This is a genomic window from Bacillus sp. FSL K6-2869 (genome assembly GCF_040869405.1).
GTDB classification, from domain to species: domain Bacteria; phylum Bacillota; class Bacilli; order Bacillales; family Bacillaceae; genus Bacillus; species Bacillus altitudinis.
Genome location: NZ_CP152035.1, coordinates 2,156,407 through 2,617,779 on the forward strand (window position 1 = coordinate 2,156,407; position 461,373 = coordinate 2,617,779).

497 protein-coding genes, 2 tRNA genes, 1 other RNA gene, 1 pseudogene, 4 riboswitches and 6 other annotated features (2 of these 511 cut by a window edge) are annotated in these 461,373 nt (G+C 41.2%); of the genes and pseudogenes, 89 read left to right on the forward strand and 412 right to left on the reverse strand.

From position 1 onward, the window contains the following. From trpC to MHI58_RS11135, 22 genes are all read right to left on the reverse strand, one after another. Positions 1-673, reverse strand: partial view of an indole-3-glycerol phosphate synthase TrpC gene (gene trpC / locus MHI58_RS11030; protein ID WP_045034319.1) — the 5' portion only. Its footprint begins 80 nt before the window's first position; only the first 673 of its 753 coding nucleotides appear in the window; its start codon is at positions 671-673; its stop codon lies beyond the left edge, outside the window. Beyond that, positions 666-1,688: an anthranilate phosphoribosyltransferase gene (trpD, locus tag MHI58_RS11035; protein WP_045034320.1), complete on the reverse strand. Its 1,023-nt coding sequence runs from the start codon at positions 1,686-1,688 to the stop codon at positions 666-668. The genes trpC and trpD overlap by 8 nt, the downstream gene beginning before the upstream one ends. Continuing rightward, complete coding sequence (trpE, locus tag MHI58_RS11040) at positions 1,660-3,207, reverse strand: anthranilate synthase component I (RefSeq protein ID WP_045034321.1); 1,548 nt, start codon at positions 3,205-3,207, stop codon at positions 1,660-1,662. The genes trpD and trpE overlap by 29 nt, the downstream gene beginning before the upstream one ends. Before the next feature lie 232 nt (positions 3,208-3,439). Next, a complete protein-coding gene (gene aroH / locus MHI58_RS11045; RefSeq protein ID WP_008344549.1) occupies positions 3,440-3,823 on the reverse strand; it encodes a chorismate mutase in 384 nt (127 codons plus the stop codon). Next, positions 3,820-4,911: a 3-dehydroquinate synthase gene (aroB, locus tag MHI58_RS11050; RefSeq protein ID WP_045034322.1), complete on the reverse strand. Its 1,092-nt coding sequence runs from the start codon at positions 4,909-4,911 to the stop codon at positions 3,820-3,822. The genes aroH and aroB overlap by 4 nt, the downstream gene beginning before the upstream one ends. Beyond that, positions 4,911-6,083: a chorismate synthase gene (aroC, locus tag MHI58_RS11055; protein WP_045034323.1), complete on the reverse strand. Its 1,173-nt coding sequence runs from the start codon at positions 6,081-6,083 to the stop codon at positions 4,911-4,913. Before aroC ends, aroB begins: the two co-directional genes overlap by 1 nt. Positions 6,084-6,159: 76 nt before the next feature. Next, positions 6,160-6,936 (reverse strand): protein-glutamate O-methyltransferase CheR, encoded by a 777-nt coding sequence (locus MHI58_RS11060; RefSeq protein WP_045034324.1) that lies wholly within the window; start codon positions 6,934-6,936, stop codon positions 6,160-6,162. Between the two features lie 144 nt (positions 6,937-7,080). Beyond that, entirely contained in the window at positions 7,081-7,527 is a 447-nt protein-coding gene (ndk, locus tag MHI58_RS11065) for a nucleoside-diphosphate kinase (protein WP_003216015.1), read from the reverse strand. A gap of 129 nt (positions 7,528-7,656) precedes the next feature. Then, positions 7,657-8,619 (reverse strand): heptaprenyl diphosphate synthase component II, encoded by a 963-nt coding sequence (gene hepT / locus MHI58_RS11070; protein WP_007500951.1) that lies wholly within the window; start codon positions 8,617-8,619, stop codon positions 7,657-7,659. Positions 8,620-8,643: 24 nt separating this feature from the next. Beyond that, positions 8,644-9,348 carry a demethylmenaquinone methyltransferase gene (locus MHI58_RS11075; protein ID WP_007500957.1) on the reverse strand — a complete coding sequence of 235 codons (705 nt, stop codon included), beginning with the start codon at positions 9,346-9,348 and terminating at the stop codon, positions 8,644-8,646. 3 nt (positions 9,349-9,351) lie between these two features. Continuing rightward, positions 9,352-10,119 (reverse strand): heptaprenyl diphosphate synthase component 1, encoded by a 768-nt coding sequence (locus MHI58_RS11080; protein ID WP_007500958.1) that lies wholly within the window; start codon positions 10,117-10,119, stop codon positions 9,352-9,354. Between the two features lie 115 nt (positions 10,120-10,234). Further along, on the reverse strand, positions 10,235-10,465 hold the full coding sequence (mtrB, locus tag MHI58_RS11085; RefSeq protein ID WP_008344541.1) for a trp RNA-binding attenuation protein MtrB: 231 nt from the start codon (positions 10,463-10,465) through the stop codon (positions 10,235-10,237). A 23-nt stretch (positions 10,466-10,488) separates the two neighbouring features. Further along, positions 10,489-11,058, reverse strand: a complete 570-nt coding sequence (gene folE / locus MHI58_RS11090; protein ID WP_003215789.1) for a GTP cyclohydrolase I FolE — start codon at positions 11,056-11,058, stop codon at positions 10,489-10,491. Between the two features lie 190 nt (positions 11,059-11,248). Then, positions 11,249-11,527: a non-specific DNA-binding protein Hbs gene (hbs, locus tag MHI58_RS11095; protein WP_003215863.1), complete on the reverse strand. Its 279-nt coding sequence runs from the start codon at positions 11,525-11,527 to the stop codon at positions 11,249-11,251. 374 nt (positions 11,528-11,901) lie between these two features. Beyond that, on the reverse strand, positions 11,902-13,380 hold the full coding sequence (gene spoIVA / locus MHI58_RS11100) for a stage IV sporulation protein A (RefSeq protein WP_008344534.1): 1,479 nt from the start codon (positions 13,378-13,380) through the stop codon (positions 11,902-11,904). A 205-nt stretch (positions 13,381-13,585) separates the two neighbouring features. Next, positions 13,586-14,311, reverse strand: a complete 726-nt coding sequence (locus MHI58_RS11105; RefSeq protein ID WP_007500961.1) for a hypothetical protein — start codon at positions 14,309-14,311, stop codon at positions 13,586-13,588. A gap of 18 nt (positions 14,312-14,329) precedes the next feature. After that, a complete protein-coding gene (locus MHI58_RS11110) occupies positions 14,330-14,533 on the reverse strand; it encodes a DUF2768 domain-containing protein (protein WP_024718503.1) in 204 nt (67 codons plus the stop codon). Between the two features lie 266 nt (positions 14,534-14,799). Then, entirely contained in the window at positions 14,800-15,837 is a 1,038-nt protein-coding gene (locus tag MHI58_RS11115) for an NAD(P)H-dependent glycerol-3-phosphate dehydrogenase (RefSeq protein WP_039165750.1), read from the reverse strand. 14 nt (positions 15,838-15,851) lie between these two features. Next, entirely contained in the window at positions 15,852-17,162 is a 1,311-nt protein-coding gene (der, locus tag MHI58_RS11120; RefSeq protein ID WP_008344528.1) for a ribosome biogenesis GTPase Der, read from the reverse strand. A gap of 159 nt (positions 17,163-17,321) precedes the next feature. Beyond that, positions 17,322-17,516, reverse strand: a complete 195-nt coding sequence (locus tag MHI58_RS11125) for a hypothetical protein (RefSeq protein ID WP_008344527.1) — start codon at positions 17,514-17,516, stop codon at positions 17,322-17,324. A gap of 6 nt (positions 17,517-17,522) precedes the next feature. Next, positions 17,523-18,407: a YIEGIA family protein gene (locus MHI58_RS11130; RefSeq protein WP_007500964.1), complete on the reverse strand. Its 885-nt coding sequence runs from the start codon at positions 18,405-18,407 to the stop codon at positions 17,523-17,525. Then, a complete protein-coding gene (locus MHI58_RS11135; RefSeq protein ID WP_017359763.1) occupies positions 18,404-18,946 on the reverse strand; it encodes a hypothetical protein in 543 nt (180 codons plus the stop codon). The genes MHI58_RS11130 and MHI58_RS11135 overlap by 4 nt, the downstream gene beginning before the upstream one ends. 178 nt (positions 18,947-19,124) lie before the next feature. On the opposite strand from MHI58_RS11135, the gene MHI58_RS11140 reads away from it, so the two are divergent. Then, the gene (locus tag MHI58_RS11140) at positions 19,125-19,256 is read left to right on the forward strand and encodes a YpzI family protein (RefSeq protein ID WP_008344525.1); all 132 of its coding nucleotides are present in this window, start codon (positions 19,125-19,127) and stop codon (positions 19,254-19,256) included. A gap of 176 nt (positions 19,257-19,432) precedes the next feature. Here the strand turns inward: MHI58_RS11140 and fni are convergent, their stop codons facing one another. The 17 genes from fni to MHI58_RS11225 all read right to left on the reverse strand — a co-directional run bounded on the left by fni (position 19,433) and on the right by MHI58_RS11225 (position 35,469). After that, a complete protein-coding gene (gene fni / locus MHI58_RS11145; protein ID WP_045034325.1) occupies positions 19,433-20,500 on the reverse strand; it encodes a type 2 isopentenyl-diphosphate Delta-isomerase in 1,068 nt (355 codons plus the stop codon). Positions 20,501-20,514: 14 nt separating this feature from the next. Further along, positions 20,515-21,666 carry a 30S ribosomal protein S1 gene (gene rpsA / locus MHI58_RS11150; RefSeq protein ID WP_008344519.1) on the reverse strand — a complete coding sequence of 384 codons (1,152 nt, stop codon included), beginning with the start codon at positions 21,664-21,666 and terminating at the stop codon, positions 20,515-20,517. 223 nt (positions 21,667-21,889) lie between these two features. Continuing rightward, a complete protein-coding gene (gene cmk, locus MHI58_RS11155; protein ID WP_017359766.1) occupies positions 21,890-22,567 on the reverse strand; it encodes a (d)CMP kinase in 678 nt (225 codons plus the stop codon). A 71-nt stretch (positions 22,568-22,638) separates the two neighbouring features. Continuing rightward, complete coding sequence (locus MHI58_RS11160; protein ID WP_008344514.1) at positions 22,639-22,821, reverse strand: YpfB family protein; 183 nt, start codon at positions 22,819-22,821, stop codon at positions 22,639-22,641. A 63-nt stretch (positions 22,822-22,884) separates the two neighbouring features. Next, the gene (locus tag MHI58_RS11165; protein ID WP_045034326.1) at positions 22,885-23,532 is read right to left on the reverse strand and encodes a flagellar brake protein; all 648 of its coding nucleotides are present in this window, start codon (positions 23,530-23,532) and stop codon (positions 22,885-22,887) included. Positions 23,533-23,634: 102 nt separating this feature from the next. Next, a complete protein-coding gene (gene ypeB / locus MHI58_RS11170) occupies positions 23,635-24,984 on the reverse strand; it encodes a germination protein YpeB (RefSeq protein ID WP_008344510.1) in 1,350 nt (449 codons plus the stop codon). A 16-nt stretch (positions 24,985-25,000) separates the two neighbouring features. Continuing rightward, positions 25,001-25,921, reverse strand: coding sequence for a spore cortex-lytic enzyme (gene sleB, locus MHI58_RS11175; protein WP_045034327.1), 921 nt, complete (start codon positions 25,919-25,921; stop codon positions 25,001-25,003). A 132-nt stretch (positions 25,922-26,053) separates the two neighbouring features. Next, positions 26,054-26,710 (reverse strand): glutamic-type intramembrane protease PrsW, encoded by a 657-nt coding sequence (gene prsW, locus MHI58_RS11180; RefSeq protein ID WP_008344507.1) that lies wholly within the window; start codon positions 26,708-26,710, stop codon positions 26,054-26,056. Positions 26,711-26,865: 155 nt separating this feature from the next. Then, positions 26,866-27,837 (reverse strand): YpdA family putative bacillithiol disulfide reductase, encoded by a 972-nt coding sequence (locus tag MHI58_RS11185; RefSeq protein ID WP_045034328.1) that lies wholly within the window; start codon positions 27,835-27,837, stop codon positions 26,866-26,868. Between the two features lie 124 nt (positions 27,838-27,961). Continuing rightward, positions 27,962-29,236: a Glu/Leu/Phe/Val dehydrogenase gene (locus MHI58_RS11190; RefSeq protein ID WP_007500982.1), complete on the reverse strand. Its 1,275-nt coding sequence runs from the start codon at positions 29,234-29,236 to the stop codon at positions 27,962-27,964. A gap of 196 nt (positions 29,237-29,432) precedes the next feature. Further along, complete coding sequence (locus tag MHI58_RS11195) at positions 29,433-30,011, reverse strand: genetic competence negative regulator (protein WP_007500984.1); 579 nt, start codon at positions 30,009-30,011, stop codon at positions 29,433-29,435. Positions 30,012-30,175: 164 nt separating this feature from the next. Next, positions 30,176-30,964 (reverse strand): metallophosphoesterase, encoded by a 789-nt coding sequence (locus tag MHI58_RS11200; protein WP_041507013.1) that lies wholly within the window; start codon positions 30,962-30,964, stop codon positions 30,176-30,178. Positions 30,965-31,051: 87 nt separating this feature from the next. Next, positions 31,052-31,504 (reverse strand): DUF2663 family protein, encoded by a 453-nt coding sequence (locus MHI58_RS11205; protein ID WP_007500988.1) that lies wholly within the window; start codon positions 31,502-31,504, stop codon positions 31,052-31,054. 64 nt (positions 31,505-31,568) lie between these two features. Continuing rightward, on the reverse strand, positions 31,569-32,333 hold the full coding sequence (locus tag MHI58_RS11210; protein ID WP_039963980.1) for a LysM peptidoglycan-binding domain-containing protein: 765 nt from the start codon (positions 32,331-32,333) through the stop codon (positions 31,569-31,571). Continuing rightward, positions 32,278-32,919, reverse strand: coding sequence for a CPBP family intramembrane glutamic endopeptidase (locus MHI58_RS11215; protein WP_008344498.1), 642 nt, complete (start codon positions 32,917-32,919; stop codon positions 32,278-32,280). Before MHI58_RS11215 ends, MHI58_RS11210 begins: the two co-directional genes overlap by 56 nt. Continuing rightward, positions 32,916-34,424, reverse strand: coding sequence for an ATP-dependent DNA helicase RecQ (locus tag MHI58_RS11220; RefSeq protein ID WP_041507012.1), 1,509 nt, complete (start codon positions 34,422-34,424; stop codon positions 32,916-32,918). The genes MHI58_RS11215 and MHI58_RS11220 overlap by 4 nt, the downstream gene beginning before the upstream one ends. Continuing rightward, a complete protein-coding gene (locus tag MHI58_RS11225) occupies positions 34,417-35,469 on the reverse strand; it encodes a helix-turn-helix domain-containing protein (RefSeq protein WP_041507011.1) in 1,053 nt (350 codons plus the stop codon). Before MHI58_RS11225 ends, MHI58_RS11220 begins: the two co-directional genes overlap by 8 nt. Positions 35,470-35,737: 268 nt before the next feature. Here MHI58_RS11225 and MHI58_RS11230 point away from each other — a divergent pair, with 268 nt between their 5' ends. Beyond that, positions 35,738-35,986: a ferredoxin gene (locus MHI58_RS11230; RefSeq protein ID WP_008344492.1), complete on the forward strand. Its 249-nt coding sequence runs from the start codon at positions 35,738-35,740 to the stop codon at positions 35,984-35,986. Between the two features lie 34 nt (positions 35,987-36,020). On the opposite strand, the gene MHI58_RS11235 is transcribed toward MHI58_RS11230, so the two are convergent. Beyond that, positions 36,021-36,602: an ECF transporter S component gene (locus MHI58_RS11235; protein WP_008344490.1), complete on the reverse strand. Its 582-nt coding sequence runs from the start codon at positions 36,600-36,602 to the stop codon at positions 36,021-36,023. A gap of 149 nt (positions 36,603-36,751) precedes the next feature. Next, a riboswitch (FMN riboswitch) is annotated at positions 36,752-36,884 on the reverse strand. A 287-nt stretch (positions 36,885-37,171) separates the two neighbouring features. On the opposite strand from MHI58_RS11235, the gene serA reads away from it, so the two are divergent. Further along, positions 37,172-38,746 carry a phosphoglycerate dehydrogenase gene (gene serA / locus MHI58_RS11240; RefSeq protein WP_017359773.1) on the forward strand — a complete coding sequence of 525 codons (1,575 nt, stop codon included), beginning with the start codon at positions 37,172-37,174 and terminating at the stop codon, positions 38,744-38,746. Positions 38,747-38,778: 32 nt separating this feature from the next. Here the strand turns inward: serA and MHI58_RS11245 are convergent, their stop codons facing one another. From MHI58_RS11245 to MHI58_RS11315, 15 genes are all read right to left on the reverse strand, one after another. Then, the gene (locus tag MHI58_RS11245; RefSeq protein ID WP_039165787.1) at positions 38,779-39,426 is read right to left on the reverse strand and encodes a M23 family metallopeptidase; all 648 of its coding nucleotides are present in this window, start codon (positions 39,424-39,426) and stop codon (positions 38,779-38,781) included. 100 nt (positions 39,427-39,526) lie between these two features. Further along, positions 39,527-40,633 carry a hypothetical protein gene (locus MHI58_RS11250; RefSeq protein WP_045034329.1) on the reverse strand — a complete coding sequence of 369 codons (1,107 nt, stop codon included), beginning with the start codon at positions 40,631-40,633 and terminating at the stop codon, positions 39,527-39,529. Continuing rightward, positions 40,593-41,153 carry an RNA polymerase sigma factor SigX gene (gene sigX / locus MHI58_RS11255; RefSeq protein WP_007501006.1) on the reverse strand — a complete coding sequence of 187 codons (561 nt, stop codon included), beginning with the start codon at positions 41,151-41,153 and terminating at the stop codon, positions 40,593-40,595. Before sigX ends, MHI58_RS11250 begins: the two co-directional genes overlap by 41 nt. A 202-nt stretch (positions 41,154-41,355) precedes the next feature. Continuing rightward, a complete protein-coding gene (locus MHI58_RS11260; RefSeq protein WP_024718919.1) occupies positions 41,356-43,137 on the reverse strand; it encodes an ATP-binding protein in 1,782 nt (593 codons plus the stop codon). After that, positions 43,134-43,856, reverse strand: a complete 723-nt coding sequence (locus MHI58_RS11265) for a response regulator transcription factor (protein WP_003215596.1) — start codon at positions 43,854-43,856, stop codon at positions 43,134-43,136. The genes MHI58_RS11260 and MHI58_RS11265 overlap by 4 nt, the downstream gene beginning before the upstream one ends. Before the next feature lie 86 nt (positions 43,857-43,942). Further along, positions 43,943-45,121, reverse strand: coding sequence for a c-type cytochrome biogenesis protein CcsB (gene ccsB, locus MHI58_RS11270; RefSeq protein WP_017359778.1), 1,179 nt, complete (start codon positions 45,119-45,121; stop codon positions 43,943-43,945). Continuing rightward, positions 45,105-46,784, reverse strand: a complete 1,680-nt coding sequence (locus tag MHI58_RS11275) for a cytochrome c biogenesis protein ResB (RefSeq protein ID WP_045034330.1) — start codon at positions 46,782-46,784, stop codon at positions 45,105-45,107. Before MHI58_RS11275 ends, ccsB begins: the two co-directional genes overlap by 17 nt. A 1-nt stretch (position 46,785) precedes the next feature. Further along, on the reverse strand, positions 46,786-47,316 hold the full coding sequence (gene resA / locus MHI58_RS11280) for a thiol-disulfide oxidoreductase ResA (protein WP_008344474.1): 531 nt from the start codon (positions 47,314-47,316) through the stop codon (positions 46,786-46,788). A gap of 90 nt (positions 47,317-47,406) precedes the next feature. After that, a complete protein-coding gene (rluB, locus tag MHI58_RS11285; protein WP_007501012.1) occupies positions 47,407-48,141 on the reverse strand; it encodes a 23S rRNA pseudouridine(2605) synthase RluB in 735 nt (244 codons plus the stop codon). Between the two features lie 134 nt (positions 48,142-48,275). Continuing rightward, positions 48,276-48,812 carry a spore maturation protein gene (locus MHI58_RS11290; RefSeq protein ID WP_017359781.1) on the reverse strand — a complete coding sequence of 179 codons (537 nt, stop codon included), beginning with the start codon at positions 48,810-48,812 and terminating at the stop codon, positions 48,276-48,278. A 4-nt stretch (positions 48,813-48,816) separates the two neighbouring features. After that, on the reverse strand, positions 48,817-49,404 hold the full coding sequence (locus tag MHI58_RS11295; RefSeq protein ID WP_008344468.1) for a nucleoside recognition domain-containing protein: 588 nt from the start codon (positions 49,402-49,404) through the stop codon (positions 48,817-48,819). After that, on the reverse strand, positions 49,392-50,543 hold the full coding sequence (locus MHI58_RS11300) for a D-alanyl-D-alanine carboxypeptidase family protein (RefSeq protein ID WP_017367523.1): 1,152 nt from the start codon (positions 50,541-50,543) through the stop codon (positions 49,392-49,394). Before MHI58_RS11300 ends, MHI58_RS11295 begins: the two co-directional genes overlap by 13 nt. 110 nt (positions 50,544-50,653) lie before the next feature. Then, positions 50,654-51,133, reverse strand: coding sequence for a YpuI family protein (locus tag MHI58_RS11305; protein WP_024718922.1), 480 nt, complete (start codon positions 51,131-51,133; stop codon positions 50,654-50,656). Between the two features lie 113 nt (positions 51,134-51,246). After that, positions 51,247-51,840, reverse strand: coding sequence for an SMC-Scp complex subunit ScpB (gene scpB, locus MHI58_RS11310; protein WP_008344462.1), 594 nt, complete (start codon positions 51,838-51,840; stop codon positions 51,247-51,249). Further along, positions 51,830-52,588, reverse strand: a complete 759-nt coding sequence (locus tag MHI58_RS11315; RefSeq protein ID WP_045034331.1) for a segregation/condensation protein A — start codon at positions 52,586-52,588, stop codon at positions 51,830-51,832. The genes scpB and MHI58_RS11315 overlap by 11 nt, the downstream gene beginning before the upstream one ends. A 210-nt stretch (positions 52,589-52,798) precedes the next feature. Here MHI58_RS11315 and MHI58_RS11320 point away from each other — a divergent pair, with 210 nt between their 5' ends. Together MHI58_RS11320 and MHI58_RS11325 are read left to right on the forward strand one after the other, a co-directional pair. Further along, complete coding sequence (locus MHI58_RS11320) at positions 52,799-52,891, forward strand: YjcZ family sporulation protein (RefSeq protein WP_008359694.1); 93 nt, start codon at positions 52,799-52,801, stop codon at positions 52,889-52,891. Positions 52,892-52,979: 88 nt separating this feature from the next. Next, positions 52,980-53,504, forward strand: coding sequence for a DUF309 domain-containing protein (locus MHI58_RS11325; RefSeq protein WP_039165804.1), 525 nt, complete (start codon positions 52,980-52,982; stop codon positions 53,502-53,504). A 24-nt stretch (positions 53,505-53,528) separates the two neighbouring features. Here the strand turns inward: MHI58_RS11325 and MHI58_RS11330 are convergent, their stop codons facing one another. The 7 genes from MHI58_RS11330 to MHI58_RS11360 form a co-directional block, all read right to left on the reverse strand. Next, complete coding sequence (locus MHI58_RS11330) at positions 53,529-53,882, reverse strand: GNAT family N-acetyltransferase (protein ID WP_039165807.1); 354 nt, start codon at positions 53,880-53,882, stop codon at positions 53,529-53,531. Between the two features lie 113 nt (positions 53,883-53,995). Next, positions 53,996-54,460: a 6,7-dimethyl-8-ribityllumazine synthase gene (gene ribE, locus MHI58_RS11335; RefSeq protein ID WP_007501031.1), complete on the reverse strand. Its 465-nt coding sequence runs from the start codon at positions 54,458-54,460 to the stop codon at positions 53,996-53,998. A gap of 26 nt (positions 54,461-54,486) precedes the next feature. Further along, complete coding sequence (ribB, locus tag MHI58_RS11340) at positions 54,487-55,110, reverse strand: 3,4-dihydroxy-2-butanone-4-phosphate synthase (RefSeq protein WP_082055568.1); 624 nt, start codon at positions 55,108-55,110, stop codon at positions 54,487-54,489. 11 nt (positions 55,111-55,121) lie between these two features. Then, positions 55,122-55,772, reverse strand: a complete 651-nt coding sequence (ribE, locus tag MHI58_RS11345) for a riboflavin synthase (protein WP_026050106.1) — start codon at positions 55,770-55,772, stop codon at positions 55,122-55,124. 252 nt (positions 55,773-56,024) lie between these two features. Further along, positions 56,025-56,166: riboswitch (FMN riboswitch) on the reverse strand. Positions 56,167-56,280: 114 nt separating this feature from the next. Further along, positions 56,281-56,625: a hypothetical protein gene (locus MHI58_RS11350; RefSeq protein WP_045034332.1), complete on the reverse strand. Its 345-nt coding sequence runs from the start codon at positions 56,623-56,625 to the stop codon at positions 56,281-56,283. A 234-nt stretch (positions 56,626-56,859) separates the two neighbouring features. Then, entirely contained in the window at positions 56,860-57,096 is a 237-nt protein-coding gene (locus MHI58_RS11355; RefSeq protein ID WP_017359788.1) for a DUF2164 domain-containing protein, read from the reverse strand. Between the two features lie 200 nt (positions 57,097-57,296). Next, positions 57,297-57,878, reverse strand: a complete 582-nt coding sequence (locus tag MHI58_RS11360; protein WP_045034333.1) for a TetR/AcrR family transcriptional regulator — start codon at positions 57,876-57,878, stop codon at positions 57,297-57,299. Positions 57,879-58,128: 250 nt separating this feature from the next. Between MHI58_RS11360 and MHI58_RS11365 the strand changes: the two genes are divergently transcribed. Further along, a complete protein-coding gene (locus tag MHI58_RS11365; protein ID WP_045034334.1) occupies positions 58,129-59,391 on the forward strand; it encodes an MFS transporter in 1,263 nt (420 codons plus the stop codon). Between the two features lie 30 nt (positions 59,392-59,421). Here MHI58_RS11365 and MHI58_RS11370 read toward each other — a convergent pair whose 3' ends face one another. Then, complete coding sequence (locus MHI58_RS11370; RefSeq protein WP_007501040.1) at positions 59,422-59,859, reverse strand: peptidylprolyl isomerase; 438 nt, start codon at positions 59,857-59,859, stop codon at positions 59,422-59,424. 321 nt (positions 59,860-60,180) lie between these two features. Between MHI58_RS11370 and MHI58_RS11375 the strand changes: the two genes are divergently transcribed. Beyond that, a complete protein-coding gene (locus tag MHI58_RS11375; protein ID WP_008344446.1) occupies positions 60,181-61,065 on the forward strand; it encodes a DUF1002 domain-containing protein in 885 nt (294 codons plus the stop codon). A gap of 40 nt (positions 61,066-61,105) precedes the next feature. Here the strand turns inward: MHI58_RS11375 and lysA are convergent, their stop codons facing one another. From lysA to MHI58_RS11490, 23 genes are all read right to left on the reverse strand, one after another. Further along, complete coding sequence (gene lysA / locus MHI58_RS11380; protein WP_025207565.1) at positions 61,106-62,431, reverse strand: diaminopimelate decarboxylase; 1,326 nt, start codon at positions 62,429-62,431, stop codon at positions 61,106-61,108. A 115-nt stretch (positions 62,432-62,546) separates the two neighbouring features. Beyond that, positions 62,547-64,028 (reverse strand): spore germination protein, encoded by a 1,482-nt coding sequence (locus MHI58_RS11385; protein WP_178896881.1) that lies wholly within the window; start codon positions 64,026-64,028, stop codon positions 62,547-62,549. Beyond that, positions 63,973-64,581: a stage V sporulation protein AE gene (locus tag MHI58_RS11390; RefSeq protein ID WP_007501044.1), complete on the reverse strand. Its 609-nt coding sequence runs from the start codon at positions 64,579-64,581 to the stop codon at positions 63,973-63,975. Before MHI58_RS11390 ends, MHI58_RS11385 begins: the two co-directional genes overlap by 56 nt. Positions 64,582-64,587: 6 nt before the next feature. Beyond that, on the reverse strand, positions 64,588-64,938 hold the full coding sequence (gene spoVAE, locus MHI58_RS11395; protein ID WP_007501045.1) for a stage V sporulation protein AE: 351 nt from the start codon (positions 64,936-64,938) through the stop codon (positions 64,588-64,590). Continuing rightward, positions 64,938-65,954, reverse strand: coding sequence for a stage V sporulation protein AD (spoVAD, locus tag MHI58_RS11400; RefSeq protein WP_024718928.1), 1,017 nt, complete (start codon positions 65,952-65,954; stop codon positions 64,938-64,940). Before spoVAD ends, spoVAE begins: the two co-directional genes overlap by 1 nt. 12 nt (positions 65,955-65,966) lie before the next feature. Beyond that, positions 65,967-66,419: a stage V sporulation protein AC gene (gene spoVAC / locus MHI58_RS11405; RefSeq protein WP_268431875.1), complete on the reverse strand. Its 453-nt coding sequence runs from the start codon at positions 66,417-66,419 to the stop codon at positions 65,967-65,969. Positions 66,420-66,439: 20 nt separating this feature from the next. Further along, positions 66,440-66,856 (reverse strand): stage V sporulation protein AB, encoded by a 417-nt coding sequence (locus MHI58_RS11410; RefSeq protein ID WP_045034337.1) that lies wholly within the window; start codon positions 66,854-66,856, stop codon positions 66,440-66,442. After that, positions 66,846-67,466, reverse strand: a complete 621-nt coding sequence (locus MHI58_RS11415; protein WP_024718931.1) for a stage V sporulation protein AA — start codon at positions 67,464-67,466, stop codon at positions 66,846-66,848. Before MHI58_RS11415 ends, MHI58_RS11410 begins: the two co-directional genes overlap by 11 nt. Positions 67,467-67,580: 114 nt before the next feature. Beyond that, the gene (gene sigF, locus MHI58_RS11420) at positions 67,581-68,348 is read right to left on the reverse strand and encodes an RNA polymerase sporulation sigma factor SigF (RefSeq protein ID WP_007501051.1); all 768 of its coding nucleotides are present in this window, start codon (positions 68,346-68,348) and stop codon (positions 67,581-67,583) included. 12 nt (positions 68,349-68,360) lie between these two features. Then, positions 68,361-68,801 (reverse strand): anti-sigma F factor, encoded by a 441-nt coding sequence (gene spoIIAB, locus MHI58_RS11425; protein WP_007501052.1) that lies wholly within the window; start codon positions 68,799-68,801, stop codon positions 68,361-68,363. After that, on the reverse strand, positions 68,798-69,151 hold the full coding sequence (gene spoIIAA / locus MHI58_RS11430) for an anti-sigma F factor antagonist (RefSeq protein ID WP_008344431.1): 354 nt from the start codon (positions 69,149-69,151) through the stop codon (positions 68,798-68,800). The genes spoIIAB and spoIIAA overlap by 4 nt, the downstream gene beginning before the upstream one ends. A 157-nt stretch (positions 69,152-69,308) precedes the next feature. Continuing rightward, positions 69,309-70,511 (reverse strand): D-alanyl-D-alanine carboxypeptidase family protein, encoded by a 1,203-nt coding sequence (locus MHI58_RS11435; RefSeq protein WP_007501054.1) that lies wholly within the window; start codon positions 70,509-70,511, stop codon positions 69,309-69,311. A gap of 110 nt (positions 70,512-70,621) precedes the next feature. After that, positions 70,622-71,434, reverse strand: coding sequence for a purine-nucleoside phosphorylase (locus tag MHI58_RS11440; RefSeq protein WP_019743098.1), 813 nt, complete (start codon positions 71,432-71,434; stop codon positions 70,622-70,624). An 11-nt stretch (positions 71,435-71,445) separates the two neighbouring features. Further along, positions 71,446-72,630 (reverse strand): phosphopentomutase, encoded by a 1,185-nt coding sequence (deoB, locus tag MHI58_RS11445; RefSeq protein ID WP_025207568.1) that lies wholly within the window; start codon positions 72,628-72,630, stop codon positions 71,446-71,448. A gap of 153 nt (positions 72,631-72,783) precedes the next feature. After that, positions 72,784-73,674, reverse strand: a complete 891-nt coding sequence (gene xerD, locus MHI58_RS11450; RefSeq protein WP_007501057.1) for a site-specific tyrosine recombinase XerD — start codon at positions 73,672-73,674, stop codon at positions 72,784-72,786. 6 nt (positions 73,675-73,680) lie between these two features. Then, entirely contained in the window at positions 73,681-73,908 is a 228-nt protein-coding gene (locus MHI58_RS11455) for a YqzK family protein (RefSeq protein ID WP_008344420.1), read from the reverse strand. A gap of 117 nt (positions 73,909-74,025) precedes the next feature. Beyond that, on the reverse strand, positions 74,026-74,478 hold the full coding sequence (gene fur / locus MHI58_RS11460; protein WP_003215577.1) for a ferric iron uptake transcriptional regulator: 453 nt from the start codon (positions 74,476-74,478) through the stop codon (positions 74,026-74,028). Between the two features lie 121 nt (positions 74,479-74,599). Next, positions 74,600-75,244 (reverse strand): stage II sporulation protein M, encoded by a 645-nt coding sequence (spoIIM, locus tag MHI58_RS11465; RefSeq protein WP_017367532.1) that lies wholly within the window; start codon positions 75,242-75,244, stop codon positions 74,600-74,602. A 116-nt stretch (positions 75,245-75,360) separates the two neighbouring features. Next, positions 75,361-76,491 (reverse strand): S8 family peptidase, encoded by a 1,131-nt coding sequence (locus tag MHI58_RS11470; RefSeq protein WP_024718936.1) that lies wholly within the window; start codon positions 76,489-76,491, stop codon positions 75,361-75,363. A gap of 111 nt (positions 76,492-76,602) precedes the next feature. Next, positions 76,603-76,824 (reverse strand): hypothetical protein, encoded by a 222-nt coding sequence (locus MHI58_RS11475; protein ID WP_024718937.1) that lies wholly within the window; start codon positions 76,822-76,824, stop codon positions 76,603-76,605. A 267-nt stretch (positions 76,825-77,091) separates the two neighbouring features. After that, positions 77,092-77,544 (reverse strand): GNAT family N-acetyltransferase, encoded by a 453-nt coding sequence (locus MHI58_RS11480; protein ID WP_008343848.1) that lies wholly within the window; start codon positions 77,542-77,544, stop codon positions 77,092-77,094. Beyond that, positions 77,531-78,712: a TIGR00375 family protein gene (locus MHI58_RS11485; RefSeq protein ID WP_045034339.1), complete on the reverse strand. Its 1,182-nt coding sequence runs from the start codon at positions 78,710-78,712 to the stop codon at positions 77,531-77,533. The genes MHI58_RS11480 and MHI58_RS11485 overlap by 14 nt, the downstream gene beginning before the upstream one ends. Further along, positions 78,709-79,266: an NUDIX hydrolase gene (locus tag MHI58_RS11490; protein ID WP_039165835.1), complete on the reverse strand. Its 558-nt coding sequence runs from the start codon at positions 79,264-79,266 to the stop codon at positions 78,709-78,711. Before MHI58_RS11490 ends, MHI58_RS11485 begins: the two co-directional genes overlap by 4 nt. 168 nt (positions 79,267-79,434) lie before the next feature. On the opposite strand from MHI58_RS11490, the gene MHI58_RS11495 reads away from it, so the two are divergent. Continuing rightward, complete coding sequence (locus MHI58_RS11495) at positions 79,435-80,361, forward strand: aldo/keto reductase (protein ID WP_008343842.1); 927 nt, start codon at positions 79,435-79,437, stop codon at positions 80,359-80,361. A gap of 175 nt (positions 80,362-80,536) precedes the next feature. Here MHI58_RS11495 and MHI58_RS11500 read toward each other — a convergent pair whose 3' ends face one another. Beyond that, positions 80,537-80,761: a YqkE family protein gene (locus tag MHI58_RS11500; RefSeq protein WP_045034340.1), complete on the reverse strand. Its 225-nt coding sequence runs from the start codon at positions 80,759-80,761 to the stop codon at positions 80,537-80,539. 119 nt (positions 80,762-80,880) lie between these two features. Here MHI58_RS11500 and MHI58_RS11505 point away from each other — a divergent pair, with 119 nt between their 5' ends. After that, entirely contained in the window at positions 80,881-81,810 is a 930-nt protein-coding gene (locus MHI58_RS11505) for an alpha/beta hydrolase (RefSeq protein WP_082055570.1), read from the forward strand. 24 nt (positions 81,811-81,834) lie between these two features. Here MHI58_RS11505 and MHI58_RS11510 read toward each other — a convergent pair whose 3' ends face one another. The 3 genes from MHI58_RS11510 to MHI58_RS11520 all read right to left on the reverse strand — a co-directional run bounded on the left by MHI58_RS11510 (position 81,835) and on the right by MHI58_RS11520 (position 83,976). After that, positions 81,835-83,097, reverse strand: coding sequence for a tetratricopeptide repeat protein (locus MHI58_RS11510; RefSeq protein ID WP_025207573.1), 1,263 nt, complete (start codon positions 83,095-83,097; stop codon positions 81,835-81,837). 300 nt (positions 83,098-83,397) lie between these two features. Continuing rightward, complete coding sequence (locus MHI58_RS11515) at positions 83,398-83,637, reverse strand: YqkC family protein (RefSeq protein WP_008343836.1); 240 nt, start codon at positions 83,635-83,637, stop codon at positions 83,398-83,400. A gap of 12 nt (positions 83,638-83,649) precedes the next feature. Further along, complete coding sequence (locus MHI58_RS11520; protein ID WP_024718944.1) at positions 83,650-83,976, reverse strand: iron-sulfur cluster biosynthesis family protein; 327 nt, start codon at positions 83,974-83,976, stop codon at positions 83,650-83,652. Between the two features lie 212 nt (positions 83,977-84,188). Between MHI58_RS11520 and MHI58_RS11525 the strand changes: the two genes are divergently transcribed. Further along, complete coding sequence (locus MHI58_RS11525; RefSeq protein ID WP_025207575.1) at positions 84,189-84,896, forward strand: expansin EXLX1 family cellulose-binding protein; 708 nt, start codon at positions 84,189-84,191, stop codon at positions 84,894-84,896. A gap of 17 nt (positions 84,897-84,913) precedes the next feature. Here MHI58_RS11525 and MHI58_RS11530 read toward each other — a convergent pair whose 3' ends face one another. Then, on the reverse strand, positions 84,914-85,888 hold the full coding sequence (locus MHI58_RS11530; protein WP_045034342.1) for a GNAT family N-acetyltransferase: 975 nt from the start codon (positions 85,886-85,888) through the stop codon (positions 84,914-84,916). Next, entirely contained in the window at positions 85,885-86,364 is a 480-nt protein-coding gene (locus MHI58_RS11535; RefSeq protein ID WP_007501073.1) for a GNAT family N-acetyltransferase, read from the reverse strand. The genes MHI58_RS11530 and MHI58_RS11535 overlap by 4 nt, the downstream gene beginning before the upstream one ends. Positions 86,365-86,646: 282 nt before the next feature. Between MHI58_RS11535 and MHI58_RS11540 the strand changes: the two genes are divergently transcribed. From MHI58_RS11540 to MHI58_RS11555, 4 genes are all read left to right on the forward strand, one after another. Further along, positions 86,647-87,096, forward strand: coding sequence for a YfmQ family protein (locus MHI58_RS11540; protein ID WP_024718948.1), 450 nt, complete (start codon positions 86,647-86,649; stop codon positions 87,094-87,096). 141 nt (positions 87,097-87,237) lie between these two features. Then, positions 87,238-88,470 (forward strand): DNA polymerase IV, encoded by a 1,233-nt coding sequence (locus MHI58_RS11545; protein ID WP_045034343.1) that lies wholly within the window; start codon positions 87,238-87,240, stop codon positions 88,468-88,470. Between the two features lie 15 nt (positions 88,471-88,485). After that, complete coding sequence (locus MHI58_RS11550; RefSeq protein WP_045034344.1) at positions 88,486-88,830, forward strand: YolD-like family protein; 345 nt, start codon at positions 88,486-88,488, stop codon at positions 88,828-88,830. A 231-nt stretch (positions 88,831-89,061) separates the two neighbouring features. Continuing rightward, the gene (locus MHI58_RS11555) at positions 89,062-90,297 is read left to right on the forward strand and encodes an MFS transporter (RefSeq protein WP_008343828.1); all 1,236 of its coding nucleotides are present in this window, start codon (positions 89,062-89,064) and stop codon (positions 90,295-90,297) included. A 227-nt stretch (positions 90,298-90,524) separates the two neighbouring features. On the opposite strand, the gene coaA is transcribed toward MHI58_RS11555, so the two are convergent. Then, positions 90,525-91,484 (reverse strand): type I pantothenate kinase, encoded by a 960-nt coding sequence (gene coaA, locus MHI58_RS11560; RefSeq protein WP_008342294.1) that lies wholly within the window; start codon positions 91,482-91,484, stop codon positions 90,525-90,527. A gap of 189 nt (positions 91,485-91,673) precedes the next feature. Here coaA and MHI58_RS11565 point away from each other — a divergent pair, with 189 nt between their 5' ends. The 3 genes from MHI58_RS11565 to MHI58_RS11575 are packed head-to-tail and all read left to right on the forward strand — an operon-like array spanning position 91,674 to position 93,432. Further along, positions 91,674-93,002 carry a CoA-disulfide reductase gene (locus MHI58_RS11565; protein WP_045034345.1) on the forward strand — a complete coding sequence of 443 codons (1,329 nt, stop codon included), beginning with the start codon at positions 91,674-91,676 and terminating at the stop codon, positions 93,000-93,002. A gap of 17 nt (positions 93,003-93,019) precedes the next feature. Continuing rightward, positions 93,020-93,214, forward strand: a complete 195-nt coding sequence (locus MHI58_RS11570) for a VOC family protein (RefSeq protein ID WP_234710297.1) — start codon at positions 93,020-93,022, stop codon at positions 93,212-93,214. A 26-nt stretch (positions 93,215-93,240) separates the two neighbouring features. Beyond that, positions 93,241-93,432, forward strand: coding sequence for a hypothetical protein (locus MHI58_RS11575; protein WP_234710298.1), 192 nt, complete (start codon positions 93,241-93,243; stop codon positions 93,430-93,432). Positions 93,433-93,448: 16 nt separating this feature from the next. Here MHI58_RS11575 and MHI58_RS11580 read toward each other — a convergent pair whose 3' ends face one another. Next, the gene (locus MHI58_RS11580) at positions 93,449-94,225 is read right to left on the reverse strand and encodes an SDR family oxidoreductase (protein ID WP_045034346.1); all 777 of its coding nucleotides are present in this window, start codon (positions 94,223-94,225) and stop codon (positions 93,449-93,451) included. Then, on the reverse strand, positions 94,226-95,188 hold the full coding sequence (locus MHI58_RS11585) for an MBL fold metallo-hydrolase (RefSeq protein ID WP_045034347.1): 963 nt from the start codon (positions 95,186-95,188) through the stop codon (positions 94,226-94,228). Positions 95,189-95,357: 169 nt separating this feature from the next. After that, positions 95,358-95,569: a binding site (T-box leader), on the forward strand. A 41-nt stretch (positions 95,570-95,610) separates the two neighbouring features. On the opposite strand from MHI58_RS11585, the gene proC reads away from it, so the two are divergent. After that, positions 95,611-96,438, forward strand: a complete 828-nt coding sequence (gene proC / locus MHI58_RS11590; protein WP_045034348.1) for a pyrroline-5-carboxylate reductase — start codon at positions 95,611-95,613, stop codon at positions 96,436-96,438. 51 nt (positions 96,439-96,489) lie between these two features. Here the strand turns inward: proC and MHI58_RS11595 are convergent, their stop codons facing one another. From MHI58_RS11595 to MHI58_RS11615, 5 genes are all read right to left on the reverse strand, one after another. Further along, positions 96,490-96,633 carry a hypothetical protein gene (locus tag MHI58_RS11595; RefSeq protein WP_017367548.1) on the reverse strand — a complete coding sequence of 48 codons (144 nt, stop codon included), beginning with the start codon at positions 96,631-96,633 and terminating at the stop codon, positions 96,490-96,492. 14 nt (positions 96,634-96,647) lie between these two features. Beyond that, positions 96,648-97,187: a DinB family protein gene (locus MHI58_RS11600; protein ID WP_017367549.1), complete on the reverse strand. Its 540-nt coding sequence runs from the start codon at positions 97,185-97,187 to the stop codon at positions 96,648-96,650. After that, positions 97,156-98,412, reverse strand: coding sequence for an MFS transporter (locus MHI58_RS11605; protein ID WP_017367550.1), 1,257 nt, complete (start codon positions 98,410-98,412; stop codon positions 97,156-97,158). Before MHI58_RS11605 ends, MHI58_RS11600 begins: the two co-directional genes overlap by 32 nt. Then, positions 98,412-99,761, reverse strand: a complete 1,350-nt coding sequence (locus MHI58_RS11610; protein WP_045034349.1) for a coproporphyrinogen-III oxidase family protein — start codon at positions 99,759-99,761, stop codon at positions 98,412-98,414. The genes MHI58_RS11605 and MHI58_RS11610 overlap by 1 nt, the downstream gene beginning before the upstream one ends. A 368-nt stretch (positions 99,762-100,129) precedes the next feature. After that, positions 100,130-101,743 carry a M20/M25/M40 family metallo-hydrolase gene (locus MHI58_RS11615; protein ID WP_045034350.1) on the reverse strand — a complete coding sequence of 538 codons (1,614 nt, stop codon included), beginning with the start codon at positions 101,741-101,743 and terminating at the stop codon, positions 100,130-100,132. 140 nt (positions 101,744-101,883) lie between these two features. On the opposite strand from MHI58_RS11615, the gene namA reads away from it, so the two are divergent. Both namA and MHI58_RS11625 read left to right on the forward strand, forming a co-directional pair. After that, entirely contained in the window at positions 101,884-102,900 is a 1,017-nt protein-coding gene (gene namA / locus MHI58_RS11620; RefSeq protein ID WP_045034351.1) for an NADPH dehydrogenase NamA, read from the forward strand. A gap of 119 nt (positions 102,901-103,019) precedes the next feature. Further along, positions 103,020-103,784 carry an alpha/beta fold hydrolase gene (locus tag MHI58_RS11625; protein ID WP_045034352.1) on the forward strand — a complete coding sequence of 255 codons (765 nt, stop codon included), beginning with the start codon at positions 103,020-103,022 and terminating at the stop codon, positions 103,782-103,784. 44 nt (positions 103,785-103,828) lie between these two features. On the opposite strand, the gene MHI58_RS11630 is transcribed toward MHI58_RS11625, so the two are convergent. After that, positions 103,829-105,136 carry an aminotransferase class I/II-fold pyridoxal phosphate-dependent enzyme gene (locus MHI58_RS11630; protein WP_039165881.1) on the reverse strand — a complete coding sequence of 436 codons (1,308 nt, stop codon included), beginning with the start codon at positions 105,134-105,136 and terminating at the stop codon, positions 103,829-103,831. A gap of 139 nt (positions 105,137-105,275) precedes the next feature. After that, a complete protein-coding gene (rnz, locus tag MHI58_RS11635; protein WP_047945440.1) occupies positions 105,276-106,205 on the reverse strand; it encodes a ribonuclease Z in 930 nt (309 codons plus the stop codon). 222 nt (positions 106,206-106,427) lie between these two features. On the opposite strand from rnz, the gene zwf reads away from it, so the two are divergent. Continuing rightward, complete coding sequence (gene zwf / locus MHI58_RS11640; protein ID WP_008342269.1) at positions 106,428-107,903, forward strand: glucose-6-phosphate dehydrogenase; 1,476 nt, start codon at positions 106,428-106,430, stop codon at positions 107,901-107,903. Between the two features lie 50 nt (positions 107,904-107,953). Here the strand turns inward: zwf and MHI58_RS11645 are convergent, their stop codons facing one another. From MHI58_RS11645 to MHI58_RS11665, 5 genes are all read right to left on the reverse strand, one after another. Beyond that, on the reverse strand, positions 107,954-108,676 hold the full coding sequence (locus MHI58_RS11645; RefSeq protein ID WP_008342268.1) for a GntR family transcriptional regulator: 723 nt from the start codon (positions 108,674-108,676) through the stop codon (positions 107,954-107,956). Positions 108,677-108,851: 175 nt separating this feature from the next. Continuing rightward, a complete protein-coding gene (locus MHI58_RS11650; RefSeq protein WP_056408645.1) occupies positions 108,852-110,258 on the reverse strand; it encodes a glycoside hydrolase family 1 protein in 1,407 nt (468 codons plus the stop codon). Then, positions 110,242-111,588, reverse strand: coding sequence for a PTS cellobiose transporter subunit IIC (gene celB, locus MHI58_RS11655; protein WP_007501108.1), 1,347 nt, complete (start codon positions 111,586-111,588; stop codon positions 110,242-110,244). The genes MHI58_RS11650 and celB overlap by 17 nt, the downstream gene beginning before the upstream one ends. Positions 111,589-111,613: 25 nt before the next feature. Further along, positions 111,614-111,946 (reverse strand): PTS lactose/cellobiose transporter subunit IIA, encoded by a 333-nt coding sequence (locus MHI58_RS11660; protein WP_017357943.1) that lies wholly within the window; start codon positions 111,944-111,946, stop codon positions 111,614-111,616. Positions 111,947-111,949: 3 nt separating this feature from the next. Then, on the reverse strand, positions 111,950-112,261 hold the full coding sequence (locus MHI58_RS11665) for a PTS sugar transporter subunit IIB (RefSeq protein ID WP_017367558.1): 312 nt from the start codon (positions 112,259-112,261) through the stop codon (positions 111,950-111,952). Positions 112,262-112,698: 437 nt separating this feature from the next. Between MHI58_RS11665 and MHI58_RS11670 the strand changes: the two genes are divergently transcribed. Next, positions 112,699-113,688, forward strand: coding sequence for a hypothetical protein (locus tag MHI58_RS11670; RefSeq protein ID WP_041506985.1), 990 nt, complete (start codon positions 112,699-112,701; stop codon positions 113,686-113,688). Between the two features lie 125 nt (positions 113,689-113,813). Here the strand turns inward: MHI58_RS11670 and MHI58_RS11675 are convergent, their stop codons facing one another. The 4 genes from MHI58_RS11675 to MHI58_RS11690 all read right to left on the reverse strand — a co-directional run bounded on the left by MHI58_RS11675 (position 113,814) and on the right by MHI58_RS11690 (position 118,538). Then, the gene (locus MHI58_RS11675; protein ID WP_008342255.1) at positions 113,814-114,599 is read right to left on the reverse strand and encodes an SDR family oxidoreductase; all 786 of its coding nucleotides are present in this window, start codon (positions 114,597-114,599) and stop codon (positions 113,814-113,816) included. A gap of 13 nt (positions 114,600-114,612) precedes the next feature. Beyond that, entirely contained in the window at positions 114,613-115,458 is an 846-nt protein-coding gene (locus MHI58_RS11680; RefSeq protein WP_024718904.1) for a GRP family sugar transporter, read from the reverse strand. A 315-nt stretch (positions 115,459-115,773) separates the two neighbouring features. Then, positions 115,774-117,183, reverse strand: coding sequence for an NADP-dependent phosphogluconate dehydrogenase (gene gndA, locus MHI58_RS11685; protein ID WP_025207592.1), 1,410 nt, complete (start codon positions 117,181-117,183; stop codon positions 115,774-115,776). Between the two features lie 98 nt (positions 117,184-117,281). After that, positions 117,282-118,538 (reverse strand): DNA polymerase IV, encoded by a 1,257-nt coding sequence (locus MHI58_RS11690; protein ID WP_007501120.1) that lies wholly within the window; start codon positions 118,536-118,538, stop codon positions 117,282-117,284. A 120-nt stretch (positions 118,539-118,658) separates the two neighbouring features. On the opposite strand from MHI58_RS11690, the gene MHI58_RS11695 reads away from it, so the two are divergent. Both MHI58_RS11695 and MHI58_RS11700 read left to right on the forward strand, forming a co-directional pair. After that, positions 118,659-118,940: a hypothetical protein gene (locus tag MHI58_RS11695; protein ID WP_008342247.1), complete on the forward strand. Its 282-nt coding sequence runs from the start codon at positions 118,659-118,661 to the stop codon at positions 118,938-118,940. Positions 118,941-119,004: 64 nt separating this feature from the next. Beyond that, the gene (locus MHI58_RS11700; RefSeq protein ID WP_045034397.1) at positions 119,005-119,784 is read left to right on the forward strand and encodes a membrane protein insertase YidC; all 780 of its coding nucleotides are present in this window, start codon (positions 119,005-119,007) and stop codon (positions 119,782-119,784) included. Positions 119,785-119,910: 126 nt separating this feature from the next. On the opposite strand, the gene MHI58_RS11705 is transcribed toward MHI58_RS11700, so the two are convergent. Genes MHI58_RS11705 through mce form a run of 4 tightly spaced genes read right to left on the reverse strand, consistent with a single transcriptional unit; the run spans position 119,911 to position 123,406 of the window. Further along, complete coding sequence (locus MHI58_RS11705; RefSeq protein WP_008342245.1) at positions 119,911-120,375, reverse strand: chemotaxis protein CheW; 465 nt, start codon at positions 120,373-120,375, stop codon at positions 119,911-119,913. Positions 120,376-120,389: 14 nt separating this feature from the next. Continuing rightward, entirely contained in the window at positions 120,390-121,511 is a 1,122-nt protein-coding gene (locus MHI58_RS11710) for a tripeptidase T (protein ID WP_035390776.1), read from the reverse strand. Positions 121,512-121,527: 16 nt separating this feature from the next. After that, positions 121,528-122,991, reverse strand: coding sequence for an acyl-CoA carboxylase subunit beta (locus MHI58_RS11715; protein ID WP_056408641.1), 1,464 nt, complete (start codon positions 122,989-122,991; stop codon positions 121,528-121,530). Then, positions 122,984-123,406 (reverse strand): methylmalonyl-CoA epimerase, encoded by a 423-nt coding sequence (gene mce / locus MHI58_RS11720; RefSeq protein WP_056408637.1) that lies wholly within the window; start codon positions 123,404-123,406, stop codon positions 122,984-122,986. The genes MHI58_RS11715 and mce overlap by 8 nt, the downstream gene beginning before the upstream one ends. 101 nt (positions 123,407-123,507) lie before the next feature. Between mce and prli42 the strand changes: the two genes are divergently transcribed. Then, complete coding sequence (gene prli42, locus MHI58_RS11725) at positions 123,508-123,600, forward strand: stressosome-associated protein Prli42 (RefSeq protein WP_017357951.1); 93 nt, start codon at positions 123,508-123,510, stop codon at positions 123,598-123,600. Positions 123,601-123,639: 39 nt separating this feature from the next. On the opposite strand, the gene MHI58_RS11730 is transcribed toward prli42, so the two are convergent. The 6 genes from MHI58_RS11730 to MHI58_RS11755 all read right to left on the reverse strand — a co-directional run bounded on the left by MHI58_RS11730 (position 123,640) and on the right by MHI58_RS11755 (position 128,160). After that, a complete protein-coding gene (locus tag MHI58_RS11730) occupies positions 123,640-124,149 on the reverse strand; it encodes a L,D-transpeptidase (protein WP_056408633.1) in 510 nt (169 codons plus the stop codon). Positions 124,150-124,201: 52 nt separating this feature from the next. Next, on the reverse strand, positions 124,202-125,155 hold the full coding sequence (locus MHI58_RS11735; RefSeq protein ID WP_045034359.1) for an aromatic acid exporter family protein: 954 nt from the start codon (positions 125,153-125,155) through the stop codon (positions 124,202-124,204). 111 nt (positions 125,156-125,266) lie between these two features. Next, positions 125,267-125,989, reverse strand: a complete 723-nt coding sequence (locus MHI58_RS11740; protein ID WP_008342240.1) for an amino acid ABC transporter ATP-binding protein — start codon at positions 125,987-125,989, stop codon at positions 125,267-125,269. Continuing rightward, positions 125,982-126,641, reverse strand: coding sequence for an amino acid ABC transporter permease (locus MHI58_RS11745; protein WP_041507129.1), 660 nt, complete (start codon positions 126,639-126,641; stop codon positions 125,982-125,984). The genes MHI58_RS11740 and MHI58_RS11745 overlap by 8 nt, the downstream gene beginning before the upstream one ends. A gap of 119 nt (positions 126,642-126,760) precedes the next feature. Next, entirely contained in the window at positions 126,761-127,525 is a 765-nt protein-coding gene (locus MHI58_RS11750) for a transporter substrate-binding domain-containing protein (RefSeq protein WP_008342238.1), read from the reverse strand. Between the two features lie 197 nt (positions 127,526-127,722). Further along, positions 127,723-128,160 carry a BrxA/BrxB family bacilliredoxin gene (locus MHI58_RS11755; protein ID WP_024718894.1) on the reverse strand — a complete coding sequence of 146 codons (438 nt, stop codon included), beginning with the start codon at positions 128,158-128,160 and terminating at the stop codon, positions 127,723-127,725. Positions 128,161-128,328: 168 nt separating this feature from the next. Between MHI58_RS11755 and MHI58_RS11760 the strand changes: the two genes are divergently transcribed. Continuing rightward, positions 128,329-129,222, forward strand: a complete 894-nt coding sequence (locus MHI58_RS11760; RefSeq protein WP_017367568.1) for a YegS/Rv2252/BmrU family lipid kinase — start codon at positions 128,329-128,331, stop codon at positions 129,220-129,222. Between the two features lie 14 nt (positions 129,223-129,236). Here MHI58_RS11760 and MHI58_RS11765 read toward each other — a convergent pair whose 3' ends face one another. The 9 genes from MHI58_RS11765 to MHI58_RS11805 form a co-directional block, all read right to left on the reverse strand. Continuing rightward, positions 129,237-129,530 (reverse strand): YesK family protein, encoded by a 294-nt coding sequence (locus MHI58_RS11765; protein WP_008342236.1) that lies wholly within the window; start codon positions 129,528-129,530, stop codon positions 129,237-129,239. A gap of 68 nt (positions 129,531-129,598) precedes the next feature. After that, on the reverse strand, positions 129,599-130,855 hold the full coding sequence (locus MHI58_RS11770; protein ID WP_045034360.1) for a dihydrolipoamide acetyltransferase family protein: 1,257 nt from the start codon (positions 130,853-130,855) through the stop codon (positions 129,599-129,601). A 19-nt stretch (positions 130,856-130,874) separates the two neighbouring features. After that, positions 130,875-131,858 carry an alpha-ketoacid dehydrogenase subunit beta gene (locus MHI58_RS11775; protein ID WP_007501148.1) on the reverse strand — a complete coding sequence of 328 codons (984 nt, stop codon included), beginning with the start codon at positions 131,856-131,858 and terminating at the stop codon, positions 130,875-130,877. 12 nt (positions 131,859-131,870) lie between these two features. Continuing rightward, positions 131,871-132,863: a thiamine pyrophosphate-dependent dehydrogenase E1 component subunit alpha gene (locus MHI58_RS11780; protein ID WP_039165916.1), complete on the reverse strand. Its 993-nt coding sequence runs from the start codon at positions 132,861-132,863 to the stop codon at positions 131,871-131,873. A 17-nt stretch (positions 132,864-132,880) separates the two neighbouring features. After that, positions 132,881-134,305, reverse strand: coding sequence for a dihydrolipoyl dehydrogenase (lpdA, locus tag MHI58_RS11785; RefSeq protein ID WP_045034361.1), 1,425 nt, complete (start codon positions 134,303-134,305; stop codon positions 132,881-132,883). Further along, positions 134,295-135,422, reverse strand: a complete 1,128-nt coding sequence (gene buk / locus MHI58_RS11790) for a butyrate kinase (RefSeq protein ID WP_156132658.1) — start codon at positions 135,420-135,422, stop codon at positions 134,295-134,297. The genes lpdA and buk overlap by 11 nt, the downstream gene beginning before the upstream one ends. A gap of 27 nt (positions 135,423-135,449) precedes the next feature. Continuing rightward, positions 135,450-136,544 (reverse strand): branched-chain amino acid dehydrogenase, encoded by a 1,095-nt coding sequence (gene bcd, locus MHI58_RS11795; protein ID WP_007501155.1) that lies wholly within the window; start codon positions 136,542-136,544, stop codon positions 135,450-135,452. Between the two features lie 25 nt (positions 136,545-136,569). Then, the gene (gene yqiS, locus MHI58_RS11800; RefSeq protein WP_008342231.1) at positions 136,570-137,463 is read right to left on the reverse strand and encodes a phosphate butyryltransferase; all 894 of its coding nucleotides are present in this window, start codon (positions 137,461-137,463) and stop codon (positions 136,570-136,572) included. A 125-nt stretch (positions 137,464-137,588) separates the two neighbouring features. Continuing rightward, positions 137,589-139,661: a sigma-54-dependent Fis family transcriptional regulator gene (locus MHI58_RS11805; protein WP_045034363.1), complete on the reverse strand. Its 2,073-nt coding sequence runs from the start codon at positions 139,659-139,661 to the stop codon at positions 137,589-137,591. 149 nt (positions 139,662-139,810) lie between these two features. Here MHI58_RS11805 and MHI58_RS11810 point away from each other — a divergent pair, with 149 nt between their 5' ends. Further along, on the forward strand, positions 139,811-140,047 hold the full coding sequence (locus tag MHI58_RS11810) for a DUF2627 domain-containing protein (protein ID WP_017357960.1): 237 nt from the start codon (positions 139,811-139,813) through the stop codon (positions 140,045-140,047). Between the two features lie 33 nt (positions 140,048-140,080). Here the strand turns inward: MHI58_RS11810 and MHI58_RS11815 are convergent, their stop codons facing one another. From MHI58_RS11815 to MHI58_RS11955, 29 genes are all read right to left on the reverse strand, one after another. Further along, positions 140,081-140,818 (reverse strand): glycerophosphodiester phosphodiesterase, encoded by a 738-nt coding sequence (locus MHI58_RS11815; RefSeq protein ID WP_045034364.1) that lies wholly within the window; start codon positions 140,816-140,818, stop codon positions 140,081-140,083. A 226-nt stretch (positions 140,819-141,044) separates the two neighbouring features. After that, a complete protein-coding gene (locus tag MHI58_RS11820; RefSeq protein ID WP_007501159.1) occupies positions 141,045-142,145 on the reverse strand; it encodes a Rap family tetratricopeptide repeat protein in 1,101 nt (366 codons plus the stop codon). A 449-nt stretch (positions 142,146-142,594) separates the two neighbouring features. Then, positions 142,595-143,398 (reverse strand): sporulation transcription factor Spo0A, encoded by an 804-nt coding sequence (spo0A, locus tag MHI58_RS11825; protein WP_008342226.1) that lies wholly within the window; start codon positions 143,396-143,398, stop codon positions 142,595-142,597. Positions 143,399-143,681: 283 nt separating this feature from the next. Then, the gene (gene spoIVB / locus MHI58_RS11830) at positions 143,682-144,959 is read right to left on the reverse strand and encodes a SpoIVB peptidase (RefSeq protein WP_008342225.1); all 1,278 of its coding nucleotides are present in this window, start codon (positions 144,957-144,959) and stop codon (positions 143,682-143,684) included. Between the two features lie 198 nt (positions 144,960-145,157). Next, a complete protein-coding gene (gene recN, locus MHI58_RS11835; protein ID WP_035390783.1) occupies positions 145,158-146,891 on the reverse strand; it encodes a DNA repair protein RecN in 1,734 nt (577 codons plus the stop codon). A 34-nt stretch (positions 146,892-146,925) separates the two neighbouring features. Continuing rightward, positions 146,926-147,375, reverse strand: a complete 450-nt coding sequence (argR, locus tag MHI58_RS11840) for a transcriptional regulator ArgR (RefSeq protein WP_007501163.1) — start codon at positions 147,373-147,375, stop codon at positions 146,926-146,928. A gap of 161 nt (positions 147,376-147,536) precedes the next feature. Further along, the gene (locus MHI58_RS11845; protein ID WP_041506970.1) at positions 147,537-148,391 is read right to left on the reverse strand and encodes a TlyA family RNA methyltransferase; all 855 of its coding nucleotides are present in this window, start codon (positions 148,389-148,391) and stop codon (positions 147,537-147,539) included. Further along, positions 148,388-150,289 (reverse strand): 1-deoxy-D-xylulose-5-phosphate synthase, encoded by a 1,902-nt coding sequence (dxs, locus tag MHI58_RS11850; protein ID WP_007501165.1) that lies wholly within the window; start codon positions 150,287-150,289, stop codon positions 148,388-148,390. Before dxs ends, MHI58_RS11845 begins: the two co-directional genes overlap by 4 nt. A gap of 151 nt (positions 150,290-150,440) precedes the next feature. Next, on the reverse strand, positions 150,441-151,331 hold the full coding sequence (locus tag MHI58_RS11855; RefSeq protein WP_035702802.1) for a polyprenyl synthetase family protein: 891 nt from the start codon (positions 151,329-151,331) through the stop codon (positions 150,441-150,443). Continuing rightward, positions 151,321-151,581: an exodeoxyribonuclease VII small subunit gene (locus MHI58_RS11860; protein ID WP_003215880.1), complete on the reverse strand. Its 261-nt coding sequence runs from the start codon at positions 151,579-151,581 to the stop codon at positions 151,321-151,323. The genes MHI58_RS11855 and MHI58_RS11860 overlap by 11 nt, the downstream gene beginning before the upstream one ends. Beyond that, positions 151,565-152,923: an exodeoxyribonuclease VII large subunit gene (gene xseA, locus MHI58_RS11865; protein ID WP_024718864.1), complete on the reverse strand. Its 1,359-nt coding sequence runs from the start codon at positions 152,921-152,923 to the stop codon at positions 151,565-151,567. The genes MHI58_RS11860 and xseA overlap by 17 nt, the downstream gene beginning before the upstream one ends. Before the next feature lie 70 nt (positions 152,924-152,993). Beyond that, a complete protein-coding gene (gene folD, locus MHI58_RS11870) occupies positions 152,994-153,845 on the reverse strand; it encodes a bifunctional methylenetetrahydrofolate dehydrogenase/methenyltetrahydrofolate cyclohydrolase FolD (RefSeq protein ID WP_007501171.1) in 852 nt (283 codons plus the stop codon). Between the two features lie 11 nt (positions 153,846-153,856). Further along, positions 153,857-154,252: a transcription antitermination factor NusB gene (gene nusB / locus MHI58_RS11875; RefSeq protein ID WP_012010530.1), complete on the reverse strand. Its 396-nt coding sequence runs from the start codon at positions 154,250-154,252 to the stop codon at positions 153,857-153,859. Positions 154,253-154,461: 209 nt separating this feature from the next. Further along, positions 154,462-154,869: an Asp23/Gls24 family envelope stress response protein gene (locus tag MHI58_RS11880; RefSeq protein ID WP_017357965.1), complete on the reverse strand. Its 408-nt coding sequence runs from the start codon at positions 154,867-154,869 to the stop codon at positions 154,462-154,464. A gap of 25 nt (positions 154,870-154,894) precedes the next feature. Next, positions 154,895-156,244 (reverse strand): acetyl-CoA carboxylase biotin carboxylase subunit, encoded by a 1,350-nt coding sequence (gene accC / locus MHI58_RS11885; RefSeq protein WP_008342217.1) that lies wholly within the window; start codon positions 156,242-156,244, stop codon positions 154,895-154,897. 11 nt (positions 156,245-156,255) lie between these two features. After that, entirely contained in the window at positions 156,256-156,738 is a 483-nt protein-coding gene (gene accB, locus MHI58_RS11890; protein WP_041506969.1) for an acetyl-CoA carboxylase biotin carboxyl carrier protein, read from the reverse strand. A gap of 194 nt (positions 156,739-156,932) precedes the next feature. Further along, positions 156,933-157,565, reverse strand: coding sequence for a SpoIIIAH-like family protein (locus tag MHI58_RS11895; protein ID WP_024718861.1), 633 nt, complete (start codon positions 157,563-157,565; stop codon positions 156,933-156,935). Beyond that, a complete protein-coding gene (gene spoIIIAG, locus MHI58_RS11900; RefSeq protein ID WP_008342214.1) occupies positions 157,565-158,236 on the reverse strand; it encodes a stage III sporulation protein AG in 672 nt (223 codons plus the stop codon). The genes MHI58_RS11895 and spoIIIAG overlap by 1 nt, the downstream gene beginning before the upstream one ends. After that, on the reverse strand, positions 158,229-158,861 hold the full coding sequence (gene spoIIIAF, locus MHI58_RS11905) for a stage III sporulation protein AF (protein WP_024718859.1): 633 nt from the start codon (positions 158,859-158,861) through the stop codon (positions 158,229-158,231). The genes spoIIIAG and spoIIIAF overlap by 8 nt, the downstream gene beginning before the upstream one ends. Positions 158,862-158,875: 14 nt before the next feature. After that, the gene (gene spoIIIAE, locus MHI58_RS11910; protein WP_017357967.1) at positions 158,876-160,069 is read right to left on the reverse strand and encodes a stage III sporulation protein AE; all 1,194 of its coding nucleotides are present in this window, start codon (positions 160,067-160,069) and stop codon (positions 158,876-158,878) included. A 19-nt stretch (positions 160,070-160,088) separates the two neighbouring features. Further along, positions 160,089-160,502, reverse strand: a complete 414-nt coding sequence (gene spoIIIAD / locus MHI58_RS11915) for a stage III sporulation protein AD (RefSeq protein ID WP_087978339.1) — start codon at positions 160,500-160,502, stop codon at positions 160,089-160,091. Beyond that, positions 160,499-160,705, reverse strand: a complete 207-nt coding sequence (gene spoIIIAC, locus MHI58_RS11920) for a stage III sporulation protein AC (RefSeq protein WP_003153142.1) — start codon at positions 160,703-160,705, stop codon at positions 160,499-160,501. Before spoIIIAC ends, spoIIIAD begins: the two co-directional genes overlap by 4 nt. Positions 160,706-160,724: 19 nt before the next feature. Next, complete coding sequence (gene spoIIIAB, locus MHI58_RS11925) at positions 160,725-161,240, reverse strand: stage III sporulation protein SpoIIIAB (RefSeq protein WP_007501189.1); 516 nt, start codon at positions 161,238-161,240, stop codon at positions 160,725-160,727. After that, positions 161,234-162,157: a stage III sporulation protein AA gene (gene spoIIIAA / locus MHI58_RS11930; RefSeq protein ID WP_024718857.1), complete on the reverse strand. Its 924-nt coding sequence runs from the start codon at positions 162,155-162,157 to the stop codon at positions 161,234-161,236. The genes spoIIIAB and spoIIIAA overlap by 7 nt, the downstream gene beginning before the upstream one ends. A 66-nt stretch (positions 162,158-162,223) precedes the next feature. Then, positions 162,224-162,505: a YqhV family protein gene (locus MHI58_RS11935; protein ID WP_017367580.1), complete on the reverse strand. Its 282-nt coding sequence runs from the start codon at positions 162,503-162,505 to the stop codon at positions 162,224-162,226. Positions 162,506-162,678: 173 nt separating this feature from the next. Then, a complete protein-coding gene (gene efp, locus MHI58_RS11940; protein ID WP_007501192.1) occupies positions 162,679-163,236 on the reverse strand; it encodes an elongation factor P in 558 nt (185 codons plus the stop codon). Between the two features lie 25 nt (positions 163,237-163,261). Then, positions 163,262-164,323 carry a Xaa-Pro peptidase family protein gene (locus MHI58_RS11945; RefSeq protein WP_007501193.1) on the reverse strand — a complete coding sequence of 354 codons (1,062 nt, stop codon included), beginning with the start codon at positions 164,321-164,323 and terminating at the stop codon, positions 163,262-163,264. Further along, complete coding sequence (gene aroQ, locus MHI58_RS11950) at positions 164,320-164,763, reverse strand: type II 3-dehydroquinate dehydratase (RefSeq protein WP_007501195.1); 444 nt, start codon at positions 164,761-164,763, stop codon at positions 164,320-164,322. Before aroQ ends, MHI58_RS11945 begins: the two co-directional genes overlap by 4 nt. Positions 164,764-164,872: 109 nt before the next feature. Next, the gene (locus MHI58_RS11955) at positions 164,873-165,400 is read right to left on the reverse strand and encodes a YqhR family membrane protein (protein WP_035390792.1); all 528 of its coding nucleotides are present in this window, start codon (positions 165,398-165,400) and stop codon (positions 164,873-164,875) included. 221 nt (positions 165,401-165,621) lie between these two features. On the opposite strand from MHI58_RS11955, the gene MHI58_RS11960 reads away from it, so the two are divergent. Continuing rightward, positions 165,622-166,578 carry a DUF1385 domain-containing protein gene (locus MHI58_RS11960; protein WP_039165998.1) on the forward strand — a complete coding sequence of 319 codons (957 nt, stop codon included), beginning with the start codon at positions 165,622-165,624 and terminating at the stop codon, positions 166,576-166,578. Positions 166,579-166,616: 38 nt separating this feature from the next. After that, positions 166,617-167,012 carry an SA1362 family protein gene (locus MHI58_RS11965; protein ID WP_024422959.1) on the forward strand — a complete coding sequence of 132 codons (396 nt, stop codon included), beginning with the start codon at positions 166,617-166,619 and terminating at the stop codon, positions 167,010-167,012. Here the strand turns inward: MHI58_RS11965 and MHI58_RS11970 are convergent. From MHI58_RS11970 to MHI58_RS11980, 3 genes are all read right to left on the reverse strand, one after another. Further along, positions 167,009-167,884, reverse strand: a complete 876-nt coding sequence (locus MHI58_RS11970; RefSeq protein WP_045034366.1) for a patatin-like phospholipase family protein — start codon at positions 167,882-167,884, stop codon at positions 167,009-167,011. The two genes, MHI58_RS11965 and MHI58_RS11970, sit on opposite strands and share 4 nt — an antisense overlap. 305 nt (positions 167,885-168,189) lie before the next feature. Continuing rightward, positions 168,190-168,624, reverse strand: a complete 435-nt coding sequence (gene mntR, locus MHI58_RS11975; RefSeq protein WP_003215946.1) for a transcriptional regulator MntR — start codon at positions 168,622-168,624, stop codon at positions 168,190-168,192. Positions 168,625-168,709: 85 nt separating this feature from the next. Further along, the gene (locus MHI58_RS11980) at positions 168,710-169,546 is read right to left on the reverse strand and encodes a biotin/lipoate A/B protein ligase family protein (RefSeq protein ID WP_017357972.1); all 837 of its coding nucleotides are present in this window, start codon (positions 169,544-169,546) and stop codon (positions 168,710-168,712) included. 219 nt (positions 169,547-169,765) lie between these two features. On the opposite strand from MHI58_RS11980, the gene MHI58_RS11985 reads away from it, so the two are divergent. Then, positions 169,766-170,146, forward strand: coding sequence for a rhodanese-like domain-containing protein (locus tag MHI58_RS11985; RefSeq protein WP_024718853.1), 381 nt, complete (start codon positions 169,766-169,768; stop codon positions 170,144-170,146). 39 nt (positions 170,147-170,185) lie between these two features. Here the strand turns inward: MHI58_RS11985 and gcvPB are convergent, their stop codons facing one another. Genes gcvPB through gcvT form a run of 3 tightly spaced genes read right to left on the reverse strand, consistent with a single transcriptional unit; the run spans position 170,186 to position 174,099 of the window. Next, the gene (gene gcvPB / locus MHI58_RS11990) at positions 170,186-171,646 is read right to left on the reverse strand and encodes an aminomethyl-transferring glycine dehydrogenase subunit GcvPB (protein ID WP_045034367.1); all 1,461 of its coding nucleotides are present in this window, start codon (positions 171,644-171,646) and stop codon (positions 170,186-170,188) included. After that, complete coding sequence (gcvPA, locus tag MHI58_RS11995) at positions 171,639-172,985, reverse strand: aminomethyl-transferring glycine dehydrogenase subunit GcvPA (protein WP_024718851.1); 1,347 nt, start codon at positions 172,983-172,985, stop codon at positions 171,639-171,641. Before gcvPA ends, gcvPB begins: the two co-directional genes overlap by 8 nt. Positions 172,986-173,001: 16 nt before the next feature. Continuing rightward, positions 173,002-174,099: a glycine cleavage system aminomethyltransferase GcvT gene (gene gcvT, locus MHI58_RS12000; protein ID WP_045034368.1), complete on the reverse strand. Its 1,098-nt coding sequence runs from the start codon at positions 174,097-174,099 to the stop codon at positions 173,002-173,004. A gap of 201 nt (positions 174,100-174,300) precedes the next feature. After that, a riboswitch (glycine riboswitch) is annotated at positions 174,301-174,408 on the reverse strand. A 250-nt stretch (positions 174,409-174,658) separates the two neighbouring features. Between gcvT and MHI58_RS12005 the strand changes: the two genes are divergently transcribed. From MHI58_RS12005 to sinR, 4 genes are all read left to right on the forward strand, one after another. Continuing rightward, the gene (locus tag MHI58_RS12005) at positions 174,659-176,329 is read left to right on the forward strand and encodes a DEAD/DEAH box helicase (RefSeq protein WP_008342199.1); all 1,671 of its coding nucleotides are present in this window, start codon (positions 174,659-174,661) and stop codon (positions 176,327-176,329) included. A gap of 14 nt (positions 176,330-176,343) precedes the next feature. Continuing rightward, positions 176,344-177,141 carry a YqhG family protein gene (locus MHI58_RS12010; RefSeq protein ID WP_017367588.1) on the forward strand — a complete coding sequence of 266 codons (798 nt, stop codon included), beginning with the start codon at positions 176,344-176,346 and terminating at the stop codon, positions 177,139-177,141. Between the two features lie 184 nt (positions 177,142-177,325). After that, a complete protein-coding gene (locus MHI58_RS12015) occupies positions 177,326-177,490 on the forward strand; it encodes an anti-repressor SinI family protein (protein WP_082055572.1) in 165 nt (54 codons plus the stop codon). 33 nt (positions 177,491-177,523) lie between these two features. Continuing rightward, entirely contained in the window at positions 177,524-177,859 is a 336-nt protein-coding gene (sinR, locus tag MHI58_RS12020; RefSeq protein WP_017357978.1) for a transcriptional regulator SinR, read from the forward strand. 67 nt (positions 177,860-177,926) lie between these two features. Here the strand turns inward: sinR and tasA are convergent, their stop codons facing one another. Genes tasA through tapA form a run of 3 tightly spaced genes read right to left on the reverse strand, consistent with a single transcriptional unit; the run spans position 177,927 to position 179,935 of the window. Continuing rightward, positions 177,927-178,727: a biofilm matrix protein TasA gene (tasA, locus tag MHI58_RS12025; protein ID WP_008342195.1), complete on the reverse strand. Its 801-nt coding sequence runs from the start codon at positions 178,725-178,727 to the stop codon at positions 177,927-177,929. A gap of 58 nt (positions 178,728-178,785) precedes the next feature. Continuing rightward, positions 178,786-179,358, reverse strand: coding sequence for a signal peptidase I SipW (sipW, locus tag MHI58_RS12030; RefSeq protein ID WP_017357979.1), 573 nt, complete (start codon positions 179,356-179,358; stop codon positions 178,786-178,788). A gap of 49 nt (positions 179,359-179,407) precedes the next feature. After that, positions 179,408-179,935 carry an amyloid fiber anchoring/assembly protein TapA gene (gene tapA / locus MHI58_RS12035; RefSeq protein WP_045034369.1) on the reverse strand — a complete coding sequence of 176 codons (528 nt, stop codon included), beginning with the start codon at positions 179,933-179,935 and terminating at the stop codon, positions 179,408-179,410. A 252-nt stretch (positions 179,936-180,187) separates the two neighbouring features. On the opposite strand from tapA, the gene MHI58_RS12040 reads away from it, so the two are divergent. Next, a complete protein-coding gene (locus tag MHI58_RS12040; protein WP_045034370.1) occupies positions 180,188-180,514 on the forward strand; it encodes a DUF3889 domain-containing protein in 327 nt (108 codons plus the stop codon). A 34-nt stretch (positions 180,515-180,548) separates the two neighbouring features. On the opposite strand, the gene MHI58_RS12045 is transcribed toward MHI58_RS12040, so the two are convergent. The 9 genes from MHI58_RS12045 to MHI58_RS12085 form a co-directional block, all read right to left on the reverse strand. Next, the gene (locus MHI58_RS12045) at positions 180,549-180,743 is read right to left on the reverse strand and encodes a YqzE family protein (RefSeq protein ID WP_008342191.1); all 195 of its coding nucleotides are present in this window, start codon (positions 180,741-180,743) and stop codon (positions 180,549-180,551) included. 60 nt (positions 180,744-180,803) lie between these two features. Continuing rightward, complete coding sequence (comGG, locus tag MHI58_RS12050; RefSeq protein WP_045034371.1) at positions 180,804-181,187, reverse strand: competence type IV pilus minor pilin ComGG; 384 nt, start codon at positions 181,185-181,187, stop codon at positions 180,804-180,806. Continuing rightward, complete coding sequence (comGF, locus tag MHI58_RS12055; RefSeq protein WP_045034372.1) at positions 181,184-181,681, reverse strand: competence type IV pilus minor pilin ComGF; 498 nt, start codon at positions 181,679-181,681, stop codon at positions 181,184-181,186. Before comGF ends, comGG begins: the two co-directional genes overlap by 4 nt. After that, positions 181,623-181,937 (reverse strand): competence type IV pilus minor pilin ComGE, encoded by a 315-nt coding sequence (gene comGE / locus MHI58_RS12060; RefSeq protein WP_041506956.1) that lies wholly within the window; start codon positions 181,935-181,937, stop codon positions 181,623-181,625. The genes comGF and comGE overlap by 59 nt, the downstream gene beginning before the upstream one ends. Further along, entirely contained in the window at positions 181,921-182,367 is a 447-nt protein-coding gene (gene comGD, locus MHI58_RS12065; RefSeq protein WP_045034373.1) for a competence type IV pilus minor pilin ComGD, read from the reverse strand. The genes comGE and comGD overlap by 17 nt, the downstream gene beginning before the upstream one ends. Then, a complete protein-coding gene (comGC, locus tag MHI58_RS12070) occupies positions 182,360-182,653 on the reverse strand; it encodes a competence type IV pilus major pilin ComGC (protein ID WP_008342186.1) in 294 nt (97 codons plus the stop codon). Before comGC ends, comGD begins: the two co-directional genes overlap by 8 nt. A gap of 16 nt (positions 182,654-182,669) precedes the next feature. Then, positions 182,670-183,710: a competence type IV pilus assembly protein ComGB gene (gene comGB, locus MHI58_RS12075; RefSeq protein ID WP_041506954.1), complete on the reverse strand. Its 1,041-nt coding sequence runs from the start codon at positions 183,708-183,710 to the stop codon at positions 182,670-182,672. Then, on the reverse strand, positions 183,691-184,761 hold the full coding sequence (gene comGA, locus MHI58_RS12080; protein ID WP_024718839.1) for a competence type IV pilus ATPase ComGA: 1,071 nt from the start codon (positions 184,759-184,761) through the stop codon (positions 183,691-183,693). The genes comGB and comGA overlap by 20 nt, the downstream gene beginning before the upstream one ends. A 456-nt stretch (positions 184,762-185,217) precedes the next feature. Beyond that, on the reverse strand, positions 185,218-186,090 hold the full coding sequence (locus MHI58_RS12085) for an STAS domain-containing protein (protein ID WP_041506953.1): 873 nt from the start codon (positions 186,088-186,090) through the stop codon (positions 185,218-185,220). Between the two features lie 98 nt (positions 186,091-186,188). Here MHI58_RS12085 and MHI58_RS12090 point away from each other — a divergent pair. Beyond that, positions 186,189-186,259: transfer RNA gene (locus MHI58_RS12090), tRNA-Gln, on the forward strand. 55 nt (positions 186,260-186,314) lie between these two features. Here the strand turns inward: MHI58_RS12090 and MHI58_RS12095 are convergent. After that, positions 186,315-186,695 (reverse strand): Spx/MgsR family RNA polymerase-binding regulatory protein, encoded by a 381-nt coding sequence (locus tag MHI58_RS12095; protein ID WP_007501232.1) that lies wholly within the window; start codon positions 186,693-186,695, stop codon positions 186,315-186,317. Between the two features lie 212 nt (positions 186,696-186,907). On the opposite strand from MHI58_RS12095, the gene MHI58_RS12100 reads away from it, so the two are divergent. Then, positions 186,908-187,150, forward strand: a complete 243-nt coding sequence (locus MHI58_RS12100) for a DUF2626 domain-containing protein (protein WP_003217440.1) — start codon at positions 186,908-186,910, stop codon at positions 187,148-187,150. 48 nt (positions 187,151-187,198) lie between these two features. Here the strand turns inward: MHI58_RS12100 and MHI58_RS12105 are convergent, their stop codons facing one another. Beyond that, a complete protein-coding gene (locus MHI58_RS12105) occupies positions 187,199-187,837 on the reverse strand; it encodes an MBL fold metallo-hydrolase (protein WP_017357989.1) in 639 nt (212 codons plus the stop codon). Between the two features lie 160 nt (positions 187,838-187,997). On the opposite strand from MHI58_RS12105, the gene MHI58_RS12110 reads away from it, so the two are divergent. After that, entirely contained in the window at positions 187,998-188,171 is a 174-nt protein-coding gene (locus MHI58_RS12110) for a DUF2759 domain-containing protein (RefSeq protein WP_003217333.1), read from the forward strand. Between the two features lie 24 nt (positions 188,172-188,195). Here MHI58_RS12110 and MHI58_RS12115 read toward each other — a convergent pair whose 3' ends face one another. From MHI58_RS12115 to rpmG, 10 genes are all read right to left on the reverse strand, one after another. Next, positions 188,196-188,510 (reverse strand): MTH1187 family thiamine-binding protein, encoded by a 315-nt coding sequence (locus MHI58_RS12115; protein WP_017367597.1) that lies wholly within the window; start codon positions 188,508-188,510, stop codon positions 188,196-188,198. Between the two features lie 77 nt (positions 188,511-188,587). Continuing rightward, positions 188,588-189,841: an MFS transporter gene (locus MHI58_RS12120; RefSeq protein ID WP_041506952.1), complete on the reverse strand. Its 1,254-nt coding sequence runs from the start codon at positions 189,839-189,841 to the stop codon at positions 188,588-188,590. 330 nt (positions 189,842-190,171) lie between these two features. Next, positions 190,172-191,293 (reverse strand): M14 family metallocarboxypeptidase, encoded by a 1,122-nt coding sequence (locus MHI58_RS12125; protein WP_041506951.1) that lies wholly within the window; start codon positions 191,291-191,293, stop codon positions 190,172-190,174. An 84-nt stretch (positions 191,294-191,377) separates the two neighbouring features. Next, positions 191,378-193,297, reverse strand: a complete 1,920-nt coding sequence (locus tag MHI58_RS12130; RefSeq protein ID WP_025207626.1) for an LTA synthase family protein — start codon at positions 193,295-193,297, stop codon at positions 191,378-191,380. A 212-nt stretch (positions 193,298-193,509) separates the two neighbouring features. Beyond that, positions 193,510-194,463 carry an ROK family glucokinase gene (locus MHI58_RS12135; RefSeq protein ID WP_045034374.1) on the reverse strand — a complete coding sequence of 318 codons (954 nt, stop codon included), beginning with the start codon at positions 194,461-194,463 and terminating at the stop codon, positions 193,510-193,512. A 13-nt stretch (positions 194,464-194,476) separates the two neighbouring features. Then, a complete protein-coding gene (locus MHI58_RS12140) occupies positions 194,477-194,680 on the reverse strand; it encodes a YqgQ family protein (protein WP_008342322.1) in 204 nt (67 codons plus the stop codon). A 70-nt stretch (positions 194,681-194,750) separates the two neighbouring features. Further along, on the reverse strand, positions 194,751-196,289 hold the full coding sequence (locus MHI58_RS12145) for a rhomboid family intramembrane serine protease (RefSeq protein ID WP_045034375.1): 1,539 nt from the start codon (positions 196,287-196,289) through the stop codon (positions 194,751-194,753). A gap of 86 nt (positions 196,290-196,375) precedes the next feature. After that, the gene (locus tag MHI58_RS12150; RefSeq protein WP_017367602.1) at positions 196,376-196,549 is read right to left on the reverse strand and encodes a hypothetical protein; all 174 of its coding nucleotides are present in this window, start codon (positions 196,547-196,549) and stop codon (positions 196,376-196,378) included. Positions 196,550-196,988: 439 nt separating this feature from the next. Further along, positions 196,989-197,549: a 5-formyltetrahydrofolate cyclo-ligase gene (locus MHI58_RS12155; RefSeq protein ID WP_045034376.1), complete on the reverse strand. Its 561-nt coding sequence runs from the start codon at positions 197,547-197,549 to the stop codon at positions 196,989-196,991. A 49-nt stretch (positions 197,550-197,598) separates the two neighbouring features. Then, the gene (gene rpmG, locus MHI58_RS12160) at positions 197,599-197,748 is read right to left on the reverse strand and encodes a 50S ribosomal protein L33 (protein WP_008360061.1); all 150 of its coding nucleotides are present in this window, start codon (positions 197,746-197,748) and stop codon (positions 197,599-197,601) included. Between the two features lie 450 nt (positions 197,749-198,198). Between rpmG and MHI58_RS12165 the strand changes: the two genes are divergently transcribed. Further along, entirely contained in the window at positions 198,199-198,546 is a 348-nt protein-coding gene (locus MHI58_RS12165) for a hypothetical protein (RefSeq protein WP_003217285.1), read from the forward strand. Further along, positions 198,543-199,043 carry an endolytic transglycosylase MltG gene (locus MHI58_RS12170; protein WP_045034377.1) on the forward strand — a complete coding sequence of 167 codons (501 nt, stop codon included), beginning with the start codon at positions 198,543-198,545 and terminating at the stop codon, positions 199,041-199,043. The genes MHI58_RS12165 and MHI58_RS12170 overlap by 4 nt, the downstream gene beginning before the upstream one ends. A 44-nt stretch (positions 199,044-199,087) precedes the next feature. Here MHI58_RS12170 and pstB (MHI58_RS12175) read toward each other — a convergent pair whose 3' ends face one another. From pstB (MHI58_RS12175) to MHI58_RS12215, 9 genes are all read right to left on the reverse strand, one after another. Beyond that, entirely contained in the window at positions 199,088-199,870 is a 783-nt protein-coding gene (gene pstB / locus MHI58_RS12175) for a phosphate ABC transporter ATP-binding protein PstB (RefSeq protein ID WP_017367606.1), read from the reverse strand. A gap of 15 nt (positions 199,871-199,885) precedes the next feature. Next, positions 199,886-200,689 (reverse strand): phosphate ABC transporter ATP-binding protein PstB, encoded by an 804-nt coding sequence (gene pstB / locus MHI58_RS12180; protein ID WP_197077750.1) that lies wholly within the window; start codon positions 200,687-200,689, stop codon positions 199,886-199,888. A gap of 32 nt (positions 200,690-200,721) precedes the next feature. Next, positions 200,722-201,606, reverse strand: coding sequence for a phosphate ABC transporter permease PstA (pstA, locus tag MHI58_RS12185; RefSeq protein ID WP_007501259.1), 885 nt, complete (start codon positions 201,604-201,606; stop codon positions 200,722-200,724). After that, entirely contained in the window at positions 201,606-202,532 is a 927-nt protein-coding gene (pstC, locus tag MHI58_RS12190) for a phosphate ABC transporter permease subunit PstC (RefSeq protein ID WP_017357999.1), read from the reverse strand. The genes pstA and pstC overlap by 1 nt, the downstream gene beginning before the upstream one ends. A gap of 79 nt (positions 202,533-202,611) precedes the next feature. After that, the gene (locus MHI58_RS12195; protein ID WP_007501261.1) at positions 202,612-203,529 is read right to left on the reverse strand and encodes a phosphate ABC transporter substrate-binding protein; all 918 of its coding nucleotides are present in this window, start codon (positions 203,527-203,529) and stop codon (positions 202,612-202,614) included. A gap of 214 nt (positions 203,530-203,743) precedes the next feature. Beyond that, the gene (locus MHI58_RS12200) at positions 203,744-205,879 is read right to left on the reverse strand and encodes a penicillin-binding protein 2 (RefSeq protein WP_035702956.1); all 2,136 of its coding nucleotides are present in this window, start codon (positions 205,877-205,879) and stop codon (positions 203,744-203,746) included. A gap of 122 nt (positions 205,880-206,001) precedes the next feature. Further along, positions 206,002-207,288 carry an MFS transporter gene (locus tag MHI58_RS12205; protein ID WP_008342348.1) on the reverse strand — a complete coding sequence of 429 codons (1,287 nt, stop codon included), beginning with the start codon at positions 207,286-207,288 and terminating at the stop codon, positions 206,002-206,004. A 123-nt stretch (positions 207,289-207,411) separates the two neighbouring features. After that, on the reverse strand, positions 207,412-208,020 hold the full coding sequence (gene sodA, locus MHI58_RS12210; RefSeq protein ID WP_007501264.1) for a superoxide dismutase SodA: 609 nt from the start codon (positions 208,018-208,020) through the stop codon (positions 207,412-207,414). Between the two features lie 183 nt (positions 208,021-208,203). Beyond that, on the reverse strand, positions 208,204-208,689 hold the full coding sequence (locus MHI58_RS12215; protein WP_007501265.1) for a DUF456 domain-containing protein: 486 nt from the start codon (positions 208,687-208,689) through the stop codon (positions 208,204-208,206). Positions 208,690-208,832: 143 nt separating this feature from the next. Between MHI58_RS12215 and MHI58_RS12220 the strand changes: the two genes are divergently transcribed. Next, a complete protein-coding gene (locus MHI58_RS12220; protein ID WP_008342352.1) occupies positions 208,833-209,585 on the forward strand; it encodes a DUF1189 domain-containing protein in 753 nt (250 codons plus the stop codon). Between the two features lie 240 nt (positions 209,586-209,825). Here MHI58_RS12220 and MHI58_RS12225 read toward each other — a convergent pair whose 3' ends face one another. Beyond that, on the reverse strand, positions 209,826-210,371 hold the full coding sequence (locus MHI58_RS12225) for a GNAT family N-acetyltransferase (RefSeq protein WP_045034379.1): 546 nt from the start codon (positions 210,369-210,371) through the stop codon (positions 209,826-209,828). Between the two features lie 191 nt (positions 210,372-210,562). Between MHI58_RS12225 and MHI58_RS12230 the strand changes: the two genes are divergently transcribed. Further along, positions 210,563-210,865, forward strand: coding sequence for a hypothetical protein (locus tag MHI58_RS12230; RefSeq protein ID WP_368004321.1), 303 nt, complete (start codon positions 210,563-210,565; stop codon positions 210,863-210,865). A 106-nt stretch (positions 210,866-210,971) separates the two neighbouring features. Beyond that, positions 210,972-212,087: a flavodoxin-dependent (E)-4-hydroxy-3-methylbut-2-enyl-diphosphate synthase gene (gene ispG / locus MHI58_RS12235; RefSeq protein ID WP_008342357.1), complete on the forward strand. Its 1,116-nt coding sequence runs from the start codon at positions 210,972-210,974 to the stop codon at positions 212,085-212,087. A 48-nt stretch (positions 212,088-212,135) separates the two neighbouring features. On the opposite strand, the gene MHI58_RS12240 is transcribed toward ispG, so the two are convergent. Further along, positions 212,136-212,498, reverse strand: a complete 363-nt coding sequence (locus tag MHI58_RS12240; protein WP_008342359.1) for a DUF308 domain-containing protein — start codon at positions 212,496-212,498, stop codon at positions 212,136-212,138. A gap of 139 nt (positions 212,499-212,637) precedes the next feature. Between MHI58_RS12240 and MHI58_RS12245 the strand changes: the two genes are divergently transcribed. Next, positions 212,638-213,216: a nucleotidase gene (locus MHI58_RS12245; RefSeq protein ID WP_008342361.1), complete on the forward strand. Its 579-nt coding sequence runs from the start codon at positions 212,638-212,640 to the stop codon at positions 213,214-213,216. 228 nt (positions 213,217-213,444) lie between these two features. Here the strand turns inward: MHI58_RS12245 and MHI58_RS12250 are convergent, their stop codons facing one another. The 5 genes from MHI58_RS12250 to MHI58_RS12270 form a co-directional block, all read right to left on the reverse strand. Then, entirely contained in the window at positions 213,445-214,362 is a 918-nt protein-coding gene (locus MHI58_RS12250; RefSeq protein ID WP_045034380.1) for an ROK family protein, read from the reverse strand. Positions 214,363-214,502: 140 nt separating this feature from the next. Further along, positions 214,503-214,931: a Fur family transcriptional regulator gene (locus MHI58_RS12255; RefSeq protein WP_003217433.1), complete on the reverse strand. Its 429-nt coding sequence runs from the start codon at positions 214,929-214,931 to the stop codon at positions 214,503-214,505. Next, positions 214,909-215,769 (reverse strand): metal ABC transporter permease, encoded by an 861-nt coding sequence (locus MHI58_RS12260; protein ID WP_007501274.1) that lies wholly within the window; start codon positions 215,767-215,769, stop codon positions 214,909-214,911. Before MHI58_RS12260 ends, MHI58_RS12255 begins: the two co-directional genes overlap by 23 nt. Continuing rightward, positions 215,769-216,545 carry a metal ABC transporter ATP-binding protein gene (locus tag MHI58_RS12265; protein ID WP_008342368.1) on the reverse strand — a complete coding sequence of 259 codons (777 nt, stop codon included), beginning with the start codon at positions 216,543-216,545 and terminating at the stop codon, positions 215,769-215,771. Before MHI58_RS12265 ends, MHI58_RS12260 begins: the two co-directional genes overlap by 1 nt. Positions 216,546-216,680: 135 nt before the next feature. Then, positions 216,681-217,562, reverse strand: a complete 882-nt coding sequence (locus MHI58_RS12270) for a YitT family protein (protein WP_007501276.1) — start codon at positions 217,560-217,562, stop codon at positions 216,681-216,683. A 140-nt stretch (positions 217,563-217,702) separates the two neighbouring features. Here MHI58_RS12270 and MHI58_RS12275 point away from each other — a divergent pair, with 140 nt between their 5' ends. Further along, positions 217,703-217,957, forward strand: coding sequence for a DUF2624 domain-containing protein (locus tag MHI58_RS12275; RefSeq protein ID WP_008342377.1), 255 nt, complete (start codon positions 217,703-217,705; stop codon positions 217,955-217,957). 49 nt (positions 217,958-218,006) lie between these two features. On the opposite strand, the gene MHI58_RS12280 is transcribed toward MHI58_RS12275, so the two are convergent. Together MHI58_RS12280 and MHI58_RS12285 are read right to left on the reverse strand one after the other, a co-directional pair. Next, positions 218,007-218,900 carry a deoxyribonuclease IV gene (locus MHI58_RS12280; protein WP_017358005.1) on the reverse strand — a complete coding sequence of 298 codons (894 nt, stop codon included), beginning with the start codon at positions 218,898-218,900 and terminating at the stop codon, positions 218,007-218,009. Positions 218,901-218,909: 9 nt separating this feature from the next. Further along, positions 218,910-220,229 carry a DEAD/DEAH box helicase gene (locus tag MHI58_RS12285; protein WP_024718822.1) on the reverse strand — a complete coding sequence of 440 codons (1,320 nt, stop codon included), beginning with the start codon at positions 220,227-220,229 and terminating at the stop codon, positions 218,910-218,912. Between the two features lie 155 nt (positions 220,230-220,384). Here MHI58_RS12285 and vrrA point away from each other — a divergent pair, with 155 nt between their 5' ends. Then, positions 220,385-221,098 (forward strand): VrrA/YqfQ family protein, encoded by a 714-nt coding sequence (gene vrrA / locus MHI58_RS12290; RefSeq protein WP_045034381.1) that lies wholly within the window; start codon positions 220,385-220,387, stop codon positions 221,096-221,098. A gap of 156 nt (positions 221,099-221,254) precedes the next feature. Continuing rightward, on the forward strand, positions 221,255-222,199 hold the full coding sequence (locus MHI58_RS12295) for a 4-hydroxy-3-methylbut-2-enyl diphosphate reductase (RefSeq protein WP_007501283.1): 945 nt from the start codon (positions 221,255-221,257) through the stop codon (positions 222,197-222,199). A gap of 36 nt (positions 222,200-222,235) precedes the next feature. Here the strand turns inward: MHI58_RS12295 and MHI58_RS12300 are convergent, their stop codons facing one another. The 25 genes from MHI58_RS12300 to rpsU form a co-directional block, all read right to left on the reverse strand. After that, entirely contained in the window at positions 222,236-223,357 is a 1,122-nt protein-coding gene (locus tag MHI58_RS12300; protein WP_045034382.1) for a Nif3-like dinuclear metal center hexameric protein, read from the reverse strand. Beyond that, on the reverse strand, positions 223,350-224,066 hold the full coding sequence (locus MHI58_RS12305; protein WP_045034383.1) for a tRNA (adenine(22)-N(1))-methyltransferase TrmK: 717 nt from the start codon (positions 224,064-224,066) through the stop codon (positions 223,350-223,352). Before MHI58_RS12305 ends, MHI58_RS12300 begins: the two co-directional genes overlap by 8 nt. Positions 224,067-224,186: 120 nt before the next feature. Beyond that, positions 224,187-224,546, reverse strand: coding sequence for a cytochrome c550 (gene cccA, locus MHI58_RS12310; protein ID WP_008342390.1), 360 nt, complete (start codon positions 224,544-224,546; stop codon positions 224,187-224,189). Positions 224,547-224,847: 301 nt separating this feature from the next. Continuing rightward, positions 224,848-225,969 carry an RNA polymerase sigma factor RpoD gene (rpoD, locus tag MHI58_RS12315; RefSeq protein WP_008342392.1) on the reverse strand — a complete coding sequence of 374 codons (1,122 nt, stop codon included), beginning with the start codon at positions 225,967-225,969 and terminating at the stop codon, positions 224,848-224,850. Positions 225,970-226,171: 202 nt separating this feature from the next. Then, a complete protein-coding gene (gene dnaG, locus MHI58_RS12320) occupies positions 226,172-228,001 on the reverse strand; it encodes a DNA primase (protein WP_045034384.1) in 1,830 nt (609 codons plus the stop codon). A 33-nt stretch (positions 228,002-228,034) separates the two neighbouring features. Beyond that, complete coding sequence (locus MHI58_RS12325) at positions 228,035-228,535, reverse strand: YaiI/YqxD family protein (protein ID WP_008342395.1); 501 nt, start codon at positions 228,533-228,535, stop codon at positions 228,035-228,037. Positions 228,536-228,796: 261 nt separating this feature from the next. Continuing rightward, complete coding sequence (locus MHI58_RS12330; protein WP_008342399.1) at positions 228,797-229,618, reverse strand: pyruvate, water dikinase regulatory protein; 822 nt, start codon at positions 229,616-229,618, stop codon at positions 228,797-228,799. Positions 229,619-229,643: 25 nt separating this feature from the next. Beyond that, a complete protein-coding gene (locus MHI58_RS12335; RefSeq protein WP_024423017.1) occupies positions 229,644-230,282 on the reverse strand; it encodes a helix-turn-helix transcriptional regulator in 639 nt (212 codons plus the stop codon). A 166-nt stretch (positions 230,283-230,448) separates the two neighbouring features. Further along, positions 230,449-232,494 (reverse strand): glycine--tRNA ligase subunit beta, encoded by a 2,046-nt coding sequence (gene glyS, locus MHI58_RS12340; protein ID WP_045034385.1) that lies wholly within the window; start codon positions 232,492-232,494, stop codon positions 230,449-230,451. Continuing rightward, the gene (gene glyQ / locus MHI58_RS12345; RefSeq protein WP_003217487.1) at positions 232,487-233,374 is read right to left on the reverse strand and encodes a glycine--tRNA ligase subunit alpha; all 888 of its coding nucleotides are present in this window, start codon (positions 233,372-233,374) and stop codon (positions 232,487-232,489) included. Before glyQ ends, glyS begins: the two co-directional genes overlap by 8 nt. A gap of 329 nt (positions 233,375-233,703) precedes the next feature. Next, positions 233,704-234,474, reverse strand: coding sequence for a DNA repair protein RecO (gene recO / locus MHI58_RS12350; protein WP_007501304.1), 771 nt, complete (start codon positions 234,472-234,474; stop codon positions 233,704-233,706). Positions 234,475-234,509: 35 nt separating this feature from the next. Beyond that, complete coding sequence (locus tag MHI58_RS12355; protein ID WP_008342408.1) at positions 234,510-234,653, reverse strand: YqzL family protein; 144 nt, start codon at positions 234,651-234,653, stop codon at positions 234,510-234,512. 147 nt (positions 234,654-234,800) lie between these two features. Beyond that, positions 234,801-235,706 carry a GTPase Era gene (gene era / locus MHI58_RS12360; RefSeq protein WP_007501305.1) on the reverse strand — a complete coding sequence of 302 codons (906 nt, stop codon included), beginning with the start codon at positions 235,704-235,706 and terminating at the stop codon, positions 234,801-234,803. Next, on the reverse strand, positions 235,699-236,097 hold the full coding sequence (locus MHI58_RS12365; RefSeq protein ID WP_008342410.1) for a cytidine deaminase: 399 nt from the start codon (positions 236,095-236,097) through the stop codon (positions 235,699-235,701). The genes era and MHI58_RS12365 overlap by 8 nt, the downstream gene beginning before the upstream one ends. Before the next feature lie 112 nt (positions 236,098-236,209). Beyond that, positions 236,210-236,596, reverse strand: coding sequence for a diacylglycerol kinase family protein (locus MHI58_RS12370; RefSeq protein WP_024718818.1), 387 nt, complete (start codon positions 236,594-236,596; stop codon positions 236,210-236,212). Beyond that, positions 236,574-237,053 carry an rRNA maturation RNase YbeY gene (gene ybeY, locus MHI58_RS12375; protein ID WP_007501310.1) on the reverse strand — a complete coding sequence of 160 codons (480 nt, stop codon included), beginning with the start codon at positions 237,051-237,053 and terminating at the stop codon, positions 236,574-236,576. Before ybeY ends, MHI58_RS12370 begins: the two co-directional genes overlap by 23 nt. Then, the gene (locus MHI58_RS12380; RefSeq protein ID WP_173408463.1) at positions 237,054-239,144 is read right to left on the reverse strand and encodes an HD family phosphohydrolase; all 2,091 of its coding nucleotides are present in this window, start codon (positions 239,142-239,144) and stop codon (positions 237,054-237,056) included. 138 nt (positions 239,145-239,282) lie between these two features. Then, positions 239,283-240,242: a PhoH family protein gene (locus MHI58_RS12385; RefSeq protein WP_368004322.1), complete on the reverse strand. Its 960-nt coding sequence runs from the start codon at positions 240,240-240,242 to the stop codon at positions 239,283-239,285. Positions 240,243-240,245: 3 nt separating this feature from the next. After that, positions 240,246-241,436 (reverse strand): sporulation protein YqfD, encoded by a 1,191-nt coding sequence (gene yqfD / locus MHI58_RS12390; protein WP_041090989.1) that lies wholly within the window; start codon positions 241,434-241,436, stop codon positions 240,246-240,248. 18 nt (positions 241,437-241,454) lie between these two features. Continuing rightward, on the reverse strand, positions 241,455-241,736 hold the full coding sequence (gene yqfC, locus MHI58_RS12395) for a sporulation protein YqfC (RefSeq protein ID WP_012010618.1): 282 nt from the start codon (positions 241,734-241,736) through the stop codon (positions 241,455-241,457). 206 nt (positions 241,737-241,942) lie between these two features. Next, the gene (locus MHI58_RS12400; protein ID WP_024718815.1) at positions 241,943-242,440 is read right to left on the reverse strand and encodes a hypothetical protein; all 498 of its coding nucleotides are present in this window, start codon (positions 242,438-242,440) and stop codon (positions 241,943-241,945) included. Between the two features lie 31 nt (positions 242,441-242,471). Next, positions 242,472-243,464: a flotillin-like protein FloA gene (gene floA / locus MHI58_RS12405; protein ID WP_008356247.1), complete on the reverse strand. Its 993-nt coding sequence runs from the start codon at positions 243,462-243,464 to the stop codon at positions 242,472-242,474. A 27-nt stretch (positions 243,465-243,491) separates the two neighbouring features. Next, positions 243,492-244,805, reverse strand: coding sequence for a nodulation protein NfeD (locus tag MHI58_RS12410; RefSeq protein ID WP_007501318.1), 1,314 nt, complete (start codon positions 244,803-244,805; stop codon positions 243,492-243,494). A gap of 141 nt (positions 244,806-244,946) precedes the next feature. Continuing rightward, positions 244,947-245,396 (reverse strand): GatB/YqeY domain-containing protein, encoded by a 450-nt coding sequence (locus MHI58_RS12415; RefSeq protein ID WP_007501319.1) that lies wholly within the window; start codon positions 245,394-245,396, stop codon positions 244,947-244,949. Positions 245,397-245,410: 14 nt separating this feature from the next. Continuing rightward, positions 245,411-245,584, reverse strand: a complete 174-nt coding sequence (gene rpsU, locus MHI58_RS12420; protein WP_003152957.1) for a 30S ribosomal protein S21 — start codon at positions 245,582-245,584, stop codon at positions 245,411-245,413. Positions 245,585-245,768: 184 nt separating this feature from the next. Here rpsU and MHI58_RS12425 point away from each other — a divergent pair, with 184 nt between their 5' ends. After that, a complete protein-coding gene (locus tag MHI58_RS12425; protein ID WP_041506931.1) occupies positions 245,769-246,698 on the forward strand; it encodes a Na/Pi symporter in 930 nt (309 codons plus the stop codon). Between the two features lie 40 nt (positions 246,699-246,738). Here MHI58_RS12425 and mtaB read toward each other — a convergent pair whose 3' ends face one another. From mtaB to gpr, 12 genes are all read right to left on the reverse strand, one after another. Then, positions 246,739-248,097, reverse strand: coding sequence for a tRNA (N(6)-L-threonylcarbamoyladenosine(37)-C(2))-methylthiotransferase MtaB (gene mtaB / locus MHI58_RS12430; protein ID WP_017358020.1), 1,359 nt, complete (start codon positions 248,095-248,097; stop codon positions 246,739-246,741). Next, on the reverse strand, positions 248,097-248,867 hold the full coding sequence (locus MHI58_RS12435) for a 16S rRNA (uracil(1498)-N(3))-methyltransferase (RefSeq protein WP_008342463.1): 771 nt from the start codon (positions 248,865-248,867) through the stop codon (positions 248,097-248,099). Before MHI58_RS12435 ends, mtaB begins: the two co-directional genes overlap by 1 nt. Before the next feature lie 23 nt (positions 248,868-248,890). Next, a complete protein-coding gene (prmA, locus tag MHI58_RS12440) occupies positions 248,891-249,826 on the reverse strand; it encodes a 50S ribosomal protein L11 methyltransferase (RefSeq protein ID WP_045034387.1) in 936 nt (311 codons plus the stop codon). 22 nt (positions 249,827-249,848) lie between these two features. Further along, positions 249,849-250,982 carry a molecular chaperone DnaJ gene (gene dnaJ / locus MHI58_RS12445; RefSeq protein ID WP_008342467.1) on the reverse strand — a complete coding sequence of 378 codons (1,134 nt, stop codon included), beginning with the start codon at positions 250,980-250,982 and terminating at the stop codon, positions 249,849-249,851. Between the two features lie 165 nt (positions 250,983-251,147). Further along, a complete protein-coding gene (gene dnaK / locus MHI58_RS12450) occupies positions 251,148-252,986 on the reverse strand; it encodes a molecular chaperone DnaK (protein WP_008342469.1) in 1,839 nt (612 codons plus the stop codon). 24 nt (positions 252,987-253,010) lie between these two features. After that, on the reverse strand, positions 253,011-253,568 hold the full coding sequence (grpE, locus tag MHI58_RS12455; RefSeq protein ID WP_008342471.1) for a nucleotide exchange factor GrpE: 558 nt from the start codon (positions 253,566-253,568) through the stop codon (positions 253,011-253,013). A gap of 63 nt (positions 253,569-253,631) precedes the next feature. Then, positions 253,632-254,663 carry a heat-inducible transcriptional repressor HrcA gene (gene hrcA / locus MHI58_RS12460; RefSeq protein ID WP_008342473.1) on the reverse strand — a complete coding sequence of 344 codons (1,032 nt, stop codon included), beginning with the start codon at positions 254,661-254,663 and terminating at the stop codon, positions 253,632-253,634. A gap of 81 nt (positions 254,664-254,744) precedes the next feature. Then, positions 254,745-255,884: a radical SAM family heme chaperone HemW gene (gene hemW, locus MHI58_RS12465; protein ID WP_035390855.1), complete on the reverse strand. Its 1,140-nt coding sequence runs from the start codon at positions 255,882-255,884 to the stop codon at positions 254,745-254,747. 114 nt (positions 255,885-255,998) lie between these two features. Continuing rightward, positions 255,999-257,837: a translation elongation factor 4 gene (gene lepA / locus MHI58_RS12470; RefSeq protein WP_008342476.1), complete on the reverse strand. Its 1,839-nt coding sequence runs from the start codon at positions 257,835-257,837 to the stop codon at positions 255,999-256,001. Positions 257,838-258,002: 165 nt separating this feature from the next. Then, the gene (locus MHI58_RS12475; RefSeq protein WP_045034388.1) at positions 258,003-258,335 is read right to left on the reverse strand and encodes a YqxA family protein; all 333 of its coding nucleotides are present in this window, start codon (positions 258,333-258,335) and stop codon (positions 258,003-258,005) included. A gap of 13 nt (positions 258,336-258,348) precedes the next feature. Further along, on the reverse strand, positions 258,349-259,557 hold the full coding sequence (locus MHI58_RS12480) for a stage II sporulation protein P (RefSeq protein WP_007501337.1): 1,209 nt from the start codon (positions 259,555-259,557) through the stop codon (positions 258,349-258,351). Positions 259,558-259,623: 66 nt separating this feature from the next. After that, a complete protein-coding gene (gene gpr / locus MHI58_RS12485) occupies positions 259,624-260,739 on the reverse strand; it encodes a GPR endopeptidase (RefSeq protein ID WP_008342483.1) in 1,116 nt (371 codons plus the stop codon). A 198-nt stretch (positions 260,740-260,937) separates the two neighbouring features. On the opposite strand from gpr, the gene rpsT reads away from it, so the two are divergent. Then, positions 260,938-261,204, forward strand: coding sequence for a 30S ribosomal protein S20 (rpsT, locus tag MHI58_RS12490; protein WP_008342485.1), 267 nt, complete (start codon positions 260,938-260,940; stop codon positions 261,202-261,204). 134 nt (positions 261,205-261,338) lie between these two features. On the opposite strand, the gene holA is transcribed toward rpsT, so the two are convergent. After that, positions 261,339-262,358 carry a DNA polymerase III subunit delta gene (gene holA, locus MHI58_RS12495; RefSeq protein ID WP_017358025.1) on the reverse strand — a complete coding sequence of 340 codons (1,020 nt, stop codon included), beginning with the start codon at positions 262,356-262,358 and terminating at the stop codon, positions 261,339-261,341. 238 nt (positions 262,359-262,596) lie between these two features. Here holA and MHI58_RS12500 point away from each other — a divergent pair, with 238 nt between their 5' ends. Then, positions 262,597-262,731, forward strand: a complete 135-nt coding sequence (locus MHI58_RS12500; RefSeq protein WP_008342491.1) for a YqzM family protein — start codon at positions 262,597-262,599, stop codon at positions 262,729-262,731. A gap of 39 nt (positions 262,732-262,770) precedes the next feature. On the opposite strand, the gene MHI58_RS12505 is transcribed toward MHI58_RS12500, so the two are convergent. The 3 genes from MHI58_RS12505 to MHI58_RS12515 form a co-directional block, all read right to left on the reverse strand. Then, entirely contained in the window at positions 262,771-265,098 is a 2,328-nt protein-coding gene (locus MHI58_RS12505) for a DNA internalization-related competence protein ComEC/Rec2 (protein WP_045034389.1), read from the reverse strand. Then, positions 265,091-265,660 carry a ComE operon protein 2 gene (locus tag MHI58_RS12510; protein WP_008356210.1) on the reverse strand — a complete coding sequence of 190 codons (570 nt, stop codon included), beginning with the start codon at positions 265,658-265,660 and terminating at the stop codon, positions 265,091-265,093. The genes MHI58_RS12505 and MHI58_RS12510 overlap by 8 nt, the downstream gene beginning before the upstream one ends. Positions 265,661-265,725: 65 nt before the next feature. Further along, on the reverse strand, positions 265,726-266,355 hold the full coding sequence (locus MHI58_RS12515; RefSeq protein WP_045034390.1) for a ComEA family DNA-binding protein: 630 nt from the start codon (positions 266,353-266,355) through the stop codon (positions 265,726-265,728). 90 nt (positions 266,356-266,445) lie between these two features. Here MHI58_RS12515 and comER point away from each other — a divergent pair, with 90 nt between their 5' ends. Continuing rightward, entirely contained in the window at positions 266,446-267,294 is an 849-nt protein-coding gene (gene comER, locus MHI58_RS12520; RefSeq protein ID WP_045034391.1) for a late competence protein ComER, read from the forward strand. Positions 267,295-267,341: 47 nt separating this feature from the next. On the opposite strand, the gene MHI58_RS12525 is transcribed toward comER, so the two are convergent. From MHI58_RS12525 to MHI58_RS12560, 8 genes are read right to left on the reverse strand one after another with little or no spacing between them, the layout of a single operon-like run. Further along, positions 267,342-268,085 carry a class I SAM-dependent methyltransferase gene (locus tag MHI58_RS12525; RefSeq protein ID WP_017367636.1) on the reverse strand — a complete coding sequence of 248 codons (744 nt, stop codon included), beginning with the start codon at positions 268,083-268,085 and terminating at the stop codon, positions 267,342-267,344. Next, positions 268,082-268,438: a ribosome silencing factor gene (gene rsfS, locus MHI58_RS12530; protein WP_008342502.1), complete on the reverse strand. Its 357-nt coding sequence runs from the start codon at positions 268,436-268,438 to the stop codon at positions 268,082-268,084. Before rsfS ends, MHI58_RS12525 begins: the two co-directional genes overlap by 4 nt. Positions 268,439-268,450: 12 nt before the next feature. Then, positions 268,451-269,014: a bis(5'-nucleosyl)-tetraphosphatase (symmetrical) YqeK gene (gene yqeK / locus MHI58_RS12535; RefSeq protein WP_017367637.1), complete on the reverse strand. Its 564-nt coding sequence runs from the start codon at positions 269,012-269,014 to the stop codon at positions 268,451-268,453. After that, entirely contained in the window at positions 269,004-269,573 is a 570-nt protein-coding gene (locus MHI58_RS12540; RefSeq protein WP_045034392.1) for a nicotinate-nucleotide adenylyltransferase, read from the reverse strand. The genes yqeK and MHI58_RS12540 overlap by 11 nt, the downstream gene beginning before the upstream one ends. Before the next feature lie 13 nt (positions 269,574-269,586). Then, entirely contained in the window at positions 269,587-269,877 is a 291-nt protein-coding gene (yhbY, locus tag MHI58_RS12545) for a ribosome assembly RNA-binding protein YhbY (RefSeq protein ID WP_008342507.1), read from the reverse strand. Beyond that, positions 269,871-270,713 (reverse strand): shikimate dehydrogenase, encoded by an 843-nt coding sequence (gene aroE, locus MHI58_RS12550; protein ID WP_035702719.1) that lies wholly within the window; start codon positions 270,711-270,713, stop codon positions 269,871-269,873. Before aroE ends, yhbY begins: the two co-directional genes overlap by 7 nt. A 21-nt stretch (positions 270,714-270,734) precedes the next feature. Further along, positions 270,735-271,835 (reverse strand): ribosome biogenesis GTPase YqeH, encoded by a 1,101-nt coding sequence (yqeH, locus tag MHI58_RS12555; protein WP_007501357.1) that lies wholly within the window; start codon positions 271,833-271,835, stop codon positions 270,735-270,737. Between the two features lie 2 nt (positions 271,836-271,837). Further along, positions 271,838-272,359, reverse strand: coding sequence for a YqeG family HAD IIIA-type phosphatase (locus MHI58_RS12560; RefSeq protein WP_008356191.1), 522 nt, complete (start codon positions 272,357-272,359; stop codon positions 271,838-271,840). Between the two features lie 362 nt (positions 272,360-272,721). Between MHI58_RS12560 and MHI58_RS12565 the strand changes: the two genes are divergently transcribed. Beyond that, positions 272,722-272,862 (forward strand): sporulation histidine kinase inhibitor Sda, encoded by a 141-nt coding sequence (locus MHI58_RS12565; RefSeq protein WP_003217327.1) that lies wholly within the window; start codon positions 272,722-272,724, stop codon positions 272,860-272,862. 136 nt (positions 272,863-272,998) lie between these two features. On the opposite strand, the gene MHI58_RS12570 is transcribed toward MHI58_RS12565, so the two are convergent. The 4 genes from MHI58_RS12570 to MHI58_RS12585 all read right to left on the reverse strand — a co-directional run bounded on the left by MHI58_RS12570 (position 272,999) and on the right by MHI58_RS12585 (position 276,056). After that, positions 272,999-273,148, reverse strand: coding sequence for a hypothetical protein (locus MHI58_RS12570; RefSeq protein ID WP_169744069.1), 150 nt, complete (start codon positions 273,146-273,148; stop codon positions 272,999-273,001). A gap of 78 nt (positions 273,149-273,226) precedes the next feature. Continuing rightward, positions 273,227-273,955, reverse strand: coding sequence for a GDSL-type esterase/lipase family protein (locus MHI58_RS12575; RefSeq protein WP_224558465.1), 729 nt, complete (start codon positions 273,953-273,955; stop codon positions 273,227-273,229). Between the two features lie 71 nt (positions 273,956-274,026). Further along, positions 274,027-274,767, reverse strand: a complete 741-nt coding sequence (locus tag MHI58_RS12580) for a polysaccharide deacetylase family protein (RefSeq protein WP_045034394.1) — start codon at positions 274,765-274,767, stop codon at positions 274,027-274,029. A gap of 167 nt (positions 274,768-274,934) precedes the next feature. Then, complete coding sequence (locus MHI58_RS12585; RefSeq protein ID WP_007501361.1) at positions 274,935-276,056, reverse strand: tetratricopeptide repeat protein; 1,122 nt, start codon at positions 276,054-276,056, stop codon at positions 274,935-274,937. A 231-nt stretch (positions 276,057-276,287) separates the two neighbouring features. Between MHI58_RS12585 and sigK the strand changes: the two genes are divergently transcribed. Continuing rightward, positions 276,288-277,016, forward strand: a complete 729-nt coding sequence (gene sigK, locus MHI58_RS12590; RefSeq protein WP_058014952.1) for an RNA polymerase sporulation sigma factor SigK — start codon at positions 276,288-276,290, stop codon at positions 277,014-277,016. Positions 277,017-277,141: 125 nt separating this feature from the next. Here sigK and MHI58_RS12595 read toward each other — a convergent pair whose 3' ends face one another. The 4 genes from MHI58_RS12595 to MHI58_RS12610 all read right to left on the reverse strand — a co-directional run bounded on the left by MHI58_RS12595 (position 277,142) and on the right by MHI58_RS12610 (position 280,718). Continuing rightward, a complete protein-coding gene (locus MHI58_RS12595) occupies positions 277,142-277,660 on the reverse strand; it encodes an Imm6 family immunity protein (protein ID WP_368004323.1) in 519 nt (172 codons plus the stop codon). Positions 277,661-277,675: 15 nt separating this feature from the next. Continuing rightward, positions 277,676-279,484, reverse strand: coding sequence for a ribonuclease YeeF family protein (locus MHI58_RS12600; protein WP_159160155.1), 1,809 nt, complete (start codon positions 279,482-279,484; stop codon positions 277,676-277,678). A 356-nt stretch (positions 279,485-279,840) separates the two neighbouring features. Next, positions 279,841-280,257, reverse strand: coding sequence for an Imm1 family immunity protein (locus MHI58_RS12605; protein WP_041090814.1), 417 nt, complete (start codon positions 280,255-280,257; stop codon positions 279,841-279,843). 35 nt (positions 280,258-280,292) lie between these two features. Beyond that, positions 280,293-280,718 (reverse strand): NUDIX hydrolase, encoded by a 426-nt coding sequence (locus MHI58_RS12610; protein ID WP_159159831.1) that lies wholly within the window; start codon positions 280,716-280,718, stop codon positions 280,293-280,295. A gap of 135 nt (positions 280,719-280,853) precedes the next feature. Between MHI58_RS12610 and MHI58_RS12615 the strand changes: the two genes are divergently transcribed. Beyond that, positions 280,854-280,985 carry a hypothetical protein gene (locus MHI58_RS12615; RefSeq protein ID WP_003217310.1) on the forward strand — a complete coding sequence of 44 codons (132 nt, stop codon included), beginning with the start codon at positions 280,854-280,856 and terminating at the stop codon, positions 280,983-280,985. 47 nt (positions 280,986-281,032) lie between these two features. On the opposite strand, the gene MHI58_RS12620 is transcribed toward MHI58_RS12615, so the two are convergent. From MHI58_RS12620 to MHI58_RS12635, 4 genes are all read right to left on the reverse strand, one after another. After that, positions 281,033-281,224, reverse strand: coding sequence for a hypothetical protein (locus MHI58_RS12620; RefSeq protein ID WP_041090818.1), 192 nt, complete (start codon positions 281,222-281,224; stop codon positions 281,033-281,035). 96 nt (positions 281,225-281,320) lie between these two features. Beyond that, on the reverse strand, positions 281,321-282,733 hold the full coding sequence (locus tag MHI58_RS12625; protein WP_368004324.1) for a polysaccharide deacetylase family protein: 1,413 nt from the start codon (positions 282,731-282,733) through the stop codon (positions 281,321-281,323). Between the two features lie 154 nt (positions 282,734-282,887). Continuing rightward, a complete protein-coding gene (locus MHI58_RS12630) occupies positions 282,888-283,442 on the reverse strand; it encodes a hypothetical protein (RefSeq protein ID WP_045034085.1) in 555 nt (184 codons plus the stop codon). Continuing rightward, entirely contained in the window at positions 283,396-283,998 is a 603-nt protein-coding gene (locus MHI58_RS12635) for a GNAT family N-acetyltransferase (RefSeq protein ID WP_205407411.1), read from the reverse strand. The genes MHI58_RS12630 and MHI58_RS12635 overlap by 47 nt, the downstream gene beginning before the upstream one ends. A 288-nt stretch (positions 283,999-284,286) precedes the next feature. Here MHI58_RS12635 and MHI58_RS12640 point away from each other — a divergent pair, with 288 nt between their 5' ends. From MHI58_RS12640 to MHI58_RS12660, 5 genes are all read left to right on the forward strand, one after another. Continuing rightward, positions 284,287-284,613 (forward strand): uberolysin/carnocyclin family circular bacteriocin, encoded by a 327-nt coding sequence (locus MHI58_RS12640; RefSeq protein WP_017358050.1) that lies wholly within the window; start codon positions 284,287-284,289, stop codon positions 284,611-284,613. A gap of 299 nt (positions 284,614-284,912) precedes the next feature. Continuing rightward, positions 284,913-286,451 carry a hypothetical protein gene (locus tag MHI58_RS12645; RefSeq protein ID WP_234710286.1) on the forward strand — a complete coding sequence of 513 codons (1,539 nt, stop codon included), beginning with the start codon at positions 284,913-284,915 and terminating at the stop codon, positions 286,449-286,451. Position 286,452: 1 nt separating this feature from the next. Next, positions 286,453-286,953 (forward strand): stage II sporulation protein M, encoded by a 501-nt coding sequence (locus tag MHI58_RS12650; RefSeq protein ID WP_039167181.1) that lies wholly within the window; start codon positions 286,453-286,455, stop codon positions 286,951-286,953. Positions 286,954-286,974: 21 nt separating this feature from the next. Then, on the forward strand, positions 286,975-287,520 hold the full coding sequence (locus MHI58_RS12655; RefSeq protein WP_045034088.1) for a hypothetical protein: 546 nt from the start codon (positions 286,975-286,977) through the stop codon (positions 287,518-287,520). Then, a complete protein-coding gene (locus MHI58_RS12660) occupies positions 287,513-288,181 on the forward strand; it encodes an ABC transporter ATP-binding protein (protein ID WP_024718783.1) in 669 nt (222 codons plus the stop codon). Before MHI58_RS12655 ends, MHI58_RS12660 begins: the two co-directional genes overlap by 8 nt. Positions 288,182-288,233: 52 nt before the next feature. Here the strand turns inward: MHI58_RS12660 and MHI58_RS12665 are convergent, their stop codons facing one another. Beyond that, the gene (locus tag MHI58_RS12665) at positions 288,234-288,527 is read right to left on the reverse strand and encodes a CotD family spore coat protein (RefSeq protein ID WP_017358055.1); all 294 of its coding nucleotides are present in this window, start codon (positions 288,525-288,527) and stop codon (positions 288,234-288,236) included. A 184-nt stretch (positions 288,528-288,711) separates the two neighbouring features. Between MHI58_RS12665 and MHI58_RS12670 the strand changes: the two genes are divergently transcribed. Together MHI58_RS12670 and MHI58_RS12675 are read left to right on the forward strand one after the other, a co-directional pair. Beyond that, the gene (locus tag MHI58_RS12670) at positions 288,712-289,029 is read left to right on the forward strand and encodes a hypothetical protein (protein ID WP_024718781.1); all 318 of its coding nucleotides are present in this window, start codon (positions 288,712-288,714) and stop codon (positions 289,027-289,029) included. Between the two features lie 27 nt (positions 289,030-289,056). Next, positions 289,057-289,278, forward strand: coding sequence for a hypothetical protein (locus MHI58_RS12675; protein WP_224558471.1), 222 nt, complete (start codon positions 289,057-289,059; stop codon positions 289,276-289,278). A gap of 36 nt (positions 289,279-289,314) precedes the next feature. Here the strand turns inward: MHI58_RS12675 and MHI58_RS12680 are convergent, their stop codons facing one another. The 4 genes from MHI58_RS12680 to MHI58_RS12695 all read right to left on the reverse strand — a co-directional run bounded on the left by MHI58_RS12680 (position 289,315) and on the right by MHI58_RS12695 (position 294,502). Then, positions 289,315-290,655, reverse strand: coding sequence for a sugar porter family MFS transporter (locus tag MHI58_RS12680; protein WP_007501378.1), 1,341 nt, complete (start codon positions 290,653-290,655; stop codon positions 289,315-289,317). A gap of 84 nt (positions 290,656-290,739) precedes the next feature. Continuing rightward, positions 290,740-292,161 (reverse strand): L-arabinose isomerase, encoded by a 1,422-nt coding sequence (gene araA, locus MHI58_RS12685; protein ID WP_045034089.1) that lies wholly within the window; start codon positions 292,159-292,161, stop codon positions 290,740-290,742. Between the two features lie 17 nt (positions 292,162-292,178). Next, positions 292,179-292,883: an L-ribulose-5-phosphate 4-epimerase gene (locus tag MHI58_RS12690; RefSeq protein ID WP_007501382.1), complete on the reverse strand. Its 705-nt coding sequence runs from the start codon at positions 292,881-292,883 to the stop codon at positions 292,179-292,181. After that, entirely contained in the window at positions 292,877-294,502 is a 1,626-nt protein-coding gene (locus MHI58_RS12695) for a xylulokinase (RefSeq protein WP_045034090.1), read from the reverse strand. The genes MHI58_RS12690 and MHI58_RS12695 overlap by 7 nt, the downstream gene beginning before the upstream one ends. A gap of 272 nt (positions 294,503-294,774) precedes the next feature. Between MHI58_RS12695 and MHI58_RS12700 the strand changes: the two genes are divergently transcribed. Next, a complete protein-coding gene (locus MHI58_RS12700) occupies positions 294,775-295,887 on the forward strand; it encodes a GntR family transcriptional regulator (protein ID WP_045034091.1) in 1,113 nt (370 codons plus the stop codon). A gap of 5 nt (positions 295,888-295,892) precedes the next feature. Here MHI58_RS12700 and MHI58_RS12705 read toward each other — a convergent pair whose 3' ends face one another. The 13 genes from MHI58_RS12705 to MHI58_RS12765 all read right to left on the reverse strand — a co-directional run bounded on the left by MHI58_RS12705 (position 295,893) and on the right by MHI58_RS12765 (position 306,065). After that, positions 295,893-296,909, reverse strand: coding sequence for a serine hydrolase (locus MHI58_RS12705; RefSeq protein WP_211256836.1), 1,017 nt, complete (start codon positions 296,907-296,909; stop codon positions 295,893-295,895). A gap of 10 nt (positions 296,910-296,919) precedes the next feature. Beyond that, positions 296,920-297,375, reverse strand: coding sequence for a MarR family winged helix-turn-helix transcriptional regulator (locus MHI58_RS12710; RefSeq protein WP_202394234.1), 456 nt, complete (start codon positions 297,373-297,375; stop codon positions 296,920-296,922). 94 nt (positions 297,376-297,469) lie between these two features. Further along, positions 297,470-298,195, reverse strand: a complete 726-nt coding sequence (locus tag MHI58_RS12715) for a DsbA family oxidoreductase (RefSeq protein ID WP_045034093.1) — start codon at positions 298,193-298,195, stop codon at positions 297,470-297,472. 148 nt (positions 298,196-298,343) lie between these two features. Further along, on the reverse strand, positions 298,344-298,901 hold the full coding sequence (hxlB, locus tag MHI58_RS12720; protein ID WP_045034094.1) for a 6-phospho-3-hexuloisomerase: 558 nt from the start codon (positions 298,899-298,901) through the stop codon (positions 298,344-298,346). Next, a complete protein-coding gene (gene hxlA / locus MHI58_RS12725; RefSeq protein ID WP_045034095.1) occupies positions 298,898-299,530 on the reverse strand; it encodes a 3-hexulose-6-phosphate synthase in 633 nt (210 codons plus the stop codon). Before hxlA ends, hxlB begins: the two co-directional genes overlap by 4 nt. 397 nt (positions 299,531-299,927) lie before the next feature. Further along, the gene (locus MHI58_RS12730; protein WP_008356147.1) at positions 299,928-300,278 is read right to left on the reverse strand and encodes a helix-turn-helix domain-containing protein; all 351 of its coding nucleotides are present in this window, start codon (positions 300,276-300,278) and stop codon (positions 299,928-299,930) included. Positions 300,279-300,355: 77 nt separating this feature from the next. After that, on the reverse strand, positions 300,356-301,222 hold the full coding sequence (locus MHI58_RS12735) for an alpha/beta hydrolase (RefSeq protein ID WP_045034196.1): 867 nt from the start codon (positions 301,220-301,222) through the stop codon (positions 300,356-300,358). Positions 301,223-301,534: 312 nt separating this feature from the next. Then, entirely contained in the window at positions 301,535-301,882 is a 348-nt protein-coding gene (locus MHI58_RS12740) for a YxiJ family protein (RefSeq protein WP_041507116.1), read from the reverse strand. Between the two features lie 100 nt (positions 301,883-301,982). Continuing rightward, positions 301,983-302,267 (reverse strand): hypothetical protein, encoded by a 285-nt coding sequence (locus tag MHI58_RS12745; protein WP_234823329.1) that lies wholly within the window; start codon positions 302,265-302,267, stop codon positions 301,983-301,985. Between the two features lie 280 nt (positions 302,268-302,547). Further along, positions 302,548-303,147, reverse strand: coding sequence for a hypothetical protein (locus MHI58_RS12750; RefSeq protein WP_039167157.1), 600 nt, complete (start codon positions 303,145-303,147; stop codon positions 302,548-302,550). Further along, on the reverse strand, positions 303,144-303,764 hold the full coding sequence (locus tag MHI58_RS12755) for a hypothetical protein (RefSeq protein ID WP_041506842.1): 621 nt from the start codon (positions 303,762-303,764) through the stop codon (positions 303,144-303,146). The genes MHI58_RS12750 and MHI58_RS12755 overlap by 4 nt, the downstream gene beginning before the upstream one ends. 226 nt (positions 303,765-303,990) lie before the next feature. Further along, positions 303,991-304,797 (reverse strand): BPU family class D beta-lactamase, encoded by an 807-nt coding sequence (gene blaBPU, locus MHI58_RS12760; RefSeq protein WP_082055558.1) that lies wholly within the window; start codon positions 304,795-304,797, stop codon positions 303,991-303,993. 98 nt (positions 304,798-304,895) lie between these two features. After that, positions 304,896-306,065 (reverse strand): acyl-CoA dehydrogenase family protein, encoded by a 1,170-nt coding sequence (locus MHI58_RS12765; RefSeq protein WP_045034097.1) that lies wholly within the window; start codon positions 306,063-306,065, stop codon positions 304,896-304,898. 120 nt (positions 306,066-306,185) lie between these two features. Here MHI58_RS12765 and MHI58_RS12770 point away from each other — a divergent pair, with 120 nt between their 5' ends. The 4 genes from MHI58_RS12770 to MHI58_RS12785 are packed head-to-tail and all read left to right on the forward strand — an operon-like array spanning position 306,186 to position 309,252. Beyond that, positions 306,186-306,974, forward strand: coding sequence for an amino acid ABC transporter ATP-binding protein (locus MHI58_RS12770; RefSeq protein ID WP_082055552.1), 789 nt, complete (start codon positions 306,186-306,188; stop codon positions 306,972-306,974). Next, positions 306,971-307,831, forward strand: a complete 861-nt coding sequence (locus MHI58_RS12775; protein WP_039167149.1) for an amino acid ABC transporter substrate-binding protein — start codon at positions 306,971-306,973, stop codon at positions 307,829-307,831. The genes MHI58_RS12770 and MHI58_RS12775 overlap by 4 nt, the downstream gene beginning before the upstream one ends. Then, positions 307,828-308,526 (forward strand): amino acid ABC transporter permease, encoded by a 699-nt coding sequence (locus tag MHI58_RS12780; RefSeq protein WP_368004325.1) that lies wholly within the window; start codon positions 307,828-307,830, stop codon positions 308,524-308,526. The genes MHI58_RS12775 and MHI58_RS12780 overlap by 4 nt, the downstream gene beginning before the upstream one ends. A gap of 12 nt (positions 308,527-308,538) precedes the next feature. Further along, a complete protein-coding gene (locus MHI58_RS12785; RefSeq protein WP_008342619.1) occupies positions 308,539-309,252 on the forward strand; it encodes an amino acid ABC transporter permease in 714 nt (237 codons plus the stop codon). Between the two features lie 35 nt (positions 309,253-309,287). On the opposite strand, the gene MHI58_RS12790 is transcribed toward MHI58_RS12785, so the two are convergent. From MHI58_RS12790 to MHI58_RS12815, 6 genes are all read right to left on the reverse strand, one after another. Continuing rightward, on the reverse strand, positions 309,288-310,118 hold the full coding sequence (locus MHI58_RS12790; protein WP_007501404.1) for a manganese catalase family protein: 831 nt from the start codon (positions 310,116-310,118) through the stop codon (positions 309,288-309,290). A 128-nt stretch (positions 310,119-310,246) separates the two neighbouring features. Further along, positions 310,247-311,287 carry a 2,3-butanediol dehydrogenase gene (locus MHI58_RS12795; RefSeq protein ID WP_017358082.1) on the reverse strand — a complete coding sequence of 347 codons (1,041 nt, stop codon included), beginning with the start codon at positions 311,285-311,287 and terminating at the stop codon, positions 310,247-310,249. Positions 311,288-311,357: 70 nt separating this feature from the next. Beyond that, positions 311,358-312,578 carry an MFS transporter gene (locus tag MHI58_RS12800; protein ID WP_045034099.1) on the reverse strand — a complete coding sequence of 407 codons (1,221 nt, stop codon included), beginning with the start codon at positions 312,576-312,578 and terminating at the stop codon, positions 311,358-311,360. 373 nt (positions 312,579-312,951) lie between these two features. After that, positions 312,952-313,701 carry a glucose 1-dehydrogenase gene (locus tag MHI58_RS12805; RefSeq protein ID WP_007501410.1) on the reverse strand — a complete coding sequence of 250 codons (750 nt, stop codon included), beginning with the start codon at positions 313,699-313,701 and terminating at the stop codon, positions 312,952-312,954. A 237-nt stretch (positions 313,702-313,938) separates the two neighbouring features. Beyond that, positions 313,939-315,096, reverse strand: coding sequence for an iron-containing alcohol dehydrogenase (locus MHI58_RS12810; protein ID WP_045034100.1), 1,158 nt, complete (start codon positions 315,094-315,096; stop codon positions 313,939-313,941). Then, the gene (locus MHI58_RS12815; protein ID WP_045034101.1) at positions 315,093-316,535 is read right to left on the reverse strand and encodes a sodium:alanine symporter family protein; all 1,443 of its coding nucleotides are present in this window, start codon (positions 316,533-316,535) and stop codon (positions 315,093-315,095) included. The genes MHI58_RS12810 and MHI58_RS12815 overlap by 4 nt, the downstream gene beginning before the upstream one ends. A gap of 130 nt (positions 316,536-316,665) precedes the next feature. Here MHI58_RS12815 and MHI58_RS12820 point away from each other — a divergent pair, with 130 nt between their 5' ends. After that, positions 316,666-317,559: a LysR family transcriptional regulator gene (locus MHI58_RS12820; protein WP_045034102.1), complete on the forward strand. Its 894-nt coding sequence runs from the start codon at positions 316,666-316,668 to the stop codon at positions 317,557-317,559. A 98-nt stretch (positions 317,560-317,657) separates the two neighbouring features. Here the strand turns inward: MHI58_RS12820 and fdhA are convergent, their stop codons facing one another. Beyond that, entirely contained in the window at positions 317,658-318,872 is a 1,215-nt protein-coding gene (fdhA, locus tag MHI58_RS12825; protein ID WP_017367682.1) for a formaldehyde dehydrogenase, glutathione-independent, read from the reverse strand. 426 nt (positions 318,873-319,298) lie between these two features. Beyond that, positions 319,299-319,901, reverse strand: a complete 603-nt coding sequence (locus MHI58_RS12830; protein WP_017367683.1) for a class I SAM-dependent methyltransferase — start codon at positions 319,899-319,901, stop codon at positions 319,299-319,301. A gap of 318 nt (positions 319,902-320,219) precedes the next feature. Between MHI58_RS12830 and MHI58_RS12835 the strand changes: the two are divergent. Continuing rightward, positions 320,220-320,294 (forward strand): annotated as a pseudogene (locus tag MHI58_RS12835) (YjcZ family sporulation protein); the annotation flags it as partial. 43 nt (positions 320,295-320,337) lie between these two features. Here MHI58_RS12835 and MHI58_RS12840 read toward each other — a convergent pair. The 7 genes from MHI58_RS12840 to MHI58_RS12870 form a co-directional block, all read right to left on the reverse strand. Further along, entirely contained in the window at positions 320,338-320,493 is a 156-nt protein-coding gene (locus tag MHI58_RS12840) for a hypothetical protein (protein ID WP_223255651.1), read from the reverse strand. A gap of 165 nt (positions 320,494-320,658) precedes the next feature. Further along, positions 320,659-320,793: a YrzI family small protein gene (locus MHI58_RS12845; RefSeq protein ID WP_008342648.1), complete on the reverse strand. Its 135-nt coding sequence runs from the start codon at positions 320,791-320,793 to the stop codon at positions 320,659-320,661. 647 nt (positions 320,794-321,440) lie between these two features. Then, positions 321,441-321,671 carry a YrhC family protein gene (locus tag MHI58_RS12850; protein ID WP_146272026.1) on the reverse strand — a complete coding sequence of 77 codons (231 nt, stop codon included), beginning with the start codon at positions 321,669-321,671 and terminating at the stop codon, positions 321,441-321,443. Between the two features lie 72 nt (positions 321,672-321,743). Beyond that, complete coding sequence (locus tag MHI58_RS12855) at positions 321,744-322,892, reverse strand: bifunctional cystathionine gamma-lyase/homocysteine desulfhydrase (RefSeq protein WP_008342652.1); 1,149 nt, start codon at positions 322,890-322,892, stop codon at positions 321,744-321,746. Between the two features lies 1 nt (position 322,893). After that, complete coding sequence (locus MHI58_RS12860) at positions 322,894-323,817, reverse strand: PLP-dependent cysteine synthase family protein (protein ID WP_368004326.1); 924 nt, start codon at positions 323,815-323,817, stop codon at positions 322,894-322,896. Between the two features lie 46 nt (positions 323,818-323,863). Beyond that, positions 323,864-324,559, reverse strand: a complete 696-nt coding sequence (gene mtnN, locus MHI58_RS12865) for a 5'-methylthioadenosine/S-adenosylhomocysteine nucleosidase (RefSeq protein WP_019743016.1) — start codon at positions 324,557-324,559, stop codon at positions 323,864-323,866. Between the two features lie 15 nt (positions 324,560-324,574). Further along, on the reverse strand, positions 324,575-325,216 hold the full coding sequence (locus tag MHI58_RS12870) for a class I SAM-dependent methyltransferase (RefSeq protein ID WP_041506826.1): 642 nt from the start codon (positions 325,214-325,216) through the stop codon (positions 324,575-324,577). A gap of 187 nt (positions 325,217-325,403) precedes the next feature. On the opposite strand from MHI58_RS12870, the gene MHI58_RS12875 reads away from it, so the two are divergent. Further along, positions 325,404-325,610 (forward strand): YrzA family protein, encoded by a 207-nt coding sequence (locus tag MHI58_RS12875; RefSeq protein WP_024718362.1) that lies wholly within the window; start codon positions 325,404-325,406, stop codon positions 325,608-325,610. Positions 325,611-325,752: 142 nt separating this feature from the next. Here the strand turns inward: MHI58_RS12875 and MHI58_RS12880 are convergent, their stop codons facing one another. From MHI58_RS12880 to MHI58_RS12955, 16 genes are all read right to left on the reverse strand, one after another. After that, positions 325,753-326,415 carry a YrrS family protein gene (locus tag MHI58_RS12880; RefSeq protein WP_007501430.1) on the reverse strand — a complete coding sequence of 221 codons (663 nt, stop codon included), beginning with the start codon at positions 326,413-326,415 and terminating at the stop codon, positions 325,753-325,755. 67 nt (positions 326,416-326,482) lie between these two features. Beyond that, positions 326,483-328,225, reverse strand: coding sequence for a penicillin-binding protein 2 (locus MHI58_RS12885; protein ID WP_045034104.1), 1,743 nt, complete (start codon positions 328,223-328,225; stop codon positions 326,483-326,485). A gap of 50 nt (positions 328,226-328,275) precedes the next feature. Next, a complete protein-coding gene (gene greA, locus MHI58_RS12890) occupies positions 328,276-328,749 on the reverse strand; it encodes a transcription elongation factor GreA (protein WP_007501433.1) in 474 nt (157 codons plus the stop codon). Positions 328,750-329,396: 647 nt separating this feature from the next. Further along, positions 329,397-330,029, reverse strand: a complete 633-nt coding sequence (udk, locus tag MHI58_RS12895; protein WP_007501435.1) for a uridine kinase — start codon at positions 330,027-330,029, stop codon at positions 329,397-329,399. 7 nt (positions 330,030-330,036) lie between these two features. Then, on the reverse strand, positions 330,037-331,305 hold the full coding sequence (locus MHI58_RS12900) for a U32 family peptidase (RefSeq protein ID WP_017358097.1): 1,269 nt from the start codon (positions 331,303-331,305) through the stop codon (positions 330,037-330,039). 20 nt (positions 331,306-331,325) lie between these two features. Next, positions 331,326-332,255, reverse strand: a complete 930-nt coding sequence (locus MHI58_RS12905; RefSeq protein WP_285526707.1) for a peptidase U32 family protein — start codon at positions 332,253-332,255, stop codon at positions 331,326-331,328. After that, positions 332,252-332,917 carry an O-methyltransferase gene (locus MHI58_RS12910; protein WP_217967958.1) on the reverse strand — a complete coding sequence of 222 codons (666 nt, stop codon included), beginning with the start codon at positions 332,915-332,917 and terminating at the stop codon, positions 332,252-332,254. The genes MHI58_RS12905 and MHI58_RS12910 overlap by 4 nt, the downstream gene beginning before the upstream one ends. Before the next feature lie 212 nt (positions 332,918-333,129). Continuing rightward, positions 333,130-334,212 (reverse strand): endolytic transglycosylase MltG, encoded by a 1,083-nt coding sequence (gene mltG, locus MHI58_RS12915; protein WP_217967957.1) that lies wholly within the window; start codon positions 334,210-334,212, stop codon positions 333,130-333,132. A gap of 73 nt (positions 334,213-334,285) precedes the next feature. Next, positions 334,286-335,374 carry an acetyl-CoA C-acyltransferase gene (locus MHI58_RS12920; protein ID WP_045034106.1) on the reverse strand — a complete coding sequence of 363 codons (1,089 nt, stop codon included), beginning with the start codon at positions 335,372-335,374 and terminating at the stop codon, positions 334,286-334,288. Beyond that, positions 335,362-336,819 (reverse strand): acyl-CoA synthetase, encoded by a 1,458-nt coding sequence (locus MHI58_RS12925; protein WP_056408537.1) that lies wholly within the window; start codon positions 336,817-336,819, stop codon positions 335,362-335,364. Before MHI58_RS12925 ends, MHI58_RS12920 begins: the two co-directional genes overlap by 13 nt. Beyond that, positions 336,819-337,385 carry a biotin transporter BioY gene (locus MHI58_RS12930; RefSeq protein ID WP_007501449.1) on the reverse strand — a complete coding sequence of 189 codons (567 nt, stop codon included), beginning with the start codon at positions 337,383-337,385 and terminating at the stop codon, positions 336,819-336,821. The genes MHI58_RS12925 and MHI58_RS12930 overlap by 1 nt, the downstream gene beginning before the upstream one ends. A gap of 156 nt (positions 337,386-337,541) precedes the next feature. Next, entirely contained in the window at positions 337,542-337,826 is a 285-nt protein-coding gene (locus MHI58_RS12935) for a DUF1292 domain-containing protein (protein ID WP_017358102.1), read from the reverse strand. A 15-nt stretch (positions 337,827-337,841) separates the two neighbouring features. Further along, entirely contained in the window at positions 337,842-338,258 is a 417-nt protein-coding gene (gene ruvX / locus MHI58_RS12940) for a Holliday junction resolvase RuvX (RefSeq protein ID WP_003216519.1), read from the reverse strand. Positions 338,259-338,261: 3 nt separating this feature from the next. Beyond that, the gene (locus MHI58_RS12945) at positions 338,262-338,528 is read right to left on the reverse strand and encodes an IreB family regulatory phosphoprotein (protein ID WP_024718370.1); all 267 of its coding nucleotides are present in this window, start codon (positions 338,526-338,528) and stop codon (positions 338,262-338,264) included. A gap of 89 nt (positions 338,529-338,617) precedes the next feature. After that, complete coding sequence (gene alaS, locus MHI58_RS12950) at positions 338,618-341,254, reverse strand: alanine--tRNA ligase (RefSeq protein WP_039167093.1); 2,637 nt, start codon at positions 341,252-341,254, stop codon at positions 338,618-338,620. Between the two features lie 79 nt (positions 341,255-341,333). Further along, positions 341,334-341,541 (reverse strand) — a binding site (T-box leader). 43 nt (positions 341,542-341,584) lie between these two features. After that, positions 341,585-342,649, reverse strand: coding sequence for an AI-2E family transporter (locus MHI58_RS12955; RefSeq protein ID WP_008342686.1), 1,065 nt, complete (start codon positions 342,647-342,649; stop codon positions 341,585-341,587). A gap of 224 nt (positions 342,650-342,873) precedes the next feature. Here MHI58_RS12955 and MHI58_RS12960 point away from each other — a divergent pair, with 224 nt between their 5' ends. The 4 genes from MHI58_RS12960 (at position 342,874) to MHI58_RS12975 (ending at position 345,826) form a co-directional block, all read left to right on the forward strand. After that, positions 342,874-343,602, forward strand: a complete 729-nt coding sequence (locus tag MHI58_RS12960; protein ID WP_007501456.1) for an amino acid ABC transporter ATP-binding protein — start codon at positions 342,874-342,876, stop codon at positions 343,600-343,602. Between the two features lie 14 nt (positions 343,603-343,616). After that, positions 343,617-344,426: a transporter substrate-binding domain-containing protein gene (locus tag MHI58_RS12965; protein WP_008342689.1), complete on the forward strand. Its 810-nt coding sequence runs from the start codon at positions 343,617-343,619 to the stop codon at positions 344,424-344,426. An 80-nt stretch (positions 344,427-344,506) separates the two neighbouring features. Beyond that, entirely contained in the window at positions 344,507-345,160 is a 654-nt protein-coding gene (locus MHI58_RS12970) for an amino acid ABC transporter permease (protein WP_007501460.1), read from the forward strand. Between the two features lie 15 nt (positions 345,161-345,175). Beyond that, the gene (locus MHI58_RS12975; RefSeq protein ID WP_008342693.1) at positions 345,176-345,826 is read left to right on the forward strand and encodes an amino acid ABC transporter permease; all 651 of its coding nucleotides are present in this window, start codon (positions 345,176-345,178) and stop codon (positions 345,824-345,826) included. A 38-nt stretch (positions 345,827-345,864) separates the two neighbouring features. Here MHI58_RS12975 and MHI58_RS12980 read toward each other — a convergent pair whose 3' ends face one another. From MHI58_RS12980 to MHI58_RS13015, 8 genes are all read right to left on the reverse strand, one after another. Further along, positions 345,865-345,996 carry a YrzQ family protein gene (locus MHI58_RS12980; RefSeq protein ID WP_008342695.1) on the reverse strand — a complete coding sequence of 44 codons (132 nt, stop codon included), beginning with the start codon at positions 345,994-345,996 and terminating at the stop codon, positions 345,865-345,867. Between the two features lie 20 nt (positions 345,997-346,016). Continuing rightward, positions 346,017-346,208: a hypothetical protein gene (locus MHI58_RS12985; RefSeq protein ID WP_003216308.1), complete on the reverse strand. Its 192-nt coding sequence runs from the start codon at positions 346,206-346,208 to the stop codon at positions 346,017-346,019. Positions 346,209-346,221: 13 nt separating this feature from the next. Beyond that, on the reverse strand, positions 346,222-346,680 hold the full coding sequence (locus MHI58_RS12990) for a PRC-barrel domain-containing protein (protein WP_041506817.1): 459 nt from the start codon (positions 346,678-346,680) through the stop codon (positions 346,222-346,224). 90 nt (positions 346,681-346,770) lie between these two features. After that, on the reverse strand, positions 346,771-349,155 hold the full coding sequence (locus MHI58_RS12995; RefSeq protein ID WP_045034107.1) for an ATP-dependent RecD-like DNA helicase: 2,385 nt from the start codon (positions 349,153-349,155) through the stop codon (positions 346,771-346,773). Between the two features lie 19 nt (positions 349,156-349,174). After that, positions 349,175-349,828, reverse strand: coding sequence for a tetratricopeptide repeat protein (locus MHI58_RS13000; RefSeq protein ID WP_045034108.1), 654 nt, complete (start codon positions 349,826-349,828; stop codon positions 349,175-349,177). A gap of 61 nt (positions 349,829-349,889) precedes the next feature. Continuing rightward, on the reverse strand, positions 349,890-351,008 hold the full coding sequence (mnmA, locus tag MHI58_RS13005) for a tRNA 2-thiouridine(34) synthase MnmA (protein ID WP_008342709.1): 1,119 nt from the start codon (positions 351,006-351,008) through the stop codon (positions 349,890-349,892). Between the two features lie 95 nt (positions 351,009-351,103). After that, the gene (locus tag MHI58_RS13010; RefSeq protein WP_041506813.1) at positions 351,104-352,246 is read right to left on the reverse strand and encodes a cysteine desulfurase family protein; all 1,143 of its coding nucleotides are present in this window, start codon (positions 352,244-352,246) and stop codon (positions 351,104-351,106) included. An 18-nt stretch (positions 352,247-352,264) separates the two neighbouring features. After that, a complete protein-coding gene (locus MHI58_RS13015) occupies positions 352,265-352,684 on the reverse strand; it encodes an Rrf2 family transcriptional regulator (RefSeq protein ID WP_008342713.1) in 420 nt (139 codons plus the stop codon). A gap of 207 nt (positions 352,685-352,891) precedes the next feature. Here MHI58_RS13015 and MHI58_RS13020 point away from each other — a divergent pair, with 207 nt between their 5' ends. Beyond that, positions 352,892-354,157: a replication-associated recombination protein A gene (locus tag MHI58_RS13020; protein WP_008342715.1), complete on the forward strand. Its 1,266-nt coding sequence runs from the start codon at positions 352,892-352,894 to the stop codon at positions 354,155-354,157. A 32-nt stretch (positions 354,158-354,189) separates the two neighbouring features. Here MHI58_RS13020 and MHI58_RS13025 read toward each other — a convergent pair whose 3' ends face one another. The 5 genes from MHI58_RS13025 to MHI58_RS13045 all read right to left on the reverse strand — a co-directional run bounded on the left by MHI58_RS13025 (position 354,190) and on the right by MHI58_RS13045 (position 358,918). Further along, complete coding sequence (locus MHI58_RS13025; RefSeq protein ID WP_008342718.1) at positions 354,190-354,954, reverse strand: ThiF family adenylyltransferase; 765 nt, start codon at positions 354,952-354,954, stop codon at positions 354,190-354,192. 92 nt (positions 354,955-355,046) lie between these two features. Beyond that, positions 355,047-355,227, reverse strand: a non-coding RNA gene (ssrS, locus tag MHI58_RS13030) — 6S RNA. 77 nt (positions 355,228-355,304) lie between these two features. Beyond that, positions 355,305-357,083 (reverse strand): aspartate--tRNA ligase, encoded by a 1,779-nt coding sequence (gene aspS, locus MHI58_RS13035; RefSeq protein ID WP_026050119.1) that lies wholly within the window; start codon positions 357,081-357,083, stop codon positions 355,305-355,307. 18 nt (positions 357,084-357,101) lie between these two features. After that, complete coding sequence (gene hisS, locus MHI58_RS13040; RefSeq protein ID WP_045034109.1) at positions 357,102-358,376, reverse strand: histidine--tRNA ligase; 1,275 nt, start codon at positions 358,374-358,376, stop codon at positions 357,102-357,104. Positions 358,377-358,449: 73 nt separating this feature from the next. Beyond that, positions 358,450-358,689, reverse strand: a binding site (T-box leader). A 58-nt stretch (positions 358,690-358,747) separates the two neighbouring features. Then, positions 358,748-358,918 carry a YrzK family protein gene (locus MHI58_RS13045; protein ID WP_003216250.1) on the reverse strand — a complete coding sequence of 57 codons (171 nt, stop codon included), beginning with the start codon at positions 358,916-358,918 and terminating at the stop codon, positions 358,748-358,750. Positions 358,919-359,055: 137 nt separating this feature from the next. On the opposite strand from MHI58_RS13045, the gene MHI58_RS13050 reads away from it, so the two are divergent. Continuing rightward, a complete protein-coding gene (locus MHI58_RS13050) occupies positions 359,056-360,636 on the forward strand; it encodes an SH3 domain-containing protein (protein ID WP_045034110.1) in 1,581 nt (526 codons plus the stop codon). Positions 360,637-360,732: 96 nt separating this feature from the next. On the opposite strand, the gene dtd is transcribed toward MHI58_RS13050, so the two are convergent. The 8 genes from dtd to MHI58_RS13090 form a co-directional block, all read right to left on the reverse strand. Continuing rightward, positions 360,733-361,176: a D-aminoacyl-tRNA deacylase gene (gene dtd / locus MHI58_RS13055; protein WP_024718380.1), complete on the reverse strand. Its 444-nt coding sequence runs from the start codon at positions 361,174-361,176 to the stop codon at positions 360,733-360,735. Positions 361,177-361,194: 18 nt separating this feature from the next. After that, complete coding sequence (locus MHI58_RS13060; RefSeq protein ID WP_008342726.1) at positions 361,195-363,405, reverse strand: bifunctional (p)ppGpp synthetase/guanosine-3',5'-bis(diphosphate) 3'-pyrophosphohydrolase; 2,211 nt, start codon at positions 363,403-363,405, stop codon at positions 361,195-361,197. A 142-nt stretch (positions 363,406-363,547) separates the two neighbouring features. After that, positions 363,548-364,060 (reverse strand): adenine phosphoribosyltransferase, encoded by a 513-nt coding sequence (locus MHI58_RS13065; RefSeq protein ID WP_008342729.1) that lies wholly within the window; start codon positions 364,058-364,060, stop codon positions 363,548-363,550. Positions 364,061-364,083: 23 nt separating this feature from the next. Next, positions 364,084-366,417 carry a single-stranded-DNA-specific exonuclease RecJ gene (gene recJ / locus MHI58_RS13070; protein ID WP_035390967.1) on the reverse strand — a complete coding sequence of 778 codons (2,334 nt, stop codon included), beginning with the start codon at positions 366,415-366,417 and terminating at the stop codon, positions 364,084-364,086. A gap of 81 nt (positions 366,418-366,498) precedes the next feature. Then, positions 366,499-366,855: a lipopolysaccharide assembly LapA domain-containing protein gene (locus MHI58_RS13075; RefSeq protein ID WP_024718382.1), complete on the reverse strand. Its 357-nt coding sequence runs from the start codon at positions 366,853-366,855 to the stop codon at positions 366,499-366,501. Between the two features lie 99 nt (positions 366,856-366,954). Continuing rightward, positions 366,955-367,443, reverse strand: a complete 489-nt coding sequence (locus tag MHI58_RS13080) for a cation:proton antiporter regulatory subunit (protein ID WP_008342734.1) — start codon at positions 367,441-367,443, stop codon at positions 366,955-366,957. 200 nt (positions 367,444-367,643) lie between these two features. After that, positions 367,644-369,872, reverse strand: a complete 2,229-nt coding sequence (secDF, locus tag MHI58_RS13085) for a protein translocase subunit SecDF (protein ID WP_045034111.1) — start codon at positions 369,870-369,872, stop codon at positions 367,644-367,646. 41 nt (positions 369,873-369,913) lie between these two features. Beyond that, on the reverse strand, positions 369,914-370,210 hold the full coding sequence (locus tag MHI58_RS13090; RefSeq protein ID WP_003216788.1) for a post-transcriptional regulator: 297 nt from the start codon (positions 370,208-370,210) through the stop codon (positions 369,914-369,916). A gap of 116 nt (positions 370,211-370,326) precedes the next feature. On the opposite strand from MHI58_RS13090, the gene spoVB reads away from it, so the two are divergent. Then, complete coding sequence (spoVB, locus tag MHI58_RS13095; RefSeq protein WP_045034112.1) at positions 370,327-371,877, forward strand: stage V sporulation protein B; 1,551 nt, start codon at positions 370,327-370,329, stop codon at positions 371,875-371,877. A 1-nt stretch (position 371,878) separates the two neighbouring features. Here the strand turns inward: spoVB and MHI58_RS13100 are convergent, their stop codons facing one another. Beyond that, on the reverse strand, positions 371,879-372,541 hold the full coding sequence (locus tag MHI58_RS13100; protein WP_019743031.1) for a DUF421 domain-containing protein: 663 nt from the start codon (positions 372,539-372,541) through the stop codon (positions 371,879-371,881). Positions 372,542-372,706: 165 nt separating this feature from the next. Here MHI58_RS13100 and MHI58_RS13105 point away from each other — a divergent pair, with 165 nt between their 5' ends. After that, positions 372,707-373,084, forward strand: coding sequence for a TIGR04086 family membrane protein (locus MHI58_RS13105; protein WP_007501492.1), 378 nt, complete (start codon positions 372,707-372,709; stop codon positions 373,082-373,084). Between the two features lie 48 nt (positions 373,085-373,132). On the opposite strand, the gene yajC is transcribed toward MHI58_RS13105, so the two are convergent. The 7 genes from yajC to MHI58_RS13140 form a co-directional block, all read right to left on the reverse strand. Continuing rightward, positions 373,133-373,399 carry a preprotein translocase subunit YajC gene (yajC, locus tag MHI58_RS13110; protein WP_003216659.1) on the reverse strand — a complete coding sequence of 89 codons (267 nt, stop codon included), beginning with the start codon at positions 373,397-373,399 and terminating at the stop codon, positions 373,133-373,135. A gap of 47 nt (positions 373,400-373,446) precedes the next feature. Further along, positions 373,447-374,592 (reverse strand): tRNA guanosine(34) transglycosylase Tgt, encoded by a 1,146-nt coding sequence (tgt, locus tag MHI58_RS13115; RefSeq protein WP_007501495.1) that lies wholly within the window; start codon positions 374,590-374,592, stop codon positions 373,447-373,449. A gap of 31 nt (positions 374,593-374,623) precedes the next feature. Continuing rightward, a complete protein-coding gene (gene queA, locus MHI58_RS13120; protein WP_007501498.1) occupies positions 374,624-375,652 on the reverse strand; it encodes a tRNA preQ1(34) S-adenosylmethionine ribosyltransferase-isomerase QueA in 1,029 nt (342 codons plus the stop codon). Between the two features lie 34 nt (positions 375,653-375,686). Then, positions 375,687-375,887, reverse strand: coding sequence for a DUF2905 domain-containing protein (locus tag MHI58_RS13125; protein ID WP_008342752.1), 201 nt, complete (start codon positions 375,885-375,887; stop codon positions 375,687-375,689). Continuing rightward, positions 375,880-376,884, reverse strand: coding sequence for a Holliday junction branch migration DNA helicase RuvB (gene ruvB, locus MHI58_RS13130; protein ID WP_007501501.1), 1,005 nt, complete (start codon positions 376,882-376,884; stop codon positions 375,880-375,882). The genes MHI58_RS13125 and ruvB overlap by 8 nt, the downstream gene beginning before the upstream one ends. Positions 376,885-376,895: 11 nt before the next feature. Then, on the reverse strand, positions 376,896-377,501 hold the full coding sequence (gene ruvA / locus MHI58_RS13135) for a Holliday junction branch migration protein RuvA (protein ID WP_017358123.1): 606 nt from the start codon (positions 377,499-377,501) through the stop codon (positions 376,896-376,898). Positions 377,502-377,648: 147 nt separating this feature from the next. Next, a complete protein-coding gene (locus MHI58_RS13140; protein WP_008342756.1) occupies positions 377,649-378,161 on the reverse strand; it encodes an intercompartmental signaling factor BofC in 513 nt (170 codons plus the stop codon). A 226-nt stretch (positions 378,162-378,387) separates the two neighbouring features. On the opposite strand from MHI58_RS13140, the gene MHI58_RS13145 reads away from it, so the two are divergent. Continuing rightward, entirely contained in the window at positions 378,388-379,032 is a 645-nt protein-coding gene (locus tag MHI58_RS13145) for a serine/threonine protein kinase (RefSeq protein WP_017367714.1), read from the forward strand. 232 nt (positions 379,033-379,264) lie between these two features. Here the strand turns inward: MHI58_RS13145 and MHI58_RS13150 are convergent, their stop codons facing one another. Further along, a complete protein-coding gene (locus tag MHI58_RS13150) occupies positions 379,265-379,447 on the reverse strand; it encodes a hypothetical protein (protein WP_008342761.1) in 183 nt (60 codons plus the stop codon). Positions 379,448-379,639: 192 nt separating this feature from the next. Between MHI58_RS13150 and MHI58_RS13155 the strand changes: the two genes are divergently transcribed. After that, positions 379,640-379,789, forward strand: a complete 150-nt coding sequence (locus tag MHI58_RS13155) for a hypothetical protein (RefSeq protein ID WP_017367715.1) — start codon at positions 379,640-379,642, stop codon at positions 379,787-379,789. A 32-nt stretch (positions 379,790-379,821) separates the two neighbouring features. Here the strand turns inward: MHI58_RS13155 and thiC are convergent, their stop codons facing one another. After that, positions 379,822-381,582, reverse strand: coding sequence for a phosphomethylpyrimidine synthase ThiC (gene thiC, locus MHI58_RS13160; RefSeq protein WP_045034199.1), 1,761 nt, complete (start codon positions 381,580-381,582; stop codon positions 379,822-379,824). Positions 381,583-381,708: 126 nt separating this feature from the next. Next, a riboswitch (TPP riboswitch) is annotated at positions 381,709-381,818 on the reverse strand. A gap of 238 nt (positions 381,819-382,056) precedes the next feature. On the opposite strand from thiC, the gene MHI58_RS13165 reads away from it, so the two are divergent. Beyond that, positions 382,057-382,689 carry a LysE family transporter gene (locus tag MHI58_RS13165; RefSeq protein ID WP_024718389.1) on the forward strand — a complete coding sequence of 211 codons (633 nt, stop codon included), beginning with the start codon at positions 382,057-382,059 and terminating at the stop codon, positions 382,687-382,689. 46 nt (positions 382,690-382,735) lie between these two features. Here the strand turns inward: MHI58_RS13165 and MHI58_RS13170 are convergent, their stop codons facing one another. The 5 genes from MHI58_RS13170 to nadB form a co-directional block, all read right to left on the reverse strand. Continuing rightward, positions 382,736-383,356, reverse strand: coding sequence for a YhcN/YlaJ family sporulation lipoprotein (locus MHI58_RS13170; protein ID WP_017367717.1), 621 nt, complete (start codon positions 383,354-383,356; stop codon positions 382,736-382,738). 133 nt (positions 383,357-383,489) lie between these two features. Beyond that, on the reverse strand, positions 383,490-384,692 hold the full coding sequence (safA, locus tag MHI58_RS13175; protein WP_045034113.1) for a SafA/ExsA family spore coat assembly protein: 1,203 nt from the start codon (positions 384,690-384,692) through the stop codon (positions 383,490-383,492). Positions 384,693-384,823: 131 nt separating this feature from the next. Further along, positions 384,824-385,933: a quinolinate synthase NadA gene (gene nadA, locus MHI58_RS13180; protein ID WP_045034114.1), complete on the reverse strand. Its 1,110-nt coding sequence runs from the start codon at positions 385,931-385,933 to the stop codon at positions 384,824-384,826. Then, entirely contained in the window at positions 385,920-386,783 is an 864-nt protein-coding gene (gene nadC, locus MHI58_RS13185) for a carboxylating nicotinate-nucleotide diphosphorylase (protein ID WP_017367720.1), read from the reverse strand. Before nadC ends, nadA begins: the two co-directional genes overlap by 14 nt. Further along, on the reverse strand, positions 386,765-388,336 hold the full coding sequence (gene nadB, locus MHI58_RS13190) for an L-aspartate oxidase (protein WP_082055556.1): 1,572 nt from the start codon (positions 388,334-388,336) through the stop codon (positions 386,765-386,767). The genes nadC and nadB overlap by 19 nt, the downstream gene beginning before the upstream one ends. Before the next feature lie 92 nt (positions 388,337-388,428). Between nadB and MHI58_RS13195 the strand changes: the two genes are divergently transcribed. Together MHI58_RS13195 and MHI58_RS13200 are read left to right on the forward strand one after the other, a co-directional pair. Beyond that, on the forward strand, positions 388,429-389,577 hold the full coding sequence (locus MHI58_RS13195) for an IscS subfamily cysteine desulfurase (protein WP_045034116.1): 1,149 nt from the start codon (positions 388,429-388,431) through the stop codon (positions 389,575-389,577). Positions 389,578-389,580: 3 nt separating this feature from the next. Beyond that, a complete protein-coding gene (locus MHI58_RS13200; protein WP_024718395.1) occupies positions 389,581-390,120 on the forward strand; it encodes a transcription repressor NadR in 540 nt (179 codons plus the stop codon). Positions 390,121-390,144: 24 nt separating this feature from the next. Here MHI58_RS13200 and pheA read toward each other — a convergent pair whose 3' ends face one another. The 20 genes from pheA to MHI58_RS13300 all read right to left on the reverse strand — a co-directional run bounded on the left by pheA (position 390,145) and on the right by MHI58_RS13300 (position 408,227). After that, positions 390,145-391,023: a prephenate dehydratase gene (gene pheA, locus MHI58_RS13205; protein ID WP_039167032.1), complete on the reverse strand. Its 879-nt coding sequence runs from the start codon at positions 391,021-391,023 to the stop codon at positions 390,145-390,147. Positions 391,024-391,041: 18 nt separating this feature from the next. Continuing rightward, complete coding sequence (locus MHI58_RS13210) at positions 391,042-391,485, reverse strand: ACT domain-containing protein (protein ID WP_008342790.1); 444 nt, start codon at positions 391,483-391,485, stop codon at positions 391,042-391,044. Between the two features lie 55 nt (positions 391,486-391,540). Continuing rightward, on the reverse strand, positions 391,541-392,827 hold the full coding sequence (obgE, locus tag MHI58_RS13215; RefSeq protein WP_007501521.1) for a GTPase ObgE: 1,287 nt from the start codon (positions 392,825-392,827) through the stop codon (positions 391,541-391,543). A 21-nt stretch (positions 392,828-392,848) separates the two neighbouring features. Continuing rightward, a complete protein-coding gene (locus tag MHI58_RS13220) occupies positions 392,849-393,442 on the reverse strand; it encodes a sporulation initiation phosphotransferase B (RefSeq protein WP_007501522.1) in 594 nt (197 codons plus the stop codon). 277 nt (positions 393,443-393,719) lie between these two features. Then, a complete protein-coding gene (gene rpmA, locus MHI58_RS13225) occupies positions 393,720-394,004 on the reverse strand; it encodes a 50S ribosomal protein L27 (RefSeq protein ID WP_003216586.1) in 285 nt (94 codons plus the stop codon). Between the two features lie 12 nt (positions 394,005-394,016). Continuing rightward, on the reverse strand, positions 394,017-394,355 hold the full coding sequence (locus MHI58_RS13230) for a ribosomal-processing cysteine protease Prp (RefSeq protein WP_007501524.1): 339 nt from the start codon (positions 394,353-394,355) through the stop codon (positions 394,017-394,019). A 14-nt stretch (positions 394,356-394,369) separates the two neighbouring features. Then, complete coding sequence (rplU, locus tag MHI58_RS13235; protein ID WP_003216781.1) at positions 394,370-394,678, reverse strand: 50S ribosomal protein L21; 309 nt, start codon at positions 394,676-394,678, stop codon at positions 394,370-394,372. A 12-nt stretch (positions 394,679-394,690) separates the two neighbouring features. Then, positions 394,691-394,764: a sequence feature (ribosomal protein L21 leader region), on the reverse strand. Positions 394,765-394,830: 66 nt separating this feature from the next. Continuing rightward, on the reverse strand, positions 394,831-395,700 hold the full coding sequence (locus MHI58_RS13240; protein WP_041506793.1) for a M50 family metallopeptidase: 870 nt from the start codon (positions 395,698-395,700) through the stop codon (positions 394,831-394,833). After that, positions 395,693-396,484 (reverse strand): M23 family metallopeptidase, encoded by a 792-nt coding sequence (locus MHI58_RS13245; RefSeq protein WP_045034117.1) that lies wholly within the window; start codon positions 396,482-396,484, stop codon positions 395,693-395,695. The genes MHI58_RS13240 and MHI58_RS13245 overlap by 8 nt, the downstream gene beginning before the upstream one ends. A gap of 109 nt (positions 396,485-396,593) precedes the next feature. Continuing rightward, positions 396,594-397,397 carry a septum site-determining protein MinD gene (minD, locus tag MHI58_RS13250; RefSeq protein WP_017358134.1) on the reverse strand — a complete coding sequence of 268 codons (804 nt, stop codon included), beginning with the start codon at positions 397,395-397,397 and terminating at the stop codon, positions 396,594-396,596. 2 nt (positions 397,398-397,399) lie between these two features. Next, on the reverse strand, positions 397,400-398,083 hold the full coding sequence (gene minC, locus MHI58_RS13255) for a septum site-determining protein MinC (protein ID WP_007501533.1): 684 nt from the start codon (positions 398,081-398,083) through the stop codon (positions 397,400-397,402). A gap of 54 nt (positions 398,084-398,137) precedes the next feature. Next, entirely contained in the window at positions 398,138-398,656 is a 519-nt protein-coding gene (gene mreD, locus MHI58_RS13260; RefSeq protein ID WP_008342803.1) for a rod shape-determining protein MreD, read from the reverse strand. Further along, positions 398,653-399,552 (reverse strand): rod shape-determining protein MreC, encoded by a 900-nt coding sequence (gene mreC / locus MHI58_RS13265; RefSeq protein WP_007501536.1) that lies wholly within the window; start codon positions 399,550-399,552, stop codon positions 398,653-398,655. The genes mreD and mreC overlap by 4 nt, the downstream gene beginning before the upstream one ends. Before the next feature lie 27 nt (positions 399,553-399,579). Further along, positions 399,580-400,599 carry a rod shape-determining protein gene (locus tag MHI58_RS13270; RefSeq protein WP_007501538.1) on the reverse strand — a complete coding sequence of 340 codons (1,020 nt, stop codon included), beginning with the start codon at positions 400,597-400,599 and terminating at the stop codon, positions 399,580-399,582. 90 nt (positions 400,600-400,689) lie between these two features. After that, positions 400,690-401,364 carry a DNA repair protein RadC gene (gene radC / locus MHI58_RS13275; protein WP_026050121.1) on the reverse strand — a complete coding sequence of 225 codons (675 nt, stop codon included), beginning with the start codon at positions 401,362-401,364 and terminating at the stop codon, positions 400,690-400,692. Positions 401,365-401,412: 48 nt separating this feature from the next. Further along, positions 401,413-401,982, reverse strand: coding sequence for a nucleoside triphosphate pyrophosphatase (locus MHI58_RS13280; RefSeq protein ID WP_007501543.1), 570 nt, complete (start codon positions 401,980-401,982; stop codon positions 401,413-401,415). Positions 401,983-402,159: 177 nt separating this feature from the next. Next, complete coding sequence (locus tag MHI58_RS13285) at positions 402,160-403,353, reverse strand: SPOR domain-containing protein (protein ID WP_045034118.1); 1,194 nt, start codon at positions 403,351-403,353, stop codon at positions 402,160-402,162. Beyond that, a complete protein-coding gene (locus tag MHI58_RS13290) occupies positions 403,334-404,065 on the reverse strand; it encodes an A24 family peptidase (RefSeq protein ID WP_045034119.1) in 732 nt (243 codons plus the stop codon). Before MHI58_RS13290 ends, MHI58_RS13285 begins: the two co-directional genes overlap by 20 nt. Positions 404,066-404,214: 149 nt before the next feature. Then, positions 404,215-405,519, reverse strand: coding sequence for a folylpolyglutamate synthase/dihydrofolate synthase family protein (locus tag MHI58_RS13295; RefSeq protein WP_045034120.1), 1,305 nt, complete (start codon positions 405,517-405,519; stop codon positions 404,215-404,217). 65 nt (positions 405,520-405,584) lie between these two features. Next, complete coding sequence (locus tag MHI58_RS13300) at positions 405,585-408,227, reverse strand: valine--tRNA ligase (RefSeq protein ID WP_045034121.1); 2,643 nt, start codon at positions 408,225-408,227, stop codon at positions 405,585-405,587. A gap of 59 nt (positions 408,228-408,286) precedes the next feature. Next, positions 408,287-408,516, reverse strand: a binding site (T-box leader). Positions 408,517-408,682: 166 nt separating this feature from the next. Here MHI58_RS13300 and MHI58_RS13305 point away from each other — a divergent pair. Then, on the forward strand, positions 408,683-408,874 hold the full coding sequence (locus tag MHI58_RS13305) for a hypothetical protein (RefSeq protein WP_024718406.1): 192 nt from the start codon (positions 408,683-408,685) through the stop codon (positions 408,872-408,874). 79 nt (positions 408,875-408,953) lie between these two features. Here the strand turns inward: MHI58_RS13305 and ysxE are convergent, their stop codons facing one another. The 8 genes from ysxE to hemA all read right to left on the reverse strand — a co-directional run bounded on the left by ysxE (position 408,954) and on the right by hemA (position 417,859). Beyond that, the gene (gene ysxE, locus MHI58_RS13310) at positions 408,954-409,985 is read right to left on the reverse strand and encodes a spore coat protein YsxE (protein ID WP_035391224.1); all 1,032 of its coding nucleotides are present in this window, start codon (positions 409,983-409,985) and stop codon (positions 408,954-408,956) included. Positions 409,986-410,022: 37 nt separating this feature from the next. Further along, positions 410,023-411,273, reverse strand: coding sequence for a LysM peptidoglycan-binding domain-containing protein (locus MHI58_RS13315; protein WP_045034122.1), 1,251 nt, complete (start codon positions 411,271-411,273; stop codon positions 410,023-410,025). 331 nt (positions 411,274-411,604) lie between these two features. Beyond that, on the reverse strand, positions 411,605-412,897 hold the full coding sequence (gene hemL, locus MHI58_RS13320; RefSeq protein WP_039167003.1) for a glutamate-1-semialdehyde 2,1-aminomutase: 1,293 nt from the start codon (positions 412,895-412,897) through the stop codon (positions 411,605-411,607). Positions 412,898-412,924: 27 nt separating this feature from the next. Beyond that, positions 412,925-413,896, reverse strand: coding sequence for a porphobilinogen synthase (gene hemB, locus MHI58_RS13325; protein ID WP_041506784.1), 972 nt, complete (start codon positions 413,894-413,896; stop codon positions 412,925-412,927). Beyond that, on the reverse strand, positions 413,893-414,684 hold the full coding sequence (locus tag MHI58_RS13330) for a uroporphyrinogen-III synthase (protein ID WP_008342826.1): 792 nt from the start codon (positions 414,682-414,684) through the stop codon (positions 413,893-413,895). Before MHI58_RS13330 ends, hemB begins: the two co-directional genes overlap by 4 nt. Beyond that, on the reverse strand, positions 414,681-415,616 hold the full coding sequence (gene hemC / locus MHI58_RS13335; protein ID WP_024718409.1) for a hydroxymethylbilane synthase: 936 nt from the start codon (positions 415,614-415,616) through the stop codon (positions 414,681-414,683). Before hemC ends, MHI58_RS13330 begins: the two co-directional genes overlap by 4 nt. Before the next feature lie 37 nt (positions 415,617-415,653). Further along, a complete protein-coding gene (locus MHI58_RS13340; protein ID WP_007501558.1) occupies positions 415,654-416,484 on the reverse strand; it encodes a cytochrome c biogenesis protein in 831 nt (276 codons plus the stop codon). 7 nt (positions 416,485-416,491) lie between these two features. Continuing rightward, entirely contained in the window at positions 416,492-417,859 is a 1,368-nt protein-coding gene (gene hemA, locus MHI58_RS13345) for a glutamyl-tRNA reductase (RefSeq protein WP_024718410.1), read from the reverse strand. 240 nt (positions 417,860-418,099) lie between these two features. On the opposite strand from hemA, the gene MHI58_RS13350 reads away from it, so the two are divergent. Continuing rightward, the gene (locus MHI58_RS13350; protein ID WP_024718411.1) at positions 418,100-418,585 is read left to right on the forward strand and encodes a hypothetical protein; all 486 of its coding nucleotides are present in this window, start codon (positions 418,100-418,102) and stop codon (positions 418,583-418,585) included. 225 nt (positions 418,586-418,810) lie between these two features. Here MHI58_RS13350 and MHI58_RS13355 read toward each other — a convergent pair whose 3' ends face one another. From MHI58_RS13355 to ilvE, 17 genes are all read right to left on the reverse strand, one after another. Continuing rightward, complete coding sequence (locus tag MHI58_RS13355; RefSeq protein WP_041506780.1) at positions 418,811-419,206, reverse strand: hypothetical protein; 396 nt, start codon at positions 419,204-419,206, stop codon at positions 418,811-418,813. After that, a complete protein-coding gene (locus MHI58_RS13360) occupies positions 419,207-420,355 on the reverse strand; it encodes an MFS transporter (RefSeq protein WP_045034123.1) in 1,149 nt (382 codons plus the stop codon). Positions 420,356-420,425: 70 nt separating this feature from the next. Next, a complete protein-coding gene (locus tag MHI58_RS13365) occupies positions 420,426-420,566 on the reverse strand; it encodes a hypothetical protein (RefSeq protein WP_017367733.1) in 141 nt (46 codons plus the stop codon). A 238-nt stretch (positions 420,567-420,804) separates the two neighbouring features. Then, positions 420,805-421,392: a ribosome biogenesis GTP-binding protein YihA/YsxC gene (yihA, locus tag MHI58_RS13370; RefSeq protein WP_007501562.1), complete on the reverse strand. Its 588-nt coding sequence runs from the start codon at positions 421,390-421,392 to the stop codon at positions 420,805-420,807. Beyond that, positions 421,389-423,713, reverse strand: a complete 2,325-nt coding sequence (gene lon / locus MHI58_RS13375) for an endopeptidase La (RefSeq protein WP_045034124.1) — start codon at positions 423,711-423,713, stop codon at positions 421,389-421,391. Before lon ends, yihA begins: the two co-directional genes overlap by 4 nt. A 171-nt stretch (positions 423,714-423,884) precedes the next feature. Continuing rightward, entirely contained in the window at positions 423,885-425,546 is a 1,662-nt protein-coding gene (gene lonB / locus MHI58_RS13380) for an ATP-dependent protease LonB (protein WP_007501566.1), read from the reverse strand. A gap of 139 nt (positions 425,547-425,685) precedes the next feature. After that, positions 425,686-426,951: an ATP-dependent protease ATP-binding subunit ClpX gene (gene clpX / locus MHI58_RS13385; protein ID WP_007501568.1), complete on the reverse strand. Its 1,266-nt coding sequence runs from the start codon at positions 426,949-426,951 to the stop codon at positions 425,686-425,688. A 251-nt stretch (positions 426,952-427,202) separates the two neighbouring features. Beyond that, entirely contained in the window at positions 427,203-428,477 is a 1,275-nt protein-coding gene (gene tig, locus MHI58_RS13390; protein ID WP_017358146.1) for a trigger factor, read from the reverse strand. Positions 428,478-428,717: 240 nt separating this feature from the next. Further along, entirely contained in the window at positions 428,718-429,725 is a 1,008-nt protein-coding gene (gene ddcA, locus MHI58_RS13395) for a DNA damage checkpoint antagonist DdcA (protein WP_008342841.1), read from the reverse strand. 123 nt (positions 429,726-429,848) lie between these two features. After that, on the reverse strand, positions 429,849-430,448 hold the full coding sequence (gene leuD, locus MHI58_RS13400; RefSeq protein WP_008342843.1) for a 3-isopropylmalate dehydratase small subunit: 600 nt from the start codon (positions 430,446-430,448) through the stop codon (positions 429,849-429,851). Positions 430,449-430,463: 15 nt separating this feature from the next. Continuing rightward, on the reverse strand, positions 430,464-431,879 hold the full coding sequence (leuC, locus tag MHI58_RS13405; protein WP_007501575.1) for a 3-isopropylmalate dehydratase large subunit: 1,416 nt from the start codon (positions 431,877-431,879) through the stop codon (positions 430,464-430,466). Positions 431,880-431,921: 42 nt separating this feature from the next. Continuing rightward, on the reverse strand, positions 431,922-433,019 hold the full coding sequence (leuB, locus tag MHI58_RS13410; protein ID WP_045034125.1) for a 3-isopropylmalate dehydrogenase: 1,098 nt from the start codon (positions 433,017-433,019) through the stop codon (positions 431,922-431,924). A gap of 18 nt (positions 433,020-433,037) precedes the next feature. Then, entirely contained in the window at positions 433,038-434,591 is a 1,554-nt protein-coding gene (locus tag MHI58_RS13415) for a 2-isopropylmalate synthase (RefSeq protein ID WP_008342850.1), read from the reverse strand. Further along, the gene (gene ilvC / locus MHI58_RS13420; RefSeq protein ID WP_007501581.1) at positions 434,578-435,606 is read right to left on the reverse strand and encodes a ketol-acid reductoisomerase; all 1,029 of its coding nucleotides are present in this window, start codon (positions 435,604-435,606) and stop codon (positions 434,578-434,580) included. Before ilvC ends, MHI58_RS13415 begins: the two co-directional genes overlap by 14 nt. Positions 435,607-435,624: 18 nt before the next feature. After that, complete coding sequence (ilvN, locus tag MHI58_RS13425) at positions 435,625-436,143, reverse strand: acetolactate synthase small subunit (RefSeq protein ID WP_007501584.1); 519 nt, start codon at positions 436,141-436,143, stop codon at positions 435,625-435,627. Then, the gene (gene ilvB / locus MHI58_RS13430; RefSeq protein ID WP_045034126.1) at positions 436,140-437,864 is read right to left on the reverse strand and encodes an acetolactate synthase large subunit; all 1,725 of its coding nucleotides are present in this window, start codon (positions 437,862-437,864) and stop codon (positions 436,140-436,142) included. The genes ilvN and ilvB overlap by 4 nt, the downstream gene beginning before the upstream one ends. A gap of 122 nt (positions 437,865-437,986) precedes the next feature. Further along, positions 437,987-438,234 (reverse strand) — a binding site (T-box leader). A gap of 8 nt (positions 438,235-438,242) precedes the next feature. Further along, positions 438,243-439,157: a branched-chain-amino-acid transaminase gene (gene ilvE / locus MHI58_RS13435; protein ID WP_008342856.1), complete on the reverse strand. Its 915-nt coding sequence runs from the start codon at positions 439,155-439,157 to the stop codon at positions 438,243-438,245. Between the two features lie 432 nt (positions 439,158-439,589). On the opposite strand from ilvE, the gene MHI58_RS13440 reads away from it, so the two are divergent. Continuing rightward, entirely contained in the window at positions 439,590-440,633 is a 1,044-nt protein-coding gene (locus MHI58_RS13440; RefSeq protein ID WP_045034127.1) for a lactonase family protein, read from the forward strand. Positions 440,634-440,828: 195 nt separating this feature from the next. Here MHI58_RS13440 and MHI58_RS13445 read toward each other — a convergent pair whose 3' ends face one another. From MHI58_RS13445 to MHI58_RS13475, 7 genes are all read right to left on the reverse strand, one after another. After that, positions 440,829-441,248 carry a YkvA family protein gene (locus MHI58_RS13445; protein WP_008342863.1) on the reverse strand — a complete coding sequence of 140 codons (420 nt, stop codon included), beginning with the start codon at positions 441,246-441,248 and terminating at the stop codon, positions 440,829-440,831. A 95-nt stretch (positions 441,249-441,343) separates the two neighbouring features. After that, positions 441,344-442,510, reverse strand: coding sequence for a D-alanyl-lipoteichoic acid biosynthesis protein DltD (gene dltD / locus MHI58_RS13450; RefSeq protein ID WP_045034128.1), 1,167 nt, complete (start codon positions 442,508-442,510; stop codon positions 441,344-441,346). Beyond that, positions 442,510-442,746, reverse strand: a complete 237-nt coding sequence (gene dltC, locus MHI58_RS13455) for a D-alanine--poly(phosphoribitol) ligase subunit 2 (RefSeq protein ID WP_024423191.1) — start codon at positions 442,744-442,746, stop codon at positions 442,510-442,512. Before dltC ends, dltD begins: the two co-directional genes overlap by 1 nt. Before the next feature lie 21 nt (positions 442,747-442,767). After that, a complete protein-coding gene (gene dltB / locus MHI58_RS13460; protein ID WP_045034129.1) occupies positions 442,768-443,952 on the reverse strand; it encodes a D-alanyl-lipoteichoic acid biosynthesis protein DltB in 1,185 nt (394 codons plus the stop codon). After that, positions 443,949-445,454 carry a D-alanine--poly(phosphoribitol) ligase subunit DltA gene (gene dltA / locus MHI58_RS13465; protein WP_045034130.1) on the reverse strand — a complete coding sequence of 502 codons (1,506 nt, stop codon included), beginning with the start codon at positions 445,452-445,454 and terminating at the stop codon, positions 443,949-443,951. The genes dltB and dltA overlap by 4 nt, the downstream gene beginning before the upstream one ends. 14 nt (positions 445,455-445,468) lie before the next feature. Continuing rightward, positions 445,469-445,618 (reverse strand): teichoic acid D-Ala incorporation-associated protein DltX, encoded by a 150-nt coding sequence (locus tag MHI58_RS13470; RefSeq protein ID WP_024427820.1) that lies wholly within the window; start codon positions 445,616-445,618, stop codon positions 445,469-445,471. 252 nt (positions 445,619-445,870) lie between these two features. Further along, a complete protein-coding gene (locus MHI58_RS13475; protein WP_368004327.1) occupies positions 445,871-447,163 on the reverse strand; it encodes a Kelch repeat-containing protein in 1,293 nt (430 codons plus the stop codon). Positions 447,164-447,363: 200 nt separating this feature from the next. On the opposite strand from MHI58_RS13475, the gene MHI58_RS13480 reads away from it, so the two are divergent. Continuing rightward, complete coding sequence (locus MHI58_RS13480; protein WP_258165327.1) at positions 447,364-448,974, forward strand: T7SS effector LXG polymorphic toxin; 1,611 nt, start codon at positions 447,364-447,366, stop codon at positions 448,972-448,974. A gap of 20 nt (positions 448,975-448,994) precedes the next feature. Beyond that, a complete protein-coding gene (locus MHI58_RS13485; protein ID WP_039166975.1) occupies positions 448,995-449,384 on the forward strand; it encodes an immunity 50 family protein in 390 nt (129 codons plus the stop codon). A gap of 902 nt (positions 449,385-450,286) precedes the next feature. Here MHI58_RS13485 and MHI58_RS13490 read toward each other — a convergent pair. The 3 genes from MHI58_RS13490 to hsdR all read right to left on the reverse strand — a co-directional run bounded on the left by MHI58_RS13490 (position 450,287) and on the right by hsdR (position 456,567). After that, positions 450,287-451,819, reverse strand: a complete 1,533-nt coding sequence (locus MHI58_RS13490; protein WP_045034132.1) for a restriction endonuclease subunit S — start codon at positions 451,817-451,819, stop codon at positions 450,287-450,289. Beyond that, positions 451,816-453,246 (reverse strand): N-6 DNA methylase, encoded by a 1,431-nt coding sequence (locus MHI58_RS13495; RefSeq protein ID WP_045034133.1) that lies wholly within the window; start codon positions 453,244-453,246, stop codon positions 451,816-451,818. The genes MHI58_RS13490 and MHI58_RS13495 overlap by 4 nt, the downstream gene beginning before the upstream one ends. Before the next feature lie 114 nt (positions 453,247-453,360). Then, positions 453,361-456,567, reverse strand: coding sequence for a type I restriction-modification system endonuclease (gene hsdR / locus MHI58_RS13500; RefSeq protein ID WP_205831405.1), 3,207 nt, complete (start codon positions 456,565-456,567; stop codon positions 453,361-453,363). Positions 456,568-457,131: 564 nt separating this feature from the next. Between hsdR and MHI58_RS13505 the strand changes: the two genes are divergently transcribed. Together MHI58_RS13505 and MHI58_RS13510 are read left to right on the forward strand one after the other, a co-directional pair. Next, positions 457,132-458,685 (forward strand): T7SS effector LXG polymorphic toxin, encoded by a 1,554-nt coding sequence (locus MHI58_RS13505; protein WP_045034135.1) that lies wholly within the window; start codon positions 457,132-457,134, stop codon positions 458,683-458,685. A 16-nt stretch (positions 458,686-458,701) separates the two neighbouring features. Beyond that, entirely contained in the window at positions 458,702-459,040 is a 339-nt protein-coding gene (locus MHI58_RS13510; protein ID WP_017367747.1) for a hypothetical protein, read from the forward strand. 336 nt (positions 459,041-459,376) lie between these two features. Here the strand turns inward: MHI58_RS13510 and MHI58_RS13515 are convergent. From MHI58_RS13515 to rph, 4 genes are all read right to left on the reverse strand, one after another. Beyond that, positions 459,377-459,450, reverse strand: a tRNA-Arg gene (locus MHI58_RS13515). A gap of 120 nt (positions 459,451-459,570) precedes the next feature. Beyond that, positions 459,571-460,095, reverse strand: coding sequence for a YfcE family phosphodiesterase (locus MHI58_RS13520; protein WP_008345914.1), 525 nt, complete (start codon positions 460,093-460,095; stop codon positions 459,571-459,573). A 14-nt stretch (positions 460,096-460,109) separates the two neighbouring features. Next, entirely contained in the window at positions 460,110-460,712 is a 603-nt protein-coding gene (locus MHI58_RS13525) for an XTP/dITP diphosphatase (protein WP_007501598.1), read from the reverse strand. Between the two features lie 10 nt (positions 460,713-460,722). Then, positions 460,723-461,373, reverse strand: the 3' portion of a protein-coding gene (rph, locus tag MHI58_RS13530) for a ribonuclease PH (RefSeq protein ID WP_024718627.1). 78 nt of this gene lie beyond the right edge of the window; the window shows 651 of its 729 coding nt (coding positions 79-729); its start codon lies beyond the right edge, outside the window — the gene reads right to left on this strand; it ends in the stop codon at positions 460,723-460,725.

The following is a 461,373-nucleotide window of genomic DNA, read 5'->3' on the forward strand; positions in this document are numbered from 1 at the left end:
CTCCGTGCTGTTTCACAAAGGTCAGATCATCAAATGTCCTTATGCCGCTTTCACTTACTAGTAATACGTCTTTTGGAACAAGTGGCGCGATCTCTTTTGTTTGTTCAACAGTTGTTGTAAACGTATTGAGATTCCGGTTGTTCACACCGATAATCTCAGGAGTAAATAGGTGTAAGATCTTTTCTAGTGTATGTGCTGCATGTACTTCAACGAGGACATCCAGTCCTTTTTCTTTCGCTTCTGTATAGAGCTCATACAGCTTTTGCGGCTCAAGTACCTCTCCGATTAATAAAATGGCATCTGCCCCTATCCGTTTCGATTCTTCTACTTGTATAGAGTCAATAATGAAATCTTTTCTTAAAATAGGACGTGTGATGTGTTCTTTAATAAGAGACAAATATTCGTTTTTCCCTTGGAAAAACGGTTCATCCGTTAAGACAGATAAACAATCTGCATTTGATGCTTCGTATGCTTTTGCTGTCTGTAAAGGATCAAAATGAGGCTGAATGATGCCTTTGGAAGGAGACGCTTTTTTCACCTCAGCAATCAGTCCGATCGAGCGGTGAGGATTCATAAGGGCTTCTTTAAATGATTGTCTTTCATAATGTCCTTCCTCAGGTAATTGCAAGGTTTGCACATGTTCTTTTTTACGGGCGATAATTTGATTAAGCATAGATCTCTTCCTCTTTCGTTTTTTGTTTTAGACGGGCTAATTGTTCTTTAGCTGATCCGTTTTTGATCGTTTCTAATGCTTTCATTGTGCCTGCCATCAGACTCTCTGCTTTTCCTGCCACATATAATGCGGCCCCAGCATTAAGCGCTGTAATATGAAGCGGTGCTCCACCCGCTTGATAATTCAATATATTCTGAATCAATTTGGCGCTTTCTTCTGGTGATTGGACCTGAATGTCTGATAAATTCCCTTTTTCAAGTCCGAAGTCTTCTGGGTTTAACGTATATTCTGTCATGACACCTTTTTTGAGTTCAATGATGTATGAATTTGCTGTAATGGTTAATTCATCCAGCCCATCATCTCCGCAAACAAACAGGACATGTTCTGGCTCTAAAGGAGCAAGAGCTTTCGCCATGAGCTTTGCCTTTTCCTTTGCATACACACCGATGATTTGCTTTTTGGCCTGCATCGGGTGGCAAAGCGGTCCTAATAAGTTAAATACCGTCCGAAATCCGAGCTGCTTGCGTACGGCGGCTACTTGTTTCATAGAAGAATGATAGAGCGGTGCAAATAAAAAGCCCATGTTTTTCTGCTGTATTTGCCGTCTTGTTTCTTCAGGTGTGGATTGAATTTGAATACCAAGACATTCTAGCACGTCAGCACTCCCGCTTTTAGAGGAGACGGAACGATTTCCGTGCTTGGCGATTTTCGCCCCAGCAGCCGAAGCAACGATGGCAGCGGCTGTTGATATATTAAATGTTGATAAACCGTCGCCTCCTGTCCCGCACGTATCAACGACATCAAGTGACCTTTCTACTGGTGCTGCATGCTGCCTCATGGCTTTCACGAAGCCTGTCATTTCTTCGGCGGTTTCTCCTCGATGCGCTAAAATAGATAGACTAGCAGCGACTTCAGCATCTGTTAACGAGCCGCTCATCATATCATGCATCAGGCCATTCGCTTCTTCTTCTGATAGTTTTCCTCCATTAACAAGAGCTGATAGTCGTTGATTCATTTGGCACACTCTCCTTTTCTGAGAAAATATGTTCAGCAAGCTGAATGGCTTTTAGAAGTGCTCCTGCCTTATTACATGTCTCTTCCCATTCGTTTTCTGGAACGGAATCAGCGACAATGCCGGCACCTGCTTGTATTGAAGCAGTCTGATGTTTGACGCTCATTGTGCGAATGGTAATACAGGAATCGATATTGCCGTCGAAACCAATATAGGCAATACAGCCGCCATACGTCTCTCTTGGCTCAGGCTCCATTTCGTTTAATAATTGCATCGCCCTAATTTTTGGGGCGCCTGTCAATGTGCCTGCTGGAAAAGCGGACATAAGTGCGTCTACTGGATGTGTATCCTGCTTCAGCTTCCCTGTCACAATAGAAATAATGTGCATGACGTGCGAAAAATTCACGACTTTTGTAAAAGTTGGGACAGACACACTGCCGTATTCTGCCACACGTCCCACATCATTTCGAGCCAGATCCACTAGCATGTAATGTTCTGCTTTTTCTTTTTCATCATCGAGCAACTCTCTTGCTAGTGCATCATCTTCTTCTTTTGTCATTCCTCGTTTTCTTGTACCAGCAATTGGATGGATTTCTAAGTGACCGTTTTTCGCATGGATTAATCGTTCTGGCGAGCTTCCGACTAAGTCTCGATCTTTTAATTTCATAAAATACATATACGGTGATGGATTGACAATCCGAAGCACACGATACAATTCAAATGAGCTCACTGTCACTGGAATATCAAAACGCTGAGAAAGTACACCCTGGAAGATATCCCCCGCTCGAATATACTCCTTGATTTTTTCGACATCCTTTAAAAATTTTGCTTTTTCATAGGTAGACGTCACCTGTTCAAACGAAGGGGGTTCATTCATATTCCCTGAGATAATCAGTTCTTTCATATCAATTTTTGTATGAAGCTGCTGTACCATCAGTTCAAGCTGCTTTTGATTTTCTCGATAAACCAGAATTTTTTCTTCCTCTGTTTCATGACCGTTCAGCTGCGTGTACTGAATAAAATGAACTTGGTTTGTTTCGTGATCAAATGCGATCATTGTTTGGCAAACAAATAATGTGCAATTATCTGTTGTTGATGCATTCGGATGCGGCTTGACAGACGGCTCAATGTTGGGAATGAGGTCGTAACTTAAGTACCCTACGGCTCCGCCAGTAAATGGAATATCAATTTCAGGTGTCTTGATTTGATATTGCTCTTTCATCCAGTCAAGCAACTCTTTCAGCTCCGCTTTTTGCATCACTGTCTTTCCCGCAGCGTCACGAGCAATATAATGGTCTTGCTCGTCATGTAATGTTAAAAAAGGATGTAATCCGATAAAGGAATATCTCGACCAGCTAGAAGATTCGTCTTTGCTTTCTAGCAAATACACAATATCCTGTTTCAGTTTCTCAACAATTTGAATGGGTGAGAGCGTATCAACTGTAATGGTTTCAACAATCGGGATGGTTTTGTAAAACTGGCTGTCTCTTAAAAATTGGGTAAGGTTTGATTGGGATTTCATAAGCACACTCCTTAAATGGAATTAAGGAGAATGAGGGGACATCTTGAGGATTTGTTTGAGTATACGAAATAAGCCTAAAAGAGGCTTCGCTCTTTTAGGCAGTATGATTAAATAGAAGTATCGTATCTCTGCTCAACTCTACTCATCTCAACTACCCTAGTCTCATTCTCATCTTCTCTAAGCTTGCAATGCCGTTCACACCTGTGTGTAAACTTCGGCTGTTCATATCGTATTATAATTCCTTGTTTTTTGTCAACTGTAAATCAGGCCGAAGCGTGACAGCCTCTTCCAAGTATACGTGCTGTATGTCTTCCTGCTTGACATCTGTCTGAACGGTCATTAAAACGCGAATACACTTCTTTAGACCTCCATCAATGTCAAGCTCTTGCATACAAGTGACAGGCACATAGGTCCATCCTTCAAACTGCCTGAGTGCTTTTGCTGGAAAAACAGAGTGAATATCTTGTGTAGCTGAAATCAAGATCTGCACGACACGCTCTGGATCTACTTGGTTTTTTGAAATGATCGCTTCTAGCAGCTGCTTCGTTTTGGTTAACACTTCTGTTTCTGTATCTTCTGTCACAGTTGTAGCCCCGCGTATCCCGCGAAACATCATAGACAGCCCTCCTCCCGTTTCCATTCTTCGAGCCAGTGATACAGCTCATCTTTTGTGAAAGATTGCAGGGTGACGTCTCCAACTTGTTTTAGCAAAACAAACTGAACACTCCCGCCTCTTGCCTTCTTATCACCACTCATGCGATCGACAAATGTTTTGGTTGAAATCGTTTGTGTGACTTGTACTGGGAACCCTAGTTCTTTCATCCACACTTTAAGTTTCTCACGATCTAGGCTGAGTCCTTGCTCTTTTTCACTGACATATAAAGCAAACTGCATGCCAATTGCAATGGCATCTCCATGCGTGATCGCACCGTATCCATACTCCGCTTCAATGGCATGCCCTAGTGTATGACCTAAATTCAAGTATGCCCGCACACCTTGTTCTTTTTCATCTTCTTGAACAATGGATGCTTTCACTTGAATCCCTTGATAAAGCATATGTGCCAGTTCATCCCTTGATAATTCTGTCAACGAACGAATGGACATCAGTTCTGATAAAAAGACTTCACTTGAAATCAGTGCATGTTTTATCACTTCTGCAAAGCCTGATCTCAGCTCTAGTGGTGAGAGTGTCTCTAGCATACTTGTATCATAGATGACAGCAGCCGGTTGATGAAACGCACCAATTAAATTTTTGCCGAGCGGATGATTGATTCCGGTTTTTCCGCCGACTGCACTATCATGTGCAAGCAGCGTGGTCGGTACTTGAATAAAATCAATGCCTCTCATATAAGTGGCAGCAGCAAAGCCAGCCAAGTCTCCAATCACCCCGCCTCCTAATGCAATGATGCATGAGGAGCGGTCGAGTTGAAATTGGATGGCTTTCGTATGAATCTGCTCAAACTGCGCAAAAGATTTTGATTGTTCTCCGTTTGGCACCACTACTTTTTGTACAGACCATTTCTGTTTAAGTAATTGAACCATTTCATCTCCATAAAGGGCATCGACGGCTGAATCTGTCACGATAAAGAGCTTCGTGTAGGATCGCCCAGTGGAAGTAATCAAGTCTACGATATTTTGTCTAATCCCATCACCGATATATACAGGATAAGTGGCTGAAGACGTCTTCACTTCCAGTGTTTTCATTAAAACTCCCTCTGAAGCTGGCGCATTTTGTCCACATTTTCTTTAATGCGGTCAATTTGATCAAGACCAAACTGCTCAACCACTGCATTGGCGATTTCCCATGCAACGACTGCTTCTGCCACAACACTTGCGGCTGGTACAGCACAGCTGTCAGAACGCTCAATACTTGCAGAGAAAGGTTCTTTTGTCTCAATATCCACGCTTTGCAATGGTTTGTATAAGGTTGGGATTGGTTTCATAACCCCTCTTACGACGATTGGCATGCCAGTTGACATTCCGCCTTCAAGACCACCTAAGCGATTTGTTTTTCTCGTATAGCCGTTTTCTTCATCCCAGATGATTTCATCATGAACTTCACTGCCATTTTTAGAAGCCGCCTCAAAGCCAATACCGAATTCAACTCCTTTAAAAGCGTTGATACTCAGTACTGCGCCCGCAAGCTTGCTATCCAGTTTGCGGTCATAGTGCACATAGCTGCCGACTCCAACTGGCATCCCTTCAACGATGACTTCGACAATACCACCAATTGAATCGCCGTTTTGCTTCGCTTCGTCAATGGCATCCATCATTTTTTGACCAGCTTCACTGTCATAGCAGCGAACAGGTGATTCTTCTGTTACTTTTTGCAAATCTTCAATAGATTCATAAGCGGTATGGGAAGCTTTTACTCCACCAATTTCAAGGACGTGACCAGCCACTTTGATTCCAAGGTGAGCCAAAATTTGTTTCGCTACTGCGCCTGCTGCTACACGAACCGTTGTCTCGCGTGCTGATGAGCGCTCTAATACGTTTCTCATATCACGGTGACCATATTTAATGGCACCATTTAAATCCGCATGCCCTGGTCTTGGACGAGAGATTTGACGCTTCATTTCACTCTCTTCTTCTTCAGTAATCGGCTCTGCACCCATGACCTTTGTCCAGTGCTTCCAATCATTATTTTCAACAACAAGTGCAATAGGAGAACCTAATGTTTTCCCGTGGCGGACACCACTTAACACTTTCGCTTGGTCTTTTTCAATCTGCATTCTTCTTCCGCGGCCATGACCTTTTTGTCTTCTAGCCAGTTCATAATTGATGTCATCCTGCTCTATGTAAAGTCCCGCTGGAACTCCTTCAATAATTGTGGTCAGTTGTGGACCATGTGATTCACCTGCTGTTAAGTACCTCATGACTTATTCTCCCTTCATCGCATTAACGCTTTTAAGTAAAACTATGATAACACACTTCCTACTAAAAAGTCAGCTACTACCCCTTCTTTTGATAAAAGAAAGTATCAGCAGAGGTTAGTCCAAACTTTTCTGGGTGAAAAATTTGTTCTGTAGAACCAACAAATAATACGCCGTTTTGCTTTAAACTGCTGCTCATTTTTAAGTAAATTTCTTCTTTCGCCTCTTCTGTAAAGTAGATGAGGACATTTCTGCACACGATGAGATCCAGCTGTTTTTCATATGGATCTGCTAAAAGGTTGTGTTTCTTAAATTGAATGTGCTTTCGAATCTCATCCTTCACCGTGTAAAATGAAGAATCTTCTTTGGTGAAATATTTTTGCTTGATTTGATCTGGCACCTCTTGCAAAGATCGTTCATGATATCTTCCTTTTTGCGCAGTTTGCAGGACTTTATCATCTATATCCGTTGCGATAATTTGGAAGTCCTTCACAAGCGGATGGCTTGATAGCAGCATTGAGAGTGTATACGGCTCTTCTCCAGTTGAGCAAGCTGCACTCCATATTTTTAGGGTGCCGCTGTTTTTTGAAAGCAGCGGCAGGATTTTTTGATCAAGTACTTCCCAGCGCTGATAGTTTCGGTAAAATTCTGACACATTGATCGTCATTCGATCCATCGTTTCATCTAATAGCGCTTTGTCCTTTTCAAGAGCAGACGCAAATGCCTCAAAATCTTTATATCCTTTTTTATCATAAAGAGATGTTAATCTTCGTTTCATTTGTGCTTCTTTATATAAATTCAGATCTACCCCAGTTAGTTTTTTCCATTTTCCAACAAATACTTGATACTGATCCATCAATGTCCTCTCCTGTCTCATCTATCTTTGTCCTAGTATAGCTGTTTTTATCATAAATTTGTATCATCTCATGCGAAAATTCGTATAGAAATCTCAATATAAAAAAGCCAAAGTGATCATTTGATGAACACTTTGGCTTGAACATTAATAAATCCAGCTTGAGATCGTTTGATCCCAGTTTGTCAGTTCTTCTTGTTTGAAGAACAGGTTGATTTCTCTTTCGGCACTTTCTGGTGAGTCTGAGCCATGGATAATGTTTTTGCCAACAGTTAATCCATAGTCGCCTCTTATTGTTCCTGGAAGCGCTTCCTTCGGATTTGTCTTTCCAATTATCTGCCTTGTTACGTCTACGACTTGTTCACCTTGCCATACCATCGCAAATACAGGTCCTGACGTAATAAAGTCAACCAATTCACCGAAAAATGGTTTTTCTTTATGCTCTCCGTAATGTGTTTCTGCTACTTCTTTTGGAATGCTCATGAGCTTTGCTCCAACAAGCTGAAGCCCCTTTTTTTCGAATCTTGACACAATTTCACCGATTAATTGTCTTTCCACACCATCAGGTTTGACCATAAGAAATGTTTTGTCCATATACGTTTTCCACCCCGTCGTTATGTATGTATAGGCTTACATTGTTACAAAGTGATCGTATCATTTTTTTTTATAATAATCAATTTTTGACAAAAAATTTCACAAAAAAACCAATCAACGAAACGTTGATCAGAATTTTCGTTTACCAATATATTTTGCAATCGACGCTAATGAAGATTTAGCCCGCCCGCGCGGAAGTTGATCGAGCTGTTCAAATGCTTTTTTCAAATACATTTCACTCACTCGAATGGAACGGTCGATCGCATCTGTTTGTTTGAGATGTTCAATCACAGGTTTCAGCTGCTTTTCCGTCGTTTCACTATTGATCAGCTTCAACTGACCTTCTAACGTCGGGTTCTGAAGCGCATATAAAACGGGAAGAGTGACATTTCCTTGTAAAAGGTCCCCGCCAACAGGTTTGCCTAATTCTTCTTCAGTTGATGTAAAATCAAGGACATCATCGATGATCTGGTACGACATACCAACATAGTACCCAAACCAGTAAAGGGCTTTATGTGTTTTTTCATCTGTTCCAGCTGCAATCGCACCTAATTGGCAGCTGCCTGCAATAAGCAAGGCTGTTTTTCGTTTAATTCTTCTTAAATATGTACGAAGGTTTTGGTCCATGTTGTATTTATCTTTGACTTGTTCTATTTCCCCAAGACAGAGCTCAACGACCATTTTTGACAAAATTTCATGTGCCATTGGGTGATTGATTTTCGTCATGTACTCGAGTGACCTTGCAAATAAGTAATCCCCCGTGTACATCGCAATTCTGTTGTCCCATTTTGCTTTAATCGTCGGTTTTCCTCTTCTCAGTTCTGCATCATCAATGACATCGTCATGGACAAGTGATGCCATATGAATTAATTCAAGCGCTACGGCTACATATTTAATTTTATTAATATCATAGTCACCAAACATGCCTGAAAGGAGAACAAAAACGGGGCGGATTCGTTTTCCGCCCGCTTGCAGCAAATGAAGACCGGCTTCACTTAATAATGCATAATCAGAGCGAACAGTTTGTTCAAGCTCTTTTTCAATTATATCGATATCATGATTTAGAAAAGAAATCATTGCTTTTAGTTTCATTATTTTCACCCAAATATCGTTTATTCAAAGCTTCTTTCCGATATGTGTTGCTGCTACACCGCCTGTAAATGGATGATACGAGACATCAGACAGACCGGCCTCTTCAAAAAGAGACGCCAGTTCTTTCATGCCAGGGAACGTTTTGGCTGATTCTTGAAGCCATGAATACTCCTGATAGCTTTTGGCAAACAGCTTGCCAAAGAGCGGCATGATGTATTTGAAATAGACATAATACCCTTGTTTAAACCCAATCATCTCAGGCTGTGATGTTTCAAGGCAGACAACCATTCCACCGGGTTTTACCACTCGTGTCATTTCCTTTAGCACTGTTAAGTAATCAGGGACATTTCGAAGGCCAAAACCGATTGTGACATAATCAAATGAGTTGTCCTCAAAAGGAAGCTCCATTGCATTGCCGTGGAGCAGCTCAATTTGATTGTAGCCACCTGTTTTCACCTTCGTTTCGCCAACACTCAGCATATTTTTACTGAAGTCAAGGCCTTTGACCTCGCCTGTTTCTCCAACAGCGTCTGCAAGCGCAATCGTCCAATCGGCTGTTCCGCAGCATACATCTAGTGCTTTGGCTCCTTTTTGAACATTCATGAGCTTCATTGTTTTATCGCGCCATTTTTTATGCTGTTTAAAGCTAATGACAGAGTTCATTTGGTCATAGTTTTTATAAATTTTTTCAAATACACCGTGTACTCGCTGTTCTTTTGATTGCTGCATGACTTACCCTTCTTCCACTTTCTGATGGTACGCAGGTTCATTTTTCATATGATCCAAGCGATTTAATAGCTCTTTTTGAACGATCGGAGATGAAACTAGATGCTCCTTGATTGATCGTTTGGCCTTTTCATAGCCTTCATTCTCAAAGTTGTCAAAACATGTATAGGCGTCCGTATAGCTATCGTTCAAAAAAAGTTTTAAATGTTTGTCGTCTTCTGCTTGTTTCATAAAACGTTTATAAACAAGGAAGCGACTTGCAATTTCATTCCAATGCGTCAATTGAAAGTGCTCAGAAATTCTTTGGAATAGCGCAGATTCTACTGTAGCAACACTTTTATAAAAGTGGGCTGCATCTTGAATGGATCGATCATATAGTCTAATTTTATGTTCATTAATCTCTTTGATCGCCGTGGCGAGAGTACGGATCATGTAAATATCTTTCATGTCAGAGAGAAGAGAGTAATAGAGACCGCTGAAATAGTCTCCTGCTAGGATGGTCAACTGACGATTTTTGAACTCGTCTTGTTTGATGGCTGCAGCAGTTGTGACTTCGTCATGGGTATCAAGGGCAATTTGCACAAGCATCGCCGTTAAAATATAATTTTCTTTTTTCTCAGCATCGATTTGAGCTTCATCAAACATTGCATGAAAAAGAAGGAGCTTATCTTCATCGATGAGCGGCGCACGCAAATGCTTCGCCAAATAAGGATGAGAAAGCTTTTTGTTTAATTTTATATTCAGATTAGATAAAATTCCGTAGATGTCTTGCAAAGATATCACCCTTGTCCCAAAAATTACAGTTTCATATGTAGCTCTCTACATTGTATAGAGATTTATTATACCATATCAGGCCTGACTTTCATGCTATCAAGTGCATAGTCGTGCGTTATTTCTTTGCTTCGCTTTGAATTTCACCGAAGCTTGTTTGAATGACAGCATCGCCTCGCACTTTGATGGCTGATGTGTGCTCAGTAAATTGTGCGATAATGACTTCACCTTTATCGAGCTTTTCGGAATGGTGAAATCTTGTATCGGAACCTCTAGTTAAGCCGATCACATTGACACCATTATCAATGGCTTTAATCACCACAAAATCAGATGCTTTATTTTCACTCAATCTGTTCACCTTCCATCTATGGATTAGTCGTTTTTAATAAATGAAAGCACTTCTGCTCTTGCTGCCGCATCATTTGCAAATGTACCGCGTACGGCTGAAGTGACGGTTTTAGCGCCGGGTTTCTTCACTCCGCGCATCGTCATACACATATGCTCTGCTTCAACGACAATCATCACACCATGTGGATTTAAAGTTTCCACCATACTATCTGCAATCGTTGATGTAATGCGCTCCTGAAGCTGCGGGCGCTTTGCCACTGCTTCTACTGCTCTCGCCAGCTTGCTGAGTCCCGTTACTTTTCCGCCGCGCGGAATATAAGCGACATGGGCTTTGCCATAGAATGGCACAAGATGGTGTTCACACATTGAATGAAAAGCAATATCTTTCACAAGAACAAGTTCTTCATGATCTTCACCAAAAATGGTTTTAAAATGTTCTTTTGGATCTTCATTTAATCCCGAGAACACTTCTTCATACATTTTTGCTACTCGTTTTGGGGTATCAAGAAGTCCTTCACGATCTGGATCTTCTCCGATTGCTTTTAATATATCGCGTACCGCGTGTTCGATTAATTCTTTATTTATTTCACTCATGTATTATATCCTCCAAAGGCGATTACATTTCATTCAGATTCTAGCACACTTCAGATCCTAAAAGCAAAGGAGAGCGTTCTAAACAAACCATTTGATTCAAAAGGAAAAGCCCCTTATCAAAGGGGCTTTTCTAGACCAGTGTGAAACTGTATATGTATAACTCCTTCAATAGGATCATTACACATAACGATTATTTACCTGCCACCGCGTCTTTAAGTGCTTTACCTGGTTTGAAAGCAGGTACTTTGCTTGCAGGGATTTCGATCTCTGCACCAGTTTGTGGGTTACGTCCTTTACGAGCTGAACGCTCACGTACTTCAAAGTTACCAAAACCAATAAGTTGGATTTTGTCACCATTTTTAAGTGCATCTAAAATTGTATCAAAAACAGAATCAACTGCTTTTGTCGCGTCTTTTTTAGATAACTCGCTTGCTTCAGCAACCGCGTTAATAAGTTCTGTCTTGTTCATGCCTTTCACCTCCTCCCAAAAATATGCATTCAATAGATTGTTATCATTTCTTCACAATTCATCTTCTTTCTATACACTTTTTTTGAAAAAAAGAGCGTCTAGAAAGCGTCATACATGGCTTTTCATTAGAAAACTTCTCTTTGAAGGAATGTTTGTCCAACAAAGTGAAGATTTTCTGTAAGTAGATTAACACATATGAAATACCATATCAAGCATTTTAAAGGGAAGAATCCTTATTCGTCAAGGATTAAGGGCACTTTTGCGAACGAATATTCCTAATTTCAGCCTGAATCTGACTAATCTTTATACAATTGTCTTTTTATGACTTCACCCGCACGCAAAAAAAGACCCCCATTAATGAGAGGTCTCACATCCTATAGAATAATCGCGATCAGACCGCCTGATCCTTCGTTAATAATTCGTTCAAGCGTTTCCTTTAGTTTATACCTTGCATTTTCCGGCATCAGCGAGAGTTTTGCTTGAATGCCTTCTCTGACAAGCGAGCTGAGTGAGCGTCCAAATATATCGGAATTCCAGATAGAAAGCGGATCATCTTCAAAGTCTTGCATTAAGTATCGGACAAGCTCTTCACTTTGTTTTTCTGTTCCGATAATCGGCGCAAACTCACTTTCTACATCTACCTTAATCATATGAATAGATGGCGCGACTGCTTTTAATCTGACGCCGAATCTTGATCCTTGCCTAATGATTTCCGGCTCATCTAAACTCATATCCGACAAAGCTGGTGCCGCAATTCCATAACCAGTCTGCTTCACCATTTTTAAAGCGTCAGACACTTGATCATACTCCGTTTTCGCATGTGCAAAATCTTGCATGAGCTCAAGAAGGTGATCTTTGCCCCTAATTTCCACACCAACCACTTCTTTTAGGATATGATCATATAGATCATCCGGCGCATACAGATCAATTTCTGCGATCCCTTGACCCATTTCAATGCCTGCTAAGCCCGCTCTTTCGATAAAATCGAATTCACTGAACTGACCTACCACTCGGTCAACATCTCTTAATCTCTTAATATCCTTGACGGTTTCTTTCACTGAATCCTGATAACTCTCTCTTAGCCAATGATCTTCTTTTAGTACCATGACCCAGCTTGGCAGGTTCACATTCACCTCAAGCACTGGGAATTCATATAATGCTTCACGAAGTACACTGAGGACGTCTTGTTCTCTCATACTTTCGACACTCATCGCGAGTACAGGAATATCATATTTTTGACTAAGTTCCTGCCGCAGTGCTTCTGTTTCAGGGTGATAAGGTCTCACAGAGTTGATCACCATAATAAACGGCTTTCCAACTTCTTTGAGTTCGTCAATGACACGTTCTTCTGATTCAATATAGTCATGTCTTGGGATTTCCCCAATTGATCCATCTGTTGTAATCACAACACCAATGGTTGAATGCTCTTGAATGACCTTGCGTGTACCAATTTCCGCTGCTTCATGAAACGGGATTGGCTCTTCATACCACGGCGTATTAATCATTCTCGGACCATTTTCATCTTCATACCCGCGTGCACCAGGCACGGTGTAGCCTACACAATCGACAAGCCTAATGTTGACATCCAGGCCGTCACTCACGTGAATGGATGCCGCTTGATTTGGCACAAATTTTGGCTCTGTGGTCATAATGGTTTTTCCTGCTGCGCTTTGCGGCAATTCATCCTGTGCTCTTGCACGGTCTGCCTCATTATTGATATTCGGGAGCACCACGAGCTCCATAAACTTTTTAATAAACGTAGATTTCCCTGTACGAACAGCTCCAACGACTCCTAAATATATATCGCCTCCTGTTCGTTCAGCGATATCCTTGAAAATATCGACTTTTTCCAAGTGATCCCCTCCCGGACTTGCTATCCTCGTTTTCAAATAAAATACTCTATACTTCAATCAAACGGTGCTTGAAAGGTGTCAGGACAATATATGTGTATGACGTTGTCCTATTTGAATATGACACCTTTTTTGTTTTGAGAGTATGTTTAGCCATAAAAAAACCTTTCTCCTCATTTATATGCAGAGGAGAAAGGTTCATTCTTGTTTATGACGTCTTTTTTTCTAAAAAAGCCGGCTCACCTTTTTTGTTGATCGTATATGGAACAGAAAACGCTGGTACAAACGGGGTTTCCTGCCAATAGACATCTTGAATATTTTCACCTGGTTTCAGCTTTTGTTTCGTATTTTTCAAAATCTGGGCAAAATCACTGCGATAGTCAACATAGATTTCGCCATTTGAGGAAATCAGTAATGGAAGTGATTCACCCGTGACAGGGCTCGTCACTGTAGGCGGTGCTTTTAACCCTAGTTTTTTTTCATTTAACGTATATAAATCTTTGGATACTACTTTGCCATATGGCGGATATGTATGTTCATCTTGATATATTTTGATCCTCAGACGTAATTCACTGATCGTTTGTGTCATTTTGACATCAAGCAGTTTCACCGTTGGGTTTTGTTCGACGTCTGTGAGGACATAGATATATTCGCCCCCGCCTTCAAAAGATGTCGACGGTACATCGTGTAAATATCTTGGTGACAGACGCTTAAAGTCAATGACATACTTCTGATAAATAGGTGTGTCGCCTTCTTTTGTTTCAATCGGTAAAAGGCCATTTGTCGCTTTTTGAAAGTCTTCAATCGCTGTCTGCACACTTTGCAGCTGCTCTTTATATGGCACGCGGTTTTCAGCTTTGCGATTCTCTGGATAGAGGCACCCCGTAAGTAAAATAAGTGTTAACAGCATGACACTGATTTTTGCTTTGATCATCACATTCTTCCTTTTTCTTTATTCATTGACCGGCCCGCTAACTACAACTAAAAACACAATGATACCTGATATGAGCATCAAGCTGTACGCAACAGTCGAAGCTGTTATTTTCAGAAATCGGCTCTTCAGCTTAAACCTACTCAAATAAATGGTTACAACGGCTAAAAACATGAGCCCCATTGAACCAAGCGCAAACCACATCTTGATTAAAGCAAAACTCATCGTGCCTGTCCCCCTTTAATATAAACGAATTGTAAGCGTTTATATTTCATTCTAAACCAAAATTAAGTAAAATATCAATCATTTTTCCAATCATTCAGAAAAAAGTGCATAAAAAAACTGAAGCAAAGAGGGGGACTCTGCTTCAGTCATTAGGTCGACTATTTTTCCTCATTCTGTAGAGGCAAAGCTCTATTCAAACTTCATTGTTATGTTATGCAAGTCTTCCCCTTCTTGCATCCTCTACACGCCTAAGTTCAGTCTTCCAATTACTTTGTTTGGTTTTCGAACATGTTCACAAGGTCTTCCATCTCATGTGTTTTCACACGTGCCATTAAGGATTCTACAGCATCGTCTACCTTTTTCCCTTCAAATAGGACGCCGTAAAGAGCCTCTGTAATCGGCATGCTGACCTTGTATTCTTTGGAGAGCTGATAAGCGCCTTTTGTTGTGCGAACGCCTTCGACAACCATCCCCATTTTTTCAAGCACTTCTTCGAGCTTATATCCTTTACCGAGTAAATTACCGCAGCGCCAGTTACGCGAATGAACACTTGTACATGTGACAATCAAATCTCCAACACCTGTTAATCCGGCGAACGTAAGAGGGTTTCCTCCCATTTTTGTGCCGAGGCGGGCGATTTCAGCAAGACCCCTTGTGATGAGCGCTGCTTTCGCATTATCGCCATATCCGAGTCCGTCTGTGATCCCTGCTGCAAGAGCGATGATGTTTTTCAGCGCCCCGCCAATTTCCACCCCAATCACATCAGGGTTGGTGTACACTCTAAAATTATTGTTCATGAACAAATCTTGAACAAATTGAGCTGCTTCAATATTTTCTGACGAGACAGTAACAGTTGTCGGATGACGCAAGCCAACTTCTTCAGCGTGACTTGGTCCTGACAGGACAACCACTGCTTCCCTTTTCGCTTCTGGGACTTCTTGTTCAATCATTTGAGAAATTCTAAGAAGCGTATCTGGTTCAATTCCTTTACTGACATGAACAAATGGCACCTTTGACGTAATGAACTCATTTGCCTGTTTCAATACTTCTCGAATAGCCTTTGTTGGCACAGCGACAATAATCGCATCTGTCCCTTCTAGTGCCTGTTTCATATCTGTTGTCGCTTGAATAGACGCTGGCAATGCAACATTAGGCAAGTAATCATGATTTTCATGTTTCTCGTTGATTTGATCAATTAATTCTTGTCTATGTCCCCACATGTGTACATCATGATGATTATCAGCTAATACAAGCGCAAGAGCTGTTCCCCAGCTCCCTGCTCCAAGTACTGAAATTTTCTTCATCCTGCTCACCCTTTTTATTTTCTCGCTCTCGCAAATATTTTAATTGGTGTTCCTTCAAAACCAAATGCATCTCGAATTCGGTTTTCTAGGAAACGCTCATAAGAAAAGTGCATAAGTTCTGGATCATTTACAAACACAACAAAGGACGGCGGTTTGATCGCCACTTGTGTTGCATAGTAAATTTTCAAACGCTGTCCGTTATGGGTCGGCGTTGGGTTCATTGCTACGGCATCCATGATAATATCGTTTAGAATGTTAGTTTGAACGCGCATCGCATGATTTTCACTAGCGGTAATGATTGTTGGCATTAACGTGTGAATTCTCTTTTTCGTAAGGGCAGACATGAATAAGACAGGTGCATAATCAAGGAATTGAAAATGCTCGCGAATGTTTTGCTCAAATTCCTTCATTGTACGCTCGTCTTTTTCAACAGCATCCCACTTGTTCACAATGATCACAACGGCTTTACCCGCTTCGTGTGCGTAGCCGGCAATACGTTTATCCTGTTCAATAATGCCTTCTTCACCATCAAGAACAACAGCGACAACATCCGATCGATCAATGGCTTTCAACGCACGGAGTACACTGTATTTCTCTGTTGTTTCATATACTTTCCCTTTTTTTCTCATACCGGCTGTGTCGACAATGACAAAGTCACGTTGGTTGTACGTAAACATTGTATCTACAGCATCTCTTGTCGTACCAGCGATGTTGCTGACAATGACACGTTCTTCACCGAGCATCGCATTCACCAAAGAGGATTTCCCTACATTTGGGCGGCCGATTAAGCAGAACTGGACCACTTCTTCATCATACTGTGTATCTGGTAAGTTTTTGAAATGCTCTGCGACAGCATCAAGCAGATCACCTAGACCGAGTCCGTGCGTTCCAGAAATCGGATACGGTTCGCCAAATCCAAGTGCATAAAAGTCATACACGTCGCTTCTCATTTCAGGGTTGTCCAATTTATTGACAGCAAGTACGACAGGTTTTTTCGTGCGATATAAAATTTTTGCGACTTCTTCATCCGCAGATGTGACGCCATCTCTTCCATTGACCATAAAGATAATAACATCCGCTTCATCCATTGCGATTTCAGCCTGATGGCGAATTTGCGCCAAAAACGGCTCATCTCCAATATCAATTCCACCAGTATCTATTAAATTAAAGTCATAATTTAACCATTCAGCAGAGCTATAGATTCGATCTCTTGTTACACCAGGTGTGTCTTCTACAATCGATATTCTTTCGCCTGCGATTCGATTAAAAATTGTAGATTTTCCAACGTTGGGCCTTCCAACAATGGCTACGACAGGTTTACCCATAGTACCCTTCCTTTCAATCCAGCCGCGATTCAATATGTTCATCATCATGTTTCAACCGGGATTTATAATTTTCATTCAGTTTTATGAAATAAACCCTTCAAACATGAAGGGTTCAACTTATATATTATATCAATTTTTAATCAGACCACAATGAATAACTTAAAAATGTTTGACGATCAAGTAAAGATCTTCTCCAATGCCGTGTGCAATTCCATCTAAAATGGCCTCTAAATTCATAGCATACATGTCGAGTTCTTCTTTATTTTCACAGAAAAAAACGGCTGTTCCGCCAATGACCCGCTCTTTATTTGTTGTCGCCACAGCCAATATAAATTGTTCAATGGTGTTCGCCATGCCCTATTACCTCACTTTCTTTTTAATGAAATCTGTCGGCATTCTAATGGCATTTTCTAAAATAGGCACCTCTTCTAATACACGGACAGCCAAATCTTCACGCTGCCATTGCGGTAAAATGAATACGCCAAGTGTGCCATTATTCAGATCACGTTTTGCAAGCGGACAAAGCGATGGTTCACCAGAATCTCGGTATACACCAAGCACGTTGGATAAATCAAATAAGATGGCTTGCCGCTGCCCAAGGTTTGCGATGGTTGTGGCCGAGTTAAAATTCTTCGGAGTCAAGATGAACCCCATTCCATGCTCTAAAATCAATTTTTGCTTTTCAGGCAGCCCGATATTCATAATGTAAATATCATTTACGTAAAGTCCTGCGCCGTCAAAACGAAGTTCCCCTTTTTGAATATTCACGATATCCTTTAATTGGCTCCCTGACATTAATAGTTTTGCCATGAAAAAACAAAGAATACCGACCACAGTCCCAACGACGAGCGAAAAGAAAATACAGGCGGTCGTTGTAATAAGGGCAGTAAGAATGGCAATATAATTTCGACTTTCAAAGGCGATCGCAATGCCTTCGATATATGTACTGCCTCGTGAGACAAGCTCATACGAATCCATTTGGGTCAATGTATTTCTTTCCATATTACGCACATCACGAAATTGCGTGGCTGCAAGCGTCAGAAAGGTAATTGCAGTGAATTCTTCCTGAATCAGCGCAGGCATAATAATAGCACCAAGCCCTGATGCGATAAAACCTAGCGCAATGTGAATCACTTGTCCATGAATATATGTGGGATATTGCCGATAATCAGTTCTTAGCATATAAAGCCTAGCCGCCATCCCAAAGATGACACCAATAATCACAGGAAACGTGTAATCCGTCATGTTGATTTTGCAGCCCCTTTTACTGGTTTTCTAGATGAACGGGTGTTCAAGAGTTTTTCAAGCTGACCTACACCTAATAGAAAGACAGCTCCTTGAACAGCCATGGAAAGAAACGAGAGATCTCCTATGACAATGGAAGATGTGAGGCGATGAATCGTAAGCGCATAAAGGGCTTCCCCCAGACATATAGCCATCATCCATAAAGTGATCCGTTCCGTTAACTGATGCCCATATGTTAAACACATCAAGATCAGCAAGGCAAATACAACCCAGTCCACCTTTATTATCGTGAACCAAACTGGATCATATAATGCAAAAATCATAAAAAAGGCATACGCACTGACCATGGAACCTAATTGCATGATTCGCATGATTCGATGAGCAGGCCGAAAGATCACGAATGACATGCAAGCATATAAAAAGGTCATCAAAAATCCTGCATTGATCCTAATGTCTAAAATAGAAACCATGACATGACTGCATATAATATGAATGAGAACACATACGCCTAGCACATTGCGCCACGTGCTTTTCTCCATGATAAATGTCACCATAATCCAAACGAACCATATTGACCAATAATAGTACAATGCCTCCAACCCTCATCACCTCAATTACATTATGGGAAAATCTCCAGTTTTTAAACGTATGAGAAGGTGCGGGATTTGCATGAAATAAACAAGAGATGACACCCTAATAGTTGAGGAGGGATGTATAATGGGTAAGGATAGACAGGAAAAACGCCTAAAGGCGTCAAGAAGAGTTGAATCTGATCGCGATCAATCCATTCATCACAAAGGGGCAACAACTTTAGAAGGCCCGGAAGACGCTCGCAAAAGAAATCAATAAAAAAAAGACATGTGATTACCACATGTCTCAGCGTGCAGGCAAACCCTCGCATTCAGTGTCAGTCCTGCGCATTGGTGCTCACGAATGTCAAATTCGCTCCGCAAAAAGCAGTTGTCTTTCATAGACAAAAAAAGTTTTCTTTCACGCTGAAAAGAAGACAAAGGGCTACATTTCATTTAGTCCTTTGTCTTCTTATTTCTTAAACTATAGTACGTAGTATCCACGCCTCTTTCTTTTAGCCAATGACTTGTTTCCCCTGTAAGCACAATCGGAGCTTGCCTTAGCTCCTCAATTGTTTTCATGCCAAGTACTGTCATCAACATCTTCACATCATCTTGTAGATCAATGATATCAGAGATGAGGCCCTTTTCTCCTCCACTCGTCAGGGATTTTAAGAAAAAGCCGGCTAATCCAACGGCAGACGCACCAAGAGCAATTGATTTTGTCACATCAAGTGCATCTTGAATGCCTCCAGAAGCTAGGACGGTTTGATCTGGAAAGGCTGTATGTACTTCAGCCAGACTCGCTGCAGTTGGAATTCCCCACTGGTCAAAATAGCGAAGTGCTTTTTGACGGCGCAGGTTCTCGATTTTAGAAAAATTCGTTCCCCCAAATCCACCTACATCAACACCAGCAACTCCAGCATCAAATAATTTCTTTGCTGTTTCCTTACTCATCCCAAATCCAACTTCTTTGACGACAACAGGCACCTCAATTGATTCAGCAATGGCTGAGATCCGCTCAACAGCACCTCTGAAATCACGATCTCCTTCAGGCATGACGATCTCTTGAATCACGTTTAAGTGAATTTGGAGCATGTTTGCCCCCAGCATGTCAACGGCATCCCGTGCTTGCTGAATTGTCGCCTCACTGCCCAAATTGGCAAAAACGAGTCCATCTGGATTCACCTTTCGAACCACTTCATACGTACGACGTTCGTCTGCATCTTTCAGTGCAGCCATTTGTGATCCGACTGCTACTGGAATATTGGTTTCCTTCGCTGCGATAGATAAAGAGCGATTAATCTCATAGGTCGATTCTCCGCCTCCACCAGTCATTGCATTGATAAAAATTGGCGAACCGAAAGTCAGTCCGCCAATTGTCGTATGTGTATCAATTTGTGATGTCGCAAGATCTGGTAAACTGGCGTGAACGAAGGAAACATCTTGTAAACCTGTTGCTGCATGCTGGCCAGTCGACAAAGCATGCTCAATATGCTGTTTCTTTCTTTCTGCTCGCGTCAATTTTGATCACCAAATTATTTTAGTTTATTGAGTTTATCACCAATCAGGTCACCAAGCTGGAATCCGCTTGTATTTTCTTCTTTCGCCTGATATTGACGGTAATCCTCTTCGATTTGTTTTTCAGGATTCTCTTCTAATTCACGAATGCTAAGTGAAATGCGCTCTTCATCTTCATTGACATCAAGCACTTTCACTTTCACAGTCTGCCCTTCTTCAAGGACTTCTTGAGGAGTACCGATATGTTTGTGTGAAATTTGGGAAATATGCACAAGTCCTTCTACACCTGGCAGAATTTCAACAAATGCTCCAAAGCTCACAAGACGTTGAACGGTTCCTTCAAGAACATCACCTTGTTTTACCTTTTCACCAATTTGGCTCCAAGGTCCTGGTAATGTTTCTTTAATAGATAGTGAGATACGTTCGTTATCGCGGTCAACAGCAAGAACTTTGACTTTCACTTCCTGTCCTTCTTCAACAACGTCAGATGGCTTTTCGACATGCGCATGGGATAGTTGAGAAATGTGAACTAATCCATCAATGCCGCCAATGTCAACAAATGCACCAAAGTCCGTCAGGCGCTGCACTTTTCCATCAATCACACTGCCTACTGCAAGCTTTTGCAGGAAGTCTTGCTTCTTGTCTAATTGTTCTTGCTCAACGACTGCACGATGCGATAGAATCACGCGGTTTTTTTCGCGGTCAAGCTCTACCACAACAAGCGAGAGTGTTTTTCCTTTGTAGTCAGTGAAGTCTTCTACATAGTGTGCCTCAACAAGAGACGCAGGAATAAATCCGCGAACACCAATGTCGACCACTAGACCACCTTTGACAACGTCTTTTACTTCTGCTTCAAATACTTCTTTTGTTTCAAACTTTTTCTCTAGGTCTTCCCAAGCGCGGTCTGCATCAACAGCACGTTTCGATAAAATCAAAGCATCGTCTTCGACCTTTGTTACTTTAAGCTCTAACTCGTCGCCATCTTTCACGACATCTGATGCTTTTTCAACGTGAAGACTTGATAATTCACTGATTGGGATGATCCCAGGTTGTTTCACATTGACGATATCTACATTGACATGCTTGTCCTCAACTTTAGAAACAATCCCTTTCACTACATCTCCAACCTCTGGTACCTGAACATCGATTTGATTCATTTCCTCTGTCATTTCGATAACCTCCTTGGTCCAAACCTACACAGCTTAGTTAAAACGACTGGGTGAATATGTGTCCTTAGCATGATGATTGCCAGCCGAATATGTATTATAGAAACATTCAAATCAACAGAATTGCTTGAATGATCAATAAAAATAGTATTAGTATAAACTTCTAATAAAAGACCTTGTTTGTCAAGAGATAAACCTCTAACTTATAAAAGTTTTCTAAAATTTCTTACTGTTTTTCTACACGCTCTGCTGCATCTAAAATTTTACCTGCAACCTCTTGAATAGAAAGGGAAGTCGTGTCAATTTCAATGGCATCATCTGCTTTCTTCAGCGGTGATACCTCCCGCTCAGAATCAAGCTTGTCACGTCTTGCAATCTCTTCGATCAGCTGATCGTAATTGACATCATAGCCTTTTTTCTGATTTTCTTCAAAACGACGTTTTGCTCTTTCCTCTACTGACGCAAGCAAGAAAATTTTCACTTCTGCATCTGGAAGAACATGCGTGCCAATGTCTCTTCCATCCATGACGACACCGCCTCGGTTCCCCAGCTCTTGCTGCCTGCGGACCATTTCTTCCCGGACAGCTCGATGCTTTGCAACAACAGAGACTTGATTGCTTACGCGGTCTGTTCTGATGTCTTCTGTGACATCGATCGTGTCTAAATGTACTTTTTGACCTTCGTCAGTTGACACAAGTTCAATGACTGTGTTTTTCAATAACGCATCAAGTGCCTGTTCGTCTTCAAGGTCTACGCCTTGATTGAGTGCTGCAAGTGTAATTGCGCGGTACATCGCACCTGTATCGATATAAATATATGATTTTTTCGCTGCGACAATTTTTGCCACAGTGCTTTTTCCTGCTGCAGCAGGACCGTCAATTGCGATAGATAATTTCTTTTTCATAATACCTCTCCTTGATTGAATCTCCCTTATGAATTGTAACACGATCACCGCTCAAACGGGGGAATTTTCTATCAATCCTTTTGCTTAAATGTCTCAATCCAATCTTCAATGCTCATGTTATTCACACCCTCGTATTGTACGACTTTTGACAAAAATAGTTCTCCTTTCGTCAAGTGAAGGGTGACCTGAACCGCCAAAAGCAGAATGAGCTGAATGAGCACTGCTTTGAATAGCCATCTTTCCATTGTTTTCATACAAAAAGCCTCCAACGCTAGATTCTTTCTCTCTAGTATGGAAGCTTTTGACAACCTTTATTCTTATACTTTTTTCACACGTGTTAGAAGCTGCTGCTGGAAGCAATACTTCATGATGTGTTGCTGGTGGTCGTTTGTGATTTCAGTAAATTCCATGATCGCTCTTATTTTCCCCGTCTGTTCATCTTGATAAACACGATTCATTTCTGCAATCGCTTTAATTTTCACTGGTTCTTTAAGTGAAAGTTCAAACTCTGTGACGACCTCGCCATATTCTTTTAGTGAGACACCTTCTGGAACAGCAATTGCTACACCGCCAGCACTCATATTGACAATAAATGTGTCGAAGGTTTCTTCACCATTTTGCGTAATGGACGCTTTCACCATCGTATCCACTCGAAGATATTCTCTTCGCTGAAGCCGAATCATTTCTTCTTTTGGCGGAATCGAAACGACAATCATCGGGATATCTTCTTTTCTTTTCCCAATGACTTTGCTTGTACATTTGTATGGAATTTGATTTTCATCGAAAAAGAAGACGGTGATTTCTGTTTCTTGATTTAAATAGATCGTGCGCCCCGTTTCTTTATCAGCTGGATAATTAATGCAAATATCATCGTTATTATTTTCCAAAACTTTCGATTTTGCGGTTTTCACTTCTTTGTTCTCATTGACATACTCAATTGTGATTGCATCCCCTATTTGTAACATTCCTCATCACTCTTTTCATCTGTGAAATCGTATCCTCTCTTATATTAAACCATGTATAAAACAAAAGGAAAAGGCTTATTCGCCTTTTCCTCGCCCCCTTTTCTATAGGTCTTTATATATAGGTTCTGCATTTTTTAGTTTATCTACTCTTTCTTCTTTTCCAGTATCTGCATTAATGAACATTCGGTACGTGTCGTTTTTAATGGTTCCTAAAAACTCATAGCAGAGAACTTCCTCTGACATATCATTTTGAACAAGAGCTACATGTGTATCCTCGATCTTCACATGTTTATTTAAGGTCTTTTCAGCTTCTTTTCGAGAAATCTTTGGTGCTTTTATGTCACGTTTTCTGTGATTCATTAAATAGTCTTTCGCTGAGAATCCCACAACCTCACCATCATCTAAAGCGACTTTCATTCGAATGCTATCTGGATAAAGCAATACGTTATTCTGTAAAGGGACATAGGTAAATACGCCGATATTATCAAATTGCGCACTCTCATCTAAATGAAATGATTCAGTATCGAATCCATGCTTCTTTAAGAAACTTAGTGCTTTTTCTGAGGCATCATTTAAACTGATTTTTTGTTTTTTCACTTCACGGTTCTGAAGAAGATAGACAGGATGGCCGCCTTTTTCAGTCAAGTCTAAATAAAAGTTTGCCCGGTTGTCTGGGTCAGACATTGACAGGCTGTAGACATCACGGTTCGTTTTACTCCCACTTTTTCTCACCTTAAAATCTTTGTTATGGTCAGGCGCAAATTGCTGGGCGATGCGAATCGCTTCTTTTTTTGAAATCTTTTGCCCTTTTAAGTGATTGTAGCCTTGCGTTTCTGATTCAGTTGACACATTTGTAGGGCCAAGATCAACATCTGCAAACGCATCAGCATTTCTTTCAACGGTTTTTAATCCGTCAATGATGGTGTTGTCGTTTTTTCGATCTCCATCAGCCAGTGCCATTTCAACATCCATCCATTTTAAATTTTTGTTGAGTACGAGATGCTGCACTTGTCTAAGTTCGTTTTGAATATCTGCCGCTTGATCATATAAAGTGGTAATGGTTTTGTGTGTATCTTTGTTTAATGGTTCATCTGATAAAGATTTAAGTGACGATTTGTAGCTAAAGTCACCCACATTCGCTAGAAACTCTTCTGTTTTGTTAAAAGGCATCAATGTGAGCGGAAGCTGACTGACATTGTTATGCGCTTCTGATGACATTCTCCATACATCTGCCAGTGCTGGAGATATAGATGTTTGGCTATTCATCGCAAGTGTTGCGCCAAGTTTATCGTGCAGCTGATCGACTTGATACGTTAAATCATGGAAGGCTCTTTGATAGTTGTTCTCTGCATGAAGCAGCACTGCATCTTTTTCTTGATGCTCTTTATAGCCCCAGTATCCTGTTGAGATGACAGCAATTCCTAAAATAGCAATCAATATTCCTCTGATCATTTATTTACACCTCTTTTTATTCACAGAAAATATGTTTCCCGATTCGTTTAATTTGTGGTCTTCCCCAAATCCATGGGCTTGTTGCTGTATCAGGATTAAAGTAATAAACGGCGCTTTCAGATGGGTCCCAGCCATTAATGGCATCAAATACTGCCTTTTTAGCGGTTTCATTTGGCGCCATATAAAATTGTCCATCTGCTACAGCAGTAAACGCAAGCGGTTCAAAAATGACACCAGCAATCGTGTTTGGAAAGGTCGGGTTGTTTAAACGGTTTAAGATGACGGCTGCGATCGCTACCTGTCCTTCATAAGGTTCACCTCTCGCTTCACTATAAACAGCTTGTGAAAGAAGCTGAATGTCATTGCTTGAAAAACCACCTGGCATGTTGGCTGCTGTTTGTTTCGGCGTTTGATTTGCTTGACCATTTCCTGACTGGTTTCCAGACTTCCCAGACGAGCTGTTGCCTCCGCTTTGACTTTTTTGATTCTCTTTTGCACCTTGTGCTGTCTTTTTTTGCGTGTTTCTTTGCGCAGGAGCCTTTGTTTGCTGATCAAGAGGTTTCCCGCCATAGTGCGTAAACTGATTCCCTTTTTGCAACTGCTGTTGCACAAACTCTTTATAGTATTTCGTCTTTTGAACTAATAGGCTTTTTGTTTTTTCCCCTACGAGTCCATCGACTTTCTTTACACCAAACTGGCTTTGAAAATTGCGCACGGCCCAGTAAGTTCCCCAGCCATACACCCCGTCTATTTTTCCATTGTAAAAACCATTGTATTGGAGCCTTGCCTGGAGCTCGACGACATCTTCTCCTGTAGCTCCCCGCTGAATCACTTGATTCGTGAAAGCTTCACTTTTTTCAGCTGTCATCAATGAAGACGCGAGCAGAACAATTGAGAAGATAAGGACGATTTGTTTCATAAAACGAGCTTTGTCCATATTTGATCCTCCTGTACTTTTGATGTTTGAATATATGTTTCTTCCGATCCCTATTTTTATACATTCATCACAGGAGGGAATTGGATGGAAAAGACAAAAAACGCCCTAAAGACGTATAGGACGTTTTCCAATTTAAATTTGTACCATCTTCACGGCACGGGCTTTTTTGGCTTTCCGCAGACCAAACCACCATAAAAAAATCATGAACGGCAACATAATATATCCCCAATTTTTCATGCCAAGAAGAATGAAATCATATAAGCCATGAAAAAGAATAGGAAGTATTAAAGAGAGAATCAGCCATTTTCGCTGCTCTTTTTTATCAGAGAAGCGAGCTTTACCTATATAAAATCCCATCACCACACCAAATAAAGCGTGGCTTGATACAGGCAGCAAGGCACGTGTAAACGCGTACTCTACCCCATGACCCACTAAGTACAAAATATTTTCAAGTGTCGCAAATCCAAGCGAGACACTTGTTCCATAGACAATCCCGTCATAGTGTTCATCAAACTGTACGTGCGCATAGACACTGACCATTAAAATAAACCACTTTAATGATTCTTCTAAAAAACCCGATGTCACAAATGAAATCACGATAGGATTCGTGGCGATATTTTCCTCTTGGAGGACATACTGAATAAACATGGTTGGAAACACAAGTATGACACCTAGCATAAAAGATCTGATGACCATATGAACCGGCTCATTGTCGTATTGATCTTTCAAATAAAAATAACTTAAAAGTGCGATGCCGGGAGCTAAACCTGCTGAAATGATTGCGATCATAATCAGACCTCTTTCCCTACATTATCCTTTATTATCGTACCACGAATCACCCCTTTTTTATATGACTCGAGCCCATTTTCCCAAAAATAATCTTCTATATAATCCCAATTTACATAAAAAAGAACTGAATCCCTTAGAAGGACCCAGTTCTTTTTTTACCCGTTGATTCTTTTGTTGATTTCTTCTGCAATTAACCCGCCATGAAATCTTCCATTTTCAATGAAAATTTCGTTGGCGTTGTTACCAGCTGCAATGACCCCTGCAATGAAAATACCTTCTACATTTGTTTCCATTGTTTGTTCATCAAATGCTGGGCGACCTGATTCTGGATCGATTGTTACACCCATTTTTTCTAAAAATGAGTGATCAGGATGATAACCTGTCATCGCAAACACATAATCACTTTTCACTCGATCCGTTTGGCCCTGCTGGTTTGTAAAGACAATATCCTGTTCTGTGATTTCCTTCACCTCTGCACCGAACTCCATTCGAATGGTTTCATTTCGAACAAGCGCTTCAAACTCTGGTAAAATCCAAGGTTTGATGCTGGATGAATATTCAGTTCCTCTATATAAAACTGTCACCCTGCTTCCGCATTTCACAAGTTCCAGGGCAGCATCAACACTAGAGTTCTTCCCGCCGATCACCGTCACATCTTTATCAAAGTAGGGGTGTCCTTCTTTAAAATAATGATACACATGAGGAAGGTCTTCCCCTTTTACATTCATATAGTTAGGATGATCATAGTAGCCAGTCGCAATCACAACATAGTCACATGTATAGTCGTCTTTTGATGTATTTACCGTAAAACGGCCATCTTTTTTCGTCACAGCGTTTACCTTTTCAAAAGCATTCACACGAAGGCTTTTTCGCCTGACCACCTCTCGGTAATAGGAAAGCGCCTGAATACGAACGGGTTTCCGATTTTCAGTGATAAAAGCGACGTCACCGATCTCAAGCTTTTCACTTGTACTGAAGAAGGTTTGGTGTGTAGGGTAATGATAAATACTGTTGACCACATTGCCCTTTTCAATCACAAGTGCATCAATCCCAATTTGCTTGAATGCAATGGCAGCTGATAGACCGCACGGGCCGCCTCCTATTATGATCGCTTTTTCTTGTTTCATTTGTTCCACTCCTGTCGTTTCACTGCAATAGCAATTGCTGGGCTGTTTGATTCTTTGCATGATTCCATAAAAAAATCTCCTATTTAAGGATAGGAGATTTTAAGGCGCGATGCAAATAAGTCGCTTAAATCCAGCCTCTGAATCGAGAAGCTTCAGCCATTTTACGTACACCGACCATATATGCTGCTAGTCGCATATCAATACGGCGGTTTTGCGCCATTTCATAAATATTATTAAATGATTTCACCATCATATCTTCTAAACGAGTTTCTACTTCTTCTTCTGTCCAGTAGAACCCTTGGTTATTCTGAACCCATTCAAAGTAAGAAACAGTCACTCCCCCCGCACTTGCAAGTACGTCTGGAACAAGCAGTACACCACGATCTGAAAGAATTTTTGTCCCTTCCAATGTCGTTGGTCCATTTGCTGCTTCTACGACAATTTTGGCTTTAATGTTCGCCGCATTATCTTCTGTAATTTGATTTTCAATGGCTGCAGGTACTAAGATATCACAATCTAGCTCAAGCAGCTCTTGGTTTGTAATTGTATCATTAAATAATTTAGTGACGGTTCCAAAGCTGTCACGTCGGTCAAGCAAGTAGTCAATATCGAGACCATCTTCATCATACAAACCGCCGTAAGCATCTGAAATTCCTACGATTTTCGCTCCGGCATCATACATAAATTTAGCCAAGTAACTTCCTGCATTTCCGAATCCCTGAACGACAACACGAGCCCCATTGATGTCAATTCCTTTTTTCTTCGCCGCTTCTTTGATACAGATCGTTACACCTTTTGCCGTTGCAGTATCACGTCCATGTGAGCCTCCAAGAACAATTGGTTTTCCTGTAATAAATCCTGGCGAATTAAATTCATCAATTCTAGAATACTCATCCATCATCCATGCCATGATTTGAGAGTTTGTAAACACATCTGGTGCTGGAACATCTTTTGTTGGTCCAACGATTTGACTAATTGCGCGAACATAGCCGCGGCTTAGTTTTTCAAGCTCCCTAAATGACATTTCTCTTGGATCACAGATAATACCGCCTTTTCCTCCGCCATAAGGAAGATCCACAATACCACATTTTAAACTCATCCAAATTGAAAGCGCTTTTACTTCTTTTTCAGTAACGTTCGGGTGGAATCGAATTCCGCCTTTTGTTGGACCGACAGCATCATTATGCTGCGCACGATAACCAGTGAAAATTTTCACCGATCCATCATCCATACGTACTGGAATTTTGACCGTTAATAGGCGAATTGGCTCCTTCAGCAATTCATACACTTCTTGCGGATAGCCCAATTTATCAAGCGCTTTATGTATGACGGTTTGAGTTGACTTTAAAACATCTAGCTTATCTTCTGCGTTATGAGCGGCGTTTTGATCGGCTGCCATTAAAATAAACCCCCTAGAAATCTTTCATGATCTACTGCTCCCTTTCAAGCAATAGTATACACCTTCGTACTGGTAAAGCAAAGGTAAAAAGCGTTTTTTATCAAAATAAAATATCAGCGTTTATAAATATAAAAATGGATATAAAAAAATACTGTTGTTTCATCACAACAGTATTAAATATAATAGAAAAAAGTGATTAAAAATACAGTTGAATCGTTTTCACTGCATCTTCCTGCATGATCACTTTTCCGTATTCTTTTAACCGGTGAATGGTTAATGTCGTCGGTGAACCGAACTCCGCTAAAATAGAAATGACCGTATCTGCAGACAGTTCTTCGAAATCATCTAGGCTGAGAAAATATTGACCTTCATAATGGTAAACTGTACCCCCTAAAAGTCCAATACGACTTAAACTATGGGACAATTGAATCACATCTTCAAACGAGGCAAATTGATAGAGCACATGCTTGCTCTCGTCGAGCTTGACTTGCATCTCAATGTAATCTTCATCAAACTCATCATCAGCATCTTCCTGCTGACTCTTTGTCACAATGACGACCATCCCCTGCGCCTGAAGAGAAAATACTTCAACAGCAATCGGTCCATTCGCTTCAAAACCGAGCTCCTGATTCGCTTCGTTCATCATGTCTTTAAACAGCTGATGAACTTTGAACGAATCTTTCCAAAGGTCTTCTTTCGTAAGACCTCGGTCTGTCAGATCATCTAGTGTGAGAAAAATTTTGATTTTATTATAATTCAGACGCTCTAGCCGCATAACGTTCCCTCCTGCCTCTTCTAACACACATCATACTGTAGTATATGAGATGATGAGTCATAGGTTCTTAATTTTGTATTCAGTTTACACTGTGTCAAGACGGAAGACAAGCATGAAGCTATGCTTACGGTGACTTTTATGGAAAATATTGATGGGTCATCAACTTAGCGCGTTTTTAGCGGCATTAAATAGATCAGATGGGTTTCTGGTTCTGCTCCAAGTCGCATCGGAATCTTTGTTGTACCGTAACCATTACTAATCAGAAAGAAAGCACCTTTGACTTGGCCTGTTCTTCCTTTTTCATACGGACCAAATTTCCCAATACGAATTTGACCCCCATGGGTATGACCGCTCAAAACAAGATCAATTCCCTCTTCTTCACTCATCAAGTGATGCACATCTGGGTTGTGTGATAAAAGGATATTCACGTCTTCTTTGACAAACTCCGGCCGTATCGCTTCATAATCTGCTTTTTCAAGCCGGATATCATCGATTCCGCCTATTTTAATGGGCTGTCCTTCAAAATTCCACACAGCCGTCTCATTTTGCAATGTCGTCACCTGATAGGTATGGAGGAGGTCTTTGAGTTTTTGCTGATGCAGCTCATGGTCGTTATTCCCCCACACAAAATACACCGGGGCAATCCTTGCTAAACGTTTCACATTTTCTTCGACTCTAGCATAAGGGACTCCCTTTTCAGCTAAGTCCCCGCCGATCATAATGACATCAGGCTGCTGCTCTTCTACTTCCGCTAATAAAGTATCACTAATTAGACGGCGATGGGTATCAGAAATAAAGAAAATGACTGCAGGTCGATCTGACTGAAGTCCTTCTATTGTAAAGTAATGCTTTTTGATGTTGTTTTGTTTTGCCGTTTTCACCATTTTCGCTGTTACACACACACCTGTTGTCACAGCCGCTATGGCAGCAGTAAATCCGATGGCATATTTCATTATGAATGACTCCCTTGTATCAGCTTTCTTTTATAAGACGCTTGAATAAAAAAAGACGTTTCAACTGTTTAAACGTCTTTTGCTCATTTATTTACTTTCATAATAGAGATTGATGTCATATTGCGTCTGCATGAAGTGGAAAACGGCCTCGCGCTCTTTCCATTGATTTGATTGAGGCCATAAATCTGTGCTTTTCTGTATAATTTCACATCTGAGCTTATGATATTCATCCTCAGCCTTTTCTTCTTTTTTCTTATAATAATACGATGCGTAAAAAGCAAACACTTCAGCCATGATCCAAAACAGAAACACCTCATGGCCAAGCAATGTGGCAATCATCGCTTCCGGCTGCAGGGAGCCCCCGCTATTAGCTGTTATCACAAAATAAAACAGAAGAATCGCAAGTGATAAAAGGGCTGTCCATTGCCACCTTTTGCATTGTTTTGCAAACCCCTCGTATTTGCGTTTCCTTTTGATCAATGTTTCAATCATTTTCTGTGTCGGCTGATCCATATAGCGGCTGATTGCGTGCAATGTCATCACATACACCCTTGTCCCTTTTTTCTACATATGTATGTGCTTTTCGATTCATTCATGTCAAATATTAATTTTCTAATGGGATATTCAATACTTGTCCGCTGTACACGCTATTCCCTTTTAAATGATTGTAAGCTCGAATTTTCTCTTCCCCTGATCGGTTTTGATAATACTTCATGGAAATTCGATACAAGTTTTCCTCTGGTCCAACAGTATGCTGCACGACACGAACAGGCTTTTCTTCCTGCTTCTTTTTCTCTTCTGCTTCTTTTCGCTTTTTTTCTTCTTGCTGTTTTTGAAGAGCGAGCTGTTGCTGCTCACGCTTTTTTGCAGCTTCGGCCTTTTCACGCTCAGCCTTCTCTTTAGCGGCTTGTTCTTTTTTCTTTTGCTCTGCTTTTTCTTTTGAACGCTGCTTTTCTTTATCAGCATCTTTCTTTTTCTTCTCATCATCAGACGCATCCGCTTTGTCAGCGCTTGAATCATTTTTTGTGTCAACAAGTGCTGACGGGACTGGATCTGTGTCAGCACTCGATGTTTTATCAATATAAACACCTTGATTGTTGTTATCGTTAATTTCCTTTGATGTGTAATAAATCAACAGGAAGAAAACCGTGACGACAATAATAGGAAAGATAATAGCCAGTGTCGTAAACAATGGATTACGCACCTTTTTGGTTCGCTGCTTTTTATATTCATGAAAATCTTCTCGTGTAGGAAAGTGAGAGTCATCTGAAGGATGCACTTTTTCTTCTTCAAGATTTTCCTCTACATCATCATCATGGATGTTTGTCAGCTGCTGCTTTTTTCTCTTCATTCTCGACATTTCTTCCATGTTCATCCCTCCCCCAATATTTAAAACGAATTTGACATGCAAAGACTAGGTCAATGACAAAGTGTGTCATGACAGGAACGAATAAATTCCCTGTCCACTCGTATAAAAGTCCTAAAAAAATACTAATAGAAACCACAAGGATAAACAAGAGTATTTTTGACAAGTAGCGAAAGTGAAGAAGTGCAAACACAATGCTTGCAATCTCCAGTCCAAATTGCTGCTGAACGATCCCGCGAAATAAAATTTCTTCTGAAAAGGCAATGAGCAGCGTTAACCAAACAATATGCGGGATGCTGCGGTTTTTGAACATTTTTTCATTTAATCCGCCATCATCATACATATGAGCCGGAAACACCTTCATGACAATAGCGTCGACAATAATTACAAGCAAAGCGCCGCCAATTCCGTAAGTCAGGATACGCATATCTCGGATCTGCCATAGGGCTGTAAAATCAGTCCAATGATCAAACATAAACATCCCTAGTAAAAAAGAGACAATCAGCATGAGCAGCTGTGTGAAATACAACTGTTCTACTACTTGTCGATCGGTTAATTTTTCAATAATACGGCGATGTTGTTCAATCAATGCTGCGCCTCTTTTGTCAGGTGAAACAGACGATCCAGCTCGGTCTTCCAGTGTTTCATTTCATTCAGCTCCAATGGTTGATCTTTTTTTTCGTAATCAGACAGGTCAAGTCCGCATGAAGAGCAGCAGTTCCCAAAGGAAGCGTCCTCCGTTAGATCAAGCTGCTCATCAAAGTATGATAACAGAGATTGCCTAAAGCAGCGATGGCCAGTGATATGCTCTTTAAACTGCCACACTTTTTTTAGCTTTTCTGTTTGTCTATCCTGCAGCTTTTCTTTCAGCTTCTTCATGAGCAAACGGGGCTGTTCAGTTTGGTACATCGTGTAATAATGCGAGAGCATTCGCGCGCGCGTCTCCTGAAGCCCTGCTTCCATCAATTGTTCACGTAATTTCTTTTCATCATTTATCGGCATGTGTGATAATCGGGCTAAGAAAAAATCAATTTCTAGATCATCAAAACCTTCTGCTTGAATCAAATGACTTTGAATATCCGCATCCTCTTCTGTATATAAAAGAACGCTCACACTATTTTTCCCGTCCCGTCCAGCTCTTCCAATTTCCTGCATAAATGCTTCAATTGACTGAGGCGGACTCATATGAATCACAAAGCGTATATTTGCTTTATCAATTCCCATTCCAAAAGCACTTGTACAGCAAATGAGATCAATTTGACCACTGATAAATTGCTGCTGGATCAGCATGCGGTCTCCTGACTCCATTCCACCATGATAAAACTCTACACGTTGATTCGTTTTTTGTTTCACCAAACGTGAAATATCTTCTGTCATTTGCCGGGTCGGACAATAAATCAGCCCAGGCCCTTGAAGGGTTTCCACAAGCTCCAGTGCTCGTTTCTCTTTTGCTTCTTTCGTTTCATGTGCCTCTTTTAATAGTGCAATATTCGGCCGGTTGACTGAATGAATATGAACATCTGGATGCTCTAGCCGCAATGTTTGCACAGTATCTTTTAAGGTTTGTTTCGTTGCAGTTGCCGTTAGTGCTAAGGCGACAGGATTGCCGAGCGCTTCCCTCCATTCCCCAAGCTTGGAGTATTCCGGGCGGAAATCATGTCCCCATTCCGATATACAGTGAGCTTCATCTACAACGAATAGACCCACATGCATCGCTTTGAGCTGCTCTAACAATACCTCTGACATAAGCGCCTCAGGTGCGACAAATAAAAATTTATATGATGGCAAATGCCGAATAATATGTCTTCTTTCTTGAAAAGACAGTGTACTGTTAAGCGCAGCCACTCGCTTTTCACCGCGCATTTTCATGCGTTCCACTTGATCTTCCATGAGTGATAAAAGAGGTGAAATGATCAGCACTAACCCATCTGTCAAATAGCCCGGAATTTGATAACAAAGTGACTTCCCGCCACCAGTAGGAAGCATGGCAACCGTATCTTTTTGTTGAAGTACACTTCGAATAATGTCCTCCTGACCTGTTTTGAAGGCATCATAACCAAAGTATCGCATCAGCGTCTGATGAAGCTTATCCACTTGCTTTCACCATCCTTGTCAATGCCAATCGTATTTGAAAATAAGTAAATGAATGCTCGAGACTTTCTTTGATCAGCTTCATCTTGTTGGTTTGGAGCTGACCGGCTACCTCATGTATCGCCTTTTGAGCTTCACTGCTGACATATGGTTCGATCGAGAAGCTCGGCTCATGTATCGAGAGCTCCACAATATGATCTTCAATTGTCGCTTTTTTTAATGAACGAATATGAGCAATTTGATCAATACTGAACCCTTTTTGTACAAGCTCAAGCGTTTTATGGGTAGAGGTGGTCAGCACACGTTTGAATTGAAGATCATCTATCATTCGCTGGATGATCGGTGCCTCACCTTTTTGTGCACATTGAATAAAATAATGGAGCACATTCCAAAAAAGCAAGTAAACATACCATACATCTTCTTTCATCCATTCCGCCATTTGCTGGTACGTCCGTCCGATTCTTTCATTGGAAGTCAATGAATAAACAAAAAGCAGTGCCTCTTGATCAGTTAAATGAGCAAGAAGTGTTTCAAGCTCATGATGGATATCTTCAGAAAGCTTTTTCTTCTGGTGATATTGCGAGAAGAAGGATTTCGTCCAGTTTTGAACCGATATATCTCTTTGAATCGGCACATAGTGTTGTGATCGCGCTGCATGATGTGAAAGGACCTGCACAAGTAAAGACAGCCTCATCCATAATATTTTTGCTTTATCATGATACTTGGCACCATCAAAATAAAATGGCATCGGTTTTTCAGCAAAACGCTGACTTAGCATACTTATTCCTTCATCTGTGGCAATGAATGTATCCTCTGTCTTTCTGATTAAGTGCTGCTCTAGCAGCCTTTTTACAGAGCGATTCAGCTGATCCCTCGTAAAAGCTGGATAGCAGCCGAAGTAGCTAGAGAGCTGAAACAAACTTGCATCCTGTATCGTTTGTGATGATTTTTTCCCTTTAAAAAGATGGTAGACAGCACTAATGGAGCGTTCGCCGTTCAATTTATGTACGCTGTCCATCAACATGACATCCAAGTAATGAATCGTCATTGACCAAAGCACCTGTCTTCCTGACAAAATTCGAATATTTTCTCCCTTTATTTTAACAGATTTCATTGAAGAAGAAATGTTTAAACTCAATTAATGGGGGAAAGTTATGAACAAACCCTTATGTGATAAGCATTCTCAATCACTTTACAGTTGAAATGTGAATTTAAAATCATTACAATAAGGTTTGAGGAAATTGGTTTTTTATCGGTGAAACTAAAAAGGTTAAACCATTTGTTCCATCGAACAATCTGGGAGGTATTTTTTTAACATGGCAAAATATACAATTGTAGACAAAGACACATGTATTGCTTGCGGCGCATGCGGTGCAGCTGCTCCAGACATTTATGATTATGATGATGAAGGCATTGCATTTGTCACGCTTGATGACAATCAGGGGACTGTAGAAGTTCCAGAAGTACTTGAAGAAGATATGCTTGATGCATTTGAAGGTTGCCCAACTGACTCAATTAAAGTTGCGGACGAAACTTTCGATGGTGATCCACTTAAGCATGAATAGGATAAAAGCCCCTTTAAAAGGGGCTTTTTTTATATTAACTATTTTGAAGTCGGCGTTTATTTTCAAACCATGGACGCATTTTGACAAAAATGAAACTAAAGACGATGGTGATGATGATTCCTTTAATCAGGTTAAAAGGCAAGATCCCTGCTGTAATGGTTGCCTTTAGCACATGATCTGACAGGACGGGTGCATTCAAAAACCATGTATAAGCAGGAAGGAACAAGAAATAGTTTAAGATGCTCATCATGACTGTCATGAGTAATGTTCCGAGAATCATGGACCACGCTAACCCTCTTGCTGATTTAATCTTTTTAAAAATAAAAGCCACCGGTAAGATGAATAGTACACCTGCTGTAAAATTCGCTACTTGATCCACAGGAACACCGGACATGCTACCATGAATGAGGTAGTGCAGTAGATTCTTTAAAGCTTCAACAGCAATCCCAGCACCTGGCCCATAAATTAAAATCGCAATAATCGCAGGAATATCACTAAAATCAATTTTTAAATACCCAGGAAGCCCAGGGAAAGGGAAATTCAATAACATTAATACAAATGCGATACTGCTAAGCATGCTGATGACAACTAAACGTTTTACTTTACTTTGATTCAATATTCTCTCTCCTTTTCGATCAAATCTTTCGAAAAGAGGATTGTTCAATTTTAGCCACAAAAAAACCGCTCTGAATACATACACAGGAGCGGGAAATTTAGGCTACACAAATAAACGTATAAACAGACATGTTTTCAACGTTTACGAACCTCCATCTTCTCCCATCCAGACTATACTGTCGGCTTCGGAATCACACCGAATCCTGCCAAAAAAGGCTCGCGGGCTTAGAGACTATGCCTCATCACCGCCGGTAGGGAATTACACCCTGCCCCGAAGATTGATCATTATTCAATTCGACATCATTATATATGATATATGAGCATTTGTACAGATAAAAATCCTGAGCAAATTCATCAGTTTTAAAAAATCGTAAAAAACCTAAAATTTATAATGACAAATGCGTAAAAATTGGTTATCTTTTGTTTAAAGGTGTCCATTCTCGATCAAGACACTAAAAAATGTTCGTGTTTTCTTTTTCGCTTTACTGCTTTAATTTGATTGACACAGTGAAAAGGAATATGGTAAATTATCAGATATTTATGACGTTTATTTTAGGAGGAAATCTTACGATGTTTCGAGTATTAGTCTCAGATAAGATGAGCAATGATGGTCTTTTACCACTATTAGAATCAGATTTTGTTGAAATTGTTCAAAAAAATGTAACAGAAGCAGAAGATGAATTACACACGTTTGATGCCTTACTTGTCAGAAGTGCCACAAAAGTGACAAAAGAACTTTATGAAAAAATGACTTCATTAAAAATTGTTGGCCGTGCCGGTGTGGGAGTCGACAACATTGACATTGATGAAGCGACAAAACACGGTGTGATTGTCATCAATGCACCAAATGGGAATACGATTTCAACGGCAGAGCATACGTTTGCGATGATCTCATCTCTCATGCGTCATATTCCTCAAGCCAATATTTCTGTGAAATCAAAAGAATGGAACAGAGGCGCATATGTCGGTGCTGAGCTTTACGGAAAATCTCTTGGGATTGTTGGCTTAGGCAGAATTGGAAGTGAAATCGCCCAGCGTGCAAGAGCATTTGGCATGACGGTCAACGTATTTGACCCTTTCCTCACAAAAGAACGTGCCGAAAAAATTGGTGTCAATGCAAAATCACTTGATGAAGTGCTTGAAGTATCAGATATTATTACGGTACATACACCTTTAACAAAAGAAACTAGAGGACTTCTCAATAAAGAAACAATCGCAAAAACGAAAAAAGGTGTTCGTCTAGTGAACTGTGCACGCGGCGGCATCATTGACGAACGCGACCTTCTTGAAGCACTTGAAAATGGTCATGTCGCAGGGGCTGCTCTCGATGTATTTGAAGTAGAACCACCTACTGAGAATCCACTTGTGGATCATCCAAACGTCATTGCCACTCCGCATCTTGGTGCATCTACAAAAGAAGCACAATTAAATGTGGCGGCACAAGTCTCTGAAGAAGTTCTTCAATTTGCAAAAGGACTCCCGGTTATGTCATCTATTAATCTACCAGCGATGACAAAAGACGAGTTCAAAAAAATCCAGCCTTATCATCAATTTGCAGGAAAACTTGGACGTCTTGTTTCTCAATCGATGAGAGAACCTGTAAAAGAAGTCAGCATTTCATATGAAGGATCTATCGCAAAACTCGAAACATCATTTATTACAAAAAGTCTGCTTTCTGGCTTTTTGAAAGAACGCGTCGATTCGACTGTAAATGAAGTCAATGCAGGTATGGTGGCAAAAGAACGCGGCATTAGCTTTAGCGAGAAAATTTCTTCAAGCGAATCTGGTTATGAGAACAGCATTTCCATTGAAGTCAAAGGTGACCTTTCCACCTTTACATTAAAAGCAACGTATATCCCGCATCTAGGTGAACGTGTCGTTTCTATTAATGGTTTCAATATTGACTTTTACCCAGATGGGCACCTTGTCTATATTCAGCATACTGACGCACCTGGTGTGATCGGTCAAGTTGGAAAGATTTTAGGCGACCACGATGTGAACATTGCGACAATGCAAGTAGGCCGTAAAGAAAAAGGCGGCGAAGCCATCATGATGCTTTCTTTTGACAAGCACCTTGAAGATGAAATTGTCCAAACGTTAACTGAAGTAAGCGATATTCTTTCTGTACGTCTGATTGACCTATAAAAAATGGTAAACCTCATGCAAAAGCATGAGGTTTATTTTGTTGAAACGATTAAACGTTCACCCGTACGTATGAGATGCGTTGTCAGTGCATTGATTTTCTTCAATTGATCAACGGTCATTTGATGTGCTTTAGCAATGGACCAGAGCGTGTCCCCTTGTTGTATGACATATGTATGTTTCTCATAGCCATCTACATGAAGGGCTGGCTCTTGGAAACGATCTCTTGCAATGATTGTGAGCGGATCTACTGCATCTTCTTTACTAACTGACCAATTACCCCTGTGCACCTCAAAATGCAAATGAGTGCCCCTAGAAGCGCCTGTGTTGCCTATGATGCCGATCGGCTGCCCTGTTTGTACATGGTCACCATTCTTCACAAAACGCGCATTTAAATGCGCATAGACGGTTTCATATCCATTTGGATGCCGAATAAATACAACTTCACCATATGTAGCAGATACATAGGAACGAGTGACCACACCTTCGCTAGCAGCTAAAATGGATTCTCCTTCCGGTGCAGCAATGTCTAACCCCTTATGCGAACCACCTCTTGTCCCAAACAAATCAGTGACTTCACCTCTGATTGGTTCCACCCACTCGGTTGTTTTCTCTGCACGGGCAAACGGTGATAAGGTCAAGAACAAGAAACAGCTAGCACATATGTAGCAATACCTTTTCATCAGTGACTTCCCTTCTTTGAAGTTCTTTTCATGACAGCTTAGTATACCTCAAGGAAGCCCTTTTCTATACATGAAAAAAGAACGCAATAAGTTGCGTCCTTTAGCGTTCTTTGATAACAACTGGGTTTGGCAGTGCCGGTACCTCTAGCGGTTCTTTTAATTCATATGGGCCTACTTGATCTGTTCCTGCATTTTGTATCGTGACATCTGTAAAACCGAAATCTTTCGCTGTGAGCAGCAGTCCTTCAATAAGTAGAATATGATCAATTGAGTCCGTTAATTGTGCTGATGCTCCAAACGTGATGGTTGCATGTTTTCCTTTTGATGTCACCTTTTGAATAGGCTCTTCTTTAATGAGTGGATCGAGTCCTGCATCATTCGCCCGCTTCATCGCCTCTACCGCATCTTTATAAGAAGGATAATCATCTTTTGACGGCACCAAAAATGTCCCGCTCTTATTTTCTAAAACGTAGTAAGCGTGCTTTGTTTGTTTATTAATTGAAATGGTACCAAGACGGCCATTCGTCCCTAATTGAAGGTGCGAGCCATTGACAGACTTGACCTGTACTTGTTTATATTGGCTCCATTTTAACGTTTCTTTGACCATGTCTTTAAAACGATTGGCTTCTTTTAATGTATCAAGAGACAAATCACTTTTCAGCTGAAAAATCAGTGTGTCCCCTTTTTCACTCACATCCACCATATCCATATAGGCTTGAAGAGGTTTTGTCATTTCAGGCAGCTCCAGTTTTTCGTATGTATCAAGAAGCGCCTGCACATCGTCATGCTTATTTTCTTTTTGAATACTGATTGGGACAACTTGAGAAGTCGATTCATCTATGTATGAAATCGTCATATACTTTTCTTTGTCAGATGCATAAGCAACATGTGAAGGATCATTTGTGTTTTTTACCGCCTCTAATGTAGCATTCACCTGTCCTTTTTCAGCACTCGAGTCCATTTTCACTTTCTTTATATCTTGAGCAGCCGGCTGAAATAAATGAGGAGAAATCAAAAACGCCATAAATAAGACCACAACGGTTGCGACCGCTGGACCGATCCATCTGGCACTTTTCTTTTTCTTCCCGCTTGCCATCAGCATTTGCTGGTAAATCTGCTTAGATGAACGGTTGTCCTCCACCTTTGGAAGCTGACTGAGTAATACTTTAATTCGTTCTTCGCTCCAATTGGACCTGTTCGTTTTCATTCACTAGCTCCTCCTTCAAAAGCTCCATATGTTTTCGGAGCACTTTCAGGCCTCGGTGCTGCGTTGTTTTGACTTTGCTTTCCGAGAACTTTAGCGCCTTGGCCGTCTCCATGATTGAGTAGCCTTGGATAAACCTTAAAATGATGACGGCTCGTTGATCAATGGTGCAATGATCAAGTGCGGCATAAATTTCTTTGATATTTTCATCCTGTACAGCCAATTCATCTGGGAGCAGGTCTGGATCTTTTACATCCTGTTTATCCCAATCAAACGTGCCGAGCACCCGTTGTCTGATGGTTTGCTGTTTGCGAAACCAGTCAATTGCCACATGCCTTGCAATTGAAAACAGCCATGTTTTCTCGCTGCTTCTTCCTTCAAAAGTTTTATATGAGTGAAGTACCCGAATGTAAACCTCCTGAACGAGATCCTCTGCCTGATTTTTATCTTTTACCATATAAAATAAAAATTGGTACAAATCTTGATGGTACGAATCATATATTTTTTGAAAGGTTTCATGCATAGGAAACCCCTCCGTTCACTTATTTTTGTCGAGTGACTCTCACAAAACGTTACATTACAACTTTATGACAAATATATTACAAGATCGACAATTTGGAAAGGGCTTTTAGTTTAACTTCTCCTTAAAAATATGAAAATAGAAAAAACACTTCATTTTCTTTCGAAAAGAAGTGTTTCTCATGTAACAAGATTCTTCGTCAAGATTAGACGAGTTCCTGCTTTTTTTTCGGAATATAGAAAGTGAAATGAGTACCTGTTCCAGCTTTACTATGTGCATGAATGGAGCCTTGATGCGCTTCTACGATGTTCTTCACAATCGCAAGGCCCAGCCCCGTACCGGAACGTCCTCTTGTTCTTGCTTTATCTGCTTTATAGAACCGTTCAAAAATAAACGGGAGATCCTCTTCAGGAATACCGCTTCCCGAATCTTTCACATCCATTTTGAGCCCATTTTCCACCGATTGAACTGAGAAGTGAACTTCTCCGCCTTCTGGTGTATGACGAATGGCATTATCGATGAGATTTGTAAAAACCTGTTCTATTTTATCTGGATCAAATACAAAATACGGTTCTTCTACTTGAATTTCATACGTCAGGTTGATTTGTTTTTCTTTCGCAATTCCAAGGAATTTACGGTAGATTTTTTCAGTCAGCTCTTCTGTATCAGTTGATTCAAGATTCAGTGTAATATGACCAGCTTCCATACGTGCGAGATCGAGAAGATCATTCACAAGACGCCCCATTCGAAGTGATTCATCATAGATAATTTGGGCAATCTCTTTCTTTTCCTCTTCTGATCCGGCAATGTCATCGACAATCGCTTCACTATAGCCCTGCAGCATAGCAATAGGTGTACGGAGTTCATGACTGACATTTGCAATGAAGTCTTTTCTTAGCTTATCCAGTCTTCTCTCTTCTGTCATATCTCGAAGTACCGCTACCGCCCCTCTGACATCTTGCTGGTTATAAAGCGGAGACATGAGAAGAACCCAAGTACGCCCTTGCAGCGTGACTTCGATCATTTGCTCTTTTTCCGTACTGACGGCAGTATGAAACAATTCACGTGCTTCGGGCGGCAGTTCATCCCCATCTTTGATCTTCATATTTTGCTCGTAATACCAAGCCTGCAAGAATCTTTCTGCAGGAGGATTTGTCATGAGGATCGTTCCATCAATATTGATCGTGATGACACCGTCTGCCATACTGCTGAGAATGTTGGACAAATGTTCTTTTTCTTGATTTAAAGCGGTTATATGAAATTTAAGCTGCTTACCCATTTGATTAAAGGCGATCGCCAGTTCCCCAATTTCGTCTTGCGTTAAAATAGGAATCTTTGTATCAAATTTCCCTTTCGCCAAATCTTGTGCTCCCTCTCTCATCTTTCTGAGAGGATAGGTGACACGAGTGGATAAGAAGAAAGCGAAAATCGTGGTGAGCACAATCGCAATTCCGGCTGCAAGGAAGATATAACGCGTCGTATGTTTTGTTGTCTGCTCTACAGCGAGGAGGGATTGAGAAAGAAAGACCATCCCTTTCTTTCCGTTCGCCTCGTAAGGAACACCTACTACAATGCGTTCATCCTTCTGATTGCCTGTATCAGATTCAGCTCGTTTACTGATTTTTTTTCGTTCTGTCAGTGCTCTGTTCAAATCTTTGTCTGCTTCAATTTGTTCTTTTGTGATCGCAGGAAGCTTCCCGCCTTTTTCAGACGAATACCATTCTAGTCCATCCTCTTGAACAATCGCAATACTTGTCAATTTATCAGCTAGTTCTGATGTAATCGATCTTGCAAGCGATTGATCCTCATGGCTTTCTAAAATGACTGCTACTTTGTTGGCCATTTGTGTTAAATCAGACTTTGCTTCTTCCACATGGTAATTCTCAATGAACTCTAAAAGAAGCACAGTTAAAATCGATAAAACAATGAGCACGAGGAAAAGAATGGTTAACCATAGCTTTCCTACGACACTTTTCCACAGCTTCATTCAGCGCCGACCTCAAATTTGTACCCGACACCCCATACTGTCACGATTTTTTTCGCTGCTTCTGGTGACACTTTATTCAGTTTTTCACGAAGCCTTTTGACGTGCGTATCCACTGTTCTCAGATCCCCAAAGAATTCATACTGCCACACTTCTTTGAGAAGCTTTTCCCTGTCATAGACCTTATCCGGCGTTTTTGCCAAGAAGTACAAAAGTTCGTATTCTTTCGGCGTGAGGCTGACTTCTTTTCCATCTGCTGTGACCCGGTGCGCATCATGATCAATAGATAGATGAGAAAACACGAGAACATCTTTTGTGGTTGTTCCAGTATTAAGGTATGACGTTTGAGACGATCTTCTTAGCAGTGCTTTCACACGAAGAACCACTTCACGCGGGCTGAAAGGTTTGACGATATAATCATCCGTTCCTGCCTCAAAGCCTTGCACACGGTTAGCTTCCTCACCTTTTGCTGTCAGCATAATAATTGGTGTGGCTTTTTTATCTCGGATTTGATTACACACTTCAATCCCATCTGTCCCAGGCATCATTAAATCAAGCAAAATGAGGTCATAATCGGTTTGAAGTCCTTTTTGAATGGCTTCATCCCCATTTTCCGCTTCATCAATTTCATAATTTTCCCGTTCTAAATACATTTTTAAAAGGCGACGAATTCTTGCCTCATCATCGACGACTAATATTTTCGTTTGAGTTGTGTGTTCCATTAGACAATCCTCCTGCTTTCTCCGTTGTTACATACATTTTAACAAAAAGCCGAATCGAATCATAAAAGTTGGCCTTTTTCATGCGATTACGCGTAAGAATGAAGCCCCGCAATCACTAGGTTGACAAAGATGAGGTTAAACATAATGATCGCAAATCCGATTACAGCAAGCCAAGCGGACTTTTCACCATGCCAGCCTCGTGATAACCGAAGGTGGAGATAGGCGGCGTAAAATAAAAATGTAATTAATGCCCATACTTCCTTCGGGTCCCATCCCCAGAATCTCGTCCATGCAATTTGTGCCCAGATCATCGCAAAAATAAGACCGCCTAGCGCAAATACAGGGAATCCTATGGAAACAGCCCTGTACCCAATTTCATCGACTAAATCGAGATTCACCTGTCTTACGAGCGGCTGAAGCAGCGCACTTAGTCGTTTGCGAATGATCAATCTTAGCAGTCCATAAATAATCAGCCCAACGCCAAATGACCACAGCACTGTATTCACCTTTCTACCTGAAAAAACAGGCGGCAGATCAACTACAGGCTCTAAACGATCTTTTGTGATAAGTTCTCCTTTATGAGGTCCTACTAAGGCAGGAAGCTCATAGACCATGACGCTCTCTTCTTTATTTTTATCTACCCAATTAAATTTCGCTTCATACCCTGTCATTCTAAAAATGGACGTGACAGCGATAAATGCAAGGGTGACCACAATCATAAACATGACCAGCTCTAAGCCAAAGGTTTTCTTCCCCGGTTTTGTTTGATCGACATGCTTCAAAAGAAAAATCACACCTGCCACAAAACTGATCGCCAAAATGGCTTGACCAAGCGCTGCTGTCGTGACGTGAATATATAGCCAATTACTTTGAAGCGAAGGAATCAGCGGTGAAATATCCGATGGAAACATGCTTGCATAAGCAATGATTAATAAAGCGATTGGAAGTGTGAATAAACCTAGCACAGACACTTGATAGACAAAATATAAAATAATAAATGCGAGCACCAGCATCATGCCAAAGGCTGTGGTGAATTCAAACAGATTACTGACTGGTGCGTGACCAGACGCGATCCACCTTGAAATAAAATAGCCAAATTGACTCAAAAAACCGATGATGGTGAGCGTTATGCCGATAAGTGCCGCCTTGTTTTTGCGCGGACCCTCTTCTTTCTTTTTTCCTTTAATGGCCCCTCCAAAAAAAGGAACTGCCGCTAAATACAATAGAAAAGCTGCAAATAACAGGTTTTCACTGACTGCCGCCATCTAATCCTTCCCCCTTGCTTTTGCTGATACTTGTTGTATCAGGCAGTTCTTTTTGATCCACTGGCTGTTTGATGCCACTGCCATGCAGTAACACCTTGAGATCAGACTTTAAGCCGAACCAGTTTTTGTTTGTATGTCCTGCCACAAACACTTTTCCATCCTTTGCCGACAGCCAGATTCTTCTATGCTGCCAGTACATCCCTTGTACGACACCAATCATAAAGATCATTCCGCCAACAATAAGTACCCAGAGTGTTAAGTCTTTTCGAACCGTTAAACCTGTCACGTTTTTTGTTTCAACCCGGTCAAATTTCATTTTATAAAGATTGTTATCAGAACCCTCTACTGTCTCTTGAATCGCGACAAAACTTTTTTCACCTTTTGGTTTTTCAGGAGAGATCATTTCAAATACGAACGCAGGATTATTCGGATTCCTCGTTTTCGTACTAGGTGTGCCATCTTCGTCAAAATAAAAATCAGGCAAATAACTCATCACCTTGACTTTGTAACCGCTACCAAGATCATATTCTGACTTAGGCTCCAGCAGATTAATCTTCACTGTTCCGAAAGATTTCTCAGTATCTTTTCGAATCAGCTGAAAGACCATTTGATCGAGTTCATTTTGTTTAAAATCCACTTGATATAATGAGAAATTGTCAAACTTAAGCGGTTCATTCACTTTAATATCGTGTTCTGTTACCTGCTTCAGCTTTGGCTTTTCACCAAAAACAACTTCCCCTTCACGTTTGTATAAAACGGCATCGGTTTTATAACTTTTGACGACTTGACCATCGCCAGCCTTTTCAATAGCATTTTCAAAGACTTCTTTTTCTTTTTCAGATTCATAGCGGTCAATTGAAAACGCATTATTCTTTAAGAAGTATTGGCCTCCCGTCCCTGGGATTGGTGCCGTTTCGCCTTCTCTTACCCATAATGTTTCATCCACGTACATTCCTGGGACAAATCGAAGCATGGATCCAATGAGAAATATAATTAATCCAATATGATTGACGTAAGGTCCCCAGCGGGAAAAGCGGCCTTTTTCAGCTAAAATATGTCCATCTTCTTCTCTTACGCGGTAACGCTTTTGTTTCATTTTACTAACGATGCCTTCATATGTATGTTGATCTAATGTTTGGTTTGTTTCGCTGAAAAGACGCTGCCTTCTCATAAAACCTTCTTTTTTGACAACCCCTTGATTTTTGAGTGCGCGATAAAGTGGAATCACTCGATCAAGGCTGCAAATCACAAGGGAAATTCCGATAGATGCGACAAGGGCTAAAAACCACCAAGAATTATAAAGATCATGGAATCCAAGGATGTAATATAACTTGCCAAACGACCCATATTGCTCCTCATAATAAGTGGAAGCTGATGCACCTGGCGGAATAAACCGCTCCTGCGGAAAAATAGTTCCTAGCGAAGAAGCTAACAGTGTGATGACAATGAGCCACACACCCACTTTTACGGAAGAAAAAAAGTTCCATACTTTATCAACAATCGTTTTGTTGTATGTTTGCGAGCGTCTTGCACTGCCGTCATATCTCATATCAAGCAGTTTTGATGAATTTTTCTCTTTTACTGAAATGGGATTCCCGCATGATTCACATAGAACAGTACCGATTGGATTAATATGTCCACACTCGCACTTTACCTCTTTCATTCTATGACCCCTTTGGTTTAATCAAATTCATATATTCATAGACATTACGTTCTGTCATCGTCCCCTTTATGACTTTGATTACTTTGCCTTCAGGATTAATTAAAAATGTGGTTGGCAGCGGCGTAATATCATATGCCTCTGTCACTTGACGATCTTTGTCCATGGCAACAGGAAAATTCACGCCATAAGCATCCATAAAATTCTTCACAGCAATATTGGATTCCCCCACATTCACGGCAACAATTTCGACACCGCGATCCTTGAACACTTCATACTGATTTGCCATATAAGGGAATTCCTGCTTACATGGACCGCACCATGTACCCCAAAAATTGAGAAAGACGCCTTTGCCTTTTAAGTCCTTTAATTCAATCCGTTCCCCATCTACCGATTGAAGGACAAAGTTCGGCGCAATAGATCCTTCTTTGACTTGATCCTGTTTGGCAAATACTGAGTTATACATCGTATAACATAGTGCAGCAAGCATCACGAGGAGAATGCCCGTCCGTATGAAAAATCGTCTTTTCTTCATCTGAAGTACCCCTTCCCCATAGACATTCAGGTAAATTATAGCATTCTCCTTCTTTTGATGCTTCTTCATTTTTTGAAGTTTATGTGAAAATTAAAAAGCGCTTTTCCCATGATCCGCAATCGCTCTTAGGCGTTTTACTTCATGCGGCGTCAATTCTCTGCGATCTCCTGGTCTCATGCCTTCAATATGAAGAAAAGCATATTGCTCTCTTTTTAGTTTTAGAACGTCGTGGCCGATTGCTTCAAACATACGGCGAACCTGTCTGTTTCTGCCTTCATGAATGGTTAATTGCACAATACATGTTTGCTTTCGTTTATCAATCGAGAGCATTTTGGCACGGGCAGGTGCTGTTTTTTTATGGTCTAACATGATTCCTTTTTCTAACTTTCTAAGCAATTCTTTTGAAGGGATGCCTTTTAGTTTCGCTGCATACGTTTTATCAATTTCATATTTCGGATGCATGAGCTTATGGGCAAATTCGCCATCATTTGTAATCAAAATTAAACCGCTCGTATCATAATCCAACCGGCCGATTGGATACAGACGCTGCGGAACATCATCAAAGAAGTCTGTCACGACTTTGCGTCCTTTATCATCCTCGGCAGCTGAAATGACGCCGCGCGGTTTATAAAGCATAAAGTAAACCGGTTCTTCTCTTTCAAGCTTTAAGCCATTGACTTCAATTTTATCTGAAGAGCCCACCTTTACTCCGAGCTCTGTCACTGTTTCACCATTAACGGTAACTCGTCCTTCTTTAATTAATTCTTCAGCCTTTCGTCTAGAAGCGACGCCGGCATGGGCAATTACTTTCTGTAAACGTTCCATTTGTCTTTCACCTCATGTACTATCTTACTTGCTTGGCTTGAAACAAACAAGCATTCGTGGAAAAATAAGCGTTTCATCTGTCTAATTTCAACAAAAAAGCTGTTTTCCATCCACGAAATAAAAAAAGCGCCTGATTAGGCGCCGCTAAATAACAAACTGACGATAATAATCGATGCAATGATCCCAATCAGATCTGCTAACAGCCCCACTTTCAGTGCATCTCCCATTTTTTTAATACCAACTGCTCCAAAATAGACGGTTAAAATATAAAGGGTCGTATCCGTTGACCCTTGCATAACGGCGGCAAGCTTGCCAATAAAAGAGTCTGGACCATAAGTCGCAATTAAGTCTGATGTCATACCAAGCGCCGCTGTTCCTGATATAGGACGAATAAGCGCAAGCGGCACCACTTCTGTAGGAACACCAATCGCTGTAAACACAGGTTTTAATAACTCCATGACAAAGTCAAGTGCCCCTGATGCACGGAAAATCGTAATGGCGACAAGCATACCGACTAAATATGGAATGATTGAAAAGGCAATTTGAATGCCTTCTTTCCCGCCTTCTACAAATGTTTCGTACGTCGGTACTTTTTTAATCGTCCCTGCAATCAATATTCCTGCGATGATCAGTGGAATCAAAGCAAGTGACAGCCAGTTAATAAATGCCACAAGATCACCCCCGCCTGCTTCTGCGATAGTGGAAATAGCGATCAATCATAATCGCACCGATACCTGAAATAAGTGTCGCCAAAATGGTTGGGCCTACAATATCTGTTGGCTGATCTGCGCCATAGGTCATACGAATGGCAATGACAGTCGTTGGCACAAGTGTGATAGAAGATGTATTGACTGCTAAAAAAGTGATCATAGATCGGCTCGCCTCATTTTTTCCGCCATTTAATACTTTCATCTGCTCCATCGCCTTAATCCCAAGTGGTGTAGCGGCGTTCCCAAGGCCAAAGAAATTTGCCATGAGATTGGACAGAATATACCCCATCGCTGGATGATTCGCAGGAATCTCAGGAAATAGTTTTGAGATAAAGGGCCGGCATAATTTACTAAAGAAATGTAACAACCCCGCTTCTTCTGCGATCTTCATCAATCCTAGCCAGAATACAAGAACACTAATCAACCCAATTGAAATGGTGACCGCTTCTTTTGATCCTTTAAAGACCGCTTCATTCACTTCATGCATCGTTCCGTTAAACATTGCATAGACAAGACCGATGACCGTGAGGAATACCCAAATCAGATTGACCATGAAGATCCGCCTATCGATGTCTGAAAGACAGACTTAAACATTTCTTGAAAGCTTTTTTGGGGCATTCGGTTGCGTTTGTTTTCATAAAAAATGGGGACTTGCTCAATTACCTGACCATCCAGTAAGAACGTCATTTTCCCTACTACATCTGGGATCGCTTCTTTGTTTTTCTCCCATTTCTTTTCAGGCGTCAGCATTTCCGTTTCGATTTCCACTAGTTTTTTCTCATCCTCATTTAGTAAATAGTCCACATCCCGCTTAATAAACGCTTTTTTTTCGTAAAAAGTCCCTTTTAACGAAGCGAGCCTGCCTTTTTCAGCAAGCACATACGTTTTATAGTGATCAAATGCATACTCAAACATTGAGATATGATCCTTCCAGTCATCCGGTGCATTAATCGTCACAGCAATGAGCGCAGCATCTCCTTTTGCAGCTGTGGAGACAAGTGTGCGTTTTGCAAGTTTTGTATATCCTGTCTTCCCTCCAGTCGAATATTGATACAAACCCGTGAGCAGCTTGTTTTTATTTTTCCAATAACCCTCGATTGTTTTTGCTTTATAAAAGGTGGTACCGGCAATTTTTTGATATTGCTGATGCTTCATGGCGTACTTCGTTAAGATCGCCATATCATAAGCTGATGAATAATGGTTTTTATGATCATCGAGTCCATGCGGATTTTGAAAATTCGTATTCTCCATGCCTAGTTCAGAGGCCTTTTGGTTCATCATAAAAATAAAGCCTTCTAAGCTGCCGCCAACATGTTCTGCAATGGCAACAGCTGCATCATTTCCAGAGCGCAGCATGAGCCCGTATGTCAAGTCTTCTAAACTCACCTTCTGTCCTTCCTTTAAATAAATCGAAGAACCTTCCGCTTGAATCGCACGTTTTGACACTTTGACCATGTCGTTCATTTTTCCTGATTCAATGGCTAATACAGCCGTCATAATTTTTGTGATACTGGCGATTCTTCTTTTTTCGTGCTCGTCCTTTCCAAATAGGACTCTGCCTGACTGTCCATCTATTAAAATGGCGCTTCTCGCACTCACCGATAATGAGACGTCTGCTTGAGCGTGTGAGGAAAAAGGCAGTAAGAGTGTTAATAGAAGAAGGACTGCTGTTCCAATTTTTAAATAGGGCATGTTCATTCACGTCCTTGTCCGTTTTGTACAAGTGTATGCGCGGCTGAAAAAGTTATGATGCCTCGTCCATAAAAAAAAGCAACTCTCATGTGAGAGTTGCCTTGTCTTCTTTATACCATTTTCATTTGCTGATGAGATGTTGTATATTCCAGCTCTTCTCTCATCGTTAAAAAATCTTTTTCTAATGAAGAAAACAAACGTTTGACCTCAGCCGATACTTCATGATGGAAAACAATGCAGCTTTTTCCTGTGTATGCTGAACGGCTATTTTCATACCATGTATCCTTTTTTGGTGTAAAAAATTCTTCAATACATTGATGATAAATACGATGAAGCGTCTGCTGTGCGGCTTGCTGCGGGAATGTCTGTTGCTGCCTGATTTTCCTACAAACCGCCGCGGCATCCTCGCTATAAACTGCAAGCTTCCGCAATGTACTTAATATGTCACAATAATAGGCTTCCGCTTCCGGGTTTAATCGTTTCAAGCTTGATAAGGTAGCTTCGTTCAGAAAATCATTCACTTCAACTGCAACCTTTGATAAAAAAACGCCTGCTTGATCAACTTGAGCCTTTACATTCATATGTGCCATTTGTTTCGTGTTTACCTTCCCCTCATGGCTTTGTCACCATTTTATCTTTCAAATAAAGATTTTAGACCTAAAATCTTTTTTATATTTTATCATACATTTTTCCTTATTTTGAACTATTTTATCTCTTCAAATGTTTGATTGAAGTTTTCAAAAAAGAGATCAGCCTCTTCTTGCACCCCATCTGCTTCCACATTCTCTGGAAGTGGCGGTAATTCATCTAAGGCTTTTAAACCAAATTGCTCTAAAAAGGTAGGTGTTGTCCCATAAAGGATCGCTCGTCCCGGTCCATCGGCACGTCCTACTTCACAGAGCAGTGCTTTGGCAACTAAACTATGCAGCACTCGTTCTGATTTCACGCCTCTGATCTCCTCGACTTCGCTGCGTGTAATCGGTTGTTTATACGAGACAATGGCGAGCACTTCTAGCGCTGCCTGTGACAAACCTTTCGATGGTGTCTCTACTAATTTTTTTAAATATACGCTGTATTCTTTTTTCGTCAGCAGCATGTATGAATCTGCATATTCAATGAGCTCAATTCCTCGTTCTTGTTTTTGATATTCTTCCTTTACGGCAGACATAATATCAAGCAACGCTGCCTCATCAACTTCAAGAACAGACATGAGCTGTTTTCTTGTTAAGCCTTCGTCACCTGCTGCATATAGCAGCGCTTCTAAGATGGCTTTCCAATTCACGATATCAAGCGTCATGAATCGTTTCACTCCCTATGATATAAATATCTTCAAAGTTTCCTTCCTGCTCCAGCATGATTTGATGGCTCTTCATCAATTCGAGAACAGCAAGAAACGTCACGACAAGGTGTTCCTTTTGATCATGTTGAAATAAAGTCATGAAATTGGTTCGCTTTTTTGTTTTTCTTAAACGGTTCATAATCTCATTCATTTTGTCTTCAATCGGGATTTCTTGTCTTGTAATCTTTGATGGTGCTGGTTTTGTTATTTTTTTGCGGTTCAATACCTTTTGGAACGCACCTAACATATCATACACCGTGACGTGTAAGTTTGTGTCCTTCGCTTCTGCTTCTTTTGCAAATTCACTTAAATCACTTGGTGGTTTTGTGAAGGCGTTTTGCCGCTCTTCTTCACGTTCCTTCAGTTCTTGCGCTGCATTTTTATACTTGCGGTATTCAATTAATTTGCCAATCAGCTCATCACGAGGGTCCTCTTCTTCTTCCATCAGGTCTTCATCAAACAGCTCTTCCTCTTGTTTTGGAAGAAGCATTCTGCTTTTAATGCTGAGGAGAGTTGCAGCCATCACCAAATACTCACTTGCAACATCCAGTTCAAGCTCCCTCATCGTGTGGACATATAATAAATACTGCTCCGTAATTTTAGCGACGGGAATATCATAAATATCAATTTCCAAACGGTTAATTAAATGTAAAAGCAAGTCCAAAGGACCCTCAAACGAATCTATTTTCACCTGATATTCCAGCATTCTTTTCTCACCATTTCTACTGTCTTCTAAGTACCGTTTTCATCGGCTAACCTTTAGTATAAGACACCATAAAGCTCTCGTCCAATATAATTTCGACCATGAGGCAGCAGGCAAAAAAAGAAAAACAGTGGATTCGCCCATACCAATGAGGGCATTTATACATAGAATACCATTGTAATCAGAACTGATGAAAAAGGAGGCCGTAACATTATGGGAGATGGTTATTACTTCGGCGGAGGATTTGCGCTTATTGTTGTGCTGTTCATCTTGCTGATCATCGTTGGCGCGGCTTGGGTTTATTAAAGAAACAGAGCGTCCTTTCATAAAGGGGCGCTCTTTCTTCTTTTCTTTTCGGTATGTTAGACTGATAGTGGAAAAGGAGATGACCGCTGTGTATCCTAAAGCGTACGTGGCTTTTTTACATGAATTTCATACGACAAGAGATTATTTTGAGTGTCATGAAATTCTTGAAGAATTTTGGAAAGAAGATCCTCCTCATCAGCGCAAAAAGTACTGGGTGGGTCTCATTCAGCTTGCTGTTGCTTTGTATCATCAAAGACGAGGAAATGGAAAAGGAGCAAAACGGCTGATTTCAAACAGCCTTCATATATTAGATTCGGACCGGAACGTACTAACAGAATTAGGTCTTGATGAAGAGGCATTTCTTTTACTGCTGAGAACACTGAAAAAGAAAATCGATGAAGACACGCCCTACGAAAGTGTGATGCTGCCAATCCGAGATGAAACGCTTCTTTCTTTATGCCAAGAGATGGCGGAAAAAGAAGGCTTAACCTTCGGACAGGAGAGCAACTTATCCCATACATTCTTAATTGAAAAGCATAGACTGCGTGATCGGACAGACGTATTGCTTGAACGTGAAAAGCAGATGGAACGTAAAAAAAGCAGAGGCATATAACCTCTGCTTTTACATGTGTGATATTTAGTTTGTTTCATTGTGACACTTATGAAAGAAGCCTTGCGTTAATTCATTTGGAATGAGTGTTTTCGTTTTGAATACTTCTTCCACGGCTAATACCATTTCCTTGCCGATGCCTTGGTCACGATGGGACGGATTGACACTAATATGTTCGATTTGTACGTGGTCGTCTGTTTTCAGCACACCAATCGCACCGACGATATCCTCGCCATCTTTCCAAAGGAACAGCTGCCGATCTTCATCCATTTCATACGACTTTATCGTCTGCTGAAGCTGTTTGACGTCTTTCTCACCCGGCATAAAGGACAGGAGTCCCATGGCAATTTTTTCAAAAGACCTCTTGTAACGAATTAACATATATACCCCTCAATATTAAAATTATCCTATTTTACAGCAAATGTCTTATGAATCACTTGCTCATCACACATTATAAACACTTTTAGGCGGTTTTTAAACTCTTTTTCATCAAATTAACGAAACGTTCGATTTAGGTTGGCCATTTCAATAGCCGCTGCAGCCGATTCACTGCCTTTATTTCCAGCCTTTGTACCGGCTCTTTCAATGGCTTGTTCAATAGATTCTGTTGTCAGTACACCAAAGATAATCGGCACCCCTGTTGAGATGGCACTTTGTGCGATTCCTTTAGCCGCTTCATTACAAACATAATCGTAATGTGATGTTGCCCCGCGAATCACGGTTCCAAGTGTAATGACTGCATCATATTTTTTTGTTTCTGCTAGTTTTTTTGCCATATACGGAATTTCAAAAGCCCCCGGCACCCACACGACATCAATATCGTCACCGTTTGCTCCGTGTCTGAGCAATGTATCTTCTGCTCCATCTAGCAGTTTGCTTGTAATAAAATCATTAAATCTAGCGACGACGATTCCAAACTTTAATCCTTCTGCTACTACATTACCTTGTATTGTATTCATATGTTCATCATCCTTTTTTGTGATTTTTATTTTGTTTTCATTGTCGTTGTTTGCTTGTTTATATATGCCTGCAATGCTTCAATCGTCAGCATCTTTAAATCGTGTTCTTTTTGAATTTTTTGTAGTTCGGGTACGCGGGCCATGGTTCCATCTGCATTCATAATTTCACATATGACACCCGCTGGCACTGAACCCGCAAGTTTAGCAAGATCAACGGCCGCTTCTGTATGACCTGGTCTTTCTACTACGCCTCCCTCTTTCGCAATAAGAGGGAAAACATGACCTGGTCGGGCAAAATCTTCTGGTTTTGACTCTTTATTTAACATGGCCAATATGGTCGTTGAGCGCTCAAAAGCACTTATACCAGTTGTCGTTGACGTATGGTCGATGCTCACTGTAAATGCTGTATGATGTGCATCCGTATTTCGCTCGACCATGGGATGCAGATCCAAGTGTTTCGCAATCGAGGCATGAACTGGTGTGCAAATAAGACCTCTTCCATGTACAGCCATGAAGTTAATGACTTCCGGCGTTGCATGCTCAGCAAGTGCCACAAAGTCTCCTTCATTTTCTCTGTCTTCATCATCTACTACGATAATGATTTCTCCTCGTTTCAGGGCATTTACTGCCTCATCAACTGAATGATACATACAATCGCCTCCTAGAATCCGTGCTCTTTTAAAAATGATGGGGTTAATCGTGATGGCTGCTTTTCGTTTTGCTCTTTTGTTAAAAAGCGATAAATGTATTTACCGATCATGTCACATTCAATATTTACTACATCCCCCATAGATTTAGTCGGGAAAATAGTTCCTTCAAGCGTATGTGGAATGATAGAAACTGTCACATGAGCATCTCGCAAATCGAAAATAGTCAAGCTGACGCCGTCTATTGCGATCGACCCCTTTTTTGTGAGCATATCTGTGAGGGTCTTGTCCATTTTCAAATCATAGTAAATGGCATTACTCTTCTTTTCTACACGGGTAATCACAGCCGTTCCATCAACATGGCCTGAAACAAAATGACCGCCGAATCGTCCATTTGATGACATCGCTCGCTCTAAATTCACTTGGCTACCTGGTGCAAGCTGATCAAGTGATGTCGCTTTGACCGTCTCAGGCATCACATCTGCCGCAAACTGTTCTTTTGTGAAGCTTGTGACAGTGAGACAAACGCCATTGATGGCGATACTATCGCCTAGGTGAACATCTTCTAGTACACGACTGCACTTGATGATAATTTCCATGGCATCTGCGGATCTTTTGCTCAATGACTGGACTGTACCCACTTCTTCAATAATCCCCGTAAACATGTGATCCTCCCTTTCTCTTTCTTTTGTATTTCTCACTTTATGAAAAAGCGATGTTTGGGACATGTGATCGATTGAACACCTTCGTCGCTTTTTATGGTCCATACAAGGTAAATGAGGGATCACCTAATAAACACTGCATGCGATGACTATATTGACATACAGAAAGCCCCGGAAAAATTCCGGGGCTGTGGTTTTTTTGCATTAGAAATAAAACTATGATCAACACATATTTTTTGTTCATACATAGCTTTCGTTATCCTTCTCCCATCCAGACTTTCACTGTCGGCTTCAGCTTCTCACTGAATCAACCGTTAATAAATTAACGGGTCACGGGCTGTAAAGCATTTGCTTTATTACCGTCGGTCGGGATTTTCACCCTGCCCCGAAGGATACAATCGATATTTAGCTGTCCTTAGGGGCTATTATAGCGATCCTTGTGGTCAAATGCAACAATCAAGATTTATTCATCTGTTCATAAAAAGAGCCTCCCTATAGGAAAGGAGACTTGTTAATTGACGACTTTGACTACTTTTATAAGGCCGTCTATTCTTTTTTCATTACTAAAGTATGCTTTAATACGATCGCCTTTTTTCAGATCGGCCACATCATCTGCAAATTTCTTTCCGTTAAAAATGATTTTCGTGCCATTTTTGGCTTGACCGTAATACTCATCACCATCAATTTTTGTAATGGTATATTCATAGATGGTGTAATCTTTATCATTATTCGTTAAACTTTCGCCAATGGCTGTTGGCACATCTTCAATTTTCATGCCATTCATGTATAAATAACCTGCGCCTAAACAAAGCAGTAAAACAAATAAGATTGCGATTTTCAATTTGATTTTCCCCATATTTAGAACCTCCATCATCTGCACTTCGCCTATTTGTATGTTCTATTCCTTCTTTTGATGAAATAAAACCAAAAAAGCTGATTTTCATTAATGGTTACTTATATAACGATTCAAATGGACTTTTGGTTCCACCTTTTCATCATTACATATGATACGAATATGCGTTCTTTATTAAGGGGGTCTTTTTTCCTCTTTATCTGTTAGCAGGGTAAACAAGAAAGACGAGCTTTTTGATTATATTCTTTTCTCTAATGCGAATAGATCTTCCTCTAACAATTGAGATCTTTGAACAGCGATATTTCGGCTGTCACGAACCCCTTGATTATAATAGTAGCTTCCAAGATGTTTTGTGATAAATTCTAATATATTGATGGCTGCTAATTCACCAATCTCCTCTTCTCGTTCTTCGGCAAAGTAACGCTGAATGGCAATCATCATCTGGTTTTTTTCTTCTTTTGTTAATGGTTTCAAAGTATCTCCTGCTTTCTTTCAGCATGATCACACGCTTTTTAGATTTGCACTTTCACTTATTTTTAGAGCTGCATATGGTGACACTCACAAATACGAATGTTTGTTCTCTTATCATATCACAAAAACGTGTCCATAACACCCTAAAAGAAAAAGCGTGTTTTAATCAATTGATCAAAATACGCTTTCTTTATATAGACTATTTATTTCAATATGGATAGGATCGTCGCTACAGAATGATCTACAAATGAACGCTCTGGGCGAGATTTCATGAGAACTGTAAGTCCAATAAAAGAAACAACCAGCGCCTGTGCTAAGGCTTTGGCATTCAGACTGCTTTCGAGCTCACCCGAGCGAATACCTTGTACAATTTTTTCTTCAAAAATGACCGAAAGATACATTTGATGCTCTCTTGTGAGAATTTCAAATTTCTCTTCGTGGGGGGCAAGCTCGACTATTGTATTGATGCAGAAGCACCCTTTACTCGGTCCATTTCCATATTCCTCTTCTACTAATTCAGCAAATAATGTATGAAATGCTTCCTTTGCAGATAGATTGTTTTGCAGTTTTGATCGAATATGAGCTGCATGCTGAGTTGTATATTTGCGTAATGCTGCTTCAAACAATTCCTCTTTATCACCGAACGCTGAGTATAAGCTCGGCCGCTGTATTCCCATTTTTGCAGTTAAGTCGCTTAATGTAGTCGCTCTATACCCCTTCTCCCAAAAAAGCAACAAGGCCTCATCTAACGCTTTTTCCTCATCAAATTCCCGTTGTCGAACCATCATCAACCCTCATTTCTACCATAAAAATCTCTTCACTAAATCAATCATCTATTTCTTATAAGTATTTTTTACTCATCGGTATATTATCATTTTATTTTATTGACATATCATTGTCAAACCGACTGCCTCTCTCAAGATCTTCACTATATCATCTTGACTTTAAAACGTTTATCTGGTTATCCTTAACAGGAATCATTTTATACTGATCAGTATATTATACTTTTTAGTACAAAAGGAGCTGATGACATGCATGAAAAAAGAAAAAATGAATGCCGTTGAACATTCTGATCTAGGAACGACTCATTTACAAATAAACACCCGATCAACGATGACTCGCAATATGGCTCTACTGTTTTCGACAGCCTCAGGGATGGCAGTTGCAAACATATACTTTGCACAGCCATTATTAGACTCCCTCGCATCCGAGTTTGGTATCAGCTATTCATCCGTTGGTATGGTCATTACGATTACTCAGCTTTGTTATGCGCTAGGACTGCTTCTGATCGTACCACTTGGTGATCTGTTCAACCAACGGCGGCTCATCGTAGCTCAAATGCTAGTATCCGTGTTATCTCTCATTCTAGTCGGTATCGCCCCTACCGCCACCGTCCTGTTCATAGGACTAGGTGCGGTGGGACTGCTCGCTGTAGTCACTCAGGTACTCGTAGCATTCGCAGCGACATGGGCCGCTCCTGAAGAACGTGGCCGCATAGTGGGCTTGGTTCAAAGTGGAATTGTGATTGGTATTCTTCTCGCACGAACGTTTGCTGGTGTACTAACCGATCTCGCCGGCTGGAGATCAGTCTATCTCGTTTCCGGCGTGATGATGCTGATCATAACTGGCGTGTTGTACCGGTATCTTCCGCGTGCTGACAGCAAGAGAGTCTCCATATCCTATGTGAACTTGCTCGCTTCAATGTTTATATTGTTCAGACAAGAACGAATTCTACGTATTCGTGGCGTACTGGGTTTTCTGATCTTTGTTGTGTTTGGCACGCTGTGGACTTCACTTGTACTGCCTCTCAGCACTACCCCATACAATCTGTCACATACGGCAATTGGTGCATTTGGCCTTGCTGGAGTTGCCGGAGCATTAGGTGCCGCTCGAGCTGGAAGCCTTGCTGATCGAGGCTTAGGACAGTTAACAACGTGCATCGCCCTTGTCCTATTACTCTTTTCATGGTGTTTTATTTTTTTCACTGAATATTCCCTCATTTTATTAATCGTTGGTATAGTCATTCTTGACCTATCTGTGCAGGCCGTTCATGTGACCAATCAAAGTATGATTTTCATGGTCCGGCCTGAGGCGAGAAGCCGGCTGACTGCTGCTTATATGATTTTTTATTCCCTCGGCAGTGCGCTCGGTTCTATTGTATCAACTAACATATACGCAAACGCTGGCTGGAATGGGGTATGTTTATTTGGAGCCTCTATCAGCGCCTTAGCCCTTTTATATTGGATGATCACCTACCGCTTCACGGCACAGATCACAGGAACATCAGATGTAAAATAAAAAAACACCGCAATTAAGCGGTGTTTTGGATTAAGCATCGATCACTTCGACTTTTTCCATGCCTTGTCCTTGTTCCATATCAAGAACAGCTTCGATACCAGATGTTACTTTGCCAAAAACAGTGTGAACACCGTTTAAGTGCGGCTGTGGGTCATGTACGATAAAGAATTGGCTGCCGCCAGTGTCTTTACCAGCGTGTGCCATTGATAATGAACCTCTCTCGTGCTGATGAGGGTTTCCTTCTGTTTCACATTTAATGGTGTAACCAGGTCCTCCAGTTCCATTACCGTTTGGATCGCCGCCTTGGCTTACGAACCCAGGGATCACGCGGTGGAATTTCAATCCATCGTAGAAGCCTTCATTCGCTAATTTTTCAAAGTTTGCTACTGTACCTGGAGCAGCCTCTGGGTAAAGTTCAAACTCAATTTTCTTTCCATTCGTTAATTGTATGTATCCTTTTTTCGCCATTTTTCACATTCTCCTTTCAGGTTAAACAACGCTCATTATAGCACATTTTCGGTGATGTTAAACATCCCCTGCTTGTCGAATGTGATTTACCTCTTTTGCCATCATTGATAAAATAAAAGAGCTTGATCCTTTTCTCCTAAGGAAATGATCACAGACTGAGCAAATCACTTCATCATATTGGAGGTTTCAAACATCTTTAAAAGAAAATTGAAACGTCAGACTGATTTGTTACGTCTATATGATGGAGTACGATTCAAATCATGTACTCAAAAGATGAGTTTCTCACCATCGAGAAACGCTTTCGACTTGAAGGAGGTCAACATGTTTAAAAAAACAATGCTTGGTATGATGGCAGCGCTCCTTTTACTGATTGGTGCGCCAAAAGTCAGCTTAGCGGATGCAGCTGTCGGCGATGTCATCGTCACACTCGGGCAAGACTTAACACCGGCTGATCGCCAGAAGGTGCTTGACGAGTTGAATCCACCTGAAAATGCGACAAAAATTGAAGTAACCAATAAAGAAGAGCACGAATATTTAGGAAAGTATATCCCTCGTTCTTCTATCGGGACGAGAGCATTATCATCTTCATCCATCACCATTGAAAAATCAGGTACGGGTCTGACCGTGGATACACATAACATTAAGACCATTACAGATGAGATGTATTTAAATGCTTTAATGACCGCAGGCGTGAAAGATGCAAAGGTTGTCGTGACGGCGCCGTTTGAAGTATCTGGTACAGCAGCACTGACAGGTCTATTAAAAGCCTATGAAGTGTCAAGCGACAAAGCCATTCCCGAAGATGTGAAACAGGTGGCAAACGAAGAACTTGTAACAACATCTAAACTGGGAGACTCTATTGGAAAAGACAATGCTTCTGCCCTGATTGCAAAAATCAAAGATGACATTGCCAAAAATGGAGTTCCTAAAACAACAAAAGAAGTGGAAGAAAAAGTAGATCAAGCCGCTTCTGATTTGAACTTAAATCTAACACAAGACCAAAAAGATCAACTTGTCTCTCTCTTTGATAAGATGAAAAATATCAATATCGATTGGAAACAAGTCGGATCTCAAATTGATAAAGCAAAAGACAAGATTACAAAATTCATAGAATCAGATGAAGGGAAAAACCTTCTACAGAAGATTTGGGATTTCTTTGTCTCTATTTGGAACGCGATCGTCTCTGTATTTACTGGTGGAAAATAAATGTCATAGAAAAAGCTGCCTGATGATCAGGCAGCTTTTTTTAAGTCGATGATTTCACTTTTGATTGATAAGGTAAATCCAATTTGACAATGTCCTCATATGTCTCACGCTCAACGACAAGCTGCGCTTCCCCATCTTCTACAAATACTACAGCCGGGCGCGGGATGCGGTTATAGTTGTTTGACATGCTGTAGCCATAAGCTCCTGTACAAAAGACAGCTAACAAGTCTCCCTGTGATAACTCTGGCAGATCAATATCCCAAATGAGCATATCTCCACTTTCACAGCATTTGCCTGCAATGGACACAGTTTGATCATGCGTTTGGCTCATTTTATTGGCGCTCGCTGCTTCATATTTTGCTTGATATAAAGCAGGTCGAATGTTATCACTCATTCCGCCGTCAATGGCTACATAATCGCGAATGCCAGGTACATGTTTTGATGAGCCGATCGTATAAAGAGTGGTTCCCGCATCTCCAACAAGGGAGCGGCCTGGCTCAATCCAAATTTCAGGCATCTCAAATTCATAGCGGGCTACATTTTCTTTCACCGCTTGAATAATTTTCTCCACGTATTCAGTTGCTGGAAGTGGTTCGTCCTCTTCTGTATAACGGATGCCAAAGCCTCCGCCTAAGTTCAGCACTGTGGAAATAAATCCAAACGATTCTCTCCATTCATCCAGCTTCAAGAAAATTTTATCTGCCGCAAGGACAAAACCAGCTGTATCAAAGATTTGAGAGCCGATATGGCAGTGGACACCTAAAAGCTCGATCACTTCTGATTCAAGTACTTGTTTGACCGCTTCGTCTGCTTGTCCATTATGAAGATCAAAACCGAATTTTGAATCTTCTTGACCTGTTGTAATATAGTCATGCGTATGTGCTTCAACGCCCGGCGTGATGCGGAGGAGTACTTTCACCTGTTTTGACAGCTCTTGCCCAAGCTGTTCAATGAGATTGATTTCATAGAAATTATCAACAACAATACAGCCGATTCCATGCGCTAATGCCATCTTTAATTCTTCTCTGCTTTTGTTGTTACCATGGAAATGAATTTTTTCTACTGGAAACCCGGCACAAATGGCTGTGTGCAGCTCCCCGCCTGAAACGACATCAAGTGATAAGCCTTCTTCTTTTGCCAGCTGGAACATGGCAATAGAAGAAAAAGCCTTACTCGCATATGCCACCTGAGCCTTTAGTTCTTCTTCAATAAATGCTTTCTGAAAGCTTTTTGCACGCTCCCGTATTAAAGCCACATCATATACATAAAGTGGTGTCCCATACGTTTCAGCTAAAGAAACGGCATCAACACCACCAATTTCTAAATGTCCGAGTTCATTTTGTCTGCAAGTGCCGTGTAAATACAATGTCATTCCCTCTTTCTCCGCCTCGGCTGAAAAAAGACAGCTGCACAAGCTGCCTTTTGCCGTTTCTCAAAGTTAAAAATACAATATCACAATCTTCAGCCACTTTCAACGAGCGTTAAGAATTTGGCGGAATTTTTGATCTGTTCTGAGGGTGAACGATGCTTGGCCTTACTTTTGAGCCAGGAACAGACGTCCGAATGAGCACTTGCCACAAAGCCTTTCCATTAAAAGGAATGAACGGCCACATATAAGGCGTCTGTAAGGAACGAATGGATGTTAAATAAATAAGTAACAGCGTAAAACCGATGATTAATCCATTCAGCTTAAAGATCGCTACTAGTGCTAATATGATCAGTCGGATGATTTTATTAGCGACACTCAGTTCATAACTTGGAGTGGTGAATGTGCCGATGGCTGCTAGCGAGACGTATAATATGACCTCTGGTGTAAATAAACCGACATCAATTGCAATTTGTCCAATTAAGACGGCTGCAATCAAACCCATAGCAGTCGACAAGGCGGTCGGCGTATGGATGGCCGCCATTCGTAAAAATTCCACCCCAAAATCAGCAAGGAATACTTGGAGAATGACAGGGATATGAGAAGGTTTGTTAAATCCAATATAGCTTAGATTGTCTGGCAGAAGATTCGGTTCTAGAATAAAAAGAAACCAGATCGGCAAAAGAAAAGTAGAACATAAGATGCCTAAAAAACGCACCCATCTTAAAAAAGTCCCAACCGCTGGCGCCTGGCGGTATTCTTCAGCATGTTGAACGTGATGAAAAATAGTGGTTGGCGTAATGATGACACTAGGGGATGTATCTGTAATGATGATGACATGCCCTTCTAATATATGGTTAGCGGCTACATCTGGGCGCTCGGTGTATCGCACAAGCGGGAAGGGATTATATCCTTGCTTAATGATAAATTCTTCTATTGTTTTATCAGACATCGTCAGTCCGTCAACTTTAATCCCAGACACTTCTTTTTCGATAATATCAACAAGATCAGGGTCAGCTATGTCTTCAATATAACAAACACAGACGTCCGCTTTAGAACGCTCGCCTACTTTAAGCATTTTGTATCGCAGTTTTTCATCCCGCACTCTTCTGCGAATGAGTGCTGTGTTCACAATGATGTTTTCAACAAAGCCGTCTCTTGCACCTCTGACAACCTTTTCTGTATCCGGTTCCTCCGGCATTCTGCCAGGGTAGCTCCTGACATCAATAATAAATGCGTAATTTTCACCTTCGACAACGACTGCCACAAGTCCAGACAACACTTGATCCACTGCTTCATCAAGCGTTTCAACTTTTGAGACTTGCTGATTGACAAGACGGTTTTCTACCACACGTGCAAGATCATCTGATTCAGGTTCGTTGTCATTGATTTCAATCAGTTCTTTTAATAAATAGATCACATATTGTGTATCACATAATCCATTTACATAGTAAAGCTGGATTTCCTGATCATGGACATAAATTTTCCGAACGCCAAGGTCAAAGCTGAGACCCATCCCGACATTGTCTTTGAAAAAATCTTCATTTTTCTTCGGATCTCGGTACACGTGCACCTTGTCTTTCTTCATGGAAACCACTCCTTTCTAAAATTAATTCGACTGCCTTCATTGTGATGGGGGACCCTTTGCTTAGATCATCTTTCCGTCCCATCTTGCCAATATCTCCAATGCCGACAACAATCGGAAGCTGTAGTGAATCGAGACAATACACTGTATCTCCACTCATTTTGTGTGGTTCCATTTCTGGAAGTCCATGTTTGTCAACGCCATATTCTGTCAGTTCACCTTCCCGGTCAATGGAGACATGTACCTTTGTCCATTCCGCTTGATGGGTTTTAGATGCCACTGCAATGGCGCCAATCACTTCAATTTCAGGGTGACGTGCTACGTGCTTCATAGCCGTCTCCCCTGTTCCTTCACCTGTTAAGCCAGAATCATCAAACATGACAAACACTGGGTCATACGGCGTTTTTAAAATCATCTGGACCAGTTCTGGTCCTGTTCGTTTGCTCGGATTCCCTTTTGAGCTGGAAATACATCTTCCGCCGACTTTCTTTGCGACAAGCTCTATCGTTTTGGCAGCATATATATCTCCGTCTGTCACTAAAATGACTTTGCGTCTTTGCCCCATATTAGGTTATCCTTTCGGTTTAAAGATAAGTGCAATGATAAATGAAAATAAAATCGCAGCTGATATTCCAGCAGAGGTTAACTCAAAAATCCCAATTCCGATTCCAATAAATCCGTGGACATCGGCCTGATGCATCGCCCCATGAAGCAAGCTATGACCAAAGCTTACGATAGGGACGGTAGCACCCGCTCCTGCAAATTCAATAAATTTATCATAAATACCAAACCCGTCTAAAATCGTCCCCGCCACAACAAAGGTCGTCATGACATGTGCCGGTGTGAGTTTCAGTACATCAAGTAAAAGCTGGCCGATCACGCAAATCAGTCCGCCTGCAACAAAAGCAATCAAATAATCCATTAGCTTTCTCCTCCTGCACGCTCAAATACAACTCCGTGCGCAATGGTTGGAATGGTCTCTTTTTGCTGAACCATCATTGGGCTGAGAAGCGCCCCGGTTGCTACAACCAATACTCTTTGCAAATTCCCTGCTTTCATTTCTTGAAAGATGTGACTGAATGTCACGACAGCTGAGCAGGCACAGCCGCTGCCTCCAGCGAATACATTTTGATCAGGTGTGTATATGATTAATCCGCAATCATCATGCTTCCGTCCAAGCTGAATGCCATCTTCTTTCAGAAGATCCTTTAAAATAGGCGATCCAATTCCAGATAGATCTCCTGTTAGGATGAGATCATAATCATCTACTGTTCTTCCTAAGTCTTCTAAATGTTGTTTGATTGTGTCTGCCGCTGCAGGCGCCATAGCCGAACCCATATCGAATGGATCTGTAATCCCAAGATCCATCACCCGTCCGACGGTGGCACTTGTAATTTGAATTTGGGAAGGTTCTTGGCTGATGACGACAGCACCGCTCCCTGTCACTGTACTTGTGGCTGTATCTGGTTTTTGCCCGCCATATTCTGTTGGATTACGGAATTGCCGCTCCGCCGTCGCATTGTGACTGCTTGTCGCAGCAAGTGCTCTATTGGCAAACCCACCATCTATTAACGCTGAGGCAATGGCGACTGATTCCATTGATGTGGAGCAGGCACCAAATAAACAAAGAAACGGGATTTTGAGTTCTCTTGCCACATAGTTGGCTGTCACGTTTTGGTTTAGTAAATCTCCTGCCAGCAAAAGGTCAATATCACTTTTTTGCAAATTCGCTTTTGATAAGGCCATTGATATGGCATCATCCATGAGCTGCCTTTCAGCCATTTCCCAGTTCTTTTGATAACAGTGCATTTCATCATAGGTTTTATCAATGAGATGACCGATTGGGCCTTCTTTTTCTTTCGGTCCTGCAGCTGTTCCTTCCGCATTCACATAAAGCTTGTGTTCAAATACCCAAGATTGCTTACCTGTTAGTTTCACGTTTTATTCCTCCTACGAAAACATCTTTTCCAAGACGTATCGAATAATCCCTACGACATATGCCGAGACGACACCAAACACAATGACGTTCCCAGCCAGTTTAAACATGTTGGTCGCTACACCTAACACAAGCCCTTCACTTTTATGCTCAAGAGCCGCACTTGTCATGCTATTTGCAAATCCTGTCACCGGGACAGCTGATCCCGCTCCAGCAAACTGGCCGATTTTATCGTAAATACCAATACCAGTTAAAATAGAAGAAATTAAAATAAGGGTCGCCACCGTTGGATTCCCTGCTGTCTTCTCATTAAAATCAAAAAAAGTAATATAGAAATTTTGCAATCCCTCGCCTATCGCACAAATCAAACCGCCGACAAGAAAAGCCTTGATGCAGTTCAGTACATAAGGAGGTTTCGGCTGATACATTTTCACTTTAGATGGATAGTTCTCTTTTAAACTTGACACGTGTTGTTCCCTCCACATTTTTAAATATAAATAAGCCAATGAAATAGCGAGCCAAACACCTTTCCTAAGACGATGGCCATGAGCAGCAGCACAATTTTCCCGTCCATTCCAATTCTTTTCGTTAAGATAGGAAGTACATTTAACACTTCAGTGAGTGCGGCAGCAAGCATGCCGACAAAAATGCCAGATAAAAGACCGATCGGTAGCGCCAGCCATTTGGATAAATGCATATGGACTTGACTTAAAGTAGCCCAGCCGCCAACGATCGCTCCACTTATCACGGCAGCCTCATATCCTTGAATAAAACGCTGCGTTTTCGTTAATTGCATTAATCGAGGGATAATACCAAGCACTGTGAGAAACGCCACAAATCCTGCCCCTACCGTTAAACCGCCGCCGAGCCCAACAAGCACCACAAAAAGCCATTTACCGATCATGGATATCTTTCAATGTTTCTTTGTTTTCATTGAGTGCGACATAATGATCAAGATCGAGCTGATATTTAAACATTTCCACTTCAAGCGGGCTTGGCTCTTCGTTTAAACGCTTTTTAAACACATGATTGAAAAATAAAATCATGCCAAAACCGAGTCCAAAGCTATATGGAATTTGTAATAAATACGGATGCTCAACCGTGTTTCCAGTAATCATCTCGTAAAGGCGGATATGAACAAGCCGCATACTAACATCCTCATGGAAATTCATGATGGCAAGGGCCGCTCCGACAAATAAGAGGAGCCATACAAACACGAATAATACGGGGGACAGTTGGCGTTTACCTGTGTCTATTTCAACAATGGCTTCTGAGCCTCCGACCGTTTGAATGTCGATGTCAGGCCATGTTTTTTTGATCGTTTTGACCACATGCATGATATCTAACACAACGATGTGACGATCCTTTTTGCTGACATGGTATATCGGCATTTTGCTCAGCTTTTGCACAGCACTGTCATCTCCAGTGATTTGGGCGATATCCTCTAAATAAATAAGCTGATCATTACCAGTCTTAATCCGATGGCGCAGCCGAATAAAGATTTGTCCGTCCATCCAAGTCACTTCCTATACGATGGGTTAAAAATAGTATGTGGTGAAAAATGGTTCTCATACTGAAAGAACTTGATTTACCGGTAATTACCACACAAAAAAAGCCAGCCGAATTGGCTAGCTGTCTTTTTGATCCATTTGCATTTGGATTTGTTTTAAAATCTTCTTTTCAAGCCGTGAGACTTGCACTTGGGAAATTCCGAGTCTTTCTGCTACTTCTGATTGTGTTTGGTCTTTATAATACCTTAAATAGACAATTAGTTTCTCACGCTCTTCTAATTCTTTAATCGCCTCTTTTAGCGCAATTTTATCAAACCATCTTTCTTCTGAATGATCGGCAATTTGATCGAGTAATGTAATCGGATCGCCGTCATTTTCATACACGGTTTCATGAATAGATGATGGTGAGCGGACCGCTTCTTGAGCAAGGACGACATCCTCAGGTGTGATGTCCAGATATTCAGCGATTTCCTGAACAGTCGGCATTCTTCCATGAGATTTAGACAATTCGTCCCTTGCCCGCCTGATTTTATTTCCAAGTTCCTTTAAAGACCTGCTGACTTTGACGGTTCCATCATCACGAATGAAACGCTGAATTTCACCAATGATCATTGGAACGGCATACGTCGAAAACTTCACATCATAAGACAAATCAAATTTATCAACAGATTTCAGCAGGCCAATACAGCCTATTTGGAACAGATCATCTGGTTCATATCCTCTATTTAAAAAGCGCTGAACAACGGACCAAACAAGACGCATGTTTTTTTCTACGAGGAGGTCTCTTGCTTGTTGATCTCCGTCTTGGCTTTTTTTGATGAGCTGTTTCACTTCATCATTAGACAGCTGTGCTTTTTTTGCTTGCTTTTTTACCTCCACATCCATATGAGCAGCTCCTTAATTACAAAGCGCTTTGCTTTTTGATAGATGCTTTGTTAAGCGGATTGTTGTGCCCATTTCTGGAGATGAGTCCACCATGACATCATCCATAAAGTTCTCCATGATCGTAAAACCCATCCCGGAACGCTCTAAGTCTGGTTTCGTCGTAAAAAGCGGCTGCCTTGCTTCCTCAAGGTCTGAAATGCCCATGCCTTCGTCTCGAATCGTCAGATACACAATATGGTCATCCAGCGTGACGCTAATGTGCACCTTGCCGTCTGGATTCCCGTCATACCCGTGAATGATCGAGTTCGTGACCGCCTCTGATACAACGGTTTTGATTTCTGTTAGCTCATCTAATGTTGGATCGAGCTGAGCGATGAATGCTGCCACCGTTACTCTCGCAAAAGATTCGTTTTGACTTAAAGCAGAAAAAGTCAGATTCATTTCATTTGTCATGATGCCACCCCCAATGTTTGCAGCGCAGTTTGCTCTGAAGGCTCCATACGAATAATTTTAAACAAGCCGGACATATCAAATAAACGGTTCACCGCTGGCGAGATCGCACAGACGACCATTTCACCGCCAAGTTGTTTAATTTCTTTGTATCTTCCTAAAATCACTCCAAGCCCAGAGCTGTCCATAAACGATAAATCAGCTAAATTCAGCACGATGTGGCGAATGTCCTCTGTTTCCAAATAATTCGTCACCTTTTGTCTCAATGTCTCTGCGGAGTGATGATCAAGCTCCCCTGTCAACCGAATGCAAAGTACGCTCTCTTTTATTTGAAAATCAATACCAAGGCTCATCTTTTCTTCCTCCTTGCTCTATTTTCGGATAAAGAATGTTTCTCTTTCTTCACATGCAAATCCTTCACCATGACAAAACTAGTGATCATTCGTCACATTTAGATGTTCTTTTCGTTCATAGCAAAAAAGACTGCCAGTTGCAGCAGTCTTTCACCTTTTACTTCCATTTAACAAATTCGGCCATAGCCCGTTTAAAGAACGTCCAAACACCGGCTTTTTCCATATCTTCTTTCGCTTCAACAGGACTTTCATGAAGCACTTTTCCATCTTTTTTCAAGATGATGGTGCCAAGTTTCGTTCCTTTTGAAAATGGGGCTGTGACATCTTGAGTTAATTTAATTTCTTTTTTGATCTGATCAACATTTTCGCCTTTTTTCGTTAGAAGAGAAATCGGTTCAGACGTGACAAGTTGAATTTTTTTCTTTTTCCCTTTGCTCACTTTGATCTCTGCTACATCTTGACCACGCTTGTACAGAGGATGCGTTGTATATTGACTAAAGGCGTAATCCAGCATTTTGACGACTTGAGCATTTCTGTCTTTTGGTGTACTTGCGCCGAATACAACAGCAATGACGCGCATGTTGCCTTTTTTAGCAGATGCAGTTAGACAGTATTTCGCCTCGCCTGTAAACCCTGTTTTCACCCCATCCACACCTGGATAAAATTTAATGAGACGGTTTGTATTCACAAGCCAGAATTTTTTATCCGTGTTCTGACGAAGATAGTCTTCGTATACACCTGTGAACTTGGTGATCTCTTCATATTTCAACAGCTCTTTCGCCATTTTTGCCATATCATGAGCCGTGCTGTAATGATCTTTTTCAGGAAGTCCTGTTGGATTTTGAAAGACCGTTGAGGTGAGTCCAAGCTCTTTTGCCTTTTTGTTCATTTGCTCAACAAACTGTTCTTCAGATCCAGCAATATGTTCTGCCATGGCAACTGAAGCATCGTTTCCTGACGCAATCGCAATGCCTTTTAGCATGTCTTTAACCGTCATTTCTTCTCCCGGTTCAAGGAAAATTTGTGAGCCTCCCATAGATGCTGCATGATCGCTCGTTCTTACTTTATCAGTCATTTTTAATTTCCCTTGATCCATCGCTTCCATGATGAGAAGCATCGTCATGATTTTGGTCATACTTGCAGGGGCAAGCTTTTCATCACTGTTTTTGTTGTAAAGCACTTTTCCCGTGTCACGTTCCATTAAAATCGCTGATTTGGCTTCATGCGCCAATTCTGATGTTTGTTTTTCTCCTGGCTTTTCAATCTTTTCTTTTGCCATCGCTGATGGTGAAACCATTGAAATAAGGATCATTAAAGTAAACAATGCACATATATGACGTTTCAAGTGGCAGACCTCCATTATCGTAATCCTTTCTATTTTTTCCTCATAAAGGCTGTTTTATTCAGAGATCGTTTGATTGCCATAAAAAAAAGCCCTCTGTTTATGAACAGAAGGCTTTTTCACACGATCTATGAGAGTTGTTTGACAACTTCTTTCACTAAATCAAGGAAACTTGCTTTCACTTTTTCCGTCACTTCGATCACTTCATCATGAGAAAGCGGCTGATCTAAAATACCTGAAGCCGCATTAGAGATGCATGAAATACCAAGTACTTTTATGCCTGCATGACGTGCCACAATCACTTCTGGCACAGTCGACATACCGACTGCATCAGCGCCAAGCGTTCTGAGGAAACGAACCTCTGCCGGTGTTTCATATGAAGGGCCTGTCATTCCTGCATAAACCCCTTGCTGCACAGATATGCCTAAATGTTTAGCCGTTTTCTCTGCAAGTGCCAACAAATCTTTATCATACGGTGCAGACATATCAGGGAAACGAACCCCTTGACTGTCGTTTGGTCCAATTAACGGATTGGTTCCCATCATATTGATATGATCTGTAATCAACATAAGATCGCCAGGATGGAAGGACGTATTCACACCGCCCGCTGCATTTGTCACAATACATGTTTCAATGCCGATTTCTTTCATCACACGGACAGGAAATGTCACCTGCTTCATATCATACCCTTCATAGTAATGGAAACGTCCTTGCATGGCACAAACGACCGTGCCTTTCAGCGTTCCAATGACGAGCTGGCCTGCATGCCCTTCTACTGTTGAAACAGGGAATCCAGGAATATCTTCATATTTCAATTTGATTGGATTTTCAATCTCATCGGCTAAAATGCCAAGACCTGAACCTAAAATTAATCCAACTGTTGGTACATATGTCGATGCTTGTTTAATATATGCCGCCGCTTCTGAAAACTGTGCTCCCACGTGATTTCCCCCTATTTGAGTTTAGATAAAAAGCTTGTTCCGTATTTTGGCAGCGTTGATTTAAAATTATCTGCTACCGTTGCCCCAAGATCAGCAAATGTTTTCGCTGTTGGCAGCTCATTCGCCTCTTGATGCTTTTTGCTGTAAGCAATAAGCGGAACGTATTCTCTTGTATGATCTGTTCCGTGATGAACCGGGTCATTTCCGTGATCTGCTGTGATCACAAGCAGATCATCCTCTTTTAATAGATCAAACACTTCAGGTAGACGTGCGTCAAATTCCTCTAGTGCCTTACCGTAGCCTTCTGGATCTCTTCTATGTCCATAAAGCGCATCAAAATCGACAAGGTTTAAGAAGCTCAGCCCAGTAAAGTCTGTTTTCAGCGTCTCCACTAGCTTGTCCATTCCATCCATGTTGGATTTCGTTCTGAGTGAAGAGGTGATTCCTTCACCATCATAAATATCAGAGATTTTTCCGATCGCAATGACATCAAGTCCATCATCTTTCAATTCATTCATGACGGTACGGTCGAATGGTTTTAATGCATAGTCATGACGATTTGGTGTTCTAACAAATGCCCCCGGCTCCCCGACAAATGGACGAGCGATGATGCGCCCTACCATATATTTTTCATCTAAAGTCAGTTCACGTGCGATTTCGCAAATGCGGTAAAGTTCGTCTAATGGCACAACTTCTTCGTGTGCAGCAATTTGCAGCACAGAATCTGCTGAAGTATAAACGATTAAATCGCCTGTTTTCATATGCTCTTCGCCAAGCTCATCCAGAATTTCTGTACCAGACGCTGGTTTATTTCCAATGATGCCACGCCCTGTTTTTTCTTTTAATTCATTTAACAGTTCATCTGGAAAGCCGTCTGGAAAGACTTTAAATGGTGTGTCGATGTAAAGACCCATGATTTCCCAATGCCCTGTCATTGTGTCTTTCCCGTTGGATGCTTCTTGCATTTTCCCATAATACGCAAGCGGTTTTTCGTCCGCTGGAATTCCTTTAATTTCTTTAATATGACTTAGCCCAAGCTTCGCCATATTCGGCATATGAAGCCCGTTCATTTTTTCAGCAATATGTCCAAGTGTATCTGCACCTACATCATTAAAATCAGCAGCATCAGGTGCTTCCCCGATTCCTACTGAATCCATCACAATGAGGAAAATACGTTTATACTGATAATCAGGCATAAAAAAGCGCCTCCTTCAATATTCTTGTCCTTTCACCTTTCACAACTGGAGAGGTCAGACATCTCAAGTATAAACCGTTTTCAAGTCAATTGACAACCATAAACGGTCCAAACATAAAAAAGCATGATACACGTTCACCGTGCCATGCTTTACTTATGCCCTTGGATGGAATTTGTGATACACGTCTTTTAATCTTGTTTTTGTGACATGTGTGTAAATTTGTGTAGTAGAAATATCGGCATGTCCGAGCATTTCCTGTACGGCTCTAAGATCCGCACCGTTTTCAAGCAAATGTGTCGCAAATGAATGTCTGAGCGTATGAGGCGTCAATTCTTTTTGAATACCTGCTTCTATGGCTCGTTTCTTTAAGTTCTTCCAAAAGCCCTGCCGCGACATTTTTTTTCCGTGATGATTCAGAAACAAGGCATCGGCCGGCTGTTTTTTGAGCAGCTTGTTTCTGCCTTTTTCTATATACACTTCAATCGCACTTGCAGCAGCTTCACCAATAGGCACGATTCGCTCTTTTCTTCCTTTTCCAAAACAGCGGATAAACCCCATGGTCAGATGCACATCTGCAAGAGTCAGATCAAGCATTTCACTTACGCGAATACCTGTTGCATATAAAAGTTCGAGCATGGCTTTGTCACGGTAGTCAAATGGTGTTTGCTGCTTAGGTGTATCGAGCAGCTTTTCTACCTCATCTAATGATAGAACTTTCGGTAATTTCCGCTCTGTTTTTTGTGATTCAATGTTCCATGACGGGTCATCTGTTGTCACTTTTTCACGGAGCAAAAATTGATGAAAGGAGCGTATCGATGATAGATGACGGACGGACGTTTTACTCGATTTCCCCTCGTCTTTTAACTGTTTTAAATAATGAATAATATGAAGGCGTGTGACGTCTTTTACATCTGTCAATTGTTCATGCGTCATTAAAAAAGACAAATAGTTCTGTAAATCTCTTTTATAAGAGACAATGGTATTTTCAGAGAGTCCTCTCTCTACTGTCATAAAATGAATAAAGTCGGATAATTGATCCTTCAATGGTTTCTACTCCCCGTTTTGATAAAAATAAATCAATCGATCCTGCCAGCTGTCTTGTTTCGGCTGATCCATTTCCATCACTTTTATCGCTGCACCTTCTGGTTTATCATAACGATGATAGCTTTCATATTCTGAATTTATCCATATCATAGCATAATAGAACAGGACGGTAAAACCAGTGAACAAGATAAATACTTTCATTACTTCACCTGTTGTTTTGAGCCATTTTCGCATGTTCTTCATGTCCTTTCTCGTGTTCTCATTACTTCAGCATATGCCAGGTGGGACAAGGAATATACAGCGAACATGCAAAAAACCTTTTCATTTTGAATGAAAAGGTTCCAATTCGGATTATTTGCCGGATTCATCATCATGACACCGGTGGCAAATACCATGGAATGTCAATCTATGATCCTTAATTTTAAATTTCCAGTCGCGTTCAATAATCTCTTCAACATCTTCTAATAAATCATCTTCTATCTCATCGACTGTTCCGCATTCCATACAGACAAGATGGTGATGGAAGTGGGCGGCTCCTTCTTTGCGAAGATCATATCGCGAAACGCCGTCTCCAAAGTTAATTTTATCAACAACTTTCAGTTCAGTAAGCAATTCTAACGTCCGATAAACAGTAGCAAGACCAATTTCAGGAGACTTCTCTTTTACGAGGAGGTATACATCTTCTGCACTTAAATGGTCTTCTTCATTCTCAAGCAGTACTCTTACTGTTGCTTCACGCTGTGGCGTGAGCTTATAGCTGGAAGAATGAAGCTGTTTCTTAATTCGATCAATCCGATTTTCCATTGACTTTCCCTCCTACGCCACATTACTTGATCATTATATCAAATGATGTGCAGAGAGCCAACTATAATCATTTTAAATTGATAAATAAATTGATTATTATTTAATAACGATTATAAAATTATCAAAACAGAACACCTGCCAGCTTTTTCATCAGCATGAATGATAAGTATGATTCAAAAAAGGACGAAAGAGCAGCGAGGGTTAAAATCATCAGTAGAACAGAAGCATACCGGCCAAACCAATGGATTGGCGCTTGACTGATGGTTTTTTTCATAAAAAGCTGACCAATTAAACGAATGGAGAACGCAATCGCACAAGTTCCGATCACTAAATACGCAGGAATGAGCAAGATATTTTGAGGAAGCACCGAGACAAAAGATAGAAAAAAACCGCTAAGCCCCATTTGATTGACCAAAAAACCGACAGTAAACCCAACTACAATCCCTTTTAAAAAGATCATCAGAAAAATAAGCGGCAGGCCAATGATGGAAATTCCGAGTATCCACATGAGGCCCAAATATTTCATATGATGCAAAAAGCTTTGCAAAAACATTTCTTTTGATTCTGCTGCTTTCTCATTCGTCAGTTGACCAAAAAATTGATTTAAATAGTAGAATAAATCCTCTTTCTGACTCATTGTCATACTATTGACGATAATGGCTCCAAAAATGACGCCCATTAAAAATAGTACAGAAACAAACAAATAAATCGATAAATGATCTTTCACGTGCTGAAGAAGATGTTCTTTCCAAGACTTTTTCCGCATGCGCCTTCCTCCCAAATAGTAAAGGTTACTAGATTCTATGAGAGAGCAGACGAAACATGACAGTTTTATGAAAAGAAAAAACGAGAAAGCAGCTGCACACTGCTTTCTCGTTTCCTTTATCGTGCAGCTTTTTGTACGTTCACAAGCCCAGCCCCATAATAAAAAGGTTCGCCAAGTTTTGTTGCCGTTTTTGTCAGCCTTTCACGCAATTCATCATTTGTCAGATTCGGATGTTTTGATAGAATGACTGCCGCAGCACCAGCTACATGAGGTGATGCCATAGACGTTCCACTCTTATATCCATATTCGTTATGAGGAATGGTACTTAATGTTGAAACGCCTGGTGCTGATACTTCCACTTCTTCCCCAACAGAGGAATCAAAGGCTCTTTGCTTTCGTTGATCCACAGATGCGACTGCCATGACAGAGCTGTATTTGGCCGGGTAATCTATCGTATTAAGTGACCCGTAACTCCCAGCATTTCCTGCAGATGCGACAATGAGAATCCCGTTGTCATATGCTCGATCGACCGCTTCTTTCAGCGCCTCCGATTCACTTGCTCCCCCCATACTAATATTGATGACATCCATTTCATTCTCAATCGCCCATTCAATGCCTTTAATGATCCAGCTATAGTAGCCGTCACCATTTTCATCTGCCACTTTCACCGCATAGATCGAAGCTTTTGGTGCCACACCAACCACGCCTACCTTATTATCTAAAGCTGCGATCGTGCCTGCAACGTGGGTTCCGTGTTCATGCGGGTCAACGAGCGGATCGGACTCTGTTGGAACAAAGCTGACACCACCAGTTACATGTAAATCTTCATGCTTGCCGTCGATTCCACTGTCAAGAACAGCTACTTTGACATTCTGTCCGGCATATCCTCGTTTATGTACCTTTTGTGCTTTAATGCTTTTGATACCATAAGGGACGCTTTGACCGCTTGTTTTTGCTTTTTGGTCTTCCTCAATAAAAGTAACTTCTTTTGCTTGATGTAGTTTTTCTTTTGATGCTTCGTTCAACGAAACTTTCATCATATCTATTTTATCTATTGATTCTTTCACATGACCGCCAGCTTTTTCAACAAGCTGTTTTTGTGTTTTGTCTTGAACGGAAGAAGAAAAACCGATCATATACTCTTTTTTTGCTTGATCCTTTGCAGATACATCTGATGCGCCGAATGTCATCGATGCCAGCAGCATACTTGCCATACAAAGCCCTGCTCCAAATGATTTGACCTTCACGATACCCACTCTCCCTTTCATTTCTTTTTGTCATTTAACTACATTTTTAGACAAAAAGAAACGACCGTTTGTCCTATTTTTTAAAATTTTTCCAATTATTTGATCTACTTGTCACAAAAAAGCAAAATAAAAATGCTTATGATCCTGTTCATAGCGATCATAAGCATTCCTACCTTTATGTTTTTTCATCATATGCTGCAAGGCTTCTTGTTTTGTTTTTGTCTTTCTTTCGTGTGTACTAAAATGCGGTATATTTCCTCTCGATTGTTCTGGATTTCGACTGTGCTGCCTTTGAAGGTGTTCTCTCTTTTTCTTTGCTTTGCTTTTTCCCATTTCGCAAAACCCCTTTCGTTGTCGTTATGATACATGAAAGCACCTAAAAAAGATAGACGTATACACGCCTATCTCAAATTGTTGACAAAAGGCTAAAATGTACTTGATTTTAGCCTTTTGTCTTCTTTTCAGCGTGATAGAAAACCTTTGCAGTCTAGGAAGGACGAGCACTGGCGCGGAGCGAATATGACATTCGTGAGCACCGGAGCGAAGGACTGACAAAGAATGCGAGGGTTTGTCTACACGCTGAGATAGACGTAGACACGCCTATCTTTCTTTTCTCACCATATCAAGATGCGGAATTCCATCCTCATCATAACAATCTGAGACAGCTTCGAAGCCAAACGATTCGTAGAACGATTTCAAATAAGCCTGTGCTTGGATTTTAATCTTTGTTTCGCCTAATTCACTGAGCTTTTTTATCGCCTGATCGAGCAGGATCTTCCCGTAACCTTTTTTTCGGCCGGTCTTCGTCACAAGGACACGGCCAATGGATGCCTCTTTGTACATGATCCCGCTTTGGAAAATGCGGCAATAAGCCACAATCGTGCCGTTCTCTTTGGCGATTACATGCAGCGCCTCTTGATCACGATGATCAATTTCAGGATAAGGACATGTTTGTTCTACAACAAACACATTCACTCTTTCCATTAAAATCAGGTAAAGGTCCTCTTTAGACAGTTGTTCAAATGTGTGACATGTCCATTTAAGTTGATTCATGATTGATATCCACCTTACCGTAGACCCCGCCTCCGCCAGCGATCAGTCCAACTTCACCTCTTCTTGCTTTGATGATGTAATCGGCTGTTTTCTCAGGCAGGACCGCTTTTAATTCTTGTTCTGTTGCTTGATGAAGAATATTCATCTCTGTATGAAAGACAGCTTTTAACTTTTCTAACGTTTTGGCTCCAACACCTGGAATAAATTGAAGGGGAAGCTGGTGAACATAAGGAGGCCTTATTCCTTTGTCACTTTCTTGGTCAGCAAGCTCCTTTAACCGCTCACTCACCCCTTTTGTCATTCGGGTATGACCGCATGCTTGGCACTGTTCTTGCTCCTGACTGTAAGGTCTTACCCCGCATTTCTCACAGGTCGTATGATAATACTTTCCGAGCCGCGGAGCGAGCCCATAATTTCCAGTGATGTTTCTGCCATCTTTTCCTTGAAGCGCTAGCTCGAATTCAGCAAAGGAGGCATGATCCATTCGGATCTTAGTATATTCCCGCGCAATTTTCCCTAAAGAATGGGCATCTGAATTTGTTAAAAAAGGATAGCGGTTTAGCTCACTTAGCTGGGAGGCCATAGACGTATCACAGCTAAGGCCAAGCTCAACAGCATCAATGAGTTCTGGATCGAATACTTCGGTTAAAGACGTATTGACCCCTTTGCCGTATAAACTTTTATGCGGCGTAAAAATATGGGCAGGAATAAATAATCCCCCTAGTTCCTTCACCTTATGCTGAAGCGTTCTCCCATCCACATATAACCGCTGTGAACTCAAATGCACATTTTTCATATGAAGAGAAAGCCATGCGGAAAACTCAGACATTTTGCGAAGCGTGGGCATAAAGGCAAGCACATGAATCGGACCTTTTGATTGGTCATCATTGATTTCTAGCTCACTGCCTAAAAGCAAAACGGTCTTTCCAAATGATAAACCGCCATCGCTTAGTTCAGTGTAAGTGCCTTCCTCTACACCTTCTATCAATTCTTCTAGTACTTCAGGAGATTGTGCATCAATCACACCAATCATCCCCATCCCTTTACTTTGAGACGCTTCAATGAGAATTTGGTCAATGGTCAGTGACCTTGCACCTGTAATTTTGACAGCCCTGCCTGTTCTTGTTCGACCAATATGAATATGGATATCTGCAAAGAATTCCCTCATTTTGTAGACTTAAGTACCTCTTGCAATTGTAAGTATTGAATGGCATAGGCTGTTTTTGCATCATAAATATGCTGTTTTTCGATAAGGTGCAGCGCTTCTTCTAATGAAACTTCCATCACTTCGACAAATTCATCCTCATCCAGCTCTCGTTTCTCTTCAAGCGGGACCAGCTGATCGGCAAGGTAGATATGAACAATTTCATCCGCAAACCCTGGTGATGTATAAAAAGCGGTCAGCTTTTGGAGCTCCTGAGTTGTATAGCCTGTCTCCTCTTCCAATTCTCTCAGTGCTGTATGTGCCGGCTCTTCTCCTTTTTCTAATTTTCCAGCCGGAATCTCAACGATGGCTCTCTCCAGTGCTTTACGGTATTGTTTGACCAAAATGATTTTATTTTCGTCTGTACGTGCAATGACTGCTACTGCACCTGGATGTTTAATGATTTCGCGTTTGCCTGGTTTTCCGTTCGGCAATTCTACATCTTCAAGAACCAAGTCAATGATTTTTCCGTTATATAATGTTTTTGACGATAATGTTTTTTCTTCAAAGTCCTTCAATTTTGTCAGCTCCTCGTTCTACTTTCACTTTTTACTTCATTCATTTTAACATAGATGTTTTAGGAGAAGCCAAAATGCGGATGCCTACTTCAATGCGCCTTTTGAAATCACCTAGCTTGAATTCCAGAATTGTTTCACTTAATGTGAAAGGATAGGAGTGTGATTGAATTGAAAAAAAGACGAATTGGCACCTCTGATCTCTTGGTTAGTGAGGCGGCACTAGGATGTATGTCCCTTGGGACTGAAAAAGAAAAAGCGCTCTCTTTATTAGATGAAGCCATTGATCTTGGGATTAACTATTTGGATACAGCTGATTTATATGATTTTGGAACAAATGAGGAAATCGTCGGGGAAGCCATTAAGAACAGACGCCAAGATTTGATTTTGGCCACTAAAGGCGGCAACCGCTTTGAAAAAGGCAAACCTGGCTGGGACTGGGATCCTTCAAAAGCATATATAAAAGAGGCAGTGAAACAAAGCCTGAAACGACTTCAAACAGATTATATTGATTTATATCAATTGCATGGCGGCACAATTGACGATCCAATTGACGAAACCATCGAGGCATTTGAAGAATTGGTTGAAGAAGGTGTCATTCGCTATTACGGCATATCGTCGATCCGTCCGAATGTCATTAAAGAATACGCCAAAAAATCAAATATCGTGAGTGTGATGATGCAATATAGTTTACTCGACCGCCGCCCAGAAGAATGGTTCTCTCTTCTTGAAGAACAAAGCATTAGTGTCGTGGCAAGAGGTCCTTTAGCAAAAGGATTATTAACTGAAAAACCCCTTTCGCAAGCAAGTGCGGCGATTCAAAAGAACGGGTATCTTGAATATTCATTTGAAGAGCTCCAGCAAATCATTCCTTCGTTAAAGAAAGTCGCTTATGACCTATCACTGACAGAGCTGTCCATTCAATACTTGCTCAAGCATTCTGCAGTCAGCTCTGTTGTTTTTGGCGCAAGCTCGGTGAAACAGTTAAAAGAAAATGTGGCAGCGGCAAATGCACGTTCATTAAGCGACCAAGAAGTAAAAGCTTTGTCATATTTCACAAAACAGTCTGTGTATGAGACGCATCGTTTGAATCAATAGAATACAAATGGAAGAACAGCTTGCCACTTATGTTTTGTTTTAATGTACAACCCTATTGGTGCGATTCTGAAATGAAGTGATACGAGGGAGTTAGACGTGTTTTCTCTCAGGCTCATGTAGTATGTATTCATCTCAATGATATAACATAAAAAAGGGAGCATCGTAGCTCCCTTTTTTAACTTTTATACTTTCTCCAGTCTAAATGACTTTCATCTAGCAGCTCTGAGAAGCTTTTATTTTTTTCTTTTTCTTTCTGTTGCCGAAGGAGGTCTTGTCGTTTTTGTTCTTCTCTTTTTTCTGTCTCGGCGGCCAGATTCTGCTTCATTTGAAGGAGCTGCTGTTTCACATCATCCTTTATGCCGTCCTTTAGCTTTGCTTGATCTTGATTGATCTTTTTCACTTTGCCTCTCTCCTTTTGCTTTAGTGTATCATCCGTTTTATTTGCTCAGCAAGAGTCACGCCAAACTCCCAACATGTGGTATGATCTTCATAGAAACCCTTCGGAAAGGAAGAATCAGCTTGAAGAAGAAATGGCTCGCTATACTCGCCTTGGTATTATTTCCACTCGCTGCAATCGGCATTTTTTTTACCAATAAAATGATGTATATACGAAAATTAACGGATGAAGAGCTCATCAAACGAGAATCAGATGAAGGGCACTATCATCACGAGGAGTTTCAACAGCTGCAAAAAGAGAAAGTTTGTATTCCTTCAACATTTGGTTATGATCTTCATGGCTATTTTGTACCGCTCCCTCATACAACACGCACCATCGTTCTTTGTCACGGGGTTACAGTCAGTTTGATCAATTCCGTGAAGTATATGAAATTATTCCAAAAGCTTGGATGGAATGTACTGCTTTATGATCATAGAAGACATGGGATGAGCGGCGGAAAAACAACGAGCTATGGATATTATGAAAAAGAAGATTTGGCTCAAGTCGTCAAGTGGCTGAGAAAAAGGCTTGGGGAAAAAGCAATCATTGGGATACACGGAGAATCGATGGGCGCAGTCACAACTTTATTATATGCTGCAAAACCGGATGCAAACGCCAATTTTTACATCGCTGATTGTCCTTTTGCTTCTTTTGAGGATCAGCTTCTGTATCGATTAAAAACAGATTTTCGTCTTTCAGGACAGTGGATTCTTCCACTAAGTGATCAAGTGTTGAAATGGCGGGACGGATACAGCATTCGGCAAGTTTCTCCACTTGATGTAATCGATCAGGTGAAAGAACCTATCCTTTTTATTCATAGCCTCCATGATGACTATATCCCTTGTGAGCAAAGCGAGCAGTTATACGCACGCAAAAAAGGTGATAAACGGCTATTTATTGCGCCACATGGTGCGCATGCGATGTCTTATAGTGACAATAAGGAAGTCTATGAACAAGAGGTCGAAGCATTTCTGGAAGCATTTCACTTCAATCAAAATGAAAGAGGAGAATGAACAGCCGTTCGTCTCCTCTTTTTGCTAACTTATACGATAGTCACCACTGTTGTATGGTGTCTGCCCGCCAGCTCCATATGGCTCTCTTCCGATTGCTGCTGACTCATGACCGATAACCCTGCAGTTGCTGCCAATAAAAGAACTATCAAACTCATTTTCATATAAATGACCTCCATTTTGAATTTTTGATATGGCTTGAATTTTCCTTTCGTAATACCGGGTAGAAACTTCAAATAATCCAAGCTCATTATAATAATGAGCCGCATCAAGTGCCAGTTCCTCAATATCTGGGTATAAACGCTTGTCCTCCAACAAATCTAATGTATCGTCTATGATTTTTATTTCTGCATCAACGTATAATGCTTTTAAAAACTGAAACTTGCAGATGTAAATTTCATCTTCTAATTCACAGGCTTTCATAATACCTTGTTGATAGAGGGTTAACGACTCTTCTATTTGTTTTTGTTTAAACAGGATTTGGGTCAGCATAAATAGTGGGTCTAGAGAGCGATTCAGATGGGTTAAATTCTCCTTTTCAAACACTTCAAGAGAGTCTTTGAGATAGCGACTTGCTGTAGCAAGATCGTTCATTTGGTAATAGCAGTTACCTAAGTTGAAAAGGGCCGAACCTATGACTCGAGGGTTTCCAATTGAGCGTGCTCGCTTTAGAGCATTTTTAAAGTAGGGCAATGCATGTTCATAGCATTTCAAATCATCATAGTTTGCACCGATGACAAATTCACAGTGGATGATTCTCAGCGTGTACGTTCTGTAGGCAGAGTACGTATCTAACGCTTGCAAAGCATAGTGCATCGAAAAGTGGGTTTGTTTCATGTGGTAGTATATTTCTGCTAATTTAAAATAAAATTCTGCTCTTTCTATATCATCTGATATGAGATTGAGCTTTTTTTCTGCGGAACGGTAATAAGCAATGGCGCTCAAATAGTTTCTCTGTTCAAATTCAAACATCCCTGTAAAAAAATGAACATAATATTCAAGCATATCTGTTAATTTGTTCTGCGAATGTTCAATTGTTTCTAGAAGCTTCTTAATCTCCTCATCATTCGAGGCTTTTTTTGCCGGTTCAAAATATTCAAGCATGACCTTATGTCGAAAATCCATCAGCTGGTAAAAAAGCAGCAAGTTCTGATCTTGCTCCATCTCAAGGATTTCCTGCTCGATCTCGGCCTTTAGCTTCTCTGCTTTCATGACATGAAATCCGCAAATCTGCCTATACCATTCATTTATTTTGATTCCAACCTGAGGCGATGACAGCTTGAGCTTCAATTCACCTTAGCACCTCCCTCCTCATGTACGATACATGTTGTATTCTATCATATTTCCTCGAATGGAAGAAATATGAAATGTCGTTTTTCGTAAAGTTTTCGGTATCCCGCAATAACCGCTTCCATTGCCGATTTTTCGGCATTTACAGTCTCTATTTTTCTCTTTCTATTTTTCTCATTTTGTCGAAATGTTTGTTAAAAATGACTTTTTATCGTTGAAAAATCTCATTTTTCAAATTAGACAGTTCTCCTGTTTGATGAGATGATGATGGCACAAAAAAAGCCCTCTTCAGCAAAGGGCTTATAACACATCTGTTACGTGTTCCATATTCTCTTTTATCCAACTGACTGCTAATTCAAGCGTTGGAAATTCTTCCGTTTCAAATGTGACTTCATCTTGGAGAAGCCAGACGTCCTTTTTTACTGAATCCATTCCACCGATTGACCAGTGCAAAAGGCTATATGGATGATTATTATTTAAAAACGACACCCACGTTTTATTTTGTGCCGTATTTTGTATCACTTTCAGCTTTTGATCCACTACTTTTCCACCTTACTTTACAAGTATACCCATTCTCGGGCTGAGTATTTGTTGAGGACTTTTCAACATAAGTGTATTGGCTTTTTCATTAAAATCAATCGTCATTTCCTCGTCAAAAAACACCTTTTGTGCTGTGTGTATATATAGTTTTAAATGTTGGCTATTTTTAAGTGGTTCCCATTCACCTGTTCTTTCACTTGTTAACCAAAGCATCGGTACGCCACTCACTGCACAGCCACAACCTTCTGAATCGTAGCGAAGCAGTAACTCCTTCGTTTCGTTTCCTGTTTGCTGTTTTTCAATATACGTTTTAGCCAGTTCTGTGATGTGAATATACATGGCGAACATCCTTTTTAAATTGATGCTTACATTGTAACACATAAAACACCATAAAACATGACACACGACTAAATCCGAAAGTCACACTCTTTGAAATACACCCTCTTCTCACTATGATTATATCTATCTATTGGCTCTTTCTGCATCCTGTTTTTTAGATTTATACTGATGACGCTATCCATTTTAAAAGAAGAAACAGGAGGTTTTAGATCGTGAAAAAAAGATTATCTCTCTGCTTTATCGGGGCGCTGATATTGATGTTGAGTTTCACTATGCCCAACATGAAAGCGGCATCTATCCTTGATGAAGTACGAGAAAGCTATGCGACTTATACGGGATCTGGTTACTCAGGGGGCGCGGCTTTATTAGATCCTATTCCATCTGACATGAAAATTACGGCTTTAAATCCCCATGACTATAACTATAAAGGAGTAAATGCGGCACTTGCAGGGGCTTACCTTGAAGTAACGGGGCCAAAAGGAAAAACCGTTGTATATGTAACCGATAAATATCCAGAAGGAGCAAAAGGAGCTCTTGATCTTTCTCCTAATGCCTTTACCAAAATTGGCAATATGGAAGATGGAAAAATCCCGATTAGTTGGAAAATTATAAAAGCACCGATTAGCGGAAATGTAGCTTACAGAATAAAAGAAGGTAGCAGTGAGTGGTGGGCTGCGATTCAAGTGCGCAATCATAAATATCCGGTTATGAAAATGGAATATTACAAAGATGGACAATGGGTGAACATGGAAAAGACAGACTACAACCATTTCCTTGGCTTTCATATGGGGTCTACATCTCTTCCTGTTCGAATCACAGATATTCGCGGGGTCATAGTAAAGGATCAATTACCCGCTCTTCCATCTACTGCTGCTTCACAGGCCTATATTGTAAAAGGCAATGTTCAGTTTCCTAATTAACGAGATGAAGAGGCAGCTTATTTAAGAGCTCCCTCTCTTCCTTCTTTATCCCAGCGATATGCCTCATTTTCTATTTCTTTTATGATTTCATTCTTTCCCGCCATATAGCTTTGTATATCTTCCGGATACTGTTTTGCTAATTGTTCCTTGACAGACGCATACGCTTCAGATCGTTCTGGGTGGAGTCTTAAGTAATCTCGAAACAATAAATGTCTTTTTACATCAGGATGATTCCTTTCATACACATGGACATGATGCGTACGATTCAAGCCACCCTTTTGAAAAAAACGTCTCCCTTTTATACCATTTTCACCGAGCGCTTCGTATCCAAGGTGTTCAAATCTCTCTTTTTTTCTATCAATCTCTTCTATATCGCTTACTTCTATTAATATATCTATAATTGGTTTGGCAACAAGTCCTGAAACTGACGTGCTGCCTATATGGTATCCTTCTATCCAGCTTTTTTGAATGATTTGCTTGAGTCGCTGCTTTTCTTGACGGAATTCTTCATGCCATTCTTTTTTGAATTCGACAACCTCAACCTTGCGTCGCGGTGTCCATTTCATTTTTGATAGGGTGAGCTCTTTTTCCACATGAATGACATTTGTTTCAAAAAACCCTAATTTTTCATATAGCCTTTTTGCAGGGGTGTTTTCTTGCCCTGTGGTCAGTTCTATCGGCACATTCTTCTCTATGATTGTGGACATAAGTCTTGTTCCAATTCCCTGCTTTAGCGCTTTTGGATGCACAGCCAATCGACTAATGATCAAACAATCTTTTAGCTCTTCATAAGAGACTACACCTAATAAGAGATCATTTTGCTCAAAACCAATAAATTGCTCTTTTGCTTTCATGACATCTTGAATGGTCTCTTTTAATGGCGGAAGATCAGCATAGCCAATTTGTTCAGCTTCTTGTTGGTATGCAGCTAGTTGAATATGTAAGATCTGCTTTGCTACATCACTTATTGTGTGATCTAAATGAACAATCATTTCATTGCCTCCAGCTTCTTCACAAATAACACACGGTCTTCATGAATGCCATCGTAATCTGAAAAGACTGAGATGCCATCTACTGTTTTATCTCCCTTTTCTATCTGAAACCCAAGTTTTGTATGGTAAGCAATGGAGACTTTATTGATAGGAGCTGTGACAGCTTTAATGGTTGTTCTTCCTTCCTTTTCAGCCGCTTCATAAAAAGCTTGATAGAGGATTTTACCTATCTTTAATTTACGGTGATCTGGGTGGACGCCAACAAAGTGAATATAGGCTTCATCCGAATGAGATTGCGATAAAAAGCCAACCAAAAAGCCGATCAGCTCTCCCTTTTCAACGACAACAAAACTTGTTTGCTGGAAATGTTCAAAAAAGAGCTTTGGCAATTTTGCACGCAAATCTCTGCCTCCCCACCAGCTTTGAATGACGGATGTGACTGCGTAAAAATCTGACGGTTTCACTTGACGTATCATGATGGCCTCGCCCCTTTTTCCATTTTGGCTTTCCTTTGATTCGTTTTTTCTCAAAAATGCGATTGTTTCAATAGTCTACTGTCTGATCAAATGGTTGTAAAGACAGTATGCCTGTCTTTTTTCATATTCACTTGTTGGTTCTTCGTCTTTCAGCCGTCATCTCCTTTTAAATCTTCACACTTATTTCAAAAAGTTCACTTTTTGTGCGAAAGTTTCATTCATTTGTTATGTTAAGATGGTTCATATAGGAAATGGTACAAATGTTTATTGGAGATGATGAGATTGGTTTGGGTTGTTATTTCGCTTGTTGTATTTAGTCTTTTAAAGCTGCTTGTCACCTCTTTGCCCTCTGGTGTTGTTGAGCGCCTTTTTAGCCGCTACGCCGTACATGCTAAAGTAACAAGTGAGCAAACAAATATTACTTTTCAAGGTCGTTCGCTTGATGAGCAGCGAGCATCTGAAATCATTCAACATTTTAATGATGCGATCTTTATTGAACGCTATTATATTTACCCTGGTGATGAAGAACGCTTTCTTCATCCGAATGAAGGGCCAGCGCCGCTTACTATGCAAACAAAGCATGGGAAACATGATGTCACCCTTTATCTGTTCCATTATGATGACCATGTGGATGTGGTTCGGCAGTTTACACATAAGCCAAAGAAAAAGCTGATGGCTTATCGTCTGCGTTCTGAACCGCTCCAAACATTCCACAACATGGCACATGCCTAACAATCGTTGCAGCAGACGAGACGAAGTGTTCACCACTTCGTCTTTTTTGTATGGACAGCTTTTGAATGATTTACCAGTATGAATTTCACCTCATGTTGTTTACAATAGATACAGAACATACGTTCCTAGAGGTGAAGTACAATGAATGAACGAGCCATTCTGCTTGTGGATATGCAGTCATTTTATGCATCAGTCGAGAAAGTGGAGGCGCCTCATTTGGAGAATGTGCCGCTCATTGTCTCTGGAGATCCAGAACGAAGAAGCGGAGTCGTCCTGGCAGCCTGCCCTCTCGCGAAGAAACGTGGCGTACAAAATGCATCAAGGTTATGGGAAGCACAGGAGAAATGTCCTGAAGCAGTGGTCGTACGTCCACGTATGCAGCGCTATCTCGATGTCTCTGTCATGATGACAGAACTGCTTGAACAATACACAGACCTTGTCGAGCCATATTCCATTGATGAACAGTTTCTTGATATTACAGGCAGTCTTACACTATTCGGCTCTCCACATGAGATCGCTCAACATATACAAACAACGATTATGAACCAGACTGGCATTTACGCACGTGTGGGCATCGGCCCTAATAAAGTGCTCGCTAAAATGGCCTGTGACCATTTTGCCAAAAAAAACACATCCGGCATCTATGAACTGAGTGCCGACCGAGTTGCTGCTGATTTATGGCCGCTTCCAATCGGGAAATTATTTGGCGTCGGCAAACGAATGGAGCATCATTTGAAACGAATGGGCATCAGTACCATTGGCACACTTGCTACTTATCCGTTAGACCGATTAAAAAAACGCTGGGGAATCAATGGGGAGCTTCTGCAGCGAACAGCTTTAGGACACGATCCCTCTCCAGTCACTATTCACACACATGATCAGCAAAAAGCCGTTGGGCATCATATGACCCTTCCCCGTGATTACGCATCTTTTGAGGAGATCAAAGTTGCTCTTCTTGAATTGAGTGAGGAAGTCGCTCGGCGGGCACGTTTTAAGCATTATCTCGGTCAAACGGTGTCTGTTGGTGTAAGAGGGGCTGATTTTTCACATCCAACAGGCTTTCATCGACAAATGAAGCTTCATTCACCGACACAGTATGGCTCAGATATTGCAGAGGCAGCGATTCAGCTATGCCAGCAACACTGGGATGGCCAGCCCATTCGCAGTGTAGGCATTACCCTCTCACAGCTGCAGCCTGACAGCCACTATCAGCTAACTTTATTTGATCATCATTTGAAGAAAGATCAACTCAGCAAAGTATTTGATGAAATCCATCTGAAATATGGACCTGCGGCATTGCTGCATGCTTCGTCACTGACAAGCGCAGGGCAGGCATATCACCGCGCCGAAAAAATTGGCGGGCATTACAAATAACGGAGGCGAACAAGCATGAATCCCAATAAATTAACACCTGGATACAACATCATGTGGGAATCAAGCCGAATGATGCTACCAGAGCACCGGGAGCAGCTTCTTGCTCAAAAACGAAAGAAAAAAGAATATACACCTCTACCGCTCAGCTCAGATCAGCTAGAGGAAATGAATATTTTGATCACACAGTCGATTACCGAGGATCAAGCGATTTGCGTGACATATGTCTCATCCGGCATGAAAGCACAATTTTGGGGCTGGGTGAAAGCCATTCATTATGAAACACGCCAAATGAAAATCGTGAATGACGAAGATGTTCTAAACCTTTCCTTACATCAAATTATTGCCATCGATCTCAATTGATTTTCGCAAAACGAAAACATGATCATTGAAAAACACGCTTCGTTTTTCTGAAAAAATTATGATCCATCAAGGCTTAAAACCTTGAAAACGAGGCATATGCTCTTCGAATGAACGGAACGGTTCAAGCTTCTCTGTCATTTGACGGATGACTCCTCCATCAAATTGTGTATTTAATTTGCACAATTTTTCATGTATGATTGGAACATCTTACAAACTCAGGGGAGACACAGCATGAAAAATAACTTACGCACTTTACATCCACTTAGTTGGACGATCATCATCGGCACGATATTTGGCCGAATGGCGACATCCATGAGCATTCCCTTTTTAGCCGTTTATTTGACACAAGTCAAAGGCGCCTCAGCCTCTTCAGCTGGATTGATCATTGCCGTCAGCTCTCTTATTGGGATTGTTGCGAGTTTTTACGGCGGCTATGTTTCCGACCGAATCGGCAGAAAAAAGGTCATGCTTTTATCCATCTTTGGCTGGACACTTGTCTTTGTTGGCTTCGCGTTTGCAGATGCCATTTGGGTCTTCTTTTTTATGAATGCTTTAAATGGACTGTGCCGGGCGCTGTTTGAACCAACGTCTAAAGCACTCTTATCCGATGTCACTCCATCGAGCATTCGGTTGTTTGTCTTTAACTTACGGTATACGGCCATTAACATTGGTGTCATTTTCGGCCCGCTGCTTGGCTTATATCTCGGGTCATCAAAAACGACTTTTCCATTTCTCGTCGCTGCCCTCATTTACTTGTTGTACGGGTTAACGCTGGCATGGCAATTTCAAAAGCATCCAGTGGCTGCTCCAGAAAGCACCAAACAAATCGGCGTCAAAAAAGCTCTTTCCATTATTCAAAAAGATACGGTCTTTAGCATCATCCTCATTGGCGTTACTTTATGTTCATTTGGCTATTCACACCTAAGCTCAACACTGCCTCAATATTTATCGGCATCCCCTATGATTGAGGATGGACCTAAACTGTTTGGGTATCTTTTATCCTTAAACGCAGTGGTTGTCATTGTCGTTCAGTACCCGCTGATTATGATCGCTAAGCGCTATTCAACGATTTTGTCGTTAACGACTGGGAACGTGCTTCTAGCAGGCAGTTTGTTTGCCATTGCTTTTTCACAAAGTCTCGGTACGCTTGCTTTTATCATTGTCGTGTTTACGATTGGTGAAGTGCTACTCTTTGCGATGATGGATCTGTTTGTAGACAATATTGCAAAACCTGAAGTGAAAGGGTCATACTTCGGCGCAATGGGGTTTTCTCAGCTCGGCAGCGTCGTCGGACCGTTTGTCGGAGGATTGTGTATTGACTTATTTGGCGCAGCCCATCCCCTTTCTATTTTTTCAGTCTTGGCGATTGTCACCGCTGCAGGCGTTCCGTTTTTACTCATCGGATACTACCGCCTAAAAAAACGAACGGCGGCTGCCGTGGCTGTGAAAGTAAGTGGAGGTCATTAAAAAACCGCTCTCAATTGAGCGGTTTCAGCGTGTAGACAAACCCTCGCATTCTTTGTCAGTCCTGCGCGCTGGTACTCACGAATGTCAAATTCGCTCCGTAAAAGTAGCTGTCCTTCCTAGACTTCAAAGGTTTTCTATCACGCTGAAAAGAAGACAAAGGGCTAAAATAACGTTCATTTTAGCCCTTTGTCAACAATCTAAAACCGCTCTCAATTGAGCGGTTTTCTTTATACCCTGCGGATGGCGATCTCTTCCACCTTATGCTGATCGCCTTTTTTTAAAATCAAATCGGCTCTATATTTTGTCGGCAAAATATTTTCATATAAATTTGGCCGGTTCACTGTATTCCAAATCGTGCTTGCCATCTGATCTGCTTCTTCATCCGTCAAATCTTTGTATTGATGAAAGAAGGATTCAGGGTCTTGGAAGGCTGTTTCCCGCAACAAACGGAACCGTTCTTTATACCAGCATTGAATTTGCGTCTCAGCGGCATCTACATAAATCGAAAAATCGAAGTAATCTGATACAAACACGCGCGGCTCATCCTTCAGATCATCCAGTGCCGGTGATTGCAACACATTGATCCCTTCAATGATGACAATATCTGCATCTTCTACTGTTTCATACACCCCTTCAAGACGGTCATAGGTCAGATGTGAATATACAGGTGCATGCACAGTTTGTTTCCCTGATTTTAATTCATTTAAAAACGAAAGTAGCGCTTTAACATCATAGCTTTCCGGGAAGCCTTTCTTTTCCATCAGCCCCCGATCTTTTAACTCTTTTTGAGGATACAAAAAGCCGTCCGTTGTTACGAGACTCACCTTCAGCCCATCTCCAAGCCTTGATAAAAGTGTTTCAATGATACGTGCTGTCGTGCTTTTTCCGACGGCCACACTTCCTGCAATCCCAATTAAAAAAGGGATTTTCGCATGATGCGGGTAGTTTAAAAAAGCATTGACATGCTGATTTTTTTGTTTTTCTGCAAAGACATGTAATGTCAGAAAACGAATAAGTGGTATGTAAATATCTCGCACTTCTTCTAGCGATAAGTAGTCGTTTAATCCTTGAAGTGCTCTCACTTCTTCTTCTGAAACAGATACCGGCATATATTCTCCAAGAGCGGCCCATGCCTCTCTCGTATGGCGTGTATATAGTGTATTAAAATCTAGTCGTTCGTCACCCAAAGTCTTTCCCACCAATCTAAACTAAACTCATAACCAAAAAGACGATAATCCGATTGTAGCTTAAAATGAAGGCGCTGTCTTTATTTTTCAACGAAAGTTTGCTTCTTTTGCGAAAAAAAAAGCATTAAATAAAGGAAAATGAGGGTAAATAAGAGTATTCAGTTTGATAGATAGAAGGGAGCACACCAAATGAAATATGTGATGATTGGCGGAGATGCAGCAGGAATGAGCTGCGCTATGCAAATATATAGAGAGGATCCAGACGCGCAAATTGTAGCTTTTGAAAAAGGAGAGATTTTCTCATATGGACAGTGCGGACTCCCCTACTTGATCGGCGGTCTCATTGATCATCACAGAAAACTCATCGCACGCAGCGCTGACACTTTTCGTGACAAATACGGAATTGATGCCAGATGCTTACACGAAGTGACCTCAATTGACCCAGAGCAAAAAACAGTATCGGGTATTCATTCTAAAACAAAAGAGCCCTTTACAGAAACGTATGACCGTCTGTTAATTGCGACAGGAGCAAGCCCCGTCACACTTAATCTAGACAGTCATTCATTAGAAGGTGTCCACGTATTAAAAACAATCCCGCATGCGCTGTCTATTTTAGACAATCTAAAAAAAGACGTCACACATATCACGATCATCGGCGGAGGATATATCGGCTTAGAAATGGCAGAAAATTTAAAAGGGCTAGGCAAAGATGTTCATATCATTCAGCGGGGTGCAACACTTGGCCCAGGCTTTGATCCCGATATGGCAAAATATCTGAAAGAAGAAGCGGACAATCAAAGCATTCAAGTAGTACTTGGTGAAACAGTGCAAAAATTGAAGGGCAAGACACATGTAACAGCTGTTCAAACAGACAAACAGACAATTGAAACAGATATGGTCATCATTGCCGTTGGCGTCACTCCGCAAACATCCTTTTTAGACAGCACAGGAATTCAGCGTCTTCAAAATGGTGCAGTTGTTGTGAATGAATACATGCAGACGAATGTACAAGATATCTATGCGGCGGGTGACTGCGCAGCGACCTACCACCGTATCAAAAAGGAACTGGACTATATTCCGCTCGGCACGACAGCAAATAAACAAGGAAGAATCGCAGGCTTTCATATGACAGGAACAAACCGCGCGTTTCAAGGCGTAACCGGCACAGCGGTGATGAAATTTATGGACGTGACGGCGGGACGAACAGGTTTGTCAGAGAAAGAAGCAAAAGACGCGGGCCTTCCTTTCTCCACCATCACCATCGACAGCACTGACCACGCTGGATATTACCCAGATGCAGATAAGATGAAAGTGAAACTGATTTACAGAAGCGATGATCACACCTTGCTTGGCGCACAAATCATCGGTAAAGAAGGTGTTGATAAACGAATTGATGTCATGGCAACTGCTCTTTATCAAGGGCTGACTGTGACAGACCTTGAAGATTTAGATATTAGCTATGCCCCTCCTTTTAACAGTGTATGGGACCCACTTCAGCAAGCGGCAAGACGAATATAGAAAAAGGAGTGAAGCCATTGACCATTCAACAAATTGCTACGATTGAAATTCCTGTGACTGATATCCCCCGGGCTGTCTCTTGGTATGAACAGATTTTAGAGATGATCGTTTTACATCAATCAGAAGAAGCCGCCATGCTCACTTTTACCCATGGCGAGGGACCTTATTTTATCTCGTCAAAACAAAACACGAGAAACGAATCTACTTTATGAACTCTTTTACAGGAGTTCGGCATAGTATGATTGATCTATTTGTGAAGGATTTAAAAAACTTTCACCAGTATTTAAGCGAGCATGAAGTGACCGTATCGAATATTCAAATATTAGCTGACACAGACTTAGGCGGTTTTAGCTTCGAAGATGTTGATGGCAATGTCTTTGGCGTCACCAATATTAAGCCCCATCAAACAAAAAAAGAAACCAGCCTGTGACCGGTTTCTTTTTTTGTTATTTTTTCATCATCGCTTTACGTGCTGCTTTTTCAAATAAAAACGGGAATAATTGATACAATTTACTGCCAGCACTCATCCATCCTGGTAAATTAATCTCTCTTTTTTTCGTCATCATGGCGGATACGACCTTCCCTGCTACCTTGTCAGCACTGAGCATCATAAAATCAACATTTTTCACATATTCACCACTGCGATCTGCAATGGTAAAGAAGTCTGTGGCAATCGGTCCTGGATTGACGGTTGTGACATGAATTCCGCTGTCTGCCAGCTCCATTCTGAGGCTGTTTGAAAATCCGAGAACCGCATGTTTTGATGCGGAATAGATGGCGGATTTAGGGGTGGCAATTTTGCCTGCCTGTGACGCAATATTGATAATATGTCCCTTCCCTCTTTGTTTCATTTCAGGAAGGACCTTTTTTGTGCAGGCAATTAAACCAAAGACATTGACCTCAAACATCGACACCATTTCCTCAATGGATGCGTCTTCGACGAGATCGAACACACCAAAGCCGGCATTGTTCACCAAAATATCAACAGCACCCACTTGTTGATAGGCTTGATCAATGTCCTCAAGCTGACTGACATCAAGCTGAACGATGTGACATACGCCGCCAGCACTTATAATCTTTTCTTGTACACCTGCGAGCTTTTCAATTCGTCTTGCCGACACAATGATTTCTGCTCCTTCGGCTGCTGCCAAGTACGCCATCTTTTCACCAATACCGCCTGAAGCACCTGTAATCCATATTCTCTTTCCTGTTAGTCGCCCCATTTATTTCACTCCTTCATTTGCTCGATAGTAGAGGGTTCCGTCTTTTTGCACTTCTTCAATATGTCCAGCCGCTAAAAGCACATCAAGCTGTCCGACTGTCTCAGACATTGTCAGAAATAATGCTTCTTCATACAGGCCCGGAAATAGGGTGCGACAAAGATGAAAGGCGGTCATTTCTTTTCGTTGAAGCAGCTGATACATCGTATTTGCCCGTTTTTCCTGTTTTTTAAATCTTTCTTCGATCAATTCGTGATGAGAGGTAATGAGCTGGCCATGCCCTGGATAAATCGTCTGAATGGGCAAATGCAATAAACGCTCGAGTGATGCTTTATATTGAAGCAGCGATTTTTGACGTTCTGTTCCTTTCATTGGCGCTTCCATTAACGGATTGGAAGAAATGGTCGTAAGCAGCAGATCACCGCCGATGAAATTCCCTGTTGTTTCATCTAAAAAAGAAAGATGAGATTGTGCATGTCCCGGGGTCTCCAGCACTTGGAAGTGCTCATGTCCCTTCAAACGATCGCCTTCTTTTATGACGTCATCGACATGTGCCGTACATGAATATGTATAGGACTGCCTCACAATTCTTTCACACTCACCTTGACGAAGCGGCACACCTAACTGCTGAAAAAAATCATTCATAAAATGGATTTGACGCTGTTTAAACGCTTCATCCTGACTAATATAGGGCTCATTCAACTCGTGTCCGATGACACGGACATGGGGTTTCATCAGATCTAAAAGACCGACATGATCTGCATGATGATGTGTCAAAACCACTTGATCAATATCATCTATTGATAAATGATGTTCCTTTAATTGCGTGACAAAGGCATGCTGCGCCTCTTGTGTCATCGGTCCGCAATCGACTAAGGTCACGGCATCGCCTTTTAATACATATGCATGGACATCCCCCACCGCAAACGGTGTAGGGATGGATAATTGAATCATTTCTTCTTTCACTTTTATACGTCATCTCCTGAATTTTGACTCATAGATCATCTGAACTCACTCTTCTTTATTCATTGTATCTTGCAAAGGGCAGACTGTCATGCGGTTTAGATGGTCAATTTTTTTATCTCTCCCTATTGACACAAACTTGTCCATCGTTGCATAATGAACAACAAATATAAGATGCGCGATGACAAGGATTAGTAAGCAAAATAACGATGCAAGAGAGTGAGGTCCGCCGGCTGTAAGACTTCACCATCCTCTTATTTGCTGAACCTGCCCTTTGAGCTGTTAGGCAAACCTAAACGTTTCCCGCGTTAAGGGACTAGAGCTGAGTATGTATAATTGCATGCTAATTGAGGGTGGTACCGCGAAAAACCTTTCGTCCTTTGCAGACGAGAGGTTTTTTTATTTTCTACAAGGAGGAGCAGCTTATGAGTAAAATTGGATTTATTGGTGCAGGCTCAATGGCCGAGTCTATGATTAAAGGTCTTTTAAAGAGCGGCATTATGTCAAATGAAGATATCATTGTCACAAATAAAACAAATGAAAAACGATTAGAAGAATTAAATGCACGTTATGGAGTCAAAACAGATTTCGCTCGTTCCTTTATTTATGAAGAAGCCGATATGCTGGTGTTTGCTTTAAAACCAAAAGATGCGGAAAGTGGCATTTCTGAAGTAAGGCCCCATTTAAATGGACAGCTGATTATTTCTATTTTAGCGGGCATTTCTATTGAAACCATTCAGCAATATGCTGGCGCAAAAACGGCGGTGGTTCGTGCGATGCCAAATACATCAGCAGCCATACAACAATCAGCTACTGGCATTGCTGTCAGTGATGAAGTCACAGAGGCGCAACAGGAAAAAGCAGTTCAGCTGTTTGAAACGATCGGTCATGTGACGGTTTTAGATGAATCACAGCTGAATGCGGTCACAGCCATTGCAGGCAGCGGTCCTGCCTTTATTTATCATTTGATTGAAGGAATGGAGCGAGGTGCATCGGAACTTGGGATGGACCAAGAGACAGCGAAATTGCTCATTTGTCAAATGATTGCAGGCGCTGCAAATATGCTTCAGGATAGCGGTAAGGAACCTGCTGAATTGCGCAAAGAAATTACGAGCGAAGGTGGAACGACAGAAGCAGGACTGAATACCCTTGCTTCCTATCAATTTGAAGAAGCGATTGTCGATTGTGTGAAAACAGCGACAAAACGCGCAGCAGAATTAAACGACATGTTTTCAGCGAGTACGTATAAGTGATATGAAAAAGCACCTGTTTTGATGACAGGTGCTTTTTTTACATATGTCCATCTATTTTTCCTCGCTCGTCATTGAATTCAAGCAGTGTGATTGATCTTTTGGTTCTTTCTGTTCTTTATTTAAAGCGGCTTGTTCTATTAGATAATCACGCGCTTGATAAAAATGAACATCAATCAACAATTCTTGGTGCTTCATTGATTAGCACCTCCTCATATAGATGATTTGCTCATGGATAGGATGGCTTTTATTTGGGCGAGGTGATGATTTTCATGTAAAGCAATGGTTTCAGCTAAAATTTGGACTGTCATCGCCCCTTCTTCAGGATGAAAGCCAGAGCAATCCCATGTATCCTCGTGTAATAGCTGGAGTGTGTTGTTTCTGCTCTCTTTTAGGCGCTCAATCAAAGCACGAATCTCTTGTGCGGTGTACCTTTCATAAGCTCTTTCCTTCACATAAATCTCAGGATCATACGATTGGAAAGGTATGTTCTCATTTGAAAGTACCTGCTCTATCCGCTTCGACCAGACTTCCTCTGTATCATACAAATGGCCAGTGATTTGTTTAATAGTCCACTTGCCTTCTTCTAAAGATTGATCTAATGTGCGCTCATCACATGCCTGCACTAGCTCCTCAAGCTCACGAATACTTTCTCGAAGTGATGTGACGATTTCTGTTTTTGTTAATTTTCCGGTTTCCATTGCGTAATCAAAGTCTCCTTTATAGTGAATGCATTTCTCTTTTGGATTCATCTTGCTGTTTCTCTTTTAGTAACAATAAGTTGTTCATCAAACCAGCTAATATCACAAGACCTGCCATACACATAGCAATGACATGAATAGGAATCAGATCTCCGATGAACGCCATAATGATAAATCCACTAATATAAAATATGCGTGATAATGCAAGACCTGCCGAAAAAACCCGGGCTCTTAAATGACTGCTTGCATATGTCATAATATTTGTAGAGTACAAAACTTCGACTGGGCTGTATAATAGATTCGCTAATAAAACAACAAATAAAAATCCAATAAAATTTGTTTGTTGATAGGACAGTGCATGTAATATCGCTAACAATATGATCGATACCGTTGACCATCTTTTATAAAACTGAAAGGAGAATTTCGCCTTTTTAAAATAAGCTGCGAGTGTAATTCCTCCGATTATTTGTCCTAGTCCACTTATTGTATGTCCAAGGCCCAAGCCAAAATTCCCTTCCTTTGCTACTTCTAAAATGTACAAACTAAACATGACATAAACAATGCTTAAAGCGAATTCTCTAGACATCAATATCCATATAGCACTTTGAATTTTGGGTGACCCTTTGATTTCTTCAATGCCCTCTTTAAAGCTTTGAACATATGACACATACTCTTTTTTTTCAGATGTTTCTTTCGCTTTAATAGGGATTAGCAGCATTGCCGATAATAAGAATGTCATCGCATCCACCAAATAAATGGTGGAAACGGACCAGATTTCTGTGACCAACCCGCCTACACCTGTCGCAATCAGCATTGAGGCACTAAAAGACGTTGCCAGTATACTATTTCCCTTAGAAAGCTGCTCTTTATCTAGGATTTCAGGTATCATAGATGAACGAGCAGGCAAGTATATACCTGAAAAAGCACCATTTAACGCTAGTAAAAAATAAAGGATAAACGGTGTCACATTCAATGTAACTACTAAAACAAAGCCTAGTCCTATTATAAATCGTGCCAAATCTGCAAAAATCACAACTTTCTTATAAGAAAACTTATCTATAATTGGGCTTAAAAGCATAGATGTTAAAATGAGAGGAAGCATTGAACAAATAAATAGAATACTTAGGTGGGTCGCTCTGCCAGTAAGTTCATAGATTAAGCCAATCGTAGCAATCGTTCTAAACCAATCTCCAAAAGCAGATAAGTTTTGTCCAATAAAGAAACTGACAAAGTTCTGATTTTTAAAAAGCGATGTCGTTTCTTTCTTTAAAATCATTAGAGGAGTACCTCTGTCGTCTCATACCAGCCTAATTCTTTTTGCATAAACTCGACGGCTTGATCATAATTAGCTCTTTCTTTTTCTGGTATAAGATCAACTAAAATCGCAGGATACCAAGGTTTCGCTTCTTCTTTTATCACAAAATATTGCTCCGCCTCCTCAACTATCCCTCTTAACATGAGTAATTCTAATTTACGATAAATCTCTTCACGCTTTGGCATTTGATTGAGATGTGCTTTTTCTATTTTCATTGTTTTAGGGAAAAAGACAAGTCTTCTATCAAAAGCATGATACTCTCTAGATTTGACGATAGGTAACTCTTGATTTGTCAGGTTTTCAATATATTTTTGGGTATTTGCTTCATTTGCCCAAATCATACCTTGCATGTACGAGATGGCACCTGTGCCCAGTCCAATATATTGATCTTCATAACCACCGTAAATCACTTCGCCATATTGAAAACGTTTATTTTGATGCTCAGGAGCCATAAACGTATAGACATAATTTTGATGCCAGCCCTTCGTTTTTAAGTGACGATAGAGTGTATCGCTAAACTCAAACTTTTCTTTAGGATTGGGCGGCATAGGAACTTTGCCTTTATTTATTTTTGATAACCATCCCTTTGAACATGCAATGTATTCTAATGGATACGTATCAATACTGGTGCTTCCTAATGCCATCACTCCATTTATGTCCTCTATCATCTCTTCTTTCGTTTGCCCAGGGAGCTGATATAATAAATCAATATTATAGGATTGGAAATGCCGCTTCATTAAGTCTACCGTCTGAGAGATTTGATCAAAACTAGCTGTTAAATTGAACATTTTCCGATAATGTTCGTTTAATGTTTGGACACCAAAACTCCCTCTATTTGCTCCACCTTCAGACATGGCAGCAACTCTTTCTGGTGTAGCTGTCTTTGCTTCACACTCAAAAGTCCATTCATAGTCAGGTGATAATGTGAAGTTTTCTTTTATTGCAGTCGAAAGTCGATAAATCAGCTCAGGAGGCATAATGGAAGGCGTCCCTCCACCAACAAATACCACATCAAAAGTCATCTTTTGAATATTAGTTGATTGTGATAGAATGCGCATCTCATTGATTAAAGCATCAATATATTTTCCAATCATAGGCTCATATTTTGTGGATTTAATAAAGGGGCAAAACGAACAGATGGTATCACAAAAAGGGATATGTAAATATAAAGCATTTTTCCCTTTTTGAAATGTTCGTTCTTTTTGGATGAATTCTGTCACACGAGATTGTGCTCCTCCTTGGCTAGATTGACCAAAAAACGGATAAAGAAAATTCCATAAAGGCGGATGCTCTTCATAATAATTTTTCATATTTGACAATTCTCTCACCCAACTCTCATCTATTTTTAGTCCTTATACAAATTCACAGAGAAGCTAAATCATTCGCTTCTCTGCGGTACACACTGTTTTGTAAGTATTCGGTAATTTTTTAGATCGCAATCCATTCGTTACGTTTCATTTAAATCACCTCCTTATAATTAGAATAATTGTTACTTAATTACATAATTGATTATAATAGACTTTTCTGAATATTTCAATCATTTTAACTATTTTTTGTTAGTTCTATCGTTTCACATTGCCATTTCCATCTATAACTTCTGGCATAATGAAGAATAAAAAGAATATATATTCACAACAAAAAGCCCTATCATCACGATAGGGCTTATCACCACATATGCTTACTCTTTCTCTAATAAAGCATGAATTGTTGTTTCTAAGAGCGACGGCAAAACGCCAAAAGAGAATGGGACATGCAGCCGTTCTGTCCATTTGTGCGCATCCTTTCCTAATGGACCAACGTTGATGACAGGTACGTTAAGAGCTTCTTTTTCTCCTTGTGGTAACGAGTAGCCTTTTTGGTATAGCGGCATGTTGGCTGTATAATCGTCTATATCTTGATTTTCAAGCTGTAAGTAGCTTAAATCAGATAAACCAGGAAAATATTTGACTTCTTCTACTTCGATTCCATAGATCTCTTTTGCTTCTCTTTGAATCTTCTTTAAGGTCGTTTGAATATGCAGATCGTTTGTTGAAGAAACAGATGGGTAAAATGGCGGACTATAAAACAACACAATCAGTGCGCCATCTTCCTTACAAAGGGTCGTCAGTTCTGATACAATTTTGGTTGAAAAATCACGATCCCCAAGCTCACCCCGGTTGGCAAAGGCGTAGTTGACAATTCGCTCGACCTCCTGCTTGCCGGATCGTTCAGCAGCTTTTTCGTACAGCTCATGATACGTTAACACCGTGATGTTTGTATCGATGGGTGTAAAATGTTTAAAGCGTTGAAATGCAGCGGTTTTCTGTTTGAGATTGGCTTCGATTTGGGCTGCTGCTTGTTTCGCAGTTTCATAGAGGAGCCCGTGAAGCTCTTCACTAGAGCGGTTCATCATCAGCACATTAAATAAAGAAACAGCCGTGTGAGGCGTTTGAACAGAGTAAGCTTCTTTCAAATCCTTTTGCATCAAATTGGTCGGAGGCGGTGTCACTTCACCATCTACTTCCTCACAATAATCACTATTCAGTTCTAACAGCCTGTTTAATTCAGATACCATAAAATTTGCATTTAATCCTGAGAAGGGCTCACCTACATGTGTTTCAATTCCTTTGCAGAAAAATCCCGCAAGTACCTTCCCTATACTACCTGTATAGATGTATTGATGCGCATCCCCGGGATACTTTTCAAACATCGGCTCACTGTTTAAACAAGCGGTATACTCAAGGTCATACGTCTCCTTGAGCTCCTTTAGTTTCGGAACAGCCTCCAGCATTCCCTGTGAATTCACTTCTTCATCTGGCACTGTGACGAGCAGAATATTTCCTTCAAACCTCCCTGCCATCGCTCTTTCCAGCATGGAAAGCTGGACAGTCAGGCCTGCTTTCATATCCATGGACCCTCGTCCAAACAGCCAGTCACCTGAAGCTAAATCCTCTCTTGCCCTTTTGGGAAGAAGTGCACTTTTTTGAGAAAAGGACGCCATTAACTCTTCGGGCTTACACGCCATATTTTGAAATTCTCCGTAATCCTCTGTATCGACGACATCAAAATGGCTGAGGAGTAAAACAGTACGTGGCAGCGTACTTCGTTTGACAAGTGCCGTTAAAAAATACCGGCCATCTTTCATTGGATGCAAAGCCAAGTGATCAGGATGCTGCTCAAAATATGGCCGCTCCCTCAGCAAGTAATATAAATATTCCGCTAATGCGACTTCTCCCGTTGTACCAGATATGCTTTCATACTGCATCAGAGCTGTGAGTAGCTCCTTTAGTTCACTTTCCGTTTGCCATTTCATCCGTTTATCCCCCTTTGATGTCCATATCTTTCATTATACAAAATCATGTTCAAAAGCTATATGGTTTGAGCACCTTTTATGACGAATGTTTGAATGGCTGTTATAATCGGCTATACCATTCTATGAGGAGGCGAAGGTAATTGGAAACAAAGCTTTTTTCACCTTGGACATTAAAAGGTGTCACACTCAAAAACCGCATCGTCATGTCCCCGATGTGTATGTATTCATCCTATGACCGTGATGGAAAATTACAGCCTTTCCACTTTGCACATTATATTTCCCGTGCGCAAGGTCAGGCCGGATTAATTATGATCGAGGCAAGTGCTGTTTCACCTGAGGGAAGAATTAGTGATCAGGACCTCGGAATTTGGAGTGATGAGCACATTGAAGGGTTTGCCTCATTAAACGAACAAATCAAAGCGTACGGAACAAAAACGGCCATCCAGCTAGCCCATGCAGGACGCAAGGCTGAGCTAGATGGTGACATTCTTGCTCCATCCAGCATTCCATTTGACGAGCAATCTAAAACACCTCTTGAGATGTCTATCGATCAAATAAAAGACACCGTTCAGGCGTTTCAAGATGCCGCTGTCCGCGCCAAGAAAGCTGGATTTGACATCATTGAGATTCATGGTGCGCATGGCTATTTGATTAACGAATTTCTCTCACCGCTTGCCAATCACCGGACAGATGAATATGGCGGTTCACCTGAAAATCGTTATCGCTTCTTGAGAGAAGTGGTTGATGCAGTCAATGAAGTGTGGGATGGACCATTATTTGTCCGTGTATCCGCTTCTGATTACACAACAAAAGGACTAGATATTGCAGATTATATTGGCATTGCCGCATGGCTGAAAGAGCAAGGAGTCGATCTAATTGATGTGAGCTCAGGCGCTGTGGTGCAAGCCAGTATTAAAACATTCCCCGGCTACCAAGTCACCTTTGCTGAGAAAATAAGAGAAGGTGCCGGCATCCAAACAGCCGCTGTCGGTATGATCACATCTGGTGTACAGGCCGAAGAAATTTTACAAAATCAGCGTGCTGACTTGATCTTTATCGGCAGAGAATTTTTACGGGATCCGTATTTCCCAAAAACAGCCGCTAAAGAGCTTCGTACATCCATCGAAAGCCCGCGCCAATACGATCGCGCTTGGTAACATCTTTAAGCAAAAAGGTGTCTATTTTTTGAAATAGGCATCTTTTTTGTTTTTAAGAGAAACATCTTTGCCTTTTGTGCCGTCTTTTAGCTAAAGAACCACTTAGAGGAGATGGAAGAATGAACTCGGCATTGATTGAAAGAACGTATCATATAGATGGACATCACTTTTATACAAGGCATCGTCAAGGAAAAAAGCAAGCCACTATTATTTTTGAAGCAGGATATGGTATTTCAGGCGATACGTGGGCGAATATCGCTCGTGATATTGACGCAGAGCTTGGTGTTTTCTTATATGACCGTTTAGGCAATGGAAAAAGCAGTGAAAGCAAAGAAGGAAGAACTTTACATGATCTTGCGGATGATTTAGATACACTCTTACATCAAGCCAATATTCAGCCGCCATTCCTCATTGTGGCGCACTCATTTGGCTCTCTTGTCAGCCGCTTATGGGCAAGCCGCAGAAAAGAAGATGTTATCGGTATGGTCCTTCTAGACCCAGCAAGTGAGGAGCAAGAGCAGGTCATTCTGCCGCTCTTATCAAAGGAAGAACGCACTTCATATATGACGCAGTTCACAGCAGAATGTACACATGAGGACTTTGAGCAAATGCTGCGTACGATCAAAGAGGAGCAAACGCATTATGGGATGATGCCCCTTCTTGTCATTTCATCAGGCAAAAGCCGCTTGTTTCATCCAGCACATGAAGCTTGGCTCAGGCTTCATAAACGACTGCTCACATTGTCATCCCAAAGCGGATGGATTCAGGCGCAGAACAGCTCACACTATATTCATCACGATGAACCACATATTGTGCAGCTTGCGATTTATGATGTATGGTGTGCAGCAAAACAGCCTGTCTCTTATTATCAAACAGCCAACTAAAAACAAAAACTCCTTGACCGGACATCAGTCAAGGAGTTTTTTCATTATACCGTTGGTGCTGATTGACTTTTCTCAGACAGCAACTTTTCAATGCTGACAAGCTGAACGCATAACGTAAAGATGTCAATCGCCTGCTCTAGTTCTTCAAGTGTTGGGAACGTTGGCGCAATACGGATGTTACGATCAAGCGGATCGTTTCCATAAGGATATGTCGCCCCTGCACCTGTTAGTGTCACACCGGCTTCTTTCGCTTTTTGCACAACAGCTTTTGCACAATGATCGAGTGTATTTAAGCTGATAAAATATCCGCCATTTGGTTTGTGCCACTCAGCGATGCCTGTTCCACCAAGCTTTTCATCAAGGATCGAAAGAACGAGGTCAAATTTCGGCTTAATAATCGCTGCATGCTTTTTCATATGTTCCTTCAATCCTTCTGGATTCTTGAAGAAACGAAGGTGTCTTAATTGATTGATTTTATCTGGCCCAATGGTTTGAACTGATAGCTGTTTTTGAATAAAGCTGACGTTGTCCTGACTAGATGCCATTAGTGCAACACCTGAGCCTGGGAACGTAATTTTAGAAGTAGAGGCGAACATAAACACACGGTTTGCATGTCCTGCTTTGTCTACTGCTTGAAAAATATCTTTTAACGTATCAGGCGTATCTGTTAGATGGTGGACTGCATAGGCATCATCCCAAAAAATACGGAAGTCGTCTGCTTTTGTCTGCATAGAAGCAAGACGGTCAACAACCTCATCTGAATACGTAATGCCGTCAGGGTTACTATATTTCGGTACACACCAAATCCCTTTGATGGCTTCATCTTCTGCAACCAATTTTTCCACCTGATCCATGTCAGGTCCATCCGACTTCATATCTACCGTAATCATCTCTATGTTAAAATGCTCACAAATGGCAAAATGACGATCATATCCTGGGCTTGGTGCAAGGAATTTTACCTTTGGAAGCTCTCCCCAAGGTGTTTTGCTGCCATATACGCCGTGAGTCATAGCACGTGCAATTGTGTCATGCATCATATTCAGACTAGAATTACCGCCAATGATGATTTGTTCTGGCTTCAGATTGAGCACACTTGCAAAAAATTTCTTTGTTTCAGGAAGGCCTGTCAAGCCGCCATAGTTTCGCACATCTGTACCATCCTCAGCTGTCATTGCATCCTTTGATGTCACGACATCGAGCATGCCCATAGATAAATCGAGCTGTTTTGGTGAAGGTTTCCCTCTAGACATGTCTAAGTGTAAGTTTTTACTTTTGTACGTTTCATATTCTTTTTGTCGTGCTGCATATAGGTCATTTAATTCTGCTTCACTTAACGCTGTAAAACCGCTCATCTTTGATTGTGCCTCCCGTATTCTTCATAGTGTAATTCGTCATTTGTTTTTTCTTCACCATTTTACCACTACCTGAAAAAGAGCGTCATCATAAATATCAAAAAAATCACACAACTTTTTTTGACGATTCATCCAATTTTTACAGGGTACGGTCAATAGGAAAAGAAAAGAAATCATGTGCAGCTTCAGTCAGCGGGAATATATCGCGGGCTTCTTTGAGTAATTGTTTCAGTGACTCTTCCCCTTGGTACCGTGCACTAATATGGGTCAAAATCAGTCTTTTTGCGCCTGCTTCCTGCGCTGTTTTTGCTGCCTGTTCTGTCGTACTGTGATAATAATTATAGGCTAGTTCTGCATCTTCTTTCCCAAATGTTGCTTCATGGACTAACACATCCGCATTCTTGGCAAGCCTTGTTATATTCTCGCACAAACGGGTATCTCCTGAAAATGCAACGATTCTCCCTTTTTTAGGGGGTTCCAAATAATCGGTTCCATCAATCATTCTTCCATCTTCGAGTGTAACGGTTTCCCCATTTTTCAACTTCTGATACAAAGGTCCAGGTTTTACACCGATTTTTTTTAGGTCTTCGGCTTTTAGTGCACCAGGTACATCTTTTTCCACGACCCGATAACCGAAAGCTGGGATCCCATGAGACACTCGTCTTGCTTCTACTTGAAAGGTCTCATCTTCAAAAACGATCCCTTCCTCTATTTCTATGATATGCAGCGGATAAGTCAAATGCGTTTGTGTCGCTGAAAGTGCCGCGTTTACAAAAGCTTTAATGCCGCTTGGACCATATATCGTCAATTCATCCTCTCCGCCTTGAAAGGACCTGCTGCCAAGCAGACCCGGGAGACCATATACATGATCACCGTGCATATGCGTGATAAAGATCTTCTCAATTTTTCTTGGTTTAATCGTTGTATGTAATATTTGATGCTGCGTCGCTTCTCCGCAATCAAAAAGCCACACGGCTTTTCTCTCTTCTAAAAGCTTCAGCGCAGTGCAAGTGACGTTTCTTGTTTTTGCAGGAATGCCTGCACCTGTTCCTAAAAAGAGCAGTTCCATTACGATTTCCTCCTACAGCCGGTATACAATCTCTTCATTCATATAGAATACATGAAGACAGGATAAATGTGAATTCAGCGGAATTTTTGAAAAAAGTCAAACTCGGGCAGAAAAAGTCGAATCAAATGTTTGCTTTACGAACAATGAACCTTTAAAATAAAGAAAATGTACATACATTCTCGGTTTTTACAACAATGCTACGAATAAAGTGAGGTACTTTTCGTGAATACAGAAACTAACTATCCAAAAGCAGTCATTGTCATCTTTGGCGCAACAGGAGACCTTGCAAAACGCAAGCTCTACCCTTCTATACATAGACTTTATCATAGCGGAAAGCTTGGAGATCAATTCGCTGTTGTAGGTGTTGGACGTCGTCCTTGGTCTCATGAAGACCTAAGAGCTGTGGTAAAAGAATCGGTCTCTTCTGATGATGCAGAAGCAAAAGCAGAGGAATTTATTTCTCATTTCTATTACCATGACTTTGATGTCTCAAGCCCTGCTTCCTATCAAGCACTGAACACACTTCTTTCTGGTCTTGAAGATACATACAGTATCCCAAATAACCGGATGTTCTATTTAGCGATGGCACCGGAATTCTTCGGAACCATTGCGAAGTTTTTAAAAAGTGAAGGCGTATCAGAAACGACTGGATGGTCTCGACTTGTCATTGAAAAACCGTTTGGTCATGACCTCCCTAGTGCCAAAACATTAAATGAAGAGATCCGAGATGCATTTACAGAGGATCAAATTTATCGTATTGACCACTACCTCGGTAAACAGATGGTGCAAAACATTGAGGTGATTCGTTTTGCGAATGCGATCTTTGAACCGCTTTGGACAAACCGCTATATTTCAAACATTCAAATCACATCGAGTGAATCATTAGGTGTCGAAGACCGTGCGAGATATTACGAGAGTTCTGGTGCACTGAGAGATATGGTACAAAACCATATGCTTCAAATGGTTGCACTACTAGCCATGGAGCCACCGATTAAGCTCAATACAGAGGAAATCCGTAGCGAAAAACGGAAAGCATTGCGTGCGCTTCGTCCATTCTCGAAAGATGAAGTGGATCAATTCTTTGTCCGCGGACAGTATGATGCAGGAACGATTGATGGCAATATGGTTCCTTCCTATCTTGAAGAGCAAAATGTGGACCCAAACTCCAACACAGAAACATTCGTTGCAGGAAAACTTCTCATCGATAACTTTAGATGGGCCGGGGTACCATTTTACATTCGTACAGGAAAACGTCTAGAAAAGAAATCCACTCAAATCGTGGTGCAATTTAAAGACATTCCGATGAACCTGTACTACGGAAACGGGAATTCCATGCATCCAAACTTACTGGTGATTCACATTCAGCCAGACGAAGGCATCACCCTTCACCTGAATGCTCGCAAGCTTGATGGCGGAACGTATGCTAAACCAATTAAGCTTGACTATCAAACAAATTACAACGACATCATGAATACACCAGAAGCGTATGAAAAGCTAATTCATGACTGTTTGCTAGGTGACGCAACAAACTTTGCCCACTGGGATGAAGTAGCACTGTCTTGGAACTTTGTTGATCCAATTTCAGAAAAATGGGCTGAAACCAAAACGTTAAAACCAAATTATCCTGCTGGTTCTATGGGACCAAAAGAAGCAGATCAGCTTCTTGAAAAAGATGGATATCACTGGTGGAATATATAAAATCAACAAAAAAAGAGCAGTCTCCCGATTGAGGGGGTTCTGCTCTTTTTTTAAAGTCGTGTTTTCGTAATTTCAACCGTTGAAAAATCAAATTTATCATAGCGATGATGGCTAAAGGAATATTCAAACGGACGGCCTGTGTTTAAATAAGCCACCTGCTCCACTTCTAGCACCGGATCCGTAGGGTCACAGCCTAAATATTGCTGATCAAGCTGATCTGATTTAGCCGCTCTAATTTTTTTGTGCGCTCCTGCTACTTTTAATTGCAGTGTGTTTGTAATGTAGCTATAGATGGAACCCAATAAAACCTCTTCATCTATTCCTTTAATGACATTGACAGGCATAAAGGTTTTTTCTAATACATATGGCTCTTCTTCTACCAAACGGAGCCGAATAATGTCATAGACAGGTGTGCTTGAGTCAATGGATAAATGAGCTGCCACCTCTTCACTTGGAAAATGCACATCAAAGCGAATGATTTGGCTCGTCACGTTTTTATCTGCCATCACTTTCGTGAACCCTTTATTTTCATGACCTGATACGTTGATCGCACCTTGATTTAGCGCTGCCTTCACAATAAATGTGCCATGACCTCTTTTTCTAAAGAGCAGACCTTCCGCCACTAAAAGATCAAGCGCACGCTTCATCGTCATTCTGCTGCATTTAAATTCAGCGGCAAGCGAGTTTTCATCTGGAATGGGTTGATCTTCTGGATAATATGCTGTTCCTATTCTTTTTCTAATTTCTTCTGAAATGAGTTCGTACTTTGTCATCTCACACCACCAACTGACTTGTTTTTTCATATCCTATTATAGCGCTTTCTAGCCTTCCTCTCATTCTACACTAAGCCTAGTGCGCTTAAAAGGTTCGAGCCACTTTCATTTCAATCCTTTCATCTTTACATAAGAAAAATACTTGCCCTTTTCAAGGAAAGAGCAAGTATCTTGATTAGAAACCATTATTCTCTGAAACCGATTGAAACCAGTAGCCACTTTTTTTGATGGTACGTTTCCCGTCTTCCTCAAGGTTCACTGAGACAAATCCATAGCGATTTTTATAGGCATTCGACCATGACCAATTATCCATAAACGTCCACAGGTGATAGCCTTTTACATGACTTCCTTCTTGAATGGCTTGATGCACCCATTTAAGATGCTCAGAAATAAAATCAATGCGGTAATCGTCATGAATCATTCCTTCTTCATCCTGAAACCGCTCTTCTCCTTCGACACCCATTCCATTTTCAGAAATAAAGCATTCAATATTCCCATAGTCTGTCTGGACTTTTTTCAATATATCGTAAATACCCTTTTCATAGATTTCCCAGCCGCGGTACACATTCATTTTTCTGCCCGGCATTTCAAAAGAATCGAAATAATGATCTGGCATAAATGGTGCATCAGGGTGAGGCATATGTTCCTTTGCTTTCACTCTTCTTGGCTGATAATAGTTGATGCCGAGAAGGTCGATCGTGTTCTCTTGAATGAGTTCAAGGTCTCCTTCCTCCATAGCCGGCATCAATCCTTCTTTCTTTAACACGTCCACTAGCTTTTCAGGGAAATGTCCTTTCACAGCTGGATCTAGGAAGGACCGGTTAAAGAAGGCGTCAGCCATCTCAGCTGCTTCGACATCCCGTGGATTCTGGCTTCGCGGATACGAAGGAGTAAGGTTGAGGATAATGCCTATTTTCCCATCCTGCTTCATCTCTTTATAAGCCGCAATGGCCTTAGCATTTGATAAAATCTCATGAAATCCAACTTGCACTGCCTTTTGGAAATCAACTTCGTTTGGATAATGGAAGCTATACATATATCCACCCTCTACAGGAACAATCGGCTCGTTATGGGTAAACCATTTTTTCACCCGGTCGCCAAATAGCTGAAAACACAATGTCGCATAGCTGACATAATCGTCTACGACCTGCCTGTTTACCCATCCTCCCCTCTCCTGAAGCGCCATTGGCATATCAAAATGATACAAGTTCACAAACGGTTCAATGTCACTCGCTATCAGTTCATTGATCACATCATTGTAAAAAGCCACAGCTTCTTCATTAACAGCCCCTTTTCCCTCAGGTAAAAGGCGTGACCATGATATAGATAGACGAAACGAGTTGTGCCCAATCTCCTTCATGAGGCGGATATCCTCTTTGTATTTACGATAAAATTGCGAGGTCACACCTGGACCGACGCCCTGAAAAAAACGATTCGGCTCTTTTTCAAACCAGTGATCCCAAATGTTCGGTCCCTTTCCATCTCCTGGATAACTGCCTTCTGTTTGCGTAGCAGAGGCAGAAGATCCCCACCAGAAACCTTCTGGAAATGTATATGATTGACTGTTAGTTTCCATCGACATGTATTGAGTCTCCTTCACCTTTGATGTTTGTTTGTTTCGTTTTTTCTGTCGTGACTATTTTTTCATTTTTCACATTCATACGATCAATAAATTTTAGGAACGGGAACCAAATAACAAACACAATCATTAAATTAAACAGCTGAAGCAGACCGCCCGCTAATGAATTTGTTGCCATGACTCCGCTAATAAAGATCGGTACTGTCCATGGAATATTCACGCCTGTCGGAGGCGGCACAATACCTGCGGCCATCGCAAAATAAGAAATACAAGTAATCACCATTGGCGCCAAAATCCATGGAATGAGAATAAGCGGGTTCATCACAATCGGTAAACCGAAGATAATGGGTTCATTGACGTTAAATAATCCTGGTCCTAAGCCGAGCTTTGCTACTTGTTTCAATTGCTTACTTTTAAGAAAAATTAAAATCGTAAACACAACAGCCAGCGTCATACCGGTTCCACCCATACCCACTGTATAGATTTCGATAAACTGCTTGCTGATGATGTTCGGAACCTCACCTGTTTTTGTGTAGCTTTCTAGATTTTGAATGGACAATGTATTCCAAATCGGGTCCATGACAGAGTTGATAATAATTTGGCCGTGGAGCCCAAAGAACCAAAGAATTTGTATAAAGAAAATAGCGATCAAGGTCGGAATGATACCGCTTCCAAGTCCGACAAGCGGCGCCTGAATCGCATTGTAAATCAAGTCATGCATGTTGGTTTTGAACCCTTGTGTAATGATGATATTGATCAGTAAAAAGGTTGTGAGTGTCAAAGTAGCCGGGATAAGTGCAGCAAAAGACTTAGAAACAGCTGGCGGAACCCCTTGCGGCATATTGATGACAAATTTCTTTTGGACAAAATAGCGATAAATTTCAGCCGACAAAAAGCCTGTGATCATTCCAAGGAACATTCCCTTTGCGCCTAAACGATCGACTGGGATGACGCCTGCAATGGATGCACCGCCCTCTTGTTCTAGTAAAAATGGCGTAAGGAGCAGAAAAGAGGCTAAAGCGATCACACCGCCAAAGACAGCTTCCACATCATAGCTTTTCGATAAATAGTAGCCAATCCCAAATACAACAAACACACTCATAATGCTGATGGTCGCACTAGGTGCAATATTCAGTGCAGACTGAACACCTTCCAGTGCTGTTTGACTCATGATCTTATCTAAAAATGGCAAATTCATTAATACGACCATGATGGAACCAAAAATTGTTAATGGGAACGCAAGCATAAAGGCATCCCTTAATACCCCTAGATAGCGATTGTTGTTCAATCTCCCAGCAATCGGAACCAAAATCGCACTTATTTTATCAAACATTGGTTTCCCCCCTTGTTTACACCCTTTATTGTTTCAATGATTGCAATATCGGTAAAAGCTCTCCCACAAGCTCTTTTATTGTCATGGTTGACATGAAATGATCTTCGGCATGCATGAGCAGCAAGGAGAATGAAATCGTTTCTCCGCTTGCCTCTTGCTGTACCATCTGAAAATGGATATCATGTGCATTCCGCAAGTCATCTTCCGCTTCTTTGAGAAGGTCAGATGCTACTGTTTCATGACCTTCTCTAAATTGTTTAAGAGATTGAAGCAATTTGCTTCGTGCATTTCCGCTGTGTAAGATCAATTGAAAACTGATTTGTTCTTCCGTGAGTCCTTCGAGCGTTTTCTTTTCCATCCTTTAAGATTCCCCCATCAATGAAACCGCTTGTTCATACGCTTTTTGTCCATCTGCTAGCCCATACGCCTGCATATCGATGACCTCTACTTCAATCCCATATTTTTGAGCTTCTTTTTGAAGATCACCTTTTAAAAAGCTCATTTGCGGTCCAATTAATACAACATCGGCATGTGCCATTTCTTTTTTCGCTTGGTCTTGTCCGACTGCCCAAATCTCTGCTTCCTCCCCTATAGACTCAGCATGTGCCTTCATCTTTGTGACTAGTAAACTCGTAGACATACCTGAACTGCATGCTAATAAAATACGTTTCATTTCTCTCACCCCATTGTTGTAATAAAAGCGCTTCCAGTTAATATTATATATTTTTATTTTTAAATGTCTAGACATTTAATTTTATATGTATGTATTTTATTTTATAAATGACCGCATTAATACTCACATCAAGCTTTCAGAACAAAAGAGATCTCATCCAGATATGAACGAGACCCCTTTTCTTTTAAAAAATACTCTCCGAATGAACCATAAAGTAGCTTCTTCTTCAGAAGACAGTCTTTGAGAACTTTGTTAAAATAAGTGCTAATGACTTAGCTCATTCAAAAATCCAATTTTTCATCCCATAAATCATGAGAAGTAACTGCCCAGAGATGGAAACAGATTCTATTCCCACTCAATTTGATGGATAGGTAAACGTCTTTTGCTGCTACTTTTCGAGTCTATTCATATCTTTGCAATCAAAAGGAGTGGATATCATGGCAGTCACTCATTTGTGTGAAGCCTGTAAAAGAAACGAGATTGATGTTGTAAAAACTTCTGATGAACCAGCTCAGCCTTATCGTTTATGCAATGATTGTCACAGGCGGCTCTTAACCTATTCTTTACGGCCAATTGAATGGTATCACTTAGCGATCATCCACTCTCCAAAGAAATTTTTATTGCACGATGATTTTTATGAAGAAGACGGAGAGGCTTGTCAGCCAGAAGAAGATGTATTGGTCACAGCAGAAGAGAAAATACCCACATTACAAGCGGTTCAACACGATTTGGAGTCTTTATTAGATTTCTCAATCACAAGATGGTTTCTTCAATACGATGTCATCAAAGCCCTGAAAAAACACGATACACAAAAAATTTTGATGTCTGTAAAATCTAGATTTTATGGAACGGAAAATCATGAAGTTAAATCAAGAATGCTGGAGATCGCAGCTGATGTTTTAGGTACTGCAGCTTCGGATTGGGTAAGAGAGCTTTGGGAGAATGATGCCGATAAATTTTTTCATCCGCTTTCTTGGGCAGCAGCCAGTAGTTTACCAGCCGAGGAAGGAATGAGACGTATTTTTGATCAATTGAAATGTGTAAGTGAAAAGGAATTGCCAATGACGGCTCTCTCCAGCCTATATCGTTTCCGTTCACATCACATACTTGATTGGATGGAGTCTCATTGCTCCTCTTTTAACGACAGTTGGGGCAGGTTGGCATCAGCATGCTTTCCAACATGGCTCAGAATGAAATCATGGCTAAACAAAGGAAGACCTTTCAGTTTAATTGCACTCGATACAATGGCGAACTGTCTAGCAGTTAAAAACGATCCATTTATCGGGGAGTTATCTCCTAAAATACTTCGTACAGATATAAATGAAATAGAACCTATTTTATATGATTATCTTCAAAAAGATGGTGTTCCTCGTGTCAAAACGAAAGTAGGCATCATCGTGAAGAACAAAGAAGCCATATTTGAATAAGTCGTATAAACGGATAAAAGCGTGTGAATGTTTATACACACGCTTTTCACTAGTCTTCACATGCACATACTAGATCATAATTTGGTGTTGTGTTATCCTCTGGGCCCAGCCCGTGATCATCACGATTATCCTTTTCCTGCTTGGAATCCAGGGTACTTGGTCATACCGCCGTCTACATATAACGTCAACCCTGTCACATAGCTCGCCTCTTTTGATGCAAGCCAGACAGCACATGCTGCCACTTCTTCCGGTTTTCCGATATAACCAATCGGTATCAGCTCAATGACGCCCTTTTTCAATGCTGGATCATCAAATTTTTCGGCATTGATCGGGGTATCAATTGCGCCTGGTGCAATGCTGTTTACGCGAATTTTTTTAGGGGCATATTCTAGTGCCAGCGTTTCCGTCAAAAGCTTGGCGCCTCCTTTACTTGCTGCATAATGGACAAAATGAGGCCACGGAATTTGCTGATGGACCGACGACATGTTAATAATCGATCCTTCTATCCCGTGTTCCGTCATATACTTCAGTGCATCACGGCAGCCTAAAAACATGCCTGTTAAATTGGTGGACATCACTTTGTTCCAGTTATCTAGCGTCATTTCAGTTGAAGGAACTTCATTTTCAATTCCTGCATTATTGATCATGACATCAAGACTGCCATATGTATCGACAGCTTGATCAATCATCGCCTTCATATCCTCTTCTTTTGATACATCCCCTTGAATTTTGACAGCCTGTCCGCCACTTTTTTGAATCTCAGCAATCGTGTCGTCCGGGTTTTCTTTATCTGAGAAATAATTGATCACTACATTGGCTTTTTCTTGTCCAAACCGGCGCGCCATCGCCTGACCTATCCCTGTACCTGCTCCTGTGATGAGAACTGTTTTTCCTTCCAAATCTGGATACATTCGCTTAAACCTCCTATTTTGTAAAACCTAGCAACACACCGCCTGCGATAATCATCAAGCAGCCTGCAATGACAAAGCTTGTTTTAGATGCTTTCTCTTTTAATAAATAAATACCGCCTAAAGTCGAGATGACAATTCCTGTTTGAGACATGGAAAAACTTACTGCTACGCCAATGAGTGGAATCGCCAAAAGAAGCCCTAGATTTCCTGTCGACCACACAAGACCAGCAATGATATTTCTGAACGTATATTTGCTAAACGGGTCTTGCTTTAGACTAATCGCTAACGATGAAAGCAGCATGCCGACAGATTGTGGAACGAGCGCAGACCAGCCATCTATATGAAACCATCTTAAAATGACGACATATCCGACGTAGCCTACGGTTGAGATGAGCAAAATGATAATTCCCTTTTTAAAATTGCCGCCTTCGTTTCCGCCACTCTTTTTTTGACCGAGGGATGTCATGACAACGCCAGCAATAATAAATAAAATGGCACAAGAACCAATAAGTATGACCGTCATGGTTTGCCATTCTTTGAAGACAATGACACCAAATAATGTCGTGCTCACAAGCTGCATACCCGTTGATAAAGGAACAGCCTTTGACACCCCTAGAAAGGCGACACTTGAAAGCTGATTCATTTGCCCAATACTCCAAAAGATCCCAGAGATAACGGAAACCGCAAAAATAAGCGGTGTCAGTTCCGGCATTTTGATCAAATAGGCGCCGATTGAAAACAAAAAAGCGCCGAGGGTAATGCCGAGTGTTTGCTGATAGGCATTCCCGCCAAGTTTGACACTGATGAGAACAATACTTCCCCAAAATATCGCTGGGAGAAGTGCATATAAAATGCCCACTTCTATCCCTACTTTCTGTTCTTTTTTACTTAGCATCCCTCTTTTTCGGATTTTTAGCCGAATAGATGTAAACACAAAAAAGACCTTACCAAAGGTAAGGTCACAGCGTGTAGACAAACCCTCGCATTCGGTGTCAGTCCTGCGTGCTGGTGCTCACGAATGTCAAAGTCGCTTCGCTCCAGTACTCGGCCTTCCTAGCCCGCAAAGGTTTTCTATCACGCTAAAAAGAAGACAAAGGGCTAAAATCAAGTTCATTTTAGCCCTTTGTCAACAATCTAAGACCTTACCAAGGTAAGGTCTTTTGAGGTTTTATACTTATTTCATCCATTCAGTATGGAAGACGCCTTCTTTATCTGTGCGCTCATACGTATGTGCGCCGAAGTAGTCACGCTGTGCTTGAATTAAGTTAGCTGGAAGGACAGCTGTACGATAGCTATCAAAGTAAGCTAGTGCACTTGAGAATGAAGGAACAGGAACACCTTGTTCTACTGCAAGTGAAATCACTTTACGAAGTGATGATTGATAGCTTTCTACGATATCCTTGAAGTAAGGATCAAGCAATAGGTTTTTCAATTCAGGGTTACGGTCATATGCTTCTTTGATTTGCTGCAGGAAGGCTGCACGAATGATACATCCACCACGGAAGATCATCGCAATTTCACCGTATTTCAAATCCCAGTTATACTCATCAGACGCTGCTTTCATTTGCGCAAAACCTTGTGCATATGAGCAGATTTTACTCATGAAGAGAGCTTTTCTAACAGCTTCGATTAATGCTTGTTTATCTTCAGCTGATTGAGTTGGCTCAGGCCCTTGAATTAATTGACTTGCTTCCACACGCTCATCTTTCATCGCAGAAATAAAACGAGCGAAAACAGACTCCGTAATGATTGGAAGCGGGACACCTAAATCAAGTGAGCTTTGGCTTGTCCATTTTCCAGTTCCTTTTTGGCCAGCTTTATCTAAGATGACATCTACTAGCGGCTGGTTCGTTTCTTCGTCCACTTTTGTGAAAATGTCAGCTGTGATTTCGATTAAGTAGCTGTCAAGTTCGCCTTTATTCCACTCTGAGAATACTTCATGAAGCTCCCCTGCTGATAAACCAGCGACATGCTTCAAGATAAAGTATGATTCAGAGATCAATTGCATGTCTCCGTACTCGATACCGTTATGAACCATTTTGACATAATGTCCTGCTCCATCTGGACCGATATACGTTGTACAAGGCTCACCATCTACTTTCGCAGAGATGGCTTCTAAAATTGGTTTCACTAGCTCGTGCGCTTCTTTTTGACCGCCAGGCATGATAGAAGGACCTTTAAGTGCGCCTTCTTCACCGCCAGAAACACCTGTACCAATGAAGTGAATACCACTTTCCGCAAGCTCTTGGTTACGTCTTTGTGTATCCTTGTAATATGTATTTCCACCATCAATTAAAATGTCACCTTTCTCTAGGTGAGGAAGTAATGATTGAATGGTTGCATCTGTTGCTGCGCCTGCTTTTACCATTAAAAGAATTTTACGCGGCGTTTCAAGCGATTGAACAAATTCTTCAATGCTGTATGTGCCTACAACGTTTTTCCCTTGTGATTCTTGAAGAAACTCTTCTGTTTTGCTGCTAGATCTGTTATAAACGGACACGGAGAAACCGCGGCTTTCAATATTTAGGGCAAGGTTTTTTCCCATAACGGCTAGTCCAACGACACCGATTTGTTGTTTTGACATAATTCTGACGTCCCTTCTAACACACTATATTGATTACTGCTGAAATGATGTACCCTTTGAAATTACCACAACATCACCTCTTTTATCAAGTTTTCAGGCTAGTCATTTCCTCTTTCGTCCTGAAAAAAGTCTTTATTAAAACTTGTACCACTTGTTTTGCTCTCTTTTTCCTTAATGGTCACTCCTCTTTGGATGAGTGGTTTACCGTATTTTTCTTTCAGTCCGTCTAAAAGAGATTGGAGCGGTTCGTCTTTTGCATCTTCTGTATAAGAGAATAAATCAAGCTGCTTGACGGCTGATTTTCGTTCCACAAGATCGGTCCCCGTCACGCCTAAAAGTCTTACTGGCTGGTCATTCCAATGCTTTAGGAATAGCTGCTTTGCCGCCTCAAATAGATCTTCCTTTCGATCAGTAGGATTCGTGAGTGTGACGCTCCGTGTGATATTTTTCCAGCTTGCATACCGAATCATAATGAGCAGCCGGTTTGCCATCACTTCTTTTCTTCGTAATCTGGCACTCACCGATTGCGACAGTTTCTCTATTAATGAGACGAGTTCATCTGTATCATCAGAATCGTGAGGAAGAGTGGAAGAATTGCCGACAGATTTAAATTCGTATATCCTTTCTGGGTCGACAATGCCGTCATGCTCTCCGTTTGCCTTTTGCTTTAACCTCGGTCCATTGATGCCTAATAACTCTTTTAGCGCATATTCATTCGCTTTCGCTAAATCTTCAATTGTATGAATTCCGATGGTTTTCAGCTTATCTGCCGTTTTCTGTCCAACCCCATGCATGTCACCTGCAGGGAGCGGCCAGAGCATTGTCGGGACATCTCGTTTACGCAAAATGGTAATGCCCATTGGCTTTTTCCAATTAGACGCCATCTTCGCTAGAAATTTATTCGGTGCAATGCCAATACTCGATGGAAGCATGAGCTCTTCTACGAGCCTCGTTTGAATATCATGAGCGGTTTTCACGGCATGCTCAGCATAAGGTGTATCGGTTAAATCAATATAGCCTTCATCAATTGAAACGGGTTCAACTAAGTCACTATATTCTCTTAGTATGGTAAACATTTCTTGTGAGGAGCTGCGGTACCGGTCGAAGTTGGGTGTACGCACAATCAGTCCCGGACATAGCCGCTTCGCTTCCCAGAGTGGCATCGGCGGCTTCACCCCGAGTGCTCTTGCCTCGTAGCTGCAGGTCACAACAATCCCTTTGCGCTCTTTTGCATTTCCGCTAATGGCTAAAGGTTTCCCTCTCAAAGAAGGATCATACGCCATTTCTACCGATGCATAAAAACTATTCATATCAATATGAAAAATGATTCGCCCCTTCTTTTGAGAATCAGCCATTCGCTTGCCTCCTTAGGTGATCTACTTTCCTTCACTTCACCGTGATTTCACCTGTTTGTTCCATTAGACATTTCATATGGTGTATAGTACACTGTGAGTAATGAAATGGATGTGATAATCATGATTATTGATACATTCAATGAAGTCTTTTTCCTTGTTGAATTCTTTACGATTATTCTTCCAGCGCTGACCGCCATCGGTATTGCCTTCTTATTAAAAGACTGCCGAATGAACGAGCACCTCGGAGGACATCGTTTAGAAGAGTTGGATGCATCTTGTTTGAATCGAACAGACTTTCTGTTTATCATATATGATCGCATTACAACTTGGATTAGTAAAGTCATTCGAATGAAAAGATCATCAAATGATGATGAAGACCATTCGCTTCCTCTCTCTTATTAGATTTTATTATTGAGGAGGAAACGAATTGAAACGTTTATTGACAATTTGTACGACTTTATTTTTTATGATGGTAGCGTCACCTGCATTTGCTGCAAGTGCGCAAACAAATACAAGCTCTGATGGGTTTTTCCATCATTATTTTGTTCAGCCTTTTTCTGAGTTGATTATCTGGCTTGCGAACTTTTTCCATGATGACTACGGTTTATCTATTATGTTCGTAACATTGATTGTCCGACTGCTTATTTTCCCGCTTTTTGCAAACCAATTTAAAAAGCAGAGAGTGATGCAAGAGAAAATGGCACTCGTTAAGCCTCAGATTGACCAAATACAAAGCAAATTGAAAAAAACAAAAGAACCTGAAAAACAAAAAGAACTGCAAATGGAAATGATGAAAGTATATAAAGACAACAATGTGAACCCGCTGGCAATGGGCTGTCTGCCGATGCTGATTCAAATCCCAATTGTTCTTGGCTTTTACTCAGCAATCCGCTCAACACCTGAGATCGCAACACATTCGTTCTTATGGTTTAACTTAGGACAAACTGATCTTTTGGTGGCGATCTTTGCAGGGGCCATGTATTTCTTGCAATTTTATGTCACACAAAAATTCGCAAAGCAATCAGGCACCCAAACAGAAGCTGCACTGAAACAAGCAAAAATCATGGGCATGATTTTCCCAGTCATGATGCTGTTTCTATCAATTAATGCTCCCGCTGCTCTTCCTTTATATTGGATGACAAGTGGACTTTTACTCACCATTCAAACGATTATTTTAAATGTGATGTACCAAAAATCAAAAACAAAAGCTGCGGCAAACGATTCAATTAACCCAGCAGCTGAATAAATGATAGCCCCCTTACCCGAACATGATAAGGGGGCTTTATTTGTCTTCTGTAGAGCGCAACAAATAAAAGATGCGTGAGCTCCGGCACGCAAAATGACCCCTTATCCATGGATAAGGGACCTTTGTTTATGCTAATTCCTCTTTCAATCGCTCAGGCAATTGATCAAGATCCTCAATTTTCCCTAGAAACTTATTAGGGTCCACTTGTAAAATCATCTTGTTCTCTCTCTCAACGACGCCGAAGAAATATTCAGATGCTTTTGTGTTCATATGAAATGGCTTGATCTCACTTAGCTCGATATCTATGATATCTTTTGCATCAGAAACAAGGCAGCCAATCATTTGATCGTTTAATTCAAATAGTAGAACCTTAGACTGTTCGGTTACATCCAGAGGTTTTCCGTGCAGCATGACACCTGTGTCACTGACTGGAATGACCTCTCCTCTTAACGACATGAGTCCTTTAATCTCTTTTGGAAGGTTCGATACTTCTTGTAAATAAGGGACCTTCTCAATTGAGCGTATATGTTCTACGCTGATACCAAAATCCTCTTGTCCCACCTGGAAAATAATGATCTTTTGCGTGCTCACAGAGTCTCCTGCCTTTACGATGGATTTGTCGTTTCTTCGATAATGGCGAGAACCATTTCAGCTGTCTTGACTAATTCTTCAATCGGCATTTTCTCATTTTTCGTATGAATATCTTCATATCCAACAGCTAGGTTGACGGTCGGGATGCCGTTTCCAGCAATGACGTTTGCATCACTGCCTCCCCCGCTTGTCTGTAGTTCTGAAGGACGGCCAATTTTCGCAGCCGCTTTTTTCGCCACTTCAACGACTTGATCGCCGTGTGAGAATTTAAAGCCTGGATACATGATGTCAATTTGTACATCGGCACTTCCGCCCATTTCTTTAGCGGTTTTTTCAAAGGCTTCTTTCATTTTCGCTACTTGCGCTTCCATTTTTGCCGGTTCTAAAGAACGTGCCTCTGCCAAAATATCCACTTGATCACAGACAATATTCGTTTGTGTTCCGCCTTCAAAGCGGCCGATATTCGCCGTTGTTTCTTCATCAATACGGCCAAGCGGCATGCTCGCGATCGCTTTTGATGCAATCGTAATCGCAGAGACGCCTTTTTCAGGTGCCACACCTGCGTGAGCTGTTTTTCCGTAAATGGTTGCACGTACTTTCGCCTGTGTTGGCGCAGCCACGATAATAGTACCGACTTTGCCATCTGAATCAAGCGCATAACCATATTTTGCTGTCATCAGTTTCGGATCTAACGCTTTTGCTCCTACAAGTCCTGATTCTTCACCAGCTGTAATGACAAATTCAATCTTGCCATGCGGTACATTTTTCTCTTTTAGGACACGGATCGCTTCAAACATCGCAGCAAGCCCTGTTTTATCGTCAGCACCAAGAATGGTTGTGCCATCTGTCTTGACATAGCCGTCTTCAATGACTGGCTTAACACCATTACCTGGTACAACTGTATCCATATGAGAAGTAAAATAAATCGTATCTGCCTCTTGATTCCCTTCAAGTGTGCAAATAAGATTGCCTGCTCCATGACCGGTTGTCTCTTTTGAATCATCTTCAACTACATTAAGCCCTAAACCAGTAAATTTCTCTTTTAGGACTTCAACAATTTTTTCTTCATGTTTCGTTTCTGAATCGATTTGAACAAGTTCTAAAAATTCGTCTAATAAGCGTTTCTCATTGATCATGATGATGTTCCTCCTCTTATAGCGGCATGTTTCCATGCTTTTTTAACGGTCTATCTTCTTCCTTACTGCGAAGCAGGTCAAATGAGCGAATGAGTCGCTCTCTCGTTTCATCTGGCATTAAAATATCGTCGATTAATCCTAATTGTGCTGCCTTCATGACACTAGGTTCATTGTCCACCTCACGCAAAGCAGGATGAACAATTTCGTCTGCAAACGATTTTCCCATGACATCAATTTCTGCCTCTGGCCATGCATACACAAAGTCAGCACCTAAGCCCTTACTATTCATCGCAACGTATGCACCGCCAAACGCCTTTCGCAAAATCACAGTAATCTTTGGAACGGTCGCCTCAGCGTACGCATACAGAAGCTTTGCGCCGTGGCGGATAATGCCTGCATGCTCAGCTTTCTCACCTGGCAAAAAACCAGGAACGTCCACAAGGGTTAAAATGGGAATATGAAATGCATCGCAAAATCGAATAAACCGAGCCGCTTTATCAGCAGCATCTAGGTCAAGGCTTCCTGCCAGCACCTTAGGCTGATTGGCTACAAGACCAATGGAAGACCCTTGTAATCTGGCAAAACCTGTGACGATATTTTTGGAGAAACAACGCTGCGTTTCAAAAAATGAGCCGTGGTCGGTGATCGCTGTCACCACTTGTTTGACATCATAAGTACGTGATGGCTCCTTTGGCAAGATGTTCCCAAGATCGCTCGCATCATGCTTTTGCACCTTACGATGAATGACAGGCCGTCGTTTCGTTGGTATGTATGTTAAAAGCGTTCGAACTGCTTTTAACACGTCTCTCTCATCTTTCCCTGTATAGTGCACATTCCCGCTTGTTTGATGCTGAACTGCTGCACCTCCAAGCCGGTCAGGACAGACCGTCTCTCCTGTTGCTTTTTCTATCACTTTCGGACCAGTTAAAAACATATGAGCTGTTTGCTCCGTCATGAATACAAAATCCGTCAATGCAGGTGAATATACTGCACCTCCCGCACAGGAGCCTAATATAACGGATATTTGCGGAATTTGACCAGAGTACAGCACATTCCGTTTAAAAATCTGACCGTATCCCTCTAATGATACCACACCCTCTTGAATTCTCGCACCACCTGAGTCTTTTAGACCGATAACAGGCATTTGATTTTTAGCAGCCAAATCCATTAAAGCCGCTATTTTTTTCGCATGCATGTCCCCTAGCGAACCCCCGTACACGGTCGCATCTTGTGCATAAACGCCTACTTGTCTCCCATGAATCAGTCCCGTCCCAGTGACAACGCCATCCCCTAAATGTTCTGAGCGGCAGCCTTTAGCAAATGACTGAATTTCCATAAAGCTGCCTTCATCAAGAAGTTCATGAAGCCGCTGCCGAACAGTCAGCTTTCCTTTGTTTCGGTGAGCCGCTGCTCGTTTTTCACCGCCGCCCCATAAAGCTTTCTTGCGCCATTCAGTCAAGTCATTGAACGATTCATGCATCTTCCTGTTTCTCTCCTTTCAAAGGCTCACACAATTCAATTAGCACACCTGACGTTTCTTTTGGTGAAATAAACGCAATGCGCTTTCCGTTCGCACCATTTTGTGCGCGCTTTTTAATGAGCTGTACACCGAGCTCGTCAAGTTGACTGAGATCTGCCTGAATGTCACCTGACTTTAATGCAATATGATGAAGCCCCTCTCCTCTTTTTATTAAAAAGGTATGTAATGTGCTGTGATCCGACATCGGTTCAATCAACTCAATGTGCAGATCACCTAGGGAAGCAAAAGATACCTTGACCCCTTGATTCGGAAGTACTTCTATGTCTGAAAATTCCCAGTTAAACAGATTAGAGAACGTACGTGCTGTTTTTTGAATAGAAAAAACGGCAATGGCTATATGATCGATTTGATTCATCCGTTCACTTCCTTTGTACATCACTTGTCGCCTGCGTAAAAACGAGCTAGAATAAAGAAAGGTGCGCTCGTCGCAAAAACATTTGATTATAGGGGTGCGATATGTCTCAGAAATTCATGAAATTTATGGTATTGCTCATGATTAGCTTACTGTTAATTTCTTCACTTTTAGCAGGAGCGGCAGCCTTTTTATAAAGTGTTGATAAAAAAGCAGACAAGCAGGTGATTCGTTTTTTAACGAATGGCCTGTTTGTCTTTGGCCAGCTTTTCAAATGCATCGCTTGATGTCGTGATCCATACCTTTGTACCAATTGGAAGCTGATCAAATAGTCGTTCTACATCTTGATTATGAAGACGTACACAGCCTGCCGTAATAAATTTCCCTATCGATGTCTCATCACTTGTTCCATGAATGCCATAGGTTCTCCCGTCGGTTCCTCGCGCATCAAATCCAATCCACCTTCGGCCGAGTGGGTTATTCTTTGCGCCGCCTTCAATATTTTTTCTTCTGTAATAAGGATCTTTCGCTTTGATCATAATCGTAAATTCACCTTCTGGCGTTAAATCAGCTGTTTTGCCAGTAGAAGCCGGGTAGACTTTTTGAATTTTCCCATGATCAATATACGCAAGCTCATTCGTTTGTTTATTAATAATGACATACGGGTCACCTGGAAGCGGGTTTTGCCCGAGCGGCCAGATGGGTGAAAGGGACATGGTCAGCACAGTATAAAATAAAAGACGCATAGGCTCCTCCTTTTTCATTAGATTGACCAATGAAGGAGGAACTCATGCGTCTTTATTCTTTCATCCCTTTAAAATAACTTTTCAGCACCAAATATTGTTCCATTTCCCCGAGAAAATGAAATAGTGCGGCTCTAGCCTCAAATTCTTCACGTGTTTGCGGAAGCGGCAGTGCCTCAAACTCTTCTTTCATATCAATCAGGCGTCTTAAGAACTTATGCGCCGTGTTCCCTGGGTGAATATGTTCTCGTAAATCTCTAATATATTCTGCAATGATTTGCCCATGCTCCGTTGTAACAGATATGGACGTAATTTTCGGAAGCACCCGCTCAATGATTTCAAATTGCTTTTGTCTCATGTTGAAATAATGATAATAGAGATTTTCATGTCTTAAGACATGATTTTCAACATCACGGTATGCAAGAGCTTTCGCTTCTTTAATCAATTGATGCGTCTCTGGAATTTCTTTTCCTGTCCAGTCTTGTTTTCCGGTCATTAAATATTGCTCGATTTCTTCAAAGATTTTCGCAAAATTCGCTTCAATTTGTTCACTGTATTGTTTCAGCTTTTTATCAACGCTAGGCATATACAGGTTCATAATGAGTGCGACCCCTACACCAATGGTGATGAGTAAAAGCTCATTCCAGATGAGTTGAAGCGTAATGCCTCCAGACATATACAAATGAAGGATAATCACTGAACTTGTGACAATCCCTTCTTTAATCCGAAGTAAGACCGTTGTTGGAATAAAGACGAGCAGCATCAGTCCAATGACGAAAGGGTGATACCCAATTAGATCAAAAAACAAATAAGAAAATAAGATGGCAAGACTGCATGCGGCAAAGCGGGCCCCAGATGCGAGGAGTGACCTTTTTTTCGTCACCTGAATACAAAGGATCGTAATAATGCCGGCAGCTGAATAGTTTTGCAGACCGAGCATTTGTGCAATATAAATGGCTAGAGCTGTTCCTAATGCTGTTTTCAGCGTTCGGTAGCCGATTTTAAACATGATGTGATTCACTCTTTTCTGTCTACTTTTGTGAAATGATGAACTTTTTTTACTTTCCCCATTATAATCAAAAAAAGAAGGAGATGTTAAGTCTCCCCCTCGTTTTTTTCATTATAATATTTTTTGCAAGAAATCTTGAGCACGCTGTGAAGACGGAGATTCAAAGAATTCTACAGGATTTGCATCCTCTACAATTTTCCCATCATCCATAAAGATCACACGGTCTGCCACTTCTTTTGCAAAGCCCATTTCATGTGTGACGATCATCAGCGTCATCCCAGATTGAGCGAGCTCTTTCATGACCTCTAATACTTCCTTTACCATTTCTGGATCAAGAGCAGACGTCGGCTCGTCAAAAAGCATGATGTCTGGTGTCATCGCAAGGGCACGTGCAATGGCGACACGCTGCTTTTGACCACCTGACAGCCGGTTCGGATAATCATCTTTTTTCTCTAAAAGTCCTACCTTTTTCAAAAGATCCTCTGCCTGCTTGATGCTGTCTTCCTTCGATTGGTTCTTCACATTCATTGGCGCATACGTAATATTTTCTAGCACTGTTTTGTGCGGGAATAAATGAAAATGCTGAAATACCATACCAATATTCTCGCGCACTTTTAGTGCATTTGTTTTTGGATTGGTAATTTCCGTCCCCTGAATCGTAATCACTCCAGAAGTCGGTTTTTCAAGTAAGTTAATACAGCGAAGAAATGTTGATTTTCCTGAACCAGACGGCCCGATGACAGCTACCACTTCGCCTTCTTTAATCGTGGTATCAATCCCTTTCAACACTTCATTTTTACCGAAAGATTTTGTGAGTTTCTCTATTTTAATCATTTGATTTTAACTTCCTTTCCACCGATTTGCCGACGAAGGTAAGAATAAGCACGATGACATAATAGATGAGACCCGCAAAAATAAGCGGTTCAAGATAGTTATAGGTGACGGCACCTGCTTGATAGGCTCGTCTCATGACATCGCCCAGTCCAATGACTGTGACAATCGCTGATTCTTTTGTCAGTGTAATCGTTTCGTTCACTAGTGCTGGGGAAATATTTTTGAATGCTTGCGGAAGCAATAAGTCCTTCATCATTTTAGCATACGGGATACCTAAAGCAACGGCTGCTTCTTTTTGCCCTTTATCAATAGCATTGATTCCTGCACGAATGATCTCAGAAACGTACGCCGCCGAGTTTAGTGAAAAGGCGGCTACAGCTGCCCAGTATTGATCAATTTGAAAGCCAAGCAGCTGGGGAAGACCAAAATAAATAATCAAAAGCTGAAGCACAAGCGGTGTGCCTCGGAAGATTGACGTATAAAAATCGGCTAGCCAGATAAGTGGCTTAAATACACTAATTTTACAGAGCGTTAATAAGATTCCTAAAATAAAACCAAGGAACAGTGATACCACAACAATAGAAAGCGTTACTTTAAGACCTTCTAAAATAAAGGGCATCTGAGGTATTACTTCTTTAAAATCCATCATGATATTCTCCTTTTTTCCTTCAGATAAAATCAAAGAATAAACAGGAAAAAAGTTCAACACATGTTGAACTTTTCAGCGCTTTCTACTTGATTTTCATGAATGACGCTGATCCTTTTCCTGACTTACTTTTCATCAGCAAACCATTTTTTAATGAGTTTATCAAGTTCGCCATTATCCTTCATTTCTTTTAATGATTTATTGAATTTCGCTGTTAAGTCGCTATTTTTTTTGAATGCAATGGCTGAACCTTCGTTTGAGCTATTCAATCCAAATGCTTGGAAATCCTTTTCCTTTTTCAAGTAGCCAGCCGCTACTTTATCTTCAATAATGGCTGCATCAAAACGGCCTGCTTTAATTTCTTGAATGATATCAGAGATTTTATTACGATCTTCAACCGTTAAGTTATATTTCTTTTGCAATCCGTTTGCTTCATCTTGCTGGATAGAACCTAATTGAACGCCAACCGTTTTGTCTTTTAAATCTTTCTCTGTTTTTATACCGCTAGATTTTTTTGATACAACCAAGTTTTCAGCATTGTAGTAAACATCTGAGAAATCAACTTGTTTTTTACGCTTTTCAGTAGGCGTCATGCCTGCAAGCACAATATCAGCTTTATTTGTTTTAAGAGCTGACACGAGGCTTGCAAAGTCCATATCTTGAATTTCTAGCTTATAGCCGTTCTTTTTCGCTAGAGCTGTAGCAAGGTCGACATCAAAACCGATAATTTTATCACCGTCTTTTGATTCAAATGGCGGATAATCTGCTGAAGTCGCCATAATGAGTGTTTTGTCGTCTCCTGATGCGTTTGAATTATTAGAAGAAGTTCCGCATGCTGCTAATGCAGCTGCAAGACCAGCTGTCATAAGTAATAATAACCACTTTTTCATATGATAATGCCTCCTAGTATTTAAAATCATGAGTAGATTTGAATATTTATTCACTATAATGTATTTTAAACACTTTCTTTTTGATATGCAATAGTATTTTGCTAAAATTATTTTGATTCGTATGTCATATAAAACAAAAAAAACAGACCGATCAAAAGACCGGACTGCCTCTAAATGATTCATTCAAAAGTAACATGTTACACTTCTTCGCAATACTCATCGAAAGCGGCTTGAAGTTTTGACACCACTTCCATCGGTTCATGTCCTTCGATTTCGTGACGTTCGACCATTTTCATGATTTTCCCGTCTTTTAATAGAGCAAATGATGGTGAAGATGGCGGGAAGCCTTCAAAGTATTCACGTGCTCTTGCGGTTGCTTCTTTGTCCTGTCCAGCAAACACTGTGAGCAATTGATCTGGACGCTTATCGTAATGAACAGAATAACCAGCCGCTGGTCTAGCAATACCGCCTGCACAGCCGCACACTGAATTCACCATGACAAGTGTCGTTCCTTTTTTCGTCAGTGCTTCATCGACTTCTTCAGCTGTTGTCAGTTCCGTATAACCTGCCTGTTTAATCTCTTCTCGTGCTTGTTTCACAATATCATTCATAAATAAATTAAAATCAATATTCATAACCGTCCACTCCTTCTACGTACCAAACCATTTTAACTACATCATATCAAGGAAAACGCCGGCGGGCAAATGTCTTGTTTCGCCCCCCTTCACTTTTTTCAAACGTCGTTTATGACCTGTGGAATTGGGGAAAAGTGAAAGTAAAGTGATGAAAGGGAGAACTGCGTGATGGCACAATTCAAAAAAGCAATACTCATTTATAACGGAAATGCTGGACAAAAAAACATGGAAAAAACACTAGGTCAAACAGTGCCTCTTCTTTCTTTACATATTGATGAACTCATCCTTAAGCCTACAAAACAGCCGAATGATGCCTATCATTTCTGCCGTGAAATGGATGAGTCGGTTGAATTGCTGATTATACTAGGCGGAGATGGAACCGTCCATGAATGTATGAATGGAATTGGCGGTTTAGAAAAAAGGCCGACTGTAGCGATCTTACCTGGCGGGACGTGCAATGACTTTTCTAGAACGCTGGGCATCCCTCAGCAGATGCCAAAGGCCGCTCAAATGGTGATAGATGGCACTGAAAAAAAGGTCGATTTAATCAAAGCAGAGGATCGATACCTTTTAAATTTTTGGGGGATTGGTCTCATCGCAGATACCTCAAACAATATTAATGATAAAGAAAAAGCTGTCCTCGGAAAAATCAGCTACTTCACGAGCGCTCTTCGAACCCTTCAGCAGACAGAACCTTTCTACGTACGCATTGAAACCGAAGAGGAAAACTGGGAAGAAGAAGCTGTGATTGTCCTTGTCATGAATGGGCACTTTATTGGTACAAATAAAATAGATCTGCCAAATGCTTCAATTGATGATGGAAAAGCCGAAATTTTAATTTGCAGAAATACGAGTTTCTCTGCTTTAAAAGAGATTTTTTCAATGAACCGCGAAGAGCTAGAAGATTTTAAAGGTGACCTGTCTCTTATCCAAGCATCCCGCATTCATATTCATACTAAAGAGGAAATGGATGCAGATACAGATGGTGAAGTATACATGACCGCTCCTTCTTCCCTTGAAGTATTAAAACAGCATTTGACCTTTATCGTTCCGGCAGAATAAAGAAAACGCCTGCATCATTTCGATGCGGGCGTTTTTTTGATATAACGTCTGTATAAATATTCAAGTGCATACCCTAGCAGTGTACCTATCAGAAGGGAAATGCCTAATAAACTATTGGCGACTCCTTTAAATCCTCCTATCATCAACAAGCAATAGGCGATTTGAATGATTGAAACGATCGATATGATGAGCAGTAAGCGTTCAGGATGATTGCGTGATTTGGAAATATACCGAAGAAAAGCGAACGCAATGGCTGTGATAAACATCAGACCGATCGTAAGAAAAGCAAAAAAATCTAGTCCAGACATCTCATCGCTCCTTTCTGATTGATATGGAAATCCCCCTCTCATTGTGAGAAGGGGACATATAAATGAGCTTAATAGACGGACGTCTCTTCGTCAATGCCTTCAAGAATTTGTTTGATTCTTTGCAGGAATCTACCGCATACAAGACCATCGAGTACTCTATGATCTAATGAAAGACAAAGATTCACCATATCTCTTGCGGCAATCATTCCATTTACAATCATCGGGCGCTTTACAATAGATTCTACTTGTAAAATGGCTGCTTGCGGATAGTTAATAATCCCCATTGATTGAACCGAACCAAATGATCCTGTGTTGTTCACAGTGAAAGTGCCGCCTTCCATGTCACTTTGCTTCAGTTTGCCTTGTCTGACCTTGAAAGCAAGTTCATGAATTTCTTTGGCGATTCCCTTAATCGTTTTCTCATCCGCATCTTTAATCACTGGGACAAAAAGAGCGTCATCTGTCGCAACAGCAATGGAGACATTGATCGCTTTCTTTTGAACAATTTTATCACCAGCCCACATGCTGTTCATTTCAGGGAATTCCTTTAAGGCCTGAGCCACTGCTTTGACAAAGAATGCAAAGAACGTCAAATTAAAGCCTTCTTTTGCTTTGAATTGATCTTTTAGCTGATTTCTTCTTGTCACAAGGTTTGTCACATCCACTTCCATCATCGTCCAGGCATGTGGAATTTCATGCTTGCTTCTTAGCATGTTTGCGGCAATCGCCTGTCTAATCGGAGTGACCGGCAGTTCAACATCTCCAGGCATTGAAGAGATGGAAGGAGCCGCTTTTGCTTGTGACGGCTTTGCAGGTTCTGTTTGACCCGTACCTTCACTCACAGGTGCTGCCGTTTCTTGTGCGCCTCCACTTTCGATAAGCTTCAGCAAATCTTTTCTTGTGATTCTGCCGCCAGCTCCCGTTCCTTGAACAGCCGCTAAATCAATTCCGTGCTCATCTGCTAAACGCAGGACTGCCGGAGAGTATCGTTTCTTTTGACTCTGATCCACATTTGTTTGGTCAGGTTCTGGTGCATCATCTTGCGCAGGCGCCTCTTCTGTTTTCGCACTCTGCTGCGCACTGCCTTCTACTTCAATTTCACAAAACACTTCTCCTACTTGAAGTGTATCACCCTCTGCAGCCGCTAGTTTAGTGATTGTTCCTGTAAAGGATGACGGAACCTCTGCATTTACTTTATCTGTCATGACTTCCGCAATCGGATCGTATTTATTCACATGATCGCCAGGTGAAACGAGCCATTTGCTAATGGTTCCTTCTGTTACACTTTCACCAAGCTGAGGCATTTTCATTTGTTCAGTTGCCACTTTGAAACCCTCCTCTTTCTTAAAACGCCGCTAGTTCTCTCATTTCAGCTTCTACCTTATCCGGATTAACCATGAAGAATTTCTCCATTGTCGGTGCATAAGGCATTGCAGGGATATCAGGTCCTGCTAGACGTTTAATTGGCGCATCTAAATCAAACAAGCAGTGCTCTGAAATGATGGCAGCTACTTCACTCATGATGCTTCCTTCTTTTGTATCTTCTGTTAACAAGAGTACTTTCCCTGTTTTTGATGCCGCTTCAATAATCGCTTCTTGATCAAGCGGGTACACTGTACGTAAATCGAGAATATGAGCAGAGATTCCGTCCTTCGCAAGGCGCTCTGCTGCTTGGAGGGCAAAATGAACACAAAGGCCATATGTAATGACCGTAATGTCATCGCCTTCTCGTTTCACATCCGCTTTTCCAATAGGGAGCGTATAATCCTCTTCAGGCACTTCTCCTTTAATGAGACGGTATGCACGTTTGTGTTCAAAGAACAATACAGGATCTGGATCACGCACTGCGGCTTTTAACAACCCTTTGACATCATAAGGTGTAGAAGGCATCACAATCTTTAAGCCTGGCTGATTGGCAAAAATGGCTTCGACCGATTGTGAATGATAAAGCGCCCCGTGTACGCCGCCCCCGTAAGGAGCACGAATGACCATTGGGCAGCTCCAATCATTATTGGAACGATATCTAATTTTTGCAGCCTCTGAAATAATTTGGTTGATGGCTGGCATAATAAAATCCGCAAATTGCATCTCCGCGATCGGACGCATTCCATACATAGCAGCCCCAATACCTACACCTGCAATCGCTGATTCGGCAAGAGGTGTATCCATGACGCGTGCTTCCCCAAATTGCTCGTAAAGACCCGCTGTTGCTTTAAATACGCCGCCTTTTTTCCCGACATCCTCTCCGAGCACAAACACTTTCGGATCTCTCTCCATTTCTTCTTTCATCGCTAATGTGATAGCGTCTATATATGACATAACAGGCATTTTTCTTCCCCCTTACTCCGCATACACGTAACGAAGTGCGCTTTCTGCATCGGCATAAGCTGCGTTTTCCGCTTCATCAGTGGCTTCGTTTACGATTTGCATGATTTCTTTTGTCATCTCTTCTTTCATTTCAGAAGTCATGACATTTCCTTCGATTAAGTACGTTTCATATTGAATGAGCGGATCTTTCTTTCTTGCTTCGAGCACTTCTTCCTTTTCTCGATAGCTAGAATCATCGTCATCACTGGAATGCGCAGTTAACCGGTAAGAAATGGTTTCGATCAATGTTGGGCCTTCGCCTCTTGCCGCACGGTCTCTCGCTTCTTTGACCGCTGCATACACTTCAAGCGGATCATTTCCATCAACCGTCACACCAGGCATTCCGTACCCTATTGCACGATCTGAAATACGCTCACATGCCACTTGTTTGTCATACGGGACAGAAATCGCATACTTATTGTTTTCACACATGAAAATAACAGGCAGCTTATGCACCGCAGCAAAGTTGGCGCCTTCGTGGAAGTCTCCTTGGTTTGAAGAGCCTTCACCGAACGTGACAAAGCTAACAAAATTCTTTTGCTCTAGACGCCCGGCAAGTGCGATTCCAACCGCATGAGGAACCTGTGTTGTCACAGGTGATGATCCAGTCACAATTCGGTTTGATCTTTGCCCAAAATGACCTGGCATCTGTCTCCCGCCTGAGCTTGGATCGTCTTTTTTCGCAAAACCAGACATCATTAAATCTTTCGCCGTCATCCCGAATGCAAGGACAACCCCCATATCACGGTAATAAGGTAAAACGTAATCCTCTTCCCTATTGAGGGCAAAAGCGGCACCGACTTGCTGCGCTTCCTGTCCTTGACAAGAGATGACGAATGGAATTTTTCCAGAACGGTTTAAAAGCCACATCCGTTCATCAATTTTTCTTGCTAAAAGCATGGTTCTATATATGTCAATCGCTTGTTCATCTGATAATCCTAATTCCTGATGACGCATGTTACTCATCATGTTTCCCTCCTTGATTAAAAATGGATCGCCTTTCCGTCAACAGCCAGTGCTGCCTCGCCAATTGCTTCTGACAAGGTTGGGTGCGGGTGGATCGTCTGCCCCACTTCCCACGGAGTTGCATCTAATACTTTGGCTAATCCAGCTTCAGATATCATATCTGTTACATGAGGACCAATCATATGAATCCCTAAGATATCATCTGTCTTTTGGTCAGCAATGATTTTGACAAATCCATCAGACTCTCCAAATACAAGCGCTTTTCCGATGGCCATGAAGGGAAACTTCCCAATCTTGACTTCGTAGCCTTGCTCTTTTGCCGCCTGTTCAGTCAGTCCAACACTAGCGGTTTCTGGGTGAGAGTAAACACATTTAGACACGAGCGTTTCATCAAGTGGCTTTGGATCTTGACCAGCCATATGTTCCACTGCAATCATGCCTTCATGTGATGCGACATGTGCCAGCTGAAGACCGCCAATGACATCACCTATTGCGTAAATATGCGACTCTTTCGTTTGATAATGCTCATTCACGACAATGCCTTGCTTTTCTGTCTGGATGTCCGTGTTTTCAAGTCCTATGCCTTCCACGTTTGGCACTCGGCCAACTGAGAGAAGCAGTTTCTCTGCTTCAAACGACTGAATGTATCCACCTTGTTCCACTTGGATCTTGACGAGATTCTCGTGCTTTTCGGCAGTATCTGGCAGAACCTTCGCATTTGTCACTAAGGTGATGCCCTTTTTCGTTAAAAGCTTTTCCATTTCTTTAGAAATATCTTGATCCTCTGTTGGTAAAATGCGATCTGCAAATTCGATCACTGTGACTTTAACGCCAAAATCGTTAAGCATGGAAGCCCATTCGATCCCAATCACGCCTCCGCCGACAATCAGCATGGACTGAGGAAGTTCTTGCAGTTCAAGTGCTTCGTCTGATGTAAGGATGTGTGTTCCATCCGCTTCAAGTCCGGGCAGGACGCGCGGTCTTGACCCAGTCGCAATGATGACCTGCTTTGGAATCAGCATTTCATTTTCATCGCCATTCGCCATTTCTACCGAGATGGTGCCTGGCATTGGCGAAAAGATCGAAGGGCCTAGGATACGGCCTATTCCTTCGTATACATCAATTTTCCCTTGTTTCATTAAGTGTTTGACGCCGCCTGCTAATTTGTCGACAATCTCTGTTTTTCTTTTTTGTACGTTGGCAAATTGTAAGGAAATTCCGCTTGCTTCAACGCCAAAATCAGCGGCACGTTTGACCGTTTGATAGACTTCTGCACTTCTAAGCAGCGCTTTAGATGGGATACAGCCTTTATGAAGACATGTTCCACCGAGCTTTGATTTTTCTACGACTGCTGTTTTCAATCCAAGTTGAGAGGCACGAATGGCCGCTACATAGCCACCTGTGCCTCCACCAAGAATGACGAGGTCATATTCAGTTGCCATGACTTGTCACTCCTTTCTCCGCCTTTTGATCATTTGGGTATTCTTTTGGTGTTTCTTCTTCTTTTAAAATACGAAGCGCCCCTTCTGCTAAGGATTGCAATTCATTTTCACCTGGGTACACAACAACATCTGAAATCCAGTCAATGTATCCTCTAATGCTTGACGTAATTCGTTTGCTGTACGCAAGGCCACCTGTTAACACAATGACGTCAACAGCTCCTTTTAAAACCGCACTAGCCGCACCGATTTCTTTGGCAATTTGATAGCACATCGCTTCATAAATAAGCGCCGCACGCTCATCGCCTGCTTCAATCATGCGCTCTACTTTTACTGCATCTGTCGTACCAAGATAGCCCGCAAGACCGCCTTCGCCAATAATACGTTTGAGCATTTCCTCTTGCGAATATTCACCAGAAAAGCATAAATTAACAAGGTCACCTGTTGGAAGAGTACCTGCCCGCTCTGGGCTGAAAGGACCCTCGCCATGAAGACCGTTATTCACATCAATGACTTTTCCTTTTTGATGTACACCAATCGTAATTCCACCGCCCATATGGGTAATGATCATGTTCAAATCTTCGTAACGCTTTCCAAACGAAGCAGCCGTTTTTCTTGCGACTGCTTTTTGATTTAACGCATGAAAAATGCTTTTCCGCTCAATTGTTGGCAGTCCTGAAATACGAGCAATCGGCTGCAGTTCATCTACGACTACGGGATCAACAATAAAAGCTGGGATGTTAAGGCCAAGTGCAATTTCTCGGGCAATAATTCCGCCTAGATTAGAGGCGTGCTGGCCAGCATACCCTTCTTTTAGATCTTCAACCATTTGCTCGTTTACTTCATATGTGCCACCTTCAATCGGACGAAGAAGACCACCGCGTGCGCAAACTGCATCAAACTTTGAGATGTTCATCCCCTGTTCATGCAGTGTTTTCAAAATGGTTTCTTTACGGAATGAAAATTGATCAATGATATGAGGAAATTGCTTGATTTCCTCATCTGTATGTCTTAATGTCGTTTCAAAAATAGATCGTTCATTATGAAACACACCGATTTTTGTTGAAGTAGAGCCAGGATTAATAGTGAGAATACGCCATTCTTTTGTCAGCAAAAACAAAACCTCCGTTTCAACTCATTCATCCATTTAGCGACGACTTAAAATATGTTGACCATTTTGCAGGAATTGGCTTCTTGATTTGCGCATTCTTTCAATTCGCTCTTCAGCCAATCGGTCTGCCGCTTTATAAGTTGGAATGGCATCACGGTTAGAGATTTCAATCACTCGCTCAATGTTTTGGTAAATGCCTTCTACTTTTTTCATTGCACGATCTGCATTATAGCCATAAAGCTCATCTGCAACGTTAATCACACCGCCTGCATTGATCACATAATCCGGTGCATACACAATGCCCATTTCATGAATAAGATCTCCATGATGTGTTTCTCTCAGCTGGTTATTCGCTGCACCTGCGATGACTTTTGCCTTTAATTTAGGAATCGTCACATCGTTAATGGTTGCACCGAGTGCACATGGTGCGTAAATATCACATTCTTGATCATAAATATCATCAGGGTCTACCGCTTTTGCACCGAAGTCTTCTACAGCTCGCTGAACTGAGTCTTTGTTGATATCAGTGACGATGAGCTGTGCGCCTTCTTCATGCAGGTGTTTACATAGGTTGTAAGCCACGTTTCCAACACCTTGAACGGCAATTGTTTTTCCTTCTAATGAATCTGTACCGAATGCTGCTTTTGCAGCTGCTTTCATCCCTTTATATACACCGTAAGCAGTCACTGGAGATGGATTTCCTGAAGAACCAAATGCAGGAGAGATGCCTGTGACAAAGTCTGTTTCTTCATGGATAAGATCCATATCTTCTACCGTTGTACCGACATCTTCAGCGGTGATATAACGGCCATTTAATCCTTGAATGTAACGGCCAAAAGCACGGAACATTTCTTCATTCTTGTCTTTTCTCGGATCACCGATGATGACCGTTTTACCGCCGCCAAGGTTAAGCCCTGCCGCCGCATTTTTATAAGTCATACCTCTCGCAAGACGCAAGGCATCTTCGATAGCTGCTTCTTCATTTTCATATGTCCACATTCTTGTTCCGCCGAGTGCCGGCCCAAGTGTTGTATCATGAATGGCAATGATGGCTTTTAAACCAGACTGTTCATCCTGACAAAATACAAGCTGTTCATAATCGTATCGTTCCATATATTTAAAAAGTTCCATTTTCTATTCCTCCTAATACTTTCGCTTAATTAGATGTACAGATGGCAAGCGCAATTGAATAGAGCTTGCTTTCAGCTGAATCAGACCGGCTTGTTAAAGCAATCGGTGCTTTCGCTCCTGCCACCACAGCTCCCACTTTTGCATGAGCAAAGTAGATGAGAGATTTATAAAGAATGTTGCCTGCTTCAATGGTTGGCACAAGCAAAATATCTGCATGACCAGCCACATCACTCGTAATATTTTTATGAGAAGCTGCCGTTTGAGAAATGGCATTATCTAAAGCAAGCGGCCCATCAATCAGACAGCCAGAAATTTGACCTCTTCGATTCATTTGCGCAAGGCTTGCAGCTGTGAGCGTCGAATCCATCGCTGGGTTTACGACTTCTACCGCTGATAATACCGCCACTTTGGGCATATCATTTCCGACAGCTTGTGCGACTTGAACGGAATTCACCGTAATTTCTTTCAGCATATTTAAATCAGGCGCAATGTTCATCGCAGAGTCCGTCACATAGATAAAACGGTCAAAGCCCGGTACTTCGAAGGCAGCAACATGTGAAAGGACACTCGCTGTCCGAAGTCCATATTCTTTATTTAGGACAGCTTTTAACAGTACGGCTGTCGGGACATGACCCTTCATGAGAATATCTGCATGATTTTCACTTACTGCCTGAACGGCAATTTTGGCAGATTCTTCGGGTGAATCTGAATGAATAATATCTATCCAGTCTTCGTTGATCTCATGCTGTTTGACTAGCTCCTTTAGGTTGCGTTTGTTTCCAACCAGCAGGAAGCGAGCGACTTTTCGTTCGATTGCCATTTTGATGGCATGAAGCACTTCTTCGTCTTCTGCATGAGCCACAGCCGCTGTTTTATTCTGCAGCTGCGAGGCTTTGATAATCAGATCGTCAAGCTTCATACTTGCCCACCTTTCCTTGTGCTCGGTTCCTCTTTTTATATGCAAGTTCCGTGCCAGCTTGAAATGTGTGAAAAATTAGCCTTTTCGCAAAGAAATCATGCAATTCTTTGCAGTTTACGTGCATGTTACTGCATGCTATCTTTTGCAAGCTGATACTTATCCATTTTATAGTAAAGATTTCGAATGCTGATCCCTAACGTTTTCGCTGTTTTTGTGCGATTGAATTGATGTTTTTCAAGGGTTTGTTTGATCAGCTGCGCTTCAAATGCTTCTACTGCATCTGAGAGCGTCTCCCCCTCAAACTGACTAACAGCCAGTTCCTGCTGCTCTTTTTCCTCATGCTCGTCTGACTCCATGAAGGCGATATGCGCTTCATCGATCCATTCTTCTTGCGGATTTAAAAAGATCATCGCTCGTCCAAGCACATTTTCAAGCTCTCTCACGTTGCCTGGCCAGCTATATGATCGAAGTCTATTAAGCGCACGATCTGTTAAGCCGCTGACGTTTCGCCCATAGTCTAAATTGATCTTCTGGATGAGGCGTTTACTTAATGATTCAATATCTTCGAGACGCTGCCTGAGCGGTGGAATCGATATCGGGTATCTGTTCATTCGATAATATAAATCCTCTCTGAACTTCCCTTCTGCCATCGCCTTTTCAATATTGACATTTGTCGCTGTGATCACACGCACATCGACCGGTATCGCTTTCGTTCCGCCTACCCGAACAATTTCTTTTTCCTGCATGACACGCAGCAATTTCGCTTGTGTACTTGGCGTCATTTCACCGATTTCATCTAAAAAGATACTGCCGTGATTGGCTTCTTCAAACAGCCCTTTTTTCCCGCCACGCCTTGCACCAGAAAACGCTCCTTCCTCATAGCCAAACAGTTCTGACTCTAAAAGAGTTTCTGATAAGGCAGCACAGTTGACACGGACAAAGCGGTTGTACTTGCGATCACTTTCATTGTGAATGGCATGCGCAAACAGCTCTTTCCCAGTACCTGATTCTCCGCGGAGTAAAATGGTTGCCGGCGTTTTTGCACCCAGCTTTGCCTGCTCAAGTGCGACAAGCATTTGTTCACTTTCTCCAATAATGTCTTCAAATGTGTACTTTGCTTCAAGTGTTCGGATGAGCTGTCTTGCTTTATTTAATTCATTCGTCAATGATTGAATTTCGGATACATCGTGAATGACCCCGACACTGCCTTTTAGAATGCCGTCAACAATAACAGGTGCTACATTGACGATGACATCTTTTTTATTTGGACCAACCTTCATTCTGACGCCTCGAACAGGTCTTCTTGTTTCAAGCACCTTTAAGTGCATGCTTTCCCCTTCGGAAATATCAGCTCCTGCTGGTTTACCTACGACCTCTTTATCCGTTAAACCAGTCATTTTCGTATAAGCACGGTTGATCAAAATACCTTTCCCCTGCTCATCAACAACCGATATGGCTTCATCTGATGATTGAATAATAGCCTCAAGCATCGTTCTTACTTCTTTGAGGTTCGTTACTTCCTCCGCAAGCTCCACCGCATCTGTTATGTCTTTAAAGATGGATAAAGCACCTAACATTCTCCCCGCGTCATCAATAATCGGCAGACGGGTGGTCACAATTTGAATTTGCTGATTCAAAAATTGCTTTTGGTTAAATTCCGGCTCCCTTGACCTTAATATATCGGGAAGTTTCGTGTTCGGAATCACTTCTCGAATGTGACGGCCAATCGCATCCTTTTGCGAACACCCCACCATTTTGGCAGCCGATCGATTAAACAAGACCACTTCTTCGTCCATATTAATAAAAATCATGCCATCATTCGTTGCATTAAAAATGCGGTCATGTTTATAGGTTTGTTCCTTCAATATTTGAATAAGCTGTTGTTTCTCTGCCATTAATTCTGACATGACGTATGCCATCGAGCTTGGCACAATCACAGCATGCTCTGGTTTTTGTTCAATTAATTCTTTCAGTACAGCAGAACTGCCTGTGGTTTCAATGATGATATCAATGTCATCTTTTATGTATTCTTTCCAATCCGTCGTCGTCTCAATTCCATTCTTTTTCGCTTCATCCATCCCCGGTGCCTCGAGATCAAGGTCGGCAATCGCAATGATTTGAACCGTATTTGTTTTCAGCAATGTTTCAAGCAGTGCTGATCCACCTTGTCCTGCACCGACAATCAAGACTCTCTGCATCCCGTTACCCCTTTATATGAAAAAATTTGCACACCATATTTTTCCGTTGCAAAAAATTGCACAACACCTATATTACCACGTTTTCCTTTCTTGACAAAATATTTTTTGAATTAGACAATGGAAGTAAATGACGTTTAAGGGGACATTTGATGGGGAGAATACTGGCATTAGTGATTATTTTAATACCTGGAGCCTTTGCAGCACTTGGCATTAAGCTGCTGCGTGACACTGTTTTCGGCATCATCATTGCACCATTTCCATATTTATGGCTGCAAGGAATTGCAGGGTTGTTATTTTTAGGGGGAGGTCTTTATGTTGTTGCAGGATTTATTTTATATAGGGACCGTAAACGAAATAAAGTAACAACTCGTTTTAAGCAAAGGTAATCATGAAAAAGACCCGCTGTTGATAGCGGGTCTTTATTTGATTTCTTCTCTTATTTTGACGGCTCGATCAGGAAAATCAGTAAAGATTCCATCAACACCCAATCTCAACATATTTTTTATTTGCTTCTCACTGTTTACAGTAAACGGTCTAATCACTTGTTGGTCCGCATGGAGAGCGGCTACTACTTCTTTTGTCACCCCAGCGCCCTTTATATTCGGATGGTAGCCCTTAGCCGGGATTGTTTTTAAATACATGTCCGGCTGATGAATCACATCCATTGTGAGGACCGCCAGTTCAATGTGCGGCATCAGCTTGTGAAAAAGAGCTAAACTGCCGTGATGAAATGATGAGACAAGCACACGATCCTCTATTTGAAAGTGCTCAATTTGCTCTTTTACTTTCTCTTCAATCCCTGGATATCGATAAATAGAGTTTTTTAATTCAATGTTGATCATAAAGGATGATCTCTGCGTCACTAACTCTAATACTTCTTCTAAAAGAGGAATGGTGACCGCACCCGTTTCTTCATAGAAAGAATGACTGGCATCTCCTCTTTTTAACTCTTCATATGTATAGTCTTTCACTAACCCTTTCATATTGGTCGTTCGATTCAGCTTTTCATCGTGAATGACAGCCAGCCTGCCGTCTTTGGTGAGCTGAACATCAAGCTCAATCCCATCCGCTCCAGAATGGAGTGCGTGCTCAAAGGCAATCATGGTGTTCTCTGGATAGTTTCCTTTAAAGCCTCTATGTGCAAAAATTTTCGTCATATGCCACCTCTAAATATGATGATTACCTATATTATGACGTGTCTTTTTTCGTTTTGCCAGTTTGAGTACATAAAAAAACCTCTTCTGATAAGTGAGAAGAGGTTGACAGGTAAATTCGATCACGTAATCGCTCTGATGGCTTGCTCTGTCGTCTCTGCGTCAAGAGCAAAAAGGGAAGAAACAACTGCGACTGCTGTAACGATTGTTACACTTAACAACAACTTTTTCATAAGATAACCTCCACTTTCTTTTGAAGTATTTGTGCATCGAATTTCTTTTCAAGAAAACGAATGGCATTTTGATAATCATTTCGTTCCTTGAAGTATTTCGATATTTGTTCAGACAAATCCTCAAGCTCCACATATAATCTATTTTTTTCTATGTAGTCTAATTTTTCAGAGAATACGTCTGCTGCTCCACTATTTTCGCACATCAAATCCAAAATTTCAAATTTTACTATATATTCATTATTTTGGATATCGCAGCTATATTGAATCCCCTCTTTAATATATTCTTTCGCCTCATGATCTCCTAAATGAACTAAGGCATTTGCGAGAACATATAAAGATTGGATGAAATAATGGCTATTGTCGCGATGAATTTGAATGCTCATCCCTTTTTTGGCGTATTGTGCGCTTTTTTCATAATCATGTTTTGCGTAATAAAGAACCGCTAAATTGTGATAGCACTTTCCAATCAGCACTTCATTGTTAATGCGCTTACTTTTCTCAAGTGCCTCTTGGTACTTTTCTTCAGCTTCATCAAACTGTAGTAAATCAATACAGTTGCTCGCATGTAAAATTAAGCTGTCTATCGCCTGTGCGGTATATTCCTCATGCGCTTTAAACGTATCAATGGCTTTTTTAATATGATTAATGGAAATGAAATTTTGCTTCAGTTCGTAATAAATGGAAGCGACTTTATGATGAAAAGTTCCTACTTCAAGATCTTCATTCACACGTTTTAGCCGCTGCTCAGCAATCTTATAAAAACTAATCGCCTCATCATATTTTTTGACATAGGCAGCATATTGGCCTTTATAAAAGTAAAAATAAAAATTAATAATGTCATCTGCTTTTTCATCCAGCGTTCCGACACTTTTCATAATCTGATTGGCTTTTTCAATATTTCCAAGTAACATTTCATGTCTGCCGTCGACTAGCTGATAATAAAGGAGAACTTCTCGATCCTCATCTGTATTTTTTAGCAAATTCTGAATTTTCTCTTTATAGACAGCAGATTTTTCTAGGTCATTCTGAGAAATGACCCTCGTCCACTTGCTAATTTCGTTCGCAACCTCAGCAGAGTGGATTTTCAGCTTTCCCATAACCTCACCCTCTTCTTTTCATTATTATAGCATAGTAAAAGAATGTGAAAATTATTAAATTCGACAATGGGAATATTCAGTTCAAATGGCACAATCTCTAAGAAGCCAGTGACTTTAAAACGCCAACCAATCAGGTCAATAGAAATAGAACTTTCGATCTCATTTACTTTATTTACTAATTACATAAGACCTTTTCCTCTCATCCTTTTTCTTACGAATGAGCGTTTTCTTCTTCTATAAGCCAATTGATTAGCGTAGCTGATTACCACTATTTTATGTCCTATTCATTTCTTTCATGCTTTATTTTTCATTTTATTCTGAAAATAAAGCGACCCGTTTGTCCAATTTAAACATTAAAGATGATTTTATCAACATAACCATTTTTTAGCAATATTTTACGAAAATAAAAAAACGCCTCATTGAAGAAACGTTTTTTTATGGAAGGTGACTTAGCTTGCTCTATGCTCTAAACGCAGACGATCAGCTACCATGGCAATAAATTCGGAATTGGTCGGTTTGGCTTTTGACATGCTGACTGTGTAACCAAAGAGTGAGGAAATGGAGTCAATATTCCCTCTGCTCCAAGCCACTTCAATGGCATGACGAATCGCTCGTTCTACCCTGCTGGCTGTCGTGTTAAATTTCTTTGCAATGTCTGGGTACAATACTTTTGTAATACTGCCGAGTAGTTCAATATCATTGTACACCATCGAAATGGCTTCTCTTAAGTATAAATAGCCTTTAATATGAGCTGGCACGCCAATCTCATGAATAATCGTCGTAATGCTTGCATCTAAGTTCTTACGTTTCGGTTCAGGTTTGCTGCGAAGAACACTGTTTTGGATAGATGAAGATCGATGGCTGACTTGTGTGCCGTTTCCACTGACTTGACGAATATGACCTACGAGGTTTTCCATATCGAATGGTTTCAAAATGAAGTAGGATGCGCCCAAATCGACTGCTTTTTTCGTTACGTCTTCTTGTCCGAAAGCCGTCAGCATAATGACACTTGGCTGTTTGGTCATTTCATTGTTTTCACGGAGGCGTTCCAGTACAGCAAGACCGTCTAAATGAGGCATGATAATATCTAAGAGGAGAACGTCGGGCTCTTTATCTTTAAATAATGTCAGACATTCCTGACCATTATACGCCACGCCAAGTACTTCCATATCTTCCTGTCCCTCAATATACTCTGTCAAAAGGCCAACAAGTTCTCGATTGTCATCAGCTACACACACTTTAATTTTCTCCACGTTCTTTCCTCCCCAATGTCGATTCCTTAGTCTTTTGCATTTCTCTTCTGAGTGTTCAATTCGACAAAACCATGCTATCCCCTTTAAAAAAGTTTAATTTTCCGAATAATAGAGCATTATCTAGCTTTTTCTACGTTTTTCTTAATGAATCGACGATTATTGCAATTTGACAACACACTGTTTTCCATTTTGTCGAAAAATCTCTTTTTCCTTATTTTATAACATGATGGAAGAGAAAGAAAGGGTAGAAAAAAACTGCCGGAAGATTCGCGGCAGTTTTTCATCAGCTTGCTTTTTTGTTTTTTTGATAAAGATCAATTCCTGCTTCTGACAGCATCCATTCAATGTGTACGCCGTATCCGCTTGTCGGGTCATTGACGAACACGTGAGTGACCGCTCCAATGACTTTGCCATTTTGGATGATCGGACTTCCGCTCATTCCTTGAACGATCCCTCCTGTTTTGCTTAATAAGCGTTCATCTGTTACTTTAAGCACCATTCCTTTTGTTGCCGGGAATTTTTGCGGTGTTGTGCTGACGATTTTAATATCAAATTTCTCTACTTTATCATGGTCCACAACCGTTAATATTTCGGCTGGACCTTCTTTTACTTCACTTGATAATGCGACTGGAAGTGGTTTGTCTGCTACATGATTTTCAAGTTTTTCGGTTAACGTACCAAATATACCGAATGGACTGTTACGTGAAATATCACCTATCGTTTTTCTTTCGGAAGAAAACCTGGCCAATTTTTCTCCAGGGTTGCCTCCTGTCCCTTTTTCAATGGATGTGACAGTTGATCTGACAATTTCACCATTGTCGACTACGATTGGTTTTTTTGTATCCATGTCAGAAATCACATGCCCAAGGGCGCCATATTTTTTAGAAGATGGTTCAAAGAAGGTCATCGTCCCGATTCCTGCTGCGGAATCACGAATATAAAGACCGATTCGATAAGTACCTTCACTTGCATCTTTCGCGGGTGTTAGTGTCGTTTGAAAGGTTTTATGGTCTCTTTTTATGAGTAAATGAAGGGTTTCCCCCGTTTTTCCGGCTTTCTGAATAAATGGGGTGAGATCATTCATCTTCTCCATTTTCTGACCATTGATCTCAATGATCATATCCCCTGATTGAATGCCTGCAGCTTCACCTGGTGATTTTTTGCCGTCTGCTGTTGTGATTTGATGAAAACCGACAACGAGAACTCCGACAGAATGGAGTTTGACGCCAATGGATTGTCCTCCAGGAATGACTTTTAATTCGGGAAGAACATCGACTTTTGTTTTCTTAATAGGAAATCCTTTAAAATCATAAACAATTTCGGCTTTTCCCGCCTTTTGTCCCGTTACTTCAAGTTGATTCTTTTTCTCTGAAAGACTAAAGGCTGGTGAAGAAGCATTGGCTGACGCTTCAATGGACGTATCAATCGAATGCTTCTCGTGTTCAAATACTGCGACAGTTGTTGGAATGCTGATATATTCCTTCACTATGCTCATAAACCCTGTACTTATTAAAGAAACAAGGAGAATCACACCAATGGCTTTTCTCATCTTTTCGGGCATTCATTTTTCACTCTCCTCGCTCCTTACCCACACCAGAACATTAATGTTTTGGCTACATCTTTACTTTTGCCTTCTTAGCGAGGATTTATAACCGGCACCTTTAGAAAATGATTGGATAAATTGATAAAAGAAAAAGATGAATTCATGCGTATATACGGCGAATATGAGACAATATAAAAAAGGCAGCTGTTGTTTCAGCTACCCTGTCGTTTTGACATCATTTGCTTGGTGCAGTAATTCTTTTGCATGCTGTTTTGTGAGCTCAGTGACTTCTACACCAGCAATCATTCGGCCAATTTCACTCACTTTTTCATCATCACTGAGTGGTTTGACGTTCGTCATTGTTCTACCAGCTTTAGCGCGTTTAGAAATAAAAAGATGTGTATCAGCCATTGCTGCGACTTGCGGCAGATGGGTAATACAGAGTACTTGTGAGCCTGCTGCTACTTTATAAATTTTTTCAGCAATGGCTTGTGCGACTCTGCCGCTAACACCCGTATCCACTTCATCAAATATAATGGACGTCACTTCTTGTTTCGCTGAGAAAATACTTTTCACTGCCAGCATGACACGTGAAATTTCTCCTCCAGATGCTACTTTTGACAAAGATTTCATCGGTTCACCCGGATTTGTAGAAATGACAAATTGCGCTTGATCTATGCCATTTTTCCCGAGCTGTACGGGTTTTCCATCTAAAAGCGGGCAGTCCGTACTGCCAAAAGGTGCATATCGAATCGAAAAAGCGGTATCAAAAGAAGACTTCTCCATATATAAATCCTTCAATTCAGCTTGAATGTGCTTCGCCAGTTTTTTCGCCCATTTTTTACGGAGCTCTGACACGTTAAGCGCTTCAAGCAATGCATCCCGGCTTATCGCATCAAGTTTGTTTTTAAGTGTCTGCAAATGGCTGTCTCGATTTTGGATTTGGTCTATCTCCTCTTCAATCTTAGCCGCATATTCTAAAATTTCCTCAACGGTTGTGCCGTACTTTCGCTTCAGCTGCTTCATCTCATTTAGCCTAGACTCAATAAAATCAAGACGGGCTGGGTCAAATTCTAATTGATCAAGCATGCTGCGCATTTGAAAAGTAGAATCTTCTAATAAATAATAGGAGTTTGACACTTGCTCAGAGAGCTTTTTCAGATCGTCATTGATCTCAGAAACTTGCTCAAGCTCGCTTGAAGCCATCCCAACCCAATCAAGTCCTCCCTGCTCATTACGCAGAGCATTATACGCGTTTTGAAGCGAGGAAAAGATTTTTTCAAAATTGCTGATTTGATGACGTTCCTCTTGAAGCTTCTCATCTTCCCCAGGCTCTAATTGTGCCGCTTCAATCTCTTCCAGCTGAAATTGCAATAAGTCTAACCGGTGAACCATTTCTTGTTCATTTTCAGACAGCTGTTTGAGTTTTTGCGCCGTCTTCATATATTGATCATACGCTTCTTGATACTGTGAGAGAGCAGGTGCAATTTCTTCTGCTCCAAATTGATCAAGCAAATGTAAATGATTTTCATCCTCCATTAACAGCTGATTATCGTGCTGTCCATGTATATCAAGCAAAAGCCGGCCAACTTCTCTTAAAAGCGAGATGGTGACAAGCTTCCCATTAATGCGGCAAATGCTTTTCCCGCTTTGATTGATATCACGGCGAAGAATCATCATTTCATCAGATGCATCAATTCCTTGTTCCTCACAAAGGGCAAATACAGGATGATCTGCTGGTACAAGAAAAAGACCTTCCAGCTCTGCTTTTTTTTCGCCATAACGGACAAATTCGGATGATCCTCTTCCCCCTACGAGAAGTGAGACAGCGTCAATCATGATTGATTTTCCGGCACCTGTTTCCCCTGTTAGAACTGTGAGTCCTTTTTCAAACGAAACCGTTAACTCCTCAATGATTGCAAAGTTTTTAATGGTTAGTTCTGCTAACACTCATTTGACACCTCTTTTTGTAAACCTGATCTCTTTATAGAAGCTCTAAAATTTTGGACGAAACGGTATCCGTATCGTCTGGCGTGCGGCAAATGATTAAGATGGTATCATCCCCACAAATGGTTCCCATAATTTCTTCCCAATCTAAATTATCCATTAAAGCACCGATGGCTTGAGCGTTCCCAGGCATTGTTTTTAGAACGATTAAATGACTGGCAGCATCCATTTTAATAAATGCGTCCATTAAGGAACGCTTTAATTTCGATAGCGGGTTAAACCGCTGATCTGCAGGAAGGCTGTATTTATATGTTCCATTATTTGTTGGCACTTTGACTAAATGCAGTTCTTTGATATCTCTTGATACGGTCGCCTGTGTGATGTTATATCCATCCGCTTTCAAAATATCGACTAATTCGTCTTGTGTTTCGATTTCTTGGCTTGCGATAATTTCTCTAATCTTAATATGTCTTTGACCTTTGTTCATTTTGACCCCCCTAGGCGTTAGAATCTCAGTTTGTCTTTACGTTCTATGTTATATGATGCACACTTCAAAAAACAAGCATTACGTGAGAAACGGTCAATTCTGATCTTTTGACCATGTAAAAAGGAATAATAGCGAGCTATTATTCCTTTTGTTTCAATAATTCATGTGTCAGCCGGCTCAGGACTGTTTTTCTTTTCTTTCAATACGGCATGGGCTTCTTTGACGACTTTTTCAAGTTCAAATACTGGAAGTGCCGTATTCTCTTCTTGATCGGGATGCAGGACCAAGTGGAGGAGAAATTCGATATTTCCATCTCCTCCTGTAATCGGTGAAAACGAAACATCCTTTACATCATAGCCTTCTTTTGCAGCAAATTGATTCATTTCTTCTAGCACACCAAGATGTACAGAAGGTTCTCGCACAATGCCTTTTTTTCCAACAAGCTCTCTGCCCGCTTCAAACTGCGGCTTCACTAGCGCAATACAGTCGCCGCCTGGGATAAGAATATGCTTTAGTGCGGGAAGAATGAGTTTGAGCGAGATAAATGATACATCAATAGATGCAACCTCTGGTAATCCTTCGGTGAAATCTGCCGGAACAGAATGGCGGAAGTTGGTGCGTTCCATGACAATCACCCGATCATCCTGTCGTAATTTCCACGCAAGCTGATTGTAACCAACATCCACAGCATAGGATTTGACTGCTCCATTTTGGAGTGCGCAATCTGTAAATCCCCCTGTTGATGAGCCGATATCAATTAAAAGCTTTCCTTCAACGGTTAAATCAAATTCCTGAAGTGCCTTTTCGAGCTTTAGCCCACCTCGGCTGACATATTTCAGCGGATTCCCCTTCACAGTCAGCGGGGTATCACGAGCGATTTTTTCTCCTGGCTTATCCAAACGGTTTTCATTTGAGTAAACGATCCCTGCCATAATGGCGCGTTTTGCTTTCTCTCTCGTTTCCATTAGTCCTTGTTCGACTAATAAAACGTCAAGTCGTTCTTTCTTTGATGTCATGATCCAATTCCTTTTCTTGGTGCTGCGGGAAGCAGGTCACGTAACGTTTCAGCAACCTGTGTTTTCGTCAGTCCAATTTCCTCAAGTAGCGCATCGACACTTCCATGCTCAATAAATTCATCTGGAATGCCCATACGTTCTACTTTTATATGAGACGCTTTTTTGTCGTGAATATATTCTAATACGCTGCTGCCAAATCCACCCTGAAGCACCGCTTCTTCTATTGTTAAAATTGGCAAACCTTCAGACAGTATCTCATTTAACATGCCTTCATCAAGAGGCTTAATGAAACGTGCATTGACAACACGGATTGATTTTCCTTCTTTTTGCAGTTCTTCTGCTGCCTGCAGCGCCATTTTAATGGTTGTACCGAATGTTAAAATGACAGCATCTTTCCCGGGACGAAGAACTTCCCAAGAACCAATTGGGATGGTTTTCAGCTGTTCATCCATTTTGACGCCTAGTCCATTTCCACGCGGGAAGCGCATGGCGATTGGACCATCATCATATTGAATGGCTGTGTTGACCATATGCTGTCCCTCATTTTCATCCTTTGGCATCATGAGAACCATATTCGGCATATGACGCATGAAAGCAATGTCAAACACACCTTGATGTGTTTCTCCATCTGCACCGACAAGACCTGCACGGTCAATTCCAATGAACACATTGAGATTTTGACGGCAAATATCATGCAGCACTTGGTCATAGGCTCTTTGAAGGAACGTTGAATAAATCGCTAAAAATGGCTTCATGTCCTGTGTAGCAAGTCCAGCTGCCATTGTTGCAGCGTGCTGCTCTGCAATTCCAACATCAAACATTCGCTCAGGGAATTCTTTTGCAAATCCTTCAAGCTTTGAGCCAACGGGCATTGCAGGTGTAATCGCGACAATCCGCTCATCTTCCCGTGCAAGCTTTCTGACGGTTTCACTGACGAGACCACTCCATGACGGTGCAGCTGCTGTCGGTTTTACAAAGTCACCTGTGTCGATTTTGTATGGGCCTGTTCCGTGCCATGTGCCGATCTTATCAGATTCGGCCGGCTTATAGCCTTTTCCTTTTTTCGTGATGACATGAAGGAGAACCGGGCCTTTTGTTTTCTTTGCGTATTCAAGATTCTCAAACAAATCTTCATAGGAATGTCCATCTACTGGTCCTAAGTAAGTAAAGCCCATTTCCTCAAAGAACATACCAGAGACAAGCAAATATTTCAGACTGTCCTTGATACGTTCTGCTGTTGCAGCAAGCTTCCCGCCTACTGCTGGGATACGCTTGAATAAGTATTCAAGCTCATCCTTTACCCATTGGTATTTACCAGCTGTACGTAGTCTGCCAAGCATTGTATGGATCGCACCAACATTTGGCGCAATACTCATTTCATTGTCGTTTAAGATCACAATCATGTCTTTTTTTTCATCCCCGATATGGTTCAGTGCTTCTAACGCCATACCGCCGGTTAGTGCACCATCGCCGATAATCGGGAGAATGTATTCATCTGTTCCTTTAATGTCACGCGCTGCTGCCATTCCCATTGCACCAGATAATGAGGTTGAACTGTGTCCAGTCTCCCAAACATCATGTTCACTTTCATTTCGTTTAGGGAAACCGCAGAGCCCTTTATATTGACGAAGCGTATCAAACTCGGCGCCTCTTCCAGTTAACAGCTTGTGAACGTAAGACTGATGTCCAACATCCCAAAGAAATTTGTCTTTCGGGCTGTCAAATACTTTGTGAAGTGCAACAGTAAGTTCAACGACACCAAGGTTTGGACCAATGTGCCCACCAGAGTTCGCTAACGACTCAATTAAAAACGTGCGAATGTCCGCACTCAGCTCCTCTAATTCTGCATTTGACATTCCTTTTAGAAACGTTGGATTTTTTATTGATAAAAGATCCAATCAGGATCAACTCGCTTTCAACAAAATTTCTATCTACATATATAATGCCTTATTCCTATGAAAACCAATTCAGGAATAAGAGTTGTCTCATCATGATAAACTGTTTACAGTTTACCACAATTGCTCGAGGACCCTCAAATCTAGGCTGTTTTTAGTGATCTCGTGAGGCAATCAGATCGCATAAATCATGCAGCAAGTTTTGCTCCAACTCAAGATTTGAGACAATTTCTTTCGCACGAGTGATATGTTCATCCAGCTTTTCTTTTGCTCCTGAAAGCGTTAATAAAGAAGGATATGTCGACTTTTCATTTGCTGTATCGGAGCCGATCCGCTTTCCTATTTTCTCTTCGCTGCCTTCAAGATCTAAAATATCATCACGGATTTGAAAAGCAATGCCAATATGATAGCTGAATTCTCTCAGCTTTTCGATCTCATCATCAGATGCACCTGCCAGTATCGCACCAGCAACCACACTAAAGGTCAGTAGCTTTCCTGTTTTGCGGGCATGAATCGATTCTAATTCAGAAAGAGGGATTTGTTTCTGTTCTGCTTCCATATCATCAAATTGCCCGCCAACCATTCCGAGTGCACCTGCTGATGTAACAAGTTCATCGATGATTCGAAGCTTTTGATCAGCAGGTACATCGTCAGATAATTGCGATGTAATCAAACGGAAGCTTTCAGTGAGCAGCGCATCACCTGCAAGAACGGCCGTTGCCTCGCCGTATACTTTATGGTTGGTCGGCTTTCCTCGGCGCAGATCATCATCGTCCATACAAGGGAGATCATCATGTATCAACGAATACGTATGAATCATTTCCACTGCACAACCTACTGGTATACCGTCTTCTTCCTTTTTCCCATACGCATTTAAAAGAGCAAGAACAAGCACAGGACGCAGTCTTTTTCCGCCAGCTTTCAGAGAATAAAGCATAGAAGATTTCAGCTCTTCTGGAATAGACAATTCCTGCACATATGTAAATAAATAGTCTTCAATTGCTTGTTTTCGTGTTGTTAAAAATTCGTTTAAGTTACTTGTCACCAGCATCTGCCTCCTTCACAGAAAAAGGAGCCAGTTCACCGTCCTCTTTTAAAATGAAATCCATTTGCTTTTCAACATGCTGTAATTTTTCATGGCAAAGTTTTGAGAGCGTCATACCCTCTTGGAAATAGTGGATAGCTTGTTCTAGCGGTACATCGCCTTCTTCGAGCTTTCCCACAATCTCTTCAAGTCCTTTCATGGCCTCTTCAAATGTCATTTGTTCTTCTTTTTGTTTATTTGATTCTGTCATGATGATTGCCCTCCTTCTCAATAACCTCACAAATCAGACGTCCATCCTTCATTGTAATCGTCAGTTGATCCTTCGTTTCTACTTGATTCACACTTTTAATGAGCTCATCTTCTTTATAAGCTAAACTATAGCCTCTTTCCATGACTTGAAGCGGATTTAATGCATTTAGTTTACCAAGAACCGATTGGAACTGCGAATGAATTGTTTTCATTTGCACATTCATGCTCCGAACGAGCTGTTCTGTTTCATTGGCGTGGCGTTTTTTCGCCTGAAGCAGCTGCTCTTTTGGATGAAGCGGCTTCAGTCTATATGTTTGGCGGTCAAGTTGACTGCGTTTTTGTTCCATTTGTCTTGTCAGCTGTTTTTGAAAACGATCAAATACCATATCGAATTGTTGCTCTTTTTGCTCTTGTAATCGTTTTGGAAATCGGAAAGCATAAGAGGATTGAAGTGCCACAAGACGGTCTTTTGCTTGTGACGTTCGATTTTTTACTGCTCTTGTTAACCGAATGTCGATTGATTTGATTCGTTCAATTAAATCAGCGGTGCTTGGAACAGCTAGTTCTGCTGCTCCTGTTGGTGTGGGTGCTCTCATGTCTGCAGTGAAATCACTAATGGTAAAGTCTGTTTCGTGCCCAACTGCAGAAATGATTGGAATGTCTGATGCGAAGATCGCTCTTGCGACTGCTTCTTCATTAAAGGCCCAAAGTTCTTCAATTGATCCTCCGCCTCTCCCGACAATCAAGACATCACAAAGCTGTTTTTCATTGGCTTCTTTAATCCGTTCCACAATCGAACGCGGAGCATTTTCTCCTTGGACTAATGCCGGAAGCACAATGATCTTGGCCTGCTGATAGCGCCGATTGATCGTGGTAATGACATCTCGAACAGCTGCTCCTGTTGGGGATGTAATGACACCAACAACCTCTGGATATTCAGGAATTGTTTTTTTATAGCGCTCATCAAATAAGCCTTCACTTGCTAGTTTCTTCTTCAGCTCTTCATAGGCAAGATGAAGAGCACCAACACCATCAGGCTGCATTTCTTTTGCATATAATTGATAGCTTCCGCTCGGTTCGTAGACTTGAATGCCGCCACGTACGAACACTTTCATTCCGCTCTTTGGTGAAAAAGGCAGCTTGGACGCGGAGCGCTGGAACATGACAGCTTGCATACGTGCATTTTCGTCCTTTAAGGTGAAATAAACATGACCTCTTGAATGAATCTTCACATTTGATAACTCACCTTTGATCCAAATATCTTCTAAATGAGGGTCAACATCAAATTTTCTTTTTATGTATTTTGTAAGGGCTGTGACCGTCACAAAGGCTTTTTCACTCATGACGTATTCCTCCTCTTCAAAAACGCACATTCATCCACCGGCAGCACGCAGGTGGATGAATGGATCAAGCTTATGATAATGTACGTTTTGCTGATTTAACCGTATTGTGTGCAAGCATCGTAATTGTCATTGGGCCCACTCCGCCAGGGACTGGTGTGATGTAAGAAGCTTTTTCTTTTGCTGCTTCAAAGTCAACGTCCCCTACAAGTTTCCCTGTTTCTAGACGATTGACTCCTACATCAATGACAATAGCGCCTTCTTTAATTTGGTCAGCTTTAATAAAGTTTGCTCGACCGACGGCAACAACTAAAATGTCCGCTTTTAACGTATGTTCTGAAATGTTCGCCGTTCTTGAATGACAGTAGGTGACGGTTGCATTTTCGTTTAATAGCAATTGTCCAACCGGTTTGCCGACGATATTGCTTCGTCCTACAACGACCACTTCTTTGCCAGAGAGATCCACACCTGTTTTGTTCAATAATTCAACAATACCTGCTGGTGTGCAAGGGAGGAATGTGTCTTCCCCAAGTAGCATTTTCCCGATATTCAGCGGATGAAAACCATCTACGTCTTTCTCTGGTGAAATTCGTTCAATGACGGCTTTTTCAGAAATATGTTTTGGCAGTGGAAGCTGAACAAGAATTCCGTGGAATTGATCATTCGCATTGTACTGATCAATCATCTTTAGCAATTCCTCTTCTGTTAAAGAAGCATCTAAATGATCAAGCTGGAAATGCATGCCCATGGCTTCTGCTGCTTTTTTCTTCCCGCGTACGTAAGAAAGTGAAGCCGGATCATCACCGATTAGAATAACGGCAAGACCAGGTGTGACTCCTTTTTGTTTTAGCTCTTCTACTTCTTTTGCTAATTGTTCACGCTTTTCTTTTGCTGTTTCTTTCCCATCGATGATTGTTGCTGTCATGTCGAATCCTCCTATTGCTGCTTTAGGTCGTTTTTAATGTTTGAAAGTACACCATTTACAAATTTCGGCGCCTTATCGTCACCGAACAATTTAGCCAGTTCAATGGCTTCATTCATTGAAACACTCACCGGGATATCTTCTTGATATACCATTTCGTACACAGACAGCCTTAAAATGGCTCTGTCTACGTTCGCAATACGATCAAGTTTCCAATTCACAAGATGCTGTGAAATCATGTCATCGAGCTTGTCCTTTTGTTCGAGCACACCGAAAACCAGTTCCTCGAAAAAAGGATCTGATTCTTGTTCATCCAGCGCATGTGTAATGGCCTCTTTCGGATCAATATTGCTGACATCAATTTGAAATAATGTTTGTAGCGCCTTTTCTCTTGCAGTTCTTCTTTTCATTATTTACTCCTTTAACCACTTTATCCGCTTGTCGTTAAGCCATACAGAGATCATAACATATTTTGACCGTAGTCGCACCAAGATCCATGCGAGCTGTGACGAAAAACGAATCACTCCATGCGTGACGTAATCATCATGTGGAATTTTCCCAAAAATGGGCTTTAAAAAACCAAAGAGGCAATGCCTCCTTGGTTTCACTTCAACCCTTTTTACATTTCTTGATCAACTTCAGCTTCAGCTGTTTTTGTATCAAATTGAATGCCAACGACATGAATGTTGATTTCATTAATCGTTAAGGCCGTCATGTTTAAAAGGGTTTGACGGATATTTTCTTGAACAGCAGTGGATACCTTTGGAATGGATAGGCCAAATTCAACCACACAATACACATCAATTGTGATGCCTTCATCAGAGACATCTACTTTCACACCTTTACGGTGATTTTTCTTCCCAAAGCGTTCTGCCACATCAGCAGCGAAGTTGCCGCGCATTTCCGCAATTCCTTCGACCTCTGATGCAGCGATCCCAGCAATGACTTCAATCACTTCTGGCGCAATTTGCACTTTTCCCAATTGATCTTCATCAAGGTTCATTTCAAGCAAATTGTTTTCTGACACGATCATTCACCTCCGAAAGCTGTTATTATTTCATAATTTGATACGTTTCTAAAAACTTCGTATTAAAATTACCGCTCACAAATGTTTCGTGCTCTAGTAATCTGAGGTGGAATGGAATCGTTGTGTAGACTCCTTCAATGACGAACTCTTGCAGCGCACGTTTCATTCTTGCAATTGCTTCTTCTCTCGTTTTACCATATGTGATCACTTTCGCAATCATACTATCGTAATATGGCGGAATCACATAACCAGGATAAGCGGCAGAATCAATACGTACTCCTAAACCGCCTGGCGGGAGGTACATTTTAATTTCACCAGCAGAAGGCATGAAATTTTTCTCAGGGTTCTCTGCATTAATACGACATTCAATCGCCCAGCCTTCGTATACGACATCCTCTTGCGTAAGGGAAAGCTTTTCACCTGAAGCTACTTTGATCTGTTCTTTGATCAAATCAACACCAGTGACCATTTCCGTTACAGGATGCTCTACTTGGATACGTGTATTCATTTCCATGAAGTAAAACTTCTCTTCATTATAATCGTAAATGAATTCAACCGTTCCAGCACCTGTGTATTCAACAGCTTCGGCTGCTTTTACGGCAGCTTCACCCATTTGCTCACGAATATCTGCATTTAGTGCAGGTGATGGCGTTTCTTCCAGAAGCTTTTGCATTCTTCTTTGGATAGAACAATCACGTTCACCTAAGTGAATGGTATTCCCATGCTGATCAGCAAGGACTTGAATTTCAACGTGTCTAAAGTCTTCAATGAATTTCTCCAAATAGACACCTGGGTTCCCGAAGTTTTGTGCTGCTTCCTGCTGCGTGATGGTGACACCGTTAATGAGCTCTTCTTCTGTGCGAGCCACACGGATACCTTTACCACCGCCGCCTGCAGTTGCTTTAATAATGACAGGATACCCAATACCAGCTGCTGTTGAAACAGCATCATCAAGATCTTTTACGATTCCTTGAGAACCAGGGACAATTGGAACACCAGCTTGCTTCATTGTTTCTCTTGCCACATCTTTCGTTCCCATTTTGGAAATCGCTGACGCAGTTGGTCCAACAAAGATGACATTACATTCCTCGCAAAGCTCTGCAAAGTCTGCATTTTCAGCAAGGAAACCATATCCTGGATGGATGGCATCTGTACCTGTTAGCTTTGCCACACTGACAATATTTGTCACATTTAAATAACTATCTTTTGAAGCAGTCGGTCCGATGCAATATGCTTCATCAGCCATTTGAACATGCAGCGCATCACGATCTGCTTCAGAAAATACCGCAACTGTTTCAATTCCAAGCTCTTTACAAGCACGGATGATTCTAACTGCGATTTCTCCTCTGTTTGCAATTAATAGCTTTTTAATCATGATCGTACTCCTTACTCTGCTTTCACTAGAAAGAGGGGTTGTCCGAATTCTACAAGCTGACCGTTTTCAGCTAATACTTCGACGATTTCGCCTTTTACTTCTGCTTCGATTTCATTAAACAGTTTCATCGCTTCAACGATACATACAACTGAGTTTTCCTTCACTTTAGAACCTGTTGTCACATATGGATCTGCTTCTGGTGAAGAAGAAGCGTAAAATGTGCCAACCATTGGGGATGTGATTTTATGCAGGTTTTCAGACGCAGTTTCCTCTTGTGCAGGGGCTTCGGTCTGAGCTGGAGCTTGTGCTTTAGGAGCTTGTTGAGCTGGAGCTGCTTGGACAGGAGCCACTGGTGCTTGTGCCGCAACTTGCTGAACGACTTCTTTATTTTTCTTTAACTTGATTTTTGCACCTTCATTTTCGTACGTAAATTCATCAATTGTTGATTCGTCAATTAATTTAATTAGTTCATGAATCTCTTCAATTTTTAACATGGATTTGCACCCCTATGTATGGATTTATCTTTTTTTATAGGCTAGTACTAAAAGTACATACTATAACCATCTTACAGGAGGATTTCGTTGAATTCAACTATTAATGTGATGAGACACCTCGCGCAAGCACCTGAAAAAGGGCGTCAACCCGCATGAAAAAACGCCCTTTTCAGAAAAGGGCGCTTGTGCATTTTTTATTGATTCGATGGCTCAAAAGTGACGGCTACGTTATCAAGCCCTCTCATTTCTTTTGTGACCAAATCAATAATATCTGCTGCTTGGGACTTTGATTTTTTATCAGAACGAACCGTGATGTTCACTTTATCTCCTTCTGCACTGACGAGCGCATCTTTATACCCTTTTGTTTTGATTAATGTCTCCAGCTGACGCTCTGTTCCTTCGGCCTCACTAAGCGCTGTCATTTGATCATAAGCTTCACTTTTTTCTTGCGCTGTTGCATCATCGCTAGACACGATTTCGTTATACTCTTCACGCTGCTTGCTGCGCTTATCTTCAAGTTCAAGTCTGTAGGTTGTGAAAAGTTCATCGTCGGTCTGCTCTGAAACAGCCTTTCCTTCTTCTCCACTTGTTTCAACATCTTCTTGTTTCGCATTGGTTTCTTTGTCAGTTGATTTCTCTTCTGCGTTCTTTTCGGTTCCTTTATCAGTCCCTTTTTCTGGCTCAGCCTTTTTCTCTTCCATTCCTTTTGATTTTGTATCTTCTACTGTCACAGCATTCTCACCTTGTGGGGACATGATATAGTACACACTTAATACGACAACTAAACTTAGCATCGTTAATAGCCAAACCGTTTGTTTTTTTAACATCATTCCGAATCCTCCTTGATTTTTTTAGGGGCAACAGCCACTCTATGGCTCGGTACATCAAGCACTCGTGTAACCGCTTCAATGATGGTTTTCTTTATTTGAACGTTGTCTACTCCTTGAGCAACAACGAGGACACCTCGAATGTCTGGCTTTTTCGTTTGGACAACAACAGGTGTTTCTTCATTGCCATTTTTAATAATGACAACCTCTTCTTCTTTTGTTTGATCCGTGACACTTCGCACGCCGCCTTCTTTGTCTGTTTCCTCGGTCGTAGTGCTTTTATTGGATTTGTTTTTTTCAAACACTTTTAAAGAAGTTGCGTCTACATTTACCACGATGGATACATCCTCAACACCAATGATCGTTTCTAAAATCTCTTTTAGCTGATTTTCGTATTCTTGTTCAACATCCTCTATCGAGTTGTTTGACTTACCTGAAGAGGATGGTTTGAACACCGCCTGCTCTTCTGAGGATGTTTTTTTAGACGCAGGAACAGCAGCCTCTTGTTTACTTGATGGCGGTGACAGAATTTGACTGACTAACATGAATGACACGCCGATGATGAAGACAAGTAGTAAGTAATGGTGCTTCGTTAATTTTGGTTTCCCTTCACCTTTTTCAGGTGCTTGGAACATTGATTTCAGTTTTTGTCTCCAGTCCTTGTTATTCATGATCTGCTGCGTCACCTCCCTCAATGTTGAGCGCAATGTGTTCAGGCCGTGTATTCCAAACATCTGCAAGCGTCTCTTTCACCCTCGCCATCTCTTTTGCTGACGTCTCGGCGCTTTCCTCCTTTTGCCTGGAGAGATCAATGTCGACCTTTGCCACCGTTTCTACAGCATCACCTGTGAGCGGGACAAGGACTGCTTTGATGCGAAATTGATCTGCCTCCATATTCTGATCAAGGTGCTCCTCATCTGCCAACACTTCTACGTGTTTCATTTCATAGCTCTCCTTCTCCAGTGGCTCCTTTGCGCTTTTTTCTAGTTGGACAGCCATTTGCTTTAAAATATATGCACGCTGTGAAGCTTGTATTTCTTTTTTTTCTAAATTCATCTGATTTTTTATTTCTTCTGATTGCGCTTGGTCCTTCCCTTTCATGATTTCTGAGAAAATTTGGTCCGGATCTGCCCGGAATAACGCAAAGATCGGATTGAGCATCACGACAATTAACAATAAGCTCACGACCATTTTTGCATACTTCTGCATGCTTGAATTGGGAAGCAAAAGATCAATCACAATCGCAAATAAAATAAATAGGATAATACTTGTGATCCATTCTGTGAGAAAACTCAAATGGTCTCCCCTCCTTACTTCATCATCATGGTGAGGTTGCCAGCTGTGATGATAACGGTAATGCTTAAAAAGAACATAAGCGATACAACAGCTAATGCAGCAAATATATAAAGAACACTTTTTGAAATGACATCAAGGCAGCTAATAATTGGCCCGCCCCCTAAAGGCTGAAGAATCGCAGCGGCCAGTTTATAAATCAGAGCGAGCGACAGCACTTTAATCGCTGGGAAAGCCGCAATTGAAATCAAAATGGCGACGCCTACAAGGCCAACCGTATTTTTCAGCAGCACAGAGGCGCTGATAACGGTATCTGTCGCATCAGTAAACATTCTGCCAAGGACAGGGATGAAATTTCCGGTAATAAACTTGGCTGTACGAAGAGCGATTCCATCAGTGATAGCAGCAGATGCCCCCTGTACAGAAATGACGCCGAGGAATACAGTTAAAAAAACTGCCAGCCCGCCAATGGCCACATTTCTTAACAGCTGGGCAAGCTGGGTCACTTTGTATTGTTCGGTCAATGTACTGACTATGCTCAAGATCGCTGATAAAAAGATGAGCGGAAGAACGACATATTGAATAAAAACACCGCTCGTGTTCATTAAAAACAAAATCACAGGATGAAAGAATCCGGCTGAGACAAGCCCGCCTGATGAGGCAATAAGTGCTAATAAAAGAGGAATAAGAGCAAGAATAAAACTAGTCATCGTTTGAATGGCTTCTGTTGCATAAGAGATCGCAACATGAAAACTGTTTAATGCAATAATGATAAGCACCATATAAACAAGAGCGTATGCAACTTTACTAACAGTGCTTTGTTCAAACGCATTTTGCAAAAGCTGCAAAAGCGAACAAAAGATGGTGAGTAATATAAGTGTGCCTAAGAGCTTTCCATTGGCAATCAGCTCATGAAACAGATAATGAACAAAAGCCTTCAGCCACGTTTGGGGAGACAGCTCTTTATCGCCATCGATCATTTCCTTCACAGTACCTTTTTGGCTTTCAGGCAGAAAGCCACCATACTCGTCCAATATCGTTTCCCAAAAGTCACTGATAGAATGAAGCTCTAAGGCATCAGCCTGTCCACCCGCAACTTCTTCTGCGACCGGTTCTTCACTTGATAAAGGCACACTTTCTTCTGCACCTGCATACGGAACGATCATCCAAAAGAACATCATAAACCCCAGCACAGCTGTCACCCGTTTCATCATCATCACCTCTTTTCCATCAAGTCATGGACGGGATCATACCTAGGATCGTCTCAATGATGACCGTTAAAATCGGTACCGCCATGACCAAAATAAGAATCTTGCCGCCAAGCTCTATTTTTGAAGCGATGGCGCCTTGTCCCGCATCCTTTGTAAGCTGGGCACCAAATTCTGCAATATAGGCAATGCCAATGATTTTCAAAATGGTTTCCACGTATTTCATATTGACGCCTGCACTTGCTGCAATTTTTTCAATCATGGAGATAATGGCATAGATTTGATCGATTAAATAAAGGAAAATGACACACCCAGTAAACACAACAAGCATAAAGGCGAAGGTTGGCTTTTGTTCTTTGACGATTAATGCTAGAAAAGTAGCGATTAAACCAAGTCCAACAATTTGAATAATTTCGATTTGTAAGCCCTCCCCTATCCTTGAAATAGAAATACGGCTTTAATCTTCTTAAACAAATCATCCACAATGGTAGCAACCATAAATAAAATGTAGATAAATCCAAGCAGTGTCACCCACTGTGCGTACTCTTTTTTCCCCATTTGATCTAAAATCGTATGGAGAAAAGCCACGACGATACCCACTCCCGCAATTTGGAAAATGACGTTTACATCAACGCCCATGCTCTCGACTCCCTTCCTCTCACATCAATAACAGAATCAGTAGTAACCCACTTAGAAAACCAAGACTTCTCACCATTTTTTCATTTTTCGCTTGGGCAACTTCAGCTTCTTTTTCCTCTGATTCCAAATGACCTAAAGCTAGCTTGATATATTTTTGCTGAGCCGTCACATCATGCTGACCAAGGGTTTCTCCAAAGTGCTTCAGCGCCTCATATTCGCCTTTTTTTAATACGGTTTTTTTCCATACATCCTCTAGACTTTCATTCCATGCATGCCTCGCAGAAAAGGTTCCGACGTTGAGTTTTTCTGCAAATTGTTCAAATAGCCGATTCACAGGCGGTCCTACTTGGGACGCAATTTGGTCAGCGGCTCTAGCTAAAGGTGTTTGACCATACATAATTTCAGCTTCAAGAGATTGGAGTGCAAACCGGAGCTGGCGGATTTGCTTTGGCCGATCACTGTACCGCTTCGCAAACTCGAATCCTCCCCATGTCGTAGCCGCAACAATGAAAATAGCACCAATAAGCTTTAACATACGTCCACTCCCCGCCTCCGCTTCAGCTCTTGTCCCTCTTGGTCAAATATCCGTCCGATCGTGCCAGGCCCTTTTTCTCTATTTAATTCCACATATCGATCAAACACACGAAGCTGCCATAACGGTTCAAATGATGGCCGTTTAGATAAGTCTTCAAGAGAATACCCATGAGCTGAGACGATAATGGTGACTCCAGCATGGATTGCTTCTAACAGTGCCTGTACATCTTCACTTTTTCCGATTTCATCGACAATGATGACTTCTGGGCTCATGGATCTGATCATCATCATTAACCCTTCAGCCTTTGGGCACGCATCAAGTACATCAATCCGGTGCCCAAAAGAATGCTGCGGCACTCCTCTTATACAACCTGCGATTTCAGAGCGTTCATCTACAATCCCTGTTTTTCTAGGAGAAATGGCTGTTGTTCCTGTACTGACAAGACGGGCTAGATCACGCAGCAATGTCGTTTTCCCGGTTTGCGGCGGACCTATAATCAGTGTGTTACACCAATGTTTTTCATATAAATAAGGGAGAAACGGCAGAGCAATTCCGATCTTCTCTTTTGCGATACGAATATTAAATGAAGAAATATCTCTTAAGCCTTTGACGAATCCATTTTCGACGATGACCTTTCCAGCAAGCCCAACCCGATGTCCGCCAGATATGGTGATATAGCCCTGTTTTAACTCTTCCTCCAGTGTGTACATGCTGTAATTACTGAGCCTGCCTAATAGCTGAGCCGCATCTTCACCTGTTGTATAATAGGAAAGAAAGCGGGGTTTTCCTCCTTGCATCAGCTCAATTGGGCGATCGGTGCGAATGCGGATTTCTTCTATTTGCGCCCACTCTGCTTCTTTTAACATGCTGAGTTCTTGTCCAATTGAGTGCGGGAGAATATCCAACAAACTCCGCAACGAATTCCCCTCCTTTTTTTCTTCTCTAAAATGTATGATGCATGCCGTTAATTATGCCAAGCCATTTCACTTATAAATTCCAACAAGTATAAATACGACACCAATGAAAATAAACACAAGCTTCGCATAGGATAACTGCCCTGCAATTTGGTAGATTCCAATCGTCATCGTGATAATAAAAATGAGCGGCCCAATGATCGCTAATATACTATTGATGACAACCGCTTTACGCACATCATTTGTCACTAAAATGAGGATGGCGGCCGTCAGTTCAATCGCGGCAGATAAAAACCTCATCCCTGCCATGGCAGCGACTGATGGGTGTATACCCGGGAGAAATTGTTTCATATAGAACCTCCAGCTTTTTTTACACTATATGCTTCACTAGCTAGAAGTAGTCTTGTTTTTCAAAAGGAAGAGAGATGGATGAGAGAATAGAGTAAGGGGTGTTATAACGAGGCGTCCTATTTTTCAAATAAAAAAAGACTGTAAACACGAAGTTTACAGTCTCTCTCCGTTCATTACGCTCTTGAAACGTATGAACCGTCAGATGTATTGATCACTAGTTTATCACCTTGGTTCACAAAGAAAGGAACGTTCACGATTAAACCAGTTTCTGTTTTTGCAGGTTTTGATCCACCTGATGTCGTATCACCTTTAATACCAGGCTCTGTTTCTACTACTTCTAGTTCTACAGTGTTTGGAAGTTCTACTCCAAGTGTTTCATCACCGTACATGACGATTTGAACCGACATATTTTCAAGCAAATATTTCAGCTCATCTTTGATTTGCGCTTCGCTTAGTTCAAGTTGTTCGTATGAGCTTGTATCCATGAATACATGCTGATCGCCATTTGCATATAAATATTGCATTGTTTTTGTTTCAATTTGAGCTTTCGCTACTTTTTCACCTGCACGGAATGTTTTCTCTTGAATCGCACCTGTACGTAGGTTACGCAGTTTCGAACGGACAAACGCTGCGCCTTTTCCTGGTTTTACGTGTTGGAAATCCACTACACGCCAAATACCGCCGTCCACTTCAATTGTCAGGCCTGTACGAAAATCGTTTACTGAAATCATTTTGTCATCCTCCTACATTTCACCATCATAATATGATAAGTTCTTTCGGTGAGTGGGTCAATCGTTTATTGCCGTCAGCTGTCAGGACAATATCATCCTCAATTCTCACGCCGCCGACATCTGGCAAGTAAATGCCTGGTTCAACTGTCACAACCATTCCCTCTTCTAACACGACATCTGAGCGTGAGGAAAGGCCAGGTGCTTCATGTACTTCCATACCAAGACCATGTCCAGTCGAATGCCCGAAGTATTGACCGTAGCCATACTTTTCAATGATGTCTCGTGTGATGCGATCAGCTTCTTTTCCTGTTAAGCCTGGCTTGATTTTATCCACACCAGCGTTTTCTGCTTCTAATACGATATGATATATTTCCTTTAATTTGTCGCTTGGTGTTCCTACAGCAATGGTTCTTGTCATGTCTGAACAATAGCCTTTATAATAGGCACCGAAATCCAGTGTCACCAAGTCGCCAGATTCAATCACCTTTTCGCTCGCTCTCCCGTGTGGCAGGCTTGAACGAACGCCAGAGGCAACAATCATATCGAATGAAGATCCTTCTGCCCCTTCTTTTCTCATGAAAAATTCAAGCTCGTTCATGACCGCAATTTCTGTCAGGCCCGGCTTGATGTACGTGAGAATATGATCAAAGGCATGATCTGCAATCTTCGCAGCTTCCTCTAATATCTTAATCTCTTCATTAGACTTAATCAAGCGCAACTTTTCAACTGATTCCGAGACTGGAACAAGCTCGATACCGCTTGCTTTCCCCGAGTACTGCTGGTAGGTGGCAAATGTCATATGGTTTTGTTCAAAACCAAGACGTTTCACCCCAAATTCGTTTGCCGTTTGGACAGCAGTTTCCACAATGTTTCCTTTATGTTCAATGATGTCATAGCCCTTTACTTGATCCTTGGCTTGTTCCGTGTAACGAAAATCCGTAATAAAGGCGGCTCGATCCTTTGAAACGATGGCAAGACCGGCTGATCCAGTAAAACTCGTCATATAATGTAAATTAAAGCTGCTTGTAATCACTAAACCATCTATGTCTAATTCGGCCAAAAGTTTTCTTAGTTTTTCAAGTTTCATGATACTGCTCCCCCTTCACTGACTAAATAACGAATCGCCAATTTATATCCTTCTAAACCAAGTCCAACGATTTGACCTTGGCATACTGGAGCAAGAACCGAATGATGGCGGAATTCCTCTCTCTTATGAACATTTGTGATATGTACTTCGATGACAGGTAACGTAATACTTGCAATGGCATCTCTCAGTGCATAGCTATAGTGGGTAAAAGCACCCGGGTTAAACACGACGCCATCGTACTGATCTTCTGCTTCATGGAGCGCATCGACCAAATCTCCCTCGTGATTCGATTGAAAGAACGTCAATTGAATATTTGCTCTTTCTGCAAACTGAAACAAATCCGTTTCTAAATCTGTTAATGTTTTACTTCCATAAACTCCTGGCTCTCTCTTGCCGAGCCTATTTAAGTTGGGCCCATTCAGCACTAGAAAATGAGGCATATGACCACTCCTTCACCCTAATTCACTCTATATCGATGTCTGTTTCTTTTTCCTTAGAAACCTTTCGTTTCCAAAAATAATTTTATCATATGAATGGTGGATTTACACTTTATTCTGTCTTTTTCCCGAGTGCCCTTGCAAGCTTCTGACTCGTTAATTCATTGTATTCAAATGAAATACTGTATCCGACAAACATGCCATATAAAATATATAGGCAAAATGTCGTCACAATGGTGCTTTGCTGCAAATCTTGCACTTGCTTCACATCGGGGAATATAGGATTAAATACATAAAAAACAAGCAGCCATAAAATCGCGCCATAGATCAGCCCCATCCAAAAACCTTTGATCCGTTTGAGCAGTCCATAATAAATAAAGGCTGCTCCAATAGATAAAATCCCTAAAAGTACAATACTCATAAATGTACCAAGTCCGCCTTTTTTCCATTCACCAAGCACAAATGGCTGCAACAGCATATTTGGACTCACCTCTGAAAAATGAAACATATGGGTCAGAAATCCGATAAAGCCCCAAAAAACTCCGCCGACAAAACCTGTGGCTGCTGCCCTTGCCACCATTGAAGACGTTTGTACTGATTGATTTTTTTCTTCTTGGTTTTTCTTTTCATCACGTTTCATATGAACACCTCCAGCAAGTAGTATGTCCAAAATGTCATGAAAAAAAAGGATTTCCGTGTGAGAGTGTAAAATTTTTATAACAGGGTATACTGGCTAAAAAGAGGTAGATAGAATTCTAGTAGATAATCGACCTGTGAGCTAGTGATTTCCCCTCTTTTCCTGTACAATAAAGGTATAAGGAAATGCATGTAAATTACAGGAAACAGGCAGGTTGATGAAATATGTCCAATCAAACAAAACCTCCAGCATATGGAGGGCAGGCAGTTGTGGAAGGTGTCATGTTCGGAGGTAAAAAGAACTATGTGACAGCGATTCGGCGTAAGGATGAGTCGATTGAGTTTTTAAAGCTTCCCCGGACCTCCAATAAACGAACCGCCTTTCTTAAGAAAATCCCTTTTGTCAGGGGTGTTGCTGCACTTGTTGAAGCAAGCGCAAACGGCAGTAAGCACTTAAACTTCTCCAGCGAGCGCTATGACTTAGATCCTTCTGAAGATCATTCTCTTGAAAAAGAACAAAAAAGCTCGAAATTATCAATGATCTTTGGCATTGCTGTGATCGGAGTTCTCTCTCTTCTTTTTAGTAAATTTGTCTTTACTTTAGTGCCTGTCTTTTTAGCCGAACTTGTGCGTCCGGTGTTTTCTGGAAACTTCGCACAAATTGCAGTGGAAACATTCTTTAAATTGATCCTGTTATTAGGCTATATTTACTTTATTTCCATGACCCCTTTAATTAAAAGGGTATTTCAATATCATGGGGCAGAACATAAAGTCATAAACTGCTATGAACAGAATCTTGACATCACAGTGGAAAATGTCCAAAGCCAATCTCGCCTGCATTATCGATGCGGCAGCAGCTTTATTTTATTCACTGTCATTGTCGGCATGTTCGTCTATTTACTCGTACCGACAGATCCTTTATGGGTGAGAGTTCTGAATCGCTTGGCGCTTATTCCGGTTGTTCTGGGCATTTCATTTGAAGTGCTTCAGCTCACAAACAAACTCCGTGACGTGCCAGTGCTTAAAGTGCTTGGCTATCCTGGCCTTTGGCTGCAATTGCTCACAACAAAAGAACCCTCTGATGATCAAGTCGAGGTAGCCATTGCAAGTTTTAATGAACTTCTTCGTTTAGAGGAAGCATCTGCGAAACAAGCATCAGATTCTGCTCATCAAGTGATCTAGTTTATAAATCCGGTAAATTCTTTCGGAGGTGGACAGTTATGAATCGCCGAGTACATCCTGCTTTTACCATTATTTTCGCTTTAGGTGTTTTGGGATTTGTGTATTTACTCACAACGAATCCAGGCAGACTCTTTACGATGCTGCTATCAGTTGTGATCATTGGAGCGGTTCTATTTTTCTTATTTAGATGGCTGATGAATCGAAGAACTGGAACAGAAGGAAATCTTTATCGTAAAGCAGTCAAACAATCAAAACGTCGCTACCAGCAGCCTAAACCAAAAACGAAAAGCCAGATGAAAAACCGGGTCACTCATTTGCGAAGCGTGCCGACTGACCACAAGTCTAAGCCCGTCCTTCTCAAAAAGAAAAGCCAAACACATTTGACAGTCATTGAAGGCAAGAAAAACAAAAAGAAAAATCGCGCCTTATTTTAAAATGTCCAGCTCTTTAAAAATTGCTCGGCCTTCTGTCTGCCTAGATCGACGAGCGCCTTTTTCTTTTCTGTCATCAGCTGAAAATCAGTGGCAATGACGTGTTCTACAGGGATAAAAATAATATGACGTTCGTGTTTTGTGGCAATATGTCTTTCGTCATGAGCACCACGCATCGTTTCAAATAGAGCGCCAAACAGTTCAAACGCATTGCGGATGGAATGTTGAGGGCGTTCTTTTTCGTTTGGGGTTAATGTGACACCGACAAACGGTCTTTTTTTCTCTTCAGCAAAAAGCCAAATCGGAAAGTTGCTGAGCACGCCGCCATCCACGATGGTACAAATTCCTTTTGAAGACCTTAGTTTCACAGGTTCGAAAAAATAAGGCAAACTGCAGCTCATCCGAATGGCTCTGGCGACAGAAAACCGTTCTGGATTTAACCCATAGGAAGGAAGGTCATCTGGAAGGACAAGGATTTTGCCATTTGTTAAATCAGAAGCGACGATTTTGAGCGTATCTTTTTTCAGATCACCGAATACGGTGACGCCTTTTCGTTTTAACACGTCTGTCAGCCATTTTTCTAGACGGTCACCTTTGTAAAGGCCAAGACGCCAATAAATAGACACCCACCTGAGCATTTTAAACGGGATGAATTGACACCTTCGGTCAAGCAATTGATGCTCATGCATTTCGTCTAACAGCTCCCGAATCTCCTGACTCGTAAAACCCGCTGCGATGAGTGAAGCAATGATTGCTCCCGCACTTGTTCCAGCGAGACGGACAAATTGAAATCCTCTTGCTTCAAGCGCTTCATAGGCGCCTGCAAGTGCTGCACCCTTAATGCCTCCACCTGAGAACACACCATCTATCTTCATCAAGGAACCCCCTTTTCTGTCACACTATTAATAGTGTAGGAGCATTTGCCTTTCATTAGAACTATATTCAAAAAGGACACCCTTCGCCAGGTGTCCTTTCAGCGTGTAGACAACCCCTCGCATTCGGTGTCAGTCCTGCGCTCCGGTGCTCACGAATGTCAAATTCGCTCCGCTCCGATGCTCGTCCTTCCTAGACTGCAAAGGTTTTCTTTCACGCTGAAAAGAAGACAAAGAGCTAAAATAAAGTACATTTTACCCCTTTGTCAACAATTTAAAAGGACACCCTTCGCCAGGTGTCCTTTTTCTTAAGATTCTTGATTTGTTTGTTCGTTTTTCTTTTGAATCGCTTTCAGCTGAACGGATCGCTCATCGTTTTCTTCAAAGAATTGGACGAGGTCGCCGATGCGGTCAATGCTGTTCCAGCTGAGATGATGCTCAATACCTTCTACATCATCATAAATTTTCTCTTCATCTACACCAATGATTCTTAAAAATTGCTCTAGCAGTTCATGTCTGTATACGAGACGTTTTCCAATTTTTTTGCCTTTCGGGGTTAAAATTAGACCACGATATTTCTCATAAATGAGGTATTCATCTTTATCTAGCTTCTGAACCATTTTTGTTACAGAGGAGGGATGGACAGCGAGGGCTTCTGCAATATCAGATACTCTTGCATATCCTTTTTCTTCTATCAGCATATAAATTTGTTCAATATAATCTTCCATACTAGGTGTAGTCATAAAACCCCTCCAAAATGCACCTTTACTTAATAATCATAACAATTCTACACCATCGCCCATTAAAAAACAAGAAGAGTCCTTCGTCTTAACGCTTGTAATTCCAATCATCTGTGGCGTATTTCGTTTTGGCGAGGTGATGAACAAATGCCAACTCTTCATCTGTCAGCTCATAAGGCACAAGCTCGATATTTAATCCTTTTTCAAACCCTCGTTTAAATGCAACACGCGCATCGTCTATCGTACATGTTCGATCTGAAATTTCATTGATCGCCACCGCTTTGTTTTTAAAGCTGCGCTGCATCCGCTCTCTCACCCGGTCGTTTGGATACAGAAATAAATCAAACAATTTGTCCTCATCAAGATCAATTAAAATCGAGCCATGCTGGAGGATCACACCTTTTTGTCTTGTTTGCGCACTGCCTGCTACTTTTCTGCCTTCTACGACAAGCTCGTACCATGAAGGCGCATCAAAACATACAGACGATCTTGGATTTTTTAAGCTTTCTTTTTCTTTTTCTGTACGAGGAATGGCAAAATACGCATCGAGTCCCAGTTCTTTAAAGCCCTCTAAAATCCCTTCTGAAATGACGCGGTATGCCTCTGTCACCGTCGCCGGCATCTCTGGGTGCTCTTCTGACACGATCACACTGTAGGTCAATTCCTGATCATGAAGAACGCCGCGGCCTCCTGTAGGCCTGCGAACAAACCCAAGACCATAGCGCTCAACCGCTTCCATGTTGATTTCTTTTTCAACATGTTGAAAATATCCAACAGATAATGTCGCTGGATTCCAACCATAAAAACGGATCACAGGCGGGATCAGCTTCTCGCTATGCCAATAAAGCAAGGCTTCGTCCATGGCCATGTTAAAGGCAGGGTCTTGGTTTCCTGTATCAATGAAACACCATTTCTCTTTTTGCATATAAAATCCCTTCTCTTTTACGTAGTCAATGTTAGATAATGGTGGTGACCACCAATTTTCTCTCTTCATCAGTCTATCAAATAGGGAAGGAATTGAAAATAATTCTTACCATTTATGATGACAAGTTTCTTTTGCTTTACTATAATAGTATTTGTCTAAAACGTACCATCAGACAGGTGACTGTGCTGATGCTCAAGAAGGAGTCGAGTCGTATTGCCAATATTCAACTATATCGTCCTCTCACTTTGTGGACTTTTCGTTCTTTATTCCATCGGCAGTTACATTTATCAGCAGCGCATAATGAAAACGCTGACGGAAGCAGAATTTATCAAAGGTTACCGCAAAGCCCAACTCATTGATGTGAGAGAACCAAATGAGTTTGAAGGTGGACATATTTTAGGCGCAAGAAACATTCCCCTTTCACAATTAAAGCAGCGCAAAAATGAAATACGCCCTGACAAGCCTGTTTATCTCTATTGCCAAAATAATTTGAGAAGCGGAAAAGCTGCTCAAACGTTACGTAAAAATGGCTGTCGTGAGATTTATAATTTAAAGGGCGGCTTTAAAAAATGGGGCGGCCGCATTAAAACAAAGAACTAACAAAAAAGACTCTGGGAGCTAATGCCCCCATGAGTCTTTTTATTTTCTTTCAAAAACCAGCACTGGATTCCGTGCAGCCTTTGTTTCATCCATTCGTTTCACAACGGTTGTATGTGGTGCTTCCTGTACGATTTCTGGGTTCTCTTCCGCTTCTTTTGCAATTTGAATCATCGCTTCAATAAATGCATCAAGGGTTTCTTTTGATTCTGTTTCAGTTGGTTCAATCATGATACATTCCTCTACATTTAGCGGGAAGTAAATCGTTGGCGGATGATAGCCAAAATCAAGTAATCGTTTGGCAATATCAAGTGTCCGCACACCTAGTTTCTTTTGACGTTTACCTGAAAGGACAAATTCATGCTTACAGTGGCGGTCAAATGGCAAATCATAATGAGCACATAAGCGGCGCATCATATAGTTTGCATTCAACACCGCATGATCCGTTACAGCCTTTAAGCCGTCTGGTCCCATAGAGCGGATATACGCATACGCTCTGACATTGATACCAAAGTTCCCATAGAACGGTTTCACACGGCCGATGGATTCTGGACGATCGTAATCAAAGAAATAACGACCTTCTTTCTTCACAAGCACTGGCTTTGGCAAATATGGAATCAAATCCTTTTTCACGCCAACTGGACCTGAACCAGGGCCTCCTCCTCCGTGTGGACCTGTAAAGGTTTTATGAAGATTTAAGTGAACCACATCAAATCCCATATCCCCCGGTCTTGCTCTGCTTAATACAGCATTTAAGTTCGCTCCATCATAATAAAGCTTCCCGCCTGCTCCGTGGACGATTTCAGCCATTTCTAAAATATTTTCTTCAAAAAGGCCGAGTGTATTTGGATTTGTGAGCATGAGAGCCGCTGTTTCTTCATTGACAACACGGCGCAGGTCGTCTAAATCGACAAGCCCATGTTCATTAGATGCCACCGTAATCGTTTCAAATCCTGCTACTGTTGCAGATGCGGGATTTGTTCCATGAGCAGAATCAGGCACGATGACTTTTGTTCGTTTAAGATCTCCTCTTGCTTCATGGTATGCACGAATCATCATGAGCCCCGTCCATTCGCCATGTGCTCCTGCCGCAGGCTGTAATGTCACGGCGTCCATTCCTGTAATTTCTTCTAAATGGTCACCTAAATCATAAAGTAACTCTAATGCACCTTGCACAGTGTCTGCCTCTTGAAGTGGATGCACGTTCGAGAAACCTGCAAGACGTGCCACCTTTTCGTTAATCTTTGGATTATATTTCATCGTACAAGAGCCTAGAGGATAAAAGCCAGAATCGACCCCGTGATTACGCCTAGATAATGCTGTGTAGTGACGCATAATATCCAGTTCAGAAACCTCTGGCAGCTTAGCATCTTCATGGCGGATATACGTTTCATCAAATAAATTTGGGAGCTTCTCCTCAGGTACGTCTAAATCAGGCAGGCTGTAACCAATTCTTCCTTCTTTGGATAATTCAAAAATAAGCGGCTGATCTTGTTTATTCATGACGATCCCCCAATTCCTTGATGAACGTATCAATTTCTTCTTTTGTTCTTAGTTCTGTCACAGCGACGAGCATATGCTGCTGAAGCTCTGGATAATCCCGTCCCAAGTCATATCCGCCGATGATTCCTTTTTTAAGCAATCGCTCATTCGCTTCTTTCACAGGTTCATTCAGTTTCAACACAAATTCATTAAAATGAGCACCCTCTATTTCAGCCTGTAACCCATGTTTTTCTGCCTGCGTCTTGGCATAATGGGCTTTTTGTACGTTTTGATAGGCAATGTCTTTGATACCTGTTTTCCCAAGCGCCGTCATCGCAACAGAAGCGGCTAACGCATTTAATGCTTGGTTTGAACAAATATTTGAAGTCGCTTTGTCTCTTCGGATATGCTGCTCGCGCGCTTGAAGGGTCAGCACAAATCCTCGCACACCGTTCTCGTCTTCTGTTTGCCCGACTAAACGCCCCGGCACTTTCCGCATTAATTTTTTCGTCACAGCGAAATATCCACAATGAGGTCCGCCAAATGCAGCTGGAATGCCAAATGGCTGCGCATCACCAACGACAATATCTGCCCCAAGCTTTCCTGGTGGTGTCAGTAAACCAAGTGCAAGCGGGTTACTTGAGACGATGAATAAACTTTTCCCTTTATGTGCAATCGGTTCAATGTCCTTTAATGGTTCAACAACACCGAAGAAGTTTGGGTATTGTACAAGGACCGCTGCTGTTTCGTCACAGACGGCTTCTTCTAATGCGGCTAGATCGGTCTGACCTTTTCGCGCAGGTACCTCGACGACTTCAATATGCTGTCCTTTCGCATATGTTTTCAGCACCGCTCTTGATTCAGGATGAACCGTCTCAGATACCACAATCTTTTTCTTTTTTGTATGTCCTGCTGCCAGCATCGCCGCTTCAGCTAATGCCGTTCCGCCATCATACATCGAGGAGTTGGCAAGATCCATGCCAGTCAGCTCAGCAATCATTGTTTGAAATTCAAAGATTGCCTGCAATTCACCTTGAGAAATTTCAGGCTGATAAGGTGTGTACGCTGTATAAAATTCAGAACGTGAAATCACATGGTCGACAATCACAGGCTGGTAATGATCATACACACCAGCACCTAAAAACGAGGCATAAGCCACTGTATCTTTATTTTTTGCAGCAAGACGAGACAATTCCCGCACTAGCTCTGTTTCAGATGCGGCTTCTTTGATGTTGTACGCACCTTTGAATCTGACTTTCTCTGGGATATCTGAGAAAAGCTCATCAATTGACTGAACACCGATGACATCCAGCATTTCTTTTTGATCTTGCTCTGTTTGCGGCAAATACCTGTGCTTCATCCTCTATTCCTCCTCGTTATTTGGCTCTTTTATAAAATGGTGTGGCGACGATTTTGGCTTTTAGACGTTTTTTACGAACTTGCACTTCTACTTCTGTCCCAAGCTGTGCCTCTGATGTTTCAATCAAGGCAAGCCCAATATTTTTCTTTAATGTTGGAGATTGTGTACCGGTTGTGACTACACCAATCTGCTTATCTCCTGAGAAGACCGGATAGTCTGTCCGCGGAATCCCCTTATCTATCATTTCAATCCCGACAAGCTTTCGCTTCGGTCCTTCTTCTTTTTGTTTTTTAAGTGCATCTTTTCCGATAAAATCTGCTTCTTTATCCGTTTTTACAGCAAAACCAATGCCGCCTTCTAAAGGAGAAATATCCTTCGTGAGCTCTTGGCCATAAAGCGGGAGTCTTGCTTCAAATCTTAAGGTGTCACGTGCACCGAGTCCACATGGGATCAGTCCTTTCGGCTGTCCAGCTTCTAATAAAGCGGTCCAAAGGTGAACAGCATCTTCTGACTGGCAGTAGATTTCAAAGCCATCTTCTCCTGTATAGCCAGTTCTTGATACAAGCACCTCTTTTTGCGCAATTATTGCTTTTGATAAAAACGTAAATGGCTTCAGTGATGTTACCTCTTCATCCGCAACATCTTTGATGATGTCAGCAGCAAGAGGTCCTTGAAGGGCTAACAAGGCGGTTTGATCAGAGACATTTTTAATGAAAACGTCTTCCTCACCTTGATGTTTCAGCAGCCAATCCACATCTTTTTCAATATTTGAAGCATTGATCACAAGCAAATAGTTGTTCTTTTCTTTTTGGTAGACAAGCAGATCATCCACCGTTCCGCCATCTTCATAACACATGGCTGTATATAGTGCCTTACCGTCTGTAAGCTTTGACAGATCATTGGTTAATAACCTTTGTAAAAAAGGAAGGGCTCCCTGACCTGTGACTTCCACCTCACCCATGTGAGACACGTCAAACAGCCCTGCTTTTGTTCGAACAGTTTCATGTTCTTCTTTAATGGAAGAAAATTGGACAGGTAATTCCCAGCCCCCGAAGTCAATGGTTTTTGCGCCAAACGTTTCATACGCATGAAAAAGCGGTGTTCGTTTCAACATCAATCGTTTCCCCCTTTTTTCTTACAGTGCATCACAAGCTGAATTTTCAGAAAAAAATCACAGCAAAAAAGGACAGAGCGCTCCCTTTTATCAAAAAGAAGTCTCTGTCCTTGCACCTGAAAGTTTACAGCACAACATCATTGTGCGTTTTCCCCTTTGGTGGTTTGCTAAAAATCGCTGCGCAAACACTCTCCAGAGTTGCGTCCGGTAAGAGTACTTTTGCCTGAGAGATTCACTGAACCAATTCAGCTTGCTCCTTCGGCGCCTGTCAGTGCAAAATAACCGCTAGGTCTCTCCCCATACCATCATCCGCTCATATTCTTCACCTTTATTGGACATACTATCAAAATGGGTGACTTATTCTCTAGATCACTTACCAACATCCTACCATTAGAAATGGATGAAGAGCAACAGAAAAATCATTAACATTTTTAAAATAATCATTCATTATCGTTCGCTTTTATTGATATATAACATCTTTTAAATCGCTATGAAAAAATGAAGCGTTTAAAAACAGAACGATTTTATCATCACTCTACCAGAAAGGCAGGCGGTCACATTGAATATTCAAACGATATTTGATCAAAAATGGGCAAGTGAATTTCAAAAGCGGCTTACAGCAGACGGTCCCTGGGCGAATTGGGATATGTACCGTTTAGCAGCACAAGTACAAAAAGTGACAGCCATTGATTCATTTGAAGGACTGCAAGCACCTGCGCATCTGCCTGCATTTACTCCTTTAAAACACCAGCTCGAAGTCGCTAGAAGAGTCGTAGAAGAGATGAATGGGAAAGCCATTTTAGCAGATGAAGTGGGTCTTGGAAAAACCGTTGAAGCAGGACTGATTATCAAAGAATACATGATTCGCGGACTTGCCAAGAAGATTCTCATTCTCGTACCCGCCTCCCTTGTGTCCCAATGGGTACAAGAACTGCGAACGAAATTTTACATAGATGCTGTCGAGCAAAAGAAGAGCTATGTGTGGGAGCAGTGCGATGTTGTGGTTTCCTCAATTGATACAGCCAAAAGACAGCCACATCGAGACACGATCTTATCCATCTCCTACGATATGGTCATTATTGATGAAGCACACAAACTGAAAAACAATAAAACGAAAAACTATGAGTTTGTGAGAAATTTGAATAAAAAGTTCTGCTTACTGCTCACAGCCACACCTATCCAAAATCGGATAGGAGAAATTTTCAATCTCGTTTCTCTGTTGAAGCCAGGCCATTTAGGTAATGAAACACAGTTTAAAGACCTCTTTGCCAAAAAAGACCTTCAACTTGAGGACCATGACCGGCTAAAACAGTTAGTCAATAAAGTCATGATTCGGAACCGGAGACAAGACACTGGCATCGAATGGTCAAAGCGGCATGTAAAGACGATTTCTATTGATTTCTCCCCGACAGAACAAGCACTATATGATGAAATTTGTAAGTTAAAAGAAAACCCTTCCTATACGAAGCACATGTTTTCAATTATGACCTTAGAACGAGAATGCTGTTCGAGTCGTGAGGCCGTCTATATGACCATTAAAAAAATGCAAGAAGAGGAAAAACACATTCTAGGTGCTTCTGCGATGATGCACATCATGGAGAAAATCAACCAGGTAGAACAAAATTCTAAAGCACTTGAAGTCGTTAAACTCATTCAACAATTAAATGAAAAAGTCATTATCTTCACTGAATACCGTGCGACACAAATTTATTTACAATGGTTTCTCCAGCAAAACGGCATCAGTTCGGTTCCTTTTCGAGGCGGGTTTAAACGGAGTAAAAAAGATTGGATGAAAGATTTATTTAGAGAGCGGGCGCAAGTGCTCATCGCGACAGAAGCAGGCGGCGAGGGGATCAACCTTCAGTTTTGCAACCAAATCATCAACTACGACCTTCCGTGGAACCCAATGCGCTTGGAACAAAGAATTGGACGTATTCACCGGCTCGGTCAAGAGCGGGATGTCCACATTTACAATATGGCAACTAGCGGGACAGTCGAAGAACATATTTTAAAACTTTTATATGAAAAAATTCAGCTGTTTGAAAACGTCATTGGCGATCTAGATGATATTTTAACCCGAATTGATATCCAAGATGCTGAAACAGAATTGCATCAAATTCTCTTCCAGCACGAGTCTGACGTAGACATGAAAAAGAAATTAACCCAATTTGCTTCCTATTTAACAGAAGCACAAACACCGCTTTTAGAAGAAAGACAGCAAGGTTCATAAAGGAGAGTTGACCAATGGAGCAGCGCGAGATTCACACATTTCTTCTCCGTTTCTTTCAGGCAAATCAATGCGACATACTTGAAGAAAGTGCAGGGCACATGACCGTACAGCTGACAATCGAAATGGATAAATTGATCATGAACCGTCCTTTTTATTGGCATTGGCTCGAAAAAACGGGAGGCGTACCTGAGCCGCGGCAATTGACTTTGATCACCGATCAAAAAAAAGCTGATGACTCGGTCGAAGGAGAATTTGTCCACTTCGGCTCCCCTCGTTTATTCCAAATATTCGAGGTTGTGAAACAGCAAGGCCGTTTTATTCGGCTGTACGAAAAAGTCAGACCGCTCACAAACAGCCAGATCGCACTGGAGCCGTGGCTTGGTCTCAATGTCAAAATATCCTATCTGGCAGACCGTAAAAAAGACAAACTGCTGTCTCTTGGACTGCATCTAATACGCGGAGAAGTCATCGAACAATTTCAAGAGAAGCTAGAAGCGCGTGAGCTATCGTCTCAAATTCCTGATTATTGCTTCACAATGAGTACGATGATTAAGCCAGAGAGCGGCGTCAAACGGCTTTACAGCCTGATGGAACGTTATGCCAATGAAGAGCCGGATGATTGGGCGGTAAGAGCTGTTCAAAAGTGGAAAGAAGACTCGGAACTTTTAAACCAATTTTATGAAGGGACTTCAGACACATCTGTAGAATATGAAATAGAAAGACAAGCACTTAAAACTTTATACGAACCAAAAATCAGTCTTACGATTGAAAATGGCGGACTTTTTTACTTACAGCAAAAAAGAGGAGGCTGACTTAGCGAGTCCCCCTCCCTTTCATGTGATATCAAATTTTCGATCAATCAAAAGCAACGTTTGTCTGTTTGTATTGGGCGGAAACATGACGCAAGCAATCTATGAGGTCTTATCACCTGTGTTTTTCCATTTCATGCGTTAAGTGCCTGAAATACACGATTCAGTATTTTAGGAGGGTATTTGTATGGAAAAGAAAACGAAGTTATTAGACAGTGAATGGGTTCAATTATTACGCGAAGCGCACAAAGCAGGACTAACAGCAGAAGAAGTCCGTCATTTTCTCAAATCACGCGAAAAGTCCTCTGAGTCTCCCCCTATGGCAAGAAGTCATTCTATCAAACCTTTCTGAATGTGCTATAATATCGAAAGGAAGGTGATGACATTGATTGGCCAGCGTATTAAACAATACCGCAATGAAAAAGGCTACTCACTATCAGAACTGGCCGAAAAGGCTGGGGTAGCGAAGTCTTATTTAAGTTCAATAGAAAGAAACTTGCAAACAAACCCCTCCATTCAATTTCTTGAAAAAGTCTCCGCTGTTCTGGACGTCTCGGTTCATACACTGTTAAACGAAAATGATGAAACCGAATACGATGGTCAATTAGATAGTGAATGGGAAAAACTAGTTCGAGATGCAATGACATCAGGGGTTTCGAAAAAGCAATTTCGTGAATTTTTAGATTATCAAATCTGGAAAAAAAAGCAAGAAGAGGAGTAATGCGCATATTTTAGCGCATACTCCTCCAATTGCTATGCAGATCTTGTTATCAGTCTAAAGACTGACTTTATTTTTTATCTTCGCTGTGTGCTTTTTCGTTTTCTTTCACGTAGCCTTTTTCATCCGTATGCTTTTTTGGATTGATCGTTAAACCATTCCACTGAGTCGCTTCGAAGGAAAGATCAACTTGAATCGCATCGCCTTGGTATTTATTTTGGATATAGTTACCCGCTTTATCCTTCGTCTGGTCATTGACAAATTCAATGATCATTTCCATTTTATCGTAATCAAACGGATTCTTTGGAATGCCGTCATACTCTGGAGCTGTTGATCCATCAACGGTGGCAACATTAATTTTACCACTTTCATGTAAAAACTTCTCATCGACGGCATGACGAAGCTTTTCAAATGCGGTCTGATCCTGCTTTGACGTTAATAGATGCAGGTCAAGCAGGTTTGCATGGTCTAAAATAATATTTTTCGGGTATCCATTCCCACCTTCGGCTCCAACCGTTAGAACACTCACCTGAAATTGGCTGAGGAATTCTTCAGCTGTATTCTTCCCGCCATTTTTCGCTGATGTTCCATCTTGAAACTGGCTATAATCAAGACTCATCAGCACTTGATTAATTGCAAGAGACCCTTTATTTTCAAAATTAAATTCCTTCTTTATACGGTCACCGGGTTTTATGTTCGCAAGGTTGATAGCGCCGGAATTCTCTTTTGCAGATAGATTCAGCTCTCCTGTAGAGTAGACCGCGTTTGCCGTCTCAACATCATTAAATGCAGCCCACGTTCCCCCGCCAATTAAAGCAAGACCTAACGCTCCCGATAAAACACCTAAACGAATTGATTTTTTCATTGCCATGATTGAACCCCCTAATAAATTGTTTTATTGAAACCTGATTTAGGTTACAAACGAAAATTTATGCTTGTTCCTCTGACATATGTAACTCAGCCGTATGTCTTCGATGTTTGGCAGCACCAACAAAATGAATGGTTGAATAAACAAGCAGCATCACCCCTGGAATAATGAGCAAAAGAGCGGTCCCAGCAGAAGTTCCTGCATACGAAAGAAGCTTTCCTGCATAAGGAATGTTCACGCCCGTATACTGCGCAGTCACTTGATTCGCTTTGACGAGCGTGCCGTCTTGATACATATTGTGGTCTCCTTTTGTCTCAAAGGCTTTATTTACTCCTTTTCCTTTCACCCCAACAATGCGGTGAGTCACAAAGGATTGGTCTTGCTTCGTTTGAAACGTAATAATATCCCCTTTTTTGAGTGTTTCAGGTGAGGTGACATGTTTCACAACAATCAATGAACCAGTCGAAAATTCCGGTTCCATTGATCCAGATAATACTTGCTTGAACTCATAACCAAAAATCTGAGGATCTCCGCCTGTTGTCCTTGATGACAACACGACAATAATACACACAATCATCATCGTGAAGACCAGCGCGTAAAGAATACTCCCAGACATTTTCATCCACTTTTTCATACCTTTCTCCCCTTTACATATCATGTTTCATTCAGCAGGCAAATCCTATTTAGGACGCCTTTTCTTGACAATTCGAAAGCTGCATATGTTGAGACGTAAAGAATGGCTTTTCAGAACCACCAAACCCTTTAGGATAATAGATTTTAAACACATAGATTCCATTTGTTTTTGCTTTAACTGCCGTGACAGTCGTCATTTCTTCTGATGAGAGGGACTGTATAGCACCTTTTTCAATAACATGGCCATCTTGTAATGGCATCTGAACACTCTCTACTTTATGTAGTTCCCACTTCCATTCAGAGTGCGCGATGGGTTGTCCAATATTTTTTAGTGACATGCTCAGCTTTTGAGGCGCACAGACTGTCCCCTCAATGATCGTTTGATCGATCAGTTTCAAATGGCTTCTATCCCATTTCTTCGGCTGGCAATGCTGATCTGTCTCTTCGAAATTTTCACATGTTTTCATGACAAAATTCGAATGCTCAACATCGTTAAAAGAAGCGTTAGTAGACGTAATAAAAAAAGAAGTGAAAATCAAACAAATAGCACAAAATAGTACAAAGAGCAGCTGTTTCATTGAATCTTTCAACTCCTTGAACAATTGTTCTTTAAAAAGAACGATTACACTCAGTATAAGGAATTACCTATAAAATCCAAAACGTCAAATTAGTCCATTTTGTTCTTAAACAAGAACATTACCGAGAAAATTCTTCCATTTTCTCATTCTTTCGCCATATTCAATATTTTTTTCTGTGACATTTGTACTTCTTAAAAATTTACATAAAAGTGCAGGATTTGGTCAGGATAATAATTGGTGAGGTGATGTTAGTTGAAATATGGAAGAATCATGATCATGCTCAGTTTACTGTTAAGCCCTTTGATCCAAAGCGCCCATCTAGCTGAGGCAAAAGGAATCACTGCTGCCGCAGATCAATGGGAAATAAGGGCAGTCAAAGAAGCAAAAAAACGGTATCCGTTAGCACATGTTTTATTCAAACAAAAAGTGTGGGATCGGCACCGGGAGAAAGAATCCGTGAAGCAATATCATATTACGTTGAAAGATCAGGCCAAAGAATTTGGGGTATATGTCACCATTTCCTATAACCCTTACTCGAACAAGGTCAATAAAGTCATTGTTGTGGAAGAATACAGCTAAAATGGCATGAAAAAAACCGCCTGCTGGCGGCTTTTTACTTTTGTCGATGACGTTGACGTTTTTTTAGCATCATTGAGAAGCCAAAAGGCAGAACACCGAATAAACGCTGAGAAAATGGTGGTTTTGTCTCCATTTTTTCCTGTTTATGTTCTTTCCGCTCGTCACGTGGTGTATTCATATATTTAATAATTTCCTGCGTCATATATTTTACATAATCATTTGTCTTCATCGAACACTCACCTCTTCTTCCTTAAAGTGTTACCAAGAAGAGTACCGTTTTATACACTCGCTAATAAGTGCTGATCCATTGATTGATTTCTCCTGTCTCCTTATTCATCTCTAGTTCTCGCTCATCAGTTACACCACCCTTTGTCTCGATGTTAACCAAGAGGCGGACTAGCTTTTTTCTGTCATCGCACCCAATTCGCTTCAACGTCACTCGACCTTCTTCTGTGACAATTGGGCTCAATGGCTGATCACAAATACGATTTAATTTGTTTGCAGCTTCACTTAGACCTAAACGAAATAACTGCTGTTTTTGATAAAAAGAAATCGTGAGCTCTGCACTTTTCAACTCTTTTTGAAACCCAATGGTCATCGAGCCTAGAATCAATAAAAATAAAAGAATGACAGCAAATACGTGTGGATAAATAAACCCGTCTTCTCTTTTCACGTTTTAGGAATCACTCCTTTGTAAGTGAAAAAAACAGCTTCATGTACTTGACCAAAGACATCTGTGACTTGGAGAGTGGTGGTTTGCTCTTTTGTTCTTACATAGAATTGTTTCACCTTTTGTAATAAAGGGAGATGACCTGCCTGATCCGTTCGTTTACGAAGCATCTCTTGATACGGCTCAATCGTCACCACTCGCCCTTGATTTGAAATATACTCCAGTGCTGTTCCATTTTTCACCGCTCTTACAGCGACAGCACAATTTAGCTCCTCCTCTAATTGCAGGACCGTTTGTTTCCACTCCATTTGCGAAAATTTGTTGATTTCTGCAAACGGATGAGCTTTTTCAACAATTGATAAAAGCAGCATGCAGCAAAAAGAAAGCAGCAAAAATAGCTGCAATTGCCATATTGCTTGAGCGAGTGTAAAGCCTTGTTCATCGCTCCAAATGTCGAAAGCAAAGCGTCTTCTTTTTTTGTACTTTGTATGAAACACATCCCTTCTCCTGACCCCAAATGAATTCATATGTGATCTCGCCTCGTTTCTTTGGACTTGATTCATTTTGACCTTCTATAAAAGCTTTATTCATATACTCATGTAAGATTTGATAAGCTTCCAGTTTAGCCCTTAATTCTTCTTTCCCAATTGTCAGTTTTTCAAAGGATGGCACGAGCACAAGAGCAGCAAATAGAAAGAGGTGGCAAGAAAAGAGCATCTCAAACGTACTAAATCCTTTATTGTTTCTGAACATGAATCCGCCCGCTCCCTAAGTAAATCGTGAGTTTATATATTTGACTGCCAAATTGAACAATGAGAGAACCGCCGCTATTTGGATGTCCGTTTTTATTAAAGTGAAGGCCTTTTTGAAATGTAGATTGCTTGATGGTGCCTTTTTTGTGTGGATTAGAAGTAATGATCTGCTCACTATTCTGTTCGATGACTTGATAAGATACATCGTGCGGGTGAAACTCAACAGTTACTCGTGTTTTTTTAATAAATGCAGTATAAGATGCCAATTGAAGATCTTGTTTTAGCAAGTTCACTTGCTTTTTTGCTTCAGCACTTTCTAATATATTGGGCACTTTTCCACCTATTATCGAAAATAAGATAGAGAAAATCATGACGATCAAGAGCTGCTCAATGAGTGTAAATCCTTTCTCCTGGAAAAGCGATTTATTCATTTTTCACATCCCCGTTTTGAATGAAAATTGCCTTTCCATTCGGACAAGTTAATCCTTTTTTGACATAGCCTTCTTTTTCTAATTCAGCTAAAGATGGCGTCTTGCCGTCATGCTCTAATTCATATGCCATTACCTGTGTACTCACCATTGATTTCAGCCCTTCACAGCCCTTTGCTTGAATGCTTTGATGATGCCGAGTGATATTTGGAATGGTGATCAATAAAAGAATGGAGATCACAAGCATGACAATTAACATTTCTAACAGTGTAAATCCTTTATCATTCATGCCTTAGTCCTCCTTTTCACACTTGTTCCATTAGTTGATACATTGGTAAAAGAATAGATAAATACACAATGAGTATAAGAAATGCTGTTAAGCCATAGATGACAGGCTGCAGCCATGAAACCCATTTTTCAATTTTTAATTCTGCATTCTCTAAAAGAAATTGACTATATGTGTACATCTCTCTTGCTAGCATCCCACTTGCTTCCCCATGCTTAATGACAGCCGCAAAATGCCTTTCGAAAAAAGGAGACCGGCTTATTTGATGTTCCATACTCTCACCTTTTCTTAACTCCCCTATCATTTGTTCAGACATTTCTTGAAGGAAGGGTAAATAGGTCTGCTGTTTAAAAGCTTGCAAACTTTCGTAAATCGATAATCCAGCTTGAAGAAGTCCGCTTAGCTGAAGGGAAAAAAGATACGTATGCATCAGCTGCACCCCTTTAAATACCACCGGCAGCCTGCTGATGACTTTCAGTTTCTCAAGGGTCGATTTTTTCTTAAAAAAGAGCTCATAATATCCAAAAAGACAGATGCATATACAACCGATCATAAGCAGCAAAGCGTGTAGGAATTGGAAGAGGCCAAACATTCCTTGAATCAGCCATGTCATGCTTGTATTCATAGATGAATATAATAAAGAAAATTGAGGGACGATCATTTGCTGAACAATGATGAGCACAACAAAAACCGTAAACATAAGAAAAATCGGATATCGTAACATACGCTTGAATGTGTCTACCTGCATGATTTTTTTTTCTAGAAAACGGGCGCTTTGTTCAAGAGCTCGCGCTAGGCTGCCATGCTTCTCTGAAAAACAAAGAATAGCGACAGCTTCCCGCTGAAAATGAAGTCGCTCAAGTACAACGTAAAAAGGCTCCCCTTCAAGCAGCCACTGAATGCCTGGCGTTAATCGCTGTTGCTGTTTTTTTGATAACTGAATATTCACCATCGTTAATGCCTCAACCAATGTATATCCAGCTTGAATCAATTGAGCCAGTTTCGATAAGAATTCAGCTTGTTCTTTTTTAGACCATGCTTTAGAGGTTCGCTTCTTCATAAACCCAGCGATGATATGTGCTTTTTGATAAATAGCCGAGTGCCACTCCTTTCCGAATTAACCTTTGCAGTGTTTCGTATGACGAATGAGCGTATTCTCCTTTTGCCTCTTTGATACACTCACCAAGCTCCTTTCCGTAAAGCAATTCAAATACATTTGTTCGTCTGACTGGCCGATTTAGTTTGCAATAAAGCTCACACGTTTCGCCGCAAAATGGACATGCGAGTTCGATTAACCGCTGAGCAGCAATGGCAACCATTGTTTGTTCGAGTTCATTCATCGTCACACCAAATTCGAGCATTCGATAAAGAGCTCCTTTTGCATTCTTTGCGTGCAGTGTGCTCATGACTAAATGACCTGTCAAAGCTGCTCTAATAGCTGTTCTCGCTGTTTCTGCATCTCTTATTTCTCCAAGCACAATCATATCTGGATCATGTCTTAAAATAGCGCGTAAACCTGCCGCATACGTGATACCAGCTTTTTCATTTACTTGAACCTGCAACACTTCTTCATTTCTTGTTTCCACAGGATCTTCAAGGGTAATAATATTCCGATTAAAATGTTTTTTGGCAAACTGAATCAATGAATAAAGTGTTGTCGTTTTCCCTGAATTTGTTGGTCCTGTAAATAAAATGAGCCCATGCGAATGATTCAGAAACGATAATAATCTCGCTGAAGCCTTCGGGAACAGTGACAAATACTTTGTTTTCGGCACATGATCCTGCGGTAAAATCCGAATCACTAGACTTTCATCATTTACAGTTGGTAGTGTAGAGAGCCGAACAAACACTTGACCGCGTCTTAGCATCACAGCCAATGATCCATTTTGTGGTCTCCTTCTTTCACCAATATCCATAGAAGATAAAAATTTGAAATGAGCAATGAGCCGCTCTCCGCTCTTTTTGTCAATGATCCGCTGCTGAATGAGGTCAGCGTCTACACGAAAAGAGACTGAAGCTTCCTTTTCTCTCGGAACAATATGCACATCAGATGCTCTCATGCGGCACGCCTCTTCTAGCAGCTCTTGCCCCAAATATTCAATACCATACAAGTGGTTCACTCCTTTCAGTGACCATATTGTATGATGGCGCAACGTGCCTGACAAAAGCGTATTTCATGGTTTTCATGACTGAAAAGGTGTGAAAATGTTCAATTTGAGGTGTATTTCATCTATAAATAACAGAAGCACATATCAAAAAATTTGACTTTTACAACAACGGGTTCCGTTCAGAGGAGAAAATAAAAAAGAAGTGCTATTGGCACCTCTTTTTATGATCATTTCATTTGGTTCTTTCATTATGGATGATCTGTTACAAGGAGGTGTCTCCAAATTTAATCCTCCTTAATAGATTACTGATTTGAAGATAAAGAATATCCTTTCGTGTCTGATTTATGGGTAAAAAAAGAGACCAAATCTGTATGCGAATTGGTCATCTCATTCATATGCTCATTATATTGTTTCTCCTTGTCAACGGACCCGTTACTTTTACTAGTAACATTTTTTGGTTCACGTTGCTTCTTGCTGCTGCTCTTCAAAGATACGAAAGCCTCTTTTTTCTAAAGCTTTTGCAAGGCTGTGTTCAGTATTTACTTTTGAGAAATCAATGCCGAGTTTCACTACAGTTTGAGCGATTTCTGGGCGAATGCCTGATATAATCGTCTCAATTCCTAGCAACTTCGCACTATCAACCACTTTAAACAGCTGATAAGCAACCATCGTATCAACAACGGGAACGCCAGATATATCAATAAATAAATGGGTTAGACGCAGTCTAGATGCCTGTTCTAGTACTGATTCCAAAATGATTTTCGCCCTGTACGTATCAATTTCACCAATCAGCGGCAAAATACCGATCTCTTTTGAAACTGGAATAACAGGCGCACTAAGCTCTTGAATCATTTCTCTTTGTGCATTAAGCTGATTGATTGTCACGCGGTCATACTCTTCTGATAAACGTGCAATCATGTCATCAAATGTGGCGTGAAAATGCTGATTCCAATCGCACACATCTTTGAGTGTCACTTCAAGCTCCGTATGTTGTGTAAAGGTCTCAATTCTGGAACAAAAAATGTGGCGGAACACCTTAAATTGTCCGATGATTTCATATAAAGGTACTTCATGAACAGCTCGATCGCGGGCAATATCAACTGACCACTTTTTTAGATGGTCTTCTACTTTATCTGATAGCGTGACTAACGTTGCTGCAATCGTTTGGATAAATGCTGTGTTTTGTTCTTTCAGCTTCTTTTCTGTCTCCTCTGAAGCATGTTTGGAATATAATGAGCCTTCTTCTGTTCTTGTTTTCAGCCATTCTTCGGTCATGACAGGGGCTTCTTTAAGAATAAATTCATATAATTGCTCAGATTTTTCATTTTTCATTTCTGTCGTTCGCTCCTTTTTCACTTACAACTAGTGACAACCAACTTTTATGTATAAATGACCGCAGATGGTGAACAATAGCATTACACGTTTCATATTGGGCTATAGCCAAGTGGTAAGGCAATGGACTTTGACTCCGTGATCGTTGGTTCGAACCCAGCTAGCCCAGTTCAGCACAAAAACGAAGACGGCTGAAACATCATTCAGCTGATCTTCGTTTTTGATTAGGAAACCGATTGATGAATCGCTTTCTTTTTTGAAATTTTCATGAGTTCCCCTGGATTATAGCCGACCACTAATTTATTTCCATCAATGATAATAGGTCTCCGGAGCAGCTTTGGTTTTTCAATGAGAAGCTGAAGTACCTCATTTACTTTTAGATCATTAATATTTAAATTTAAGCTTTTAAAAGCTTGGCTTCGAGTAGCTAAAATTTCATCCATTCCTTCTGTTGTTAAGGACAGGATTTTTTTCAATTCGTCTAGTGTTGGCGTTTCTCTGAAAAGGTGACGCTCTTTAAAATCAATTTGATTCGCCTTTAACCAATGTTTTGTTTTGCGGCAAGACGTGCAGCTTGGGTATGAATAAAAAGTAATGTCACTCATTAGTCTTCCTCCTTAGGTCGTTAACCTTTTCTCTTATGGACTAAGTACCCTCATGCATTTAGGCATAAACACTTTTTCATCACTTTTTCAAAAAAATTTTTTCTAACGAAAGAATGAATGTTCACACGTTGTCAAAAATGTAAATGTTTACATAACAAGTGATCATCAGCTATAATATGAATCAAAGGGGTTTTTTAAGGGGAGGGAAAGAAATGAATCGCATGTTCCGCGTTCTTGGGTTTTGGACGGGTATTTTTGCTGTCATGTTCTATTTAGGACATATGAAAGATGCATCCTTGCTGTTCTTCGGTCAAACCGTTCTTTTTGTATTTTTATCCTACTTGAATTTATCCGAAAGAATGTATATTTACATTTTCGGAGCGTACTTGACGATTTTCTTTGCCGGATTTACATATTATTCGATTTTCATCATGGTTCCCGGTACCGGACATTAATAGAAAAAAGCATCTCCTTTGAAAGAGATGCTTTTTTCGTGCGTGCTATTATAAAGAAAACCCATTGATAAACGGATTTTGCTCCTGTTCTGTAAGCACAGTTGTTTCCTCGCCATGTCCACTTAACACAAGAGTTGATTCGGGCAATGACAACAATTTGTCATGTATCGATTGAAGCAGCACGTCTTGATTACCGCCCGTTAAATCAGTTCTCCCGATACCGCCTTGGAATAAAGTATCACCAGAAATGACAAATCCCTCTTCCGCTGAATAGTAAGACACACTGCCAGGTGAATGACCTGGTGTGTGGAACATTTCTAATGTAAACGATCCAATTTGAAGAGGTCCTTCTGACGTAATCAATTGTTCAGCTTCTTTGACCGTAATTCCGTTACCAATTAGTCGAGCTGAACCGTTTAGCTGAGCATTTGTCAGCCATTCTTTTTCCTTTTCATGGACATAAAGCGGAATTCCCCATTCTTGACGCACCTCATCTGCTGCACCAATATGATCAAAATGGGCATGTGTCAATAAGACAGCAAGTGGTTTCAGCTGTTTTTCTTTCACATAAGAAATTAGCTTTTGCGCTTCGCCGCCTGGATCAAAAATTAAACATTCTCCCTGTTCATTTTTCCAAATATATGCGTTCGCTTGCACATAGCCTAGCGGCATTCTTCTCCAATTCATTTTCATCACCTACTACTTTTTTCATTCTTTTTTATTATGAAGGCTATTCAATAAAAATTCAAACAATCGTCAACTTGAATGTACTCGACAAGCTTTATGAAAACGGTTAAAATGAAAAGAAAGGAAATCAAGGGGATTGATGACAAAGGGGGACTTTCATATGATGCTCGTCATTATTTTTGGTCTAGTCACGATTTTAGCCGCTCTCGGCATCTATCGCTCACTCAAAAAAGTGAACGTACTGGCCATTGCTTTCGCTGGCGCCACATTTTTGGTTTTTGGATGGTTTACCGTCATGACCATCATCTATAGCGGTTATCCAACTGCACATTAAAAGCCTGCAATTAGCAGGCTTTTTCTATTGATTCAAATGTTTATTCACGCTTTCTAATTTGCTTGAAAGGGTGGTCGTTTGATCTCTTCTGTCATCTATGCGGATATTGGTTGCTACTCGGTGTAAACCCTTTTCAAATGGAGCTTCATGAATACGCTGAATGACCTCAAATAAAACGGATAGCTCCCCTTCAATTAATGTATTCATTGGTGTGAGCTGATATTTGATTTTCCCTTCTTGTTGAAAGCCCTCTAACAATCTTTGTACGTCTGCTACATATGCACTCACGCTTGGTGTCTCAGTGCCTATTGGAATGATGGTGACATCTGCTATCGCCATGGTTCTTGCTCCTTTCAATGACATCCTATTTCTTTCTCGTTCTCATTGTAACCCATCGCGATTCAAAAATGCCATGATCATGTGGCGTGTAAGCTTGGTTTGTCCCGTTCTATCGTCAAATCTGCTCTCTCTACCTTCCCAATATTTGTGAAAAGGAGCAAGCATATACCTGAAATAGCCTCTATCAGTCCTCCTGCTGCAATGACATAACCTGAACCGAATAACGTCGCCATATAACCACCAATGAGAGCGCCTAACGGTATCATTAAATAAGAGATCATGTTAATAATCGCATACACTTGTGGCTGATCCTCCGCTTTTACTGACAATTGAATCATTGTATGTTCAGGTACATTGACTGCACTGATGGCTGCACCTAAGGCAAATGCAGATATAAACACAAGTGGTAATAAGGCATTCATCCCTGTAATGAAAAATGCAATTCCATCAACGATCCCTGCCCCGATAAACAACAGACCGTATCGATTCACTTTCACCTTTGTTAAAACGAATCCCATCAAAAATGCACCTAATGCCGTGGTCACTTTGATGAATGAATATACTACTGGTCCACTATGTAAATCTTCTGTTAAATAAATAACCGACAATGCCTCCCACGGTGCCGCAGCAAAATTGGAGCAGACACAAAAAATGGCTAATGGAAACAAAATATGATGACTTTTCACAAGTGAAAATCCTCTTATTAATCGTTTTCCGTATGATAATCCTTTTTTTCCTTTATCCATGATCGCTTCCGTTTTATATGTAATCAGCAAAACCAGCAAAGCGGACATGAGGTAAAGAGGAATAATCACAAGCATTGTATATCCTACCCCTACAAATGCAATCATGACACCACAAATCGTCACAGTCACAAGCCTGACCACATGACTGGCTGATTGAATGGTTGCATTCGCCTTTTGTATCACATCTTCATGCACAAGCTTTGGAATAATGGACACCGAAGCTGGTTCATAGGAACCACCAGTCGCTGAATGCAGCAGCATACCGCCAATGATGAGTGCCAAAGGAGAAAAATCATAAAAGTAACTCACCACAATCACAAGAATAATCGCCGCCCGAGTTAAATCAGCAAAGCACATCCAAAATTTCAATTGATGCGGCTTCATCATTGGGGTAATAAACGGCCCAATAATGGCTTGAGGGACAAAACTAACGGCAATAAAAAATGCTGTTCCAATTGCTCCTTTTCCCCCTAGCACTAAAAGCCACAAAATGGTGTTAAAAGATAAACTATCAGCAGTAATTTTACACATTTTAGAAACAAATAGATAAGTAAAATTCCGTTTCCACAGCCTTTGAGCATTCAATCATCGACATCTCCCTAATTCATATCCTTTTTTTTACATCCACTCTTTCACAATAGCTTACAGGGATGCTCTCGTCAATCACATCAGCACGGTTTTTATTGACCATAAGAAATTGATTGGTTTGAACGTATTAAATGATTGTTGACAAAGGGCGAAAATGAACTTAATTTTAGCCCTTTGTCTTCTTTTCAGCGTGATAGAAAACCTTTGCAACCCTAGGAAGGACGAGTACTGACGCGGAGTGAATTTCACATTCGTGAGCACCGGCACGCAGGACTGACAAAGAATGCGAGGGTTTGTCTACACGCTGAAAGCACCGATTAGGTGCTTTTAATACTTACATGCTTCCCACAATAACCGCTTTGTTTTTTCATAGATCGAATCAAATTGACTCATAGAAAGCGGGTTCTTTCCTCGCCCAAGTTCCACCGTATAGCCCTCACTTTTACATTGATAAATAAACCAATCTCGATAACCTGCATAGCTATCAAGATATTGAATCGCTTTGTAACCGCTCACCCGTTCTAACCGTTCGACCGTCTCTTTTGAAATGGCCGGTTCGTGGCCAAGAAAACCCCAGTATATCTCTTCTCCTTGTGTATGAAGGGCAATTAACCGGTCAAAGCGTTTTCGTAAGGCGAGATGTGCCATTGCTTTCGCTTCTGGTTCTGTTAACGGCTGATGCCCTGGGAAATCCCTATAAGACGGTGCCTTCGGCTTATTACGATAATATTCGATTTCCCAATAAGCAGGAAATTGATTGTTTAAATCAATTCCTCGAATATTCGCCTTCCATTCTCGATAATCGGAAAATCCACCATTTAGCGGTGCGAACTCCTCACGGCACAACCCTAAAGATTCTGGACCATTGCGAACCAAATCAACACCGTCTGGATTTACCATCGGGACAATAGACAAAGCAGTGGTCTGCAATATACGAACCGCTTCGTGATGTCTTGCTTGCACTGGGTCCGATGCCGCTAAACAAAGTGATTTAAGCCATTTTAATAAAACGGAGGTCGTGATCCATTCATTTGCATGAAAAGAGGCATTAACATGTATGGAATGTAAATGTTGTACAGGCTCCGTACGGATTTCATAAATGGGCGTATCAAGCACTGATTGACCAATCACACTCATCTGAAGAAAAGGAAAAACAGCTTTCAAATATTGAAGCTCTCGTTCTAAGTGAGCGCTATCATATTCAAATGTTCCGCTGATCCAATCATCTGATTGCTGGAGCCGGTAAGGCGCAATGAAGCTTTGCACATCACCTACCGATTGAAATGAATGGGTCCCTTCTGGAAGTCTATACCCCGGTAAAAGGAGGTGCTCCGTATTTGACTGATTGGACAAACGGAAAGCTTCTTTCCCTATACCAAGCTGCTTTGCCACATCCTCCTTCCTTGCCTCATCCAGATGCCATTCAATTGTGCCAAACGACTTTTTCATTTACATCCCTCCTCTTACACTATATGAACCAGTAAGTAAAAAAAGAAAACCTCTGCATGTAAATAGCAGAGGTTTTCTTTTAAATTAAGACGCCTTTTTTAGCTCAGTGTCATCTTCTTTTTTAGATGGTGAATGGTCCGAGTTGTTTCGGTCATAAAATCTAAGGAGATCTCCATAGATAATTTGATCAGAGAATTGAAGCTCTTGTTTTGCCTTTTCTTCATAAGACTGACAACCAGACTCATCTTCTCTCGGCTCACCCGTTTCTTTGTTGTAGCACACACCAGCTGTAAAAACACTGTCCTTCGTAATAAAACTTCCATCTCGAAGCACTGTGAAGTCATTTGTATCTTTTGATAATAGGTCATGACCAAATTGAATTTGCTTGCTTGTATCGATTCCTAGAAGGTTCATGACTGTTGGACGGATATCTACTTGCCCGCCAACTGTATCAATCTCTTTTGGATGTTTATCCGTGATACCAGGAATGTGTACAACAAATGGTACTTTTTGAAGCTGAACTTCTTCAAAAGGTGTAATGTCTTTGTTTAAGAATTGTCCCATTGCTTCGTTATGGTTTTCAGAAATCCCGTAGTGATCACCATATAACACAAAAATGGAATTATCGTATAACCCTGCTTCCTTCATTTTTTTAAAGAAAAGCTTTAGTGCCTCATCTTGATAACGCACTGTAGGGAAGTATTTGTTCAACGTTTTGCTCTTTGAGTCATATTCATCAATGAGCTTATCTTCTTCATCTAAGTCAAATGGAAAATGGTTCGTTAATGTAATCAATCTCGTATAGAACGGTTGCGGGATCGTTTTCATTAAATCTACTGACTGCTCAAAAAACGGACCATCTTTTAGTCCCCAGCCAACTGAATTTTCTTCATTTACATCGAATGATTTAATATCAAAAAATTTGTCGTAGCCAAAGCTGTCATAGATCAGGTCACGGTTCCAGAAACTTTTGTTATTCGCATGAATAACAGAAGAATGATAGCCTTCCTCTTTTAACAACTCAGGTGCGGCTTTGAACTCGTTGCTTGGATTTGTGAAAAATACAGCTCCTCTTCCAAGCGGATAGAGTGAATTATCAACAATAAACTCGGAGTCCGATGTTTTCCCTTGACCCGTTTGATGATAGAAATTACTGAAATTGTAGCTTTTCTTGATCAATTTGTTTAAGAACGGCGTGATCTCTTTCCCATTCAATTTTTCATTGATCACAAAGCTCTGAGTAGACTCAAGCGATACTAAAATGACATTTCGTCCTTTTGCTTGACCAAACGTCTTTTCATTACGGTCTGTTTGATTTGCGCTTACATAGTTTTCAATTTCAGTTAAGCTATTGCTGTCGGCAAGTGCTCGCTGAGCGGATTGCTTCGATTGCAGAACCCCATCATAAATATGGAAGTTATATAAGCTGATGTTTTTCACTAGCATCTCACGGTCAAATGAACGAGTTAACAGCTCTGGTCTTTCTGTTTCAGCCAAACCAAGGTTAAAAAAGAAAGTGGCTGCCACAAATAAATAATAAGCTGCACGTCCCTTACGTGAAATCGTTACATCTGTTCTAAAGGAAGGCTGTTTTTTATAGAGCCAAATTAAAATGATGATATCAACAAACATCAGAAAATCAACTGGTTCAATTAAAGAGGTAATACTTGACCCGAGGTCACCCATATTGTTTGTTTGAAATAGGACGGGGATGGTTAGAAAATCACTGTAGAATCGATAAAATACAATGTTAGCTAATAAAATAAATGTCAGAACAAAACTCGTCACGATGATATATCGATTGCGATTTTTTTCTTTAAAGAATAAACCGATACCGAAGATAAACAAGAGAAAGCTAAGCGGATTAATAAACAGGATAAATTCCTGCATGAAATTTTCAATTTTGATATTAAAACTAGATTTATAGATAACATAGGTTTTCACCCACATTAACAAAGTCGCAATCAGTAAAAATGAAATCGCCTTTAATCTTTTCTTTCGCATTGTAACCTCCTTATGCTAAAAACGCACTCAGGTTAGGGACATCCCCAATTATTGGTGCTTCTTCAAAAATAACTAAAGTATATCTTATCCTGTCTATGCTGGAAAATCAATGTCTTTTTCCCCATGACAAACTTATGAATATGCTAAACATTCAATTTCATGCCTATCTATCGCTGATTTTAATAAAAATGACATCATTATGACATTTTTGTTCAAAACAGCCACTTGTTTTTTGCCATCCATGCACCGCCGATCACGCCTGCATCGTTTCCTAGTGAGGCAATCACCACTTCAACATCCTCAGCACATGGCGGGAAGGCATGATGTTTGACGACACGCTCTACTTTACTGCGAAGAAGCTCGCCCGCTTTAGATACACCGCCGCCAATGACGATTTTTGTTGGGTTTAAGGCACTGGCTAGATTCGCAAGGACAAGACCAAGATGGGTTGTTACTTCATCTACGACATGCATCCCAAGTTCGTCTCCGTTTTCTGCTGCCTCAAATACATCCTTTGCAGAGAGCGAAGTAAGTGAGCCAAGTGATGATGTATGGCTCTTTGTTTGTAATGTATCCTTTGCGATTCGGACGATCCCTGTGGCAGACGCAATGGTTTCAATACAGCCTGTTCTCCCGCAGTTACATGGTGCTCCTTGAAATGGAACGGCACAAATATGGCCAATTTCTCCACCAGCACCTGTTTCGCCTTGAACCACTTCTCCATTGACAATAATACCGCCGCCAACCCCTGTGCCCAGTGTAACCATCAGGATGTTTTTGGCGCCATCACCTGCACCCTTCCACATTTCACCGAGTGCAGCAATGTTCGCATCATTTTCGATGACAGATGGAAGTCCTGTCTCTGCCTCTAAATGGTCTTTCAAGGGATAGTTTGTCCAGCCCAGATTCGTTGTTTTATAGACAATTCCGGATACTTTATCCACTGGTCCAGGTGCCCCCATACCGATCCCAATTAGGGCTGATTTCGGCATGCTGATCTCAACTAGTTTATGATCAATTGACTTGGCAATGTCGACTGTAATTGTCTGCCCAGATTTATCCGTAGGAATCTCCCACTTATGCTGAATTTCACCATAAAGATTAATAAACGCAAGCTTAATTGTCGTACCGCCAAGATCAACTCCTACAAACCAATCCCCTGTCATATGTCCTCCACCTTCACATTGTTTTTCGATTTAATTTGGCTAGTTCCATTTGAAGGATGGTCATTGCGTTTGACCATTCAGTTCGATCGATGATGCCCGATGTGTACATTTCCTTCAATTCATCTGCCATAAATTCTAATTCCACTTCACGATCTCCGAAATACACGTAATTTCCAAATCTCATGAGCAGCTGCTGTACATCATATAACGTTTTCATTATTTTCACCATTTCTCTAAATCAACAGATAGGATAAGCGTATTCATAAATACGCTTTCAGTCAAGTCATTCAACGTGTTTGAGTGTTTTCAATATATTGTTTCAACTTTAAAAATTGGTCATTTTGCGGATCTTGTTTTAATGCTTTTTCGATGAAGTCGTCTGCTTCCGCTGTCTCGCCTTTTTCTACATACAACAACGATAAGTGATACAATTTATTCGGCTCATTTGGATCTTTTTCAAGCGACTTTTGCAAATACTCAATGGCCTTGTCAAGATGTCCAAGCTGCGCTTCGGAAAGCGCATATATATGAAGTGCTTCAGCTGAGGCATCCTTTTGCTTTACATATTCCTCTAGACGCTGACTTGCTTCGCTATAGTTCTTTTCATCAAATAAACTCGCTGCCTCGCTAGTTGCCGCCGCTTCTTTTTGATCGTCTGAATGAAACCCTGTATACAATCCAAAGCCGCCAATAAGGAGGAGAAGAAGACTAGCAAGAAGCATTTTGACAGGCTGAAACTGTTTAGGAAGACGGACCGCTAAAGCGGCTAAAAATCCCCCAGCGAGCCCCCCAAGATGCCCTGCATTATCAATCCCTGATACAGTGAAACCTATCCCTAAGTTGATGAGGATAATCACGATAATATTTGTCCCCATCGTACGAAAGAAGAGCTTCCGGTTAGAGATCGCTAAATATAACAATGCGCCTAAACAGCCAAAGATCGCACCTGATGCTCCTGCTGCGATGGCTGTATTAAACACAAAGCTCGCTATGGAGCCAAAGATGCCGGAAACTAAATAAATCAGCAAAAATCTTCCTGAACCATAAATTCTCTCAACAGCTGCTCCAACGGACCAAAGAGCAAATGTATTAAAGAGTAAATGCGTCAAACCAATGTGTAAAAACATAGGTGTCACAAAACGCCACCATTCACCCTCTAGTATCAGCACATTATTCTTCGCACCAAATGCTGTTAAAGTGGCTGTATTGGTACTTCCACCAGATAATTCGAGTAAAAGAAACATCACCACTTGAACTGCGATTAACAAGTAGGTGAAAATCGGTCTGCCATTTTGAAAAACGGCCCGTTCTCGTTCACGTTGCTTTTCCTGATCTTGAAATGCCTGAAGCACGTTCATTTTAAGCTGCATTACATCTTCGGCTGTATCTGCCTTCGCCTCTTCTACATCAATCGAGAGTGATGTATTCAGCCATTTTTGCAGCTCGTGTCCATCGTTTTGAAGGGTTTCTTCATTCAGTAAAACAGGTGTCACCGTCACCTTTTGTTGTTTTTGCGGTTGACCGTTTATGTCTTCCCAATCATCTACTGGATGATCAGCTGTAAATTGTAGCTGCAGGAGATGAAGAGAACGTTTACGCATGGCTTCTCTCAACTGATTCATCCGAAAGGCCTGCTCTTCCATATCTCGAACGATCTCCTGTCTAAAATTCACATCTCTTCTATAGAGACGGATGAGATCATATCCTGAGTTTCGTGGTGCTTCAAAAAAGATTTCATCTTCTGGGTACGGACTTTGAATCATCTCGTATCCTTTTTGTCTGAGTTCATCAATCACTCGCCAAAATAGACTATCTATGACATTCATTCATTCGCGCTCCATTTTTTACATTATTATAGCAAGAATTACTCTTATACGCATTTCTCAACAAAAAAATCCCGGCTTTTGCGGGATTAGAATGCTTGGCGAATAAATTTCGTCCGAAAATATGGGATTTTCATCAGCCATTTAATAAAAAAGTGACGCACTTGGTTTTGACCTAAGATCAAATTCATGAGCCGATAACGATTTTGCACAAGAACGAATGCAAACAGTGTGAACACAATGCTCCAAATCATTTTATTCATCATATTCCCTCCTATGTTCGTATCGTGGCTTAAATAGGATTTGTTTATGCATAAACCAACATTTTTATCTCTTACCATGCGATCTACTTTCACACTCTAATCCCTTGTTCTTTTGATTGAATATAATAGACCTCTTCACACTCAGATTAATCATAAGAAACGTCAAATTGATGAAGGGCGATTAAATCTTTGAACGCTTTGATATGCTCTCTTCTTATTTTTCCGACTACAAAAAAAATCAAGGTGCGTATGCCAAAAATAAACCCATGAATCATGATCAAGTTGTAAGTCAAAAGTATTCACTTCCTACCACAAATTACGGAAGTATCTTTTCTTTCCTCGAAATTTTTTCAATATATGACTCCTACTAGCTAAAATGCCCTGAGCTAATGAAACGAGCTCAACACAAAAAGCCCGTTTTTGGACAATGAGCGGGCTTTCACTTTTGATATAACGTACCTTTTTCACTGACAATCATAGATACCGGTATGTCGTGCGCTTCAGCCGGAATATGCCTCGTCTGCTGTAAAGACAAACAAAGGGCAATGGTTACGCCGTGGTAGTCCGCTAAGTAGCGATCATAATAGCCCCCACCAAACCCAATCCGGTAACCACGCTGATCGAAGCACACCCCAGGGACAATGATCAAATCAATGGCTTCTTTATGTACAGCTGTAGACTCAAGAGGGTCTGGCTCCAATAGCCCAAAGTAGCTGGATGTCATCTTTGTTTCAGGTGTATATTCATAAAACACCATCTCTTTTGTTTTCGGAAAACAGGTGGGAATACAAACTGTTTTTCCTTCTTCCCACGCTTTTTCAATCAGAGGCATTGTCGGTATTTCTTTTCCCCTAGACATAGTCAAAGCAATCGTTTTCGCCTGTTTCCATGCTGGCAGCTGCAACACGTGTTCATGAAGTAGAGCGGCGTGGCGATTGAACTCTTCAGCGCTTATCTGATCAAGCATGGCTAATGTTTGAAGGCGGAGCTCCTTTTTCATACAGGTTCATCTCCCATCATAAAAAAACAGCAGGAAAATTCCCTGCTGCTTACTTTGTTTCACGATGTAAAGTTTGTTTTTTATCACGTGAGCAATACTTTTTGAATTCAACGCGATCTGGATTGTTTCGCTTATTCTTTTTAGTAATATAGTTACGCTCACCGCATTCAGTGCAAGCTAGAGTAATATTTACGCGCATGTTTTTCCCTCCAAACTAAAATCAATTCACATTCAGACCTAACTATAATACCACTTCTAGCTAAGGAATGCTAGAATGTTTTTTCACCAATTTCATTTTTCAATGCATTCCACCCGCATCCTGATCCATATTGTCTGGTCATGTGATGAAAAATCGCCTTCTCCCCTATAAAAACACGTTCTTTGTCGTACTGTATACATGAGAACCCCTCTTCGTTCCACAGCTTTTTTTCATCTGATCCGTCTTCTTTTATTTTAACAGCGGGCAAGGTTTTCATACTCGGTTTCCCTATAAAAAGAAAAATGATGAAAAAAAGGTGATTTTTTCAGCAATTCCTTTTGAAACTAGCTTTTTTATGGTATAAAAAAGAAGGGTCGAAAACTGTCTGAAACAAACATGAGAGCCTTTTTTGGCTTTCAGCATTAAAATATGAATAAAAGGTGATGAAACATGGAAATTGCAATTATCGGATTGCTTGTTGTCAGTATTGTACTGATCGCATTCTCATATTTTCAAAGAGAGCCGATTAAAGAAGTCGAACAAGAACTTGAAACACTTCAACTATCTGCAATGCAAGAAATCTATAAACTGAAAAAGAAAATGAAGGTTCTTGAAGAAGAATTGCTTGAAACAAACATCGTTGTCCGCAAGCATTCAGAAATTGATCCATCTATTGCAAGACAAATCATTTCAAAGCATCAAAATGGCATGTCTCCTGAGGCCATTGCGCGCGCTGAGCATGTATCTGTAGAAGATGTGAACATGATCATTAAAGACAACGAGAGGGTGCTTGTATGACGAAAAAAAGCATCCAAACGTTTGCAGCAGGTATGATTCTTGCAACTGGTGTTCTGGCGATCGTCTTTTTCCTTACTGGAAAAGATGAAGTGGCAGCAGATTCTACAACAAAAGAAACCCTCGCAGCGAAAGTGACAGACACTGACGTAAAAAATTACTTAGACTCTAAAAAAGAAGTCTCCGTCAGCCGTGAAACATATCAACAACTTCTAGATTATAAAGAAAAAGCGCTGAAAGCAAGTGAAGACGGCGATTCTCAGAACGATAAACAAACAACGGACAAGCCAAAAGGCAAAACGGTTAAATTCGTGATTAAAAACGGTATGAGCACAAGTGATGTTTCAGACATGCTTGAAAAGGACGGAATCATCAACTCGTCTAAAGATTTTAATGATTACGTGATAGACGCAGGCTACCATAAAGAAATTCGTGCCGGCAAATTCAATTTAAAAACAGGTATGACATTCAAACAAATTGTCAAAGCCTTAACAAAATAACATCAAAAACCCTCTGGCGGCATTGACCTCCAGGGGGTTTTTGATTATCCAAATCGTCCTGATATATAATCATTTGTTCTTTGATCATTTGGCTCTGAGAACATCACATTCGTATCATTGACCTCAACAAGCTCGCCCATCAAGAAGAACGCTGTTCGGTCGGATACCCTTGCCGCTTGCTGCATATTATGCGTCACAATGGCAATCGTATATTTCTCTTTCAGTTTCATGATTAATTCTTCAATCTTTAATGTTGAAACAGGATCAAGCGCAGATGTTGGTTCATCCATTAATAGAATATCTGGGCTTGTGGCAATGGCTCTTGCGATACAAAGACGCTGCTGCTGACCACCAGAAAGACCTAATGCAGGCGCACTTAATCGATCTTTCACTTCATCCCAAAGGGCAACATCACGAAGCGCTTTTTCAGCGATTTCTTTCAATTGCTGCTTGCTCTTCACCCCGTGAATTCTTGGCCCGTAGACGACATTATCAAAGATAGACTGAGGGAATGGGTTTCCTTTTTGAAAGACCATCCCGACGTTTTTACGCAGTTCCACTAGATCGACACGGCCTTTTAAAATATTGTCACCGTTATACATCATATCCCCGGTGATTTTCACACCTGGCACTGTTTTGACCATGAGATTTAAAGTCTTTATAAATGTTGACTTTCCGCAGCCGGACGGACCGATAATCGCTGTGACCTCATGCTCTTTAATGTCTAAATCAATATGCTTCAGTGCGTGATGCTGACCGTACCAAAGGTTCATATCATTCACACGAAACACTTCTTTTTTGGCTGTTTCAGTTGCTACTGCATTCATCAAAATCCACCCGCCTTATCCGAATCGACCATTAATATAGTCTTCTGTTTTTTGCTGCTCAGGACGTGTAAAGATACGTTCAGTCGCATCGTATTCCACTAGATCACCGTTCAGGAAAAAGGCTGTATGATCAGATACACGTAACGCTTGCTGCATATTGTGTGTGACAATGACAATCGAATAATCATGTTTCAATTCCGATAATAGCTCTTCAATTTTTGCATTTGAGATCGGGTCTAAGGCAGAAGCCGGTTCATCTAATAAAAGCACGCTAGGTTTCATCGCAAGGGTACGTGCAATACAGAGACGCTGCTGCTGGCCACCTGATAATGATAAGGCAGAGCGGTGCAAACGATCTTTGACCTCATCCCATAGCGCTGCCTTTGTTAAGCTTTCTTCTACCGCATCATCAAGCACTGATTTTCTTTTTTCACCCGCATATTTTAGCGCATGCGTAATGTTGTTGTAGATAGATTTAGGAAATGGATTTGGCTTTTGGAAGACCATCCCGATTTCTCTTCTTAAATTCACCACATTAATACGGTCATCCAAAATATTTAACCCTTCGTACATGATCGCCCCTTCACTTCGTGCACCTGGAATTAGGTCGTTCATGCGGTTAATACTGCGTAAAAAAGTCGATTTTCCGCACCCTGATGGGCCGATTAATGCAGTGATTGCATTTTTTTCAATTTCAAATGAAATTTGATTGACCGCTCTTTTTTCACCATAATAAATACTTAAATCCTGCACCTGTAGAATCTGTTCCGCTTGAAGTGGAGCCTTTTTTGCTGCAATCTCTTTTTTTTCTGCTAGCATTTGAACCATATCCCCTTCACACCTCTCACTATTTATTTTGACGTAAGCTTCTTATGAATAAATGAACCAAGCCATCTAGCTGCTAAGTTGAATACTAATACAGAGAGCACAAGTACGGCTGATGCACCATTTGCAATGGCCTCTGCATCTGGAATAATCCCCTGTGTATTGACGTTCCATATATGAACGGCTAATGTTTCTGCCGGTCTAAAAATATTCAGTGGTGACGTATCGGAGAAAGGACTCCAGTTTGTAAAATCAAGACGCGGTGTTGAAAGGCCTGCTGTGAAAAGAAGAGCAGCCGCCTCACCGAAAACTCTTCCCGATGCTAAAATTGCTCCAGTTATAATGGATGGAATCGCACCTGGGATCAGAACCGTCTTCACTGTATGCCACTTTGTCACACCGAGCGCAAGCGATGCTTCCTTTTGATCCTTTGGTACAGATCGAAGTGCATCTTCTGTCACCCTGACCATCACTGGCAGGTTAAAGACAGTCAGCGCAAGGGCTCCTCCGATGATCGTATAGCCCCATCCTGTTAAATTAACAAACATCAGCAAACCAAACATACCGATGACGATCGATGGCAGAGAGGATAACACTTCAATACATGTACGAATAAAATCGGTTACTTTGTTTTGAGGTGCATATTCTGCCATGTACACCCCGCCGCCCACGCCAAGAGGCACGGTAAACAGCATCGTAATAAATAGAATGTAAAACGAGTTAAACAGCTGATCCCTAATACCGCCGCCAGAGCCAATCGCACTTGAGCGGGTAGTCAAAAAGTCAAAATTTAATTCTTTGGCACCGTTGAAGATGATATAAGAAAACAAGCCAACAAGTATCGCCGTAATAATGGCGGCACATAATCCAAAAACGATTGTGGCAAAACGATCGGTCATTTTGCTATTCATTAAATCTTCCTCCTAGATGACAAGTATCTGATAATGAGTATGAACATAAATGATACAACTAGAAGGACAAGTCCCATTGACCAAAGTGTATTGTTTTCAACACTTCCATACGTTGTATGTCCCATGTTTAACGTAATAATGGTTGTTAATGTACCAGCTGTGTCCATAATACTTTCTGGTAGATTACGCGTGTTTCCAATGACCATCTGAACGGCAAGGGCTTCTCCAAATGCTCTTGCCATTCCAAGCACGACCGCTGTCATTAATGTCGGCAGCGCTGCCGGTACAAGAACACGTCTGATCGTTTGCCACCTTGTTGCGCCTAATGCATACGATCCCTCACGTAAACTTTTTGGAAGTGAAGCCATTGCGTCAGTTGCAATGGATGTAACAGTCGGCAGAATCATAATAGATAGGACAATCGTTCCTGCTAAAACACTGTGCCCTGAACCGCTTGACTTAAAGTGTCCAATAAACGGCACCAATACTGTAAGACCTATGAATCCGTAAACAACGGATGGAATCCCTACAAGCAGTTCAATCACTGGCTGGAGAATTTTCCGTCCCCATGCAGGTGCAATTTCTGTCATAAAGATCGCTCCTGCGATGCCTAGCGGTGCTGCTATGAGTGCTGATAGAAGCGTGACAGCGATTGAACCAAAGATAAACGGAAATGCGCCGTATTGCGGATTTTCTGCTGTAGGGTTCCAATTGATACTGGTTAAGAACTCAATTGGGCTTACACCATTTACGATGAAAGATTGTAAACCCTTAATGCCAAGGAAGATTGTGATGGCAATTGATACAGCAATCATTAAGAATGCGCAAAATTTCACCAAAATACTTCCTCTTACTTCATCCATTTGCCTATTTTTTTTCGAGCTGATCAGTCGATCGCTCGCTTCTGTATGTTCTATCTGTTTCATCTTTTTCTACACTCCTATGAATGTCATAAAAGGAAAAGTGAAAAGCTCCACTTTTCCTTCATCATCAATTCAAGACCTTTTACTTATCTGTTTGTTTGCCTGTTGCGTCTCTTTCTACTTTCATATTAGAGACTGAGATGTAGCCTTGGTCTTTAACGATTTCTTTTTGTACTTCGTCACTCATCAAGTAATCTAAAAATTGTTTTGCTAAACCGTCTGGCTCACCTTTTGTATAAGAGTGCTCGTATGCCCAAATTGTATATTTACCGCTTTCTACATTGCTTTCTTCTGGTTTCACACCATCAATGCTAAGCGGTGTAATTTTGTCATCTGTTAAATAAGAGAATGCTAGGTACCCAATCGCACCTGGTGTTTCTGCAATCAACTTTTTCACTGTGTTTGAAGAATCCTCTGTGATTCCTTCTGCAGGAGTCGCGCCGTCAAGTGCATATTTCACAAATGTTGCACGAGTTCCTGATGAGTCTGGTCTGTTCACAAGTGTGATTTTTTGGTCTTTCCCGCCAAGCTCTTTCCAGTTTTTGATTTTACCAGTGAAGATTTTTTTCAATTCGTCCTTTGTGATGTCTTTGACACCAACTTCAGGGTTAACAGCTGCCGCCATTCCAACAACTGCTACTTTGTGGTCTTTTAAAGCTTTTGCGTCGATTCCGTCTTTCTCTTCTGCGAATACATCTGAGTTCCCAATTTGTACAGATCCTTCTGATACTTGAGAAAGTCCTGTTCCTGAACCGCCGGCTTGTACTTGAATATCGGCTTTTGGATGTTTATCCATGAATTTTTCTGCTGCCGCAAGAACTAAAGGCTGCATCGCAGATGATCCTGAGATGGTAATGGAACCTGATGCCTCATCTTTGTTTGAAGCATTTCCTTTACTGTCTTTTGAATCTCCGCTTGAGCTGCTGTTTCCGCATGCTGTGACGAATGCTAACAATGCGATAGTAAGGAAAGTAAGCAGCCATAATTTGTTCTTTTTCATTTCAAGAATACCCCCTGAATAATTTGTCCTACGAGTAATACATTAAAGGTTCTTTATTAATTTCGTTTAAATGGAATGTTAAGGTTTTGTAAATGTCGAAGATTTGTAGAGAAATTGCGGGGTTTTTTATGATTTTTGTCAATTTATATCGAAAAGTTTGAAGAAAATATAAAAAAACGCCCACAAAAAGTGAGCGTTTTTACCTAGAAAAGGTCTAGTTATTTGTTTCTGCTTCATTTTCAATTTTGTTTTTGTTCTTCGCTTGTGTATCATTGCTTTCCTGTTTTGATTTCAGTTCAAAGTACTTGTCTAATACTTGTTCACCAATATCATTTGTAATCGGATAGCGCTGGTTGTAATCTTGATACACCCAAGGCACGACAACTGAAATCGCTACTTCTGGATTATCAGCAGGCGCATACGCAACAAGTGTTGTGTTATACGTTGGTGTGCCGCGTTTACTTTTAATCGGGCCGTCATAGAATGATTGAGCGGTCCCTGTTTTGCCAGCTGGATTGTATTTTTTGTTGCCAAAGTTCGAATATGCTGTCCCTCTTGGGTTCTGCATCACAAGCTTGAATCCTTGCTGTACGCGTTTGATCTCATCACTTGTCATATCGAGCTTATTCAGTACATCCGGCTTGACGGACTCCGTTACAGCCCCAATGCCTCTTTGCGGATCTGGCTCTCTCACTTCTTTTACGAGCTGAGGACGTAAACGATAGCCGCCATTGGCAATCGTTGAGACGTATTGCGCCATTTGCAGCGGTGTAAACGTGTCATATTGTCCAATCGCATAGTCAAGTAAGAGACCGGATTGTGTAGACGTTCCACGATAACCAGTTGCTTCGTTTGGCAGGTCAATACCTGTCTCCACTCCAAGACCAAATTTACTAAAATTGTAACGGAACGTATCAAACGCCTTTGTATCAATTGGGAGCGGCTGATTCTTACGATATTCCCCTTTCCCAATTGCAATCGCTGTTTTAAACATATACACGTTTGATGAACGTTCTAGTGCGGTTAAATCATTAATGAGTCCCATATTTTGATAGGATTTTTTCGGCGGTGACTGAGCGATATAGAGCGGTTCATCGTATTGGGTGCTTCCAATATGAAGGACGCCTGTTTTATAACCTGTCAGCACAGTTGCCCCTTTTACTGCTGATCCCATCGCATATGATGATGTCATCGTTCCTAGTGCATAGTCATCAAATTTGTATGTCCCATTCTTATTGGTAATCTGTTTACCCGCAATCGAGAGCACTTCCCCATTTCTCGGGTCCATCATGACAACAAACGCACGATCAAGAAGTTCTGTGCCGCCTCTTTGCTTCGCACTTTTCAAGTTCTTTTCGATGATTTTTTCCACCGCTTTTTGCAGCTGAATATCAATCGTCAGCACAAGGTCTTTTCCGCTCTTTCCTTCTGTTAACACTTTAGAGCTTGTGACATTGCCTTCTTTATCCGTTGTACTTTGTTCTTTTTCTTTTTGACCTTGCAGGACATCTTCATATTGATATTCAAGATAGCTTTTTCCTACACGATCATTTCGGCTGTAGCCGAGTGATAGATAATGTTCAAGCAGTGACGACGGAAGACCTTCATCACTTGAAGACACACTGCCGAGCATACTGCGGAGCAGTCCTTTATAAGGATAGCTGCGTGACCAGTCTGTTGTGACATCTACACCTGGCAGCTCGTCCAAATGCTCAGAGACGTAAGCAATTTCACTTGGTTTAACATCTTCGTTTTTAATGAATTGAGGCGTAAGTGCATAGCCTGCATCCATTTGTCTTTTAATCGCAAGCACTTGCAAATCTTTTTTCGTCAGTTGATTTAATTCCTTGTCTGTGATGCGTTTCAGCTGGAGCTCGTATAGTTTATCATCAGAGACCTTTTCGTCACCCTTTAAATCGGCTTCTTTTTGAACAAGCTTTTTCGCTTCATTCGGATGGGTTAAGATCCAGAAATCTTTTTTATCACGATCTGTGATTTTCTTCGTACTTACATGAATCATATCTGCTAATTTTGTTGCCACTTTGAGCCGCTCTTCTTGTGAAGTCGTCGAGGTTCTCGTATATGTAATGGCATTTAGCGCTTTATTGCTGACAATCGTGTTATAGTTTCGATCATAAATTTTTCCGCGCGGAGCAGATGAGCTGACATTCACGTCTTCTTGTTTTTCTGCCTGCTTTTTATAATCTTCTCCATTCACAATCTGCACAAAACCGAGTCTGACCACAACACCGGTAAAAATAATGAACGCAGCTAAAAATAATAAATTCAGCCGGATCGGAAGTGTTTTGCGCCCTTCCTTCGCGTCTTTTTTGTTTTTCTTGTTTCTCATCACATCACCTTTTCTATCAAGAAAGAAATGGCACCCCTTTTTGTGTATAAAAGGTGCCATCATCATTTTAGCGGTTTTTCTATCATTTATCTAGAAATTTGATGTTCCATTGGTAAGAAATTTTACCTTTCTCCCTTCATAAGGTTCGTTTGAGAAACAGGCTTTTGACCGTCAGCCTCTTCTATATCAGCTGTTTTCTCTTTTAAATGAATGTCCTTTACAAAATAATAAATAAGGGTGTGCCCCGCTCCGAGTACGACAAGTGAAGCAGGAATCCCAAGCCGATCGCCCAGTAAGGTGACAGATAAAAGAAAAAAGACAATCGAACAAATACGCCCTGCATTTAAAAATAGTTCTCTGACGACAATATATTCAATTCGGGCTTTTCTTGCATATCTGGCATGACCGATGACATCGTAAGTTAAAGAGACATACGGAACAAGCAGAAGCGGGTAGCCGATCGCAATGGCTACAGCGTACATAAGCAGTGATACATAGGACAAGTGAAAGACGATTAAAAATAAAGCGCCGTATAAAATAAGCCCGCCAAACATAATCGCTTTTTTACGCCATTTTTTCTTAATCAAACGGGTAGCAAAAAAATAGGCGAAAAAGGCAACACCTGAATTGACTAGACCAAATGTGCCTAAAGCAAGCTCACTGTTTGTTGCAATAAACACAAAGACACTGATTAAAAAGACAAACACGCCTTCACGGAGCCCCTGAAAAAAGTGAGCAGTTGTGATCTTACGCCAATTCTCGTCCGCATGGCGCTCTTTCCAAATTTGCTTAATGATAAATTTTCCTTTTGATTGTCTCCTCTTGAGGAAAAAACTCATCACAACCGCTAGTGAAAACAAAAAAAGCGATAAAGTGAAAATCACTGTATAGCCTGTATCATCCGTTAATTGAGAAATCACAATTCCTGCAATGAGCGGCCCAATCATACCAGCTGTAGAGGTAAGCACTCCTAAAAATCCATTAAAGAAATCCCTTGTTTCAGGTTCAGTGATCTCAAAAGTGAGCACGTTAAAGGCAAGCCAGTAAAAACCATAGCCGATTCCAAGCACACTGCCTAATAACACGAGCCGAGCTGCCGCTTGCTCTCCTGCCATGAGAACAATTAAGTAAAAAGCGGCTAAGAAGATGACACCGAAACGAAGGACAAATGCACGATCTATTTTTTTAGCGAGCCGACCAGCAAATAAAAAGGTAATGGGCTGAAGGACAACTATCGCCAAGTTATAAATCGCAAGGTCTGTAAATCGCCCAGACTGTTTCCATAAATACACGTTCACAAACGTATTCGAAAGCGCAATCGCAAGTGCGTATAATCCGCCAATCGTGAGGAGGAGCAATAAATCTCTTGTGACATCCATGTCCCCGAACATTTTCTTTAATCTGCTCATATCATTCATTCTCCTTTTCTACACAATAGTCTGTCTCATCAAAAGGCAGATATGTAAAAAAAGGAGGGAAAATATAAAAAGACCCGCTCTCAGAGAGAAGCAGGTCTTTTCAAATCAAATCATTTATTTAGCTTCGCTGTAAAGGCGAGCCACTTCATCCCAGTTCACAACATTCCAGAATGCTGAAATGTAATCAGGACGACGGTTTTGGTAGTTTAGGTAGTAAGCATGCTCCCAAACGTCTAGTCCTAGGATTGGTGTTTTTCCTTCAGTTAAAGGAGAATCTTGGTTTGGTGTGCTTGTGATTTCAAGTTTGCCATTGTTCACAACAAGCCATGCCCAACCAGAACCAAAGCGTCCTGCAGCTGCTGCAGCGAAATCAGATTTGAATTTTTCAAATCCGCCTAATTCTTTTTCGATCGCATCTGCAAGTTCACCAGTTGGTGCGCCGCCACCGTTTGGTGAAAGAAGCGTCCAGAATAATGAGTGGTTCGCATGTCCTCCGCCATTGTTACGTACAGCTGTACGAATGTTTTCAGGCACAGAGTTCAAGTTAGCCACTAGCTCTTCAATTGATTGATCTTCAAGAGCTGATACACCTTCGATTGCTTTGTTTAAGTTTGTTACATAAGTGTTGTGGTGTTTTGTGTGGTGAATCGTCATTGTTTCCTTGTCGATATGTGGTTCTAATGCATCGTAAGCATATGGTAATTCTGGAAGTTTAAAAGCCATGGTTAAATTCCTCCTTAGAAATGTATGTACTGAAATGCTTCCTTAGTAAGCAAGCAATTCACCCTAATCAAAGAGTATCAAAAGAAACGGCTTGTTTCAACGTTATTGCTCATGATCTGAAACATTTCAGTGTTTATTTTGTATTTAACCCTTCAGAAAGAGTGTTAAACACCGATTTTCCATTTAGCGAAGCACATAAAACAAAAAGATTCCCAGCATCAGTGCTTGAATCAACCCTTTTGCAAATACGCCTGACACAAAACCAATTAATGAGCCAAGCCCAACTTTCACACTTGTCTTCAGATCTTTTTGATGAACGAGCAGCTCTGCGATGACACTGCCGATAAATGGACCAATGATAATTCCAGCAATCGGAATCACAAAAGGACCGGCTAAAAGCCCAATGGTACTTCCCCAAATGGCCGCCCGGCTGCCGCCAAAGCGTTTCACCCCAATCAGATTGGAGACATAATCCGCAGCAAATAACACAGCTGTAAACATGGCTTGAATGAGCCAAAAGGTGAGCGTCAATTTCTCAAAGCTAAAAAAGAGCCCATATAAAATAAACCCAAGAACCATGAAAACCACACTAGGAATGATTGGATAGACAAGTCCCACAAACGCAATGATAAATGCACAGCCGATCAAAATCCAATACAGCACGTCCAATCCGCTGCCGCCTCCTTTTTATATGCTGTATACATTATGCCTCATTCCTTCTATCTTAACCAGTAATGAAGGCCGTACTTGTACTGGATGGATAGACATTGATACAATGTGAGAAATAGAAAAGAATGTAGGAAGTGAATCGGTTGAACGTATTTAGTTTATTGTTAAAAGGAATTTATTCACCAAAAGATATTGCCAGAGCACGTTTTACTGGGATTGGAAAGGCCATTTTATTCATCTTTATCCTTTCGATCATCGCAGCTGTCCCCCAGGGCTATCATATGAGCCAAGAGATTTCAAATGCGATGTCAGGATTTCAACATGTGATTAAAAAAGATTTACCCGACTTTTCCATTGAAAAAGGAACGCTTCAAGCGGATCAAAGCACACCGATCGAAAAAGAAGAAAATGGCATCACGATTATCTTTGATCCCAATGAAAAAATAAAATCAAGTGAGCTTGAATCAAAACAAACAGCCATTGCGTTATTGAAAGAAAAAGCAGTGATTGCCATTGACGGACAAATGACAGATATTCCATACCAGCTGCTTGGCGGAACACTCACAAAAGATGAACTTGCCAGCGTCACAAACCAGAATCAAGCGATCATTATCCCTGTCATTTGTGTCTTGCTGTACCTATCTACTGCTGCTCTCATGTTCATCAGCGCAACATTCCTAGCCATGCTTGGCACATTTATTAAACGAATGCAGCAAAAAGAGCTGTCCTTTCAAATGCTTTGGAAGCTCTCTGCCTATTCACTCACATTAACAACCGTCTTTTTCGCCATCATGAGTGCATTAAACACGCCGGTTGCAAACTCATTTTTATTAAATTGGGTGATTAACTTTATTTTCTTATATCTTGTCGTTAAAGAAATACCTGCAAAAAAATAAGCTCCCTCATTTTGAGGAGCTTTCAGATTGTTGACAAAGGGCTAAAATGTTGTTGATTTTAGCCCTTTGTCTTCTTTTCAGCGTGATAGAAAACCTTTGCAGTCTAGGAAGGACAGCTACTTTTACGGAGCGAATTTGTCATTCGTGAGTACCAGCGCGCAGGACTGACAAAGAATGCGAGGGTTTGTCTACATGCTGTAAGCTCCCTCATTTTGGGGAGCTTTTTTATTTGTTTTGACCCTATGACTCATCTGGATGGATGATCGCAAACAAATAGTGATCCTCCCACTTATCATTGATCTTTACTTTTTTACGATGAAGTCCCTCATTTTCAAACCCTGTCTTCTCAAGCACACGAATGGAACCAATGTTAGATGGTTTTACGCCAGCCTCAATGCGGTGAAGGTACAGTTCATAAAAGGCATAATCGATAATCAAACGAATCGCCTCTGTCATATACCCCTTCCCGCCTTGCTTTTCATCAAGTACATATCCAAGCAAAGCCCCTTGAATTGGTCCTCTTTCAACAGAATTGAGTGAGATCGTTCCAATTAATGCATCTGTTTCATTTAAGAAAATACCGTGCATATAGGCTTCATCTTTTGCACGCCTTTGCATACTGCGGTTAATCCGTTCCTTTTGACGAGGTACAGTAAAAAAATCATCCTGAACCAAAGGTGTAAATTGCTGAAAATAGGTGCGGTTTTCTCGTTCAAGTGTTAATAGTGCTTCTGCATCACTTTCTGTTAGTGTTCTTACATATATATGCTGACTGATTTTCTTCATATACTCTCCCCCTGTTTTGATTTTATCATAATAAAGAAAGGGCTTAGGATTGCTTTTTCCAAACTTTTTTTCACTTACAAGTCATACTAGAACTCACTAGAACCACCCTTCCTAGCTTTTTCACTCTTTTTTGTTCTATCAACTCAGGGCCATGCATAATCTGAAGTAAACTCTTAAAAGCGGTGAGTAAAATGCGGCGAATTAATTTTTTACTAGTCAGTTTGTTTGTCCTCTTTATTATCTTTTTTGATTTAAAAAATGGAACGATCCCCGTTCAGGAAGGCCCTGCTGTTCCCGCCAGCGCCTTTCAAACAGCTGAAAAACAGGCATATAAAACTGTCACTGTTAAGCAAGGACAAACCGTCGTCTCTATCGTGCATACAAGTAAGCCATTAGATGAAGTGATCGAAGACTTTGAAGCACTGAATCAAGGCGTCAAAGCGAACGAAATTCGGGCAGGCAGCACATACAAGTTTCCGGTCTATAAGAGATAAAACGTTAATTCCTTGTCATTCATACAAAGAGACTGTTACAATATGAGATGTAAAACACGTCGTACACTGCAAACGAATTGCATGTACACTAAGGAGCGATTGACAAGTGAGTGAAGTCACACATCGTACAAAAACGCGTCCCGTCAAAGTGGGACCTTTAACTATAGGTGGAAACAATGAAGTCGTCATTCAAAGTATGGCGACAACCAAAACACATGATGTCGAAGCGACAGTAGCCGAAATTAAACGTTTAGAAGAAGCTGGCTGTCAAATCGTGCGTGTCGCATGCCCAGATGAGCGTGCAGCAAATGCGATTGCGGACATTAAAAAACAAATCAACATCCCCCTTGTTGTCGACATTCATTTTGACTACAAGCTTGCACTGAAAGCCATTGAAGCAGGTGCAGACAAAATTCGTATCAACCCAGGAAACATCGGAAGACGAGAAAAAGTCGAAGCTGTTGTGAAAGCGGCAAAAGAAAAAGGCATTCCAATTCGTATTGGGGTAAACGCCGGTTCGCTCGAGAAAAAGATTCTTGATAAATACGGCTATCCAACCGCAGATGGTATGGTTGAAAGTGCACTGCATCACATTAAAATTTTAGAAGACCTAGACTTTCATGACATCATTGTCAGTATGAAAGCATCTGATGTAAACCTTGCGATTGAGGCATACGAAAAAGCAGCAAAAGCCTTTGATTATCCTCTTCATCTTGGGATTACAGAATCAGGTACGTTATTTGCAGGTACGGTCAAAAGTGCAGCTGGTCTTGGCGCAATCTTGAATATGGGGATTGGTAACACACTCCGTATTTCATTAAGTGCTGACCCGGTCGAAGAGGTCAAAGTGGCACGTGAATTATTAAAATCATTTGGCCTTGCATCAAATGCAGCAACACTCATCTCATGTCCAACTTGTGGACGAATTGAAATTGACCTCATTAGCATTGCAAATGAAGTCGAAGAATATATTTCTAAAATTAAAGCACCGATCAAAGTAGCTGTTCTCGGATGTGCTGTAAACGGTCCAGGTGAAGCGCGTGAAGCTGATATCGGCATCGCTGGCGCTAGAGGTGAAGGCCTCTTATTCCGCAAAGGTGAAATCGTTCGGAAAGTGCCAGAAGAAACAATGGTCGAAGAACTGAAAAAAGAAATCGATAAAATCGCTGAAGAACATTATGCAAAAATGGAAGCTGAAAAAGCAAAACAAGCGAACGCATAACAAAGAACGCCTGACATCACTGTCAGGCGTTTTTCTGTTCCTGTCCTGTTAAAAGAACGGGGTGATAAAGATGCCGAGGATGACGGAAACGATTCCGATCCCGATTGACCACGCGCCAAGCGCATGTGCTCCTTTTCTTCTTGCAATATAACCAACGACGATTGCCGCTACGCCTAATAGCACCGGCAAGACAAATAATGAGATAATCGCAATCGCGAGTGCTGTATAGCCTATCCCCTTACTGCCTGAATCGTCACCTACATGGTCACGTTCTCTTCTGTCTTCACGATCTCTTGATGCTTGATATGGCTCTGCTATTTCAGCAGCTGTTTCCTCTAAATAGCCATCATCATTACTAAAGTGTGTGTCGATTTCACGATCATTTCTTCTGAAATCTTCGTCTCTTTCCATGATCAATTCCCCCTTTTGGTTAATAGAAAGGAGCTTTTTTAGTATGAGCAAAAATGTCTGTTTCATGTTTGCTAAAACTTGCTGGAATTGTGAATTGATTATGTTACACTTTAAGAGGATAAATATGAGGAGTGTGGGCATGTTACGTTTAGGAATTGATATCGATGGCACAGTCACGGCGCAGGACACCTTTGTCCCCTACTTAAATGAGTCGTTTCAATGTGACATCACACTAGATGATATGACGGAATATGATTTGACGAAGCTTTTAAAGATTTCAAATGAAGAATTTTGGGGCTGGATGAATGAGTATGAGCCTCTTATTTATAAACAGGCAAAGCCTGCCGAGGGTGCAAAAGAAATCCTCAATCAAATGAAACATCATCATCAATTGATTTATATCACAGCCAGAAGGCAGCATCACTCAGACATCACCTACAAATGGTTTGAGGAGAATCATGTCCATTATGACGATATCGAGCTTGTTGGCGGACATCATAAGGTGGAAGCTGTTCAAAAACATAAGATCGATGTGTTTTTTGAAGATCACCATGGCAATGCCACAATGATTGCAAAAGAAGCTGACATTCCAGTGATTCTGTTTAACTCACCGTATAATCAAATGCCAATTGATGAACGGATCATTCGCGTTAATAACTGGCAAGAAGCATCCCAATGGATCAAACAGTATGAAAAGCGTCTGCAAACTGCTTACTAAAACAGATCAAAAAGCCGATCCGTTTTTAATGTATCGGCTTCAGATTGTTGACAAAGGGCTAAAATGAACTTTATTTTAGCCCTTTGTCTTCGTTTCAGCGTGATAGAAAACCTTTGCAGCCCTAGGAAGGACGAGTACTGGCGCGGAGCGAATTTGACATTCGTGAGCACCAGCACGCAGGACTGACAATGAATGCGACGGTTTGTCTACACGCTGAAGCCGATCCGTTTAATGTATCGGCTTTTGGATTTTACGATGATGTCCTTCTTTTATTAAAAAATGATAAAGTGCACCCATCATACCTGCCTGATTGAAGTAATAGCACGTTTCCAGTGTCACCTGTATGTTTTTCCATGCATGCAAAGTATGTAAATGTTTCTCAATGTTTGGAATCAAATCGGGCCTTGCACTCACGCCCCCGCCAATGAGGATTTTCTCTGGATTGAGAACTGTTGCCACATTGTAAATACCAATTGCGATTCGTTTGTACCACTGATCGATCATCTTCTCAATGGCCGGATCTTGCTTGGCTTTTTCAAAGATTTCTTGACCGTCGATTTGCTGACTTTGTGGAATGCCCTGCTGCTCTTTGTAACTTCGTATCAATCCAGCTGTCGAAGCACTGCTGTTGAGTGTGGTAAACTGACCATTTTCTGTTTCTGTCAGCATCATGCCAAATTCACCGCCGCGAAAAGAGGCACCGCGAACAAGCTCGCCACCAGCAAAAATACCGCCGCCGACACCAGTCCCAAGCGTCATACATATAAAGCTGTCACACTCTTTCGCATGACCACTAAATTTTTCAGCCAGCGCTGCACAGTTCGCATCATTTTCTACTTCTACACGAAGTGATGTTTTTTCTTCCAAAAGCGTTTTGACATTTTGGCCATTTAAAGCAATAATCGCTCCTGCAAATTCCGTATAACCCGTTTGACTGTCAACAAAACCCGGAAGACTCATCGCAATCCCTTTGATATCCCAAGTCCTTTGATACTCTTTCACCACGTTCTCCATGTCCTCTAAAAACGGCTCAAGTTGTCGGCAGTTTGTTACGTAGTCGCCGCTCGTGATCAGCTCACCATTTCGATCCATGACCCCATGCTTTGTTTTTGTTCCGCCTACATCGAAAACAACATAATATGCCACCTTTGACCACTCCCCTATTTCAAAAGACTCAATGATGTTTCAATAGATGATCTATTGTTCTCATTTTAATGAAACAGCTATCCTTTGTAAAACGTTTTCAAGATCACAAAACAAAAAGCCAGCCCATCGGCTGGCTTCTTTCATGAATGAACTTCTTTCGGTTCGCAAGAAGGACACGTTCCGTAAATTTCAAATTTATGTCCGCTAATGTGATAATCCTCTAGATCAGCATCAAGCTTGTCCATAGGGCAAGCGTCGATTTCCTTTGTTTTACCACACGTCAAACAAATAAAGTGATGATGATGGTGGGAAAACGAACATTTAAAACGGAACAGTTTCTCCCCTGATAATTCCGTTGTCTCTAATATCCCAAGATCTTCATATAAAGACAGGTTTCGATAAATCGTATCAAAACTAAGCCCTGGGTAATCTTCACTTAATGCTGTTAATACATTTTTAGCGGTCAAGTATTTATCAGAATCAGAAAACAATTGAAGCATATCTTCACGTTTGCTTGTATATTTATAGCCTTTTTCCTTTAATAAATCAAGCGCTTCTTGTACGTTCATGATGATTCCCCCTTCTGAATTTCCCAATACTAATACACCCGATTAAAATCAAGATAGACAGCATCACAATGGTTCCACCCGGCGCTAAATCAAGATAATAACTTAAAATCAAGCCGACCATGACAGACAATTCCCCAAATAAGATGGAAAGGAAAATCGCCTGTTTAAACCCTTTGGCAATCCGAATACTTGCCGCAACTGGCAGTGTCATGAGTGCGGACACTAGGAGTGTACCGACAATACGCATCGATGCTGCGATGACAAGTGCAACGACTAAAATAAAAATAAAATGAATCCACTTAGCTGAAATACCAGAAGCCTTCGCATGTTCTTCATCAAAAGAAAGCAAAAACAATTCTTTATACAAGAGCACAACCACTAATACAACGACCAGTGAGATCCCAACAATAATCCAAAGATCGAGTCTTGAAACCGCACTGACACTTCCGAACAAATAACTGAACAAATCTGTATTAAAACCATTTGCAAGTGAAATGAAAATAACAGAGATCCCAATACCACCCGATAAAATAATGGGAATCGCCAGCTCCTGATAATGTTTATACACAGAGCGCAGACGTTCGATAAACAATGAGCCAGCCACAGAAAAAGCCATTCCTAAGTAAAGCGGGCTAACCCCTGTCAAAAGTCCAAACTTTTTATCAAGGAATAAACTTGCCGCTATCCCAGCAAGTGACACGTGACTAAGCGCATCTGCGATGAGAGAGAGCCTTCTCACGACAATAAATACACCAAGTAAGGGCGCAATAAAGCCGATCAGCATACCTGCGATAAACGCATTTTGTAAAAATTCATAATGAAAAAATGGAAATAGCATTATTCATGTCCCCCATGATGGTGATGATCGTGATGAATCACTTGAATGTCATGCCCGTAAAACTGAGAAAGCGCCTGATCATCCATCGAATCAAACGTTTCCGCATCTCCATGAAAATGAAGTGTCTGATTTAAACAAGCCACATGCGTGACTTTGTCAGAAACGGTTCCTACATCATGTGTAACGAGAATTAAAGACATTCCTTTTTCTTTGTTCAATGTTTCTAACAGCTGATAAAAGCCCTCTACTGTTCTTTGGTCTACACCCACAGTCGGCTCATCTAAAATAAGCAGCTTTGGCTGACTGACGAGTGCACGGGCAATAAATGTACGCTGCTGCTGACCGCCTGAAAGCTCACCAATGTTTTGATGTTTTAAGTCTTGTATACCAACTGAGCGTATGGCCTCATCTACTTGAAGCTTATCCTGCTTACTCATGCGTTTGAATAAACCAATCTTCGCCGTTAAACCACTTGCCACGACCTCGTATACAGAAGCAGGAAACCCTGTATTAAAGCTATTCGCCTTTTGAGAAACAAATCCAATTTGATCCCAGTCTTTAAATTTTTGAGCTGGTGTGCCAAAGAGCTTCAATTCTCCCTGCTGGGGTTTAATCAAGCCAAGCAGGCATTTTAATAAGGTTGTTTTACCAGATCCATTCGGTCCAACAAGTGCTAGAAAGTTTCCTTCCTCTACCGTTAAATGAATGTGATCAATGACATTTCGCTGTCCATATGAATACGAAATGTCCTTCATTTCAATAATTGGCTTTGCCATAAATCTTCCACCTTTAATCCAATATAAAAAGAATGATTACGATTTATACAACAAAAAGAAAATGGCAAAAGCCATTTTCTTTGTCCATACATACATTTCATTATATAAAAGAAAGATAAAAAAGTAAAATAAAAGCTAATGAATGGCTGTTTTGAATTTACCGCCTTTTGTTTCATGCGTATCCATAATCGTAATAAAGGCTTGACCATCAATTTCAAACACGATAGATTTCAGCTTCGTAATTTCAAGTCTTGTCACGACGGCGTAAATGACATCTTTTTCTTCATCGGTATAGCCGCCTTTTCCTCTAAGTTTGGTGGTTCCCCTACCGAGACGATGAAGGATCGCATCTGAAATTTCATCATAATAATCCGAAACGATAATAACAGCTTTTGTTTCATCTAGTCCTTGAATGACAGCATCAATTGTTTTCATTGCCAAATAATATGTCATGACAGAATACATAGCTTGCTCCGGTCCGAAGACAAAGCCCGCCCAAATAAAAATGAACACATTGACGATCATGACAAACTCACCGACGGAGAAAGGAATTTTTTTCGTCAGAAGAATTCCTAAGATTTCCGTTCCGTCCATTGAGCCTCCATTCCGTATCACAAGCCCAACGCCAAACCCGAGTAACAGCCCCCCAAATACAGTAGCTAAAATCGGCTGCGTCGTAAACGCTTCTACATGATGGAGTGAAGATTCAATCACGGCCAAGCTGACAATCCCAATCACAGTGGAAATCAAGAAGGTTTTCCCAATATGTTTGTATCCTGATATCATAAATGGAATATTTAAAATGACAACAATCGTCGCAAAATTAATGAATGGGTTATCCGTAAAAAGATAATCCAAAATAAGCGAAATACCGATGATGCCTCCATCAATAATATTGTTTGGCACTAAAAATAATTCAATGCTGACTGCTGCACATGCAGCTCCTACTAGAATCAGAAAAATTCTCAAAATAAAATGAGGCACTGATTCCTTTTTATGCTGTTTACTATTTGCCATACGTTCTCCCTTCTACACATGTTTAGTTTTCAATGAACATTTTATTCACTTTACTATTTTATCATTTCACAGAGTAAAATAAAATTTTTTGCACATTTTCCGTTTTCGCCCATACATTGATACAGAGGGGAGGAATGGAATTGATTTTAATTCAAAAAATTGTGTTGCAGCGTCTGAATCAGATCACAGCAAATGACTTGTTAAGGTATGCAAAACAGTATGGGGTCAGCTTAACATCCAATCAGGCTGCAGAGGTCGCCAAACTCATGAATGGGAAAAACGTCAATATTTTTAATGATGCAGAGCGCAACCGGCTGCTTAAGCAGGTGGAAGCGATTACGTCTAAACAGACAGCACAGACCGTCAATGATCTGTTTAATCAATTCACAAATTAGGCAAAAAAGGGCCGCATTTAGCGGCACCTCATCACATTGCATGCACTTTTTATTGACCCGTAATCTTATCTAGTAAACCTTCATCAAATTGCTTTTCTTTCAGCATCGCAATTTCGAATTTATAAGGTGGTTTCTTGTTCTTTTTATCTTCACCTACATAAGGCGTTTCTAGAATCTTCGGCACATCTTGAAGCTGTGGATGATGAACGATATAGCTCAGGGCATCAAAACCAATTTCTCCAAAACCGATATTTTCATGTCGGTCTTTTCTTGCGCCTTGTACATTTTTACTATCATTAATATGAAGAACTTTGATTCGGTCGATCCCGACAATTCGATCAAATTCTTCTAAAACTCCATCAAAATCACTCACAATGGGATAACCTGCATCGTGCGTGTGACACGTATCAAAGCAAACAGAAAGTGCTTCGTTATGTGTCACACCGTCAATAATTTGGGCAAGCTCTTCAAAGCTTCTTCCGCACTCTGATCCTTTTCCCGCCATTGTTTCCAGCGCAATTTGAACCTCCTGCCCCTTCACAATGACTTCATTGAGACCTTCAATGATTTTTTGAATTCCAGCATCTGCACCTGCTCCGACATGCGCACCTGGATGAAGAACAATTTGTCTTGCACCTAGCGCTTCTGTACGCTCTATCTCAGAGCGAAGGAAGTCCACTCCAAGCTCAAATGTCGCTGGATTCACTGTGTTCCCAATATTGATAATATACGGTGCATGAACGACGATATCTGTCATACCATGCTCTTTCATATGCGCTTGTCCAGCTTCAATATTGAGATCTTCAATTTTTTTACGGCGCGTATTTTGCGGTGCACCTGTATAAATCATAAAAGTATTTGAACCATAAGAGGCAGCTTCCTCACTCGCTGCAAGTAGCATATGTTTTCCGCTCATGGATACATGTGATCCAATCTTCAACAATGTGTCCCCCTACTTTCCGTTACGCTTTGACTTTCTACGTTCTTGTCTTTTGATCTTATCCATCTCACGTGTCATTTTCTTTTTATATCCAGGTTTGACGGCTTTCGGTTTTCTGACAAGACGTTTTGCTTTTTCTTCAATTTCATTTGGTGCTTTTTTACGTCTTTGACGCTTCAAACGATCATCTGCATCTCGCCATTCGCCATGAACAATCGTTTTGTTTTCAAACACAACACCCATTTTTTCAATTTGAACGAGTGCATCCTCATCAGCGAGATCATAAATGGTCATTGCAATGCCAGATGAACCAGCGCGAGCCGTTCTTCCCACACGGTGAACATAGAAATCAAGATCGGATGGGAGTTCATAGTTGATCACGTGGCTGACGCCCTTAATATCAATCCCGCGGGCAGCAAGATCAGATGCCACAATATAGGTGAACTCCAAATCTTCAATTTGTTTCATCACTTTTTTACGTTCACGAGGCGTTAAACCACCATGAAGTACCCCAATTTTCATTCCTTTTTCCTGTAGGAATGAGGCAATTTCATCAACAGTTGATTTCGTATTGGCAAAGATGATCCCTAAATAAGGCTGTACATTCGTCACCATTTCATGAAGTAATTTTAATTTATCACGCTGTTTAGATGGAACTAAAATATGCTGAATGTTTTCAGCCGTAATGCGTTTCGGTTCAACATGTGCATATTTCGGATTATCCATATATTTTTTGAGGAAAGGTTTTAATTTTTCTGGAATAGTTGCTGAGAACACAAGCATTTGCAACTGTTCTGGCATTTGTGAACCAATACGATCCACATCTTCTAAAAAGCCCATATCCAGCATCAGGTCTGCTTCATCAATGACAAGAGATGTTGCTTTGTACACATTCAGCGCTTGCTCATGAATAAGATCAGCAATACGTCCAGGAGTGCCGACCACTAAGTGCGGCTGATTCTTTAGCTTTTGAATGGATTTCTGCTTGTCCGTTCCGCCAATGTAAAGCTTTGCCTTGATTTCTTCTTCTGGAGGCGTATTTTTTAAGATCGTTTGTGCTTCTTTAAAAATTTGATTCGCTAATTCTCGTGTTGGTGCAGTAATGACCACTTGTACTTGCTCTTTGCTTGGATCAATTGAATGAATAAGCGGCAATAAATACGCATGGGTTTTCCCTGTTCCTGTTTGAGACTGTCCAATCACGCTTTCACCTTTTAAAACAGCAGGTATGATTCTTTTTTGAATATCAGTCGGCTCATAAAAGCCCAGTTCATGAATAGCATCTATAATAAAAGACTTTAATTCATATGTCGTAAATTTCGTTTCTTTCATGTTTTCACTCCTTAAGGCAATGCCTTTTTGCTCATCTCCTCATTATAGCTGATTTTCCGCAAAAAAACCATGTCCGCTTTTCTCACAGGAAACCAAATGATACTTCCCTGCATAACCTATGAAGAGAAAGAGAATGCAGTAAGGGAGGTACAAGTATGTTAGGGCAAAGGCCTATGGGCGATTTTCAGCCGCATCGCCCCTCACGCCGGCACCTTGGAAATGGCGGACAGCCCGGGATTTTTCAACGGAGACAGCAGGCTCCGATCGAACAGCCTTTTCAAGGGCAAGGCAACCAATTTCAACAAATGATGCCTCGCTCTCCGTCTGTACAAGGCGGCGGTCTACGCGGGATGGGTGGCATTCCTGGAGGCGAAAGCCGTGCACTAGGCGGCGGAGCCGGAATTAAGGGCATGCTGGCAAAATTTCTTCCTGGAGCTGGAGGAGCAGGGATCTCTGGAGCTGGAGGTGGTGCGGGATTACAAGGAATCCAGAGCTTCGCAAACCCTGCGAACCTTTCAAGCATGTTAGGAAATGTTCAAAAAGTACTCGGAATGGCGCAGCAATTCACGCCTATGATTCAGCAATACGGTCCTTTAGTCAGAAATTTGCCTGCCATGATTAAACTCTATAGCCAGCTTGGCAGTGCGGATGATGATGAAACAAATACGAATGATGCAGACGAAGAACCAAAAGAAATCACTGCAGAAACAGATGTTCCGCACGAACCAGTTGATGATGAAATAGAAGAAGGAAACGAAGAAGAACCAGAGGACATCCTTGTCAAAAAAGGGACTGTACACACATCAGCTGCTCCTGAAGCAAAACCGAAAAAAAGATCGGGTAGTTCCATTCCGAAACTATATGTCTAGTGATCTTTTAAAGGCGAAGTGTTTCCCATGTATAACAATCTTTGATATATGCGCTTACTTTGGCTATAATGAAGGAAGAGAATGATCAAAAGCCGTTTTTCACGGCTTTTTATATTGTTCTTCTCTAGCAGCACTTCCCTACAGGAGGACGAATAAATGAATGTAATTAAAATTTCGCCGCGTGGCTATTGCTATGGCGTTGTAGATGCAATGGTCATTGCTAAAAATGCCGCACTTGATAAAAACTTGCCACGCCCAATTTATATATTAGGTATGATTGTGCACAACAAACATGTCACAGATGCCTTCGAAGAAGATGGAATTTACACACTGGACGGACCAAACCGTCTGGATATTTTAAAACAGGTTGAAAGTGGCACAGTGATTTTCACCGCTCACGGCGTATCTCCTGAAGTCCGTCAAATTGCAGAAGAAAAAGGCCTTGTCGCCATTGATGCGACCTGTCCAGATGTCACGAAAACACATGAACTCATTTCAGAAAAAACAGCTGATGGATATGACATTATTTATATCGGGAAAAAGGGTCACCCTGAGCCAGAAGGAGCCGTCGGTGTTGCACCTGACAAAGTGCACCTTGTCGAAACAGAAGCTGATATTAAAGCGCTCGATTTAACGTCAGATAAACTGCTCATCACCAATCAGACGACAATGTCTCAGTGGGATGTTCATGATCTGATGGAGCTCATTAAAGAAAAATATCCTCACGTCGAGTACCATCAAGAAATCTGCCTTGCGACACAGGTACGTCAGGAAGCTGTGTCACAGCAAGCAGGCCAAGCCGATCTGACCATTGTGGTCGGCGATCCAAAAAGCAATAACTCAAATCGTCTGGCGCAAGTGTCAATGGAGATTGCAGGAACGCAGGCTTACCGAATTGGTGATCTCAGTGAGTTAAAGCTTGAATGGCTCCAAGGGGTAAAAACAGTTGCCGTTACTGCAGGTGCTTCCACACCAACACCTATTACAAAAGAAGTCATTCGTTTCTTAGAAAACTACGAACCTGATGATGAATCGACATGGAAAATTGAACGGACGGTTCCTCTTTCTAAGATATTACCTCGCGTGAAAACAAAGAAATAAAAAAACGTCAGAGCTGCTATGCTCTGACGTTTTTGCTTACACAAATTGAAACGGGTTTGTGTTTGATTCTGATACAAAGAATCGCACATCATATTTTTTATCTGTACATAGCGATTCTAGCTTTGTCTTCACGCCTTCTTTCATGATCTTTTCTGCGTAATGACCTGGGTCCACTACATTCAGTCCGAGCATCATGGCATCGTGAGCGACATGGAAATAAAGGTCGCCAGTCACGTACACATCAGCACCCATTCTTTTCGCTTGATGGATATATTTATTTCCGTCTCCTCCAAGCACAGCTACTTTTTTCACGACCGCTTCCTGATCTCCTACAAAACGCGCTCCATTCACATCTAACTTCGTTTTCACAAATTGAGTGAAGTCTTTAAGTGTCATAGGTTCTTTTAATTCTCCAATACGGCCAAGGCCTTTTTGAATAGGAGGAAGATCTGTCGTGTGTACACTGTAAGCCACTTCTTCATAAGGGTGTGCTTTGATCATTTCACGAATCACTTGTTTTTCAATACTTGCTGGGAAAATGGTTTCGATTCGTACTTCTTTCACAAATTCCAATTTACCCGTCTCACCAATAAATGGCACAGCTTCTTCTGATGGCAGAAAACTGCCTGTCCCTTCATTTGAAAAAGCGCAATGACTGTAGTTGCCAATATGGCCAGCTCCCGCATTTCCTAAAGCCGTCCTGATGGCCTCTTCAAATTCCACTGGGACATACAAAGCTAGCTGCTTAATTGGATCTTCGTATGTTGGAACTAGCACTTTTGTTTCCCCGAGCTCTAAAGCCTCTGCAAGCAAGTCATTGACTCCTCCATCAGCCACATCCAGGTTTGTATGTGCTACATACACCGCAATATCATGTTTGATGCATTTCTCAATGATCCGTCCTGCCGGCTGATCTGTCGCCACATGTTTTAATGGACGGAAAATTGGCGGATGGTGGGCAATAATGAGATCCACCTTCCGCTCAATTGCCTCATCTACCACATTTTCTAATACATCTAAGGTGATCATGACATTGGTCACTTTTTTATTCAGCGTTCCAATCTGGAGCCCGATTTTATCACCTTCCACCGCATATGCCTTTGGTGAAAATTGCTCAAATAATTGGATGATTTCATGCCCGTTCACTGTTTTAGCCAACAGTCAAAACCTCCTTTAGAATTTTTATTTTCGCATTCAGCTCTTTCAGACGTTCTTTGTTCTCTTCCGTCGGCGCTGCTTGTTGAATCTGGCCTTCTATATGCTCCATGTGCTGAAGCTCATTCATCCATTTGCGCCGGAAGACATCATTTTGCTCTTTGGCAAGAAACGGACCAACGAGCATGCCTGTTTCAATCGACATGCCTTCATAGGCTTTATCTTTGTCGCCAGTTTCGGCAATGATGATTTCGTATATTTTGCCATCCTCTTCTAAAATCACTTCATCCATCAGTTCATACCCCTCTTGATAGAGCCATAAACGAATATGATGGGCATGAATATTAGGCTGAAGAATAAGCCGCTCCTGCCCTGTGAGCTTGTGTTTACCTTCATTTAGAATGCTTGCAATGAGTGCTCCGCCCATTCCTGCAATCGTGACAGCATTCACCTCGCCTTTTTCAACCACTTCAAGGCCATTTCCTTTTCTGACTGAAATTTGCTCATCTAATTCAAGCCTATGTACTTGCTGCTTCGCAGATTGAAGCGGTCCATCAGTAATTTCACCAGCAATGGCTTTCAATGCTTTATGATGTAATATCGCATAACATGGCAAATAGGCATGATCTGAGCCAATATCAGCAAAGACCGCCTCTTTTGGTAAAAAGTCTGCGACTCTTTTTAATCGTTTTGACAAATTCATTTCATTCATCCATATCACTACTTTTCTTTAATGTTCATACTTGTCTATCTTATATAAATTATGGACTTTTTAAAAGTCGTTTTCAAATGAAAAAAGCTCTTCTGATGAAAAAGAGCTTTTTGCGCTTTATTATTTAATTTTGGATACCCATTCTGACATTTCATCGAGCTTTTCATTCGGAATTAGCCCGCCCGGCATCCCATTTCCGCCTTCTTGAATTTTCTTCTTGATGTCTGCTACTTCAAGCTTGTCGCCAACACCTTTTAATGCAGGACCAGCGCCACCTTCGTAGTTTTCCCCATGACAGCTAATACAGTTCTGCTTATACAATTCTTCCGGCGTCGCATTTGCGGTCTCTTCTTGCTTTTGCTCTTTGCCCCCAGAGGCAATTTTGTCTTCATCTTTCAGCCCCTTCATTGATAAGAAAAAAGTGAGTCCAATACCTAAAATGGCAATCAATAAGAATGGTATAAGTGGATTCCGTTTCATTTCTTTCATCCTCCCCTTTGTGAAAAACCCCTTTGAGACTATGCAAACAATTCTAATTCTACTTTAATTTTACAAAAAGTAAACGAATTATGATACAAAACTTTGGTCAAGTTCACAGATTAGACAAAAATGATTCAAAATGAGAAAAGAAGCCTTCAGCACATTTAGATGTATTTTTTATACATCTTTTCTCTAAGAACGTTGCAAATTCATTTGTTATTCAGTAAAATATAATCAGATCAAAAAAGCGTTTTCATTTTGATGAAGAAAGAACGGATCTCTCTCAAGATCCGTCCGGTTTCTATTCTAAGAAGTCTTTTAATCGTTTACTTCTGCTTGGGTGTCTTAATTTACGAAGAGCTTTCGCTTCAATTTGGCGAATACGCTCTCTTGTTACGCCAAACACCTTTCCTACCTCTTCTAATGTGCGTGTTCTTCCGTCATCTAGTCCGAAACGCAGTCTCAGCACATTTTCTTCACGGTCCGTTAGCGTATCTAATACATCTTCAAGCTGCTCTTTTAAGAGCTCATAGGCAGCATGGTCTGATGGAGAAGTCGCCTCTTGGTCTTCGATAAAATCACCAAGATGCGAGTCATCTTCCTCACCAATAGGTGTTTCTAAAGATACTGGCTCTTGCGCAATTTTAAGAATTTCTCTTACTTTCTCTGGTGTTAAATCCATGTCTTCCGCAATTTCTTCTGGCGTTGGTTCTCTACCTAGATCTTGTAGAAGCTGTCTTTGAACACGGATTAATTTATTAATGGTTTCCACCATATGAACCGGGATCCGGATTGTTCTCGCCTGATCGGCAATCGCACGTGTGATCGCCTGTCTAATCCACCAAGTCGCATATGTTGAGAATTTGTATCCTTTGCGGTAATCAAACTTCTCAACCGCCTTCATGAGCCCCATGTTTCCTTCTTGAATCAAGTCAAGGAACAGCATACCACGACCAACATAACGTTTCGCAATGCTGACAACGAGACGAAGGTTCGCTTCCGCTAATCTTCTTTTTGATTCCTCATCGCCTTCTTCAATCTTTTGAGCATACGTAATCTCTTCTTTAGCAGATAGCAAATTGACGCGCCCGATCTCTTTTAAGTACATACGAACAGGATCATTAATTTTGACACCTGGTGGTACGCTTAAATCATTCAGGTCAAATTCCTCTTCTGCCTTAGCCAGCTGCTGAACATTTGGGTCTTCAGTCTCTTCATTTTCACTGATGAGTTCTACACCCTGTTCGCCTAAGTATTCATAGTATTCATCCATCTGGTCTGATTCAATTTCAAAGCTAGACATACGCTCTGCAATTTCTTCGTATGTTAAAACGCCCCGTTTTTTACCCGTTTCAGTGAGCTTATCTCTCACCTGTTCAAAGGTTAATTCAGTTTCAGTTTCGTGGGCTTGTTTATCAGCCATTATGGATCCCTCCTTCCAAAGCTTGCAACGAATTCTAAAGTAACTTGCGATTTGCTTCTGCTCTGCCTTTCTCTCTCTATCAAACAGAATGAGCAAATAGGAATAAAATAAATAATGATGAAGGCAAGATGCTTGCGGCTTATGCTCCTCCCATTAAAGGATTCATTGCCAGCCGTAAGTCTTGTCATAAATAGTAGACGTATTACTTCAGCGAACGGTTCAACTGAATAATTTCTTTTGCAAGTGTTGCCGCTTTGAAGAAATCTTTTTGCCTCTCCGCCTCTGCACGTTCTAGTTCTTTTTCCTTTATCATTGACAAATTCCGATGATTCAACACTTTTTTTACATAATCACTTAATTCAGCTTCACTTAGTTCGTCTCCAACTTGAATCATGAATATATCCGTCAGGAGCTGATTAATCACATCATCTTCTATACGGTTCATCAGATGCTGCGGGGTCGGCTCCTTGCCTTCTTCATACAATGCATAAATGTATGTTGCCAGCGCTCTGTGCGAATCTATATTAAATTCAAACCCTATCCTATCAAGCACTTTTCGGATCACGTCATCATTTTTCAACATATGTGCAAGGAGCATTCGCTCTGCGTTTTCATATGCCGGCCTTAGACGTTTTCGTCTTACCTGTGTTGACAGATGTGCACGCCGCTTTTCAAGTCCATTTTCTTCTTGCGAGCTCTTGGTCTCTTGTCTCTGCTGCTTTTCAAAAAGCTCCAATTGCTCCTTTAATGAGTCAAGTGAAATGGAGAACTCCCCAGCCAGCTGCTTCATGTAAATCTCTTGTTCCAAGGAACCGTTTAATCGGCTAATTTCTCGGAGAACCTGCTTCATGTAAGTCAGGCGGTCTCCTTCGTCAGACAAATTCTTTCCTCTTCGGAAAAAGTTCATCTTAAATGTCATTAATGTCACACTTGCATCTATGATGTCATTCCTAAATTTCTCGCCGCCATATTTACGAATGTAATCATCTGGATCAAGTCCATCTGGTATCATGGCAACGCGAACTTTACATCCTCTTTTTCCAAGCAAATCTGATGCTTTCATGGTCGCTTCATACCCGGCCGTGTCAGAGTCATAACATAAAATGATCTCTTCAACGTTCCGCCTAAGAAGCTTTACGTGCTCTTCTGTTAAAGACGTACCCATTGTTGCAACACTTTCGCCAACACCACTTGTGACAGCCGAGATGACGTCAGCAAATCCTTCGAAAAGGACTGCACGTTCGCGTTTTCTAATATGCATACGCGCGTCATGAAAGTGATAAAGCAGCTTACTTTTATGAAAAAGTGGCGTTTCAGGACTATTCATATACTTTGGCTGCTGATCACCAAGTGATCTTCCAGAAAAAGCGACGACCGTCCCGTGATGATCATGAATTGGAAACATGACACGATCTCTAAAGCGGTCAAAAAAACCTGTGCCGTTTTCTCGTTGAATCAAAAGACCAGCCTTCTCCATCATCGCAGGATCAAACCCTCGTTTTTCTAAAAACTTGGTCACGAAATCCCACGAGTCGAGAGCATACCCGATCTCAAACTTGGCAATTGTTTCATCCGTAAAGCCCCTGGACCTTAAATAATCGAGTGCGTTTTGACCTTCCTTTGTATTTACCAGCAAATGGTGGTAAAATTTCTTAAGAAGCTCATGCGCCTCAATCATTTTATGATCTGCTGTATCCTCTTGCTGTGAGGAACTGATCTGCGCATTCGCTACATGATCCGGCAAATCAATATGGTACTTATCAGCAACATGTGAAACGGCTTCAATAAATGAGTAGCCTTCCATTTGTCTGAGGAACGAAAATACATTGCCTCCTGCACCACAGCCAAAACAATGGAAGATTTGCTTATCTGCTGAAACAGAGAATGAAGGAGTATTTTCACCATGGAATGGACAAAGACCGAAGTAATTCCGACCTTGTTTTCTAAGCTGTACGTATTCTCCAATCACTTCGACAATGTCTGCGTTTTTTTGGATTTGCTCCAAAAGTTCATCTGGTATACGTTTGCTCATCCTAATAACACTCCGTCGTACATTATTCGCCTTTTAATTCAAAAATCCTTCATGATTCGACAGGATTTTTTGTAGTTGGGCAATAAATCGCTTTTTATCCTCTTCTAAAAGCTTTTTGGGACCTTTTCCGTATACACCTTTTCTTCGCTGTTTACTGGAAACATGCCTGCGTTCCAAATCAAAATCAATTGTTTCGTTTGTGTACATTCGTCCTCTTTCAGACAGAACAATGACTTGTCTTGGAAGCAGTAAGGAGGCCAGACCAATATCCTGGGTGACAACAATATCGTGCTTGACAGCTAAGTTCGCAATGACTAAATCTGCTGCTTCTTTATGTGTATCAACAAACCGCCAATCTTCAAGTGGTGATCGTTTGGTTTGAAAATGCTCATATGAAGCAATGAAAGTCACAGGTACTTGAAATTGAGATGCGACAGAAAGGATTTCGTCTTTTACAGGACAAGCATCTGCATCGACATAAATCGTCCTTTCTTTTTTACGTTCATTCAGGTGACTAATTCTCCATCCCTCCACCTTATTCCTGCTTTAGAGAAGCAAAAAGACCATACTTTTCCCCCATAAAGCAATCAACAGTAAAACTCATTTTGTCGAAAAGTTATGTTCAGAATCACTTGACTTCTGCCAATATTAGTTTATTCGTTCTTGACTTAACTTAAACCTAAAATCAATCATTTTATCACAATTTTTTATTATAATACAAATGCAGCAAATATGCCATTGTTTTTGTTTACCCGTTTCCCACCATAGGAAAAACCCAGGAGGAGCATCCTGAGTTTATTCGGAACCTCTTTTGGTCAGCATTTGATGAATGACATTTGCTGTCTCCTCAACTGCTTTATTCGATACATCAACAACTTGACAGTTAATGCGGTCAACCACTTTTTCAAAATATTCTAGTTCCTCTTTAATCCGCTCGATATTCGCATAAATGGCACGGTCATTTAAACCGAGTGATTTTAAACGTTCTTTACGGATATGATTTAGTTTGTCTGGACTAATTTTCAGGCCGATGCATTTTTTGGGATCAACTGAGAATAACTCCTCTGGCGGATCAACTTCAGGAACAATCGGAACGTTTGCTACCTTCAAGCGTTTATGTGCTAAGTATTGAGAAAGTGGTGTCTTAGACGTACGCGATACACCAATCAGCACAATATCAGCCTTTAGAATACCTCTTGGGTCCCGGCCATCATCATATTTCACAGCGAATTCAATGGCTTCTACCTTTTTAAAATAGTCCTCATCTAATTGACGTACACGACCTGGCTCATGTTTCGCTTCATTTCCATATGCCGTCTCCATTTTATCAATAAGTGGACCGATAATGTCATAGTACACGACGCCATTCGCTTCTGCTTCTTCTATTAAGAATTGGCGCATTTCTGGCACAACAAGAGTAAAGCAAACGATCCCATTATCTGCTTTCGCCAATGAAATCACTTCTTTAATCGTACCGACATCCTCTACATATGGGATTCTTCTAATATTTGAATGGTCGGATGAGCCGCCATCAAATTGGCTAAGTGCCGCTTTGACCACGAGCTCTGCCGTTTCTCCTACTGAATCTGATACAACAAAAATTACGCGATTACTCATAACATCCCCTCGCAGTCTTCTGTAATTAGATAATTTCGTTCTCTGATAAGCTAACAAGTATTTTCGTCATGTTTGTTTTCGTAATTCTGCCGACCACTTCAAAGCCTTTATCCGTATCTTTTATAACAGGAAGTGCATCTATTTGCTTTTCAATCAAGTGCTTGGCCACATCCATAATAAAATCTTCTTTGCGGCAAACGGTAATGTTCGGCATTCTTGTCATAATAATATGGACAGGTATAGATGGAAGCTCTTGTTTCCCAATACTTGCTCGAAGGAGGTCTTTTCTTGATAACACGCCTGTTAAAATAGAGTGATCGTCCACAACGAATAATGTGCCCACATCCTCTAAAAACATCGTACAAATCGCATCATAAACCGAAACATTCTCGTGTATCACGACCGGAATGGACTGAAAATCTTTCACTTGAAGTTTTTTCAGCTTATCTGCCAGAAGCTGCGTGCCTGTTTTGCCTGTAAAAAAGTAGCCGACCCTTGGTCTTGCTTCTAAAAAGCCAGACATCGTTAAAATGGCTAAATCCGGCCTGAGGGTAGCCCTTGTTAAGTTCAGCCGATCGGCGATATGCTCTCCAGTGATCGGACCATTCTCTTTGACAATCTGTAAAATCTGCTCTTGCCGTTTATTTAACTCGATTGTACTCACCACCTTTAAATAGAGAGAGCGAATCCTTACTTTATGTATATCAATTTCATAACTCATCATATTATAGCGCATCTTCGTCCGAATGAAACAAAAATCCACTCAAAAACCGTGAATTAAATGAGTAAAAAACGATTGCCCTTCGAAAAAGGCAACCGTTCTTAGGTATTTATTTTACAATTAAATTGTTCATATTCGCAAATGATTGAATGACTTTTGCAAGTTTGACCATTTGTGCCAAACGATTTTGTTTCAGTTTTTCATCATCGGCATGAACCATGGTATGGTCGAAATAATGAACAATTGGTGCTTTTAATGTATCTAGCGCTTCAAGTGCTGATTGGTACTGACCTTTTGCCATATACTCGTTGACGGCTTTTTCCGCTTGCTGATACGCTTCAAATAGCTTTTGTTCGTGTTCATTTTCAAACAGTTCAGGCTGAATCTGTGCGTCTTCCCCTTTTTTACTGATTGAAATGACGCGGCCTAGTGCCTCAGCCGTTTCTTTGAAACTCTCCTGTTTCACGCTCTCTTCAAGAACAGCCGCTTTTTTCACAACCGCATATGGTTCAATATTTTCAACATCAAGGACTGCTTCCACCACGTCATGACGGATATGTTCTGCTTGGAGAACATATTTCAAACGGTGTGTTAAAAATTCAATGAGAACAGCTTCATGTTTTGCATCTACTTGAGCTAGTGCTAAAAGCTCTTTAAATGAAAGATTCCATTGGCGGTCGAGCAGGATTTGAACGATACCGCTCGCTTGTCTTCTTAATCCATAAGGATCTTGAGAGCCCGTTGGAATGACATCAATTGAGAAGAATGAACAAATAGAATCTAGCTTATCCGCCACTGCAACAATCGCCCCAATAAGTGTTGACGGCGCATCGTCACCGGCAAAACGCGGCATATAGTGCTCGTTGATACTCTTTGCCACTTCTTCATGCTCGCCAAGTGCTCTAGCATATTTTTCACCCATGATTCCTTGCAGTTCTGGGAATTCATAGACCATCTGAGTCACAAGGTCAAACTTAGAGATACTAGCTGCTCTTGCAGCGCGTTTAGACGTTTCTTCATCTGCACCCACATGACTAGCAAGGCGGACAGCAATGTCTGTTACTCTTTTCAGCTTGTCGCCAATCGTGCCAAGTTTCTCATGGAATACGACTTTATCAAGTTTTTGAATGTTGTCTTCAATGACGAGTTTTTCGTCTTCTTTATAGAAAAATGCCGCATCTGATAAACGTGCACGAAGGACCTTTTCGTTCCCTCTTGCCACATTTTCAAGTGCCTCACTGTTCCCGTTTCTGACCGTAATAAAATGCGGCAGTAATTCCCCTTGTTCATTTTTCACTGGGAAATAACGCTGATGCTCTTTCATTGTCGTGACAAGCACTTCTTCTGGCAGCGCAAGAAATTCTTCTTCAAAAGAACCAAATAGAACGGTTGGATATTCAACGAGATCGTTCACTTCTTCTAGAAGCTCAGGATCAACTGGAATGACCCAGCCTTTTTCGGAAGAAAGGGCATGTAATTGCTCAGTAATTAATTGTTTTCTTTTATCTGAATCAACAATGACAAATTGATCTCTTAATGTTTGCTCATAAGAAGCTGGTGTGTCAATGCTGGCTGTCGTCCCTAGGAAACGATGTCCTCTAGTCTCCCGTCCACTTTTCACTCCTGCAATTTCGACAGGAATGATCTCTTGACCAAATAAACAAATAATCCATTTAATTGGACGGATATAGCGTAAATCCTCGCTTCCCCATCTCATGTTCTTTGGAAAACTCAATGAAGCGGCAATGTCCCCCAATGCTGGAAGAAGGTCTTTGACTTGTTTTCCTTCTTGAAACTTTTGGACATGGACATAATCCACACCTTTGATGTCTTTGAAATACAGATCATCAGTTGAAGCACCTTGTCCGCGGGCAAAACCTTCGGCAGCTTTTGTCCAATTGCCTTCAGCATCTTGAGCAATCTTTTTAGCCGGTCCTTTTGCTTCTTCTTTGATGTCCTCTTGTTTTTCTGCAACACCTTTGACGAGTACAGCTAGACGTCTTGGTGAATTAAATAAAGCAACGTCTTCGAATGAAATATTTTGCGCTACGAACCAAGCTTTTACTTTGTCACCCAGCTGCTTTGTGCTTTCTGGCATGAAACGAGCCGGCATCTCTTCTAAGCCGATTTCAAGTAATACATCTTGTTTATTCATGAGAAGCCGCCTCCTCTTTTAGCATAGGGAATCCTAGTTTTTCTCGTTCTTCGTAATATGTTTTGGCTACTTTTCTCGCTAACTGACGTACTCTTCCGATATAGCCTGTTCGCTCAGTCACAGAAATCGCGCCTTTGGCATCAAGCAGGTTAAATGTGTGAGAACATTTGAGTACATAATCATATGCCGGGTGAACAAGCCCTTTGTCCATTTGGCTATGTGCTTCTTTTTCATATGTTGTAAATAAATCGAACAGCATATCCGTATTAGATGTTTCAAACGTATACACAGAATGCTCGTATTCAGCCATTAAGAATAAATCTCTTACAGTAAAGCCATCTGTCCATTCAAGGTCAAATACATTTTCTTTGTCCTGGATGTAAGAAGCAAGACGCTCAATTCCGTATGTGATTTCAACAGAAACTGGCTTACATTCTAAACCGCCGACTTGCTGGAAATACGTAAATTGCGTAATTTCCATTCCATCAAGCCAAACTTCCCAGCCAAGTCCTGCGCAGCCAAGAGATGGGTTTTCCCAGTTGTCTTCAACAAAACGAATATCATGTTTCAGCGGATCAATGCCAAGCGCCTTCAATGATTCTAGATACAGTTCTTGAATATTGTCAGGTGATGGCTTAATGATCACTTGAAATTGATGATGTTGATACAATCTGTTTGGGTTTTCTCCATATCTGCCGTCAGCCGGGCGTCTTGAAGGTTCTACATAGGCTACCTTCCATGGCTCTGGCCCAATGCTTCTGAGGAACGTGTATGGACTCATCGTTCCAGCACCTTTTTCTGTGTCATATGCCTGCATTAATACGCAGCCTTCATTTGACCAATGCTTTTGCAGTGTCAAAATCATGTCTTGAATATTCAATGATCGCACCTCCATCTTTTTTACACCATCCGCTATGTATGGCGGTGGGGCCTAGAACCTTTTTGCAAAACACAAAAACTCCCGTCTCTATGCTCACAAGGTTCCTTGCAAACATAGGGACGAGAGTTTTTCCCGCGGTTCCACCCTATTTGCTGGTGTCGTAGCACCCAGCCGCTTTGTTTTACGTTGCTCAAGAATGCCTTTCGTTACGTGTCCATCCTTAGCTCACACCGCCCTAAGGTCGCTTTTATGGCTGATACGTAAGTACTTCTTTCTGTCAATGCAACATATTTGATCTTAGATGATCTTACAAAAAGTCACGAGAGATGTCAACTTTTGTTTTCACCGTCCATTAGCTTTTTCATGGATTCCATTTGATTCATGAATTTTTTTGATTTTAAATAAAGACCTGAATACTCTTCATAATAATGATCGAGCACTTGACGAATTTCTTGTTTCGTTTGTGGTTTCACGTCAACCTGACCAAGCCTTGATAAATCAAAATAATGAAACAAACGGAGCAGTCTTGCTGCTGCTGGGGATAAGGGCAGTTTATATGGATCTTTAGAAAAGCATTGCCTACAGATGAATCCGTTATCTCTAATTGAGAAATGGAACTGCCCTTCTTTTTGACCGCAGTGTACACATTGGTCCAGTTCAGGCTTCAACCCCATCACTGACAGCATTTTAACCTCTACGATAAATAAAATAATATCAGCATCTGTGCCTTCATTGAGATGGCGTAAAGATTGAAGAAGAAGTTCAAACAAGTAAGGGTTTGGCTTCTTTTCTTCTGTTCCTTTATCAAGTAATTCTGTCATATATGCGGCATATGCGGTCAGAAATAAATCTTCCCGAATGGTTCGCATGCTTTCCATCATTTCACCTTGCTGGAGCGTTCCAAGTCCTGTTGATGATTGGATCAGGAAGGTTCCGTATAAAAACGGCTGGCTTATGGCTGACAGGCGGCTGTTCGATTTCTTAGCGCCCCTTGCCATCACACCAATTTTCCCATGTTCTCTAGTGAGCAGCGTGACAATTTTGTTTGTTTCGCCATAATCTGTTGTTCTAAGGACGATTCCTTCACTTTTAATGAGCATTTGTCTACACTCCGAGCGTTGGAGGGGGTCAAGAATTATAAGATTGGAAAATCAAGTCGTGCTATTTCTTCTTCAAGTACATCGGGTCTTTCCAGGTTCTCCTTTTCTAACTCTTTGAAAAGCAGATACGTGTCAACGCTTCCTGTTTGTGAAAATACGTTCCATGTAAAATTCAACATAAAAACCCCACCTTTCTTTATTAGAAGCAGCAACGCTACATCCAACATATTAACTTTATCTTGACCAGGCTACCTCCATTTCATGATAAACAATTTTTACTAATCGAACCGCACCATTGTCAGATCTACTAACAACTGTATCGGTTTTTAATATTCGTCTTCTCTAAATCCGAAATCACGAAGATGTGTGGATTTATTACGCCAGTCCTTCTGCACTTTTACCCAAAGCTCTAAATACACCTTTGAGCCTAAAAGTGCTTCAATGTCTCTGCGCGCTTTTTGTCCCACTTCTTTTAATAAGCTGCCGCGCTTACCAATCACAATCCCTTTTTGTGAATCACGTTCGACGACGATGGTCGCTGCAACATGAATCTTGCCGTTTTCATCTGGCTTGATCGATTCAATCGCAACCGCAATACTGTGAGGGATCTCTTCTCTCGTTAAATGCAGCACTTTTTCACGAATTAATTCAGAAATAATAAATCGCTCTGGGTGATCTGTTACTTGATCTGCCGGATAAAATTGAGGGCCTTCTGGAAGATAACCTTCAATTTGCTGAAGAAGCGTATCAATGTTGTTGCCTTCAAGTGCTGAAATTGGCACAATTTCCTTAAATGGGTAACGTGTGCGGTATTCATCAATTAAAAGGAACAGTTCATCCGGATGAATTTGGTCAATTTTATTGACGACAAGGAACACCGGTGTCGATGTTTGCTTTAGTCGTTCAATGATGAATTCATCACCTTTTCCATAGCCTTCCTGTGCGTTGATCATAAACAAGATCAGGTCGACTTCCTTGAGTGTATTTTGAGCCACCCTCATCATAAAATCGCCAAGTTTGTGCTTCGGTTTATGAATTCCTGGTGTATCGATAAAAATCGTTTGTGACGTGTTCGTTGTCAGTACACCTTGCACTTTGTTTCGAGTCGTTTGGGGCTTATCACTCATAATCGCAATCTTTTGCCCAATCACACGATTAAGAAAGGTCGATTTCCCTACATTTGGTCTTCCAATAATTGATACAAATCCTGATTTGAAGCTTTCGTTAGTCATTTAAATCCTCCGGTGAAAATGCGCCTGGCAATAGTTCGTTTACTGTCGTTTCGTATATATGTCCTTTTAAGTTCGTTAGAATCACTGGCATATCAGGTGCACATAGCTCTGAAATGACCTGTCTGCATGCGCCGCATGGCGAAACAGGTCGATCTGTATCAGCCACTACTGCAAGCATTTGAAAAGATGTGATGCCCTCTGAGTAAGCTTTAAAAAGTGCTGTTCTTTCCGCACAATTACACATACCATATGCTGCATTTTCAATATTGCAGCCGCCATACACTTTTCCGTCATGCGATAATAATGCTGCACCGACTTTGAATTTAGAATAGGGTACATATGCAAAATCTCTTGCTTTGACTGCTTCTGAAATCAACTCTTGTTTGTTCATTCTAGTTCCCACTTTCAGAAGAAATGGTACCACTGTCACATTTATATTTTACATAAATCACGTGACATTTTCACGCCCATTTCTAAAAATGTTAATAAATAGTAATATTGTTCTATTGCATGATCTTCGGTAAGAAGATCATCAACCCAATCATAACCGAAATGGCGGCGTAAACGCAAACAGCGCCTGCTGCCGCGTCCTTCGCTCTCTCAGCAAGAGGATGCTTCTCTTCTGTGAAAAGATCTACTGTATGTTCAATCGCTGTATTCACAAGTTCTAACGCAAACATCCCGCCGCATAAAAGCAGAATGATCATCCATTCAACCGGATGAATGTGAAACCAAAAGCCGCAAATCACCACGATGATGGCTGCGACTGTGTGAAACCGAAAATTCCGTTCATTCAAGAAAGTTCGCCATATTCCTCTAAATGCATAATAAAAACTCCGAAAAAAACGGACAAGCGGCGTTCGCTTCTTACGATGATCTCGAAAGGCCATAATCATCCAAGATTTTTGTCTGTTTGGCGAACATTTCTTTTTCATCTTCTTCTGTCATATGATCATAACCAAGCAAATGAAGAAAACCATGAATCGTTAAAAACCCTAGCTCTCTCATGAAGGAATGTCCATATTCCTCTGCTTGCTCTTTCGTACGATCAACACTAATGATAATGTCACCAAGTACAGGCGGAATGTCATCAGCTCCAATGATTTCAATTTCCCCTTCGCCTTCTTCCTCAAGGGCAAATGAAATTACATCTGTTGGTGCATCTTTTCCTCGGTATTCTTTATTAATTTGATGTATTTCTTCATTTGAAACGATCGATACTGATACTTCTGCTTGATCTTTTACTTCAAGAGCATCCGCAGCAAATTGAAGAAGCTTTTCCACTTCTTCAAGCTGCTCTTTCGATACTTGTCCTGTTTCATCTATTAAATCGATTAACAATGTCATTTACTTCACCTTCTGCTTCGGGGCATCTGGATATTCAATCCGAGAATGGAAAATCCCCTTTAATGTTGTACAAATTGTTTGGCTAATAATATTTAATTCTTTAAATGTCAGATCACATTCACTAAATTGCCCATCCTGCATCTTATCTGAAATAATGCCTTTCACAAGCTTTTCAATCCGCTCAGGGTTTGGATTATGCATCGAACGAACCGCCGCCTCCACGCTGTCAGCTACAGAAATAATGGCCGCTTCTTTCGATTGCGGTTTTGGACCAGGATAACGAAATTCTTCTTCTGTCACCTGATCATCCCGTTCTTTTGCCTTATAGTAAAAGAACTTCAGCAGGGACTTTCCGTGATGCTGTTCTGCAATGTCCACAAGTTCCTCTGGAAACTTCTTTTCTCTCAGCATTTCAGCACCATCTGTCGTATGGGCAATAATAATATTCTTGCTCAGCTGAGGAGAAAGCTTGTCGTGCGGATTATCAATGTTCATTTGGTTTTCAATAAAGTATTGGGGCCTTTTCGTTTTTCCAATGTCATGATAATAAGCTCCAACCCTTGCTAACAATCCATTTGCACCGACTGCTTCACATGCAGCATCCGCTAAATTCGCCACCATGACACTATGATGATATGTACCTGGCGTCTCTGTTAAGATCTTTTTCAGCAGCGGATGATTCGGGTTCGATAATTCAATAAGCTTCATGGTCGAAAGAATGCCAAACATGCTCTCAAAGACTGGCATTAACCCGATAACCAAAATAGCCGATGCAAACCCTGACACAATCGCCATGATGAGGTTTACACCTATTTCAAGCCCTGATGGAGAAGAATTTTGAATCAGCGTAATGGACAGCACGACAAGTACATTCACCAAAGCTACCCAAAGCCCCGCCTGCAAAATTTTCGATCTCGCATTATGTTTTCTCAAAAATAAAATTCCTGCCATCCCGCTTATTAGATAATAAGCACAGATGACATAGTTAAAGACACCTGTTACTCCTTGATTAAACATCATACTGCCGCAAAGGGCAAATACAAGGCCAGAGAAGATTGCCAGCCGCTCATTGATCAGCAGCTTAATCAGCATCGTACCAAGTGCAACAGGCACGACATAGCCTATGGTCGTATACTTCGTTTCCTGGAAGAGACTGAATACTTCCATGATGATTAAAATAATGGTGAAAATGAGCGAGTACAGCAGTAACGATTTATTCTTATGGACGAGCGACTTTTTCCTCGATTCCAGTGAGTGGACAATCGCCGCTAAGAAGAGACCGATTAAGATGATAAGACCGCTTACAGGCTTAAACAAATTGGAACTGTTTAAAAGGCCGGTCAGTTCTAATTTGCGATACACTTCACGGTCAATGAGCTCGCCTTCTTCCACTAAAATTTGCCCTTGCTTGATTTGAACTGGCTGGATATTATCAGCTGCTTCTTGTCTTTTCTTCTCTGTTGCCACCGGGTCAAATACATAGTTTGGAATAATCGCAAATTCACCAATTTCTTTCGCTGCATTTAAATATTTTGACGGAATCGAATTGTTTTCAAGCTCTGCTTTCACTTGTTTCTTTTCATCTTGCAGCTTAGAAGCTGTGATTTCTTTACCCATGAGAGAATTGACCACTGTGATGATGGAATCCTTTGTAAAAGAAAGGTTTTCGTCACTTGCTTGGAGCAGTGCTTTAATCGATTGATCCGAAACAGCTTCCTGCATATCGGTTGTGAGTTTTTCTTTTACACGCTTCACCATCTCTTGATCTGTTGGCGGGTTCTCTTTGTCATCAGCTGCTGCTTTCTTCTCTTCTTTAATGGCTTCAAAGAGGGATGAGATGAGATCAACACGATTATCAGAATACGCTTTTTTGAGTGTATATTGGTCTTCCACTTGATCCGTTGCTTCTTGTTTCTTTTCTTCTGTTGCTTCTTGATCATCAACGGTAGACGGAGAATAGATGGTTTGTTCGCTCACTGAAAACAAATCTAGGTCGAGCGATTCAGGCTTTACATGGAAGAAGAGCACCACAAACAGAATGGCTGCTAAACCAGCGTATAGCAGTACGTTTAAATAGCGTGAGCGCTCCATTTTCTGAGGTTCTTTTTTAGACAGCAGCCTTTTGCGCTTACTGCCTTTCTGATTCTTTCTCAAGGAAAGTACCTCCTTTTTTACTTTAAACCACGATCGAAACAAAATGACCCGATTAAGGCGATCGGGTCACTCAGTTCATTTTTGCTTTTCGTATGCTCCAATGATCTTCGCCACAAGCGGGTGTCTGACCACATCTGTCTGATCTAATTCAATGAATGAGATACCCTTGATCTCAGCAAGCATGTCCTTTGCAGCTGCAAGGCCTGACTGCATCCCTTTAGGCAGATCAATTTGTGTAATATCTCCTGTAATGACCATTTTAGAACCAAAGCCCAGTCTCGTCAAAAACATTTTCATTTGAGCTGGCGTTGTATTCTGCGCTTCATCTAAAATCACAAATGCATCATCAAGCGTCCGCCCTCTCATATAGGCAAGAGGGGCAATTTCAATCACTCCGCGCTCAATTAAACGTTCCGTATGATCACTACCAAGCACATCGTGCAAAGCATCATATAGCGGTCTTAAATAAGGATCGACTTTTTCTTTTAAATCTCCTGGCAAAAAGCCAAGACTTTCTCCTGCTTCAACAGCTGGCCTTGTCAGGATAATTCGTTTGACATGTCCATTTTTCAGGGCATGTACGGCGTTGGCCACTGCCAAATACGTTTTACCTGTACCAGCAGGTCCAATCCCAAAGACCAGATCATCTTTTTTCATTGCCGCAGCATATTCACGCTGGCCGATCGTTTTGACTCTGATCGACTTTCCTTTGGCATTTTTCGTAATTTCATCTTCATACATATTTTCAAAATAATTGAGCTTGTCTTTTTGCGCCATTTTAATGGCATAGACGACATCCCGTTCAGAAATCTCAATTCCTTTACGAATGAGATGTAAGAGAGATGTAATCAAACGGCTCACAGTATCTCTTGATGCTTCCTGACCAGAAACATACACTTTCTCTCCACGTGTGATAATGGAGACATTCAGCTCGTTTTCCATCAGTTTCAGATAAGCATCTTGATTGCCAAATAAAGCAATGGCTTCGTTTGGGCTATCCAATTTTTGTTGAATCTCAAGTAAATGTTCTGTCATTCTCTAGTCTCCCTGAACAATAGGTGTTGGTTGAACAATATCTTCTATTACTTGGTAAAGGATGATTAACTTAACTTTACCATTCCCTGTTGTCTCGTGCAAAACTTTTTCACTTTTCACCTCACCTGTTTGACCTAGCTTTTCTTCTAATTCTTTTTTACCCATTTTAATCCCTGCTTGAACCGCTTCTTTATTTGTGTATTCTCGATTTATTTTTTCACTTTCTCGTGTGATTTCCTTTTCATAGGAGAACGGTAGTTGCATATTCAAAAAATGAAGCGGGTGAACTTCTGTTTCTGTTTTCGGCTGCTGAAAATCATCTTTTTTAAAGGAAAATCCCCAAAATGGGATGGAGCCTCCAAACAAGGAGAGCTTGTGCTTTGTCTTCATTTTACCCGTAAAGACATCAAAAGATGTTCGGAGAGGGACAGAAACTTCAGATCGGTACCATGTTTCACCATATATTTTCGCTTTGGCTCCGACCGTTTTTTTCTGATCTTCACTCCCAATTAAACCTGAGACGAGCATCTGCCCTTTTTTCACATGCTCATCGACCTGGGCAAGCGGTTCCCCCTTTTCTACATACATTCTCGTGATGACCGCCTTTTTCTTGGCAACGATGTGCTGAGGACTTGTATATTTCTCCTTTTCAGGTTCATTTTTTTCGACCACTTTCATTTGAAACGTCGTTCCGTTCAGTTCAACTCCGACCCATGTAATGCTCTGAATATTGGTCGTCAATGACTTTTGTATTTTTTCAGGGGTCCCCATAAGAAACTGAAAACGCCCTTTTTGTACCCCTATTTCGTCCAGATGCTTTCTCATTTGGTGTTCTGTTTCTGGATTCGCACCTTTAATCTCAATTTTCCACACCATATTTGAAAGAGCCAATATCGTCACTAGGAAAAAAGCCATCCCGAGGGTAAATCCAATATTTCTTCTCGACCACAGAAGAAGAAACGGGAACCCTTTCTTTTGATGAAATGAACATTTCACCTCATGATGTCTGCGCACTTTTCTAAAGGCATGTACATCTGAGAGGCGAATAAATAAGCGCACGCTGTCTTGACGGCGGCTCACTTGAAAAATTGTGATCCCCTGTCTCGTGCACTCATTGATCAGCCGCTCAATACCGCTTCCTCTTATCTCCACTTCCACTCTGCCAATAAAATAAGCAAACCATTTGTTCTTCACGTTTCTCCCCTCCGTCAGTTAAGAATCAATATAACGGACCTCATCGATTTTCCCCTCTAATAAGATCTCTTCTGGCAAAATCGTTTTAATCACAAAGTCTTTTCCTGAAATAATGCACTGTCCTTGCTTGAGCATCAGCCTTACCTCTTGATCACTGAAAAGTAAAAGCCCTTTATGGTTCTCTATGTAAATATGGAGTCTGCCAACCATCGTAATACGGGGAAGATCCATCATCACGTCCGGAGGGATTTCAAGTGTTCTTGTCAGCCATGCTTTAAGTCGATTTTTTCTTTTTCCCATTCAATAAGAACCCCTTCCCACCTCATGTGTATGAGATCAAACTGAAAGATGGTGAGACTGATGAGAAAGCCTCTATATCATCCTATTCCTCAGCGGTTCATATCATGCTAATGAATCCCGTAAAACAGCCGTTTCATCATTTTGACTAAGAAAAGTCTCCATTACGCAACAAAAAAGCCCCCTTAAGGATGAGGGGGCTTACTTCTTTATCTTTTATATGGTCGTTTCATCGTTCGATGCGGCTTTTTGGCACGAGGCTCTCCAAATACTTCACCAAGGATCATCCCTTGAACGACCGTATCTTGGTTGAGTTTCTCAATCATTTTCGGCTTCATTCCAGCAGATGCTGCCTTTGGCCTTGTAAGTTCTCTTTCAAGCGATTGAAACTCTTTATTCAGCTCGCTTTTTCTTTCTTCCATTTCGGCAAGTGTAGCGGTATAACGATCCTGTAAGGATTGTGAACCTTGTTTTTTCATCCCGCCATGATCATGTACATCGCCAAAATCGTCAAGCTGGTCCGTTACGACCGGATCTGGACTTGTTTGTTTTGTTTGCTTTTGCGGCACTGGTTTACGCTGAGGAGCCGGTTTGTTTTGCTGGTTCTTTTGTTCGTTCTCCTCTTGTTTACCGATTTTCCCAAAGACCGCAGAGATAATACCGATGATAATCGCTATTAGTAACGGATTTTCAAATAGAATGTCCAATGGGCTCCCTCCTTAAAGCGTGAGAGGATGCTTATTTGTTTTCATTATCAGATGGACCTTTTGTCATTTTGCCAAATGAATCTCTCATATCCGTATCAGCATCGATATTCTTAATGTTCATGTAGTCCATGACACCGATATTACCTTCACGTAGTGCTTCGGCCATTGCAAGTGGTACTTCCGCCTCAGCTTCTACTACTTTCGCGCGCATTTCTTCAACTCTCGCACGCATTTCTTGTTCTTGTGCAACAGCCATTGCCCGGCGTTCTTCTGCTTTCGCCTGTGCAATGTTTTTGTCGGCTTCTGCTTGGTCTGTCTGCAGGATTGCCCCGATGTTCTTACCGATATCAACATCTGCGATATCAATCGAGAGAATTTCAAATGCTGTACCTGAATCTAATCCTTTACCAAGAACCGTTTGAGAAATCATATCAGGATTTTCAAGAACCTTTTTATGATTATCTGATGAACCGATTGTCGAAACAATCCCTTCACCTACACGAGCAATGATCGTTTCTTCCCCTGCACCACCGACAAGTCTGTCAATGTTTGCACGAACTGTAATACGTGCTTTTGCTTTGACTTCAATCCCGTCCATCGCAACACCTGAGATAAATGGTGTTTCAATGACTTTAGGGTTTACACTCATTTGGACAGCTTCAAGTACGTCACGGCCTGCTAGGTCGATTGCCGCACAGCGAGCAAAGTTCAATTCGATATTCGCACGCTGAGCTGCGATCAATGCGTTGATCACGCGGTCAACGTTACCACCTGCAAGATAGTGGCTTTCTAATTGGTTAATCGTCGCATCAAGACCTGCTTTATGCGCTTTGATGAGCGGGTTGACCACTCGGTTTGGAATCACTCGGCGAAGTCTCATTCCTACAAGTGTAAAAATGCTCACTCTTACGCCAGCCGCTAGGGCAGAAATCCACAGCATCACCGGTACAAAGGTGAAGAAGATCGATAGAACGATCAAACCTGCTGCGATAATCACGAATAATAGTAAAGTAGATGGATCCATTTTATTCCTCCTATAAAATCAGTATATCTATACTTTCCTCACGACAATGCGTGAGCCTTCCGCTTTCACAATTTTTACTTGTTCATCCTTATCGATAAAAGCACCTTCTGACACAACATCAATGCGCTCGTCTCCGAATACAATCGTACCAGATGGACGAAGTGCTGTTGCTGTCACTGCGATTTGTCCTACAAGATCATCTCTTGTTTCATTTGAGACATAACCACTTTCTTTATTGGTTGAATCGGTTAAAATGAACTTTTTAAAAAATTTCATACGTTTCCCCAACACCTTTGTCAATAAAATAACTGCTATGATTGAAACAGCAGTGGCAATCAAGATGGAAATCGCCATTTCTGTAAAGCTTCCAGCTGCTAAAAATAAGCTGACAACGACACAGATTAGTCCAATGACACCCACGATTCCCCCTGGCAAAAATAATTCCAGAATGATCAACACAATCCCTGCCAAAAACAGGAACAATGTCTCATATCCTGCAAAACCTGCCACGAGATGACCATAAAAGAATAGAAGAAGCGCTGTGACTCCCATGGTGCCTGGGACCCCAAAGCCGGGAGAATATAATTCAACAATTAACCCTAAGCTCGCGATGGATAAAAGGATAGGAATGACGATCGGATGCGTGAGAAAACGCGCCACCTTTTCAGCAAAGCTCACTTCATCGTATTGAACAGAGGCATCTGCTAAGTTCAGTTTCTGAAGCAAGTCATCCATATTTTTCGCTTCTCCTTCTGCATAACCGAACTGAAGCGCCCGATCTGTGTTAAAGGTCAGCAGTTCTCCTTTTGGTGCACCAGCTTCTTTTGCGTCTATATCTACATCTGCCATCGCAAGAGCATATTTTGGATCACGCCCCTGCTTTTCAGCAGCGTCACTCATTTCAGCAAGCCATAGAGATTCAGATTTTTGATCGGCAGCGTTGCCTTCACCGTCAATGATCGCAGCAGCCCCCATCTTTCCGTTTGGGGTCATATAAATTTGATCGGCATTTAGGGCAATGAATGCCCCGGCTGAAAGCGCTCTATGATTCACAAACGCTGTCACTGGGATGTCGGATGCACGAATGGTATCGGCTATTTCAAGCGCCGCATCGACTGCACCACCTGGTGTATTGATGTCGAGAATGATGTGCTTCGCCCGTTCCGACTTTGCCTGCTCAAATGATCGTTCAATGAATTTAGAAAGTCCTTTTTCTACTGTATCTTCAATTGGGATAACATGAACTTTCTGATCTGCTGATTTCGCGGTCAATTGAACCCCTAATAACAAGCATATTATAAAACAACTGAAGAGAGCAATAGAAATTTTCATTTTTTTCATCTATTTGGTGATCCCCCCTCTCTTTCTTTCATTTTACCGTTCCTTTACATACGTTACAAATGTATCATAGGTTTCATTTTTATATGACAGGTTTATGGAGGCATAAAAAAAGTACCCTTCTAACATGAGAAGGATACTTTTTTATTGAGACAGTTGCTCGCTGACAAGTCTGTTAATCACAGCACCATCAGCTTTACCTTTTACTTTTGGCATAATAGCGCTCATCACTTTACCCATATCAGCTTTCGATGAAGCACCGGTTTCGGCAATTGTTTCTTTCACAACCGCCTGCAGTTCTTCTTCAGAAAGCTGTTCAGGTAAATAAACGTCTAAAATGTCAATCTCTTTTTGAACTTTATCTACTAAATCTAAGCGATTAGCTTTCGAAAATTCATGGAGGGAGTCTTTACGTTGCTTAATCTCGCGGGAAAGGACGGTTAGTTCCTCATCTCCGGTCAAACTGTCTTTCTTAAGCTTTATTGCTTCATTTTGCAGTGAAGCCTTTACCATACGAATGACAATAAGCTTGTCTTTCTCTCGGTTTTTCATAAAAAGCTTCATATCAGAATTTAATTGCTCAAGAAGACTCATAAAATCCACCCTCTTTAGAATTTACGTTTTCTAGCAGCTTCAGACTTTTTCTTACGCTTTACGCTAGGCTTTTCATAAAATTCACGCTTTCTTGCTTCTTGCAATGTTCCAGTTTTGGATACACTGCGTTTAAAGCGACGAAGAGCATCTTCAAGCGATTCGTTTTTTCTAACGACCGTTTTTGACATTCTCTTTCCCTCCCTCCGAATACACCAATCGACTGCATTAAAAAAAGATATACATATGCAAAACATGTACCTAGACATTATAATATAAGCCTAGGTTGAGGTCAACTAAGTGATTTGGAAATATATTTTCGTCATGAGCAGGTAGACAAGTCCATATATTCATTGGTAAGAGGAGGACTTTTCTATGATGGCGATCATTTATTTTTGTGCACTTATTTTCATTTTTTTATGGGCAATGGGTTTGCTTAGAAAAGGATTAATGGCACTCACGTCGTCTCGTATTGAGAAATCACTTCTTCTCTTTACAGATCATCCAGTCAAAGCATTCTTGGTCAGTATTGTGTTTACAGGGGTTCTTCAAAGCAGTTCGGCGTTTATGGTCATCGTTATCGGCTTTGTGAGTACAGGCATTCTCACGTTTAAAAAATCCATACCCATGATTCTTGGAACGAATATCGGCTCAACATTTACGACAGAATTTATTGCCATTAAGATGGACGTGTTTATGTGGGTTCTGATTGCAGCTGGTCTTTTATGTATCATTTTGGGCAGGAAGTCTTTTCGATATGCAGGAAAAAGTTTATTTGGGCTTGGCATGATCTTTTTTTGTATTCAAGGTTTTTCAAAAATTGCAGGTATGATGACCAGTCAGCCAGAGACACTGCGTTTCCTTGAAATGATGCAGCATTCCGATTGGACAGCTCTTCTCTCTGGTACAGTGTTCACGGCGATTGTTCATTCAAGCTCTGTATGTATCGGTATTTTGATGGGATTTATGAATGAAGGGACTGTCGCTCTAAAAGAAGGCATCAGCTTTGTTTTAGGGTCCAATATCGGAACATGTATTACTGCCGTGATGGCTGCTATCTCTGGCGGTTATGCAGCCCGCCAAACCGCGTATGCACACGTCGTGTTTAATGTTCTAGGTGTTCTTTTATGTCTTCCTTTTCTCGCCTTTATTACAGAGTTTGTTGCGCTTTTAGCAAGCTCTCCTGCCCAGCAGATTGCGCACTTTAGTCTGCTGTTTAATGTTGCAAGTTCTCTCCTCTTTTTCCCGTTCATCCGCCCTTTTCACGCCTTGATTTTGTTCCTTCTTCCAAATCGGTCAACATAAAAGAAACCGGCTTGCCTAATGGCTGCCGGTTTTTCATTCATTATGAGGTCATTCTCACTTGATCCGTCTGCACGTCATCACTTATACGGACGAATTGTCCTTCGTTATAAGGATAGCCTGCTTTTGTAATCTTCACTTTCACCAAACGGCCGATCATGTCCTCTGTTCCTTCAAATACGACCTTCATGTAGTTATCAGTATATCCTACATACAGATTGTGCGTTCCGTCTTGTTCTTTGAACGATTCTTCTGGAATAATCTCTAAGACTTCGCCTTCATATGCCGATGCATATTCTTTCGCAAGCTGATCAGAAAGAGCAATGAGGCGGTGAACGCGTTCGTTTTTCACATTCTCATCTACTTGATCTTCCATTCTTGCAGCAGGCGTACCTGTCCGTTTGCTGTAAGGAAACACATGGAGCTCAGAGAATTGATGGTCTTTGACAAAATTGTATGTCTCCATAAATTCTTCTTCTGTTTCTCCTGGGAATCCAACGATCACATCTGAAGTGACAGCAAGACCTGGCAATGCTTTTTTGAGCTTCGTTAAACGCTCTGCAAAGAATTCCATTGTGTATTTACGGCGCATTCTTTTCAGTACAGTATTAGAGCCAGATTGAAGCGGAATGTGCAAGTGTCTCACAATTTTATCTGACTGATCGAGCACTTCAATCACTTCGTCTGTAATTTGACTTGCTTCAATGGATGAAATGCGGATTCGTTTTAATCCCGCCACACGTTCATCTAATTCTTTCAGAAGCTTAGCAAAGTTATAATCCTTTAAATCTTCACCGTATCCACCTGTATGAATACCTGTTAATACAATTTCTTTGTAGCCAGCATCGACAAGCTGCTGCGCTTGATTGATGACTTCTTCTGGATCGCGAGAACGCAGTAATCCGCGAGCCCAAGGGATAATGCAGAATGTACAGAAATTGTTACAGCCTTCTTGGATTTTTAATGAAGCACGTGTTCTGTCAGTAAACGCAGGAACATCTAGTTCTTCAAAGACCCGTGCTTTCATGATATTGCCAACTCCGTTGATCGGCTGTCTTTCTCTTCTGTATTCTTCAATATAACCAAGCAGTTTATGCCTGTCTTGTGTGCCAACCACAATATCAACACCAGGAATCGCCATGATTTCTGCCGGAGACGTTTGTGCGTAACAGCCTGTTACACAAATGACACCATCCGGATTATGACGAATGGCTCTTCTAATGACTTGGCGGCTTTTTTTATCGCCTGTATTGGTGACGGTACATGTATTAATGACATATACGTCTGCTTTTGATTCATAATCTTTTCTTTCATAGCCAGCTTCTTTAAACAGTTGCCAGATGGCTTCTGTTTCGTAGTGATTGACCTTACAGCCAAGTGTATGGAACGCTACTGTTCCCATCATGATTCACCTCTTAATAACTCTGTTTGATAAGATATAGCAGAAAGCGCGTAAAGAGGAGCTGTTTCTGTTCTTAAAATGCGTGGTCCAAGCCCGCAAATGACTCCACCATGCGCTTCAAGTTCTTCAATCTCCTTTTCTGCTAAACCGCCTTCTGGACCAAAAACCACTAATAAGGTTTGTCCGCCCTTCATCTGTTGGAGCACCGTTTGAAACCGGCTTTGCTCGCCTTCTTTCGATGATTCTTCGTATGCAACGACACATTTATCGAATTCACCGGCCAGTTGAATCAGCTCTTTAAATGTTGATACTGGATGAACGCGCGGAATGATATTCCGGTAAGACTGCTCAGCAGCTTCTTTCGCAATTTTTTCCCAGCGATCTCGTTTTTTTAATGACTTTTTTTGGTCAAGTTTTGTAATCGAACGAGTCGCTTGAAACGGAATAAAAGCACTTGCGCCAAGCTCGGTGCCTTTTTGGATAATCCATTCAAGCTTATCCCCTTTTGGCAGACCGCTTGCAATCGTCACCTTGATCGGAAGCTCTCGATTCTGATTCGTCCAGCCTTCCAAGTGACAAATCACTTCTTCCTTTGTTATTGTATCAATTTTACTGAGCGCTTCAAAGCCGTCTGTCGTTAAGCAAAGGATGTCTTCTCCTGCTTTCATCCGCATGACGTTTGCAAGGTGATGAACATCTTCACCCTTTATGACGATGTGTCCCTTTTCCGTCACTTCTTCTTTTGTGAGGTCGATAAAATATCGTTGCATACGTGTCCTGACACCTACTCGCTTTATTTTTTCGCTATAATGCTGACCCAATCTTCCATTGACAGCACTTCAACAATCTCAAAACCGGCTTCTTCTAAAGCCGTTTTGACTTGTAATTTCTTTTGTCCGATAATGCCTGATGTAATAAAGTAACCGTCTTTCTTCAATAGATCATACGCTTGATCTGTAAAGCGCAAGATGACCTCTGCAAGGATGTTGGCCACAATCACATCGCGTTCACCTGAAATCCCATCAAGTAAATTGTTTTGTTTTACCGTTACTTGCTCGCTCACACCATTTAATTCGATGTTCTGCTTTGCACTTTCCACTGCAACGGTGTCGAGATCAAATGCATGAATGTCTTTTGCACCGAGCATTGCAGCGGCAACACTTAAAATGCCAGATCCTGTTCCAACGTCAATCACCGTGTCGTTTTCCTTCACATAGCGCTCAAGCGCCTGAATGCAAAGAACCGTTGTTGGATGTGTACCGGTTCCAAATGCCATTCCAGGGTCCATTTCGATGATCAATTCATCAGAATGAACGGGTGTGTACTCTTCCCATGTTGGGACGATGGTAAATTTCTCAGAGATTTTCACAGGATGATAGTATTTCTTCCATGCAGTCGCCCATTCTTCTTCGTTTACTTCACAAATTGACAGTGTATTTCGTCCAAGGTCAATATCATATAGAAGAAGATTGTTGATGGCTTCTTTGATCTCTTCTACCGTTTCCATCAAAAAACTATTCATCGGAAGGTAGGCTTTGACGATAACCCCTTCCTCAGGATAATCATTCGGATCGAGCTGGTAGATCTCACCGTATACATTTTCACGTTCCTTGACTAAATCAAGCGGGTCCTCAATCACGACACCACTTGCACCTGCTTCATGCAAAATATTGGTGATCGGTTCCACCGCTTCATTTGTTGTATGGACGCTAATTTCTGACCACTTCAATACTACCAACTCCTTATCCGTCTTACTCGCCTTTAAATGCGCGTTTCACCTTATCGAAAAAGCTCATTTCTTGTTCGTCCGGTTTATTTCCGCTCACTTCAGCAAATTTTCTAATGATATCTTTTTGATTTTCAGTTAAATTCGTCGGTGTTACGACGCGTACAACGATATGCTGATCGCCTTGACCATAACCGCGTACATTTTTTACACCTTTTCCTTTGAGTCTAAACTTCGTACCCGTTTGTGTGCCCGCAGGAACTTTTAATTTGACTTTCCCATGTAATGTCGGCACTTCAATTTCATCACCTAGTGCAGCCTGCGCAAAGGTAAGCGGCATTTCGCAGTAGATGTCATCTCCATCTCGTTCGAAGAATTCATGCGCCCTCACATGGAAAACAACAAATAGATCGCCTGGAGGTCCTCCATTTACACCTGGTTCACCTTGACCAGATACTCTAAGCTGCTGACCATCGTCCACACCTGCTGGGATCGTCACATTGATTTTCTTACGCTTACGCACTTTACCAGATCCACCACATGTTGAACACTTATGCTCAATTTGTTTACCAGTTCCGCTACAGTAGTTACATACTCTGCGGTTGACTACTTTACCAAATGGCGTGGATTGCTCGACATTTAGTTGACCTGATCCGCCGCAATGTGAGCATGTCTTTGCCTGTGTTCCAGGTTTTGCACCTGATCCATGACACGTTTCACATGATTCCTCGCGGGGAATCTCGATCGTTGCTTCTTTCCCAAATGCCGCTTCTTCAAATGAAAGGGTCATTGTATATTGAAGGTCCGCTCCTTGACGTGGTGCATTTGGATCTCTTCTTCTGGCTCCGCCGCCAAAAATACTAGAGAAGATGTCATCAAAGCCGCCGAAGCCGCCAAAGTCTCCCCCACCGCCAAATCCGCCGCCACCAAATCCTTGGTTTGGATCGGTGTGACCGAACTGGTCATAATGTGAACGTTTTTGATCGTCAGAAAGGGTTTCATAGGCTTCTTTTACTTCTTTGAATTTATCATCTGAGCCAGCTTCTTTATTAATATCAGGGTGATACTTTTTTGAAAGCTTGCGGTATGCCTTTTTGATTTCGTCCTTTGAGGCGCTCTTACTCACGCCAAGCACTTCATAGTAATCACGCTTACTCATCTCTTCACACTCCCGATTTTCTCACATAAATACGATTGTATCATTTTAAATTGATCTTTTTCAATTCCTTTTCATCGTTGAAAAGAAAAAAGTCAAAGCCAAGAGATCCTGACTTTGACTTTCTGACGAGTACGTTTCAGCAGTCTTTTTCAAAAGTAAAGGTGATTATTTTTTCTCTTGATCGTCGTTTACTTCTTCGTATTCTGCATCCACTACATTGTCATCTGCTTTTTGAGCACCTTCAGCGCCTTCTTGCTGAGCTTGTGCTTGTTTTGCAGCTTCTTCATAGAGCTTTGTCGTTAATTCTTGAACGATTGTTTGTAGCTCATCTTTTTTCGCTTTGATGTCTTCAAGCTCGCCTTTTTCGATCGCAGCTTTTAGCGCATCTTTTGCATCATTCGCTTTTTTCACTTGCTCTTCATCGATTTTGCCTTCAAGATCTTTTAATGTTTTTTCTGTTGTAAACACTAATTGATCTGCTTCATTGCGCACTTCGATTTCTTCTTTTTTCTTTGCATCTGCTTCAGCATTTTCTTCTGCTTCTTTGACCATTTTTTCGATCTCATCATCAGAAAGACCTGAAGAAGATTTGATTGTGATGTTTTGCTCTTTGCCTGTACCCATATCTTTCGCACGTACGTTGACAATACCGTTTTTATCGATATCAAAAGATACTTCGATTTGTGGTACGCCGCGTGGTGCTGGCGGGATATCAGTCAATTGGAAACGACCTAATGTTTTGTTGTCTGCTGCCATTGGACGCTCACCTTGTAAGACGTGAATGTCTACAGCAGTTTGGTTGTCAGCAGCCGTTGAGAATACTTGAGATTTACTTGTTGGAATGGTTGTATTACGTTCAATCAGCTTTGTGAATACGCCGCCCATTGTTTCAATTCCTAAAGAAAGTGGTGTGACGTCAAGAAGAACAACGTCTTTGACATCTCCTGTGATAACTCCACCTTGAATTGCCGCACCAAGTGCAACCACTTCATCAGGGTTTACGCCTTTATGAGGCTCTTTACCTGTTTCTTTTTTGATTGCTTCTTGTACTGCAGGAATACGAGTTGATCCACCAACAAGGATAACTTTATCAATCTCGCTAGCAGATAGACCAGCATCTTTCAGTGATTGACGTACAGGTGTCATTGTACGCTCTACAAGGTCTGCAGAAAGCTCTTCGAATTTAGCACGCGTTAGCGTTAATTCTAGGTGAAGAGGACCTGCATCTCCAGCTGTGATAAATGGCAGTGAGATTTGTGTAGAAGATACACCAGAAAGATCTTTTTTCGCTTTTTCAGCAGCATCTTTTAAACGCTGAAGCGCCATTTTATCTTTTGAAAGATCAATGCCGTTTTCTTTTTTGAATTCAGCCACTAGATGATCGATGATGACTTGGTCAAAATCGTCTCCACCTAGACGGTTGTCCCCAGCAGTTGAGCGTACTTCAAAGACGCCGTCTCCAAGCTCAAGGACTGATACGTCAAATGTACCGCCGCCAAGGTCATATACAAGGATCGTTTGATCTTCATCTGTTTTATCTAAACCATAAGCAAGTGCAGCTGCTGTTGGTTCGTTGATGATACGTTCTACTTCAAGACCAGCAATTTTACCAGCATCTTTTGTTGCTTGGCGCTCTGCATCGTTGAAGTAAGCAGGAACTGTAATAACCGCTTTTGTTACTTCTTCGCCAAGATAAGCTTCAGCATAAGATTTAAGGTGTTGAAGAATAATTGCAGAGATTTCCTGCGGCGTGTAGTTCTTGCCTTCAACTTCTACTTTATAATCTGTACCCATATGTCTTTTAACAGACATGATGGTGTTCGGGTTTGTAATTGATTGACGTTTCGCTACTTCACCTACTTGGCGCTCTCCATTTTTAAAAGCGACAACAGATGGTGTTGTACGTGCTCCTTCAGCGTTTGCAATAACTTTTGGCTCGCCGCCTTCGAGTACTGCAACGCATGAGTTTGTTGTTCCTAAGTCAATACCAATGATTTTACTCATATTCGATGACCTCCCATTATGTAGTTATTGATTTACTTTTACCATTGATGGACGAATAACTCGGTCTTTGAGTTTATAGCCCTTTTGCAATTCTTCTACAACGATGTTTGAATCGTAGTTTTCATCTTCAACTTGCATGACGGCTTGATGAAGGTTTGGATCGAACTCTTTGCCGACAGCTTCAATTGGTTCAACGCCTTCATTTTTCAACGCTTCTACCAGCTGGCGGTAAACCATTTGCATACCTTCTAACAAACTTTTCGTCTGCTCATTGTCTGGATCGATTCCAAGCGCTCTTTCAAAGTTGTCGAGAGCTGGGAGAAGGTCGCTGACAACATGTTGAGAACGATATTTTTGCACGGTCTCCACTTCAGTTCGAGCACGGCGTTTATAGTTTTCAAAATCTGCTTGAACACGCAGAATTTTGTTTTCTTTTTCATCTAGAAGCTGCTGCAATTCATCAATCTTCTCTTGGAAGGCAGACTGTTCATCGTGCTTTACTTCCTCAGTTTCTGCTTGAACTGCTTCTTCTTGTGCTTCAACCTCTGCTGCTTGCTCAGGTGTCTGTTTTTCTTCTGACATTGTGTTCACCTCCCTCAAAAGATTCAATTATACGAAGGGGCTGTGCCCCCACCTTTTATCACCCTACTCATCATACAAATTGGAAAGTGCGTTTGACAAGTCTTTTGATACATGATGCAAAAGACTAACGACTCGCCCGTAATCCATACGGGTTGGACCAATGACAGCGATGGAGCCGAGTGATTTTTGATCAATCGCATAAGTTGCTGTGATTAAACTGCAGTTCTCCATTGCTTCCAAATTGTTTTCTGAACCGATTTTAATGGTGATTCCTTGCTGATTTGGATGAAACAGCTGCATGACATCGTTCTTTTGTTCAATCAGCATCATGAGTGAACGAATGCGGTCAATGTCATGAAACTCTGGCTGGTTCAACATATTAATCTTCCCGCCAAAGAAAAGTTTTGATTCATTTTGTGTTGAAGTGAATGTGTTACCAAGTGCATCTAAAATATGATCATAGTCTTTTAAATGCGTGCGAAGGAGCATCACTACTTCTTTATACATCCTGTCCTTCAGCTGATCCATCGGGACTCCGGCTAAGCGGCTGTTTAAAATATTCATTAGCTTCTCAATATCGGAGACATCAAGATGCTCAGAGAAGGTAATGGTTTTGTTTTCAACATGCCCGCTGTCTGTAATCATAATCGCTACTGCTTTATTAGGCTGGACAGGGACAAGCTGAATTTGCTTCAATCGATTTTCACTTAGCTTTGGACCAAGGACAATCGATGTGTAGTTTGTGAGATCTGATAAAATTTCCGCCGATTTTTGAACTGTTTTTTCCAGCTCAAAAATTTTCTCCTGAAATACTGACTGGATGAGCACAAGCTCTTTAGATGACAGTTTTCGCGGAGAGAGCAAATGATCTACATAATAACGATATCCTTTTTCGGAAGGAATTCTTCCTGATGAAGAATGGGTCTTTTCAATAAAACCGAGTTCCTCCAAATCAGCCATTTCGTTTCTAATCGTCGCAGAGCTGAATGTAATGTCTTCTTTTTTAGAAAGAGTCCTTGATCCAACTGGCTGCGCCGAACGAATAAAGTCATTAATAATGACTTGTAGAATCAAAAGCTGACGATTTGTTAACATCATCATCACCCCTGTTAGCACTCTCTTTCAACGAGTGCTAATTGTATAAACAAAATTACCAAACTCAAATTAAAATGTCAATTATAACTCACCGAGAAACGCTTGAAATACTTCATTCCCTAACAATTTTCCTTTTCTTGTTAAACGAATGCCAATCTCATCCTGTTCAATGAGACCTTTTTCTGCTAATTCTTCAAGAATGGCGGGAAAGAGTGCTTCTGGTGATGCTCCAAATTTCGCTTGAAAGTGAGCACTTTTCACGCCTTCAATTTTCCGCAAACCTAAGAACATTTCTTCTTCGATCTGTTCTGCTTTTGTCACCTGATGCGTTTCCTTATATGGAAACCCTGTTTGTTCAATGAGCTCTAAGTAATGCTTCACTGGTCCAGCGTTCACATTGCGGACGCCATCTACATACCCGTGCGCTCCTGCGCCAAAACCAAAGTAATCTTCGTTGCTCCAATAGGTGAGGTTATGTTGGCTTTCAAAACCTGGTTTGGCGTAATTGCTAATCTCATATTGTTTGAGTCCGTGCCGCTCCATTTCATCCATGACGAGCTCATACATTTCAGCCTCACGTTCTTGCGGTGGTAAATGCAGTTTCCCTTTTTGCATCAAATTGTAAAAGACCGTCTTTGGCTCGACAATCAGCGAATAAACCGAATAATGTTCTGCACCTAATGAAAAAGCGGTCTCTAGTGAATGCATGACATGATGCTTCTCTTGATGTGGCAAACCAAACATAAGATCCAGACTAATGTTGTCAAACCCAACTGCTCTTGCTCGCTCGAAAGATGTGAGAACATCTTTCTTTTGATGAACCCGTCCGATTTTTTTGAGCAGGTCATCTTCAAATGTTTGAACACCAAAGCTCAGCCGATTAACGCCTGCTGATTTTAAGACATTCAATTTCTCAAGCGATAGTTCGTCTGGGTTTGCTTCTACTGCAAACTCGATTAAGTTTTTGGTTGGTTTTAATACGCGGTGAATACTGTCCATAAGCTGATCTAACTGGCTGGTTGTGAGTGATGTCGGGGTTCCTCCGCCAATAAAGATCGTCTTTAGTTCTTGCTCCCCTTTTTGATCGATCGTGTGCTGCATTTCTTTTTCAAGAGCGGCTAAGTATTCATCGACCGGCTGGGTTTTAATGAAAAATTTATTAAAATCACAATAGTGACAAATGTGCTCACAAAATGGAATGTGAATGTATGCTGCTTTCAATTATTGACACCTTCTTTACAGGTAAAGAGCCGCAGTTTATCGCTGCGGCCTCTTCGTTTGTTTTCGACTATAAACGTCAAGGCGAGCATTGTAAAGCAGGTTGCCTTGAGGATGTTATTTTTTCGGTGTGCTGTCGTCCATTTTCAGCACGGCCATAAATGCTTCTTGTGGGACTTCTACAGAACCCACTTGCTTCATGCGCTTTTTCCCTTCTTTTTGCTTCTCAAGAAGCTTTCTTTTCCGGGAAATATCTCCACCATAACACTTCGCTAGTACGTTCTTGCGCATTGCTTTAATGGTAGACCGTGCAACAATCTTTTGACCGATCGCTGCCTGAACTGGTACTTCAAAGTGCTGGCGCGGAATCAGTTCTTTCAGCTTTTCTACAATGATCTTTCCGCGTTCATACGCATAATCGCGGTGAACAATAAAGGAAAGTGCATCGATTTTTTCGCCATTGAGCATGATATCCATTTTCACTAGAGTGGATGGGCGATAGCCGATCAGCTCGTAATCAAAGGATGCATACCCTTTTGTATTGGACTTTAATTGATCAAAGAATTCGTATACGATCTCTGCCAGAGGAATTTCGTACACAATGCTCACGCGGTTTGCATCAAGATATTGCATATCAATGAAATTGCCGCGCTTTCCTTGGCAAAGCTCCATCACAGAACCAACATAATCATTTGGCACCATCATTGTTGCCTTCACGTATGGCTCTTCAATTCGCTCAATCTTTTGCGGATCAGGCAAATTGGATGGGTTATCTACAACGATTTTTTCTCCGTCTGTCATATACACATCGTAAATAACACTTGGCGCTGTCGTAATGAGGTCGATTTTAAATTCACGTTCAATCCGTTCTTGGATGATTTCCATATGAAGCATGCCAAGGAAGCCGCAGCGGAAACCGAAGCCTAGTGCTTGGGATGTCTCTGCCTCATATTGAAGTGAAGAATCATTTAATTCAAGCTTTTCTAACGCTTCACGCAAGTCGTTATATTTCGCTGTGTCAATTGGATAAAGGCCGCAGTACACCATTGGGTTCAGCTTTCTATATCCAGGTAGAGCTTCTTTCGCAGGGTTTACCGCACTTGTGATCGTATCCCCTACACGTGTATCGCCGACATTTTTAATAGCAGCTGTTAAATAGCCAACATCTCCAACAGTGAGTTCGTCTGTTGGCATTGCTTTCGGTGTAAATACGCCGACTTCAAGCACTTCAAATTCTTTGCCTGTCGCCATCATCTTGATTTTTTGACCCGGTTTGACGGTTCCTTCGACAATTCGTATGTAAGCAATGACGCCACGATACGCATCGTAGAGAGAATCAAAAATGAGGGCTTGAAGTGGTGCTTCTGGATCTCCAGCTGGTGCCGGCACCTTTTCGACGATTTGTTCTAAAATATCCTCGATCCCGATGCCCGCCTTAGCAGAGGTGAGAACAGCTTCAGATGCATCCAACCCGATGACATCTTCAATTTCTTGTCTTACACGTTCAGGTTCTGCACTCGGCAGATCAATTTTGTTAATGATCGGCAGGATTTCTAAGTTGTTATCAAGAGCTAAATAAACGTTCGCAAGTGTCTGTGCTTCAATGCCTTGTGCTGCATCCACCACAAGAATTGCACCTTCACAGGCAGCTAGGCTTCGAGATACCTCATAGGTGAAGTCGACATGCCCTGGTGTATCAATCAGGTGCATAATATATTCTTCTCCATCCTTCGCCTGATATTTCAGCTGGACAGAGTTTAATTTGATCGTAATGCCGCGTTCACGCTCTAAGTCCATGGAATCAAGTAATTGTTCTTTCATTTCTCGTTGCGTAATCGCCGCTGTTTTTTCCAAAATACGGTCAGCCAATGTGGATTTCCCATGGTCAATATGGGCGATAATGGAGAAATTTCGAATTCTTGATTGCCGTTCTAATCGTTTTTCTTTATCTGTCACAATCTATCACTCCTACTATAAAACGCGGGTTGCGCTAGGTTAGATTATATCAATAGGGCTGTAAAGATTCAATCGAAATCAAGAAAAGCCGCTCATCGGTTAGCGGCTTTTGCGAAAAGGTGTGATATCTTATGAAATAACATCCAACATGATGCTTACAACAGTTTATTTACCATTCACCCAATCATAAAGTGTACGGGCTGCATGCGTCATACCATCTGATAATGCTTTTCCGGCCTTAGAGAAGGCATTAAAGCTCTCCATTTCTTCTAGCTGCTTTTGCTTTTCTGCTAAGTCTTTTTGTGTGACAGCTGTTCCGAGGATAGAAGCTTCTTTTTCTTGATCATCATTCGTTTGGACAGTGAAGGCCCCTTTTAATTGCGGATCATGATACCCTTTCATTTGCAGCATGCCATTATTGGCTTGCTGCATTCCTAAAAAGACACCGAATAGCAATACGAGCGATAAAATAATGGTTTTTCCGAAAAATGAGCCCATGTCCTCCACCACCTTAAGACCGTTTTTTCTCATCCTTTGCTTTGCCGTCTACCTTTTCTGCGTCCCAGAAAATTTCACTGAACACATCAGCTGCTGCATTGGATGCGTTTTTCAGTTCTTCCATATTATTATCCACACCGCCAAATTCTAATAGGAGGGCTTTATCAGATAAATCTTGATTATAGATTCCATTATCACCAATTTCTCCTTTGGCAAACACACCGACACTAAGTCCTTTATATTTTTTCTCCATCAAATGGTGGAACTCTGTCGCCAGCTTTAAGTTTTTCTCATAGCTTTGATTTTTCTTCCCTACAACAAACGCGATTCTCGCATATTTCTTGCCTTTGATTTCTACTGTCGTATCTTTCTTTCTTCTTGAATCCCGGTGAATATCGATTAAGTAATCTAGATCATCATTTTTAGCGAGAGCTTCTTTTACAACCAATCTGGATTCATTATATGATTGAGGATACTTCAACCCTTTTTTCAGCAGTCTTTTTTCAATTTCTGTTTTATCCACTGTGTTGCCGATTCCTTGCTGATCGAGCGCTTTACCAAACATCTCCCCGACAAGGGTGACGTTCACTTTTGAGTGGCGCGCATTGTTTGGGTTTGTTTCTCCTTTTAAAAATGGTAAATATGATTCCGTATTATGTGTGTGATAAATGTATACAGCTTTTCGTTTTCCTGTCGACTGGTCCGGCTCTTTTGCAGGCGTTTTCGGTTCATCTTCATCAAGCTTGTCCAGCTCAGCTAGATTTGCTTCTTTTTCATCTTTGATGACTTCACTTGGAGGCGGCGATTCCATTGGCATATTCGTATAGTCTGTACCTTCACCTGCTAGGATGATTTTTGTATCAAAGTGTTCAAAGCCTGGCAGCTCTCTTCCTAGAAAACTGCGGGGGTCTTCTAAATTGATACTTGTGGCAAGTTTGAGTGACAGCCCGGAGAAATGAAATCCTTTTTGATCTTCAGGGACTGCTGAGGCAAAATATTGATTTTCCATCCCCATTAGAGTTGCAAAGAATGCCCCTGACAGCTCATCTGCCACACCATATAATGACGCTTGAGGCCTAAGCTCAGGTTTTAAAGACGTCAAAGCCCCTGACATGACAAACACAACCACCAGAGAGACAATAAACAAAAAAATACTCTTCACTACTTTTGTTCCATTAATCGCAACGACCAACTGTCGAGGACGGCGAGGTCTTTTTTTCATGATTTACTCCCTCCAGCACGCTTTCTAGTAATTACACTATGAGCGAGCTAGAGAAAGTAGAACTGATTAATGATTATAGGAACCCATGTTGTCTTGAGAGATTTTTTGATGAAGTGCTGTATTTAACCCATTGGCGAGGACGTTCGCCATGTCATCAATGAATGTATCCACTTCCTTCGGTGTGACCATTAGATTTTGTCCAAGCGGTGCAAGCACCTCATGGATCAACTGTCTTTTTTCTTCTTCAGGAAGCGTTCCGACGATTCCTAAAAAGGATTGACGCGTTTCATCATCTGGCAAATCTTCTTCATTCAGCACTTTTTTCTTGCCAAATGTCAGACCCGCTGGTACTAAAGATCGGGAAGGTCTATCATCTTTCAGTTCTCTACCAAAATGCTTTAACACGTAATCAATCGTGTCACTTGCGATCGTCACTGCATCGACCACTGTCGGTACACCAATGGCAATGACTGGAATCCCCAAGGTCTCTTTGCTTAATTCTTTTCGTTTATTTCCGACACCCGATCCTGGATGTATACCTGTATCAGAAATTTGAATTGTCGTATTCACCCGTTCTACTGCACGTGCAGCCAGTGCATCGATGGCGATCACAAAATCTGGTTTAGATCGTTCAATGACACCTTGTATAATGTCACTTGTTTCTATACCAGTCAGCCCCATGACCCCAGGCGATAATGAAGACACTGGGCGATAGCCTTCCTGCACATTCTCAGGCTGTAATTCAAATAAATGGCGTGTCACCAGCAAATTTTCAACTGTGAGCGGCCCTAAAGCATCCGGCGTGACATTCCAGTTTCCGAGTCCTACGACAAGACAGCTCGCATCCGCCTGAATGCCGTGATCTTTTAAAAATTGAGCAAAATGATGGGCAAAAACTTCAACCACTTTTTCTTGCATCTCAGAGTCTTTCTCCCGAATTCCTTGCGCCTCAAGCGTCAAGTATGTCCCTGCCTTTTTTCCGGTCAACTCTTCTCCTTCTGTCGTAATCTCCACAGTGCGGATGCGGATGCCGTGCTCTTCCTTCTCCTTCTCAACAATTCCTTGAATACCGTCCTTTTTGACCACATTCGGATCGTTCTCTTGTTCTAGTATCTCTTTTGTTTCAACGGCCAAATCGGTCCGGATTTGATAAGCGCTTAAATCAAGTTTCTGTTTCTTCATGAAAAGGCTCCTTCCATCAAGTAATTAACAGTAGTCTTTCCATCTCTTTCAAGAAACATTCGAGCGCTTCATCAATGAAAAATACTTTACATTTATATTGCATTCTAAAGGTGTGTTTGATAGAATACAATTTGTTCTATTGTGAAGATTTAACCTTAAGACAATTGTGTTTAGGTTGTATCTTAGGAGGTGAAACACATGCCAAATATTAAATCAGCGATCAAACGTACAAAAACGAATAACGAACGCCGTGCACACAACGCAACAATCAAGTCTGCGATGCGTACTGCGATTAAACAAGTTGAAGTTTCTGTAGCTAACAACGATGCTGAGCAAGCAAAAGCTGCTCTTTCTTCTGCTGCAAAACGCATTGACAAAGCCGTTAAAACTGGTCTTGTACACAAAAACGCAGCTGCGCGTTACAAATCAAGACTTGCGAAACAAGTAAACGGACTTTCTGCATAATGATTGCAACGCCTCAGTGATGAGGCACCTGTTTAACTGTACGTCCGTCCTGAACGGCTCAGCCATAAGGACAGACTGGCAATTATACATCTAAACAAAAACGACCCTCTTTTGAGAAGGTCGTTTTTTTATGTTCAAGCCCCTAATAACCGAAGCAGGAACAATTCTAATAATAGCTGCTTGTCCTTTTTACCCGTTTTCATTTCATAATCAATCGTGGAGAGCTCTTTGACGATGTACTTTAGCTCTTCTTCTGAAAACAGTCTTGCTTGATCCATCGCGAGTTTGACCCGAAATGGGTGGACTTTCAGGTTTGACGCAATTTGTTTTTGCCCGTATCCCTGTTGAGCAAAGTACTTTGTCTGCAATATCAACCGAAATTGATTTGAAATGAGTGCCAATATTTTAATGGGTTCCTCATTTTGCTTTAGGAGATCATAAAACATTTGCATCGCTTCAGACCGGCGCCTGTTCACGATTTGGTTAATCAGTTCGAAAATATTCTGCTCCAAACTTCGTGCAACGAGCTGATTGACATCCGCCAGCTCAATTTCCTCTCGCTGCCCAATATATGTACTTAGCTTTCGAACCTCTTGAAAAAGTGAGGACAGGCTCCCGCCACATAACATGACAAGCTGTTCTGCCGCTTCAGCCGAGATTGTTTTTCCTTCTGTTTTCACCAGCGTGATGGTGAAATCTGTTGTTTCTTTCGGATTTAACTCTTTCGCCTCAACTACAGCCGCTTTCTTTTTTAACAATTTGGTGATTTTCTTACGTTCGTCCAGTTTTTCATATGGGGCCAATAACACGAGAATCGTGTAGGGTGCTGGCTTTTCTAAATAAGCTTCTAACACAGAAAGCTGATGCTCGATCTTTTCTTTTTTCTTTTCTGCAGTGAGGAAATAAGGGTTCTTGATCACAACGAGACGCCGCTCTCCCATAAACGGAAATGTTTCTGCGTCCGTCACAGCCTGCTCAAGCGGCACCTCTTCCATATCGAAGACAGAGTAATTAAAATCCTTTGTTTCTTCGTCGACGACAGCTTGTCTCAATTTTGCAGCTGTCTCTTGAAGTAAATACGTTTCTTTTCCATATAAGCAATAAACGGGGTGAATATCCCCTTTTTTTAAATTGTTCCATACTTCAAAGACCATTCGCTTAAATCCCTCTCTTTCACTTCCTCCTCTATCCTAAAGTGTGTAGAGACATTAGTAAAGAGGAAGCTGAAAGTGCCGCCTCCTCATTTATAGTAAACGTCTCACGTAAGCTCCCGGGTCAGCTTACAGTCAGACGATATTCACAAAATGATCATGAAAATGGAAAACGGTTACTTTACCTTCTAGCAATTCCAAATGAGTTCAAGTATACTAAAAATAGCCAGGAGGGATGAAAATGAATGAATTTGAAAAGAATGTTCAAAGCAAGCGGAATGATGTGACCGACTCAGCTGTTGGTTTTATCGTCACATTCGGATTTTTCGCCTCAATGTTTATTTTGGCAACAGTGATACACCTCGTTGGATCTTAACTACATGAATGCAAGATGACTGCCGTTTTGGCAGTTTTTTTATTGATTTTGTAAGATATCATATGGAGGATGAGCGTAAAATGTTCCATCCTCTTCAAGAAATTCATAGGTCACACTTCCATCGATATCTGTACGATACACCTTTGTTTGATGATCATTTAATTTTTTCAAAACTTCTTGATGAGGATGGTGATACCGATTTCGTTCACCTACTGAAATCAGTGCATATGACGGGTTTAAATGCTGAAGCCATTCTTCACTTGTTGATCCTTTACTCCCGTGATGCCCAACCTTCAAGACATCCGCTCGTAGCTCAGGGTAAGCTTGAATGATGTCTCGTTCCCCTTCTTGTTCAAGATCCCCAGTCAGCATAAAACGCTTGCCGCCAAGCGTAAAGGTGAGGACCAGTGAATCATTATTTTTACTCGTCACCTGGTCACGTGCGGGATGCAGAACGTCAAATTTTTGTCCTCCAATTCTCAGCTGATCCCCTCTTTCCAACTCATCTACAGGAATCCGTTGATCAACCGCTTCCTTTAAAAGCTTCGCATCCTCTGGATTTCGAGCAAAGCCTTTTGGGATTGCAAGGCGCTTGACTTTATTTCGCTTTATTAACCGCATCGCTTCTCCCATATGATCTTGATCTGCATGGGTAAGGATGAGGACATCAAGTTTTGCTATGCCTTTAGAATGCAGAAATGGAATAAGCGTTTGATCCCCAATTGTAGATACTTTACGTCTTTTTTTCCATGGCTCTTCTTCAAAAGAAAGTCTGCCTCCTGTATCGACTAATATATGCCCGGTTCGATAAGGTAGCTGAATAAACAAACTATCCCCTTGTCCTACATCTAACATCGTGACCTCTCCTTTTTGAAGAAAATTCGGCGTGAAATAGTGTATAGCCAGCACACAAACGAGAATCAAAATCGGCACAAGATAAGATTTGATAGAAGTTTTACATTCCATCACAACGAATAGAAAAACAATGGAGGAAACCTCTAGGAGCACATGCCACCATGTCGATTTCATAAAAATGAGAGTAAGACCATCGTAAGCAGCCATATGTGCTGACAATTGATGACTAAACTGGATCACCCAATCAAGCAGCTGAAACAGTGTTTGTCCAAGCGGAAGATAAATGATAGATAAAAGAAAAGAGAATAAGGACAGAGGCATGACAACCATTGTATAAAAAGGAACAAACATCATATTTAAAGGAACACTCAGCAAGGAAAATTGTTGAAAATAATATAAAAGAATAGGAAGCGAAGCAAGCTGTGCAATCAAGGAAATGAGCAATAACTGCATCACCGAACTTTTTGCTTTTGATAAAATACTAGTGGATAGCAAAATAAATAAGGTCACCACAAATGACAGTTGAAAACCGACATCAAATATATAAAGTGGTTGAATGGCTAATAAAAGCAAGAACGCTGCACTTAACACGACCGCAGAAGGCTGTTTCATTTCTTTTGGCAGGCTTGTGATGACTAAATAAATTCCAGCCATGAGACAGGCTCTTAACACAGACGGTGCAGCACCTGTTAAACAAGCATAAACCGGCAAAAAGGATAATAAAAGAATACGCGCTGTCTCTCTTGTCACGCCAGCGCGGAGTAGACACCAAAATAGACAAGCGAGCAATGTTTGAACATGAAGTCCTGAAATGGCTAATAAATGAATGATGCCAAGCATTTGATAATCTCTTAATGTATCAGGGTCTATTAAATCACGATCGCCAAAAATAAGTGCCTGCACAATCCCAACAGAACTCTTCGGAACGTGATCTTCTAGAAATTTCAACCCCTTCTGCCTAATAGATGAAAGGTAATGTGAAGGGCTGTCATGTTTCGTGCAGCTTTTCATAGACTGCGTTAGGAAAATAGCATCAATGCCTTTTGTTTTTAGAAATTGATCATATTGAAAGCCATTCGGTATGGTTGCATGTTTAGGCAACCGCATCTCACCTGTCATATGACAGCTCATACCTGGCCCAACATCTTTTAGCGCTTCTTTTTCACGCTCCGTTTGAATCGTATAAAATGCCGCTAGTCGACGATTCTCTGATGAAACAGTCGCTGAAAAGCGATTGCCATCTATTTTCGGAATCGTTTCAATCACAACCGAATCAGAAAATGCTTTTTCTTGTACAGGATGATCCGTTTCAAAAGACTGATGCACCATAAAAATGAGCATATAGATCATTCCACACAAACTGACCATTAGAAAGAGCTGGGGTGTTTTTTTCAGCAGACTGAAAAGAAGCCATACAAGAAGAAAAAGGAGAAAATACAAATGAAGATGATATGCGGCCAGAGCAATTCCAACAGCTGCTGAAATCGCCCCGAACGGCAAATACTTAAACATAGGAAGTAAATAATTGATTCGCCTTTTCATGCATTTGACGAATTTCTGTTTCGCTAAGTCCTGATTCACTTAGTTTGCCTATTAAATCCGCAACAAAGGCTAATTTTTCTTGGTTTTTTAAGTCAATAATCATCTCATCTAGTTCAACCTGTTCTGTTTGAACTCCGGCCTGTTCAAATAAATCAACAGCATATGGATGATTTTTATAATCCTTCGCATAATACACTGTTCGAATACCTGCTTGAATAATCGCTTTACAGCACTGCAAGCAAGGAAAATGCGTCACATATATTTCAGCATCAGCCGTTGGTGCACCAAATTTGGCACATTGTAAAATAGCGTTCATCTCCGCATGGATTGTACGAACGCAGTGATGATCTATGACATAGCATCCTACATCTGCACAATGTACGTCGCCGGCAATGGATCCATTATATCCACCTGCGATAATGCGCTTGTCTCTTACGATCGTTGCCCCAACAGCTAGCCGCTCACAGGTGCTTCGCAAAGCAAGCAAATGGCTTTGAGCCATAAAATATTGATTCCATGAAATTCTCTCCACGAGCTGATCCCTCCAAAATGATGTATGGTATTAAGTGTACATGCCTTTCTTCTATACCGTCAATTCTACTTAACCGTCAGTTGATTTTTCAGCCGTTCAATGGTCTTCTCTCCAAAACCCGAAATATTCCGCAAATCTTCAATTTGCTGAAATTCTCCATGTTCTTCTCTATACGCAATGATGGCTTCCGCTTTGGCTGGGCCTATTCCGTTAATGGTCTGCAATTCCGCTGCATCAGCTTGATTGACATTCACCCCTTGACTCTGTTCATTTCCGGGCGGCGTATCAGCCGTTGCTGTTTGTCCCTGCTTGTCACCTTCCCCCTTCTTTCGTACATAAATCATCATACTGTCCTCTAATTTTGCTGCTTGATTGATGTCAACTGTATCTGCCTTGCTCGTAAAACCACCTGCTCTTTTAATCGCTTCTTCAACTCTGTCCTCAGCCATAAATGCATAAACGCCCGGCTTCCGTACAGCTCCTTTGACCTCTACTACGATGGATGTTGACTCTTTTTCTGCACTCTCTTGTTTTTCTTCTAATGTGACCCGCGTTTCATGTTGTTCTTTCAATACACTTGGCTCGGCGCTGCCTTTCTCTTTTCCTACTAAAAAGAAGAAACAGATGATGATGAGGATGATGATTCCCGCTATCAAATAAAGTCTGTATTTTTTCAACGAAATGAGCTGCTTCACTTGTTCACGCTTCTTTCAATCATATTTTCACGCTACTTCACATACTGTTTAGAAGATAACAGATCCTATGCGTCTAAGGAGGGAGAACGTTTGAATATAGGGTTAATCGGTACAGGAAACATGGGTACCATACTTACTGAGGCATTTATTGAATCAAAAGCAGTCAATCCCTCATCCATCACCATTACAAATCGGACCATCGAAAAAGCGTTCAATATAAAAAAGAATCACCCAGAGGTCGAAGTGACGAAACAGCTTTCAGGAGCTGTAACAGATAAAGATTTCATCTTTGTTTGTGTCAAACCACTTGATATTTATCCGCTTTTAAAAGAACTGAGCCCACTTTTAAAAGAACAGCAAACCATTGTCATCATTACAAGTCCGGTTCATCCTGAACAGCTTCAAGACATTGTTCCTTGTCAAACAGCCAGACTGATCCCAAGCATCACCAACCGCGCGTTATCAGGCGCATCACTTTTAACATTTGGTTCATCATGCAATGTCACGACAAAAGCAGCGCTCAGACAACTCGCTTCCCGCATTTCAACACCAATCGAAATTCATCATTCAATCACACGGGCAGCCTCAGATATTGTCAGCTGCGGTCCTGCCTTTATTAGCTTTCTTGTTCAGAAAATGATTGAAGCCGCCGTTGAAGAAACGGATATTTCAAAAGAAGAAGCCACCACCTTATCAGAAGATATGCTTGTAGGACTTGGCCGTTTGATTGAAAAAAGGGTGTATACCCTGCCTACACTGCAACAGAAGGTGTGTGTAAAAGGCGGCGTCACCGGTGAGGGTATTAAAGCACTTGAAGCAGGTGTTCAAGATATGTTCCACCAGCTTTTTCAGAACACTCACGACAAGTTCGATGAGGATGTAGAAGCGGTTGCGCATCAATACCCGCCGAGTGTGTTTACTGATGATCTCAGAAATTAAACATGTTCGCAACAAGCGAAAAAAGGGTTTTAAAAAACCATCGTCCATTAAACGATGGTTTTTGGTTTCTTCGCTGAAATAAAATACCTTTCGGCCAATTCCTGAGGTGCTTCATTTGTAAAATCAGCGGTCACTTCAATCTGTTCAAAGCCAGCGGACTCAAGGAACGCTGCATATGTCTCAAAAGGAAATGTACGCTGTTCGTGCGTTTCATCATAACGCTCATACACGTCTCCGTCTTTTACAAAAAAGCTTAAATCATGAATGACCGAATATGGATGATCTCCTTGATCACTCTGCCAAATATAGCTGATCTCTTCATCTTGATCGGCATAAGTAGAGCCAGGAAATACCTCTTCCATTTTATAAGGGGTATGAACATCAAACAATAAAACCCCACCTGCCTCTAAAAGCTGAAACATGTTTTTAAAGGTTTTTTTGACGTCATTTTCGTTTTTTAGATAATTCAAAGAATCACAGCAAATAACCGCTGCTTGAAAAGTTTGTTCAAACCCCTCGAGCTCTCTCATATCTTGATGTAAAAATTGAATAGACTGCTTATGAGCCTGTGCTTTTTGCTGCGCAAATGCCAGCATCTCTTCACTTAGGTCAATTCCTGTGACCATGTGGCCTTTTGCAGCTAACCGAAGAGAGATCTCTCCAGTTCCACAACCTACATCGATAATCGCACTATTTGGCTTGATATACCGCTGTATCCACTGAACCCATTCATCATAAGGGGCATGTGTCATGAGCTCATCATACACACCTGCAAACCCTTGATAAATCATGAGTTAATGCCAAGCGAAAGCGTTTCTCTCGGCGCATCTCCCCAAAGCTTCTCTAAGTTATAGTATCCTCTTTCCTCTTTGTGGAACACATGAGCAATGACATCTCCTAGATCAATCAAGACCCATCTTGCTTCGTCAAAGCCCTCCATCTTTTTAACTTCGATGCCGCCTTCTTCTGCAAGGTGTTTCACTTCTCTTGCAATGGCCTGTACTTGTTTGTCAGAATTCCCGTGACAAATGAGAAAATAATCTGCAACAAGTGAGATCCCTTGCATATTCAGGGCAATAATATCCTCTGCCCGTTTATCATCGCACGCTCCAGCTGCGATGTTTAAAATTGATGATGCATCCATCAAAATTCCTCCTTAGTTGTTCTTTTGCACAAGTGAGTTATAAGTAGCAAGTGTATCTGGGAAAACTGGCTGATTCTTTTTCATTAAAAAGCTGACGGTGTTTTTTAAAGATTGAATCAAGGCAAGATCCAAATCCTGCTCTGCTAACTCTCTTACTTCCTCTACACCAGGAAAATGGCGTCCTGGCTCTATATAGTCGGCGACATAAATAACTTTTTCAAGCAATGTCATGTTCGGTCTGCCGGATGTATGGAATTCAATGGCTGTTAAAATATCTCGGTCGTCAATTCCAACTTCTTTTTTGACCAAATAGGCACCAACTGGGGCATGCCAAAGCTCAGGTGAATATTTAAGCAATAGAGGGTTCATCTGTTCTTGCTGGATGATGCCCTTCATTTCTTCTTTCGGTCTAAATTTAGCATAATCGTGGAAAATAGCCGCGACCTCTGCTTTTTTCACATCTACACCAAAACGTTCAGCTAATGAAATGGCCGTCTCCATGACCCCAATTGTATGTGTATATCTATGCTCTGTTAACTGCTGTTTGACACAGTTTAAAGCTTCTTCACGATTCATATAAATGATGCTCCTTTATATAACACTCAACAGCTTTCGGAATCAAATAATCAACAGGTTTCCCCTGCTTCATTCGCTGCCTAATCAATGTCGATGATACATCAAAAGCCGGAACATCTGCAAACAAAAGAGGATACGCCGTACTTCCTTCATAACCTGGCCTTTTCATCCCAATAAAGGTGATCATCTGAAGCAAATCATCGATTCTGTGCCATTTCGGCAAATACTCGACCATGTCCGCTCCAATCATAAAAAAGAACTCATCTTCAGGATGGCGCTTCTTCAACAGCTCAACCGTATCTACTGTATAAGATGGGCCCTCCCGCTCCATTTCAATAAGCTCAACTCGAAAATGAGGATTTGACTGAATCGCTTTTTCCACCATTTTTACGCGGTGATGACTCTCTGCTCGTTTTCGGCCCGTTTTATGAGGGGGCTTGTGATTTGGGATAAACCAAATTTCATCAAGCCCTACTTGGAAACGCACCTCACTTGCCATCAGCAAATGCCCATTATGCGGGGGATCAAACGTACCCCCGAACAACCCTATTTTTTTCATATCATATCCACCTTTACGGCAGCTTAATTTGTTTATTTTCCTTTGATTCCTTATAAAGGACAATCACATTTCCGATCGTTTGAACGAGTTCAGCTTTTGCACCTTTTACAAGTGCTTTTGCAACCTCTGTTTTGTCCTCGTCGCAGTTTTGCAATACGCTGACTTTCAAAAGTTCTCTTGCTTCAAGCGCCTCGGAAATTTGCTTGACCATATTGTCATTTACCCCGCCTTTTCCAACTTGAAAAATAGGTGATAAATGATGTGCTTGCGCACGTAAAAAACGTTTTTGCTTACCTTTTAACATGGTGTTCCTCCTAATTTCTCTATGACAATTGACTTCATTTTTCGGGCGTCAGGTGTAATGCCCGTCCACAGTTCAAAGGCTCTTACCGCCTGACCAACAAACATGCCGACGCCATCGACCGTTTTCAAACCTAACCCGGCTGCTTCGCTTAGCAGCTTTGTTTCTATTGGATTATACACAATATCACAAACGACCGCTGTTTTTTTTGCGTTCGCTAAAGAAATTGGGGTTTCTTCAACATTCGGATACATACCAATCGAGGTCGTATGGATGATGACATCATATTCCCCAAGCCGCTCTTCTGCTGTATTTAATGCAATGGCACGAGATGTGATTTTCCCACCGGCACTTTCAATTAAAGCCTCAGCTTTTTCAATGGTACGATTCGTAATGTCAAAGCTTTTCGGTGCATACTCAGCAATTGTCATATAAATCGCTCTTGCCGCTCCGCCAGCACCAATCATGAGAAATGACAGCTCTGATAACGGCCGATCCAAGGCTTCAAGCAACGAATGAAGAAAACCCTCTCCATCTGTATTGTACCCAACGAGTTGACCATTTTCGAGGCGAACCGTATTGACGGCACGCAGACGTTCAGCTGTCACATCAATTTTGTCAAGGTACTGCATGATGTCTACCTTGTGCGGAACAGTGACGTTAAAGCCGCTGATTCCTAAGGCTTTCATACCGTTAATGGCATCTTTCAGGTCATCATTTTCTACTTGAAAGCCATGATAATGTCCATCAATTCCAGCATCCTTTAATGCTGCATTATGAATATCCGGAGACATTGAATGGCCAACAGGGTTACCGATTACTCCGTATAAAGGTTTCAAGGTCTCTCCCCCTCTGAACATTTAAATTAACGAACGTCTCATAAACACGTGCACGCCTTTTGGTGCATACACTTTGATTTGTTTTCCAGCATCATTCGCAGTCACCCAGCCTAATCCTGAAAAGACAATGTCCATTTTTGGCTGATCTATGGTGAAAGTGTGCGGAACGAGCGGCGGGAAATCTTCCATGCCCTCTTTTGATGGCGGTGAAAGCAGTTCACCTGCATGCTTTTCATATAAGTCATCTGCATTCTCCATCTTTGTCCTGTGAATGTTGAGTTCATTTGGCATGTAGCAAACAAAGGATGTTCTGCCGCCTTTTACATAATCAAATCGAGCCAGTCCGCCAAAGTAAAGCGTTTGAGCTTCATTTAACTGGAACGTTCTCGGTTTCAATTCTTTTTTCGGCGTTAAAATCTTTAAGTCATTTTTGCCGACATAGTGCGCCATTTGATGGCGGTTGATGATCCCCGGTGTATCGAATAAAGCAGACCCATCATCAAGCGGGATTTCAATCGCATCAAGTGTTGTCCCTGGGTATTGGGATGTGGTGATCACATTCTCTTCTCCAGACACCTCTTTGATAATGCGGTTAATAAATGTTGATTTCCCAACATTTGTACAGCCGACAACATAGACATTTCTGCCCTCACGGTAATGATCAATGGCCTCCATAACCTCAGGCACACCTTGTCCTCTGCTCGCACTGATTAAAAACACATCAATCGGATTGAGCCCATTTTCTTTTGCTTCCCGCTTCATCCATTGAACAAGACGGTCTTTTTTCACGGATTTCGGTAAAATATCTACCTTGTTGCCGACAAGTAAAATGGGATTACCACCAACAATACGGCTCAGTCCATTAATCCAGCTTCCGTTAAAGTCAAAAATATCAACGACCTTGACGATCAGAGAATCAGTCTCGCCAATGCTGTGTAAAATATTTAAAAAGTCGTCTTCTGTTAAAGATACATCCTGAATTTCATTGTAGTTCTTTAACCTAAAACAGCGCTGACAGATCACATCTTCTTTCAATAGAGATGCTGCCGGCGCATATCCTAATTGATCTTTATCTTCCGTCTGAATGGCTACACCGCAGCCAATACAAACAACCTTTTCCATTATTACTCTTCCTCCCACTGAATGTGGCCCTTACGCTTTAAGGCTCCTAAAATTCTACGTTCAATCTGCCTGTTAAACTTCGTGAAAAATCCGTCCGATGCCGCAACAGGTACAACCAAAATGGTATGGAAGCCATGCCTGTTTCCGCCAAGCACATCTGTCATAAGCTGATCGCCAATGACAACCACATCTTCTTTCTTCAATTGCATATCAGCGACGGCCTTATTAAAGGCTCTTCCCATCGGTTTTCTCGCTTTATAAATAAACGGGATATGAACAGGCTCAGAAAAAAGCTTGACCCTTTTTTCATTATTGTTCGATACAATCGTCACCTGTATCCCGTGATCTTTCATCTCTTGAAACCATTCAATTAAACGCGGGGTCGCACTTGGACGATCCCATTCTACTAGTGTGTTATCTAAATCCGTAATAATTCCTTTTACATTTCGTTCTTTTAGTTTTTGCGGCGAAATGTGGAAAATACTTTTCACAAATTCATCCGGTAAGAAATACTTCTTTAGCACAATTTGCACCCTTTCTTCCATTGGTTTTTCAGCGATTGTGTCGAATCAAATCACAATTTGTCTGTCTATCGAATACAATGAAAAAGTTTTCGACATATGATGAGGACCTTCAACAGGTGTGGATAATTTTACACACATTATCCACCTATATTTCATCACGCTTTCATTCAATTATAAACACTCTACCCACAAGTTATCCACTTAACCATGTGGATAACAGAACGATTGTTCTTGTTTCCCATTCATGGTAGATTAAAGGTACTTCAAAGACATTCGATCAACCTATGATGATATGTCTTTTCCTCAAGTTTTATGCCAACTTTTTCAGGGGAGGTGTTTTTCCCATCATATGGGTTTCTAGTATGAAAAAGCTGTCAGATGATTTACTTATAGAATCGTATTATAAAGCAAATGAAATGAACTTAAATCGCGACTTCATTGAATTAATTGAGACAGAAATGAAAAGACGTTCGCTCGGGCATATGCTCTCTGTTTCCTCTTAATTCCATATATCCAGGAACCATGCCTCCCGAGCACTCTCCTTTTTTAAACTCAGGTGACTGATATTATATCACTTGCGCTATAGGCTTACTACTATTTTCCGTAAAAAACACCCCTTCTGATCAAAGAAGAGGTGTCTTATTTGCAAGGCTGTTCATTCCAAAAGCATAACCCTCCACCTACGACCAAAATGACGACAAGGAACACAACAAGAAAAGCGTAACCGATTCCTGCTCCTTGAGCTGGATAAGGCGAACACGCAGGGTAAGGATAAGGACATCCCCACATATCAGTTACCTCCTTCTAAGAAGATATACTGTTAGACTATGCTGGATGGATCGTCTTGTTTAGGCAGATGGCCTGCATTTAAAAATGTTTAATGACATCACGCTCTTTGATTTCGTTATAAATGATTCTTGCCCCTTTTGGTGTCATATGATTGCCAGAAGGGTCAATGAGGCCAGACTGAATCAAGGCGTTGTCACTATCTTCACCTGCTTCTCGGATGAACGCTTTCCAATTGTCGACAAGCGGCACTTGCTGTTTTTCAGCTACTTGTCTTGTGATGTCATTGTATGAGTTTTGCCAAGCTCTCGCCCCGCCTCTCTCAGCAAAATAAGATGACTTATATCTAGAATAATAATACAAGCCCTTTTTGCCTCCTTCCACCACAGGCACGCACGTCATGAGGATCGGGGTAATTCCCTCTTTCCTACTTTCAGAAATGAAGTAGGATAAGTTTTCCTTAAATCGTTTTTTGGTCACACGGGGATGTTTCCCGTCTAGAATCGCCGCATCATTTGTACCGAACATGATGAGGACGTAAGTTGGTTTTTGTTTTAAAATATCCTGCTCAAAGCGCAGCTTCGCATCTTCTGTTGTCTGCCCGCCAATCCCGGCATTGTGTACCTTGATTTGGCCGCGCTCGACGTTTTTCATGAGATTCACCCATTTTTCAGATGTGGGATAATCTCGAAAATCCCAGTTCGATCCTCTTGTGTTACTGTCACCAAATGCAATGACACTTTCCTGCGCCTGCTTCGAGCACCCAGCCGCAACACATATCAGGATGAAAAGGAAAACAAATTTCTTCACAACATTCACCTCCAAAAGCCCTCTTCATATAGTAAACGACAAGACTTTTGGTTTCAATGAATGACTGTTTCTTAATGTAATTGAACCGGCAGATAATCTCTGTCATGGTGCAGCAGTTCGCTCACTTTCACAAACTCATAGCCCATTTTCTTTAGTTCAGGTACGACTTGTTTCAGCGCTTCTACTGTCTGCTTACGATTTCCTCCGCCATCATGTAAAAGGATGATATCACCGCCCTGAATATTCTCAATAATACGGCTGGCAATTTTGTGAGCACCTGGCCTTGACCAGTCCTTCGGATCTTGCGTAAAGGACCACATCACGACATCGTATCCTTGCTTAGAAAGAATGCGGAATGACTTCATCGTCAAGCGCCCGCCCGGGGGACGAAATAATAAGGATCCGCCAGGCTGGAGAGAAGCGATATGAGCCGCTGATTCTTTTAATTCTTGCTTGATTTCTTTCGATGACAAAAGGTCAAAATACGTATGGTTCATCGTATGATTGCCAAGCTCATTTCCTTCGCTCACAATCCGCTCTGCGAGGAGGGGATATGCATGAATACGGCTTCCGATGACAAAAAAGCTGGCATTCACTTCATGCTCTCTTAGTACATCTAGTATTTGATTTGTGTATACCGGATGAGGCCCATCATCAAAGGTTAACGCAATCTTTTTCCGTTCCTCTCTCATGTCCCAAAAGGCTCGTCCCGTTTTTTCTAGGTCGATTCTTTTTAATGTACGCGCCTCTATGTTATCAGGAACAAAAGCGCATAATACCAATATACATAACAAGATATGCAACCCTTTCATCAGACCGCCTCCACAGAACATCATTACACATTAAATTGCCCGCTTTCTGATGAATTCATTCAAGTTTCGTGATCGTCTACGCTTCTTTTTCACATAAAAAAAAGCCGGCCCATCAGGCCCGCTTTTTGTCTCACGTTTGGTTTCTCTCTTCAACTGTCGAACGTTGCTTAGAATTCATACAGACACTCTCCTTCTTGGATTTGATTTTGAGCCCATAGCAATTTTTGATAATACTGGTTGGACTTCTGGTATTGTTGAGAGGTTTCTAAGGCTGTCGCAATTTCTAGTGAGATATCCTCTATATAAGAGTATAGGCTAAGTTTTTCCAAATAATCAATGGTTTTTTGCAGTTGTTCTTCATTGATTTCCTGAACATATAAAGCATCCAGATACTCAAACATATGACAGAACAGCTGGTCTTCATGCTTCTTTGCGGCCAATTTCCCATCCTCTAATATGCGCCTTGCTTCAGTCTGCTCATTTTGTCTAAAAAGCAGCTTTGCCAGTGTATAAAGTGTATGAGGCAGCGTGGGAAGCAGCTCTTTTTTGGCGAGGTCAGCCGATTCGGTTAAATATCGTTCTGCTTCTTCTCGATAACCTAACTCCCCATAACATTTCCCTAAATTATAGAGTGCTGAGCTATAAATGCGCGGGTGATCAATTTCGGATGCGAGTTGTTTCGCCTTTTTCAAGTGAGGCAGTGCTCGATCTTTACGTTTTAAATCTTGATAATTTCCTGAGATGACAAAGAGACACTGAATAATGCGAATGGAATATGCATCATGCTGATCGTATATTTCAAGCGCTTTTAAAATATGGTGCATGGAGACATGCGTTTGTTTCATTATATAGTAGGCTTCTGCTACTTTAAAATGAAACTCGGCCTGCTCAATATCATCAAATACCATAGACAGCTGTTTTTCTGCCATGCGATAATATTTGACGGCCTCCAAATATTCTTTTTGACTAAACTCATGCATGCCACGAAAAAATGCATGGTAATAATGCAGCATATCAGATAACTCATGATTGGAATTTTCGATTTTATCGACAAGGTTAGATACTGAGAAAGGTTGATATTTTGAAGGGTGTATATAGTCGAGCATAATTTGGTGCCGAAAACACATGAGCTGATAATAAATCAGTAAATGCTGGTCCTCTTCCATACGTTCAATTTCCGCTTCTACTTCTGCTTTCAAGATTTCCGCATCTGGAACACTGAACTGCCGTATCATTCGATACCATTCATTAATTTTCATACCGACATGTGAAGAAAGAACCTTCCCCATGTTCCGAAAAAACCCCTTCCTTTTCGGTCTAATATTACATATTTTAGCACGCTTCTAGACCGCCAAGCACCGCAAAGAAACCGCAAACATATGAGAGGTGCAGCAAAAACATACGCACAGAAGCACGTTTCTTTCAAATAAGATGATTTTTTCATCGTACAGACACAGACAATCCTTCCTTCACATACATTTGAGGATATAGGCAGCGGCCTAAACATGGTGGAGGTGAAAATCGTGGCAGGAGTATTTACAGCGATGGGATTGATGGTCAAAGAATTGGTGTTTTTAGTGTCCTATGTCAAAAACAATGCCTTTCCACAACCCCTTTCGGGAGATGATGAAAAAAAATACTTAGCCCTTATGGCAGAGGGCGATGAACACGCAAGAAACATGCTGATTGAACATAACCTTCGGCTCGTCGCCCATATTGTCAAGAAATTTGAAAATACCGGGGAAGACGCTGAAGACCTCATCTCCATCGGGACGATCGGACTCATTAAAGCCATCGAAAGCTATTCCTCTGGAAAAGGAACAAAGCTGGCAACATATGCTGCGCGGTGTATTGAGAACGAAATCCTGATGCATTTACGCGCGCTCAAAAAAACAAAAAAGGACGTCTCTTTGCATGACCCCATCGGTCAGGATAAAGAAGGCAACGAAATTTCATTAATTGACGTCTTAAAATCAGAAAATGAAGACGTGATTGATACCATTCAGCTCAACATGGAGCTTGAAAAAGTAAAAGAATATATCGACATTCTCGACGGCCGGGAAAAAGAAGTCATCGTCGGCCGGTTCGGTTTGGACTTAAAGAAAGAGAAAACGCAGCGGGAAATAGCCAAGGAGCTCGGGATATCGCGGAGCTATGTGTCTCGGATAGAGAAACGCGCACTGATGAAGATGTTTCATGAGTTTTACCGGGCGGAAAAGGAGAAACGGAAGCGGGAAAAGGGGAAGTGATTTGAATTTTGTAAAAGAATCCTTCTTGTTAGTGGATAAAAAACAGACCATATGAGGTCTGTTTTTTATTTTATCTCTAAGCTAATGTCTTTCTGTATTACTTATTAAAAATAGCCGTATTCTATTTAATCGCCTAATGGGAGATCCTCTTTGTTGATTAAATATAACTTGTTATTATCTTGATATTTGCTAGGATAATGACCAATTAGATACTTCGTTAGGGTTTTCAGTTCAGCTATATCAATCATTTTTGATTCTATAACATTTTCCCAAAGTGTATTCAATGTTTCATCATCTATTATCTCTAGCACTTGCGGAACAAATTTTTTATTTTCTCGTTTATACGCTTGATAAGCTGTATAAGAAACCGCATCTAATACTGAATACCAGCCATATTGTTTTTGTTCATCCTTTTCTTTATTTGCGAACTCGGCTACATCCATATAATCTTCACTATCTATGTAGTTACATAAATCATCTGAACTTAACTCTTTACCAGAAAGCCATTTCCAGCAATCTTCTAAAGCTTTTTCTCCTATGTGGTAACCCTCATCTTCTTTATCTATGAATGCATACATTTTTTCGGCTATTGCTAAGCCTAGTGCAACTTTAGCTTCTTCACTAATGTCATTTATAAAATCCATTCTATAGCCTCTTTTCTATTTTTTTATTTTAACGACATTTTCTGTAACACCATTTTTAACATCAAAAGATAAAGTATCTCTTGGGTATGGGACACTTGGATCTCGTTCTGATGTTACTTTTATTTTCAATTCAGGATAGTGATCTGTCAGTTGCTTGAATATTCCTCTTTCCTCACTTGGAACTTGATCAAACAAACCTTTTGTACATTTATTACAAACTCCATTTGGATTAGATTGATGGATATTTAGTATACCTTTTATCTCTTCTGGTTTCAGTCCTGCCTTTTTGACTGCATCCTCAAATTCTGCTATCACACCTTCTTCTGCATGATCCATAAATTGAGCATGCCCTCTAACTGATCTTTTATATGGTGCCTTAATTTTCCGATCAGGATAAACTTCATCTAATGAAGGAAGACCTCCTTCTTTCCTAACTTTTGGTGACCCACCTTCGAAAACGCTACGTTCCAAACCTCTAACGTCTGTTTTACCTACAGCAACAGTTTGAGTTTCTGGAACATTCCACTTTTTCCTTAAACGATCTAAATCAGTCTTTCCTATACTTGCTTGATTAAGGTGGGTGCTTTTTTGATTGATTCCCATTTTGCCATTAAACCCTTTCGCACCAAATGGCAAAAGCATCCCCAGCGCCGCATTCATACTTGCTTCCTGCTGTTCTTTCGAGACTTTATTTCCAAACATGTCTCGACCCGTAATCGCTTCGCTGAAGCCGTTGGTCGCGGTGAGGCCATATAAGCCTTTTTGCGATGTTTTCAACGCATCAAAAGACTTTTGTGATGTCTTGTAAATGTCGACTGCTCTGACTGCGGCGGACGTGGCTTGAGTCGTTTTATAGACGGCTTTTCCGCCTTTGAAAATACGGCCCGCCCATCCGACGATCGGGATGTATCCTGCTGCTGCCATGCCGCCTGCGGCGACTCGCTGTCCTGCGGTGAGTTCTTCACCTGTGATCGGATCGACACCTGTTGCGGCACGTTTTGCATCGTTCACGCCTGTCAGTTCATTGACGATATTTCCTCCGTAATCAAGAGCTTTTTCATACCACGGACGGTTGGCGAGTGCTTCTTGTTCCTTTGCAATCTTGCGGGCTTCTTCTTGATCTTTTTTGATTTTTAGATATTCAGAAGTTTGCTTCTCAATATCGCTTTTTGCCTTGTAGATTTCGCTATTTTGATACGCTTTCTTGTCAAAATTCATAGGCGAAATGGACTTTCCGTCATTTGTGGCATTGATCATTTCTGCGTACAATGCCATTGTAGCCTGCTGCTCCGTCTCTGACAAAGCATATTCATCTTTTAGATTTTGATCAAGTTCTCTTAGGTCTTTCACTGTCTTTTTTCGCTCGTCTTCCGCATCTTCTATTTTTTCATCAAAAGTTTGGCTATCAAATACCTCTAGTGAAATGAGGTCATCTATATCTTGAAAAATGGTTTTGAGTGCCTTTTTTTGATCTTTTACAATGCTTTTGGCGTTTTTGATGCCCATATAAACGGCATTGTCTAAAAAGTGTTCTTCAACAAAGGTGTCGCCGCCAAAATTTGTATCATCAAGTGTCCCAGAAACACCTTCATGAAAGGCTTTTTGTTTATCAATGAAACTAATAAACATGTCCACATTTCCGGCGAGTTCTTTGTAGAAGCTTTTAATGTTATCGGCACCTTTTCCAGTGAAGTCGTCACCGAGATTGGCAACACCTTGAAGTGCCTTTTTTAAATCTATCATTTGTTCACGGAGTTCCTGATAGTGTTTTGCCCTCGTATCCATGGCACTGGTTAGTGCTTTTGCATCAAGTATCTTTCCCAGAAGAATTCACTCCTTCCTATTCATTGACAAGGTCAATTTTACCAACACAGGGTTTGCCATGAAATAGGAATAAAGATACAAAAAACAGCACTTAGATGATTCAGAGTTCTCGAAAATTTAAACTTGTAATAAAGTAAATTCTTCAATTATTAGCCCTACATCATTCCACTTGTAATATTCTTTTAAGATGTTAATGCTCAACTATTTTATTCAAAGAAATTATCATTTTCCTATCTAAACTCTTAAAAAACACGCCTTCATAATCAAAACCATGTTCATCATACCCTACATGTAAATGCATAGTTTCATCTAAGTTATGTAACTTCTCATATGTACTCACTTTCATCTTGCTCCCTCTAACTTTTCTTATCATACTGAAAATCAATATCCCTCAACTCAACCCACTCAACAAGATCAGGCACCTTTTTTGTCGTCAAAAAATGGTGAACGATTTGATAAGCTTGATTCCGATCGACATAGCTACATGACGGCACATACAATGGGGCGCCTGCGACCAAATGCTCGATCGTTTCAATTTTTTCTTCCTTTTTAAAAGGGACCAAAAAATTTGGATATCTCATGATCAAGAATCCATACGGTTCCGTATAAAAGAAAACTAGACTTTCACTTTCCCAATCTTCTTCTATCTCAATAGAAGATTCTCCGTTACCTTGTTTCCAATACTCTTCACCCTCCTGAAAGAAAATTCTTTTCATGAATTCTTCTCCTGGATTTGCTACTGGAGCTCCCGTGGGGCCGTAGTATAAAAACATCTATGTCTCTCCTTCATGCCTATATCAATTTGGATTTAACCAATTGTTCTATTTCCCTCAAAATCATAAAAAGCTTGTGTTTGTTGGTTTAATTTTAACATGTGATATAGTTTTGGATTTAGCTTTTGAAAGGTTTGAGAGCTGACCCATTTTACTTCTTCAATATCATGATCAGGATCTAGAATGTTCATCTCTCCCCCGATAATTTCCGCAAAGAACGTAATGATAAGTGCATGATGCTTTTTGTCTTGAAAGAATGCTTCTCGAACCGAATGAATTTCATTTACTTTGCAAACATACCCTGTCTCTTCATTCACCTCGCGGATCACGGCTTGATGCAGGTGTTCGCCTTTTTCTACAGCGCCACCAGGCAGTTCCCAATATCCCTTTACATTTTTAACTGCTAAAATATTTTCTTCCGTATCGTAAATAATAGCTGATACTACATCTACTCGTTTCAAATGTATCTACCTCCATCGCTCTTTGTTTACATCAATTGTCGAATAAATAGCACGAACTGTTCATTTCAATACATTCATTATACGGTATCCTTGATACAAGCAAAAAGAAGCATTCAGAAGATTGGAGGCCACATTATGTGGATCATCATCATTTTACTGATTGTCCTCATTGGGTTTACTGGGAATATCGTTTCTTTATTAAGACAAATGAAAGAATCAAACGAGAAAATTATACAACTGTTAGAACATCAAAAACCGAAAAAATAAAAACCTCACTCTTTTAGAGAGAGGTTTCTTAGCGTACGCAAGTATTCTTACCGTTTCTCATGAAACAACATATTTCTGATTCGATGAATATAATGCAGCGCAATATGAACGAGACATAAAATAAGCCCGATCATCGCAAGTATATAGATGGGCAGCATCAAACCAGGTACATAGTTAACAATAAAACCCAAACAAAAAGCTGTCAGCATATATAGGCTAATCAACCTCATGACTACCATCCGAAGCCCTCCCTTTCTACACTCACTTTAACATGATTTCCCTTTATTTTCATAATATGCTTAAAAAATACGAATCTACTAAGATTCGCATAATCATTACGTATTCAATTCACCTTTCTTCTCACGCGCTTCCTTCCACTGCTCAAGCTCAGACACCGTCAATAATTGATATCCTTGTTTGGTGAGTTCTTTGATAATCGTGACGGCTGCGTTGGCTGAGGTGTCATAGATGTCGTGCATTAAGACCGTTTCACCGCTAGATGCATGAGTTAGAATGTAGTTCGCGACGTATTGGCTGTTTCGATATTTCCAGTCTTCAGGATCCACATCCCAAAGGGTCACTTTCATGTGAAGAGCTTCGTTGATTTGCCCGTTTGTCCCGCCATATGGTGGTCTAAAATGAGTCGGTGTGAACCCGCTCGCTTTTTCAATGATTTGCTGCGTGTCTTCTACTTGTTTGATGGCTTGTTTTAAAGGGAGTCTTGTGAGCAAAGGGTGGTTATAAGTATGATTTCCGATTTCATTTCCACCTTTTCTAATTTCACCTAGCATATCGGGATAATATTGAACCCTGCTTCCTAATACGAAAAATGTTGCATGTCCTTTGTTTTCTTTTAAAGCTGTTAAGATCTTTGAGGTCGTTGATGGATTTGGTCCATCATCAAATGTAAGGGCAATGGCTTTTTGATTTGGGTTGAATACTCCCTGTTTTGGAGGTTTTACGATCTTTCTTTTGGCGATCGGTTCTTTTTTCTCGTTTTTGTTCTTTTCTTTATTGATGTATTCTGGCTTTAACATTCCTTTAAGCAGTGTTTTCTTAATCGCCAGCACTTGAGGGCCTTTATTGTCTGGTGCAATTTGCCCTGCTAGAAAGTAGAATTCAATAAAACGATCTTTGATGGCAAAATACTGATAGTTCTTCGCCACAGGAGACGTTCCCTGTTTGAGCAGCGGCTGATTTTCAGCTAGCGTTCGATCTTTTTTTAATTCCTCAAAAGTCATATGAGATAACTTTTGAAGATTGTCCTTCTTTGATAGGAAGATATCGTTGATTGATAAAAATATCTGTTTCTTGAAATCAAAGTTCATCACCTTCGTTTGATTGACGCCTTGCTTTCCGCCCTTCACTTCATATGTATTGAATTTGATTGCGACGGTTTGCTTGGCATAATGAATGATCTCATAATCGATGTTTAGTTCGTATCGTTTCTCTTCATTGACATCACTCGCTTGACTAAATGATGTTTTAAACTTTTCTAACGCTGTCTCTGCAAATCTTTTGATCTCCTGATCTAGTTTTTCTTGATGAAACAGCGGATAGTTGACAGCATATCTCATGAATTTCCCGTCATTCACAAGTGTGACTATTTCAACTTGTTTGTAGCTCGCATCTTGTTCTACTTTTTTTCTCTCTGTCCCGCTTGCTTGCTGATTATGATAAAACGCAGCGATACCGATGACGATTGCAAGTCCACATAGGACGAGGCTGATCTTCCCTTTCGTTGGCACAATGATTCTCCTCTCGTGATGCCGTCCTGTCTGGATGACGTGTGTTTGTAGGATAGACTTTTCTCAGCCCCTTTTTAGTTTGCAAAAAACACATTTGTCACATTTTCGACATATTTCACAAGATACATATAAAAAGGGCTTGATCGCTCAGCCCTTATTTTTGCATATACAGTTGGAATAACTTTGTTTCTTCATCAATAGAGCGTGCCTGGTCAAAAGCTGCTCTGACTGTTTTTGAGTTATTCACCAGCTCATACAGCATGGTGAGAACAAAAATAAATGACGCATTTCCATCAATGTAGTCATCGGGCGCTGTATAGGATATCGCCCCTGTTTCTAAAAAAGCTTCTGCCACCTTTTTTTCACCTAGTGTACAGCCTGTACATATAATGTGGACTCCATTTAACGAAGCATACCGCTTTATGTCATCCGCACCAAAAGCAGCACCTCTCGGCTCACCCTCTTCGTATACATCTTCTCCTAACTCCGGCATGAGAAACGCTCCTTCTTCTCCGTGAAAGGATAAAAGAATGAAATCCGTTTCGCCTCTATTTTTCCCTGATAAAACATCAATCAGGTCATTCGGTCGGCCTATCCAATGCATATCGACTTTTGCACCAAAGTTTTCAAGTGCGGCACGAAGTGCAAAGGATTCCAGTTCACTATTTGGTCCGGCTGCCAATGTGATGCGCATGACTGGCTGGCTCATTTATATCCCCTCCAAACGATGATAAACATAGCACCATTTTTTCCTCATCTACATAAGCACCATTTATTTTTAGTGCTTTTTCTTCTACCGCATACGACTTAAATCCAACAGACTTGTAAAGATGTTTGGCTGGGTCATTTGTTGTGACCACTGTTAAATATATTTGTTCGATGTCTTTTTTTTCGCGTGCAAAAGAAAGAACTTTTGTCAGGAGTGCCTTCCCCATTCCTTTTCCGCGTCCATTAGCCGTTACATACATCGCTGCCACATTGGCACGGTGCTTTAATTTCTGCAAGGTTTCTTGTATGAGTGTAACCGAGCCGACCAGCTGACCTTGATGGAAGGCTCCGAATGTCCACATAGATTGTGTAGAGGCAAAACGAGCCTTATATTTATTCTTCGTATCTAGCTTCTCTTCCTCGTAACTCATAGCAAAACTCTCTGGGTTTAATCGGAGTGCTTCTAATCTCAAGTTCGCATATTCTTGAGCATCTTCTGGTGTTAACAACCGAATATTCAGAAAATCGCCTCCATCAGAATGAATTGATACTTCCAATTTTATCTTGAAAGGCGCTTTTGATCAAAGAATATTGGTTCATTTACATATAGCACATTTCTTATAGACTTTTAGGCTCTCTTTCGTTTTTGTGAAAACAAGGTCATTTTGATCATGTTCACTCGATATTTCCTATCCAAAACGATTCTTTTCTCACTTATCTTTTCACTTTTTTTATATTAACCTATAACTAATTCATAAAAAAAAGAAAAAAAAAGGATTGATATGAACAAAAACATATCATAAGATAGAATAGTAATAAAAAGACAAAAAAGGGAGGAATTTGATATGACAGAAACAAGAAATGAAATCAAACTACATGTTCTTTTTGGTGCTTTAGCAGTAGGATTCCTTATGCTAGCTCTTTTTTCCTTCTCGCTACAAGTACTACCAGTTGCTGATCTAGCAAAAGAATTTGGTATTCCAGGCAGTGTTGCCGCTGTAGTTCTTAATGTGGTTGAAGCAGGTGGAGCTGTCACTACAATTGTCTCCATTTTAACTGCTGTAGGTTCAGGCGGCCTTTCTCTTATTGCTGCGGCTGGTAAAGAGACAATTCGTCAATACCTTAAAAACGAAATTAAGAAAAAAGGCCGTAAAGCCGTTATCGCTTGGTAATTTATTTAACGACTCAATAGAAGGAGACTCTGTTCTCCTTCTATTTAAATTTTTGTGCAGGTGAGAAGATGTTATATCCATTATTATCACTACTTCTATCCATTAGACTGGAGCAACAGTATTCTAATATCGCTCAGTTCGTTATACGAAAAATTCCATTTCTCAAGTCGTTTTCTTCAAAACAGTACATATTTTTTTCTTGTATTCTTGATATCATATTCGGATGCATGATTGTATTCGTTATATCTTCATTTCTTTACTCCCCCGTCTATCAAATAGAATGGGAAAGTGCTTTTGTGATGTTTTTATTTCTATTTTCTATCGTCAAAGGAATTGAATCTTATAGAAGAACTCATCTTCTTCCTTTTAAAGAATTGATACAGCTAGCACCTGTTTCCTCTAGACAACTTTTTCAAACGCTTCTGTTTTCAGAATTGATTTGGCTTGTGTTTACGAGTTTGAGCACTTATTTGATCTATTTTTTATTCCAATATGATATTGTTCAAACACACGATCTGGCATTCTGGTTAAAACATGTCAATGTGATGCTGACAAGTATCTTCCTATTTATCATCAGCAATAAGATATTCGGTGCTTATATCTATAACATCGTCGTGAAAAAAATCGGGGCTATTCGTGTCCTCTTTTTTGCAAGCATCGCTTTGCTTTTTTTCTTATTCGGAAGGGTTCTCATATTAAACATCATTTTCCCTTTTTATCACACCTTCCAAAAACTTTTTCAATCGATCTCATCGCTTGCAGAGGATTCGTTTTGGATCACTCTTTCAAACAAACTGATCTCTTTATATCAACATGATCTTCAGCAAATGCATCATACTTTATTTTCAGATGGCTCTGTTTTTCTACAATTTCAAGCTCTGTTCCATTCACCTATTACATTGATTGTTGTGCTATTAGGTAGTGCGATTGTCATGAGAAGTCCTGTTCGATGGATTCCAACGGAAAAAGATCAAGACCAAAGCTCAAAGCATTTTCGGGATTTATTTTATTGGTACTTTCAAGTACTGCATAAAATTCAGGGTTCGCTGTTTAGACAAAATGTGTTGATTCAAAAAGACATCAAGCTGCTGAAAGAAAAAAGGTGGCTCTTATCTAAAGAATTTTTTAATTATATGTTCATGTCATATGAAGCCTTCTTTTATATTGGTGTTTTTACCGGATTGATCTCGATCATCGATCATCAAGCCTTGCAAATTCAGCTGCTATTCACACTCAATATTATGATACTAGCGAATCAATCTTATGAGATGAGAATGCTGACACCTTCTATTTTTGCTTTAAGTGCTGAAAAAAAGAACATTTGGCTTTACGAGCTTTCTCAAATATCTCTTTTGCAATTTTTCTTATCAAAAATCCAGTTATTTTATTGTTTATTTTCCATACCAGCGCTCTTTTTACTATTCATTAATCTATCTATTATGACTGTGTATCAACTGTTTCATGTTCAGATGCTCATTCAACTGGTGGTATTAGGGATTGGCTTTTTCATTTTTCCTTTGATTCAGCTTTACTTGTTTCCATTCACAACGAAATTCAATTTTATTCATGAGCATGAAATAGGGACAACAAATGAGGAACTAGAGATCATCGATAAAGGTCAGGCATTTGCAAGAAACTTTCTTGTTCTGCCTTTTATGTACTATTTGATTTTGACCTCTTTTCTCCCTATATTGCAGCAATCCTCAGGGCTCGTAAACGTGCTGTTCGCTATATATTTTGTGATCGTTTCAGTGATTTGCTGGATATTATGCCGCAAGACCATTTATAAAGGAATTGAGTATGTTGAAAAAAATAAGATATTTTCTATCGGAGAATAGATTGATTCTACGCCTCGGCTATCTTTACGCCGGTGTATTTATTGTAGCTTTGCTCATTGGAAGTCTCCTTCCTTATGATCAGATTCCTTATTTAAAAAAGGATGAAGACATGTTTTTTCTCTCTATTTTTTCAAACAATTTACAGGTTGGGCTTGCCATTCTAGGTATCGGGGCTTTTACTGGCGGCATTATGTCTGCTGGCATTCTTTTTTATAATGGCTATATCATTGGAAAACTCATTCAGTTTTTGATAGCTCAGCATGAAGTACAGCAGTTATTCACTGGCCTCATGCCACATGCTTTTGTTGAGGTTCTTGGTTTGATCCTATTTTCAATCGTCAGTGCTTTTCCATTTATTTATCTTTACCGGTTTATGAAAGGTAAGGCCATTGATGTAAGAAAGCTGACTCGGACTGTGATTCAGTTAATCTTTGCCGCTGTAGTGCTCTTGTTGATTGCCTCTCTTTTAGAGGAATATGTCAGCCATGTACATCTATCTTAGAAGAAAGGAGAATGTGGTTCTATGGAGCTACTTCTACGCCCTAAGCAATTTTTCAACCAACATCAATCGACCAAAACTGTTATAGGTTTAGTCTTACTATCTTTATTTGTTTCAACTGTTTTTTTAACATTTTTCATTATTGATTTGTTAGTAGAGGAACCATTATCTGCGGGAAAACAATTAGCCAGCATTGTGTTTATCTTTTTACTGACAATCCCACTTTATTTCATATTGAATTTTCTCGGTACTGTCGTGACTTCAATTTATATGTACTTTTTTCATAAAACGTTTATTTTGCGCAAAATGTATTTTGTCATCTTGCTTTATAATGCGTTTCTTCTATTAGTGAATAGCGCAGCAATCTATTGTGTGATGGTACTCGATTTAGATCATTATTTTATCTTCATCCAAGCGGTTTCGTTTTTGATCAACTTGTACCTTTTACGCATCCTATATGATGGGATCATTTATTATGCTAAAGGATCAAAAAAAGCCGCCCTTGCGACCGTCATCTTGTATATGCTGGTGACCACTGTTTTTGTTATTGGAGGATTTATCAATGGCTAGTTTGCAAGTGTCTCAGCTATCTTTTCGTTATGAAACAACTGAAGAAAGCTCTCCCCTCCTTGATCAAGTATCCTTTCATCTGAAAGAAGGTGATCGTGCTTGTATTATCGGAAAAAACGGCAGCGGTAAATCGACACTTTTAAAGATCATCGCAGGTCTGCTTCCTTCAGTATCCGAAACGGTTTTACTCAATGAACAGCATCATCCTGGGTCAGCTCTTTATAAAGGGTTGGTCGCGTACATCCCAGATAAGCCTTTGGTTTATGATGCGCTGACTGGTATCGAGCATATGACTCTTATACAGTCGCTATGGAAAATGAATCAGTCAGAAAAAGAGGTATACAAAAAGACCTTTCTCTCGCTTTGTGATGCATTTGATTTAACTCATGCACTTAAGATGCCTGTCAAACAATATTCACTAGGTATGAGATATAAGCTTTTCTTTAATTGTATGGCGGCCAGATCACCAGAGCTAATCATTCTTGATGAACCTTTTACATCTCTTGATGAGGCATCTCAAATGCAGTCTATTTCTTTATTAAAAGAAGAATTCTCTGATCAATGTGTTTTATTTACAAGCCATCAGCGCTACCTTTATTCAGAATTAGGAAATCGTTTTTTCGAGCTTGATCACGGACAACTAAATGAAATAGAGCGTTAAACATACAAAAGGCATCCCATCACAGGATGCCTCACTTCTATATACCATTATCTTACCATTTACAGCGTTTGACCGGGCGGCAGCAAGGATTCTTGATATCACTGCCACAGTCATATTCTTCCACAATATACTCATTTCGAGTAGATTGCGTCACAGGGTAGTAGTTTTCAATTCTTTTGATGTTTTTATTGACGTTTGTGATATGAGTTGGATGAATTTTTCTGATCGTTTGTACATTTGTTGTCGTGTTGACAATTTGACGTGTAGGGGATACAACCGTTTCAACTTCTCCATGATTCCCTCTGCGAGGCCCAAAGAAAAAATTGTCTAATCGATTCCGGCTCATTCTCAACACCCCTTCAAGTTGTCTTTCACTTACACTCTATCGTATGTCAGAGGCACGATTAGTGATTAGATGCTTGTCTATTTTTGAAAAAATCCGCTTGTGATCTAGTAGTGTCTTTCTTTACAATAGGACAATTTTAACATATTATACAAATGATCTCTTGTGAAGGAAAGGACATTCATTGATGAAAACAAGACATAAGCTTTTTTCATTTTTCATCCTGCTCGTCGTAGTTATCACCCTTCCCTTGCTGTCGCCTATGGTTTTTACAAATGCGACTGAAAGAGGAGCGATACGGCATGCCATTTATCAAGAAGGCTACCCTTACCAAAGCTATTTTGCTATTTTGCAAAAAAAGGACGATGTAGACCCTCAATATGGTCAGCTGTATGATGTGTATTGGCAGGCTTGGAAAAGCGAGACAGGAATGACACCTTCCGTCTGTTATTCAAAAAAGATAGAAGACCATGAATATAAGGTCAGCTGCGGAACTGCACCATAACATTTTTCAATAACTTTAAAATTAGAGGTGAACGATTTGATCAACACAACACAAACCATCGAACGAAACAAACTGGACATTGCACTTGAACTGACGCAATTGCATTTGAATCGATATGAAGCAAATCATCCTGATCAGCTGAGTGAAATTTATGCGAAATATTATGCGCTTCTTGAAGTGCTGGACGTATCCTCATCTGATCAATTAATGGATTTACTGCCAGATGAACTGAAACAAATACTTGATTAAAAAAGCCATCTATCCGCACAGGATAGATGGTTTCCTTTAGACACGTGCAGCCATATCGGTTTCGATTTGTTCTAAGCTTCTTCCTTTTGTTTCAACTAATACAAAGCGCGTGAACAACAGGCCAATTAAGCAGATGACCCCAAATGAAGAGAAAATGACGCCAAAGCTGAATTGGTCAGCCAAGATAGGGAACACAAGGCCAACTGCTAATGATCCCGTCCAGTTAAAGGCAGAAGAAATGCCCGCTCCAATACCCCTGACAGAAAGTGGGAAAATCTCACCGATGATAATCCATGTGATCGGTGCCCATGAGAAGGCATAGCACAAAATAAAGCAGCAAAGTGAAATCAATGTGACCCAGTTTAATATGCCTTCACTCACTCCGAGCGCACCTAATGCCGCTGGTGCAAAGAAAGACAGGGCCATCCCCGTTCCCCCAACTGTGAGAATCGTTCGGCGGTCGAACCGGTCGACGAATTGTAAAAAAATCACGGTCGTCACAACAAATATGACACCAACAATGACGGTAAAACCTGCGGCAACTTGCGGAGCAAGACCTACATTTCTTGCGATACTCGTTGCATAATACACAATGGAGTTCGCCCCCTGTATTTGCTGGAGTGTTGCCATTCCGACCCCAATAAAGAGAGCCATTCGGAATTTCTTTTGAAATAATTCACGAATGCCTGAGCGTTCTTCTTTTGCTACTTCTAAAATTTCTTGCATTTCTGCTTCAATCTCTTCACGTGATGAACGAAGTGATCCTAATACTTCACGTGCCTTATGAGCCATTCCGTGTTTAATTAAATATCTTGGAGATTCAGGAAGTTTCAGCATGCCAATATAAAGCACGATCGCAAATAAAGCAGCACTTCCCAGCATCCAGCGCCAGCTGTCTGGAATTGGTTCAAACACAAATGCGACGATATAGCTAAGCAATAATCCACTCACAATCATCAGCTGATTCAGGCCGGACAATTTCCCGCGAATTTTAGCTGGAGCGATTTCAGACATGTAAGCAGGCACGAGCGATGAGGCTGTCCCTACAGCTGTTCCTAAGAAAATCCGGGCAATGGTTAATGAGATTTCTTCTGGTGCAATGGCTGAGCCAAGCGCACCGACAAAAAAGATAATCGATGACACCAAAATGAGCTTTCTGCGGCCAAACTTATCCCCCATCAGACCGCTTAAAATGGAACCAATGATCGCCCCGCCCATTAATGAAGAAACGACGATGCCAAGCCATAACGGGCTGAGCTGAAATTCTTCCTGAATGTGCCCTTCTGCCCCTGCGATAATACCAATATCATATCCAAATAAGATACCTGCAAAGGATCCGAAAAAGAAGATAAATTTACTTGATACTTTTTTCTCCAAGTGGATGACCCCCCTCACTTAATAAACCGCTTTCATTTCTCCCTGCCATTCTACCGTTCACAGTAGAATGCATTTCACCCTTCTTTATAAAACCACATATTCTGCATTCACAAGCTTTGCAAAATGAACAATTTGATCAACCGTTAAATTGAGAGATACGACTGTATGATGACCTCCGCCGTGCTTAATCCATGCTTTGACTCCATCTTGAAAGTTCGGTTTGATTTTCCAGAGGACTCGTGCCACCGGTAAATGTGGTGCTGCTTCCTGCGGCTCAAAGGCTTCCACTTCTTGAATCAGCCATTTGAAATGTGTTCCAAAATCAGCAATGGAGACAACAACGCCCTCGCCTGCTTTTCCATCAAACACAAGACGTGCTGGGTCTTCCCGGTTTCCAATGCCTAGCGGAGACACGACAATGACAGGTTTTGTATGTGCAAGCGCAGGATCTACTTCTAGCATATGAGATTGCAGCACTGCTTCCTGACCAGCAGTCATTTCATATGTGTAATCTTCCATAAAACCAGTCGATTGATGATGGCTCATCACCTTTAATAAACGATCCAGTGCGGCGGTTTTCCAATCCCCTTCACCCGCAAAGCCATATCCCTTTGCCATCAGTCGCTGAACGGCTAAACCCGGAAGCTGCTTCATACCATGTAAATCTTCAAAGTTTGTCGTAAAGGCATTGTAGCCGCCTTCATCTAAAAAACGCTTGATGGCAATTTCATATCGTGCCTGCACTTTCACACTTTGTTCCCATTCTTCCGCCGAATAGCTCCCATAATCCACGTCATATAACGTTAAGTACTCAGCAAACAGAGCATTAACTTCTGCTTCTTCCACAGCATTTACATAGTTCACAAGGTCGCCTATTCCAAAGTAATCAACGGTCCAGCCCAGCTGGATCTGCGCTTCAATTTTATCTCCTTCTGTCACCGCAACGTGGCGCATATTGTCACCAAACCGAGCCACTTTGATGTGGAAGCTCTCATGATAGGCAGCCGCAACGTCCATCCAATCAGCGATTTGCTGCTTCACCTCCTGCTTCGACCAATGACCTGCAACGATTTGGTTTTGCTTATTTAAACGTGCATTGATATAGCCGTACTCTCTGTCTCCATGTGCCGATTGATGGAGATTCATATAGTCCATATCAATCGTGTCCCACGGAATGTTTTCATAGTATTGCGTGACGAGATGCAAAAGAGGCTTTTGCAAAAGAGACGTACCACGTATCCACATTTTTGCTGGAGAGAACGTATGCATCCAAGTCATCACACCGATGACCTCATCACGATAGTTGACCTCTTTCACCAGCTGTGTGATTTGATCCGCACTAACCGCCAGTTCCTGCAGAATAATTGGATAAGGCAGCAAACCGCTCTCATTTAAGGCATCTGTTATCTTTTGCGCATCTGCCTTCACTTGCTTCAGTGCTTCACCCCCATATAAGTGCTGTGAACCGACGACAAACCAACATTCTTTCTTCTGACTTGTTAACATAGAAATCCCTCTTTTCTTTATCTTGAAGGTTTTTGTCCGTAATACGCATGTGTTCCATGTTTTCTTAAATAATGTTTATCTAAAATCACCTGCGGAAGAGGCTCCGCATATTCGTTCAATTGCTTTGCAAACAGGTTCATTTTCGCTACTTCATCTAAAATGACACTGTTCGTTACCGCACTTTTTGCATCTTTTCCCCACGTAAAGGGACCATGACCTTGCAGCAAAATACCAGGAACCGCCATTACATCTATCTGTCTTTTCTCAAACGTTTCAATGATCAGGTGTCCTGTTTCCACCTCATACCCGCGATTCACCTCTTCTTCTGTGAGAAATCGAGCGCACGGAACAGGTCCGTAAAATGTATCGGCATGTGTTGTGCCCATTGCTGGTAAATCAAGTCCAGCTTGCGCCCATACCGTTGCCCACATTGAATGGCTATGTGAAATGCCGCCAATTTCCTCAAAATGTTTGTAAAGAACAGCATGTGTGGCAGTATCGGAAGAAGGATTGAATTCTCCCTCGACCACTTGACCGTCAAAATCGACCACGACCATGTCTTTTGCTGATAATTTGTCATACGCTATGCCGCTTGGCTTAATGACAAACAGTCCACTGTCACGATCGCACGCACTGACATTGCCCCATGTAAATTTCACAAGTCCGTACTTTGGTAGATCTAGATTCGCTTGAAACACTTCTTCTTTTAACCGCTCTAACATACAGGTGCCGCTCCTTTCTGTGGCGTCAAATGTTCTACTGCCGCTTTTTCTATCGGGAGTCCTTCTTGATAGCGCTTTATAAATGCCTCAAAACCTTTAACATCCAGTGGATCAGGATCAATAAGCTCTTCTAATGTATGGGCAAATACTTGATGCTTGAGAAAATGGCTCAGTGTTTGCTGCTGGTGATTGATCATATATGAAGCAAGGACCGCCATCCCAAACGCACCGCCTTCTCCCGCCGTTGATACGACGGATACAGGTGTCCCGAGTGCAGCAGCGACCATTTTTTGCCCAACTATCGGTGTTTTAAATAAACCGCCATGTCCTAGTAAGCGATCAATCTTGACTTGTTCATGTGCTTTTAACCGATCCATCCCGATTTTCATTGCGCCAAATGCAGAGAAAAGATGCGTCCGAATGAAATTAGCAAGGGTAAACCGGCTTTGAGGAGATCTAACAAAAAGGGGTCTTCCTTCTTTTAGTCTCGTAATATTTTCACCAGAATAATAGCCATAGCTTAAAAGCCCGCCCCCATCATGATCTGCTTCTAAAGCTTGATTTAATAGGGTTTCGTACAATCTTTCTGTTTCAACTGGCTGACCCATTGCTTCAAACGCTTCTCTGAATAGATTCATCCAAGCGTTGAGGTCACTTGTACAATTGTTGGCATGAACCATCGCGACTGGCAGGCCATCTGGTGTCGTGACAAGGTCCACTTCTGGGTACACACCTTTTAGATGTTGCTCTAACACAATCATGGCAAATACAGATGTCCCAACTGAAATATTCCCAGTTCTCTTTTCCACACTGTTTGTTGCGACCATCCCTGTTCCTGCATCACCCTCTGGCGGGCAAAAAGGGATACCTGGCTGCAACTGTTTGCCTTGGTCTAAAATCGCTGCTCCAGCTGCTGTTAACACACCAGCTTCTTCGCCTGCTAAATAGATGCGCGGCAAAAGATGACGAAGCTTCCACGGGTAGCCTTTTTCTGCAATCAATGCTTCAAATTGATGAAGCATCACTTCGTTGTAATCCTTCGTTTTTTCATCAATGGGGAACATTCCCGACGCATCGCCAATTCCGATGGCCTGCTTCCCTGTTAACAGCCAGTGAATGTAGCCGGACAAAGTGGTCACATACTCTAACCGGGACAGATGTTTTTCCTCTCCTAGTATCGCTTGGTATAAGTGAGCGATACTCCATCTTTCTGGAATATGAAATTGGAATACATCTGTTAGCTTTTGACTCGCCTCGGTCGTTGTTCCATTCCGCCACGTTCGAAACGGGACGAGGAGCTCTCCTGTATGATGACAGGCGACGTAGCCATGCATCATCGCAGATATCCCGATGGAGCCAATGGTTTGAATCGTCACCCCATACAATTGTGCAGCCTGTTCTTTCATCTGACGGTACGCCACTTGAAGACCTGTAATGATCTCAATTAAGTTGTACGTCCATATTCCTTCTTGAAGAGAACTTTCCCATTCAAATGCACCTTGCGCAATTGGCTGAAACTCTTCATCTATTAAAATGGCTTTAATTCGTGTCGAACCAAATTCAATGCCCAAAGATGTCCTGCCTTCTCTAATGGCTTTGGCCGTCTCTTCACGATTCATTTTGTTCACCCCCATGATGATAGCGGTTTCAAATATCTATTTCGTTTGATCCATCTTTACCTGTGCACAAAAACAATATAATATTTGTCCGTACATATGTCAATAATAAATATAGTTGTGCATACACAATCAGACAAAAACTTTCATATTCTCTAAGGATTAGACGGTAGACACTGCAAGCGCCTGTTTTTGATTAAGCAACCATGTTAAAATATGTCCATACAAGTTCTTCTCAATCCGAGTAGAGGATCAACTGTGAAAGAAGTGAAACGATGAAAAAGAAGTACCAGATCATTATGGATGATATAAAAAGCAAAATACTGACAGGGGATTACCGGATCGGGGAGCGTATTCCAACCGAATCAAGCTTACAAGAGATGTATCAAGTAAGCCGGCATACGGTGCGAAAAGCCATCTTAGAATTATCGAGTGAAGGTTTTTTACGAAGCGAAAAAGGCTCAGGCACATTTGTCACCAATCAATATCAAACAAAACCTGCTGGACATGCTCATATGAAAACGATTGGCGTCATCACCACATACATATCAGATTACATTTTCCCGTCGATCATTCGGGGCATCGAAAGCCGATTAAATGAAGAGAACTATTCTTTGTTACTGGCGAGTACAAATAACGATGTGGAACAGGAGAAAAAAGCGCTTGAAATGATGCTGTCCTTTGGTGTGGACGGATTAATTGTCGAACCGACAAAAAGCAATTTATATAATCCAAATATTTCGTACTACCTATCCTTTAAAGAGCAGGATGTCCCGCTTATTATGATCAATGCCTACTATGAGCAGTTAGAGGTTCCCTTCCTTTGTTTGGATGATGTAAAGTCCAGCTATTTAGCGACAAAGGAGCTGATCACCTCTGGACATCAGCACATTGGACTGATTTCAAAAACAGATGATTTACAAGGAAAATATCGAATGAAAGGCTATATTCAGGCACTCGGTGAAGCGAAGCTCAATTTCCTACCAGAGCATGTCCTTTTTTTCGATACAGAATCGAAACAGTATTTAGGGGATCATATCAAAACCTTTTTACAAGCACACCAGCATGAGCTGACCGCCCTTGTTTGCTATAACGATGAAGTCGGGTTAGAAGTAGCAAATGTATGTAGTGAAATGGGTTTATCTATTCCAGATGATCTTTCCATTATTGGACAGGATAACTCGTATATTGCCCAAAAAAATGCCCATGTGAAACTGACAACGCTGACACACCCTCAAGAGCAAATGGGACGAGATGCGGCAGACTGGATGATTAAACACGTACAAGGGAAAAAGAATCTCCCTGATCAAACATTTTATGAGCCTGAACTCGTTCCTGGTGAAACGATTAAAGCGCTGAACGCAAGAAAAAATGAGCCCTCTTCATAGGAGGCTCATTTGGTTTTAGGCTCTTGTTCAAGCATATTCATCACGTCATAGGCAATTCGGTCAGGAGAATCTTGCGTGATACGATTGCGATAGTTAGACAAGACGACCACTCCCGTTTTTGAATGCGGGCGGAAGCCCATGAAGCTGGAGAAACCAGAAGTTGCACCATTATGGCAAATCAATCCCGTATCATCTATGACCCACCCGAGTCCCATTGACATGTTTTTCCCTATCTTCACCTTTGGCTCGTGGGTCATTTTCCATGGAGAAGCGACGTCTGCACTCATATGCGCAGAGAGAAATGAAAGCAAATCCGTGATCGTCGAACGAATCGCACCAGCCCCTTGATAGTCATGCATCTGAAGCGGAGGAACCTCTTTTCCCTTCTCTTGATGACCGAGGATCATCTTCTCTTTGACGTCCTCCTTGATCGTAATAAAGGTGTTCGATAGTTTCAGCTCATCCACGATATATTCAGTCAGCAGCTCTTCATATGTTTTGTGAAGAGACCATCCCATGATCAACCCGAGGAGTCCCATCCCTACATTGGAGTAACGAGATGGGTATTCCTTTCGCTCATTCCATTTTTTCGAGTGTAACAGTTTCATTAATTCATCAAGGGAGTATTGACAGTACATATCTCTTCTCACTTTTGGAAGGAACCTTAGTTGTAAATCTCTGAGAAAACGATGTGAAGGAAGTCCAGACGTATGGGTTGCCAGCTGTTCCAATTGGATGGGGTGATTCTTTCTTATTTCGGGACAATACAGTGAAATGGAATCGTCTAGCTTCATCTGCCCTTTTTGAATCATGCTTGCCAATATACTTGTCGTAAAGACTTTTGAAATAGAGCCGATTTCAAAAATGACCTCCTCAGGCTGCACGCGCTGCTGTATGGGGTGATCTCCGAAATGAAAAACGTGTCTTTCTCCTTGATGAATCAGTCCGATCACGAGCAGTGCCTGTTTCTTTTTCTCCGTATAAGAAGAGGCAATTCGCTGTACTTCTTGTTTGAGCATCATCAATGGATCATCATCCTTCCCCTTCATTTTGATCTACAATCAATTGATCAAGCTTTGTATAAATGGATGTCAATGTGTTGATCTCTTCGAGGCTTAATTTTGAATAGTATTTTTCAATGATCGCAAGTTCTATCTTTCTCATATTCTCCAAGTACGTCTTTGCCTTTTCAGAAAGTTCAACGTGCAATTCCCGACGATTTTGCGGGTTGATGCTGCGGCGAACCCATTCTTTTTTTTCAAGCGTGTTTAACAACTGGCTCACAGCACTTTGGGTGATGCCTAGTTGCTGAGCAATCTGAATAGGTGAGCTTCCCCCTTTTCGCTCTACGAAATCAAGGACAATGTGCTGCTTATCAGTTAACTCATCTACAAATAACTCTTCAAACTCTAATCGGAGCTTTTGATGGATGCGCGCTTCGATTTGGTTTAATTCTTGGATCATCGTTGTTTTGGATGTCACTGTCATCACCTTCATAATTAAGATAACTTAAGTATAAAGGTATATTAATTATTAATCAACAAAAATCCCTATCTTTTATCAAAGATAGGGAACATGCCGATTATACTTCTTCTTTAGGTGAAGGTACTGCACATACGCCATCTGCACATGCTTCTTCAAATGAAGCATCAGCCGCTTTCTCCGTTTGCGCTGCCTCTTCTGTCCAAGCCGTTTCAAGTGCACGAAGGAACGTATCTGCTGGCTGTGCACCAGCAACCGAATATTTGTCATTGATCAAGAAAAAAGGCACAGCAGAAATCCCGAGCTGTGTTGCTTCTTTTTCGTCTTCTCGTACATCGTCTGCAAATTCTTGCCCGTCTAGAACCTTCTGTACTTCGTTCTGATCAAGGCCTGCTTTTTCTGCAATATCTAAAAGGGTTTGACGATCACCAACATGCTTTCCATCTGTAAAATACGCTTGAAACAGCTCTCCCATGACGAGATCGCCTTTTCCCATTTTTCCAGCATATTGTGCGAGCTGGTGGGCATCAAAGGTGTTTGTCAAAACGAGTGGATCGAATTGAAAATCGATTCCTTTCTCCTTGCCCGCCTGTTTCACCTGTTCATTCATCGCGATGGCCCGGCTGCGGCTCATGCCATATTTTTTGACAAGCATATCATGCACATCATAATCCACTGCAACAGGTGCATTCGGATCAAGCTCAAAGCTTTTAAACTCTACTTCTACCTGTTCTTTATGAGGGAATTGCTCAAGCGCTGTTTCCAACTGTTTTTTTCCTATATAACAAAAAGGACAGGCGATATCTGACCAAATTTGTACTTTCATCTTCATCTTCCTTCCGTTGCTTACGTTTTTTCTTTCAAGATGTAACTATTATAGTTACATCTTATCGTTTATGTCAAGTGATCCTTCTTTTTAAGTACCATGTATTAAAAAAACCTTTCCTTCAAAAAAGGAAAGGTTTTCATCACGGCTATTCTAAATTCGCATGGTGACCGTACATTTTATGGGTGTCGAGCTTCTTCATTTCCATCAATCTCAAGATGACCGCATCATACATAAGAAGCAAAGTTTGCTCAAATAATGAGCCCATCGGCTGAATCGTATGATGGTTTCCTTCATGTTGATCCTTTGGCGCACCTGACAGTAAGATGACTTCATCCGATAGATCAGCTATAGGTGACTCAGCTGAAAGCGTGAACGACGCCACGCTTCCGCCAATCGCCCTTGCCTTTTTCGCGAGCACAAGCAGCGTCTCTGTTCGGCCAGAACCGCTCCCTACAATCAATAAATCCTCAGATGTAAAAGCAGGCGTATTCGTTTCACCGATCACATAAGCTTCGACACCAATATGCGTGAGTCTCATCGCAAACGATTTCCCCATCAAACCAGACCTGCCAGCCCCTGCGACGAAGACCTTTCGAGCCGCTAAAATGCTTTTGACAAGCTGCTCTGCTTGTTCGTCTTGAATCGCGGGCGAGTGCTCAGAAAGCTCGCTTAGAATCGCTCTCACATAGTCACTTGTTTTCATGATTGTGCAATCAACTGCTTCATTTGCGCAGCCACTTCTGCTTTATTGTCTTGGCTCGCAATGCCGCCGCCGACAATAATCAAATCTGGATTTAATTTGACGACTTCAGGTAACGTATCAAGCTTAATACCGCCTGCAATCGCTGTTTTTGCCTGTTTGACCACTTGTTTAATGGTCATGAGGTCATCAAATGAGTTTTGACCAACCGCTTGCAGGTCATAACCTGTGTGCACACAAATATAATCTACCCCAAGCTCATCAAGCTCTTTCGCGCGGCCGGCGATATCTTTGATACCAATCATATCGACTAAAATTTGTTTCCCTCTTGCTTTTGCTTCTTTCACCGCTCCTTGGATAGACATATCTTCCGCTGCCGCAAGAATGGTCACAATATCCGCTCCAGCCTCGGATGCCTGCTGCACTTCATAACCGGCAGCATCCATAATTTTGAGATCCGCCAGCACACGTAAATTCGGAAATGCCTGTTTAACTTCTTTTACAGCACGAAGTCCTTCGTTGATCACAACAGGTGTCCCAATTTCCACCACATCAATAGACGCTTCTACTTCTTTGATCAGCTCGATCGCTTCTGGTATATTCACTAAATCTAACGCTAATTGTAATTTCATCTACATTCACTCCTGTTTCATCATGTCATCTTCAAGAGCTCCGCGGATGATGCATCTTGAATCTTTCTTGCATGAAACGAGTATAACAACAGGAATGGCGCAATCCTAGTACGCACTTTTTTTTTACATACTATACTTTTTCGCATATGGGCACAAAAAAGATACTGTCTTTCGACCAGTATCTCAGCGTGTAGACAAACCCTCGCATTCGGTGTCAGTCCTGCGTGCTGGTGCTCACGAATGTGACATTCGCTCCGCGCCAGTACTCGTCCTTCCTAGGGCTGCAAAGGTTTTCTATCACGCTGAAAGGAAGACAAAGGGCTAAAATCAATTCATTTTAGCCCTTTGTCAACAATCTGAAATACTGTCTTACGTTCAGTATCTATTGTAGGTATTTCTATTTATCGTCTTTTAAGAAATTGCTGTCGAGATATTGTTTGCCCCAATCATACATCGCCTCTAAAATTGGCATTAAGCTTTCTCCGAGTTCTGTGAGAGAATACTCAACCTTTGGCGGAACGACAGGATAAACCTCCCGGTGCACAATGTGATCTTCCTCTAATTCTCTTAGCTGATTGACAAGCATTCTTTGCGTAATCCCAGGCATTAACGACTTTAACTCACCAAACCGTTTTGTCCCTTCTCTCCCAAGGTGCCATAAGATCAACATTTTCCACTTACCGCCGATAATATTCAGCGTCAGCTCTTTTTCGCAATTGAACACTTTATTTTCCATTCGTGATGACATCGACATACACTCCTTTAATCTCAAACCACTTTATCATATACTGCGGCAAAATGGATTGCCCTAGCATACAGTCTTTGTTATTGATTTTGTTTTTTGACGAAAGCCATCACAGCCTTTGTCATCTCTTGCGCTTCTTTTGGCGCTCTGTCAGATCCAAACCATTTATTTAAATCACTGTGGCTCAGCGAATGAACCCGAAACACAAACCGAGAGCCTTTCTCATGATTCAGTTTTTCTGCAAATCGGTACACCTCTGGATTTTCCCAGCCTGTGACCAAATAAACAGGCGGTACATTCGTTTGATTCATATAAGTGACCGGTGATGCCTTTGTCCAGTTCTTCTCCTGTTTGCCAAACACTTTTTTATACGATGGAATGGCTTGTATAAATTGATTGATGTTTAACGGCCCATCTAAAATCACGATAGAATTAATCGTTTTTGGCGACAGCCCCACACGTTTTAAGTAAGTCGAATCTGTAGCAACCAATGCTGTCAAATGACCACCCGCTGAGTGACCCATGACATTGATTTTTGACGAATCGATTTGATATTCATCTGCATGATCCTTGACCCATTTAATAGCGCTTGCCGTATCATCTGCCATCTGCTCATAATTGGCATAAGGGTGAAGCCTGTAATTCATTGAAACAAACACATACCCTTGACCCGTAAAATAATCAGCCTTTGAAGCGACTCTATTCTTATCGCCGCCTGTCCAGCCGCCGCCATGGAGATAGATCATGACTGGATGCTTCTTCTTGTCTTCATCTTTTCCCTTTGGCATATACATATCGAGTGTTTGCTGTTTGTTTTGTGTGTCTGCATAATGGATGTTCGTCGTCGGCTTAGGCTGGTTGAAGCGGAACACAAAAAATGCGCATACCAATAATCCAGCGATGACCGCCGCAAATAAGAGCCATTTCATGATTCGATTCAATGTCATTGCACCTTTCTGTGTTGGGATGCCTCTATCCAAAAGTTGAATGTTCAAAAAAAGATAGGAATCGTTTGTTAACTCCAAATCTTTGATTTGAACAGAAGAGACATTGGTAAATTTCAGATGAATGTCTGCTTGCAGGTTCGGGGAATCATATGGGATGTACATTACAATACAGTTGATCAAGTCGTAATGTTCATTATACTCTTTAAAGTAGTGAAATTCATTGATTTGCTTTAGATGGTTGATATTGAAATTAGGGATTTGTTTCTGGATTTTTTCATTTAAAAACCATGTCATTGTTTGGCCTCCAAGAGGTTATTGTATAAGTGCAATGATTCGTTTTCTTGTTTCTTCATGGTATTGAACATAGGAATGCAATAAAGGATACGATTCAAGGATCTGTTGATATGATTTGATTTGGGGATATTGCTCTTCAAATGACTGACGTAGCACGTTTAACTGTTTTTTCGGTATTCGTTTATGATCGATCACATAACTTAGGCTACCTGCAACAAGTGAAAAAAATAAATAAAAGTCATCTGAAAATATACCAGTTTCTGCTTCAAAAGAGACGATTTCATCTGGATAAGATGAATCTAATAAGTATTGATAACGTTGTTTTAAATCATCGAATAAACCTTGTTTATCTCGGCTGATTTTCATGGATTTTCCCCAATCTCTCATTGTTTTTAATTCTTATTTAGACGCTAATGAGATCTTCCTATAAACTGCAAATAAATTCTTGTGAATCGAAACATACGTTTTACGATTCTATTGCGAGTAACATCCCATTGATGTTAAATAGAAAATTTGCATTTGAATCAAATTCTTCAAGAAGTACATTTTTAAAGTTCCCTATCCCATTAGGATGGTAACCGCATTCGAAAATTTGCCAATTCATCTCTTCTTGTATCAATTCTTCAAATCTATCATTACCTTCACCCCCATTATAATAAAGACTCGCCACATTCATAAATCGCAATTCATGTTGAGTAACTTTATTTAATTCTGATACTTTTAAGCTCAGTACTAATTCTTTATGAAACAAATCAAATGTGACTCCGAGTACATTACAACCCCATCTAGATAATCGATCCATTTTTCTACATACTAAACAACTCCTTCACTCTCCTAACGTATTCTCTTGTTTTTTGATAATGAATCCTATTCTGTCACAGGGTTTGTAAATATTCTTCAAATGAAATAAAGTCCACCTTTTTACAGATTCGTTTAAAATTTTCTACTTTCCTGTAATAGTAACCTCTGTTTAAATGAAAGGAACCTAATATTTGAATACACAGAACAATGTAGATCGTGAAATTTACCATCTAATTTTTATAGTTTCTAAAGAGTTTATTTTTAAAATCATCAGGAAGTTTTTGATTCGGAAATACAACTGAAACCCAACCTAATACAACCTCATCTAAAGGTCTCCACGTTTTCAACATATGATTGTCCTTGATTTCAATTTTATGAGTTGCTAATACCCCGATTTCATAATCTCTTTCTCCATAAATCATCCATTTCGCAGAAGGAGACACCCATAAGATGCGAGATGCAGTATTCATGATGCTATCATTCAAACTCTGCTGCGGGTAATCTGCTAAAATATCAAGGTAATCACTAGATGAGATATGTAACGGTATTTTCACCCAAGGATAATAACCAAAATCCTGATAAAAATGATCCATACTTTTCTGATCTTCTAATACAGCCATAAATATATTGTCGTCACCATGAATCAAAGCCACATGCTTTAACATATCCCAGCTGTCATCAGATAATAACCAATGAAATTCTTCAAATAAATAATCATGCTGTCCTGTTTTAAACACTTGTTCAGGGAATGTTTTTTTACAATGAACTAGCGAATGAATAAATGATAAATAATGTTCAAATTCTTTCGGATTAGTGATAAACAATTTTATGCCCCTTTTGAAGAATAATGAGTTGCAAATTGAGTGACATAATCATTGACTTTCTTTTTGTCATTTAATAATAGCTCTAACCAATCTGTTAAGCTAGGATGATCTAATGGTTTCCATCCTTCTTCTAAGAATGTCTTTGGTGCTTTTTTAGATGCCAAACCTAATATACAAATTTCCAGCTCTCTATCTCCCCAAATTGCCCACTCCAAAGAATGAGATAACCAAACAACGATATTTGAGTTAGTGATAATAGCATCAGCTATGGAGCTTTCTGGACTGGTCCATAAGGCATTTACATAGTCCTCACCAGAAATGTCAACACTCGTCCTCAGCCAATTATAATAACCAAATTCCTTCATATAGTATTCTACTGGATCTGGCTTAAGGACCGCCGTTAAAAAGTCCTTATCTTGTGTTAAAACTGATAGCTTTTTTATTGTTGTTAAAACCTCATCACTCAATGCCCAATCAAACTCTTGAAACAAAAAACAATCAAAATTCTTTTGGAATACTTGTTGTGGCAGATGTTCATTTTGATAAAACACATTCTCGACTAAAGACTGATAGGATCTGAATTCTTTTTCTGAATGCATAAATAAGTGTTCAAGCCGTTTCAAATCTTTGCTCCTCTCTTTTCACCTTTTAAGACGATCTAGTAGTTTATTTAATTCTTTCTCTGTTTTTTACAGTTTTTAAATAATAAAAACTTCTTTTCTCGTCATCATCCCATTTAAGATATTTAGACAATTATACTAATTATGTCGTTTATATGACATATCCAAACGAATCCATATATCATCATATTATCAAAAAGTCTCCATTTCTACTCATAAAAAAAGCACCCTAAACGGATGCTTCTACCAAATGATATTTTTTCAAAATACGATAGGTGATTTCTTTTGCTTCTAGTCCGGTGCCTTCGATATTTGTGGCGAAGATGTAGGTTTTGTTTTCATGTTTGATGAAGCCTGCGTACCAGCCGATTCCTGATCCGGAGCCTGTTTTTCCGTATAGCGTGGCGTGTTTCTCTTCTTCTTGTATCATCATTCGTTTGACGGTTCTCATAACCGATAGGTCAAATGGGAGACTTTCTTCATATAGCTGTTTAAGGAAATGAACTTGTTCTACTGGAGAAATGCGCAACGTACTGCTTAGCCAAAATTGATCGATTCCGCCAGATATGTCTTGATTCCCATAATGAATGGCTTTTATCCAATGGCCCATGCGTTCTTCCCCGATGTCACGCGCCATGGCTTGATAATACCAGACGACTGAATCTCTCATGCCAGAGCCCAGTGTATGGTCCTTATTCCAGTTATCAATCTCTCTTTTTACTCCGTCCCAATATTTGATGTCGTATTCATCTTTAACTGCACCTGTTTGAAGTCCGATTAAGGCATTTGCGATTTTAAACGTTGATTGAGGTGCAAAGCGCTTGTTCGCTCTTTTTTTGTTATACACCCATGGTGATTTTTCTTTTACTTCTTGAATCACAAATGTGCCTTCCCGCTCTTTCAAAAATTCATCTACTGACCACGATGGTGATGTTCCTTCGCTTGATGAAGGTTGGCCGATAAAAAGTGCCATCAGCATAATAGTGGAAAATAGCCATTTTATATGCTTCTTCAAAAAAACCGCTCCTTTTCCCATGATTTGTATCGATTTTAGCATGTTGAGCGATAAGACATAAGGTACGCTTGTCCTCTTTTCTGCTAAATAAAAAAAGCCGGTTTTATCCGGCTTTCTGTTTATTGTACGTTCAATTTTTTCTCTTCTATCGCTTGCTTTGCAATTTTCGAAATCGTCATATCGTCCATTGGCGGGTTATGAAGGCCAGCACGAATGTCTCGATAGTAACGTTGAAGCGGGCAGCTAAGGCTTAAGCTTTTTGCACCGACTAAACGCATGGCTTTATCGACCACTTGCAGACTATCATTGACGACTGTATGCTTCACAGCACCGAATTCATTGATTAACAGCTCTCTTTTCTCTGGCTGCTCATACAATGTTGTCGTTGAATAGATGACATGGCGTGCTTGCTTTAGTAGTAAATCAATTTCGCCAATCAGTGTTTGGACATTTGGCAGTTCGCTAATCGTTCCGCTAATACTGTTCGGTGAATGGGTGATGGCATACTGAACAGCATAGTCTCTTGCCGCTTGTGCAATCCCTAAATAGCAGGAAGGAATATGTGCGATCCAAGGATTCAGCGTACCACCCCGAGGTCCTTTTTGCACTTCAACCAACATGTCATCTGGAACTTCCACATGATCTAGAATTAAATCATGGCTCTCTGTTCCTCTCATGCCAACAACATCCCACGTTTCTTCTATAGAAACACCTTTTGTATCACGGTGAATTAAGAAGAAGCCCATCGCTTCTTTTTCTTCGATCCATACACCGACGAGAAAATATGTGAGTGCTGGTGACATCGTTGTGAATGTTTTCCTGCCGCTGATCACCCATTGATCTCCTGATCTCGTTGCAGTTGTTCCAGGTTTGCCTCCTCTTGTTGGACTACCTGTCTGCGCTTCACTGACAGCCCGGTTCACAAGAGCCCCATTTTTGATTTCTTCAGCAAAAAATTGCAGCTGCTTCTCATTCCATAGTTTCTTTTCATAAATTTCACCAATAACTCCTTGGTGCCAGCCGATCGATAAGGCAGTTGCTCCATCCATACTTCCTAGTGTTTCTTGAAAAAGGACCATATCCTTTACAGATTGACCCCCGCCCCCGTACTCAACAGGCAGAGACAACGTTGTATAGCCCAGTTCTACTAATGATTCGATATTCTGTTTAGGAAAATAGGCACCCTCATCATGTTCTTTTGCAGATTGTTCGATCGTTTCACGAAGGGATTCTAGTTGATCTAGCCAATTTTTTTGAAAATCTGTATCGACAAATAATGCTTTAGACAAAACGTATCCAACTCCTCTGTTTCTCGCAATCTATCATATCCGATTTATCCAATAGGTATTATTAAAACACACTTTACTTATAGGATTTAATGTGTTAAATTTTATCAATATTAAGTACATATGTCAAAGGAACGTGATGCTTTTATGATTTCTGCTACTAATCTACATAAATCCTATGGGTCAACTCATGTGTTAAAAGGAATTGATTTCACTGTACACGAAGGTGAAGTGGTCGCCATTATTGGACCGAGCGGATCAGGAAAAACAACCCTTCTCCGCAGTTTAAACAGCCTTGATATCCCAGACAAAGGAACGCTGACAGTTGGAGAAGCCACGATTCAATTTGAACAATATCGAAAAAAAGATCTTCTAAAACTCAGACAGCAATCGTCTATGGTGTTTCAGCATTATCACTTGTTTCAAAATAAACGAGCACTTGAAAACATCACAGAAGGATTGATTGTGTCTCAAAACATGTCTAAAACAGAGGCGGAAAAAATCGGAGAGCAATTGTTAACGCGAATTGGGCTGCTTCATAAAAAAGAAGCATTTCCAAGTGAATTATCCGGCGGTCAACAGCAGCGGATCGGAATTGCCCGTGCGCTTGCCATGAATCCTGCGGTGCTTTTGTTTGATGAACCAACGTCCGCACTGGACCCAGAGATGGTCGGAGAAATCCTTGAAATGATGAAAGATATTGCGAGCCAAGGAATGACAATGGTCATTGTGACGCATGAAATCTCGTTTGCAAAAGATGTAGCGGATACAGTGATCTTTATGGCAGATGGGGAAATCGTTGAAAAAGGCTCACCAGAAGACGTCCTGATGAAGCCTCAGCATGAACGGACGAAACAATTTTTATCAAGAATTCATCGCGGGATGTGGCAAGGATTGGAGGAAGACAGATGAAGCGCAAGACTTTATTCACTGCCGCTAGTATCCTTCTGTTTCTCCTCTCTCTCATTGGCTGCAGCAGTGTGAAAACGACAACAGATGATGGCAGACAAATTGTCAAAGTCGCACTAAGCGCAGAAGTCAATCCGCCTTTTTTAGCCACAAATGACCGCAACGAGCCGATTGGCTATAACATCGATTATTTAAATGAAGTCGAGAAACGTTTGCCACACATTCATTTTGATTATATCTTTGGCGAGGAAGAATCCAATTTAATTGGGATCGGCGCTGGGAAATTTGAAATGGCGGCTAATTGGTTTTTTAGTAATCCTGAACGTGAAAAACGCTTTCTTTATCCTAAGGTGCCATACGGCTATTCGATGACAGGTTTAATTGTGAATGAATCAGAGCAAGATATTCAATCTCTAGACGATATGACATCAAAAAAGCTCGCTCCCGTCAGTCCTAGCGGCGGCCTTCGTTCCATATTAAATCAATATAATGAAGAAAATGATCGGAAAATTCCGCTCACGACCATTGAAAGTCCTTCAAACGAACTCAATTTAAAACGAGTCGAAAGTGGACGGTCCGATGCGGCTTTTATGAATATTTCGACCTTTGATACGATTCAAAAACATCTTCACCTGAAAGTCAAAGTGGGCGGCATTGTATCAAAGGAACCTATTTATCTTGTCTTACAGCCTAGTCAAAAGAAACTAGCATCACAATTGGACCGAGTGACACAAGAGATGATAGAAGACGGAACATTACCTGACCTTGCGAAGAAATGGTTTGGCGTTGATTTCTTTCAAGATATTGACTATATATCAGAGCAAGGCTATCAGTATGAAGAAAGGAAGGAAACGCCATGACGTTTACAGCTGGAGATTGGCTAAGAATCTTTTTACAAGTGGTGGATCGTCTGCCACTCACATTTCTTATGATTGTGGTGTCATTGTTTTTTGCCATCATCATCGGATTGCTGTTTGCTTGCATTCGAATCAAACAAATTCCAGTGCTGAAACAATTGGCGGTCATTTATTTGTCATTTACACGAAGTACGCCGCTCATTGTTCAGTTATTCCTCATTTATTTTGGCCTGCCTCAGCTTTTACTCATGGCCGGAATTCAAATCAGTCATTGGGATCGTGTGTTATTTGTGATGATCACATTCTCGTTACATACGGGCGCTTATTTATCTGAAGTCTTTCGCAGTGCATATTCCTCTGTTGGGAAAGATCAGCTTGAAGCAGCTTACATTGTTGGGATGACAGATACGCAGGCATTAATGAGGATCATTATTCCGCAAGCCTTTCTCATTGCACTTCCGAACCTCGGAAATTACACCATTGATCTCGTAAAAGATACCGCCATTGCATTTACAATCGGACTCATTGATATGATGGGACAGGTCAAAATCATCCTAGGCAATAACTACGGGATAGGGATGTTTGAAGTGTACGTCATCATTGCAATTGTGTATTGGCTGATTTGCATCAGTATTGAACTGATCACGATGCTACTGGAAAGAAAATTTGTGAAAGGCCGCACCAGCCTGTCACGCTAAGGAGGCGATTTGATGCAAACCATTGATATATCATTTGCGATTGACCAAATACCACATATTCTAAAAGGCGTTCCCTTTACCTTATTGATTGCACTTGTTTCTATGGCTGTGAGCCTTTTGATTGGATCTGTTTTTGCTTTCATTCGCCTCTTTCGTATCCCTGTGCTCCGCCAGCTGGTCACGCTCTATGTCTCATTTTTTAGAGGAACACCTCTCATTGTTCAGTTGTTTGCTTTCTTTTATGGCATTCCATTTGTTCTGACCAAAATGAATAGCACTTTTGGGTTGACCTTTCACCCGGATATGGTCTCCCCGCTTACCGTTGCCCTTATCACCTTCAGCCTGCATTCAGCCGCACATTTAACAGAAGTGGTCCGCAGCGCACTCCTTGCGGTAGACAGAGGGCAGCTTGAAGCGGCGAAAATCGTTGGCATGACCACCAGACAGGCGATGATTCGCATTATTTTACCGCAAGCGTTTGTGGTTGCCCTGCCAAACCTAGGGAATCAGCTCATTCAGCTGTTAAAAGCCACATCCCTTTCGTTTACAATTGGTGTACTGGAAATCATGGGAATCTCTCGCATCATTGCAAATGACGGCTACAAGTTTTTAGAAACGTATCTCGTATCTGCTTTGATCTATTGGATGCTTAGTATTTTCTTTGAACTCGCTTTTGCTTTGTTAGAGAAACGAGTCAGCGTGTACGGAAAATCTCTTGGACGTTAAAAAAGCCGATCAGGTACAAACCCTGATCGACTTTTTTATTCTCCTTTTTTCGGTGTGTTATATAGTTCTTTCGGTGCTGGTTTGAGTTTAGGCGCAGAGCCGAACACGACAGGAGCAGAAATATATCTGAATTCTCCCTTTCCATCCATACTTCGGCCATGTGCCCATCTGCCTTCTTTGCTTTCTTCTCCTCTTGAGAAGTTAAACAAATCATAGGATACTTGCTGTTTTTCCAGTGAGCGCGGGAAGGTGGTTGGAACAACGACATCCCCTTCTCGTTCTTCCAATTCCTTAATTGCAGCCAGCCACATATTTTGATGATATGTATCACGAGCAATGAGAAAGGAGAGCATATCCTTCACTCCGCGGTCATCGGTCATTTCATAAAGCCGTGTAACCTGAAGTCTGCCTTGTGACTCCGCGTTCAAATTTGCCCGGAAGTCAGCCATTAAATTTCCACTTGCAATGATATATTTTGCATTCCACGGATACCCTTGACTATCTGCTGCCATTGCCCCTAAGCCTGCAACAATTGCATGTTGAGGATTCATTCCGCCCATGACGGCTGCAAGTGCTGGATCACTTTGATACGCTTCTTCTTGTTCTTTAACTGGGGCATTATCAAGTAATCGAGCAATCATCGTTGCCAGCATTTCGACATGACCGATTTCCTCCGTTCCAATGTCATGGAGCAAGTCTTTATATTTTTGATCCGCTCGGCAGTTAAACCCTTGAAATAAATATTGCATCATCACGCTGATTTCTCCATATTGACCGCCTAACACCTCTTGCAATTTTTTCGCATAAAGAGGGTCCGGCTTAGAGGGCTTTGCTTCATATTGCAGTTCTTTAATGTGATAAAACATGATGTCATCTCCTTTATTTACAAACATCTTTGCACTTATCACTATTCAGCCGATCCCCTCTTTATGAAAAATCGCATGCTCTTATGAAAAAAAGAGAACGGCATCTGCCATTCTCTTTATCGTCCTACTTATTCAGCACTGACTAAAATTTTCACTTGATCTTTTTCATTGATTAATGCATGGAAGCCATCTTCGATCACATCGTCCAGCTTGATTTTCTTCGTGACGAGTGTATCTGCAGAGAAATAGCCTTTTCTCATTAAGTTTAATACAGATGGGAAAACATCTCTGTAGCCGATGATTCCTTTGACTGTACGTTCTTTAATGACAATGTCATTCGGCATAATTTCTGCGCCCTTTTCCCAAATGCTTACAATGACTGTTTCACCTGAAATTCTAGTTGATTGGATTGCTTGCTTCAATACAACAGGTACACCTGTCACTTCAAAAGAAACATCGACTCCACCATTTGTACGGCGTGCGATTTCTTGAACAACATCTTCATACTGAGAAGGATCTACAATGATCGCTCCAAGTTCTTTTGCTTTTTCTTGGCGCTCTTTTGATAATTCCACTGCATAAATGTCAGTAGCACCAGCTGCTTTTAATGCTTCAATGACAAGTAAACCAATTGGTCCACAGCCAAACACAGCTGCTGTATCCCCAGCTTGTACTTTACTAGAACGAACGGCATATAAAGCAACTGCAGAAGGTTCAACAAGTGCACCTTGCTCATATGAAATTTCGTCTGGTAACAAATGAAGTAATTCTTCATCGACAGATACATATTCAGAGAATCCTCCACCGCCACCAGCAAGTCCTAAGAAGCCCATGTTTTCATCTAAGTTGTAAGCACCTTGGTGCCCGTGAGTTGCAAAAATAGGTTCAACAACCACTCGATCGCCTACTTTGTAATTGCTCACGCCTTCTCCAACTTCTACAACTTCACCAGAGAACTCGTGTCCCAGTGTAATGGGTGCTTTTTCTTTTGTAAGTGGATGAGGTTCATTCACAGGAATGAAGATCGGTCCGCCTAAATATTCATGTAAATCACTACCACAAATGCCGCACCATTTTACTTTCAGTTTCACTTTTCCTGGAGCAACTGTTGGTTCGTCAATTTCCTCTAGTCGAATGTCCTTTTGATCGTGCCAGCGTAGTGCTTTCATTTGTAAGACTCCTTTTCTCATCAATTTAATTAACTTACTTAAATAATGATAACATAATTTTTTTAATTTTCTAAGTAAGATGCACTATTTTTTTGACAGTCAATGGACGAAAAATGACAAAACATAGCAACAGACAAATAAGAAGCATACATAGGCAGCCAATTATGACAGAAGTACGTATCGATAAAACATGCGCCAATGCGCCGCATATTCCTGTCATCATCATCGTCAGAACTGCTTCACATAACGCATAAAAACTTGCCACTCTCCCCATAACCTCTACCGGGATATTCGTTTGATAAAAAGTCATAAAACCGGTGTTTGCAAATGCTAAAAAGAAAGCGAGAACAAAAAAGCCAGCTGCTGCGACAGTCAATGTGCTTGAAAAAGCATAGATCAAGTATCCAAAAGCCACAAACAAACTCCCCGCACCAAGCATCACTGAAATAGGCAGCCTTTCGACAATGACCGTATTGAGACATGCCCCTGCGATAATCCCTGCCCCAGCTACACTGACAAGAAACCCATATTCGGTATTGGTCAACATCAGCACTTCCTTTGCAAAAGCTGCTTCAAGTGAGTCAATCGCAGTCGGCAGCACCGTGATGGCGGCACTAAATAATAAATACACGGCCATCACTTGACGGGATGTGAGACTGAAATGAAAGACAAGTTTTGCATCTTCCTTTAATACCGAGAGAGAAAAGCCCTTTTGTGCCCCGTCTGCTTTTGACAAGATCGGTAAACACATCGTCAAAACAGCAGATATCAAAAGGCAGATTGCATTTACATAAATTGAAAGGACTGGTGTACCAATGAGAAAAAGCAGCCCTGCTACGGCGGGTCCGAGTAAAAATCCACCAGACTGAAGCAAAGATCGAATGGCATTAAACCGTTTTCGTTTATCCGCCGGGATTAGTGCTGTCATATACACCATCGAAGCTGGATGAAACATGGCTTGTGCCATATGAATGAGAAATAGCATCACATATACGATCAATAAGTGGCCAGAAAATAAGACAAAGGGTAAACAAGCAATCAGAATGGCCCGGCATAGATCTAGACTGATCATGACATTCCGCTGATTCAGTCTATCTATTAAACTACCAGACCAGCTATTTGTTAAAAGAGCCGAGACAGGTCTTAACATATAGACGGCTGTTACAGCAAGAACGGAGCCCGTTTCCTGAAAAATCAGCAGGTGGAGAGCAATCATATAAATCCATTCTCCTATGTTCGCAATACCAATCGCTCCAAGTAACATGCTCATATCCCGCCAATGTTTTTTCATCGTAGTGCCCTCCTTTTTGTCATCAAAAAAAATCCCGCCCCCAAGACATTTCTGTCTTGAGGACGGGATTGACTCCGCGTTGCCACCTCAGTTCATTCACCTGTTACCAGATGAACCTTAGCAGGTTATCGCTAACCCTTCTCTATAACGGGAGAATGCCGCTGCACCACCATCACAATGAATCCGGTACAGAGCTAAGAGGCTTGGTTCTGTAAAGCTTCCCAGCTCCTTCTCAGCTTCACGGAGTTCTCTGTGTGAGGCAGCCATTACATACTCTTCTCTATTTGCGCTTTATCTTTTTTTCATCACGATCTTCAGCTGAATTGTTACATATTGTACTGCGCCTCCGTCAAGGCGTCAATGTTTTTTCATGTTAATCCGCATAAATCATTTTTCTAGTCATGCCGCCATCAACAACCAAATCTGTTCCTGTCACAAATTGATTGTCTTCATCTGTTAAATAAAAACAAGCTTTGACAATATCCTTTGGCGTTCCTACTCGATTGGAAAGGTGCTGCTGATGGTCAATTTCTCGCAAATTTTTCTCATCCTTCGTTTCAATCCACCCAGGGGAAATGCTGTTTACTGTTATGTGATCCTGACTAAAAGAAGCAGCCAGCGCATGAGTAAGTGCTGATATCCCGCCTTTTGATGCAGCATACGCTTCTGTATGAGGCTCTGACATGGTCGCACGGGTAGATGATATATTCACAATGGAACCGCCGTTTGGATTCTCTTTGATATAACGTGCCGCTTCCCTTGCACATAAAAAAGCACCTCGCAGGTTTGTATGCAGCACATGATCAAACTCATCAACCGTTAGCTCATAAGGCGATTTTGTACACATAACCCCTGCATTATTGATGAGAATATCGATCGTTTGATAACGAGCCACAGCAGCCGACATGATGTCTTGAATATCCTTCTCTTGTTTCACATCCGTTTTTTTAAAAAAAGCCTCAAAGGACTCCTTTTTCAGCTGATCTTCCAAGCGCTTGCCCTTCTCTTCGTCAATATCCGCAAGCACAACACGCGCCCCTTCTTTCGCATAACCATAAGCGATCGACTCACCAATTCCATTGGCTGCGCCAGTGATAACGACTGTTTTATTGTGAAAATTCATCGTTTACCCTATCCTTTCTCTCATGAGATGTTGTCGTCTATCATACCACTCATGTATACACGATACCTAGTCAAATGGGACATAGAAAAACCACCACCTAAATCATACATTAGGAGGGTGGTATATTTGTAATTCTACATATTGACGACATAGTCGTTTGCTTCTTGTATAAAGTCTGGGAAAGTTTGTGTTTATCATTCAGTCATTCTATTCGGCTCTTTTTCTGTATGACTATAATTAAAAAGCAGCTTTTAGTATATCTAAGTAGTCCGCTTTCGTAACGGCACGAACATTGCTTTTTGTAGAGTTATTTTGTTCTGCTAGTTCAGCCATTTTTTCAAAATCTTCTACTTTTACATAAGATAATTCTTTTAGTGATGGAATACCTAAATTCTTTGTGAATGTATACATACCATCCATTAATTTTTGAATCGCCACATCATCTGCATCCGTTTTATCTGCAAAGCCCATAATGTTTGCAAGCTCTATGTGCAATGATTTGTTTTCAGCTGCATTAAATTGTATGACATAAGGTAAAAACACAGCATTCGCGATACCATGAGGTGTATCATAAAGACTACCGAGCGCTTCGGCTAAACAATGCACAGCTGCTACATCAGCGGAACCGAAGCATAAGCCAGCGAGTAAACTGCCTTCCTGCATTTTGTATCTTGCTTCTAAATCAGATCCGTCTTCATACGCCTTCGGTAAATAGGTCACAATGGTTTTCATTGCACTTGCCCCCATCGCCTTAGAAATAGGGTTTGTTTCTTTACATGTATAGCCTTCAATCGCATGGACCAGTGCATCAACACCTGTTGCCGCTGTTATACTTTTTGGCACCGTAGAAGTAAGAGCAGGATCCAAAATCGCAATAGTTGGTCGAAGCAAGGCATGTTTTAAGGTGATTTTTTTATGTGAAGCAGCTAACGTAATCACAGATGAACGGGTCACCTCAGAGCCAGTTCCAGCCGTGGTGGGAATACAAATTAAGGGTGATACATTTGTGTACGCTTTCTTGCCTGCAATATACTCTGCAGGATTACCGCCATTTGGACCTAATAAAGCAATGGCTTTTGCCGTATCCATTGGGCTGCCTCCACCAATCGCAATTACCGCTGATGCTTGTACTTTTCTAAAGAGCTCTGCACCCGTTAGACATTCATGATCTCTAGGGTTTGGAGATACTTGATCAAAGACGACAACGGAATAACCAGCTTCTTGCAAATACGCTTCAATAGGCGTCACCAATCCTGCGCTTTTTACACCAGGGTCAGTCACAATCATAATTGTAGCACTAGGCAATACAATGTCCTCTACAATAGAGGCAATTTCTTTAGATTTTCCAGTCCCCATGATCATTTTCGTATGACAATCATATTCAAAATTTATCATTGATTTTCTACCCCTTCATTTGTTGATTTAATCGCTTGTTTTTCTACTCCCCACCATTCTATTCCTTTTAAACCTGGAATGGTAGAAGCGTAAAAAACAGGGTTCTTTCCTACCTTTCTTTGTCCCATGTAATCATTTAGAGCCGCAAAAGCAAATTTGCCTAAAATCGCAATGGCAACCAAGTTAACAATGGCCATAATCGCCATCGACAAGTCCGCTAACGTCCAAACGATTTGTAAGTTGGCGAGAGCACCAAACATAATCATCATTAAAACAGTGATGCGATACACGAATAGCGCGGTTACACTGTTATGAATAAAACCGATATTGGCTTCACCGTAATAGTAGCCACCTACAATGGAGCTAAATGCAAAAGTAAAGATCGCAAATGCTAAGAAAATACTAGCCCAAGAACCGAAATGCTGCGCCATTGCAGCTTGAGTAATTTCAATACCTGACAAATCACCTGCTGTTTCTACTGTTGATAGCATAATAATAAATGCTGTACAACTACAAACAACTAATGTATCAAAAAATACGCCTAATAATTGAACAAACCCTTGTTTTACTGGGTGTGAAACATGGGCAGCAGCAGCCGCATTTGGCGCACTTCCCATTCCTGCTTCATTGGAAAATAAACCACGTTTGACACCGTTCATTATTGCAGCGCCGATTCCGCCTCCAACCATTTGCTCTAATCCAAACGCACTTTTCATAATACTTGCTAATGCTGCGGGTACATCAGCGATATTTGTCACAATCACATAAAGTGCTAAGATAATATAAAACGAGGACATGATTGGCACAATGATTTGGGTAAAGCGGGCAATTCTCTTTACACCACCAAAAATGATGAGAGCCGTAAGAATGGTTACGAATACCCCCATGCCAATTGGACTGATACCAAATGAATATCGAAAGGCATTTGTGATGGTGTTCGTTTGTACTGCATTAAAAATTAAGCCAAAACTAAGAATAACAGAAAAGGCAAAGATCCTACTTGGCCATTTCAGTCCAAATTGCTTTTGTATATAATAGCCTGGCCCCCCTTTAAAACCATCACTTGTTCTCACTTTATATATTTGAGCGAGTGTGCTTTCGACAAATGCAGAAGCTCCCCCTAAAACTGCTGCAAACCACATCCAAAAAATAGCTCCAGGACCACCAACTGTGATGGCAATAGCAACACCTGCCATATTTCCAGTTCCAATCCTCGTCGCTGCTCCGATAAAGAAAGCTTGCATTGAAGAAATGTCTTGACTCCCTTTTATTTTTGGGGCTTTTTCAAAAATAGAACGGAAGATCTCTTTTAGTAAGACAATTTGCATAAACTTCATTCTCACCGTAAAGTAGATTCCAATCCCTATTAACATAACGACTAAAATATATGTCCATAAAAAGTCATTTATTGAATTGACAATCGTTTCAAACAAAGCCATCCCCCCTATAAAATCTGAACATTCTAAATAATGAAAGCGCCTACTTTCATCATAGTAAAAATGTTATGATCTATCTATAGAAGTTTTCTGATTGCATCAATCGGCTCATCCGATTTAGGAGGGATTGACGTTGGAAATAAAGCAACTGATGATGTTCCAAACAGCATCAAAAGTATTAAACTTTACAAAAACAGCACAAATACTTGGCTATGCTCAATCTAGTATCACGGCAAATATCGCTGCATTAGAAGAAGAGCTAGGAACCCCTCTTTTTGAAAGGCTTGGAAAAAGGGTGGTTTTAACAGAAGCTGGCATAAAGTTTCAAGATTATGCGGATAAGATTTTAGGTTTAACAGGAGAAGCATTAGAGGCTGTTGGCGGGATGAGTGAGCCAAGCGGCATTTTGAGAATATGTGCATCTGAAACACAATGTACCTATCGACTTCCTCATATTTTAACGGACTTTCAAACAACGTATCCTAAAGTAGAACTGATTTTCCGTCCCGGAATAGCTGAAAAGGATGTTTTAAATCTATTACTGGAAGGACAAATTGATGTCGCCCTATTATCGATGAATCCTGTCGTATCCTCACATTTAATTGTAAAAGAATTAAAAGATGAACCGATGGCCATTGTATGCTGTCCAACAAATCCATTGAGCAAAAAACAAAAAGTATATCCTATCGATTTAGACGAGCAAAGATTGTTGTTAACTGAAGACTGCGATTATCGTTACGCCTTCGAACACTCTTTGACACAGGCAGGAGCAAAACCGAGAAGTAAACTAGAACTAGCAGATGTAGAAGCCATAAAAAAATGTGTAATGGCTGGTCTAGGAATTGCTGTACTTCCCGAAATTTCTATAAAAAGAGAAATAACGGAAGGCCATATGATTAAAATCAATTGGATGGGGCCCTGTCTCACAACGAAAATCCAACTATTCTGGCATAAAAATAAATGGATGTCTCCTGCTTTGAAGGCGTTTGTTGATTTAACAGAGGAATATATACTCAGGCACGGCTAACAATTGACATGGAATATAGTAGAAAAGATTCATCTTTTTATATGTAACAAGCAAAAAAACTTACAGGAAAAATCCTGTAAGTTTTTTTCGATGGATCATTATTTAGAAATCATGCCATGCGGGTCAATCACAAATTTCTTCGCCACACCCGAATCAAAATCGCTATATCCTTTAGGGGCTTGATCAAGGGAAATGACGGTCGCATTAACGGCTTTGGCGATTTGTGCCCTTCCGCTTAAAATAGATTTCATCAAGCTGCGGTGATATTGCATGACAGGGGTTTGGCCTGTCACAAAGGTATGGGCTTTGGCCCAGCCAAGTCCAATTCGCACTTTCAGAGATCCAACTTTTGCATCTTCATCCACAGCACCTGGATCTTCTGTGACGTAAAGTCCTGGAATTCCAAGCTTACCGCCAACTTTGGTAATATCCATAATTGTATTTAAAACGGTGGCTGGTGCTTCTCCTTGATCTCCATGACCTGAAGCTTCAAAACCGACACAATCGACCGCACAGTCGACTTCTGGCTCTCCAAGGATGTTTGTCATTTGTTCACCGATTCGATCATGTTTTCGTAAATTAATCGTTTCGCAGCCAAAGCTTCTCGCCTGCTCGAGCCTTTGTTCATTGAGATCGCCGACGATGACAGCAGAAGCGCCAAGGAGCTGAGCGGAATGCGCTGCTGCAAGACCTACTGGCCCTGCACCAGCAATATAGACAGTAGAGCCTGGTTTTACGCCAGCCGAATACGCACCATGAAAACCTGTCGGGAAAATATCAGAAAGCATCGTCAAATCAAGTATTTTTTCCATCGCCTGATCTTTGTCCGGAAATTTGAGTAGCTGGAAATCAGCATATGGCACCATGACGTACTCCGATTGGCCGCCAACCCATCCGCCCATATCTACATATCCATAAGCTGAGCCAGGTCGATCGGGGTTCACATTTAAACACACATGGGTTTTTTGTTCTTTACACATGACGCAGCGACCACAGGCAATATTAAATGGAACTGATACGAGATCACCCTTTTGGATAAACTCTACATCTCGTCCAACTTCAACGACTTCACCAGTAATTTCATGACCAAGGACAAGTCCTTCAGGCGCAGTTGTACGCCCTCTTACCATATGCTGGTCGCTCCCGCAAATGTTTGTTGTCACCACTTTTAAAATGACGCCATGCTCACACTTACGTCCAACATTGGCTTTAGGTACACCAGGGCCATCCCTTAAAACCAAATCAGGGTATCCAATATCCTCAACTGCTACATTTCCTGCTCCTTTGTAAACGACACCTTTGTTTCCCGACATGTTTTCATTCCTCCCTTTTTGTTTAAAAATGAAGTCTCTCCAAAATTCTCTCTTTCTCGGGCTTTTTCCTTCTTTTAACCGCACATTGACTCAAAAAATAAGTGACAAATGTCTATCTAGGAGAGAAAAATGTATTTTCCAGTCAAATAAAAAAGAAAATATTGAAAAAAAAAGCTAAACATTTGCAGAACATTGTCGATATAAGGAATAAGCCAGACAGGTATCCTTAATCGACAAACAAATTCCTTATATATACTATCATTCCTTACACACCTGGCTGGCCCCTACATATGAAATGAATGCAAAAGACTCTTCTTGTGAAGAGTCTTTTTTATTGATGAATGATCAATTCCCACATGCAAAAAAGGCCCTTCTGGCGAAGAGCCTTTTTTTGAGTGCTTGTTCATTACCTGGGAAATATTTTCATCATTTTAAGGCTTTGATACAGATGTATGTATCATAATGGTAAACAGAGACGTCTCTAAAGTGATACGCTGAAAAAAGACAGCTGATGTCTTCTTCACTGTACGTTGAAAGAGACTGTGAGCGTTTTTGTTCCTTCATCAGTTCCTGCTTTTGAAAAGATAAGAATACTTCTCCATCCACTTGAAGAACACGATATACCTCTTTCATGACTTGTTCGATATCTGGCAAGTAATAGATGGTCTGCACTGTGAATAATTTATTGAATGATCTGTCTTCAAAAGGTAATTGCTCAGCTTTTCCAAGTGTGATAACGGCTTTTTCCTGCTCGACAAGCCTCTTATGTTTTCTTTTCGCGTATTTTACCATATGACGCGAAGCATCGATTCCATATACTTTTCCTCGGTCAAGTTTTTCCGCTACTTTAGATAATGTCATACCTCTTCCAGTACCAATTTCTAAAATCCGGTCGTTTTCTTGTATATTTAAGAGTTGAATCGTCCATTGATTGATATTATGATGATTTTTTTCCATATAGCGGGCAACCCATTTTGAGAACAAGCCCTTTGGTTCCCTCATTTGTTTTCCAATCCAGCTTTGAATCAATGTCAACACCTGCTTTGCACCAGTAAATAAAACTATTTACGAATTTTCTTACTTTTCATATCGGCTCTCGCCTAACAAAAGTTAAGACCTAGTCCTAATTTCTTTGTCTTTTATTAGACGGCACCTTTTCTGAAAATGTTTCGCACGTAATGAAAAATATTTAAACAAATAGGCATTTTCATTAATTGTGCTCAGATTGATTTCGTTTTCCGCATGAGCTGCATATTTTATGAATGTATCTTGATTAGATAAAGGTGGTGCTAGATTATGGGCTTTGGCGGTTATTCTGGAGGCTACTGCGGTGGCTACGGTGGCGGTTTTGCAGGCGGATTCGCATTGCTTGTTGTACTGTTCATTTTGTTAATCATCATCGGTGCAAGCTGGATTTGCTAATGTAAAAGGAGCAGGAAACGATAACGTTTCCTGCTCCTTTTCTTTAATACCAATAAGTTGGATAATTGTACATATAGCGTCTGAGCATTTCTTCTTGCTCTCTTTGCATTCTGTATGGATTGCCGTACCCGTGCTTTAAAGAATGCGGAATAGACGCATACCCGTGCCCCACTGACGGAAACCTCATATATGGTGACATCGACATTCATTGATCACCTCACAATCTCCTTTTACGGTTATCATATGTGCAGGTGATCAATGTGGAGCGTGTCTAAACCTGGTCCTTCTCCCTTGTATAACAATCAAGCATTGCAAGCATCATAAACATGTCAATCTCCTCCTTTTCATGTTTTTATTGTCCTTTTTAGTTCATGTACTTTAGTTGTTTCTGCTTCATTTCTTCATAAAATGTTTCGACTTGTTGTTCATAAAGAACGGTTTCAATGTCCTTGTATTTACGTTGGATCGTCAAAGTAATAAAAAATAAATGGATTGTCATATACGCTCACCTCCCTTCAGTTCGCAGCACGCGAAATAGCCCGCAGATCTTCTTTATCAGTTGACCTGCGGGCACACAAAAATGCAGATCAAAAGACAGTGTCTTCTAACCTGCGATGGATGATACGTGAAATCCTCGTTTACTTAAACAGTTTTGTAGCGTGAACCGTAAAAGGTAAAGGAAGGACACGAGCTCTTCCACAGGCTGATGACATGATGAAATTGGTTGTTGAATTGATCACAAGTAGATACGAATAACATATTCTTCAGCCTCCTTTACGTTTTTAATTACTTTGTAAGTATATCCAGCAAGCACCATTTTGTAAACCTGTTTTTAGTAAATTAGATGATTTTTGTGTGTTTGACTAAATTTCTACAGACATTCTTGTCCGATTATCCAGTGCAATTAAAAAAAGTCTCCTCAACACATGAGGAAACTTCAGACTGTTGACAAAGGGCTAAAATGAACTTGATTTTAGCCCTTTGTCTTCTTTTCAGCGTGATAGAAAACCTTTGAATTCTAGGAAGGACGAGTACCGGCGCGGAGCGAATTTGACATTCGTGAGCACCGGCACGCAGGACTGACAAAGAATGCGAGGGTTTGTCTACACGCTGAAAGTCTCCTCATCATATGAGGAGACTTTTTATTTAATCTTCATCTAGTTCTTGTAGCTTTTTTTGAAAAAAGATCGCACGTTTCACGCAAAGAAAAGCGGCCAATAGGAAAACACAATCAACTGCCATCATCAGCATTTTTAGTGATGCTTCTATGTGCTGATTTGGTAAAATCGTACCAATATATAAAAAGGTGCTGACAGCAAGCAAAATAAAAGCGTATTGCTTGTAATCTGTCACTAAACCATCCCACTTTTTCTTCACTTGTTTCACCTTCCCGTTATCAATGTCTATTGATAGCTTACCATAGTGAGAGAAAGTGAGGGGCATGTAAATCTATCCATTCGTTACTGCGTCGAGCCCTTGTTCAATATCATGTAATAAGTCATCAATATCCTCAATACCGACAGAAATACGGATTAAACCATCTGTAATGCCAAGCTCTTCTCTGCGCTCTTTTGGAATGGATGCATGGGTCATACGAGCAGGAACAGAGATTAAACTTTCAACCGCCCCTAGGCTTTCTGCGATTGTAAACAATTTCAATTGGCTTAAAAACACGTCGACATTTTCTTCTTTTCCAATATCAAAAGAAATCATACCGCCAAAGCCTGTTGCTTGAGTTTTTGCAAGCTCATGACCTGGGTGAGCGCTTAAACCTGGGTAATAGACACGTGTAATCGCAGGATGCTGTTCTAAAAACTCAGCGATTTTCTGCGCGTTTTGTTGATGTGCTTCCATTCTTAGTCCGAGCGTTTTCATCCCTCGCATTAGAAGCCACGCATCTTGCGGTCCAAGAATACCGCCTGTAGAGTTTTGAACAAAGTGCAGTTCTTCACCAAGCTCTTCAGTAGCTGTCACGACAAGTCCGCCCACCACATCACTATGGCCGCCTAAATATTTTGTGGCACTGTGCAAGACAATGTCAGCCCCATATGAAATCGGCTTTTGAAAATATGGGGTAAAAAACGTATTATCGACAATCATCAAGATGCCAGCTTCTTTTGTGATCCGGCTAATGGCTTGTAGATCGGTCATTTTCAGCAAAGGATTGGTTGGTGATTCAATATAGACGGCTTTTGTTTCTGGTAAAATTGCTTTTTTCACCGCTTCAGGATCGCTTGTGTCTACAAATGTGGCTTTAATGCCAATTCGGTTGAGCACCTTTGTCATCACACGATAGGTTCCGCCGTACACGTCGTCAGTCAGTACGATATGATCTCCGCTGTTAAACAGCATCATCACGGCTGTAATTGCAGCCATCCCTGAACCGAATGCATAGCCGTTTGCCCCGCCTTCAAGATCACGAATGACTGTTTCCAGTGCTGTTCTTGTTGGATTCGCAGTTCTGGAATATTCATATCCAGTGTGCTCGCCTGCTTTAGGCTGCTTATAGGTGCTGACTTGGTAAATGGGAACAGACACGGCTCCTGTTTTTTCATCACCAGTGATTCCACTATGAATCATCATTGTTTTTGGCTTCATTTTATTTTCCTCCCTCATAAATACCTTTACTTAGATAACGTTCACTGCTATCAGGAAAAATAGTGACGATCACCGTCCCAGGTGATGCCTTTTTCGCTTCCTCTAAAGCGGCAAATAGAGCGGCTCCAGACGAGCTTCCGATCAGAACACCTTCCTTTTCAGCTGCTTCTTTCACCATTCGGAAAGCATCATCGTCACTGACGGTATAAATCTCGTCAAATAAAGTCGATTCCATATAATCTGGAATAAATTCAAGGCCAATTCCTTCCGTTCTATGCGGTCCCGGCTTTCCGCCATTTAAAATAGATCCTTCTGGTTCCACGATCACTGTTTTTATCGCTTCTTTTTGCTCTTTTAAATAGGCAGCACAGCCTTGAAACGTTCCGCCAGAGCCCGCTCCTGCTACAAACACGTCTATGTTCCCCTGGAGGTCAGACCATATTTCTGGCCCGAGCGTTTTATAGTAAGTCAATGGATTTACTTGGTTTTTAAATTGTAAGACACAATAATCATTGTCAAGGCTTGCCTCTAGTTCAAGGGCTCGATCAATCGCACCCTTCATCCCATCTTTTCTTGGTGTATGAATAATCTCTGCACCAAGCGCCTTCATGAGCTGTTGTTTCTCTTGACTAAAATGTTCTGGTACACAGAAGATCGGATGCAATTGATGTTTTCTTGCACTTAGCGCAAGCCCGATGCCTGTGTTTCCTGCAGTTGCTTCAATAATGGTTCCGCCTGGGCGCAGTTTGCCCGATGCCAGCGCTTCTTTAATCAGCATATCACCTAAGCGATCCTTAATACTTCCGCCTGGGTTCATCATTTCAAGTTTTGCATAAATGTCAACACCTGCCGGCACACCCATCCCTGACAGTTTTAAAAGCGGTGTGTGGCCGATTAATTCCGTAATATCATGTATGACAGCCATATAAATCCCTTCCTTTGTATGGAAAAGAAGGGGGAAACCCCTTCTTTTATTGTGTTTGCTTTATCATACGCAGGACAAGGTCTGTTGAGTGAATCGCTGCTTGCTCTAGAAATTGATCAAAAGAGATATTGGATTCTTTCCCAGCAATATCTGACAACGCTCGAACGACCACAAATGGCGTTTCAAATAGATGGCAAACTTGCGCAACTGCTGCTGCCTCCATTTCCACTGCATACAGCTCTGGAAATTTCTCTCTCACAAACGCGACACGACCAGGATCATCCATAAATGAATCTCCTGTTGCAATCGTTCCTTTTGCCACTTGAATATGATCGATTTCTGAAGCAGATTCCTCTGCCAGCTTCACAAGCTGATCATCTGCGATGAAAGCAGCTGGTAATCCTGGCACTTGTCCATATTCGTAATTAAAGATCGTCACGTCCACATCATGATGTCTAACATCTGTAGAGATGACAATATCACCTACATTTAATGAGTGATGGAAACCGCCAGCTGATCCTGTATTGATTACATAATCTGGCTGAAAGCGGTCAAGCAGAAGTGTTGTGCTGACCGCTGCATTTACTTTTCCAATCCCTGATTTTAATAAAATCACTTCTTTATCTTCATAAACACCTGTTGTAAATTCACACCCAGCGATGTTTTCTTGTGTGGCATTCTTTAGTTGGTCTCTTAAAATCGTCACTTCTTCTTCCATTGCACCTATCACTGCGATTTTCAAATCAAAAACATCCTTTCATTCCCTTTTCTTCGCTTCTACGATCCACACAAAATCATTCATTTGATGAAAAGATGTGCTAAAACCTTCTTCTTCAAAGATTTGCTTTAACACACCTATGGATGGATAATATTCCGTTTCTAAATCCTCTGCAAGCTGATCGAACCCAGCGGCTTTCGCTTTGTTCGTTGCAGCTTGATGTGCTGCTTGATTTTGAAACATTGTATCAGCAAAGACTATTTTACCACCTGAGGGAAGGATGTTGCCATAGGTGTGGATGGCTTGTTTTTTTTCTTCGTCCGTTAAATGATGGAAAGCATATGAACTGACGATCGTATCAGGCTCAAAAGGTGGGGCTGGAAACGATAAAAAATCTCCGTCATGAAATACATTTGGTATTCCTTTTTGAAGAGCCGCTTTCTTCATGGCCTCTGAAGGTTCAACGCCAAACACTTTCTTATCTGCTTGAAGCAGTGCCGCCGTTAGGTTTCCTGTGCCGCTTCCAAACTCAATGACATGTTGACCTGCACGGCGAGTAATCTCTTTTAGAATGGCCGGATACCGGCGAAACACTTCTTTATACTGCTCGTCATGACCACTTACCGTGTCATCATAAGATTCAGCCCAATGATCAAATAAAGAAAGAAACTCACGTCCCATTTTTCTTTCCCTCCACTTTATCTATTTATTCCTATCCGTATAGTATGTTTTATTCCGTCGAACAGTTCCTATCCTACCACATCTTCTGATTCTTTCCTACTAAAAAATACTGAGTGGGGTGGAAAAATATTTGCCCTTTTGAATGGGAGAGATTATGATGAATCTAGAGCATGGAGGGATGAATGAAATGGATTTTCAACTGGATTTTTTAAAGGACAAAATTGAATTTTTTGAAGCAACGTCTTTAAAAGAACTTGAACAAAAGATCCAAAAACAAATTGAACATAATCAGGCGATCTTGCTGACTGTTCATTCTGTGAGTCATCAAACGACTGTCATTGATGATAAGATTTTGTATACAGCAGTTGTTCATTTTAAAGCGAATGTCTCATAAAAAAAAGATCAGCGTATAGGCAGTCAGGTCTGTGCGCCGGTGCTAGTCCTTCCTAGACTGCAAAGGTTTTCTATCACGCTGAAAAGAAGAAAAAGGCTAAAATGAAGTTCATTTTAGCCTTTTTGCATGCATCTTTTTTATTTTATTTTAATTTTTCAACCTTCACAGGTTTCCAGCCTTTTTCGTCCACCCACGTAATTTCTACACGGTAGCGTTCACCTGTTGATTTATCACGGATGGTTCCTTTTGCATCTTGAGGTCCTCCGTTATTTCCTAACCAAATAACAGTCATTTGATCTTCTGAGATTCCTGTCGCATAGGACATGGCTTTGATCATTTCTTTCCAGTCTTTTGAGTTAGCATCATAGGTTGCTGTATGTGATCCCGATTGCTCTGTTCCTACAGGCTCCCAGTTATCGTTTTCATATGTTTTGTCTACGTCACTTGTTTTACCGCCATCTGTTTCTGTGGCATCTTTTAACGCATCTTTGTTTGGTTCTTCTTCATCATCTGTTTTCTTTGTATCGTCTTTTTTGTCAGATGAATCATCTTTTTTTGCATCCGCATCATCGGATGTATCTTTCTTTTGATCTTTCACATCTTCTTCTGAGTTTTGTTTATTTTCACTCGATGCAGGTGCTGTTTTGGATGGTTCGTTGGCTACATCTTTCGGTGGTCTATTAAAAATTAACAAACTCGATGCGACAACCAAAATAAGCACCACAACGATACCAATTAATATGTTAAGCACCATATTCGCCTTTCTGCGCTTATCACGATGTTCAAATCGAGAATTTCTACTCAAAATCTCTGCACTCCTTTGCCTCTGTTCCCTAAGTCGTTACTATTCTAACATGACATGAAGGGATGTTCTATGTCTGTTTCTTTTCAATTTCATTGACCTTTTTTACAATATCATAAAACGCTTCATTTGTCTTAGCCCGGCCACTTGCCTCATCAAGGTGAACAACGACGAGAGCGTATTTTGGTTTTTCTGCCGGAAAGTATCCGGCAAACCACTTGTGATAAAGTGGATTCCCCTGTTTATCTTTGCTGGCGGTTTGGGCCGTGCCTGATTTCCCTGCTATATGGAACGGCAGGTCTTGAAATCTTCTTCCTGTTCCTTTGTCAGACGTCACAACCTGCCTTAAGTACTTTTGCAAGGTTTGAGCTGTATAGCGGTCAATACTGTCACCATCAGGTCGTTTGTTTTGAAAAGATAGCATCGTTGTTCCGTTTTGATACATCACTTTATCTGCAATCCTCACTTCTTTTCGTTCTCCGCCCCTTGCAATCGTTGCCATCATATTGGCAATTTGTAAGGGGGTTGTTTTGACATTTTTTTGACCAATCGCCGTTTGCGCAATGGCTTTTTTGACATACTTGTCTCTTTTATCTCCCCACACACTGCCTGTTTCTTCACGATCAAACTGTTTGAATTGTTGCTTATGGTATACATCCCCTTCCCAGCCTGCTCGATCCACAAGCCCAAGCTTTGAAGCTGTCTTTTCAAGGATTTGATCATCTGTTTGGATGAGCTGCTCAGCGAGTGTCGCAAATGTATAATTACAGCTTTGCGCAAAGCTTTCAGACAGATTCAGTACTTCCTGCTTTCCTTCTGGCTCTCCATATAAATTCTTTCGACAATCATACATCGTTTGTGGCTGGTTCAAGTTTTTTTCAATCGCTGCGGCAAGTACGACTGTTTTAAATACAGAACCGGGAGCCATTGCGGTCAGCATGTAATTTCTTGCCTCATGCCGGTTTTTGCTGGTCACATTTGGAACACTCGCCATCGCCAGCACACTGCTATTTTGAATGTCGAGCAGAACCGCTCCGCCTTTTTCAACACCTTGTGCTTTGAGAACATTCTCCATTTCCCTCTGCATGTCTTCATCCATGGTTGTCTGCACTTGCAGCGGATAAAACGAATGAGCTTCTGCTGTATATTTGACGTCCATCCCAAACAAAGGGTTTCCCCTTCCGTCCACATGATATAACAATTTTGTGTCTTGCTCTGGTAATAGAAATTCGTCAAATGTACTTTCCAAACCGAATGTACCGATCTCAGTGCGAATCGAAAGCTCTTTTTTGTCCGGATAACGCTTTCTCAAGAGTTCTGGATTCTCGCTTGTGAAACCTAATGTGTGGAGGGCAAGTCTTTTTTTGTCCTTCTCTTTCATATATACGCCGTAAACACCTGAATATTTCATATCATTGATGTCTTTTAGCTTTTTTTTCGTGATATCATCTTTTAAAATGAGTGGTTTCTTCGTTTCTGTCAGCTGGCTCTTCAATTCATCTTCTTCCATCTCAAGTATAGAAGCGGTTTGCTTTAAGTGAGGGAGGTCATATTGCAGGAAAGGAAATATGATGACCGCAGGCTCTTCTTTTGTGAGAAGTGCCTCGCCGTTTCGATCTAAAAATTCGCCGCGTCCGTCTGAAATGACTACTTCTTCTGTCCGCTGCCTGACACTTTCTTGGATCAAATTAATATCAAGCTTTGAAAAAGATTCTGTGAAAAACAACTGAATTTCCGCTAGTCTAAATAGGAGACCAAGCAATAAGATAAAAATAATGACACCTGTCCATTGGATTCTTCTTGTTTTCAGCATAAAAACACCTCGTCCCTATTGTGGACGAGGTGTTTATCGTATAAACGTAATTATGAAATTTTTACAATTTGGACGAACATTTCTCCGCCAGGTGTTTGAACCGTGACTTTGTCGTCTACTTGTTTGCCTAAAAGGCTTTTTGCAATTGGTGAATCGTTTGAAATTTTGCCTTCAAACGGATCAGCTTCTGCACTTCCTACAATCGTATAAGACTCTTCTTCACCGTCCGGTAATTCAACGAATGTCACCGTTTTACCGAGTGAAACAATATTTGAGTTACCTTCATCTTCAATAATTTTGGCATTACGAATCATATTATCAAGCGTCGTAATACGACCTTCTACAAACGCTTGCTCTTCTTTAGCAGAATCATATTCCGAGTTTTCAGAGAGGTCTCCAAAACTTCTAGCGATTTTAATACGCTCTACAACCTCTTTACGTTTAACCGTTTTCAAATATTCAAGCTCTTCTTCTAATTTGCGCTTTCCTTCTTCTGTCATTGGAAATACTTTTTCTTGTGCCATGAATCATTCACTCCTTCTATTAATCCTCATCATACAAGCTTTCTGCATGTGAGTGACGACTGAAATATACAAGAATGAGGACATATTCCGGCCCTCATTCCTTCTGTCCCATATTCGTAAAAGTACATCTTACATGGCGTCCCTTTTAGATGCAACTATTATGCCTTTTTATTAGGCAGGAACAGCAGCGGTCTCATGATGATGTATTATCTTCATCGCACAAACTGTGGAAAGGCACAGGAAGCTCCTGTACCTCGTTCGGCCATTTCGATCATATGTAGAAGAATAGCTTATCCATTCTCCATCTTCCAATACATAATATGGTCAGTGTACGATATGTCTATGCTATATTATTACAAAATTGCATTTTGATCAAGAATTGTTTGAAAATTTGTGTTGATTTGTTTGTCGTTTTTTTAATATACTTTTACAAAGCAGGAATAACTGAAACTTTCAGCATCCCATCGTGATTTTCCTGTCTCCATTTCGCAGCATTGTTTTCCTATCATATCAAATCTTTTACTCAGGGACTGCTTCTTACAATGCTCACCGATAATTTCGGACTAGCCATTACTAAAGTATTGACTACAAGAGCATGATGTTGAAAAGACCTTTACGTCGTAAAGGTCTTTGTTCTTCTCCACCATTTACTCTCCGCGGTTTTGAAGAATCGTTTGAATTTTTGTCACCATGAGGTCTATTGCGACATGGTTTTGTCCACCTTCTGGAATGATGATATCCGCGTATCGTTTTGACGGTTCAATGAATTGATTGTGCATCGGTCTGACGACAGATACATATTGTTCAATCACGGAATCAATCGATCTGCCTCTTTCTTTCGTATCACGTAAAATACGGCGAATGATCCGAAGATCTGCATCTGTATCCACATACAGTTTAATATCCATTAAGTTTCTTAGACGTTCGTTTTCAAGAGCAAAGATTCCTTCAACGATGATGACATCTTTGGGTTCAACATGTACCGTCTCTTCTGAACGTGTGTTTAGTTTAAAATCATAAATCGGTTTTTCAATGGACTCGTACTTTAGCAGCGCTTCTACATGCTCAATCATCAGGTCATTGTCAAAAGCAAGCGGATGATCATAATTGGTCAGCAGGCGCTCTTCAAATGGCATATGACTTTGATTTTTATAATATAAATCTTGCTGAAGCATGAGGATTGAATGTCCTTTAAATTTTTCGTAAATGGAATTGGTGACGCTCGTTTTACCTGAACCCGAGCCGCCAGCGATTCCAATCACCACTGGTTTTTTCCCCATGTGCCGGTTATTTCCCCTTTCTCATCATGTTGCTAGGGTATACTTTTTGATCAAGCTTAAATTTCACAATTTGCAGTGGATGACGAGCGGCATCGAGTTCGTTCCCTTTTTCGTCCCAAATCGTCTCAATCTTGCATGTGAAATTTTCGATTTCTGGACCGAAAAATTCAACTTCGTCGCCAGCTTTAAAGAAATTACGCTGCTGTAATGTGACAATTTGTTCTTGTTCATCATAATGAAGTACAAGTCCGACGAAATCAAAGGTCGTTTTCTTTCCGTGAATGCCAAACATTTGTTCATCCGTTCCTGGTACACCTTCAAAAAAGGCAGGAGCCGTGTCACGGTTGGCACATTTGTCTAATTCATCGAGCCATTCTTGTTGAATGACGAAATTGTCTGGATCCGCACAGTAAGCATCAATGACTTTACGATAGACACTGACAACTGTTGCTACATAATGAATGGACTTCATTCGTCCTTCGATCTTTAAGCTGTCAATTCCCATTTCGATCATTTGCGGTATGGATTCGATGAGTTTTAAATCTTTTGGACTCATCGCAAATGGTGCATCTTCTTCACCGAATAAAGGCGCTTCCTCAGAGCCTTCTAGTTTATAAAGGTCATAATCCCAGCGACAAGATTGGCAGCAGCCTCCGCGGTTTGAATCTCTCGCTGTCATATGGTTACTGAGCACGCAGCGGCCAGAATAAGCAATACACATCGCCCCGTGAATGAACGTTTCGATTTCAATATCCACTTTTTCTTTCATTTCTTTAATCTCTAGGGCGCTTGTTTCACGTGCAAGGACCACACGCTCGAGCCCTTCTTCCTTCCAAAACTGCACCGCTTTCCAATTTGAAAGAGACTGCTGTGTGCTCAAGTGAACTTCAAGCTTTGGAGCTACTCGTTTGCATGTTTCAATGATGAGTGGATCAGCGACAATAATTCCCGCTACACCGGCTCCTTCAATCCCTTGAAGATATTCTTCCAGCCCGTCCATGTTTTCGTTGTGGGCGAAAATATTCGTTGTCACATAAATGCGAGCACCGTATTTGTTCGCAAATGCGACACCTTCTGCCATTTCTTCAATTGAAAAGTTATCTGCATTTGAACGAAGTCCAAATTCTTTCCCACCAATAAAAACAGCGTCTGCTCCATAATGCACAGCAATTTTTAGTTTTTCTAAGTTTCCTGCTGGCGCTAGCAGTTCTGGTTTTTTTGTAATGACACGTTTTCCATCGATCACTTCAGAAATTCCATCTTTTAAAAGTGCCATTTCCTCTGCCTCCTTTTATCTTAATAAACCGTTTCTTTAAAGAAGAACCCTGTATCGATTGAACGGTTGACAGGCTGGATCTCTTCAATACGCTCCACCCATTCATCTTTCTGATCTTCATAGGCTTCCTTATCAGTCACTAGTAAATCAATGGCTTTTCGATAGAGGGATGTCACCTCTGTCATATAAGAAAGTGACTTTAAAATTCCGTCAATTTTAAATGAGTCAATGCCTGCGTCGACAAATTCTTCTAATTCATCAATCATACATACATCATTTGGACTCATAATGTGTGTGCCATTTTCATCCTCAAAAATAGGATATTTGTTTTGACGCTCCTGGTCGTGAAGGAATAGACCTTGTTCCATATTTCTGCCTTCCACGTCCATTTGTTTGCCTTGATATTCAAAATAGTTGCCAACAAGTGTCCGTTTGGATTGGAACATACAGGTCATGCCGTGGACTTGAATTTCAATCTCCACTTCGGCGTTTTCTTTGATATCAATCACGCTATCCATATTGAGTTCTTTGGCAAGAACAGCACGTGTTGCGCCTTTTCTGCCCCAGTAGTTACAAGTGTAATAGTTTGTCCCAGTTGTTTCTGTACTCCAGTGCAGATTCAAGTTGACACCTGTTTCTTTTGCGGCCATGATCACTGCCGGATCTCCAAAAACGACACCATCCACGTTTAACCCATCGAGAAAGGTTAAATAATCTCCAAGCAGTGCCACACGGTCATTATGAAAAATCGCATTCATGGCGACATATACTTTTTTGTGATGTGCATGTGCGAGTTGAACCGTTTGTTTCACATCTTCTCTTGAAAACTCACCTGCAAGACGGATTCCATATGTTTGTTCACCTATTAAAAATGCGTCAGCACCCGCTTCAATGAGCGGCAGTACATCCGACACCTTGCTTGGCGTCACAAGCAATTCTGGTTTTTTCATGATTGGTCACCTCTTTTTGTACTAATAGCGATCCCATCTCCAACCGGAATGATACACGTTTGGTAGTTAGGATTTGACATCAGCCATTGATTGTATCGATCAATTTTGCCTATTAATTGTTTTTTTCGTTTATCTTCAATTTCTTCTTCATAATTTGTCGCAACTAAGCCTTTAAATAATACGTTGTCTGTAATAATCATTCCGTCATCGGACAGCATCGGTTCAAACAGCTCAAAAAAGCGTTGATACTGACCTTTTGCCGCATCAATGAAGATCACATCATAGGGCGCCATCGTCTGAACCGTTTTAGCTGATTCGATCGCATCGCCAAAAAACACGTGAATTCTATCTTTGAAATGTAATTCTTCAATATTCCGTGTCGCTTCCTCATAACGTTTCGCATTTCGCTCAATCGTATAGATTTCAGCATCTGGCAGAGCTTCTGCCATTCGAATCGCTGAATAGCCAATCGCTGTCCCAACCTCAAGAATCTTCTTCGGTTTTTTCAAAGAAAGCAGCTGCAATAACAGTTCAATGCTCACCTTTTCCATGATTGGCACATGATGCTCTTTCGCATACTCCTCTAATTGAGCGATGGCATTAGGACTCGGCTCAATTAAATCTTCAATATAATCATTTATTTGATCATCTTCGATTGTCATTATATGTCTAGCTCCTTCATGACCTGAAAAAGAAGAGTCCTGCCTGCTGCAGCTCTCTTTCTCGTCAATCTTTCGTTCATCTAAGTAAAAACAACCCGATATATTTTACCACAAAGATGTGGTAATTGCGAACCTATAAAATGGATATAACAACGAAAAAAACTGCAGGCAATTTCACCATTGTCTACAGTCTTTTTCCTTTCACATGAGCGCTAGTTGCTGCCTGTGATGTATTTCGCTTTTGCTTTGTTGTGCTCATTTAACGTTTTCGTAAAGACGACTTCCCCATTTTTCTTTGCTAGGAAGTAAACAAAATCTGTTTTCTCTGGATGGAGTGCTGCTTTCCAAGAAGATTCTCCAGCATTGGCAATAGGTCCAGGCGGCAGCCCTTTGTTTGTATACGTATTATAAGGTGATTTCACTTTTAAATCTTTGTAATAAACACGGGACTTATGCTCGCCAAGCGCATAAAGAACGGTTGGATCTGTTTGAAGCGGCATGTCCTTTTTCAACCGGTTATAAAACACACTTGAGATTTTTGACCGGTCTGTTTTTTCGGTTGCTTCCATTTCTATCAGGGATGCCATCGTTAGGACATCATGGATGGACATCTTTCTCTTTTTCATGTCCTTTTCATACGTTTTCACATATTGATCTGTTTGTTTAATCATCGTGTCAATGATGGTTTCAAGTGATTCATCCTCACGATAAAACGGATACGTCGCCGGGAATAAATATCCCTCTAACGGATGCTTGACCTGTTTCCCGGTCACTTGTGATGTCACCGTTTTCGGGTATTTTTTCATCAATTTTTTAATAAAGGCTGGATCATCCAGCTTCGCTTCAACTTCCTTCGCTGAAAAATTCGTCTGGTTTGCGATAATAGTTGCAATATCAGACAACTGTTTCCCTTCAGGTATCACAAGCTGAAATGCGTAATCTGTCCCGCCAGATGTCAGCTTTTGAATTAGCTGATCCGCATCCATTGTTTGTTTGAGATGAAAATAGCCCGCTTTAAAGCCTGACGCTTTTTTGTACTTTGCATAGTAAGTGAAAATCGTGTCATTTGAAATCAGCTCATTTTCTTTTAAAATGCTCGCAATTCCACTGACAGATGTCCCATTTGGAATATGAATATTAATGGTTTGTTTGCTTTTTTGATCGACCGGCCCGAGTGCTGATTTTACATATAAAAAACCTGATAATGCTGCAATGATGATCACAGCAAGTACAGATAACAGGACGATCCCCATTTTCCGTTTAAAAAATGGTCGTTTCTTTTGTTCTGAAAACATGCATGGCCCTCCTCACATCTAGCTTTTATAGTACATGATTCAACGGAGTTCGGCAATTACTTGCTCATGCATGTCATGACAGAACTTGCCATAGTGTGGCTAAACCGACACCGCCTCCACTGCCAATTGCAGCCATGACATAACTTCCATTCGGTAAGGCGCGGGCTTCGTAAAACAGTCTCACCATCATAGCAGCTCCCGAGGCGCTATATGGATGCCCAAGACAAAGCGCACCGCCTCTTTTATTGATACGGTCATAAGGAATACCTAGTGTCCGGGCAATGAGCACTACTTTGAGCGCAAACGCTTCATTGATTTCAAAAAGTGCAACATCTTCTATCTTCACAAGTTCTTTATGTAAAAGTTTCTTGATTGCATCAATTGGTGAAGCAGCAGGATAATGCGGGTCCATAGCGGTCACGGCACTCCCGATATACCGCAGCATAGGGCTGAAGCCTTTTGCCTCCGCTTCCGCTCTTTCCATCACAACGACGGCAGCTGCACCATCTGCTTCTTTACAGCTATTGGTCACAGTCACAGTACCTTTGCCTGGTAAAAAGACAGGTTTTGCCCGCTTTATCAAGCTTGCAATCGGTCTTATTTTAGCTGCCGCTTCATCTGTACTCATCCCGCCAATCGGAACAATTTCTTCTGAATACGTTCCTTGCTTGAATGCGGTTATACTTCGTTCCCAGCTTAAAAGTGCATAGTCATCTTGCTCTTGTCTCGCAACTGAAAATCTCGACGCCGTCAGCTCTGCCGCTTCCCCCATATGAGGGTCCCCTATCCACTCTGGAGAAAAGCGGGCCCTTTCTTTCATTGGTGACCGAGAAATGCTTTCCGTTCCACCAGCGATATACATTGATCCCTCCCCCGACTGAATCATGATGCACGCTGTTCTAATGGCTTCAAGACCGGAAGCACACTGCCTATCAATGGTCATACCCGGAGTATGTAATGAAAGCCCTGCTTCTAACGAGGACAGACGGGCAATGTTGCCACCACCCCCGACGACATTGCCTAAAATGATGTCATCTGGCTTGGTCACGTTTGAAAAATGCTGGATCAAGGGCGCAGCTAGATGCTCTGGCCGGTAATCCTTCAACATTCCATTTTTCTCACCGAAGGGCGTCCGCTTCGCTTGTACGATCACTGCTTGCATGATAATTGTTCCTCCGCCCACTTTTTCATACTGGCACGAGCGATTTTCCCTCCTGATGTTTCGATCATTTTGTCCGTGACGAGCCATTTTTTTGGTACTTTGTATGCCGCTAATGTTTCTTTTACAGCTTGCCGAATGAGTTTTGTTTGCTGTACATTCTCAATAATGGCAACAGGGATTTCGCCCCAATATGGATCAGGAAGTCCAATCACGATTGACCGATTCACCTCTGGCTGTTCATTCAGCACACGCTCAATTTCCTCTGGAAAAATATTCAGTCCCCCATAGACAATCATGCCATTCTCGCGGCCGCTCATATACAAGTAACCATCTTCGTCGAGCCACCCCATGTCATATACGGTCAGCCACTCTTCGGGCGGCTTTCCATCTTGTAAATAGCCTGAAAAAGACATTGGGCTTTTCACATAAATTCTCCCTATTTCATTTGGCTGGCAAACTGTTTGATCTGCCCTCCTGACTTCAACCTGAATAGAAGGAAAAGGCTTTCCGACAGAAGTAGGCTTTTGCAAAAAGTCATCTGAAGATAAATAGGTGACAAAACTCAATTCTGATGTTCCATAAAAATCAAAAAATGTGATGTGAGGATAGCGGTTGACGAGCTGTTTTTTTGAAGAGTTTCCCCAATCTGCACCAGACGACAGGACAAGAAGCGGATTCTTTCCGAAAGCATCCATTTGCAGTAACGATTCTGTCATGGTCGGAACCGTATAAATAGCCGTGATGTCTCCTTTCTCTAAGGTTTTCTTTGCTTTCTCTGGCACAAATTTTTCTAACAATGTCACAGTGCCACCGAAATAAAGTGTGCTGATCGCACCGTATAAAAAATGAGAGGATAAAAGTGTGCCCAAAATCAGCACATGATCTTTATGTGTGATCCCAAAGACGGATGTTGTCATTTGAAAGCTCTCGATCCATGACTGCTGGCGTCTTATAAAGGCTTTGGGCGATCCCGTTGATCCTGAAGTAAATCCCATATAAAAAGCAGGATCTTCCTCCGTATCACTTTTGTTCGATTGAACGTTTATGCTGAGGCTGATTCTTTCTTTCCATTCAGATAAAGAGAGCACTGGCATATCCAGCTTGTACTTTTCAATTCTTTTGATATATCGATCTTCCACAATGACAAGGTCTGCCTCGCTTAATAAGAGCTTTTCCGCGCATTCCTTATCACTCCACCGCGGATCAAGAGGCACCGCTGTCCATCCTGCAGAAGCTGCACCAGCAAATAGTTGGAGAAACGGAACACCATTTGATACTAAAAAAGCGACTCTTTTTTGCTGATGAGGCGTTTCTTTTAACCATTGTGCAGATGACTGCACACGCTCATGCCATTCTTCATAAGTGATCTTCTCTTTTTCATCTCTGATCGCCATCTGATCTGGCTTCACTTTTGCATGAGCTGCATAGTTTTCCGTTATTCTCATCAAACTGCTCGCCTCCCTCTATGTAAGTCCCTTTTTCGATATGACATCGCTTGAATGATTTTCACCGTGAAGACGGCACATATCCCTGCTTTGATCAGATCACCCGGTAAATAAATGACGCTGAACAGAGCTGCTTGCGTGATCTTTATATGCATCATCATGGCTTGAAAGGGAATTCCGCCTATATATAATATCCCGATACTGCATACCGCATAGATCAAAAATAGTCGTAAGGCCGTCACTTTCTTCAGCCGGTTCAGCCACAGGCTGATCATAAAGGCAGCCACTGGATAAGCAAGTAAAAAACCACCGCTTGGCCCAAAAAAGACCCCTATTCCGCCTCTCCCTCCAGATAAAAGAGGTGCGCCTGCTGCCACTATTAGAAGAAACAGAAGTAAACTAATCAGCGCTTGCTTTGGTTTTAACAGCCCTCCAGCAAGCAAAAGACCTGCGGTTTGTAAGGTGATTGGTACAGGTGTAAACGCAAGAAAAATAGGCGGAATCAATCCTAACATCCCAATAACTGCTGTCATTAATGCCATTTGCATCATATCGTGAATTTTCAATTTTCATACCCCTCACTCGATGTTTTTGATAAAAATAGCGTAAAAGGTCGAGTGATATATGTCAACTAAATTTCAATAATAGTTTACATATAGAATGTAAAAAAAGACCTGTGAAGAAAGATCACAGAGATCATGTTCACAGGCCTTTTATTCGTTCTATTCTTCTTCGTCTTCTTGATCTAAGAACGTATTTAACGTTTCTTCAATCATGTCCCACTCTTCATCCGTTTCAATTGGCTCTAATTCGCCATCTTCACCGTCTTCATTTGGTGTGAAGCTTGATGCATGAATTTCAATTTCTTCGTTATCTTGTTCAGAAATTGGGTAGTAAAGAACATATGATTTGTTAAAATGGTCGCTTTCAAAAGTAAATAATACTTCGCAAAGCTGTTCATTTCCATTATCATCAACGATTGTAATTTGCTTTTCTCCGTGTTCCATTTGATTCACCTCATTTTAATTTAAGCTGTCTAAATACCCTTGAAGTATCATAACAGCCGCCATTTTATCAATGACTTTTTTACGCTTTTGTCTGCTCACATCTGCAGAGATGAGCATTTTTTCTGCTGCCATCGTTGACAGACGCTCGTCCCAAAGCACAACAGGAACATTGTACGTGTTTTCTAACACTTTCGCAAATGATTGGCTGGCCTCGCCTCTTGGACCGACCGTACCGTTCATATTTTTTGGAAAACCAAGGACAATTTTATCCGTTCCATATTGCGAGACGATCTCAGACAGGCGGCTGAGACCAAAGTCTCCGCCTGCTTCATCAATTTTAATGGTTTCAATCCCTTGAGCTGTCCATCCCATTTCATCACTGATTGCCACACCAAGGGTTTTCGTGCCTAAATCTAAGCCTAAAATTCTCATGTTTTACGCCTCTTTATGTGTCTCTAAGTACGATTTAACCAATTCCTCAATTAATTCGTCTCGTTCTAGTTTACGAATTAGGTTGCGTGCATCCTGATGTCTTGGAATATAAGCAGGGTCGCCTGACAGCAAGTATCCGACAATTTGATTGATCGGGTTGTATCCTTTTTCTTGGAGTGCGTCATAAACTGTTATGAGTACTTCATTCACATTGGTTTCAGCTGAATCATCAGAGAAGTTAAACTTCATTGTCTTATCAAATGAACTCACTGCTTCTTGCACCTCTCTTCCAACATTCTACTAGCAAGCTTTTTTCTAACCGCTCATCTAATACCATTATTCTACACTACATTGACTGATTATAAAACGGATTTGACAGATTCTTCGACAGTTGCCAGTGCTTCTTCAAGCTTTTCTGGCTGTTTCCCACCTGCTTGTGCCATATCTGGGCGTCCGCCTCCGCCTCCGCCGCAAATTTCAGCTGCCTGCTTCACAAGTTTTCCTGCATGAAGACCTTTTTCAATGACGTCTTTTGTCACACCAGCTGAAATGTTGACTTTTCCATTTTGAACGGCACCAAGTACGATGACAGCTGAACCTAATTTCGCTTTTAAGTCATCAACCATCGTTCTTAAATGGTTCATGTCTTTGGCGTTTACTTTTTCAGTTAACACGTTCACTCCGCCAACTTCGATGACTTTTTCTAAAATAGAGCCAGCTTCTGCTTGACTTAATTTCGCAAGAAGTGATTCGTTTTCTCTTTGAACTTCTTTTAAATCAGCCTGCAAGGAAGCGATGCGTTTTGGTACATCTTTTGTATTTGATTTCAGTTCATTAGCTGCCTTTTCTAAAATCGCAAGCTGATCATTTAATTCTTCATAAGCACCTTTACCTGTTACAGCCTCAATACGGCGTGTTCCAGCACCAATACCCGATTCAGATGCAATTTTAAACAATCCGATCTCTGCAGTGTTTTGAACGTGACAGCCTCCGCATAACTCGATGCTGTAATCACCCACTTGCACCACACGGACAATATCGCCATACTTCTCGCCAAACAGCGCCATTGCGCCCATTTCTTTTGCTTCAGCAATTGGTTTCAGGTCAATGGCAACCGAAATGCCTTCCCAAATCTTTTCGTTGACGATTTTTTCAATTTGTGACAATTCTTCTTTTGTTACTTGTCCAAAGTGAGAAAAGTCAAAGCGAAGTCTGTTTTCATTCACAAGTGAACCCGCTTGGTTAACGTGGCTACCCAATACATCTTTTAGCGCTTGGTGCAAAAGATGTGTCGCTGTGTGATTTTTCACAATGCCTTTTCGAAGCGCTGATTCGACTTCTGCAGTGACTTCAATGCCTTTTTGAACCGTACCACTTACGACGACTCCTTCGTGGACATGCTGGCCGTTTGGCGCCTTTTTCACATCTTTGATATCAATGATCGCTTCGGCACTTTTTAACGTTCCTTTATCCGCCACTTGTCCGCCGCTTTCCGCATAGAAAGGTGTTTCATCTAATAAAATTTGCACCGTTTCCCCTTCGTGAGCTTCTGTGACAATTTCACCGTTTTGAAGCAATTCGATAATGCGAGCATCTGCAGTTAAATTTTCGTAGCCAACAAACGTACTTTCTGCTTTAATATCGCCTAAAGCCCCGCCTTGAACCTGCATACTACCTACATCTTGTCTGGCATTTCTTGCACGTTCACGCTGCTTCTCCATTTCTAGCTGGAAGCCTTCACGATCGACTGTCATGTTCTCATCTTCTGCATATTCTTCTGTAAGTTCGACCGGAAATCCATATGTGTCATAAAGCTTAAACACATCTTTACCGGAAATTTGTGAGCTGCCATTGTCTCGTTCTTTTTTGATCACTTCTGATAAAATGGCTAACCCTTCATTCAGTGTCTCATGGAAACGCTCTTCTTCATTTTTGATCACTTTTGCAATAAATTCTTCTTTTGCTTGAACATCTGGATAGAAATCCTTCATGATCTCCGCAACAACTGGAACTAGGTCATACATAAATGGACGGTGGATATGGATCGTTTTTGCATAACGCACAGCACGGCGCAGCAAACGTCTTAACACATAACCTCGGCCTTCATTAGAAGGAAGCGCTCCGTCACTGACGGCAAAGGCAACAGTACGAATGTGGTCAGCAATGACTTTAAATGCTGTGTCTTTTTCTTTTGACTCCCCATAGCTTTCTCCAGAAATCGTTTCTACTGCACGAATAATCGGCATGAACAGGTCTGTATCAAAGTTCGTCGGTACGTTTTGAATCACAGAGACCATACGCTCAAGACCCATTCCTGTATCAATGTTTTTCTTCGGAAGCGGTGTGTATGTACCATCTGGATTATGGTTAAATTCAGAAAAAACAAGATTCCATACTTCTAGATAACGTTCATTTTCTCCGCCTGGATATAATTCAGGGTCGTTCATGTCGTTGCCATATGCTTCGCCGCGATCATAGAAAATTTCTGTATTCGGACCACTTGGCCCCTCACCAATATCCCAGAAGTTGCCCTCTAGACGAATAATTCGTTCCTCAGGGACACCAATTTTATCTCTCCAAAGAACATACGCTTCTTCATCCTCTGGATGTACCGTTACAGATAACAGATTCGGATCAAAGCCAATCCACTCGTCACTTGTGAGGAATTCCCAAGCCCATTCGATTGCCTCTTCTTTGAAATAGTCTCCAATAGAGAAGTTGCCCAGCATTTCAAAAAACGTATGATGGCGTGCTGTTTTCCCTACATTTTCAATGTCATTTGTACGAATTGATTTTTGTGCGTTGCAAATACGCGGATTCTCAGGCACGACGCGGCCATCGAAGTATTTCTTTAATGTTGCCACCCCGCTGTTAATCCATAAAAGTGTTGGATCGTCATGCGGTACGAGGGACGCACTCGGTTCAACAGCATGTCCTTTTTCTTTAAAAAAATCTAAAAACATTTGACGTACTTGAGCTGAAGTTAAAGTTTTCATCATAAATCCTCCCTTTTTTATTCTCAATCTTCACACAAACGAAAAAACATCCCGCCCTATGCAAGCAAAAAACTACTTACACAGGGACGAGATGCTCTCGCGGTACCACCCTGATTATAGACATATGCGTCTATCACCTTCACATCCGATAACGCCGGAAGAGAGCGGCAGTGTTTATCTGCACTCGGGACTAGCTTCCGTTAAAGGTCTGATAAGGCTTTTCTCAGCAAACAAAGCCTCTCTCTGCAACAGCTTTTTAACGTACTCGGGTCCGTCATTGAATTCAATATGTATGAATCGAAATTATTATAGACAACTCGGCTCGTCTTGTCAATGAACGCTTCGTCTCATGTGAATATATTGCACAATGATGACCCTGATAATGGCTGCGGACGGCACAGCTAAAATCATTCCAATCAAGCCAAACAGCTCCCCTCCAGCGAGTAACACCAGCATGATCACGACAGGATGCATATGCAGGCTTCTCCCGACAATGATCGGACTTAGTACATTGCTTTCTAAAAATTGAAGCACGGCTACTGTAATCAGCACAATGATCACTGACTTCACTGAGATGGTAAAAGCGATAAAGACAGCTGGAATCGCTCCAATAACCGGGCCAAAATACGGAATGACATTCGTTGCGCCAATTAACATACCTAGTACAAGCGGATATGGAATATGAAACAGCCAAAGAACAATGGCGGCAGCACCTCCAATTAAAGAACAGACAAGCAATTGCCCTCTAATATAATCCCCAAGTGAGTCATCCACTGCTTTCACAAAGGCATGTCCCCTTTTTCGGAAGCTTGGCGGGGTTAAATACCATGCTGCCCGCTTCATCGTGTTCATATCTTTCACCATATAAAAGACAAGAAAAGGGATGAGTGCAGCAACTAAGGCGTAATCAAGCAGTACTTTACAGCTAAGAATCATCCGCTCTGCCCCATTTGCGGCATACGTCTCAGATTGGACAATAAAACGATCCAGCCGTTCATGTAGTCCATCAGGCCAGTGGCTTGTATGACGATGAACATGTGATAAAGCACCATTATACGTTTCGGCAAGCATGGGAATTTGCTCAGACAATTCATTTAACTGAGCGATTAAAACAGGTGCCCCTTTATACACAGCCAAACCAATGCCGCCAAAAAACAGCACATAAATCAATAAGAGACTGACCGTCCTTGGCAAACCTCGCTTATGTAGTCTTTCAACAATTGGATAAAGAAGATAAGAAATAAAAATAGCGATAAGAAGCGGGATCAAAACCGCTTTGAGCAATAAAAAAATAGGCATCCATAACTCGTCGAGCTGAACCAAAATGAGTAAAGACGCAAGGACAAGCAGTACACCTGCAGCATATATTAGAAACTCGATCGGACGTTTCTTCACCTTTTTCACCTCTCTTCTTATTGTTTAACCAACTTCTGCAATTATCCATGTAAATAAAATTTGTCCTAACTTTGTTAAAAATGAATACACATGAAACATACAGCTCCATCCAAAGTCACTGTTTGCTGTAAAATCTCGTTAGAAAATATTCCATTATTTTCTTATTTTTGCCTCATTTATGCTAGAATCCACTTTAGCTCAATCATTAGAAGAGGAGGTTCTTCATGATCACATTCGAAGAAGTCAACAAGCATTACGGGCAGTTCCATGTACTTAAGGACATTAACCTACATATTCAAAAAGGTGAGGTTGTTGTGATCATCGGTCCTTCGGGATCTGGAAAAAGCACGATGCTCAGGTGTATCAATCGTCTTGAAAGCATTGATGAAGGAAAAGTCCTTGTCAATCAAGTGTCTGTTCAGCATCCGAAAACCAACATCAATCTCATCAGGCAAAATATCGGGATGGTGTTTCAGCACTTTCATCTTTATCCGCATAAGACGGTGCTTGAAAACATTATGCTTGCGCCTATGAAGGTTAAAAAAGTGAGCAAAGAAGAAGCAAAGGAAACAGCTGAATTTTATTTAAATAAAGTTGGCATTCCTGAAAAAGCAGACACCTACCCTTCTAGACTCTCAGGAGGACAGCAGCAGCGTGTGGCAATCGCAAGGGGACTTGCAATGAAACCTGAGGTCATGCTTTTCGATGAACCAACATCAGCTCTTGATCCAGAGATGATCGGTGAGGTGCTAGATGTGATGAAACAGCTGGCTAGGGAAGGGATGACAATGGTCGTTGTCACGCACGAGATGGGATTTGCCCGTGAAGTCGCAGACCGCATTGTGTTTATTGATGAAGGAAGAATCCTTGAAGAATCAACACCAGCTGCCTTTTATGAAAAACCGCGCGAGAAACGCGCTCAGCTCTTTTTAAGCCGTATTTTAAATCACTAGGAGGTATAAATTTGATGAAAAAAATGAAACGCTTTGGCCTATTACTGTTGATGACGTGCTGTATGATCGCTCTCGCTGCTTGCGGCTCTGCCGAGAAAGGCTCAACCGATGCAAAACAAGGCAGCTCATTAGAAGCCATTAAGAAAGACAAAAAAATCGTTTTTGGTGTGAAAAACGATACTCGTTTATTCGGTCTAAAAAATCCTAGCAGTGGGGATATCGAAGGGTTTGATATTGATATCGCAAAAGCGATCACTAAAGAAATGCTCGGTGATGAAGGAAAAGCAGAATTTAAAGAAGTGACATCTAAAACAAGGATTCCTTTACTGCAAAAAGGAGATATTCATGCCATTGTTGCCACAATGACGATCACAGAAGAGCGTAAAAAAGAGGTCAATTTCTCAGACGTATACTTTGAAGCAGGACAATCACTGCTTGTGAAAAAAGGCAGCGACATTCAATCGATTGATGATCTTAAAAAAGGTACGAAGGTGCTTGCAGTGAAAGGGTCGACTTCTTCTCAAAACATTCGCGAAAAAGCACCAGAAGCATCCGTTTTGGAGTTTGAAAATTATCAAGAAGCCTTTACAGCCTTAAAATCAAATCAAGGGCAAGTTCTGACAACTGATAATGCGATTTTATTTGGCATGGCAGACGAAGATTCAAATTATGAAGTCGTTGGCGGAACATTTACCGATGAACCATATGGCATTGCTGTGAAAAAAGGCGATGAAGAATTAACAGAAGCCATTAATAAAGCGTTAAAGGCATTAAAAGATAATGGAGAGTATGACAAAATTCATAAAAAATGGATCAAAGAATAATCAATTGACTCGATCAACCTCAATACCCTCAGGAGAGCCGCTTGCCGGCTCCTCTGTTGATTAGGAAGGAAGTGAACTGATTGCTGCGGTTTTCCATTTTAACTGAGAACTTCCATCTTTATTTAGAAGGGTTTAAATATACGATTGGTGCAAGTGTCATTGCGTTGATTGGAAGCTTTTTCATCGGTACACTCATTGCCATTATGAGAATTGCGCCACTAAGGCCGCTCAACTGGTTAGGGACGGCTTACGTGGAATTTATTCGGAATATTCCGTTATTATTGATCACCTTTGTGTTCTTCTTTGGTTTACCGGTACTTGGCATTGTGGCAGATGGCTTTACAGCAGGAACCATTGCCCTCTCCATTTATACGTCTGCTTTTATCGCTGAAGCCATTCGTGCAGGTATACAAGCTGTACCGCTTGGACAAATGGAAGCAGCTAGAGCTTCTGGTCTGTCATATGGCGGAACGATGCGATATATTATTCTGCCGCAGGCAATCAAAATTGTCATTCCCCCACTTGGGAATCAATTTATCAATCTTGTGAAAAACTCGTCTATTTTAGGTGTCATTGCAGGGTTTGATCTGATGTACCAAGGAGACCTTATCGCTTCGAGAACGTTTGTGACATTTGATGTATACATCTTTGTTGCCATGTTCTATCTTTTATTGACCATTCCGCTTAGTCTAGGCGTTGGTTATTTAGAAAAAAGATTAGCCCGAAGCCACTAGAAAGGAGGAAACACAATGGATTTTATAGGTGCCTACCAGCCCGATCATCTCGCCTTTTTACTTGAAGGATTTGCTGTCACCTTAAAAGTGGCTTTTATCTCCATCATTTTAAGCTTTATCATCGGATTAGTCGTTGGCACATTGAGGTTCGCACAAATCCCTATTTTATCAAAGGTGCTTGCGGTCATTGTTGAAACCGTCCGGAACCTGCCGCTTTTGCTGATCATCTTTTTTACGTATTTCGCCCTGCCTGAAATCGGTATTAAGCTGAGCATCACCGCCTCTGCCATTGCGGCTTTAACCGTGTTTGAATCCGCCATGCTGTCAGAAATCATTCGCAGTGGGTTAAAATCAATTGATAAGGGACAAATCGAAGCTGCCAGGTCCTCTGGCTTAACGTATATTCAAACGTTAAAAATGATTATCATGCCACAGGCGTTACGCCGAATGGTACCGCCGATTGTCAGCCAATTTATTTCTCTTTTAAAAGATACATCGCTTGCCGTTGTGATTGCCCTTCCAGAACTATTGCATCACGCGCAGATTTTAAATGGTCAAAGCCAATCTTATTTACTTCCTATTTTCCTCTTGGCGGCCATGATGTATTTTGTTGTGAACTTCAGCTTGTCTATACTTGCACGGAGATTAGAGTACAGGCAGGCATAAAAAAAGGACATCCGCTCATGGTGGATGTCCCTTTTTGTTTAAAGCATTCGCATAACTCGTTTTCTCATCTTTTTCATATCCCGCTTAGATGGCATATCATATCGACTTGCAAAGTGATATGCGAGTGCACCTGCACCAAGCGTTAATAGTGAAGAAGTCATTTTGCCCATTCGAAATTCCCCCTTAACACTTATAGTTGAATTGAACGTTCATCGTCACTAAACAGGTCGTCTAAACTGCTTAGTGTACCGTCTTCCTCCACTTGGTGAGTAGATATTTTGCCTTTTGACAGTGTCAATTCAATAAAACAGCCCCAGCAATAATATTGATTGACCCCAATTTTTCCGATGTCTTTACATTTGCAATTTGGGCAAATGAGCATATTGAGCACCTCTTTACGTTCGGTTTAGAACAAGTGCTTCCTTTTGAACATCCATCAAGGTTCCGGCAGCATGCAGCTGCTTTCGAATCCCTGATAGCTCTGTAAAGAAGCCGTCCGAGAGTTCATATGCTACGATTGTGCCCGAATTTGTACAAAAGTATACATCTTCCAAAACACCTAATGTTTCACCATCTGGCGTACGGATCATTTTCTTTTTTAATTTCGAAAAGAAGAAGGATGGGGCGGAGGTATCTATCTCGATGCCCTTCTGGCAGCTCACATATAGACCTTTGTCTGTCAGTTTGTCGCCAGCTGAGAATGGAATGAAAGCACAGTCTTTCTTTTTCCCATCTAAAACATATCCCCCGCAGCTGCCGCCGGCTAAAAAGCAAATATCTTTGATCGCCCCAAGTGAATGAGACAGCTCGTCTGTATAGATCGTCAGTCCTTCAAGCTCTCGACATGTTCTCAAAATGTGATCAACCACCTTTTCGGAACAGTCTTATCGTGTGCGTTTCCTCTATGACTCATACGAAGAAATGGCTTCCATGAAGGAAGCCATTTACTCTTGCATAAAATCAAACGGGGTGATTCCCTCCATGCCAATATTGGCATCATGTACGCTGAAAGGAAGTTCTTTTTGGAGAGCTGCTAGCTCAGCGTCCATGATTTCTTCCGTTTCAGTAAGACGCATGGTTAAAGACGTTTGTCTGAGGGAGTCTTCATTATTTTTCACGCCCCACTCTAATGCTGATTCCTCACCGCACAAAATTAAAAACTTTTTACTTCGTGTAATGGCCGTGTAGAGCAAATTTCTTCGAAGCATTCGATAATAACTTCTCACGACTGGCAGCACCACGATTGGGAATTCACTGCCCTGGGATTTATGAATCGAGCAACAATAAGCGTGTGTAAATTGATGAAAATCTTTTTTCGTAAACGTGATTTCGTTTCCATCAAAGGAGATGACCGCCATATCTTCTTTTTCCGTGTTTTCTTTCGCATAAAAGATCGAGACAATTTCGCCAATATCTCCATTAAAAATGTTATTCTCCGGCTGATTGACAAGCTGAAGTACCTTATCACCTGTCCGGTAGACGACATCACCAAAAGGAATTTCTCTTCCTTTTGGCTTTTTAGGATTCAAAATTTGCTGAAGCATTTTATTCAGTTCATTAATGCCTGCTTTTCCTTTATACATCGGGGCAAGCACTTGAATGTCCTTTGCTGAATACCCCTTTTGCGCAGCATTGCTGACCACTTTCTCGATAACTTCTTTCATTTGGTCACTAGAGCATTGAATAAAGGATCGATCCTTCGAGCGTGCAGTAATATCCTTTGGCAATACACCATTTTTCATATCATGCGCAAGCTCAACAATTGTTGAACCGTCTGCCTGCCGGTAAATATCAGTTAGTGTAACTGCCGGTACAGCTTGTGACGCAAGCAGGTCTCTTAACACTTGACCAGGTCCGACAGATGGAAGTTGATGTTCGTCTCCAACCATAATGACTTGAATATGATCTGGGATCGCCTTAAACAAATGGTTCGCAAGCCAAATATCCAGCATACTCGATTCATCAATGATGACAAGCTTCCCTTCAATCGGCTGGTCTTCATCATGTGAGAAGCCTTCTGATCCATTCCAGCCTAGCAGCCGGTGAATGGTCACAGCAGGAAGTCCAGTGGATTCTGTCATTCGTTTCGCAGCACGTCCAGTTGGTGCGGCAAGCACGAACGGAAATGCTTCATCTTTTTTATAATCACCCGGGTCAAGAGATACGCCGTGAAGATCGCTGTAAAGCTCGACAATCCCTTTAATGACCGTCGTTTTCCCTGTACCCGGTCCGCCTGTTAAAAGCAGCATTGGAGACATGAGTGCCTTTTGAATGGCTTCTTTTTGGGTTGGTGCATACTGGACACCAAGCCGTTCCTCCAGTTCACCGAGTGCAAGCAGAAATTCTGATTCAGGAAATTGATCTGCATATTCCGTTTGAGCGACAATTTTTTGAATGCGTTTTGCCACACTTTGCTCCGCATAAAAGAGCGACGGATGATAACAGCGCTCATCTTCAATAATCATGTCTTTCCCTTCACCAAGTGCAATGATCTGATTGGCAACGTCCATTTCAGTCACTTTGTAGTCATTGCCTGTTTGATTCAGTAGTTTACGGGTCTCGACAATCAGATCTTTCGTTTGTATGTATGTATGACCGTCCTGCAGGCTTGCTGTCTCAACGGTATACAAAAGGGCTGCACGAATGCGGTCTGGATCATTTCCAGATATCCCTGTTCTAGCGCCGAGTTCATCTGCTTTAATAAAGCCAATCCCCTCTACGTCTTTGACGAGCTGATAAGGGTTTTCTTCAATTTTCTGCAACGTTTCACTCTCGTACACTTGGTAAATCTTCATGCTAAGCTGAGGACCAAAACCATATTGATTCAGGCTAATCATGATTTGCTCAAGCCCCTGATGCTCCTGAAGTGCGGCAGCCAGCTTATCTGCCTTCTTTTTTGACAGGCGAGGGACGTCATACAACACAGACGGATCACGCATAATTTGATGAAGCGTCTGATTGCCAAGCTTGCCGACGATTTCTTCCGCCGTCTTTTTTCCAATCCCTTCAAACAAGTCACTAGAGAGATAATGAATGATGCCTTGCTTTGTTGTAGGGACTTCCTTTTGAAAATGAGTGGCTTGAAACTGCTCGCCAAACTTCGGATGACTTGTGACCTTGCCATAGAAGGTGTAGGTTTCCTCCTCATGAAGCGCTGGGAAGTACCCTGTGACAGATGCTGTCTTTTCCTCTAAATTCTCTGATGTTTCAATGACTTTTACTTTTAACACCGAGTATAAATTACTTTCGTTATGGAAAATAACGGCTTGAACCGTCCCTTTTAAAAACGGTTCATCTTCAAGCTTCATTTGATCTGGATGTTCCTGCACAGGTCTTCCCTCCTTCCGGTTATTCTGCCTCTTGAATCAGCTTTTGCGCATGCAATGCAAGCATATGATCAGGCTGCACATCAATGGCTTTTCCTAACATTTCAAGCGCTTCGTCCTTTTTCTCTAAATACGCATACGCAACGCCTGCATTATAAAAGGCGTCTGCATGCTGCGAATCTCTCGTAATCACTTCAGTAAAGACTGCGACCGCTTCCTCCAGCAGATGTTCATTCGCTAAGCACATGCCAAATTGAAATCTTGCTTCGTTGTCTTCTTCGTTTAGCTCAACTGCACGCTGAAGATAAGGCATCGCAAGCTTAGGCTGCTCTAATTTCATCAGTGTCTGCCCTAACATATAAAACAAATCACTGTTTTCCATTCCAGCTTGTAGCGCTTGCTCAAAATAGTCTTTCGCTTTCATAAAGTCTTCTTTCATCGTGTAAACATTTCCTGCTCCGTAATAGGCTGCAGCTGCTGTATGATCAAGTTCAATGGCTTTTTGAAAGAAGTTCAAAGCACGTTCAAATTCATGAACACTTGAAAGTAAATTCGCAAAGTTGATATATGGAACCGGGTCCTTTGGGCTTTCTTCAATGGCTTTCGTAAAAGCTTCAGCTGCCTGTTCGATGTTCCCTTGATTTAAAGCTTCAATACCGATTTCGTTATGATTCATTCGCTCTCTTCATCCTTTCATTAAAAAACCTCAACAGCGACGTTGAGGTTTTTAACACATGTTACACATACGACAGCTTTTGGCCATCTTTAAAGACATCGTCAATGGTTCCGCCGCCAAGACATTCTTCGCCGTCATAAAAAACAACAGCTTGTCCTGGAGTAACAGCACGAACGGGTTCATCAAAGATCACCATTGCTTCCTGCTCACCTGTCATTTTGACTTTTACATGATGGTCTTCTTGACGGTATCGGAACTTCGCTGTACATGTGAGTTCACCGTTTTCGCCGACAATATGAGGACGAGTCCAGCTGATGTTAACAGCTGAAATACTTTCAGAGTATAAAAGCGGATTGTGGAAGCCTTGTTCAACAAATAAGATATTCTTCTCTAAGTCCTTCCCAACAACAAACCACGGATCACCGCTTCCGCCAATGCCAAGTCCTTGGCGTTGACCGATCGTGTAATACATGAGTCCATCATGTTCACCTTTTACTTCTCCGTCCATTGTCTGCATCACACCGGGCTGTGCAGGCAAATATTGGCTAAGGAACGTTTTAAAGTTTCTTTCCCCAATAAAGCAGATGCCCGTAGAATCTTTTTTCGTTGCTGTTGCGAGCTCTGCTTCTTTCGCTAATTCACGCACTCTTTTTTTCTCTAAATCGCCGATTGGGAACAACACTTTATCAAGTTGTTCTTGAGTCAGCTGATTCAAGAAATAAGTTTGGTCTTTGTTTGTATCAAGACCTCTTAGCATTTTCACTTCATCGCCTGTTCTGTCGACACGGGCATAGTGGCCTGTTGCCAAATAATCCGCTCCAAGCGACAATGCATGCTCAAGAAATGCTTTGAACTTAATTTCTTTATTACACATGACATCTGGATTCGGCGTTCTGCCTGCTTTATATTCATCAAGAAAATATTGAAACACTTTGTCCCAATACTGTTTCTCGAAATTCACTGCATAATATGGGATTCCAATCTGGTTACAAACACGAATGACATCCTCATAGTCCTCCGTTGCTGTACATACACCATTTTCATCTGTGTCATCCCAGTTTTTCATAAATATGCCGATCACATCATAACCTTGCTCCTTTAACATGAGCGCAGCAACTGATGAATCGACGCCTCCGGACATACCGACCACAACTCTTGTGTCTTCAGGTCTTTTTGTCATCTTCATCAACTCCAATTTCAATGAAACAACGTGCGCGTTTCGTTCTTCAGGTGCCTAGCTGTTTCATTTTTCACACACGAACAAAAGGGGAGCATTTATTTGGCTAGGCGTTTCACGACAGCCGCTATCTTATGCGCCGCCTGCTTCACATGTTCCTCTTCATTTCCAAGACCGAAGCTTATTCTGACTGAGGATGTCAGCTCTTTTGCTTCTTCACCATACATGGCGCTTAATACGTGCGAAGGAAGGACAGATCCAGCCGTACATGCTGACCCGCTCGAAACAGCAATCCCTTCCATATCTAAGTTCACAAGTAACGATTCAATAGAAACGCCCGGGAAGTGGACATTTAAAATATGCGGCAATGTCTCTTTCGGATGTCCATTGATAGAGAAATTGAGTGATTCCTCTTCGAATACTTGCAGCATCGCTTCTTTGAGCTTACCATAATGCACTGCTTTTTCTCTTCTATTTTGCTTTGTTAATTGAACTGCTTCTGCAAGTCCAATGATTCCCGCCACATTTTCAGTACCAGCACGGCGTTTTCTCTCTTGTTCTCCTCCGAATAGCTGCGGTGAAAGTTTTACACGCTCATTCACGTATAAAAAGCCTGTTCCCATCGGGCCATTTAGTTTATGACCGGACGCAGATAAGAGGTCGATATGAAGTTCTGTGACATCAATTGATATTGTCCCAAATGCCTGTACTGCGTCTGTATGAAAATAAGCAGTGTGTTCGTGTAAAAGTTGACCAATTTCTTTAATTGGCTGAATCACACCCGTTTCATTATTGCCGTACATGATAGTCACAAGAATTGTATCGTCTCTTAGTGCTTGTTTTAATTGATCAAGATGAATCAATCCAGTGTGATCCACATCTAAATACGTCACATCAAAACCAAGATTCTCTAAGCGTTCGCATGTATGCAGCACTGCATGATGCTCAGTTTTTGTTGTGATGATATGTTTTCCTTCATGCTGCCTTGCCATTGCCACACCTGTAATGGCCAAGTTGTCTGCCTCTGTTCCTCCGCTTGTGAGGATGATCTCCTGCTGCTTACAGTGTAATTCTCCTGCAATGACTTCCCTTGCTTCATCGAGCCACTTTCTTGCCTCGCGCCCATATGAATGAATACTAGAGGGATTGCCAAATATCTCTGTAAAGTAAGGCATCATCTTGTCCACAATCCGTTGATCCATCGGCGTTGTGGCTGCATGATCTAAATAGATACGTTCCATTTACGGTACACCTCTGATCTAAATATAGAACATATACGCCTCTTGATCCTCGTCATCTTTATAGCTTGCCAAGTCTTCAAGAGTTGTATTGTCCAGTACGTCTTTTACTGCATCACGAATACGAATCCAAAGTGCACGCTTTGCTGGTTCTTCGTTTTCAATCACTTCAACAGGACTAATAGGTCCTTCTAATACACGAATAATATCACCGGCTGTAATCTCGTTTGGCTCATGGGCAAGCACATAGCCGCCATACGCTCCGCGGATACTTTTCACAAGACGTGCATTGCGAAGTGGTGATACAAGCTGCTCTAAATAATGCTCAGACAAATCATTGTTTTGAGCGATTGATTTTAATGATGTAGGGCCTTCGCCATGTTTTTTGGCTAATTCGATCATGATCGTCAGACCATATCTGCCTTTAGTAGAAATTTTCAAGTTAAACACCTCTGCGTTTTCTATTTCTATGTCATCAATTATTTTTCTGATTTCATATACGCTTATATAGACCAAAAGCAATTATATCATACTTTTAGCCAACTTTCATTTGCGGGTTCTGAGCTCAAAACGAGGACGCATCCCTTTTCTATTTGAAGAAATTTCGGTACTCTATACAAACAAGACATTGCTTTAGGAGAGATAATCATGAAACCTTTAGCGTATCGGATGCGCCCAAGTCATATTGGAGACATTATTGGGCAGGAGCATCTCGTTGGGGAAGGTCAAATTATTAGACGAATGGTCGAGGCAAAACATTTGTCCTCGATGATTTTATACGGACCGCCGGGAATCGGCAAAACATCCATTGCAACTGCAATTGCTGGCAGTACAAGCATTGCCTTCCGTACATTGAATGCGGTGATTCATAACAAAAAAGATATGGAAGCTGTCGCCGCTGAAGCGAAAATGAGTGGTCAGGTCATCTTGATTTTAGACGAAGTCCACAGACTCGATAAAGGGAAGCAGGATTTCCTTCTGCCGTATTTAGAAAATGGCATGATCATTTTAATTGGCGCGACAACAGCTAATCCGTATCATGCGATTAACCCAGCCATCCGCAGCCGGACACAAATATTTGAGCTGAAGCCGCTGGAAACAGAGCAAATTAAAGCTGCATTATCTCGAGCTTTACAGGATGAACATCGCGGGCTTGGCGGTTATTCGGTCAAAGTTGATGAGGAGGCAATGAATCATTTTGCAAATGGATGCGGAGGAGATGTGCGTTCCGCTTTAAATGCGCTTGAACTAGCCGTCTTATCGACAAAAGCGGATGAATCTGGACAGATCACGATCACTCTAGCTGCAGCAGAAGAATGTTTACAAAAAAAGAGCTTCTCGCATGATAAAAACGGTGATGCCCATTATGATGTCCTCTCGGCTTTTCAAAAATCCATTAGAGGATCTGACGCAGATGCTGCGCTTCATTACCTTGCAAGACTGATTGAAGCGGGAGATCTCGAAAGCATTTCGAGACGATTACTTGTGATGGCTTATGAAGATATTGGCCTAGCCAGTCCGCAGGCAGGGCCACGTGTGTTAAGCGCTGTTCAAACAGCTGAGAGAGTTGGTTTTCCAGAAGCACGAATTCCACTCGCTAATGCCGTGATTGAACTGTGTCTTTCTCCAAAGTCAAACTCCGCTTACCAAGCGATTGATGCGGCACTGCATGATATTCGCACGGGGAAAATTGGTGAAGTTCCCGTTCATTTAAAAGACGCCCACTATAAAGGAGCAGCAGCACTTGGAAGGGGCGCCGATTACTTATATCCGCACGATTATGAAAATGGCTGGGTGAAGCAGCAATATTTACCTGACCCGCTGAAAAACAAGCAATATTATGAACCAAAGCAAACTGGAAAATTTGAAGGTGCACTAAAGCAAGTGTATGAAAATTTAAGACGGCAAAAATAAAAACAGCCCCCTGCTCTAAGCAGGCGGGCTGTTTATTTATCTTTCACACGTGTAATCGGAATGTCTTTTAACAGTTTCATAATGACATGACCACCCATAATCAGTCCAGCCACAGATGGAACAAATGCATTGGATGATGGCGGCATTTGTGCCTTACGAATTTTCGCTTCATCATTTCCAACTTCTTTTCTCACATCTTCACGAATGACAATCGGACTTTCATCAGAGAAAATAACTTCAATTCCCTTACGAATGCCTTCCTTCCGCAGGCGTGTTCTGACGACTTTCGCAATTGGGTCTGTATGTGTTTTCGAGATGTCATCAATTTTAAAGCGTGTCGGATCTGTTTTATTTGCAGCACCCATACTCGAAATAATGTTCACATCGCGTTTCAGGCACTCTTTCATTAAATGAATTTTATAATGAATTGTATCTGATGCATCAATGACATAATCAAGTGGATACTCAAAGAATTGTTCATATGTTTCTTCTGTATAGAACATTTTGAGCGCAACAACTTCACATTCTGGGTTGATGTCAGCAATTCTTGCCTGCATTAAGTCAACTTTAGGCTGACCAACCGTTGATAGCAGAGCTGGCAGCTGCCGGTTTACATTTGTAATATCAATATCATCTTTATCAACAAGAACAATACGGCCAACACCTGAACGAGCAAGAGCTTCTACTGCAAAAGAACCTACGCCGCCTACTCCAAGCACTGCAACTGTACTGTTTTTTAATATATTTAAGCCTTCCTTGCCAATGGCAAGCTCGTTTCTTGAAAACTGATGTAACAAGTGCCTCACTCCACCTTTATTTAAAATGAATCGAAAGAATCATATCATATTCAGAGTTCTCCGTCATCCTTCTCAAATAGAAAAAAACACAAAAAAGTCCCGATCACGCCGCCAGCTTTTCCTTCGTTTTGAACCCCGCACCATGCAGGTGGGTGCTTTCTTCCTCACTTTATAAGTCCTCAGAAGAGGCATTTATGCAGAAAGGAAAGGCAAGCTCCCGTAGAAAAAAATGTTCGGTCAAAACTAGGTAACCACCGTACGTATCAGGACTTTATTTATTGGTTGATGAAAGCATATCATAGGCATGTCCCTTTTTCAAGCGTTTACATGCCTATAAACATGCGCCTATTTTACTGTTTTACTTTTGTTTTAATAGCCAAACTCAGTTCATCTAGCTGCGCTGCGCTTACAGTGCCAGGAGCATCTGTGAGAACACAACTTGCACTTGCCGTTTTCGGGAACGCAATGGTATCTCTTAGGTTAGATCGGCCGGCAAGCAGCATCACTAAGCGGTCAAGTCCAAGCGCAATTCCGCCGTGCGGAGGCACACCATGCTCAAATGCATCAAGAAGGAAGCCGAACTGATCGTACGCTTCTTCTTTAGAAAAGCCAAGTAAACCAAACATTTTCTCTTGAATGTCCTTTTCAAAAATACGAATAGAACCTCCGCCAAGCTCATAGCCGTTCAGCACAAGATCATACGCTTGAGCTTTCATATCTTCTGGACTTGTTTCAATTAATTCAAGATCATCACGAACTGGCATTGTGAAAGGATGATGAGCAGCATAGAAGCGGCCTTCTTCTTCATCTTTTTCAAGGAGCGGCCAGTCGACTACCCATAAAAAATTGAAGACAGACTCATCGATGAGTTTAAGCTCTTTGCCAAGTTTCAAACGAAGTGCGCCAAGCGCATCATGGACAACAGACGTTTTGTCAGCGACAAAAAGTAAAAGGTCGCCTTCTTCAACTTGAAGCTGTTCTTTTAATTCTGCTTGTTTTGACTCATCAAAGAATTTAGCGATTGGTCCTTTTAACTCTGTCCCTTCAGCTTTTAGCCAAGCAAGACCTTTTGCACCATAGTTCGCTGCAAATGCACCAAGTGCATCAATGTCTTTTCTTGAGTAGTTTGCTGCAGCCCCTTTGACATTAATCGCTTTGACAGCTCCGCCATTGTTTACAGCACCGCTGAAGACTTTGAAATCTGAGTCTTTTACCGTGTCTGAAATGTTGACAAGCTTCATGTCAAATCGGGTATCTGGCTTGTCAGAACCATAGGAATTCATCGCTTCATCGTACGTCATACGAGGTAATGGCAATGTCAGGTCAACGCCTTTGACATCTTTCATCACCTTTGCCATCATCTCTTCAGCAAGCGTCATGATGTCTTCTTGGCTCATAAAGGACATTTCAATATCGACTTGTGTAAATTCCGGCTGACGGTCAGCACGCAAGTCTTCATCTCTAAAGCAGCGAGCGATTTGATAGTAGCGGTCCATCCCAGACACCATGAGCAATTGCTTAAATAATTGCGGAGACTGCGGCAGCGCATAGAATTCTCCTTCGTGTACACGGCTTGGCACAAGATAGTCACGTGCACCTTCTGGCGTACTTTTTGTTAAAATTGGCGTTTCAATGTCTAGAAAGCCGTGATCATCTAAGAAATGGCGGAATGCTTTTGTGACTTCATGTCGCATTTTCATCGTTTCAAACATCGCAGGGCGGCGAAGATCTAGGTAGCGATATTTTAAGCGCACATCTTCTGATACCTCATCTGCTTGATCAGAAATCACAAATGGAGGCGTCTTGGCTTCATTTAAAACAGTGACTGTGTCGACTTGAATTTCAATTTTGCCTGTTTTTAAATTTGGGTTGATCGTGGCTTCTTCTCTTGCGACCACTGTCCCTTTAATATCAAGGACATATTCATTCCGAATCGATTCTGCTGTCTCAAGAGCCTCTTTTGATTGGTCTGGATGAAAGACAACTTGCACAATGCCTGTACGATCACGCAGGTCAATAAAGATTAATCCGCCAAGGTCACGACGTTTTTGTACCCATCCTTTTAATACAACGGTTTGACCGATTTGGTCTTCTGTTACTTCTCCACAATAAAAAGTTCTACCAAACACAAACATTCCACTCCTTCTTTACGCTTTCTGGTGGGCTTTCATCATTTGAATCAGCTCATCAAGCTTCACTTCAATTTGTTCACCCGTTGTCGTATCTTTTACGTTTACAATTTGCTGCGCAAGCTCATCTTCACCAAGAACTGCAATAAACTTGGCTTTCAAGCGGTCTGCCGCTTTAAATTGTGCTTTTAGCTTTTTCCCTGTATAGTCCATTTCACTTGAAATGCCTTCTTTTCTTAGGCGATTCAATAAGCCAACAGCATAATCTTTTGCTTGATCTCCTAATGCCGCAATATATAAATCAATGCCGTCTTGAACAGGAAGCTCAATCTTCTCTGCATCAATCGCTGATAGGAAACGTTCAATACTCATCGCAAAGCCGATACCTGGTGATTCAGGACCGCCAATTCCTTCAACAAGTCCATCATAACGGCCGCCGCCGGCTAATGTTGTGATCGCGCCAAAGCCTTCTGCATTACTCATAATCTCAAAGGCAGTGTGATTGTAATAATCAAGACCGCGCACTAAGTTCGGATCGACGACATATTCAATGCCTAGATCGGTTAAGTATTGTTTTACTTTTTCAAAATAAGTCCGTGATTCTTCATTTAAGTAATCTTGAATGGATGGTGCCGTTGCCATCAGTTCGTGATCGCGGTCCTTTTTACAATCAAGAATACGTAATGGATTTTGATGTAAACGAATTTGGCAGTCGTGACAGAATTCATCAATTCTTGGTTCAAAATGCTCGACAAGTGCTTGACGGTAATCTGCACGGCTTTCTTTGTCACCAAGGCTGTTAATGACGAGTTTTAAGTTGGAAAGACCCGCTTTCTCATACACACTCATCGCTAATGAAATGACCTCTGCATCAATGGCAGGATCTTTTGAACCGATCGCTTCAATTCCGAATTGATAAAATTGACGATATCTTCCCGTTTGCGGACGCTCATAGCGGAACATTGGTCCAATGTAGTACAGCTTTGTAGGCTGTGCAGGCTGTGCAAACAGTTTATTTTCAACATAAGAACGGACAGTTGAAGCTGTTCCTTCTGGGCGAAGTGTGATGCTACGTCCTTTTTTGTCTTCAAATGTGTACATCTCTTTTTGAACGATATCTGTTGACTCGCCTACTCCTCGTGCAAACAGTTCCGTATGCTCAAAAATCGGTGTGCGGATCTCTTTGTATTGAAAAGCTGCACATGTCTCTCTCGCAATTTGTTCAACATACTGCCAGCGTTCTGATTCTCCCGGTAAAATATCCTGTGTGCCTCTTGGAATATTAAAACTCATTTTTCGTCCTCCTACGACCATCATTCATTTTTTATGTGGACATATAAAAAACCCCCGCCTCTACTATGTGTATAGTAGGGACGAGAGTTATACCCGTGGTGCCACCCTAGTTGGAACATAATCTAACCATGTTCCCGCTCAAATCCTTAACGCAGATTCACGTTCTCCGCCTAATGACTCATTTTTTGAGTGTTCAGCAGGAAACCTACAGAGTGTTCTTTCGTGATAAATGCCATGCGGATTCGCTTTCAGCCTAAGGCGATTCCTCTCTGCTCACGCAATTTACCCTACTATTCTCTATCATCAGTTCCACATTTTAAATTTTCAAGTGTGTTGATTTATATTATAATAAGGTCGGTGCTGCCACTCTGTCAACCCTTGCCGTGTCTCTTTTTCTTTTCCAGCTCTTCTTTTGACGTGCATCCGTATTCAGATGCCGTTTCTTCAAGGAAGCCTGGTTGATCCATTTCGTCGTGCTGCCAGCGGTCGATATCACGATGTCCATTATATTGCACTCGTCCTAATTTTCTGCTTAATCTCATGTTTGTACATCCTTTTATCACATTTTTATCTAGTATAAACAGATTGATTCAATTTTATTAGGGAAACTGCAAGGAATTCATCCATTACATAACGAATTAACATTCATCGGTTTTACAAGGGAGGGGAAAACACCGTTTTGAATCTGAAAACACACCATCACATGATGTTGCTGCTCACCTGTTTTGTCCTTATTGCCAGCACTTGGCCAATGACACATGCGACGGCTCAAACAGATCAAGCTGTCGTTGCAACAGATGAAATCAATGTGCGAACCGGACCTGGTTTAAGCTACGGGATCGCAGCAGTTGTGAAACGAGGAGAAAGCTACCCGATTCTCACTGAACAAGGAGAATGGGTACAGATCGGGCTATCGAACGGACAAAAAGGCTGGGTCGTCTCATGGCTGATTACCAAGTCATCTGATGCACAAAAGCCTGCTAAGCAAAAGACGCAAGGTCAAAGTACGCAAGGAAGCAGTTCGATTACGTCAACAGCCTCTGACCTTCGCATTCGGACAGGCCCAGGGACTTCCTATCAAGTCATCGGCACTTTCCCGCAGGGCGCTTCCGCTAAAAAGCTGGACACAAGCGGCGAATGGACAAAAATATCGTACAAACAAGCGGAAGGCTGGGTCCACTCTGATTATATTTCTGACGGACAAAACGCTTCTTCATCCAGTTCAGCTGAGCCCGCTCGTTCTAAACAGTCCGGCACAGTTGGCGTATCAAGCTTGAATGTTCGAAAATCGGCGGCACCAAACGCACAAGTGGCCGCTTCACTTTCCCGCAACACTCAAGTCACCATTTTACGGGAGCAAAATGGCTGGTATGAAATCGAAGCAAAAGGCGTTAAAGGCTGGGTTGCAAGTTATTATATTGTCTCAAACCAAGGAACAAGTGCAGCACCTGAAAAGAATTCATCCTCTTCGTCATCTCATCAGAAAGCGTACATCGTTTATGATGGGACGAATATTAGAAAAAGCGCTTCTACCTCTGCTGGAATTGCAGAAAGAGCAACAAAAGGAGCTGCTTATCAAATTGTTCGTACGCAAGGTGACTGGTACGAGGTGACATTATCAAACGGCGGAACAGGCTACGTGGCGAGCTGGGTCGTTCAAACAAAGAAAAATAGCAGCGAAGCACCAAGACCTCAGCAGGATTCATCGTCTGGCACTGGATCTTTAAAAGGCAAAACAATTGTTCTTGATCCTGGGCATGGCGGAAAAGACAGCGGCACGATCGGCGCAGACGGTGCATTTGAAAAGAATATCACGATCAAAACCGCTCATTTGCTGGCGGGTAAGTTAAGAGCTTCTGGAGCAAATGTCTATTTAACAAGAAGTGATGATACATTCATCAGCCTTCAATCGAGGGTTGCCACTTCACATTACCGAAATGCAGATGCATTTATTAGTCTTCATTATGATAGTTTTATGGACCAAAGTATCAGAGGGAGCACCGCATATTATTATCAAGCATCCAAAGATCAACGTCTGGCGACAAGCGTTCATACGGAAGTCGCAAAACGATCACAGATCCCTGATAAAGGAGTCAAATTTGGAGATTATTTTGTTTTAAGAGAAAACAAGCGCCCTTCCCTTTTATATGAACTCGGCTATTTAAGCAATCCTCAAGAAGAAGCGATCATTTATAGCGCCTCTTACCAAGAACGAGTGACAGAAGGAATGACAGAAGGATTAAAACAATATTTCCGATAGAAAAAAGAGGCCGCGCGCCTCTTTTTTGTTTGATCGCAAAAGAAAAAGACTCTAAACAAACTCTCAGCAAGAGTTTATCTACAGTCTAAAGTGAATCTATTCTTTGCTATCCATCCAGATGGTGACGGGTCCTGAGTTGGTCAATGAGACGTCCATCATCGCCCCAAAACGTCCAGTTTCAACATGGATGCCTTTTTCTCTAAGCGTTTCATTGAAGCATTCGTAAAGTGAATTCGCCACATCTGGTTTGGCAGCTTTCATAAAGTTCGGCCGTCTGCCTTTTCTCGTATCACCATAAAGAGTAAATTGAGATACAGACAGCACGCTTCCTTTTACATCTAACAAAGAATGATTCATTTTCCCGTTTTCATCTTCAAAAATACGCAAGTGTGCGAGCTTTTCAGCTAAGTAATGCACATCTTCTTCTGTGTCTTCATGTGTAACCCCAACGAGCACCATATAGCCTTCATTGATGGCACCTGTGATCTCTTCTTCTACTTTCACAGATGCACTCGTCACACGCTGAACAACAAGCCTCATAGACGATATACTTCCTTTCTAATTCATAAATCGGCGAACTGAGTAAATGTCTTTGATTTGTTTGATGCGTTCTACCACTTTGTGCAAATGGTTAATATTTTGGATAAAGATCGCCATATGGATCGTCGCCACTTTGTTACGATCAGACTTACCAGAAACCGACGAGATGTTCGTTTTGGTTTCGTTGACTGCTTGAAGCACCTCATTAAGTAAGCCGCGTCTGTCATATCCTAATATTTCAATTTCCACATTGTATTCTTTACGGTTTCGAGCAGGCTGTTCATGCTCCCACTCAACCGGGATTAACCGTTCCTGCGCTTCTCCTGTCTTCACGTTCGGACAGTCATCACGGTGAACAGATACGCCACGGCCTTTTGTAATAAAGCCAACAATGCTATCACCAGGAACAGGATTACAACACTTAGATAAACGGACAAGCAAGTTATCAATGCCTTTCACTCGCACGCCAGCTTCTCGTTTTTTCCCGTGATATGGTTTTGACTCTACAGACACTTCTTGAACGGTTTTCTCTTGTTCTTCCTGATCTCTTTGTTTTCTTTCTTTTTCCGTTAAACGATTCGCCACTTGGAGTGCCGTAATTCCGTTATAACCGACAGCTGCATACATGTCCTCTTCATTTGAGAAATTAAATTTATCGGCCACTTTTTGCAGATTTTCAGCGGTCAAAATGTCTTTGACATCGAACTCAAGGTTTTTGATTTCTTTCTCCACAAGTTCTCGGCCTTTTTCGACATTTTCTTCACGGCGCTGTTTCTTGAAAAACTGTCTGATCTTGTGCTTCGCTTGGGAGGTTTGGGCAAGTTTGACCCAATCCTGGCTTGGTCCATAGCTATGCTTAGATGTCAGAATTTCAATAATGTCACCTGTTTTTAGCTTATGATCAAGTGTGACCATTTTACCGTTGACCTTGGCTCCGATTGTTTTATTCCCAATTTCCGAATGAATCCGGTATGAGAAATCAATTGGTACGGAACCAGACGGCAGCTCGATGACGTCACCTTTTGGTGTAAATACAAACACCATATCAGAGAAGAGATCGATTTTTAACGATTCCATAAATTCTTCCGCATCTGTGGATTCATTTTGGAATTCAAGGATTTCTCTAAACCAAGACAGCTTCTTCTGGAAAACGGCTTCTTCCGTCGATTCTGCTGACTCTTTGCCTTCTTTATACGCCCAGTGTGCGGCAATTCCGTATTCAGCAATTTCGTGCATCTCCACTGTACGAATCTGAACTTCAAGCGGGTCCCCTTTTGGACCAATCACCGTTGTATGAAGAGACTGATACATATTCGGCTTTGGCATCGCAATATAATCCTTAAATCTGCCTGGCATCGGCTTCCAGCATGTATGAATAATACCAAGTACCGCATAGCAGTCTTTAATGCTGTCAACCAAAATACGTACAGCCAGCAAATCATATATTTCATTAAATTGCTTATTTTGCATGACCATTTTTCGATAAATACTATAAATATGTTTCGGTCTGCCGGAGAATTCAGCCTTAATGTTCACCTCAGACACGCGGTCTTTTACTTCATTGACAACCTCGTCCAAGTATTCCTCACGTTCCGCTCGTTTACGCTTCATGAGATTCACAATCCGGTAGTATTGCTGCGGATTTAAATAGCGGAGGGCTGTATCTTCAAGCTCCCACTTAATCTTTGAAATCCCTAATCTGTGCGCAAGCGGTGCAAAGATCTCAAGGGTTTCATTTGAAATTCTTCGCTGCTTTTCCTGCGGAAGGTGTTTGAGTGTTCTCATATTGTGAAGACGGTCTGCCAGCTTAATTAAGATGACGCGAATATCCTGCGCCATTGCAACAAACATTTTACGATGGTTTTCAGCCTGTTGTTCTTCTTGTGATTTATATTTAATCTTTCCGAGCTTTGTCACACCATCAACAAGCATGGCTACTTCTTCGTTAAAATGCTCTTTTAAATCTTCTAATGTCACATCCGTGTCTTCGACAACATCATGCAAGAAGCCGCCAGCAATGGTCGAAGGATCCATTTCAAGATCAACAAGAATTCCCGCCACTTGAATAGGATGGATAATATAGGGCTCACCGGATTTCCGGTATTGCTCCTTGTGAGCATTTTCAGCATATTCGTATGCACGCTCTATAAATTGAATATGTTCAGCGGACAGGTATTCTCTTGCCTTATCAATGACCTGCTGCGCCGTTAAAACTTGTTCGTTCGCCATGGAATCACCTTTTTAAATGAAAACTGTATTGTAGTTTATTATCAAGAAAAATTCGATAGATGTAAAGAGAAGAAGTCCGCTAAAAGATTTTTGATAGGAAAAAAGCACCCTTCTTACTGAGTGCTTTTTTCGTAAAACTCCATTAGTATTGCATTAACGTCAAGATGTCGTAACCGTCAAGCTTCTTTCTGCCATCAAGATACGTCAGCTCAATTAAAAATGCAATCCCTGCCACAACGCCGCCTAATTCCTCAACCAGCTTGATGGATGCTTCAATCGTTCCACCTGTCGCAAGCAAATCATCTGTGATCAGTACACGCTGACCAGGACGAATTGCATCTTTATGAATCGTTAATACATCTTTACCGTATTCCAAACCGTAATCGACTTTGATGACTTCACGAGGAAGCTTTCCTTCTTTACGAACTGGGGCAAAACCTACACCAAGTGCGTATGCTACAGGGCAGCCAATAATGAATCCACGCGCTTCAGGTCCAACAATGAGATCAATATCTCTTTCCTTCGCGTATTCAACGATTTGATCCGTTGCATAACGGTACACTTCGCCTTTATCCATTAACGTTGTAATATCTTTAAATTGTACACCTTCCTTTGGGTAGTCAGGTACAACTGTCACATATTGTTTTAAATCCATCTTTTCCTTTTCCTCCTCGTACGTCAAAGCACAGGTGAGACTTCGCTCATCATGCTATTCAGCCATTCCTTCAGCTCTTTGGCTGAGGAATATGTTAGTGTTTGATCGAGTTCCATCAATCGTTGTTTTGCTGTATAAGACGATGATGCCGTTAAATCTTTTTTAGGGGCATCACGCACTATTGACAGCACACCATTCTCTATTTTAACAAAACCGAGTTCAAAAAACACCTTTGTCATAAAAATGATTGTATCTTTTGTCCAACCTCTATGTTTGGCAAGCTCCATGCCTTGTTCTTTAATAGGAAAACTTCCCCGTTTGAACAAGAACCCATAAAACCATTTGAATTGATCACGGCTCGGGAATGAGGACATAAAGTGATCTTCTTTCCGCTGAAACACCGTATAAATTCTTGCTGGTTGTTGATTTTCTAAAAGCAGCTTGAGCAAGTGTTCATCGGCAGGAACATCGGCAAAGATCACATACTTTTCCTGCACATCAAACGTGGATACATTTTCTGCATCAATAAGATGAATCGGAATATCCACCAGCTCCGATTGCTTTTTTGTTTCTTCGTCAAAACAGAAGACCATCGTTTTTGCTGGATCAAGTGTTGATACTTTCTTTTCCCAATCTTTTTTCCCGCGTAAATCAAACAGCTGCCATTCATCGACTCTAGCGTCTTTTAGCATGAGCTGAGGTTTCTTTCGGTTATTCCATTCATTAATCGAGACCTCGCCAACGACAGAAATTTGGCTCCCTGGGACAAGTTCTTCTTTTAGTTTGCCTTGGTGAAAACCGACACAGTCGAGCAGCTTGTCTTCGTCTTTTAGTGACATTTTAATGTGATTTTGATTGGCCCCGATCGTTCGGATGTCTTCAAGCTGGGCGTCTTCAATCATAATGAACGGCTTAGGATTCTGCATGCCAAACGGGGACAGCAGCCCCACTTCTTCAATGGCTTGCACCGTCATTTCGTCCACTTTACATACTGCATCGACCCGTTGAATTGGAATGAAATCTTCTTCTGTCAACGTTTCATTTGCATATTGATTCAATCTTTCCCTAAGTAAAGGAACATCATCCGCTTGAAGTGTCATTCCAGCAGCCATCGGGTGTCCACCGAAATGCGGCAGGATGTCACGGCACTTGCTCAAATGGAAAAATAAATCAAAGCCAGGAATACTTCGTGCTGACCCTTTCGCCATCTGCGTTTCTTCATCTATTCCAAGCACAATCGCCGGACGAGAAAATGTATCCGTCAATTTTGAGGCAACAATGCCGACAACGCCTGGATTCCAGCCAGCTTTTGCTACGACGATAGCAGACTGGTCAGCACCTGTCTCTTCGACCATTTGAATGGCTTCTTCCGTGATCGTACTCACAATTTTCTGCCGTTCTTTGTTCAATTCTTGTACAAAACGAGCGAGTTCTTCTGCTTCATCCATATCCTCAGTCATGAGAAGATGAACAGCCGGATCTGCCTGCTCAATTCGTCCAACAGCATTCAGCCTTGGCGCAATTTGAAAGCCGACCGTTTCCTCATTTGCTTCTTCAAGAGTGGCGCCTGCTTCTTTTAATAACGCTTTTAACCCAGGCCGTCTAGACTGTCGAAGCTGCATTAGGCCTTTTTTGGCAATCCATCTATTTTCATCATGCAGCGGGACAAGATCCGCAATTGTACCGATTGCAGCAAGATCTAATAATTCTACTGGGAGTTTACCGAGGAGTGCATGTGCCACTTTAAACGCCACACCGACACCCGCCAGCTCTTTAAACGGATACTCACACCCAGGCTGCTTAGGATGTACAATCGCAAGTGCCTCAGGCAATTCCTCGCTTGGTTCATGGTGATCTGTGATGATCAGGTCTAATCCTATTTCTTTTGCAATACGTGCTTCATTTACAGCAGCGATCCCTGTATCCACAGTGATGACAAGCGATGCTCCTTGCTCTTTGATATATCGGAAAGCCTGTTCGTTTGGCCCATATCCTTCTTTAAATCGATCTGGAATATAAAAGTCTACCTTCGCAGATCGTTCTTTAAGTGTATGTAAAAGTACAGACGTACTTGTCACACCATCTGCATCATAATCTCCGAAGATCACAATCGATTCCTGCTCTTCGATCGCTTTGTTGATGCGCTCTACTGCTTCTTTCATTCCTTTTAATAAGAATGGATCATGAAATTCGGCTTTTTGATCAAATAAAAAAGACCTCGCTTCTTCTACTTCTTCGAGCCCTCTTTGTACAAGAAGTGATGCAGTCAGCGCTGAAATATTCAGATTTTCAGAGAGTGATTTCACTTTTTCTTCGCTAGGATGTTCATATTCCCAACGCATTTTGGATAATAACATAAATTCACCCCTCAACCACACTATTATACTAGAGTGGACTGAGGGGTTTCAATTTTTATTTTATGAAATTGTACTGGAAGATTATTTTTCCTTCCGGTCAAAAGACGCTGGCTGTTCTTTTAAAGGTGTGACATTCGTTTTCTTTTGAACGTCTTTGTCTACCTTTTTTGGAGAAGCAGTAGGAGCAGTCACAGCGGCTGCACGTTCAGCTTTTAATGCTTTTAATTCACGTTTCAGTTTCACAATTTGGAAAATTCCCGCAAAAGCCACAATGAGTCCGCCCATCAGAACAGAACCGATAATGACAAGGATCAGCGGCCATTCAGCCGTTCCAAATAAGTAGTCTACCTGTACAGGCCGCACGTTAATAACAGCAAATACTGAGACAATTAATACGAAAATAAATGCGAGTATGATGGTCCATTGTTGTTTATTCATCTACAAATCCCCCAAGCTTTTTCTTTTATTCTTCCCTCTTTCTTGTCCTTTTTAAACACAGAAAGAACATGGCGGAAGGTTTTCTATCAGCATGGGCGCTTAGCTGCTGAGTTTTTCTTTAATGAGGCTCTTTAATTCTTTTCTTTCTCCAGAGATGACAAGGGTGTCTCCTTCTTCAATCACCGTATCTGGTCCTGGATTTAAAATTTTCTCATGTGATTTTCTTACAATGGCGATGACTGTTACTTGATAGTTTTGGCGAACACTCAGGTCTCCGATCGTCTGGTTAACAGCCGGTGCGTTCTTTTCAATCTTAAACCATTCAATGATGAGTTCATCAATGGCCACCTCCACTGTCTCAAGCGCTTTTGGTTTATAGACCATGCCGCCTAAAATAGCCGAGATTTGTCTTGCTTCTTCATCGCTAAGCAAGATACCAGAAATACATTCTTCGTGATCATCTTCTTGAAAATGATACATCTCTCTTCTGCCGTCATCATGTGTGATAATGGCAAGCTTCTCATTATTTCTTGTGATCATTTCGGCTTTGTGACCGATACCTGGCAGTTCAGTTTCCCGAACCTTCATAACAGCCCCTCCAATGAATAAAAGCCAAATGCCCCAAACGGACACTTGCTTTCTATACTGATCTAAACGTATGTCATTATAGCAAAAGACCATTTCAAGATCAATGAAACCCGAAATGTTTTTACATATCATCTTATTGTTGTGACGATGACAAGTATGATGCATGAAAAAAAGACTGCCAAGCTGGCAGTCTTTCGTGTTTAAATATCTTGTTCTGTGTCGATTTTAGCCGGCTTTTTCAGCTCACGACCTTTCCATATCAGCCAAATTTGCGCCGCAATGTAAAGGGATGAATACACCCCTGTTAATAGGCCGACAAGTAAGGCAATGGAGAAGTTTGTAATAGATGCTGAACCGAAAATGAGAAGTGCAATCACCACTACAAGTACAGTGAGTACAGTGTTCACAGAACGCGTAAAGGTTTGCTGTAAACTTAAATTCACAATGTACGATAAATCTTCGATCGTTTTCGGTTTGCGTTTCTTCATTTGCTCACGCACCCTGTCGAAGGTGACAATCGTGTCATTGATTGAGTACCCAATGACCGTGAGTATCGCTGCAATGAAGGTGACATCCACCTCTAAGCGCGTAATGCTAAAGAAGGCAACGATAAAGAATGCGTCGTATAGAAGAGAGACAATCGCTGCAATCGCCATTTTATACTCAAATCGGATAGATACATATAAGATAATCCCGATTGAAGCTATGATGATAGCGTATAATGCGTTACGTGCCAGCTCTTTTCCGACCGTCGGAGACACTGTACTTACGTTAGGCTCCGTTCCGTATTTATCTTTGAAATAATCTTTCACTTCAGCAATTTTTTCTTTATTCGGAACACCGACAAATCGAGCTGCTGCTTGATTTTCTTTTTGCCCCGATAACACAACACTGTCTGTCTCAAGGTCTAGCTTTTTAAAATCTTGCTCCACCTGTTCTGTTGACAGTTTATGGTCACTTTGAATATCAACTCTAGTACCACTTGCAAAGTCAATACCTGCATTGAGCTTGAAGATCGACAGCACAATGATTCCAGCAATGGTAATGGCTACCGAGAAAATCATAAAGCCTTTACGTTTGCTGACGAAATCCCATTTATCAAATGGTGTTTTCGGTTCAGTATTTTCAGTTGTTTCATGAATATCAATGATGTCTTTCTGACGAACACCAAACCAGCCTTTTCTGCGGTCGAAATAACGACTTTCTACAAGTAATCCAAGAAGGAATCTTGATAGGAAGACAGCCGTGATAAAGCTTGTCAAAATCGATAGGATAAGCATGGTTGCAAACCCTTTGACAGAGCTTGTTCCAAAGAAGAATAGAACCCCGCCGGCAATAATACTTGTTAAGTTTGCATCAAAGATCGTGGCAAACGATCTGCGGTTACCCGATCTGAAAGCAGAACGGACAGATTTACCGAGCTTGAGCTCTTCTTTAATCCGCTCATACGTAATAATGTTGGCATCGACAGCCATCCCTACCCCAAGAATCAATGCAGCGATTCCAGGCAGTGTCATGACCGCCCCCATCCAGTCAAAGACTTGCAATGTGATATAGATATAAGCTGACAGTGTAATGACAGCAACAAGACCTGGTAATCGGTAATAAAACAGCATGAATAAGAAGATAAATGCGATTCCTACAATTCCTGCAAAGACTGTTTCGTTTAGTGCTTGCTCACCAAACTGTGCACTCACAGATGTTGAATATTTTTCGGTTAATTTTACTGGCAATGCGCCGGCATTTAAAATGCTCGCAAGGTCTTTTGCCTCTTGAACCGTAAAGTTTCCTTCGATTTGTACGTCACTGCTGTTAATTTCTTGGTTTACATTCGGCGCAGATACATACTTATGATTTGATTTAGAGACTTCTTTTTTGAAGGAATCTCCCTTATGATAATCAAGCCAAATGACAAGCTGATTGTTTGGTGCCATCGCCGCTACTTTTTTTGTCACGTCACCAAACTTTTTCGCATCCTTTAGTTTGACCGTCACGATCGGCTCATTCGTTTGATTGAATGTTTGTTTTGCACCATTTTCAACAAGATCAGATCCGTTTAGGAGCTCTTTGTCATTCGTATCTCTGAAGGAAAGCTGTGCTTCAGTCGATAGAATCTCCCGTGCTCTGTTTTGATCTTTTACACCCGCAAGCTGTACGCGAATACGGTTGTTTCCTTCAATCGAAATGTTCGGCTCACTGACGCCAAGCACGTTGGCTCTTCGGTTTAAAGCCTCTACTGTACTGACGAGAACACCATTTGTGATCTTGTCTTCTTTTTTCACTGGGTGTACATCATACAGAACCTCAAATCCACCCTGTAAGTCCAGCCCTAGCGTCATATCTTTCGCAACGGGCTTCGTTAATAAGCCCACACCAGTTCCGATTAACAGAACCACTAAGAAAAACGCAAGTATGCGCCCTTTTTTCATTATGTATTTCCTCCTTAAACACCTGAATCCATTTAGATGGCTTATTTCAACAGTTCGTCCAGCATATTCTTGCCATCTTCACTGTCCAAAAAAGCAGACGTTTTAAACGACTGAACGGTTGCATAGTTCATAAATTCGCCAATTTTCACAGATAAAATATCTGCAACCATTTCATGAATCGGATACTCTTGTTTTTTCTTCCACTTCTTATTCTCTAAGTATGACCATAATTCCTCTAAATCTACATCTTTATAGCCCAAAACGATGAATTCTTCAAGCTTACTGAACAGAAAAGGCTTTAAATGGTCTTTGTATATAGCAGCCGGATGTTGTGTCATTGTGAGGCTCCCCCTTTTCAGTTTTTTATCGAGAGACTTGTCATGCTTGGACGATATACACGCATATCTTATTGTATATGATTCTATGTCGTTTGAGAAGGCAGGTGATCTGTGATTTGACGAAGCAAACGTTTTTAAAAGGGACGATTATTTTAATTTTAGCAGGTTTTATTACAAGAATATTGGGTTTTGTCAATCGAATTGTGATTGCAAGGTTCATTGGTGAAGAAGGCGTAGGGCTTTATATGATGGCAGCGCCTACCTTTTTTCTCGCCGTGACGCTGACACAATTCGGACTTCCTGTTGCGATTAGTAAGCTAGTTGCAGAAGCAGAAGCCCGTGGTAACAAACAGAAAACAAAACGCATTCTAGTGATGTCCCTTGCGATAACAGGAACACTCAGCCTCATTTTCACTCCGCTCTTTTTATGGTTTGCCCCTATTATGGCGGAAAATATGCTGACAGATCCTAGAACGGTCTATCCTCTGCTTGCCATTACACCCGTCGTACCCGTTATTGCGATCTCTAGTGTGTTAAGGGGCTATTTCCAAGGAAGACAGCAAATGAGCCCGCTTGCGATGTCGCAAGTACTAGAACAGGTCGCAAGAATTTCACTCGTGGCAGTATGTACAACAGCGTTCCTGCCTTATGGAATTGAATACGCAGCAGCAGGCGCTATGATTTCATCTGTCATCGGCGAAATGATTTCACTTGCTTACTTACTGATTGCCTTTCGTTATAAAAAGACCATCCGTATCCGAAAACGTTTTTTCAAGGCAATTCATGATGGAAAGGACACATTTAAGCAGCTCATGAGTATTGCCCTGCCAACAACAGGCAGCCGTTTCATCGGCAATATCTCTTGGTTTTTAGAACCGATTGTCGTCGCGCAAAGCCTTGCGATTGCCGGTTATGCAGCTGTGGAAGCAACAAGGCAGTACGGAGAATTGACGGGACTTGCGCTCACCCTTTTGACACTTCCTAGTTTTATCACGTATTCTCTCTCCACCGCACTAGTTCCAGCGATTAGTGAGGGGATGGAACAGAACAAACGCAAAACGGTCGAATACCGGCTCAAGCAGGCGATGCGCCTTTGTTTATTAAGCGGGGGCATTTCATGTATTATCCTTTTCGTGTATGCAGAAAATTTAACCCTCTTCATGTATGGTTCATCTCATGCTGCTGTCTATGTAAAATTCATGGCGCCCTTCTTTTTGCTCTATTACTTTCAAGGGCCGCTGCAGGCTGTCCTTCAAGCATTAAATTTAGCGGGGGCAGCGATGACCAACAGTTTGATAGGAGCTGTTGTGAAAACAGGCATGATCTTTGTTCTTGCTTCACAGCCTAGCTTTGGCATTATGGGCGCAGCGCTTGCGATACTCATCGGCATCGTTCTTGTCACGTTGCTCCATGCGGCAACTGTCGGTAAAGTGCTGCCTATTCATTTACCATTAAAAGAATATGGACTTTGCGTCCTTGTGATCATCGGCACTGGGGCAGTCAGCTTATGGATGAAACATCAAGCGAGCGGACTCTTTTCCGCACCTTTAGAGCTTGTCATGATGATCGTTTTGACGTGCGTGCTGTATGTCATTCTATTAATCTGCCTTGGGCTAGTGAAACGAGAAGAGCTACGCCGCATCCCGTTTATTGGGAAGCTGCTTTAGCTCATTCTTTCTTGATCACTTCATCTTTCAAATCAATATAAAAATCCTTCTGATTAAAGCTACAGTAAGAGATCTGCTCGATGTCATCATAGCCTCTTTTGGCAAGCTCCTTTATCAGCCACTGTTCATCATGGTTGATCTGCTTGAGATGATCATGCTGAACCACACCGTCTGCAATAAGAGGGAGCTCAAGCGCTGCATGTTTGCGCTTGTTTTCTTTTTCAACAACGGCGAGCTTCCCTGAAGGCTCTAAGATGGCATATGAGACATCCTGGATACTATCGATGTTATTTTCTCTTAATTGAATGAGCAAATCATCAAAATTGTATCGCTGTTTTCTCATCGCACCCTCGTCTATTTTTCCGTTGATGATGAGCAGGGCTGGCTTACCGTCGAGAAAACGCCGGACACCTTGAAATTTTAATGACAAATAGGCAAGGGTGATTTGAATGAAGGTTAACAGCAGGATCGGCCATACTGTATGTAACATGTGATCCTCTACTTCTTCTATGGCGAGCACCGCAATTTCAGCGATCATCATAAAAATAACAAGATCTAAAATACTCAGTTCCCCAATCTCCCTTTTTCCCATTAATCGAAAAATAAACCAAATGAGAAAATATAAAATGATCGTTCTCATGGAGATAATTAAGATGTCCTGCATATGATGTAAACCCTCCTTCTCCACCATAGCTTGTGTCAAAACACTTTATTTATGTAGAAAAGAAAGCCTCGGTTTTTATCACGAGAAACATGTCTATTTTTTCTTCTCCGTGAATACATTTTAGTAAAAGACAAGCTTCGGTCAATTGGAGAGGAGACGAATCACATGCAGGAAACGAAACAAATAGGAAAAGGCATTTTATCTGGCTTAATTGCTATTTTTGTCGTGATGATTGTCACAAGCTTACTTGTATCACTGATGCTTACCTTCACAAGTATGCAGGAATCATCGTTTAAATGGATGATCATGATCTTGTCCTTTGCGGCACTTTTTCTAGGAGGAATGATTTCTGGAGGGAAAGCAAAGGAACGGGGCTGGCTCATTGGCGCCATGACCTCTTTTATCTTTTCACTCACTGTCTTTTTATTTCAATATTTAGGGTTTGGAGAAACCTTTTCACCAGAACAATTCATCTATCATGCAGCCTTTTTGGGAATTTGTATGCTAGGGGGAATGATTGGCGTTAATCTTCGGGGCAAATAAAAAAGAGCGAATGATATCGCTCTTTTTTTATCGCTATGTATTGGAGGATTAACCTTTGTCAGCTAATTCTCTAATAGCACGTCGGTCGAAAGTTAAACGGTTGTTTTCGCTTGTTTTGATGACTACTTTTGATTCATCAATGTAGTCGATTTCACCGTGTAAACCACCGATTGTGACGATTTTATCGCCTTTTGATAAAGATTGCTGCATCTGACGCACAGCTTTTTGTTGCTTTTGCTGTGGACGGATTAACAAGAAGTAAAGCACAGCAAACATGACAACAATCATAATGATTGAACCCATACCACCATCCATTCTATCTCACCCCTTTCTAAAGCATTGTAAAGCCTTTCGTTTATGCGTTAAAAGTTTTTCGCATTCGGTTTGTTAAAGCCATAACGCTCAAAAAACTCTTCTCTAAAATCACCTAAACGATCCTCACGGATAGCTTCTCTCACTTGCTCCATTAATTTTAACAGAAAATGAAGATTATGATAAGTTGTTAATCGAATTCCGAACGTCTCATTTGTACGGATTAAATGTCTAATATAAGCGCGTGTGTAGTTTTTGCATGTGTAGCAGTCACAGTTTTCATCGATTGGTCTGAAATCTCGCTCATATTTAGCATTTTTCACAACAAGGCGTCCTTCACTTGTCATCAGCGTACCGTTTCTTGCAATTCGCGTAGGCAGTACACAGTCAAACATATCGACACCGCGAATCGCACCGTCAATTAATGAATCTGGCGAGCCGACACCCATTAAGTACCTTGGCTTGTCTGCCGGTAAATATGGCGTTGTAAACTCCAGCACACGGTTCATCACATCTTTTGGTTCACCAACAGATAAACCTCCAATGGCGTAGCCTGGGAAATCAAGTGAAACAAGATCTTTTGCACTTTGTTTACGAAGCTCTTCGTATTCTCCGCCCTGCACAATGCCAAACAGCCCTTGATCCTCTGGACGCTGGTGCGCTGTTAAGCAGCGCTCTGCCCATCTGCTTGTCCGCTCTACAGAACGTTTCATATAATCGTACTCTGCTGGATACGGAGGGCATTCGTCAAATGCCATCATAATATCTGAGCCGAGCGCATTTTGAATCTCCATCGCTTTTTCAGGAGAAAGGAACAACTTATCTCCATTTAAGTGATTACGGAAGTGAACGCCTTCTTCTTCAATTTTTCTAAATTCACTCAAAGAAAACACTTGGAAACCGCCTGAATCTGTTAGAATCGCTCGATCCCAGTTCATAAATTTGTGCAGGCCGCCTGCTTCTTTGACAATATCATGCCCCGGGCGCAGCCATAAATGATACGTATTGCTTAAAATGATGCCTGCTTCCATTGCTTTTAACTCTTCAGGCGCCATTGTTTTGACTGTAGCCAGTGTACCAACTGGCATAAATACAGGTGTTTCAAAGGAGCCGTGCGGTGTATGAACGCGTCCAAGACGTGCACCTGTTTGTTTGCATGATTTAATGAACTCATAACGTATCGGTAATTGCGACAAAAATGAGCCCTCCTGTCTTTGTTGTATAATGTTATTGAATCAGCATGGCATCGCCAAAACTGAAGAATCGATATTCCTCTTTTACAGCCTCATTGTACGCTTTTAGGACGTGTTCTCGTCCAGCTAATGCACTGACAAGCATAATTAAAGACGATTTTGGCAGGTGGAAATTCGTGATCATGCCATCAATTGCCTTAAATGTATAGCCTGGATAAATAAAAATCGACGTCCATCCGCTTGACGCTTTGAATTCACCATCATAAGCACTTGCAATGGTTTCAAGCGTTCTTGTCGAAGTTGTTCCGACTGAAATAATCCGCCCGCCTTCTTTGCGCACTCGATTAAGCTCTTCTGCCGTTTCTTCATTCATTTCGTAAAACTCTGCGTGCATTTCATGTTCTTCAATGCGTTCAGCACTGACCGGTCGAAATGTGCCAAGTCCTACATGGAGCGTAATAAACGCAATATGCACTCCTTTTGCTTTAAGAGCATCTAGCAGTTCATTTGTAAAGTGAAGACCGGCAGTAGGCGCAGCAGCGGAACCAACCTCTTTGGAATAGACGGTTTGATAACGCTCACGATCGTCAAGCTGCTCTTTAATGTACGGAGGCAGCGGCATTTCACCTAAGGATTCAAGTACTTCATAAAAAATGCCTGTATACTGAAACTCAACTTTTCTTCCGCCATGTTCCAGTTCTTCTGTACATACCGCTTTTAATCGTCCATCACCAAATGTAATGACTGTTCCGTTTTTCACACGTTTTGCTGGTTTCACGAGCGTTTCCCATTTGTCTCCTTCTTCTTGTTTCAAAAGAAGCAGCTCCACTTTAGCACCCGTATCCTCTTTCGTTCCAAACAGACGTGCAGGCAATACACGTGTATTGTTTAAAACGAGACAATCACCCTTTTGAAAGTAATCTGTGATTTGCGAGAATGTATCATGTGTGATGTCACCTGTTTGTTTATTTAAGACCATCAGTCTTGATGCATCTCGTTTTTCAAGCGGCACTTGTGCAATCAATCTTTCTGGTAAATCAAAATCAAATAGTTCTAACTTCATTTCCTTCACCTATTCTGTAGTTAACTAGTTAACGTTATTTCATCCGTCCGAAGACATTGAGTAAAATGGTTAGGACGATGCTAATGACAATGCATGTAATCACAGGAAAAAAGAACGTTACGTTCCCTTTTTTCACGAAAATATCGCCTGGAAGTTTCCCAACCAATTGAAACACTAAACCTGCGGCAAAAAGGACACCACCTAAAATCATCAACATTTTAGGGAATTCAGTCACGAATCGGAACCTCCATATGAAAATGTTCATACGCTTCTCTTGTGACGACCCGCCCTCTTGGTGTTCTTTGCAGAAAACCAATTTGCAGTAAATACGGTTCGTACACATCTTCAATCGTATGTGATTCTTCTCCAATTGTCGCTGAGATCGTATCAAGTCCAACAGGACCGCCTCTAAATTTTTCAATCATACTTAAAAGCAGTTTATGATCGATATGATCAAGTCCGAGTCTGTCAACTTGCAGACGCTCAAGAGCATCTTCTGCAATGTCTTGTGTGATCGCATGATTTCCAAGCACCTGCGCAAAATCTCTTACTCTTCTGAGCAGACGATTGGCGACCCTCGGTGTGCCTCTAGATCTTCTTGCAATCTCTTCAGCTGAACGAATGTCGATCCCAATCTCAAACAGCTCGGCTGTTCTTGCTACAATGTGAGCCAAATCTCTTTGCTCATAGTATTCCAATCTTGCATGAACTCCAAACCTATCACGAAGCGGCGCTGTTAAAAGCCCAACACGGGTTGTAGCACCTACAAGCGTAAATGGCGGTAAATCAAGCCGCACAGAGCGTGCTGTATCTCCTTTTCCAATTACGATATCTAGACAAAAATCCTCCATCGCTGGATATAGCACTTCCTCTATTGAACGTTGCAAGCGATGAATTTCATCAATAAACAGAACATCGCCAGGTTCAAGAGATGTTAAGATCGCCGCCAAGTCGCCAGGACGTTCAATCGCTGGTCCAGACGTTGTACGCAGCTGAACATTCATTTCATTGGCAATGATCGACGCAAGCGTTGTTTTCCCAAGTCCCGGCGGTCCATATAAAAGAACGTGATCCAGCGTTTCCTGCCTCATTCGGGCAGCTTCAATAAATACGCTGAGATTATCCTTTACTTTCTGCTGGCCAATATATTGACTAAGCGTCTGTGGACGCAGACTTTGCTCAATGGCTGATTCATGGTTGTCTGCTTCAGTTGAGACGAGCCGTTCATCCATGAGACATCACCCTATTTCAACATTTTTTGTAAAGCTTTTTTCACATATTGATCGGTTGTAAGATTCTTCTCTTCTTTTAATAAAGGAAGAACCTTTTTGATTTCACGATCACCATACCCAAGGACACTTAAGGCTTCAACCGCTTCATCTAAAGCGCTTTGCTGTGTTTCAATTTGAATATGATCCTCGTGGTTAAATAAGTTTCCTATCATTTCAGGCACCACATCTGCGAGCTTCCCTTTCAGATCTAGAATGATCTGACGTGCTGTTTTTTTGCCAACACCCGGGAATTTAATGAGGAAAGCTTCATCCTCTCGTTCGATCGCTGAAATGACAGCGCCAGGGTCACCGGAAGCAAGAATCGCAAGCGCACCCTTCGGTCCAATCCCTGTGACATTTAACAGTTTTGTGAACAACGCTTTTTCTTCTCGTGTTTGAAATCCATATAACGAAAAAGCGTCTTCCTTTATGTAATGATACGTATAAATCGTTTCTTGTTTTGTTACTCGATAGATAAACGGATTTGGGGTATAGACTTGATATCCCACTCCGCCGTTTTCAATGACAACATATTGCGGGCACACATAATCAATGGTCCCTTTTACAAACTCTATCACCGTTTTCACCTCTTTGACTGTTCTCCATTGTAACATAAATCGAAGAGAAAACCGTAATAAAAGTTAACATACGTTCGCTCAGCCTTTTTTCATAGTCAACCCATGAAAAAGAGCTTGCGGTCTTCACACCAGCAAGCTGTCATACGATTAAAACGATTGTTCATTTCGGTAAGGTTTCATGACTTCAAGCACATGCTCAAATTCATCTTTTGTTCGAAATGGAATGCCTTGTGCAAGCTGCTGCTCTACATGACTTTCCAAGCGGGACGTATCAATTTGAAAAAAGAGATGAATAGGCTCCGCCCACCCGTCAGGCCTTCCATGAAACGTAGAAATCACGCCGTCTTCTGATAATCCGATATATCCATTTGCTTTACTCAAAGGCGATATATCGTCAATTTGTTTTCTAAAAAGGGCAAAATCCTCTCGCTGTTCTACCAATGTCCAGCCCTTATACTGGGCCCAAAATGTGTCTTTGTCTTCTAATGATGCCCGCTGTCTTTCAATACTTACATCGCCGTCTAGATAGACCTTTTCAAGCTGAACGTTGATGGTTTTTGACTCTTTTTGCAAGTGTTCTGCTGCTTCCATATCAACAGCGAAAAAGAGTACACTTGTCATGATAAGTCCTGTAACGAAATACTTTATTTTCACTTTCACTATTTACACCTCTTTAGAACATAAGATCGATGCATGACATATGTAGTTTGACCCATTTTGCTACACATTAACCAAATCGATGTCTTGACACATATTGAGAGTCTTTCGTTGTATCCTTCGTGCGTAAATGTTATGTTTTATACAATCCATTGCTCTACCGAATTACATGGTTTTTTCATCATTCGTTTTTCAGCCGCATAAACTGAAACCAAAGAAGGTGAAGTCAATGTCAGATGTCAAAAGATTAGCCGAATCGATTCAGTATCAAGAAGAAAAGCGTTTTAATAAGCTCGTCTTTAAACCGGCTGAGCTTGAGCTGTGCGGCAAAGGAAGAAGTGCCTATGTATTTTCATACAAAAAAGACGGCAAGAAAATGGCGTTAAAAGTCTTTTTTCCTTCTTATCGAAACATCGCCCGCAAAGAGGCTGCAATTTATGAAAAACTTTCCGGCTCCTCCTATTATCCTGAGATTTACGAGTCTGGGGATCAGTATATTTTAATGGAATATATTAAAGGTTATACTTTCTATGAATGCCTGACAAAAGGAATTCCGATCAAAAAACAAATGATTGAACAAGTAGATGATGCATTGGAAGAAGCACGCGCGAAAGGTTTAAATCCTTCTGATATTCATCTGCGAAATTTAATTTTAACAAAGGATGGCCGCGTCAGGGTCATTGACGTCGCCCGCTTCACGCAAACGAAAACATGTCATCAATGGGATGATTTAAAAGCTGCATACGCCTATTATCAAAAACCTTTTTTCCCTAAAAAAGCGCCGCGTCTGTGGCTTGAAGTGATTGCCTATTTGTATAAGAAAAACTGGCTGTCTCGAGGTCAGCTGAACAACCGAAATGATTTTACTGCATAATGAAAGCCGCTCGAAAAGAGCGGCTTTCAGATTGTTGACAAAGGGCTAAAATGAACTTTATTTTTGCCCTTTGTCTTCTTTTCAGCGTGATAGAAAACCTTTGAATTCTAGGAAGGACGAGTACCGGCGCGGAGCGAATTTGACATTCGTGAGCACCGGCACGCAGGACTGAAAAAGAATGCGAGGGTTTGTCTACACGCTGAAAGCCGCTCTCTTTGAGCGGCTTTCTGTTTTATTCTGTTTCTACATGGATACTATTCACATTTAATAGGTTAATGATTTCATTATTCAGCTTAAACCAATGATTGGCTTCCTCAATTTTTTTATACACATCATAGGTAGCTGGACGTTTCAGCTCGAAATCGAGCACTTCCCCATTGTTCATATGAAATGTTACCTTAAATACTTTCATCATAAGATCACCTTCCACTCTGTCTTGTTCACTAACCGAATCGGTCAGCTCTTTTCATTCATTCTCTATTCAATCCGTTTCCCCTGCTTCTTTCCTTCTAAACACAAGAAGTTTAAATTTTGTTTAAATTCGCACAACATATCTATCTATGTACTCTTCAAAAGAAGTATATTGAATGAAAAGGAGGCTACCTTTATGAAACAAAAGAAAAAACGAACATCTCCAGAGAGACAAACAGTCCTGTTTCATTTAACAGATGCCCTCATCCCAAGTGTTGAAACGATGGCGATTGCAGTAAGAGCATTTTTGCACCTCGTAAGAAAAGCCATTTCAGCCGTTTTATAAAACCCCGCACTAGAGGAGTGCGAGGTTTTTTTTTAGGATTGATAGATTTGGCTGCCTTGATTGATAAACTCTTTTGCCTTCTTCTCCATCTCTCTTTTCACTTCTTCTGATTGGTTGCGGATGTCATGGGAAATTTTCATACTGCAAAACTTTGGTCCACACATGGAACAGAAATGAGCGGTTTTAGCACCTTCAGCAGGCAATGTTTCATCATGGAATGCCAGCGCACGTTCTGGGTCAAGAGACAGATGAAATTGATCCCGCCATCTGAATTCAAATCTCGCTTTCGATAAGGCATCATCACGCTTTTGAGCAGCAGGATGTCCTTTTGCTACATCAGCTGCATGTGCGGCAATTTTATAGGCGATGACGCCTTCTCTTACATCTTCTTTGTTCGGCAGACCTAAATGCTCTTTTGGTGTCACATAGCACAGCATGGCGGTTCCGTACCAGCCAATCATCGCCGCACCGATCGCGGATGTAATATGATCATATCCCGGTGCAATATCTGTTGTTAGAGGACCTAACGTATAAAAAGGTGCCTCTTTGCATATCTCCATCTGCTTATCGACATTCTCTTTGATTTTATCCATTGGAACATGACCAGGTCCTTCAATCATGACCTGTACATCATGTTTCCAAGCGATCTCTGTCAATTCCCCTAACGTTTCCAGCTCTGCAAACTGCGCTTCGTCATTTGCGTCCGCAATGGATCCCGGTCTGAGCCCGTCCCCAAGCGAAAAGGCAATGTCATACGTTTTCATGATTTCACAAATTTCTTCAAAATGGGTATACAGAAAGTTCTCTTGATGATGAGCGAGACACCATCTTGCCATAATGGCTCCGCCTCTTGAAACAATTCCTGTGACCCGGTCGACTGTGAGCGGAATATACCTTAACAGGACGCCCGCATGAATGGTGAAGTAGTCAACCCCTTGCTCTGCCTGTTCAATTAATGTGTCTCGGTATACTTCCCACGTCAAATTTTCTGCGATTCCATTCACTTTTTCAAGTGCCTGATAAATCGGGACAGTTCCTACTGGGACTGGGCAATTGCGGATAATCCATTCTCTCGTTGTATGAATATCCTTTCCTGTAGACAGGTCCATCATCGTATCTGCCCCCCATCTAATTGCCCATGTCATCTTCTCCACCTCTTCTTCAATGGACGACGTCACAGCTGAATTGCCAATATTCGCATTAATTTTCACGTGAAAATTCTTCCCGATGATCATCGGCTCACTTTCAGGATGGTTGATATTCGCTGGAATGACCGCTCTTCCACTAGCCACTTCCTCTCTAACAAACTCAGGACTTAGCTGTTCTCTCAAAGCGATAAACTCCATTTCAGGCGTAATGATCCCCTTTTTTGCATAATGCATTTGCGTCACACAAGCACCTTGTTTCCCGCGGAGCGGCACATGATGAAAATCTGTATGGGCAGCTTGAAAGGATTCTTTCCCATTCAAGCGATATCCATTATCTTCTGGCTTTACTTGACGCCCTTCATAGCTTTCAGTATCTTCTCTTTCTTTAATCCATTTTGATCTCAGGCGCTTTAATCCCTTTGTGACATCAATATGAGCCTCCTCATCTGTATACGGTCCACTTGTATCGTACACACGAATCGGTTCATTTTGGATATCACCTGCTTGTGTTACTGTATGTGTGAGCACGATTTCTCTTTTTGGCACCAAAATGTCAGGTCTTGAACCTTGTTCATATACCTTTCGACTGCCTTCAAAATTTGATAATAAAGATTGCGATGATGGAACATTTGTCTTTTCATTCATTTGCTGTTCTCTCCTTCTTTTCGTGTGACCGGTCAGGATGGAATCAGCACCAGCAAAAAACCAGATTCTATGTAAAGAACCTGGTTTCGTCGTCAGAAAAAAACATGTATGCCATTCATATGGCACATGTATCATCTTCAACTTCCCCACGCTGGTACGAGCCAGATCAGGTCCAAAGGGTTAAGAAGCTTGTCTTCTCTCTCAGCCCGCATTTCCGGGCACCCCTAGTCACTTATATTGATTTCCACAACAGTGTAGCATAGCTGAGAAATGAAAAAAAGAAGTTTCAGGAAAATAGTTCCTTTCCCCTACAATGAATACACGATCTTCACGATATACATCTTTCTATACACGATCTATCTCTCTCATTTCGATTAAATTAGAAATAATCATTGATCCTTTTCTCCTAATATGTATAATTAATCTAAACGGAGAATTTTTATACAAACATGATTCAAAGGAAGTTCTAGTCGATTGCAAACATTTCTTACATTTATCGTCGTTGGATTCTCAATTGCTCTACCTGTTGGAGCGATCACGGTTGAAATGACAAAGCAGGGATTAAAAAACGGATTCTTTCATGGATTAACTGTAGGCGCTGGTGGTATGACCATCGATATATTGCTCATCTTGGCTTTATATGCTGGATTTGCTCAATTTTTATCTTTGCCCTTTATCCAAATTCCGCTCTGGCTGATCGGTGCCATCTTTTTAATGATTCTTGCCTACGATTCGATTAAAAATGCGGATCAAGACATCCATTTAGCAGGAGAAAAAGTGAATAAATCATTCGCTAAAACATACCGAAATGGGCTGCTCGTCGCGGTATCCCCTGGAAACCTTGTGTTCTGGGTATCTGTGTTTGGTGCTGTACTGGCAGATGCTTATAAAAATACAAATTCATCTGAATTTATATTGGCTGCTGCGGGTATTTTGGCAGGGATTCTTCTTCATGACATCGGTCTTCTCACGATTGTTTCCCTAACAAGAAAAGTGATGAACCGAACAATGATTAAGTGGACATCCATTATTGCCGGTATTTTATTACTTGGATTTGGCTGTTATTTCTTTTATGAATTTTATATCGGGATCAAAGTTTATTTTTAAAGAAAGGCTAAAGTTCGTCATGAACTTTAGCCTTTTTTATTCCAGCCTATCGGGTCATGCCTGTCTGACCTGTTTCAAATTGCGTTTTTCTCATATCTCTGAAGCGTGTAAATGCGCCTTCGTCTTTAATGACTTGGACAGCTCTTCCATCTGCATAACGAGTCGCTGCTTCTTCTACTTGTGATACACCCTCTGATGTCAAGCGCCCATCTGTTTTAAGAGCAATATACACATTTTCATCCGTCACCATAACTTGTGAGTCTGTCACATGGTTCATTTTGTTCACTCGGTTGGCGATTTTTCTTGAACGCTGGATGTTCTCTTGTTTATCGTAGCCAGAGAACGACATTTGGTTATGATAGTTCATATCTCCATGACTGTAGCGTCCATCTCCACCAGTAAGCGGCATTCTCACTTGATCCTGTGTAGGGCGTGAACGATAATCAACATTCGTTGTATTTCTTCCGTTCATTCCCTCCATAAGCTCAGAAACTGGTCCTTGATGATCTTGATTGTTGTCTGTTGCCTGTTGATTGGAGTGGTATCCAACTGGCTGGCCTGATTGATTATGACGTGTATCTACACCCGCATTGTTATTTGTACCACATGCCGTTAATCCAATAGGTAGAAGCACTAAGGCGATTGTTTTTTGCCATTTTTGTCTCAAACGAAAAACCCCCTGTACAAATTGAATCTCATGAGCGCAAAACAGGCTCTGTATTAGCATGTACAGTTGAGGACAAAAACAAGCTGTCAGTTATAAACAAAAAAAGGAACGATTGAGATCGTCCCTTGTGTCATTAATCTTCTTCGTCTTCTTCTGGTCTTGCAAAAACAGATGGGTTTTGATAAGGCTGCTGCATATAAGGCTGAGCTGGATAAGCACCCATTTGACCATATGGAACAGGGTTTGGATAATGTCCAGGCCATGGTTGATGATGCTTCATACCATCATCGCATCCGCAGTCTTCCTTGCCATATGCTTCATTTGGAGCGTTTGGATAAAAGCCTTGATTGGCATTGGCATTTGCATTTACATTTGCGCCTGCATTTGGATGCATATGGTGGTGCCAGTGATGCCCATCGTTTGCATGATGCTCATGATGTTCACCGTAATAAGCCGGTGCTTGATACGCAGGATAATACGGCTGAGCCGCCGGGTAAGGGTACGGCATCATGTGATGGTGATAATACGGCTGTACCGGATAACAAAGGCCTGATCCCGGTAAAATAGGAGAAGCGGGTACCATTTGCTGAGGATATGGATACATTGCTGGCATGTAATGACCATGACCATAATAAGGATCATATGACTCTTGATGATGGTGGTGATGCTCTTTATTTTCAGCCATGCCCCCTACTGCTGCCCCTCCAACATTCGGCATTTGCGGGAAATTAGGAAGGTTTGGGTAATTACTATGTTCCATATCTTTTCCCTCCTCTTTTTGATGTGGGATATGAATGAATGGATCATATCCCTTTGCCACTTCATCTTTGAAATGATCCTTATTTTCATGATGAAAATGGTCCTTGTGATCTTTATGATCCTTTTTCTCATGAACATGATCTTTCTTTTCATGAACGTGATCTTTTTTCTCATGATGTTCTTTTTTGGGAGGAGGCGTGAATGGCTGGTAGAGATTCGTCTGATAATAGTTTACATCAACTTGTGGAAAAACTGGCTGTTCAATCTTTGGTACTGGTGGCACATAAGGTACCGGTTCATTCGGCTTTTCCTTCGGCTTCGTATCTTGAACTTGCACGACATCCTTTGGCTTTTCTTTTACATACGGGTGTTCTTTTGCTTTTGGCATTTCTTTTGCTTTGTGATGATCGGTTTTTACAGGAACACCACTAGATGGAATTTTGATTTTCATTCCTGGCATGATCAAATCTGGATTACTGAGCTGCGAATTTAATTTTTTCAATTCTTGAAAGTCGACTCCGTACTTCTTTGAAATTTTCCAAAGGGAGTCTCCTTTTTGCACAATATGAATTTTCAACGTTTTCCCCTCCTATGCAAAACGTGAACGTAGCGGTTATGTCAGAAGTACAATATGTTTCAACATAAATTTATGCCTATTTACAAGCCGATATGATAAAAACTTGTTTTCTGATAGGAGGGGACACTTCATTATTTAATGGTGAGCATCTTATTTAAAGCGAGCAATGCCTCTTTTGTCGTCTCTTCATTCACTTGAATCAAACCGACCGGCTCCCCTTTTTCAATGCTTTCAAGTGACCATAGTAGATGAGGCAGATCAATACGGTTCATTGTCAAACATGGACACATATCTGGATTGAGGGATTCGATTTGTTTGTCAGGGTGCTGGTCAATGATGCGTTTCACTAAATTCATTTCTGTTCCAATGGCCCACTTGCTTCCTGCTGGTGCCTGCTTGATCGTATCAATAATAAATTTCGTTGAACCAGCTAGATCAGAAGCCTTTACAACTTCATGTGTACACTCTGGATGAACAAGAATCTGTATGTCACGGTCTCGTTTTCTCGTTTGTTCAATATTCTCAATGGTAAATTTCTCATGAACAGAGCAATGACCTTTCCATAAAATCATTTTGATTCGATGAAGCGGTTGGTCGGTGATGAGCTTTTCTTCTATTTGATCCCAGACAGCCATGTCCTCTAGCGGAATCCCTAAATCATAGGCCGTGTTACGCCCTAAATGCTGATCAGGAAGAAAAAGAATCCGCTCTTTTTGGGTCAGCGCCCACTCCAATACTTTTTTAGCGTTTGAAGATGTGACAGTCGATCCGCCATGTTTGCCGACAAATGCTTTAATATCAGCCGTTGAGTTTACATAAGTCAGCGGAAGGATCGTATCTCCAAACAGCTCAGTGAGCTTATCCCACGCCCTGTCTGTTTGTTTCATATTCGCCATATCTGCCATTGAACAACCTGCTCTCATATCTGGCAAAAAGACGTGCTGATTCTTTTTTGATAGCATATCCGCCGTTTCTGCCATAAAATGAACCCCGCAAAATACAATGTATTCTGCTTCGTGATTGTCAGCAGCAATTTGTGCAAGCTGCAATGAATCACCTGTCACATCAGCAAATTGGATGACTTCATCTTTTTGATAATGATGACCCGGTATAAAAAGCTTTGATCCAAAGGCGCGTTTAATCTCTAATACTCTCTCTTTCATTTCATCATAAGAGCGCCGTTTATATTCATCTGGCATCATGGCTGTATGCTGCGCTGCTAACACATCAAGCATGGACATGAGTCGTTCCCCCTTTATGGCTGAATTCCATATTCATACTAAAATCGAATGATGGAGCAGAATGTGTGAGGAATCCAAGTGAAATAAGGTCTACACCTGTTCCCCGGTAGTTAGCCACATTCTCTAACGTGATGCCGCCTGATGCCTCTGTCAATATGGTTTCAGGGGTCATTTGTTTAAAGCGCTTCACTTCGTCTGGAGAGCAGTTGTCAAACATGATGACATCTGCTTTGGCATCAATGGCTTCCATCAGCTGTGCTTCTGATTCAATTTCCACTTCAATTTTCACCATATGACCGGCGTATGCTCTTGCTTTCTCCACAGCTTCCCTGATAGAACCACAAGCCGCAATATGATTATCTTTAATCATCACCCCATCGGATAAGCCGAAACGATGATTCTTTCCGCCTCCGACTTTTACTGCGTACTTCTCCAGCATGCGCAAACCGGGTGTCGTCTTTCTCGTATCACAAATCGTAATAGATGGATCAGCTAATCGCTCTACTGCTTCATGCGTTAGTGTAGCAATCCCTGTCATTCTTTGCAGGATATTCAACACCACCCGCTCCCCTTTCAGCAAGTCGTTGACGGGGCCAGTTATTTGTGCCAATACAGCCCCTTCATGAATCCAATCACCTTCTTGGAAGAACAGCTCAGTTTGAACTTGTTCATTCAGCAGTTTGTATCCCATATCAATGACTTGTGTCCCGGCCAATACGCCTGATTGTTTCGCCATGATGTAAGCTGTTCCTTTCTTGTCTCCAAAGATGGCATCAGCGGATACATCTCCAAACCCAATATCTTCTTTTAAAAAATGAGTGAGCATTTGCTTTAACTGTAAACGTTCCATTTGGCACCAATCCTTTCATTTTTTACGATATAAATATGGCCCTGTTCATGTACAATCTGTTTTGCTCGCCACGAAGCATCATGCCGATTTGGATAATCGGTGCGATAATGACCGCCCCTGCTTTCTGTTCGGAGTAATGCAGATTTGACAAGGCATATGGCTAAAGCCCATTGATTAGTTATTTCGATCTGTTCATTTGTGATATTCTTCACATTGATTTGCTGAAAAGAGACTTGTTCTAAATGATCGAGCAAAGTCTGTAAGCCTTTCTCATCTCTCACAATTGCGGCATATGCCGTCATCCATTTTCTGAGCTGAGCCAGTGACACCGTTGGGACAGACCATACTTCTTGAATGGAAGGAGCAAGGTTTTTATCTTGCCAGGTTTGCAACCGCTCAATATACCGTGCTGCGTTGTTTCCTAAAACGAGACCTTCTAAGAGCGAATTACTTGCCAGTCGATTGGCGCCGTGTAAACCTGTACAAGCTGCTTCACCAATGGCAAAAAGTGATGGAACTGTTGTTTCTCCATGTTCATTCACCTTAATTCCACCCATTAAAAAGTGCATACCGGGTGAAACTGGCAGCCTTCCGCTTGCCATATCAACTCCCGCACGCTGACACATCGAAGCAATCGCAGGAAAACGTGCAGAAAAATGCGGAATATCACGGATGTTCAGATAAATGGAATGACCGAGTTGCTGCTCATGGAAAATGGTCCTTGCCACCACATCTCTAGGCGCTAAATCGCTCTGTGGGTGGATTCCTTTCATGATCCGCCTGCCTGATTCATCTTCTAAATAGGCGCCCTCTCCCCTGACTGCCTCTGATACGAGCCCGATCGCTTTACCTGAAGTGGTCAAAAGGGTCGGATGGAATTGCACAAATTCGAGATCTACTAGCTGTGCCCCTGCGCGATAGGCCATCATCAGACCATCTCCTGTCACAGACAGATCATTTGTGTTTGTTTCATATAAGGATCCACAGCCGCCAGTGGATAATACAACTGCATCTGCGGTCATTGTATGTACATGACCTTTTTCGTCTTTCCACACAACACCTGTACATACCCCATCATGAACTAACAGATCCATGACATGATGATTTTCGTATACATGAATGTGTGAGCCGAGCTTCCCTTTCAAAAACTGCACGAGGGTTTTTCCCGTTTGATCTCCTCCTGCATGCAGAATACGATGGGTCGTATGGGCTCCCTCTTTACCTAACTGCGGGATTCCCGTTTCATCTCGATCAAATGGGCAGCCCTCTTCTACGAGCTTCTTTACAAGATCTTTTCCATGACGGACGATCTCCTGTACAGTTTTGTCATCATTGTGACCACACCCCGCAGCTAAAGTGTCTTGCACATGCTGATCGACAGAATCATGTGCGGAAAAGGCTGCAGCGATTCCCCCTTGTGCGAGCATGGAATTACTAGAGGAAAATTGTTTTTTTGTCATCATGATGACTTGGCAGTTCTCTGAGATCGTATTCACAAAGGAAAGAGCCGCAATGCCCGACCCCACCACAATGACTTTTTTAATAGATGACACAATTGCCCCTCCTGTCATTTACACCTGTCTTGACACATATCATTACACAACACTACAATAAATACAAGAAAAAATTTTCACACAGGAGATGGATGGATTTGATTTATTTAGATTATGCAGCTTCTACACCTGTTTCTGAGGAATCACTGCATGTATTTCAGCAGTTGAGCAAAGAATGTTACGGAAATGCGAGCAGCCTGCATGATGCAGGAGGAAGAGCAAATGAAATCTTGTCTTACAGCAGACAATCACTTGCAGCGATTCTAGAGGGCGAACCTGATGGCATTTACTTTACAAGTGGCGGAACTGAATCCAATATCCTTGCGATTCAATCGATCATAAATGGGCTACCTCCACATAAACAGCATGTCATTACCACATCAGTAGAGCACCCTTCCGTTCATCATGCGGTCAATGCCTTGAAGCGTCTCGGTGTGAAGGTGACGGTCATAGACCCGAATCAAGAAGGAATTATCACAAAGGAGATTCTCAAACAGGCTCTATTGCCTGAAACCGGACTAGTATCCATCCAGCATGCCAACTCAGAAACTGGGATTATTCAGCCATTAGCTGAATTAGCGACGCTCTTAAAAGAAAGAGATATTCTTTTTCATACAGATGCAGTGCAGACATTCGGAAAAATGCATGTGTCGATTAAAGAACTTGGGGTTGATGCCCTCTCCATTTCGAGTCATAAAGTGTATGCACCTAAGGGCGCCGGTGCTGTCTATATGGGAGCACATGTCCCTTGGAAGCCTATATATCAACATACTGTACAGGAAAATGGTCTACGCCCAGGGACAGTGAACGTACCTTGCATTGGTGCTTTTGTGGCCGCGAGTGAGCAAATCATGCTGAAAATAGAGCATCAGCAGCAGCTGGATATTCAGCTTCGTGATTATTTTCTTCAGCAGCTAAAAAAAAGGCAGCTGCCTGTCCGCATGCTGCAAGAAAGTGACCAGCGCCGCACGCTCCCTCATATTATTGGTTGTTTTTTTGAAGGGTTTGAAGGACAATATGTAATGTTAGCTTGTAACCGGCATGGGATTTGTATATCCACAGGAAGTGCATGCGCTTCTGGTTATCATCACCCTTCCCCTGCTGTAAAGGCATTACATGTATCAGATCGTGATGCCCTTCAATTCATTCGACTATCATTTGGACGAGGATCATCAAAGGATGACATCGATCAGCTTTTGCATACATTTGAGCGCTTGCAAAAGGAGAAGAAAGGAGCATAAAACGTGGAACAAGAGAGAAAACTCATTGGCGAAGAAAGAAGAAACGCCATTTTAAAGTGGCTGAAAGAGACAGATACACCACTCACCGGAAGTTTTTTAGCCAAAAAAGCCGCTGTCTCACGACAAGTCATTGTACAAGATATTTCATTACTCAAAGCAAAAAACGAACCCATTATTGCCACAAGCCAAGGCTATGTGTATATGGCGCAGCATACACCGGAAACTGAAATTGAACAGATTATCGCTTGCAAGCACGATCCTCATCGTACAGAAGAGGAGCTCACACTGATTGTAGACTACGGTGTAACGGTGAAAGACGTGATGATTGAGCACCCTGTCTACGGGGAGCTAACGGCCTCTATTCGAGTGAGTACGCGCAAACAAGTGGCTGACTTCGTTCATCATATTTCTAATACAGGCGCCTCCTACTTATCAGAGCTGACAGACGGCGTACACTTACATACCCTTACTTCCTACAGCCAAAAGCAGCTTGACCAAGCCATTCAAGCGCTTGATGACGCTGGATTTCTCATTAAAGACTAAAAAAATAGTGTCCCCTGCAGGACACTATTTTTCATTCGTTAATTCATATGTTTGATAGCTGCCGAGTAGTTTCACTTCACAGCCAATCGCTTCTAATTCTTGAATGGCGCCAGGGACAAGTACATCATCCATCTCTTTTTCGATATCAATGATAAATAAATAGTGTCCAAGGCCTGTTTTTGTCGGACGCGATTCAATTTTGGACAAATTGAGATTCCGCCATGAAAAAGCCGATAACACGCGGTGCAATGCACCAGACTGATCATCCTTTGGCAGGCTGACAACAATGGTCGTTTTTGGCTTTGAAGAAAAACCAGAATTCATTGGGAACGATGCCTTCGCCTCTTTATGTAAAATAACAAAGCGTGTATGATTGTGCGGATAATCATGAATGTCTTTTTTCGCAATCGTCAATCCGTACGTTTTTGCGGCGATTTCATTCGCAATCGCACCAACAGCTTCATCTGGATGCTCACTGATGTATTTTGCTGCATAGCCTGTTGATTCCACTGGCCGATGCGGAATATCAGGGAACTGCCTCTTCAAAAATTGATGACACTGCGCAATGGCGTGCGGATGTGACTGAATCACATCTAATGTCTCCCAGCTCTCCGCTCTCGATGGATGGACAAGCAGGTGCTGACGAATCGGTGCTGTCATTTCGCCCACAATGGACAAAGCGTCCTCATGAATTAAATAATCAATCGTTAAGTTCACAGATCCTTCGAGTGCATTTTCAAGTGGAACGACCGCCAAATCTACTTCTCCCTTTGACACGGCATCCATACATTGCGGAATGGTTGCATAAGCCCGTTGCTCTGCTTCTTTTGGAAAACAAGAACAGACAGCCAAATGAGTAAATGTGGCCTCTGGTCCAAAGTAACCTACCGTTAATTGCTTCATCTGCTATGATCTCTCCTTTTACGCCCCAGAACCTAGAATTTCAACTTTTTCGACAAATTCAAGTTTTCTTAATTGATTCATGACTGTATTGATATCATCTGCCATGCCGGCCGTACTGATCGACAGGGTAACATTCGCTCTTCCTTGCAGCGGAATCGTTTGGTGAATGGATAACACATTACAGCCAGAGTCAGCCACAATTTGCAGCAGCCTAGACAGAGCCCCAGACCGATCCTCCAGGTGGAAAAACAATGTGATGATCTGCTCTTTGACCATCGTATAAAATGGAAAAACAGCATCTCGATATTTATAAAAAGCACTGCGGCTTAAATCCGCTTTTTGAACAGCATCGGCAACTGAATCCGCTTTTTTGCGATCGAGAAGCTTTTTGACTTCAAGCGTTTTTCGCATCGCATCCGGAAGTACATCCTCTCTTACTAAATAGAACGTTTCTTCTTTCACCTGTTTTCTCCCCTTTTAAAAACGGGAGAGCCCATGAACTGGACCCTCCTTTTGATCAATCGATAAATTCAAATTCAAATTCAAGCAGACGAATGATGTCTCCATCTTTTGCACCACGTTCACGCAGGGCATCATCAACGCCCATTCCGCGCAGCTGTCTAGAGAATCGTTTCACTGACTCATCTCTTGAGAAATCTGTCATCTTAAACAGTCGCTCAAGTGCTTTACCAGTTAAGACAAACGTACCATCAGGATCTCTTGAGATCTCAAATGCTGCTTCTCCTTCATCAAACTTGTACATCACACGGTTATCAGAGAGCTCTTCTTCATTGTAGAGAGGGAATTCCGGTGTTGTTTCAAGCTGATTGGCGATTTCAAATAAGAGCTCACGAAGCCCTTCTCTTGTGATCGCACTAATTGGGAACACTTTATAGTCATCTGTTAATTTTTCTTTAAATGCCGCTAGATTGTCAGCTGCATCCGGCATGTCCATTTTGTTCGCTACAATGATTTGCGGACGCTCTGTCAATCTCATATTGTATTGCTCAAGCTCTTCATTGATCGTCACGTAATCTTCGTATGGGTCACGCCCTTCAAGTCCAGACATATCAATGACATGGACAATGACACGTGTACGTTCAATGTGGCGTAAAAATTGATGACCTAAGCCAACACCTTCGTGCGCTCCTTCGATCAGTCCTGGCAGATCCGCCATGACAAAGCTTCGGTTATCGTCTGTTTCAACAACTCCGAGGTTTGGCACAAGCGTTGTAAAATGATAATCCGCAATTTTTGGTTTCGCAGAAGAGACAATCGAAAGCAGCGTTGACTTCCCGACACTTGGGAAACCAACAAGTCCAACATCTGCAAGTACTTTTAATTCTAAGATGACGTCACGTTCTTTACCTGGCTCACCGTTTTCAGACAGCTGTGGTGCAGGGTTTGCTGGTGTTGCAAAGCGTGAATTTCCACGTCCGCCACGTCCACCTTTGGCAATCACAGCCCGCTGTCCATGCTCAGTCAAGTCAGCTAGTACTTGTTCCGTCTCGGCATCTGTCACCACTGTACCCGGCGGAACTTTAACAATCATTTCTTCCGCATTTCGGCCATGCTGGTTTTTACTCATTCCATGCTCACCGCGGTCCGCCTTGAAATGACGCTTATAACGAAAGTCCATTAACGTTCTGAGTCCTTCGTCTACTTCAAATACTACATCTGCACCATTTCCGCCGTCGCCGCCTGCTGGCCCGCCTTTTGGCACATATTTTTCACGACGGAACGCCACCATACCGTTTCCGCCGTCACCGCCTTTAACATACACTTTAACCTGATCTACAAACATAACTTCCTCCGTTTCTCTGCATCACATATCTCGTTCTTGCCTCAAACAAAGCTCAATCATGGACTCGTGATTCGTCACATGAAATTGCGTTATACTCATACATGGATAGTTTGCGTCATGAAACGCATTTAACGCATCCAAACTTGTTAATTTTCCTTTGAAATCAAAATATAAGATCACATCATTCTCTTCATGATCCGTTTGGAAAGTGACCGTTAAATGATTTTCAGTTTTTTGGCAAACTGATTGATCGAATATCGAAAACAACTCCCGTGATACCGTTAGCAGCTGCGATTCATATGCTGATAAGTCTCGGGTTTCACCAAGCACTTCATATTCTAGGGTGATAAAATGCGACTCCCAATTAAAGGTTAGAAAGTAATAGGCCAATTGGGGAATTTTTAAATTTGAGAGTTTGGATTCATGCTGTGCTTCAATGACCATTTCTTCTATTATTTCGAACACTCGGTCATATTTTTCTAATGTCAAGTTGCCTTTGATTAACTGCAATTTATTCATCCAGTCGTGTCTTGAACGACTAAGCAAATGGATCAATTCATTCGTTAATGCAACGTGAGTTAATTTTTCGTTTTGTTTACTTGGTATCTCTTCCATTATCGCACTCCCAATCGTTTGGTCTCTCTTTTAGGAGTCTTATCATCAATATGTCTCCCTGAATTATAACAGAGAAGACAGCTTAGAAAAACACTAGTTATGTGAGGAAAGGTTGTTTTTTCTGATCGTATAGGAGAAAATGAGGCAAAGTCAGCAAACATTCTTTGATATTTATGGAGTGCATCTTCTTTTATCATCTTCGGTACTACTTGTAAAAAGCGCAAAAGCTCCCTGAATAGTGAAAAAAACTCCAGTCAATGACCGGAGTTTTTAGCAATTATTGTGCCGCAGGATATACGCTCACTTTTTTACGGTCACGACCGAAACGTTCGAATTTAACTGTTCCGTCGATTTTAGCGAAAAGAGTGTCGTCGCCTCCGCGTCCAACGTTTTCACCTGGATAGATTTTCGTTCCACGTTGACGATAAAGGATAGAACCACCAGTTACGAATTGACCATCAGCACGTTTAGCGCCTAAACGTTTAGACTCAGAGTCACGTCCGTTCTTTGTAGAACCTACCCCTTTTTTAGATGCGAAAAATTGAAGATCTAATCTAAGCATGAAGTTCACCTCCTATTTTTTTGTAGATATTCTCACATAATCGTGATAATCTCGTTCAATTGTTTCTAAGGAAACGACCATGCCTTCTAAAAGCAACTGGGCTTTTTCAAAGGTGACTGGATCTGTATCAGCTGGCAGTTCAAAAGAGAAATACCCGCCTTCATCTCCAATATCAAGCAGTGGATCCATTCCTGTCAGTGCAATAATTGAATTGACTGATCCGAAAACAACAGCAGATACACCTGCACAAACGAGATCCTGACCTTTTTCAGCAAACTCGGCATGTCCAGTCATCTGAAAAGACGTAATGCTTTCATCTGCTGGCGACCGAGTAATGGTTGCTTTGATCATATCACTCACACGCCTTAAGCGTTGATTTTTTCGATAACAACTTTAGTGTAAGGTTGACGATGACCTTGTTTTTTGTGGTTGTTTTTCTTCGGTTTGTACTTGAACACAGTAATTTTCTTACCGCGACCTTGTTTTTCAACTTTAGCCGTTACTGTTGCTCCAGCAACTGAAGGGTTACCCACTTTGACAGTGTCTCCGCCGACAAACAATACGTTTTCGAAAGTAACTGTTTCACCTGCTTCAGCAGCTAGTTTTTCAACATAAACAGTTTGACCTTCTTCAACTTTTACTTGTTTACCACCAGTTTCGATAATTGCGTACATCTCTGCACCTCCTAATAAACTCAGACTCGCCGAATACAGGGGGCCAATAGGCACTTTACACCTGCTCCGCGCGGTTGTAGCACGGGTGCTACATATCCATAACATTAAAAAATATATCAAATTAGACGCTGAATGTCAATGTATTTTCACCATTAGTACGGTAAAAGAAGATCTTCCATGGAAGAGGTGGTTCTTCGATCTGAAAAATAAGCATGGAGCAATTCATTTTCATCGAGCTGGCTCATTTTCACACCATTCCGTTCGATAATAATGGGATGCTTACAGCCCCTTTGGAATCGCGCCATCACTTCATATATTTTCTCCTCAGCACCCGCTCTCAGCGGAATGAGTTTCTCTACCTTTTGCTCTTTTTTACCGTAATAACGTTCTAGTAAAAAACGTACCCTGATATAATGCCGCTGCCGGTGCTCCATCACAAGCGAGTAGGCTAAAAAAGTGAGCAGGATCCAGCCGTTGAATTGCAGCGGAGCAAAACAGAGTAACCCTGCTGTCAAAAGACCGAAAAAAATGAGAGAGCCTTTTATTGCAAGGGCATGTGCCTGTTGGAAAGGGTAAAAAACAGATAAGAGCAAAAAGAATAATTTCCCGCCATCAAGTGGCCAAATGGGCAAAAGGTTCACTAAAAAAATCGCTACATTATAAAAAGTAAACATCGTAAAGACGTCATATGAGATAAGTGAGGCTTCCATGAGAAGCCAGGCGACGAGCTGGAGCGGGACATGCTGAAGCGGTCCGCATAAAATGACCGCCAGCTCTTCTTTTAGCGGACGGTTCCCATGCTCTTCTACTTCTACCGCCCCGCCAAATGGCAGTAAAAAAATCCGCCGAATCCGCCAGTGATAATAACAAGCAGCCGCTGCATGTCCAAGCTCATGGACACAGACGATGATGAGCAGACAAAGCAGCGGCTTAATTTGACCTGATAGCATGGCAAATGCCATGACTATCCAAAGGAGCGGGTGAACATGGACCTTTGTCAGCATGAGCAGCCATCTATTCAAAGGTCATCACCTGAATGGGATCAATAAACTGTTCATTTTGCTTAATGGCAAAGTAATATGTCCCCTTGCCTTGTTCATCAAGCGCAATTTGACCAATTTTTTCCCCTTTATCGACAAAATCGTATAAAGCCACATCAGCTTCTTTTAGTTGCCCGTACCAGCTGTAGCTGTTATCTGCATGCTGCACCACGACTGTGAGCCCCGTATCACTTTTCTTTTTCACTTCTACGACATAGCCTTCTTTCATACTATCGATGGCTTCAGCAGATGTTTCAACTTTCACTCCGGCACCATTTTGCGTAAAGGATTCCTGCACTTTTCCAGAGGCAGGGACAGCCAGCTCTTGATTGGCTTGTACGTCCTTTTGTCCTTCTTTTTTATCGGTTAAAAAGGCAAGTGGGTTTCCGACAGTCTTCTCAAACCACCGGTTGGCGGCGGCAAATTGAAAATCTTGTTCAAAGGTTTGACTGATCATCGGCTTCAGCTGCTGAAAAGGCCCCGCCTGCCCTTTAAATGAAATAGCGGCAATCAGTACAAGAGAGGCAGAAAGTAAACATTTAAGCACAAATGTATTTGAATGAAATAACGGATGGCGAAATTTTTTCGGCTGATGAGACGTTGACTCGTAGGAAGCCGAGCTAGAATGCTTTTCTTCTTCTGTTAACATGACCCATGGCGGAATATCATCTTTCTTCTTGAAAGCTGCCTTCTTAGGGGCAGCAGCTGGCTGCTTCATTTTGCGGCGCTGCGCTATTTTCTTTCGATACTCGTCCACTCTTTTCATAAGATCACCCTTTACATACAAACAGTTTGTACATTTTATGTGACGACCTCATATGATATGCAACAAAAAGACCGATTCTCATCGAATCGGTCTCATCTCACGTGAATCATTATGCTCTTACACCGAAAAATGCTTTCAGCTTTGCAAACATCCCTTTGTTTTCTTCTTCAAAGGATTGAAGAGGAACAGATTCACCTAGTACGCGGCGAGCAATATTGCGATACGCAATGGAAACTTTATTTTTAGCATCCATGACAATCGGTTCACCATTGTTTGAAGCCTTAATGACATCATCATCATCGGCTACAATGCCGAGAAGATCAATTGATAAATGATGGACAACTTCATCCACATCCATCGAATCGCCATTTTTCGCCATGTGTGTACGAATGCGGTTCACAATCAAACGAGGCGGTTCAATATCCTCTTGTTCCAGCAAGCCGATAATTCGGTCTGCATCTCTCACAGCTGAGATTTCAGGTGTCGTGACCACAATCGCTTTATCAGCACCTGATACTGCATTTTTAAAGCCTTGCTCAATTCCAGCAGGACAATCAATGACAACATAATCAAAGTCTTGTTTCAATGATTGAATTAATTCTTTGATCTGCTCCGGCTCTACCGCCGTTTTATCGCTTGTTTGAGCAGCAGGTAAAAGATACAACAGATCCTCGAACCGCTTATCCTTCACAAGCGCTTGGTGAATCTTGCATCTTCCTTCTACTACATCGACTAGATCATAAATAATGCGGTTTTCAAGCCCCATCACGACATCTAAATTCCGAAGGCCGATGTCGGTATCAACTAGACACACTTTTTTCCCTTGAATTGCTAGTGCTGTGCCTAAGTTTGCAGATGTTGTTGTTTTGCCAACGCCGCCTTTTCCTGAGGTAATCACAATAGCCTCGCCCAATTTCACATTCCTCCCTCAAGCCTTGTCAGATTAGGTCTTATATGAGCCAATTGCTGCAGGCGTTCAATGATCATATTGCCATCTATATCTAAATAAGCACATTCCATTTCATTTCCATCTTCTTTTTGATCCGGTGCACGGTTAAACACCTGTGCGATGCGAAGCTGGGTTGGAATCATATGAGATGCCGCAATCACAGCTTGCTTGTTTCCATTACATCCAGCATGCGCTACACCTTTTAACGCACCGAGCACAAAAATATTTCCCCCTGCACGAATGGTTCCACCAGGGTTGACATCTCCTATTAATAAAAGATCCCCTTCGACATAAAGCACCTGTCCAGAGCGTACAATTTTTGCTACAGAAGTAATCTCAGCCTCTGCTTTTAAACGTCTCGCTTCTTCAGTTGACATGACGTCACTTTCAATAGAGTGAATGACGAGATGTTCATTTTCAGACACCGCTTCAGTTAAACGCGCCTCTTGATCCTCTGTTAAATATCGAAAACCAAGTTTAATATGCACATTGACTTTATGTCCTTCTCTTCCATCTGTATATTGCTCAAGTAAAAGAACCTCTCGCAAGCCAGAAAGAAGGTCTTCAAACGAACAGTCATCATTTAACTGTAATGTTAATCCGTTTTTTGTACCTTTTATTGTCACATACTGCTGTTTTTGAGTTTTCAAGATGCTCACCTCAACAACATACTCATTTCGCCGTAATTGGACAAACTCCTGCTTTTATTCGTCGATCAGTCCTTGTTTCACATTGATGAAAAAGAGCCTAAGCGGCACAACAAGTATGAGAGACGCAGCAGTATTTAAAAGAATCGTTGGAATAAAGCGTTCGATGACATACGTATTAAAAGGCATAATACCTGGTTGAATCGTCGCTTGAACGCCGTACACATAAAACTCCATCACTGCAACAGCAATCATCGATAGAAAGACAACGACTAACATATTCGTTTGGAGAACTTTGAAGGCTTTTGCTAACAAATAGCAGAGCGCACCAAAGCCAAACATATGAACACCAAGAATACCTGTATACGAAATATCATATAAAAGTCCAAAGATAAATCCATAAATCACACCATATTTTTGATTCACAAAAGCTGTCATAAATACAAGTGCGAGTAAGATGAAATGAGGTGCTAAAATTTGATTATCTGAAACAAATGGGAGCTTCACTAAATCGACAAAAATACTGTCAAATACGAAAATAAACAACATGACGAAAGCAAGAAGGACACGTTTCACGAGCCTTCCTCCTTCGTTAATTGAGATGCATCTGCCGTACTTGTGCTGCGATTCACAACAATCACGCGGTCTAAATTATTGAGTTCAGCAGCTGGTTCTACATAAATAATTTTTGTCAGTCCGTAATGGTCCGGCTCAATTTCGCTTACCTTTCCAATCGTCAAGCCCTGCGGGAATACGCCCCCTGCTCCAGATGTTTCAACAAGATCTCCTTTTTTGACATCCCCATCAGCATCGGATTTTAAAATGTTCATTGTCAGCATTTTTTTCTTGCTGTCATAACCGTTAATAATTCCATTGAGTTCTTCTTTGCCCTTTTTCGCAAAAATTTTCGTTGAAATTCTATTATTTTGATCTGTAGAGCTTAGCAACCTTACAGTCGACGTAAAATTGTTGAGCTTATCACTTTCAATTTTCCCAATTAACGCACCACTCTCATTGGTGACCGCCATATCTTTTTCAACGCCTTGTTTTTTCCCTTTATCAATCATGACAAAACTATCCCAAAGGGACGGGTTTCTCGCAATGACTGTTGAAAGAATGGGCGTGTAGTCACGAATAGAGTTCACATATCCGAGCTGCTTGCGAAGCTTTTTGTTCTCATCTTCTAGTTCTTGAAGTTTCGCCTCATATTGGGTTTGTCCATCAAGTTTTTTTCGAAGACGCTCGTTTTCATCATATGTGTTCTTTAAATCTTGTACGTTCCCATAAATACCGGCAATAAATTGTGATGGTTTATGAAAGACACCTTGAAAAAAGCCTGTCGTATCCCCCACTAATTTTTCCGGCCATGAAGCACCTCTGCCGCTTTTCACTGAAAAACCAATCATGGCCACCAGTACGATGACACAGACAAGGAGCAACATTAATCTTTTATTCATAAAAAACTGCGGCATGTCTTACACCTCTTTATTTACGCCCAATTATCGATTATCTTTAGATTTTCCTTTGAACAAGTGAATATGTTCTAGTGCTTTCCCTGTTCCGATCGCCACACAGTCAAGCGGATCTTCAGCAATAATGACAGGCATTTTTGTTTCATCACTAATGACTTTGTCAAGATTACGCAGCAATGCACCACCGCCTGTTAAAACGATTCCACGGTCCATAATATCTGCTGCCAGCTCAGGTGGCGTTTTTTCAAGTGTCATTTTGACCGCATCGACAATTGTTTCCACCGTATCGCGAAGCGCTTTTGCAATTTCTTCTGCCGTAATAGAGATCGTTTTTGGCAGACCTGTTAAAAGGTCACGGCCGCGAATGTCCATCTCATCATGTACGTCAGGCTGCGCAGAACCGATTTCCATTTTAATCGCTTCTGACGTGCGATCACCAATCATAAGATTATACGTTTTACGAATGTAGCTGCTGATCGCATCATCCATCTCGTCTCCTGCAACACGGATCGATTGAGATGTCACAATACCGCCAAGTGAAATAATGGCTACTTCTGTTGTACCGCCGCCAATATCTACAACCATGCTTCCAGTTGGCTCCCATACAGGAAGGTTAGCACCGATTGCCGCAGCAAATGGCTCTTCAATAGGGTATGCGTCACGAGCACCAGCTTGTCTTGTTGCATCAATGACAGCACGCTCTTCTACTGCTGTAATACCAGATGGTACACACACCATCACGTACGGTTTACGAGCAAAAAGCCCTTTACCTTTTAATGCTTGATTAATGTAATATTTCATCATTGTTGCTGTCGTCTCGTAGTCTGCAATGACTCCGTCTTTCATTGGGCGCAGTGCCACAACATTACCAGGTGTACGACCGATCATGTTTCTAGCGTCATTTCCAACCGCCACTATAGACTTCGTATCAGTTTCCAAAGCTACGACCGAAGGTTCTCTCACAACAATGCCTTTTCCTTTAATAAAAACAAGCGTATTCGCTGTTCCAAGATCTATTCCAAGGTCTTTTGTACCAATTCCAAACATATGTATGTATCTTCCTTTCTTAAACCAAAATTCCCTTTAGGGAAAAACTCATAAACTCTATTATATCGTAAAACATTGAAAAAAAAAGTGTTACAAATACCCTTTTTCCTTCAAACTCACAAATTTTTGATCACCGATCACTAGATGATCAAGCAGCTGTATTCCAATCAGCTTCCCACATTCAAAAAGTCGCTGTGTGACTTCAATATCTTCCCTGCTGGGCGTCGGATCTCCAGATGGATGGTTGTGCACACATATAAATGAAGCGGCCGAACGTTTAAAGGCCTCTTTAAAAATTTCACGCGGGTGAACAATCGACGAATTTAGACTTCCGATAAACACAGTATGTTTATGAAGAACTTGATTTTTGGTATTGAGATAAAGACAAACGAAATTCTCCTGCGTCAAAAATCTCATATCTTCCATCACAAAATTCGCACCATCTTCCGGCGTGCGGATCACATAACGATTGTCCGTCGTTTGATGGTGTAATCTAGTGCCGAGTTCTAAAGCAGCTAAAAGAGAGATCGCCTTCGCTTTTCCAACTCCTCGAATCTTTGACAGTTCTTCAATCGAAGCTTCCTTCACAGAACGAAGACCACCAAATGTTTGCAAAAGTCTTGCGGACACTTGAAGAACTGATTCCTTTTTTGTGCCTGTTCTCAAAAGAATCGCGACAAGTTCATGGTTTGATAAGCTGCTTGGGCCATATTTGACAAATCGTTCGCGCGGCTTTTCATCATGTGGAAAATGCTTCAGCAGCATAGGGAAATGATTCAAGATCTACACTCCTTTTTTGATTCCTTCCCGTCATCAAAAAGGGGTGATACCAAATGTTTCAAGCACTCTGACTGTTTTAGCAATAGGGAGTCCTACAACGGAAAAATAATCACCGTCTATTTTTTGTACAAACAGGGCACCTTTTCCTTGAATGCCGTAGCTTCCAGCTTTATCAAGAGGCTCACCGGTTTCAATATAGCGGTCTATTTCATCTTGTGTAAGCGGCCAAAATGTCACGTCTGTCTGTTCATAAAATGTTTCTTTTCTATTCTCTGATTGAATCGTGACACCAGTCAAGACTTGATGTGTCTTACCTGACAATAATTGAAGCATTGAGGCTGCATCTTCCTTGTCTTTTGGCTTTCCAAGACATTTGCCATCAATTGCAACAATTGTATCTGCACCAATGATCACAGCTTTGGGATGTATTTTTTGAATATCATTTGCTTTTTGTTCTGCCAACCATTGGACGTTCTCAGCAGGAGAAAGGTTTCGATTTATTTCTTCTTTTAAATCACTTGCTTGAATGTCATAAGAAAACCCTGCTAAATCAAGCAATTCTTTTCTTCTAGGTGATTGAGATGCGAGTATTAACTGGTTCATGTTTGTTCATCCTTTCAGGGTTTAGCCTAAGAAGTAAGATACCCATTCATCCTATCAAATGAACATCTTACCGACAATTAACGAAAATGCCATTTTCATGTTCCTACATCATTATGTTGGAAGCAAAAGAAAAAAACTAGTCATTTTTTGACTAGTTTGGCTGTTAAAAACATGATTTTACGTATTTAGTTGATCCAATAGCGCTTGCTGAGATTTCCAGCCATTTTCAGCAGATGGGTCATTTAAAAGCTGTACAGCTTTCAGCAAACTGCTTTTAGCTGGTGCGTCGGTTGTTTTGGCATTTTCAAGCTCAGAAATCAACTGAGTGACTTCTTTTTGATCCACATCTTCTCCTGCAATCACCTTAGAGGATAAGACAGATGCCTTCTCTATTAAACCTGTCAGCTCATCCGGCACTTGAAATGAGAGCTCTTTTCCTCCCCATGCTTCAAAGTGCTGATCGATCAATTTTTTCCCAACGGCACTTGTCATACCTTGTTCTGTGGCAAGTCCGGCAATAACATAATAGCCATCATCCATTGATACCTTTTTACCTGCATATCCTGCCTCTTTTAAACTGTCAACTAAGTCATCTGCTCCTTTTTCAGAAGAAAACTTTCCAGCCTGCACCACAAAGGTTGAAAAATGACCTGCTGCACTTTTTTCACCTTCATTGTCCTTTGACGTATCTGCAAGATCAGCCGGTGGTGCATCTCCCCCAGCTTTCGCCGAAGGCCCGCTTCCAGATGCTGAGACGCTGATATGATCGCCTCCTGATGGATTGGCAGATCCATCTTTACTTAAACTTAGTGCAAATACACCGAGGCCTGTCCCTAGAACGACTGCAAACACAATCGTTGTCATCACTCGTTTGAAGGGACCGCGGTTTTTACTGAACTTCTGGTCAAAAGAACCTTTTTTCTTTTGATAAGGTGTGACGACCTTTGGATCCGAATGGTAAATGTGATCAGCTGCATCGTCCCATTGAAAATCTTCTTCTTTCGGTTTAGACGGTTCTTCCCCGGAAGCGGCTGTCTCCTGTTCCGACTGCCTCTTTTCCTCCCAGTTCGAAAACGTCACTTGATCCTCTTGCTGTTTTTGAGGCTGATGCTCTTCTCCATGCAGCATTTCTTCCTTGCCATTAATATTGACCTTTAACCCTTGTTTTTTTGCCTGCCTTTTTTTCACTGTCATTCCCCGCTTTCTGACATTGTTTGTAAGAAAGACCTTTCTGTCCAATGAAATAGCGCGAATGTAACCCGTCCTTCTTTCTGTTTCACACTTTAACATAGCCAATAAAAAAAAGAACAAGACTTTTGTCGGCAGGTTCAAAAAGTGTTCGCCAATTTTCTCATCCAAAAAAATCACCAATTGGGTTTAACAGATCACACAAAAAAAGATAAAACCAGAAAGAACAAGCGATGGCAGGAACAAAAGGAAAGGGTTCATTTGCCTTGTAAGAAAACACCTTTGCGTAAACCATTCCCGTGACAGACGAAAGAAAAAGAATGGTCAGAAACGGCTTAAATCCGAAGCAAAATGCAAGCACACCAAATAGTTTGACATCCGCTCCCCCCATACTATTTGGCTTGAAATGTTCTAAACTATAAAACAAAAGAAGACAAATAAGAAGAGATGCCGCTCCTTCCCACCAAATAAAAAGCGGTTCTAGCGTGCGGTATATGACGAAAAGAGGAAAAAAGAAGAGAAAGAGCTCGTTGGGTACTCTCATATAAAAAAGATCGCTCACGACAGCAATCACGAATAAACTACATAGACTCACAAGAAAAAGGCCCTCAAAAGAGAAACCAGCATGTCTATAAACGAGGAAAAAAAGGCCGCCTGTCAACAGCTCAACCATTGGATAAAGCAAAGAGAGCCGGGTTCCACAATGCTTACATGACCCTTTCAATACAATATAAGAAAAAAGCGGGAGCATGTCGTGAAAAGAAAGCGGCTCTTTACAAGCTCCGCAGTGTGAACGAGGAAAAAGAAGAGACCGTTTCATTGGAAGCCTCTCACCAACTAGATGAAAAAATGACCCCATGACCATCCCTGTGAAAAACATAAAAAAATCAATCAAATTGAGTGACTCCTTCCGGAAATAGAATAGACCGGATTGTACCATAGCGATTCACCTTTGATCACCTTGCGAAAAAGTGATTTCCCCCCTCTTCTACATATCAAAAGAAAAAAGACGCACATTGCATAGAAGCAATTTGCGTCTTTTCCTTACTGTAAAATACGACTTCGTACATCTGAGATAAAATAAAGGGAACCTGTCACCAGAATCATTGCTGAAGGGTCATCTCTTTTCTTCTGAATGAAGTCAAGCACTGCACGAGGGTCTTCATCAAACGATTTTGCTTCTAAATGACTGCAAGCATAAAGCTTTTCCGCTGATTCAGCTCTTGGAAAGTCAAAGGAAACAAAATGAATCGATGAACTAATCCTTTCAAGCTTTTCGATCATTTGTTTGTAAGGTTTATCTTTTAACGCACTAAAACATACATGAACCTGTTTACTAGAAAAATGAGCTTGTACAGTTTCGATTAAACGGTCCATTCCTTCTTCGTTATGAGCACCATCTAAATAAACAAGAGGCTGATCTTGGACCTTTTCAAATCTTCCAGCCCACACCGCCTGCCGAATTCCTTCATAAACTTGCTCATTTAGCACATGGATATATCCTTCTTGCTCCAGCCATTCAATGAGTAGAACAGCAAGGGAAGCATTTTGCCGTTGATGCGTTCCGATTAACCCTGTCTCTAGCTGCGAGTACTCCCTTTTTGGGGTAGTGAATGTGAAGCGTTCACCTGTTTCAGTCGGATGCTGGTCCTTAAAGGTACAAGTATCATGTAACGAGATAAACGGCGCATTCTTTTCTTCGGCTTTGTGTTGAATCACAGTAAGAGCTTCCGCTTGATGAACGGCCGTGATTATCGGAATCCCAGCTTTAATAATGCCAGCTTTTTCTGCTGCAATCTGATCAAGTGTGTCGCCTAAAATGGCCATATGATCGTGACCAATCGACGTAATTGCTGTTAAGATGGGCGCTGCCACATTTGTAGAATCAAGTCTTCCGCCAAGTCCTGTTTCCAAGAGGACAAAGTCTACTTGGTGCACATGGGCAAAATAAGCAAACGCACATGCTGTAATGATCTCAAACTCTGTTGCTGCACCAAGCTCTGTATCATCTAATTCATCAACTAAAGGCTTGATTTCGTTCACCAAACTCAGCCACTCTTCGTCCAAAATCGGCTCCCCATTAACACTAATTCGTTCATTGAACGTTAAAATAAATGGCGAGGTGAAGGTTCCAACTGAATAGCCCGCTGACTGTAAAATGGATCGCGTAAATGCAATCGTTGATCCTTTTCCATTTGTTCCAGCTACATGCACCGCTTTTATTTTTTGTTCAGGATGGTCTAGTCTGTCCATCAGCCATTTCATTCGTTCAAGTCCCGGTTTGACACCGAAAGCGAGTCTGCTATGAATCCATTCAATGGCTTCATGATAGGTTGTAAACAATGTCATCTCTCATTTCATACGAAATTTTCAAAAAAGACGACTCCAATTCATTAGGAGCCGTCTTTTCACTCTTATGCTTTCAGCTCTTCAATACGCTTTTGAACAGCTTCGCGTTTTGCGACATAATCACGTTCTTTCGCACGCTCTTCTTCTACGACACTTTCAGGTGCTTTTTTCATAAAGCCTTCATTGCCAAGCTTTTTCTGAACTCGTTCCACTTCTTTTATCAGTTTATCAAGCTCTTTTTGCAGACGGGCAATTTCTTCGTCTAAGTTGATTAAGCCTTCAAGCGGCAGAATGAGTTCTGCTCCAGAAATAACAGCCGTCATCGCTTTATCACTAGCTGGGACATCTGTGCCAATTTCAAGAACACTTGGGTTCGTGAAGCGCTCAATATATGAACGATTTTTCTCTAAACGTTCCTGAACATCAGACGTAGATGCTTTAATGTAAAGCTCAACTTGTTTGCTCATTGGTGTGTTGACTTCACTGCGAATGTTACGAACAGAACGAATCAGTTCAACAAGCAGTTTCATATCAGCAGAAGCTTGTTCGTTGGAAAGCTCCGGCTTCACTTCAGGCCATGCCGCTACAGTAATGGACTCACCTTCATGAGGTAAATGCTGCCAGATTTCTTCTGTTAAGAACGGCATAAACGGATGTAGAAGTCTCATCGTTTGATCTAATACATACGCAAGGATCGAACGAGTCGTTTTCTTCGCTGCTTCATCTTCTCCATAAAGCGGAAGTTTCGCCATTTCAATGTACCAATCACAGAAATCATCCCAAATGAAGTTGTATAAATGTCTACCCACTTCGCCGAATTCATACTTGTCAGCAAGCTGTGTGACACTTTCAATTGTTTCATTTAAGCGTGTTAAAATCCATTGATCAGCAACTGATTTTTCTCCTGTCAAATCAAGCTCATCGTACGTTAAACCATCCATATTCATGAGAGCAAAACGGGATGCGTTCCAAATTTTGTTTGCAAAATTCCAAGTGGATTCAACCTTTTCAAAGCTAAAACGTAAATCTTGACCTGGAGAGCTTCCAGTCGCTAAGAAATATCTCAATGAATCCGCTCCGTACTTGTCGATAACCTCCATTGGATCAATTCCGTTGCCAAGTGACTTACTCATTTTACGCCCTTGTTCATCGCGAATAAGACCGTGAATGAGGACATCTTTGAACGGTTTTTCTCCTGTGAATTCAAGACCTTGGAAGATCATACGGGATACCCAGAAGAAGATGATGTCATAGCCTGTTACAAGCAGATTGGTTGGGTAGTAGCGCTTGAAGTCTTCACTGTCTGCATCTGGCCAGCCCATTGTAGAGAAAGGCCAAAGCGCTGAACTAAACCATGTATCAAGTACATCGTTATCTTGCTCCCAGTTTTCAATATCTTCTGGCGCATCAAGTCCCACGTATACTTCCTTCGTTTCTTTATGATACCAAGCCGGGATGCGGTGTCCCCACCATAGTTGACGAGAAATACACCAGTCACGAATGTTTTCCATCCAGTGTAAATACGTCTTTTCGAATCGGTCTGGAACAAATTGAACTTGCTCATCACCTTTTTGCAGATTGATGGCTTCATCTGCGAGCGGCTGCATTTTCACAAACCATTGTGTTGATAAATATGGCTCCACTACAGCGCCACTGCGCTCACTGTGACCAACTGAATGCATGTGGTCCTCAATTTTGAACAAAATGCCTTCTTCTTGAAGATCTTTCACAAGCTGTTTACGACATTCGAAGCGGTCCATTCCTTTGTATTGAAGTGCGTTTCCATTCATTGTGCCATCTTCATTCATCACAAGAATGCGCTCTAGGTTATGACGGTTTCCAAGCTCGAAGTCATTCGGGTCATGAGCCGGCGTTATTTTTACAGCTCCTGATCCAAATTCCATATCGACATAGTCATCCCCAACGATTGGAATCTCTCGACCTGTAATTGGTAAAACAACTGTTTTCCCAATCAAATGCTGATAGCGTTCATCTTCAGGATGTACAGCGACTGCCGTATCTCCCAGCATCGTTTCAGGTCTTGTTGTCGCAATTTCAATCGAACCTGATCCATCTGCAAGCGGATATCTCAAGTGATAAAACGCACCTTGCACATCCTTGTAGATGACTTCAATATCAGAAAGGGCCGTTTTTGTTGCTGGGTCCCAGTTAATGATGTATTCTCCTCGATAGATCAATCCTTTTTCATACAATTGAACAAACACTTGGCGGACCGCTTTATTCAAGCCTTCATCTAATGTAAAACGCTCACGCGAATAGTCTAGACCTAGACCCATTTTCGCCCACTGGCTGCGAATAAAATCGGCATACTCTTCTTTCCACTTCCACGTTTCTTCTACAAATTTTTCACGTCCGAGATCATAGCGGCTCACACCTTCTTCGCGAAGCTTCGCCTCGACCTTTGCTTGTGTTGCAATACCCGCATGGTCCATTCCTGGTAGCCATAAAACATCATAGCCCTGCATCCGTTTCATACGAGTCACGATGTCTTGAAGAGTTGAATCCCAAGCATGCCCTAAGTGTAATTTTCCTGTCACGTTTGGTGGAGGAATGACGACTGTATATGGATCTTTCGTTTTGTCATTTTGTGCTTCGAAGAATTTCCCTTCAAGCCAGTACGTATAGCGGTCTTTTTCAATCGCATTTGGATCGTACTTTGTTGGCATTTCTTGATTATTTGTTCCCATTTGTGTTACCTCCACATTTTTTCGGCTGATGAAACATAAAAAAAGCCTTTTCATCCTTATAAAAGGACGAAAAAGCTTTTTCGCGGTACCACCTTTTTTCACGAAACACTTAGACGTGTCCCGTACTCTCTAAAGGATAACGGGGATCTCCCGAATTTCTCTACTACATGTTTCAAGAAATTAAGCTCACAGGCGACCTTCCAAACAAGTGCATCCTAGAAAACCTTTCAGCTATTGGTTTCCCTCTCTTTAGGGTCTTGCTCGTACTCTTCCTGATCCACGCTTACGATATATCACGTTCATCAGCTTATACTCATCTTTTATTAATATTACTAAATGCCTTTTGTTTTCGTCAATCATCTTTTCCGCTTTTCTTCTTCTTTATACAAATTGGGCAGGCACCCTTTGCCTCTTTGCCCATATGATAATAACAAAATAAAGAAGGAGGGCGTTTTATTTTGAAAAAGATCAATCCTTACACACTCCCCCCATGGCTTAGACAAATTCGGGCAGTTGCCTCCCAAGTCGTTCTCCCGATTGCCATATTTCAAGGCTTTCGCACGATCATTTTTCCCACAACATTTGACGTCCTCATCTTAGGAATTCTTATATTTCTCGCCTGTGCCTTTCACCTTGATTGGTTTTAAGAGAGCTGAAAGTTGCAGGCTCACTCTTATGTATAGGTCCCTCGTTAGACATTTCATAGCGCAACAGCAAACAACCTCGTCACTCTTCTGATGACGAGGCATTTTGTTCTTCTTCAAGGCGTCTAGCCTGCTCAATTTCGTGTATTTTCATGACGGTCGGCTCAGAATTTTTCATTTGCCAATACGCCCTTAACAGCTCCTGACAACTTTCCATCTCATCCTGTCCGCCTGCTTCATAGGCTTTCACCGTATCAAACAAACTCTGCGGATAAGCGAGGTAGCTCAAGAACAAATGAATCTCTTCCTCACGAAGTTTATTTCCCTTTTGATACGTATAAAACAAAGATGTGCATTCAGGACAAGGAGTAGGGTAGGTTTTGAATGTGCGATAGTAAAAGGTCAAAAGGTCATAAATAGGGGCAGCCTTTTTGGACCGCTCAAAATTGGTGAAATGTCCTGTACCTACATCATTGTACAAAAAGTGATGGATTGACAATTGCCCATGGTTTAACACAATACGTGTCGTCTCTTGGTCTTTCATTTCCTCATGCCAATCCTCTAAACGTTCAAGTGCAAATTCACTTGCAGACATCGCTTCTGAAAAATACATAGCAGCAGCCAGCTCAAATGGCGACATATACCATGTTTGTTCTGCCCGCTCGATAAATCGTTCATACATGTCTTTCTCTGTTTCCCATTTGCTTTTCATTTGGGTGTAGTGAGCCTCTATTTCCTGCTCAGTAATGTCCATCATGACTTCTGTTCGTTTATGAAGTCTTGCAATCTCTTGAAATAAATATTCATGTTTATCGTCCTGCTCTTCTCTCTTTTCATTTGTCAGCCATGGCATGAGATAATACGTGTACTGGCTTTCTCGATGATTAGAGAAAAAGGAACCGCTCTTCGTGCGATAAATCGGCACAAAGGAGCGATAGCCTTTTGATTCTAGTTCAAGCATTTGCTCTGTAAACTGCATGTGTCGATGGGGTTTTACTCGCTTTAGTGCAAATACGCCCTGCTTTGTATACACTCTAACGACAGCTGGACTGACAGGTTCGATATATTCAGCCTCAAGCCCGTATTCGTATAGGACAGATTGGATTTCATCCACGTTCTCTCACCACATTTTCTCGGTCCATCATCTCATACTATGCGTTGCTTTTTTGATATTCAGGAATATAAAGAATCTGCCCTTCTTCAAGCTCTGCATCCACCGACAATGAATTCGTTCGAAGGAGCTGCTGCACATTCAACTGATATCGCTCACAAATACGATCGACCGTATCTTCTTGCTGAACTATACATATTTTCATGCGAGAAAAATCTTCCTCCTCCTGCTTAGCGAACAGCTTCGTTAAATAAAGAGAATTCTCACTGCCAGACGCTTCTCTCTGGTCATGTTCAAACTCCTCAGCTTCTTGAGCTGATTCATACACCTTTGGTGCTTCACGTTCATATAATCGTTCGAACTGATAGCTGTCATCCCGCTCTTCCTGTGTCTGTTCCATCTGATAAGTAGGTGATTCAAAGGCTGGATAAGCTGGCGGCGCTTCTTCTTCCTCCTTGCTCTCTGCTTCAGGGTCTTTCCTCACTTCCACCTCAAAGAACGTATCATCCCGCTCCTCTTCTTCTAGCAGCTTAGGCGGGTCAAAGAATGGCGGCTCTTGTACTTGAGCTTCTGGGAAGGAACGATACCCAAGCGCCACGGCTTCTTCTTCCTCGTATTCCTCCTCTTCTTCTTCTGCTTCTTCCACCATCACCGTCTCGATGTCTATTTCATCCTCTTCTTGTTCAGTTCGCGCTTCATGTTGCAAAGCGGCCTGCTGTTCTGCATTTTCTTTATGCTCTTCACGTGGCAGCATTTCTTGCTCTTCATATTCAGGCTGCGCCTGATATTCATAAGTGACATCGCCATATTCCTCTTCAGCACGATGGACAAATTCATATGGCTCTTCTACAAGTGGTTCAGGCGTTCCTTCATCTAAAAGACCTTCAATGGCCAAATCAGCCTGAATCGTGAGCAAACGGCTTTCTGTCAGCTGGTAATCAAATGCATCAATAAACACAAATACATCATTTAAATGACTAATTTTGTTCTTGGGGATCGTGATATCCACCGGAAATTGATGCAGCAGCTCCGCCGTTCCGTCCTCTCTTACCTTCACCTCATCAGCCTGCCTGTATGATGCATAGGAACTGGATTCACCCATTAGCTCCTCTTGATTTATGTTGTATTCTCCTGTTAGCTCGAGTGAACCTCTAATGGAAACATAATCATTCACTTCTTGAACGAGAATGTCAGGATCGAGAGAAATTGACAGTAGCTCACTGACTTCCTGTCCGTTTTTGAAATAAATGGACTCTTCTACCGAAAACTGTAATCGATTGTTTTGAGACAAGTCGGTGTCCTCCTTTCATCTAATCCTTCAAAATAAAATTAGATGTCAATACAGGTGTATGAAGGAGGCAGTGAAAATATGATTGGTTTTATGCAAAGCAAAAAGCCGATATGTCTCCATATCGGCTCAGCGTGTAGACAAACCCTCGCATTCGGTGTCAGTCCTGTGCGCTGGTGCTCACGAATGTCAAATTCGCTCCGCTCCAGTACTCGTCCTTCCTAGACTGCAAAGGTTTTCTTTCACGCTGAAAAGAAGACAAAGGGCTAAAATAAAGTTCATTTTAACCCTTTGTCAACGATCTAAGCCGATATGTCTCCATATCGGCTTTTGGTTACTGAGCTAATTTTTGAAATACCTTTTCAACTGTCTCAATTGTATACTCGATGTCTTCATCCGTATGAGCAGTTGAGAGGAACAGCCCTTCGAATTGTGAAGGTGGAAGGAAGATGCCGTGATCAGCCATTTCCTTGTAGAATTCAGCGAATAAAGCGAGGTCAGCTGTTTTCGCTGTATCGTAATTGACGACTTGTTCGTTTGTAAAGAAGAATCCGATCATGGAACCGGCACGGTTAAATGTTAATGGAATCCCATGTGCTTTCGCCGCTTTTGAAATGCCTTCTTCCAAACGATCTCCTTTGCGTCTAAACTCTTCATAAGACTCAGGTGTCAGCTGTTTTAATGTTTCAAGACCTGCTGTCATCGCAAGCGGGTTACCGGATAACGTTCCTGCTTGATAAATCGGGCCGCTTGGCGCAATTTGTCTCATAATGTCCGCTCTACCGCCATAAGCACCAACTGGCAAGCCGCCTCCGATGACTTTACCAAGACATGTCAGATCAGGCGTAATGCCAAAATAGCCTTGTGCACAATGATAATCCACACGGAAGCCTGTCATGACCTCATCAAAAATGAGTAAAGAGCCATATTGCTCAGTGATGTCTCTCAATCCTTGCAAGAAACCTTCTTGCGGAGGGACAACCCCCATATTTCCTGCAACTGGTTCTACAATGACACCTGCAATGTCGTCTCCAAATTCTTGAAAAGCAACTTTGATGCTTTCTAAATCATTGTATGGAACGGTGATCGTATTGCTTGCTGTACCTTCAGGGACACCAGGGCTATCCGGAAGCCCAAGCGTCGCCACACCCGAACCAGCTTTAATGAGCAAAGAATCACCGTGGCCATGATAACAGCCTTCAAATTTCACAATTTTGTTTCTGCCGGTAAAACCACGTGCTAGACGAAGCGCACTCATCGTCGCCTCTGTTCCAGAGCTGACCATACGAATGACCTCAATAGAAGGAACTCGTTCTGATACAAGCTTAGCTAATTCATTTTCAACTAAAGTAGAAGCACCGAAGCTTGTACCATGTTCAGCTACTCGCTGAATGCTTTCAACCACACGGTCATTCGTATGCCCTAAAATAAGCGGTCCCCACGATAAGACATAATCAATATATTCATTTCCGTCAATATCGTATATTTTTGCGCCTTTGCCTCGTTCCATAAAAATCGGGTCTGTATTGACTGATTTAAATGCGCGCACAGGGCTGTTCACACCACCCGGCATTAACTGCTGCGCTTCTTTAAATGCTTGCTTTGACTTTTCATAGCTACGTCCCATTTCAATGTCCTCCTGTCTATCCGTTCTTTATTCTGAGAGCCATTTCGCTGCATCTTTTGCATGATACGTAATGATTAATTCTGCGCCCGCACGTTTCATGCTAGTCAGCATTTCAAGAACAAGCTCTTTTTCAGAAATCCAGCCATTTTGAGCTGCTGCTTTCACCATTGCATACTCTCCGCTCACATTGTACGCAACAACAGGAAGTGTAAATTCATTTTTCACATCACGCATGATATCTAAGTATGAAAGTGACGGCTTCACGATCAGGAAGTCAGCGCCTTCTTCTACATCAGACTGCGCTTCTCTCAGTGCTTCTAAGCGGTTTGCAGGGTCCATTTGATACGTTTTACGATCTCCAAACTGCGGTGTGCTATGCGCCGCATCACGAAACGGACCGTAAAAAGCACTTGCATATTTCACAGCATATGACATCACAGGCACATGAACAAAGCCGGCCTCATCAAGCGACTCACGAATTGCGATAACAAAGCCATCCATCATGTTTGATGGAGCAATGATATCTGCACCTGCACGAGCCTGACTGACAGCGGTTTTCGCTAAGAGCTGAAGAGATTCATCATTTAAAATTTCTCCATCTTCAACGATTCCGCAATGTCCGTGATCTGTATATTGACATAAGCAAGTATCAGCAATGACCACAAGCTCAGGGAAATGCTTTTTGATTTCAAGCGTTGCTCTTTGAACAATCCCATGATCGTGATAAGCTTCACTGCCTACATGGTCTTTATGGTCTGGCACCCCAAAAACAATGATAGATTTAATCCCAAGGTCAACAAGCTCTTGGACTTCTTCTTTCACAAGATCAACTGAAATGTGATAGACACCCGGCATTGAAGGGACTTCTTTTCGGACATTCTCTCCCTCTACAAAAAAGATGGGATAAATGAAATCAGAGGGTCTTAAAAATGTTTCTCTCACCAATTCTCTCATTCCTGCGCTTGTACGCAATCTGCGGTGTCTGTTAAATTTCATCATTGGTTCAACTTCCTTTCAGATAAACGGCACATCAAATCAAGCATCCCGTCTATCGTATAAGTATCTGGGGTTTCAGAAGAAATCCCGTATTGAAGCAGTGCCTCTTGTGTAAGAGGACCGATGCTCACAAAACATGTGTCTGATGCAGCTAATCTATCGATATCAGCCTCCATGGCGTGCATAAAAGAATGAACAGTGGAGGAGCTTGTAAATGTAATAAAATCAAATGATTGCTCCATCATTGCCGACTTGAGTGCGATAATTCCGTCCTCATCCTTCACTGTTTCATATATAATCCACTCTTTTACGTCAATGCCAAGCGGAACGAGGGTATTCTTCACCACATCTCGTGACAGGTGGCCTTTTGCTACAAAGACACATTCTTCTGGGTGTACATGTTCAATTAAAGCATCTGCCAGTTCTTCTGCTATAAATCGCTCTGGAACCACATCCACTTTTAAGCCGTGCTGCATTAGATAGGCAGATGTTTTTTCACCTACAGCCGCCACTTTCAAGTGGGATAAGCTTTGATGTAATTGATGCTTCTCTATATAACTAAGAAAAAAAGACGCACCATTTACACTTGTAAACACAAGCCAATGGCTTGCTTCTAAATCTTCTAAAAATGCCTTCGCTTTTTCTTTTGTCAGCGTTGGCTCAAACCTGATAAGAGAGGTTAAAACAGCATGGCCGTTCAGCGCTTCAATTTTCTGCTGAAACGCACCCGCTTGACGTTCATTTCGAGTGACAAGCACCGTCTGTCCGTAAAGCGATTTGGCTATCGTCATTGGGAAGACAGATCCTTTTTCACCTTGTCGATCAAATCCTTTGCTCCCTTATCAGCCATCTGCTTCGCACATGCTGTTCCAATTGCCTCAGGGTCAGTACCTGTTACGGTTTCTCGAATAATCGTATGCCCATCCGCAGATGCCACAAGACCTGTCAATTCAATTTCATCACGCTCATTCATCGTTGCGTAACCAGCGATCGGCACTTGACAGCTTCCATCCATTTGTTGAAGGAAGGCTCTTTCAGCAAGGACCGTTTTCTTTGTATACTCATTTGTGAATTGAGCTAACAGCTGCAAGAGCTCTTCGTCATCTCCCCGGCATTCTATCGACAATGCGCCCTGCCCTACAGCAGGAAGGCAAGTATCAGGAGATAAAAATTCCGACACGACTTCTTGACTCCAGCCCATTCTAGACAATCCGGCAGCCGCTAGAATAATCGCATCATATTCTTCATTTTTCAGTTTTTCAAGTCTCGTATCAATGTTTCCACGGATCCATTTAATCTCAAGATCTGGTCTCTCCTGAAGAAGCTGGGCACTGCGCCGTAAGCTGCTCGTTCCCACAACCGCTCCCTTTGGCAGTTCATGAAGACGGAGATGATCCTTTGAAATCAATGCATCCCGCACATCTTCACGCTCAGGAATACAGCCGATGACTAAACCTTCCGGAAGAGAGGCCGGCATATCTTTCATGCTGTGTACCGCCATGTCAATGTCATGGTTCAGCATTGCCTGTTCAATCTCTTTAACAAACAGACCTTTTCCGCCAACCTTTGATAAGGTCACATCTAAAATTTGATCACCCTTTGTCACAATCTCTTTAATTTCAAAAGAATAAGAAGGGTTTAGTTCAGACAACTTTTGAATGACCCATTTTGTTTGTGTAATCGCAAGTTTGCTTCGTCTAGAACCTACTTTAATTGTACGCATTACGTCTTCCTCCCGACAATGCCCTTAAGACTCATCATTATTGAAACCAATGAAAGGTTGATAAGCTACCAAGCAGAAAATAATTGATCATCAGCACAAGAAATGAAGCGACATTCCATCGCGCCACAATTTTGCCCTGCATATTTCTCACCAGTCTAATGTATAAGTAAAAGCCGTATAAAAACAGCATAATAAACGAACCGAGCACCTTTGCATCTGTCCAGTACAACGTATCATACGAAATATATGCCCATATAATGCCAAGAATTAAACTAAGCAAGAGCATCGGCACGCCAATAATATTTAAGACATACGCCATGTGATCAAGCTTTGATAAGTCTTCAATTCTCAAAAGCCATTTTCCCCATTTTTTCTTTTTCAGCAAACGATATTGAAATAGGTAGAGTAGTGAAAAAGCAAATGAAAGTGAAAAAGCGCCGTATGATAAAATGGCCATCGTAATATGAATGACGAGCAGCTCACTCGTCAGCTTTCCCGTCAGTTCGGCAGAATGAAGATCGGATGGTGTAAAGGTGTGAATCGCCATCATGGAAAAACCAATCACATTTGTAAAAAAGACAATAAATTCAACGCGTAATACTTTTGTCAAAACAAGTGACAATGTCACAAGCACCCACGTATAAAAATATAACCCCTCTGCTACATTCAACACAGGGAATCGGTCTGTTTCCATCATAATATAAAACATGTAGACTGTTTGCAGCAGCCAGACAATAGAAAGCAACCAGAAAGCCATTTTTCCAGCCTTCCGGTTGTGTTGAAGAAAATCTATGAAATAGAACAAGACACTGAGTGCATAGATCAAGGTCGTCGCTTCGCCTAGTCTCGCTACAATGGATTCCATCATCGCTTAATCACTCACTGGCAACTGTAGCAAGGCCTTGTGCCATATTTGTTTTAAACAGCTGAAATGCCCCTTGCTCCACCTGCATCGGCTCTGCCTTTTGCTCTTCATCTTCAACCTGTAAATCAAAGATTTCTTTAAAGAGTAAAAGTTTTTCCTCTGCATTCGGCTCCCCGGCAATTTCTTTGGCCTTTAAGATAGGATCTTTCAGCATTTGATTGATGATGCTTTTCGTATGTTTATTTAACAGCTTCATTTCACGATTTGTGAGGTTTGGAAGCTTTCGTTCGATGCTTTGCATCGTATCCGCTTGAATCGAGAGTGCTTTTTCTCTTAAAGCAGAAATCACAGGAACCACTCCGAGTGTATTAAGCCATTGCTTAAATTCCACAATTTCAGCTTCGATGAGAAGCTCCACCTCTTCAGCTACTGCACGGCGCTCTTTCAGGTTAGCTGCCACAATGCCCTCAAGGTCATCAATGTCATACAAAAAAGCACCTTCTACTTCAGAAATAGCTGGATCTAAATCACGTGGTACTGCAATATCCACCATGAATAGAGGTCTGCCTTTTCTCTGTTTGTTCGCTTTTTCGACCATTTCCTTTGTGATCACAAATTGTTTAGCCCCAGTAGAGCTAATTAAAATATCCGCTTCAGATAAAGTTTTTTCTAATTGATTCAAGCTCTTAGGCTCTCCTGAAAAACGGCCGGCCAGTTCTTTGGCCTTTTCAAACGTTCGATTGATGACTGTTACCTGGCCAATCCCTTGACCTTGAAGGTTTTGAGCCGCCAGCTCGCCCATTTTACCCGCACCAAGAATAAGGACATGCTTATCAGAAAGACGTCCAAAGATTTTTTTGGCAAGTTCCACTGCCGCATAGCTGACAGATACAGCATTAGACGCAATATCTGTTTCCGCATGAGAGCGCTTCGCAACTGTTACCGCCTGCTTAAACAAATAATTGAAAACGGTACCAATGGTCTTCTCCTCTTGAGCGACTTTAAAGCTTGAGCGCACTTGACCGAGTATTTGTGTTTCACCAATGACCATAGAATCAAGTCCACAGGCAACTCGGAATAAATGCTCAACCGCTCCATCATTTTCATAAAACTTCAAATATGGAGAGACATCTTCTTTTTCTAAACCGAACCAATCTGCTAAAAATCTTTTTATATAAAACCGACCAGTATGAAGCTGATCTACAACTGCGTAGATCTCTGTTCGATTACATGTTGAGATGACGATATTCTCTAGAATGCTTTTTTCTTCTTTAAGCTTGGACATCGCTGTTCCGAGCTCGCTCGGTTCAAAGCTCAGCTGTTCCCGTATCTCAACAGGGGCTGTTTTATAATCTAAACCCACAACAAGAATATGCATAACTTCAGCTTGCACCCCCAACGCCCTGTCTAATTTATAATAATTACAATATAGAATTTATTATTTATAATGATTATAACATATATTCATTTTTAACTGGATAAAAATTGTGAACAGATTTCAAAAATGTTGTGATATAGTAGAAAAATGTTCGACATCGAATGCCATATCATCACTTCAAGCAATTTATCAGATTTGGCGCGTGCGGACAAATGATCTGCTTATAAGAAGGTGACATCTTTGAAGAAGAAATCTATTTTGCTGCCGCTCACTTTGCTGGCTGTAGCGCTTTATGCCATTCTCTCAGGAGATCAATTTGACATTTGGAAAGATCAGGAGAAATGGTATACACTTGTACTGCTTTTTGGCCTTGCTTTCTTATATCAAGGAAAGAAGGAGCAGGAAACCTCTCATGTGTTTATCGGTATGCTCATGACAGGCCTTGCGCTACACTTTATCCTTCAGCCGAAATTAGAACACTGGCCAGATACATTTACGATGATTGTGTTCATCGTCGGCCTCGCACTTTTGATGAAATCATCACAGAAAAAGGAATATCGAATAGAAAGTGTTGTTCTCATTGCACTCGGTCTATTCCTTTATTTCTTTCAACAAATTACAAAGCAACTTAGCACACTTTCGATCCCTACTTCCGGTTTTGAATTGTACTGGCCATATGTATTGATTGCCGTCAGTCTCCTCTTATTATTTTTAAAAAGGAAATAACTTATACAATATAATTGTTTGATAAGCCATCAATTGGATGTTTTATAATACACATCTTACGAGAAGAATAAGATCCAGTTTAACTGATATAGACGACAATAACCGCCTTATCTGCAGTTGCTTGTGTAGCAACATTTTGCGGGTAAGGCGGTTTTGTTTTTTTCCCCTTATGTCAAGTATCATTAAATTGATATCAGTGTCACTGTCAAGCAATTATTATCATTTTTATGGTTTCGTCTCAAGTTCATTTTCATCAGGTAATCTAAATCCAAATTCTTTTTCCCATAAATCATTTCCGCTATCAAACATTTCATTTAGTATATCCACTTCATCAGCTTGATTCCCAAATCCAGCATCATGAGCTAAAATAACGCCGAAATACGACATACAATCGTAATAATAGTTTTGTGGTAACAGCATATGTAAATGCCAAACCTCATCAATTTCAGTATTTGGGGCAAAAGAACAATCGGGATATTTTTTGATCAGGAACCAAAATTTTTTGTATTGATCTACTAATCGAGTGACATTCTCTTTATCCATTCCTTCAAAATAGTAACCAAACTTCAAACATGCTTCTACTAAGTCCACCGAAAAGTCAGGATAACTCACTTTATCCATTCATTGAATTCCCCTTTTTAAAATATTTTTTAGAATCAAAAATCGAATGATTCCTATACAAAGACATAATGGAATGATGTAAGCAATATTGAAAAATTTCGAACTTTCCAACATGAATGTAATCACTGTTATGATTAATATCGTTCCTAGCTGATTCAATGTATTCATACCTGCAAGTGCCATACTTCTATAGTGAGGATCAAAAAAAACTAAAAAAGATGCTTTGATTAAGCTCATAAACAACGGGTTAATGAGTGTCAAAATAAAAAAACCAATTAAAAACAGTGAACTATTAGGCGCTAAAATCATTAGAATTAACCCAAACGTGAGATATATCGTTATAAGATAGACTTTCGAATGTATTTTTTGTATATCCATTCTTCGGATCAATAAATTTCCTAGTAAAACCGATACTCCGCCAATTAGCCAAAATAATGATACAGTAAGATCACTTGCTGAAAACGTTTCTTTCAGAATAATAAACGAATAATTCATTACTACAGGTAAAAACATCCCATCAATAAACATGATGAACAAATAACTCTTTGGTACTTTTTTAAATATTTCAACATTCGCGAAAGATATACTTTCGATTTTCAACTGGGCAACAATTGGATACAAATACTCATAAACCAACAAACCAATAAAAAAGAGCAGAAAAACAAGATACATTTCTGATCCAAAGAATATAAACAAAATTGGCCCACTAAAGAAACCAATTGTTTTAGCTGAGAGTAAAAACATATTACGATATGCAATATCTTTATGGGGTTGATTGGATAAAAACATGTTAAATCCCGATTCTAAAATAAACGATAAGCCATTTATAAAAAATTGAAAAGCAAGCATTAAAAAAAACATTAGATTAAATAATTGATTGTTTAAAGCAAAAAACGAAGCAAGGGTTAGGATAGACAATGTGGTGATGAAAAATTTTGCCGTGTATTTAGATAAAATTTTAAATAAATAGTTGCTCACAATATTACTTAAAATAAACGAAAAGCCACCAATCAGATACATACTGCCTGCATAAAAATATGAACCAGTCATCTCAAAGAAATAAAGAGGCAATCCAGTCCAAACTAGTGCCCCTATGAAAACAATCATAGTATCCAAATAAACTAATGTACTCACTCTACTAATATTCATGTACACTATTCCTTATTTAAGTGTTAAGAAACAGAGATTCTAAAAAACCTCTGTTTCTCATCATACTCTCTTACTTTTTCTTTAATTCCTTTTGCATTTCTTTCATTTCATTTAGCGAGTAATTATAGCATGTTCTCGCTTTCAGTTTTGATTGTTTTTCCTTCATTTCATTTAGTGAGTAATTGTAACAAGTTCTTGCTTTTAATTTCATTATTACCACTCCTATCTGAAATATTTTCAATATCATATTACTGCAATTGATTTTATTTGTAAATATGGAAATTAATTATAATTTAACATCTATTTAAATAAACTTTCGGCATTCAATAATTTCTAGAAACAGAACGAATTTAAACTTAATCGCTTTCCTTCAAGTTCTACGTTTTTCTCACCATATGAAAAAAAGTTGTAAGAAAACAAATGTTTTCTTACAACTTTTTATTATCTTCTTAGCTGTTAATCTTCGCAAGGATCGCATTCCAGGCTTCATCTTTTCCCTTTTTTGTTTCAGAAGAGAAAAGGATTAATTCATCTGATGGGTCGATGTCGAGTGTCTGTTTGACGACTTTCGCATGCTTTTCCCATTTGCCTTTTGGAATTTTATCGGCCTTTGTCGCAATAATGATCACAGGAACTCCATAGTATTTAAGGAATTCATACATGTTCACATCATCTGCGGATGGCTTATGACGCAGATCCACAATTTGGACGACTGCTTTTAACTCTTCACGCATTGTAATATACGTTTCGATCATTCTCCCCCATGCTTCGCGCTCTGTTTTTGATACTTTTGCAAAGCCATAACCTGGGACGTCCACAAAATGGAGCATATCATTAATAATGTAAAAATTAAGCGTCTGGGTCTTTCCTGGTTTAGAAGACGTACGCGCTAAATTTTTCCGATTAATCAATGAGTTAATGAACGAGGACTTTCCAACATTTGATCGTCCAGCAAGTGCGATCTCAGGCAGTCCCCCGCTCGGGTACTGCTCTGGTTTCACCGCACTAATGACGATATCTGATTTTGTTACTTTCATCTTCCCTCTCCTACTAACGCTTTCTCAAGCACCTCATCTAAATGTGAAACCGGAATAAAAGTTAATCCGTCTCTCACACTTTCAGGAATATCATCAATATCCTTCTCATTGTCCTTTGGAAGAATAATCGTTTTCAGTCCTGCACGATGTGCGCCTAATGCTTTTTCTTTTAATCCGCCAATCGGAAGCACTCTTCCTCTTAACGTAATTTCTCCTGTCATGCCAACCTCTTTTGAAACAGGACGTCCTGTGAGTGCTGATACAAGAGCCGTCGCAATGGTAATACCAGCTGATGGCCCGTCCTTTGGAACCGCACCCTCTGGAACATGGATGTGAATATCGTGCTTTTCATTAAATTGAGGATCAATGTTCAGTTCATCTGCTTTTGAACGAACATAACTGAATGCCGCCTGCGCAGATTCTCTCATGACATCACCGAGCTTACCTGTTAGCAAAAGCTTGCCTTTACCCGGCGAGAGTGAGACCTCGATGGACAAAGTGTCTCCGCCAACTGTGGTATATGCAAGGCCTGTGACAACGCCGATCTGATCTGTCGTTTCCGCCTGACCATAACGGTAAAGTCTTTTTCCGAGGAATTCAGATAAGTTCTTTTCCGTCACTATGATGCGTTTGCGGTCTTCAGCCACAATTGCTCTTGCCGCTTTTCGGCAAATCGCCGCAAGCTGACGCTCTAACCCGCGGACTCCTGCTTCTCTCGTGTAATAGCGAATCATATCGTAAATCGCTGCTTCACGAAGCTGCAAGTTCCCTTTCTTTAATCCGTGCTCCTTTAGCTGCTTCGGCAGAAGGTGATCTTTCACAATTTCTGCTTTTTCAACTTCCGTATACCCTGCAATCGTGATAATCTCCATTCTATCACGAAGTGGACCTGGAATGGTTGCTAAATTGTTGGCAGTTGCGATAAATAAGACTTGAGACAAATCAAATGTCTCTTCAATATAATGATCGCTAAAGTTATGATTTTGCTCTGGATCTAACACTTCAAGCATCGCAGAAGACGGATCTCCTCTAAAGTCAGAAGACATTTTATCAATTTCATCTAAAAGAAAGACCGGATTCATCGTGCCCGCCTTGCTCATCCCGCGAATGATACGGCCCGGCATCGCACCTACATAAGTTCTTCGATGACCACGGATCTCAGATTCATCACGTACACCGCCAAGAGAGATACGGATAAACTTTCGATCGAGTGATTTGGCAATGGATTTAGCAAGTGACGTCTTCCCTACCCCAGGAGGTCCTGCTAAGCAAAGAATCGGTCCCTTTAATGAATTTGTCAGTTTCTGAACAGCAAGATATTCGAGTACCCGCTCTTTTACTTTTTCAAGCCCGTGGTGCTCGTCATCTAAAATTTCGCTTGCAAGCTTTAAATCTAGACGATCTTCTGTATAAGTGCCCCACGGCAGATTGATCAGCCAATCAATATAATTGCGAATGACAGAACTCTCAGCAGAGCTTGAAGGGATTTTTTCATAACGGTTCAGTTCTTTTAAAGCCGTTTCACGAACGGAATCTGGCATGCCGGACTCTTCAATTTTAGCCATAAGCGTACTGACTTCGCCTGTTTTCCCCTCTTTGTCTCCAAGCTCTTTTTGAATAGCTTTCATTTGTTCGCGCAAATAATATTCTTTTTGCGTTCGCTCCATTGAACGTTTGACACGCTGGCCAATTTTCTTTTCAATCTCTAGCACTTCTTTTTCATTGTGAATGAGACTGATGACCCGATTCAACCGTTTTTTGACATCGACTGTTTCCAGCACTTCTTGCTTGTCTTTTAATTTCAAAGGAAGGTGGGAAGCGACGATATCCGCCATTCTTCCAGGTTCTTCAATATCCGTTACCGTTGCATATGTTTCAGCTGAGATTTTTTTTGAAATTTTTATGTACTGATCAAAGTGATCTAACAAAGTGCGCATGAGTGCTTCTGCTTCTGCGTCCTTTAATTCTTCTTCTGTCAACTCTTTAATATCGACTGACGTATAGTCTTCTAGCTCCATGTAGGATTCGATCTGCGCTCGATTTAAGCCTTCGACGAGCACACGGATCGTTCCATTTGGCAGCTTCAGCATTTGTTTAATTTTTGTGTAGGTGCCGACTTTGAAAATTTCCTCTTCACCTGGTTCATCTATTGAAATTTCCCGCTGTGTTGCTAGAAAAATCATATGATCGTTCATCATCGCCTGTTCTAATGCTTGAACAGACTTTTCGCGCCCAACGTCCAAATGCAAGACCATTGTTGGATAAACAAGCAAGCCTCGCAGCGGAAGGAGCGGAACATTCTTTTTGATTTCATCTGCCATGTTGATAGACACCTCCGTCACTAGTATGAATCATTATAATATACCTGTTTCAGTCTTGTACAATGTAAAAGACTTGAGAAATGATGATCTTACCGTAGTATACCCTTTCTTTTTATCTTGAAAAAGAAAAAAAGATCTATTTCACTAAAAAATCCCCATATGAGATGGGGATTAAACAGATTTCCTTTTCATTTCTTCTTCTAGTCCATCTTTCTTCTCATCTGGCGGATTGACCAAACACTGATCCAGCACTTCTTGGAAGTGCTTCACAGGCACAATCGTAACCCCTTCAATCTCTTTTAAGATCGACTGCTGATTGTCATAAGGGATGATCACTGTTTTGACACCCGCTTGTTTGGCTGCCTTGATTTTTGGTATGACACCGCCGATCGGCTTCACCTGACCTTGTAATCCAATCTCACCGGTCATCGCCGTTAAATGATCAATCGGGATTTGATGAATGGCTGAGAAAATGGCTGTGGCCATCGCAATTCCAGCAGACGGCCCATCAATCGGGGCACCAGCCGGAAAATTAATGTGGATATCATATTCATTTGTTCGTATGCCTAAGTTTCGAAGCACGGTTAAGACATTTTCAACTGAGCCCTTCGCCATACTTTTCCGTCTGATCGATTTCGACTGATTGCCGATGCTTTCTTCTTCCGCAATACCAGTAATATTGATACTGCCTTTTTCAAGCGCTTTACAAATGTTCACTTCAATTTCAAGCAGAGCCCCGCTGTTCGGTCCATACACGGCAAGACCATTTACTACTCCTACCTTTGGCTTTTCCGGTACTTTTTGTTCATATCTTGGTGTCAGCTGGCTTGAATGAATGACCCATTCTACATCGGCAATCGTAATATCCTTTCGGTTTTCAGTGACAGCCATACCTGCGGCAATCTGTACCATGTTGACCGCTTCACGTCCATTTTTCACATAGGATGTTAACAAGTTCAGTCCTTCATCACTTAATTCCTTCTGTATTTTCTCGACTGCTTTAGCTGCAACAATTTTCAGCTCATGCTGATCCAAATCCTTGAAGAAAATCTCCAAACATCTTGATCGAATAGCCGGCGGAATTTCGTCCGGTGTTCTTGTCGTGGCACCAATCAATCGAAAATCAGCGGGCAACCCATTTTGAAAAATATCATGGATGTGATTCGGGATCTGCGTATTTTCTTCACTGTAATAAGCACTGTCTAAAAACACTTTTCGATCTTCTAGCACTTTGAGCATTTTGTTCATTTGAATCGGATGCAGTTCTCCAATTTCATCGATAAAGAGAACGCCCCCATGAGCATGTGTGACGGCTCCTTGTTTCGGCTGCGGAATGCCTGCCTGTCCCATGGCTCCTGCTCCTTGATAAATGGGATCATGTACGGAACCAATCAAGGGGTCTGCGATGCCTCGTTCATCAAATCTTGCCGTTGTGGCATCAAGCTCAACAAATACTGCATCTTTTTTAAATGGTGAATCAGCGTGACGCTTCGCCTCTTCCATCACTAGACGGGCAGCAGCTGTTTTTCCAACACCAGGCGGCCCGTAGACGATGACATGTTGCGGGTTCGGTCCACACAGGGCAGCTTTAAGTGCACGTATACCGTCTTCCTGCCCTACAATATCTTGAAACCCCTTTGGCCGGACTCTCTCTGATAAAGGTTCACTCAGTTTAATGGATCGCATCTTTCTGAGTGCTTCCATTTCTTTCTTTGATTCTTTATCGATCGTCACCTTTTGTGTGCGCTGATTTTTAAGTAAGTTCCAAAAGTACAACCCGATGACGATACCAAAGAACAGTTGTATGAATAATACGATTCCTGTCCAGCTCAATCGGTGCTCCCTCCTTCATCTATCGTTATGTATTGGTTTCTGTCTGCTAGTATTTCCTAGAGCTGGACGGAATAAACACAACTTCCACGATAAATAAAAAACTCCTGAATCAAAAGATTCAGGAGTCATTCAAATGGGCTTATGCTGATGTTTTTGTATCTTTATTCACGACTGTACCGTCTTTTAAGACAAGACGAGGCGGCTCACCATCAGCAACCGTTGCACCAGTAATGACACATTTCTCAATATCATCACGAGATGGAAGATCAAACATCACATCAAGCATGATGCCTTCAATGATGGAGCGAAGACCACGAGCTCCTGTTTTACGCTCAATTGCTTTTTTCGCAATTTCGCTAAGAGCATCTTCTTCAAACTCAAGTTCAACATCATCAAGCTCAAGCATTTTTGTATATTGCTTAACGAGCGCATTTTTAGGCTTCGTCAAGATTTCTACAAGTGCTTTTTCATCTAACGGCTCTAGGCTTGCAATAACCGGAAGACGACCGATGAATTCTGGGATTAAACCGAAGCGAAGTAAGTCTTCTGGCAGAACTTTTGATAGAAGGACTTCTTTTTCAAGATCTTCAATTTTATTTTCCGCACCGAATCCAATCACTTTTTGACCTAGGCGGCGTTTGATAATTTGCTCAATGCCGTCAAAGGCTCCACCACAAATGAAGAGGATATTTGTTGTATCAATCTGAATGAATTCTTGATGAGGATGCTTACGTCCACCTTGAGGCGGTACACTAGCGACTGTTCCTTCAAGAATTTTCAAAAGGGCTTGCTGTACACCTTCCCCAGATACATCACGGGTGATAGAAGGGTTTTCTGATTTTCTTGCTACTTTATCGATCTCATCGATGTAGATAATGCCTTTTTCAGCTTTTTCTACATCATAATCTGCTGCTTGGATCAGCTTTAGTAAAATATTCTCTACGTCTTCCCCAACGTAACCTGCTTCTGTTAAAGACGTCGCATCTGCAATCGCAAATGGAACATTTAAAATACGTGCAAGTGTTTGAGCAAGTAATGTTTTACCGCTTCCTGTAGGTCCAATCATAGAAATGTTACTTTTCGAAAGCTCAACATCATCAATCTTACTGTTGGAATTAATCCGCTTGTAATGGTTATAAACCGCTACAGCTAAGGATTTCTTCGCATTCTCTTGTCCGATGACATATTCATCAAGAATCTCCCGGATTTCATGAGGTTTCGGAACATCCTTGAATTCAACTTCTTCCTCAGTACCGAGCTCTTCTTCAACTATTTCCGTGCAAAGCTCGATACATTCATCACATATATATACGCCAGGTCCTGCGACCAGTTTACGCACTTGATCTTGCGTTTTTCCGCAAAACGAGCATTTTAATTGACCTTTTTCCTCGTTGAATTTAAACATTCTTTCACCCCTTATTCTTCTTCACTTGCCTGTAGCTAACAGTCAGCTACCCTTCTGGGTCCAGTATGTATGCATTTTACCATACTTTCCTAAAAGACGGTAATGATGTGTTTGTAACACTGCACATTGAGATATGTATGACAGAAAGATGCGACTTACACTATCGTTTCCAAAAGATGCGATGATAAGTCAAAAATTGTACAAAACAAGGCACGAGTCACTCGCGCCCTGTTTTATTATTATGCACCATATTAACGGTTTTCTACAAGAAAATCAATTGCTTTACGAACTTTTAAATCTTCTTTCATTGCTTCAGTAGAACCGATCGCTTGTTTGATATTTTCAACTGGCATGTTGTATGCTTCAGCCATTTTTGAAAGTTCTTCTTCCACTTCTTCATCAGACACTTGTAGGTCTTCTGCAGCAGCAATTGCTTCAAGAGTAAGATTAGATTTTACGCGTTTAGCAGCATCTTCTTTCATTTGCTCTTTTAGCGCATCTTCATCTTGTCCAGAGAACTGGAAGTAAAGCTCAAGGTTCATCCCTTGCATTTGAAGACGTTGTTCGAATTCTTTCATCATGCGGTCTAACTCAGTGTCAACCATCGCTTGAGGAACGTCAACTTCCGCATTTTCAGAAGCTTTTGCTACTAGCTCTTCACGAAGTTTGCCTTCTGCTTCGTTTTCTTTTGCTTCTTCAAGACGTTTCTTCGTTTTTTCAGTTAATTCAGCAATCGTTTCAACTTCTTCATCAACATCTTTAGCGAACTCATCGTCAAGTGCTGGAAGTTCTTTTGCTTTAATTTCATGAATTTTCACTTTGAATACAGCTGGTTTACCCGCAAGGTCTTCAGCATGATATTCTTCTGGGAATGTCACTTCAACGTCTTTTTCTGCACCTGCTTCAAGACCAACCAATTGCTCTTCGAAACCAGGGATGAATGAACCAGAACCTACTTCAAGAGAGTAGTTCTCAGCTTTTCCGCCTTCGAATGCTTCTCCATCAACGAATCCTTCGAAATCTAGAACAACTGTATCGCCGTTTTCGATTGCGCCTTCTTCTTTGACAACAAGCTCAGCTTGACGGTTTTGCATAGCTTTTAACTCTTCTTGGACATCTTCATCAGATACAGATGTGTCGTCTTTTTCTACGTTAAGACCTTTGTAGTCACCAAGTTTCACTTCTGGCTTCACTGTTACTTTTGCAGTGAAGATTAAGCTTTCGCCTTTTTCGATTTTCTCAACATCGATTTCAGGGCGGTCAACCGGCTCGATACCAGCTTCGTCGATTGCTTTCGGATATTCAACTGGAAGAAGAATATCTAGTGCATCTTGATAAAGAGATTCTACTCCAAAACGCTGCTCGAAAAGACCACGTGGTACTTTCCCTTTACGGAATCCAGGGATTGATACTTGCTTAACTACTTTCTTAAATGCATCATCAAGTGCTTTGTTAAATGTTTCAGCGTCAACTTCTACTGTTAAGACACCTTCGTTACCTTCTTGTTTTTCCCATTTTACTGACATGTGTGTTTCCCTCCAAAAATCTATTCAGATTGTGCGTTGTTACATTCTAAAGCATCATAAAGACTTCGTCCAATCAAAAACCACGCACTCCGCTAAAGAAGCGGTCTTATGTATACAACATTTGACTTGATTATACATAACGTCTTTCAACCGTTGGAATCTTACAACCGCACGATATATGCACAAATACAACCATTATATTATAACATAACAAGTCCGTCTTTCAACTAAATCGACAAATTACAAATAAGAAATTTCTTCAATATCTTTCAGCATTGTACAAGCTTCTCTCAGCTCTCGTTCGTTAAAATCATACAATAAATGCAATTCTTCGAGGTCAATCTCGATTCCATGCATTTCATAGCCGACTTTATGAAGTGCCGCAGCCCAAAGATTCGGATCCGTATATTTAGGAAGAAATGGATATAGCACAAATAAGTGCCGGCGCCATAACTCTTCAACTCCTTGGTAAAGGGTTGGGTTCTCATTGCCGAGTGTGTCATCGAGCTTTCGAAGGACTTGCTGAAGCAGTGGCATTTGCTCTGGCTTGACAGCCTCAGAAGGAACAAGCGTTAAAGAATCACCGAACTTCGTCACATGAACCGGCTTTGCCACATCATGATCTGACAGAAGTTGCAGGATCAATGATTTGACCAAAGGGTTGCCATCAGGCTTTTGTAGGATCGTATTTAATAGACCCATATGCGGCGTGATGTTTCGGTCTTTCAGCGAATGGATGAACTGCACCTGCTCTTCTGGCCGCTCGAGCATTTCATCTATATTGATTTCTCCGCTGCCTTCCTCGTCTTCGTCTAAAATCTCTTCTGGTGATTCAATCATCTTTCTGCTAAATTCAAGCAGCTTATAAAAATGCTCCGCGCTTTCTGCTGGAAGGTGATTTTCTTCAAGGACAGCCTCAATTGTTTGTTTGACTTCCTCGTACTCTTTCAGCTGAATTAAGATGGTCATATATACTTGAAGCACAGTGAAATAGTGGCCATATCCTTCATGTAGCATCTTTTCACAGACTCGCTTTGCATCCTGCAGCTCACCAAGCTCTAGAAAACAAATCGCCATACCGAGATGAATATCGGATTCTTCATCGTCATCATACGATTTCGCTTCTGAAAATAAGTGAAGCGCCTCTTGATACTGTTTATCTTTTAATGCTGCCATTCCTTTTTCAATCAGTCTTTCTTTCAGACCAGGAAACAAAATGACATTATCTTTCTTCTTGTCATGTTTCATGCTTACGTTCCTTTCGGGCGCATATTTTTTATCAGTTTACCAACGAAGGTTAGTAAACACAAGTAACGAGAGGTTTTCATGCAAAAAAGAAGCCGTCACACCACGGGGACGGCTTCTCGTTGTTTATGCACGCAGCCAGCTGCTACGTTTTTCTTCAAATGCTTGAATCTCATCTTCTAGTAACAATGTTAATGAAATCTCATCATAGCCATTCAGGAGCATTTCTCTCCAGTGTGGATCTACATCGAAAGGAGTAACATTCCCTTCATGGTCTTGAATCTGTTGTTTTTCCAGATCAACTGTCATTTCATATCCTTTGTTTTCATATGATGCAGCAAACGTTTTCCACACATCATAATCAAGGCGGATCGGAAGCATCCCGTTTTTAAAACAGTTTTGATGAAAAATATCGGCGAAAGATGGGGCAATGACAATTTTGAAACCATAATCATCAAGTGCCCAAGGCGCATGTTCCCTTGATGATCCGCAGCCAAAGTTTTCGCCTGCGATCAAAATAGAGGCTCCTTCATAAATCGGCTGATTGAGTTCAAAATCTGGATTCGGACTGCCATCTGCTAAATATCGCCAGTCGAAGAAGGCAAATCGGCCATATCCTGTTCGTTCGATTCTTTTCAAAAACTGTTTCGGAATGATTTGATCTGTATCTACATTTATACGGTTAAGCACAGCGGCTTTTCCTTTATGAGTGACTAAAGGCTCCATCTATGACACAACTCCTTACACGACTGTTTTCTCTTGATTAAACTTCCTGACATCGACAAATCGGCCATGTATGGCAGCCATTGCAGCCATTGCCGGGCTGACAAGATGCGTTCTTGCACCCTTCCCTTGACGTCCCTCAAAGTTACGGTTTGATGTAGATGCACAGCGTTCACCTTCTGGCACCACATCGTTATTCATGCTGAGGCACATACTACAGCCAGATTCTCTCCATTCAAATCCTGCTTCTAGGAAAATTTCATGAAGACCTTCTTCTTCTGCTTGCAGTTTGACACTTTGTGAGCCAGGAACCACAATCGCTCTGACATGATCAGCTACTTTTTGTCCTTCAATCATAGAAGCGGCTTGGCGTAAATCAGTCATTCTTGAGTTCGTACATGAGCCAATAAACACATGCTCAATCGTAATATCTTCAATACGCTGATGCGGGTGAACCCCCATGTATTCATAAGCACGTTTTGCTTCTTTTTGGTCATCTTCTTGTGCAAAATCTTCAGGTCCTGGAATTGCTGCATCCACAGGGAGCACCATTCCTGGGTTAATTCCCCACGTGACCATTGGTGAAATATGATTTCCATCTAAAACAATGGTTTTATCATAGGTCGCACCCGGATCTGTTCTTAGTTCTTTCCATTCTTTGATCGCTGCTTCGAAATCTTCACCCTGCGGTGCGTATTTTCGTCCGCGGCAATATTCAAAGGTCACTTCATCAGGTGCGATCAATCCTGCTCTTGCGCCTGCTTCAATTGACATATTACAAACGGTCATCCGCTCATCCATTGACATGTTTCTGAATACTTCCCCAGTGTATTCAATGACATAACCTGAACCGAACTTCACGCCATGTGCGCCAATGACTGCTAAAATGACATCTTTGGCTGTTACCCCTTTTTGAAGCGTTCCGTCTACTCTAATTTCTAGTGTCTTCGGACGCTGCTGCCAAAGTGTTTGTGTGGAAAGCACATGCTCAACCTCACTTGTGCCAATCCCAAAGGCAAGTGCACCAAATGCGCCATGAGTAGATGTATGACTATCTCCACACACGATTGTTTTCCCCGGAAGTGTTAAACCAAGCTCTGGTCCAACGACATGAACAATTCCTTGGTCTACACTGTGAAGGTCAGCTAGACGGACCCCAAATTCAGCACAGTTGCGCTCTAGAGCACTGACTTGCTTCTTCGCAATCTCATCTTTGATCACAAATCGATTCACAGTCGGAATGTTGTGATCCATCGTCGCAAATGTGTTTTGTGGTCTTCGCACCTTGCGCCCTTTTTGTCTTAATCCTTCAAATGCTTGAGGTGACGTCACCTCATGCACCAAGTGCAGATCAATATATAAAAGGTCTGGTTTTCCCTCGCCATTTTTGACAACATGCTGATCCCATATTTTTTCGATGATTGTTCGAGGCATAACCCTTTTTCCTCCCTCTACCTAATTCAACAAGATTTCTATTTATACAATGGTTTTCGCCCGTTGTTTGAGTGCATCTACAACGGCTTTCGTGATATCATCAGTCGTTTCATACGTTCCCTCTTTTGCTGCTAGGTCCTTTGTTCGTTTGCCAGAGGCAAGAACGGCTTCCACAGCTGCTTCAATTGCAGCCGCTTCTTCTTCTAAAGCAAAGGATGTTCTAAGCAAGCTGGCTGCTGACAATATAGTAGCCAGAGGGTTTGCGACATTTTGCCCCGCAATATCGGGTGCTGAACCATGAATCGGCTCATATAAATGTAGGCCGGTGCTTGATAAACTAGCAGATGGCAGCATGCCGAGTGAGCCAGTAATCATAGATGCTTCGTCACTTAAAATGTCACCAAACATATTCTCTGTCACGATGACATCAAATTGAGCGGGCTTATAAATAAGTTGCATCGCAGCATTATCGACGAGCATGTGCTCATATGCGACATCTGGATACTGGGATGCAACTTCTTCTACCGCATCCCGCCATAGTTTACTCGAAGCGAGAACATTCGCTTTATCCACAGACGTTACTTTTTTCCGTCTTGTTAACGCCATGTCGAACGCTTCTTTTAATACACGAACAATCTCTTCCTTTGTATAAAGAAGTGTATCAACCGCAGCTTCTTTTCCTTCATCATCCGTGTAGCGCTCACTTGGTTCGCCAAAGTAGAGGCCTCCAGTTAATTCACGAACGATGACGAAATCTACTCCGTTAATGTGATCTTGTTTTAACGGTGAAGCCTCACTCAAGCTATCAAATACTTTGACAGGGCGGATGTTCGCAAATAAGTCCAGCTGCTTGCGAATGGAGAGCAAGCCTTTTTCTGGGCGAAGTTCTGGCGGGTTTTGATCCCACTTTGGTCCGCCAACGGCTCCTAATAAAATCGCATCTGCGCTTTTGCACACTTCTACTGTTTCTTTAGGGAGCGGATTGTTTTTTTCATCTATCGCTATACCGCCAATGAGAGCTGTTTCGAATTCAAATTCGTGTTGAAATTGAGCCGCTGTCTCTTTCAGGACAGCGACGGCTGATGTGACGACTTCCGGTCCGATTCCATCGCCGGGCAAAAGTGCAATTTTCTTTTTCATGAGTCCCTTCCTCCTTTCTTATGAGATGGCGTGATGTTTCTCAATTTCTATTAGGTTTGATTTAAAGATTAAATGTCTATTCACTGCATTGACGTAAGCTTTAGCCGATGCTTCCAGCACATCTTGCGCTACACCGCGTCCTGCTGTTTCTTTTCCTTCTATTGAAACAGTGACATATACTTCCGCTAGTGCGTCTCTGCCTTTTCCATTGGATTGAATACGATAATCTAGCAAATGAATTCTTTCCTCCATACAGCGCTCAAGCGTGTTGTACACAGCTTCTACACTGCCTGCACCTGTAGCTGCTTCTTGAATGACTTCCTGCGTTTCTTGATTTTTAAGAGAGACTGTTGCTGTCGGCATTTGCTCTGTCCCATAATGAACTTGAAGACTTTCAAATTCATAGCCGATTTTACGGTCTGCTACTTTTTCTTCTAATATAATAGAGATTAAATCATCATCTGTGATTTCTTTCTTCTTCTCTGTTAAGTTCTTAAACGTTTCGAAGAACTTATTGATTTCTTCTTCAGTCAATTTAAAGCCGAGTGTTTTTAAGCGGTCTTTAAACGCGTGTCTTCCGGAGTGTTTACCAAGGACAAGCACATCTGTTGTGACGCCTACAAGCTCTGGAGAGATAATTTCATAGGTTGTTTTTTCTTTGAGGAATCCATCTTGGTGAATACCTGATTCATGGGCAAATGCATTGTTTCCAACGACTGCTTTATTACGCGGTACAATCATACCTGAGTATTTGCTCACTACATCACTTGTGCGCTTAATTTCATTCAACTGAATAGTTGATTCGACTTGATAAAAGTCTTTGCGAATATGAAGGGCAACTGCAATTTCTTCTAAAGCAGCATTTCCTGCGCGCTCTCCAATTCCGTTGACAGCTGTTTCAATTTGATCTGCTCCATTTTCAATGGCAGCAAGTGAGTTCGCTACAGCCATTCCTAAATCATCATGACAGTGTGCTGACAAGATGACTTGATCGATATTTGGAACGTGTTCTTTCATATATTTAAAGATATTTCCGTACTCTTTTGGTGCTAGGTATCCAACAGTGTCAGGCAAGTTAATGACACTTGCGCCTGCGTCGATCACTTTTTCTACAATTTCTGCTAGGAAAGAAAGATCTGTCCGGCATGCATCTTCTGCTGACCACTGAACAACTGGGAAGCGCTCTTTCGCGTATTTCACCATTGAAACAGCTTGTTCAACCACTTCTTCACGTGTTTTCTTTAGTTTATGCTTGAGGTGAATGTCAGAAGTCGCAATAAAGACGTGTATTCTTGGTTGAGCTCCATCTTTTAATGCGTCCCATGCAGCATCAATGTCACCTTTCACACATCGTGCAAGTCCTGCAACTGAACAGTTCTTAATCGTTCTTGCAATTTCTTGTACGCCTAAGAAATCCCCTCGGGATGAAGCGGGAAAACCCGCTTCAATGATATTAACCCCAAGGCGCTCAAGCTGCTTAGCAATGATTAGCTTTTCTTGTGCATTTAAGTTCACTCCTGGTGATTGCTCTCCATCTCGAAGTGTTGTGTCAAAAAAATTAATTTTTCGCACCGACGCTCACCGCTTCCTTTTTCTTTCCTTGTTTAACGAAAGGCATCATTTCACGAAGCTTTCTTCCGACGATTTCAATTTGGTGCTCATTTTCATTTGCATTGATCGCATTGAAACGTGGACGATTCACTTGGTTTTCAACAATCCATTCTTTCGCGAATGTTCCGTTTTGGATGTCAGTCAAGACTGCTTTCATTGATTCTTTTACTTTCGCATCCACAACGCGTGGTCCTGATACGAAGTCACCCCACTGCGCTGTATCAGAGATTGAATATCTCATACCTTCTAATCCTTCTTCATACATAAGATCAACGATCAATTTCAGTTCATGCAGACACTCGAAGTATGCAAGCTCTGGCTGATAACCAGCTTCTGTTAATGTTTCAAAACCTGCTTTTACTAATGAAGTAAGACCTCCACAAAGAACTGCCTGCTCACCGAATAGATCCGTTTCTGTTTCTTCTTTAAATGTTGTTTCAAGAACGCCCGCTCTTGCTCCACCGATTGCTTTTGCATAAGCAAGTGCTTTGTCTTTCGCTTGACCTGATACATCTTGATAGATAGCAAATAGTGCAGGTACACCAGCGCCTTGCTCATATGTTCTTCTTACAAGATGTCCTGGGCCTTTTGGAGCCACAAGATACACATCTACGTCACTTGGAGGAACAATTTGATGGAAGTGAACGTTGAATCCGTGTGCGAATACAAGTGAATTCCCTGCTTCTAATTGATCTTTGATTTCTTCATCATATACTTTCTTTTGCTGCTCATCTGGAAGTAATACCATGACGACATCTGCTTGTGCTGCTGCTTCTTTTACTGTGAATACTTGATGACCGTCTTCTTGTGCTTTTGTATAAGATCCACCTTTTCTTACGCCGACAATGACATCTACGCCGCTCTCTTTTAAGTTCAATGCATGTGCATGACCTTGTGATCCGTAACCAATGATAGCTACCTTTTGACCGTTTAATACGTTTTCTTGAATATCACCGTTATAATATACTTTTACCATTTGACTCTCTCCTTTTGTTTAGACAATTGAAATTGTTTTATTTGTTTGCGGCTTTTGCTGATTATCTCTCGCAAAGGCCGTGGTGCCAGTTCTGGCGACTTCTTTAATGCCGTATGGCTTAAGTAATTCAATGAGTGCTTCAATTTTTGAAGACTCACCTGTCACCTGAATGACGACACTTTCTCTGCTCACATCTACAATAGAAGCCCTAAACGGTTCAATGACCCCCGTGATCTCCATTCTAGATGCTGGTGCAGATACGACTTTTATCAAAGCCAGCTCTCGCTGAACGATTGATTGGTTTGTAATATCCGTTACTTTGAGGACATCGATTTGTTTGTTCAGCTGTTTTGTCAGCTGTTCGATGTCTTTCTCCTGGTCTACATGGACGACGAACGTGATGCGTGATACATCTTGAATCTCAGAATGGCCGACCGTAATGCTTTCAATATTGTAGTGTCTTTTGGTAAAAAGGCCTGTGATTCTGTTCAGTACGCCTGATCGATTTAATACAGTCAACACAATAATTCTTTTCAAGGTTTCACCCCCACCATCTCATGAAGTCCTTTCCCCGGTGCTACCATCGGGAATACTTTCTCATCTCTCGCTACATTGACATCGATGAAAACAGGCTCTCTAGACGTTAATGCTTCTTCTAGCTTTTCTTGCGCCTCTTCGTCTGATGAGATTCTGATCCCTTTAATGCCATAAGCTTCAGATAATTTTACGAAGTCTGGCTGCTCTGAAAATTTAGAATGTGAGTAGCGTTCTTCGTAAAAAATTTCTTGCCATTGTCTTACCATTCCAAGACTGTGATTATTGAGAACAATCACTTTCACTGGAAGGTTCAGCTCACGGATAACGGCAAGTTCTTGCAGGGTCATTTGGAAACCTCCGTCTCCTAAAATCGCTACAACCGTTGCCTCTTGATCAGCTAGCTGCGCGCCAATCGCTGCCGGTAAACCAAATCCCATTGTGCCAAGCCCACCAGATGTCACCCATTTATCGGCATTTTCGAATGGATAGAACTGTGCAGCCCACATTTGGTGCTGTCCGACATCAGTTGCCACAATGGCTTCACCTTTTGTGAATTGATGAATGTATTCAATCAACTTTTGAGGTTTAAAACCTTCAGCTTCGTTTTCAACGTACCAGAGTGGATATTCTTCCTTCCACTGATTTAGCTGGCTCTTCCACTCGTCTGATTCACCTTGTTTCCCGTCCTGCTTGATCAGTTCTTGAAGCACTAGCTTACTGTCACCAACAACTGGGATATGGGTGTGAATGTTTTTACCAATTTCCGCTGGGTCGATGTCAATATGAGCCACCTTCGCTTGCTTTGCAAAATGATTGAGGTTGCCGGTTACCCTGTCATCAAATCTCGCTCCGATTGAAATGAGTAAGTCACATTGATGTAGTGCCATGTTCGCTGCATATGTGCCGTGCATACCTGCCATTCCTAGGAAAAGAGGATGCTTTGCCGGGAATCCACCAAGCCCAAGCAATGTATGAGCGACAGGGATTTGTTGCTGCTCTACATATTGCCTTAATTCTTCCGACGCTTTGCCGTGAAGAACGCCAGCTCCTGCAAGAATAACTGGTTTCTTTGCTCTGCTTACAGCTTCTACTAACTTGCGAATTTGCAAATAATTCGGCTCAATTTTCGGCTGATAACCAGGCAAATCGATTGGCTGATCGTATTCAAATGTCCCTTCAATACCAGCGACATCTTTTGGAATATCAATCAAGACTGGACCAGGTCTGCCGGTTGTTGCGATGTGAAATGCCTCTTTAATGACACCCGGTAACTCTTCTGGACGTCTCACTTGATAGCTGTGTTTTGTGATTGGCATTGTGATACCAAGTACATCTGCTTCTTGGAAAGCATCTGATCCAATGACTGAGGTAGCCACCTGTCCAGTGAAGATAACCATAGGTAGTGAATCAATCATCGCATCCGCAATTCCTGTGACTAGGTTGGTTGCCCCCGGTCCTGATGTGGCAATAACAACGCCTGGTTTACCAGATACTCTTGCGTATCCCTCCGCTGCGTGAATCGCTCCTTGCTCATGTCTTGGCAGGACATGAAACAAACCAGAATCGTAAATTTTATCGTAGATTGGTAAAACGGCTCCGCCAGGATAACCAAAAATGACTTCTACTTTTTCTCTTTTGAGTGCTTCAATTAACATGAGTGCACCGTTCATCGTTTGTGGTGCATTTGATTTTTCCGTCTCCATTTGTACATTTGTCCCCATTTGATTTCCTCCTCTTTGTCTTGCTTCAGTCAAGTCCTTTCACCCTTTTCCATTCAAGATAGAGATATGAGACCATATAAAAAAGCCTTCTCACCCCACAATGACACTACTTTTCACTAGGTCAAAGGGGCGAAAAAGCTTTGTTTTTCGCGGTACCACCCTTGTTCACGGCAAATCATGCTGCCGTCTCATGGACATCTTTCATCCATTTTGGTAACGAGTGATGCAATGTCACTCGGTCTGCCCTACTATCATTTCAAGCAGACACTCAGAGGTGAGTTCACTTTAGAAAGTAACACCGGTTTCCAGCTAGCACCGGCTCTCTGTAGATACTGACTCTAAAGCTACTAGTCCTCTTCAACGTTTATCGATATCTATTTAGCTTGCGTGAATGTTTTCATCGGTAAAGACTACTTTTTCTCCTTCTTCAACGACTCGCTTGCGGAATTGTTCAAGAAGTTTGTTTGTGTGGAACCCTGGTTTTCCTTCGCCAATGATACGGCCGTCAACTTTTACAACAGCGATGACTTCGGCAGCGGTTCCTGTCAGGAAGACTTCTTCAGCTGTATACACATCGTGTCTTGTGAAAGGTTCTTCTTTCACTTCGTAGCCTAAGTCTTCTGCGATTTCCATGATGGCATTTCTTGTGATGCCTTCAAGAGCGCCGATATAACCTGGCGGTGTATAGAGCTTACCTTTTTTATAAATAAACACATTGTCCGCTGAACCTTCTGCCACGTACCCTTGATCGTTCAGCATCAGCGCTTCACTCACACCGGCCATATGGGCTTCGATTCGGACAAGAATGTTATTCAAATAGTTTAATGATTTCACTTTTGGACTTAGTACGTCAGGACGATTTCGCCTTGTCGGTACTGTCACAATATCAATACCTGTTTCATATAGGTGCTTTGGAAAGATGGCCAGCGGCTCTACAATGATCACTGTGTTGGCTCTCCCACAGTTGTTTGGATCTAAGCCAAGATCACCGGCTCCTCTTGAGACAACAAGGCGGATATAGGCATCTTTTAGGCCGTTCCTTTCAACTGTATGAATCATTTTTTCAGTGAGCTCCTCAAGTGAATATGGAATGTTCAGCATAATCGATCTAGCGGAATCATACAGGCGGTCTAAATGTTCTTTCATTCGAAAGATATTTCCGTTATATACACGTATTCCTTCGAACACACCGTCACCATATAAGAAGCCATGATCATAAACTGAAATTTTCGCATCCTCTTTTTTCACGAGTTCATCGTTTAAAAAGATCCACTGTTCCTTTTGGTCTTCCATCTTCAGTGAGCACCCTCTCTTTCAAACAAAAAGTAGTTGAATTTTCAGACACTTTATATTGAAGTGTCTCACGCTTACTCTGCGTGTCTGTTTGCTTTTGTTGAACCCATCTTACGCCGCTTTCCATACAGTGTCAACAGCATTTTTAAAATTATTAGACAATTTAGACTAATCAAAATAAAATGTATACGCTTACACCTTTGCTAGACAAGGAATGAAAAAACTTAAAATTTTTTGTATTTTTTCTTCAATTTGTTTACTCTACATGAACGGTTTTCTTTTGAACAAGCTTTTGTGATATTTTTTCACACGGTTTTTGAAGAATATTGTGAGATTTCATTGCGTTTGTTTTTTCCTTCAGCATGCCTTTCTAAAGCGTTTTCCTATGAATTTATGATAGAATGAGAGCATCTAATAGAAGGAGGGCAATACATGGCTAACATCAGAGGTTATATCGGAACGTATACAAAGGGAGACAGCAAAGGAATCTATTCTTTTACTTTAAATACGGACAAGCAGCAGATTGAACAAGTAGAAGTGGCTGCAGAACTTGAAAATCCTACATATTTAACTGTCTCAGATTCTCAAAAGTTTGTGTATGCTGTTGTGAAAGAAGGAGCACAAGGCGGACTTGCTGCGTATCAAATTGATGCCGACACCGGCGCACTTCGTTTCATCAACCAAGAGCTTGCCGATGGGGCTTCTCCTTGTCACGTCAGCGTGGACAGCCAAACGAAAACGGCGTTTACAGCAAACTATCATAAAGGAACAGCAGAGATGTACGAAATTGATGCTGAAAACGGCTCAGTGATCCGCACGCTGTCACAAGCGCAGCATGAAGGCACTGGACCAAACGAAGACCGTCAAGAAAAACCGCACACTCACTTTATGGGTTTGACACCTGATGAACAATTTGCAGTAGCTATTGACCTTGGCACAGACGGAATTTATACGTATAAGAAAGAAAACGGCAAACTTGAGCTTGCCCATACATTTGAAACAAAACCAGGCAGCGGCCCTCGTCATATTACATTCCACCCAACGAAGCCTGTGGCCTATGTGATGACAGAGCTCAGCTCAGAGGTCATTGTACTTCGTTACTTTGAAGATGGTCATTTCGAAGAGATCCAAACAATCGCAACCATTCCTAATGACTTCACAGAGAATAATCAAGGCAGCGCCATTCATGTGTCTTCTGACGGTCAATTTGTGTATGCAGGAAATCGTGGACATGACAGCATTGCTATTTTCAAAGCAGATCATGACGGCAAACTAAGCCTCGTTGAAATTGCTTCATCTGAAGGAAATTGGCCTAGAGACTTTGTCCTTGATCCAACAGAAGAATTTCTCGTCGGCTCAAACCAAGAATCTAGCAATCTTGTGTTATACAAACGTGACAAAGAAACCGGTCGACTCACTGTCTTACAATCAGACATCACCGTTCCGCATCCGGTTTGCGTGAAATTTTTAGGATAATGAAAAAAACCTCCGTTTAGGAGGCTATAGATTGTTGACAAAGGGCTAAAATGAACTTTATTTTAGCCCTTTGTCTTTTTTTCAGCGTAGTTGAAAACCCTTGAAGTCTAAGAAGAACGAGCACCGGAGCGCAGGACTGACAAAGAATGCGAGGGTTTGTCTACACGCTGAAGCCTCTGTTTAGGAGGCTTTTCTTTAAGCAGACGGCATACCGCCATCTTCAAGCTTTTGATCAATGAAAGACGTATCGCTTTTTTCACCGAACCATTTTCCCAGCCTGTCTTTTGCTTTTCCTTTGACATCGTCATCAATGTACATTGCGACTTGAAGCAGAGCAAATGTGATGGCGCCTAGATCATCTGTGTAGCCGATCCCCACCAATGTATCAGGGATTAGGTCAATCGGAAGGATAAAGTACCCTAGCGCCCCAATGATGAGGGTCTTCGCTTTAACCGGTACTTCGGGTTTTTGCAATGTATAATAAAGTAATAACACAGCATAGACAAGAGAAACTCCAGCTTTTTGTGCCGTCTTTTTTAACTTTTCCCAAAAGGCATGATCATTAAAATGCTTCTTTGAACGCTTTAATAGTTCTTTTTTCTCAGAACGATTCATCGTATCGCCTCCATATTCAGCATAGCCCTTCCACCTTATTTATACAAGAAATCCACTCATTCGACAAACAAAAAGCAGCAGAAAGCTGCTGCAATCTACTGCTCTTTGTAAAACTTTTCGATCGCCTTATCGATGTATACCCATCCTTTATACGACACATGAATCGTATCCTTAAAGAAATATGGGTCATACTCATGCGAAGTCAAATCTGCGACTTCATACCCATTATCTCGAATTTGACGATTGATTTTTTGATAATAATCTGTACGCCCCTCTTTCGGAAAACCAGTGTAATCATACCATTTTCCGTTGACGGGAATCGTCACGAATAAAGGCTTCGCCCCTGCCTGTTTTAAAATATCCAGCATGATCTGGAAATCTTTATATTCAGGTGATTCTGCATAAGAATTGTCACGACGAGAATCCTTCATCTTTTTCATGATCGGCTTCAGCTTACGATCAAACAGTCTCTGATCAATATAAAACGGGTTGTCCCCTGCTTTTTCAGATCCTAAGACGCTCGCTTCTTTTTCAAGCTCAGTCCATGTTTTCCCTTTCACTGAAGGAGACGGACGAAGCTTGCGCTCATGCCCAGATCCGATCGTATAGTACATGTCTTTCTTTTGAAGCATGCCATAATACATTTTTGCAATAGGAGAAATCGCACCAAAGGCGAATTTGTTCCCAGAAAGCTCTGCTTTAAAAAGCTCTGTGATGACCATGTCGTTCTTTACTGCCTTAAACTTCATGATTCTTTTGATGAGCTTTTTTTTCACAGCTGGATCAATTTCTTTATTATAAGCAAGATCAAGCGCCTGAAGCGCTGAATAGTTAGGAGCAAAGTGATTCTCGTCTGATCCCCCTTTGACAAACCACTGCGGGGACACGATAAACACAAGCTTTTTCCCTTTTAATTCATCCATATGCGCTGCAAAGTTCATGGCATGAATTAATGATTGCGATCCACCTTTTCCAACAAGATAAGGTGTAAACCCTTGAGGATTTTCATGAAAGAAATTCGAAGGGTGATATGGATCAAAACGTGATAGTTCAGAAGATCCATAGATCGGCAAATAAGTTGGATCTTTTAGCATTTCATCTTGTAAATAAAGCCCTTGGAACATCCCTGGATCTAATTCTGTGGCTGACTTTTGTAATTTGTCTTTTGGGATCAGATGTGAGAGCCATGCATTTGGTACAAGAAGAACACCAATGAATAGAACAGCCGCTAAAATAAGCGGCCCAAAAAAACGCTTTTTCATTACTTCATCTCTGCCAGCTGCTCAGCAATATGATTCGGCGTATCCCACACATCACGATCGAATTCTGTAATCGGAACAGTGATTCCGAGTTGACTTTCAATTGCCATAAGCAGTTCTACTGTACCAAATGAATCAAGAAGACCTTCTTCAAAAATCGCAATCTCTGGATTTTCTTTCACAACGTCGTCCTGACAAACCTCTGCAATAATACCGTATACTTGATTTTTAAATTCCATAATTTTCTACTCCCTTAATCATTAATGATGAAATGGTTTTCCTGAAAAAATATAAAATCCGAAACAAATCACATGGAATGTAATAATGATCGACACAACCATTGTGACCTTATTATCCGGCCACCACTTGTGCTTTTTATTCCATTTCTCAAATAAATTGTAACCGGACATGACAACTGCATGATATAGTCCGTAAATAATATATTGAAGGGCAAGACCATGCCAAGCACCCATCAATAGAAAGAGGACAAAGTACCCAATATTTGATACAGCCATTCGGTTCTTGATCCACTTCTTTTTGGTCATAAAGAACACAAATCTCATAAACACGTAGTCTCTGAACCAGAAGGACAGGGACATATGCCAGCGATTCCAGAAGTCTTTAATATTTCGGCTGATAAACGGTTTATTAAAGTTCTCTGGCGATTTAATACCCATAATATAACTCACACCTACAGCAAATGCTGTATATCCAGCAAAGTCAAAGAACAAATACATGCTGTAAGCATACATATACGTTAACTGCTGAACAAAGTGACTGCTGCTAATATGATGAATATTCATCAGAATATATGTGTGAATCAGATAACCAATAATGAACTTATATAAGAAGCCAATGAAAATTTTATGAATACCGGCATATAGAAGATCACTGTATGCTTCCTTTTCAGGCGGTGTATCCATATCTTTTTCAAATCGGCGGTAACGGTCAATCGGACCTGATGAAATCGTCGGGAAAAAGACAATGAAATAGACCAAACGGTGAATCGGAATTTTCTTCTTAATCAAGCCGTCTCTTGTCTCGATAATTAACTGAACACCTTTAAATGTTAAGTACGAGATCCCCAAAAAGCTCAGCCAGTTTATTGGCGGCGGCTGGTGCGGCTGATGAGTTAAAAAGAACGGTAAAATCTTAGACAGCACAAGCGGCAAAATAGATGCCACCACTGCTGCATAGAAAACAGATGCCTGATTCGCCTTTAACCTGTATGCAAGGTACAGGCGGATGATGAAGACTTGCCACACCGTGAACAAGAAGAGCAGCAGCGCGCCATGGGCATCCTTTGAGAAAATAAGTGCCAGCGCCACAACCGTTGCAAACATGTTGTAGCCCTGCATTCTTTTGCCGCGAAGACCAAGAATGATCGTCGGCAAAAGAAGAATACCAATTAGAATGAAGAAAAAGAATGAACTAAACGGAATCATAGAAGAACCTCTTTCGCGATTCTCTTACGGTCAACCTTCCCGTTTGGCGTCATGTACAGCTGCTCAAGATAGACAAACTTTCTTGGGATCATGTACGCTGGCAGTGAATCCGCCATTTCTTTCTTAATCGCACTTGTCAGCTGATACTCTTTTTCAAATGAATGAGCTGCTGGAACAATCGCTGCAATCAAGTACTCAACATGACCGTTTGGCTGGAATGGCACAATCACACAAGCATTGACATAGGTTGTCTCGCTCACATGATATTCAATTTCTTCAAGCTCCATTCGGTATCCATGAAGCTTAATTTGATAGTCGAGACGGCCATGGCACGTAATTAAACCATCATGCGCCACACCCGCGTCACCTGTACGGTAAGCAGGACGTCCTTCGTATTCAAAGAACACTTTATCTGTCAAGGCTTGTTCACCTAAATAGCCACTCGTGACGCTTGGCCCCACGATGACAATTTCGCCTTTTTCACCATCAGGAAGTGTCTTGCCTTCTTCATCTAAAATGACGATATCTGTATCAGGTTTGGCATAGCCGACTGGTAAAGAATCGTGCTGATCAAGAATCGCCTGCGTCACTTCAATCGATGTGATCGCAACAGTTGCTTCAGTTGGACCATACGTATTAAAGACCTGCGCCTTTGGAAAACGCTCCAGAAGTGAATTTGCTACAGCTACAGGAAGCGCCTCACCGCAGAACAAGAAAACTTTCAGCTCAGGTAAAAGCTCCCCTGTAAAGGAAGGGTCCATTAAGCACATTTGCACAAAAGAAGGTGTTGATGTCCACACTTCAACGTCAGATTGACCAAGTGCGGCAAACATATCCTTTGGCTTATTGACGAGATCTTTTACTAAACAGTAAAGCGTACCGCCTGATTGAAGCGCTGGATAAAGATCCATCACTGATAAGTCAAAAGAAAATGGTGCTTGATTTAAAAATGTGCGTCCCTCACCAATTGGGAAGTCACGGCACATCCAATCTGTAAAGCTTTCTAAATTATTGGCAGTTACCTGAACGCCCTTCGGTTTTCCGGTACTACCAGATGTATAAATAATGTAGAAAACATCATCTTGTTGAACCCACTGCGTGGATGGCGGTGCTTCTTTTTCAAGTGCTAAAAGCGATGCCGCACTCTTCACTTCAATGTGTTCTTCTACATCTAATACATTCTGCTCATTTGCACAAATCAATAGACTGGCTTTTGAGCTTTCAATAATTGAGACGATACGCTCGACAGGTATTGAGATATCGACCGGAATATATGGTCTGCCTGATTTCACACTGCCTAAGAAAGAAATCAGCATCTCTGGCTCCATATGACCGTATACAATGACAGGTTCACTGCCAGCTGCGACTGCATCGATCGCACCAGCCATTTGGTCTGATAAATGCCAAAGTTCATCATATGTGATCGATGCATGTTGAGAAACAAATGCTGGCTGTGTTGGTTTCGTTTGCTGGTATTCATGAATCGTTTGTAATAGTTTCATAATTTAATCTCCAATTAAAAATCGTTGTAAATGAATGATCCCGTATTTGCTGTGTGGAATCCGTAAATAAAGAACAATAATAGCAAAATAAGTAAGTAAAAGCTTGTATATCCTATCCATTTTACAGACTTATTTTCTGATAGCTTTTTGAATAGCATATTGATAACCTCTTTTCTTTTGACACTTATAGAGACGCATGACTCATTCAAAGAGTTTCATATCAAACGATAAAATTTTTAAGAAATACTAAAAAAATGTCGAACCTTGGAACGTCTCTTTTGAGCAAAGCTGTCTTATTGTAACAAAGATTTAATACATTTGAAATGAAATCCGATCTTAAATTTGCCTTAAAATTGCTGAAAGCTGTCGAACTAACGCAAAAGCCACCTAGTTGGACTAGATGGCTTTGATTTCATTTACTTCTTATATTTATTGACTTCGAACATGAGAATGTTTTTGAACACCACATAGTCCTTTTTACTTTCAAAAGGACCTTTATTGTTGTCATGCTCATCAATTTCATAAAAACCTGGTCCTTCGCCAGCATCACGCTTTTTGTACCAGGATAGGAAGGCGTTGACTTCTTTCATGGAAAGGTCATACTCTTTCTGTAAGCCATTGACCATTGTGATGATGAGAAGGGCATCGCCGTCTTCATCTGTTGTATCGTCTTTAGGCGGTGTGGTTGGTTCTGGGTCTTTGTCTCCTGGATTTGTAGAATCATCTTTTGGTGGTGTTGTCGGTTCTGGATCTTTGTCACCGGGTGTTTCTGTGTTGTTTGGAAGTTCCAGGTCTTTTAAGGAGATAGAGATGACCGATTTATAGTTTCTATCAGCTAATTGAGTAAAGTTATTGTTGGGTATTCTACCTCCTATGATATATAAAGTATCATCTATAATCACAGAAGAATGAGCAATACGCATATCGCTTTGCGGCGTATTCACATAAGATTTCTGTTCTGTATTAACGTCATAAAGATATTGATATTTTGGAGCAACTGCCGTAACTAATATATTTTCTTTATAATTAACAGCAGACAAATACTCCCCTTTAAATCCGTCTTTTTTTTCTGTCCACTTATTATTAGAAGGGTTGTATTCATAGATTATAGATTTTGTATTACCGGAAACTGCATAAAACTTCCCTTTCGAAACCACACTTGTAGCATTTTTAATTATTACACTTGGTTGTAGTTCTTTTACCCATTCGTGTGTGGTTACATTATAACTATAAAATTCATCTCCCCCACCTAGAACATAAATTTTGTTATCAATAGCTCCAGCCTGTACATTATATGCTCCTTTTAATGACTTAAACGGAACATTTTCTAACTTAGTCCATTCATCTTTTTTTGCATCATAAACTTCAAAGCTATTAAACTTTCTATCTTCAGATCCCCCTGCTATAACATAAATTTTGTTGCCAATTGTTACTGTTGCCGCCCCTCCCCTAGCAGTTGGCATTACACTTTTTTCAAACCATTTGTTCATGCTGGGATCATACATATAAGTTTGATCTGAATATCCTTTATTATAAGAACCTCCCCCTATAATATAGATGTTTCCGTCTACTACTCCTGTACTAGCACCAATTCTTGCCTCCGGTAAGTCCGCAAGCTTTTTCCATTCTGCAGTTGCAGCTTGTGCTACTTGATGTGATTGCAGAATAGCAAGTACAAACAAGATCATTACTAATAACCATTTTTTCAAGAATATCACTCCTTCAGATAGTCTTACTCTATATGTATCGGATTAAACTGTACATTTTCTACCACAAAATAGAAGTGAATTTAGAATAGTAGTGTTCTTCTCTAATTCACTTTCATATCACTCGCTACTTTTTACCTATTCATTACCTATTTTTATATTGTTAAAATAAAACATAATTATTTGAGAAGGGAGTGAACCTTCTGGGCAAGATACTTGATGCAAAAGCACTAACAAGTGCCATGGACACGAGGGCAAAACACTACCAGGAACTCCGCGAACAAATGGTAGATTTAAAAAAGGCATTACAAGGTGTTGCCAATCTCGGTGATGATTTCACTGGGAAAGGAGCCGATAACATTAAAAGCTTTTATAAAGAGCTTGCTGGAAATGTAGACATGTTTATCAGCTTCATTGATAAACAAAAAGCCTTTCATGAAGGTGTTTCTGGGACACTGGATGATACGAGCTTTAGCGGCGATACCTTTGTAGAAGAACACTTTTTAGACAACGCAGTACATATGGGTATCAAGAATGCCAAAAGCATTGTGAAGGATCAAAAAAAGGCACTCAAAACCATTTTTCAAGACATTGATGACCTCATTTCCCTAGAGGTATTTGATAGCCAAACCTTTGATGAAAAAATAGAAGATGCGGAAGATGAACGAAAAAAGACGGTCAAAGATCTGAGAGAACTTGATCAAAATTTAAAAGATGAATATGCTTTGTCAGAGACGGAGCAGCAAGCTACAATGGCATTGTACGCTGAAATGATGAATGCGACAAATGACGGAAAAGCGATTTCACCTATGAATTTTGATAAGAAAGCGTATCAAAATAGCGAAATCTACAAGGCAAAGAGCGATATTGAGAAGCAAACTTCTGAATATCTGAAAATCAAAAAAGAACAAGAAGAAGCCCGCAAGATTGCGAAGGAACAAGAAGCGCTCGCCAACCGCCCTTGGTATGAAAAAGCCCTCGATTATGGTGGAAACATCGTGAATGAACTGACTGGCGTGAACGATGCAAAACGTGCCGCAACGGGCGTTGATCCAATCACAGGCGAGGAACTCACCGCAGGACAGCGAGTCGCGGCAGGCGGCATGGCAGCAGCCGGTTACATTCCTATCGTCGGCTGGGCAGGCCGCATTTTCAAAGGAGGAAAGGCTGTCTATAAAACGACCCAAGCCACATCAGCCGCAGTCAGGGCAGTCGATATCTACAAGACATCCCAAAAATCCTTTGACGCCCTGAAAACATCTCAAAAAGGTTTATATGGCCTCACCGCCACCAACGGCTTCAGCGAGGCGATCACAGGCCGGGATATGTTTGGAAACAAGATCTCAAAAGAACAGCAGGAAGCGAGTATGAACGCGGCGCTTGGAATGCTTTTGCCGTTTGGACTAGATGGTGTAAATAATAAATTAAAAAATAAAGCAACACTAGACGTACAGAAAAACTTAAATAAAAACCATCATGAATCTAGAAAAGCTAGTTTAAAAGAAATTAAACGTCAATTAAATATACCAAGAACACAAAACCCTGAAAGTCAAAAGATGGTGCCCTTAACAGATAAAAATGGAAAAAGAATATTAAATGAAAAAAACCAACCAATCCTTACGAGAGAGCTTACATATGAAGTTAATGGTAAAAAGATTGTTATTCAGGATCATTCAAATGGTCACGATTTTGGAGAAGGAGGCATCGGAAACCAACCTTCACACCACAATGTAAGACCTGAACATAACACCCGCAATGGTAAAGTCGAAGGTGTAGAAGACCATTATTATTTTGAAAGAAGAAACAATAAATAACTCAAACGAGGAGTATCCAAATGATTAGAGAAGAAAAATTTATGAACCCACAAGCGATGACTCAAATTTTCGGGGGAATCCCCCATTTTAAAAATGCAGAAATCATGAATGTTGATTTAAACAGAGATGGTCCTACCCTATTTATAAGACTAATGACAAAAGACTCCGTGAAGAATAAACCTAAACGTTGGGGGAATTTTGATGTTGTCTACGTTGAATTATCATTCATTGGTGTAACGGATTTAAAAATTAATCATTTAGGAAATAATAATATAATTGATCATTTTGAGATTAGCACAACAGAGAATGGAGGATTTCTAAAAATAAATTGTAAGAATCAAATGCAAATCGAAACCATATTTGATTGGGCAAGGGTTGAACAAATTTCACCGGGGCTAATTGGGTCTTAAGATAACTTGCGTTTTCATAAACTCCAAATATTTAATCCACTTTAAGAAGGGCCTCTCTTTATTAAGAGAAGCCCTTCTTAAATTCATTTTCATTAGCTAATAACAATCATACAATGCTTTTTGATTATTCAACACTTCTAATAATTAATTCAAATCCCGTAGTAAAACACCTTTGAACAATTCAATAGCATTTTCCTCACCAGAATCATTCGTGCCTAGTTTCCCTTGAAATGGTCTAGACAGTATAGACTTTTTTAATGTTTTTGTGAGTTGATTTTAGCCTGACCATCCTGTTGGACTCGAGTCATAAAAGATTGCTAAAATACTTTGTTAAACAATAGGAAAAAAATAAAAAAGCCAGAAACTTTGATTCATTAATGTTTTTAGCTTTTTAACAGTTTCAAATCATCATACGTCCCAGTAGAGATTCGAACTCCAGATCGACGGCTTAGAAGGCCGTTGCTCTATCCTGCTGAGCTACTTTATATATCGCTATTCGTTCACGTTCATGTATAACGGTCACTTTTTGAACTTAGTCCGATTGACTTTATTTCTACTATATTTACTTATTCTGTACAATTCAAGCATCCATATAGTAGAAAACAATTCTATTGAAAAGGTAAAGGCACTTTTATTAAAGGAGTGTTTCAAGATAGATAACTAAGAATGTTATCCAGCTATATGTTTTATCACTTTACCTCACTAAAACAAACCTCTTATTTGAGTCGTGTCATAAATTTTTCAAATGCAGGTTTGTGAATGTGGCTTGTTTAACCTCGACAGTAGTTTTAAAAAATACTATCAAGATTCTCCTAAAACAATCATCAGACCTCTGAAACACAACTACCAATGGGCATGTGCATCAAAAAAGAAATCCAACTAATCTAGATGCCTTCTTACAACTATTTCACCTGTTCTTGCAACACTTCTTTTAGTAATTCAACCGCACTTTCTTCACTTGGATCATTTGTTCCAAGTTCACCTCGGAATGCTTTAGAGAGAATGGATTGTTTTAACCCATCAACAGAACAAGACTTTAATATACCAACTTCATTCTCTACCTTATTGATTAAACTTTCTACAGTTTTAACGATTTCCTTTTGTTCTTCTAATGGTGGCAAATATACTAAGACCTCACGAATAGTTTCCATAGATAAACTAGGTTGAGCAGTAGCTTTCATTTTTGATTTTATATAAGCTTGTCCAAAAGGCGATTGTAAATAAAGTTCTAAATACTTTGGTAATACTGCATCCACGCTTATCTTTGCTACATTCGGCGCTAAATGCCATCTTTCTCCATTTCTGTTCGGTGCAATACATACATTTCCTGTTCCTGCCCCTATAAAAACCATAAGTATATCATCTTCTTGTACTTGAGAACGAGATAACAAATCTGATGTATCTTTATCTATATACATTATATTAGATTTTACAAATTTACCCATCTGAACGTTTTGTGCCCTTATAACAGGAACATCCCCCCCAGGCTTCAAATTAATATACTTTGTATATTCAAAACCAGCCAGTTTTGTTACATGACCCAAAAACTCAACATTTGTAACTGTCCAAGTTTCCGGTAAAAATGGTACTACTTCATCTATTATTGGTACTGTATCCATGTAAATTTTCCTCGGTTTTTTTTCTTTATTCCGCTTTGCCCTTTCGTATATCTCAGTATAAGTTTCTTTCCTTTTAAGTACAATGTTCTCTAAAAATTGCTTTACTGGTAATATGTCTTTATTATTTTGTCTCCACTTCTTAGTCAATTCCCCACGAAACGCCTTATCCAAAATAGCCGCTCGACGAAGTTCAAATGTTTCCTTCGCTTCCTCAATCAACTGCTTCGCTTCTTCAATTTTACTTAAAAGATGCTCTACTTTGTCAGCAATTCGTTTTTGTTCGTTTAAAGGAGGTAATGGCAATGCAATTTCTTTGCATTTACTACCTGAAAGCTCCTTAAATGTTGTGCCACTTGCCATAGATTCTAAATAGGTTGTGGAGAATTTTAAATACCAATATAAATATTCTGGATAATAGGCGTTACTTGGTAGAAAACTTTTAAACCCTTGATTTGTACAAATATCATTGGAAGCTATTGTAACGTATCCTATTGGTGCTCTTGATGAAAGTAACACGGTGTTACTAGGCAATATTTTAGCAGAACTGTTAGCTAGACCAACTTCAGTTATATTCCGCTTTCCTCTACTAATATACATATCTTGATATCCCGAAAGATCAGCGGGGGTTAACCATGGTATATCACCATCTTCAAAATATTCTTTTACTGTAGATTTAGGTGTTCCACCCCCTATTACATCTGTGATAGAACCAGTTTGTGTCCAAATCCAATTTTCAGGAATTCCAAACCGTTGCTTCTCTTCTGGTACTATTGCTCCTTCCAATAACTCCTCAATGGTCTTCTTTTTCTTACTCACTGTTTGACCACCTCATCCTCTTCAACAGCACGCAACTCCTCAACCACTTCATTTAATAAACCCATAGCCTGCTGAAGCTTTGCAATTGCTTCTTCTGCTGATTCAATTGGATCTGGTAAGTTGTCATAGGATGATAATGATTCATCTGCAATCAATCCGATATCTAAACTATCCCCTTTTTTTGCAATGTCCTCTCTTGTGAACACATTCCAACGTTCATCCTCTACTTTTGAGCGGTCTTCTGCTACATATGCTTTCATAAAGTGTTCAAAGTGTGCCATTGTTAGCTGATTCCGTTTTCCGAATGACGTCATATTGGTGCGGAGATCGTATACCCAAACATCCTTTGTATTATCTTGGTCTGTTGTTCCTCTTGTGAAAAATAAGACGTTTGTTTTCACACCTTGAGCATAGAAAATCCCCGTTGGTAAGCGTAAGATTGTATGCAGATTGCATTTATTCATTAAATCGCGTCGAATCTGTGCACCAATCCCGCTTTCAAACAAGACATTATCAGGTAATACAACTGCTGCGCGTGCATGACCATCGTCTTTTAAAGCGTTATAAATTAACTGTAGAAAATTAAGCTGTTTATTGGAAGTTGCAAACGTCAGATCATCACGGGAGACACTCTCTCCACCTTTTTTCGTTCCAAATGGTGGATTGGTTAAAATGACATCAAAGTTTTTCATCCATTTTCCATTACTAGATAACGAATCCCCTTGTTCCAGTCGTCCTTCGATATCATGAAGTAATGCATTCATTAAAGCAAGACGATGAGTCCCTGTGACGAGTTCCATTCCAGTAAACGCTTCTTTCTTTTGGAAAACGCCCAGTTGTGGATCTAAATCATAATAGTTATCTGTCTTATTTTTCAGATACTGGTCTGCCGCAATCATAAAACCAAATGTACCAGCTGCAGGGTCATTGCATCTTTCTCCAGGTTTAGGGTCAATCAGCTGCACCATTACATCAATTAATACACGCGGTGTAAAGTATTGGCCAGCACCTGATTTTGTTTCGCTTGCGTTTTTTTCTAACAAGCCTTCATATAAATTACCTAAACCTTCTTCTTTTGCGTTGTACCAATCAAGGCCATCAATGCTCTTCAGAATTTTCTCTAGGTTCTTGGGTTCAGAAATACTAGTAGCAGCATCACTGTAGATTAGACGCAGCCGCTCATTTTCACTGCTTCCTAATTCAAGTAACAATCGCTGATAAAATGTTTTGAGTTCTACCCCTTCTTTTTCTAGCAAATCATCCCATCTATATCCTTCGGGTATTACATTTTCTGTTTGTTGTTCTTTCATCATTTTTAAAAATAAAATATAGGTTAACTCCGTGACATACTGTTGATATGTAATACCGTCATCACGAAGCACATTGCATAAATTCCATAATTTTTGAACGATTTCTTGGTTATTCATCTTTTTTCCTCCTGAAAAACTTCTAATCTATTAAATCAAATTTGATGATTTTTAGTTGAAAGCGAACCTTCTCATTATAACCCAAAAAAGTGCCTCAATGAAGAGGCACAGTCGTTAGCTGATATAAAGGTTCTCATTGATCGTATTCACAATTTGATCAATATCGTCACCGAACTCACGTTTCAGTAATTTGTAGCCACCAGACGTTCTAAAAGGTTCTTCCGAGAATGCCTCTTCTGCGGTAGGCGCAAGAACAGGCACTTGAAGTAATTGCTTTTCTATTCTCTCTAACCACTTCTTTTGCCTAGGCGTCCAATCATGCAGTGAATACACTTTGTGCATTGCCTGTTTAATACGTGCTTCATGGTCAACGAGTGCTTCACCTAATGCAGCTTGGCGAATAAAACTAATAATATCTGCTGCAATGTCCTCATTTTTTGTCTGTTTCCAAGCGGTTTGTAAATGAGATTGCTTAAAGCCTTTTGTTTCTAAAATCGTCATAAGTTCTCGTAAATCTTGTCTTGTTAGATCTTTTGGCCGTGTACAGATCAGATGCAAAGCGGGAATTTCATTGATGTTTTCTTGGATAAACCGAACAAAACCATCCAGATAATCTTCTGGTCGCTTGTTTCCTTCACCATACCCACGAATGACGTCTGTTACTTCATCTTCCTTATCAGATATATAGCGTTTTTCACGTGTCACTTGGTACGTTTCCATGTATTCAAATAGGATATTATTCTGTGTGGCTTCTTGCGGTGAGTATGTTTGAATTTCTTTCACCCATTCATCCACATGTTTTCCATTTGATAATTCTTCAAACTTTCCCATGCCTTCTTCGTCAAATCTTTGTTTGCGACGTTGGATTTTTGCTACTAATTGATCACGATAAAACGAAGCTTCCTCATCAGTCGTTGCATTTACAAGAGAATCATACAACTCACCAATACGAAAGTTTTGTTTCTTCACAACTGGTTTCATTTCTGTATAATGTTGCAACTTGTCATATATACCAACAGCGTCGTAGATGTTAAAGTGTGTTTTCCCAATCTCTGGGCAAAGACGAGTCGCACGGCCAAGCATTTGATCATAGAGAATACGAGATTGTATTCTTCTTAAAAACACCAAATTTGTGATCGGCGGCACGTCAATACCTGTTGTAAGTAAATCAACTGTAACAACGACATTAGGTAGTCGCTCATTTTTAAACCGTGTAATGGCATCTAATGGCTTGTAGATATATCCAGTAATTTTCATAATGGCATCATCTTCAATTTCATCGCCACGTTCTTTAAAGGCTTCTTTTAATAAACGAACAACAAGATCTGCGTGTTGATCAGTAGCTGCAAAGATGAGCGTTTTTTCTTTACCTGCAGGGTCAATATAATCAACTAATTTATTTAATACTGCACGGTTAAACGGTTCTGTAATGACTTTTTTATTAAACTGCTCCACTTCAAAGTGCACAGTATCTTCTAACTTTTCTAGTTGAATCTCCCCTTTATCAACATCATACACTTCTACTTCCTCATCTTTTTCAAAGGTGATGCCCACTTGTGAAAGTTCTGTTTTAAACAAATAAGGGGGCTCATGGTCCACTAGATATCCGTCCAACACTGCTTCGCTATATGAATATTTAAAAATTGGCATACCGAAAATGTCTGTTGTATGTAGAGCAGGTGTTGCGGTAAGCCCTAAACATGCCGCATCAAAATAATCGATAACGCGCCGATATTGACTAATATAATCATTCTGATCACGGAACTCTAATTCTTCCTCTGTCATTTCTCTATCACTTGTATAGCCTCGATGCGCCTCATCTACAATGATGAAATCATATTGCCCGACGCTTGGAAGCTTTTCGCTATCGTTATAAAAAAGTCTGCGAACCATTCCCTGCACGGTTGCAATCTGCACCTTCGTTTCAACTTCCGGTGTGAGATCGCCTAATGACTTCACATCATATATATCAGCAAATGAGTAACCTTCAATTTTCGTATCTTTCAGTGAATCCTCTGTTTGTTTACCGAGTGAATTACGATCGACAAGAAAAAGAATGCGGCGACACTTTTTAGACTTAATTAAGCGATACATAAGCGCAATAGCGGTACGAGTTTTTCCAGTTCCTGTAGCCATTGCAATAAGCATTCTTCTGTTTCCTTCTTTTAACGACTTTTCTGCAGCCAGAACCGCATTCTGCTGATAGTGACGCAATCCAAACTTCGTTATATCCTCTTCTTCTAGACGCTTATCCGCATCCTTATCATCTTGGCTAAGAAGAAGCTGTAAATCTTCGGGTGAATGCCATCCTTCAAGCGGACGTGCATGTTCAAATGGTTTGCGTGAATCCCAGAACCAAATGCCCGATTCCTCTTGAAGCTGTCTTAAATAAGGGCGGCCATTCGTTGCATATAAGAATGGGATTTGATAATCACCCGTTGTTGGTGTAATCTGTTCATCTTCTATTTGCACGACATTTTTCGCGTACACTTTTGTTTGACTATCTAATGCCCCAGGAATCGTTTTCTTTTCTGCTTTTGCTTCAATGAAACCAACAAGCTTGAGTCCAATAAACAATGCATAATCAACCCAGCCGCCATCGACCTTCCACTCAGCAATGGCCATATGTTTGTTTTTCTCTGGTAGAGTCCTGTTTTTTTTATAGTTTAGTAAATTCGTGTCTACTTCCCATCCAGCAGCACGTAACTTCTGATCAATGATGATACGTGTTTCATCTTCAGTCAGCTGCTGCCTACGCATGAAGTTTTTGGACGCTTTTCTACGTTTCATTTTCTCATCTGCTTGCTCTAATTCAGCTTGATAACGAATTGCCTCTAATTCTTCTTCAAGCTGTCTCACTTTCACTTCATACTCTTGTTGGAGCTGTCGTGTATCTATTCCTGTTTGTTTATTTGGCTCTATGTACTCTGGGGCTTGAAAATTCCAATCACCGTATACCTCCATAAACCAAGTCGACAAACGAAAAGCCAAATGCAATAAAGATTTCGCTTCTTCTGTTTTTTGATAACCCGCTTCGTGCATAGCCACATTCCCTTTACGACGAAGCGTTTCAACGATATCTATTAACTCTGGTTCAAGTATTCCTTCGCGACGTAATATATTGATGCGCTCTACTTGTTTCGTGCCATATGCTTCCTTAATATTTTCAGCGGCTAGAATAAATTTTGTCAATGTTTCGGCAAATAAACGTAGTTTCATTACTGTTGTATGTGGGTCATGATATACATTTTTCTCAGCTGTTTCTCCTAAATTGGAAAGTACTGCCCACTTTCCTTGAAAAAATGAAAAATTGCTATTCATCATTATCACCGTTTCCCAAAAGGTTTTATATGTTTATTATACTATATTTATACAAAAATTAGGTAGTCTTAATCCACAACTGACAAAGTTAAGTTAATTGACGTTTGTTCAACAAATTTCATATCATTCTTTTTGTGCTTTAATCTTTTTATCGGCAAGAACAATATTGTTTCGAATAGCCAACTCACTGATAAAGTATCTTCTTTAAAATAACCTTTCTACTTGAAAGGTTATTTAAGCTTATCTTTGAACGTACATTCCTTCCAGAAAAATTTCTTGTGACTAATCTCGAAAGAAAACTATATAAGATCATCAATAATATGATTAGATTCAGAAAGAATACAACAGTGGTAAAATCCTAATGATACGGGTGGTTGTTCTTCTGTCTTTATTATTTGAACACACACATTCTCAAACTGTTCCACACTCGTTCTTCAACATCTAGTCATTATCACCTATGTAAATCGTTTCATTTTCACGGAATTTCAGTATTTATTCCCCAATACCCCTCCTAATAATGGTAAACTCTCTATTGATTGCGACCAAGCTTTAAAGGAGAATGCCATGAAAACGTTAGATGTTCAGGCCTTACACCATACAATTGATCAAACACTGACACAGTTAATACAACAATCACAACATATCAAATCTCTTGAAAGTCAAATCAATCGAATCATTTCATTGGATGGCTCACTAAAGGGGGAAGCTGGAGAAGCGATTCGAGCGTTTTACGCAGAGTGCCATATCCCTTTCTTGCAATTCTTTCAAGTCACAATTAGAGAATACAGCGCCGCACTCCAAAAAGTTCAGAAAGCACTTCATTCATTTGAATCAAATGAAAATGGCTTTATCTCTCAATCATTTCTTGAGCATGAGCTTGATCAAGGTTTAAAAAATGCCGAACGAGCCGTATCTGATATCGTGTCAGATGTGAGCAGCGCCATCGGCAAAGTCAGCCATATCATTCATTTACTAAGTGTTGACGAGTCTGCTTTTCAAGCCAGTTACCAAAAAGCCTGGATGAACATCTCAAAAACCATCGGTACGCTCCATGCCTTTGACAGGGAACAAGCCAGTGCTTTGAATGAATCCAAGAACTCCATACAAACAATGAAGGAATACATAGATACTCTAGGCACAATGTTCACTGGTGCGAAAATCGGGATCACCACCTATCAAAAAGGATCCATTCTCAAAGATAAGGAAGACAAAAAGATCAGCAGTAACCTAAACGAATTGAATAAAAAAATAGACAATCCCGATGGAAATCCAATGGCGATCATGCTTAATAAGCTGAATGATAAAGAGCGATCGAATGTGGATACGGTTGTAAATAGGAAACCCTCTAATAAAATTAATCAAGACGCCGTGTTCGTAAATGGAAAAGTATATAATACAAATGAAAAGATTGACTTCGCAAATGCCAAAACAGTTGACGTTATTCGAGATGGAATGCTCTATCGGTTACGAATAACGCACCAAAACAAAGTGAATATTGAGAGCATCACAAAGATTTCCGACTTAAAACAAACCCCAAAAATCTTAAATACAGCAGTTGAATTTACAGGAATAAATGATGCAATTCGAATCATAACAGGGAGAGACCCTGTATCAGGTGACAAAGTCGCTGACATGGACCGTCTAGTATCAAGCTTGTACATGATACCCGTAGCTAAAATCGCTAAAGTTGGAAAATACGTATTTAAAATCATGAAAGGAGAGAATGTAGCCAAGAAGATTGTCAAAACACCTTCCTTCGGCAAACACTCCGTACCAAAAGGTCCGTATCGTGAAGTAAATGGTTTCCCGGCAAAAGTAAAACCAGGCGCTCAAGAGAAACATATTCCTGATGCACCTAACTATAAGCAAGAAGTTGCGAATGGCCGTCCAAATAAAAGCATTTTCAATGGAGATAATAAAATAGCACAAGAATTGCTAGATAAGTTCGCTGGGAAAGGTACAAAAATAGGTGAGCACAAAGAAAGAGTAGACTTTGGCCAAGTGATTGGAAAATACTATGATAAAGATACCGGTAAGTATGTAGAGACTACTAGAGGCTTAATACATTACAGCAAAAATGGCGCTCATATAGTACCATCAGAGCCTTTAAAACCATAAATTAAGGAGAATTCGAATGGGATATGATCCATTAATTTCAGCATTACGAAAATATAAACATAACGATTTGATAATAGAATGGAAAAACGGTTTAAAAGTTATTGGGGAATCTGACACGCTTTATGAAACAGATAACGGATTGGAAGATGACGATGTCAATTATACAGAATATGACGCAGTCGCATTTCAAGTTAATAACATCTTATCGCCCCCCGCTAATAACGACTGTGATATATACGATTGGTTAAAGCAAGAAAAAAGTCCCTTAATTGAAATTTCACTTTATAAAGATACACCAAATGCAGTGTATTTAGCAGACGGTCAAAAATTATGGGAATTGGACAGTGATGATTAACAAATGAAAGCCCTCTCTAAATTAGAGAGGTTTTTCATTTGTGTCTGTTTTAAATATATTTAGTCGCTACCTTCAAAAATAACTCTATTTTTCAATTTATACATTTTTGATTTTGATCCATTTACGTTCATAGTCATTGAAGCAACTGAACAAAAATCAGCCACCCATTTGATAGGTTCTTTGATACAAAGACAGGGAACGGAAACACTTGAAAATAAATCAGCTACCAATCCGCTCCCAAAACCTTAATTTGAAGCGATAAACAACCTTATGTTCCAAGAAACAAAAAAGCCTGAAATCCTTTCATATCAAGGATTTCAGGCTTTTAATTTAGTACGTCCCAGGAGAGATTCGAACTCCCGACCGACGGCTTAGAAGGCCGTTGCTCTATCCTGCTGAGCTACTGGGACATGTTGTTATGTAGTGTGCTTTGGTGTATTACCTCAGCGACAAGATTTATTATATTACTATTGTTCTTTAAAGTCAACGGTTTTTCGAAAGTTTTTTCATAAGGGGCAAATGCTGCACCCTTATGAAATACCTTCCAATGTGACAGTGTTTTCGAGGTCTTGTATGACGTGACCTTCGTCCGTGAAAAACTGTACGTTTGCTTCGCTTCCATCTAGTGTTAGTATAGCATAGCTGCGCTCTTTGCGCACTCTTGGCAGGTGCACGCTGCCTGGGTTAATGAGCAGTTTTCCTCTTAGCAGTTCACTGCCTGGGATGTGCGAGTGGCCAAAGCAGATAATGTCTGCGCCTAGCTCTTCTGCACGGTAGTAGACTTGAAGCAAGGATTGTTTGATGCCATGCAGATGTCCGTGAGTGAGAAATAGTTTTCCGCCTCCATCCAATGGGAGCAGGAGTTCTTCTTCAAAATCGCCCATAAAGTCACAATTTCCTTTGACGACTTTGTATCCTTCGAGTGCTGGGTGGTTCGTTTCGAGTTCTGAATCTCCGCAGTGAATCATCATGTCCACTTCAGCCGCATGCCGTTTGGCAATGGTTTGAAGTTCGTCTGTGAGTCCATGACTGTCACTAATGATGAGTATCTTCATGGCTTCATTCCCCCTTATTCATTTGCGTCTAGCAGTGATGAAAGCTTTTGAAGCGCGACCGCTCGATGGCTGATCTTGTTTTTTTCCTCTGGTGATAACTCGGCCATCGTCTGGTCTTTGTCTTTGACGATGAAAATTGGGTCGTATCCGAAGCCGTTTTCGCCGATCGGTTCTTCTGCGATAAAGCCTTCTACTGATCCTTCTACCGTTTTTGTTTCTTTCCCCGGTATACTGACAGCCAGGGCACATCTAAATCTAGCAGTGCGGTCTTCTTTTTCGATACCTTGCAGCTCATTCAGCACCTTTTCCACGTTCTCGGCATCGTCTTTATGCTCGCCCGCGTACCTCGCTGAATAGACGCCAGGTTTTCCGCCAAGGTAATCAATCGACAGACCCGAGTCGTCTGCAATCACCATTTCACCTGCTTTGGCTTGAATGGCCTCGGCTTTGATGATCGCATTTTCTTCAAAGGTATGTCCTGTTTCTTCAATCTCTTCCGTAAATCCGATGTCCGCTAGTGTTTTGACCGTGAATCCTTTTGGCTCAAGAATGGCTTTGAATTCTTTCGCTTTGCCCGCATTGTGCGTTGCGATGATGGCAGTTTTCATCCTGATCAAACCCTTCTCTTTATTCGATAACTTCTCCTGTCACTGCTTTTTGCTTTTCAATTAATTCTTTGATGCCTTTTTCGGCTAAATCAAGCAGTCCGTTTAGTTGTTCTCTTGAGAATGTCGCTTCTTCGCCAGTACCTTGAAGTTCAACAAAGCGTCCAGCGCCTGTCATGATGACATTCATATCCACTTCAGCTGAAGAATCTTCTTCATAATTTAAATCTAACAGAAGTCCCTGTTTAGAATCAATTCCGACGGATATTGCGGCTAAATAATCAGTGATCGGATTTTCTTTCAAAACGCCTGCTGATTGAAGCTTTTGAATCGCTAGTGTCATGGCCACAAATGCACCTGTGATAGAAGCTGTGCGTGTTCCACCGTCTGCTTGAATGACATCACAATCAATCCAAATGGTGCGTTCACCAAGCTTTTCTAAGTCAACGACTGCGCGCAGAGCTCGTCCAATTAAACGCTGGATCTCCATTGTACGTCCTGTGACTTTTCCTTTAGATGATTCTCTTATCGTTCTTTGAGCCGTTGCTCTAGGAAGCATGCTATATTCTGCTGTAATCCAGCCTTTTCCTTCTCCTCTTAAAAAAGGAGGTACGCGGTCCTCGATAGATGCGTTACAAATCACCTTCGTATTTCCCGCTGAGATTAAGACAGA

Coding starts and splice junctions, on each gene's coding strand:
- trpD (WP_045034320.1), bottom strand. CDS start 1,688: ATGAATCAACGACTATCAGCTCTTGTTAATGGAGGAAAACTATCAGAA.
- trpE (WP_045034321.1), bottom strand. CDS start 3,207: ATGAAATCCCAATCAAACCTTACCCAATTTTTAAGAGACAGCCAGTTT.
- aroH (WP_008344549.1), bottom strand. CDS start 3,823: ATGATGTTTCGCGGGATACGCGGGGCTACAACTGTGACAGAAGATACA.
- aroB (WP_045034322.1), bottom strand. CDS start 4,911: ATGAAAACACTGGAAGTGAAGACGTCTTCAGCCACTTATCCTGTATAT.
- aroC (WP_045034323.1), bottom strand. CDS start 6,083: ATGAGGTACTTAACAGCAGGTGAATCACATGGTCCACAACTGACCACA.
- MHI58_RS11060 (WP_045034324.1), bottom strand. CDS start 6,936: ATGGATCAGTATCAAGTATTTGTTGGAAAATGGAAAAAACTAACTGGG.
- ndk (WP_003216015.1), bottom strand. CDS start 7,527: ATGGACAAAACATTTCTTATGGTCAAACCTGATGGTGTGGAAAGACAA.
- hepT (WP_007500951.1), bottom strand. CDS start 8,619: ATGAAACTAAAAGCAATGATTTCTTTTCTAAATCATGATATCGATATA.
- MHI58_RS11075 (WP_007500957.1), bottom strand. CDS start 9,348: ATGCAGCAATCAAAAGAACAGCGAGTACACGGTGTATTTGAAAAAATT.
- folE (WP_003215789.1), bottom strand. CDS start 11,058: ATGAGTGAAATAAATAAAGAATTAATCGAACACGCGGTACGCGATATA.
- hbs (WP_003215863.1), bottom strand. CDS start 11,527: ATGAACAAGACAGAACTTATTAACGCGGTTGCTGAAGCAAGCGAGTTA.
- MHI58_RS11105 (WP_007500961.1), bottom strand. CDS start 14,311: ATGATCAAAGCAAAAATCAGTGTCATGCTGTTAACACTTATTTTACTT.
- MHI58_RS11110 (WP_024718503.1), bottom strand. CDS start 14,533: ATGAGTTTTGCTTTAATCAAGATGTGGTTTGCGCTTGGTTCAATGGGG.
- MHI58_RS11115 (WP_039165750.1), bottom strand. CDS start 15,837: ATGAAGAAAATTTCAGTACTTGGAGCAGGGAGCTGGGGAACAGCTCTT.
- der (WP_008344528.1), bottom strand. CDS start 17,162: ATGGGTAAACCTGTCGTAGCCATTGTTGGAAGGCCCAACGTTGGAAAA.
- MHI58_RS11125 (WP_008344527.1), bottom strand. CDS start 17,516: ATGGCGAACACCATTGAACAATTTATATTGGCTGTGGCGACAACAAAT.
- MHI58_RS11130 (WP_007500964.1), bottom strand. CDS start 18,407: ATGACGGATTACACGTTTCCTGTGATTATTGGTGTCATCTTTGGGATG.
- MHI58_RS11135 (WP_017359763.1), bottom strand. CDS start 18,946: ATGGAGAAAAGCACGTGGCGCAATGTGCTAGGCGTATGTGTTCTCATT.
- MHI58_RS11140 (WP_008344525.1), top strand. CDS start 19,125: ATGGGTAAGGATAGACAGGAAAAACGCCTAAAGGCGTCAAGAAGAGTT.
- rpsA (WP_008344519.1), bottom strand. CDS start 21,666: ATGACAGAGGAAATGAATCAAATCGATGTTCAGGTACCAGAGGTTGGA.
- cmk (WP_017359766.1), bottom strand. CDS start 22,567: ATGAAAAAGAAATTATCTATCGCAATTGACGGTCCTGCTGCAGCAGGA.
- MHI58_RS11160 (WP_008344514.1), bottom strand. CDS start 22,821: ATGAAAACAATGGAAAGATGGCTATTCAAAGCAGTGCTCATTCAGCTC.
- MHI58_RS11165 (WP_045034326.1), bottom strand. CDS start 23,532: ATGTTACAAATAGGGGATGCAATCACAATTGAGTATGTCAATGAGAAC.
- ypeB (WP_008344510.1), bottom strand. CDS start 24,984: ATGATCAGAGGAATATTGATTGCTATTTTAGGAATTGCTGTCATCTCA.
- sleB (WP_045034327.1), bottom strand. CDS start 25,921: ATGGACAAAGCTCGTTTTATGAAACAAATCGTCCTTATCTTCTCAATT.
- prsW (WP_008344507.1), bottom strand. CDS start 26,710: ATGATCGCAATCATTTCAGCAGGTTTAGCTCCCGGCATCGCACTTTTA.
- MHI58_RS11185 (WP_045034328.1), bottom strand. CDS start 27,837: ATGAAACAAGAAAAAGCGATCATAATAGGAGGCGGCCCGTGCGGTCTA.
- MHI58_RS11190 (WP_007500982.1), bottom strand. CDS start 29,236: ATGGCAGCCGATCAAAACGCCGCTCATAACGCAGAAGATAAGCTAGAT.
- MHI58_RS11195 (WP_007500984.1), bottom strand. CDS start 30,011: ATGCGGCTAGAGCGTCTGAATTATAATAAAATCAAAATTTTTCTCACA.
- MHI58_RS11200 (WP_041507013.1), bottom strand. CDS start 30,964: ATGAAATATGCCATCGGATTTACTGCTGCCATAGCGGCTGTGACAACA.
- MHI58_RS11205 (WP_007500988.1), bottom strand. CDS start 31,504: ATGACATTGCACGCAATCAGCCGCTATATGGATCAGCCGACACAGAAA.
- MHI58_RS11210 (WP_039963980.1), bottom strand. CDS start 32,333: ATGGAAGAAATGTCGAGAATGAAGAGAAAAAAGCAGCAGCTGACAAAC.
- MHI58_RS11225 (WP_041507011.1), bottom strand. CDS start 35,469: ATGACGATTCATTACTTGGATGTCATGTTGATGGACAGCGTACATAAA.
- MHI58_RS11230 (WP_008344492.1), top strand. CDS start 35,738: ATGGCAAAATATACAATTGTAGACAAAGACACATGTATTGCTTGCGGC.
- serA (WP_017359773.1), top strand. CDS start 37,172: ATGTTTCGAGTATTAGTCTCAGATAAGATGAGCAATGATGGTCTTTTA.
- MHI58_RS11245 (WP_039165787.1), bottom strand. CDS start 39,426: ATGAAAAGGTATTGCTACATATGTGCTAGCTGTTTCTTGTTCTTGACC.
- MHI58_RS11250 (WP_045034329.1), bottom strand. CDS start 40,633: ATGAAAACGAACAGGTCCAATTGGAGCGAAGAACGAATTAAAGTATTA.
- sigX (WP_007501006.1), bottom strand. CDS start 41,153: ATGCATGAAACCTTTCAAAAAATATATGATTCGTACCATCAAGATTTG.
- MHI58_RS11260 (WP_024718919.1), bottom strand. CDS start 43,137: ATGAAGCTGTGGAAAAGTGTCGTAGGAAAGCTATGGTTAACCATTCTT.
- MHI58_RS11265 (WP_003215596.1), bottom strand. CDS start 43,856: ATGGAACACACAACTCAAACGAAAATATTAGTCGTCGATGATGAGGCA.
- ccsB (WP_017359778.1), bottom strand. CDS start 45,121: ATGGCGGCAGTCAGTGAAAACCTGTTATTTGCAGCTTTTCTATTGTAT.
- MHI58_RS11275 (WP_045034330.1), bottom strand. CDS start 46,784: ATGAAAGAGGTAAAGTGCGAGTGTGGACATATTAATCCAATCGGTACT.
- resA (WP_008344474.1), bottom strand. CDS start 47,316: ATGAAGAAAAGACGATTTTTCATACGGACGGGCATTCTCCTCGTGATG.
- rluB (WP_007501012.1), bottom strand. CDS start 48,141: ATGGAACGTTTACAGAAAGTAATTGCCCATGCCGGCGTCGCTTCTAGA.
- MHI58_RS11295 (WP_008344468.1), bottom strand. CDS start 49,404: ATGGTCAATCTGATTTGGGTATTCCTCACGGTCATCGGTCTTGTCTAT.
- MHI58_RS11300 (WP_017367523.1), bottom strand. CDS start 50,543: ATGCCCTATTTAAAAATTGGAACAGCAGTCCTTCTTCTATTAACACTC.
- MHI58_RS11305 (WP_024718922.1), bottom strand. CDS start 51,133: ATGGCACATATGAATGTAAAGGCTCAAGTTGATCAAGCAGGCGTTTTT.
- scpB (WP_008344462.1), bottom strand. CDS start 51,840: ATGACGCTTGATATCGTGAATTGGAAAGCCATCTTAGAAGCGCTGCTA.
- MHI58_RS11315 (WP_045034331.1), bottom strand. CDS start 52,588: ATGCTGGAATATCAGGTGAAAATAGATTCGTTTGAGGGTCCTTTGGAC.
- MHI58_RS11320 (WP_008359694.1), top strand. CDS start 52,799: ATGGGAGATGGTTATTACTTCGGCGGAGGATTTGCGCTTATTGTTGTG.
- MHI58_RS11330 (WP_039165807.1), bottom strand. CDS start 53,882: ATGTTAATTCGTTACAAGAGGTCTTTTGAAAAAATTGCCATGGGACTC.
- ribE (WP_007501031.1), bottom strand. CDS start 54,460: ATGAATACAATACAAGGTAATGTAGTAGCAGAAGGATTAAAGTTTGGA.
- ribB (WP_082055568.1), bottom strand. CDS start 55,110: ATGTATCATTCAGTTGATGAGGCAGTAAATGCCCTGAAACGAGGAGAA.
- ribE (WP_026050106.1), bottom strand. CDS start 55,772: ATGTTTACGGGGATTATTGAAGAAGTGGGTACAGTCCAGTCATTGAGC.
- MHI58_RS11350 (WP_045034332.1), bottom strand. CDS start 56,625: ATGGGGAAAATCAAATTGAAAATCGCAATCTTATTTGTTTTACTGCTT.
- MHI58_RS11360 (WP_045034333.1), bottom strand. CDS start 57,878: ATGGTTCGACAACGGGAATTTGATGAGGAAAAAGCGTTAGATGAGGCC.
- MHI58_RS11365 (WP_045034334.1), top strand. CDS start 58,129: ATGAAAAAAGAAAAAATGAATGCCGTTGAACATTCTGATCTAGGAACG.
- MHI58_RS11370 (WP_007501040.1), bottom strand. CDS start 59,859: ATGGCGAAAAAAGGATACATACAATTAACGAATGGAAAGAAAATTGAG.
- MHI58_RS11375 (WP_008344446.1), top strand. CDS start 60,181: ATGTTTAAAAAAACAATGCTTGGTATGATGGCAGCGCTCCTTTTACTG.
- MHI58_RS11390 (WP_007501044.1), bottom strand. CDS start 64,581: ATGGGGCAAAGACGCAAAGTCATTTTAGTGACAGACGGAGATATATAT.
- spoVAE (WP_007501045.1), bottom strand. CDS start 64,938: ATGGATTATTTGATTGCTTTTGTTGCAGGCGGACTGATTTGCGTGATC.
- MHI58_RS11410 (WP_045034337.1), bottom strand. CDS start 66,856: ATGATCGGTAAATGGCTTTTTGTGGTGCTTGTTGGGCTCGGCGGCGGT.
- MHI58_RS11415 (WP_024718931.1), bottom strand. CDS start 67,466: ATGGACGGACAAATCTTTATTCGGCTGCGCCATCGGATTAAGACTGGT.
- sigF (WP_007501051.1), bottom strand. CDS start 68,348: ATGGATGTGGAGGTAAAAAAGCAAGCAAAAAAAGCACAGCTGTCTAAT.
- spoIIAB (WP_007501052.1), bottom strand. CDS start 68,801: ATGACAAATGAAATGAATCTGACTTTTTCTGCTTTAAGTCAAAACGAA.
- spoIIAA (WP_008344431.1), bottom strand. CDS start 69,151: ATGAGCCTTGGTATTGATTTTCAAATAAAAGAGAGCGTACTTTGCATT.
- MHI58_RS11435 (WP_007501054.1), bottom strand. CDS start 70,511: ATGGAGGTCTGCCACTTGAAACGTCATATATGTGCATTGTTTACTTTA.
- deoB (WP_025207568.1), bottom strand. CDS start 72,630: ATGCCTGATTATCAGTATAAACGTATTTTCCTCATTGTGATGGATTCA.
- MHI58_RS11455 (WP_008344420.1), bottom strand. CDS start 73,908: ATGCGAAAATGGCTCAAAACAACAGGTGAAGTAATGAAAGTATTTATC.
- fur (WP_003215577.1), bottom strand. CDS start 74,478: ATGGAAAATCGGATTGATCGAATTAAGAAACAGCTTCATTCTTCCAGC.
- spoIIM (WP_017367532.1), bottom strand. CDS start 75,244: ATGCGGAAAAAGTCTTGGAAAGAACATCTTCTTCAGCACGTGAAAGAT.
- MHI58_RS11475 (WP_024718937.1), bottom strand. CDS start 76,824: ATGGGAAAAAGCAAAGCAAAGAAAAAGAGAGAACACCTTCAAAGGCAG.
- MHI58_RS11480 (WP_008343848.1), bottom strand. CDS start 77,544: ATGAATCAACTTAAATGGACATGTCACACATTTGAACAACTGTCTAAA.
- MHI58_RS11485 (WP_045034339.1), bottom strand. CDS start 78,712: ATGAGGGAATTCTTTGCAGATATCCATATTCATATTGGTCGAACAAGA.
- MHI58_RS11520 (WP_024718944.1), bottom strand. CDS start 83,976: ATGTATATTCACATCACAGAACTGGCTAAAACGTATATTGAAAAACAG.
- MHI58_RS11530 (WP_045034342.1), bottom strand. CDS start 85,888: ATGATTGTTCATTTAGATCACACAATAAGTGATGTAGCAAAGCAGATC.
- MHI58_RS11535 (WP_007501073.1), bottom strand. CDS start 86,364: ATGATACGTCAAGTGAAACCGTCAGATTTTTACGCAGTCACATCCGTC.
- MHI58_RS11545 (WP_045034343.1), top strand. CDS start 87,238: ATGAATGAACGAGCCATTCTGCTTGTGGATATGCAGTCATTTTATGCA.
- MHI58_RS11550 (WP_045034344.1), top strand. CDS start 88,486: ATGAATCCCAATAAATTAACACCTGGATACAACATCATGTGGGAATCA.
- MHI58_RS11555 (WP_008343828.1), top strand. CDS start 89,062: ATGAAAAATAACTTACGCACTTTACATCCACTTAGTTGGACGATCATC.
- MHI58_RS11565 (WP_045034345.1), top strand. CDS start 91,674: ATGAAATATGTGATGATTGGCGGAGATGCAGCAGGAATGAGCTGCGCT.
- MHI58_RS11575 (WP_234710298.1), top strand. CDS start 93,241: ATGATTGATCTATTTGTGAAGGATTTAAAAAACTTTCACCAGTATTTA.
- MHI58_RS11580 (WP_045034346.1), bottom strand. CDS start 94,225: ATGGGGCGACTAACAGGAAAGAGAATATGGATTACAGGTGCTTCAGGC.
- proC (WP_045034348.1), top strand. CDS start 95,611: ATGAGTAAAATTGGATTTATTGGTGCAGGCTCAATGGCCGAGTCTATG.
- MHI58_RS11595 (WP_017367548.1), bottom strand. CDS start 96,633: ATGAAGCACCAAGAATTGTTGATTGATGTTCATTTTTATCAAGCGCGT.
- MHI58_RS11600 (WP_017367549.1), bottom strand. CDS start 97,187: ATGAATCCAAAAGAGAAATGCATTCACTATAAAGGAGACTTTGATTAC.
- MHI58_RS11605 (WP_017367550.1), bottom strand. CDS start 98,412: ATGATTTTAAAGAAAGAAACGACATCGCTTTTTAAAAATCAGAACTTT.
- MHI58_RS11610 (WP_045034349.1), bottom strand. CDS start 99,761: ATGAAAAATTATTATGAAGAGCATCCGCCTTTATGGAATTTTCTTTAT.
- MHI58_RS11615 (WP_045034350.1), bottom strand. CDS start 101,743: ATGAAATGGCAAACGGAAAGTGAACTAAAGGAGCTACTCACAGCTCTG.
- MHI58_RS11625 (WP_045034352.1), top strand. CDS start 103,020: ATGAACTCGGCATTGATTGAAAGAACGTATCATATAGATGGACATCAC.
- MHI58_RS11630 (WP_039165881.1), bottom strand. CDS start 105,136: ATGAGCGGTTTTACAGCGTTAAGTGAAGCAGAATTAAATGACCTATAT.
- rnz (WP_047945440.1), bottom strand. CDS start 106,205: ATGGAACTGCTCTTTTTAGGAACAGGTGCAGGCATTCCTGCAAAAACA.
- MHI58_RS11645 (WP_008342268.1), bottom strand. CDS start 108,676: ATGACAAAGTACGAACTCATTTCAGAAGAAATTAGAAAAAGAATAGGA.
- MHI58_RS11650 (WP_056408645.1), bottom strand. CDS start 110,258: ATGTCGATGGAAACTAACAGTCAATCATATACATTTCCAGAAGGTTTC.
- celB (WP_007501108.1), bottom strand. CDS start 111,588: ATGTTTGATAAAATAAGTGCGATTTTGGTTCCGATTGCTGGGAGATTG.
- MHI58_RS11660 (WP_017357943.1), bottom strand. CDS start 111,946: ATGGAAAAGAAAACGCTCGAAGGACTCACGGAAGAACAAATCAGTTTT.
- MHI58_RS11665 (WP_017367558.1), bottom strand. CDS start 112,261: ATGAAACGTATTTTATTAGCATGCAGTTCAGGTATGTCTACGAGTTTA.
- MHI58_RS11670 (WP_041506985.1), top strand. CDS start 112,699: ATGGCAGTCACTCATTTGTGTGAAGCCTGTAAAAGAAACGAGATTGAT.
- MHI58_RS11675 (WP_008342255.1), bottom strand. CDS start 114,599: ATGTATCCAGATTTGGAAGGAAAAACAGTTCTCATCACAGGAGCAGGT.
- gndA (WP_025207592.1), bottom strand. CDS start 117,183: ATGTCAAAACAACAAATCGGTGTCGTTGGACTAGCCGTTATGGGAAAA.
- MHI58_RS11690 (WP_007501120.1), bottom strand. CDS start 118,538: ATGGCTGATTCTCAAAAGAAGGGGCGAATCATTTTTCATATTGATATG.
- MHI58_RS11695 (WP_008342247.1), top strand. CDS start 118,659: ATGATTATTGATACATTCAATGAAGTCTTTTTCCTTGTTGAATTCTTT.
- MHI58_RS11700 (WP_045034397.1), top strand. CDS start 119,005: ATGATGGTAGCGTCACCTGCATTTGCTGCAAGTGCGCAAACAAATACA.
- MHI58_RS11710 (WP_035390776.1), bottom strand. CDS start 121,511: ATGATCAATGAGAAACGCTTATTAGACGAATTTTTAGAACTTGTTCAA.
- MHI58_RS11715 (WP_056408641.1), bottom strand. CDS start 122,991: ATGCATGAATCGTTCAATGACTTGACTGAATGGCGCAAGAAAGCTTTA.
- mce (WP_056408637.1), bottom strand. CDS start 123,406: ATGAATCAAATCGATCATATAGCCATTGCCGTTTTTTCTATTCAAAAA.
- prli42 (WP_017357951.1), top strand. CDS start 123,508: ATGTCTCAGAAATTCATGAAATTTATGGTATTGCTCATGATTAGCTTA.
- MHI58_RS11730 (WP_056408633.1), bottom strand. CDS start 124,149: ATGCGTCTTTTATTTTATACTGTGCTGACCATGTCCCTTTCACCCATC.
- MHI58_RS11735 (WP_045034359.1), bottom strand. CDS start 125,155: ATGTTTAAAATCGGCTACCGAACGCTGAAAACAGCATTAGGAACAGCT.
- MHI58_RS11740 (WP_008342240.1), bottom strand. CDS start 125,989: ATGATTAAAATAGAGAAACTCACAAAATCTTTCGGTAAAAATGAAGTG.
- MHI58_RS11750 (WP_008342238.1), bottom strand. CDS start 127,525: ATGAAAAAGTGGTTATTATTACTTATGACAGCTGGTCTTGCAGCTGCA.
- MHI58_RS11755 (WP_024718894.1), bottom strand. CDS start 128,160: ATGAATATTGATTTTAATTTATTTATGAATGATATTGTGAAACAAGCA.
- MHI58_RS11760 (WP_017367568.1), top strand. CDS start 128,329: ATGGCACAATTCAAAAAAGCAATACTCATTTATAACGGAAATGCTGGA.
- MHI58_RS11765 (WP_008342236.1), bottom strand. CDS start 129,530: ATGTCTGGACTAGATTTTTTTGCTTTTCTTACGATCGGTCTGATGTTT.
- MHI58_RS11775 (WP_007501148.1), bottom strand. CDS start 131,858: ATGCCTGTTATGTCATATATAGACGCTATCACATTAGCGATGAAAGAA.
- MHI58_RS11780 (WP_039165916.1), bottom strand. CDS start 132,863: ATGAGTAACATGCGTCATCAGGAATTAGGATTATCAGATGAACAAGCG.
- lpdA (WP_045034361.1), bottom strand. CDS start 134,305: ATGGCAACTGAATATGACCTCGTCATTCTTGGTGGAGGCACAGGTGGC.
- bcd (WP_007501155.1), bottom strand. CDS start 136,544: ATGGAACTTTTTAAATATATGGAACGATACGATTATGAACAGCTTGTA.
- yqiS (WP_008342231.1), bottom strand. CDS start 137,463: ATGAAGCTTGACGATCTGATTATCAAAGCCTCGCAGCTGCAGAATAAA.
- MHI58_RS11805 (WP_045034363.1), bottom strand. CDS start 139,661: ATGCAGAGAGTCTTGATTGTCGGTGCAGGACAAGGTGGATCAGCACTG.
- MHI58_RS11810 (WP_017357960.1), top strand. CDS start 139,811: ATGGGGAGAATACTGGCATTAGTGATTATTTTAATACCTGGAGCCTTT.
- MHI58_RS11815 (WP_045034364.1), bottom strand. CDS start 140,818: ATGACGAAAATTTTTGCACATAGAGGCTTTAAAGGAAACTATCCAGAG.
- MHI58_RS11820 (WP_007501159.1), bottom strand. CDS start 142,145: ATGGGAAAGCTGAAAATCCACTCTGCTGAGGTTGCGAACGAAATTAGC.
- spoIVB (WP_008342225.1), bottom strand. CDS start 144,959: ATGCCCGAAAAGATGAGAAAAGCCATTGGTGTGATTCTCCTTGTTTCT.
- argR (WP_007501163.1), bottom strand. CDS start 147,375: ATGAACAAAGGTCAAAGACATATTAAGATTAGAGAAATTATCGCAAGC.
- MHI58_RS11845 (WP_041506970.1), bottom strand. CDS start 148,391: ATGACATCAAAGAAAGAACGACTTGACGTTTTATTAGTCGAACAAGGA.
- MHI58_RS11860 (WP_003215880.1), bottom strand. CDS start 151,581: ATGACAGAATCAAATAAACAAAAAGAAGAACAAATGACATTTGAAGAG.
- xseA (WP_024718864.1), bottom strand. CDS start 152,923: ATGAGTGAAAAAGCCTTTGTGACGGTCACAGCCCTTACAAAATACATA.
- folD (WP_007501171.1), bottom strand. CDS start 153,845: ATGACAGCAACAATCATCGATGGGAAAGAAACAGCAAAAGAAAAGCGT.
- nusB (WP_012010530.1), bottom strand. CDS start 154,252: ATGAAAAGAAGAACTGCAAGAGAAAAGGCGCTACAAACATTATTTCAA.
- accC (WP_008342217.1), bottom strand. CDS start 156,244: ATGATTAAAAAGCTATTAATTGCAAACAGAGGAGAAATCGCAGTTAGA.
- accB (WP_041506969.1), bottom strand. CDS start 156,738: ATGTTAAAAATTGAAGAGATTCATGAACTAATTAAATTAATTGACGAA.
- MHI58_RS11895 (WP_024718861.1), bottom strand. CDS start 157,565: ATGTTAAAAAAACAAACGGTTTGGCTATTAACGATGCTAAGTTTAGTT.
- spoIIIAG (WP_008342214.1), bottom strand. CDS start 158,236: ATGAATAACAAGGACTGGAGACAAAAACTGAAATCAATGTTCCAAGCA.
- spoIIIAE (WP_017357967.1), bottom strand. CDS start 160,069: ATGAAACGGGTGACAGCTGTGCTGGGGTTTATGATGTTCTTTTGGATG.
- spoIIIAC (WP_003153142.1), bottom strand. CDS start 160,705: ATGGGCGTTGATGTAAACGTCATTTTCCAAATTGCGGGAGTGGGTATC.
- spoIIIAB (WP_007501189.1), bottom strand. CDS start 161,240: ATGTTAAAGCTTATTGGTGCTATTTTCATTGTTGCGGCTACGACATGG.
- MHI58_RS11935 (WP_017367580.1), bottom strand. CDS start 162,505: ATGAAACAATTTCTCCCGGGTATACACCCATCAGTCGCTGCCATGGCA.
- efp (WP_007501192.1), bottom strand. CDS start 163,236: ATGATTTCAGTAAACGATTTTCGTACAGGCCTGACAATTGAAGTGGAC.
- MHI58_RS11945 (WP_007501193.1), bottom strand. CDS start 164,323: ATGAAACTTGAAAAACTAAGAAAACTTTTGGCCGAATTAGACATAGAT.
- aroQ (WP_007501195.1), bottom strand. CDS start 164,763: ATGCCTCATTTTCTAGTGCTGAATGGGCCCAACTTAAATAGGCTCGGC.
- MHI58_RS11955 (WP_035390792.1), bottom strand. CDS start 165,400: ATGAAACGTGATGAAAAGAAAAACCAAGAAGAAAAAAATCAATCAGTA.
- MHI58_RS11960 (WP_039165998.1), top strand. CDS start 165,622: ATGTCCAATCAAACAAAACCTCCAGCATATGGAGGGCAGGCAGTTGTG.
- MHI58_RS11965 (WP_024422959.1), top strand. CDS start 166,617: ATGAATCGCCGAGTACATCCTGCTTTTACCATTATTTTCGCTTTAGGT.
- MHI58_RS11970 (WP_045034366.1), bottom strand. CDS start 167,884: ATGAAGATAGATGGTGTGTTCTCAGGTGGAGGCATTAAGGGTGCAGCA.
- mntR (WP_003215946.1), bottom strand. CDS start 168,624: ATGACTACACCTAGTATGGAAGATTATATTGAACAAATTTATATGCTG.
- MHI58_RS11980 (WP_017357972.1), bottom strand. CDS start 169,546: ATGCAAAAAGAGAAATGGTGTTTCATTGATACAGGAAACCAAGACCCT.
- gcvPB (WP_045034367.1), bottom strand. CDS start 171,646: ATGAATAAACAAGATCAGCCGCTTATTTTTGAATTATCCAAAGAAGGA.
- gcvPA (WP_024718851.1), bottom strand. CDS start 172,985: ATGAAGCACAGGTATTTGCCGCAAACAGAGCAAGATCAAAAAGAAATG.
- gcvT (WP_045034368.1), bottom strand. CDS start 174,099: ATGTTGAAACGAACACCGCTTTTTCATGCGTATGAAACGTTTGGCGCA.
- MHI58_RS12010 (WP_017367588.1), top strand. CDS start 176,344: ATGGAGCAGCGCGAGATTCACACATTTCTTCTCCGTTTCTTTCAGGCA.
- MHI58_RS12015 (WP_082055572.1), top strand. CDS start 177,326: ATGGAAAAGAAAACGAAGTTATTAGACAGTGAATGGGTTCAATTATTA.
- tasA (WP_008342195.1), bottom strand. CDS start 178,727: ATGGCAATGAAAAAATCAATTCGTTTAGGTGTTTTATCGGGAGCGTTA.
- sipW (WP_017357979.1), bottom strand. CDS start 179,358: ATGAAAAAGTGGATGAAAATGTCTGGGAGTATTCTTTACGCGCTGGTC.
- tapA (WP_045034369.1), bottom strand. CDS start 179,935: ATGAAACAGCTGCTCTTTGTACTATTTTGTGCTATTTGTTTGATTTTC.
- MHI58_RS12045 (WP_008342191.1), bottom strand. CDS start 180,743: ATGAAGACAAATGATTATGTAAAATATATGACGCAGGAAATTATTAAA.
- comGE (WP_041506956.1), bottom strand. CDS start 181,937: ATGTTCAGAAACAATAAAGGATTTAGTACGTTTGAGATGCTCTTTTCT.
- comGD (WP_045034373.1), bottom strand. CDS start 182,367: ATGAATAAATCGCTTTTCCAGGAGAAAGGATTTACACTCATTGAGCAG.
- comGC (WP_008342186.1), bottom strand. CDS start 182,653: ATGAATGATAAAGGATTTACACTGTTAGAAATGTTAATTGTCATGCTT.
- comGB (WP_041506954.1), bottom strand. CDS start 183,710: ATGAAGAAGCGAACCTCTAAAGCATGGTCTAAAAAAGAACAAGCTGAA.
- MHI58_RS12085 (WP_041506953.1), bottom strand. CDS start 186,090: ATGAAAAATGAAAAATCTGAGCAATTATATGAATTTATTCTTAAAGAA.
- MHI58_RS12095 (WP_007501232.1), bottom strand. CDS start 186,695: ATGAGTGACATTACTTTTTATTCATACCCAAGCTGCACGTCTTGCCGC.
- MHI58_RS12100 (WP_003217440.1), top strand. CDS start 186,908: ATGAATCGCATGTTCCGCGTTCTTGGGTTTTGGACGGGTATTTTTGCT.
- MHI58_RS12105 (WP_017357989.1), bottom strand. CDS start 187,837: ATGAATTGGAGAAGAATGCCGCTAGGCTATGTGCAAGCGAACGCATAT.
- MHI58_RS12110 (WP_003217333.1), top strand. CDS start 187,998: ATGATGCTCGTCATTATTTTTGGTCTAGTCACGATTTTAGCCGCTCTC.
- MHI58_RS12115 (WP_017367597.1), bottom strand. CDS start 188,510: ATGGCGATAGCAGATGTCACCATCATTCCAATAGGCACTGAGACACCA.
- MHI58_RS12125 (WP_041506951.1), bottom strand. CDS start 191,293: ATGAAAAAGTCGTTTGGCACAATTGAATGGCATCTGGATGAGGCAAGG.
- MHI58_RS12130 (WP_025207626.1), bottom strand. CDS start 193,297: ATGCGAAAGAAAAGATTAAAGGCGATTTCATTTTTACTGATTGCGACT.
- MHI58_RS12135 (WP_045034374.1), bottom strand. CDS start 194,463: ATGACAGGGGATTGGTTTGTAGGAGTTGATCTTGGCGGTACGACAATT.
- MHI58_RS12140 (WP_008342322.1), bottom strand. CDS start 194,680: ATGAAAACGTTATATGATGTACAGCAGCTGCTCATGAGATTTGGAAAT.
- MHI58_RS12145 (WP_045034375.1), bottom strand. CDS start 196,289: ATGAATGTCATAGATAGTCTATTTTGGCGAGTGATTGATGAACTCAGA.
- MHI58_RS12150 (WP_017367602.1), bottom strand. CDS start 196,549: ATGAATAAAATGATTTGGAGCATTGTGTTCACACTGTTTGCATTCGTT.
- MHI58_RS12155 (WP_045034376.1), bottom strand. CDS start 197,549: ATGAAAAAGGAGCTCCGCCTTCAAACATTAGCCATGCTTGATCAGATA.
- rpmG (WP_008360061.1), bottom strand. CDS start 197,748: ATGCGCGTAAATATTACTCTAGCTTGCACTGAATGCGGTGAGCGTAAC.
- MHI58_RS12165 (WP_003217285.1), top strand. CDS start 198,199: ATGGAAATTGCAATTATCGGATTGCTTGTTGTCAGTATTGTACTGATC.
- MHI58_RS12170 (WP_045034377.1), top strand. CDS start 198,543: ATGACGAAAAAAAGCATCCAAACGTTTGCAGCAGGTATGATTCTTGCA.
- pstB (WP_017367606.1), bottom strand. CDS start 199,870: ATGAATGCAGTAGCAACTGAAACAGCCAAAAAAGAAGTGTTTCGTGTG.
- pstB (WP_197077750.1), bottom strand. CDS start 200,689: ATGCTAGCAGAAAAAAAAGAGATTGCAGCAAAAAAGGCTCCACTTCAA.
- pstA (WP_007501259.1), bottom strand. CDS start 201,606: ATGAATAGCAAAATGACCGATCGTTTTGCCACAATCGTTTTTGGATTA.
- pstC (WP_017357999.1), bottom strand. CDS start 202,532: ATGAAACAGATAGAACATACAGAAGCGAGCGATCGACTGATCAGCTCG.
- MHI58_RS12195 (WP_007501261.1), bottom strand. CDS start 203,529: ATGAAAAAGAACAAATTATGGCTGCTTACTTTCCTTACTATCGCATTG.
- MHI58_RS12200 (WP_035702956.1), bottom strand. CDS start 205,879: ATGAGAAACAAGAAAAACAAAAAAGACGCGAAGGAAGGGCGCAAAACA.
- MHI58_RS12205 (WP_008342348.1), bottom strand. CDS start 207,288: ATGAGCAGATTAAAGAAAATGTTCGGGGACATGGATGTCACAAGAGAT.
- sodA (WP_007501264.1), bottom strand. CDS start 208,020: ATGGCTTTTAAACTTCCAGAATTACCATATGCTTACGATGCATTAGAA.
- MHI58_RS12225 (WP_045034379.1), bottom strand. CDS start 210,371: ATGAAGAAAATCAGTCAGCATATATATGTAAGAACACTAACAGAAAGT.
- MHI58_RS12230 (WP_368004321.1), top strand. CDS start 210,563: ATGCGGCGAATTAATTTTTTACTAGTCAGTTTGTTTGTCCTCTTTATT.
- MHI58_RS12240 (WP_008342359.1), bottom strand. CDS start 212,498: ATGGAAAGAGACGAAGATTTCAGAAGAAATGATCGTGAAATCGACACA.
- MHI58_RS12245 (WP_008342361.1), top strand. CDS start 212,638: ATGTTACGTTTAGGAATTGATATCGATGGCACAGTCACGGCGCAGGAC.
- MHI58_RS12255 (WP_003217433.1), bottom strand. CDS start 214,931: ATGAACGTACAAGAAGCGCTTGATTTATTAAAGGAAAAAGGCTATAAA.
- MHI58_RS12260 (WP_007501274.1), bottom strand. CDS start 215,769: ATGCTATTTCCATTTTTTCATTATGAATTTTTACAAAATGCGTTTATC.
- MHI58_RS12265 (WP_008342368.1), bottom strand. CDS start 216,545: ATGGCAAAGCCAATTATTGAAATGAAGGACATTTCGTATTCATATGGA.
- MHI58_RS12270 (WP_007501276.1), bottom strand. CDS start 217,562: ATGGCAAATAGTAAACAGCATAAAAAGGAATCAGTGCCTCATTTTATT.
- MHI58_RS12285 (WP_024718822.1), bottom strand. CDS start 220,229: ATGAAAGAAACGAAATTTACGACATATGAATTAAAGTCTTTTATTATA.
- vrrA (WP_045034381.1), top strand. CDS start 220,385: ATGTTAGGGCAAAGGCCTATGGGCGATTTTCAGCCGCATCGCCCCTCA.
- MHI58_RS12295 (WP_007501283.1), top strand. CDS start 221,255: ATGAATGTAATTAAAATTTCGCCGCGTGGCTATTGCTATGGCGTTGTA.
- MHI58_RS12305 (WP_045034383.1), bottom strand. CDS start 224,066: ATGAATGAAATGAATTTGTCAAAACGATTAAAAAGAGTCGCAGACTTT.
- cccA (WP_008342390.1), bottom strand. CDS start 224,546: ATGAAACGGAATCCACTTATACCATTCTTATTGATTGCCATTTTAGGT.
- rpoD (WP_008342392.1), bottom strand. CDS start 225,969: ATGGCTGATAAACAAGCCCACGAAACTGAAACTGAATTAACCTTTGAA.
- dnaG (WP_045034384.1), bottom strand. CDS start 228,001: ATGAGCAAACGTATACCAGATGAACTTTTGGAGCAAATCCAAAAAAAC.
- MHI58_RS12330 (WP_008342399.1), bottom strand. CDS start 229,618: ATGAGTAATCGCGTAATTTTTGTTGTATCAGATTCAGTAGGAGAAACG.
- glyS (WP_045034385.1), bottom strand. CDS start 232,494: ATGAATAAACAAGATGTATTACTTGAAATCGGCTTAGAAGAGATGCCG.
- recO (WP_007501304.1), bottom strand. CDS start 234,474: ATGCTCATTAAAAGTGAAGGAATCGTCCTTAGAACAACAGATTATGGC.
- MHI58_RS12355 (WP_008342408.1), bottom strand. CDS start 234,653: ATGTTGAATTTTACATGGAACGTATTTTCACAAACAGGAAGCGTTGAC.
- era (WP_007501305.1), bottom strand. CDS start 235,706: ATGACTAACGAAAGCTTCAAATCAGGATTTGTATCAATTATTGGAAGA.
- MHI58_RS12365 (WP_008342410.1), bottom strand. CDS start 236,097: ATGAACAAACAAGAGTTGATTTCAGAAGCAGTCAAAGCAAGAGATTTT.
- MHI58_RS12370 (WP_024718818.1), bottom strand. CDS start 236,596: ATGGCCTTTCGAGATCATCGTAAGAAGCGAACGCCGCTTGTCCGTTTT.
- ybeY (WP_007501310.1), bottom strand. CDS start 237,053: ATGACATTGTTAATCGATTTAATAGATGAAACAGGACAAGTATCGAAA.
- MHI58_RS12380 (WP_173408463.1), bottom strand. CDS start 239,144: ATGGAGCGCTCACGCTATTTAAACGTACTGCTATACGCTGGTTTAGCA.
- MHI58_RS12385 (WP_368004322.1), bottom strand. CDS start 240,242: ATGACAGAACATTTACTTGAGATTCAACAAAAATTGGATAGCCCAAAC.
- yqfC (WP_012010618.1), bottom strand. CDS start 241,736: ATGGGAAAAAGAAAAAATCGACTTAAAGCATGGCTGACAAGAACACTT.
- floA (WP_008356247.1), bottom strand. CDS start 243,464: ATGGATCCATCTACTTTACTATTATTCGTGATTATCGCAGCAGGTTTG.
- MHI58_RS12410 (WP_007501318.1), bottom strand. CDS start 244,805: ATGAAAAAAATGAAAATTTCTATTGCTCTCTTCAGTTGTTTTATAATA.
- MHI58_RS12415 (WP_007501319.1), bottom strand. CDS start 245,396: ATGAGTCTTCTTGAGCAATTAAATTCTGATATGAAGCTTTTTATGAAA.
- rpsU (WP_003152957.1), bottom strand. CDS start 245,584: ATGTCAAAAACGGTCGTTAGAAAAAACGAATCGCTTGAAGATGCTCTT.
- MHI58_RS12425 (WP_041506931.1), top strand. CDS start 245,769: ATGATGGCGATCATTTATTTTTGTGCACTTATTTTCATTTTTTTATGG.
- mtaB (WP_017358020.1), bottom strand. CDS start 248,097: ATGGGAACAGTAGCGTTCCATACACTTGGCTGTAAGGTCAATCACTAC.
- MHI58_RS12435 (WP_008342463.1), bottom strand. CDS start 248,867: ATGCAACGATATTTTATCGACCTCACAAAAGAAGAAGTGACGGAAAAG.
- dnaJ (WP_008342467.1), bottom strand. CDS start 250,982: ATGAGTAAGCGTGATTACTATGAAGTGCTTGGCGTGAGTAAGAGCGCC.
- dnaK (WP_008342469.1), bottom strand. CDS start 252,986: ATGAGTAAAATCATTGGTATTGACTTAGGAACAACAAACTCATGCGTT.
- grpE (WP_008342471.1), bottom strand. CDS start 253,568: ATGTCAGAAGAAAAACAGACACCTGAGCAAGCAGCAGAGGTTGAAGCA.
- hrcA (WP_008342473.1), bottom strand. CDS start 254,663: ATGTTAACAAATCGTCAGCTTTTGATTCTACAAGTCATTATTAATGAC.
- MHI58_RS12475 (WP_045034388.1), bottom strand. CDS start 258,335: ATGGGCTCATTTTTCGGAAAAACCATTATTTTATCGCTCGTATTGCTA.
- MHI58_RS12480 (WP_007501337.1), bottom strand. CDS start 259,557: ATGAAAAAAAGACCTCGCCGTCCTCGACAGTTGGTCGTTGCGATTAAT.
- gpr (WP_008342483.1), bottom strand. CDS start 260,739: ATGAAGAAACAGAAACTTGATTTAAGCGCTTATCAAATCCGGACCGAT.
- rpsT (WP_008342485.1), top strand. CDS start 260,938: ATGCCAAATATTAAATCAGCGATCAAACGTACAAAAACGAATAACGAA.
- holA (WP_017358025.1), bottom strand. CDS start 262,358: ATGGTCTTTGAAGTATGGAACAATTTAAAAAAAGGGGATATTCACCCC.
- MHI58_RS12500 (WP_008342491.1), top strand. CDS start 262,597: ATGAATGAATTTGAAAAGAATGTTCAAAGCAAGCGGAATGATGTGACC.
- MHI58_RS12505 (WP_045034389.1), bottom strand. CDS start 265,098: ATGTTTAAGTATTTGCCGTTCGGGGCGATTTCAGCAGCTGTTGGAATT.
- MHI58_RS12525 (WP_017367636.1), bottom strand. CDS start 268,085: ATGATTTATCAAGGGTTTGCAGGTGTGTATGATGAGCTCATGACACAT.
- rsfS (WP_008342502.1), bottom strand. CDS start 268,438: ATGGATGCATCATCAATTTTAAACATCGCAGCTGGAGCGTGCGATGAT.
- yqeK (WP_017367637.1), bottom strand. CDS start 269,014: ATGAATCGTGAAGAAGCTTTAAACTGTGTCAAACAGCAGTTAACAGAG.
- MHI58_RS12540 (WP_045034392.1), bottom strand. CDS start 269,573: ATGAAAAAAATAGGGTTGTTCGGGGGTACGTTTGATCCCCCGCATAAT.
- yhbY (WP_008342507.1), bottom strand. CDS start 269,877: ATGTTAAAAGGTAAGCAAAAACGTTTTTTACGTGCGCAAGCACATCAT.
- yqeH (WP_007501357.1), bottom strand. CDS start 271,835: ATGGAAAAGGTTGTTTGTATTGGCTGCGGTGTAGCCATTCAGACGGAA.
- MHI58_RS12565 (WP_003217327.1), top strand. CDS start 272,722: ATGAAAAAGCTGTCAGATGATTTACTTATAGAATCGTATTATAAAGCA.
- MHI58_RS12570 (WP_169744069.1), bottom strand. CDS start 273,148: ATGTGGGGATGTCCTTATCCTTACCCTGCGTGTTCGCCTTATCCAGCT.
- MHI58_RS12580 (WP_045034394.1), bottom strand. CDS start 274,767: ATGAAAGGGTTGCATATCTTGTTATGTATATTGGTATTATGCGCTTTT.
- MHI58_RS12585 (WP_007501361.1), bottom strand. CDS start 276,056: ATGGGGAAGGTTCTTTCTTCACATGTCGGTATGAAAATTAATGAATGG.
- MHI58_RS12595 (WP_368004323.1), bottom strand. CDS start 277,660: ATGGATTTTATAAATGACATTAGTGAAGAAGCTAAAGTTGCACTAGGC.
- MHI58_RS12605 (WP_041090814.1), bottom strand. CDS start 280,257: ATGTTTTTATACTACGGCCCCACGGGAGCTCCAGTAGCAAATCCAGGA.
- MHI58_RS12615 (WP_003217310.1), top strand. CDS start 280,854: ATGTGGATCATCATCATTTTACTGATTGTCCTCATTGGGTTTACTGGG.
- MHI58_RS12620 (WP_041090818.1), bottom strand. CDS start 281,224: ATGGTAGTCATGAGGTTGATTAGCCTATATATGCTGACAGCTTTTTGT.
- MHI58_RS12630 (WP_045034085.1), bottom strand. CDS start 283,442: ATGAGCCAGCCAGTCATGCGCATCACATTGGCAGCCGGACCAAATAGT.
- MHI58_RS12640 (WP_017358050.1), top strand. CDS start 284,287: ATGACAGAAACAAGAAATGAAATCAAACTACATGTTCTTTTTGGTGCT.
- MHI58_RS12645 (WP_234710286.1), top strand. CDS start 284,913: ATGTTTTTATTTCTATTTTCTATCGTCAAAGGAATTGAATCTTATAGA.
- MHI58_RS12655 (WP_045034088.1), top strand. CDS start 286,975: ATGGAGCTACTTCTACGCCCTAAGCAATTTTTCAACCAACATCAATCG.
- MHI58_RS12660 (WP_024718783.1), top strand. CDS start 287,513: ATGGCTAGTTTGCAAGTGTCTCAGCTATCTTTTCGTTATGAAACAACT.
- MHI58_RS12665 (WP_017358055.1), bottom strand. CDS start 288,527: ATGAGCCGGAATCGATTAGACAATTTTTTCTTTGGGCCTCGCAGAGGG.
- MHI58_RS12670 (WP_024718781.1), top strand. CDS start 288,712: ATGAAAACAAGACATAAGCTTTTTTCATTTTTCATCCTGCTCGTCGTA.
- araA (WP_045034089.1), bottom strand. CDS start 292,161: ATGTTAACAAGTCAGAAGAAAGAATGTTGGTTTGTCGTCGGTTCACAG.
- MHI58_RS12690 (WP_007501382.1), bottom strand. CDS start 292,883: ATGTTAGAGCGGTTAAAAGAAGAAGTGTTTCAAGCGAATCTAGATCTA.
- MHI58_RS12695 (WP_045034090.1), bottom strand. CDS start 294,502: ATGAATCGTGAAGAGACGGCCAAAGCCATTAGAGAAGGCAGGACATCT.
- MHI58_RS12700 (WP_045034091.1), top strand. CDS start 294,775: ATGAAAAAGAAGTACCAGATCATTATGGATGATATAAAAAGCAAAATA.
- MHI58_RS12705 (WP_211256836.1), bottom strand. CDS start 296,909: ATGATGCTCAAACAAGAAGTACAGCGAATTGCCTCTTCTTATACGGAG.
- MHI58_RS12710 (WP_202394234.1), bottom strand. CDS start 297,375: ATGACAGTGACATCCAAAACAACGATGATCCAAGAATTAAACCAAATC.
- MHI58_RS12715 (WP_045034093.1), bottom strand. CDS start 298,195: ATGAAAGTACAAATTTGGTCAGATATCGCCTGTCCTTTTTGTTATATA.
- hxlB (WP_045034094.1), bottom strand. CDS start 298,901: ATGAAAACAAGTGACTATGTGAGAGCGATTCTAAGCGAGCTTTCTGAG.
- hxlA (WP_045034095.1), bottom strand. CDS start 299,530: ATGAAATTACAATTAGCGTTAGATTTAGTGAATATACCAGAAGCGATC.
- MHI58_RS12730 (WP_008356147.1), bottom strand. CDS start 300,278: ATGTCATCACGAATGGAAAATAAAGTGTTCAATTGCGAAAAAGAGCTG.
- MHI58_RS12735 (WP_045034196.1), bottom strand. CDS start 301,222: ATGACATTGAATCGAATCATGAAATGGCTCTTATTTGCGGCGGTCATC.
- MHI58_RS12740 (WP_041507116.1), bottom strand. CDS start 301,882: ATGAAAATCAGCCGAGATAAACAAGGTTTATTCGATGATTTAAAACAA.
- blaBPU (WP_082055558.1), bottom strand. CDS start 304,797: ATGGGAAAAGGAGCGGTTTTTTTGAAGAAGCATATAAAATGGCTATTT.
- MHI58_RS12770 (WP_082055552.1), top strand. CDS start 306,186: ATGTCAAAGGAACGTGATGCTTTTATGATTTCTGCTACTAATCTACAT.
- MHI58_RS12775 (WP_039167149.1), top strand. CDS start 306,971: ATGAAGCGCAAGACTTTATTCACTGCCGCTAGTATCCTTCTGTTTCTC.
- MHI58_RS12780 (WP_368004325.1), top strand. CDS start 307,828: ATGACGTTTACAGCTGGAGATTGGCTAAGAATCTTTTTACAAGTGGTG.
- MHI58_RS12785 (WP_008342619.1), top strand. CDS start 308,539: ATGCAAACCATTGATATATCATTTGCGATTGACCAAATACCACATATT.
- MHI58_RS12790 (WP_007501404.1), bottom strand. CDS start 310,118: ATGTTTTATCACATTAAAGAACTGCAATATGAAGCAAAGCCCTCTAAG.
- MHI58_RS12795 (WP_017358082.1), bottom strand. CDS start 311,287: ATGAAAGCACTACGCTGGCACGATCAAAAGGACATTCGACTAGAGGAA.
- MHI58_RS12800 (WP_045034099.1), bottom strand. CDS start 312,578: ATGAAAAAACATTGGCGGGATATGAGCATGTTACTTGGAGCGATTGGT.
- MHI58_RS12805 (WP_007501410.1), bottom strand. CDS start 313,701: ATGAATTTTCACAATAAAACAGTCGTTATCACTGGCGCAGCCAATGGA.
- MHI58_RS12810 (WP_045034100.1), bottom strand. CDS start 315,096: ATGATAAATTTTGAATATGATTGTCATACGAAAATGATCATGGGGACT.
- MHI58_RS12815 (WP_045034101.1), bottom strand. CDS start 316,535: ATGGCTTTGTTTGAAACGATTGTCAATTCAATAAATGACTTTTTATGG.
- fdhA (WP_017367682.1), bottom strand. CDS start 318,872: ATGTCGGGAAACAAAGGTGTCGTTTACAAAGGAGCAGGAAATGTAGCA.
- MHI58_RS12840 (WP_223255651.1), bottom strand. CDS start 320,493: ATGTCACCATATATGAGGTTTCCGTCAGTGGGGCACGGGTATGCGTCT.
- MHI58_RS12845 (WP_008342648.1), bottom strand. CDS start 320,793: ATGACAATCCATTTATTTTTTATTACTTTGACGATCCAACGTAAATAC.
- MHI58_RS12855 (WP_008342652.1), bottom strand. CDS start 322,892: ATGAAGCCAAAAACAATGATGATTCATAGTGGAATCACTGGTGATGAA.
- MHI58_RS12860 (WP_368004326.1), bottom strand. CDS start 323,817: ATGGCTGTCATACATGATATTACGGAATTAATCGGCCACACACCGCTT.
- MHI58_RS12870 (WP_041506826.1), bottom strand. CDS start 325,216: ATGGGACGTGAGTTTCTTTCTTTATTTGATCATTGGGCTGAATCTTAT.
- MHI58_RS12875 (WP_024718362.1), top strand. CDS start 325,404: ATGGATTTTCAACTGGATTTTTTAAAGGACAAAATTGAATTTTTTGAA.
- MHI58_RS12885 (WP_045034104.1), bottom strand. CDS start 328,225: ATGCTGAAAACAAGAAGAATCCAATGGACAGGTGTCATTATTTTTATC.
- greA (WP_007501433.1), bottom strand. CDS start 328,749: ATGGCACAAGAAAAAGTATTTCCAATGACAGAAGAAGGAAAGCGCAAA.
- udk (WP_007501435.1), bottom strand. CDS start 330,029: ATGGGGAAAAAACCAGTGGTGATTGGAATCGCTGGCGGCTCGGGTTCA.
- MHI58_RS12900 (WP_017358097.1), bottom strand. CDS start 331,305: ATGGCACTTTTAAAAGATGGAATTTCTGAAGTGATCGATGGAAAACGT.
- MHI58_RS12905 (WP_285526707.1), bottom strand. CDS start 332,255: ATGAAAAAACCAGAATTGCTTGTGACGCCAAGCAAGGTGTCGGATGTA.
- MHI58_RS12910 (WP_217967958.1), bottom strand. CDS start 332,917: ATGACAATCGAAGATGATCAAATAAATGATTATATTGAAGATTTAATT.
- mltG (WP_217967957.1), bottom strand. CDS start 334,212: ATGTTTTCAGAACAAAAGAAACGACCATTTTTTAAACGGAAAATGGGG.
- MHI58_RS12920 (WP_045034106.1), bottom strand. CDS start 335,374: ATGCAAGCAGTGATCGTACAAGCGAAGCGGACGCCCTTCGGTGAGAAA.
- MHI58_RS12925 (WP_056408537.1), bottom strand. CDS start 336,819: ATGAGAATAACGGAAAACTATGCAGCTCATGCAAAAGTGAAGCCAGAT.
- MHI58_RS12935 (WP_017358102.1), bottom strand. CDS start 337,826: ATGGAACACGGAGAAAAGCAAATTACAATCGTTGATGATAATGGAAAT.
- ruvX (WP_003216519.1), bottom strand. CDS start 338,258: ATGAGAATTTTAGGCTTAGATTTAGGCACGAAAACCCTTGGTGTGGCA.
- alaS (WP_039167093.1), bottom strand. CDS start 341,254: ATGAAAACTTTAACTTCAGCTCAAGTACGTCAAATGTTTTTAGATTTT.
- MHI58_RS12960 (WP_007501456.1), top strand. CDS start 342,874: ATGATCACATTCGAAGAAGTCAACAAGCATTACGGGCAGTTCCATGTA.
- MHI58_RS12965 (WP_008342689.1), top strand. CDS start 343,617: ATGAAAAAAATGAAACGCTTTGGCCTATTACTGTTGATGACGTGCTGT.
- MHI58_RS12975 (WP_008342693.1), top strand. CDS start 345,176: ATGGATTTTATAGGTGCCTACCAGCCCGATCATCTCGCCTTTTTACTT.
- MHI58_RS12980 (WP_008342695.1), bottom strand. CDS start 345,996: ATGGGCAAAATGACTTCTTCACTATTAACGCTTGGTGCAGGTGCACTC.
- MHI58_RS12985 (WP_003216308.1), bottom strand. CDS start 346,208: ATGCTCATTTGCCCAAATTGCAAATGTAAAGACATCGGAAAAATTGGG.
- MHI58_RS13000 (WP_045034108.1), bottom strand. CDS start 349,828: ATGAATCATAACGAAATCGGTATTGAAGCTTTAAATCAAGGGAACATC.
- mnmA (WP_008342709.1), bottom strand. CDS start 351,008: ATGACAAAAAGACCTGAAGACACAAGAGTTGTGGTCGGTATGTCCGGA.
- MHI58_RS13010 (WP_041506813.1), bottom strand. CDS start 352,246: ATGGAACGTATCTATTTAGATCATGCAGCCACAACGCCGATGGATCAA.
- MHI58_RS13020 (WP_008342715.1), top strand. CDS start 352,892: ATGAAACCTTTAGCGTATCGGATGCGCCCAAGTCATATTGGAGACATT.
- hisS (WP_045034109.1), bottom strand. CDS start 358,376: ATGAGTTTTAATATTCCAAGAGGCACACAGGATATTTTACCGGGAGAA.
- MHI58_RS13045 (WP_003216250.1), bottom strand. CDS start 358,918: ATGAGATTAAGCAGAAAATTAGGACGAGTGCAATATAATGGACATCGT.
- dtd (WP_024718380.1), bottom strand. CDS start 361,176: ATGAGGCTTGTTGTTCAGCGTGTGACGAGTGCATCTGTGAAAGTAGAA.
- MHI58_RS13060 (WP_008342726.1), bottom strand. CDS start 363,405: ATGGCGAACGAACAAGTTTTAACGGCGCAGCAGGTCATTGATAAGGCA.
- MHI58_RS13065 (WP_008342729.1), bottom strand. CDS start 364,060: ATGGATTTAAAACAATATGTGACAGTTGTACCTGACTACCCAAAGGAA.
- recJ (WP_035390967.1), bottom strand. CDS start 366,417: ATGTTATTATCCAAAATGCGTTGGGAATATGAACATCCTAGCGAAGAA.
- MHI58_RS13075 (WP_024718382.1), bottom strand. CDS start 366,855: ATGAATAAACAACAATGGACCATCATACTCGCATTTATTTTCGTATTA.
- MHI58_RS13080 (WP_008342734.1), bottom strand. CDS start 367,443: ATGAAGGTTCGGGAAACTGAACTGCCAGGTATCGGTCACAAAGCCGAA.
- secDF (WP_045034111.1), bottom strand. CDS start 369,872: ATGAAAAAAGGGCGCATACTTGCGTTTTTCTTAGTGGTTCTGTTAATC.
- MHI58_RS13090 (WP_003216788.1), bottom strand. CDS start 370,210: ATGACACAACATCCGGCTGCTATATACAAAGACCATTTAAAGCCTTTT.
- MHI58_RS13100 (WP_019743031.1), bottom strand. CDS start 372,541: ATGCAGGACATCTTAATTATCTCCATGAGAACGATCATTTTATATTTT.
- MHI58_RS13105 (WP_007501492.1), top strand. CDS start 372,707: ATGCAGGAAACGAAACAAATAGGAAAAGGCATTTTATCTGGCTTAATT.
- yajC (WP_003216659.1), bottom strand. CDS start 373,399: ATGGATGGTGGTATGGGTTCAATCATTATGATTGTTGTCATGTTTGCT.
- queA (WP_007501498.1), bottom strand. CDS start 375,652: ATGAAGTTAGAACTATTTGATTTTGATTTACCAGAAAGATTGATTGCA.
- ruvB (WP_007501501.1), bottom strand. CDS start 376,884: ATGGATGAACGGCTCGTCTCAACTGAAGCAGACAACCATGAATCAGCC.
- MHI58_RS13145 (WP_017367714.1), top strand. CDS start 378,388: ATGTCAGATGTCAAAAGATTAGCCGAATCGATTCAGTATCAAGAAGAA.
- MHI58_RS13150 (WP_008342761.1), bottom strand. CDS start 379,447: ATGATGAAAGTATTTAAGGTAACATTTCATATGAACAATGGGGAAGTG.
- MHI58_RS13155 (WP_017367715.1), top strand. CDS start 379,640: ATGAAACAAAAGAAAAAACGAACATCTCCAGAGAGACAAACAGTCCTG.
- thiC (WP_045034199.1), bottom strand. CDS start 381,582: ATGAATGAAAAGACAAATGTTCCATCATCGCAATCTTTATTATCAAAT.
- nadA (WP_045034114.1), bottom strand. CDS start 385,933: ATGTCCATGCTTGATGTGTTAGCAGCGCAGCATACAGCCATGATGCCA.
- nadC (WP_017367720.1), bottom strand. CDS start 386,783: ATGGAACGTTTACAGTTAAAGCAAATGCTCACTCATTTTTTAAAAGAA.
- MHI58_RS13195 (WP_045034116.1), top strand. CDS start 388,429: ATGGATTTGATTTATTTAGATTATGCAGCTTCTACACCTGTTTCTGAG.
- pheA (WP_039167032.1), bottom strand. CDS start 391,023: ATGAAGCAATTAACGGTAGGTTACTTTGGACCAGAGGCCACATTTACT.
- obgE (WP_007501521.1), bottom strand. CDS start 392,827: ATGTTTGTAGATCAGGTTAAAGTGTATGTTAAAGGCGGTGACGGCGGA.
- MHI58_RS13220 (WP_007501522.1), bottom strand. CDS start 393,442: ATGGAAGAGATACCAAGTAAACAAAACGAAAAATTAACTCACGTTGCA.
- rpmA (WP_003216586.1), bottom strand. CDS start 394,004: ATGCTTAGATTAGATCTTCAATTTTTCGCATCTAAAAAAGGGGTAGGT.
- MHI58_RS13230 (WP_007501524.1), bottom strand. CDS start 394,355: ATGATCAAAGCAACCATTACTCGGTCGCCAGCAGATGAAAGCATTACG.
- rplU (WP_003216781.1), bottom strand. CDS start 394,678: ATGTACGCAATTATCGAAACTGGTGGTAAACAAGTAAAAGTTGAAGAA.
- MHI58_RS13245 (WP_045034117.1), bottom strand. CDS start 396,484: ATGAAAAGAGTGGACGAGTATCGAAAGAAAATAGCGCAGCGCCGCAAA.
- mreC (WP_007501536.1), bottom strand. CDS start 399,552: ATGCCGCAGTTTTTTATGAATAAAAGATTAATGTTGCTCCTTGTCTGT.
- MHI58_RS13270 (WP_007501538.1), bottom strand. CDS start 400,599: ATGTTTGGAATTGGTACAAAAGACCTTGGAATAGATCTTGGAACAGCG.
- radC (WP_026050121.1), bottom strand. CDS start 401,364: ATGCTGCTGAAGCATTTTCCACATGATGAAAAGCCGCGCGAACGATTT.
- MHI58_RS13280 (WP_007501543.1), bottom strand. CDS start 401,982: ATGAACCAGTTAATACTCGCATCTCAATCACCTAGAAGAAAAGAATTG.
- MHI58_RS13295 (WP_045034120.1), bottom strand. CDS start 405,519: ATGACATTGTTTACAACCTATCATGAAGCCATTGAATGGATTCATAGC.
- MHI58_RS13300 (WP_045034121.1), bottom strand. CDS start 408,227: ATGGGAACAAATAATCAAGAAATGCCAACAAAGTACGATCCAAATGCG.
- hemL (WP_039167003.1), bottom strand. CDS start 412,897: ATGGGACGTAGCTATGAAAAGTCAAAGCAAGCATTTAAAGAAGCGCAG.
- hemB (WP_041506784.1), bottom strand. CDS start 413,896: ATGATGAAATTTAACAGACACCGCAGATTGCGTACAAGCGCAGGAATG.
- MHI58_RS13330 (WP_008342826.1), bottom strand. CDS start 414,684: ATGACGATAGCCAAATCGCTTTACGGACAGACGGTGCTTGTCACTCGA.
- hemC (WP_024718409.1), bottom strand. CDS start 415,616: ATGCGTACAATTAAAGTAGGTTCTAGACGAAGCAAACTTGCGATTACA.
- MHI58_RS13340 (WP_007501558.1), bottom strand. CDS start 416,484: ATGATGGAATCCATTGTAGCGAGACTAGGCGAAGCGACGACCTTGATC.
- hemA (WP_024718410.1), bottom strand. CDS start 417,859: ATGCATATTCTTGTTGTGGGTTTAGATTATAAAACAGCCCCTGTTGAG.
- MHI58_RS13355 (WP_041506780.1), bottom strand. CDS start 419,206: ATGGATAAAGTGAGTTATCCTGACTTTTCGGTGGACTTAGTAGAAGCA.
- MHI58_RS13360 (WP_045034123.1), bottom strand. CDS start 420,355: ATGAATATTAGTAGAGTGAGTACATTAGTTTATTTGGATACTATGATT.
- MHI58_RS13365 (WP_017367733.1), bottom strand. CDS start 420,566: ATGAAATTAAAAGCAAGAACTTGTTACAATTACTCACTAAATGAAATG.
- yihA (WP_007501562.1), bottom strand. CDS start 421,392: ATGAAAGTAACAAAATCAGATATCGTCATTAGTGCGGTGAAACCAGAG.
- lon (WP_045034124.1), bottom strand. CDS start 423,713: ATGGCAGATGAAATCAAAAAGAATGTTCCGCTCCTTCCGCTGCGAGGC.
- clpX (WP_007501568.1), bottom strand. CDS start 426,951: ATGTTTAAATTCAACGAGGAAAAAGGTCAATTAAAATGCTCGTTTTGC.
- tig (WP_017358146.1), bottom strand. CDS start 428,477: ATGTCAGTAAAATGGGAAAAACAAGAAGGTAACGAAGGTGTCTTAACA.
- ddcA (WP_008342841.1), bottom strand. CDS start 429,725: ATGAAACATGACAAGAAGAAAGATAATGTCATTTTGTTTCCTGGTCTG.
- leuD (WP_008342843.1), bottom strand. CDS start 430,448: ATGGAGCCTTTAGTCACTCATAAAGGAAAAGCCGCTGTGCTTAACCGT.
- leuC (WP_007501575.1), bottom strand. CDS start 431,879: ATGCCTCGAACAATCATCGAAAAAATATGGGATCAGCATGTTGTCAAA.
- leuB (WP_045034125.1), bottom strand. CDS start 433,019: ATGAAAAAGAAAATTGCACTTTTGCCCGGCGATGGAATCGGACCGGAA.
- ilvC (WP_007501581.1), bottom strand. CDS start 435,606: ATGGTAAAAGTATATTATAACGGTGATATTCAAGAAAACGTATTAAAC.
- ilvB (WP_045034126.1), bottom strand. CDS start 437,864: ATGGGGACAAATGTACAAATGGAGACGGAAAAATCAAATGCACCACAA.
- ilvE (WP_008342856.1), bottom strand. CDS start 439,157: ATGGAAGACCAAAAGGAACAGTGGATCTTTTTAAACGATGAACTCGTG.
- MHI58_RS13440 (WP_045034127.1), top strand. CDS start 439,590: ATGGCTAACATCAGAGGTTATATCGGAACGTATACAAAGGGAGACAGC.
- MHI58_RS13445 (WP_008342863.1), bottom strand. CDS start 441,248: ATGAATCGTTCTGAGAAAAAAGAACTATTAAAGCGTTCAAAGAAGCAT.
- dltD (WP_045034128.1), bottom strand. CDS start 442,510: ATGAAAAAGCGTTTTTTTGGGCCGCTTATTTTAGCGGCTGTTCTATTC.
- dltC (WP_024423191.1), bottom strand. CDS start 442,746: ATGGAATTTAAAAATCAAGTATACGGTATTATTGCAGAGGTTTGTCAG.
- dltB (WP_045034129.1), bottom strand. CDS start 443,952: ATGATTCCGTTTAGTTCATTCTTTTTCTTCATTCTAATTGGTATTCTT.
- dltA (WP_045034130.1), bottom strand. CDS start 445,454: ATGAAACTATTACAAACGATTCATGAATACCAGCAAACGAAACCAACA.
- MHI58_RS13485 (WP_039166975.1), top strand. CDS start 448,995: ATGATTAGAGAAGAAAAATTTATGAACCCACAAGCGATGACTCAAATT.
- MHI58_RS13495 (WP_045034133.1), bottom strand. CDS start 453,246: ATGAATAACCAAGAAATCGTTCAAAAATTATGGAATTTATGCAATGTG.
- hsdR (WP_205831405.1), bottom strand. CDS start 456,567: ATGAATAGCAATTTTTCATTTTTTCAAGGAAAGTGGGCAGTACTTTCC.
- MHI58_RS13505 (WP_045034135.1), top strand. CDS start 457,132: ATGAAAACGTTAGATGTTCAGGCCTTACACCATACAATTGATCAAACA.
- MHI58_RS13510 (WP_017367747.1), top strand. CDS start 458,702: ATGGGATATGATCCATTAATTTCAGCATTACGAAAATATAAACATAAC.
- MHI58_RS13520 (WP_008345914.1), bottom strand. CDS start 460,095: ATGAAGATACTCATCATTAGTGACAGTCATGGACTCACAGACGAACTT.